Source organism: Pseudomonas sp. GL_139_B, from assembly GCF_057834475.1.
This window is the reverse complement of sequence record NZ_CM174403.1, coordinates 291,604-752,976: the sequence shown is the minus strand read 5'-3', so window position 1 is coordinate 752,976 and position 461,373 is coordinate 291,604. Positions and strand designations below refer to the sequence as shown.

Annotated in this window: 381 protein-coding genes, 4 tRNA genes, 9 pseudogenes and 1 riboswitch (1 of these 395 only partly in view); of the genes and pseudogenes, 203 read left to right on the top strand and 191 right to left on the bottom strand. The window is 58.9% G+C overall.

All coding sequences use genetic code 11. The features are described 5' to 3' along the window. Positions 1-517: the 3' portion of an adenosine deaminase gene (locus AC3ISI_RS03280; RefSeq protein ID WP_489335464.1), read on the top strand. Its footprint begins 437 nt before the window's first position; the window shows 517 of its 954 coding nt (coding positions 438-954); the start codon falls outside the window, past its left edge; the stop codon is at positions 515-517. Positions 518-661: 144 nt separating this feature from the next. On the opposite strand, the gene AC3ISI_RS03275 is transcribed toward AC3ISI_RS03280, so the two are convergent. Beyond that, entirely contained in the window at positions 662-1,396 is a 735-nt protein-coding gene (locus AC3ISI_RS03275; RefSeq protein WP_489335463.1) for an ArsR/SmtB family transcription factor, read from the bottom strand. A gap of 322 nt (positions 1,397-1,718) precedes the next feature. Continuing rightward, entirely contained in the window at positions 1,719-2,648 is a 930-nt protein-coding gene (locus AC3ISI_RS03270) for a LysR family transcriptional regulator (RefSeq protein WP_489335462.1), read from the bottom strand. 116 nt (positions 2,649-2,764) lie between these two features. Between AC3ISI_RS03270 and AC3ISI_RS03265 the strand changes: the two genes are divergently transcribed. From AC3ISI_RS03265 to AC3ISI_RS03255, 3 genes are all read left to right on the top strand, one after another. Beyond that, a complete protein-coding gene (locus AC3ISI_RS03265; protein WP_489335461.1) occupies positions 2,765-3,058 on the top strand; it encodes a putative quinol monooxygenase in 294 nt (97 codons plus the stop codon). A gap of 33 nt (positions 3,059-3,091) precedes the next feature. Continuing rightward, on the top strand, positions 3,092-4,105 hold the full coding sequence (locus tag AC3ISI_RS03260) for a zinc-binding alcohol dehydrogenase family protein (protein WP_489335460.1): 1,014 nt from the start codon (positions 3,092-3,094) through the stop codon (positions 4,103-4,105). A 150-nt stretch (positions 4,106-4,255) separates the two neighbouring features. Further along, the gene (locus AC3ISI_RS03255; protein ID WP_489335459.1) at positions 4,256-4,426 is read left to right on the top strand and encodes a hypothetical protein; all 171 of its coding nucleotides are present in this window, start codon (positions 4,256-4,258) and stop codon (positions 4,424-4,426) included. A 14-nt stretch (positions 4,427-4,440) separates the two neighbouring features. Here AC3ISI_RS03255 and AC3ISI_RS03250 read toward each other — a convergent pair whose 3' ends face one another. Next, entirely contained in the window at positions 4,441-5,631 is a 1,191-nt protein-coding gene (locus AC3ISI_RS03250; protein ID WP_489335458.1) for a multidrug effflux MFS transporter, read from the bottom strand. A 218-nt stretch (positions 5,632-5,849) separates the two neighbouring features. Continuing rightward, positions 5,850-6,047, bottom strand: coding sequence for a heavy-metal-associated domain-containing protein (locus AC3ISI_RS03245; RefSeq protein WP_489335457.1), 198 nt, complete (start codon positions 6,045-6,047; stop codon positions 5,850-5,852). 147 nt (positions 6,048-6,194) lie between these two features. Between AC3ISI_RS03245 and AC3ISI_RS03240 the strand changes: the two genes are divergently transcribed. From AC3ISI_RS03240 to cueR, 3 genes are all read left to right on the top strand, one after another. Then, a complete protein-coding gene (locus AC3ISI_RS03240) occupies positions 6,195-6,578 on the top strand; it encodes a hypothetical protein (RefSeq protein ID WP_489335456.1) in 384 nt (127 codons plus the stop codon). 119 nt (positions 6,579-6,697) lie between these two features. Next, the gene (locus tag AC3ISI_RS03235; RefSeq protein WP_489335455.1) at positions 6,698-9,091 is read left to right on the top strand and encodes a heavy metal translocating P-type ATPase; all 2,394 of its coding nucleotides are present in this window, start codon (positions 6,698-6,700) and stop codon (positions 9,089-9,091) included. Next, a complete protein-coding gene (gene cueR / locus AC3ISI_RS03230; RefSeq protein WP_489335454.1) occupies positions 9,088-9,501 on the top strand; it encodes a Cu(I)-responsive transcriptional regulator in 414 nt (137 codons plus the stop codon). Before AC3ISI_RS03235 ends, cueR begins: the two co-directional genes overlap by 4 nt. Here the strand turns inward: cueR and AC3ISI_RS03225 are convergent. Next, positions 9,455-10,672, bottom strand: coding sequence for an MFS transporter (locus AC3ISI_RS03225; RefSeq protein ID WP_489335453.1), 1,218 nt, complete (start codon positions 10,670-10,672; stop codon positions 9,455-9,457). The genes cueR and AC3ISI_RS03225 overlap by 47 nt on opposite strands. Before the next feature lie 245 nt (positions 10,673-10,917). Next, positions 10,918-11,811, bottom strand: coding sequence for a PA4780 family RIO1-like protein kinase (locus tag AC3ISI_RS03220; protein ID WP_489335452.1), 894 nt, complete (start codon positions 11,809-11,811; stop codon positions 10,918-10,920). A gap of 445 nt (positions 11,812-12,256) precedes the next feature. Here AC3ISI_RS03220 and AC3ISI_RS03215 point away from each other — a divergent pair. Together AC3ISI_RS03215 and AC3ISI_RS03210 are read left to right on the top strand one after the other, a co-directional pair. Continuing rightward, positions 12,257-13,345: pseudogene (locus AC3ISI_RS03215) on the top strand (cache domain-containing protein); the annotation flags it as partial. A gap of 90 nt (positions 13,346-13,435) precedes the next feature. After that, positions 13,436-14,203 (top strand): methyl-accepting chemotaxis protein, encoded by a 768-nt coding sequence (locus tag AC3ISI_RS03210; protein ID WP_411741843.1) that lies wholly within the window; start codon positions 13,436-13,438, stop codon positions 14,201-14,203. Between the two features lie 127 nt (positions 14,204-14,330). On the opposite strand, the gene AC3ISI_RS03205 is transcribed toward AC3ISI_RS03210, so the two are convergent. Next, complete coding sequence (locus AC3ISI_RS03205; RefSeq protein WP_489335451.1) at positions 14,331-15,122, bottom strand: AraC family transcriptional regulator; 792 nt, start codon at positions 15,120-15,122, stop codon at positions 14,331-14,333. A gap of 190 nt (positions 15,123-15,312) precedes the next feature. Continuing rightward, a complete protein-coding gene (locus AC3ISI_RS03200) occupies positions 15,313-16,590 on the bottom strand; it encodes an acetyl-CoA C-acetyltransferase (RefSeq protein ID WP_489335450.1) in 1,278 nt (425 codons plus the stop codon). 272 nt (positions 16,591-16,862) lie between these two features. On the opposite strand from AC3ISI_RS03200, the gene AC3ISI_RS03195 reads away from it, so the two are divergent. After that, positions 16,863-18,215, top strand: coding sequence for a 3-oxoacyl-ACP reductase (locus AC3ISI_RS03195; RefSeq protein WP_489335449.1), 1,353 nt, complete (start codon positions 16,863-16,865; stop codon positions 18,213-18,215). A 2-nt stretch (positions 18,216-18,217) separates the two neighbouring features. Continuing rightward, complete coding sequence (locus tag AC3ISI_RS03190) at positions 18,218-19,072, top strand: MaoC family dehydratase (RefSeq protein WP_489335448.1); 855 nt, start codon at positions 18,218-18,220, stop codon at positions 19,070-19,072. 112 nt (positions 19,073-19,184) lie between these two features. Here the strand turns inward: AC3ISI_RS03190 and AC3ISI_RS03185 are convergent, their stop codons facing one another. From AC3ISI_RS03185 to AC3ISI_RS03170, 4 genes are read right to left on the bottom strand one after another with little or no spacing between them, the layout of a single operon-like run. Beyond that, complete coding sequence (locus AC3ISI_RS03185; protein WP_489335447.1) at positions 19,185-19,751, bottom strand: DUF4136 domain-containing protein; 567 nt, start codon at positions 19,749-19,751, stop codon at positions 19,185-19,187. 53 nt (positions 19,752-19,804) lie between these two features. Beyond that, positions 19,805-20,419 carry a DUF4136 domain-containing protein gene (locus AC3ISI_RS03180; RefSeq protein WP_489335446.1) on the bottom strand — a complete coding sequence of 205 codons (615 nt, stop codon included), beginning with the start codon at positions 20,417-20,419 and terminating at the stop codon, positions 19,805-19,807. Between the two features lie 12 nt (positions 20,420-20,431). Further along, positions 20,432-21,181, bottom strand: coding sequence for a methyltransferase domain-containing protein (locus AC3ISI_RS03175; protein ID WP_489335445.1), 750 nt, complete (start codon positions 21,179-21,181; stop codon positions 20,432-20,434). Further along, positions 21,181-21,483 carry a MazG-like family protein gene (locus tag AC3ISI_RS03170; protein ID WP_489335444.1) on the bottom strand — a complete coding sequence of 101 codons (303 nt, stop codon included), beginning with the start codon at positions 21,481-21,483 and terminating at the stop codon, positions 21,181-21,183. Before AC3ISI_RS03170 ends, AC3ISI_RS03175 begins: the two co-directional genes overlap by 1 nt. 252 nt (positions 21,484-21,735) lie before the next feature. Here AC3ISI_RS03170 and AC3ISI_RS03165 point away from each other — a divergent pair, with 252 nt between their 5' ends. Then, positions 21,736-22,029, top strand: coding sequence for a hypothetical protein (locus AC3ISI_RS03165; RefSeq protein WP_489335443.1), 294 nt, complete (start codon positions 21,736-21,738; stop codon positions 22,027-22,029). Between the two features lie 103 nt (positions 22,030-22,132). Then, complete coding sequence (locus AC3ISI_RS03160; RefSeq protein ID WP_489335442.1) at positions 22,133-23,473, top strand: MATE family efflux transporter; 1,341 nt, start codon at positions 22,133-22,135, stop codon at positions 23,471-23,473. Between the two features lie 17 nt (positions 23,474-23,490). On the opposite strand, the gene AC3ISI_RS03155 is transcribed toward AC3ISI_RS03160, so the two are convergent. From AC3ISI_RS03155 to AC3ISI_RS03130, 6 genes are all read right to left on the bottom strand, one after another. Beyond that, positions 23,491-24,288: a DUF4123 domain-containing protein gene (locus AC3ISI_RS03155; RefSeq protein WP_489335441.1), complete on the bottom strand. Its 798-nt coding sequence runs from the start codon at positions 24,286-24,288 to the stop codon at positions 23,491-23,493. Continuing rightward, positions 24,285-25,607, bottom strand: coding sequence for a contractile injection system protein, VgrG/Pvc8 family (locus AC3ISI_RS03150; protein WP_489335440.1), 1,323 nt, complete (start codon positions 25,605-25,607; stop codon positions 24,285-24,287). The genes AC3ISI_RS03155 and AC3ISI_RS03150 overlap by 4 nt, the downstream gene beginning before the upstream one ends. A gap of 233 nt (positions 25,608-25,840) precedes the next feature. Continuing rightward, on the bottom strand, positions 25,841-27,754 hold the full coding sequence (gene speA / locus AC3ISI_RS03145; RefSeq protein WP_489335439.1) for an arginine decarboxylase: 1,914 nt from the start codon (positions 27,752-27,754) through the stop codon (positions 25,841-25,843). A gap of 219 nt (positions 27,755-27,973) precedes the next feature. Further along, positions 27,974-28,345 (bottom strand): translation initiation factor Sui1, encoded by a 372-nt coding sequence (locus tag AC3ISI_RS03140; protein ID WP_027921891.1) that lies wholly within the window; start codon positions 28,343-28,345, stop codon positions 27,974-27,976. A gap of 177 nt (positions 28,346-28,522) precedes the next feature. Further along, positions 28,523-29,080 (bottom strand): NUDIX hydrolase, encoded by a 558-nt coding sequence (locus tag AC3ISI_RS03135; protein WP_489335438.1) that lies wholly within the window; start codon positions 29,078-29,080, stop codon positions 28,523-28,525. Positions 29,081-29,083: 3 nt separating this feature from the next. After that, entirely contained in the window at positions 29,084-30,151 is a 1,068-nt protein-coding gene (locus AC3ISI_RS03130; protein WP_489335437.1) for a DUF2333 family protein, read from the bottom strand. Between the two features lie 289 nt (positions 30,152-30,440). Here AC3ISI_RS03130 and AC3ISI_RS03125 point away from each other — a divergent pair, with 289 nt between their 5' ends. The 14 genes from AC3ISI_RS03125 (at position 30,441) to AC3ISI_RS03060 (ending at position 49,055) form a co-directional block, all read left to right on the top strand. Next, positions 30,441-32,111, top strand: coding sequence for a diguanylate cyclase (locus AC3ISI_RS03125; RefSeq protein ID WP_489335436.1), 1,671 nt, complete (start codon positions 30,441-30,443; stop codon positions 32,109-32,111). Further along, positions 31,996-34,110 carry a methyl-accepting chemotaxis protein gene (locus AC3ISI_RS03120; protein WP_489335435.1) on the top strand — a complete coding sequence of 705 codons (2,115 nt, stop codon included), beginning with the start codon at positions 31,996-31,998 and terminating at the stop codon, positions 34,108-34,110. Before AC3ISI_RS03125 ends, AC3ISI_RS03120 begins: the two co-directional genes overlap by 116 nt. A gap of 163 nt (positions 34,111-34,273) precedes the next feature. Beyond that, positions 34,274-36,019, top strand: coding sequence for a protein-disulfide reductase DsbD (locus AC3ISI_RS03115; RefSeq protein ID WP_489335434.1), 1,746 nt, complete (start codon positions 34,274-34,276; stop codon positions 36,017-36,019). 131 nt (positions 36,020-36,150) lie between these two features. Then, positions 36,151-36,603 (top strand): type II 3-dehydroquinate dehydratase, encoded by a 453-nt coding sequence (aroQ, locus tag AC3ISI_RS03110; RefSeq protein WP_223515185.1) that lies wholly within the window; start codon positions 36,151-36,153, stop codon positions 36,601-36,603. A 48-nt stretch (positions 36,604-36,651) separates the two neighbouring features. Next, positions 36,652-37,116: an acetyl-CoA carboxylase biotin carboxyl carrier protein gene (gene accB / locus AC3ISI_RS03105; RefSeq protein WP_489335433.1), complete on the top strand. Its 465-nt coding sequence runs from the start codon at positions 36,652-36,654 to the stop codon at positions 37,114-37,116. Between the two features lie 17 nt (positions 37,117-37,133). After that, on the top strand, positions 37,134-38,492 hold the full coding sequence (gene accC / locus AC3ISI_RS03100; protein WP_489335432.1) for an acetyl-CoA carboxylase biotin carboxylase subunit: 1,359 nt from the start codon (positions 37,134-37,136) through the stop codon (positions 38,490-38,492). Positions 38,493-38,734: 242 nt separating this feature from the next. Continuing rightward, a complete protein-coding gene (gene prmA / locus AC3ISI_RS03095; protein WP_489335431.1) occupies positions 38,735-39,613 on the top strand; it encodes a 50S ribosomal protein L11 methyltransferase in 879 nt (292 codons plus the stop codon). A gap of 30 nt (positions 39,614-39,643) precedes the next feature. Next, positions 39,644-40,861, top strand: a complete 1,218-nt coding sequence (locus tag AC3ISI_RS03090) for a DUF3426 domain-containing protein (protein ID WP_489335430.1) — start codon at positions 39,644-39,646, stop codon at positions 40,859-40,861. A gap of 185 nt (positions 40,862-41,046) precedes the next feature. Next, positions 41,047-42,057, top strand: coding sequence for a tRNA dihydrouridine synthase DusB (gene dusB, locus AC3ISI_RS03085; RefSeq protein WP_150779736.1), 1,011 nt, complete (start codon positions 41,047-41,049; stop codon positions 42,055-42,057). After that, entirely contained in the window at positions 42,054-42,374 is a 321-nt protein-coding gene (gene fis / locus AC3ISI_RS03080) for a DNA-binding transcriptional regulator Fis (protein ID WP_007907419.1), read from the top strand. Before dusB ends, fis begins: the two co-directional genes overlap by 4 nt. Before the next feature lie 82 nt (positions 42,375-42,456). Beyond that, positions 42,457-44,064 (top strand): bifunctional phosphoribosylaminoimidazolecarboxamide formyltransferase/IMP cyclohydrolase, encoded by a 1,608-nt coding sequence (purH, locus tag AC3ISI_RS03075; protein ID WP_489335429.1) that lies wholly within the window; start codon positions 42,457-42,459, stop codon positions 44,062-44,064. A gap of 156 nt (positions 44,065-44,220) precedes the next feature. Next, the gene (purD, locus tag AC3ISI_RS03070; protein ID WP_489335428.1) at positions 44,221-45,516 is read left to right on the top strand and encodes a phosphoribosylamine--glycine ligase; all 1,296 of its coding nucleotides are present in this window, start codon (positions 44,221-44,223) and stop codon (positions 45,514-45,516) included. Between the two features lie 100 nt (positions 45,517-45,616). Continuing rightward, the gene (locus AC3ISI_RS03065) at positions 45,617-48,394 is read left to right on the top strand and encodes a hybrid sensor histidine kinase/response regulator (protein WP_489335427.1); all 2,778 of its coding nucleotides are present in this window, start codon (positions 45,617-45,619) and stop codon (positions 48,392-48,394) included. A 64-nt stretch (positions 48,395-48,458) separates the two neighbouring features. Beyond that, a complete protein-coding gene (locus tag AC3ISI_RS03060; protein WP_489335426.1) occupies positions 48,459-49,055 on the top strand; it encodes a MarC family protein in 597 nt (198 codons plus the stop codon). 74 nt (positions 49,056-49,129) lie between these two features. Here AC3ISI_RS03060 and AC3ISI_RS03055 read toward each other — a convergent pair whose 3' ends face one another. The 6 genes from AC3ISI_RS03055 to cobG all read right to left on the bottom strand — a co-directional run bounded on the left by AC3ISI_RS03055 (position 49,130) and on the right by cobG (position 68,060). Then, a complete protein-coding gene (locus AC3ISI_RS03055; protein WP_489335425.1) occupies positions 49,130-56,110 on the bottom strand; it encodes a TcdA/TcdB pore-forming domain-containing protein in 6,981 nt (2,326 codons plus the stop codon). A gap of 205 nt (positions 56,111-56,315) precedes the next feature. Then, positions 56,316-63,404 (bottom strand): TcdA/TcdB pore-forming domain-containing protein, encoded by a 7,089-nt coding sequence (locus AC3ISI_RS03050; protein ID WP_489335424.1) that lies wholly within the window; start codon positions 63,402-63,404, stop codon positions 56,316-56,318. 295 nt (positions 63,405-63,699) lie between these two features. Continuing rightward, positions 63,700-65,403, bottom strand: a complete 1,704-nt coding sequence (cobJ, locus tag AC3ISI_RS03045) for a precorrin-3B C(17)-methyltransferase (protein WP_489335423.1) — start codon at positions 65,401-65,403, stop codon at positions 63,700-63,702. Then, positions 65,403-66,134 carry a precorrin-2 C(20)-methyltransferase gene (locus AC3ISI_RS03040; RefSeq protein ID WP_477795665.1) on the bottom strand — a complete coding sequence of 244 codons (732 nt, stop codon included), beginning with the start codon at positions 66,132-66,134 and terminating at the stop codon, positions 65,403-65,405. The genes cobJ and AC3ISI_RS03040 overlap by 1 nt, the downstream gene beginning before the upstream one ends. Next, positions 66,134-66,760: a precorrin-8X methylmutase gene (locus AC3ISI_RS03035; protein WP_489335422.1), complete on the bottom strand. Its 627-nt coding sequence runs from the start codon at positions 66,758-66,760 to the stop codon at positions 66,134-66,136. Before AC3ISI_RS03035 ends, AC3ISI_RS03040 begins: the two co-directional genes overlap by 1 nt. Beyond that, positions 66,753-68,060 carry a precorrin-3B synthase gene (gene cobG, locus AC3ISI_RS03030; protein ID WP_489335421.1) on the bottom strand — a complete coding sequence of 436 codons (1,308 nt, stop codon included), beginning with the start codon at positions 68,058-68,060 and terminating at the stop codon, positions 66,753-66,755. Before cobG ends, AC3ISI_RS03035 begins: the two co-directional genes overlap by 8 nt. 144 nt (positions 68,061-68,204) lie before the next feature. Between cobG and cbiE the strand changes: the two genes are divergently transcribed. The 22 genes from cbiE (at position 68,205) to ureC (ending at position 88,630) form a co-directional block, all read left to right on the top strand. Continuing rightward, positions 68,205-69,416, top strand: coding sequence for a precorrin-6y C5,15-methyltransferase (decarboxylating) subunit CbiE (cbiE, locus tag AC3ISI_RS03025; protein WP_489335420.1), 1,212 nt, complete (start codon positions 68,205-68,207; stop codon positions 69,414-69,416). Continuing rightward, a complete protein-coding gene (locus AC3ISI_RS03020) occupies positions 69,409-70,506 on the top strand; it encodes a cobalt-precorrin-5B (C(1))-methyltransferase (RefSeq protein WP_489335419.1) in 1,098 nt (365 codons plus the stop codon). The genes cbiE and AC3ISI_RS03020 overlap by 8 nt, the downstream gene beginning before the upstream one ends. Further along, the gene (locus tag AC3ISI_RS03015) at positions 70,503-71,228 is read left to right on the top strand and encodes a cobalt-precorrin-6A reductase (protein WP_489335418.1); all 726 of its coding nucleotides are present in this window, start codon (positions 70,503-70,505) and stop codon (positions 71,226-71,228) included. The genes AC3ISI_RS03020 and AC3ISI_RS03015 overlap by 4 nt, the downstream gene beginning before the upstream one ends. Positions 71,229-71,284: 56 nt before the next feature. Beyond that, entirely contained in the window at positions 71,285-71,620 is a 336-nt protein-coding gene (locus AC3ISI_RS03010) for a type II toxin-antitoxin system RelE/ParE family toxin (RefSeq protein ID WP_489335417.1), read from the top strand. A gap of 4 nt (positions 71,621-71,624) precedes the next feature. Then, complete coding sequence (locus AC3ISI_RS03005; protein WP_090176095.1) at positions 71,625-71,948, top strand: helix-turn-helix domain-containing transcriptional regulator; 324 nt, start codon at positions 71,625-71,627, stop codon at positions 71,946-71,948. 118 nt (positions 71,949-72,066) lie between these two features. After that, positions 72,067-72,465, top strand: a complete 399-nt coding sequence (locus tag AC3ISI_RS03000; protein WP_489335416.1) for a DUF2946 domain-containing protein — start codon at positions 72,067-72,069, stop codon at positions 72,463-72,465. Between the two features lie 48 nt (positions 72,466-72,513). Then, positions 72,514-72,993 carry a copper chaperone PCu(A)C gene (locus AC3ISI_RS02995; protein WP_489335415.1) on the top strand — a complete coding sequence of 160 codons (480 nt, stop codon included), beginning with the start codon at positions 72,514-72,516 and terminating at the stop codon, positions 72,991-72,993. A 20-nt stretch (positions 72,994-73,013) separates the two neighbouring features. Continuing rightward, complete coding sequence (locus AC3ISI_RS02990; protein ID WP_489335414.1) at positions 73,014-73,463, top strand: DUF2946 domain-containing protein; 450 nt, start codon at positions 73,014-73,016, stop codon at positions 73,461-73,463. An 84-nt stretch (positions 73,464-73,547) separates the two neighbouring features. Then, on the top strand, positions 73,548-75,665 hold the full coding sequence (locus AC3ISI_RS02985) for a TonB-dependent copper receptor (protein WP_489335413.1): 2,118 nt from the start codon (positions 73,548-73,550) through the stop codon (positions 75,663-75,665). Between the two features lie 129 nt (positions 75,666-75,794). Next, positions 75,795-77,174 (top strand): PepSY-associated TM helix domain-containing protein, encoded by a 1,380-nt coding sequence (locus AC3ISI_RS02980; RefSeq protein ID WP_489335412.1) that lies wholly within the window; start codon positions 75,795-75,797, stop codon positions 77,172-77,174. A gap of 448 nt (positions 77,175-77,622) precedes the next feature. Next, on the top strand, positions 77,623-77,994 hold the full coding sequence (locus AC3ISI_RS02975; RefSeq protein ID WP_489335411.1) for a DUF6124 family protein: 372 nt from the start codon (positions 77,623-77,625) through the stop codon (positions 77,992-77,994). A 387-nt stretch (positions 77,995-78,381) separates the two neighbouring features. Next, positions 78,382-79,647: an urea ABC transporter substrate-binding protein gene (urtA, locus tag AC3ISI_RS02970; protein WP_489335410.1), complete on the top strand. Its 1,266-nt coding sequence runs from the start codon at positions 78,382-78,384 to the stop codon at positions 79,645-79,647. A 161-nt stretch (positions 79,648-79,808) separates the two neighbouring features. Beyond that, positions 79,809-81,311 (top strand): urea ABC transporter permease subunit UrtB, encoded by a 1,503-nt coding sequence (gene urtB, locus AC3ISI_RS02965; protein ID WP_489335409.1) that lies wholly within the window; start codon positions 79,809-79,811, stop codon positions 81,309-81,311. Further along, positions 81,311-82,390: an urea ABC transporter permease subunit UrtC gene (gene urtC / locus AC3ISI_RS02960; protein WP_489335408.1), complete on the top strand. Its 1,080-nt coding sequence runs from the start codon at positions 81,311-81,313 to the stop codon at positions 82,388-82,390. Before urtB ends, urtC begins: the two co-directional genes overlap by 1 nt. After that, a complete protein-coding gene (gene urtD, locus AC3ISI_RS02955; protein WP_489335407.1) occupies positions 82,387-83,256 on the top strand; it encodes an urea ABC transporter ATP-binding protein UrtD in 870 nt (289 codons plus the stop codon). Before urtC ends, urtD begins: the two co-directional genes overlap by 4 nt. Positions 83,257-83,358: 102 nt before the next feature. Continuing rightward, positions 83,359-84,057 carry an urea ABC transporter ATP-binding subunit UrtE gene (gene urtE / locus AC3ISI_RS02950; protein ID WP_019582243.1) on the top strand — a complete coding sequence of 233 codons (699 nt, stop codon included), beginning with the start codon at positions 83,359-83,361 and terminating at the stop codon, positions 84,055-84,057. Positions 84,058-84,087: 30 nt separating this feature from the next. Next, entirely contained in the window at positions 84,088-84,927 is an 840-nt protein-coding gene (locus tag AC3ISI_RS02945; protein WP_489335406.1) for an urease accessory protein UreD, read from the top strand. Between the two features lie 138 nt (positions 84,928-85,065). Continuing rightward, the gene (locus AC3ISI_RS02940) at positions 85,066-85,368 is read left to right on the top strand and encodes an urease subunit gamma (RefSeq protein WP_007945249.1); all 303 of its coding nucleotides are present in this window, start codon (positions 85,066-85,068) and stop codon (positions 85,366-85,368) included. An 8-nt stretch (positions 85,369-85,376) separates the two neighbouring features. Then, a complete protein-coding gene (locus AC3ISI_RS02935) occupies positions 85,377-85,910 on the top strand; it encodes a GNAT family N-acetyltransferase (protein ID WP_489335404.1) in 534 nt (177 codons plus the stop codon). A 6-nt stretch (positions 85,911-85,916) separates the two neighbouring features. Beyond that, a complete protein-coding gene (locus AC3ISI_RS02930; RefSeq protein WP_489335403.1) occupies positions 85,917-86,450 on the top strand; it encodes a GNAT family N-acetyltransferase in 534 nt (177 codons plus the stop codon). Beyond that, entirely contained in the window at positions 86,450-86,758 is a 309-nt protein-coding gene (locus AC3ISI_RS02925; protein ID WP_489335402.1) for an urease subunit beta, read from the top strand. Before AC3ISI_RS02930 ends, AC3ISI_RS02925 begins: the two co-directional genes overlap by 1 nt. A 171-nt stretch (positions 86,759-86,929) precedes the next feature. Then, complete coding sequence (gene ureC, locus AC3ISI_RS02920; RefSeq protein WP_489335401.1) at positions 86,930-88,630, top strand: urease subunit alpha; 1,701 nt, start codon at positions 86,930-86,932, stop codon at positions 88,628-88,630. 77 nt (positions 88,631-88,707) lie between these two features. Here the strand turns inward: ureC and AC3ISI_RS02915 are convergent, their stop codons facing one another. Together AC3ISI_RS02915 and AC3ISI_RS02910 are read right to left on the bottom strand one after the other, a co-directional pair. Next, on the bottom strand, positions 88,708-94,563 hold the full coding sequence (locus AC3ISI_RS02915) for an NEL-type E3 ubiquitin ligase domain-containing protein (RefSeq protein ID WP_489335399.1): 5,856 nt from the start codon (positions 94,561-94,563) through the stop codon (positions 88,708-88,710). A gap of 80 nt (positions 94,564-94,643) precedes the next feature. Continuing rightward, entirely contained in the window at positions 94,644-99,599 is a 4,956-nt protein-coding gene (locus AC3ISI_RS02910; protein ID WP_489335398.1) for an NEL-type E3 ubiquitin ligase domain-containing protein, read from the bottom strand. A 238-nt stretch (positions 99,600-99,837) separates the two neighbouring features. On the opposite strand from AC3ISI_RS02910, the gene AC3ISI_RS02905 reads away from it, so the two are divergent. After that, positions 99,838-100,965 (top strand): sensor histidine kinase, encoded by a 1,128-nt coding sequence (locus AC3ISI_RS02905; protein ID WP_489335397.1) that lies wholly within the window; start codon positions 99,838-99,840, stop codon positions 100,963-100,965. A gap of 123 nt (positions 100,966-101,088) precedes the next feature. Here the strand turns inward: AC3ISI_RS02905 and AC3ISI_RS02900 are convergent, their stop codons facing one another. Next, positions 101,089-101,394 (bottom strand): chaperone modulator CbpM, encoded by a 306-nt coding sequence (locus AC3ISI_RS02900; protein WP_477802115.1) that lies wholly within the window; start codon positions 101,392-101,394, stop codon positions 101,089-101,091. Positions 101,395-101,417: 23 nt separating this feature from the next. Then, positions 101,418-102,365 carry a DnaJ C-terminal domain-containing protein gene (locus AC3ISI_RS02895; protein ID WP_489335396.1) on the bottom strand — a complete coding sequence of 316 codons (948 nt, stop codon included), beginning with the start codon at positions 102,363-102,365 and terminating at the stop codon, positions 101,418-101,420. 293 nt (positions 102,366-102,658) lie between these two features. On the opposite strand from AC3ISI_RS02895, the gene AC3ISI_RS02890 reads away from it, so the two are divergent. Beyond that, complete coding sequence (locus tag AC3ISI_RS02890) at positions 102,659-103,933, top strand: Hsp70 family protein (protein WP_489335395.1); 1,275 nt, start codon at positions 102,659-102,661, stop codon at positions 103,931-103,933. A 133-nt stretch (positions 103,934-104,066) separates the two neighbouring features. Here the strand turns inward: AC3ISI_RS02890 and AC3ISI_RS02885 are convergent, their stop codons facing one another. The 3 genes from AC3ISI_RS02885 to AC3ISI_RS02875 form a co-directional block, all read right to left on the bottom strand. Beyond that, complete coding sequence (locus AC3ISI_RS02885; RefSeq protein ID WP_489335394.1) at positions 104,067-105,080, bottom strand: AI-2E family transporter; 1,014 nt, start codon at positions 105,078-105,080, stop codon at positions 104,067-104,069. Between the two features lie 227 nt (positions 105,081-105,307). Continuing rightward, the gene (locus AC3ISI_RS02880; protein ID WP_489335393.1) at positions 105,308-105,613 is read right to left on the bottom strand and encodes a PsiF family protein; all 306 of its coding nucleotides are present in this window, start codon (positions 105,611-105,613) and stop codon (positions 105,308-105,310) included. A 64-nt stretch (positions 105,614-105,677) separates the two neighbouring features. After that, positions 105,678-106,472, bottom strand: a complete 795-nt coding sequence (locus AC3ISI_RS02875) for an AraC family transcriptional regulator (protein WP_489335392.1) — start codon at positions 106,470-106,472, stop codon at positions 105,678-105,680. Positions 106,473-106,570: 98 nt separating this feature from the next. On the opposite strand from AC3ISI_RS02875, the gene AC3ISI_RS02870 reads away from it, so the two are divergent. Beyond that, positions 106,571-107,458: a DMT family transporter gene (locus AC3ISI_RS02870; protein ID WP_489335391.1), complete on the top strand. Its 888-nt coding sequence runs from the start codon at positions 106,571-106,573 to the stop codon at positions 107,456-107,458. Between the two features lie 111 nt (positions 107,459-107,569). Here AC3ISI_RS02870 and AC3ISI_RS02865 read toward each other — a convergent pair whose 3' ends face one another. Both AC3ISI_RS02865 and AC3ISI_RS02860 read right to left on the bottom strand, forming a co-directional pair. Further along, positions 107,570-108,460: an alpha/beta fold hydrolase gene (locus tag AC3ISI_RS02865; RefSeq protein WP_489335390.1), complete on the bottom strand. Its 891-nt coding sequence runs from the start codon at positions 108,458-108,460 to the stop codon at positions 107,570-107,572. 191 nt (positions 108,461-108,651) lie between these two features. Continuing rightward, a complete protein-coding gene (locus AC3ISI_RS02860) occupies positions 108,652-110,727 on the bottom strand; it encodes an AsmA family protein (protein WP_489335389.1) in 2,076 nt (691 codons plus the stop codon). A gap of 387 nt (positions 110,728-111,114) precedes the next feature. Between AC3ISI_RS02860 and AC3ISI_RS02855 the strand changes: the two genes are divergently transcribed. The 7 genes from AC3ISI_RS02855 (at position 111,115) to AC3ISI_RS02825 (ending at position 116,280) form a co-directional block, all read left to right on the top strand. Continuing rightward, positions 111,115-111,501, top strand: coding sequence for a hypothetical protein (locus AC3ISI_RS02855; RefSeq protein ID WP_489335388.1), 387 nt, complete (start codon positions 111,115-111,117; stop codon positions 111,499-111,501). Between the two features lie 157 nt (positions 111,502-111,658). Then, positions 111,659-112,291: a TetR family transcriptional regulator gene (locus AC3ISI_RS02850; protein ID WP_027921952.1), complete on the top strand. Its 633-nt coding sequence runs from the start codon at positions 111,659-111,661 to the stop codon at positions 112,289-112,291. A 283-nt stretch (positions 112,292-112,574) separates the two neighbouring features. Further along, the gene (ureE, locus tag AC3ISI_RS02845) at positions 112,575-113,075 is read left to right on the top strand and encodes an urease accessory protein UreE (RefSeq protein WP_489335387.1); all 501 of its coding nucleotides are present in this window, start codon (positions 112,575-112,577) and stop codon (positions 113,073-113,075) included. Next, positions 113,072-113,746 (top strand): urease accessory protein UreF, encoded by a 675-nt coding sequence (locus AC3ISI_RS02840; RefSeq protein ID WP_489335386.1) that lies wholly within the window; start codon positions 113,072-113,074, stop codon positions 113,744-113,746. The genes ureE and AC3ISI_RS02840 overlap by 4 nt, the downstream gene beginning before the upstream one ends. 23 nt (positions 113,747-113,769) lie before the next feature. Continuing rightward, on the top strand, positions 113,770-114,384 hold the full coding sequence (gene ureG / locus AC3ISI_RS02835; protein WP_489335385.1) for an urease accessory protein UreG: 615 nt from the start codon (positions 113,770-113,772) through the stop codon (positions 114,382-114,384). Positions 114,385-114,413: 29 nt separating this feature from the next. Further along, complete coding sequence (locus AC3ISI_RS02830) at positions 114,414-114,986, top strand: HupE/UreJ family protein (protein WP_489335384.1); 573 nt, start codon at positions 114,414-114,416, stop codon at positions 114,984-114,986. 166 nt (positions 114,987-115,152) lie between these two features. After that, the gene (locus AC3ISI_RS02825; protein ID WP_489335383.1) at positions 115,153-116,280 is read left to right on the top strand and encodes an AGE family epimerase/isomerase; all 1,128 of its coding nucleotides are present in this window, start codon (positions 115,153-115,155) and stop codon (positions 116,278-116,280) included. Positions 116,281-116,403: 123 nt separating this feature from the next. Here the strand turns inward: AC3ISI_RS02825 and AC3ISI_RS02820 are convergent, their stop codons facing one another. The 9 genes from AC3ISI_RS02820 to amaB form a co-directional block, all read right to left on the bottom strand. Then, positions 116,404-117,171: an SDR family oxidoreductase gene (locus AC3ISI_RS02820; protein WP_489335382.1), complete on the bottom strand. Its 768-nt coding sequence runs from the start codon at positions 117,169-117,171 to the stop codon at positions 116,404-116,406. Positions 117,172-118,110: 939 nt separating this feature from the next. After that, positions 118,111-118,416, bottom strand: coding sequence for an HdeA/HdeB family chaperone (locus tag AC3ISI_RS02815; protein ID WP_140669685.1), 306 nt, complete (start codon positions 118,414-118,416; stop codon positions 118,111-118,113). Between the two features lie 364 nt (positions 118,417-118,780). Further along, positions 118,781-119,500 carry an ABC transporter ATP-binding protein gene (locus tag AC3ISI_RS02810; RefSeq protein WP_489335381.1) on the bottom strand — a complete coding sequence of 240 codons (720 nt, stop codon included), beginning with the start codon at positions 119,498-119,500 and terminating at the stop codon, positions 118,781-118,783. Next, the gene (locus tag AC3ISI_RS02805; protein WP_489335380.1) at positions 119,497-120,369 is read right to left on the bottom strand and encodes an ABC transporter ATP-binding protein; all 873 of its coding nucleotides are present in this window, start codon (positions 120,367-120,369) and stop codon (positions 119,497-119,499) included. The genes AC3ISI_RS02810 and AC3ISI_RS02805 overlap by 4 nt, the downstream gene beginning before the upstream one ends. Beyond that, a complete protein-coding gene (livM, locus tag AC3ISI_RS02800) occupies positions 120,366-121,649 on the bottom strand; it encodes a high-affinity branched-chain amino acid ABC transporter permease LivM (protein ID WP_489335379.1) in 1,284 nt (427 codons plus the stop codon). The genes AC3ISI_RS02805 and livM overlap by 4 nt, the downstream gene beginning before the upstream one ends. Positions 121,650-121,652: 3 nt before the next feature. Next, entirely contained in the window at positions 121,653-122,567 is a 915-nt protein-coding gene (locus AC3ISI_RS02795) for an ABC transporter permease subunit (protein ID WP_489335378.1), read from the bottom strand. A 239-nt stretch (positions 122,568-122,806) separates the two neighbouring features. Then, positions 122,807-123,940, bottom strand: coding sequence for a branched-chain amino acid ABC transporter substrate-binding protein (locus AC3ISI_RS02790; protein ID WP_489335377.1), 1,134 nt, complete (start codon positions 123,938-123,940; stop codon positions 122,807-122,809). Between the two features lie 364 nt (positions 123,941-124,304). Continuing rightward, positions 124,305-125,588, bottom strand: a complete 1,284-nt coding sequence (gene amaA, locus AC3ISI_RS02785; RefSeq protein WP_489335376.1) for an L-pipecolate oxidase — start codon at positions 125,586-125,588, stop codon at positions 124,305-124,307. Between the two features lie 110 nt (positions 125,589-125,698). Continuing rightward, entirely contained in the window at positions 125,699-127,189 is a 1,491-nt protein-coding gene (gene amaB / locus AC3ISI_RS02780) for an L-piperidine-6-carboxylate dehydrogenase (RefSeq protein ID WP_489335375.1), read from the bottom strand. A 175-nt stretch (positions 127,190-127,364) separates the two neighbouring features. Between amaB and AC3ISI_RS02775 the strand changes: the two genes are divergently transcribed. From AC3ISI_RS02775 to nadE, 3 genes are all read left to right on the top strand, one after another. Then, a complete protein-coding gene (locus AC3ISI_RS02775) occupies positions 127,365-128,276 on the top strand; it encodes a LysR family transcriptional regulator (protein ID WP_489335374.1) in 912 nt (303 codons plus the stop codon). A gap of 190 nt (positions 128,277-128,466) precedes the next feature. Next, positions 128,467-129,693 carry a nicotinate phosphoribosyltransferase gene (gene pncB, locus AC3ISI_RS02770; RefSeq protein WP_489335373.1) on the top strand — a complete coding sequence of 409 codons (1,227 nt, stop codon included), beginning with the start codon at positions 128,467-128,469 and terminating at the stop codon, positions 129,691-129,693. A gap of 4 nt (positions 129,694-129,697) precedes the next feature. Continuing rightward, positions 129,698-130,525 carry an NAD(+) synthase gene (gene nadE / locus AC3ISI_RS02765; protein ID WP_489335372.1) on the top strand — a complete coding sequence of 276 codons (828 nt, stop codon included), beginning with the start codon at positions 129,698-129,700 and terminating at the stop codon, positions 130,523-130,525. 192 nt (positions 130,526-130,717) lie between these two features. Here nadE and azu read toward each other — a convergent pair whose 3' ends face one another. Then, positions 130,718-131,164 (bottom strand): azurin, encoded by a 447-nt coding sequence (azu, locus tag AC3ISI_RS02760; RefSeq protein ID WP_489335371.1) that lies wholly within the window; start codon positions 131,162-131,164, stop codon positions 130,718-130,720. Positions 131,165-131,508: 344 nt separating this feature from the next. Between azu and AC3ISI_RS02755 the strand changes: the two genes are divergently transcribed. Together AC3ISI_RS02755 and AC3ISI_RS02750 are read left to right on the top strand one after the other, a co-directional pair. Continuing rightward, positions 131,509-132,096, top strand: a complete 588-nt coding sequence (locus AC3ISI_RS02755) for a cytokinin riboside 5'-monophosphate phosphoribohydrolase (RefSeq protein ID WP_489335370.1) — start codon at positions 131,509-131,511, stop codon at positions 132,094-132,096. A gap of 68 nt (positions 132,097-132,164) precedes the next feature. Further along, positions 132,165-132,353 (top strand): hypothetical protein, encoded by a 189-nt coding sequence (locus tag AC3ISI_RS02750; protein WP_007947526.1) that lies wholly within the window; start codon positions 132,165-132,167, stop codon positions 132,351-132,353. Positions 132,354-132,479: 126 nt separating this feature from the next. On the opposite strand, the gene AC3ISI_RS02745 is transcribed toward AC3ISI_RS02750, so the two are convergent. From AC3ISI_RS02745 to rnr, 11 genes are all read right to left on the bottom strand, one after another. After that, positions 132,480-133,370, bottom strand: coding sequence for a transglutaminase family protein (locus tag AC3ISI_RS02745; RefSeq protein ID WP_489335369.1), 891 nt, complete (start codon positions 133,368-133,370; stop codon positions 132,480-132,482). Continuing rightward, entirely contained in the window at positions 133,370-135,856 is a 2,487-nt protein-coding gene (locus tag AC3ISI_RS02740) for a circularly permuted type 2 ATP-grasp protein (RefSeq protein WP_489335368.1), read from the bottom strand. The genes AC3ISI_RS02745 and AC3ISI_RS02740 overlap by 1 nt, the downstream gene beginning before the upstream one ends. 88 nt (positions 135,857-135,944) lie before the next feature. Continuing rightward, positions 135,945-139,220 carry a transglutaminase family protein gene (locus AC3ISI_RS02735; protein ID WP_489335367.1) on the bottom strand — a complete coding sequence of 1,092 codons (3,276 nt, stop codon included), beginning with the start codon at positions 139,218-139,220 and terminating at the stop codon, positions 135,945-135,947. Positions 139,221-139,621: 401 nt separating this feature from the next. Further along, a complete protein-coding gene (locus tag AC3ISI_RS02730; RefSeq protein WP_401359648.1) occupies positions 139,622-141,925 on the bottom strand; it encodes a YgiQ family radical SAM protein in 2,304 nt (767 codons plus the stop codon). Between the two features lie 132 nt (positions 141,926-142,057). Then, positions 142,058-143,452, bottom strand: coding sequence for a replicative DNA helicase (gene dnaB, locus AC3ISI_RS02725; protein ID WP_489335366.1), 1,395 nt, complete (start codon positions 143,450-143,452; stop codon positions 142,058-142,060). A gap of 109 nt (positions 143,453-143,561) precedes the next feature. Beyond that, entirely contained in the window at positions 143,562-144,008 is a 447-nt protein-coding gene (rplI, locus tag AC3ISI_RS02720; protein WP_008157007.1) for a 50S ribosomal protein L9, read from the bottom strand. 19 nt (positions 144,009-144,027) lie between these two features. After that, positions 144,028-144,921 carry a hypothetical protein gene (locus tag AC3ISI_RS02715; RefSeq protein WP_489335365.1) on the bottom strand — a complete coding sequence of 298 codons (894 nt, stop codon included), beginning with the start codon at positions 144,919-144,921 and terminating at the stop codon, positions 144,028-144,030. 36 nt (positions 144,922-144,957) lie between these two features. Beyond that, a complete protein-coding gene (rpsR, locus tag AC3ISI_RS02710) occupies positions 144,958-145,188 on the bottom strand; it encodes a 30S ribosomal protein S18 (protein ID WP_002551829.1) in 231 nt (76 codons plus the stop codon). 28 nt (positions 145,189-145,216) lie between these two features. Next, positions 145,217-145,639, bottom strand: coding sequence for a 30S ribosomal protein S6 (gene rpsF, locus AC3ISI_RS02705; RefSeq protein WP_003217491.1), 423 nt, complete (start codon positions 145,637-145,639; stop codon positions 145,217-145,219). Between the two features lie 305 nt (positions 145,640-145,944). Then, the gene (gene rlmB, locus AC3ISI_RS02700) at positions 145,945-146,712 is read right to left on the bottom strand and encodes a 23S rRNA (guanosine(2251)-2'-O)-methyltransferase RlmB (RefSeq protein ID WP_489335364.1); all 768 of its coding nucleotides are present in this window, start codon (positions 146,710-146,712) and stop codon (positions 145,945-145,947) included. Further along, on the bottom strand, positions 146,709-149,339 hold the full coding sequence (gene rnr, locus AC3ISI_RS02695; RefSeq protein ID WP_489335363.1) for a ribonuclease R: 2,631 nt from the start codon (positions 149,337-149,339) through the stop codon (positions 146,709-146,711). The genes rlmB and rnr overlap by 4 nt, the downstream gene beginning before the upstream one ends. A 226-nt stretch (positions 149,340-149,565) precedes the next feature. On the opposite strand from rnr, the gene AC3ISI_RS02690 reads away from it, so the two are divergent. The 4 genes from AC3ISI_RS02690 to AC3ISI_RS02675 all read left to right on the top strand — a co-directional run bounded on the left by AC3ISI_RS02690 (position 149,566) and on the right by AC3ISI_RS02675 (position 152,671). Continuing rightward, positions 149,566-149,652, top strand: a tRNA-Leu gene (locus tag AC3ISI_RS02690). A 166-nt stretch (positions 149,653-149,818) separates the two neighbouring features. Continuing rightward, a tRNA-Leu gene (locus AC3ISI_RS02685) sits at positions 149,819-149,905 on the top strand. A gap of 190 nt (positions 149,906-150,095) precedes the next feature. Further along, positions 150,096-151,106 (top strand): extracellular solute-binding protein, encoded by a 1,011-nt coding sequence (locus tag AC3ISI_RS02680; RefSeq protein WP_489335362.1) that lies wholly within the window; start codon positions 150,096-150,098, stop codon positions 151,104-151,106. Next, positions 151,106-152,671 (top strand): ABC transporter permease, encoded by a 1,566-nt coding sequence (locus tag AC3ISI_RS02675; protein ID WP_489335361.1) that lies wholly within the window; start codon positions 151,106-151,108, stop codon positions 152,669-152,671. The genes AC3ISI_RS02680 and AC3ISI_RS02675 overlap by 1 nt, the downstream gene beginning before the upstream one ends. Positions 152,672-152,795: 124 nt before the next feature. Here AC3ISI_RS02675 and AC3ISI_RS02670 read toward each other — a convergent pair whose 3' ends face one another. The 12 genes from AC3ISI_RS02670 to AC3ISI_RS02615 all read right to left on the bottom strand — a co-directional run bounded on the left by AC3ISI_RS02670 (position 152,796) and on the right by AC3ISI_RS02615 (position 167,800). Continuing rightward, positions 152,796-154,730 (bottom strand): methyl-accepting chemotaxis protein, encoded by a 1,935-nt coding sequence (locus AC3ISI_RS02670; RefSeq protein WP_489335360.1) that lies wholly within the window; start codon positions 154,728-154,730, stop codon positions 152,796-152,798. A 150-nt stretch (positions 154,731-154,880) separates the two neighbouring features. Next, entirely contained in the window at positions 154,881-156,173 is a 1,293-nt protein-coding gene (locus tag AC3ISI_RS02665; RefSeq protein ID WP_010464193.1) for an adenylosuccinate synthase, read from the bottom strand. 54 nt (positions 156,174-156,227) lie between these two features. Continuing rightward, positions 156,228-157,415 carry an ATP phosphoribosyltransferase regulatory subunit gene (locus tag AC3ISI_RS02660; protein WP_007945592.1) on the bottom strand — a complete coding sequence of 396 codons (1,188 nt, stop codon included), beginning with the start codon at positions 157,413-157,415 and terminating at the stop codon, positions 156,228-156,230. 315 nt (positions 157,416-157,730) lie between these two features. Next, positions 157,731-158,600, bottom strand: coding sequence for a protease modulator HflC (gene hflC, locus AC3ISI_RS02655; protein WP_489335359.1), 870 nt, complete (start codon positions 158,598-158,600; stop codon positions 157,731-157,733). Then, positions 158,600-159,769 (bottom strand): FtsH protease activity modulator HflK, encoded by a 1,170-nt coding sequence (hflK, locus tag AC3ISI_RS02650; RefSeq protein WP_489335358.1) that lies wholly within the window; start codon positions 159,767-159,769, stop codon positions 158,600-158,602. The genes hflC and hflK overlap by 1 nt, the downstream gene beginning before the upstream one ends. 96 nt (positions 159,770-159,865) lie before the next feature. Next, the gene (hflX, locus tag AC3ISI_RS02645) at positions 159,866-161,167 is read right to left on the bottom strand and encodes a ribosome rescue GTPase HflX (RefSeq protein WP_489335357.1); all 1,302 of its coding nucleotides are present in this window, start codon (positions 161,165-161,167) and stop codon (positions 159,866-159,868) included. A 12-nt stretch (positions 161,168-161,179) separates the two neighbouring features. Continuing rightward, positions 161,180-161,440 (bottom strand): RNA chaperone Hfq, encoded by a 261-nt coding sequence (hfq, locus tag AC3ISI_RS02640; RefSeq protein WP_007902656.1) that lies wholly within the window; start codon positions 161,438-161,440, stop codon positions 161,180-161,182. A 93-nt stretch (positions 161,441-161,533) separates the two neighbouring features. Then, the gene (gene miaA / locus AC3ISI_RS02635; protein ID WP_489335356.1) at positions 161,534-162,505 is read right to left on the bottom strand and encodes a tRNA (adenosine(37)-N6)-dimethylallyltransferase MiaA; all 972 of its coding nucleotides are present in this window, start codon (positions 162,503-162,505) and stop codon (positions 161,534-161,536) included. Then, positions 162,505-164,415 carry a DNA mismatch repair endonuclease MutL gene (mutL, locus tag AC3ISI_RS02630; protein ID WP_489335355.1) on the bottom strand — a complete coding sequence of 637 codons (1,911 nt, stop codon included), beginning with the start codon at positions 164,413-164,415 and terminating at the stop codon, positions 162,505-162,507. The genes miaA and mutL overlap by 1 nt, the downstream gene beginning before the upstream one ends. After that, entirely contained in the window at positions 164,412-165,812 is a 1,401-nt protein-coding gene (locus AC3ISI_RS02625) for an N-acetylmuramoyl-L-alanine amidase (protein WP_489337616.1), read from the bottom strand. Before AC3ISI_RS02625 ends, mutL begins: the two co-directional genes overlap by 4 nt. 30 nt (positions 165,813-165,842) lie before the next feature. Then, complete coding sequence (gene tsaE, locus AC3ISI_RS02620; RefSeq protein WP_489335354.1) at positions 165,843-166,313, bottom strand: tRNA (adenosine(37)-N6)-threonylcarbamoyltransferase complex ATPase subunit type 1 TsaE; 471 nt, start codon at positions 166,311-166,313, stop codon at positions 165,843-165,845. Further along, on the bottom strand, positions 166,301-167,800 hold the full coding sequence (locus AC3ISI_RS02615; protein ID WP_489335353.1) for an NAD(P)H-hydrate dehydratase: 1,500 nt from the start codon (positions 167,798-167,800) through the stop codon (positions 166,301-166,303). Before AC3ISI_RS02615 ends, tsaE begins: the two co-directional genes overlap by 13 nt. A 63-nt stretch (positions 167,801-167,863) precedes the next feature. Between AC3ISI_RS02615 and queG the strand changes: the two genes are divergently transcribed. Beyond that, entirely contained in the window at positions 167,864-168,943 is a 1,080-nt protein-coding gene (gene queG / locus AC3ISI_RS02610; RefSeq protein ID WP_489335352.1) for a tRNA epoxyqueuosine(34) reductase QueG, read from the top strand. Here the strand turns inward: queG and AC3ISI_RS02605 are convergent. Together AC3ISI_RS02605 and orn are read right to left on the bottom strand one after the other, a co-directional pair. Next, entirely contained in the window at positions 168,925-169,536 is a 612-nt protein-coding gene (locus AC3ISI_RS02605; RefSeq protein WP_007945604.1) for a trimeric intracellular cation channel family protein, read from the bottom strand. The two genes, queG and AC3ISI_RS02605, sit on opposite strands and share 19 nt — an antisense overlap. Before the next feature lie 193 nt (positions 169,537-169,729). Further along, positions 169,730-170,272 carry an oligoribonuclease gene (gene orn / locus AC3ISI_RS02600; protein ID WP_046056848.1) on the bottom strand — a complete coding sequence of 181 codons (543 nt, stop codon included), beginning with the start codon at positions 170,270-170,272 and terminating at the stop codon, positions 169,730-169,732. 107 nt (positions 170,273-170,379) lie between these two features. On the opposite strand from orn, the gene rsgA reads away from it, so the two are divergent. The 4 genes from rsgA to AC3ISI_RS02580 all read left to right on the top strand — a co-directional run bounded on the left by rsgA (position 170,380) and on the right by AC3ISI_RS02580 (position 173,478). Next, positions 170,380-171,411 carry a small ribosomal subunit biogenesis GTPase RsgA gene (rsgA, locus tag AC3ISI_RS02595; RefSeq protein ID WP_489335351.1) on the top strand — a complete coding sequence of 344 codons (1,032 nt, stop codon included), beginning with the start codon at positions 170,380-170,382 and terminating at the stop codon, positions 171,409-171,411. A gap of 212 nt (positions 171,412-171,623) precedes the next feature. After that, a complete protein-coding gene (locus tag AC3ISI_RS02590; protein ID WP_489335350.1) occupies positions 171,624-172,031 on the top strand; it encodes a TIR domain-containing protein in 408 nt (135 codons plus the stop codon). A 2-nt stretch (positions 172,032-172,033) separates the two neighbouring features. Beyond that, the gene (locus tag AC3ISI_RS02585) at positions 172,034-172,993 is read left to right on the top strand and encodes a caspase family protein (protein ID WP_489335349.1); all 960 of its coding nucleotides are present in this window, start codon (positions 172,034-172,036) and stop codon (positions 172,991-172,993) included. Beyond that, positions 172,993-173,478: a toll/interleukin-1 receptor domain-containing protein gene (locus AC3ISI_RS02580; RefSeq protein WP_489335348.1), complete on the top strand. Its 486-nt coding sequence runs from the start codon at positions 172,993-172,995 to the stop codon at positions 173,476-173,478. The genes AC3ISI_RS02585 and AC3ISI_RS02580 overlap by 1 nt, the downstream gene beginning before the upstream one ends. A 43-nt stretch (positions 173,479-173,521) precedes the next feature. On the opposite strand, the gene motB is transcribed toward AC3ISI_RS02580, so the two are convergent. Next, positions 173,522-174,556, bottom strand: a complete 1,035-nt coding sequence (motB, locus tag AC3ISI_RS02575) for a flagellar motor protein MotB (RefSeq protein ID WP_489335347.1) — start codon at positions 174,554-174,556, stop codon at positions 173,522-173,524. Between the two features lie 162 nt (positions 174,557-174,718). Further along, positions 174,719-175,570 carry a flagellar motor stator protein MotA gene (gene motA / locus AC3ISI_RS02570; protein ID WP_489335346.1) on the bottom strand — a complete coding sequence of 284 codons (852 nt, stop codon included), beginning with the start codon at positions 175,568-175,570 and terminating at the stop codon, positions 174,719-174,721. A gap of 166 nt (positions 175,571-175,736) precedes the next feature. Between motA and AC3ISI_RS02565 the strand changes: the two genes are divergently transcribed. From AC3ISI_RS02565 to asd, 3 genes are read left to right on the top strand one after another with little or no spacing between them, the layout of a single operon-like run. Further along, the gene (locus AC3ISI_RS02565; protein WP_489335345.1) at positions 175,737-177,275 is read left to right on the top strand and encodes an HDOD domain-containing protein; all 1,539 of its coding nucleotides are present in this window, start codon (positions 175,737-175,739) and stop codon (positions 177,273-177,275) included. 42 nt (positions 177,276-177,317) lie between these two features. Continuing rightward, on the top strand, positions 177,318-178,133 hold the full coding sequence (gene rhdA / locus AC3ISI_RS02560; RefSeq protein WP_489335344.1) for a thiosulfate sulfurtransferase: 816 nt from the start codon (positions 177,318-177,320) through the stop codon (positions 178,131-178,133). Positions 178,134-178,150: 17 nt separating this feature from the next. Then, positions 178,151-179,011, top strand: coding sequence for an archaetidylserine decarboxylase (gene asd / locus AC3ISI_RS02555; protein WP_489335343.1), 861 nt, complete (start codon positions 178,151-178,153; stop codon positions 179,009-179,011). A gap of 110 nt (positions 179,012-179,121) precedes the next feature. On the opposite strand, the gene serB is transcribed toward asd, so the two are convergent. Then, positions 179,122-180,336, bottom strand: coding sequence for a phosphoserine phosphatase SerB (serB, locus tag AC3ISI_RS02550; RefSeq protein ID WP_007945613.1), 1,215 nt, complete (start codon positions 180,334-180,336; stop codon positions 179,122-179,124). Positions 180,337-180,471: 135 nt separating this feature from the next. Here serB and AC3ISI_RS02545 point away from each other — a divergent pair, with 135 nt between their 5' ends. After that, on the top strand, positions 180,472-182,001 hold the full coding sequence (locus tag AC3ISI_RS02545; protein WP_489335342.1) for an AhpA/YtjB family protein: 1,530 nt from the start codon (positions 180,472-180,474) through the stop codon (positions 181,999-182,001). Between the two features lie 234 nt (positions 182,002-182,235). Here AC3ISI_RS02545 and AC3ISI_RS02540 read toward each other — a convergent pair whose 3' ends face one another. The 10 genes from AC3ISI_RS02540 to AC3ISI_RS02495 all read right to left on the bottom strand — a co-directional run bounded on the left by AC3ISI_RS02540 (position 182,236) and on the right by AC3ISI_RS02495 (position 192,371). Next, complete coding sequence (locus tag AC3ISI_RS02540) at positions 182,236-182,949, bottom strand: PqiC family protein (protein WP_489335341.1); 714 nt, start codon at positions 182,947-182,949, stop codon at positions 182,236-182,238. A gap of 195 nt (positions 182,950-183,144) precedes the next feature. After that, complete coding sequence (gene parC, locus AC3ISI_RS02535; RefSeq protein ID WP_489335340.1) at positions 183,145-185,412, bottom strand: DNA topoisomerase IV subunit A; 2,268 nt, start codon at positions 185,410-185,412, stop codon at positions 183,145-183,147. Between the two features lie 7 nt (positions 185,413-185,419). Next, entirely contained in the window at positions 185,420-185,944 is a 525-nt protein-coding gene (locus AC3ISI_RS02530; protein WP_489335339.1) for a retropepsin-like aspartic protease family protein, read from the bottom strand. Next, the gene (locus AC3ISI_RS02525; protein WP_489335338.1) at positions 185,941-186,930 is read right to left on the bottom strand and encodes an esterase-like activity of phytase family protein; all 990 of its coding nucleotides are present in this window, start codon (positions 186,928-186,930) and stop codon (positions 185,941-185,943) included. Before AC3ISI_RS02525 ends, AC3ISI_RS02530 begins: the two co-directional genes overlap by 4 nt. Then, on the bottom strand, positions 186,930-188,834 hold the full coding sequence (parE, locus tag AC3ISI_RS02520) for a DNA topoisomerase IV subunit B (protein ID WP_489335337.1): 1,905 nt from the start codon (positions 188,832-188,834) through the stop codon (positions 186,930-186,932). The genes AC3ISI_RS02525 and parE overlap by 1 nt, the downstream gene beginning before the upstream one ends. Positions 188,835-188,879: 45 nt before the next feature. Beyond that, on the bottom strand, positions 188,880-189,488 hold the full coding sequence (locus AC3ISI_RS02515) for a YqiA/YcfP family alpha/beta fold hydrolase (protein WP_489335335.1): 609 nt from the start codon (positions 189,486-189,488) through the stop codon (positions 188,880-188,882). A gap of 192 nt (positions 189,489-189,680) precedes the next feature. Further along, positions 189,681-189,935: a DUF6124 family protein gene (locus AC3ISI_RS02510; protein WP_489335334.1), complete on the bottom strand. Its 255-nt coding sequence runs from the start codon at positions 189,933-189,935 to the stop codon at positions 189,681-189,683. 452 nt (positions 189,936-190,387) lie between these two features. Then, entirely contained in the window at positions 190,388-191,203 is an 816-nt protein-coding gene (gene cpdA, locus AC3ISI_RS02505; protein ID WP_489335333.1) for a 3',5'-cyclic-AMP phosphodiesterase, read from the bottom strand. Positions 191,204-191,310: 107 nt separating this feature from the next. Further along, a complete protein-coding gene (locus AC3ISI_RS02500) occupies positions 191,311-191,763 on the bottom strand; it encodes a DUF1249 domain-containing protein (protein ID WP_489335332.1) in 453 nt (150 codons plus the stop codon). Next, entirely contained in the window at positions 191,754-192,371 is a 618-nt protein-coding gene (locus AC3ISI_RS02495) for an NUDIX domain-containing protein (protein ID WP_489335331.1), read from the bottom strand. The genes AC3ISI_RS02500 and AC3ISI_RS02495 overlap by 10 nt, the downstream gene beginning before the upstream one ends. Positions 192,372-192,600: 229 nt before the next feature. On the opposite strand from AC3ISI_RS02495, the gene AC3ISI_RS02490 reads away from it, so the two are divergent. Further along, entirely contained in the window at positions 192,601-193,347 is a 747-nt protein-coding gene (locus AC3ISI_RS02490) for a DUF3298 domain-containing protein (RefSeq protein ID WP_489335330.1), read from the top strand. On the opposite strand, the gene cytX is transcribed toward AC3ISI_RS02490, so the two are convergent. Both cytX and thiC read right to left on the bottom strand, forming a co-directional pair. After that, positions 193,316-194,608, bottom strand: coding sequence for a putative hydroxymethylpyrimidine transporter CytX (gene cytX, locus AC3ISI_RS02485; RefSeq protein ID WP_489335329.1), 1,293 nt, complete (start codon positions 194,606-194,608; stop codon positions 193,316-193,318). The two genes, AC3ISI_RS02490 and cytX, sit on opposite strands and share 32 nt — an antisense overlap. Positions 194,609-194,705: 97 nt before the next feature. After that, a complete protein-coding gene (gene thiC, locus AC3ISI_RS02480) occupies positions 194,706-196,595 on the bottom strand; it encodes a phosphomethylpyrimidine synthase ThiC (protein WP_489335328.1) in 1,890 nt (629 codons plus the stop codon). Positions 196,596-196,763: 168 nt separating this feature from the next. After that, positions 196,764-196,869: riboswitch (TPP riboswitch) on the bottom strand. Between the two features lie 193 nt (positions 196,870-197,062). On the opposite strand from thiC, the gene AC3ISI_RS02475 reads away from it, so the two are divergent. Then, positions 197,063-198,502: a TolC family outer membrane protein gene (locus AC3ISI_RS02475; RefSeq protein ID WP_489335327.1), complete on the top strand. Its 1,440-nt coding sequence runs from the start codon at positions 197,063-197,065 to the stop codon at positions 198,500-198,502. A gap of 45 nt (positions 198,503-198,547) precedes the next feature. Here AC3ISI_RS02475 and waaA read toward each other — a convergent pair whose 3' ends face one another. Continuing rightward, complete coding sequence (gene waaA, locus AC3ISI_RS02470) at positions 198,548-199,825, bottom strand: lipid IV(A) 3-deoxy-D-manno-octulosonic acid transferase (protein ID WP_489335326.1); 1,278 nt, start codon at positions 199,823-199,825, stop codon at positions 198,548-198,550. An 11-nt stretch (positions 199,826-199,836) separates the two neighbouring features. Continuing rightward, on the bottom strand, positions 199,837-200,733 hold the full coding sequence (locus AC3ISI_RS02465; protein WP_489335325.1) for a LysR family transcriptional regulator: 897 nt from the start codon (positions 200,731-200,733) through the stop codon (positions 199,837-199,839). A gap of 103 nt (positions 200,734-200,836) precedes the next feature. Here AC3ISI_RS02465 and AC3ISI_RS02460 point away from each other — a divergent pair, with 103 nt between their 5' ends. The 4 genes from AC3ISI_RS02460 (at position 200,837) to AC3ISI_RS02445 (ending at position 204,354) form a co-directional block, all read left to right on the top strand. Then, positions 200,837-201,169, top strand: a complete 333-nt coding sequence (locus AC3ISI_RS02460) for a DMT family transporter (protein ID WP_489335324.1) — start codon at positions 200,837-200,839, stop codon at positions 201,167-201,169. Positions 201,170-201,368: 199 nt separating this feature from the next. Further along, entirely contained in the window at positions 201,369-202,544 is a 1,176-nt protein-coding gene (locus AC3ISI_RS02455; RefSeq protein ID WP_489335323.1) for an NAD(P)/FAD-dependent oxidoreductase, read from the top strand. Further along, positions 202,541-203,353: an aldo/keto reductase gene (locus AC3ISI_RS02450; RefSeq protein WP_489335322.1), complete on the top strand. Its 813-nt coding sequence runs from the start codon at positions 202,541-202,543 to the stop codon at positions 203,351-203,353. Before AC3ISI_RS02455 ends, AC3ISI_RS02450 begins: the two co-directional genes overlap by 4 nt. A 32-nt stretch (positions 203,354-203,385) precedes the next feature. Next, positions 203,386-204,354 carry a metal ABC transporter ATPase gene (locus AC3ISI_RS02445; RefSeq protein ID WP_489335321.1) on the top strand — a complete coding sequence of 323 codons (969 nt, stop codon included), beginning with the start codon at positions 203,386-203,388 and terminating at the stop codon, positions 204,352-204,354. Between the two features lie 40 nt (positions 204,355-204,394). On the opposite strand, the gene hldE is transcribed toward AC3ISI_RS02445, so the two are convergent. Both hldE and msbA read right to left on the bottom strand, forming a co-directional pair. After that, positions 204,395-205,816 (bottom strand): bifunctional D-glycero-beta-D-manno-heptose-7-phosphate kinase/D-glycero-beta-D-manno-heptose 1-phosphate adenylyltransferase HldE, encoded by a 1,422-nt coding sequence (gene hldE, locus AC3ISI_RS02440; RefSeq protein WP_489335320.1) that lies wholly within the window; start codon positions 205,814-205,816, stop codon positions 204,395-204,397. A 174-nt stretch (positions 205,817-205,990) separates the two neighbouring features. Then, entirely contained in the window at positions 205,991-207,793 is a 1,803-nt protein-coding gene (gene msbA / locus AC3ISI_RS02435; RefSeq protein WP_489335319.1) for a lipid A export permease/ATP-binding protein MsbA, read from the bottom strand. A 156-nt stretch (positions 207,794-207,949) separates the two neighbouring features. Here msbA and AC3ISI_RS02430 point away from each other — a divergent pair, with 156 nt between their 5' ends. Continuing rightward, positions 207,950-209,812 carry an O-antigen ligase family protein gene (locus AC3ISI_RS02430; protein ID WP_489335318.1) on the top strand — a complete coding sequence of 621 codons (1,863 nt, stop codon included), beginning with the start codon at positions 207,950-207,952 and terminating at the stop codon, positions 209,810-209,812. Continuing rightward, complete coding sequence (locus tag AC3ISI_RS02425) at positions 209,812-211,029, top strand: acyltransferase family protein (protein ID WP_489335317.1); 1,218 nt, start codon at positions 209,812-209,814, stop codon at positions 211,027-211,029. The genes AC3ISI_RS02430 and AC3ISI_RS02425 overlap by 1 nt, the downstream gene beginning before the upstream one ends. A gap of 63 nt (positions 211,030-211,092) precedes the next feature. On the opposite strand, the gene AC3ISI_RS02420 is transcribed toward AC3ISI_RS02425, so the two are convergent. From AC3ISI_RS02420 to glnE, 15 genes are all read right to left on the bottom strand, one after another. Continuing rightward, positions 211,093-211,977: a glycosyltransferase gene (locus tag AC3ISI_RS02420; RefSeq protein ID WP_489335316.1), complete on the bottom strand. Its 885-nt coding sequence runs from the start codon at positions 211,975-211,977 to the stop codon at positions 211,093-211,095. Next, complete coding sequence (locus AC3ISI_RS02415) at positions 211,974-213,128, bottom strand: glycosyltransferase family 4 protein (RefSeq protein ID WP_489335315.1); 1,155 nt, start codon at positions 213,126-213,128, stop codon at positions 211,974-211,976. Before AC3ISI_RS02415 ends, AC3ISI_RS02420 begins: the two co-directional genes overlap by 4 nt. After that, complete coding sequence (locus AC3ISI_RS02410) at positions 213,125-214,567, bottom strand: PIG-L deacetylase family protein (protein ID WP_489335314.1); 1,443 nt, start codon at positions 214,565-214,567, stop codon at positions 213,125-213,127. The genes AC3ISI_RS02415 and AC3ISI_RS02410 overlap by 4 nt, the downstream gene beginning before the upstream one ends. Positions 214,568-214,575: 8 nt before the next feature. Beyond that, the gene (locus AC3ISI_RS02405; RefSeq protein WP_489335313.1) at positions 214,576-215,472 is read right to left on the bottom strand and encodes an antimicrobial resistance protein Mig-14; all 897 of its coding nucleotides are present in this window, start codon (positions 215,470-215,472) and stop codon (positions 214,576-214,578) included. Beyond that, positions 215,472-216,602, bottom strand: a complete 1,131-nt coding sequence (locus AC3ISI_RS02400) for a glycosyltransferase (protein WP_489335312.1) — start codon at positions 216,600-216,602, stop codon at positions 215,472-215,474. Before AC3ISI_RS02400 ends, AC3ISI_RS02405 begins: the two co-directional genes overlap by 1 nt. Beyond that, positions 216,586-218,343: a carbamoyltransferase family protein gene (locus AC3ISI_RS02395; protein ID WP_489335311.1), complete on the bottom strand. Its 1,758-nt coding sequence runs from the start codon at positions 218,341-218,343 to the stop codon at positions 216,586-216,588. The genes AC3ISI_RS02400 and AC3ISI_RS02395 overlap by 17 nt, the downstream gene beginning before the upstream one ends. A gap of 163 nt (positions 218,344-218,506) precedes the next feature. Continuing rightward, complete coding sequence (locus tag AC3ISI_RS02390; protein ID WP_489337614.1) at positions 218,507-218,842, bottom strand: YceK/YidQ family lipoprotein; 336 nt, start codon at positions 218,840-218,842, stop codon at positions 218,507-218,509. A gap of 145 nt (positions 218,843-218,987) precedes the next feature. Then, positions 218,988-220,439 carry a lipopolysaccharide kinase InaA family protein gene (locus tag AC3ISI_RS02385; protein WP_489335310.1) on the bottom strand — a complete coding sequence of 484 codons (1,452 nt, stop codon included), beginning with the start codon at positions 220,437-220,439 and terminating at the stop codon, positions 218,988-218,990. Then, positions 220,439-221,191 (bottom strand): lipopolysaccharide kinase InaA family protein, encoded by a 753-nt coding sequence (locus tag AC3ISI_RS02380; RefSeq protein WP_489335308.1) that lies wholly within the window; start codon positions 221,189-221,191, stop codon positions 220,439-220,441. Before AC3ISI_RS02380 ends, AC3ISI_RS02385 begins: the two co-directional genes overlap by 1 nt. Beyond that, a complete protein-coding gene (locus tag AC3ISI_RS02375) occupies positions 221,188-221,922 on the bottom strand; it encodes a lipopolysaccharide kinase InaA family protein (RefSeq protein WP_489335307.1) in 735 nt (244 codons plus the stop codon). Before AC3ISI_RS02375 ends, AC3ISI_RS02380 begins: the two co-directional genes overlap by 4 nt. Continuing rightward, the gene (rfaP, locus tag AC3ISI_RS02370) at positions 221,922-222,728 is read right to left on the bottom strand and encodes a lipopolysaccharide core heptose(I) kinase RfaP (protein WP_489335306.1); all 807 of its coding nucleotides are present in this window, start codon (positions 222,726-222,728) and stop codon (positions 221,922-221,924) included. Before rfaP ends, AC3ISI_RS02375 begins: the two co-directional genes overlap by 1 nt. Continuing rightward, the gene (locus AC3ISI_RS02365; protein WP_489335305.1) at positions 222,728-223,849 is read right to left on the bottom strand and encodes a glycosyltransferase family 4 protein; all 1,122 of its coding nucleotides are present in this window, start codon (positions 223,847-223,849) and stop codon (positions 222,728-222,730) included. Before AC3ISI_RS02365 ends, rfaP begins: the two co-directional genes overlap by 1 nt. Beyond that, positions 223,849-224,910, bottom strand: coding sequence for a lipopolysaccharide heptosyltransferase I (gene waaC, locus AC3ISI_RS02360; RefSeq protein WP_489335304.1), 1,062 nt, complete (start codon positions 224,908-224,910; stop codon positions 223,849-223,851). The genes AC3ISI_RS02365 and waaC overlap by 1 nt, the downstream gene beginning before the upstream one ends. A gap of 1 nt (position 224,911) precedes the next feature. Further along, complete coding sequence (gene waaF / locus AC3ISI_RS02355) at positions 224,912-225,946, bottom strand: lipopolysaccharide heptosyltransferase II (protein WP_489335303.1); 1,035 nt, start codon at positions 225,944-225,946, stop codon at positions 224,912-224,914. Positions 225,947-226,122: 176 nt separating this feature from the next. Further along, positions 226,123-229,062: a bifunctional [glutamate--ammonia ligase]-adenylyl-L-tyrosine phosphorylase/[glutamate--ammonia-ligase] adenylyltransferase gene (gene glnE / locus AC3ISI_RS02350; protein WP_489335302.1), complete on the bottom strand. Its 2,940-nt coding sequence runs from the start codon at positions 229,060-229,062 to the stop codon at positions 226,123-226,125. 383 nt (positions 229,063-229,445) lie between these two features. Between glnE and aceE the strand changes: the two genes are divergently transcribed. The 5 genes from aceE (at position 229,446) to msrA (ending at position 239,365) form a co-directional block, all read left to right on the top strand. Next, the gene (gene aceE, locus AC3ISI_RS02345) at positions 229,446-232,091 is read left to right on the top strand and encodes a pyruvate dehydrogenase (acetyl-transferring), homodimeric type (protein ID WP_489335301.1); all 2,646 of its coding nucleotides are present in this window, start codon (positions 229,446-229,448) and stop codon (positions 232,089-232,091) included. A gap of 11 nt (positions 232,092-232,102) precedes the next feature. Further along, positions 232,103-234,043, top strand: coding sequence for a dihydrolipoyllysine-residue acetyltransferase (aceF, locus tag AC3ISI_RS02340; protein WP_489335300.1), 1,941 nt, complete (start codon positions 232,103-232,105; stop codon positions 234,041-234,043). Positions 234,044-234,313: 270 nt separating this feature from the next. Further along, complete coding sequence (locus tag AC3ISI_RS02335; RefSeq protein ID WP_489335299.1) at positions 234,314-235,708, top strand: alkaline phosphatase D family protein; 1,395 nt, start codon at positions 234,314-234,316, stop codon at positions 235,706-235,708. Positions 235,709-235,900: 192 nt separating this feature from the next. After that, positions 235,901-238,588 carry a putative bifunctional diguanylate cyclase/phosphodiesterase gene (locus tag AC3ISI_RS02330; RefSeq protein WP_489335298.1) on the top strand — a complete coding sequence of 896 codons (2,688 nt, stop codon included), beginning with the start codon at positions 235,901-235,903 and terminating at the stop codon, positions 238,586-238,588. Positions 238,589-238,717: 129 nt separating this feature from the next. Further along, a complete protein-coding gene (gene msrA / locus AC3ISI_RS02325) occupies positions 238,718-239,365 on the top strand; it encodes a peptide-methionine (S)-S-oxide reductase MsrA (protein WP_489335297.1) in 648 nt (215 codons plus the stop codon). Between the two features lie 121 nt (positions 239,366-239,486). On the opposite strand, the gene AC3ISI_RS02320 is transcribed toward msrA, so the two are convergent. From AC3ISI_RS02320 to putP, 7 genes are all read right to left on the bottom strand, one after another. Further along, positions 239,487-240,326 (bottom strand): 23S rRNA (adenine(2030)-N(6))-methyltransferase RlmJ, encoded by an 840-nt coding sequence (locus AC3ISI_RS02320; protein WP_489335296.1) that lies wholly within the window; start codon positions 240,324-240,326, stop codon positions 239,487-239,489. 229 nt (positions 240,327-240,555) lie between these two features. Further along, positions 240,556-240,879, bottom strand: coding sequence for a hypothetical protein (locus AC3ISI_RS02315; protein ID WP_489335294.1), 324 nt, complete (start codon positions 240,877-240,879; stop codon positions 240,556-240,558). A 525-nt stretch (positions 240,880-241,404) separates the two neighbouring features. Further along, positions 241,405-241,821, bottom strand: a complete 417-nt coding sequence (locus AC3ISI_RS02310; protein ID WP_059181756.1) for a hypothetical protein — start codon at positions 241,819-241,821, stop codon at positions 241,405-241,407. A gap of 9 nt (positions 241,822-241,830) precedes the next feature. Further along, the gene (locus tag AC3ISI_RS02305) at positions 241,831-246,621 is read right to left on the bottom strand and encodes an RHS repeat-associated core domain-containing protein (protein WP_489335293.1); all 4,791 of its coding nucleotides are present in this window, start codon (positions 246,619-246,621) and stop codon (positions 241,831-241,833) included. Continuing rightward, positions 246,621-247,358 carry a DUF4123 domain-containing protein gene (locus AC3ISI_RS02300; protein WP_489335292.1) on the bottom strand — a complete coding sequence of 246 codons (738 nt, stop codon included), beginning with the start codon at positions 247,356-247,358 and terminating at the stop codon, positions 246,621-246,623. The genes AC3ISI_RS02305 and AC3ISI_RS02300 overlap by 1 nt, the downstream gene beginning before the upstream one ends. After that, positions 247,348-249,366 (bottom strand): type VI secretion system Vgr family protein, encoded by a 2,019-nt coding sequence (locus tag AC3ISI_RS02295; RefSeq protein WP_489335291.1) that lies wholly within the window; start codon positions 249,364-249,366, stop codon positions 247,348-247,350. Before AC3ISI_RS02295 ends, AC3ISI_RS02300 begins: the two co-directional genes overlap by 11 nt. Positions 249,367-249,733: 367 nt before the next feature. After that, on the bottom strand, positions 249,734-251,218 hold the full coding sequence (gene putP, locus AC3ISI_RS02290; protein ID WP_489335290.1) for a sodium/proline symporter PutP: 1,485 nt from the start codon (positions 251,216-251,218) through the stop codon (positions 249,734-249,736). Positions 251,219-251,680: 462 nt separating this feature from the next. Between putP and putA the strand changes: the two genes are divergently transcribed. Beyond that, on the top strand, positions 251,681-255,631 hold the full coding sequence (gene putA, locus AC3ISI_RS02285) for a trifunctional transcriptional regulator/proline dehydrogenase/L-glutamate gamma-semialdehyde dehydrogenase (RefSeq protein WP_489335289.1): 3,951 nt from the start codon (positions 251,681-251,683) through the stop codon (positions 255,629-255,631). Between the two features lie 257 nt (positions 255,632-255,888). Further along, positions 255,889-257,691 carry an acyl-CoA dehydrogenase gene (locus AC3ISI_RS02280; protein ID WP_489335288.1) on the top strand — a complete coding sequence of 601 codons (1,803 nt, stop codon included), beginning with the start codon at positions 255,889-255,891 and terminating at the stop codon, positions 257,689-257,691. Between the two features lie 124 nt (positions 257,692-257,815). Here the strand turns inward: AC3ISI_RS02280 and AC3ISI_RS02275 are convergent, their stop codons facing one another. The 4 genes and pseudogenes from AC3ISI_RS02275 to AC3ISI_RS02260 all read right to left on the bottom strand — a co-directional run bounded on the left by AC3ISI_RS02275 (position 257,816) and on the right by AC3ISI_RS02260 (position 260,399). Next, positions 257,816-258,547, bottom strand: coding sequence for a methyl-accepting chemotaxis protein (locus AC3ISI_RS02275; RefSeq protein ID WP_489337613.1), 732 nt, complete (start codon positions 258,545-258,547; stop codon positions 257,816-257,818). 132 nt (positions 258,548-258,679) lie between these two features. Next, positions 258,680-259,723, bottom strand: a pseudogene (locus tag AC3ISI_RS02270) (HAMP domain-containing protein); the annotation flags it as partial. A 146-nt stretch (positions 259,724-259,869) separates the two neighbouring features. After that, a complete protein-coding gene (locus AC3ISI_RS02265) occupies positions 259,870-260,172 on the bottom strand; it encodes a cell division protein ZapA (RefSeq protein WP_150778964.1) in 303 nt (100 codons plus the stop codon). Beyond that, positions 260,169-260,399: a hypothetical protein gene (locus AC3ISI_RS02260; RefSeq protein ID WP_007947124.1), complete on the bottom strand. Its 231-nt coding sequence runs from the start codon at positions 260,397-260,399 to the stop codon at positions 260,169-260,171. Before AC3ISI_RS02260 ends, AC3ISI_RS02265 begins: the two co-directional genes overlap by 4 nt. 371 nt (positions 260,400-260,770) lie before the next feature. Here AC3ISI_RS02260 and AC3ISI_RS02255 point away from each other — a divergent pair, with 371 nt between their 5' ends. From AC3ISI_RS02255 to selO, 3 genes are read left to right on the top strand one after another with little or no spacing between them, the layout of a single operon-like run. Further along, positions 260,771-262,513: a potassium/proton antiporter gene (locus tag AC3ISI_RS02255; protein WP_489335287.1), complete on the top strand. Its 1,743-nt coding sequence runs from the start codon at positions 260,771-260,773 to the stop codon at positions 262,511-262,513. 34 nt (positions 262,514-262,547) lie between these two features. After that, positions 262,548-265,898, top strand: coding sequence for a mechanosensitive channel MscK (mscK, locus tag AC3ISI_RS02250; RefSeq protein ID WP_489335286.1), 3,351 nt, complete (start codon positions 262,548-262,550; stop codon positions 265,896-265,898). 48 nt (positions 265,899-265,946) lie between these two features. Continuing rightward, entirely contained in the window at positions 265,947-267,410 is a 1,464-nt protein-coding gene (gene selO / locus AC3ISI_RS02245) for a protein adenylyltransferase SelO (RefSeq protein WP_489335284.1), read from the top strand. Between the two features lie 13 nt (positions 267,411-267,423). Here selO and AC3ISI_RS02240 read toward each other — a convergent pair whose 3' ends face one another. After that, positions 267,424-267,645, bottom strand: coding sequence for a hypothetical protein (locus AC3ISI_RS02240; protein WP_489335283.1), 222 nt, complete (start codon positions 267,643-267,645; stop codon positions 267,424-267,426). Positions 267,646-267,845: 200 nt separating this feature from the next. Here AC3ISI_RS02240 and trxC point away from each other — a divergent pair, with 200 nt between their 5' ends. After that, complete coding sequence (trxC, locus tag AC3ISI_RS02235; protein WP_489335282.1) at positions 267,846-268,280, top strand: thioredoxin TrxC; 435 nt, start codon at positions 267,846-267,848, stop codon at positions 268,278-268,280. A gap of 131 nt (positions 268,281-268,411) precedes the next feature. Here the strand turns inward: trxC and AC3ISI_RS02230 are convergent, their stop codons facing one another. Then, complete coding sequence (locus AC3ISI_RS02230; protein WP_489335281.1) at positions 268,412-269,182, bottom strand: ParA family protein; 771 nt, start codon at positions 269,180-269,182, stop codon at positions 268,412-268,414. Between the two features lie 355 nt (positions 269,183-269,537). Between AC3ISI_RS02230 and AC3ISI_RS02225 the strand changes: the two genes are divergently transcribed. The 20 genes from AC3ISI_RS02225 to queC all read left to right on the top strand — a co-directional run bounded on the left by AC3ISI_RS02225 (position 269,538) and on the right by queC (position 287,817). Beyond that, entirely contained in the window at positions 269,538-270,263 is a 726-nt protein-coding gene (locus AC3ISI_RS02225; RefSeq protein ID WP_489335280.1) for a beta-ketoacyl synthase chain length factor, read from the top strand. Next, positions 270,239-271,051, top strand: coding sequence for a lysophospholipid acyltransferase family protein (locus AC3ISI_RS02220; RefSeq protein WP_489335279.1), 813 nt, complete (start codon positions 270,239-270,241; stop codon positions 271,049-271,051). Before AC3ISI_RS02225 ends, AC3ISI_RS02220 begins: the two co-directional genes overlap by 25 nt. Beyond that, positions 271,029-271,304 carry a phosphopantetheine-binding protein gene (locus tag AC3ISI_RS02215; protein WP_489335278.1) on the top strand — a complete coding sequence of 92 codons (276 nt, stop codon included), beginning with the start codon at positions 271,029-271,031 and terminating at the stop codon, positions 271,302-271,304. The genes AC3ISI_RS02220 and AC3ISI_RS02215 overlap by 23 nt, the downstream gene beginning before the upstream one ends. Positions 271,305-271,313: 9 nt before the next feature. After that, positions 271,314-271,568 carry an acyl carrier protein gene (locus AC3ISI_RS02210; RefSeq protein ID WP_007947135.1) on the top strand — a complete coding sequence of 85 codons (255 nt, stop codon included), beginning with the start codon at positions 271,314-271,316 and terminating at the stop codon, positions 271,566-271,568. Next, positions 271,565-272,110, top strand: coding sequence for a COG4648 family protein (locus AC3ISI_RS02205; protein WP_489335277.1), 546 nt, complete (start codon positions 271,565-271,567; stop codon positions 272,108-272,110). Before AC3ISI_RS02210 ends, AC3ISI_RS02205 begins: the two co-directional genes overlap by 4 nt. Continuing rightward, a complete protein-coding gene (locus AC3ISI_RS02200) occupies positions 272,107-273,789 on the top strand; it encodes an ApeI family dehydratase (RefSeq protein ID WP_489335276.1) in 1,683 nt (560 codons plus the stop codon). Before AC3ISI_RS02205 ends, AC3ISI_RS02200 begins: the two co-directional genes overlap by 4 nt. Positions 273,790-273,920: 131 nt before the next feature. After that, positions 273,921-274,655, top strand: a complete 735-nt coding sequence (locus tag AC3ISI_RS02195) for a glycosyltransferase family 2 protein (RefSeq protein ID WP_489335275.1) — start codon at positions 273,921-273,923, stop codon at positions 274,653-274,655. Continuing rightward, positions 274,652-275,599, top strand: coding sequence for a lysophospholipid acyltransferase family protein (locus AC3ISI_RS02190; RefSeq protein ID WP_489335274.1), 948 nt, complete (start codon positions 274,652-274,654; stop codon positions 275,597-275,599). The genes AC3ISI_RS02195 and AC3ISI_RS02190 overlap by 4 nt, the downstream gene beginning before the upstream one ends. Beyond that, entirely contained in the window at positions 275,580-277,124 is a 1,545-nt protein-coding gene (locus tag AC3ISI_RS02185; RefSeq protein ID WP_489335272.1) for an HAL/PAL/TAL family ammonia-lyase, read from the top strand. Before AC3ISI_RS02190 ends, AC3ISI_RS02185 begins: the two co-directional genes overlap by 20 nt. Beyond that, positions 277,117-277,542, top strand: coding sequence for an acyl-CoA thioesterase (locus AC3ISI_RS02180; protein WP_489335271.1), 426 nt, complete (start codon positions 277,117-277,119; stop codon positions 277,540-277,542). The genes AC3ISI_RS02185 and AC3ISI_RS02180 overlap by 8 nt, the downstream gene beginning before the upstream one ends. Beyond that, complete coding sequence (locus AC3ISI_RS02175; protein WP_489335270.1) at positions 277,539-278,141, top strand: outer membrane lipoprotein carrier protein LolA; 603 nt, start codon at positions 277,539-277,541, stop codon at positions 278,139-278,141. Before AC3ISI_RS02180 ends, AC3ISI_RS02175 begins: the two co-directional genes overlap by 4 nt. Continuing rightward, complete coding sequence (locus AC3ISI_RS02170; protein ID WP_489335269.1) at positions 278,125-280,467, top strand: MMPL family transporter; 2,343 nt, start codon at positions 278,125-278,127, stop codon at positions 280,465-280,467. The genes AC3ISI_RS02175 and AC3ISI_RS02170 overlap by 17 nt, the downstream gene beginning before the upstream one ends. Beyond that, positions 280,467-281,624: a sodium:proton antiporter gene (locus AC3ISI_RS02165; RefSeq protein WP_489337612.1), complete on the top strand. Its 1,158-nt coding sequence runs from the start codon at positions 280,467-280,469 to the stop codon at positions 281,622-281,624. The genes AC3ISI_RS02170 and AC3ISI_RS02165 overlap by 1 nt, the downstream gene beginning before the upstream one ends. Next, entirely contained in the window at positions 281,611-282,858 is a 1,248-nt protein-coding gene (locus AC3ISI_RS02160; RefSeq protein WP_489335268.1) for an NAD(P)/FAD-dependent oxidoreductase, read from the top strand. Before AC3ISI_RS02165 ends, AC3ISI_RS02160 begins: the two co-directional genes overlap by 14 nt. A gap of 49 nt (positions 282,859-282,907) precedes the next feature. Further along, on the top strand, positions 282,908-283,390 hold the full coding sequence (locus AC3ISI_RS02155) for a hypothetical protein (protein WP_489335267.1): 483 nt from the start codon (positions 282,908-282,910) through the stop codon (positions 283,388-283,390). Further along, on the top strand, positions 283,387-284,583 hold the full coding sequence (locus AC3ISI_RS02150; RefSeq protein WP_489335266.1) for a beta-ketoacyl-[acyl-carrier-protein] synthase family protein: 1,197 nt from the start codon (positions 283,387-283,389) through the stop codon (positions 284,581-284,583). Before AC3ISI_RS02155 ends, AC3ISI_RS02150 begins: the two co-directional genes overlap by 4 nt. Beyond that, positions 284,580-285,041, top strand: coding sequence for a hotdog family protein (locus tag AC3ISI_RS02145; protein WP_489335265.1), 462 nt, complete (start codon positions 284,580-284,582; stop codon positions 285,039-285,041). Before AC3ISI_RS02150 ends, AC3ISI_RS02145 begins: the two co-directional genes overlap by 4 nt. Then, the gene (gene fabG, locus AC3ISI_RS02140; protein WP_489335264.1) at positions 285,038-285,766 is read left to right on the top strand and encodes a 3-oxoacyl-ACP reductase FabG; all 729 of its coding nucleotides are present in this window, start codon (positions 285,038-285,040) and stop codon (positions 285,764-285,766) included. Before AC3ISI_RS02145 ends, fabG begins: the two co-directional genes overlap by 4 nt. Further along, entirely contained in the window at positions 285,766-286,992 is a 1,227-nt protein-coding gene (locus AC3ISI_RS02135) for a beta-ketoacyl-ACP synthase (protein WP_489335263.1), read from the top strand. Before fabG ends, AC3ISI_RS02135 begins: the two co-directional genes overlap by 1 nt. A 126-nt stretch (positions 286,993-287,118) precedes the next feature. Then, positions 287,119-287,817 (top strand): 7-cyano-7-deazaguanine synthase QueC, encoded by a 699-nt coding sequence (gene queC, locus AC3ISI_RS02130; protein ID WP_489335262.1) that lies wholly within the window; start codon positions 287,119-287,121, stop codon positions 287,815-287,817. Positions 287,818-287,861: 44 nt separating this feature from the next. Here queC and AC3ISI_RS02125 read toward each other — a convergent pair whose 3' ends face one another. Then, complete coding sequence (locus AC3ISI_RS02125; protein WP_489335261.1) at positions 287,862-288,740, bottom strand: queuosine precursor transporter; 879 nt, start codon at positions 288,738-288,740, stop codon at positions 287,862-287,864. After that, a pseudogene (locus AC3ISI_RS02120) lies at positions 288,737-289,316 on the bottom strand (helix-turn-helix transcriptional regulator). The gene AC3ISI_RS02125 and the pseudogene AC3ISI_RS02120 overlap by 4 nt, the downstream one beginning before the upstream one ends. 461 nt (positions 289,317-289,777) lie before the next feature. Between AC3ISI_RS02120 and AC3ISI_RS02115 the strand changes: the two are divergent. Beyond that, positions 289,778-290,152 (top strand): DUF6124 family protein, encoded by a 375-nt coding sequence (locus AC3ISI_RS02115; RefSeq protein WP_489335260.1) that lies wholly within the window; start codon positions 289,778-289,780, stop codon positions 290,150-290,152. A gap of 37 nt (positions 290,153-290,189) precedes the next feature. Beyond that, positions 290,190-290,477 (top strand): hypothetical protein, encoded by a 288-nt coding sequence (locus tag AC3ISI_RS02110; RefSeq protein ID WP_489335259.1) that lies wholly within the window; start codon positions 290,190-290,192, stop codon positions 290,475-290,477. 364 nt (positions 290,478-290,841) lie between these two features. Here the strand turns inward: AC3ISI_RS02110 and AC3ISI_RS02105 are convergent, their stop codons facing one another. After that, a complete protein-coding gene (locus tag AC3ISI_RS02105) occupies positions 290,842-291,129 on the bottom strand; it encodes an addiction module antidote protein (protein WP_007943750.1) in 288 nt (95 codons plus the stop codon). Positions 291,130-291,272: 143 nt separating this feature from the next. Next, a complete protein-coding gene (locus AC3ISI_RS02100; RefSeq protein ID WP_489335258.1) occupies positions 291,273-292,178 on the bottom strand; it encodes a LysR family transcriptional regulator in 906 nt (301 codons plus the stop codon). 118 nt (positions 292,179-292,296) lie between these two features. On the opposite strand from AC3ISI_RS02100, the gene AC3ISI_RS02095 reads away from it, so the two are divergent. From AC3ISI_RS02095 to AC3ISI_RS02080, 4 genes are all read left to right on the top strand, one after another. Further along, on the top strand, positions 292,297-293,574 hold the full coding sequence (locus AC3ISI_RS02095; RefSeq protein ID WP_489335257.1) for an MFS transporter: 1,278 nt from the start codon (positions 292,297-292,299) through the stop codon (positions 293,572-293,574). Positions 293,575-293,766: 192 nt separating this feature from the next. Further along, the gene (locus AC3ISI_RS02090; protein WP_489335256.1) at positions 293,767-294,924 is read left to right on the top strand and encodes an AAA family ATPase; all 1,158 of its coding nucleotides are present in this window, start codon (positions 293,767-293,769) and stop codon (positions 294,922-294,924) included. Continuing rightward, entirely contained in the window at positions 294,921-295,565 is a 645-nt protein-coding gene (locus AC3ISI_RS02085) for a retron system putative HNH endonuclease (protein WP_489335254.1), read from the top strand. Before AC3ISI_RS02090 ends, AC3ISI_RS02085 begins: the two co-directional genes overlap by 4 nt. Positions 295,566-295,661: 96 nt before the next feature. Beyond that, entirely contained in the window at positions 295,662-297,017 is a 1,356-nt protein-coding gene (locus tag AC3ISI_RS02080) for an IS4 family transposase (RefSeq protein WP_489335253.1), read from the top strand. A gap of 45 nt (positions 297,018-297,062) precedes the next feature. Here the strand turns inward: AC3ISI_RS02080 and hemE are convergent, their stop codons facing one another. The 11 genes from hemE to AC3ISI_RS02025 all read right to left on the bottom strand — a co-directional run bounded on the left by hemE (position 297,063) and on the right by AC3ISI_RS02025 (position 312,876). Continuing rightward, positions 297,063-298,130, bottom strand: coding sequence for a uroporphyrinogen decarboxylase (hemE, locus tag AC3ISI_RS02075; protein ID WP_489335252.1), 1,068 nt, complete (start codon positions 298,128-298,130; stop codon positions 297,063-297,065). Between the two features lie 253 nt (positions 298,131-298,383). Further along, positions 298,384-299,802 (bottom strand): FAD-dependent oxidoreductase, encoded by a 1,419-nt coding sequence (locus AC3ISI_RS02070; RefSeq protein ID WP_489335251.1) that lies wholly within the window; start codon positions 299,800-299,802, stop codon positions 298,384-298,386. 33 nt (positions 299,803-299,835) lie between these two features. Further along, positions 299,836-304,281 (bottom strand): glutamate synthase large subunit, encoded by a 4,446-nt coding sequence (gene gltB / locus AC3ISI_RS02065; RefSeq protein ID WP_489335250.1) that lies wholly within the window; start codon positions 304,279-304,281, stop codon positions 299,836-299,838. Between the two features lie 350 nt (positions 304,282-304,631). Continuing rightward, complete coding sequence (locus AC3ISI_RS02060; RefSeq protein WP_489335249.1) at positions 304,632-306,224, bottom strand: AAA family ATPase; 1,593 nt, start codon at positions 306,222-306,224, stop codon at positions 304,632-304,634. A gap of 10 nt (positions 306,225-306,234) precedes the next feature. Continuing rightward, entirely contained in the window at positions 306,235-307,335 is a 1,101-nt protein-coding gene (gene aroB, locus AC3ISI_RS02055; RefSeq protein ID WP_489335247.1) for a 3-dehydroquinate synthase, read from the bottom strand. Positions 307,336-307,486: 151 nt separating this feature from the next. Next, a complete protein-coding gene (aroK, locus tag AC3ISI_RS02050; protein WP_223519958.1) occupies positions 307,487-308,005 on the bottom strand; it encodes a shikimate kinase AroK in 519 nt (172 codons plus the stop codon). 4 nt (positions 308,006-308,009) lie between these two features. Next, positions 308,010-310,088, bottom strand: a complete 2,079-nt coding sequence (locus tag AC3ISI_RS02045; protein ID WP_489335246.1) for a type IV pilus secretin PilQ — start codon at positions 310,086-310,088, stop codon at positions 308,010-308,012. Between the two features lie 13 nt (positions 310,089-310,101). Next, complete coding sequence (locus AC3ISI_RS02040) at positions 310,102-310,629, bottom strand: pilus assembly protein PilP (RefSeq protein WP_489335244.1); 528 nt, start codon at positions 310,627-310,629, stop codon at positions 310,102-310,104. Then, positions 310,626-311,249 carry a type IV pilus inner membrane component PilO gene (locus AC3ISI_RS02035; protein ID WP_489335243.1) on the bottom strand — a complete coding sequence of 208 codons (624 nt, stop codon included), beginning with the start codon at positions 311,247-311,249 and terminating at the stop codon, positions 310,626-310,628. Before AC3ISI_RS02035 ends, AC3ISI_RS02040 begins: the two co-directional genes overlap by 4 nt. Next, on the bottom strand, positions 311,246-311,812 hold the full coding sequence (locus AC3ISI_RS02030; RefSeq protein WP_489335242.1) for a PilN domain-containing protein: 567 nt from the start codon (positions 311,810-311,812) through the stop codon (positions 311,246-311,248). The genes AC3ISI_RS02035 and AC3ISI_RS02030 overlap by 4 nt, the downstream gene beginning before the upstream one ends. After that, positions 311,812-312,876, bottom strand: coding sequence for a pilus assembly protein PilM (locus tag AC3ISI_RS02025; protein ID WP_489335241.1), 1,065 nt, complete (start codon positions 312,874-312,876; stop codon positions 311,812-311,814). Before AC3ISI_RS02025 ends, AC3ISI_RS02030 begins: the two co-directional genes overlap by 1 nt. 218 nt (positions 312,877-313,094) lie before the next feature. On the opposite strand from AC3ISI_RS02025, the gene AC3ISI_RS02020 reads away from it, so the two are divergent. After that, positions 313,095-315,536, top strand: a complete 2,442-nt coding sequence (locus AC3ISI_RS02020; protein WP_489337611.1) for a penicillin-binding protein 1A — start codon at positions 313,095-313,097, stop codon at positions 315,534-315,536. A gap of 271 nt (positions 315,537-315,807) precedes the next feature. On the opposite strand, the gene AC3ISI_RS02015 is transcribed toward AC3ISI_RS02020, so the two are convergent. The 3 genes from AC3ISI_RS02015 to rpmE all read right to left on the bottom strand — a co-directional run bounded on the left by AC3ISI_RS02015 (position 315,808) and on the right by rpmE (position 318,303). After that, positions 315,808-317,076: a malic enzyme-like NAD(P)-binding protein gene (locus AC3ISI_RS02015; protein ID WP_489335240.1), complete on the bottom strand. Its 1,269-nt coding sequence runs from the start codon at positions 317,074-317,076 to the stop codon at positions 315,808-315,810. 169 nt (positions 317,077-317,245) lie between these two features. Further along, on the bottom strand, positions 317,246-318,046 hold the full coding sequence (locus AC3ISI_RS02010) for a thermonuclease family protein (protein ID WP_489335239.1): 801 nt from the start codon (positions 318,044-318,046) through the stop codon (positions 317,246-317,248). Positions 318,047-318,072: 26 nt separating this feature from the next. After that, positions 318,073-318,303, bottom strand: a complete 231-nt coding sequence (gene rpmE / locus AC3ISI_RS02005) for a 50S ribosomal protein L31 (protein ID WP_007899231.1) — start codon at positions 318,301-318,303, stop codon at positions 318,073-318,075. 289 nt (positions 318,304-318,592) lie between these two features. On the opposite strand from rpmE, the gene AC3ISI_RS02000 reads away from it, so the two are divergent. Then, entirely contained in the window at positions 318,593-320,812 is a 2,220-nt protein-coding gene (locus AC3ISI_RS02000; RefSeq protein ID WP_489335238.1) for a primosomal protein N', read from the top strand. A gap of 84 nt (positions 320,813-320,896) precedes the next feature. Here the strand turns inward: AC3ISI_RS02000 and AC3ISI_RS01995 are convergent, their stop codons facing one another. Beyond that, positions 320,897-321,019, bottom strand: coding sequence for a hypothetical protein (locus tag AC3ISI_RS01995; RefSeq protein WP_263288380.1), 123 nt, complete (start codon positions 321,017-321,019; stop codon positions 320,897-320,899). On the opposite strand from AC3ISI_RS01995, the gene argS reads away from it, so the two are divergent. Together argS and AC3ISI_RS01985 are read left to right on the top strand one after the other, a co-directional pair. Next, the gene (gene argS / locus AC3ISI_RS01990; RefSeq protein ID WP_489335237.1) at positions 321,018-322,754 is read left to right on the top strand and encodes an arginine--tRNA ligase; all 1,737 of its coding nucleotides are present in this window, start codon (positions 321,018-321,020) and stop codon (positions 322,752-322,754) included. The genes AC3ISI_RS01995 and argS overlap by 2 nt on opposite strands. A gap of 1 nt (position 322,755) precedes the next feature. Further along, a complete protein-coding gene (locus AC3ISI_RS01985; protein WP_489335236.1) occupies positions 322,756-323,466 on the top strand; it encodes an SPOR domain-containing protein in 711 nt (236 codons plus the stop codon). 98 nt (positions 323,467-323,564) lie between these two features. Here the strand turns inward: AC3ISI_RS01985 and AC3ISI_RS01980 are convergent, their stop codons facing one another. Continuing rightward, complete coding sequence (locus tag AC3ISI_RS01980; protein WP_489335235.1) at positions 323,565-324,878, bottom strand: IS4 family transposase; 1,314 nt, start codon at positions 324,876-324,878, stop codon at positions 323,565-323,567. A 230-nt stretch (positions 324,879-325,108) separates the two neighbouring features. On the opposite strand from AC3ISI_RS01980, the gene hslV reads away from it, so the two are divergent. The 7 genes from hslV (at position 325,109) to AC3ISI_RS01945 (ending at position 332,966) form a co-directional block, all read left to right on the top strand. Continuing rightward, positions 325,109-325,639 (top strand): ATP-dependent protease subunit HslV, encoded by a 531-nt coding sequence (hslV, locus tag AC3ISI_RS01975; protein WP_046031180.1) that lies wholly within the window; start codon positions 325,109-325,111, stop codon positions 325,637-325,639. Positions 325,640-325,694: 55 nt separating this feature from the next. After that, positions 325,695-327,035 (top strand): ATP-dependent protease ATPase subunit HslU, encoded by a 1,341-nt coding sequence (gene hslU / locus AC3ISI_RS01970; protein ID WP_489335234.1) that lies wholly within the window; start codon positions 325,695-325,697, stop codon positions 327,033-327,035. Positions 327,036-327,150: 115 nt separating this feature from the next. Further along, positions 327,151-327,528, top strand: coding sequence for a gamma-butyrobetaine hydroxylase family protein (locus AC3ISI_RS01965; RefSeq protein WP_452624616.1), 378 nt, complete (start codon positions 327,151-327,153; stop codon positions 327,526-327,528). A gap of 259 nt (positions 327,529-327,787) precedes the next feature. Next, a complete protein-coding gene (gene phaC / locus AC3ISI_RS01960) occupies positions 327,788-329,467 on the top strand; it encodes a class II poly(R)-hydroxyalkanoic acid synthase (RefSeq protein WP_489335233.1) in 1,680 nt (559 codons plus the stop codon). A 156-nt stretch (positions 329,468-329,623) separates the two neighbouring features. After that, the gene (gene phaZ / locus AC3ISI_RS01955; protein WP_489335232.1) at positions 329,624-330,484 is read left to right on the top strand and encodes a poly(3-hydroxyalkanoate) depolymerase; all 861 of its coding nucleotides are present in this window, start codon (positions 329,624-329,626) and stop codon (positions 330,482-330,484) included. Positions 330,485-330,603: 119 nt separating this feature from the next. After that, positions 330,604-332,286 (top strand): class II poly(R)-hydroxyalkanoic acid synthase, encoded by a 1,683-nt coding sequence (gene phaC, locus AC3ISI_RS01950; protein WP_489335231.1) that lies wholly within the window; start codon positions 330,604-330,606, stop codon positions 332,284-332,286. 59 nt (positions 332,287-332,345) lie between these two features. Beyond that, entirely contained in the window at positions 332,346-332,966 is a 621-nt protein-coding gene (locus AC3ISI_RS01945; RefSeq protein ID WP_489335229.1) for a TetR/AcrR family transcriptional regulator, read from the top strand. Positions 332,967-333,156: 190 nt separating this feature from the next. Here the strand turns inward: AC3ISI_RS01945 and AC3ISI_RS01940 are convergent, their stop codons facing one another. From AC3ISI_RS01940 to AC3ISI_RS01930, 3 genes are all read right to left on the bottom strand, one after another. Continuing rightward, on the bottom strand, positions 333,157-333,966 hold the full coding sequence (locus tag AC3ISI_RS01940; protein ID WP_489335228.1) for a phasin family protein: 810 nt from the start codon (positions 333,964-333,966) through the stop codon (positions 333,157-333,159). Positions 333,967-333,976: 10 nt separating this feature from the next. Further along, positions 333,977-334,399, bottom strand: coding sequence for a phasin family protein (locus AC3ISI_RS01935; protein ID WP_007948966.1), 423 nt, complete (start codon positions 334,397-334,399; stop codon positions 333,977-333,979). Between the two features lie 265 nt (positions 334,400-334,664). Next, positions 334,665-334,940 (bottom strand): polyhydroxyalkanoic acid system family protein, encoded by a 276-nt coding sequence (locus tag AC3ISI_RS01930; protein ID WP_489335227.1) that lies wholly within the window; start codon positions 334,938-334,940, stop codon positions 334,665-334,667. A gap of 155 nt (positions 334,941-335,095) precedes the next feature. Between AC3ISI_RS01930 and ubiE the strand changes: the two genes are divergently transcribed. The 11 genes and pseudogenes from ubiE (at position 335,096) to AC3ISI_RS01875 (ending at position 343,434) form a co-directional block, all read left to right on the top strand. After that, complete coding sequence (gene ubiE, locus AC3ISI_RS01925) at positions 335,096-335,866, top strand: bifunctional demethylmenaquinone methyltransferase/2-methoxy-6-polyprenyl-1,4-benzoquinol methylase UbiE (protein WP_007948968.1); 771 nt, start codon at positions 335,096-335,098, stop codon at positions 335,864-335,866. Continuing rightward, positions 335,866-336,489 (top strand): ubiquinone biosynthesis accessory factor UbiJ, encoded by a 624-nt coding sequence (locus AC3ISI_RS01920; protein ID WP_489335226.1) that lies wholly within the window; start codon positions 335,866-335,868, stop codon positions 336,487-336,489. The genes ubiE and AC3ISI_RS01920 overlap by 1 nt, the downstream gene beginning before the upstream one ends. Continuing rightward, positions 336,486-338,090, top strand: a complete 1,605-nt coding sequence (ubiB, locus tag AC3ISI_RS01915) for a ubiquinone biosynthesis regulatory protein kinase UbiB (protein WP_489335225.1) — start codon at positions 336,486-336,488, stop codon at positions 338,088-338,090. Before AC3ISI_RS01920 ends, ubiB begins: the two co-directional genes overlap by 4 nt. A gap of 80 nt (positions 338,091-338,170) precedes the next feature. Beyond that, a complete protein-coding gene (gene hisI / locus AC3ISI_RS01910; RefSeq protein WP_477803456.1) occupies positions 338,171-338,572 on the top strand; it encodes a phosphoribosyl-AMP cyclohydrolase in 402 nt (133 codons plus the stop codon). Further along, positions 338,565-338,897: a phosphoribosyl-ATP diphosphatase gene (locus tag AC3ISI_RS01905; protein WP_007899279.1), complete on the top strand. Its 333-nt coding sequence runs from the start codon at positions 338,565-338,567 to the stop codon at positions 338,895-338,897. The genes hisI and AC3ISI_RS01905 overlap by 8 nt, the downstream gene beginning before the upstream one ends. A gap of 25 nt (positions 338,898-338,922) precedes the next feature. After that, a complete protein-coding gene (locus tag AC3ISI_RS01900; RefSeq protein WP_489335224.1) occupies positions 338,923-339,195 on the top strand; it encodes a twin-arginine translocase TatA/TatE family subunit in 273 nt (90 codons plus the stop codon). Between the two features lie 10 nt (positions 339,196-339,205). Beyond that, the gene (tatB, locus tag AC3ISI_RS01895) at positions 339,206-339,664 is read left to right on the top strand and encodes a Sec-independent protein translocase protein TatB (protein ID WP_489335223.1); all 459 of its coding nucleotides are present in this window, start codon (positions 339,206-339,208) and stop codon (positions 339,662-339,664) included. A 256-nt stretch (positions 339,665-339,920) separates the two neighbouring features. Further along, positions 339,921-340,721, top strand: coding sequence for a twin-arginine translocase subunit TatC (gene tatC, locus AC3ISI_RS01890; protein WP_489335222.1), 801 nt, complete (start codon positions 339,921-339,923; stop codon positions 340,719-340,721). Continuing rightward, positions 340,718-341,425: a 16S rRNA (uracil(1498)-N(3))-methyltransferase gene (locus tag AC3ISI_RS01885; RefSeq protein ID WP_489335221.1), complete on the top strand. Its 708-nt coding sequence runs from the start codon at positions 340,718-340,720 to the stop codon at positions 341,423-341,425. The genes tatC and AC3ISI_RS01885 overlap by 4 nt, the downstream gene beginning before the upstream one ends. Positions 341,426-341,517: 92 nt before the next feature. Further along, positions 341,518-342,576 (top strand): annotated as a pseudogene (locus AC3ISI_RS01880) (methyl-accepting chemotaxis protein); the annotation flags it as partial. Beyond that, positions 342,562-343,434 carry a methyl-accepting chemotaxis protein gene (locus tag AC3ISI_RS01875; protein ID WP_489337610.1) on the top strand — a complete coding sequence of 291 codons (873 nt, stop codon included), beginning with the start codon at positions 342,562-342,564 and terminating at the stop codon, positions 343,432-343,434. The pseudogene AC3ISI_RS01880 and the gene AC3ISI_RS01875, both read left to right, overlap by 15 nt. Before the next feature lie 157 nt (positions 343,435-343,591). Here the strand turns inward: AC3ISI_RS01875 and AC3ISI_RS01870 are convergent, their stop codons facing one another. The 18 genes from AC3ISI_RS01870 to hutC all read right to left on the bottom strand — a co-directional run bounded on the left by AC3ISI_RS01870 (position 343,592) and on the right by hutC (position 365,863). Beyond that, positions 343,592-344,326, bottom strand: a complete 735-nt coding sequence (locus AC3ISI_RS01870; protein ID WP_007899285.1) for an amino acid ABC transporter ATP-binding protein — start codon at positions 344,324-344,326, stop codon at positions 343,592-343,594. Beyond that, entirely contained in the window at positions 344,319-345,278 is a 960-nt protein-coding gene (locus tag AC3ISI_RS01865; protein ID WP_489335220.1) for an amino acid ABC transporter permease, read from the bottom strand. The genes AC3ISI_RS01870 and AC3ISI_RS01865 overlap by 8 nt, the downstream gene beginning before the upstream one ends. Positions 345,279-345,357: 79 nt before the next feature. Then, complete coding sequence (locus tag AC3ISI_RS01860; protein ID WP_310266586.1) at positions 345,358-346,155, bottom strand: transporter substrate-binding domain-containing protein; 798 nt, start codon at positions 346,153-346,155, stop codon at positions 345,358-345,360. 192 nt (positions 346,156-346,347) lie between these two features. Continuing rightward, entirely contained in the window at positions 346,348-348,918 is a 2,571-nt protein-coding gene (gene mdoH / locus AC3ISI_RS01855; protein WP_489335219.1) for a glucans biosynthesis glucosyltransferase MdoH, read from the bottom strand. Further along, positions 348,911-350,725 (bottom strand): glucan biosynthesis protein G, encoded by a 1,815-nt coding sequence (locus tag AC3ISI_RS01850; RefSeq protein ID WP_489335218.1) that lies wholly within the window; start codon positions 350,723-350,725, stop codon positions 348,911-348,913. Before AC3ISI_RS01850 ends, mdoH begins: the two co-directional genes overlap by 8 nt. 321 nt (positions 350,726-351,046) lie before the next feature. Next, positions 351,047-351,484, bottom strand: coding sequence for a D-aminoacyl-tRNA deacylase (gene dtd, locus AC3ISI_RS01845; RefSeq protein WP_489335216.1), 438 nt, complete (start codon positions 351,482-351,484; stop codon positions 351,047-351,049). After that, positions 351,481-352,452: a prolyl aminopeptidase gene (gene pip, locus AC3ISI_RS01840; RefSeq protein WP_483840982.1), complete on the bottom strand. Its 972-nt coding sequence runs from the start codon at positions 352,450-352,452 to the stop codon at positions 351,481-351,483. Before pip ends, dtd begins: the two co-directional genes overlap by 4 nt. Before the next feature lie 148 nt (positions 352,453-352,600). Continuing rightward, positions 352,601-353,401: an N-formylglutamate deformylase gene (hutG, locus tag AC3ISI_RS01835; protein ID WP_489335215.1), complete on the bottom strand. Its 801-nt coding sequence runs from the start codon at positions 353,399-353,401 to the stop codon at positions 352,601-352,603. A 10-nt stretch (positions 353,402-353,411) separates the two neighbouring features. Next, positions 353,412-354,617, bottom strand: a complete 1,206-nt coding sequence (gene hutI / locus AC3ISI_RS01830; RefSeq protein ID WP_489335214.1) for an imidazolonepropionase — start codon at positions 354,615-354,617, stop codon at positions 353,412-353,414. 17 nt (positions 354,618-354,634) lie between these two features. Next, entirely contained in the window at positions 354,635-356,041 is a 1,407-nt protein-coding gene (locus tag AC3ISI_RS01825; protein ID WP_489335213.1) for an amino acid permease, read from the bottom strand. 108 nt (positions 356,042-356,149) lie between these two features. Then, the gene (gene hutH, locus AC3ISI_RS01820; RefSeq protein ID WP_489335212.1) at positions 356,150-357,682 is read right to left on the bottom strand and encodes a histidine ammonia-lyase; all 1,533 of its coding nucleotides are present in this window, start codon (positions 357,680-357,682) and stop codon (positions 356,150-356,152) included. Positions 357,683-357,813: 131 nt separating this feature from the next. After that, positions 357,814-359,337: an HAL/PAL/TAL family ammonia-lyase gene (locus AC3ISI_RS01815; RefSeq protein WP_489335210.1), complete on the bottom strand. Its 1,524-nt coding sequence runs from the start codon at positions 359,335-359,337 to the stop codon at positions 357,814-357,816. Positions 359,338-359,478: 141 nt separating this feature from the next. Beyond that, positions 359,479-360,309, bottom strand: a complete 831-nt coding sequence (locus AC3ISI_RS01810) for a quaternary amine ABC transporter ATP-binding protein (RefSeq protein WP_477803659.1) — start codon at positions 360,307-360,309, stop codon at positions 359,479-359,481. Then, positions 360,306-361,157, bottom strand: coding sequence for an ABC transporter permease (locus tag AC3ISI_RS01805; protein ID WP_489335208.1), 852 nt, complete (start codon positions 361,155-361,157; stop codon positions 360,306-360,308). Before AC3ISI_RS01805 ends, AC3ISI_RS01810 begins: the two co-directional genes overlap by 4 nt. A 70-nt stretch (positions 361,158-361,227) precedes the next feature. Further along, positions 361,228-362,196, bottom strand: coding sequence for an ABC transporter substrate-binding protein (locus AC3ISI_RS01800; protein WP_489335207.1), 969 nt, complete (start codon positions 362,194-362,196; stop codon positions 361,228-361,230). 229 nt (positions 362,197-362,425) lie between these two features. Next, the gene (gene hutU / locus AC3ISI_RS01795; RefSeq protein ID WP_489335206.1) at positions 362,426-364,114 is read right to left on the bottom strand and encodes a urocanate hydratase; all 1,689 of its coding nucleotides are present in this window, start codon (positions 364,112-364,114) and stop codon (positions 362,426-362,428) included. Positions 364,115-364,573: 459 nt separating this feature from the next. Then, the gene (locus tag AC3ISI_RS01790; protein WP_489335205.1) at positions 364,574-365,143 is read right to left on the bottom strand and encodes a HutD/Ves family protein; all 570 of its coding nucleotides are present in this window, start codon (positions 365,141-365,143) and stop codon (positions 364,574-364,576) included. 9 nt (positions 365,144-365,152) lie between these two features. Then, positions 365,153-365,863 (bottom strand): histidine utilization transcriptional repressor HutC, encoded by a 711-nt coding sequence (gene hutC / locus AC3ISI_RS01785; RefSeq protein ID WP_489337609.1) that lies wholly within the window; start codon positions 365,861-365,863, stop codon positions 365,153-365,155. 146 nt (positions 365,864-366,009) lie between these two features. Here hutC and AC3ISI_RS01780 point away from each other — a divergent pair, with 146 nt between their 5' ends. Beyond that, positions 366,010-367,374 (top strand): formimidoylglutamate deiminase, encoded by a 1,365-nt coding sequence (locus AC3ISI_RS01780; RefSeq protein WP_489335204.1) that lies wholly within the window; start codon positions 366,010-366,012, stop codon positions 367,372-367,374. Positions 367,375-367,498: 124 nt separating this feature from the next. On the opposite strand, the gene AC3ISI_RS01775 is transcribed toward AC3ISI_RS01780, so the two are convergent. Beyond that, the gene (locus AC3ISI_RS01775) at positions 367,499-368,068 is read right to left on the bottom strand and encodes a lipocalin family protein (RefSeq protein ID WP_489335203.1); all 570 of its coding nucleotides are present in this window, start codon (positions 368,066-368,068) and stop codon (positions 367,499-367,501) included. A gap of 31 nt (positions 368,069-368,099) precedes the next feature. After that, positions 368,100-368,354: a hypothetical protein gene (locus AC3ISI_RS01770; protein WP_059406430.1), complete on the bottom strand. Its 255-nt coding sequence runs from the start codon at positions 368,352-368,354 to the stop codon at positions 368,100-368,102. A 284-nt stretch (positions 368,355-368,638) separates the two neighbouring features. Here AC3ISI_RS01770 and AC3ISI_RS01765 point away from each other — a divergent pair. The 4 genes and pseudogenes from AC3ISI_RS01765 to AC3ISI_RS01750 all read left to right on the top strand — a co-directional run. Further along, positions 368,639-369,673, top strand: a pseudogene (locus AC3ISI_RS01765) (HAMP domain-containing protein); the annotation flags it as partial. A 93-nt stretch (positions 369,674-369,766) separates the two neighbouring features. Beyond that, entirely contained in the window at positions 369,767-370,531 is a 765-nt protein-coding gene (locus AC3ISI_RS01760) for a methyl-accepting chemotaxis protein (RefSeq protein WP_489337607.1), read from the top strand. A 225-nt stretch (positions 370,532-370,756) separates the two neighbouring features. Next, positions 370,757-371,029: a type II toxin-antitoxin system Phd/YefM family antitoxin gene (locus AC3ISI_RS01755; protein WP_489335202.1), complete on the top strand. Its 273-nt coding sequence runs from the start codon at positions 370,757-370,759 to the stop codon at positions 371,027-371,029. After that, positions 371,026-371,358: a type II toxin-antitoxin system RelE/ParE family toxin gene (locus tag AC3ISI_RS01750; RefSeq protein ID WP_489335201.1), complete on the top strand. Its 333-nt coding sequence runs from the start codon at positions 371,026-371,028 to the stop codon at positions 371,356-371,358. Before AC3ISI_RS01755 ends, AC3ISI_RS01750 begins: the two co-directional genes overlap by 4 nt. An 18-nt stretch (positions 371,359-371,376) precedes the next feature. Here AC3ISI_RS01750 and AC3ISI_RS01745 read toward each other — a convergent pair whose 3' ends face one another. The 5 genes from AC3ISI_RS01745 to AC3ISI_RS01725 form a co-directional block, all read right to left on the bottom strand. After that, positions 371,377-371,979: a DUF924 family protein gene (locus AC3ISI_RS01745; protein WP_489335200.1), complete on the bottom strand. Its 603-nt coding sequence runs from the start codon at positions 371,977-371,979 to the stop codon at positions 371,377-371,379. Between the two features lie 3 nt (positions 371,980-371,982). Further along, on the bottom strand, positions 371,983-372,993 hold the full coding sequence (locus AC3ISI_RS01740; RefSeq protein WP_007949006.1) for a class 1 fructose-bisphosphatase: 1,011 nt from the start codon (positions 372,991-372,993) through the stop codon (positions 371,983-371,985). A gap of 289 nt (positions 372,994-373,282) precedes the next feature. Then, positions 373,283-374,656: a DUF3999 domain-containing protein gene (locus AC3ISI_RS01735; RefSeq protein WP_489335199.1), complete on the bottom strand. Its 1,374-nt coding sequence runs from the start codon at positions 374,654-374,656 to the stop codon at positions 373,283-373,285. Next, on the bottom strand, positions 374,653-378,231 hold the full coding sequence (locus AC3ISI_RS01730) for a DUF2339 domain-containing protein (protein WP_489335198.1): 3,579 nt from the start codon (positions 378,229-378,231) through the stop codon (positions 374,653-374,655). Before AC3ISI_RS01730 ends, AC3ISI_RS01735 begins: the two co-directional genes overlap by 4 nt. Positions 378,232-378,499: 268 nt before the next feature. After that, complete coding sequence (locus AC3ISI_RS01725; protein ID WP_489335197.1) at positions 378,500-380,950, bottom strand: glycogen/starch/alpha-glucan phosphorylase; 2,451 nt, start codon at positions 380,948-380,950, stop codon at positions 378,500-378,502. Between the two features lie 260 nt (positions 380,951-381,210). On the opposite strand from AC3ISI_RS01725, the gene AC3ISI_RS01720 reads away from it, so the two are divergent. Beyond that, positions 381,211-381,651, top strand: coding sequence for a YkgJ family cysteine cluster protein (locus tag AC3ISI_RS01720; protein WP_489337606.1), 441 nt, complete (start codon positions 381,211-381,213; stop codon positions 381,649-381,651). Positions 381,652-381,838: 187 nt separating this feature from the next. Here the strand turns inward: AC3ISI_RS01720 and typA are convergent, their stop codons facing one another. Next, entirely contained in the window at positions 381,839-383,659 is a 1,821-nt protein-coding gene (gene typA, locus AC3ISI_RS01715) for a translational GTPase TypA (protein WP_090176728.1), read from the bottom strand. Between the two features lie 139 nt (positions 383,660-383,798). Beyond that, positions 383,799-385,253 (bottom strand): tRNA uracil 4-sulfurtransferase ThiI, encoded by a 1,455-nt coding sequence (gene thiI, locus AC3ISI_RS01710; RefSeq protein ID WP_489335196.1) that lies wholly within the window; start codon positions 385,251-385,253, stop codon positions 383,799-383,801. A 330-nt stretch (positions 385,254-385,583) separates the two neighbouring features. Between thiI and glnA the strand changes: the two genes are divergently transcribed. The 7 genes from glnA (at position 385,584) to ntrC (ending at position 392,328) form a co-directional block, all read left to right on the top strand. Continuing rightward, on the top strand, positions 385,584-386,990 hold the full coding sequence (gene glnA / locus AC3ISI_RS01705) for a type I glutamate--ammonia ligase (protein ID WP_007949016.1): 1,407 nt from the start codon (positions 385,584-385,586) through the stop codon (positions 386,988-386,990). Between the two features lie 195 nt (positions 386,991-387,185). Continuing rightward, the gene (locus AC3ISI_RS01700) at positions 387,186-387,791 is read left to right on the top strand and encodes a hypothetical protein (RefSeq protein WP_489335195.1); all 606 of its coding nucleotides are present in this window, start codon (positions 387,186-387,188) and stop codon (positions 387,789-387,791) included. Positions 387,792-388,003: 212 nt separating this feature from the next. Then, positions 388,004-388,426: a cupin domain-containing protein gene (locus AC3ISI_RS01695; RefSeq protein WP_489335194.1), complete on the top strand. Its 423-nt coding sequence runs from the start codon at positions 388,004-388,006 to the stop codon at positions 388,424-388,426. Positions 388,427-388,452: 26 nt separating this feature from the next. Next, positions 388,453-388,962: a DUF4124 domain-containing protein gene (locus AC3ISI_RS01690; RefSeq protein WP_489335193.1), complete on the top strand. Its 510-nt coding sequence runs from the start codon at positions 388,453-388,455 to the stop codon at positions 388,960-388,962. Beyond that, the gene (locus tag AC3ISI_RS01685; protein WP_489335191.1) at positions 388,959-389,579 is read left to right on the top strand and encodes a DUF4124 domain-containing protein; all 621 of its coding nucleotides are present in this window, start codon (positions 388,959-388,961) and stop codon (positions 389,577-389,579) included. Before AC3ISI_RS01690 ends, AC3ISI_RS01685 begins: the two co-directional genes overlap by 4 nt. 230 nt (positions 389,580-389,809) lie before the next feature. Then, on the top strand, positions 389,810-390,895 hold the full coding sequence (glnL, locus tag AC3ISI_RS01680) for a nitrogen regulation protein NR(II) (RefSeq protein ID WP_489335190.1): 1,086 nt from the start codon (positions 389,810-389,812) through the stop codon (positions 390,893-390,895). Then, positions 390,892-392,328, top strand: a complete 1,437-nt coding sequence (gene ntrC, locus AC3ISI_RS01675) for a nitrogen regulation protein NR(I) (protein ID WP_223518847.1) — start codon at positions 390,892-390,894, stop codon at positions 392,326-392,328. Before glnL ends, ntrC begins: the two co-directional genes overlap by 4 nt. A gap of 525 nt (positions 392,329-392,853) precedes the next feature. Here ntrC and AC3ISI_RS01670 read toward each other — a convergent pair. Further along, positions 392,854-393,294, bottom strand: a complete 441-nt coding sequence (locus tag AC3ISI_RS01670) for a hypothetical protein (RefSeq protein ID WP_489335189.1) — start codon at positions 393,292-393,294, stop codon at positions 392,854-392,856. Between AC3ISI_RS01670 and AC3ISI_RS01665 the strand changes: the two genes are divergently transcribed. Further along, complete coding sequence (locus AC3ISI_RS01665; RefSeq protein ID WP_007949025.1) at positions 393,293-393,748, top strand: tRNA (cytidine(34)-2'-O)-methyltransferase; 456 nt, start codon at positions 393,293-393,295, stop codon at positions 393,746-393,748. The genes AC3ISI_RS01670 and AC3ISI_RS01665 overlap by 2 nt on opposite strands. Positions 393,749-393,879: 131 nt before the next feature. Here the strand turns inward: AC3ISI_RS01665 and secB are convergent, their stop codons facing one another. Genes secB through AC3ISI_RS01650 form a run of 3 tightly spaced genes read right to left on the bottom strand, consistent with a single transcriptional unit; the run spans position 393,880 to position 395,076 of the window. Beyond that, on the bottom strand, positions 393,880-394,365 hold the full coding sequence (gene secB, locus AC3ISI_RS01660; RefSeq protein WP_223518842.1) for a protein-export chaperone SecB: 486 nt from the start codon (positions 394,363-394,365) through the stop codon (positions 393,880-393,882). 26 nt (positions 394,366-394,391) lie between these two features. Further along, the gene (gene grxC / locus AC3ISI_RS01655) at positions 394,392-394,661 is read right to left on the bottom strand and encodes a glutaredoxin 3 (protein ID WP_489335188.1); all 270 of its coding nucleotides are present in this window, start codon (positions 394,659-394,661) and stop codon (positions 394,392-394,394) included. Position 394,662: 1 nt separating this feature from the next. Then, complete coding sequence (locus tag AC3ISI_RS01650) at positions 394,663-395,076, bottom strand: rhodanese-like domain-containing protein (protein WP_223518838.1); 414 nt, start codon at positions 395,074-395,076, stop codon at positions 394,663-394,665. 154 nt (positions 395,077-395,230) lie between these two features. Between AC3ISI_RS01650 and gpmI the strand changes: the two genes are divergently transcribed. The 4 genes from gpmI (at position 395,231) to AC3ISI_RS01630 (ending at position 400,367) form a co-directional block, all read left to right on the top strand. Then, positions 395,231-396,760, top strand: a complete 1,530-nt coding sequence (gpmI, locus tag AC3ISI_RS01645) for a 2,3-bisphosphoglycerate-independent phosphoglycerate mutase (RefSeq protein WP_489335187.1) — start codon at positions 395,231-395,233, stop codon at positions 396,758-396,760. A 179-nt stretch (positions 396,761-396,939) separates the two neighbouring features. Then, a complete protein-coding gene (locus AC3ISI_RS01640) occupies positions 396,940-398,238 on the top strand; it encodes a murein hydrolase activator EnvC family protein (protein ID WP_489335186.1) in 1,299 nt (432 codons plus the stop codon). Positions 398,239-398,269: 31 nt separating this feature from the next. Then, the gene (locus tag AC3ISI_RS01635) at positions 398,270-399,589 is read left to right on the top strand and encodes a S41 family peptidase (RefSeq protein WP_489335185.1); all 1,320 of its coding nucleotides are present in this window, start codon (positions 398,270-398,272) and stop codon (positions 399,587-399,589) included. 1 nt (position 399,590) lies between these two features. Continuing rightward, positions 399,591-400,367, top strand: coding sequence for a divergent polysaccharide deacetylase family protein (locus tag AC3ISI_RS01630; RefSeq protein ID WP_489335184.1), 777 nt, complete (start codon positions 399,591-399,593; stop codon positions 400,365-400,367). A 149-nt stretch (positions 400,368-400,516) separates the two neighbouring features. On the opposite strand, the gene AC3ISI_RS01625 is transcribed toward AC3ISI_RS01630, so the two are convergent. The 7 genes from AC3ISI_RS01625 to AC3ISI_RS01595 all read right to left on the bottom strand — a co-directional run bounded on the left by AC3ISI_RS01625 (position 400,517) and on the right by AC3ISI_RS01595 (position 406,409). Beyond that, complete coding sequence (locus AC3ISI_RS01625; RefSeq protein WP_489335183.1) at positions 400,517-401,272, bottom strand: substrate-binding periplasmic protein; 756 nt, start codon at positions 401,270-401,272, stop codon at positions 400,517-400,519. A gap of 168 nt (positions 401,273-401,440) precedes the next feature. Further along, complete coding sequence (gene hisF, locus AC3ISI_RS01620) at positions 401,441-402,211, bottom strand: imidazole glycerol phosphate synthase subunit HisF (protein ID WP_007949037.1); 771 nt, start codon at positions 402,209-402,211, stop codon at positions 401,441-401,443. Between the two features lie 9 nt (positions 402,212-402,220). Further along, the gene (gene hisA / locus AC3ISI_RS01615) at positions 402,221-402,958 is read right to left on the bottom strand and encodes a 1-(5-phosphoribosyl)-5-[(5-phosphoribosylamino)methylideneamino]imidazole-4-carboxamide isomerase (RefSeq protein WP_017336056.1); all 738 of its coding nucleotides are present in this window, start codon (positions 402,956-402,958) and stop codon (positions 402,221-402,223) included. Positions 402,959-403,000: 42 nt separating this feature from the next. Further along, positions 403,001-403,258, bottom strand: a complete 258-nt coding sequence (locus tag AC3ISI_RS01610; RefSeq protein ID WP_489335182.1) for a DUF2164 domain-containing protein — start codon at positions 403,256-403,258, stop codon at positions 403,001-403,003. Continuing rightward, on the bottom strand, positions 403,259-403,897 hold the full coding sequence (gene hisH, locus AC3ISI_RS01605; protein ID WP_489335181.1) for an imidazole glycerol phosphate synthase subunit HisH: 639 nt from the start codon (positions 403,895-403,897) through the stop codon (positions 403,259-403,261). After that, positions 403,897-404,490 (bottom strand): imidazoleglycerol-phosphate dehydratase HisB, encoded by a 594-nt coding sequence (gene hisB / locus AC3ISI_RS01600; protein ID WP_007897437.1) that lies wholly within the window; start codon positions 404,488-404,490, stop codon positions 403,897-403,899. The genes hisH and hisB overlap by 1 nt, the downstream gene beginning before the upstream one ends. A gap of 254 nt (positions 404,491-404,744) precedes the next feature. Further along, on the bottom strand, positions 404,745-406,409 hold the full coding sequence (locus tag AC3ISI_RS01595) for an OFA family MFS transporter (protein ID WP_489335180.1): 1,665 nt from the start codon (positions 406,407-406,409) through the stop codon (positions 404,745-404,747). A gap of 221 nt (positions 406,410-406,630) precedes the next feature. On the opposite strand from AC3ISI_RS01595, the gene AC3ISI_RS01590 reads away from it, so the two are divergent. From AC3ISI_RS01590 to AC3ISI_RS01510, 17 genes are all read left to right on the top strand, one after another. After that, a complete protein-coding gene (locus AC3ISI_RS01590) occupies positions 406,631-407,044 on the top strand; it encodes an acetyl-CoA sensor PanZ family protein (protein ID WP_489335178.1) in 414 nt (137 codons plus the stop codon). A 71-nt stretch (positions 407,045-407,115) separates the two neighbouring features. Further along, positions 407,116-409,347 (top strand): AsmA family protein, encoded by a 2,232-nt coding sequence (locus AC3ISI_RS01585; protein ID WP_489335177.1) that lies wholly within the window; start codon positions 407,116-407,118, stop codon positions 409,345-409,347. Continuing rightward, the gene (gene mutY, locus AC3ISI_RS01580; protein ID WP_489335176.1) at positions 409,344-410,411 is read left to right on the top strand and encodes an A/G-specific adenine glycosylase; all 1,068 of its coding nucleotides are present in this window, start codon (positions 409,344-409,346) and stop codon (positions 410,409-410,411) included. The genes AC3ISI_RS01585 and mutY overlap by 4 nt, the downstream gene beginning before the upstream one ends. Then, complete coding sequence (locus tag AC3ISI_RS01575; protein WP_489335175.1) at positions 410,408-410,680, top strand: oxidative damage protection protein; 273 nt, start codon at positions 410,408-410,410, stop codon at positions 410,678-410,680. The genes mutY and AC3ISI_RS01575 overlap by 4 nt, the downstream gene beginning before the upstream one ends. Positions 410,681-410,783: 103 nt before the next feature. Then, positions 410,784-410,859: transfer RNA gene (locus tag AC3ISI_RS01570), tRNA-Phe, on the top strand. 163 nt (positions 410,860-411,022) lie between these two features. Then, positions 411,023-411,472, top strand: coding sequence for an Arm DNA-binding domain-containing protein (locus AC3ISI_RS01565; protein WP_489335174.1), 450 nt, complete (start codon positions 411,023-411,025; stop codon positions 411,470-411,472). Continuing rightward, positions 411,459-412,664 carry a tyrosine-type recombinase/integrase gene (locus AC3ISI_RS01560; RefSeq protein ID WP_489335173.1) on the top strand — a complete coding sequence of 402 codons (1,206 nt, stop codon included), beginning with the start codon at positions 411,459-411,461 and terminating at the stop codon, positions 412,662-412,664. The genes AC3ISI_RS01565 and AC3ISI_RS01560 overlap by 14 nt, the downstream gene beginning before the upstream one ends. A gap of 91 nt (positions 412,665-412,755) precedes the next feature. Continuing rightward, positions 412,756-413,502, top strand: coding sequence for a hypothetical protein (locus AC3ISI_RS01555; protein ID WP_489335172.1), 747 nt, complete (start codon positions 412,756-412,758; stop codon positions 413,500-413,502). A 141-nt stretch (positions 413,503-413,643) separates the two neighbouring features. Beyond that, a complete protein-coding gene (locus AC3ISI_RS01550; protein WP_489335171.1) occupies positions 413,644-413,868 on the top strand; it encodes a helix-turn-helix transcriptional regulator in 225 nt (74 codons plus the stop codon). A gap of 383 nt (positions 413,869-414,251) precedes the next feature. Further along, positions 414,252-414,434, top strand: coding sequence for a hypothetical protein (locus AC3ISI_RS01545; RefSeq protein WP_489335170.1), 183 nt, complete (start codon positions 414,252-414,254; stop codon positions 414,432-414,434). Then, positions 414,431-414,721: a DUF3077 domain-containing protein gene (locus tag AC3ISI_RS01540; RefSeq protein ID WP_489335169.1), complete on the top strand. Its 291-nt coding sequence runs from the start codon at positions 414,431-414,433 to the stop codon at positions 414,719-414,721. Before AC3ISI_RS01545 ends, AC3ISI_RS01540 begins: the two co-directional genes overlap by 4 nt. A 2-nt stretch (positions 414,722-414,723) precedes the next feature. Further along, complete coding sequence (locus AC3ISI_RS01535; protein WP_489335168.1) at positions 414,724-415,134, top strand: virulence-associated protein E; 411 nt, start codon at positions 414,724-414,726, stop codon at positions 415,132-415,134. Then, positions 415,131-416,300, top strand: coding sequence for an AAA family ATPase (locus AC3ISI_RS01530; protein WP_489335166.1), 1,170 nt, complete (start codon positions 415,131-415,133; stop codon positions 416,298-416,300). Before AC3ISI_RS01535 ends, AC3ISI_RS01530 begins: the two co-directional genes overlap by 4 nt. Next, the gene (locus tag AC3ISI_RS01525; protein WP_489335165.1) at positions 416,297-416,593 is read left to right on the top strand and encodes a hypothetical protein; all 297 of its coding nucleotides are present in this window, start codon (positions 416,297-416,299) and stop codon (positions 416,591-416,593) included. The genes AC3ISI_RS01530 and AC3ISI_RS01525 overlap by 4 nt, the downstream gene beginning before the upstream one ends. Before the next feature lie 283 nt (positions 416,594-416,876). Beyond that, positions 416,877-417,743: a hypothetical protein gene (locus AC3ISI_RS01520; protein ID WP_489335163.1), complete on the top strand. Its 867-nt coding sequence runs from the start codon at positions 416,877-416,879 to the stop codon at positions 417,741-417,743. Then, positions 417,740-418,102 (top strand): hypothetical protein, encoded by a 363-nt coding sequence (locus AC3ISI_RS01515; RefSeq protein WP_489335162.1) that lies wholly within the window; start codon positions 417,740-417,742, stop codon positions 418,100-418,102. The genes AC3ISI_RS01520 and AC3ISI_RS01515 overlap by 4 nt, the downstream gene beginning before the upstream one ends. A 295-nt stretch (positions 418,103-418,397) precedes the next feature. Continuing rightward, on the top strand, positions 418,398-422,447 hold the full coding sequence (locus AC3ISI_RS01510; RefSeq protein ID WP_489335161.1) for a helix-turn-helix domain-containing protein: 4,050 nt from the start codon (positions 418,398-418,400) through the stop codon (positions 422,445-422,447). A 592-nt stretch (positions 422,448-423,039) separates the two neighbouring features. Here the strand turns inward: AC3ISI_RS01510 and AC3ISI_RS01505 are convergent. Continuing rightward, on the bottom strand, positions 423,040-423,948 hold the full coding sequence (locus tag AC3ISI_RS01505; protein WP_489335160.1) for an FRG domain-containing protein: 909 nt from the start codon (positions 423,946-423,948) through the stop codon (positions 423,040-423,042). Positions 423,949-425,992: 2,044 nt separating this feature from the next. Here AC3ISI_RS01505 and AC3ISI_RS01500 point away from each other — a divergent pair. Both AC3ISI_RS01500 and AC3ISI_RS01495 read left to right on the top strand, forming a co-directional pair. Next, positions 425,993-426,205, top strand: coding sequence for a hypothetical protein (locus AC3ISI_RS01500; RefSeq protein WP_489335158.1), 213 nt, complete (start codon positions 425,993-425,995; stop codon positions 426,203-426,205). A gap of 531 nt (positions 426,206-426,736) precedes the next feature. Next, on the top strand, positions 426,737-428,203 hold the full coding sequence (locus tag AC3ISI_RS01495) for a DUF6161 domain-containing protein (protein ID WP_489335157.1): 1,467 nt from the start codon (positions 426,737-426,739) through the stop codon (positions 428,201-428,203). A 191-nt stretch (positions 428,204-428,394) separates the two neighbouring features. On the opposite strand, the gene AC3ISI_RS01490 is transcribed toward AC3ISI_RS01495, so the two are convergent. Further along, positions 428,395-428,619, bottom strand: a complete 225-nt coding sequence (locus tag AC3ISI_RS01490; protein ID WP_489335156.1) for a hypothetical protein — start codon at positions 428,617-428,619, stop codon at positions 428,395-428,397. Positions 428,620-430,148: 1,529 nt separating this feature from the next. Between AC3ISI_RS01490 and AC3ISI_RS01485 the strand changes: the two are divergent. Next, a pseudogene (locus AC3ISI_RS01485) lies at positions 430,149-430,969 on the top strand (tyrosine-type recombinase/integrase); the annotation flags it as partial. Between the two features lie 29 nt (positions 430,970-430,998). After that, the gene (locus AC3ISI_RS01480) at positions 430,999-431,133 is read left to right on the top strand and encodes a hypothetical protein (RefSeq protein WP_489337810.1); all 135 of its coding nucleotides are present in this window, start codon (positions 430,999-431,001) and stop codon (positions 431,131-431,133) included. 480 nt (positions 431,134-431,613) lie between these two features. On the opposite strand, the gene AC3ISI_RS01475 is transcribed toward AC3ISI_RS01480, so the two are convergent. After that, positions 431,614-432,693, bottom strand: coding sequence for an AI-2E family transporter (locus AC3ISI_RS01475; RefSeq protein WP_489335155.1), 1,080 nt, complete (start codon positions 432,691-432,693; stop codon positions 431,614-431,616). Between the two features lie 177 nt (positions 432,694-432,870). Beyond that, positions 432,871-433,212 (bottom strand): potassium channel family protein, encoded by a 342-nt coding sequence (locus tag AC3ISI_RS01470; RefSeq protein ID WP_489335154.1) that lies wholly within the window; start codon positions 433,210-433,212, stop codon positions 432,871-432,873. Between the two features lie 310 nt (positions 433,213-433,522). Between AC3ISI_RS01470 and AC3ISI_RS01465 the strand changes: the two genes are divergently transcribed. Genes AC3ISI_RS01465 through AC3ISI_RS01455 form a run of 3 tightly spaced genes read left to right on the top strand, consistent with a single transcriptional unit; the run spans position 433,523 to position 437,217 of the window. Then, complete coding sequence (locus AC3ISI_RS01465; RefSeq protein WP_489335153.1) at positions 433,523-435,079, top strand: efflux transporter outer membrane subunit; 1,557 nt, start codon at positions 433,523-433,525, stop codon at positions 435,077-435,079. Further along, positions 435,072-436,199 carry an HlyD family secretion protein gene (locus tag AC3ISI_RS01460; RefSeq protein ID WP_489335152.1) on the top strand — a complete coding sequence of 376 codons (1,128 nt, stop codon included), beginning with the start codon at positions 435,072-435,074 and terminating at the stop codon, positions 436,197-436,199. The genes AC3ISI_RS01465 and AC3ISI_RS01460 overlap by 8 nt, the downstream gene beginning before the upstream one ends. Beyond that, on the top strand, positions 436,189-437,217 hold the full coding sequence (locus tag AC3ISI_RS01455) for a DUF2955 domain-containing protein (RefSeq protein ID WP_489335151.1): 1,029 nt from the start codon (positions 436,189-436,191) through the stop codon (positions 437,215-437,217). Before AC3ISI_RS01460 ends, AC3ISI_RS01455 begins: the two co-directional genes overlap by 11 nt. Here AC3ISI_RS01455 and AC3ISI_RS01450 read toward each other — a convergent pair. Next, positions 437,202-437,510, bottom strand: a pseudogene (locus tag AC3ISI_RS01450) (hypothetical protein); the annotation flags it as partial. The gene AC3ISI_RS01455 and the pseudogene AC3ISI_RS01450 overlap by 16 nt on opposite strands. A 305-nt stretch (positions 437,511-437,815) precedes the next feature. Continuing rightward, on the bottom strand, positions 437,816-438,220 hold the full coding sequence (locus AC3ISI_RS01445; protein ID WP_489335150.1) for a hypothetical protein: 405 nt from the start codon (positions 438,218-438,220) through the stop codon (positions 437,816-437,818). Between the two features lies 1 nt (position 438,221). Here AC3ISI_RS01445 and AC3ISI_RS01440 point away from each other — a divergent pair, with 1 nt between their 5' ends. The 3 genes from AC3ISI_RS01440 to AC3ISI_RS01430 all read left to right on the top strand — a co-directional run bounded on the left by AC3ISI_RS01440 (position 438,222) and on the right by AC3ISI_RS01430 (position 445,306). Then, positions 438,222-442,190 carry an autotransporter outer membrane beta-barrel domain-containing protein gene (locus AC3ISI_RS01440; RefSeq protein ID WP_489335149.1) on the top strand — a complete coding sequence of 1,323 codons (3,969 nt, stop codon included), beginning with the start codon at positions 438,222-438,224 and terminating at the stop codon, positions 442,188-442,190. Between the two features lie 1,173 nt (positions 442,191-443,363). Continuing rightward, on the top strand, positions 443,364-444,443 hold the full coding sequence (locus tag AC3ISI_RS01435) for a hypothetical protein (RefSeq protein ID WP_489335148.1): 1,080 nt from the start codon (positions 443,364-443,366) through the stop codon (positions 444,441-444,443). 71 nt (positions 444,444-444,514) lie between these two features. Continuing rightward, a complete protein-coding gene (locus AC3ISI_RS01430) occupies positions 444,515-445,306 on the top strand; it encodes a TSUP family transporter (protein WP_489335147.1) in 792 nt (263 codons plus the stop codon). Between the two features lie 81 nt (positions 445,307-445,387). Here AC3ISI_RS01430 and AC3ISI_RS01425 read toward each other — a convergent pair. Further along, positions 445,388-445,858 (bottom strand): annotated as a pseudogene (locus AC3ISI_RS01425) (carboxypeptidase regulatory-like domain-containing protein). Between the two features lie 122 nt (positions 445,859-445,980). Then, entirely contained in the window at positions 445,981-446,421 is a 441-nt protein-coding gene (locus AC3ISI_RS01420) for a carboxypeptidase regulatory-like domain-containing protein (RefSeq protein WP_489335146.1), read from the bottom strand. A 264-nt stretch (positions 446,422-446,685) separates the two neighbouring features. Here AC3ISI_RS01420 and AC3ISI_RS01415 point away from each other — a divergent pair. The 6 genes and pseudogenes from AC3ISI_RS01415 (at position 446,686) to vapC (ending at position 450,058) form a co-directional block, all read left to right on the top strand. Next, a pseudogene (locus AC3ISI_RS01415) lies at positions 446,686-447,286 on the top strand (PDDEXK nuclease domain-containing protein). Between the two features lie 69 nt (positions 447,287-447,355). Further along, positions 447,356-448,330: an alpha/beta hydrolase family protein gene (locus AC3ISI_RS01410; protein WP_489335145.1), complete on the top strand. Its 975-nt coding sequence runs from the start codon at positions 447,356-447,358 to the stop codon at positions 448,328-448,330. Between the two features lie 29 nt (positions 448,331-448,359). Continuing rightward, complete coding sequence (locus AC3ISI_RS01405) at positions 448,360-448,776, top strand: hypothetical protein (protein ID WP_489335144.1); 417 nt, start codon at positions 448,360-448,362, stop codon at positions 448,774-448,776. A 6-nt stretch (positions 448,777-448,782) separates the two neighbouring features. Next, positions 448,783-449,235, top strand: a complete 453-nt coding sequence (locus AC3ISI_RS01400) for a hypothetical protein (protein ID WP_489335143.1) — start codon at positions 448,783-448,785, stop codon at positions 449,233-449,235. A gap of 185 nt (positions 449,236-449,420) precedes the next feature. Then, entirely contained in the window at positions 449,421-449,651 is a 231-nt protein-coding gene (gene vapB, locus AC3ISI_RS01395; RefSeq protein ID WP_008149391.1) for a type II toxin-antitoxin system VapB family antitoxin, read from the top strand. Further along, positions 449,651-450,058, top strand: a complete 408-nt coding sequence (gene vapC, locus AC3ISI_RS01390; RefSeq protein ID WP_489335142.1) for a type II toxin-antitoxin system tRNA(fMet)-specific endonuclease VapC — start codon at positions 449,651-449,653, stop codon at positions 450,056-450,058. Before vapB ends, vapC begins: the two co-directional genes overlap by 1 nt. Before the next feature lie 96 nt (positions 450,059-450,154). Here the strand turns inward: vapC and gabP are convergent, their stop codons facing one another. Next, positions 450,155-451,546 (bottom strand): GABA permease, encoded by a 1,392-nt coding sequence (gabP, locus tag AC3ISI_RS01385; RefSeq protein ID WP_489335141.1) that lies wholly within the window; start codon positions 451,544-451,546, stop codon positions 450,155-450,157. A gap of 550 nt (positions 451,547-452,096) precedes the next feature. Between gabP and AC3ISI_RS01380 the strand changes: the two genes are divergently transcribed. The 7 genes from AC3ISI_RS01380 (at position 452,097) to AC3ISI_RS01350 (ending at position 457,541) form a co-directional block, all read left to right on the top strand. Further along, the gene (locus AC3ISI_RS01380) at positions 452,097-452,870 is read left to right on the top strand and encodes an ABC transporter ATP-binding protein (protein WP_007897462.1); all 774 of its coding nucleotides are present in this window, start codon (positions 452,097-452,099) and stop codon (positions 452,868-452,870) included. Between the two features lie 13 nt (positions 452,871-452,883). Then, entirely contained in the window at positions 452,884-453,630 is a 747-nt protein-coding gene (locus AC3ISI_RS01375; protein ID WP_489335140.1) for an ABC transporter substrate-binding protein, read from the top strand. A 78-nt stretch (positions 453,631-453,708) separates the two neighbouring features. Further along, a complete protein-coding gene (locus AC3ISI_RS01370) occupies positions 453,709-454,404 on the top strand; it encodes an ABC transporter permease (RefSeq protein WP_027922191.1) in 696 nt (231 codons plus the stop codon). After that, entirely contained in the window at positions 454,401-455,090 is a 690-nt protein-coding gene (locus AC3ISI_RS01365; RefSeq protein WP_489335139.1) for an ABC transporter permease, read from the top strand. The genes AC3ISI_RS01370 and AC3ISI_RS01365 overlap by 4 nt, the downstream gene beginning before the upstream one ends. Next, a complete protein-coding gene (locus AC3ISI_RS01360; protein WP_489335138.1) occupies positions 455,071-456,303 on the top strand; it encodes a methyltransferase in 1,233 nt (410 codons plus the stop codon). The genes AC3ISI_RS01365 and AC3ISI_RS01360 overlap by 20 nt, the downstream gene beginning before the upstream one ends. Positions 456,304-456,867: 564 nt before the next feature. Further along, positions 456,868-456,943: transfer RNA gene (locus AC3ISI_RS01355), tRNA-Thr, on the top strand. A 334-nt stretch (positions 456,944-457,277) separates the two neighbouring features. Next, positions 457,278-457,541: a hypothetical protein gene (locus AC3ISI_RS01350; RefSeq protein WP_489335137.1), complete on the top strand. Its 264-nt coding sequence runs from the start codon at positions 457,278-457,280 to the stop codon at positions 457,539-457,541. Between the two features lie 69 nt (positions 457,542-457,610). Here AC3ISI_RS01350 and AC3ISI_RS01345 read toward each other — a convergent pair whose 3' ends face one another. The 5 genes from AC3ISI_RS01345 to AC3ISI_RS01325 all read right to left on the bottom strand — a co-directional run bounded on the left by AC3ISI_RS01345 (position 457,611) and on the right by AC3ISI_RS01325 (position 460,504). Next, positions 457,611-458,057 (bottom strand): response regulator, encoded by a 447-nt coding sequence (locus AC3ISI_RS01345; RefSeq protein WP_489335135.1) that lies wholly within the window; start codon positions 458,055-458,057, stop codon positions 457,611-457,613. An 87-nt stretch (positions 458,058-458,144) separates the two neighbouring features. Beyond that, entirely contained in the window at positions 458,145-458,600 is a 456-nt protein-coding gene (locus AC3ISI_RS01340; RefSeq protein WP_489335134.1) for a hypothetical protein, read from the bottom strand. A gap of 275 nt (positions 458,601-458,875) precedes the next feature. After that, positions 458,876-459,586, bottom strand: a complete 711-nt coding sequence (locus AC3ISI_RS01335; RefSeq protein WP_489335133.1) for an SDR family NAD(P)-dependent oxidoreductase — start codon at positions 459,584-459,586, stop codon at positions 458,876-458,878. Positions 459,587-459,629: 43 nt separating this feature from the next. After that, positions 459,630-460,286, bottom strand: a complete 657-nt coding sequence (locus AC3ISI_RS01330) for a DsbA family oxidoreductase (RefSeq protein ID WP_489335132.1) — start codon at positions 460,284-460,286, stop codon at positions 459,630-459,632. Further along, positions 460,283-460,504, bottom strand: a complete 222-nt coding sequence (locus tag AC3ISI_RS01325) for a tautomerase family protein (protein ID WP_059406388.1) — start codon at positions 460,502-460,504, stop codon at positions 460,283-460,285. Before AC3ISI_RS01325 ends, AC3ISI_RS01330 begins: the two co-directional genes overlap by 4 nt. Positions 460,505-460,725: 221 nt before the next feature. Between AC3ISI_RS01325 and AC3ISI_RS01320 the strand changes: the two genes are divergently transcribed. Continuing rightward, entirely contained in the window at positions 460,726-461,049 is a 324-nt protein-coding gene (locus AC3ISI_RS01320) for a helix-turn-helix domain-containing protein (protein ID WP_489335131.1), read from the top strand. A 53-nt stretch (positions 461,050-461,102) separates the two neighbouring features. Here the strand turns inward: AC3ISI_RS01320 and AC3ISI_RS01315 are convergent, their stop codons facing one another. Further along, positions 461,103-461,288: a hypothetical protein gene (locus AC3ISI_RS01315; protein WP_489335130.1), complete on the bottom strand. Its 186-nt coding sequence runs from the start codon at positions 461,286-461,288 to the stop codon at positions 461,103-461,105. Positions 461,289-461,373 lie beyond the last annotated feature (85 nt).

Below are 461,373 nucleotides of genomic sequence, written 5' to 3'. Positions count from 1 at the left end.
ACAGAAAACCCTCGATCAGGCGCTGCCGTTCCGCGATGCGTTTGTGGCCGTTGGCCTGGACAGTTCGGAAATGGGACACCCGCCGAGCAAGTTCCAGCGCGTGTTTGACCGTGCCCGTCACGAAGGCTTCCTGACCGTTGCCCACGCCGGCGAAGAAGGCCCGCCCGAATACATCTGGGAAGCCCTCGACCTGCTGAAAATCCAGCGCATCGACCATGGCGTGCGCGCCATCGAAGACGAGCGTTTGATGCAGCGGATCATCGACGAGCAGATCCCGCTGACCGTGTGCCCATTGTCGAACACCAAGCTCTGCGTGTTCGATCACATGTCCCAGCACAACATCCTCGACATGCTGGAGCGTGGCGTGAAAGTGACCGTGAACTCCGATGACCCGGCGTACTTCGGCGGTTATGTGACCGAGAACTTCCATGCGCTGTACACCGATTTGGGCATGACCCAGGATCAGGCCAAGCGCCTGGCGCAAAATAGCCTGGATGCCAGATTGGTCAAGCCGTAAGCCACACCGCATAACCCTTGTGGGAGCGAGCCTGCTCGCGATAGCGGACTGTCAGTCAACACTGATGTTGAATGTGATGGCCTCATCGTCGGAACGCCGCCCGGAGCCGGCTCGCTCCCACACTGGTTGGCTGTTGATAAATTCCTAAAGCGCCATTTCCAGCTCGGTTTCCTTGGCGAAGCGATGGATTTCACGCTGCCCCGCAGCAGTGATCTGCAAGGCGCGGGATTCGTTGGGCAGGCTCAACCAGCCCGACTGCATGAACAGCTGCAACAGCGCCGCGCCCAGTGAACCGCCCATGTGCGGGCGTCTTTCGCTCCAGTCGGGACAGGCACAGGCCACCCGGCTGTTGCGATGTGCCAGCGCCTGGATGAACACGCCTCGTGTCGCCAACTGGGTGGAACCTTTGTGGGTAATCATGACCCGCTGATCGATCTGTTCGATCCAGCCTGCATCCAGCAACCGCTGATAAAGGTCGGCGGCCAAGGTGCCTCCCAGATGGTCGTCGCACAGTCTGGCTCGCAGCAGTGACGAAGGCGCCGTCTGAGGTTTGGCGATGGGATTGGGGCGTTTGAAAACATCCGGGACCTCTCGGGGTGCACTGGCCAGGGTCGCACTGGCCAATGCCTCGATAGCCGCGCCGACTTCGGGGGCCGCCAAGCGGAAAAATCGCTTTCGCCCACGGATTTCAACTCTCAACAGACCGCCTGCGGACAATCGTCCCAAGTGTGCGCTGGCCGAAGAGGGTGACAGGCCGGCCAACAATGCCAACGCTTCGGTTTGCCGCGCCGTGCCGTCCATCAAGGCCCACATCATTGCGCTGCGCTTTGGGTCAGCCAGCAACGTGGCGATCTGGCTGATGCAAGGTGCATGTTCCATGTATTCACTCCCTGTTGAATCGTTTCGTCTGCTGCTCAGAGACATCTTGACCAGTAATGTGTCGCCGGCCAAGCCGCGGAAACCGCCATAAGCCGGGCAAAGCTCCCCGCTCACCTGCGCCTTTGCTTCGCGGCCAAGGCGAAGCAAAGGCCGGAGGATAGAGCGTGGAACCTGGCCGACTGTAACGCGGACTCGTCATCGCGAGATCGACGGTGCGCACATGAGGCGGGCGCTAGTATAAGCGGGTTGACCGCCGGATCCTGCCCCAGGGAAACCGCGGGTGCTGATAGTTGCTGAGAGAAATTTCGCTATTTACCTGCGACTAATGATCGATGCCCGATATCGTCGGAAATAGGCTGCTTAAATGAGCACATCGGCCGGCAAGCATTTCCCGTAACAGGTTCACAGGCTTACTCAATTGTGCGCGATGGGCGCACAGAAAATTCAGAGGTGCGCGCTCACAGAGCAGTTCTGGCATCAGCACTTTCAGCCGCCCGGCGAGCACATCGGCGGCAACATCGAGCCAGGACTTGTAAGCGATCCCTGCGCCTGCAACGGCCCACAACCGCACCACATCGGCATCGTCACTGAAACGGTCACCGCTGACGGTCAGGCCGACTTCGCGCTTGCCGTCATGGAAACTCCAGTGATCGTGGACCCGGCCGCCCAGCATGAACAATAAACAATTGTGCTGAGCCAGTTGCTCCAGCTGCCGTGGCTCGCCCTGTCTGGCGAGGTAGCTCGGCGCGGCGCACAGTACCCGGCGGTTCTGTGGGGCGATGGGCAGCGCTACCAGGCTTGAGTCTTCCGGTTCGCCATAGCGCAGGGCGATGTCGACCGGTTGGCGGAACAGGTCGGCAATGCGGTCACCCAGCAGAAGCCGGACGGTCAGTTTCGGATGCTCACGCTGAAACTCGTCCAGCCACGGCAGCAACAGGTTGCGGCCAAAGTCCGACGGTGCGGAAAGCTGCAGAATCCCGCTGACCTGATCCTGACCACTGGCCAGCAATCGGCGCCCTTCATCCAGATTGCTCAGGGCCGCCCGGGCATATTCCAGAAATCCCTCGCCTTCGGCCGTCAGGCGCAGGCTGCGGGTGGAGCGTGCGAGCAAACGCACGCCAAGTTGCTGCTCGATGCGCTTCAAGGCCGCACTGGCCACCGCCGCCGACATGTCCATCACCCGCGCTGCCGCCGACAGGCTCCCCAGGTCCGCAGCCCGGACAAACAGCTGCAAGTCGTCGAAACGCAGCATCTTCAGCCTCGATTATCAAAAAAATATTGAAAGAGACTGCTCTTTTAGCGGGTTTTATCTTGCGACGAAATAGCCAATCATCCGACCCATCGAATATCAAGCTACCGGAGTCGCCCATGTCCCAGCCCTTTACCGCCATTGCCACGCTCATCGCCAAAGCCGGCCAGCAAGACGCCCTTGGACAGCACCTGTGCGCCCTGGTGGAACCGACCCGCGCCGAGGCCGGTTGCGGCCAATACGACTTGCACCAGGACCTCGCCAATCCGCAGGCCTTTTACATGATCGAGCAGTGGAGCAGCGACGAAGCCCTGCAAGCGCACGACGCCAGCGCCCACATCCAGAATTTCCGGGCCAAGGCCGGCGACCTTCTCGAACACTTCGACCTCAAGCGCCTGCGTACCGTGGCCTGATTTCGTCCTTTATTACCTTCAGGAATTGCCTAGATGAAAGCCATTGCTTACTACACCTCGTTGCCGATCAGCGACGAACACTCCCTGCACGACATCGAGCTGCCAGAACCGGCCGCCGGCCCGCGCGATCTGTTGGTAGAGGTCAAAGCCATCTCGGTCAACCCGGTGGACACCAAGGTTCGCCAGAACGTCCAGCCTGAAGAAGGCGCGGCCAAAGTTCTGGGTTGGGACGTAGCCGGTGTGGTTAAGGCCGTCGGCAGCGAAGTGACCTTGTTCAAGGCCGGCGATAAGGTCTTTTACGCAGGCTCCATCGCCCGCGCGGGGGGTAACAGCGAACGCCACGTGGTGGATGAGCGGATCGTTGGCCACATGCCCAAAACCCTCGGTTTCGCCGAAGCCGCCGCGCTGCCGCTGACCGCCATTACCGCCTGGGAACTGCTGTTTGAACGCCTGCAAGTGCGCGAAGGCAACACCGATGAAGGCCAGCGCCTGCTGATCGTCGGCGCTGCCGGTGGTGTGGGTTCGATCCTCACGCAATTGGCCAGTCAGCTCACTGGGCTCAACGTCATCGGCACCGCCTCCCGCCCGCAAACCCAGAGCTGGGTCCGTGAACTGGGCGCCCACCGGGTGATCGATCACAGCCAACCGCTGAGCGAGGAACTCAAGCGTGCCGGTGTCGATTACGTAACCCATGTCGCCAGCCTGACCCAAACCGATCATCACCTGGACCAATTGGTCGAGGCGCTGGCGCCGCAAGGCAGACTGGCGTTGATCGATGATCCCAAGTCGCTGGACGTGACCAAGCTCAAACGCAAGAGCCTGTCGCTGCACTGGGAGTTCATGTACACCCGCTCGCTGTTCGAAACCGCGGACATGATCGAGCAACACCATTTGCTCAACCGCATCGCCGGGTTGATCGACGCCGGCACACTGAAAACCACGGTCGGCGAGCACTTCGGCACCATCAACGCGGCCAACCTGCGCCGTGCACATGCGTTGCTGGAAAGTGGTAAAGCCAAGGGCAAAATTGTGCTGGAAGGGTTCTGAAACAAGATGAAACAGTGTCGTCCTGACGGGGACGACACCGTCAGTCTGACAGTTGACCTCTGTCACAATAGCGATCGTATTCGGGTCTACAATCGAATCCTCTGCGGCATAATCTTTACATGGCATCTTTTACGAGAGGAGAGATCAGCAATGAAGATCCTGATAAAAGAAGTGGCTAAATCACAATGGCAGGTCCGTCTGGACCAGCTTGCCGTGCCATTCCGCAGCGAAGCCGAAGCACTGGCCTTTACCCGAACACTCGAAGCACGCCTGTACGCCCCCCATCAAATTCCCGGTCACCAGCAGCGCGCTGCTGGCTGAGTCCGCCCTCAGACCTAGGCTTGCGCCAACGCCCGGGCAATTTGCAAGCGCCGGGTGAGCATCGCCATGCTCACCACCAACACTCCGCACAAGCTGATGACCATCGCCATCGGCATGGCGCTGCCATCGTGTAAAACACCGACCAACGCAGCGGCACCGGCCGCGACGGTGAATTGCAGACACCCAAGCATCGCCGAGGCACTGCCGGCGCGGGCGCCCTGCCCGTTCATGGCACACGCCGACGCGTTGGGGAGGATACAGCCGAGACTGGAGATACAAATAAACAGCGGAATCAGCAACGGCCATAGATGCTCAGGGCGCAGCGCACTGACGGCGAACAACGCCAGGCCAGCGGTCAGATAAACCCACACGGCGCGCGCCAGCAAGAATGCCGGCCCACGCTTGGCCAGCAATCGTGCGTTGACCTGCGCCGTCAGAATGAACCCCGCCGCGTTGGTGCCGAACAGCCAACCGAAATGCTCGGCCGGGACACCGTAGAGTTTGATGAATACGAACGGTGAACCGGCGATATAGGCAAACATCCCGGCGATGGCGATGCCACCCGTCAGGGCATGACCGAGATAGACCCGATCCGACAACAGGCGACCATACTGCCGCAAAGCCCCCGACAACGGCTGACGCGGCACATACGCGGGCAGACTTTCCGGCAACCCGAGCGCCACGGACAATGCGGCCAAGGCACTGAAGCCGGTCAACACCAGAAAGATCGACTGCCAACCGGTGGTGTTGACCAACAAGCCGCCGAGCATCGGCGCGAGAATCGGCGCCAGCCCCATGACCAGCATCAATTGTGAATAGACTTTCGCCGAACCCACGGCATCGCATTTATCACTGACCACCGCACGGGAAATCACCATCCCCGCGCAACCGCCCAGCGCCTGGACAAAACGCGCGCCGATCAACCATTCAAGGTTCGGCGCATACGCGCAGGCCAGCGAAGCAAGGGTGAACAAACCGACCCCGGTCAGCAATGGAATACGCCGCCCGAAACGATCGGCTACTGGGCCGTAGAACAGTTGACCAATCGACAAACCGAGGAAATACGCCGCCAGTGTCAGTTGCACGTGTTTTTCATCAGTGCCAAAGGCGAGCGCCATCGCCGGGAAGGCCGGCAGATAGAAATCGATCGCCAGCGGACCGAAAGCGCTCAAGGCGCCAAGAATCAAAATAGTACGGAAGTTCATCAGGCATCCAGTTGGACATGAGTCGTCAGGCCGACAGTCTAGCCGTGCATGAACGCCTTGAACATTCAGATAGCTTGCTAACTAACAAAAACCCTTGAATGAATGCAGATCCCTGTAGGAGCGAGCTTGCTCGCGAAGGCGGCGTGTCATTCAGCATTGTTGTCGTCTGACACACCGCTTTCGCGAGCAAGCTCGCTCCTACACGGGATTGCGCTGGGTCAGGCGACTTTGGCGTCGTAGCCCTCTTCGATGATCGCGGCGATCACTTGCTCGACCGTCAACGCGCTTTCAACCCCGACTTCCCTGGCGGCCAGATCTACCCGCACGCTAGCTGCTGGATCTTTGGCTTGCAGCGCCTGAGTAATGGCTTTGACACAGTGACTGCAAGACATGCCCTGGACGTTGAACACTTGCATGGTGTGGCTCCTTTTATGAGGTTGCGAGCAGTTTCGAGCTTGCCACCATGGCAAGGTCAAGTTCTTGAACAAACTGCCGGGCTGGCAATCGGCGTCGCGCTCGGCCAAGCTGCGGGCATCAATGACTCGAATTCAGGAGATTCAGCCATGCGCTGGTCAGCTTTCAGCCTGTTTGGCTTCCTCAGCCTCTTTGCAGCGACGCCTTTGGTTCACGCCGCCGGGGAGAACTATGGCGTACTGATCATTTCCCGCGAGCGCCTGGAAGTTTCAACCTCCTGCGAGATCGGTGTGTACATCCAGGATCAACTGTCTGCACGGCTGTTCCAGGAACAAAGCACCTCGTTCAACCTGCCGCCGGGCAATGTGTCCATGCGCCTCAAACTGCTGCCGGGCAACATGCCGGGGTGCAACCCGGGCATGCTTGTACCGGCCGCGCAGAACATAGAGCTCAAGGCTGGCGATGTGTTGAAGTACCGGATTGCGATGTCGCAGGAAGGGATGTACCTCAAGCCCGCCGTCCTCGACTACTGAAGAAAACCCTGTGGTATCCCTGTGGGAGCAAGCTCACTCCCACAGTTTTAGATTGGTGCTTGACCTTGCCCGCATGGCAAGGTTGATCCTGTAGGCATCTACTACAGGGAGTGCGACCGATGTCCGAATCCACCACATTCGATCTGCCGATTGCCGGCATGACCTGCGCCAGTTGCGCCGGGCGTGTCGAGCGAGCCTTGAGCAAAGTCATCGGCGCCTCCGCCGTCAGCGTCAACCTGGCCACCGAACAGGCCCGCGTTCAAGCACCCCGAGACAGCTTGCCCGCGTTGATGGACGCTGTTGAGCAGGCCGGTTACAGCGTGCCCCGGCACACTCTGGAACTGAGCATCGACGGCATGACCTGCGCATCGTGCGTTGGCCGGGTCGAGCGTTCGCTGGCCAAGGTGCCGGGAGTCAAGAGCGTCAGCGTCAACCTGGCCAACGAACGTGCCCACCTCGAATTGCTCGGTCATATCGATCCGCAAAGCTTGATCGCTGCCGTAACCAAAGCGGGTTACTCCTCCAGCATCTGGGAAGTCGAACACCCACCAACCGACACTCAACAACAGCGCCTGCACCGTGAGCGCTGGGCGCTGATCATGGCCATCGTCCTGGCCTTGCCGCTGGTGTTGCCGATGCTGCTGCAACCGTTCGGCGTGCACTGGATGCTTCCCGCCTGGGCCCAATTTGCGTTGGCTACACCAGTGCAATTCATCTTCGGTGCGCGCTTTTATGTCGCCGCCTGGAAAGCCGTGCGCGCCGGAGCCGGCAACATGGATTTGCTGGTCGCCCTCGGTACCAGCGCCGGTTACGGCCTGAGTGTTTACGAATGGGCCACCGCTGCAGGGCGCATGCCGCACCTGTATTTCGAAGCCTCGGCGGTCGTGATCGCGTTGGTGTTGCTGGGCAAGTACCTGGAAAGCCGCGCAAAACGCCAGACCGCCAGCGCCATCCGCGCCCTCGAAGCCTTGCGCCCGGAGCGAGCAATTCAGGTGATCGATGGCCGCGAGCAGGACGTCGCCATCAGCGCTTTGCGTCTCAATGATCTGGTTATGGTCAAACCCGGAGAACGCTTCCCGGTGGACGGCGAAGTGGTCGAAGGCCAGAGCTACGCTGACGAAGCGCTGATCAGCGGTGAAAGCCTGCCGGTGCCCAAGCAACCGGGCGACAGGGTCACCGGCGGTGCGATCAACGGTGAAGGCCGATTGCTGGTTCGCACCCAGGCCTTGGGCGCGGAAACCGTGTTGGCACGAATCATTCGTCTGGTCGAAGATGCCCAGGCTGCCAAAGCACCGATCCAGAAACTGGTGGATAAAGTCAGCCAGGTGTTCGTGCCCACTGTCCTGGTGATCGCGCTGGCGACACTCATCGGTTGGTGGCTGTACGGCGCACCGATAGAAACTGCATTAATCAATGCCGTCGCGGTGTTGGTGATTGCCTGCCCGTGCGCCCTTGGGCTGGCGACACCCACAGCGATCATGGCCGGGACTGGCGTGGCGGCACGCTACGGGATTCTGATCAAGGATGCCCAAGCGCTGGAACGCGCGCACGAAGTCAGTGCGGTGGTGTTCGACAAGACCGGCACACTGACGTCGGGCGCACCGCGCATTGCTCATTTGACGGCCATCAACGGTGACGAATCCGCCCTGCTGCACATGGCCGGCGCGCTGCAACGGGGTAGCGAACATCCGCTGGCCAAGGCAGTACTGGACGCTTGCACCGAACGCGGCTTGACTGTGGCCGATGTCAGCGACAGTCAATCGCTGACGGGCCGAGGCATCGCCGGTACGCTGGACGGTCGTCGACTGGCATTGGGCAATCGTCGTCTATTGGACGAAAGTGATTTAAACGCGGGTTCGTTGGCGGACTCGGCAACAGCCTGGGAAACCGAGGGCCGGACACTGTCCTGGTTGATCGAACAAAACCCCGAATCGAAAGTGCTCGGCCTCTTCGCCTTTGGCGACACCCTCAAACCCTGCGCCCTGCAAGCTGTGCAACAACTCAGCGCGAGGAACATCAGCAGCCACCTGCTGACCGGTGACAATCGCGGCAGCGCCAAAGTCGTCGCCGAGGCGCTGGGCATCACCGATGTCCACGCCGAAGTGCTGCCCGCCGACAAAGCCGCCACCGTCGTCACACTCAAAAAAACCGGCGTGGTGGCGATGGTCGGCGACGGCATCAACGACGCCCCGGCCCTGGCTGCGGCGGACATCGGCATCGCCATGGGCGGCGGCACCGACGTAGCCATGCACGCGGCCGGGATCACCCTGATGCGTGGCGATCCTCGGCTGGTGCCAGCGGCATTGGAAATCAGCCGCAAGACCTACGCGAAGATCCGGCAGAACCTGTTCTGGGCGTTCGTCTATAACCTGATCGGCATTCCGCTGGCGGCGTTCGGTTTCCTCAACCCGGTGTTGGCCGGTGCGGCCATGGCGTTGTCGAGCGTCAGCGTGGTGGGCAATGCGTTACTGTTGAAAACCTGGAAGCCCAAGGACCTGGAGGACAATCGATGAACATCGGTCAAGCAGCCCGCCAAAGCGGCCTGAGCGTGAAAATGATCCGTTACTACGAGTCCATTGGCCTGCTCAAGGCCGCCCACCGAACCGAAAGCGGCTACCGCGTATATGGCGACGACGACATGCACACCCTGGCCTTCATCAAGCGCTCCCGGGACTTGGGGTTTTCACTGGAAGAGGTCGGCAAGCTGCTGACCCTCTGGCAGGACCGCCAACGCGCCAGCGCCGATGTGAAGGCGCTGGCCCGTCAGCATATCGACGAACTGAACCAGAAGATCCGCGAACTCGGCCAGCTGCGCGACACCCTGCAAGACCTGGTCGAGCATTGCCAGGGCGACCATCGTCCCGACTGCCCGATCCTCAAGAACCTGGCGTCGGGCTGCTGCGCCGAACCTGTTCGTTTCTGATCGTCAGGCCTTTCACCACCAACAACGTGGTGAGGGGAATGCCGTGGAACAGCAGCACCACGGAGCCCGGTGTCCACCACGAGTAAAACGGCGCGGCGATCAACATGCCGAGGCCGAAGCCGGTCATTTGCAGCAGGGTGAGGAGGCTGAAAATGGGTAGCCGCAGGTTGTCCGGCTCGCGTTGCAGACGAGACATCAGGCCGACTTCCGAGAAACCGTCCCCCAGCCCCGCTGGCAGTGAAAACAGCAGTAAGCCGTAAAGGGTCTGCTGCTGAAACATCAAGATGAAGCCGCAGGACATCAGCAGCACCCCGAAGAAAAACCGCCGCTCCAGATTGATGTTGTCCGAGCCTTTCAGGTGACTGGCGATTCGCGCACCGATCAGTTTTCCGCTCGTCCAGACCGCCAGCATCAGGCCCAGCGTGGTGCTGGCCGACTCGGGGGTCAGTAGCTTGGAAACTATTGGCAATCCCACGTTGTGCGCGGCACTGCCAAGGGTGTCGGCCATGGTAACGGCGAGCATCGCGGCCACCACCGGTGCGCTACGCAACCCTTGTCGCAGTGCCGACCATTCGCCCTGATCGCGAGGGGATTCGTCTCGGGCGGCCAGGATGGAAAAGCGCAGCGGCAAGATGAACAACGCGGCCAACAGATACGTCACCACGTTCAGCGCAAATACTGTTTCAAACCCAAACGCCGCCACCAGCACTCCGGCAACCAGACTGCCACCGACCATCGCGGCGGATGAAGCAGAGGTGATCCAGGCATTGGTCTTGAGCAGGTGTTTGCCATCGATCAAGTGCGGCAACTGACTGTTCAGGCCGATGGCAAACATCGAGTTGCCAAACCCCAGGCCGAACGCGATGACGGAGAGCATCAGCGCCTGCTGATCAACTGGCAGAATCAGCAGCAAGCCAAGCAAACCTGCACGCAACAGGTCGAAGATGATCAGCGGCATGCGCCCGACCCAGCGGCGATAGAACGTGGTGCCGATCAGACTGGCGAAAATCCCTCCACCGACACGGCTGGCGAGGAAAATGCCGACACTCATTGCACTGTTGCTGAGCAGGTAAACGTAAGTGGCCAGGGCGACCATGTTGAGGAAAGCGCCAAAATCCGAAATCAGACGGGCGGCGATGATCAGTCGGGCGTTGCGGGTGGAGGTGTTCACATTCAGTCCTTGAGTGTGGGGAGTCCGGGAGATCACAAAATTCAATAAAACGGAAAATCTAATGTGAACGCAAATTACTGTGGGAGCGAGCCTGCTCGCGATGAAGCCATGACATTCAACATCATCGTCGCCTGACAGTCCGCTATCGCGAGCAGGCTCGCTCCCACAGGGTTCTGCAGTGTTTGGAAAATCGAGGTCGTCCCTCTACAAAAAACCCGGCCGAAGCCGGGTTTTTGTTTAGCTGATCACTGCATCCAGGGCGGAGGCGGTTCTTCGGCTTTGCTCGGGGGCGCGTCGTCAGCAGCGCGGATCGCTTGCTTACGCTCCTCGTCCAGCCGTGCAGCCTCGATTTCGCGCATGATCCCGCCGACGTCGGCCAACTCTTCCGGCTCGTCGAACTCTCCGGTCAAGACACTGGCCGGGTGCAAGGTGCCGGCTTCGTACAGCGCCCACATTTCCTTGGCATATTTGGTCTTTTTCAACTCCGGCGCAAATCGCCCGAAGTAGGACGCCATGTTGCCCACGTCCCGCTCCAGCATGTTGAACGCGTGGTTGTTACCTGCCGCGTCCACCGCCTGAGGCAAGTCGATGATGACCGGGCCGTCCGGGGTCAACAGCACATTGAACTCCGACAGGTCACCGTGCACCAGACCGGTACACAACATCAGCACGATCTGCGAAATCAGGAACGCGTGATACTCGCGCGCCTGCTCCGGCTCCAGCACTACGTCGTTCAGACGCGGCGCGGCATCGCCGTATTCATCGGCCACCAGCTCCATGAGCAATACGCCTTCGAGGAAGTCATACGGCTTGGGTACCCGTACACCGGCACCGGCCAGACGGAACAAAGCCGCCACTTCAGCGTTCTGCCACGCGTCTTCGGTTTCTTTCTTGCCGAACTTGGAGCCCTTGGCCATCGCACGAGCCTGTCGGCTGTTGCGCACCTTGCGGCCTTCCTGATACTCGGCCGCCTGACGGAAACTGCGTTTATTCGCCTCCTTGTAAACCTTCGCGCAACGTAACTCGTTGCCACAGCGCACCACATAAACAGCTGCTTCTTTACCACTCATGAGTGGGCGCAGCACCTCGTCAACCAGACCGTCCTCGATCAGGGGTTCAATGCGTTTTGGAGTCTTCATCAGCTTTTATTGTGGGTCCTTTATTACCAAACACGCGAAAGTCATTCGTTATACGGCAATCCAGTCGTTCGGGGGAGGGGTTGCCGACCTATGAACGTCGTGAAGCACGCAATGCGGCGGATTAATCACTCATCCGCCGCCGGTCGTCAATGACCGCCCGAGATCATAGCGGAGGTAACGACACACGTAGGCGAAAGGTTCTGAGGGCATTTACGACAGAAGCTGAAATCTTTCTTCATACCTTTCGGTAGGATTTTTCCCAATCGGGCTCAATTTCCCCCGCCAGCGGCCGAAGTCCTCAAAGACAAAGGTATTTGTCCGACAATCTTTCCTACAGAAGTCGAAGGTGCACTCACGGACCCAAGATGAAAAACAACGTTTTCAGCTGCCAATATTCCGCGAGTCATCCGTACTGCGTGGACCTACAAGAAAATCTGGAGCGTGGATGAACATCAAACAGAAGTTGACCTGGGCGTTTGCAATCATCGCCAGCTTGCCTGTGGTGCTGGTCGCCACCCTCGTTGTGCTGAATTTGCGCAGTGATGCCAAGGAGAGTTTCGTCGACGGCAGCGGCCGCGAAATTCGTCAGGTCAGCAACGCCATGCAACTGTTTTTCGACGGTATCAGCCAGAACGTCGACTACCTGGCCAACCAGCCCCTGATCAAAAACTCCGACGACAGCCTCAAGACCTATATGAGCGCCAACGCCGAGAGCATTCCCCAAGGCGAAATGGACAAAAAAGTCTTCAGCCTCCTCCAGGACCTGGGCAACAGTCACCCCTCCTACGCCTATGCCATTCTCGGCACCGCGGCCGGCGGTTATGTGTCCTGGCCGGACGATGCGAAGCTGAACAATTACGATCCGCGCCAGCGCCCTTGGTACAAAGCAGCCCAGGCCAAACCAGGCAAGCCGTTCCGCACCGAGGCCTATTACTGGGCACAGGACGACGCGACCTACGTCAGTACCGTGCGCACCATCGACAACCAGTTGGGCAGCAAGGGCGGCGTGGTCAGCATCGACGTGACGCTCAAGCAGCTCACCGAAATCGTCAAACAGATCAAGCTCGGTGAAACCGGCTACCTGATGCTGCTGGAAAACACTGGCACGGTTCTGGTGGACCCGAAACAACCGGAACACAACTTCAAGCCACTGAGCAGCCTCGGCGAGGGTTACGCGCAACTGGCCAAGGCCGGCAAAGGCCTGGTGGAAGTCGAACTGAACGGCGAACGCTACATGGCCAACGTCTGGCCGTCGGAGCAACTGGGCTGGACGTTCATCGGCCTGATCAAGCAAAACGACGTGATGAGCTCCGCCACTCAACTGACCTGGCTGATCGCAATCATCGCCGCCGTGCTGGCGGTGTTCTTCGCCATCCTCGGCGCCAGTTTCGCCAGCGTCATCGTGCGCCCGATCCGCAGCGTGGCCAGCGGTCTGGAAGGCATCGCTCAAGGCGAAGGCGACCTGACCAAGAACCTGGAAATCCGTGGCAGCGACGAAACCGCGCAGTTGGCCAGTTGGTTCAACCAGTTTTTGACGGCAATTCGCAACCTGATTCAAAGCATCGGTGGCGCCGCGACGAAAATTCTCGCCACCTCCAAAAGCTCGACCCAAGTCTCCAGCGACATGGCCGAAGCCGCCGGGCGCCAGCGTGAAGCGGTGGACATGGTGTCCACGGCCTTCCACGAAATGGTCGCCACCGCCAACGAAGTCGCGCGCTCTTGCAGCCAGGCGGCGGACTCTGCCGACAACGGCCAGCGTCAGGCACGCGAAGGTCAGCAACAGATCGATGCCGCGGTGAGCAGCGTTGATCGTCTGAGCCAGGAAATCGAACAGTCGGCGCAGTCGATGCAACAGCTGGAACGCGACAGCAACGATATTCAGTCGATTCTGGGGACCATTCGCTCGATCGCCGAGCAGACCAACCTGCTGGCGCTGAACGCGGCCATTGAAGCGGCACGGGCCGGTGAGCAAGGACGCGGTTTCGCGGTCGTGGCCGACGAAGTGCGGGCGCTGGCCAAACGCACGGCCGACTCGACGGCGGAAATCGACGGTCTGCTCGGCAACCTCGCCAAGCGCACCAGCCAAGTGACTCAACAGATGCATGCAAGCCTGGAAGTGTCTCAGCAGTCAGTAAGCCGTATCGGCGAAGCACGCAACAGCTTTGGGCTGATTCGTGAGTCGGTGGACGTGATCCGCGACATGAATACGCAGATCGCGACAGCGGCCGAAGAACAGCATTCCGTGGCCGAAGACATCAACCGGCATATCAGCCAGATCCATGGGGATGCGCAATTGGTCGCGGAATTGGCGAACTCGGCGCGCCTGGATTCGCAAAGCCTGGCCGGGCTTTCGAGCGAACTGGACGGGTTGGTTCGACGCTTTAGAACCTGATCTCAAGAACACCATAGATCCCCTGTGGGAGCGAGCCTGCTCGCGAAAGCGGACTTACATTCAACATAGATATTGAATGTGACGACCTCTTCGCGAGCAGGCTCGCTCCCACAAAGGTCAGGTGGTGTTACTGCTTGAAGAGTTCGCCAGGGGTAAACCCGAACAGACCTTTGAATGCGGCAATAAACGCCGATGTCGAGTCATACCCACACGCCAGCGCGGCATTGGTCACGCTATCGCCCTCCTCCAGCAAACTCAACGAAGACAACAACCGCATCCGCTGTCGCCAACCACGAAAGCTCAACCCGGTCTCGCGCTGAAACAGGCGCATCAGGGTTTTTTCCGAGGTGCCTAACTGTTCCGCCCAGGCTTGCAACGTCACGTTTTGCTCAGGCCTTTCAATCAGCTCGTTGCACAATCCCAACAGCCGTTGATGCCGTGGTAACGGCAGGGAAAACCCCACCTCGGGCAAATTCGCCAACTGATCCAGCAACACACTCACCAACCGCGCTTCCTGACTGTCGCCTTGTGGATATTCCACTGGCAGCAAGCAAAAACTCTTGATCAGCTCCCGCGCCAGTGGTGTGACTTCCAGTACGCGGCAGCGCCCGTCTGCCCACTCACAATCCTCGCGGCGCACATACAGACTGCGCATTTCGGCGCGCATCGAGGTCACGACTTGGTGTTCAAGGTCCGCCGGAATCCAGATGCCCCACTGCGGTGGCGCAAAGAAACTGCCCTCGGCAGTGTGCACGCCGAGGACGCCGCTGATGGCGTAGGAAAACTGCACCCAATCGTGGCGGTGGGGCGGTGTCCATGAGCCGGCGTTCAGGCTTTCTACACGGGCGAATAGCGGACGTGGCAACGTCGACAGCGTCGGAATCGTTCGTTCGAGAGAGATTTGTCCGTTGGACGTCATTGATGGGCCTTATGTCGCATGACGGCAGATGGACCGACAGTAGGCCAAGTCATCAATTCCTACAAACACATTCCCTGTGGGAGCGAGCCTGCTCGCGATGGCGATATAACAGCCATCATTGATGTGGCTGACACACCGCTTTCGCCGGCAAGCCAGCGCCTACAGGTTCCGGATTTACTCAGGTGTTTCTTCAGCGCTCGATAATCGCGGTGACACCTTGGCCACCGGCGGCGCAGATCGAGATCAAGCCTCGGCCTTTGCCGGCCGCGTCCAGCAACTTCGCCAGGTTGGCGACAATCCGCCCACCGGTTGCCGCAAACGGATGCCCGGCCGCCAGTGAACTGCCTTTGACGTTGAGGCGGCTGCGGTCGATAGAGCCCAGCGGCGCATCAAGGCCGAGGCGGGTTTTGCAATAGTCAGGATCTTCCCAGGCCTTCAATGTGCAGAGCACCTGCGCGGCGAAGGCTTCGTGAATTTCGTAGTAGTCGAAGTCCTGCAAGGTCAGGCCATTGCGCGCCAGCAATCGCGGCACCGCGTACACCGGCGCCATCAACAGACCTTCGGCACCGTTGACGAAATCTACCGCCGCCGCTTCGCCATCGCGCAGGTAAGCGAGGATCGGCAAGCCACGCGCCTTGGCCCATTCTTCACTGCCCAGCAACACCAACGACGCACCGTCGGTGAGCGGCGTCGAGTTGCCCGCCGTCATCGTACCCTGGGCGCTTTTTTCAAAGGCCGGTTTCAGCTTGGCGAGTTGTTCCAGGGTCAGGTCCGGGCGCAAGTTGTTGTCGCGGGTCAGGCCGAGGAAGGGTGTCATCAGGTCGTTATGCCAACCTTCGGCGTAAGACGCGGTTAGATGACGATGGCTTTCAAGCGCCAGTTGGTCTTGTTCCTCGCGGGGAATGTGCCAGGTCTGCGCCATCAGCTCGCAATGTTGGCCCATGGACAAACCGGTACGGGGTTCGCCGTTGCGCGGAAATTCCGGAATCAGGTGCCGTGGCCGCAATTGCAGGAACGTTTTCAGTTTGTCGCCAGTGGTCTTGGCGCGATTGGCTTGCAGCAGGATCCGACGCAGGCCCTCACTGACACTGATCGGCGCATCCGAGGTGGTATCGACACCGCCGGCAATCCCGCAATCGATCTGCCCCAGGGCGATCTTGTTCGCCACCAGCAACGCCGCTTCCAACCCAGTGCCGCACGCCTGCTGGATGTCATAGGCCGGCGTTTCGGGCGACAGCCGCGAACCGAGCACGCACTCGCGGGTCAGGTTCATGTCCCGCGACAGTTTGAGCACCGCCCCCGCGACCACTTCACCCATGCGCAAGCCGTGCAGGTTGTAGCGTTCGATCAAGCCTTCGAGCGCTGCGGTGAGCATCGCCTGGTTACTGGCGGTGGCATACGCCCCGTTGGAACGGGCGAACGGAATACGGTTACCGCCGATAATCGCGACGCGGCGCAGCTGAGTCATGAAAATATCCTTCAAAAAATGAAATGTGAATGCAGTACCTGTGGGAGCGGGCTTGCCCGCGATTGCGGTGGATCAGCCTACAAATATGTTGGATGTGCTGGCCCCTTCGCGGGCAAGCCCGCTCCCACAGGTTCTGCATTCCCCCACAAGTTCTGCTAAACCCAAGCTCAAACTACTCTGCAATGTTCAAGCGTAGGCCTTATCTCGTGGATCGAACGACTGATTGCCATTCGTGGTCCACACTTTGAACCCCAGCTGCCGGAGCACGTTCCATGTCTGACCGTTATATCGACTTCGCCAATTCGTCCATCGGCCATCGCCTGGTCGGGGCCCTGGGTTTGCCGTCGCCGGTCCGTCTGGAGCGTTGGCAGGCAGGCCGGTTGCGGCCTGTCGAAGGGGCGCTGTTGATCGGCGGTGGCCCGCTGGCGGCAAAAGTCAGCGCCTTCGCCAATCGCCTGACAGACGCGATTTACAGCTACGGCACCGAGCCGTCACTGGCCACTGCGTGGATTCCCGGCCACGGTCCGAAGCTCAAAGCCGTGGTCTTCGACGCCAGTAACCTGGAGCAAACCGGGCAGCTCAAACAGCTGCGCGAATTCTTCCAGCCGCTGATGAAAAACCTCGATCACAGCGCGCACCTGGTAATTCTGGGCCGTGCCCCGCAAACGTTGAGCGATCCGTTCGCCGCCAGCGCCCAGCGCGCACTGGAGGGTTTCAGCCGTTCGCTGGCCAAGGAACTGCGCAGCGGTGGCACATTGCAGTTGATCTATGTCGGCGACGGGGCGGAAGATCAGTTGGAGGGCCCGCTGAGATTTTTCCTTTCACCGAAAAGCGCGTTTGTATCCGGGCAAGTGATTCGTTTGAAGGCGTGTGACACGCCGGTTCAGGACTGGACCCGACCGCTGGCCGGGCGCAAGGCGCTGGTGACCGGCGCAGCGCGCGGCATCGGCGCTTCGATCGCCGAGACGCTGGCCCGTGACGGTGCCGAGGTGATTTTGCTCGATGTGCCACCGGCCAAAACCGATCTCGATGCCCTCGCCGCGCGCCTCGGCGGACGCAGCGTCACCCTGGACATTTGCGCCGAAGACGCCGCCACACAGTTAGTCGAACACCTGCCCGACGGCGTCGATATCGTGGTGCACAACGCGGGGATCACCCGCGACAAAACCCTGGCCAACATGACCCCGGAGTTCTGGGACGCAGTGCTCGCAGTCAACCTCAATGCGCCGCAAGTGCTGACCAAGGCCCTGCTCGACAGCAACACTCTGCACGACAACGGCAGGGTGATTTTGCTGGCCTCCATCAGCGGCATCGCCGGCAATCGCGGGCAAACCAACTACGCCGCGAGCAAGGCCGGGCTGATCGGGCTGGCGCAAGCGTGGGCGCCGTTGCTGGATCAGCGCGGGATCAGCATCAACGCGGTGGCGCCGGGGTTTATTGAAACGCAGATGACTGCGCACATTCCGTTCGGCTTGCGTGAAGCGGGCCGGCGCATGAGTTCGCTCGGCCAGGGCGGCTTGCCACAAGACGTCGCCGAAGCCGTGGCCTGGCTGGCGCAACCGGGAACCGGCGCGTTTACCGGGCAAGCGTTGCGGGTCTGTGGACAAAGTGTCCTGGGGGCCTAGTGATGATCACCGATTGGCACACACTCAACCGCGAACCGAGCCTGCCGGCACTGCACGTGCGAGCGGCGACGCGGCGCAAGATCACCGGCACCACGCTGCCCGACACGGGTTTGCACTGCTGGGTAGAGGTCGATCCAAAGCGTCTGGCGGCGTATCGCAACGTCTGTGGGTTTACCGACAACGGGCTGCTGCCGCCAACCTATCCGCACATCCTCGCGTTTGCCTTGCAGCTGCAATTGCTCACCGCCAAAGCATTCCCTTTTCCCCTGCTGGGGTTGATTCACCTGAGCAACCGCATTCGCGTCTTGCGGCCCATGGGTGGTGTGCACCGGGTACGCGTCAGCGTGCAGGTGCAGAATCTGCAACCCCATGCCAAGGGTGCGACGTTTGACCTGGTGACCACGCTGGACGATCAATTGGGAACACTCTGGGAAGCGCAAAGCCAGATGCTGTGCCGGGGTGTCAAACTGGATGGGGAACCCGTCGAGGACGTGCTGGCAGCCACGCGGGAGATGATGGAAGTGGCCCGCTGGAAAGCCCCCGCCGACATTGGTCGCCAGTACGCCAAAGTGTCCGGCGATTACAACCCGATTCACCTGAGTGCCGTCAGCGCCAGGCTCTTCGGCTTCCCGACCGCCATCGCCCATGGGTTGTGGAACAAGGCGCGTACGCTGGCGGCGCTGGCCGATCACCTGCCTACGGCGAATATCGAGATTGCCGTGCAGTTTCGCAAACCGGTGCGGTTGCCCAGTGAAGTGACATTGCTGGCGAGCGCGGCCGGATCCAGTGGGGACTTTCAGTTAGTGGGCGCTGGGGATCTTGAACATATGATCGGGCATTGGCGGCCGGTGGCTTGATAGCAGACAGTGAGTCTTTGCAGTGTTTGAGATTGCTATCGCGAGCAGGCTCACTCCTACAGGGGATTTGTGTTGATGCTCAAATCAAATGTGAGAGCGAGCCAATGTGGGGTCAGTGGGCCAATTTAGGTGGGTAGTTGGCCAGGATGCGCACAACGGTTTCATGTATCGCATTGCTGCGATCCGTCGGGTTCGGCGAGCCGCTGAGCAGCTGTTCGTCGCTGCCGCGCCACACCAGTTTGCCGTCCTTGCCGTCGAGCAGGTCGATCTGGATGGTCGCCACTTTGTAACTGACGTTGCGGGTTTCGTTGTACATCGGCGCACCCCAGTAACCGTTCCAGGGGTTGCCATAACCGCCGCCATAGTTGGTGGTGACTTGTTGCTGTCGCTCTTCGACGATCAAATAAGCCTGCACACTCAAGTCGCCCTTGGTGCCGGAGGCGGCCGGACGCAAACCTCGCTGATCCAGTTGATCGGCAACGGATTCACGAATGCGATGTTCGGTCAGGTCACTCTTGATCCGTGGATCATCGGGGCGATATTGCAGGGCGGGTTCTTTCCAGCTCCAGCTGCGGTAGGCGGCAAAATTACGGCTGGCATCGAAGTCATGATTGACCTGGTTGGCGGCGCAGGCACTGAGCAGCGCGGCCACAGCCAGTACGGCGAGACGGCGGAACATGATGGTTCTCCAGTTGCAGGCAAAACGTGCGTAATGCTTCTTATCTACAGAAGCTAACTAGGAGGATACGCCGACATTGCCTTTTCTACAGCCTTTCGAATGGCGTCGACTTGCTCGCTCTGGCTGCCCTTATGGCTGGTTTCAGCGCTGGCGCTCCACACTGGCTGACCGGTACCTGCGTCGAACATCTCCACCTGCACCACCACAACTTGCTCCTGATAGGTGCGCACGATCGGTACGCTGCCGTACATGCCGTAACCGTTGCCATACTGGTTGTACCCGCCATAGCCGGCGCCGTAGTAACCGTAGTCGTCCTGCACCTGCCGCATGCGGGTTTCCAGATGCAGGTTGGCACTGACAAACAGGTCGGCCGGACGGTTATCGCGCATCGGACGCAAGCCGCGCTGGTCGAGCGCATTGCTGACCACTTCGGCCACCTGCGCCGAGTCTGCCCAGGTGGTGCCCGCAGGCAGATGACCGTCGAGCCATGCCCAACTGCGATAGCGCCCGTAGTCATGCGTCGGCGCCGGGTAGGCGCTGTGATCGAAAGTGGTGGCGGCACCGGGTGGCGCCGGCGGTAGCGGATTGGACGATGCCACATACGGATTGCTGCCTTCACAAGCTGCCAGCCCGAGACAGATCAGCAGTAACCCTGAACGACTTTTCATTTGGTGCTCCGCTCAGATCGGCCGACAGATCCAGTGCAGATAGCGCCCAAGCCCGGCAAAGCTTGGGTGGCGACGGTGGGCCAGCTCCATTTCGAGCAAGTCTACGAGTTCCGCGCGGGCCTGGAACTCCACCGGCATATAGTCGTGAAAAACCCGTACGCCACTCTGGGTTTCGACCTGCCACAGGCCTTCAAGTTGCCCCGCCAGCTCGCGTGGATCCAGCGGCTGTTGCGGGGTCAGGCTCTGCTTCTCACCGGCCATGTCGTTCTTGCGCATCTTGCGAAAGTGGCCTTTGAGCAAGTTGCGGTAGATCAGCGCATCGCGGTTGTAGAAGGCCAGGGATAACCAGCCGTCTTTCTTCGTCAGTTGATGCAAAACCGGCAAAATCGCATGGGGTTCGGCCAGCCATTCCAACACGGCATGGCACAGCACCAGGTCATAGGGTTCGGTGAGCTGACCGAGCAGCTCCTGCCACGGCGCCTGAATGAACGTCGCAGTCTGCCCGGCCTCGGCAAAGCGTTGGCGGGCACCTTCGAGCATCGGTTCGGCGGGTTCGGCCAGCGTAACGTCATGCCCGCGCTGGGCCAGCCACAACGACATGTGGCCCAGACCGGCGCCGATGTCGAGTACGCGCAGCGGTCGGTCCGGCAGGGTTTCGGCCAGGTCGGCCTGAAGCACCGCCAACCGGATCGCGCCTTTGGCCCCACCGTAGATTTTTTCGGCGAAGCGTGTCGCCAGTTGATCGAAATGACGATCGCTCATCAGCTGAACCTCTCTTCGCTGTCCGCGAGTTTGCTGCGCACGACTTCATTCATGTCCAGTCCCAACTCGCTGCACAGCAGCAATAAATAGAGCACGATATCGCCGATTTCCTGCCCGGCGTGGGCCAGTGTGTCGGCCGTCAGCTGACGCGACTGGTCTTCGCTCAGCCACTGGAATATCTCCACCAGTTCGGACATTTCCACGCTGGCGGCCATGACCAGGTTTTTCGGGCTATGAAATTGCCGCCAGTCATTTCGATCACGGATGGCGTGCAGGCGTTCGGTCAGTTCAACAAGGTTCATCGGGCTCTCCTGAAGGCGTATAGCTTCGGGGGGATGGCCGGGGATGGCAAGTGGCAGAGCCGGGGGCTTTTCCTGTGGGAGCGAGCCTGCTCGCGAATGCGGTCTGAAATTCAACCTGGATGTTGACTGACAAACTGCTATCGCGAGCAGGCTCGCTCCCACAGGTTCAATGCAACCCTCTATGCTTGCAGGGAACTCGCCACTGCGATCAATGGCCCAAGGCTCAACCACTTTCATCAGGACGAAAACCACATGCAGGTAGAAGATTTTTTCGAATGGCTCGGCCAGGCGCTCGGTTCGGTCATCCGCTTTATCGTTGACGGCCTCAGTGGCTTGTTCAATCTGCTGAGCCATGCCGGCAGCAACTTTGTCGAAGGCTTGTCCCGGGCGCTGGGGATGGACGCTTCGATCATCAGCATCATCGCGCTGATTCTGGGCTTGATGCTGTTGTGGTCGGCGATTCGGGCCTTCATGAATGCGTCGGTCATCATGGGGATCATCTGGTTGATGCTGGGGCTGTGGTTGCTGAGCTGGATCATTCACTGACACCCCCTTCCCCTGTGGGAGCGAGCCGGCTCCGGGCGGCTCGCTCCCACACTGGCTATGCGCTCGCCTCCCGCTACAATGCCGGCTTCGCCAAGGAGCCTGCATGTCCAACCTGATTGCCGACTGGCGTGACCGCCCGACCCATCGACGGGTCTGGGCGCTGGCTGCGCCGATGATTCTGTCGAACATTTCCGTACCGCTGGTAGCGCTGGTCGACAGCACAGTCATCGGCCACCTGCCCCACGCCCATCAGTTGGGCGCCGTCGCGGTCGGGGCCAGTTTGTATACCTTCCTGGCCTGGGCCGTGGGTTTTCTGCGCATGGGCACCACTGGTTTCGCGGCGCAGGCCGCCGGACGCGGGGATGGCGCGGCATTGCGGCAGATTTTGCTGCAGGGTTTGTTGTTGGCCATGGGCCTGGCGATTGTCCTCGGCGCCGTTGGCGTGCCTTTGAGCGGTGTCGCGTTGCACTTCATGCAACCGTCGCCCGAGCTGGATCAACTGACCCGCGAGTTTTTCCACACCCGGCTGTTCGGACTGCCAGCGGCGCTGGCCAGTTATGCACTGGTCGGCTGGTTCCTCGGCACCCAGAACGCGCGGGCGCCGCTGGCGATTCTGCTGAGCACCAACCTGGTGAACATCGCGCTAAACCTGTGGTTTGTCCTCGGGCTGGAATGGGGCGTGGTCGGTGCGGCCCGGGCGTCGGTGATTGCCGAATGGACCGGTGCGCTGATTGGCTTGCTGCTGACGCGCAAAGCCTTGCGTGCCTACCCAGGGCATATCGTCTGGACCGCGTTGGCGCTGTGGCAGAGCTGGCGGCCATTGCTGGCGGTCAATCGCGACATTTTCATCCGTAGCCTGGCGCTGCAATCAGTGTTTTTTCTGATCACCGTGCAGGGCGCACGACTCGGTGATGCCACCGTTGCCGCTAACGCACTACTGCTCAACGGCCTGCTGCTGACGGCACACGCGCTGGACGGTTTGGCGCATGCCGTGGAAGCCTTGTGCGGGCACGCCATCGGTGCGCGTGATCGAGTGGCATTGCGGCGCTCACTGGTGGTCGCCTGCGGCTGGTCATTGCTGGCAAGCCTGGGCTTTGCCGTAATGTTTGCGTTCGCCGGGCACCTGTTTATCGAGATGCAGACTGATATCCAGAGCGTGCGCGACACCGCGTTCATCTACTTGCCCTACCTCGCTTCGTTGCCGCTGATTGCCGTGTGGAGTTACCTGCTCGACGGGCTGTTCATTGGCGCCACTCGTGCCCGGGAAATGCGCAACGGCATGCTGCTGACCTTGATTCTCCTGCTGCCTTTCGCCTGGGCACTTCAAGGTCTGGGCAACCATGGACTGTGGATCACGTTTTTGCTGTTTATGGTGTTGCGCAGCCTGACCCTCGGCGCATTCGCCTGGTACTTGCGCAAGAATGACGGCTGGTTCGCTGGATGATGGGGCTCAGGGTCCTCTCAGCGTTGATCGTTCTGCCACAGGTTGCGCAGGCTATCGAGACGCTCCCGCTGGGTGGTGCCCGACAATGGCAGCTCAGGCTTTGCGCCGGGGTGCTGTAAACGTAGCCACAACCAGCCATCGAGCACCGGCCGCTCGCTGAAACCCAGCGCCAGCCCCTCCAGCAGATGGGACCAAAGACGGGCGTAATCGCAACCAGTGGATTGGCTCCAGCGCCAGGCATGCTGCTCCAGCAGGCAGGTTTGTAAAGCGTCGCGCTGACGCACACTGAGGTCTTCCTCGATGCCTAGCGGTTCGACCGCCAGTCCCGGATTGAACAACTGCTGCCAGCCCTGACAGCCGATTGCGCGGTCAGCCCAGGTCCCTCCGAACCAGCGCAGCCGGCTGATCGGACCGAACCAACGACTTAGCTCCACAGCATCGCACGCATCGAAAAAGTAGCTGGCCGTGTGGGGGTTGTAGTAACTCAGCAAGGCGCGGTGATGCAGGCCAACAGTGACGGTGAGCATGCGTCGCAGATGTTCGAGCAACTGCGACGATGATGCCTCACTGACCAGCCACAAACCGCTCCAGAACTGGGGTTCGCAATGGCACCGTTCGGCTAGCGCAGGGCATCCGTTGAGTTCGACCAACACCGGCCCGTGCTCCCTCATCGGCTGCCATTCAGTGTCGTCAAACAGCCAGAACTGTCGGACGTGGGCAATTTGCTGTCGCAGCGCCGTAACGGCCCGGGGTGCGCCCGGTGCATCGAGCAACAGCCATTGCGAGGTTGCTTCGGGAGCCAGGACGGCAATCATGCCGCACCGCTCTGATCAAGCTGCGTCGCTGCCCGGCAAGCACAAAAGATTTGTTTGCAATGAACGAAGCTGCCCCCTCCGGGTAGCAGACATAGCAAAACCAACGGCTCACTGGACTGCAACAAACGCAACAATCTCTCGACCGACACGTTGTCGTCTGCCACCGCAGCAGGTTGAAGTTCGGGCGCGCCCGACGTCTGGATAACGGGTCTGCCGGAAAGAAACCCGGTGATCCGCGGTTGATCCGGATCGCCTTCGATAAAACTCACCTGCACCTCAATGCCTTCACTCAACGGCAGGACGAGCGCGTCGCGCAATTCAGGCGCTATCGACAACCAGCAATGGCTGGGTACCGCGCCTTCGCCCTGATAGAGCCAGTCAAACTGCACAGCTACGGGCCGGGACGCGTCGGGTTGAGGCTCTGCGACCTCGACCACCCAGGCCCGCTGCAAGCTATGCATCCTGGGACCCGTGGCCAAACCCGCCGGCATATAAGGCAACGCTGCGGCCACCGCACGTATCTGGTTGCTGTACGTAAACGCCGGCAGTTGTCCACCCTGATGCTCGACATGGGTCAGCAACCAAAGGCGATTCCAGTCGGCACACGGATGACCCTTCATCGGAACACACTGACCACTGCGCAGCGTCATAAGGTTCGTATGACCTTCGGCAGCCTGAGCGCGACCATGGAGCGTGAACTGATGCACGCCTGGTTGCCCGGTGTCGGACGCATAGACCATTTGCGCGCCACACCGATCGTGCCCTCGCTCGTCAGCAATGACCAGACAGTGACCGCTCCAGTGGTGCTCGAAGTGATAATGAAGTCTTTCTTGCGCACACAGTCGCTGGAAAAATTGCAGATCCGACTCCTGGTACTGCGTGCAGAAATCCCGAGGAGGGTAATCGCCGGTCAGCTCGAAACGCCGATCCTTGCCGGCAATGCCATGCTCCTTGAGCACCTGGTCGAGGATGTCCGGTACCGAACGGTCACTGAACATACGCTGGCTGGAGCGCAACGCCAGGCACGCCAGTTTCGGCCTCAGGCTTACACGACAAAGCCTGGGGAGTACGCCATGCCCGGTCTGGACGAGTTCATGCAGCACCCCGTGAATACCGTTCCCCGCAGGCCCGAAATGCAAAAAGGCCGGCTGGTACAACAGGATTGCCAAGTCCAGCGCCGGATCATCGATCAGCACATCCACGTTGAACTCAAAGGGTTCGCTGATCGCTTCACTGCCGGTAAAGGCCAAGACCTCAAAGGCATCGGGCAGACCCGCTACATCCAGACGAAATGACGGCTCGTTGACTGGATCGAACATCGGCGATTCTCTACAGGAGGGGCGGCCGGGGATTCTCTCTGAGAGAGTTGGCCGAGTAGAGTGCCGAAATACAACTTAGGAAACGGCCTACGCGAAAAGAAGACCACGTCGCAGGGATAGACGTGGATGTGAGTCATTTCGCTGTAAAACAAAGACGCGTCTCACCAGGTCCTCTGAAATTTCCGCAACGTGCGGAACATTTTCAGACAACCTGATGAGAGCAGAGCCTTACCTTACGAAGACAGATAAGACGAACGGGTCAGGCCCAGACGCAATGCGTCGAGGAACTGGGTGCGCTCGGCAGCAGTGATGCGAGCACTCGCGCACTTATCGCGGTAGTGGGTCATCAACTCTTCCGGCGACAAGTGCACGTAACGCAACATGTCTTCGATGGTGTCGTGGGTTTCGATACCGGCGTGGTACACGCTGCCGTCGGCGTTCTGATAGATGTTCACCGAATCGGTGTCACCGAACAGGTTGTGCATGTCGCCGAGGATTTCCTGGTAAGCACCGACCAGGAAGATCCCCAGCAGGTAGTCTTCACCCTCGTTCAGAGCATGCACCGGCAGGCTGGTTTCAATGCTCTGCTCGTCGACGTATTGCTTGATCTTGCCGTCGGAATCGCAGGTCAAGTCTTGCAGTACGGCGCGACGCAGCGGCTCTTCGTCGAGACGGTGCAGTGGCAGGATCGGCAGGACCTGGCCGATGGCCCAGGTATCCGGCAGGCTCTGGAACACCGAGAAGTTGCAGATGTACTTGTCGGCCAGTTTGTCGTTGAGTTCGTCGAGCACCTGACGGTGCGAACGCTGACGGGCTTTCAACGAGTTGTGCAGGCGACGGCATACGGCGAAGTAGCATTGTTCGGCCAGGGCTTTTTGCGCCAGGGTCAACTTGCCATCGGCGTACTGGGAGGCCACATCGCTCATGTAGTGCGTCGCGCGCCAGTACGTTTCAGTGACCATCTCGATGTCGGTCGGGCCTAGCAGGTCAACCAGCCATTGCACGGTTTCCGGCAGCTCTTCCTTGTTGTCGATCTGCGGCACGTCGTCGTTGTGTTTCTCGACGTCGGTGACTTGCACCACCAGCATGGCATGGTGAGCGGTCAGGGAGCGGCCGCTTTCGGAGAAAATGTTCGGGTGCGGCAGGTTCTGCGCGTCGCAGAATTCCTTGAGCATCCCGACCACGACACCGGCGTAATCGTCCATGTCGTAGTTGATCGAACTGGCGTTACGCGAGTGCGTACCGTCGTAGTCCACGCCCAGACCGCCGCCCACGTCGATGTGGTCCACCGGCAGGCCGAGGTTACGCAGTTCGCCGTAGTAACGAATCGCTTCCTTGAAACCGTGCTGGTAGTCCGCCAGGTTGGCGATCTGAGAGCCCATGTGGAAGTGCAGCAGGCGGATGCCCTGGTCCAGGCCAGCGGCGCGGAAACGCTCGACCACCGACAGCAATTGCGCCGCCGACAGACCGAATTTGGATTTCTCGCCGCCGGTGTCCGCCCATTTGGACGAGGCCAGGGACGACAAACGTACGCGCAGGCCGACCTGAGGCTTGACCTTCAGCGCCGCCGCTTCTTCGATCACCAGGCCGACTTCGGATTCTTTCTCGATCACGATAAAGACGTTGTGACCCAGCTTCTGGCCCATCAGCGCCAGACGAATGAACTCACGGTCCTTGTAACCGTTGCAAACGATGGTGCCGCCCTTCGGCGCCAGCGCCAGCACGGCCAGCAACTCAGGCTTGGAGCCGGCTTCCAGACCGATGGAAACGTCCTGGGTGGCGATGATGTTTTCAATCACCGCTTCTTGCTGGTTCACCTTGATCGGGTACAACGCGGTGTACTTGCTCTGGTATTCCAGACGCTCGATGTTTGCATCGAAGGCGCCGGTCAGCTGACGCACGCGGTCTTGCAGGATATCCGGGAAACGCACCAGCAATGGCAAGGACAAACCGCTTTTGCGCAATTGGTCGACTTGCTCGAACAGATCAATAGGCGAACTGGTCGGACCGTTCGGACGAACTTCGACGCGACCGGCGTCATTGATCGCGAAATACCCGGCCCCCCAATGGCGAATCCCGTAAACACTGCGGCTGTCCGCAACTGTCCATTGGCTGCCATCGTCTTTGCGTGTGCGTCGTACGGACATTGAAGTCCCCTATAAAGAAGTCATAGAGCGTCGCCTGGGTTCAGGCCGGCGCAGTCTAAAGAATGAAAATGACGATTAGCCTGCATGCAAGGGCGATAGACCTCACATTCAGGTTTGAGTTTAGAAACCGGTCAGAACAGGCTCTGTGAAAACCATGTAGACGACGCCAGAACCGTTGTCAGGACTGGATCAAGCCGAGGGTGGTTTTCACAGAGGCTGCTAGCCGCCGGACTTCTTCGCTTTGAAACCGAGTTTGATCAGCTCGCCCAAGAGTAGCTCGACATGATCGCCCTGGATTTCAATGATCCCGTCTTTCAACGCTCCGCCTGTGCCACAACGCTTCTTCAACGTGGTGGCCAGTTCCTTGAGCGCGTCTTCGGCCAACGGCACGCCGGTGATGGTGGTCACCGTCTTGCCGCCACGGCCCTTGCTTTCGCGACGCACGCGAGCGATGCCGTCGCCGGCCGGGATAACGGTCTGTTTGCAGATACAGGCGTCCACCGGTTTACTGCAATCCGGGCAATGACGACCTGCGTCGGTGGAAAATACCAGGCCACCAAGGGCGGCGAAGGATGCGGCTTTTTTGGCCACCGGCAATCCTCTTGGGAGGACAAAGACTGGTCGCGGCGACTTGGGAAGCCGCCATCGACCGCGAAGCCCCACTCAGGCAGGGGCAGCGCTACTGAACCAGGCATGCCGGTTCAGCTTGAAAAGGTCGCGCAGTGTAACGGCAAAAAGCCGACTTGCTAAGAGCCAAACGGCGCCAATTTACAGCTCTTTTGCGACGTCATCCTGATGAGCGCGCAGATAGCGCTTCAATGCGGCCAGAGAGTCCGGGCAATAAGGCTTTTGCTGGATTTCCAACATGACCTGATCGATGGGGATGAAGCGCGCTTCGAGCACCTCCTCCGGCTGCAGGATCAATGGCCCGTCCCACACCGCCGAAAACGCCGAACACCAGAGCCGGTTGCCGGTGTCTTCAAAGAAGAAGTGATCATGAGCGGTCAGTTCCACACCGCTCACACCCAGCTCTTCTTCGAGCTCGCGGGCGGCCGACTCGGTATAGGTTTCGCTGGCGAGCACCATACCCCCTGCTGCCACATCCCAATACCCCGGATAAATGGCTTTGCTCAGGGTACGCCGGTGCACGCAGAGTTCACCAGCCGAGTTGAACAGCATGATGTAGGTGCCGCGCCCGATCAGCCCGCGTTCACGCAAGTCAGAACGGACCAGAGCACCGAGCAGGTTGTCCTGTTCGTCGACCCAGGCGATCTGTTCGGCATCCGAGGCCGCGCGATGAGCGGCCTCTTTAGAGCTATCGACCATGACTCAGCCCTGATTGAGCAATTGACGCAGATCGATCACCGCTGCGTTGGCGCGGGAAATATAGTTGGCCATGACCAGCGAGTGGTTAGCCAGCACGCCGAAGCCGCTGCCATTGAGGATCATCGGACTCCAGACCGGCTCTTGAGAAGCTTCCAGCTCCCGAATGATCTGACGCACGCTGACCGTGGCATTTTTCTTGGCCAATACATCGGCGAAGTCGACTTCGATGGCGCGCAACAGATGGGACAGCGCCCAAGCCTGACCACGGGCTTCGTAGAAAACGTTGTCGATCTGCATCCATGGCGTCTCGACGATTTCTTCGTCGACCTGAGGCACTTGCCCCGGCGCGAGGACTTCGGTTTTCAACGAGGTGTTGAGTTTGACCCGGCCGACGCTGGCCGACAGGCGTTGTGACAGCGAACCCAGGCGGGTACCCACGTCACCCAGCCAGTTGTTCAGGTTGTCGGCGCGGGCATAGAACAGCGCGCTTTTCTGGTTCGGATCGGACAGACGCGCCTGATAACGGCTCAGGGAATTGATGCCTTCCTGATATTCGGACTCACTGGAAGGCAGCACCCAGCTTTTGTTGTCGAAGTTGAAACGCGGTTCAGCCTTGGCCAGATCGGCGTCTTCGGCTGACTGCGACTGGGAGCGGGCGAAGTCTTTGCGTAGCGCGCGGCTCAGGTCGCGGACCTGGACCAGCACGCCATATTCCCAGCTCGGCATGTTGTCCATCCACAGGCCTGGCGGGAAACGGTCGTTGGAAATGTAGCCACCCGGCTTGTGCAGCAACGTCCCGGCAACGGTTTTGAGAGTTTCCACCGTGGTATAGCCGATGACCATCTGCTTGCCTTCTTTTTCGGCAGCGATCTGGGCATTTTGCTGGACCGGGAACAGCGCAGGCTCAGCACTCCAGTACCAACCCAGGGCAATCGTAACCAGCAGATAAAGGCCGATCAGCGTGGCCAGCGCCCGGCTGAACAGCAGGCCGCCAAAGTAACTGCGGGTGGCCGATTTAGGTTCAGCAGCACGTTCAGGTGCGCTGCCCGCGCGGTTCTTCCAGTCCAGCATGGCGATATCCTTTCAATCACTTGAGTTCATCGGTTCGACCACAACCCTACGGCATCGTGCCTCGTTTTGCTGCGTATTAAATCCGCCGGGAAACAGCGAGCCACACAATGACTGCGATCGACGGCCACTATAGATGAAGCGCAGCCGCGAGCCTATCCGACCAACCGGTCACAAACTGAATAAGGCTGATTAACAGATAATTGCCGTACGACTCTCATCCCATCGAAAAGAGGTGCTAGCATAGGGCCACCAGTCGATCTCAGCATTTACCCTAACTAGTAGTCAGGATATGACCGAGCCAGAAGACCCCAGCCGTGAGCGCCTCAAGCACCACTTTGCCCAGCGGGTAATTCATCAGGCACGTCAAATTCTTGAGATCTGGCAGCGCCTGCAACGCAGCGAGTGGTCCACCGCCGACTTATCGGAACTGAGCGAGGCCAACCTGCGCCTGCTGCGGTTTGCCGAGCGTTTCGAGCAACCGGAACATACCCAACTGGCGCACCACATCGGCCAATCGTTGGAGGCTGTCGACGCCAATCGCGGACGCCTGAGCAGCGGGCTGATCACCGATCTCAATCGCTTGATGCAGCGCCTGTCGCGCACCGGCCTGCGCCATGGCGATCAGCTCGAACACACCTTACTGCCACCTTTGCGCAAACCGATCTATGTGATGTTGCAAGATCACGACCGTGCCGAGCGCCTGGCCAAGCAACTGGAGTTTTTCGGACTCAGCGCTCAATCCCTGGACAGCGTTGCCGCGTTCCGTTCTTCGATGGTCGAGCGCTTGCCCGCGGCGATCGTCATGGACGTGGACTTCAGTGGTGCCGGCATCGGCTTGAAACTGGCCGCCGAAGCCCAGGAAGGTCTCGATCATCGCCTGCCGCTGTTGTTCTTCAGCCTTCACGAAACCGACACCCCGACTCGCCTCGCTGCCGTGCGTGCCGGTGGCCAGGAGTTTCTCACCGGCACCCTGGAAGCTTCGAGCCTGCTGGAGAAAATCGAAGTCCTGACCTGTGTCGCTCAGTACGAACCTTATAAAGTACTGATCATCGACGACTCCCGCGCCCAGGCCCTGCACACCGAACGCCTGCTGAACAGCGCCGGGATCGTCACGCGCACGTTGATCGATCCGATTCAGGCCATGGCCGAACTGTCGGACTTCCAGCCTGACCTGATCATCCTCGACATGTACATGCCGACCTGTACCGGTACGGAATTGGCCAAGGTGATTCGTCACAACGACCGTTATGTCAGCGTGCCGATCATTTACCTGTCGGCCGAAGACGATCTGGACAAGCAGCTCGACGCCATGAGCGAAGGCGGCGACGACTTCCTGACCAAACCGATCAAGCCGCGCCACCTGATTACCACCGTACGCAACCGCGCGGCACGGGCGCGCAACCTGAAAGCCCGGATGGTCCGCGACAGCCTTACCGGCCTGTATAACCACACGCACATTTTGCAATTGCTTGAAGACTGCAGCTTCCGTTCCCGCCGCGAGAGCAAGCCGCTGTGCTTTGCGATGCTCGACATTGACCACTTCAAACGCGTCAATGACAGCCATGGCCACCCCATGGGCGACCGGGTAATCAAGAGCCTGGCGCTGTTCTTGAAGCAACGCTTGCGCAAGACCGACTTCATCGGCCGCTATGGCGGCGAAGAGTTCGCGATCGTCATGCCGGACACCGATCTCGAATCGGCTTACGCAGTGCTGAATGAAATTCGTCAGCGCTTTGCCGAAATTCACTACCCTGCCCAGCCTCAAGACCTTTGGTGCACTTTTAGTGCCGGCGTGGTGGAACTGTGCGAGCACTCCGACAGCCTGATGATGGCCAGCCAGGCGGATGAGGCGCTATACCGCGCCAAGGACGCCGGACGCAATCGTGTTCAGGCGGCGCGAACATCACGGCAAAGTGCCACTTTTTTATCGGAATCCACCGATCTCGTCACAACCCTGTAACACAAACGCAATAAATTCAGGCGCTTACCATTCTGCCGTCGGTAGACCCGCTATGCGCCTGAAGTTGCTGACCAATCTCAACACCCTCCTTTTAGTCGCCGTGTGCGTAGCCCTTGGCGCCACACTGTGGTGGTCGCAAAATGCCCTGGAGCGCCCTTATCTGTTGATGGAGCGTTACCTGGGGCTGTCCCGGCAATTTCAGAATGACGTCGCGCGCAATATCGAGGACTACCTCGCCAGTGGCGATGCCCTGCGCCTGAGCAGTGCCAGCCAGGCCATTGACGTCCTGCAAAAGGAGCTCGGTGAGTTGCCACCGGCACTGGCCGACACCTTGCGCCCGAGCCTGTCGAACCTGGATGAATTCAGCAAAACCGATCTGCTGGCCGCCGGCAAACTCGCGGGCGACCCGCAGGCACTGCTGCTGCAAGCCGAACGCGAGCTCGGTGCCAGCCTCGACCAACTCAGTCAATACGCCCGCGCTGACGTGTCTTACCTGACGCCGCTGCTCGCCGCCTCTCAACACCTGGGCAGGCTGTCCCTGGCACGGGACAAACTGGTCAGCAGTGGCCGCAGCGAACTGGCCGCCGACGTCGAACGCGAAGTGGCCAACATTCGTACTCAGGCGGAGTTGCTGGGCAGCTTGCCGCTGCTCGGCGTCACCGCCAAGAGTGAATCGAACACCGATGATTTCGCGTCGATGATGGGCCTGGAGAACAGCGAGAAAGCGGCCGCCGAAGATGCGGGAGTCGGCCTCAAGCGTGAACTCAACAGCCTGCTCACGCGCTACCCGGCCGAACTGTCGCGCACCCGCGATCAAATCCAGAGGCGCACCGAACTGAGCGCCGCCACGCACCTGAAAATCGCCGCCGTGCAGCAAGCCATTGCCGGACTCGAACCCGTGGTCCGCGCCCAGCACGGCCAGATCCAAGGCGAAGTGCGATTGATGCAGGGTGTGATGATCGGGCTCATCCTGCTGATCGCTTTACTCATAGACACCCTGCAACGGCGTCTGGCCCGAACCCTGACCAATCTGGCGCCAGCCCTGTCTACCTGGGCAGAAGGTGACTTCAGCCGGGACATCGAACTGGGCAATACCAATCGCGAACTGCATGACATTCAAGCGTCACTCAATCGCCTGCGTGCCTATCTGGCGGATCTGGTCGGGACCATTCGTCTCAACGCCGAACAAGTCGCCGGCAGCAGCCGAACCCTGGCCGATTTGAGCAATGACCTGCACAGCGGCGCCGAACATCAGGCAGGCGACACAGCATTGATCCGCGATTCCCTCGGTGAACTGGAAGCGACGATTCAACAGGTCGCCGGCGATGCCAGCCAGGCAGCCGACGCCAGTCGTCATGCCGGCCTGGCGGTTGCGCACGGCCAGAAAGTCATCGGCCTGAGCCTTACCGGCCTGCATGCGCTGGTGGGTGAAGTGCAGAATAACGCGCAAATGATCGAGCACCTGGCCGAAGAATCGGCGACCATCGGCGGCGTGCTGACGGTGATCCGCTCGATTGCCGACCAGACCAACCTGCTGGCCCTGAACGCCGCCATCGAAGCGGCTCGCGCCGGGGAAATGGGTCGAGGGTTTGCGGTGGTGGCGGAGGAGGTTCGCTCACTGGCGCAACGCACCGCCGGGGCCACGGCCGAAATTCAGACGCTGATTGCCGGCCTGCAAACTGCCGCGCGTCAATCCGTGGAGGGCATGCGTGCGCAGGTTGAACACGCCGAAGCCACGGCTAATCAAGCGCAAGCGGCCGACGGGGCACTGGATAAAATCGTCGGGGCTATCCAGACCATTTCCGACACCGCCGTACGCATTGCAGATGTCACCGCCCAGCAGAGCGGCGCGGTCAGCGAAATTCGCGACCACAGCGAGCGAATTCACCAATTGGGTGGGGATAACTTGCTGCGCATTGGTGAAGGGCGTGAGCAAGGGGAGCACCTTTTGGTGCTGGGCGGTCGGCTGCGTACGGCCGTTCAGGCCTTTCGTGTCTGACAGACCGCTATCGCGAGCAGGCTCGCTCCCACATTGGAATGCGTCCTCCTGTGGGAGCGAGCCTGCTCGCGACAGCGCCAGAACCCTCACCACAAAATTCCCTACCCTGCACACCCGCCCGCCGTCCGCTATCATGCCCCCAATTCCGATACGCGAGATTGTCATGCGCCGTTTGCTCTGCCTGCTGCTTTTAGTGCTCGCCCTGCCAGCAACTGCCACCGGGTTGCTGGACACCCGGCCCAGTTCCACCCTGGGCGCGATCAACAACAGCGCTGACTTTCTGCCAGTGCGCGAAGCCTTTCAATTAAGCCTGGTAGACAGCACGCCGCAGTCGATCAGGCTGCGGTTCGTCGCCACCGAGGGTTATTACCTTTACCGGCATCGCTTCCAGTTTCGCGCAGATCCGGCCGATATCAGCCTGGGCGCCGCAATACTGCCCAAGGGCGAACAGAAGCACGACGAGTACTTCGGCGACGTTGAGGTTTATCACGGCGTTGTTGACGTAGAAATACCGCGCACCGATCAACGCGCCTTCACACTGGCCGTGACCTATCAGGGCTGTGCCAACAAAGGCCTGTGCTATCCACCGGAAACCGAGCGCCTGAGCATTGAGGGCGTTGGCGCCCCGACCTCCGCGCAAAGCGTTGGCTGGCGCGAGCTTGCACTGTTCTTCCTCGCCGGTTTGGGTTTGACGTTCACCCCTTGCGTGCTGCCGATGCTGCCCATCCTTTCCGGTGTGGTGCTGCGTGGTCAGGTCGGAGGTTTGCGCGGCTTCAACCTGTCCTTGGCCTACGTGCTGCCGATGGCCGCGTGCTTCGCCCTGCTCGGTGCGCTGATGGGGATGTTTGGCGCGCAACTCAATCTACAGGCGCGCCTGCAATCAGCCTGGGTGCTGGTGCCGTTTGCGACGTTCTTTGCGGTGTTTGCCCTGGCGATGTTCGGCGTATTCGAACTCAAGCTGCCACACGCCATCAGCAGTCGTCTGGATCGCATCGCCGGCCGCACTGAAGGCGGCTCCCTGTGGGGCGCCGCGGTGTTGGGCGTAGTGTCCAGCCTGCTGGTTTCGCCTTGCGTTTCCGCGCCCCTGGCCGGCGCGCTGTTGTACATCAGCGCCAGCGGCGATGCGTTGGGTGGTGGACTGAAACTGTTCATGCTCGGCCTCGGCATGGGCGCGCCGCTGTTGCTGGTGGCCACCGGTGGCGCGGCCTGGTTGCCGAAAAGCGGGCCGTGGCTGGTCTATGTGAAAAACGCCATTGGGGTGTTGTTGCTGGGATTGGCGATCGGCCTGCTCAGCCGAGTACTGCCGGGCCAGATCACCTTGCTGCTGATCGGCTTGCTGGCTGGCGGAGTCGGCTTGTTCATGGGCGCGCTGGAGTTCGTCTACAAACCGCCTCGAAAACGCCTCGGCCAATTACTCGGAATGTTCCTGCTGTTTTACGCGTTGGCGTGCTGGTTCGGAGCCTTCAGCGGCCAGACCGATCCGCTCAACCCGATTGGCCAATCGCGGGCGGTTGCGAGTACCGAGCCATCGCAAAACAACGGAACCTGGCAAACCATCAGCACGCCATCCGAGTTGGACCGCGTGCTCGCCGACGCCCAATCCTCCGGTACCCCGCTGCTACTCGACTGGTACGCCGACTGGTGCATCAGCTGTAAAGTCATCGACCGCGAAGTCCTGAAGGACGCAAAAATCGTTGAGCGCCTGCAAGGCTATCGACTGGTGCGTTTCGACATCACCGCCAGCAATGCCGAGCAACGCGCCCTGCTCGACCGATACAAATTGTTCGGCCCTCCCGCCTTGATGTTTTTTGGCAAGGACGGCGTTGAACGTGCGGACGTACGAGTGATCGGCGAGATCAATGCCGCAGACTTCGCCAAACGTGTTGCGCATGCAAATGACCAGATTTAAACACCCGGTCACATATTTCGCGCAAACATCGGCTATCGTGCTGGCTATTGCATAGAACTGGACAGTCACAAAGGCTTTGCGGCATAGTCGCCGGGTTCTGACACTTGCCCACAGATAACAAGGAACTGCAGATGGCGACCCTATTGGTGCTGCACGGCCCCAACCTGAACTTGCTCGGCACCCGTGAACCGGGCACCTACGGCGCTACGACACTGGCGCAGATCAACCAGGACCTGGAACGCCGCGCCCGAGAAGCCGGCCATCATTTGCTGCACCTGCAAAGCAACGCCGAGTACGAATTGATCGACCGCATCCATGCCGCTCGCGGTGAAGGTGTGGACTTCATTCTGATCAATCCAGCAGCTTTTACGCACACAAGTGTCGCATTACGTGACGCGCTGCTGGCGGTGAGCATCCCATTCATCGAAGTGCATTTGTCCAACGTGCACAAACGCGAACCATTCCGCCATCACTCTTACTTCTCCGACGTAGCGGTGGGAGTGATCTGCGGCCTTGGCGCCAGCGGTTATCGACTGGCCCTGGAGGCTGCACTAGAACAGCTTGAAACACAGGCAACGGCTTGAACTACAAGCGTTAAACGCCCCTGACCGACCCTTGGGAGTTGATGATTCATGGATATCCGTAAAGTTAAGAAACTGATCGAACTGCTGGAAGAGTCCGGCATCGACGAGCTCGAGATCAAGGAAGGCGAAGAGTCCGTACGCATCAGCCGTCATAGCAAAACCCCGGCTCAGCAGTACTACGCACCGGCTCCAATGCACGCTCCGGCACCAGCGCCTGTTGCTGCTGCTCCGGTTGCCGCTGCCGCTGCACCTGCTGCTCCGGCCGCGCCTGCTCTGAACGGCACCGTTGCCCGTTCGCCGATGGTCGGTACGTTCTATCGCAAATCTTCGCCATCCTCGCCTTCGTTTGTTGAAGTCGGCCAGACCGTGAAGAAAGGCGACACCCTGTGCATCGTCGAAGCCATGAAGATGATGAACCACATCGAAGCTGAAACCAGCGGTGTGATCGAATCCATCCTCGTCGAAGACGGCCAGCCGGTTGAGTACGACCAACCGCTGTTCACCATCGTTTGAACCGCGGAGAAACTTTGATGACTGCGAAGTTGGAAAAAGTTCTGATCGCCAACCGCGGTGAGATTGCCCTGCGGATCCTGCGTGCCTGCAAAGAGATGGGCATCAAGACTGTCGCCGTTTACTCCAAGGCTGACAAAGAGCTGATGCACCTGGGCCTGGCAGACGAATCCGTCTGCATCGGTCCTGCCTCGGCCGCGCACTCTTACCTGCACATCCCGGCAATCATCGCCGCAGCTGAAGTGACCGGCGCTACCGCCATTCACCCAGGCTACGGTTTCCTTGCGGAAAACGCTGATTTCGCTGAACAGGTCGAGAACTCCGGCTTCGCCTTCATTGGCCCGAAAGCCGACACCATTCGCCTGATGGGCGACAAGGTATCGGCCAAGCACGCCATGATCGCTGCCGGTGTTCCAACTGTTCCAGGTTCCGACGGCCCGCTGCCAGAAGACGAAGAAACCGCTCTGCGCATCGGTCGCGAAGTCGGTTACCCGGTGATCATCAAAGCCGCTGGCGGCGGCGGTGGTCGCGGTATGCGCGTTGTGCATAAAGAAGAAGACCTGATTTCTTTCGCAAAACTGACCCGTACTGAAGCTGGCGCGGCGTTCGGCAACCCGATGGTCTATCTGGAAAAATTCCTGACCAACCCACGCCACGTGGAAGTCCAGGTACTTTCCGACGGCCAGGGCCAAGCCATCCATCTGGGCGACCGCGATTGCTCGCTGCAACGTCGTCACCAGAAGGTTCTCGAAGAAGCGCCGGCACCGGGCATCGACGAGAAAGCACGCCAGGAAGTCCTCGCTCGCTGCGTCAAGGCGTGCATCGACATCGGCTACCGTGGCGCCGGCACTTTCGAGTTCCTTTACGAGAACGGCCACTTCTACTTCATCGAGATGAACACTCGTGTGCAGGTAGAGCACCCGGTTTCGGAAATGGTCACCGGCATCGACATCGTCAAGGAGATGCTCAGCATCGCCGCTGGCAACAAGTTGTCGTACACCCAGGACGACGTGGTGATCCGCGGTCACGCCCTGGAATGCCGAATCAACGCCGAAGACCCGAAAACCTTCATGCCGAGCCCGGGCACGGTCAAGCATTTCCACGCACCAGGCGGCAACGGCGTTCGCGTCGATTCGCACCTGTACAGTGGCTATGCCGTTCCGCCGAACTACGATTCGTTGATCGGCAAGCTGATCACCTACGGCGCAACCCGTGAAGAAGCCATGGCGCGCATGCGCAATGCGCTGGACGAAATCGTTGTCGACGGGATCAAGACCAACATCCCGCTGCACCGCGATCTGGTCCGTGATGAAGGCTTCTGCAAAGGTGGAGTGAACATCCACTACCTTGAGCACAAGCTGGCAGGCGAGAAGCACTAAGCTTCGACCCGATCAACAAAGCCGCCTTCGGGCGGCTTTGTTGTTTCTGGACATTTCATCGGAGCTATCGCCCCTGCCCCCCTGTGTGAGCGAGCAGGCTCGCTCCCACAAGGTTCCGTGTCATTCAGGAACCTCGCGGCGATGAACGCCAAGCGACTCCCACAAAACCTCCGCGCTCGCGTAAACTTGCGCGCTTCTCGCAGCCCGCTAGGCTGCAATCAATATTTTCAAAGGTGCCCGCCATGCCTTGGCTGCAAGTCCGTCTCGCCATCAGCCCAGAACAAGCCGAAACCTACGAAGACGCTTTCCTTGAAGTGGGCGCCGTGTCGGTGACCTTCATGGACGCCGAAGATCAGCCGATCTTCGAGCCAGAACTCAATACCACGCCACTGTGGTCGCACACCCACCTGCTGGCCCTGTTCGAAGGCGGCACCGAAGCTGCCAGCGTATTGGCCCATCTTGAGCTGCTGACCGGAAGCCCGCTGCCCGAGCATCATAGCGAAGTCATCGAAGACCAGGATTGGGAGCGCAGCTGGATGGACGGGTTCCAGCCGATGCGTTTCGGACAGCGCCTGTGGATCGTCCCAAGCTGGCACGCCGCGCCCGAGCCAGACGCCGTGAACCTGCTGCTGGACCCGGGCCTGGCGTTTGGCACCGGCACCCACCCGACCACCGCGCTGTGCCTGGAATGGCTCGATGGCCAGGACCTCAAAGACTGCAACGTGCTGGATTTTGGCTGTGGCTCGGGGATTCTGGCGATTGCCGCCCTGCTGCTGGGCGCCAAGGAAGCCGTCGGCACCGACATCGACATCCAGGCGCTGGAAGCCTCCCGCGACAACGCCGGGCGTAACAACATTGCCGAAGCACTCTTCCCGCTATATCTGCCGGAAGATCTGCCGCCGGTCAAAGCGGACGTATTGGTCGCCAACATCCTTGCCGGGCCATTGGTCTCCCTGGCCCCGCAACTGTCGAGTCTGGTCAAACCCGGTGGACGCCTGGCGTTGTCCGGCATCCTGGCCGAACAAGGTGAAGACGTTGCGGCCGCCTACGCTCAAGACTTCGATCTGGATCCGATTGCCAATCGCGATGGCTGGGTGCGCATTACCGGCCGTCGGCGCTAGAATGAACGCCTGCATAAACCGGATCGCCGCATGACCGATAGCTTCGTCACCCAGTGCCCGCATTGCCAAACCAGCTTCCGCGTCAGCCATGCCCAGTTGAGCGTGGCCCGCGGAGTGGTTCGTTGCGGCTCCTGCTTGCAGGTATTCAACGCCGCCAAACAATTGCTGGAACAACGGGCCGGTAAAGAAGCCATCAAACCGGCGACCCCGGCCATCGTTGAACCGCCAGTGCAGCGTGCTATCAGCCAAAAGCAATGGACGGCCTCCGAACTGGATCTGGACAGTCTGGATCTGGACGAAGAGCTCGCCCGGCTCGAACAGCGGGAAATCCAGCCAACCACAGAGTTGGGCCGGCACCGCGAAGACGGCCTCAGTGCCCGTCGCGACTCTATCGAGCAAGACGAAGAGCCATGGTCCGACAGCCTATTCAGCGAGTCGGCCGCTGACCGCGCCCAGTCAGCAGAATCCGAACAGCCGGAATCAGAACCTGAACCGAACAAGCACTCACGAACCGAGCCTTCGTTTTCGCTGGAGCCGGTTGATCTGGATGAAGAGCCCCAGGTGCCCCATCTGCGCCTGAACGACCCACTCGACGCCTCCCTCAACCACGAGCGCCTGTCGGCGACTGAAAAGCTCGACGACAACCTGCCTTCCATCGAACCGTTGCGCAAAAGTCGCGAGCGCAGTGAACCAGGCGTGCGTGCCGAGGTACTGCAGGACTTGACCGATGACCCACTGCAACTGGATTGGCAGAAACGTCGATCCCCCTGGGGCCGGCGGTTGTTCTGGTTGCTTCTGGTCTTGCTCGGTGCCGCCGCGCTCGCAGGCCAATACATTGCCTACCAATTCGACGAACTGGCCCGTCAGGACCAGTACCGCCCCTGGTTCCAGCAACTGTGCCCGAAAATCGGCTGCACAGTGCCGTCCAAAGTCGACATTGCCAAAATCAAAAGCAGCAACCTGGTGGTCCGCAGCCACCCAGAATTCAGTGGTGCCTTGGTGGTCGATGCGATCATCTACAACCGCGCTCCGTTCTCCCAGCCCTTTCCGCTGCTAGAACTGCGCTTTGCCGACCTTAATGGCCACTTGATTGCCAGCCGCCGCTTCAAACCCGGCGAGTACCTCGGCGGCGACCTCGAAGGTATGGCGGAAATGCCGCCGCAAACGCCAATCCACATCGCGCTGGATATTCTCGACCCGGGCGCCAAAGCGGTGAACTACAGTCTGAGCTTCCACTCCCCCGAGTGAAACGCCTTACCGATACAGGCTTGGCGGCAGATTTCTGACGGGTACCGTCCATACCTGACCGCTGGTAATAACCGCATAACTGTTCAGATTTTGTTCAATTCAGCCTTTATCCAGTCATCGAGAGCGGGTATCATGCCAACCCTTTTTCGAACTCTAATGATCCGGCCCCACAACAGGGAAGTCCTATGTCGGCGGTACGCATCGGTCCATATACATTGCAAAACGGCTTGATTCTCGCCCCGATGGCGGGAGTCACCGACCAACCCTTTCGTCAGCTGTGCAAGCGATTGGGCGCGGGGCTGGTTGTCTCGGAAATGGTCACCAGCGACATGAGTTTGTGGAACACCCGCAAGTCGCGTATGCGCATGATTCACGAAGGTGATCCCGAGCCACGCTCGGTGCAGATCGCCGGTGGTGATGCGCAGATGCTGGCGGACGCGGCCCGGGCCAACGTCGAACTAGGCGCGCAGATTATTGATATCAACATGGGTTGTCCGGCGAAAAAGGTCTGCAACAAGGCTGCCGGTTCTGCGCTGTTGAAAGATGAAGCATTGGTCACCGAGATCCTGCAGGCCGTCGTGGCTGCGGTTGATGTGCCGGTAACCCTGAAAATCCGTACCGGCTGGGACCGGGACAACAAGAATGGTTTGACGGTGGCAAAGATCGCCGAGCAGGCAGGCATTACGGCGTTGGCGGTCCATGGCCGCACCCGTGCCGATCTGTACACCGGTGAAGCCGAGTACGACACCATTGCCGCGATCAAACAGGCGGTGTCGATTCCAGTCTTTGCCAACGGCGATATCGATTCGCCTGAAAAGGCCCGATACGTGCTCGACGCGACCGGTGCCGATGGTTTGTTAGTAGGCCGGGCTGCCCAAGGGCGGCCATGGATTTTTCGTGAGATCGAGCATTTCCTGCGTACCGGCGAAAAACTTCCGGCGCTGGAATTGATCGAGGTGGAACGCATTCTGCTAGAGCATCTGGCCGCCCTGCACGTCTTCTATGGAGATGTCATGGGTGTCCGTATCGCTCGAAAGCATGTGGGCTGGTATCTCGCAACCTTGCCGGGCGCCAGGGAGTTTCGCGCCCACTTCAATCGTTTGGAAGATACGGAAGCACAATGCGCCAACGTTCAGGGCTTCTTCGCCGAACGTTACAAGAGCCTGACAGGGGACGAAAAAGGGGTGGCCGCATGACGATGATGACCGAGACTTTAGTGAGTGGAACTACACCCGTGAGCGACAACGTAAATTTGAAACAGCACCTCAATACGCCGAGCGAAGAAGGTCAGACCCTTCGCGGGAGTGTCGAGAAGGCGCTGCACAATTATTTCGCCCACCTTGAGGGCGCTGCCGTCACGGATGTGTACAACCTGGTGCTCTCCGAAGTCGAGGCTCCCCTGCTCGAGTGCGTGATGAACTACGTCAAGGGCAACCAGACCAAGGCCAGCGAGCTGCTCGGGCTGAACCGAGGCACGCTGCGCAAGAAACTCAAGCAGTACGATTTGCTGTAAGCATTCAATCAAACCAGAAAGGCGCCCGCGTAAAACCGGTCGCCTTTTTTGCTGACTTCCTTTGCTTTTGATGGAAATTGAGATGACCGACCAGACTACCCGCCTGCCGATCCGCCGCGCCTTGATCAGCGTTTCCGACAAGACCGGGATCCTCGAATTCGCCAAGGAGCTTGAAACCCTGGGCGTCGAGATCCTCTCCACCGGCGGGACGTTCAAGCTGCTGCGCGACAACGGCGTTGCCGCAGTGGAAGTCGCGGATTACACCGGTTTCGCAGAAATGATGGACGGTCGGGTGAAAACCCTGCACCCGAAAATCCACGGTGGGATCCTCGGTCGTCGCGGTATCGATGACGCCATCATGAACGAGCACGGCATCAAGCCGATCGACTTGGTTGCGGTCAACCTGTACCCATTCGAAGCCACCATCAACAAGCCTGGCTGCGACTTGCCGACTGCCATCGAGAACATCGACATCGGCGGCCCGACCATGGTCCGCTCGGCGGCCAAGAACCACAAAGACGTGGCTATCGTGGTCAACGCCAGTGATTACGCCAGCGTTCTGGAAGGCCTCAAGGCCGGCGGCCTGACTTACGCTCAGCGTTTCGACCTGATGCTCAAGGCCTTCGAACACACCGCTGCCTACGACGGCATGATCGCCAACTACATGGGCACCGTGAATCAGGCTGCCGAAACCCTCAGCACTGAAGGTCGCAGCGAGTTCCCGCGCACGTTCAACAGCCAGTTCGTCAAGGCCCAGGAAATGCGCTACGGCGAGAACCCGCACCAGAGCGCGGCGTTCTACGTAGAAGCCAAGCCTGCCGAAGTCGGCATTGCCACAGCGACCCAACTGCAAGGCAAAGAACTGTCGTACAACAACGTGGCCGACACCGACGCCGCGCTGGAATGCGTGAAGAGCTTCGTCAAGCCGGCCTGCGTAATCGTCAAGCACGCCAACCCGTGCGGCGTGGCCGTGAGCCCGGACGCCGAAGGCGGTATCCGTCAGGCCTACGAACTGGCCTACGCCACCGACACCGAATCGGCCTTCGGCGGCATCATCGCCTTCAACCGCGAACTGGATGCCGAAACCGCCAAAGCCATCGTCGAGCGTCAGTTCGTCGAAGTGATCATTGCCCCAAGCGTCAGCGAAGAAGCCCGCGCCATCGTGGCGGCAAAAGCCAACGTGCGCCTGCTGGCCTGCGGCGAATGGTCGGCTGATCGCGCCGCTGCGTGGGACTACAAACGCGTCAACGGTGGCCTGCTGGTGCAAAGCCGTGATATCGGCATGATCGGCGCCGATGACCTGAAAGTCGTGACCAAGCGCGCACCGACCGAACAGGAAATCAATGACCTGATCTTCGCCTGGAAAGTGGCCAAGTACGTTAAGTCCAACGCCATCGTCTACGCAAAAAACCGTCAGACCATCGGTGTCGGCGCAGGCCAGATGAGCCGTGTGAACTCTGCCCGTATCGCTGCGATCAAGGCTGAACATGCCGGCTTGCAGGTAGCCGGTTCGGTCATGGCATCGGACGCTTTCTTCCCGTTCCGCGACGGTCTGGACAACGCAGCCAAGGTCGGCATCACTGCGGTGATCCAGCCTGGTGGCTCGATGCGTGATGCGGAAGTGATTGCTGCTGCTGATGAAGCCGGCATCGCCATGGTCTTCACCGGCATGCGCCACTTCCGTCACTAAGTACGACGATCAACTGTGGGAGCGAGCCTGCTCGCGAAGACGGCGGCACATCCAACAATGATGTGACTGACACACCGCTTTCGCGAGCAGGCTCGCTCCCACAGAAAAGCAGCCTCATTGCTGCATCCAGAATTAGCGTCATCCGAGGTTTTTGAAATGAATGTTTTGATCATTGGCAGCGGTGGCCGTGAACACGCTCTGGCCTGGAAAGTGGCTCAGGATCCGCGCGTACAGAAAGTGTTCGTGGCACCTGGCAACGCCGGCACTGCCATCGAAGCCAAGTGCGAGAACGTCGCTATCGATGTGCTGGCCCTTGAGCAGCTTGCAGATTTCGCGGAGAAAAACGTTTCCCTGACCATCGTCGGTCCGGAAGTGCCACTGGTTGCAGGCGTGGTCGATCTGTTCCGCAGCCGTGGCCTTGATTGCTTCGGCCCGACCGCTGGCGCCGCTCAGCTGGAAGGTTCGAAAGCCTTCACCAAAGATTTCCTGGCGCGCCACAAGATCCCGACCGCCGACTACCAGAACTTCACCGAGATCGAGCCAGCCCTGGCTTATCTGCGTGAAAAAGGCGCACCGATCGTGATCAAGGCCGACGGCCTGGCCGCCGGTAAAGGTGTGATCGTTGCCATGACTCTGGCGGAAGCCGAAGACGCCGTACGCGATATGCTCGCGGGCAATGCGTTTGGCGACGCCGGTTCGCGCGTGGTCATCGAAGAGTTCCTGGACGGTGAAGAGGCCAGCTTTATCGTCATGGTCGACGGCAAGAACGTATTGCCAATGGCCACCAGCCAGGACCACAAACGCGTCGGCGACGGCGACACCGGCCCGAACACCGGCGGCATGGGCGCTTACTCCCCGGCCCCGGTCGTGACGGCAGAAGTGCACCAGCGGGCCATGGACCTGGTGATCTGGCCGACTGTTCGCGGTATGGCCGAGGAAGGCAACGTCTACACTGGCTTCCTGTACGCGGGCCTGATGATCGACAAGGCTGGTAACCCAAAAGTCATCGAATTCAACTGCCGTTTCGGCGATCCTGAAACCCAACCGGTGATGCTGCGTTTGCAGTCGAGCCTGGTCTTGCTGGTTGAAGCCGCTCTGGCGCAAGCGCTGGACAAGGTCGAAGCGCAATGGGATCCACGTCCGAGCGTCGGTATCGTGCTGGCCGCTGGCGGTTACCCGGGTGACTACGCCAAAGGCGTGGCCATCAACGGTCTGGATGCAGCCGCCGCACTGGAAGGCAAAGTCTTCCACGCGGGCACTGCGCTCAAGGACGGTCAAGTGGTGACGGCTGGTGGCCGGGTACTTTGCGCCACCGCCATGGGCGCCAGCGTCGATGCGGCTCAACAGCAAGCTTACAAGCTGGCGGCCGAAATTGACTGGGAAGGCTGTTTCTACCGCAATGACATTGGCTACCGTGCCATTGCCCGTGAACGTGGCGAAAGCCAGGAATAAGGCCATTCATTCGGCCAGGCAAGGGCCGCTGGTCCTTGCCGGACTATTCCGGCACCGCGCATCGTTATAATCTGGCATCAACCTACGAAGGGATTTCGCCGTGCGCTGGCTCAGGATTGCCATAAGCCTCACCGTCACTCTGCTGACCTTGCTCTGCATGCTCCCGGCCCAGGCCGCGCAAGGCAGTGGCTGGGCGGTATTGCTCGACGAACAGGGCGACCTGCAGCTCAGCGACATCCGTTCGGCTCGCTATATCAATCAATTCAGCCCCATCGAGCTCGATCGCCTCACGGCGGCCGAGCCCGAGGGCGCACTATGGCTGCGTTTCAGGCTGGCCCCCGGCAAGCATGAACAATTGCTGCGGGTGTTCGCACCCGATCTGTCGGCACTCAACCTGTATGTACTCGACGGCGACATGCTGATCGATCATTTGAATACCGGTACCGGGCAGCCCCAGGCTGACCGCCCTCTGCCCAGCAGCGACTTCATGTTGCCGCTGCCGCAAAGTGACAACCCCCTTGATGTTTACCTGCGACTGGTCTCCGACCATCAGTTGCGACCTTACATCACCCTGCAATCGGCGATCACGACCGCGGCAGATCAGAACCAGACGTTGATTTACGGCCTGCTGTTCGGTTGCCTTTGCATGCTGATCCTGCACAACTTCGTGCGCTACGCCTACACCCGTTCGCGCAGCAGCCTTTGGCTGGCCTGGTGTGAAGGGTTGTTAATGCTTAGTCTGCTATTGCTGCTGAACCTGGCCGGGCCATGGTTGCCGAACTGGCACGCCATCCAGGCGCCGGGCGCCTACCTCGCGTTATTGCTGACCGCGCCGAGCGGCCTGATGCTTGCCTGTCGCTTCTTCGCCCCGCTCGGCCCTCACCCGCTGAACAAACTGCTGCTTGCGGACATTCTGCTCATCGTCGCCTGCGGCCTGCTGTTGTTGTTCGTCAACACCCTGCCGCTGAACATCATTACCTACGCCCTGGTTGCTCTGGCAGGCTTGAGCATGTTGTTCGTCAGCGCCTATCACTGGCAAAAAGGTTATCGCCCGGCGCGGTTTTTCGTCGCGGCGATGGTGGTGTTCAACATTGGCGCCCTGATCATGCTGCCCGCACTGATGGGATTGACGCTGGTCGCACCGCAAGGACTGATCACTACGCTTCTGGTGTTGATCTGTATTAGCGGCCTGCTGATGAGCATCGCCCTGAGCGAACGTCAGCGCAGAATCACGGAAGATCGCTTCAGCGTCAGTCGCGACCTGGCCGCCAGCAACGCCGAGATCAACGCCAAGGCCGAGTTCCTGGCGAAAATCAGCCATGAAATTCGTACCCCCATGAATGGTGTCCTGGGCATGACCGAGCTGCTGTTGGGCACTCCCCTGTCGGTCAAACAGCGCGACTACGTGCAGACCATCCACAGCGCCGGCAACGAACTGCTGACACTGATCAACGAGATACTCGACATCTCCAAGCTCGAGTCAGGGCAGATCGAGCTGGACGACGTACAGTTCGACCTCAACGCCTTGATCGAAGACTGCCTGAGTATCTTCCGCGCCAAGGCCGAGCAGCAGAATGTCGAGCTGATCAGCTTCATCCAGCCGCAAGTGCCGCGTGTCATCAGCGGCGACCCTACACGCCTGCGCCAGACCCTGCTGAGCCTGCTGGAAAACGCACTGAAGAAAACCGACGAAGGCGAAATTCTGATTGTCGTCGCCCTTGATGAACGCAGTGCCAAACCACGACTGCGCATTGCCGTGCAGGACAGCGGTGTACCGATGGAAGCCGAAGAGCGCGATGCCCTGATGCACGCTGAACTGCACAGTAAGCATTTCCTCTCGGCGACAAGTCTGGGCGGCAATCTGGGGCTGGTGATCGCTCGTCAGCTGATCCGTCTGATGCAGGGCGAGTTCGGCATCAAGACCGGCGCCAACCAGGGCAGCACCTTGTGGCTGACGCTCCCCCTGGACCCGGACCGACTTGAGCACCCGACCTGCGACCTCGATGGTCCGCTGCAAGGTGCGCGCGTACTCGTGGTGGACGATAACGACACCTGCCGCAAAGTGCTGGTGCAACAATGCAGCGCCTGGGGCCTGAACGTCAGTGCCGTGCCTTCTGGCAAGGAAGCCCTGGCGTTGTTGCGTACCAAGGCCCACTTGCGTGATTACTTCGATGTGGTCCTGCTGGACCAGAACATGCCCGGCATGACCGGCATGCAACTGGCGGCCAAGATCAAGGAAGACCCGAGCCTCAATCACGACATTCTGCTGATCATGCTGACCGGCATCAGCAATGCGCCGAGCAAGATCATTGCGCGCAACTCCGGAATCAAACGCATCCTCGCCAAACCCGTGGCCGGCTACACCCTCAAGACCACCCTCGCGGACGAGCTGAATCAGCGCAACAAAGGCCCGGCCGTTTTGTATCCTCTGCCCGCTGGCGCAGCGCTTCCAGTCAAGGTCCCGAGTGACTTCCGCATCCTGGTGGCCGAGGACAACACGATCTCCACCAAGGTGATTCGCGGCATGCTCGGCAAGCTCAACCTGCAACCGGACACCGCCAGCAACGGCGAAGAAGCCTTGCAGGCGATGAAGGCCCAACGCTACGACCTGGTGTTGATGGACTGCGAAATGCCGATCCTCGATGGCTTCTCTGCCACCCAACAGCTACGCGCCTGGGAAGTCGGCAACCAGCGAACCCGCACACCGGTGGTGGCATTGACCGCGCACATCCTCGCCGAGCACAAGGAGCGAGCGCGTCAGGCTGGCATGGACGGGCACATGGCCAAGCCGGTGGAGCTGTCGCAGTTGCGTGACCTGATCGAGCATTGGGTTGCCCAGCGTGATCAGCTAAATCGGGTAACGGCTCAACCTTCCTGAGCCGACAGACTCTGCAACGCCTGATAGACTCCCTCTCGACGTCCCCCGCCAGTGAGCTCGCACCATGCTTCAAGTGTTATTCAGCGTTTACCTGAAGATGCTGGTGCTCTACAGCCCGTTCTTCGTGTTGTCCTGCTTCATCAGCTTGACCCGCGGCTATTCACGCAAGGAACAACGACGCCTGGCCTGGAAAGTGGCAGTCGCCACGCTGGTGTCCAGCGTTTTGCTGTACCTGTTCGGCCGGGTGATTTTCAGTGTCTTCGGCATCACCGTGGATGCGTTCCGCATCGGCGCCGGAAGCGTACTGTTCATCTCGGCGCTGGGCATGGCCCAAGGCAAGTCGGCGGTGCAAACCGATAACGTGCAGCAGGACGTGACCATCGTCCCGCTGACCATTCCTCTGACAGTCGGACCCGGCACCATCGGTGCATTGCTGGTGATGGGCATCGGTCAGCCACATTGGGACGACAAACTCACGGCGATTCTCAGTATTGCCCTGGCGAGTTTCACCGTGGGCGTGGTGCTTTATCTGTCCAACCACATCGAGCGGATTCTTGGTGATCAGGGGCTGCAGATTGTCAGCCGGTTGATGGGATTGTTTGTCTGCGCACTGGCCGCACAAATCATCTTTACCGGGGTGAAAGGCTATCTGGTTCCCTGACGACCAAATGCACAAGGCCGCCGGTTCGAAAACCTGCGGCCTTGTGCACGCCGGGATCAGCTCATGGCGCAGGCTTACACGTCGTTCAACCTTTTGACCAGAGACACCAGCGCGAGACCTTCCGCATCGGCGCTATCCATCGCTTGCACCCACTCATCGAGGGGGGCCTCAAACGTGCCACCCAGGACCTGAAGACTCAGAGTAAGCGAACTGCGCATGGCATGAGCGTCACGAAAGACCAGGCTGCGTCCGCTGTCGGGATCGGTAAACAGCAAATGCTCTCCGATCAGGTTTACCTGCCAACCGTCCTGTGCACCAGTCTCCAACTTCAACAGGCCGGACACCGACTTGTTCGTGTCTTGCAAGCGCGCGCACTCGACAATGATGCAGTCGAGTCGCGCCCAGACCTGCGCCGACACACGACAGGTCAACACGCCCTGCTCGCTCGCCAGAATCAGCGTGGTGATTTCATCGGGAATCAGCGGCAACAGGTCGTCGATTCGATGGTCGGTTTCAAGGGTCAGTACTGCGGCATCCCGCTGTACCGTGCCTGGCGTCAACCAGACATCACGCTTGTTACTGAACAGCAGGCGACCGATCGGATCGTAGACCAGGAAGGTCTGCCGGTCCCGAGCCCCGAGGTACGAAGACCACTGCCCGTCGAATCGCCCATCGGTCGTAAAGAGTCGGCCAGCCGAGGTGTCATACCAGGTGAACCTTTCACCCTCATTGCCAACCCTCAAGGCCAGTGCATGGCGCTGATTGTCGATCAAGCGTCGCAACTTCGACGTCTGCTCCTGCAGGGTCAGTTGCTGCGGGAAAAAACGCGTGTCCACACCCGTGATTGTGGCCGGCTCACCGTCGAGCAACTCAAGGCAGACGCCGTCATGGGTCCAACCTTGGAGACCGGCGCCGTTCACCGCGATATCAGCAAAGGACCACTGTGGCCATACCGCCTGCAACGCGGGAATCACATCGTTGTGCCGCAAACGCTTGTCATCGCCGAATGCCGTCTGCATGTGTTCTACCGCAAGACAGGCCTGACGATAAAGCCGTCCCGTCCCTCGCGCAAAAAACCACGCAGCGTGTTTGTCAGGCGTAGAACCCAGCCGCTGCAAATCCTTGCCGTAAGCAGGATCAACAAGCAGTAATTGCTTGTCCTGATACCAGACGGACATCGGGAAGCCCTGCGCGTTGGAAAGGCCGACAATCGACACGTCATCGACCGAGTAGTGTCCGGTGATCCCCGGCAACTCCGCCAGCCATGAAGGGTGAGCGCCGAGCCACTGCTCGTTCAGACCTTGCAGCCGGATGACACCATTGTTGCCGACATCAAACAGCAAGCCTTCCCGGGTGAGGGCAAGGTAGCCTCCCACCACGGCGATCATGCTTTTCAATCCACTAAGCGCCGCGACCAACACCGGCTTGTCGCCCGTACCGCGCGTCCAGCGCCACAGGGTGTGCCGGGCATCATTGTAGAACAGCACGCTGTCACTATCGGTGCTTGAAGGCATCAGTAGCACCCAACCATTGGTTTGGACTTCACGGCTCCAGACAAGCCAGTTATCGCTGATGCGCACCCAGGCGGTATGCAGTTGATGTTTGAGGCGAACCTGCATCGAGATAAATGTCGCCGGGGTCCAGTGCTCAATCGCGTCGGACATACCGACAGTGGAATCCTCAAACGAATCCTGTACGTCGAAATTCGCGAGGAACTGCGCCCAGCCACCCCAGACAAAGTCCTCCCCGGTAAACCCGAGTACATCGTCCATGGTCGTTTCGATGGCACACAGATGTGTGCTTTCGGCCGACAGCAGATAGTCCATGCGATAAAGAATGCCCTCACGGTCCATGACCTGCTGCACGACACGAATCGCCGCGCCCGCATCCTGACAGGCAATGATGGTTGAACCCTGGACAGGGTTCAGCAAACGATACCGCTGGGTCACCTGCCCGGTGATGGCGTCAACGCGCCAGACAGTCGGCTGTTCGCGATGGTAAAAGTACAAATCATCCCCCGACACGACACCCAGCTGAATGTCGGCGCAGACAGCCGCCGGCAGGTTGCGGACATACAGGAAACGGTCCTTGGCCGCTTCGTAGAAACCATTGGTGCGAATCGGTGCCGCCGGGTCAGCGAACGGCACACTGAAGTTGTGCAGCGGCACATAAGGACTGGCCAGGCGATGTTCGTGAGCCAGTTTCGCCAGATGCTCCTGCAACAGTCGTGAATCGAAAGCGTTTTCGATTTCCTGCTCCTCAAGCACAAGTCGTTTGTGCGTCCAGTCGACAGCGAACATCTGCCCACCCTCAAGCTGGAGATACAGTTCAGTCCCTGCTGCAACCTGTATATCGATACCATCAACCCGCAGGCCCGAAGGGTCGAATTTCACCGCCTCTTCGTCCACCCACGGTGCACGAAGCACCCAACGCATCGGCGCTTCGACGGAGGCGGCCATCAACCGGACAGCGGCGACACCGGGGTTCAGCGACAACGAGCACTGCCCTTCCACACCTTCAATGTCGTAGGTAATCAGTCCTCTCCACTCAAGCGGTATTTGCGGGACGTAAAGCGACTGGCTGTCTTTATCGAGCAGAACGCTGACCGTGGTGGGTTTGTAGACCGGTCTTACTGTGTAGACGATGTACTCAAAAGGGGTCCAGGGTGTGAAGTAAAACTGTCGGTTGCCCTGGGCATCAAACTCCAGCTCACGGACTACATCGAAACCCGTGTCGTGACGGTTAACGGCACCTGGCATGAGCTGGTATTCATAGCCGAAGTAGCACAAGGGCGTACAAGGCAAAATCGCTCCGATCACCGTGCGATCCCCTGAGTAGTCATCAGCGGGCTCATCGCCCGGGCCACCGGCGATCAAGGCCTGACCAGGTAAACCCCAGCCTTCGCGAATGTTGATCGCCTTTGAGATATCGCCATAGTAATCGGGCAATCCCGGCCCGTTGCGATGCTCCGCAAACAATGCCTGACTGCCGAATTCGATCATCCGGTTGCGCAAATCCAGAGTCGTTATCACCACTTGCGGCATCGAACGAACAATGCCATCGATCAGGGAATGACCACCGAGGCCGTAACTCTTTTTAAGCCAATCAAAATACAGCCCCACTTGCTGGGCTTTCTCCAGGATCGCGCTGTAGTTGCTCACCAGTGCGCTCACGCCGTAGCCCACGCCGGCGACCACAACGGCAAGCGGCCCGGCGAACGCACCGACGGTACCGCCCACCGCTAATGCCACGCCGCTTAACACCAGGCCGGCCAGGTCGAAGGTCAACTGAGTCGCGGCGCGAGCCTTTTGCGCAGAGTTGTCAGCATTGGCCAGCTCATAGATGTCAAACCCGACGTTGACCAACGCAAGCACATTGCCCACCCCCTCACCCGCCACACGCCCGAGCGCGCGGCCCACTGCCCTGGAGGTGGTAGCAGCAATGACCTGTTCATCCATCAATGCCTGCCTGACCAATTGAACCACGCCGGCGACATCGACCAAGTTGCCATGAATGAGTTGGGCATAAATCACGTAGCCATGCAGACGCACCGCCGTGGCCAAAGGGGCTGCGCGGGTGCGCGGGGTAGTGTCCTCATGGTTGTGCAGCGCATCGAGCAACGCATGGATCGAAAAACCGGCATTCAGCGTATTGACTGCCGATGGCTCGCCCGCCGCGTGCTCGGTACCACTGCCTGCCAGCGTATTGAATTGCTCGTGCAACCACGTCTTGATCTTGAACAGGCGCGAGTCTTCAACGGTGACGTGAACGACTTTTTGCGGATCCTTGATATCGATCAGGGACACGCTCCATTTCCCGGAGGAATCAACCTTGACGGTTTCCAGCAGCGGCACGTAATCCTGTCCCAACGAATGAGTCTCGCGCAGTCGGGTCATCACTTGCTCGAACTGCCGCGCCCAGCCCCTGCCATCCAGCTCCGCCAGACTGCGCCCCAATCGAGCATTCTCGGACAACGCCCGGGCACGCAACGCAGCGTGATGCTGCCAGGTCGAGATTCCTGCTTCCCCGTTTACCGGGTTGCTGGACAACAGATCGGCAACACGGGCTGTCGAGATCAACGTCTTCTGGGCAATACGCGCGCCATCCAGCGCGATGAGATCGAAACGTGCATTCGCTGAGCCTTCCACACCATAAAGCCTGGCCAGCCCAGGCAGATCGAAGAAACGCTCGAGCCCGTGTCGAAGGGATTGCACGGTATCGAATCCAAATACACCAAAGTTTGGATCATAAAAACGGTAGGTCCTTTCCCCGGACACCCCGCCCTTCACCAGCAACAGGGAGTGGTTATCGGTATTGATCATCAACGCGCCGGTCGAGTCTTTCGCTTCCAGCCGTTGAATAACCTGCTCCAGGCTGGCGCTCCCCGCTTTATGGCCAAAATCGGTCATTGGAAATGCGCGCAGTTCATCCAGGATCTGCAACAGGACCTGAGTCTTGCCGTCTTCGGGCGCCAGGCTGGCGGTAGCCACTTTGCCGATCAGCGTCCGCTCTGCCGCTTCGCCCTTGCTCAACGCAGCCGCCATCACCAGCGCCAACGGATAACAACGGCGGCCGGGATCACCTTCCCCCCTGATCAACAACTCTTGGGGCAATTGCTTGGCAGACGTGGCACCCGCCTTGAACAACAGCGCCCGAACGGCGGCACCTCGCTGGAGAATCTGAGAGCGATACTCGTCATGAGCAACCTTCTGGATGCGCGCAACATGCGCCCCCCACTGCCGGATACTCAGCGGTTCGGTGAGCGCGCGGACCTTGAGTTCCTGAGAGCTCTGTGCGGAGTCTTCAGTAGACGGGCGCAGGTTAAACCCGGCTTCGAATGCCACCGTGCGTTGCGAGAGAAGTGTGCGTTCAATGGCTTCATAACGCGCCGAAAGACCTCGATCAGCCGTGTTGGCGGCAAGGGCGCAGGCGTCTTGCCAGGTCCCTGCAAAACCCGCCTCGTCAAGCGATTGCGCGCCGAGCAGTCCACCGAGCAATACACGTTGCAACGGGCTTATCTGCTCCAGACGCAGCGAACCATGATCGATGCGGGTGAACATCTCGTTCAGGTTGCCGACGGGTTGCGCGCCGTTCGAGACCGGAAGCTCGTAGGCAGGTTGCGCGAGGATCTGCTGGCGCTTGTCGAAGCTGATCGACATCGGTTTGTCGAAGGTCACCTCGCCACTCAACTTGTCATTCATTGCCTGGATGAACGGCTCGCCCAAATCATCGAGCAACTGCTGCAGGATTGAGGTCTGCAGCACAGGTTTGCCTTCGATGACCGGCCAGCCCTGTTTGAAGGTCAGGGTTTGCTCCCTTAGAAGTTCTGCCATATTCCCGGTGTAACGGGTCTTGAGTTTGCCGCTCTTCCATTTCTCCTGCTCTTTTGCCAGCCATTCATGAGGTTCGGCATTAACGGTCCAGCCGGATATTTTTTCTTCTTCGGTGGCGACGTTATAGCCCTCGGCCAACTTCAACTGAACGCGAACATTGGTGCTGTCTTCAACAACCACGTGCGTTTCGGTGTACTCCTCCAGCCCGCTGACAGCAGCACCGGGGCCGGTCAACGTGATAGTCCCGCGTGCACCGATGCGAATTCCGTCCTGGTAATACTCGAAAATGGCTTCGCCCAAGTTGGTTAGAATGTTCCTGCGTGAGTGTGTGAGTGCCGTTCCTGTGTCTCTCTTTTCAATTAAAACCTTTTGAATGGTAGCCAGCAATTCAGCGACGTCGCTCCATTGTTTTCCATCCTGAGTTAATCGGCGCTCAACCTCATAAAGACAGTCGTAGTTGAATCGGATTATCTGCATGATCGTCTCATTCATACCACCCTCTGGATGGGCGATAAAATGAGAGTTCATTTCACGATCGAACTGAATAGCCATTCGAAACCCGTCTTTGGAGGCTTGGCCATCCTGGGGCGGGACAAATAATTCAAATAATCCGGGTTTACTGCGGGCGAACTTGAGCAGCGCCTCTTTATCCCCCGAGGGAATCTTGTCGGTTCTGTCCGGATAACGTTCTGCATCTCGACCCGGCATCAAGGTGTCGTTTTGGTTGAGCAACAACTGCAATACGCCGAGCCGGGCAGTCTCGCTATACCCTCTAATATCAACTCCACCCAGTTTATCGGCCAACGGTGGCAAATAATCCATATCACTGTAACGACCACCCTCCAGATACTCGGCCTGCAAGCGCACGACATCACTGGCCGCGGCGAAGTTGCCGCGCATGGCGACCTCGCGCTGATAAACATCTTTTAAATAATGATCGGCGAATTCATGGCGAACATCCCGCAGCAGCAGATCCTGCCCCGCCACCTCCAAATGGGTGTCCAGGCACTTTTGGCGAAAGGCTTCCAGCACTGCGCGATCCTTGCCATAAGCCCGAACCATCAGGTCGATCCTCGCCTCGTCGGCCCTGCCGGCCCATTGGGGTTGATTGAGAAAATCCGCCATTTGCCATTTCAATACACGAGCGCGGTCTTCGATCATCCTTGAGAGTTTCAGAGGGTCAGTCACTTTATCGCCCCCGGACTCCATGGCATGCACTCTGGAACTGTCGAGAATCACCCGGTTCATCTCGAAGGCCAGCAAGGCATCGCTGTCGTACCAAAGATTGAAGGTGTACCCCTCTGGAGCGAGAACCTTACGCCAGATGTTCATGTAATCACGCTGAATCGCCCCTACTTCACTGCCGCCGACCCAAACGAAGTGCATGATTTTAGGCACCGGTGCAGTGGCCTTGGAGAGCATGGCGACTGTATTGGACAGCCTGTCTGCATAGTGCGAGAGGCTGACGTGGGTCTGCTTGAGAGAGGGCGACAGCGCTGTATTTTTTTTACGCAGCAGCGACTCGAATGTTTCCTGAAAGAGTTTCACGGGCGTCAGTTTTTCAGAGGCATTGAAACGTTCGCTCGCAAGACGATAATACTGTTCAAGCGCAAAATATTCGGGTGTTGTCGAAAACTCGGCAAAGGCAGCCTTAACGTCGAAAAACTCTTCCAGCGAAATAAAGCCATGCCCATTATTCGGCATTTCTGCTATGGAACTCATTACATTTACATCCTTGTGTTTATAACAATTAAAATAAAGATCAGGCACACCAAAAAATCCCGCATAACAATGCAGACACTGGCAAAACATCCGGCAATTCAAAAATAACTAACAAGCCACAAACTTAATGGTTCGTGACTTGTTCAACCCCACAACTGCAACTTATCTATTGAACAACGCAATGCCTGGCGCGACGCTTCAGAACTTAACCTTCTACAGTTTCAACTGCCACGGCCGGCAAAATTTCAGTCAGCGGTACACCGCCCTGGGCATTCCAACGGGTAGCCAAGACACTTACCAATGTTGATACCGCAAAGGTCTGATAACCGCTTAATGCCACGAACACCTCCCCCCGTAATGCTGGATCCGCTGCAAAGACCTCACGAAAGATCAAACTGTGTCCACTGTCAGGATCCATGACCACCAAGTGGTCGCCGACCTTGTTCAGCAACAATTTTCCAGGATGGTCCAACTCCCAGATCAACTTGCCCGGTATCAACGGGGCACGGCCCAGTGAATGTCGGCAATCGATGATGACCAACTCCAGCCTCAACCAGGCAACCTTCGATAAACGACAACTGACCGCGCCCTGCCCCAGTCGAAGAATCAGGGTATTCACATCGTCGGGAATCAGCGGCAAGAGCTCACTTACCGTCATCTGCGCTTCGATCGTCAGCACTTCAGCGTTGCGCTGAACATAGTGGACGGGGCCGGCCTGCTCCATGCCCGGGTAGGTATGCAGCAGACCATCCTTGCTTTCATGCAGCAACACATTGGTTTGCTGCCGGGTACCCAAGAGTTCGAAGTCGTCGGTTAGCGACGCTTTCGAAACCCGGATCAAGCGACCGGTCTCGGACACATACCATTGCAGGCTGTCGGGCTCCTCTACCGAAAGGAACGCCGCGTGCCTATGGCTCTCAACCAGTTGCTTGAGGCTGTCTTGCAACGGGCCGTTCTGAACAGTCACCCATTGGCTATCGACGCCGGTGATCAACACCGACTCCTGATAGCGCAATTCCACGTAGATCCCCTCAAGCGTTGTTGCGCGAAGGCCTGCGCCTTGTGCTGTGACATCGGCAAACTGCCAAGGCGCCCATTCACGCACAGGTGCCGGTATCGCGTCGGCCTGCAACAATCGCAAGCCCTGGCCAAATGCACTGTCCAGTTGCGCAGGATCGACAAAGCGCTGGCGGTAGACTTCACCGGTAGAAAGCTCCAGCAACCAGGCCGCAGTGTTGTCCGGCGTAATGCTGAGCAAGCGCACTTCCCCGCCACGCCCCAGATCGGATAACAGCAACCGATTGTTCACATACCAGGCACTCAACCGCAGATGACCGTGCACGTGGGTCAATCCCACAATGGCAAAACTCGCGACCGGGTGTTGACCCGCCACGGTGTCGAGCGCCAACCACCAATGTGCCCGATCCTTGAGCCAGTCATCCGTCAGGCCACCCAACTGCAGGCGACCGTCGGCGTTCACATTGAAGAACAGGCCTTTATCCGTCAGCGCCAGATATTCCTCTTCAATGGCAACCACATTCACCAACCCTTCGGGTTCAATCGGTTCAACGGACCAGGTCCCGTTGATTCGTTGCTGCCGAGTCAGCCGCCTGGCTGCCTTGTCATAGACGACGAACACATCCACTTCATCGTTCGCAGTCGGGACAAGGGTGAGCTCCTTCAAATTCTTGATGGAATCCGGCCAACCTCTCTCCCGGTGGCGCGGCGCGGTAGGGCGGACAATCAGGCGGTCACTGCGACGAATCCAGGCCAGGTCGCGCAGCGTCGAATCCACCTTCCAGCAAATCGAGACGTACGCCGCAGGCTGCCAGTCGACAGTGGTCACGACAGCGTTTTCCGTGGCAGGCGTATACGAAACATGTTCACCCAAGACCTGCGCCCAGTCGACGAGTCTCTCGCTCTTGCTCACGACCGCTTCCAGCGCCGGGTCCAGGTCTCTGGTCCTCGAACTCAACAACAGTTTGTCTTCATGCAACTGGTAAATAAATTCATCCACCGTCCGGTCTTTACGAGTGACCTTCTGAACGATAGTAATCACCCCGTGCGTCGTCTCTTTGCAGTGGGTGATGAAACTTTCGGCAGCCTCAGCGAGCAACAGCCGATAACGCCGGTTGAGCAGGCCAGTCACCGCGTCGACTTGCCAGACAAGGTAATTTCGCGGGTCATAGAAGTACGCGAAACCGTCGACCACCGCGCCCAGCAACGCCTCATCGGCCTCCCCCAACGCGTCGTCACGGAAGTACAGGAAGCGATCGACCGCCGAGTCGTACCAGGCAGTCGTGAACCTGGGCTCATCGGGGTTTTCGAACGGGACCGGGAACTGATGAACCGGCGTGTAAGGCATGCCCAGGCGATGCGCTCGGGCCAACGTCTTGAAGTGATCCTGCAACGCCTGGGCATCCATGCCCGGGGTCGCGTCCTGCTCGATAACCGTCAATGCCACCTTGGCAATGTCGACCTTGAAGACTTGATTCTTGCCGATCTTTATCAGGACCTCATGGCGCCCCTTGCCGCTCAACTCCACTTTGATGGTGCCAATGAAGAGCCCGCCGAAAGGCTCCACTCGAATATCGCTTTCCTTCGCCCACGAGGCCTGTAGCAACCAATGTGAGGTCTCCTGGCTCGGTGACTCCAGTTCAATTTTCACTCCGGGATTGAGCACGAGCAAGCAGTTCGCGCCGGCGCCCTCGACTTTATAAGTGATCGTGTCGTGCCACGATTTCGGCAGCGCGGGCACCACCAGCGTGCGCGCGATGGCGTCCAGCCGCACAGTGATCACCGTAGACTGATAGACCGGGTTCAGGCGATAGACAATGTAGTCACCGGGAAACGAATAGAACGAAAACAGAAACTGACGCTGGCCATCCGATTTCCTCCTTTCCAGACGCCGCGCCGTATCAAACCCGACGTCGTGGCGCAGCGTCGAAAAGGGCAGCCATTTGTATTCATAGCCATAAACCGTTTTCGGCGTGCACGGCAGCACGACAGGCTGACCCGCAGCCGGTGCAAACGCGGCGCGCCCCGGCAAACCGAGTTCGCGGCGAATATCAATTGCGCGGTCGTAATCCGCATCAAAGTCGGGGACCCCGAAATGATCACGCAGGGGAAACAGTTCGGGGCTGCCCAATGCCAGGGCTTGCGCCTTCAGGTCCAGTGTCTGGATGACCAGAGCCGATTGAGGTAGCCACGCGCCAGTGGCCTCCTCGAACCGGTAGCCGCCTTCGCGATACGCTCGTTCGAGCCCGTCAAAAAACAACCCGACCTGTTTGACCTCTTCGGCAATGACCGCAAAACCCTGTGCGAGTGCTGCCGCACCAATCGCCAGGCCTCCCAGAATCACACCGGCACCACCCAGCACCGCGGCCGCCGTGCTCGCCCCCACCACACCGGCACCGATCCCGGCCCCTGCCAGCAACACACTGGCGGAATCGAATGCCAGCTGAGTACCGTACTGCGCACGCTCGACGTCGTTGTCGGCCGTGGATAACTGGTAGATATCGAAACCGACGTTGGCCAGGCCTAATACCGTACCCACGCCTTCGTTGGCGACATGTCCCAACGCTTCGGTCACTACCGGCGCACAGGTTTGAGCGATCACCTTCTCTTCAGCCAGCGCTTGGCGCACCAGTTTGACCAGCCCCAACACATCGACCACGTTGCCATGCACCAGTTGTGCGTAGTTGACGTAAGCGTGCAGCCGAACGGCCATCGTCAATGGCCTCCCGGCACCTTCCTGATTGCGCAACGCGTTCATCAGCGCCTGGATGGTGAAACCCGCATTCAAGGTATGGACGCTGTCGGCGCCGGTCGGATCCGGCTCATTGACCGGCGCCCAGGGTTTTGCGGCCAGCGCAGAGAATTGCTCTGACAGATAGGTTTTGATGCGCAGGAAGCGCTGATCGTTGGTAATGACTTGCACCAGGTGCTCAGGCGTCTTGGGATCGATCAGGCTCAGGCGATACTCACCGACCGGGGTCACCTCCAGTGTTTCGAACAACGGGACAAGCTCATGCGACAGCTGATTTTTTTCCAGTAGATCAGTGGTCGCCTCGCGTATCTGCTGGCTCCACCCATAGCTGTCGAGCTCCAGCAAGCTGCTGCCCAACCGCGGGTTGCTCATCAGCGACTCGCCGTGAGCACTGGCCAGACGCTGGCGGACCACAGGCAATGACCGCTCCTTCAAGGGGCCAGGTTGCAGCAGCTCGGAGATACGAATCCCCGAAGGCAACAACGTCTCGGACAGACGAGCACCGTCCAGTTCGATCAGGTCAAACGTTGGCCGGATTGCCTCGCCATAAGCGGCGTACTGCCTGGCCATTTCATGTTGCAGGAAGAACTGGTCCAACGCTTCGCGAAACAGCAGCGGTTGCTCAAACTCGAACACACCAAAGTTCGGATCGTAGAAGTGATAAAGGCCGCGCTCGCCGACAAAGGTTTTCGCCACCAGCATCGAATGGTTGTTGGAGTTGAGCATCAAGGTACTGGTGGCTGTCCTGGCTTCCAGTACCGCCACCACCTGCGCCACATCAGAGCGAGCGAGGGCGGTGCCCATTTCGTTAAGCTGCACGCCACGCATTTCTTCCACAGCGTGCAGAAAGACCGCGGAGTCATTTTCTTCGGGGTCAATGACTCCGAGGTAGAAGCGCTCCCGCAAGGTATTGGCAGCAGCAGGACCGTGTACCAACGCCGCGGCCATCGCCAGTGCCAGCGGATAACAGCGGCCACCCACCCGCTCGCCAGCTCCCTGTAGAAGCAGATCCTGGGGCACCAGTTTCGTCGTACCCGCATGAAAGCTGTCCAGGACAATGCCCACTCGCTCGACAATCCGGTCACGGTATTCAAGCTTGGCGACCTGTTGGATGCGGGCGACGTGTTGCCCCCATTGCCGCAAGGTCAACGGTTGCGCGAGAGCATTGGCCTTGAGTTCCAGCGCGTGCTCGGAGAACGCTGGCGGCTCGCCGGGCATTCGATTCATTCCAGCCATAAAGGCTGGCGCATTGTGTTTGAAAAGCTGACGTTCAATGACCGCGTAACGCCCCGAAACACCCAGATCGCGAAGCCTGTTGACCAGGTTATCCAGCTCGGCACTCAGCGCCTCGAAGCTGCGGTTATCCAGCGCCTTCGCCCCCAGCAAAGCACCGAGCAACAGGCGCTGAGCGGGGCTCAATTGCGTCGTCGAAAACGAGCCGCTGGCAATTTTGGTCAAGATCTCATCGACTGACAGACCTTGGCGCATCGTGTCGCTCAGCGAAGCAGGAGGCAGCGTTTTTGCGTCCTGGGCGATGATCGATTGCCGGTCATCAAAGTTCAACGGCACGGCCTTTTCAAACGTCACCGTCTCGCTGCGCTGTTCATTCATCGCTTGCAGAAACGGCTCACCGAGTTTATCAGCCAAGTGCTGCAACAGATCGGTCGACAACACATGACGCCCTTCGATGACCGGCCAGCCTTCCTCGAAATCAATGGCCTGGTACTTCAGCAGCGCCCCCATATCACCCATGAAGCGGTTCTTGAATTTCCCCTCTTTCCAGTGTTGTTGCTCACGGGTCAGCCATAGGGAGGTGTCACTCGCGTTTTCTTTCCAGGAGTGATCCAGCTCCTCCTCGGTCGACCGGTTGACGGTCGCGATGGGGGTAATAGCCACATCCTCTCGCCAGGTGTCAGCCGCCTGCGGGGTGAAGTGCATTCGGACGTAGGCATCGATTGCGTCACGCATCGCTGCAGGCCCGGTCAGATAGATCGTCACTTCGCTCTGTGGGCGAATACCATCGCTGTAATAGTTGGCTGCTGCTTCCGCCAGAAAATTGAGTGCCAGATCCTCTTCCATTGGCAGTTCGCGCAAAGGACCGAATTTTTTCTCGATGACCTCCCGCGCAAGATTGATCATGGCTTCAGCGTCGATCAAGGCAACCCTTCTCTGCATGGCCAACCGGGCTGTGGCATCGACCATTTCATAGTTGAGCCTGAAACGTTCGATGACGGCGCTCAGCATTGCCGAGCCGGGATGCGCCATCAGGAATGCATTACTCAAACTGCTTTGCTCGGCGACAGCTCGCAGTCCGGATGGACGAACGAGGCGCTCGACGGGCGGGCGGAAAACGCTTTTCAACGCTGGACGACTTTGGGCAAAACGTTCCAGGGCCGGACGATGTTCCTGAGGGATGACCTCAAAATAGTTTGTGTACTGGCTGCGAATCGCCTGACGGCCTGGCATCCATTCGGGATTGTGATCAAGCAATAATTGCAGCACGCCCAGGCGTGCATCAGCGCCAAACTGACTGATGTCCACCTCGCCCAGCACTTCCAGAAGTGGCGGCAGGTTATCGACATCCGCGTAACTTCCCCCCTCAGCGATCAAGGCTTCGACGCGTACCACATCGGAGGCGGCGGCAAAGTTGCCGCGCAGTCTGGTTTCCCGCTCATAAATAGCCTGCAAGCGTAGCGGCGCGTCATTGTTTGCCAGATCACTCAGCTCAAGACCTCCCTCGGCCAGTGCCGAAAGGCTCTCGCGGTTTTTGACTTTCAAGGCCTTCAAATGCGCTTCGTTCTGCCCATAAGCGCGAACCAGAAGATCAATTCGTGCATCGTCGGCTTTTTCGCCGCGTTTTACCGCGCCGGTAATATGCGCGCTCATCTGTTGTTTGAGGACAATGGCCCGTTCTTCGTACTTGTCACCCAGTTCAACCGCAGTTTTGCTGGTCGTCCCACCGTTGATCATCGCATCAGCCTTGGCGGCCTCAACCATGATCCGGTTGGTTTCATAGGCCAGCAACGCGTCGCTGTCGTACCAGAGTTTGAGGTTATAGCCTTCCCCCGCCAGTGCCTGTTTCCAGACATTGATGTAATCGCGCTGGATATCCCCGATGCCGCCGCCAAGCCATACAAAGTGCAAGTTTTTCGGCACTTCGGTGGCGGCAACCGTTAACTGCTCAATACTGCTGGACAACCGCGTCTGAAAAGCTTCAACCCGGCTATGAATGTCCGTCAACGTAGGGGACTGACCTTCGCCAGGTTCCACCAGCACCGTCACTTCAGCGGAACGTCGTCGCCTTGAGGATTGCAGAAAAGACCCAAGTGCCTGGAGCAGCAATCCAAGCGGCACACGCATCCGTGGCAAATCGAGTTGGCCTATACAACCGAAGTAATACCGAAACACCGCGTCGTATTCATCGGTGCCTTTATGTTGGTGCAACACCTGCTCAAGATCAGACAACTTGAAAATATCAATAAAACTGACATACCCATCCGTATCACGCCGGCCTTGATCATGCATATATATATACTTCCCTGTAGAGTAACAATTGACGACTGAGTTAAAGCGCTAAATCAACACTAACCACATTGATTTTTAACTTCAAAAAATAAAACAGACAATTGATTACCAACAAAATATTCAGAAATGCAAGAACAGGAAAAACAACTAGATATGCGCCACCCACCAAAACCAAAACCAAAACCAAAACCAAAACCAAAACTGATATCAGCACCTATAAAAACACTGTGCAATAGTTTTATTTTAATTAAATTGCAACACATATAAAGCGGCCTCAGAACGAAGCCGCTGACGATCAGGAAGTTGGCTTATCGCCATACCAGCGCGGTGTATACACCCACTTGCCACCCTCGGCACGCGGGAACGCACAGGTTGTAGAGGAGCCGATCAGCACCATGGTGCGCATGTCCACCTGATCCGGGGTCAACTGCCCCAGCGTGGTGACACGCAAAGTCTGCCCCGGACGCCCAATGTCCCGCCCCAACACCACAGGCGTTGCTGCCGTGCGGTGCTGCGCGACAATCTCCAGCGCCCGACCCAACTGCCAGGGACGCGAACGCGAGATCGGGTTGTAGAACGCTAGCGCCAGGTCGGCCTGAGACGCCAGGTCCAGGCGCTTCTCGATGATTGCCCAAGGCTTGAGGTTGTCCGACAGGGACATCACGCAGAAGTCGTGCCCCAACGGCGCACCGGCCTGAGCCGCGGTTGCCAGGGAAGCAGAAACGCCCGGAAGGATTTCAAGATCAACGCTGTGCCACGTCGACTCAGTCGATTCGTGCAACGCTTCGAGCACCGCGGCCGCCATAGCGAACACGCCGGGATCACCGGACGACACGACCACCACCGAGCGCCCCTGGGCGGCCAGTTCGAACGCATGGCGAGCGCGCTGCATTTCCTCACGGTTGTCGGTGCAGTGCAGCACCTGATCATCGCGGAACGGCCCGGCCATGCGCACGTAGGTTTCGTAACCGAGCACATCATTGGCCCGCGCCAGCTCGGCCTTGACCGCCGGCACCATCAATTCGGCGGCACCAGGGCCCAGGCCGATCACCGCCAGACGCCCCCGCGCACGACCGATCTGCGCGAGGTCCAGCGGTTGACTGGCCACGGCAATGGCAATACCTACGTCCACCGAAATGACGGTAGCGTCCGGCACGGTGTGGCGGGCCAGTTCGCTGAGGCCGCCGCACTCCGGTGCAAACCGCAGTGGCACACTCAGCTCAAGCGCCGCTTCGCGCAAGGCCGGGTTAGCCATGTGCAGATCGCTGGTCAACAGGCATGCCAGCGATTGCACGGCGATGTTCGCCTGATGCAGTGCCGCGCGAATCGCGTTCGGCAGATCCGCCACATCGGCGTTCACCGCCACCAGCACGCTGCGCGGGTAGATCAGCAACTCATTGGCCACTGACGTGCGTTCGGCACTGCCAATGTGAATCGACAACTGCGCCTCAGGATCTTCCGGCAATTGAGCCTGTGCCAGCCACGGCGCCGCGCCTTCGATGCGCACGCTCTGGCCGGAAAGCAAATCGGAGACAAAGCGTTTACCCAGCTCCAGATCACCGAGCGCGTAACCGCTGGGTGGATTGAGCAGGCAAGTGCCAAAGCGCAATTCACCGCTGGTAGTAATCGCCGCTGCGACCTCCAGCCCCGCCGCAATTTCTCGCGCCATGACGTTGACGCCGCCCAGCCCACCGAGCAGCGGCACTACAGCGCTGCCGTCTTCGGCCACGGCCAGCACCGGCGGCTCGGCGCCTTTTTCCAGTAACAACGGCGCCAGCGTGCGAATGACAATGCCGGCCGCACACAGCGCGATGATCGGCGTGTCCTGCTGATAAAACTCACGCAAGGTTGCGCCGAACTCGTGATACACACGGTCTGCGCCTTCGACCCGTTCAGCCAGGCCATGGATCAATGCGCCAGGGTAAACCTGCTGAATTTTGCGCGCGGTCGCGAGGCTGCCGTTGCCCAGAATGACAATCGCCGGAACTGGACGGGCCATCAGCCTTGCCACCTTTCGCCGGGAACGATGATCAGCGAGAAGTACGGCGAGGACATGGGTTCGACCTCATTCAGTGGCACTATTTTCTGGTTGGCCATGGTCGCGCGCTCGACATACAAAGCGCGCTCTGCCAGACCGAGCTCTTCAAGTACCTGACGGACTTTGGGGAAGTTGCGCCCCAGTTTCATGATCACTGCCGCGTCGGCATCGGCCAGTCGACGCTTGAGCTCGTCGTGAGGCAGCACGCCGGACAGCACCGACAAACTCTGATTGCGGTACACCAACGGCGCGCCCAGCACCGAAGCGCCGCCGAGCATGGAGCACACGCCCGGCACGACTTCGGCTTCATAGCGTTCCGCCAGACGATCATGCAGGTACATGTAGGAGCCGTAGAAGAACGGATCACCCTCGCAGATCACCGCCACGTCACGGCCGGCGTCCAGATGCGCGGCGAGTTCTTCGCCGGCCGCATCGTAGAAATCGCTGATCACTTGCTCGTAGGACAGCGGTGCCGGCAGCGCTTCGGTGGTCACCGGGTACACAAGCGGCAGCAACGTTTGCGCGTCCTGCAGATGTGCCTCGATGATGCCGAAGGCGTTGCCCTTTTTGCCCTTGGCGACGAAGTACGCCACCACCGGCGATTCACGCAGCAGGCGCAGGGCTTTGACGGTAATCAGTTCCGGATCACCGGGGCCGACGCCCAGGCCGATCAAGCGTCCAGGTTGCTGCATCATTCGATCTCCGTGGCGAGGGCGTTGACGGCGGCGGCGGCCATGGCGCTACCGCCCAGCCGGCCTTGCATGATCACAAACGGTACGCCGCGACTGTCGGCGGCGAGTGCAGCCTTGGATTCGGCAGCACCGACGAAGCCCACCGGGAAGCCGAGGATCAGCGCCGGTTTCGGCGCACCGGCGTCGAGCATTTCCAGCAGGTAAAACAGCGCGGTCGGCGCATTGCCAATCACCACCACGCTGCCTTCCAGATGTGGGCGCCACAGTTCCAGCGCGGCGGCGGAGCGTGTGTTGCCCAACTCGCGGGCAAGCTCAGGAACGCTGTCGTCGCGTAGCGTGCAAATCACCTGATTGTTGGCTGGCAGCCGTGCACGGGTCACGCCTTCGCTGACCATCCGCGCATCGCACAGGATCGGCGCACCGGCGGCCAGCGCCTCGCGCCCGGCCTTGCCCGCGCCAGCGGAAAACTGCAGGCCGTCAATCGCATCGACCATCCCGCAGGCGTGGATCACGCGTACCGCGAGTTTCTCCAGATCGGCGGGGATTCGTGCGAGGTTGGCCTCGGCGCGAATGATCGCGAAGGAATTGCGATAGATCTCCTGACCGTCGCGTATGTAATCAAGCATCCAGGGGGCTCCGTGAACGGTCGTCGAGCAAGGCTGCGACCGCTTCAATAGTAAGATTGCGTGCGTGCAGCGCGCCGAAACCGGGCTGTGCTGCATCGCGAAAATAAAGGTCGTAGTGACCGGCAGAGACCGCCAACAAGGTGATCGGCGCGATGTGCGCAGCCGCGCAGGAACGCGAGCATCCCGACAGGTGAACGTTCAGCGCATGCCCTTGCCGTTGCAGCAGCGTCGCCAGTTGCCGGGCATCGCCCTTGGTGTCAGCCAGGCCTTTGCCGCAACCGGTGGAGCCGGTGCAGGCGATCAGGTGGGCCAAGGCATCATTGGCCGAGCAGCGCAGGCCGAGTTGTTCAAGACTGTGGATAACTTGCGCTGCAGTGTCGAGAGGCACACCGGGCAGCAACAGGCTTTGCCACGGCGTGAAACGCAGGCTGGCGTCGCCTTGTTCCCGTGCCAGTCGTGCGACACCTCGCAGCATCGCAGGATCGAGACGCCCCAGCGGCGGCACTGCACCGATGTACACGCGCTCGACCTCACGCTGTGGATGAGCGCCGATGTGCAGGTCACTCGGGGTTGCCGTGCGCTGCCAGCCTTCGATGGTCATCAGCGGCACACGTTGGGCCAGTCGAGCGAGAAAGCCGTCGAGTGAGCATTCGGCAAGCAGATGACGCATGCGGGTCTGATCCGGGCGCGCTTGCTCGAGAAATAACTCAAGCACTGCAACGACCAGCGCATGGCCTTGATCCAGCGAAACGGAACTGGCGACCACGTCTGTCGGGCAGCCGGCCAGACCGAAGGCCCAGCGCTGTTCGCCATTGCAGTCGACTGCTGAAAGCCACAAGTCATGCGGATGTTCGAGCATCGCCAAGGCTTCGCCGCCATCCAGCTGCACGGCAAATTTGGCGCTGAGGTCATGCAAGCGTGCATCGCCTTGCAGCGTGGCGAGAATCTGCTCGGCCAATGGGTGCGTGTCGATCAACATGTGCTGATCGATCCCGGCACTCGGGCTGAGCATCAGGTTGCGTACATCATCGCCAGCGGCACTGCTCGGGCCCAGCCCGGCCGCCATCAGGCTGTCGATCAACGCTGCGTGTTCACTGCCGATCCCGCGAATTTGCAGGTTGGCGCGATTGGTCGCCTCGATCACGCCCCCGGCGAAGCGTTCGGCGGCATCCGCCACCGCTTCGGCCTGATCGGCGCTGATCGAACCGCCATTCAACTTGATCCGGCAGATGCCGCCATCCAACGCCTGAACAATACGCAGCAACCCCGGGCAAGCCGAGGGGCGTAAGGCAGTGGACATCGGGCGTTCGTTCAAGGGGGCGACCGGCTGTGTGGGAAAGGCGCTTCGCGGGCGAAGGCGCGGTATTATGCCTGCTTTGTCAGGCGGCATGAAAAGCCTGCCCGTCGGAACCGTCCGTTTGAGGACTATTTTTAAGGACTGCAGATGTCACCCTGGCTGACAGTAGTGGGAATCGGTGAAGACGGCTTCAAGGGCCTGGGCAGAAACGCCCGGCACGCGCTGCTGCGCGCTTCGCGGATTATTGGCGGTCAGCGGCAACTGAATTTGTTGCCAGTGTGCATCCGTGGCGAGCGGCAGTTGTGGCCGAGTCCTTTTTCCATTGAGCCGCTGCTAGCCCGTCGCGGTGAGCCGGTGTGCGTGCTGGCCAGCGGCGATCCGATGTTTTTCGGCGTCGGCGCCAGCCTTGCGCGGCAAGTGCCGGCTGACGAAATGCAGATCCTGCCGGCGCCGTCCTCTTGCTCCCTCGCGGCGGCGCGAATGGGCTGGCCAATGCAGGAAGTAGTGACACTTTCCGTGGTTGCCCGGCCTGTCGCCGCCCTCAATGCGCAGTTGTTCAGCGGCGTGCGCTTGCTGGTGCTGAGCAACGACGGTCAAAGCCCGGCGGCGATTGCCGCACTGCTGCGTGAACGCGGCTTTGGCCCAAGCCGACTCACCGTGCTGGAGCATCTGGGTGGTGCAGCCGAACGGCGCATCGATGGTGTTGCCAATGACTGGCAGGATCCGCTGATCGCCGACCTGAACCTGATCGCCATCGAGTGCCTCGTCGAGCCGAGCGCGCCGCGTCTTTCGCGACTGGCCGGGCTGCCGGACTCAGCCTTCAAACACGACGGCCAACTGACCAAGCGCGACGTACGCGCCATCACCCTCGCGCGCCTCGCGCCGGTGCCGGGTGAACTGCTGTGGGACGTCGGCGCTGGTAGCGGTTCGATTGGCATCGAATGGATGCGCGCCCACCCGACGTGCCGCGCGCTGGCCATTGAAGCCGATGAAGGTCGACAGTTGCTGATCGAGCACAACCGCGACGCCCTCGGTGTGCCCGGCCTGCAACTGATTCGCGGCAACGCACCACAGGCGTTGGCCGGCCTCGAACGCCCGGACGCGATTTTCATCGGTGGCGGCGTCACCCGCGAAGGCGTGCTCGACACCTGCTGGGCGCAACTCAAACCCGGCGGGCGATTGATCGCCAACGCGGTCACACTGCAAAGTGAAATGACCCTGATGGCCTGGCGCGAACAACATGGCGGCGAGCTGACCCGCATCCATATTGCCCAAGCGCAGCCGCTGGGCGAATTCGACACCTGGCGCCAGGCGCTGCCCATTACCTTGCTGGACGTGACGAAGCCCTGCGATGCGTGACGAAACCGCCGAACAACCCGCCCCGTTGCGCAGCGGCCTGACCACCGGCAGCTGCGCCACCGCGACCAGTCTGGCCGCAGCACGTCTGTTGTTGGGCGGCATGAGCGCTGACGCAGTCGAGATCGTGTTGCCCAAGGGCAAGCACGTGCAGATGCGCCTGGAATTTTGTCGCCTGACCGACGACGGTGCCGAAGCCGGGACCCTCAAAGACGCCGGCGATGACCCTGACGTGACCCACGGCGCCCTGCTGTACACACACGTGCGCCTGAGCGCCGAGCCGGGCATTCATTTCAAGGCTGGGCGCGGTGTCGGCACGGTGACACGACCCGGCTTGGTGCTGGCCGTCGGCGAACCGGCGATCAACCCGGTGCCGCGCAAAATGATCACTGATCACCTTGGGTTACTGGCCGATGAACTCGGCTACAACGGCGGCTTCGAAGTCACCGTCAACGTCGAGGACGGCGAAGCCCTGGCGCTGAAAACCATGAATCCGCGATTGGGGATTCTCGGCGGGCTGTCGATTCTCGGCACCAGCGGCATCGTCCGGCCGTTCTCCTGCGCGGCCTACATCGCCTCGATCCACCAAGGCATCGACGTCGCCAAAACCAACGGTTACCTGCACATAGCCGCCTGCACCGGCAACGCCAGCGAAGACACCATGCGCCGGGTCTACAACCTGCCGGAAATCGCCCTGATCGAAATGGGCGACTTCGTCGGTGCCGTGCTCAAACACCTGCGCAAAGTGCCTGTGGATAAACTCAGCCTGTGCGGCGGCTTCGGCAAGATCAGCAAACTGGCGGCCGGGCACATGGATTTGCACAGCCGACATTCGAGCATCGACCTGCCGCAACTGGCGGAATGGGCGGCAGCGGTTGGCGCTGACGAAACGTTGCAACAGGCCATTCGCGAGGCCAATACCAGCCAGCAAGCCTTGGCGATGGCTGCCGCTGCGGGCATCGCCCTCGGTGACGCGGTGTGTCAGCACGCGTTGGACTTTGCCCGCAGCGTGGTGCCGGCGCAGGTTCAGGTCGAAGTATTTGCCATCGATCGTCAGGGCGGGATTGTCGGTCATGCGGGAGTTTTTCAATGAAGCGCGTTTTGCTGCTCGGCGGCGTGACGGAAGCGCTGGCCATCGCCCGCACCCTTGGGCCTGAACACACCTACAGCCTGGCTGGTGTTGGCCGGGTGCCGACGGATTTGACCTGTCAAGTGCGCGTTGGCGGCTACGGCGGTGCTGAAGGTCTGGCGCAATTTATTCGCGATGAAGGCATCGACCTGCTGCTGGACGCCACCCATCCCTACGCCGCACAAATCAGCCAAAACGCCGCGACTGCCGCGCAATTGACCGGCATCGCCTGCTGGGCGCTGCGCCGGCCGGCCTGGCAACCTCAGGTTGGGGATAACTGGCTAGAAGTCGGCGACTGGGCCGAATTGATCGACGCCCTGAAACCCTTCCATCGTCCCTTGTTTACCCTCGGCCGCGAACCCTTGCAGCATCTGCACGAAATCCCGCCGGAGCAATTCTGGACGTTACGCGCGTTGGACGTTTACCCCGGTAACGATCGCTGCGAAGTCATCGGCGCGCGTGGACCGTTTGTGATCGAGGATGAACGCGAGCTGTTTGAGCGCCGGCAGATTGATGTGCTGATCAGCAAGAACAGCGGCAGCACTGCGACGGAACCGAAGCTGGAAGTGGCGCGGGAGCGCAGGGTGCCGGTGATTGTGTTGCGCAGGCCGGTGTTGCCTCAGGCTGATCGTGAGCTACTGACGCTTCGAGAAACACTTGATGCATTGGCGGTCGTTAACGAATAAGGCAGGATCGCTGGCTTGCATGACAAGTAACCTATTTGTTACCTTCAGGGCCACCTGTGATCACACTCGAAGAATACTTGCAGGAAAACGAAACAAGCCCCTTTGGACGCTGGTTTTCCACCTTAACTGTACAGGCTGCGTTTAAGGTATCCACTGCGTTGGTCCGACTGGAGCTAGGCAATACGTCCAACATCAAATGGTTTGAAGGTCTCGGCGAATACCGAATCAATTGGGGCCCTGGCTACCGAATCTATCTAGTTCAAGAGGGCAAACGTTTGATCATCCTTTTTGGTGGAGGCGATAAATCCACTCAAAAGGCCGACATCAAAGAGGCCAAAACACTGATAGCTGAATTTCGAACCCGTAAAAAAGCTGAACGAACCCGGAGATAAAGCCATGGCGCTCACCCGCAGCTACAAACACACCATCGCCGAGCGTGCCCAGCGTGACCCCGAGTTCGCCCAGGCATTGTTGGATGAGGCTGCTACTCTGTTTCTTAACGGCGAACCTGAAATGGCCAGGATCATTTTGCGTGACTTGGTCAATGCCACCGTAGGTTTCGAAGAACTGGCGAAGGAAACAGCTAAACCTAGCAAAAGTCTCCACAGAATGTTGTCCGCCAAAGGCAACCCAAGCATGGACAACTTGGCTGCCATATTCGCCGTAATTCGCGCTACGCTTGGAGTAGATATGGAAGTACATGCGGTACGTGCGCACTGAATTGCATAGAAGCAAACGGTTCTACTGCGACACCACACCGCACGCCGCTTTTTTTTACTTATCGGCCCTGATCAGGCTAAATAGCCGCGCTTGATCGCCCACCCAAACGGATTTCCCCATGTCCCGACATCGGCTCGCAATTGCCTGGATCGCCTGCTTCGCAGTGCTGTTCAACATGCTCGCCATGCCGATGAGCAATGCAATGGCGCAGTCGGCGAAATCGCCTGCCGAGCAATTGCTGTGGGGCAGTTTCTGCACCTCCAGCGGCACCAAGATGGTGGCGATTTCCCTGGGTGATCTCGGGCAGAAAGCGCCGCAAGGCGACGATCATTCCAACATGCAGCATTGCTGGTGTTGCTCGGGCGCAGCACCTGTCGTGGCGCTGCCAGGGCATGAGCCGCAGCTGTATTTCGCGCAGTTCGAGAGCAATCGAAGCCTGCCCGCCGCCACGCTCGCTACCCCCACACCGCGCCAGCAATGGCCGAGTCTCAACCCCCGCGCTTCCCCTCTGGTGTGATTCCTTCTCGCAATTGAACTGCGTTTTGAATCGTTCCGGAGAACTGCCATGTTGAACAAACTCATCGTTTTGGCTGCGTTGTTGCTGCCTGCCTGCTTTGCCAATGCCCACGAATACAAAGTCGGCGAGTTGGAAATCGCTCATCCGTGGTCGCAGGAGTTGCCGGCCAACGCCCCAACCGTTGCCGCCTATTTCGTGATTCAAAACAGCGGCAAAACCGCTGATCGCCTGCTCAGTGTTGACTCTCCCATCGCAGGCGAAGCCCAGTTGCACGAACACGTGATGCAAGGTGATCTGATGAAGATGCAACAGGTGCCGAGCGTCGATGTTCCCGCTGGCGGCAACGTCACGTTTGCACCGATGGCTTATCACGTAATGCTGGTCAACCTGAAAGACCGCAGCCTGTTGAGCGACGGCAAACGCTTCCCGCTGACCCTGCATTTCGAGAAGGCCGGTGACGTGACGGTCGAAGTCGCCGTGCAGAAGAAGCCGCCAGAAGACATGCAGATGCACGCTCACGCCCAGTAATCCGCTGAGCAGACTCCGCCATGCGCCCGCTTAGCGCCAGGTCATCCGCGCCCCGTCGTCAGTCATTGAGCCTGACGCGCGGCAGCTGGATCAGCCTGTTCGCCATGCTGATGATCTTTATCGGCCCGCTGATTTCTCAGTCGATGCCGATGGATCAACGCGCCTCTGCCATGACCATGAACATGTCGATGGACATGAGCATGGACATGTCGGCGATGGAACACGCCGACCACGGCGCGCAACCCGCTGCCGAGCTCTGCCCGCCCAAAGCCTCGCACCATGCGCTCTGGGAAAAATGCGGCTATTGCAGCCTGCTGTTCAACTGCCCGGCACTGACCGGCGGTGCTTCGTTCACAGCCTTCAACACCCCACCTGCCAACACGTTCACCACCCCGTCCCCCCGCTTGGGCCACGCCCGGCAACCCTTCTTCCCCGGCGCCCGAACCCGCGCCCCACCCATCGTCGCGTAAACACCCACCGCTGATTTCACACGGTTTAGAAGACAGCCAAAGGCTGCCGGCCGTGTCGTTTACGACTGTTCGATGGAAATTGTCATGTCCAGGTTTTCTGCTGACTCACGCTTGAGCGCTGCCCAAGCTTCTTTTACCCAGAACGAACCCAGTGTTCGATTCAGGCACGCCACCGCATTCCTGTGTGGCGCCCTACTGACACCGCTGGCGCTGGCCGATGAACACGCCGGCCACAATGAAGAACTGAGCCCGACGGTCATCACCGCGATCGCCCCCAGCTCGCCACTGACCATCGTCACCAACCCCAAGGACCCGCGCCAACCGGTGCCGGCCAGCGACGGTGGCGACTATTTGAAAACCATCCCCGGCTTCGCCCTCGTGCGCAACGGCGGCACCAACGGCGACCCGGTGCTGCGCGGCATGTTCGGCTCGCGGATGAACATCCTCACCAACGGCGGCCAATTACTGGGCGCCTGCCCCGGCCGGATGGACGCGCCAACCTCCTACCTCTCGCCGGAAACCTACGACAAACTCACCGTGATCAAAGGCCCGCAAACCGTACTGTGGGGACCGGGTGCGTCCGCCGGGACAATCCTCTTCGACCGTGAGCCGGAGAGTTTTGGCGAACTCGGCACCCGGGTGAATGCCAGCGTGCTGGCCGGCTCCAACGGCCGCTTCGACAAACTGGTGGACGCCGCGGCCGGCGGGCCGCTGGGCTACGTGCGAGTGATCGGCAACACCGCACACGCCGACGACTACCGGGATGGCAACAACGACACCGTGCCCTCGCGCTACGACAAGTGGAACGGCGACGTCGCGCTCGGCTGGACTCCGGATGCCGACACCCTGCTGGAACTGACCGCCGGCAAAAGCGATGGTGAAGCGCGTTACGCCGGGCGTGGCATGGACGGTTCACAGTTCCTGCGCGAAAGCCTCGGCCTGCGCTTCGAAAAATCGAACGTCGGCGACGTGCTGGATAAAATCGAAGGCCAGATTTACTACAACTACGCCGACCACGTGATGGACAACTACACCCTGCGCACGCCTTCCGGCACCGGGATGATGTCCGGTCCGAGGGCGTCGAACGTCGACCGTCGCACCGTCGGCGGCCGGGTCAAAGGCACTTGGCGCTGGGGCGTCGTGCAGTTGATCAGCGGCATCGACGTGCAAACCAGCGAACACCGCCAGCGCGGCAGTGCGGGCATCAATACCTATAAAGACCTGCCGTACACCGAAGACGCCGACTTCCACAACTACGGCGTCTTCAGCGAACTGACCTGGTACGCCACCGACCGTGACCGGCTGATTACCGGCGCGCGCCTGGACCGCGCCTCGGCCAGGGATTACCGGCAAACCATCGGTTCAGGGATGACAAAACACCCCAACCCGACCGCCGACGATACCCGCGCCGACACCCTGCCGAGCGGCTTCGCCCGTTATGAGCATGACCTGGCCGACAGCCCGACCACCCTGTACGCAGGCCTCGGTCACATCGAACGCTTCCCGGATTACTGGGAGCTGTTTTCACCCAAGAGCGGCCCTGCCGGTTCGGTGAACGCCTTCGATTCAATCAAGCCTGAGAAAACCACCCAGCTCGACTTCGGCCTGCAATACCGAACTGAAGACCTCGACGCCTGGGCCTCGGGTTACGTCGGGAAAGTGCACGACTACATCCTGTTCAACTACATCCCGACCCCGACGGGCACCCTCTCCCAGGCACAAAACATTGACGCCGACATCATGGGTGGCGAACTCGGTGCGGCCTACCGGTTGACCAACAACTGGAAAGCCGACGCGACCCTGGCCTACGCCTGGGGCAAGAACAGCAGCGACGGCAACCCACTGCCGCAAATGCCGCCACTGGACGCACGTTTCGGCCTCACCTACAGCGAAGACAACTGGAGTGCCGGGGCGCTGTGGCGGGTGGTCGCCGCGCAAAACCGCATCGATTTGAACAAGGGCAATGTCGTCGGCAAAGACTTCGACAAGACCCCAGGCTTCGGCGTGTTCTCGCTCAACGGTGCCTACCGGATCGACCAGCACTGGAGGGTCAGCACCGGCATCGACAACCTGTTCGGCAAGGCCTACGCCGAGCATTTGAACCTGGCCGGCAACGCCGGTTTTGGCTACCCGGCCAATGACCCGCAGGCCATTAAAGAACCGGGGCGAACGCTCTGGACCAAGGTGGACATGAGTTTCTAAAAGCATCGCGGGTAAACCCGCTCCCACAGGTTAAACACCGTCCATGTGGGAGCGGGCTTGCCCGCGATCGGTTGCGAAGCAACCGCAAACAAATAACTAAAAGACCCAAGCCAAAGCGGAGCACACGTGATGAAACAGCCCAAAGTGAATTTCTACAACCTGGCCTGGCGCTGGCATTTCTATGCCGGTCTGTTCGTGGCGCCTTTTATGGTGATGCTGGCCTTGACCGGCACCATCTACCTGTTCAAACCGCAACTCGACCCGTTGATGTACGGCAGCATGATGAACGTCCCGGCCGGCCACCACACCGTGTCCGCCGATGACCTGCTCAAGCGCGTGAAAGAGGCTTATCCACAGGCAACGATCAAACAGTACCTGCCGCCGGTCAACGCCGAACGCAGCGCTCAATTCGTCGTGATCAACGACGGCACCGAGCTGAACGTGTTCATTGACCCGTACCACGGCGACATCCTCGGCGAGCAAGACGCCAAGAAGAACCTGCAAGCCGTTGCCCGAGCCATTCACGGCGAGCTGATGATCGGCACCGTCGGTGATCGACTGATCGAAATGGCCGCTGGCTGGGGCATTGTGCTGGTGGTGTCCGGGGTGTTCCTGTGGTGGCCGCGTGGCCAGGCGGCAGGCATTTTGTGGCCCCGCCTGACCAGTCGCGGTCGCGTGTTGTGGCGTGACCTGCACGCGGTGACCGGGTTCTGGGGCGCGTCGTTGCTGCTGGTGATGTTGCTCAGCGGTATGACCTGGACCGGGTTCTGGGGCCAGCAATACGCCAGCGTCTGGAACGTGTTCCCCGCCGCCATGTGGGACAACGTGCCCAAATCCGATGTCGAGGCGCGCAGCCTCAACACCGCCACCCGCCAGACCGTGCCTTGGGCGATGGAAAATACACCGATGCCAATGTCCGGCGGCGACCACGCCGAACACATGGCCCACGACGGCGCACAGGCCGGCCCCGCCGCACCGACCATCAGCCTGCAAGACGTGCAGGACATCGCCGAGCAACGCAAGGTCGAGCCGGGTTACAGCATCACCTTCCCGAAAACCGCGACGGGCGTGTTCACCATCGCCGTGTTCGCCGACGACCCGCGCAACGACGCCACGCTGCACATCGATCAATACACCGGCGACGTCCTTGCCGATGTGCGTTACGAGCAATACGGCACCGTCGCACGCGCCACCGAAATCGGCGTGATGCTGCATGAAGGCAAGATGTTCGGCGTGGTCAACCAGATCATCGTGCTGGTGATTTGCCTGATGATTCTGCTCAGCGCCGTCAGCGGCGTAGTGATCTGGTGGAAGCGCCGCCCGCAAGGCAAGTTCGGTGTTCCACCGCTGCGCCACGACCTGCCGAAATGGAAAACCGCGACGGTCATCATGCTCGCACTGGGCGTGATGTTCCCATTGGTAGGCGCTTCGATGGTGGTGGTTTGGATGCTGGACCGCGTGCTGTTGTCGCGTTTCAGCCGACAAACTGAATCGGCCTCATCTTTGTAACCACACTCCACTATAGGAGCTGGCTTGCCAGCGAAGACGGCGACACATCCAGCATTGATGTGGCTGACCCACCGCTTTCGCTGGCAAGCCAGCTCCCACAGGGATTGGGATTCTGGGGTTGTTTATGTGTGTTTACTTGAATGCGAAATGACCGGATGTTTCCCACGACTTTTTCAGGTTGTTCGTCGGACGTGGGCTGTCTAGTCTGGGGCTGTCACTGCACATCAGTGATCGGGCGTGAGAACCCGGTTTACCCTGTTAATCCAACACCAGTGCCACCATAATTGCCGCCAGCTTATCCGCTGTCTGCAATGCTCTATGGCGGCTGTGTGCGGGCGGACTTCGGTCCGGCCGGGTTCGGGGTTACCGGTTTCTCACTCCGCACATAGCTGCCACCCCTCATCGTGTGAGAACGATAAGTGGTGGCCCCAACTGAGTTGAACCCCAAATGAGCAAAAAAATTGTTCCAGACCCACCCATCGACACCACCAATCCAGATCCCGAAACATCTCGCGACGGAGATCTGCTCAGAGACCGCGACGCCATCAAACGCGCCCTCGACTACTACCTCGATCCCCCAGCCCAATACACCGAAACCCCCCGCCGCCCCAGCACCATGTTCATGATCGCGCCAAACAACGACACCGAAAGCCTGCTGGTCAATGCCTGTGAATCCTTGGCATCTGCCAGTGTCTTGGCCAGCGATTTCGCCACCGAGCTGATCGGCCCGCAACGCCATAAGGCGATAGCGATTCAGCAGGTCATCATGCTCGCGGAACTGGCCGTGAACCGCGCGGTGGATAACGTCGTTCCCACCTAGAAACTCTGTAATAAAAATGTGGGAGTGAGTCTGCTCACTCCCACAAGGGTTTATCGTCGTCTACAAGTTACGTTCACAACACAGATCAATTGTGGGAGCGAGCCCGCTCGCGAAGACGGCAGCACATCCAGCATCAGTGTGACTGGCATACCGCTTTCGCGAGCAGGCTCGCTCCCACAGGAGATCACCGTTGCTCGCCCCAATGTAGCGCACCTCCTCGCACCACTGCCCCGACCTCGTCCCTTCATGGTGCGCCTTCAGCCCGCGCGAGCGCTCTAAACCGACATTTCCCTGCCTTTCGCCGACCGGGCACAGCCCTTGCAAAACACCCTTCAGTAGTCCGCATCTGCCAACCAAGAAAATTCATAAGTTCATGGAGATCGCACAATGAAGCGTCGTAGCTTGATCAAGGCTTTCACACTCTCGGCCAGTATTGCCGCGATGGGCATGACCTGGACTGTCCAGGCCGCCGAGACCATCAAGGTCGGTATTCTGCATTCGTTGTCCGGCACTATGGCGATCTCCGAGACATCGCTCAAAGACATGGCGTTGATGACCATCGACGAGATCAACGCCAAGGGCGGTGTCAACGGCAAGATGCTGGAGCCGGTGGTCGTGGACCCTGCGTCGAACTGGCCGCTGTTCGCCGAAAAGGGCAGGCAGTTGCTGACACAGGACAAAGTGGCCGTGGTGTTCGGCTGCTGGACTTCCGTGTCGCGTAAATCGGTGTTGCCGGTGTTCGAAGAGCTCAACGGCTTGCTGTTCTACCCGGTGCAATACGAAGGCGAAGAGATGTCGCCGAACGTGTTCTACACCGGCGCCGCGCCGAACCAGCAAGCGATCCCGGCGGTTGAATACCTGATGAGCGAAGAAGGCGGCAGCGCCAAGCGCTACTTCCTGCTCGGCACCGACTACGTCTACCCGCGCACCACCAACAAAATCCTGCGCTCCTTCCTGCATTCCAAAGGCGTAGCGGACAAGGACATCGAAGAGGTCTACACCCCGTTCGGCCACGCCGATTACCAAACCATCGTCGCCAACATCAAAAAATTCTCGGCCGGCGGCAAGACCGCGGTTATCTCCACAGTCAACGGCGACTCCAACGTGCCGTTCTATAAAGAGCTGGCCAACCAGGGCCTGAAAGCCACCGACGTTCCGGTCGTGGCGTTCTCGGTGGGTGAAGAAGAACTGCGCGGCATCGACACCAAGCCGTTGGTGGGCAACCTCGCGGCGTGGAACTACTTCGAGTCCGTCGAGAACCCACAGAACAAGAAGTTCGTGGAGGACTGGAAAGCCTACGCCAAGAAACACAACCTGCCGGGCGCCGACAAAGCGGTGACCAACGATCCGATGGAAGCCACCTACGTCGGCATTCACATGTGGGCGCAAGCGGCTGAAAAAGCCAAGTCCACCGACGTCGACAAAGTCCGCGAAGCCCTCGCCGGCCAGACCTTTGCCGCGCCATCCGGCTACACCCTGACCATGGACAAGACCAACCATCACCTGCACAAGCCAGTGATGATCGGCGAGATTCAGGCCGATGGTCAGTTCAATGTGGTATGGCAGACCGAAGGGCCGATCCGCGCCCAGCCTTGGAGCCCGTTCATTCAGGGCAACGACAAGAAGCCGGAGTATGCGGTGAAGAGCAACTAAGCCACTGGATGTCCGGCCCGGGCATGGAGCCAGGGCCGCACACAATCCCCTGTGGGAGCGAGCCTGCTCGCGAAAGCGTCGGCACATCCAACCTGGATGTGGCTGACACACCGCATTCGCGAGCAGGCTCGCTCCCACATTGTCCGCGTAAGGCCAATGACATGCCCACTGCCCTTTACCGCTTCATCCTCGCCATCGCGCTGTTACTGCCGATGACCACCCACGCCAACGACGCCGAAGACTTCGTCACCGCCAACCCCGTGCAGCAAGCCAAACTGCTGGAAACCTGGGCCGCGCAGCCCGATCCGGCCCGTATCGAGCTGATCAACGCCCTGCAACAAGGTGAGTTGACTGTCGACGGCCAAGCGAAAACCCTGCGTCTGAACAATCGCCTGCGCGGTCTGATCGACACCGCGTTGGCCAGCCATCAACTGCTCGCCGCCGACGCCAAAACCCGTCTGGCCGCCGCGCAGCAACTACAGAAAAGCGCCAAACCCGCACAGCTGAAATTCCTCGACCAGCAACTCGCCGGTGAAAAGGACGAAAGCGTGCATGCCGCGCTCAGCCTCGCCTTAGCCAACCAGCAACTGGTCGACACTGACCCCGCCGTGCGCCTCGCCGCTGTGCGACTGCTCGGTGAGACCGGCGATCCACTGGCCCGCACTCGCCTGGAAAGCCTTCTGGAGCCGGGCGTCGAAGCCGACGCCACGGTGCGCACCGCCGCCGAAACCAGCCTCGCCCAAGTCAAACGCAAACTGTTGATCGGCGAGCTGCTCGGTCAGGCGTTCAGCGGCATGTCTCTCGGTTCGATCCTGCTGCTCGCCGCGCTTGGTCTGGCGATCACCTTCGGCCTGCTCGGCGTGATCAACATGGCTCACGGCGAGATGCTGATGCTCGGCGCCTACTCGACCTATGTGGTGCAGCTGATGTTCCAGCGCTACGCCCCGCAGGCCATCGAGTTCTACCCACTGATCGCGTTGCCGGTGGCGTTTTTCATCACCGCCGCCATCGGCATGGCGCTGGAGCGCACGGTGATTCGTCACCTCTACGGTCGCCCGCTGGAAACCTTGCTCGCCACGTGGGGCATCAGTTTGATGCTGATTCAGTTGGTGCGATTGCTGTTCGGCGCGCAGAACGTTGAAGTGGCCAACCCGGCGTGGTTGTCGGGCGGGATTCAGGTGCTGCCGAATCTCGTGCTGCCGTACAACCGCATCGTCATCATCGCCTTCGCCTTGTTTGTGGTGGTGCTGACCTGGCTGCTGCTGAACAAGACCCGCCTGGGGTTGAACGTGCGGGCCGTCACCCAGAACCGCAACATGGCCGCATGCTGCGGCGTGCCCACCGGACGCGTGGACATGCTCGCCTTCGGCCTCGGCTCGGGAATCGCCGGCCTCGGCGGCGTGGCGTTGAGCCAGATCGGCAACGTTGGCCCGGACCTCGGCCAGAGCTACATCATCGACTCGTTCCTGGTGGTGGTGCTCGGCGGTGTCGGCCAGTTGGCCGGTAGCGTGCTCGCCGCGTTCGGCCTCGGCATCGCCAACAAAATTCTCGAACCGCAAATCGGTGCCGTGCTCGGCAAGATCCTCATCCTCGCGCTGATCATTCTGTTCATCCAGAAACGTCCGCAAGGCCTCTTCGCACTGAAAGGACGGGTGATCGACTGATGAACCAGCCCCTATTACTCACGGCCACACAAAAGGCCGGCCCTAAAGTCACGATCGCGGTCGGCGCGGTGATTCTCGCTCTGCTGCTGGCGTTGCCGCTGCTGTCGCTGTTATCGCCGATCAGCGTGTTTCACGTTTCGGCCTACACCCTGACGCTGGTGGGCAAGATTCTTTGCTACGCCATCGTCGCCCTGGCGCTGGATCTGGTCTGGGGATACGCCGGCCTGCTGTCCCTCGGTCACGGTCTGTTCTTCGCCCTAGGCGGTTACGCGATGGGCATGTACTTGATGCGCCAGGCCTCGGGCGATGGCTTGCCGGCGTTCATGACGTTCCTGTCGTGGACTGAATTGCCGTGGTACTGGACCGGCACCAGCAGCTTCCTCTGGGCCATGTGCCTGGTGGTGTTGGCGCCGGGATTACTGGCGCTGGTGTTCGGTTTCTTCGCCTTCCGTTCGCGGATCAAGGGCGTGTATTTCTCGATCATGACCCAGGCCCTGACCTTCGCCGGCATGCTCCTGTTTTTCCGCAACGAAACCGGGTTTGGCGGCAACAACGGCTTCACCAATTTCCGCAGCATTCTCGGTTTCGGCATCACCGAACCAGGCACCCGCGCCGTACTGTTTTTCGCCACGGTGGTGTTGCTGGTGACGAGCCTGTTCATCGGCTGGCGCCTGGCGCAGAGCAAGTTCGGTCGAGTGCTGACTGCCCTGCGCGATGCGGAAAACCGCCTGATGTTCTGCGGCTACGACCCGCGCGGCTTCAAGCTGTTTGTCTGGGTATTGAGTGCGGTGTTGTGTGGCTTGGCCGGGGCGTTGTACGTGCCGCAGGTCGGGATCATCAACCCGAGCGAAATGTCGCCGACCAACTCGATTGAAGCGGCGGTGTGGGTAGCACTCGGCGGTCGCGGCACCTTGATCGGCCCGCTGCTCGGCGCTGGCGTGGTCAACGGCATGAAGAGCTGGTTCACCGTGGCGTTCCCGGAATACTGGCTGTTCTTTCTGGGCGCGTTGTTCATCGTCGTGACCTTGTATCTGCCTAAAGGCGTGATCGGTCTGCTGAAAAAAAGAGGTGATCAATGAGAGTCACAGCGACGGCTGAATTCATGCTCGAACCGGCCTTTTTCCCTGTGGAACCGAATAAGGACGCCGGCACCAGCCGCGACGCCATCAGCCATGGCCAACGCGTCAGCCCCGGCCTCGATACCCGCCACGGCACGATCCTGACGCTGGAAGACATCAGCGTCAGCTTCGACGGTTTCAAGGCGCTTAACGCTCTGAACCTGTACATCGGCGTCGGTGAACTGCGCTGCATCATCGGCCCCAACGGCGCGGGCAAGACCACGCTGATGGACGTGATCACCGGCAAGACCCGCCCGAGTCACGGCAAGGCCTGGTTCGGTGAAACCCTCGACCTGACGCAGATGAGCGAAGTGCAAATCGCCCAGGCCGGCATCGGTCGCAAGTTTCAGAAACCGACGGTGTTCGAGGCCTTGAGCGTGTTTGAAAATTTGGAACTGGCGCAGAAAACCGACAAGTCGGTGTGGGCCAGCCTGCGGGCGCGGCTGAGTGGCGAGCAGAAAGATCGCATCTGCGAAGTGCTGGAGACTATCCGCCTGACCACTTCGGTCAATCGGCCGGCGGGGTTGTTGTCCCACGGTCAGAAGCAGTTTCTGGAAATTGGCATGCTGCTGATGCAAGACCCGCAACTGTTGCTGCTCGACGAACCGGTGGCGGGTATGACCGACGCCGAAACCGAATTCACTGCCGAACTGTTCAAGCGCCTGGCGGGCAAGCATTCGCTGATGGTGGTGGAACATGACATGGGGTTTGTGGGTTCGATTGCCGACCACGTCACCGTGTTGCACCAGGGCAGCGTGCTGGCGCAAGGGACGCTGGAGCAAGTGCAGGATAACGAGCGGGTGATTGAGGTGTATCTCGGTCGCTGAAATGTAGCCCCCGTAGGAGCAAGGCTTGCCCGCGATGGCGTCCTTGAGATCGCTATCGCGGGCAAGCCTTGCTCCTACAGGGGATTTGAGGGGAATTTGAACATGCTGCAAGTCGACAAGCTGCATCAGTACTACGGCGGTAGCCACATCCTGCGCGGCCTGACGTTCGAGGTGAAGGTCGGGGAAGTCACCTGTCTGCTCGGGCGCAACGGCGTCGGCAAGACTACCCTACTCAAATGCCTGATGGGTTTGCTGCCGGCCAAAGAAGGCGCAGTGAACTGGGAGGGCAAGCCGATCACCACGTTCAAGCCGCACCAGCGCGTGCATGCAGGGATCGCGTACGTACCGCAGGGTCGAGAAATCTTCGGTCGTTTGACCGTGGAAGAAAACTTGCTGATGGGCCTGTCACGCTTCCCCGGCAGCGAAGCCAAGGAAGTCCCGGCCTTCATTTACGAGCTGTTCCCGGTGCTGCTGCAAATGAAGCAGCGGCGCGGCGGTGACTTGTCGGGTGGCCAACAGCAGCAGTTGGCAATCGGCCGTGCGCTGGCCAGCCGTCCTCGCCTGCTGATCCTCGACGAACCCACTGAAGGCATCCAGCCGTCGGTGATCAAGGAGATCGGCGCGGTGATCAAGAAGCTCGCGGCCCGGGGCGACATGGCGATTTTGCTGGTGGAGCAGTTCTACGATTTCGCCGCCGAACTGGCCGATCAATACCTGGTGATGTCACGGGGCGAGATTGTGCAGCAGGGACGCGGTGAAAATATGGAAGCCGAAGGTGTGCGCGGTCTGGTAACGATCTAATCTGTAGCATCCTAACGATAATTAAAAAATATGAATTCACCTCTCCCTACTGCCCTGTTTACTCCGAGCTGGCACGCCGAGCTGGAGCTGGGCTACGCCCGTTTCGGCGACAGCACGCGCCCGGTACAGCGTCGCCACAAAGGCCCGCTGCGGGTGCAAAAGCACCTGTATGCCGAAGGCCCCGAGGTGTGCCAGCACATCATCGTTCACCCGCCGGGCGGGATTGCCGGTGGTGATCGGCTGGACATTTCGGCCAGTGTCGGCGCGAATGCCTGGGCGCAAATCACCAGCCCCGGCGCGGCCAAGTGGTATCGCGCGGCGGGCCCGGCCTATCAGACGCTTGATTTGACGGTGGCTGCGGGGGCGACACTGGAGTGGTTGCCGCAAGAGACGATTATCTTCAGCGATGCTCAAGCTGAGCTCTGCACCTCGATTGATCTGCAAGGTGATGCGCGGTTGTTCTATTGGGACGTCGTGGCGCTGGGTCGGCCGGCCAGTGGAGAGCGTTTTGACCTCGGGCATTTTCAGGCCCATCTGGATATCCGCCGCGACGGCCAGTTGCTCTGGCACGAACGTCAGCGCATTGTCGGGAGTGACGGATTGCTGGATTCGCCTATCGGGCTGGACGGGCAACCGGTGTTTGCGACATTGCTGGTGACCGGAGAGATCGACAGTGAGTTGCTGGAAACCTGTCGTTCGCTGCCCAATGATGTGCGCGGGGACTTGACCCAGTTACCGGGGCTGTTGGTGGCTCGGTGCCTGGCCAGCGAGGCGCTGCTGGCCCGTGGTTGGCTGATTGAGTTGTGGCGATTGCTCAGGCCGGCATTGCTTGGCCGCGAAGCGGTCCCCCCAAGAATATGGAGCACTTGAACACCGTCCCCCTGTAGGAGCTGGCTTGCCAGCGAAGCCTTTGGCGTCAGTGAGTACGCCTTCGCTGGCAAGCCAGCTCCTACAGGTTTTGTATTTACAGATCCGAATACTTTTTATCTGCCCAGATGGATTCCAACGATGGACCTGACCCCACGCGAAAAAGACAAGCTGCTGATTTTCACCGCCGGCCTCGTGGCCGAGCGGCGTTTGGCGCGCGGCGTGAAACTCAATTACCCGGAAGCCATGGCCTACATCTCCGCTGCGCTGCTCGAAGGCGCGCGGGACGGCCAGACCGTGGCCGACTTGATGCACTTCGGCACGACCTTGTTGACTCGTGAACAAGTGATGGAAGGTATCCCGGAAATGATCCCGGAAATCCAGGTTGAAGCGACGTTCCCCGACGGCACCAAACTGGTCACCGTCCACCAACCTATCGCCTGAGGCGCGCCATGACTTACCACATTCGCGATGCGGTGCCCGCCGACCTGCCGGCGATCCGCGACATTTACAACGACGCTGTGCTCAACACCACGGCGATCTGGAACGAACAGGCCGTAGACCTCGCTAACCGCCAGGCCTGGTTCAGTGCCCGGCAAACACAGGATTACCCGATCCTGGTGATCGTCAACGCTGACGACATCGTGCTGGGTTACGCGTCATTCGGTGACTGGCGGCCGTTCGACGGCTTCCGCCACACCGTCGAGCATTCGGTGTACGTGCGCAGTGACCAGCGCGGTAATGGTCTGGGCCCGCAACTGATGACCGTGCTGATCGAACGCGCTAAAAGTTGCGGCAAACACGTGATGGTCGCCGCCATCGAAAGCGGCAACGCAGCGTCTATCCGCCTGCATGAACGCGCCGGTTTCATCACCACCGGACAGATGCCCCAAGTGGGCACCAAGTTCGGTCGCTGGCTGGACCTGACCTTCATGCAACTGACCCTCAATCCCGGCGCAGAGCCGCCAGTCGCCCACCAGGAGTAATCGCTGATGAACGCCGCCCAACTGCGCCGCGTGAATGTTGAAAGCTTTGCGCACTATCGCCAGGGCTTGATCGACTTGTTGCTCGATGCCGTGGGGTATGGCGCCAGCGTCGGCTTCATGGCCACTCTGGATGCCACACAGGCGCGTGCCTATTTCGATGAGGTTCAGGAGAACTTGAACAAGGGCAACGTGCTGCTGTGGGTGGTGGTTCGCGACGAACAAGTGGAAGCCAGCGTGCAACTGACCCTGTGTCAGAAAGCCAATGGTTTGAACCGCGCCGAGGTGCAAAAACTGCTGGTACGCGAACACGCGCGTCGTCGAGGCTTGGGCCAACAGTTAATGAGCGCTTTGGAGCAGGCCGCGCTCCAGCACAAGCGCGGCATGCTCTACCTCGACACCGAAGCCGGCTCCCCGGCCGAAGATTTCTACAAGGCGCTGGGTTACACCCGGGCGGGAGAAATCCCCGACTACGCCTGCGACCCGAGCGGCCGCTACAAACCGACCGCGCTCTACTACAAGATTCTGCAAGGAGCCCATTGATGATTCCCGGTGAATACCAGATCCAGCCCGGCGATATCGAACTCAACGCTGGCCGCCGCACTGTCAGCCTGAAGGTGGCCAACAGCGGCGACCGGCCAATCCAGGTCGGCTCGCATTACCACTTTTTCGAAACCAACGACGCCCTGTCCTTCGACCGCGCCGCCAGCCGCGGCATGCGCCTGAACATCCCCGCCGGCACCGCCGTGCGCTTCGAACCGGGGCAGAGTCGCGAAGTCGAGTTGGTGGATCTGGCCGGGCATCGGCGGGTGTTCGGGTTTGCCGGGCGGATCATGGGTGACCTCGACTGATTTCTGCAGTGCGTCCAAAAGATCGCAGCCTCGTTTCACTCGACAGCTGCTACAGGACCGCGTGCAACCACAAACGTGTGTGAACACCTGTAGGAGCTGTCGAGCGCAGCGAGGCTGCGATAGCGAGCTATGCGAGCGGTCTCAAAAACAATTGAATCCCAAGGCAAGCCCATGAAAATTTCTAAACAAGCCTACGCGGACATGTTCGGCCCCACCGTCGGCGACAAGGTTCGCCTCGCCGACACCGAACTGTGGATCGAAGTCGAAAAAGACTTCACCACCTACGGCGAAGAGGTGAAATTCGGTGGCGGCAAAGTCATCCGCGATGGCCAGGGCCAGAGCCAACTGTTGGCCGCCGAAGTCGTCGACACCGTGATCACCAACGCGCTGATCATCGACCACTGGGGCATCGTCAAGGCCGATGTCGGCCTCAAGGACGGCCGCGTCGCCGGCATCGGCAAGGCCGGCAACCCGGACGTGCAGCCGAACGTGACCATCGCCATCGGTGCCAGCACCGAAGTCATCGCCGGTGAAGGCATGATCCTCACCGCCGGCGGCATCGACACGCATATTCATTTCATCTGCCCGCAGCAGATCGAAGAAGCGCTGATGAGCGGCGTTACCACCATGATCGGCGGCGGCACCGGGCCAGCGACGGGCACCAACGCGACGACCTGCACCTCCGGGCCGTGGCACCTGGCGCGCATGCTCCAGGCCGCCGACGCGTTCCCGATGAACATCGGCCTCACCGGCAAGGGCAACGCCAGCCTGCCGGAGCCGTTGATCGAGCAGGTCAAGGCCGGCGCCATCGGCCTCAAGCTGCATGAAGACTGGGGCACCACGCCGGCGAGCATCGACAACTGCCTGAGCGTCGCCGACCAGTACGACGTGCAGGTGGCGATCCACACCGACACGCTCAACGAATCCGGCTTCGTCGAAACCACCCTCGCCGCGTTCAAGGGCCGCACCATCCACACCTATCACACCGAAGGCGCGGGCGGTGGTCATGCCCCGGACATCATCAAGGCCTGCGGCTTTGCCAATGTGCTGCCGAGTTCCACCAACCCGACCCGGCCGTTCACCCGCAATACCATCGACGAACACCTCGACATGCTGATGGTCTGCCACCACCTGGACCCAAGCATTGCCGAAGACGTGGCCTTCGCCGAAAGCCGCATCCGTCGTGAAACCATCGCCGCCGAAGACATCCTGCACGACCTCGGCGCGTTCTCGATGATCAGCTCCGACAGTCAGGCCATGGGCCGCGTCGGCGAAGTCATCACGCGCACCTGGCAGACCGCCGACAAGATGAAAAAACAGCGCGGCCCGTTGCCGGGCGATGGCGAAGGCAACGACAACTTCCGCGCCAAACGCTATATCGCCAAGTACACCATCAACCCGGCGATTACCCACGGTATCAGCCATGAAGTCGGTTCGATTGAAGTCGGCAAATGGGCAGATCTGGTGCTGTGGCGCCCGGCGTTTTTCGGGGTCAAACCGACGTTGATCCTCAAGGGCGGCGCCATCGCGGCCAGTCTGATGGGCGACGCCAACGCCTCGATCCCGACGCCGCAACCGGTGCACTACCGGCCAATGTTCGCCAGTTACGGCGGTTCGCTGCATGCCACCAGCCTGACTTTTATCAGCCAGGCCGCTTCGGACGCCGGGCTGCCGGAAGCCTTGGGCCTGAAGAAGAAAATCGCTGTGGTGAAAGGCTGTCGTGAAGTACAGAAAACCGACCTGATCCACAACGACTATTTGCCGCACATTGACGTCGATCCGCAGACGTATCAGGTCAAGGCCGACGGCGTACTGCTGTGGTGTGAGCCGGCCGATGTGTTGCCGATGGCGCAGCGCTATTTCCTGTTTTGACCGGTTGAGCGGCACACAGAAAAGGCCCGGATGCTTGCGCAGATCCAGGCCTTTGTTCATCGGTTAATAGCGCTTGTTTAGATCGGGTGTTTGCTCAACTCCTCGCGCGTGAACGTCTCGATCAGCACGGCTTCTTCAATCTGCAACTGAGCATCCAGGTCAGCGGATTGCACTTTGAATTGCGCCTCTGATAATTCACCTGTCTGCCGGTGATCACGCAGGCTGGCCAGGCGATCCTGATAGGGCTCACGCTGCGCTTCGAATTGCGCCCGGTATTTATTGGTGACGAAATCTTTCCAGAAGTCCTTCGCCACCAGCGACTGAAATTCTTCAGGCGAGCCGTCCAGCGCCAGCACCTTGGCGCAGGCCTGATCCAGCATCGCCGGGGTGACGTTGCCCATGTGGACGAAACGGACTTGCTGTGGTTGCCCCGGCAATCCGAGCCGGTCCTTGAGCCCGTAGCGATAGGCGAGTTTGATCTCGACCTCTTCCAGAAACCTGATCTGCTGCGTCTTGAGGCCTGCCGATAAACCCGGCGTGTTATTGATTGCGACTTTGCGTTGCTCGATATCGGCCAGTGCGATTTTTTCGAGTTCGTCCAGCCGGAACAGGCCTCTGGACAGTTTCAACAGGGCTGCACTCTGCTCGCCGTCCATGGCCAGCGTCCGCGCCCGATACACCAGCGCCATGACTTCCAGGTTACTGAACGACAACGCGGCACGATCACAACAGGCCGGCCTGCCTGCCCACTCGAACATCTCCTGACGCAGCGCCACGGACTCGGGGTTGACCTCGGTGATGGTGTCGACGACGTCCCATACGCGGCGTTGAAGGTCAGCATGGCCGGTGCCGGCATTTTCCAGATCGTTGAGCACATGGAAAAACCCTTGGGACCCCTCCTGTGCGGACAGTGATTGCCATTGCGCTTGCCTGTCCGGGACCTGGTCAGCGGGCAGGTCTTTGAGCCAACGCTGAAGCGCAGTCAGTGGCTGCCCTACTGCTATCGCGCGCTCGTCCGGGGCTTGATACTCGAAGACGCCCGGTCGCCTGGCGACCCACAAGTCATGACGCTCACGCTCGAGCCGGCTCCAATAATCGCTCAGCTGTTGCTGGGCGACCTCGGACAGCGGGTTACCACCAATGAGGGTAAAGTTGTTGAGCTGCGCCACCAGCTCCAGCCGCTCGGCAGGCGGGGCGATCACCGACTGCGGGATTGTCGTGATCCGGTTGTTTCTCAAATCAATGACATCCAGCAACGGCTGCTCACCCAGGCCCGCCGGCCATGTCTCAATGTCGATCGAGTTCAGGTTGAGCGAACGCATATCGGTTATTTGAGTGAAGTCCGGCGCGATGCCCAGCGGGTTTTGCGCCAGGTTCATCGCCCTGAGTGTTGTCCGCCGGGACAGGATCGCCGCCGTTTCCGGTGTCAGGCGAATGCGGTTGCGCTGCAAAAACAAACGCGTCAGGCCGTGCATGTCGTCCAGCGCCGGCGGGATTGCCGTCAGTTGGTTATTCGATAAATCCAGCCAGCGCACACCTTTGAAATGCGCAAGGAATCCCTCTGGCGAAACGCTCAGGCCCATGTTGTTGAGTTTGAGTGACCCCACATGACTGAAATCGGCCTCAAGGTCCGGCACGCTGTCGAGTGTCTGGCCACTCAAGTCGAGTTCAAAACCGATCGGGCTACCGTCGACCGCATTCCTTTGCGGGGATTGCCGCCGCCAGCACGCTCGAATGCGGTCGGCAGCGGTGTAGCGCTCTGCCCGGTCAGACAGACCTGCAGCCATTTGGCCCGCCCGAACGTAGCGCGAACGTGCGCCTCCCCCGGAAAACGCCCACGCCGACAGCTGCTGATTCAGCGTTTCATACTCACGCTCGAGGCGAGCCAGTTCGGTCTGCGCAGCGAGCCCGTGGGTTTGCAGAAACGCCTCAACCTCGAATTCGTCGAAGCCGGGGTACAGTTGGTTGACTCTGGCGCTCAGTGAGTCCTGAACCTTGAAAGCATCCGGCAGGCTTCCTTCCAGGAGTTCAGGTCTTAGCGTTTGCACACGGTCCCGATAGTCCTTGAGTTGCTGCCAGCCCTGGCGCGTAAACGGGTTGCCCTCAAGCAGCGTGACCCGGTTCACCCTGGCGTTTGCTTCCAGATGAACATCCGCCGTAGAGAGCCTCTCTGGGGGCACTTCGGTCAGATGGTTCTCGCGCAAGTCCAGCACTTGCAAATCGGGCAGATTCTCCATGCCCAGAGGCCAATGGTCGATGCCCGTGCCGCTGAGGTTGATGTTCTGCAGTCGAGTCAGGGTGCTGAAATCGGGTGCGATACCCAGCGGATTTTTCAATAAATCGAGCCTCTCAAGCGCACTTGATTTCCCGAGTACCGTTGCCGTGTGTTGATTCCATCGAACCCGGCTGCCTCTTAGGCTCAAATGAGTCAAACCCTGCATTTCACCGACTGCCTCCGGCAATTCGTTGAGCCGGGACATGCCCTCCAGTCTCAGCGCTTTCAGAGCGGTGAATCCCTTGAGAAACGCATTGAGGTTGCGCACACCCGAACCGGTCAGCGCGAGTGTCTCGACATGCTCGAATCGGGCACTCAATGGCGGCAGCTCAACGGTCGAGTCGATGCTCAGTGTCGAGCCGCTCTGACGACGCCAGCACCCGGTGATATTGCTGGCTATCTGGCGCTCACGCCCGCCCGGGATCCGCCCTGCTACCGCGGGGCTGCTTTCTGCCGTGACGCGGGTTTGCACCCAGGTATCCAACTCTTTCTTGAGGGTCGTGAATTCGGCTTCACGTCGAGTCAGCCCACCCCGAACATCGTCACCCAATGAGCGCAGGAAGGCGTCGACCTCGACCTCGCTAAAGTCCGGATAAAGCTTGAGCACCCGCGCACGCGGCGTTCGGAAAAAACTGGCCAACCCTGAAGGCAACGGGCCAACACCGCCGAGCAACTTCATGCCCGGCTCGACGTTTGGCTTGAGCACGCGGTGCTTGTGAAGGACTGCCCTCAATTGATCTCGCGGCAACGGCGTCTGTTGCACCGCCATTTTCAATCGCTCGGCTTCTTGCAGCGTGAAGCCCAAGGCTTGGCGCTCCTCCGACGTCAGGGCCTGCAACACAGACGAATAGAGGCTTGCAGACGTCGAATGAGCGAACCGGGAGTTAGCATCCACCACCAGCACTGCGCGCACCGGACTCTGCTGTGGGCCGATCGCGTCCAGTAATTTTCCTTGAGCGCCGTACTCGCGAAGCTCGAAATGCACCTCTGTCGGCCAGCCAGGCAGCGTTTCAAGACTGCGCAGGGCCAACCGTTCGCTGTCGACACCGGAGGCGGTCTCGAGGTAAAGGCCTTCATAGGCTCGCGCCACACGCAGCTCCTGCCGTGCCTGTTCGGCCTGCTCGTATATGCGCTGAGGCAAGGGCCCGGGGTTGTCCATTTCCAGCCGTTGTGCCTGAGTCGCGCCTTGCAGTATCTCTTCGACAACGACGTTGGGCAGCTGCGGGAAAAAGACTTTGATTCGCGCAACGGAACCTTGAGCGTTGGCATCCTGCTCTCGGTACAGGGACTCGAACAATGAGTGTTTTCTGTTCTGCACGGCGCGAGCGATTTCCTTGCGCAGTTCAGCGGCGCGTTGTTCCAGCGTCATGTCCGGGGTTCCCGGCACGGGCAACAGCTCCTGACTGCGCATGAGCCTGAATTGCAGGCGCAGATCAGCCTTGGCATAGACCGCAGGGTCATCGCTGCCGATCTGCGCCCTGAAGGTTTCAATGTCCCGGTCGATTCGAAAACGCGCGAGGGTGTCGGACAGCTGCGCACTCGGCGGCTGTTGTTCGACATGCAGGCGACGCAGTTGATCGTGCCCGACACCACTGGCGATGCGCACCTGCTCCAGTTGCGCATCGGTGAAGGCCTGCGCGCGATAACCGAGTCGCCGCATCAAGACCGGCCCGTCCCAGCCCAGGGGTTCTTCACCTTCGTGGCTCCACGCGCCCGCGCCGTTATGGTCCAGGTGCGGTGTATAGGCCTCGGCCCGGCGCGGGTGCAGGATGCAATACTCACCGCTCGCGGAATCTTGCCTGACCAAAAAGCGCGCCTCGTCGAGGGGCAAAATGGCATGACCGTTGACCGAGTGCAGCCCCAGTCCGTCCGGTTGTGAATCCGCCGGTAGCGTAATTGGAGACTTGTACGGTTCAAGGTCCGGCTTCCACAGCCGTTGTTGACCCGTGGGCAGCGTGACCGGTTTCAACCCCTCGACCACGGGTTCGGGCTTCACTGCCGTCAGCATGCCCAAGCCCTTGCCCGCTCCGTGTAGCAGAGCAATCAGCGCGAGGTTTTCCGCCACGTCGGTCAGGTGAGCCCAGGCTGCCCGGCGATCACCTTCGCTCCACTCAATCACCCCTTCGAATGTCTCGTACAGGATCTGGCCGGCCATCACCCCGATCATTACCTCACCCAGCACCGGTACAAACATCGAGGCGACGTTCAATATCAACATGCCGATCTCAAGCAAATGGGCGAGTTTTTCCGCTCGGACCCTGGCATCGACATCAGCGGTGGGCACCGCATGACTGCGCGCATCCGCCAGGATTTTCTGACGACTTTGCTCGTAGAGATCCACCCAGGGATCGACGTTCGGGCCCCAGAGGCCGTGCTGCCTGTAGCCCTTTATCGGTAGATGAAGTTCGTCGACCGGTTCCTGTCGGGACGGTGATTCGGGCGGTAGCTCGTTGAGTTGGTTGAAGGCAGAAAGAAACGGAGGCAGCACTTCAATCGCTTTCCACAAGGGCGATCGCAATGGCGCTATTGGGTCCGGCGGGGAGTCCGCGGCCTTGCGGGTGAATTGGCTGAAGTAATACGCACGATCTGCATAGGCGACAAATTGACTGAAAAAGCGTTGATACGCCGTCGGGCCAGCGTTGGCCGATGGCGAGGCGTCAGTGGCCATGAACAGTCGCTGCAAGGCCGCCTCCATTTCCCGGCCCTTGTAGCGTTTCAGCGGGTGCTGCGGGTCGTGGGGAATGTAGAGAAGGACGTCATCGGAGTAGCGATACTTTTCGCAAATATGAAAAAGCACACAACCGGTCATTCGCTTTTTCATCAACACCAGGTCGCAGATCCACACCGGTGTGTTGTCGATCATCGGGTTGAGCTCTCCGTCGATGACCGAAAGGATCATCGAATAATCCTTCGGTTCGATGTCCTTCTTCAGCAAGGCGAGTTCGGCAGCCGCGCGCATCGCATCCTTTTGACTGTTGACAAAGCGCTTGCGCAGCACGGCTTCGGCCACGGGACTGGAAGGTTGCAAAAGGTCTTTCAGATACGCCTGATACTTCGCACCGATGTCCAGCTCCCGACACAGCTTCAAGTACTGCATCACCGTCAGGGCCGTGGTCACTTCGCTGAATTGCCCCTGCGACGATTCGACGACAAAGCCTGAGGAGGAATGAAAATGCGCGGGCGCACATTCCTGTGCCTCGAAGTTGTGCAACGCAGCTTGCAGCAGCGGTAACTTCAACACCTCGAAAGTGCCGACCTCGATTGCCAGAACACCCATCTCCAGAGGCTTTTTCAGTTGCAGGAAAGTCTTGGTGACATCCAGTTCCACGGCGAACTGATCCTTGAGCGCCTTGACCAGTAAAGGCTCGGCAAACGCATCGATGTCCTGCAGCCGCGACAGGGTTTTATCCAGCAGATTCTGCGAAGTCACACTTGCCACAAAACTTGCATTCAAGGCCTGACGCTGCGCCTGCGATGCCGCCAGGTACCAGTCGGGTAAAGTGAGCGGAGCGTTTTTCAGCGCCTCTCGCCGTTCGGGCGAAGCACTCACCAGCCAGGCCGGAATGGCGCGCGCGATGAATTCGGCGTGAGCACTATGTTGCTCGGCAGCGGGGGGTTGCGCGGCACTTTTTTCGTTGCTTTCGTGTTCGTTTCGCAAGGTACATATCCTTATGTACGAGGTAATTGGCCGGCACGAAAACCGTCGATTTTCGTGCCGTCATCGACATCGGGGTCGATTCAGATTTCCAGGGTGAGGGGCGTTTCGACCCGTTGCAGTTTTGCCCGATCCATCGCTTGTTGGGTCAGTGTCTTGAGCAATGTCTGCGTCTGTGCATTGAACTGGCGCATTTCGCTTTCATACTCTTGGGCGCTCATGACGCGTCCCGGTGCGAACTCGCTTTCCGGTTTGCCAAGCTCGGCAGCGAGTACCCGGATCTCTTCTTTTAATTGCGTTTTTTCCGGCAAGGAAAGGGACGGGGTCGCGCGCTTTTCCAGCGCCATGTAAAAATCGGTGGTTGCATCGATACGGCGCCTGATGCCTTTGAATGCGCGACGATTGGAACCCTGAATGTAAGAAGCCCAGAACGGTTGCTCGCTGATCGAGTCACGTAGCAGCTCCCCGGTCTCCAGGTCCAGCACCCGTTGGCAGGCCGCTTCGATCATCTGTGGCGTGACCGCGGCGATTTTCCTGAACTGCATTTTTCGAGACTGCCAAGGCAGTTCGAGGCGGTCGGCCAGATCCGTCATGTAGGCCAGGTGCACCTCGACTTCATCAATGGTGCCCGTGACCTCACCTGTCGCATTGACGCGTCTGAACTGCTCGCCCTGACTCGTTCGCTCACCGATGACCTTGTGGGCGATTCGACTCAACTCATCCAGACGGGATTTGCCCCGCGCCAGCTGTACCAACTCTGCTTCCACCAGATTCGGACTCGCCAGTTCATAGGCTTCGTGAATCAGCACTTCCACACCCATGGCGTTGAACAGTTGAGCCCCGCCATCGACACACTGCGTCGGCGCCGTCGACATCGTGAAAAGTTTTTCTCGCAGCGCGGTGTCTTTCGCCATGGCATCGAGCATGCGCCAGACCTTGGCGGTCAGGTCCGCTCGAAAGGCGATGTCATGCTTGAAGTGATACGACTCGGTCAGCTTGCGGACCTCGTTGAAAAACGGCACGGAACCGAACTCATCCTCGACCTCATTCCAGACCTCCTGCCGGGCGACCCACTCAGGTCGAGTCAGCCCTTGCTCCCAATCGAGGCTGTCGCGTACGCCACGGGGCGGATAAGGTCGGTCAGGGTCCATACCGACGGACTGAATGTATTCGCGCAACGTCTGCAGGTTTGCCTCCGGTAACCATTGCGGATTGCGGTTCAACACCGTTCGCGCCAACAGCTCCGCGTCGGCGCTGCCCGGCGCAACCGAAGGGACCTCAAGGATCCGGTTCAACTGAATATCCAGATAAAAATGCCGGAACCTGGGCAGTGAAAATAATCCGTCGGGCCAGGTGGAAATGCCGGTGTCCGTCAGCAGCAGCGTATGCAGCATGGGCATGTGGCCGATATCGGGGACGCGTCCCAAAGGGTTGCCCATCAAGTCCAGGCTTTCCAGGTGCACAAGCCCGCCCAGATCGGCCACCGACGATGCATCCAGAACGATTCGATTGCCACGCAGGTTCAACTCCGTCAGCCCGCGCATCCTGCCCACCACACGAGGAAATCGCGTGAGCGGATTGCCGTTGAGGTTCAGGTGGCGAAGCCTGGGAAAGTGATCGAGCAGCGATACCTGGGCATCGGCCAACCCGCTGTTCAGCAGATTCAGGTGGGTGACATGCCCGAAATCACCCTCCAAGGGTGGCATCGTCGCCAAATGCCTTCCCAGTGGCATACCGCTCAGGTCCAGCGTTATCCCATGTACATTGCCGAAGACATCCACATCCCTTGGCCCGGTGTGCTGCCAGCATTGCCTGATCGCGTTGTACAAGGCGTTTCTGGACTGCCATTCGGCCCTGCCTGCCGAGCTGTACCTGAAGGTGTCGGTGGGCGAATTCAGCCAACGCTGGAAATTGTTATTGAGTCGATTGAATTGCGCCTCCAACTCGCTGGCCCGCTGCTGCGGGCTGCCTTCGCGACCGTCACCCTCCAGATAGGCGCGGGCCTCGGCGTTTGTCCAGCCGGGACGCACATTGCGGACCCGTTCCTGCGGGGTCAGCCGTGCGGTGAGTCGTTGAATGCCTTGCGCACCACCGGGCATGCCGCCGCGCAGTTTCATCGTTTGCGGATCATAAAACGGCTTGCGGATCGGGTTGTCGGCCAGCATCGGTTGCAACCTGTCCCGCGCCAGTGGTGCCCTTTGAACCGCCCGCCTGAGTGTGTCCCCTTGAGTGATCTCATAACCGAGCGCACTACGTTGCGTGTCGGGCAGCGCATGCAGCACCGAAGCAAACAGATTGTCAGCACCCTGCAGATGATGATCGTCAGCGTCCCGCGCCTGATAGTCACCGTCGCTACTCACCAGCACCTTGCACACGCTTGCGTCCTGCGGGCCAATGCTGTCTCGCAGGGGACCTGTGAATGAATGCTCACGGATTTCGATGCGCACATCGCCCGGCCAGTTCGGCAATGTTTCCAGCGTGTGCAACGCCAGCCTTTCGGTATCCGCGGTGTGCAGAAACTCAAGGAAAAGCCCTTCATAGGCACGCGTCGTGCGCACCTCCAGCAAGGCGGCACGCACCTGTTCCTTGAGTTTCAAGGGAAGACGCTTTTTCTCCACAACCGCACGCAGGTCTTCAGGTGCAGCAGCGGCCAGTAGCTCTTCGGCGAGGTTGGCCGGGCAGTGCGAAAAGGCGTCCTGTATCACCCGCACACCGGCATTGCCTGAAAATTGATGGGCGTTGTAGAGCGTATCGAAACGGCTCTTGCGTTGCAGATAGGTCAACGGTCCTTGCTGCTTTTCGGTTTCAGCCCAGGCCTGGAACCGTCTTATTGTGTCGACGAGTAACGCCGGTGGCGCGGAGTTTTCCACCTGCAACCGGCGCAGTCCATTTTCTTCGACGCCACTGGCGATGCGGATGTGTTCCAGCGTGGCGGCATCAAACCCGTCGACCATCGGCCCCAGACGCCGCATGAGGGTGGTCTTGTCCCATTCGATGGGGCGGTCAAGTTCGGTCTGCCAGGCGCCGGCACCGTTGTGTTTCACCTTCGGTTGATAGGCCGTCGATCTGTTCGGGTGCTGCAACCGTGGCTGACCGGTCAGCGGGTCGTCGGTGACCTCAAAATGCTTGCCCTCGCGTGGAAGAAAGTCCCTGCCACTGTGTCGATGAAGACCTCGTTCGTTCGCCATTGCATTTTTGGGCAGGGAAACCGTGTGCTCATAGGGTTTCAGGTCGGGGTTCCAGAGACGGGTGGAACCGTCGGGGAGCTCGACCTTTTTCAGTTGGTCGACAAAAGCCGAGGCCTTGACTGGCGTCGGGAGACGAGTGGGCACTACGTGCCCGGCCATCATGAGTGCCAGTTGAGCCGCATTGATCATGACCCCAACCAGCAAGCCCGATGCTTCTTCCTTGTCCCCTTTGCTCCAGTCCTCAATGCCCTCCATGGTTTCGAGGAGCATTTGCCCGACCATGATGCCCAACATGGCTTCACCCAGCCCAGGCACCAACAGGGCTCCAAAATTGAACACGTTCCAGCCCAGGTTCAAGTAACTGGTCAGACGCGCCCAGCGAGTGGCGGCATCTTCATCACCCGTCGGGACGGCAATGTGTCGCGCGTCGGCGATGGCTTTCTCTCTGCGCCAACTTGAGACATGACGCCAGATATCGCCGGTAATGGGGTTGGTGACCGGCTCCGCGTCAGGGTTTTCCGCAGCCGTTTCCCTCCACCAGGGCCCCATGTCCAACGGCTCGCGTTGATGCCAGGTAAAGGTGGTGAAGCGCTCGTTGACTCGAGAAAAGAAACGGCCCTTGTCTTTGTGCGCCACGAACCGGCTGAAAAACTGTTGATAGTCCGGTGAACGCAACTGGCTGACCAGTTCCTTCATGAAATCAGTGAACGAGGCATATTCCTTGAGTGGGTGTTCAGGGTCGTCCGGCACATAGGCGATCAATGGGCCGTCCAGACGACTCTGTTGGTAGATATCGTCTTGACGGAGCATTTCATCAAACACACCGCTGGGGCCGTTGGCAAAAAACGCCTTGAGTAACTTGAACTGTTCAAACTCCTGGCCCGGCAATATCGACAGGTGCTGAGACCAGTCCATCAGCAACTGTTGGTGCGCCGGAATCAAACTGTCATAGGTTCTTTTCACCAGCGAGGGGTCTGCCACGGCACTGAACAATACAATGCCGGTCAATTTGAACCCTATAAGTGACAAGCGATGACACAGTAGCGGACGATTGCCCAACAGGAGGCTGCTTTTACGATCCCGCACGTCCTGCAACTTGTTGTATGAATAGAAAGAAATGTCTTTCTTCAAGTACGCAATAAGCGCTGACTCGTTGAAAGCCGCTATTTCGCAGGCGACGGCATGCCGCTCAAGCGTTGTCCTGGCTTCAACGTTTTGCGGCTTGAGCCATGCAGTCATGTGTTTTTGATACTGGGCGCCGATATCCATCGTCCGGCACAAGGTGGTAAACCGTTCGACCGTCAGTGTCTGGCGTTGCAACTCCCCCTCGGCATCCCGGGTGAAAATACCGGAGCCATCGCGAAAGGCGCCAGCCCGTGTTTCCGGCTCTTCAAAATTGTGCAGCGCCGCTTCCAGCAACGTGTATTGCCTGACTCGACTGGCGTGGGTATCGATGCCAAATGTCAGCGTGGCGGTCGCATAAATTCGTAATACCGTTGTATTGACGTCCAGTTCAAGATTCAGCTGATCTTTCAGGGCTTGAACCAATATCGGTTGCGCAAATGCCTTAATGTCCTGTTGCACATCTTTCAGGGTCTCTTCCAGCGGCCCCTGCAATCGCCAGCGCACATCGATAAGTTCCTTCAAATACTGGCGATCAATGGCGCGCGCACGGCCATACCATTCGGGAACGGCCGGTTTCTGTTTAATAAATGATTCAAGCGTGTGGACCGGCACGGTCTTTATGAACGCCGGGACTTTTTGTACGAGGTATTCCTGATAAATGTTCTCGCCCTCACCGGACGTCGATGAAGAAGTTTCCACTGTAGTTCCTTCTGATGACGCTTCCATTTCGCAACACTCTTTATGCAACTCTAAGAGCACCAGCTTATGCAGCGGCGAAAAAAACAAAAGATCAAATAACTGCTGACAAACCGCTGAAAACAGCCGCTCCCATTCAACTTTAAAACCTGAAAAATATTTAATTACCACCCTACTCGCCGCATCGTCTGAACCTGCGCGTGAACGGTAGTATTTGGCACCGCGTAAAAAGACTAAGCTGCCCTGACCTTCTGCCAGGAAACCGGCCATGCGCTTATCCGAATTCATCAGGCAACACGTGGACCGTATCGTCGATGAATGGGAGCAGTTCGCCAAAACCATCACGCCCGCGGCCGAAAACATGGATCGCGTGGCCTTGCGAGATCACGCCAAGGCGATCCTGTTAGCGGCAGCGCGAGACATGAGCACTGCGCAAACCGCCAGCGAACAGCGCGCCAAGGCCAAAGGTGAAGGCCCGGACAAGACCCCAAGCCTGGACGAAGCCGGCGCCAGCCATGGCGAACTGCGGCATACCGTGGGATTTGATCTGGTGCAGATGACCTCAGAGTTCCGGCATCTGCGCGCCTGTGTGATCCGTTTGTGGGTCGACACCCTGGAATCACCGGACCTGACCTACTTCCAGGACATGATCCGCTTCAATGAAGCCATCGACGAAGCCCTCGCCGAGTCCACCGCAGCCTATGCCGAACAGGTCAATCACTCACGGGATATCTTCCTGGCGATTCTTGGGCATGACCTGCGCGCGCCATTGCAAGCGGTGAGCATGTCCGCCGAGTTGCTGATGCGCAAAGCCGCGCTGGAAGGCGACGCACTGGCCTGTGCGAACAACATAAAGCGTGGCGCACGGCACATGGCGGTGATGGTCAGCGATTTGCTGGAGCTAGTGCGCAGTCGATTGGGCAAGCGCCTGCCCATCGAGCCGGCGCCCATGGACCTGGCCGAAGCCGCGCATGCGGCGATTGCCCAAGCCTGCGCCGGTAACCCCGAATGCGATCCGGCGGTCACCGTCGCCGGCGACACCCAAGGTGTCTGGGATGCCGGGCGGATCGGTCAACTGTTGCAGAACCTGATCGGCAACGCCTTGCAACACGGTTTGAACAAACGTGATGTGACCGTCACCGTGAGCGGGGAGCCTGAGACGGTTCGCCTGACGGTGCACAACTTTGGCGTGCCGATTCCCGAGGAGGCCATCGGCACAATTTTCGACCCACTGGTGCGCAGCGCCGACGAGGAACTGGGTCAGCCAACGACCAGCCTTGGCCTGGGGTTGTTTATCGTCAAGGAAGTGGTGAATGCGCATGGAGGGACGATAGAGGTCAGTTCGAACGAGACTGACGGGACGCTGTTTACGGTGGTGTTGCCCCGGAGCGGATAGGCAGGGATATTGCGTTATCGTTCTTCGCGAGCAGGCTCGCTCCCACAGGGGAATGCGATCAACTGTGGGAGCGAGCCTGCTCGCGAAAGCGGACTGACAGGCAACCCAGATTCAACAGAATACCTACTCGACCACTAACCGCCCCAACCGTTGCTTCAACATCCGGTTCTCGGCCCGCAACTGCTGCACTTCTTCCAGCAGGTCCAGCGCCAAAGCGACGCCTTCCCATTCCAGCTCAAGGTCGTGCCGCAATTTGGCGGCACGCTTGGCCAGCGCCAGCTCATAATCGTTGAACCGCCAATCCTTGGGCTGCTTGCCCTGAGGTTCGAGGATGCCGTGTTCGACGATTTCGATCACGTAGACGTCCGACAGGTCGGTCGCCTCACAGAATTCTGCCAGGTCCAGGTGAACGATCAGGGGGTTGCTCATGATGGGCTACTCCGTCTCTTGGATCAGAAATGTTCTCTCGGGTTGAACTCAGCTTTTTTCGCCAGTTCCTGCCACAACGCCTTGATCTCATCGTTCGAGGTCTTCGGCATGACGGCCTTCAATTGCACGAACAGGAAGCCACGCTCGCCCGCCTTGTTCAGCAGACCGTGGCCCTTGGCGCGCATGCGCTGGCCGTTCTGGCTGCCGGCCGGGACCTTGAGGTTGATCTTGCCGGTCAGGGTCGGCACCGCCACTTCGGTACCCAGCGCCAGTTCCCACGGTGCCAGCGGCAACGTGATGATCAGGTTCTCGCCTTCGACGTCGAATTTAGGGTGCGGCGCAAAGCGGATGATCAGAAACAGGTCACCATTGGCGCCGCCACCGATCCCCGGAGCCCCTTGGCCCTTGAGGCGAATGCGCTCACCGTCGGTCACACCGGCCGGGATCTTTACGTTCAGGCTCTTGCTGGTGTTGCTGACGTGCTGGCCGGCAGCGTTGTACTGCGGCACCTGGAAGGTGACCTTCTTCGATTCGTTCGAGAGGGTTTCTTCCAGAAAAATCCCGAGTTCCATTTCCACGTCTTGCCCTCGACGTCCGGTGCTGCGACGCGACTCTCCTCCACCAAAACCAGGCCCACGATTGCCGAAGATCGAACTGAAGAAGTCCGAAAAATCGCCCGTGTCCTGACCACCACCAAAACCACCGGCACCACGACCCTGCCAACCCGGCGGGCCCTGGAACGGTTGGCCGTGCTGGCCGTATTTGCGCAAGTCGTCGTATTCGGCGCGCTTGTCCGCGCTTTTCAGCGCTTCATAGGCTTCCGAGGCATCCTTGAACTTGGCCTCGGCGTCCTTTTCCTTGCTGACATCGGGGTGGTACTTGCGCGCCAGCTTGCGATAGGCGGCCTTGATCGCCTTATCGTCAGCGGTCGGCTCCACACCAAGAATCTTGTAATAATCTTTGAAGTCCATCTAAGGATCACCATCCGTTATCAATTCGCGCTGCCAGGCACAGCATGCTCTTGTTTGCAGCGTTTGGATTGACCGATCTCAATTTTATGACCGGGCAGCGCGTCAGAAGTTTATCGGCAGCGGGCGGCGGTACTTGCGACCGCCGGTTGGCTACCAGGCCCATGCCAGCAAGTTTGGGGCAAAGCTGAGTCTTTCAAGCGCCAATGCCTGCAAATAAGCGGATAGCCGGCCTTCGAATATTCGCCGCACTGACATACACTGCGCGGCCGTTTTTTAACCGGAACTCGATAGACATGAAAAACGCATCTCCAGCCCGTGCCTGTGGTATCGACTTCGGCACGTCCAACTCCACCGTCGGCTGGCTGCGCCCCGGCATGGAAACGCTGATCGCGCTGGAGGACGACAAGATCACCCTGCCCTCGGTGGTCTTCTTCAATATGGAAGAACGCCGCCCGGTGTACGGCCGGCTGGCGCTGCACGAGTACCTGGAAGGCTACGAAGGCCGCTTGATGCGCTCGCTCAAGAGCCTGCTGGGCTCCAAGCTGATCAAGCACGACACCAGCGTTCTCGGCACGGCGATGCCGTTCAAGGACCTGCTCGGGCTGTTTATCGGCCAGTTGAAGAAGCGCGCCGAAACTGCCGCTGGTCGGGAGTTCGAGGAAGTGGTGCTGGGCCGTCCGGTGTTTTTTGTCGATGACGATGAAATGGCCGACCAGGAAGCCGAGAACACCTTGGTCGACGTGGCCCGCGCCATTGGCTTCAAGGATGTCTCGTTCCAGTACGAACCGATTGCGGCGGCGTTCGACTATGAGTCGACCATCGAGAAAGAAGAGTTGGTGCTGATCGTCGACATCGGCGGTGGTACCTCCGACTTCTCGCTGGTGCGCCTGTCACCTGAGCGCCGCAACCATGACAACCGTCACGACGACATCCTCGCCACCGGCGGCGTGCACATCGGCGGGACCGATTTCGACAAGCAACTGAGCCTGCAAGGCCTGATGCCGCTGTTCGGCTACGGCAGCCGCATGAAAAGCGGCGCCTACATGCCGACCAGCCACCACATGAACCTGGCGACCTGGCACACCATCAACTCGGTGTACTCGCAAAAGTCGACCCTGGCTCTGGGCAGCATGCGCTATGACATCGAAGACACCGGCGGCATCGATCGCCTGTTCAAGCTGATCGACCAGCGCGCCGGCCATTGGCTGGCCATGGAAGTGGAAGAAACCAAGATCCAGTTGACTCATGCCGACAGCCGCCATGTGCCACTGGACCGAATCGAGCCGGGGCTGAGTGTGGAATTGAGCCGGGCGCTGTTCGAATCCGCCATCGAAGCGCTGCTGGAGCGTGTGCGCACCAGCGTGACTCAGATGCTCAATGACGCCGATGTGCGAGTCGATCAGGTGGATACGGTGTTCTTCACCGGCGGTTCGAGCGGGATTCCGGCCTTGCGCAACAGTGTTTCGGCGATGCTGCCGAATGCGCGGCATGTGGAAGGGAACATCTTCGGCAGCATTGGTAGCGGGCTGGCGATTGAAGCGGCCAAGCGTTATGGCTCGATGGACTGATCTGAAACCGAGTCGCCCCCTTCGCGGGCAAGCCACGCTCCCACAGTTGACCGAGATCTAATGTGGGAGCGTGCGGTGCGGCGATCCGACTTGCCCGCGATGGCGTCAGATCAGGCAATACAGATCTGCCGGATCAAACCATCCCCACCTGCCTCAACTCGCTCTTCAGGTATGCGTAATAAATCGGCCCCGCCACCACTCCCGGCAGGCCGAACGCGGCTTCGAACACCAGCATTGCCAGCAGCAACTCCCACGACTTGGCACTGATCTGCCCGCCGACAATCCGTGCGTTGAGGAAGTATTCGAGCTTGTGGATAAAAATCAGATAACCCAGCGCCGCCACAGCGACCCAGATCGACAGCGACAAGCCAACAATCGTGATCAGGGTGTTCGACATCAGGTTGCCGATCACTGGCAGCAGGCCGAGCAGGAAAGTCAGCACGATCAGGGTTTTGGTCAGCGGCAGCTTGATGCCGAACATCGGCAGGACCACCCACAGGAAAATCCCGGTGAAGAAGGTGTTCAGCAGCGAAATCTTGATCTGCGCAAACACGATGTTACGGAAGGCCTGAACCAGCAGGTGCAAGCGGTCGAACAGCGCGGCCGCCAAAGGCTTGCGCTTGGTCACGTCCGGCGTGCGCTGCAAGGCAATAATCGCCCCCAGCACCATGCCGATCAGCAGCGTCACAAACATGTGCGCCGCATCCTTGCCCACCAGCTGCAAGTCGCTCAAGTGCTTGCTGATCCATTCGCCGATGGCGACGCGGAATTCACCGGCACTCGCGGGCAGATAGGCGTCGATGAACGGCGGCAGTTGGCCTCGCGCACGCTCGACCACGTGCATGAATTTATCGAGGGACGCGCCGGGGTTTTCCGCTTCGTGCAGCAGGAAACTGAAGGCGCCGGCAAAGATCAGCGCCAGCACACTCACCACCAGGGTCCCGAGCAGCGCCACCGCCAGCCAGCGCGCGCGCCGGCCTTCGATCAGCCGCTGCAATTGTGGCGTGAGCATATTCACCAGCTCGAACACCAGCAGACCGGCCAACAGGCTAGGCAACAAGCGCAGCGGGATCACCAGCAGCAAACCACCAAAAATGATGACCCAACTGATCAGCAGCAAAACGTGGCGTTGAGAAAACGTTGGCATACAGCCTCAAAACGGACAGCGTAAAAAGGATTGGCAGTCTGCCAGCGTTCCGGTGGCAGCACTAGGAATTGTGTAGGTCGACTTTGGTCGGGGCTCCGCCGATTTTATGCAGCGCCCTGACCGACTTCATCGCGAGCAGGCTCGCTCCCACAATGGATCTATGTCCGCCGGTCTAATGTGGGAGCGAGCCTGCTCGCGATGAGGCCCCCACATTTACCGGATCGGAGTTATTTGTTCCTCAGGCAATCACTCATGAACGCCTTGCGCTCATTGCCTTTGAGCAATTTGCTGGTGGCATCGGCGTTGCAGGTTTTCATCTTCTGCTGCTGAGGTGTCAGGGCTTTTACCTCTGGGACGGCCGGCTCGGTTTTCAGGCAGTTACTCATGAACATTTTGCGCTCATCACCTTTGAGGCTTTTGGCCGTCGCGTCGGCGTTGCAAATAGTCATCTTTTCCTGCTGAGGTGTGGTCGCGAAGCTCTGGGAGCAGAGCAGCAAGCCGATCATCAACAAAGGGACACGCAACATCATCATGGAGTTTTCTCCTTGTTGCCGTACCGATGGGCACGACCTCGTTCTGGAGTGTAGACAACCCCTGTCACACCTTCCTGCTCTCCAGGTGACGGCGTCGGTACTGCTCCGGTGTACATCCGGCCTGGCGTTGAAACATTGCGATAAAGGCTGAGCCCGTGCTGTACCCCATGTCGAAGGCTATGTCCTGAATGCTGCGATGGCTGTCCAGCGCCTCAATCGCTGCGAGGAACCGCAGCCGTTGCCGCCACTCACCGAAACTCATGCCCAGCTCGCGAACAAATTGTCGCGCCAGGGTGCGTTCACTGACATGGATCTGCGCAGCCCAGTCGGCCAAGGGCCGGTTGTCTCCGGGCTCGGCTTGCAACGCTTCCAGTATCCCCAACAGTCCCGGACTGCTGGCGTAGGGCAAATAGCATTCATGCACCGGCGCCAGTTGCAGTTGATCCACCAATACCTGACCCAAACGAATGTCCGCCTCATGCTCGGGAATCTTCACATCTCGCGCCGCGAAGTCCTTGAGGATCGCTTTGAGAATGTCGCTGATCGCCAGTGTGCAGGCCTGTTGCGGTAACTCATGGCACAGCGTCGGCGCCAGGCAAACGGCGCGGTAGTTGATCGGCTGATTGCTATAGAAGCTGTGCTCGGTCTCGGGCGGCACCCACACCGCGTATTGCGGCGGCGACATAAAACGGCTGTTGCCGATTTCCATGTGCAACACGCCGTTGGCCGAATACTCGAGCGTGCCCCAAGGGTGGCGGTGAGCCGCGGCGTATTCGTGGGTGTTGAAGTCGGCGTAGCGGAAGTAAATCGGGGCCGGCAGTTCGGCAAAATCCAGCAGGTCGATGTGTTTGCTGCTCATGCTGTCCGTAATCCGCGGCAGGTTGTCTGGATCGAAGTATAGGCCTGCATCCAGACAAGGGGATAATTGCCCCTCATTAACGTTCTGGTTTTTTTCCGATGCAATACGCCTATCCCCTGCTGGCCATTTTCATTTGGGCTGGCAACACCGTGATCACCAAAATGTCAGCCGGGGCGATCTTCCCCGCCGAGATCGGTTTCTACCGCTGGCTGCTCGCCGGGATGCTGTTCACGCCGTTCATGCTCAAACCGGTCATCGCGCATTGGCCGCTGATTCGCCCGAACCTGGGCAAGATTTTCGTCCTTGGCGTGCTGGGCATGGCGGTCTACCAGAGCCTCGCCTACTTCGCTGCGGCACTGACCTCGGCCACCAACATGGGGATTATCCTGTCGTTGATGCCATTGATGTCACTGGCCATGGCGATGGTCAGCCTCGGCCAACGCTTGACTGCAGGCGCATTGGCTGGCGCGGTGCTGTCGTTTTCCGGCGTATTGGTGGTGGTGTCGTCCGGCAGCCTCGGCGCGTTACTTGAACATGGCGTGAACCTGGGCGACGCGATGATGCTGGTCGCCACCCTGGCGTATGCGATTTACAGCACGCTGCTGAAAAAATGGCAGCTGCGGTTGCCGCCGCTGGTGTTGTTGTATTTGCAGGTGTTGGTGGCGGTGGTGGTGCTGTTTCCGCTGTTTGTCGCCTCGCCGAAGGTCGGCCCGACGTTGCAAAACATTCCACTGGTGCTTTACGCCTGTCTGCTGGCTTCAATGCTGGCGCCACTGGCGTGGATGCAGGCAGTGGTGCGTTTGGGACCGAGCCGGACCACGCTGTTTTTCAATTTGCTGCCGTTGATTACCGCGCTGATTGCGGCGGTGGTGCTGCATGAGCAACTGGCGATGTATCACCTGGTGGGCGGGGTGTTGACGTTGGGTGGGGTGGTGCTTTCGGGGCGCTGGACGACGGTGATCGGCCGTAAGGTCCGTGTTGCCTGAACTGACGCCTTCGCGGGCAAGTCGGATCGCCGCACCGCCGCTCCTACAGATGAATGCGCTCAACTGTGGGAGCGTGGCTTGCCCGCGATGAACGATGACGCGGTATGAAGGTTACACCCCTGCCGCTTTAAGCCGGGCGGCATGTTCGACAAACAACCGAATCGGTTCCGCGCCCTTACCCACCAATCCCAGCGACTGATTGACGATGTCGAAGTGATCCAGCGGATAATTGTCGCCAATCACCGTCCCAAGGTGCGAGCTGTACCGCCCGACCATCCCGTCGCAATGCCCGACTTCGTTCACAAAGGTTTTGGCAAACAATCGGCAACTGCGATTCGTCCCGTCAAACAGGTTGCGCCCGCTATCCGTCTTGCCCGGCTGCAAGGTCCCGGACCACGAGTAATAGCGCACGCCATTTACCTCCTCCGGTCCGTGCCCGCCCCAGGTTTCAGGCAGGCCCTGTGGATAACGCTGATTAAACAGAGCCACGCCTTCGGTGGTGAGTGAATGATGGGATGCGTGGATATCCACCGGCAGCTTTGGCCCGCGATAACCGGTTTCGAGCAGGCTCATCAACGCGGCGACGATCCATACCAGAAAACTCAACAAACGGCCCTTGGCACTGTCATGTGGGTAGTGTTTGTGCAGGTAATCAGCCAGCTCCGAGCCGTGATTCGGCCCGGCCACCGAGGTCACCGATGCCACGAGGTCCGGGCGTTTGGCGGCCGCATAGCGGGCAGTGAGTGCCCCCTGGCTGTGGCCGAACAGGTTGACCTTTCCGGCCCCGGTCTCGCGCAGGATTTCCTCGATCTGCGCCAACAGTTGTTCGCCGCGCACTTCACTGGAATTGAGCGGCGAGACCTGCACCGTAAACACGGTCGCGCCACCTTGGCGCAACGCCGAGACGATGCCGTACCAGTAGGGATAGAGCACAAGACGGATAAACCCGAGCATCCCCGGGACCAACACCAACGGGTAGCGCGTGGCTGAACCTTGCAACATGGGCGAACGTCCTTGTGGTCGGTGAGATGAAGCAAGGCGCGATGCAAGACGTCAGCCAAGCATCGTCACCGAAGATGACAACTCGACGACCAGTCTATGACATCCGCCCCACTTGTAGCGCCCGTGACGCCGCCTTCGCGAGCGGGCTCCGGGCGGCGTGCCGACGATGGTGTATTCATAGACGCCGCAATTTATTTGGTTGGCTTGACAGTCACCGGCGCCTTCCCTGCCTTCATCTGCTCCAGCAACGGCGCACACTGATTCGGCTCACCGCCACTGGGCGCCACCAATGCCAGCAGCCCCGCCGCCGGCGCCGCAATCACGCCCAACGCCACCATCCCCGCCCCGCGCAGCATCAGCGGCACGGCTTTCACACCGGCATCCGGCTTGATGAACTTGCCCCGAACATAAAGTGGCGAGCGCAACGAAATCAAGCGCCAGCCCTTCGACTCCGGCGTAATGGTCAGGTCCAGTTGTTCGGTCGCCATGTTCGCGGTGCCATCGATGTAGACGATTGCGTTCTCGGTATCGAAGACGAACAGGCGCGTGGTCGCCAGGCCGCTCTTGATGTCGAAGTCGGCCGCCGCACAATTGATCTTCACTTCCTTGTCGCCAAAAATTTTGCCGACCACATAGTTACCGACATTGAGCCCGGCCAGTTCCATCAACTCGCGGCTGATCGCACCGTCGTTGATGAGCATTTTCAGCGTGCCGTTGGCGCTGCCCAACAGCTTGGCCACGGAGTTGCCGCGCCCCGACATATCGGCATCGCCATTGAGCTCGCCGAAGCTGGTTTTCATCGGTTCGAAGGTCGGGAACAGTTGCTTGAGCTTGAATTTGCGCGCGGTGAGTTTGGCCTGGCCTTCCAGTGGTTCGGTACGGCCATTCAAGCGAATCTGCGCCTCCAGATTACCGCCCGCCACGCCAAAGCGCAGGGGTTCCAGGCTAAGCACGCCGTCGGTAAGTATCAGGTGCGTAAATAGGTCGTTGATCGGCAGTTTTTCGCTGTGGACAATGCGCTTGCCAGTGAATTCGACGTCGGCGTCCATGTCACGCCAGCGTTCAGTCTTGAACTCTTCGACCGGCAATACTTTGTCCGCCGGCTGCTTGCTGTCGCCGCCACGCGCCTGTTGCTTGGCATTGGAGTCGGCGCCAATCAACGGCGCCAGGTCGGCGAACAACAGTTGGTCGCAAAGCAGTGAACCACTGAGTTTCGGTCTTGGCTGACGGCTGACGTAAGTCAGGCTGCCGTGAATGTCACTCTCGCCGATCTTGCCGTTGAACGCTTCATAGCGGAACACCGCGCCACTGGGCTCATGTAGCTTGGCAATCAGATGCCCGTCAGTTGCGTACGGCGACGTATCCGGCAGTATCACACCGGTCAGTGGATAGAGATTGCCCAGGCTGTTGCCGGCCAGTTTCAACCTCAAGTCCAGCGCGCCAAGGTTCAGGGGATCAGTCAGGGTCCCGGCCAGCTCTATGCGGGTGTCGGCGATATTGACCTGAGCCTGCAGCGGAAACGGCTTGGCCGCGTCCTGCAGCGCCAACAACCCGCCGATCTTGCCGGAGCCTTCGAGTTTCTGTGCGTGGTATTGGCCTTTGACCTTGAGGGCGAAGGCATAATCCTGCGGCGCGCCACCCTTTTCAAGCGCGGTTTTCGCCGCTTTGTCACCGACGATGTCGCTGAACGGAATCGGTTTGCCCAACGGGTCGATGAGTACATCGAGTTGAGTCTTCAGGTGCTGATCATCAAGGGTGACGTGGCCCTTGTCGAAGCCGATGGCGCCAATGTCGACTGCCCAGTTCGACGGCTCGGCGTTGGGGTCTTTCGGATCGAATTTGAACGTCCAGTTGGCGCGACCATCAGCCAGACGTTGAAGATTGGCGTTCGGTTCGGTCAGGTCGATGCGCGGGATCACCACCCGCTGAGCCAGCAAGGCCAGCGGCGAAATACGCAGCTCTACGCGTTTGAGGGTGACCATCTGCGGTTGCTTCAACCAGTCCGGGTTGCCCAGGCTCAAGTCTTCGGCCACCACATGCGGCCATGGTATCCAACCCCGCCAGCCGCCCTCGTCAGGCTCGCGCTGCCAGACCACCGCGAGGTTGCCATTGATGGCGAATGCTCGGTGCAGCTCTTCGGAAACTTTGGTGTTAATCGTGGGTTTGATCCGGTTCCAGTCGAAAAACACGATGATCAAAACCAGTATCGCCAGCAGAACAACGAGACTGGCAACTGACCAGGCAAAGATTTTCGGGGTGCGCGTCATTGCACAGGGCTCCTCAATACAACTGCGCGCCCTGACTGCGACGCACGTGCGAAACGTTAGGCCAGAACTGGCCTGCCATGAGAGCTAGGACTGGTAAAAGGCACGCAGGTTTAACCGAAACACCCATAACGTTCAAATAATCGGTCGCGGTCAGTCTGCTCACTCCAGACAGCGTTACCAACTCCGCACTTTTGTGCGGCGCAAGTGGGTCAAAACCACCCACTCCAAGGCAAAAAACCTCGCCGAAAACGCCTGTTCTAGAGCCTTTCAGCAGAACAATCAATTCTGTTGATTATTACCATTGCACTTATGAACTTTCATATCGATTTATCGAGAGTAGCATTGCCCTTGTACCCACTTTACCGCCTCCCCAAGGAGCAACCCATCATGAAACGCCAACTATTACTTAGCCTGACCCTCTCGATGCTAGCCAGCACTGCTTTCGCTCTGCCAGCCCCTGATCAGGCCACTCCGCAAGTCAAAGACAGCCACTCGGCGTTCAGCCAAACCGTCGCTGCAGATGGTTCCGACCGCACTCCACAAGGTCAGACGCTTGCCGAAGGCGGTTCTGATCGCACTCCACAAGGCCAGACTCTGGCTGAAGGCGGCTCCGACCGTACCCCACAAGGCCAAACCCTGGCTGAAGGCGGCTCCGACCGCACCCCACAAGGCCAAACCCTGGCTGAAGGCGGCTCCGACCGTACCCCCCAAGGTCAAACCCTTGCCGAAGGCGGTGGTGACCGTGTGATCGAACGCAACGGCACTACGAGCTAAGCCCCATGGCCGCCCTGAAAAAAAGCCCAATCACCGGATTGGGCTTTTGACTTATATAAAGCTCCATTTTCCCGCCTGATCCCCCGATAGTCGTTCGACGCCAGCGAAGTCGATTTGCTAGAGTGCGCCGCTGTCCTGTCCAGAAAACACCCTTGCGATGCTGCCCCGCGCCGAACAGAAACAACAAACCCGCAACGCCCTGATGGACGCTGCTCGCCATTTGATGGAATGCGGCCGAGGATTCGGCAGCCTGAGCCTGCGCGAAGTGGCGAAAACCGCCGGCATCGTGCCCACCGGTTTCTACCGGCATTTCGCCGATATGGATGAACTGGGCCTGGTGCTGGTGAGCGAAGTCGGTCAGACCTTCCGCGAAACCATTCGCCTGGTGCGCCACAACGAATTCGTCATGGGCGGCATTATCGATGCGTCGGTGCGGATCTTTCTCGACGTAGTATCGGCCAATCGTTCGCAATTTCTGTTTCTGGCCCGCGAACAGTACGGCGGATCGCTGCCCGTGCGATTGGCGATTGGGCGTTTACGTGAAGACATCAGCTCGGATCTGGCGGCTGACTTGTCGTTGATGCCCAAACTGCAACATCTGGACATTGCCGGATTGAGCGTGATGGCGGACCTGATTGTAAAAAGTGTGTTCGCGACACTGCCGGACATCATTGATCCACCAGCCGAAGCACTGCCCGAGCATCTGACGCCGCAAGCGAAGATCACGCAGCAACTGCGCTTCATCTTCATTGGCCTGAAACACTGGCAAGGCCTCGGCAGCACCGAATAGCCCCCTATCCCCTATCCCCTGTGGGAGCGAGCTTGCTCGCGATAGCGTCAGCGCAGTCAAGTCTGGGGTGACTGATACTCTGCCATCGCGAGCAAGCTCGCTCCCACAGGGAACTGCATCGCTGCAAATTGGTGCACCGCACCCTGCCCCCGCACCAATTTCAGTCAACTTCCTGCAACATCCAGAAACACCCACTACGCTCCGACAGGCATTTCCTACCTATCGCCCGATTGGCAAGCCCCTTGCTCTAGCCTGAGCATTGTCCATTGCTGGAAGCCTTCCGATGCTGGTGATTCATCGCAGAGTCGACCCTCAACCCGTCTGGGCCGCCGAATTGCACCTGACCTTCGAAGCCCGGAGCAAAAGCCGTTTGCGCTGTTTCAGTGCCGAAGATGAAGACGTCGGGTTGTTTTTGGAGCGCGGTCAGCCGCCTCTGTATGACGGCGAATGCCTGCAAGCCGAAGACGGGCGCATCGTGCGCGTCTGCGCCCGCCCCGAACAATTGCTGCATGTCACCTGCGCCAATGCCTTCGAGCTGACGCGTGCGGCGTATCACCTCGGCAACCGTCATGTCGCCCTGCAGATTGGTGATGGCTGGCTACGCTTGCTCGACGATTATGTCCTCAAAGCCATGCTCGAACAGCTTGAGGCCAAGGTCGAAAACATAGAAGCCCCGTTCCAGCCGGAACACGGCGCTTATGGTGGCGGCCATCACCATTCGCGGCATGGCGACGAAGACTTCAACTACCCGCCGAAACTGCATCAGTTCGGCGTCCGTCTATGAACCCTGCCTGGGCGCTGCTGCGTCTGGCCAGTCCGCAACTGCCGATTGGCGGCTACAGCTATTCCCAAGGTCTGGAAATGGCGGTGGATAACGGCCGCGTGAGCGATGCAAGCGGCGCGCGACGCTGGATCAGCGATCAGTTGCTGCTGAACCTTGCACGGTTCGAAGCGCCGCTGTTGCTCGCCCATTGCGTGGCGGCCTTTGACGAAAATTGGGCCGAATTGCTGCAATGCTGCGAAGAACACCGGGCCAGTCGGGAAACCCGCGAGCTGCATCAAGAGAGCCGGCAGATGGGCTATTCGTTGCAGCAACTGCTTAACGGTCTACCGGAACTCGATGCACCTGCCCGCGCCTTCCTCGACCGACGCCCGGAACCGCACCTGTCCCTCGGCTGGGCGCTGGCCGCCCGGGCCTGGGGTATCAGCCCACAGGACGCGTTGGCCGCCTGGCTATGGAGTTGGCTGGAAAACCAATTGGCGGTGCTGATGAAAACCCTGCCACTGGGCCAGCAGGCCGCTCAGCGCCTGACCAGCGAGCTACTGCCGTTGTTGCAACAAGCCCAGCAGGACGCCACCCGAATCAACCCCGATCACTATGGCAGCGTCGCTATTGGCCTGTCCTTGGCGTGCATGGCTCATGAGCGCCAGTACAGCCGCCTGTTCCGTTCCTAGGGCCTTTTAATTTGGAGAACCACATGAACACACAACCCCTGCGCGTCGGCATCGGCGGCCCGGTCGGTTCCGGTAAAACCGCTCTGACGCTGGCCCTGTGCCTGGCCCTGCGCGAGCGCTATAACCTGGCGGTGGTCACCAACGACATCTACACCCGCGAAGACGCCGACTTTCTGGTGCGCAACGAAGCCCTGGCGCCCGAGCGCATCATCGGCGTGGAAACCGGTGGCTGTCCACACACGGCGATCCGCGAAGACGCCTCGATCAACCTCGAAGCCGTGGATCAACTGAACCGCCGCTTTCAGGGGCTGGACCTGATTCTGGTGGAGTCCGGTGGCGATAATCTGTCAGCAACATTCAGCCCGGAATTATCCGACCTGACCATCTACGTGATCGACGTTTCGGCCGGCGACAAACTGCCGCGCAAGGGCGGGCCCGGTATCTGCAAATCCGATTTGCTGGTGATCAACAAAGTCGACCTCGCACCGCTGGTGGGGGCATCGCTGGAGATGATGGACAGCGACACCAAACGCATGCGCAACGGCAAACCGTTTGTCTTCAGCAACCAGAAAACCGGTCTCGGCCTGGAGGAAATCATCGCCTTCATCGAACGCCAGGGCCTGCTGACAGCGGCCTGAACACGACTTATCAACAAGGAAGCTTACCCATGACACTGAAACGCACTCTGGGGGCCGTGGCCCTGCTGCTGACCCCGGCTATCGCCTTCGCCCATCCGGGTCATGGCGACAACGGTTTGATCGCCGGCATCAGCCACCCGATGGGCGGCCTCGATCACTTGCTGGCGATGATTGCGGTCGGCCTGTGGGCGGCGCAGCAAAAAGGCCCGGCACGCTGGGCGCTGCCGTGTACCTTCGTCGGCACCCTGCTGATCGGCGGGCTGCTGGGCTTTGAAGGGCTGAACATTCCGGCGCTGGAAGGCGCAATTGCTGCGTCGGTGCTGGCGCTGGGTCTGGCGGTGGCGCTGGCGGTGCGTCCGCCGTTGAGCATGGCGGTGGCGGCGACGGCGTTGTTTGCGCTGCTCCATGGTGTGGCGCATGGTTTGGAGTTGCCGGAGATGTCGAGTCCTTGGGCGTATGCAGCCGGGTTTGTGGCGGCGACGGCGGCGTTGCATGGGTTGGGTTATGCGGTGGTGCGGGTGCTGCCTCAAGCGGCGGCTCCGCTGGTTCGGTTGGCGGGTGCAGCGTCGGCGGCAACTGGCGTGTGGTTATTGGCGGGCTGATTTTTTTCGCCTGTGATGGCCTCATCGCGAGCAAGCTCGGCTCCCACAGTGGAATGCGTACTCCTGTGGGAGCCGAGCTTGCTCGCGAAAGCGGCCTGACAGACACCACCCCTCTCAGGCCTGCTAACATGTCGCGCAATCAACCCTGCCGTGACGACGCCAGCCAATGCCGCCTGTTTCCCGCTCCGCCCCCCAGCCTGAATTGACCGCCCTGTTCGCCTCGGTGCTACAGCACTTCCAGGACGTGATCGTGCCGCTCTGGCAAGGACCCGGCTGGAATGCCGACATGGCGCTGCCGTATGAAGCATTGGATGCGGAACACCAACCGCTGGCCCCTCAACGCTACCGGGCCATGGCCTGTGCACGGCAGCTGTATGTGTTCTCCAGCCTGATTGGCCAGGTTCCGACTGCCGAAGAGCGTGCTGCTGCGCTATTCCGGTCCCTGCAGCAGCATTTCCACGATGCTGAACATGGCGGCTGGTTCTACAGCATCGACCCGCACGGCGCACCGCTCGATCAACGCAAAGACCTCTATACCCACGCGTTCATCCTGTTTGCCTGCGCCCATTACTGGGACAAGGTGCGCGAGCCGTTGGTGGAATCGGCGCTCAATGCAGCGTTGGAAGTGATCGCTCAGCGTTTCGCGACAGGCGACGGCCTGTACGAAGCCAGCCTCGACCATGACTGGTCCTCGCTGAATTCCGGGCCGCTGCAAAATCCGCTGATGCACTTGGCCGAAGCCTTCCTCGCTACCCTGTCGGTGCGTGAAGATACCGCCGTGCAGCGAGAGCTCGTCGAATTATGCACAGCCATGCAGAAGTGCTTCATCGACCCGCAACAGAACGTGTTGATGGAAAAGCCGCTCGGGGCTGTGGATAACTGGTTTGAACCAGGGCATCAGTTCGAGTGGTATTTCCTGCTGGAGTCCTCGTCGTTGCTACGCGGTTCCATACTGCATGCTTCGCTGGAACGCGCATTTACACTGACCGAGCAGATGGGTGTTGATCCTCAGACAGGGGCAGTTGTGGCGATGCTTGACCTGAATGGCTCAGCAAAGGATGCCACCCAGCGCATCTGGGCTCAGGCCGAATACCTGCGCGCCCTGACCTTGCGACCGAACAGCAAAGCCTCTGTGCAGCGCCAGTTGCAGGCATTGCAGCAACGTTTTTTGCATGCGGGCGGTTGGTATGAGTGTCGCGATGAACAAGGCGAGGTCAGCCGCAAGGACATGCCGTCGACGACGCCTTATCACTTGGCAACCTGCTATCGCGGGCTGGTCGACTATCTGCGCTGACTGACAGATTGCTATCGCGGGTAAGTCGAATCGTCGCACCGCCGCTCCCACAGGGATCACACTGTACCTGTGGGAGCCGGCGGTGCGACGATTCGACTTGCCCGCGATGGCCGTTACGCGGTCTTAAGCCTTGGCATTACGCTCAATAGAAAAACCAGCCCAAGTCTGACTCACCGGCATCAACTCCAGGCTGTTGATGTTGATGTGCGCCGGCGCGTTAAGCACCCAGAAAATGGTCTCGGCGATGTCTTGCGGCTGAATCGGCTCGGCTCCCGCGTACGTCGCGTTGTAACGCTCCTGGTCACCGGCGAAACGCACCAGTGAGAACTCGCTCTCACACAGGCCCGGCTCGATGTTGCTGACACGTACGCCTGTGCCTTGCAGGTCGCAACGCAAGTTCAGCGAAAACTGTTTAACGAATGCCTTGGTCGCGCCATACACGTGGCTGCCCGGGTAAGGATAGTTGCCGGCGATAGAGCCGAGGTTAACGATGCCGGCACCACGGCCATGAGCAATCAGGCGCGGCAGCAGCAGACGGGTGCTGTACATCAAGCCTTTGATGTTGGTATCGACCATCGTGTCCCAATCATCGAGATCGCACTTGGGCGCGGGGTCCACACCGAGTGCCAGGCCGGCATTGTTAATCAGCCCGCGCAGCTTGGCGAAGGACGGCGGCAGGTTGGCAATCGCTTCTTCCATGGCTTTGCGATCACGCACGTCGAGCACCAGGCCATGCACCTCGGTCTGCTTCGACAACTCGGCGCACAGAGCAGTAAGGCGCTCTTCACGACGGCCTGTCAGCACCAGTTTCCAGCCAGCCTCGGCAAAACGGCGGGCACAGGCTTCACCAAAACCGGAGGTTGCGCCGGTAATAAACAGGGTGTTGGACATCGTGTTCTCCTTGCTTCGGCTGACAGACAGCCCTTGGAATAGAAAGTCAGCTGGCAGCATGCCCGGCCTTGCTCACAGCGGCAACCATCGCAAGCACTGTGCAAAAAACAACCAACCCTGCCAACACCATACGCCCCGTGGCTTGCAGCCATGTACGCGCACGTTATCCACAGGCCGGTCCACAGTTTCCGGGGGCAAGTGGAAATGCTGGAGGCCGCTGTGTACAAGGCTTTGCGCGGTGTTTAGAAAGTTTTTCGCTTGACCCTCGCGTGCGTGCGGTGTAGCCCAATGCATTTTGCACGATTGGCCCGGTAAACCAGCGATGGCGCCAAGCCAGTAACGACGGCCCTTAGCCGAGTCTTTCCAGAGTTTAACCACAGACTTATCCACAGGCCGTCACTGCCCATTTCGCCCTGCTGTTATCGCCAATAAAAAGGTTGACAACGCCGTCCTCCGGCCTCGTAAAAACGGCTGATCAAAAAACATCCACCCCGACGCAAGCACCGTATTTAAAGGCGTCCAGCCAGCTACTCCCACGTTATTCACAGCCAGTTCCACAGCAAACGGGGACAAGTCAAAACAGTGACGAAACAACTATTTACAGCGGCTTTATGTCGCGCTTTGAGAGCTTGTGAATATTGTTTTCCACAATTTCAAGAATGCACACGGCGCCCCCTGAGCGAGTCTGTTTGACCCCACAGGGAATGGTGATGAATTGGGAATCAATCAGGAGGCGATTTATATCCGTCATCCTGATTACATCCGGGATGACGAAGGCTGTGTGGGGGGATATTCGCTGGCCAGCAATCTGTTCTTGAGAACCAGGCCAGCGAAAAACTCAACCAGCTCTGTCCGTCAAACTAACGGACTCACAAAACGGTAATAACGCTCGCCGGCATTAAAACACCGACAAGCGCCTCAGGTTTATGACGACATCACTCAGAACAGTTTCTTAATTTCCTCTGTAAAACTGGAAGCTTTTTTCTCTGGGTTCTTTTTACACCGCTTTACATATTCTGGAAGAATTTCTGTTTTAAGTTTTTCTTTAGTGAAAGATCCCCCATTTGAATTGATATTTTCGTCGACTGAATACCAAAGTGCGATTGTGGCTTGGGATAGCGGAGGCGTTACAAGGAACTCCTTGCACGTCATATCATCGGGATTAGCCGACGCGGCATAAACACCGCTGACGGATGCGAGCATCACGCTAGCAAGGGCCATTTTGCAAAAAAACTTATGAGTCATTTTAAGCGTCTCCACAGACTTGGATAACACCTCTCTATATAAGAGGCCATATCATGCATTGATTTGCGCAAAAAACAGAACTTAAGTGTAGCGTCATTACAAGCACACGCCGGGTGAGTATAGACGCTTTCCCGCAGCGTCAAGTCTATTTTTAGTACACATCTATGGCACCTACAACAAACAATAGCGGCTGCAATTAATATTGAACTTTCTATAGTGAATTAGAGCCAACTTATGATTTAACTCTCTGATATCAGATTTGCGCGGACCAGCGCTTGAACACTTGAAATTCAACCAATACTTCTCTTTCCACATAAAAAAGCCCCGGCGATTGCGCGCCGGGGCTTGTGCATAATACGCAGACTCAATGACCGCCGAGATATGCGTTGCGTACTTCCTCGTTCACCAGCAGCTCCTTACCGGTGCCTGTGAGGCGAATCTCTCCGTTGACCATCACGTAGGCCCGGTCCGACAACCTGAGGGCGTGGTTAGCGTTCTGCTCCACCAGGAAGATAGTCATGCCGGTCTTGGCCAGCTCCCGCAGGGTCGCGAAGATCTGTTTCACCACAATTGGCGCCAACCCCAGGCTCGGCTCGTCAAGCAACAGCAGTTTCGGCCGGCTCATCAGAGCCCGCGCGATGGCGAGCATTTGCTGTTCGCCGCCGGACATGGTCATCGCCCGCTGGTTGCGCCGTTCTTCAAGTCGCGGGAACAGCTCGAACATGCGTTGCATGTCTTCCTTGGCGTACTTGTCACCGATAGGGATGGTGCCCATCAGCAGGTTTTCCTCGACGGTCATGTCGGGGAACACCCGCCGGCCTTCCGGCGATTGCGCGATACCGTTGGACGCGATGTAGTGGGACGACTTATGGGTGATATCCACGCCCTGATAGATGATCTGCCCGTCCGCCGCACGCGGTTGGCCGAAAATCGACATCAGCAGGGTCGACTTGCCGGCACCGTTGGAGCCGATCAGGCTGACTGTTTCACCTTCATTGATGTGCAGCGAGACTTTCTTCAGGGCCTGGATCGGCCCGTAAAACACGTCCAGTTCCTTGAGTTCGAGGATGGCTCCGTTAGTCATACGAGCTCCTCTTCGTCGGCGCCCAGGTAGGCCGCAATCACTTTTGGATCGTGACGGATTTCTTCCGGTCCGCCTTCAGCGATCACGATGCCGTGGTCCAGCACCACGATGTGGTCGGAAATACTCATTACCATGCCCATGTCGTGTTCGATCAGCACCACGGTCAGATCGTGCTCGTCACGCAGCAGCCGGATCATCGCGCTCAGCGCTTCGGTTTCCTGAGGGTTGAGTCCGGCGGCCGGTTCGTCGAGGCAGATAATCTGCGGACGGGTGCACATTGCCCGGGCAATTTCCAGGCGACGTTGTTGGCCGTAGGACAGTTCACCAGCCAGGCGGTTGGCACAATCCACCAGGTCCACTACTTCCAGCCAATAGAAGGCATGGTCCAGCGCATCGCTTTCAGCCTTACGGTAGCCCTTGGTATTGAGGATGCCGGCCAGCATGCTGCGGTTGACCCACATATGCTGGGCCACCAGCAGGTTTTCCAGCACCGACATTTCCTTGAACAGGCGAATGTTCTGGAAGGTCCGTGCCAGGCCGGCACGGTTCACCAGGTGGGTGCCGCCGAATGCCTTGTAGAACAGCCGACTGGCGAAGGATTTCGGCGAAACGAAATCGGTTGGTTTGAACGATTCGCCCAGCAATTTGATGACGTTGGTCTGTTGCCCACGGATGTTGAGTTCGATCTTGCCGCCCGAGGCCTTATAGAACCCCGTCAGGCAGTTGAACACCGTGGTTTTGCCGGCGCCGTTGGGGCCGATCAGGGCGAAAATCGAGTTGCGATGCACTTTCAGGCTGACATCGCTCAGCGCCTTGATGCCGCCAAAGTGCATCATCAGCTTCTCGACCGAGAGTACGACTTCGCTCATGGCGCTACTCCTTTACGCGGGGTCACACCGGTACGGCTGATCCGAATCAGGCCGCGCGGTCGCCAGATCATCATCAAGACCATCAGGATGCCGAACAGCAGCACGCGGTATTCCGCGAAGCCACGCAGCAGCTCTGGGGCGACGGTCAGCACGAAGGCTGCAATTACCACGCCGATGGTCGAGCCCATGCCGCCGAGTACCACGATGGCGAGGATCAGGGCCGATTCAAAGAAGGTAAACGAGGTCGGGTTGACGAAGCCTTGATAGGTGGCGAAGAACACGCCAGCCAAACCGGCCGTCGACGCGCCGATAGTGAAGGCCGAGAGTTTCACCAGCACGTGGTTCAGGCCCATCGAGCGGCAGGCGATTTCGTCTTCACGCAAGGCTTCCCAGGCGCGGCCAACCGGCATACGGGTCAAGCGATGCTTGATGTACAACACCGCCAGCACAACCATGAACAACACCGCGTAAATGAAGTAGTACTTCACGTCGGGGTTGTAGGCAATGCCGAAGAACTCGTGGAACGGTATGCCACCATCTTTCGCCCGCTTGCCGAACTCCAGACCGAAGAACGTTGGCAGTGGTGCTGGCATGCCGTTCGGGCCACCGGTCAGCGACAGCCAGTTGTTGAGGATCAAGCGGATGATTTCACCAAAGCCCAGGGTCACGATCGCCAGATAGTCACCGTGCAGACGCAACACCGGGAAGCCGAGGATGCAACCGGCAAGTCCGGCAGTGATCGCCGCCAGCGGCAGCACCGTCCAGAAGCCCAGGCCGAGGTACTGGTAACCGAGTGCCAGACCGTAAGCGCCGATGGCATAGAACGCCACGTAACCCAAGTCGAGCAGACCGGCCAGGCCGACCACAATGTTCAACCCCAAACCCAGCAGCACGTAGATCAACCCGAGGATGACCACACCCAACAGGTAGGAGTTGGAGAAAAACGGAAAGACCACGGCAATGACGATCATCAGCGGGATGATCCAGCGCAACCGGGTTTTGTAATCGGGCGGCAGTACATGAACCCCGGAGCCGGTGGTTTCAAACCCTTCGAGAATTTTCAGACCCTTGGGTGTTTGCAAGAACAGGCTCAGGGCAAAACGGCCCGCCATGACGATGGCGACAATCCACGCCACTCGCGTTGGTTGCAGGTTGAAGCCATAGCCGTCGAGGACGATGCCGACAATCGGACCAAATACGATGAGCGCTACAAGGCCGGCAAGAATCGCGTCAACCAGGCTTCGTTTGAGATCAATGGTTTTTTTAGTGGTTGAAGACATCGCTTACACCTTCGACACAAGAGGACGGCCGAGCAGGCCTTGAGGCCGAAAGACCAGAACGAGAACCAGCAACGAGAAGCTGAAAACGTCTTTGTAGTCGGAGTTGACCAGACCGGAAAACAGCGACTCGGAAATCCCGAGAATGATCCCGCCAAGCATCGCCCCCGGCAGCGAGCCGATCCCGCCGAGTACCGCTGCGGTGAACGCTTTGATGCCAATGACGAAACCTGCGTAGAAGTCGAACGTGCCGTAGTTCATGGTGATCAGCACACCGGCCAGAGCCGCCATCGCAGCACCGATGATGAATACGTAGGAAATCACGCGGTCAGTGTTGATCCCAAGGATCGAGGCCATCTTGCGGTCTTGCTGGGTCGCGCGGCACATGCGGCCGAGCTTGGTGTACTTGATGACGTAGGTCAGCAGGCCCATCCCGACAAACGCTGCGATCAGAATGAAGATCTTGGTATAGGTGAGCTGGACGAAGCCAGTGCCTACTTCAACGCGCCATGCACCAGTCAGCAGCGTCGGAACACCCTGTTGCTTCGCGCCTTGGGCGATCTGTGCATAGTTTTGCAGAATCAGTGAAATACCGATGGCGCTGATCAGCGGTGCCAGTCGGGTGGAGTTACGCAATGGTTTGTAAGCGACACGCTCGATGACCCAGCCATATACCGCCGTGACGATGATGGTGAAGACCAGTGTGCCAAGCATCAACAGAGGGAAGGATTCAATACCGAAGTATGCCAGCAGAGCCAGACTGATCGCCGCCAGGTAAGCAGAAATCATGTAAACCTCGCCATGGGCGAAGTTGATCATGCCGATGATGCCATAGACCATTGTGTAGCCGATGGCGATCAGGCCATAGACCGACCCGAGGGTCAGGCCATTGACCAGTTGCTGCAGGAAAATACCATCCATAACGCAATCTCACGCAATGAGAACCTGCACACCTGTGGGTGTGCGGTTCTTCTAAGGAAAATACAGATGTACGTCGGAGCGATGTGAGACACGATCAGGCAGACCACTACCGCCCCCTGTAGGAGCTGGCTTGCCAGCGAAAGCGGTGTATCAGCCAACATTGATGTCGGCTGATCTGGCGCATTCGCGGGTAAGCCCGCTCCTACAAGGGATCAGTGGCCAGCCAATCGAGTCAGCCCTTACTTCTGTTTTTCCAGCTGGTGGTATTTGCCGTCCTTGTCCCACTGGTAAACCACGTAGTCGGAGATTTTCAGGTCGCCCTTGGCATCCCAGGTCTTCTCGCCCATCACGGTTTTGACCGGGTGCGCTTTCAGCCATTTGGCAGCGTCTTCGCCCTTGTTGGACTTGGCGCCATTGAAAGCTGCAGCCAGGGCCTGGACCGAAGCGTAGGCGTACAGGGTGTAGCCTTCAGGCTCGGTGCCAGCCTTGCGGAATGCGTCTACCACGGTCTTGCTGTCTGGCAGCAGGCGTGGGTCGGCGCCGAATGTCATCAGTACGCCGTCGACGTATTGAGGGCCGCCAGCGGTGGTCACCAGTTCGTCGGTCACGATGCCGTCATCGGACATGAATTTCACGTCTTTCAGGCCTTCGGTACGCAGTTGTTTAACCAGTGGACCAGCTTCCGGGTGCAGACCGCCGAAGTAGACCACGTCGGCACCGGCCGCACGGATTTTGGTAACCACAGCGCTGAAGTCTTTCTCGCCACGAGTCAGGCCTTCATACAGAACAGGCGTTACGCCGCGCTTGATCAGTTGAGCCTTGGTTGCATCAGCCAGGCCTTGGCCGTAAGTGTCTTTGTCGTGCAGCACGGCAACTTTTTTGCCCTTGAGCACGTCGACGATGTAATCGCCGGCCACGATGCCTTGCTGGTCGTCACGCCCACACATACGGAACATGGCGCTCAGGCCGCGCTCGGTAACGGCCGGGTTGGTGGAGCCCGGGGTGATTGCGATGATGCCCGCTTCGTCGTAGATCTCGGAGGCCGGGATGGTCGACGAAGAGCAGAAGTGACCGACCACACCAGCGACTTTCTGGTTGGTCAGGTCCTTGGCGACCGTCACAGCCTGTTTCGGTTCGCAGGCGTCATCGCCCTTGACCAGTACGATTTTTTCCCCGTTTACGCCGCCCGACGCGTTGACCGCGTCGGCTGCAGCCTGTGCACCCTTCATGTACTGCTCGCCAAATGCCGCGTTGGCGCCTGTCATCGGGCCCGCCACACCGATTTTCACATCAGCCTGTGCAAACGCAGAAACACCCAACGCAGCTGCCACTGCGAGGGCCAGAAAGCCTTTCTTGTAAAACGTCTGGGACATGAGGTGGTGCTCCAAGGTTTTTTTTTAGTTGGCACTGCGATTTCTCTGAATGCTCAGAGCAAGGGCCGTGCCATCGGTTTTTTATTCTGAAAAAAGTCGCTGCCTTATTGTTTTTACGACTGTTTTGTTCCCATTTTCATTGGGCGTGCAACCGTCTAAACCGCGGAAGGTAAAACCATTTATTTTTAAAGGCGCAACCCGCATGCGCCATCATTGCAACCGCGGCGTCAAACGACGTGCAACCAGCCTGTAACACCGTTCGTCACCGAAGTGCACACTGCTGGTGCGGGACTGCTACGACCCGCACCATGACAGGCTAGACGCTGCGCCGAAAAACGCCGCTTCCAGCAATAAATTTCAACAATCAGATAACGATCCGCAGGCACTGGCCTGCGTGATACAGCGAGAATCCAGCCTCATAAAGACAACTGCGCAACCCTACCCCCGCCAGTGGCTGCATGGGAGCAAAAGGTATCGGCAGAGCTTGAGGATTTCCGTTACACAAATAATCGGCAAAGGCTTTGCCAACTACCGTGCCCGTCGTCACGCCACGACCGTTGTAACCGGTAACGGCCACTAAACCGGGCGCTGGCTCGAACAGACGCATCAAATGATCCGGGGTGAACGCAATGCATCCGGTCCAGGTGCACTCCCACTCCACCGGTTTGAGGTAGGGGAAATAGTGCTGCTGAACGCGGTCGGCCCATGCTTTGAGGAACCAGGCCGGCTTCTGATTGCCATTACCGAGGCTGCCAAGCAACAGTCGCCCGTCCTTGTCGCGACGAATACTGCTGAGCACCTGGCGGGTGTCCCAGGAACCCTGGCCACCGGGCAGAATCTGTTGCGCGGCGTCTTCGGTCAGCGGGACCGACGCCACTTGGTAGTAGTAACCGGGAAAGAAGTTGCGCCGCAGTTCAGTCCAGTCGCCTTCGGTGTAAGCATTGGAGGCGATCACGACTTTCTCGGCCATGACCGAGCCCTGAGCGGTCTGCACCGACCAACGTTGGCCCTGACGTTCGAGTCGGGTGACCGGGGAATGATCAAACAGTTGGCCGCCCAGGCCAATGGCCGCTTTGGCCAGCCCGGTGGTATAGGCCATCGGATTGAGGGTGCCGGCACGTCGATCCAGCAACGCCGCGGCGATTTTTTTAGTGCCCGTCGCCTGCTCACAGGCTTGGCCGGTCAGTAGCTCGACCGGCGCTCCGCGACGCTTCCATTGCTCTTCACGACTGCGCAAATCCGCTTCGCCACGGCCGTTATGTGCCATGTGCAGCGTGCCTTCACGGCGTAATTGGCAATCGATGTTGTACTTGTCCACAAGGCTGAACACCAGGGACGGTGCCGCGCCGAGCATGCGATTGAGCTGGCTGCCCACTGCTTCGCCGAATCCGGCTTCGATGTCGTCCGGCGCAATCCACATGCCGGCGTTTACCAATCCGACATTGCGCCCCGAGCCACCATGGCCGGCGCGATGAGCTTCCAGCACACACACCGATTTACCTTGTTCCAGCAGATGCACCGCCGCCGACAGACCGGTGAACCCGGCGCCGATGACGCAGACATCGACTGTCACTTCACCCTTGAGCGCCGCGTTGTCGGGCCTTTGCGGCGTCAGTTTTTCCCACAGACACTCTTCGCGTAACGGCATTGCCAGACTCCAACAGAAACCTAACAAACAACAAGAGCTTCGCTGGCAAGCCAGCTCCTACAGAAGTTTGCAATGCCCTGTAGGAGCTGGCTTCCCAGCGAAGGGGACCATCAGTCGAACGTGATGCCCTGAGCCAACGGCAGCTCCAGCGAGTAGTTCACGGTATTGGTCTGGCGACGCATGTACCCGCGCCATGCATCGGAGCCCGATTCACGCCCCCCACCGGTTTCTTTTTCGCCACCAAACGCACCACCGATTTCTGCGCCGCTCGGGCCGATGTTGACGTTGGCAATGCCACAGTCGCTGCCGACCGCCGACATGAATTGCTCGGCTTCACGCACATCGGTGGTGAAGATGCAGGACGACAGGCCTTGTGGTACGGCGTTGTTCAGGCGCAGGGCTTCGTCGAAATCCTTGTAACCGATCACGTACAGAATCGGTGCGAAGGTTTCGTGGCACACCACGTCGCTCTGCTCCGGCATTTCAACAATGGCCGGCGCGACGTAGTAAGCATTAGGGAATTTGTCTTCCAGTTGGCGCTTGCCGCCGAACACTCGGCCGCCTTCGCTCAAGGCCTGCTCCAGCGCGTCCTGCATGTTTTCGAAGCTGTGTTTGTCGATCAGCGGACCAATCAGGTTGCCTTCCAGCGGATGGCCTATGCGCACTTTGGAATAGGCGGCTTTCAGGCGGGTGACGATCTCGTCCTTAACCGATTCGTGCGCGATCAGACGACGCAGCGTGGTGCAACGCTGACCGGCGGTGCCGACGGCGCTGAACAGGATGGCGCGAACGGCCATGTCCAGATCGGCGCTTGGGCCGAGGATCATCGCGTTGTTGCCACCCAGTTCCAGAATGCTGCGAGCGAAACGTGCAGCGATTTTCGGCGCCACTTCGCGGCCCATGCGGGTGCTGCCGGTGGCGCTGATCAGCGCGACACGCGGGTCATCGACCAGTGCTTCGCCGGCGTCACGGCCGCCGATGATCACTTGGCTCAGGTGTGGCGGAGCATCGCTGAAGTTTTTCAGCACACGGTCGAACAGCGCCTGGCAGGCGAGCGCGGTCAGCGGGGTTTTCTCGGACGGTTTCCAGATCACCGGGTTGCCGCAGACTAGCGCCAGCGTGGTGTTCCAGGCCCAGACCGCGACCGGGAAGTTGAACGCACTGATCACGCCAACGACGCCCAGCGGGTGCCAGGTTTCGCGCATGTGGTGCCCTGGACGCTCGGACGCAATGGTCAAACCGTACAACTGACGGGACAGACCGACCGCGAAATCGCAGATGTCGATCATTTCCTGAACTTCACCCAAGCCTTCCTGAGTGATCTTGCCCGCTTCCCAGGACACCAACTCGCCGAGATCAGCCTTGTATTCACGCAGGATGTCGCCCAATTGGCGCACCAGTTCGCCACGGCGCGGCGCCGGGACCTTGCGCCACAATTCGAACGCATGATCGGCACGACTGATGTGCTGCTCGACTTCAGCAGCGCCTTCCCAGTTCACGGCAGCAATCTGGCTGCCATCGATCGGCGAATGCACCGGCACTTTGCCGTTCTGGTACAGGGCCGGGTTTACACCAAGACGATCAAGCAATGCGGCAACCATGGGTCACTCCTCAAGCGAAAAACACAAAGGGTGCAGCCGGAATCATCACGGCTGATCAGACCTGTAGTTTTAGCTCCCCGGAGGTTACCCAACAAACGACGATTAAGAGAGATATCATTCCGTTTATTCATGCTGCGAATTGCTGGTAAGAAAGAAACAAGAAAAAGGACTGCCCATGTTGAATAAACGTTACCTGCCGTCGATCACCGCACTGCAGTGTTTCGAGGCCGTGACCCGGCATTTGAGCTTCACCCGGGCCGCCGAAGAGCTGAACCTGACCCAGAGCGCGGTCAGTAAACAGGTCGCGCAACTTGAAGAATTGTTGCAGCACTTGTTGTTCCGCCGAGTGCGCCGACGCCTGCAAATGACTCCGGCCGGTGATTTGTACCTGGTGGAAGTCAGAAAAATCCTCACCCAGGTCGAGATGTCGACGCATTACCTGCGTTCCTACGGCGGTGAAACCGAAGTCTTGCGCGTCTCGACCCCGCCAACGTTCGGTGCGCGTTGGCTGGTGCCGCGCCTGAAAGGCTGGCGTTTGCGCCATCCATCGATCCATCTGGACCTGTGCAGCGAGCAGGAAGCCGACGATTTATTGCAAGGTCGCAGCGATCTGGCGTTCTACTTCGGCCAGAGCTCACGACCCGGCACCGAATGCCTGAAGCTGTTTGGTGAAGAGCTGGTGCCGGTCTGCGCACCGGGTAGCCTGCCGGACACGCCATTCACCGATCCAACGCAACTCACCGACCTGGTCCTGCTGCAAAACGCCTCCCGCCCTCAGGCCTGGCACGATTGGTTCGACAGTCAGGGCTACCACACCGAACACAGCTACCACGGCCCGCGTTTTGAAACCTTCTACATGTGCATCCGCGCCGCCCAGGTCGGCTGCGGCGTGGCACTGTTGCCGAAGTTTCTGGTGGAAGAGGAATTGGCTGACGGCAAATTGGTCATACCGTGGAAACACGCAATGCCCAGCACGGATGCCTACTATTTGGCGTATCCCGAGCACTCGGCGGAAGTGCCCAAAGTGCGAGATTTTGTGAAGTGGATGCTGGAGCAGATTGATAGCCCGGATGGATCGCAAATCTAAAATCTCACCCAATCCCTGTGGGAGCGAGCCTGCTCGCGAAGAGGCCGCCACACTCAACATCAATGTTGACTGGAATTACGCCTTGGCGGGCAAGCCCGCTCCTACAGGGATCTGCGTTGTCCAAAAAATCGCTGGCAATTTTTACCTGTGATATGCGCCACTATCCCCATTCAATGCGGAGAACCCCGTTATGAGCGAGAGCGTGTTTGGCGATCGCATCGTGCAGAACCTGCTCGACACCGACTTCTACAAACTGACGATGATGCAGGCGGTGCTGCACAACTACCCGAACGTCGAGGTCGAATGGGAGTTTCGTTGCCGCAACGGTGAAGATTTGCGCCCGTATCTGGCCGAGATCCGTTTCCAGATCGAGCGTCTGGCAGAGTTGAGCCTGAGCGCCGATCAACTGAGTTTTCTGGAGCGCATCAGTTTTCTGAAGCCGGACTTCCTGCGGTTTCTCGGGCTGTTTCGCTTCAACCTGCGCTACATCCACACTGCCATCGAAAACGGCGAGCTGTTTATCCGCCTGCGTGGGCCGTGGCTGCATGTGATTCTGTTTGAAGTGCCGCTGCTGGCGATTGTCAGTGAAGTGCGCAACCGCTATCGCTACCGGGAAATCGTTCTGGAACAGGCGCGCGAACAGCTTTACCGCAAGTTCGACTGGCTGACCGACAACGCCAGCAGCGACGAATTGTCCGAGTTGCAAGTAGCCGATTTCGGCACGCGCCGTCGCTTTTCATATCGCGTGCAGGAAGAAGTGGTGAACGTGCTCAAGCACGACTTCCCCGGACGCTTCGTCGGCACCAGCAACGTGCACCTGTCCCGAGAATTGGACATGAAACCACTGGGCACGATGGCCCACGAATGGATCATGGCCCACCAGCAACTCGGTCCACGGCTGATCGATAGTCAGATTGCCGCGCTCGACTGCTGGGTGCGCGAATACCGCGGCCTGCTGGGGATTGCCCTGACCGACTGCATCACCACAGATGCCTTCCTCGGCGATTTCGATCTGTTTTTTGCCAAGCTTTTCGACGGTCTTCGCCACGATTCGGGTGACCCGGTGCTGTGGGGCGAGAAAGCCATCGCCCACTATCACAAGCTCGGAATCGACCCTATGAACAAAACGCTGGTGTTCTCCAACAGCCTGACGCTGCCCAAGTCGCTGGAAGTATTCCGGGCGTTGCGGGGCCGGATCAATGTCAGCTTTGGCATCGGTACCAACCTGACGTGTGATATTGCGGGTGTCGAACCGATGAGCATCGTGTTTAAAATGACCGCCTGCAACGGCCAGCCCGTCGCAAAGATTTCTGATGAGCCTGGCAAGACTCACTGCAAAGACCCGAACTTTGTCGCCTATTTGCGACACGTTTTCAAAGTACCTGCCGCCCTTTCAAGCACATCTAGCAAGGAGTGAGTTCATGCAAGCCGTACAGCGTGAGATTGCTGAGCAGCTCAAGGTTCAACCGCCGTTTGCCGACGAAGCAGCCCTGGAGGCCGAAATCGCCCGGCGGATTGGCTTCATTCAGGATTGCCTGGTCAATTCCGGACTCAAGGCCCTGGTGCTGGGCATCAGCGGTGGCGTCGACTCGCTGACTGCCGGCCTGCTGGCCCAACGCGCCATGCGCGAATTGCGCCAACGCACCGGTGACAAGAGTTACAAATTCATCGCGGTGCGCCTGCCGTATGAGACTCAATTCGATGAGCACGACGCTCAGGCCTCGGTGGACTTCATCGCCCCGGACGAGCGCCACACCGTGAACATCGGCCCGGCGGTCAAATCCCTGGCCAACGAAGTCGCAGCCTTCGAAGGCAAGCACGCTGTCTCGGTGGATTTCGTCCTCGGCAACACCAAGGCGCGGATGCGCATGGTCGCTCAGTACACCATCGCGGGCGCCGCCCACGGCCTGGTGATTGGCACTGACCACGCGGCGGAAGCAGTGATGGGGTTCTTCACCAAGTTCGGTGACGGCGCCTGCGACCTGGCACCGTTGAGCGGACTGGTGAAAAACCAGGTTCGGGATATCGCTCGCAGTTTCGGTGCCCCGGAATCGCTGGTAGAGAAAATCCCCACCGCGGATCTGGAAGACCTGTCGCCGGGTAAACCGGATGAAGCGTCACACGGCGTGACCTATGCCGAGATTGATGCGTTCCTGCACGGCGAGGCAGTGCGTGAGGAAGCGTTCAAGATCATTTGTGACACGTACAGGAAGACTCATCACAAGCGGGTGATGCCGTTTGCGCCTTGATTCACGTGGCGTTCTTACGGACGCCATCGCTGGCAAGCCATGCTCCCACAGGTTTTGTGTCGGACGCCGGTAATGGGCACGACGCAAATCCTGTGGGAGCGTGGCTTGCCCGCGATGAACGATGACTCGGTCAAAGGCCGGGCACAAAAAAAAGCGTCCCCAGCGGACGCTTTTTTTATGAGCTCGATTCGATTACTTCAGGGTAACCGTTCCTTTCATCATCGCGATGTGGCCAGGGAACGAACAGAAGAAGCCGTAGCTTTCACCAGCCGCCAGCTTCGACACGTCAAAAGTCACCGAATCCGTTTCACCAGCACCAATGACTTTGGTGTGAGCGATGACGCGCGCATCACCTTCCGGCAGGTAATTCTTGTCGATACCTGCGGCCATGCCCGCGGTAGCAATCGGCTGCATGTCAGCCTCTTTACTCAGTACCCAGTTATGGCCCATGACGTTTTTCGGCAGGCTGCCGGAGTGGGTCAGCTCAACGGTGAAGGTCTTGCAGCTCTTGTCGACTTCAATGGCCTTGCTGCTGAAGGCCATCTGATCAGTGGAGTCGATAGTTGTCTTGCACTCGGCAGCCATCAATTGACTGCTGGCCAGTGTCAGCAGGGATACCGCAACAAGTTTGGCAAACATGGTGAATCTCCAAGGCAGGGTTAATAGAAGTGCTAATGGACAGAAGACTGCCTGAAATCTTCGCAAGTTCCTATGACCCGAATCAAAAATTGTATACAACTTTTGGGCTATGGCACCAATCGAAACAATCTACCAGCCAGGCGTCTGGCACGGCCCTATCATCAGGCCTTCATCTTTCAACTGGAGCGCCGGTCATGTCCATGAATAGCCTGTTGTGCAGTTTGCTCGCCGCCTACGCCTGTGGCGCCAGCGGCACCTGCGAAACACCCCGGCGCGAGGTTTAACCCTTGGAGCGTAGCTGACCTGCCTTTATTCTGTTGGCCATCTTGACCCTGGAGCAAGGCATGTCTTTAACGTCTGTTTGTGTATTTTGCGGCGCCAGCACCGGCACCGATCCAGCTTATCGTGAAGCGGCGGTTGCCTTGGGGCGCGCCTTGGCCGAGCGCAAGTTGACTCTGGTCTATGGCGGCGGCGCCGTGGGCTTGATGGGGATTGTTGCCGATGCGGCACTGGAAGCCGGCGGGGAAGTGATCGGGATCATCCCGCAAAGCCTCAAAGACAAGGAAATCGGCCATAGCGGCCTGACGCGCCTGGAAGTGGTCGACGGCATGCATGCGCGCAAGGCGCGGATGGCCGAACTCAGTGACGCGTTCATCGCTCTGCCTGGCGGCCTGGGTACGCTGGAAGAACTGTTCGAAGTCTGGACCTGGGGCCAGCTCGGCTACCACGGCAAGCCGCTTGGATTGCTTGAAGTGAACGGTTTCTACAACAAATTGACCGGTTTTCTTGATCATATCGTCGGCGAAGGCTTCGTTCGCGCACCGCACCGTGACATGCTGCAAGTGAGCGAATCACCGCAAACCCTGCTCGATGCACTGGACGCCTGGCAACCGTCGGTCCTGCCAAAATGGACCGATCAAAAACCCAGCTAACGGCTCGGCACCGATACAGGGCAGAATATGCGCCGCTCAACCTCACCTTCGACCCCAGAGGATCGCCCATGGCTAAACCTAATTATTCCTTCGCCAAACGTCAGAGAGACTTGGCCAAGGAGCAGAAGAAAGAGGAAAAGCTTCAGCGCAAGAAAGCTACAGCTGAAGAAGAAGCAGCAGCACTGAACCCGGATGCCGAAGGCGAAGTGGCTACAGACGAAACTGAAGCACCGAAAGATCAGGCACCCGACGCCTGAGACCCTCAGGGCCGGATGATCTGATCAGGCCCACCGGATCTGTGTCCAGGGTCAGCAGTCACTTTGCTGACCCTCACAGTCCTCTCTGAAATATCCCTATCTAAAGAACACCACAATAGTTCTCCACTATTCCAGTGGCATCACGGTAACGCTGACTTCCGGGTCATGATTGCCCCCTCCCAGAATCACCCCGCGCAATGGCGAGACATCGGAGAAATCCCGGCCCCAGGCCAGCGTGATGTGTTCGAGTGCCGGTTGAACGTTGTTGGTAGGGTCGAAATCGACCCAACCCAGTACCGGGCAAAACACCGAGACCCAGGCATGGGACGCGTCCGCGCCGATCAACCGGGGCTGACCGGGCGGTGGCTGAGTCAGCAGATAACCGCTGATATAGCGAGCGGCCAGACCACGGGAACGCACGCAGGCGAGCATCAGATGAGCGAAGTCCTGACAGACCCCGCGTCTGCGCTCCAGCACTTCCACCAACGGCGTCGCCACTTGGGTCGCTTCGGCGTCGAAAGTGAACTCGCTGAAGATCTTCTCCATCAATGCCTGAACACTCCGCAGTAACGGTCGCCCCGCCGGAAAGCAACTCTCGGAGAACTCAACGAAGTTGCGCTTCAAATGCACGTAAGGCGATTCGAACCGATACCGGCAGGCTTCAAGCACTTCGGGGGACAGCGGCTGGCTGCTGTAGGTCAACGCGTTGCGGGTATCTTCCCAGGGCGGCGATTGATTGAAATCCAGCGTGGGCCGGGCGAGGACTTCGACGGTAAGGCTGGCGTTGACCAGCAACTCATCATGCGGGCGCTCGAAGGCCAATCGCGTGAGCGGATTGCCAAACACATCCAGCTCATCCCGGCGCGCGGTCGGGTCGGGGCTGATCTGCAATTGTTGTGCAGTACAGCGCTGCCACGCGCAAGGCCGCGGCCAGAGATGCGCGAGCTGCTGGGCCAAGGACACCGGACTGTCATAGTGATAATGGGTGTCGTGGAAAATCTGGTAGTGAGCACTCATCAGACGGACACCGTGCGCTGGCTGACATCATCGACATGGGCGAAATGGCGCAAAGCCAGGCGATCCGACACTTGGCCACTGGCATCGGCAATTTCTTGCAGCAAATCGGCCAGCCCATTGAGCGCGGCGCGGACGCTGGTTTCGCCGAACAAAGCGTTTTCCAGGCAACCCAGATCGAATTGCGCCAGTCGCTCCACCAACAACGGCAAACCCGCTTCGCGAGGCACACCAAAGTCGTCATTCAAGCGTTTCAGGGTTCGAGTCACCAGCTTCAACTGGAACAGGACGGCGTGAGGGTTTTGCGCATCGAGCAGCAACAGGTCTAGCACTGGCAGCAGTTGCGCCACCGCCAGGTACCGCGAACGGTAGGTGATGCTGCTGTTGCCCAATTCCAGTAGCCACTCCAATCCGGCTTGATCGAAAGCCCCGGCGCCGCGCAAAAACGCTGCCAGGCTGGCGCTGAGAAATTGCAGGCGTTCGATCCGCCGCCCGATCATCAGGAAACGCCAGCCTTCGTCCCGGGTCATGTCGTCCAGGGCGAAGCCAGAAAGCGCCGCCAGCGACATCACCAGACGGTTAAGAAAATCCAGCAGTTCGCCGAAATCCGGTTCTTCGGTTTCGAGCTCCATGGCCTCGCGCTGCAACTCCACCAGCGCCTGCCAGTTTTCCCGCGAGAGTTTGCCGCGCACTTGCGAGGCCGCCCACTGCAAGCGCTGCAGATTGGAACGCAGGCTGAATGGCCAGTCTTCGCCGAGCAATGCAGCCAACAGGCGCTCTGGCAGCTCGCCTTCATCGGGCAACAGGTTCAACCGTTCACCGAGGTCGACAGCCGCCTGCAAGGCTTGCGGATCATCGCCGTCCACGTAGCGCGCCAGCATGATCCGCAGCAGTCGCGCGCTGTCATCACAGCGCTCGCAATAGCGGCCGAACCAGAACAGGTTTTCCACCACCCGCGAGGGCAAATAAGGGTCTCGCCGTACCAGGTCATGCACACCGATCGTGCGCTGGGTTTTCCATTGCTCGCCGCTGGGTGGACGATCGCCCAACACCCACGTGTCCTTGCTCGCACCGCCGCGCTGCATCGACACCACTTCGGCGTCCGCCTCGGCGGCCACCCGGGTCAGGCCTCCCGGTAAAACCCGATAGCCGTCATGGCTGGCCACCGCGTAAACGCGCATGCCGATGGCACGCGGTTGCAACTGACCGTCCTCGGCTTGCCAGATCGGCGCCTGGGACAACTGGGCCATTTCTTGCGCAACATAGGCATAAGGCCGCGCCTGCATGCGTACGGCAAGGGCCAGCCGCTGTTTTTCACTCAAGTCACGACCAAACACCGGTGCAAAGCTTTGCGAGGGGAAAGCCGGTTTGATTAATAACTCTGGCAGTTTTTCCAGCGCTTGAGCCAGCACCGGCGCCTCACCGCACCACCAAGTGGCGATGGACGGCAGGATCAGTTCTTCACCAAACAGGAACTGATTGATCTTCGGCAGAAAGCCCAGCAACCCCGGCGACTCCAGCACGCCACTGCCGAGAGCATTGGCCACTAGCACCCGCCCCTGTCGCACCGCTTCGAGCAGCCCCGGCACGCCTAATGCGGAATCGGTGCGCAGTTCCAGCGGATCGCAGAAGTCATCGTCGAGCCGGCGCATGATCGCGTGAACCCGGCGCAAACCGCTCAGGGTTTTCAGGTAGACAGTGGCATCCCGCACCGTGAGGTCGCCGCCCTCCACCAGCGGGTAACCGAGCTGACGTGCCAGATACAGGTGTTCGAAATAGCTTTCGTTGAAGCGTCCCGGCGTGAGCAACACGATAAGCGGTGCTTCCTCATCGCGAGGCGCCTGCCGAGCCAGTGTTTCCTGAAGCGTGCGGAAGAACCCGGCCAGATGCTGCACTTTCAAATCGCGATACAGCTCGGGAAAGGCCCGGGAGACGATCGTGCGGTTTTCCAGGGCATAACCGGCGCCGGAGGGTGCTTGAGTCCGGTCCGCCGTGACCCACCAGCGGCCATCGGGCGTGCGCGCCAGATCGACGGCGTATAGATGCAGAAACGCCCCGTCGGGCGGCGTAATCCCCTGACAAGGCCAGAGGAAGTTGTTGTGCCCAAATACGAGTTCCGCTGGCAGCAGACCTTCGGCGATCAAACGTTGCGGGCCATACAGATCCGCCAGTACTGCATTCAACAGACGCGCCCGTTGAGCGATCCCGGCGGATAACTGCGCCCACTCATCAGCGGCAATCACATGCGGCAGCAGGTCGAGTTCCCACGGCCGGTCTGCGCCCTTGGGGTCGGCATAGACGTTGTAGGTCACGCCGTTTTCCTGGATCTGCCGGGTCAGCAAGGCCTGACGCTGCACCAACTGCGATGGTGTACTGCGTTGCAATTGGTCGATCAACCGACGCCAGTGCGGGCGTACGCCGCCGCTGTCGTCGAGCAGTTCGTGATAGGTGCCCGCCGTAAGCGGGTAGTGATCAAGCAGATCAGGCATGGAAAGCTCGGCAGACAGCAATGAACAGTCAGACTAACGCAGGCTCATGACACCCGGATATACGAAAAATCCGGGCGTCGCGTACGATTTAGAAACGTCGTAAATCGAGCGTCATCGGTAGCTCGTCGTTAATTTCCAGAGTCGGTACAGGAATTTTCCCTGGCGTGTGTCCGATGCGGAAAAACCGCGCCATGCGCCGGCTCTCGGCCTCATTGGCGTTCACCGGCAGGCTGTCGTAGTTGCGCCCGCCCGGATGGGCCACGTGGTATTGGCAGCCGCCCAGCGAACGTTGCATCCAGGTGTCGAGCAGGTCGAACACCAATGGCGCATGGACCGGGATAGTCGGTTGCAGGCAGTTGGCCGGTTGCCACGCGCGAAATCGCACGCCGGCGACAAACTCGCCGACCCGCCCGGTGGGTTGCAACGGCACCGGAACGCCGTTGCAGGTCAGCAAATAGCGCTGGGGTGGCAGACCGGTGAGCTTGACCTGCAAGCGCTCCAGCGACGAATCCACATACCGTACCGTGCCGCCGACTGCGCCCTCCTCGCCCAACACATGCCAAGGCTCCAGCGCCTGACGCAATTGCAGCTCAATGCCACTGACCGCGTAATCACCGACCTTGGGAAAACGGAATTCCAGATGCGCGGCGAACCACTCGGCTCGCACCGGATAACCGGCCGCATTGAGATCAACGATCACATCGGCGAAATCTTGCTCAATGAAGTGCGGCAACAGGAAACGGTCATGCAGTTCAGTGCCCCAGCGCGCCAGTTTCGGCGGCGCGTAAGGCTCGCGCCAGAACCGCGCCACCAGCGCCCGCAATAACAACTGCTGAGCCAGGCTCATGCGCGCGTGTGGTGGCATTTCGAACGCACGCAACTCCAGCAAGCCAAGGCGTCCGGTCGCACCGTCCGGCGAGTAAAGCTTGTCGATACAGAACTCCGCGCGGTGCGTGTTGCCAGTCACGTCGATCAGCAGATTGCGCAGCAGCCGATCCACTAGCCATGGCGCGCATTCCTCGCCCGGTTCAGGCATCTGCGCAAAAGCGATTTCCAGTTCATACAGCGCGTCGTTGCGCGCTTCATCAACGCGCGGGGCCTGAGACGTCGGGCCGATGAACAATCCAGAAAACAGGTAGGACAGTGACGGATGGTTATGCCAGTAACTGATCAGACTGCGCAGCAGATCGGGACGACGCAGAAACGGTGAGTCAGCGGGTGTTGCGCCGCCCAGCACGAAATGGTTTCCGCCGCCGGTGCCGGTGTGCCGACCGTCGATCATGAATTTTTCGGTGGTCAGTCGGGTCTGGCGCGCTTCTTCATACAGAAACTCGGTGCGTTCGACCAATTCATCCCAGGTCGCGGACGGCTGCACGTTCACCTCGATCACGCCCGGATCCGGGGTGATGCGGAAGTTGCTCAGGCGCGGATCGCTGGGTGGCTCATAGCCCTCCAGCAACACTGGGCAATGCAGTTCCTGAGCCGTGGCCTCGATGGCGGTGACCAGTTCCAGATAGTCCTCGACCCGCTCCAGCGGCGGCATGAACAGGTATAACCGCCCTTCCCGGGCCTCGGCGCAGAACGCCGTGCGTGTCAGCCAGTCGGCGGACTCGTCGATTTTCGGCTCGCGCTCAACCGCTTCGGCCGGCGTGCCCGGACTGTTCAACGCCATGGTGTCGGGAAGCGCGGGGAATGCCTGATTCGGGTCGTTGGGATGAATGAACGGATACTCGGCCGCTTTCACCCAAGGCTGCGAGCCGAGCGGCAGGCGATAACCCAGCGGCGAATCCCCCGGCACTAGCCGGCAATGCTCGTCACGCAGATACCAGCGACCGCTTTGCCATTGATCACCCTTGGCGGTGCGCGCCAGCGGCAGGACCTGGCCGATGACTTTATCCAGCCCCTGGCTGAAGACTTTACGCAGGCGCGCACGCTCCAGCGGCTCTTCCAGACGCGAGTCTTCAGCGCTGACGTTCTGCGGCAATGTGCCTTCGCGCCAGAGGTAATAGAAATTGTCTTCGTAGGCCGGGAACACGAAGCGTGTCGGAATCTTCAGCCGCTCCGCGACACTCGCCAGAAAGCGTCCGGCCAGTGCGCCATCGGCGCCGTAGTCTTCCTGCTCGTCGGCGATCAGCCCGCTGTTGTGCCAGATCGGCACGCCGTCGCGACGCCAGTAGCAGTTCAGTGACCAGCGTGGCAATTGCTCGCCGGGGTACCACTTGCCCTGGCCGAAATGTACGAGGCCCTTGGGTGCGTAGTGTTTGCGCATGCGCTGGAACAGTTCGGCGGACAGTCGACGCTTGTCCGGCCCCAAAGCGGCGGTGTTCCATTCGGCGCCGTCCGGGTCGTCGATGGAAACAAAGGTCGGCTCGCCACCCATGGTCAGGCGTACATCGTCTTCCAGCAGGTCGGCATCGATCTGTCGGCCCAGCGTCTGAATCGCCTGCCACTGGTCTTCGGTGTAGGGCTTGGTGACGCGCGGGGCTTCCCAAATCCGCTCCACGGACATTTCGTGGGTGAACTCGCACTCGCACGGTTCCACCAAGCCGCTGATCGGTGCAGCAGAGCCCGGATCGGGGCTACACGCCAACGGAATATGACCTTCACCGGCAAACAGCCCTGACGTGGCGTCCAGGCCGATCCAGCCGGCACCCGGCAAATACACCTCGCACCAAGCGTGCAAATCGGTGAAGTCCACGTCAGTGCCCGACGGACCGTCGAGGCTTTTGACGTCGGCGGTCAGCTGGATCAGGTAACCGGAGACGAAGCGCGCGGCCAGCCCGAGGTTACGCAGCAATTGCACCAGCAACCACGCCGAATCTCGGCAGGACCCGGAAGCCTGTTCGAGGGTGTGCTCGGGTGTCTGCACGCCTGGCTCCATGCGAATCAGGTAACCGATGTCTTCGCTCAAGCGCTGGTTAAGCGCAACGAGGAAATCCACGCTCGGCAGAGGCGTGCGGTCGATGCCGTCCAGATAGGCCTTGAACGTCGGCGTCAGGGGCAAGGTTTCCAGATACGGCGCCAACTCCTTGCGCTCGTCCTCGGCGTAGGCAAACGGGATCTTTTCCGCGTAAGGCTCAAGAAAGAAGTCGAAAGGGTTGAAGACCGCCATCTCTGCCAGCAAATCGACTTCGATCCGCAGCTCATCGGTTTTTTCCGGGAACACCAAACGCGCCAGGTAATTGCCCTGGGGGTCTTGTTGCCAGTTGATGAAGTGCTGCTCAGGCGAGACTTTCAGCGCATACGACAATATCCGCGTGCGACTGTGAGCGGCCGGACGCAGGCGAACGATCTGCGGACCGAGCTCGACAGCCCGGTCGTAGCGGTAATGTGTGACGTGGTGCAATGCGACATGAATCGACACGGCGTGCCTCCTGCGAGCCCTAAGCGTTATCGAAAGCGCGCAAGACTTATGCCATCGCGGCAACGCTGGCGCTTTCTCCGTTTGCTTGAGGCAGTACAGCACCAAAATCGGGCGATGCGAGAAATTGGTTGGGGTCAGTTGCACGCAAATGTTGCGAGCGGGGGCTTCAGTCGGGTTTTGTTGCGGCTGAACTGGCCTCTTCGCGGGCAAGCCCGCTCCTTCAGGGTTCGAGGTCGCCCCCAGATTCTGCGTTCACAGCAGATCCCCTGTAATTGGATGGACTCGCCCGCGAAGAGGCCTGTTGCCTCAACACAGCTTCCGACCCGGCGCTCCGCTTTCTGTGGCTCAGAAACGCAAAACGCCAACCCGAAGGTTGGCGTTCTGTTCAGCTCATGCGCAGCTTAGCGCGGTACAACCGGCTTGCGGGCGGGTTTAGGGCCTTTGCCTTTGGCCGCGTCCTTGCGCTCCTTGGCCGCCTGCTGGTTGCGAGCGAACGCCGCAGCCTTGGCTTGTTCACGCTTGTCCCACGGATTACCGCCATCGCTGGCACGCGGCGGCAAGCCGGTGTGCTGGGTCAGGATCTTGGTGGTCTTTTCCCCTGCAACCTTGTGACTTCCGGCCGGTGTCGAGTTCTTGCGACGGGCGCTCTGGTAGCTGTCGGTCGCCGGCTGATGCAGCGGGATCAACTGATTCTTGCCCGGCCCGATCAGGTCGGCGCGGCCCATGCGGGTCAGCGCTTCACGCAGCATCGGCCAGCCTTTCGGGTCGTGATAACGCAAGAACGCCTTGTGCAGACGACGCTGCTCTTCGCTCTTGACGATGGTCACGGCGTCGCTCTTGTAAGTGACCTTACGCAGCGGGTTCTTGCCCGAGTGGTACATCGCAGTGGCGGTGGCCATCGGCGACGGGTAGAACGCCTGGACTTGGTCGGCACGGAAGCCGTTGCCCTTGAGCCACAGGGCCAGGTTCATCATGTCTTCGTCGGTGGTGCCCGGGTGGGCGGCGATGAAGTACGGAATCAGGTACTGCTCTTTCCCGGCTTCCTTGGAGTACTTCTCGAACATGCGCTTGAACTTGTCATAGCTGCCGATGCCCGGTTTCATCATCTGGTTGAGCGGACCTTCCTCGGTGTGTTCCGGGGCGATCTTCAGGTAACCACCAACGTGGTGGGTCACCAGCTCTTTGACATACTCCGGCGACTCGACCGCAAGGTCATAGCGCAGGCCGGAAGCGATCAGAATCTTCTTCACACCCGGCAAGGCACGGGCGCTGCGGTACAGCTGAATCAGCGACGAGTGGTCGGTGTTCAGGTTCGGGCAAATACCAGGAAACACGCACGACGGCTTGCGGCACGCGGATTCGATTTCCGGGCTCTTGCAGGCGATGCGATACATGTTCGCGGTTGGTCCACCGAGGTCGGAAATGACGCCGGTGAAGCCTGGGACCTTGTCGCGGATCTCTTCGATTTCGCGAATGATCGACTCTTCGGAACGGTTCTGGATGATCCGGCCTTCGTGCTCGGTGATCGAGCAGAAAGTGCAGCCGCCGAAGCAGCCACGCATGATGTTCACCGAGAAGCGGATCATGTCGTAGGCCGGGATCTTTTCCTTGCCGTACGCCGGGTGCGGAATGCGCGCATAGGGCATGCCGAACACGTAGTCCATTTCTTCAGTAGTCATTGGAATCGGCGGCGGGTTGAACCAGACGTCGACTTCGCCGTGCTTCTGCACCAGCGCACGGGCGTTGCCCGGGTTGGTTTCAAGGTGAAGCACGCGGTTGGCGTGAGCATAAAGCACCGCGTCGCCACGGACTTTCTCGACCGACGGCAGACGAATCACGGTCTTGTCGCGAGTCATTTTCGGGCTGGCGAGGATCTGCACGACCTTGGCTTCGCTCGGATCTTCAACCGGGCCCTTTTCCTGCTCGATGGCGCAGGCTTGGGTGTCCTGGGTGTTCACGTACGGGTTGATAATCTTGTCGACCTTCCCCGGACGGTCGATGCGCGTGGAGTCGACTTCGTACCAGTCTTTCGGCGTGTCACGACGGATGAACGCGGTGCCGCGCACATCGGTGATGTCTTCGATCTTGTGACCATAAGACAGCCGCTGGGCGACCTCGACGATCGCACGCTCGGCGTTGCCGTAGAGCAGGATGTCGGCACAGGCGTCGATCAGGATCGAGTTGCGAACCCGGTCCTGCCAGTAATCGTAGTGGGCGATGCGGCGCAGGGAGGCTTCGATGCCACCGAGAACGATTGGCACGTTCTTGTAGGCTTCCTTGCAGCGCTGGCTGTAAACCAGGCTCGCGCGGTCCGGACGTTTGCCCGCCAGGCCACCGGGGGTGTAGGCGTCATCGGAACGGATTTTCTTGTCGGCGGTGTAGCGGTTGATCATCGAGTCCATGTTGCCGGCCGCGACGCCGAAGAACAGGTTCGGCTCGCCGAGCTTCATGAAGTCGTCTTTGGACTGCCAGTTTGGCTGGGCAATGATCCCGACGCGGAAGCCTTGCGACTCCAGCAGCCGGCCGATGATTGCCATGCCGAACGACGGATGGTCAACGTACGCATCACCGGTGACGATGATGATGTCGCAGGAATCCCAGCCAAGCTGATCCATCTCCTCCCTGCTCATCGGCAGGAATGGCGCTGGACCGAAGCATTCGGCCCAGTACTTGGGATAGTCAAATAACGGCTTGGCTGTTTGCATGACGATGACCGGTGTTGAGATGAAAAATCGCGGGCGCGGAATATAGCACAAAAAATAACCAATTCCGACGGCTATGGTCGGAAATTGCGCACAACCCATGTGGGAGCGAGCAGGCTCGCTCCCACAGGTTTTTTATTCGTCGTCGAAGTTGTAGCTACCCGGCGCGAGGTTTTCAAAGCGGGTGTATTTGCCGATGAACGCCAGTCGTGACGTGCCGATCGGGCCGTTCCGCTGTTTACCGATGATGATCTCGGCGATGCCTTTGTGCTCGGTTTCCGGGTGATAAACCTCATCCCGGTAAACGAACATGATCACGTCAGCATCCTGCTCGATCGCTCCGGATTCCCGGAGGTCGGAGTTGATCGGGCGCTTGTTCGGCCGTTGCTCCAGGGAGCGGTTGAGCTGGGACAACGCCACCACCGGGCAGTTGAATTCCTTGGCCAGGGCCTTCAAGGAACGGGAGATCTCGGAAATTTCGTTGGTCCGATTGTCACCGCCCGAACCTGGGATCTGCATCAATTGCAGGTAGTCGATCATGATTAGCCCGACATCGCCGTGCTCTCGCACCAAACGTCGAGTCCGCGCACGCATTTCCGATGGACTGATGCCCGCCGTATCGTCGATAAACAGCTTGCGATCATTGAGCAGGTTAACCGCCGAGGTCAGGCGCGGCCAATCGTCGTCATCCAGGCGACCGGCCCGGACCTTGGTCTGGTCGATACGACCGAGGGACGACAGCATACGCATGATCAGCGATTCGCCTGGCATCTCCAGCGAGTAAACCAGGACGCACTTGTCGCTGCGCAACACGGCGTTTTCCACCAGGTTCATCGCAAAGGTGGTTTTACCCATGGATGGACGGCCGGCGACGATGATCAGGTCGGCCGGTTGCAGGCCGCTGGTCTTCTCGTCGAGGTCGGTGTAGCCGGTGGACAGGCCAGTAATGGCGTTGTCGGTGTTGAACAAGGTGTCGATGCGGTCGATGGCCTTGGTCAGCAGGTCATTCACGCTCACCGGGCCGCCGGTTTTTGGCCGGGCCTCAGCGATCTGGAAGATCTGCCGTTCAGCTTCGTCGAGAATCTCTTCTGCCGTGCGGCCTTCCGGGTTGAAGGCGCTGTCGGCGATCTCGGTGGCGATGCCGATCAACTGACGCAACGTTGCCCGCGCACGGACAATTTGGGCATAGGCCTTGATGTTAGCGACGGACGGGGTGTTTTTCGCCAGCTCGCCGAGATAACCGAGACCACCGACTTGCGAGGTCTGACCTTCCTTGTCCAATTGCTCGGCAAGGGTCACGACGTCGATGGGGGAGTTCTGGTCGGCGAGCTTGGCGATCGCACGGAAGATCAGACGATGGTCATGTCGATAGAAATCGCCGTCCGAAACCTGATCGAGCACGCGTTCCCAGGCGTTGTTGTCCAGCATCAGACCACCGAGCACGGCCTGTTCGGCCTCGATGGAGTGCGGTGGCACTTTCAGGGAAGCGGTTTGCAGATCGTATTGCTCGGGTGCGGAGATATCGTTCATGGCCACTTGGAATTAGGGGGAATCAGAAAGACAAAGGGCACGACCTGTAAACAGGATCGTGCCCGATGTTACCGGCAAGCACCCAAGGGTGCCAGCCGACAAGTACTACTTAAGCTGCTACCACGACAACGCGTACGGTGGCTTCAACTTCAGCGTGCAGGTGCACGGCTACGTCGAATTCGCCTACGTTGCGGATGGTGCCGTTCGGCAGACGAACTTCGCTTTTTGCAACTTCAACGCCAGAGGCGGTCAGTGCATCAGCGATGTCGTGTGTGCCGATCGAACCGAACAGCTTGCCTTCGTCACCGGCGGTGGCAGTGATAGTCACTTCCAGCTCAGCCAGTTGTGCGGCACGGTTTTCAGCCGAAGTTTTACGGTCTGCTGCGGCTTTTTCCAGCTCAGCGCGACGCTCTTCGAACGCAGCCAGGTTGGCAGCGGTCGCAGCGGTAGCTTTGCCGTAAGGCAGCAGGTAGTTACGACCGTAACCAGCCTTAACGTTCACTTTGTCACCCAGGTTGCCCAGGTTGGTGACTTTTTCCAGAAGGATCAGTTGCATGTGAAAATCCTCTTAACTTTTAACCTTCACCGTTCGCGTTATCGGCATCTTTCGGTGCCGAACGACCGCGAAAATCAATCAGGCTGTCGACGATGGCCAAGACCACCAGCAACGGATAGATCAGCTGCATAAACAGCAACAGCGTGACGTACAACCCCACCAGCCAGAACCTGGCCAGTCGCTTTTGCGCCACCAGCCCGTGAATCAGGGCCAGCCCGGCGAACACCAGCGGTACACTGCACAACGGCGTTAACATGGCCATCTGTGGACCAATGTTTGGCCCCAGAAGCATGCACGCCAGCAGCAACATCGCTGGCAAAAGCGGGAATCGGATGGCGCGAAACTCGCGACCAAAACCACCCGGGTTGTACAACAACGCCTGCCAGTAGCGCCCGACAAGCAGGCTCAGCACACTGACGATTTGCAACAAGGCCGCAATCAGGCCGGTCAGGACCGGTGCAATCAGGGACGCAAAATGCGCTTGCTCGTCTACCGATAACTTCTCGTAGACATCACCGAGTAGCGACGGCATGACTTTTATCAAAGCCTGCGCCAGCATCTCGATTTGAGGGGCAAAAGTCGCCCCCAGCACCACTGAAAACACCACTCCCATCGCTATGCTGACCAGCAGCACGCGGAACCAGGATTCGCTTGCGCGCAAAACCAACGCAAGGCTCGAAGAACCCAACAACACCAGAAGTGCCCGAGGGTCATCCGAGTAAAGCCACCAGATCAACGCCGGCAGCATTCCCAGAGCAAGAACGCCAAGGGCGTCCTTCAATCCGCGCCGCAGAAGCACAAGGCATCCAGCGGCAGCACCCAACCAATACAACAACGGCAATGTTACGCATCCAGCCACTACGAGAGTGGCCTGCATACGGCCGCGCATGATGAACTCAGCTATGGCACGCATGCATTCAATCCTTTGCTACGAGTCGACTGCCCGGTCTCAGCGGCCGTGGCTGTCGGTGTAGGCCAGCAGGGCCAGGAAGCGGGCGCGCTTGATAGCGGTGGCCAGCTGACGCTGATAACGTGCTTTGGTACCGGTGATGCGGCTTGGAACGATTTTGCCGGTCTCGGATACATAAGCTTTCAGAGTGTTGAGATCTTTGTAATCGATCTCTTTCACGTCTTCAGCGGTGAAGCGGCAGAATTTACGACGACGGAAGAAACGTGCCATGTAATAGGCTCCTCAAAAGGTCCGTGGATTACTCGTCAGCGTTATCGCTGTTGTCGCTGTCATCACTGTCAGCGCTTTCAGCGCCTTCGTGCTCAGGACGGTCGCGACGCTCACGGCGCTCACTGCGGTTTTCTTCAGCCTTGAGCATCTCGGATTGGCCGGTAACGGCTTCTTCGCGACGGATGACCAGGTTACGGATCACTGCATCGTTGTAGCGGAAGTTGTCTTCCAGCTCGGCCAGGGCCTTGCCAGTGCACTCAACGTTCAGCATCACGTAGTGAGCCTTGTGAACATTGTTGATTGCGTAGGCCAGTTGACGACGGCCCCAATCTTCCAGACGGTGGATTTTGCCGCCGTCTTCTTCGATCAGCTTGGTGTAACGCTCAACCATGCCGCCGACTTGCTCGCTTTGATCCGGGTGGACCAAAAAGATGATTTCGTAATGACGCATGAATGCTCCTTACGGGTTGTAGCCTGCCGCTCAAAAGCGGTCAGACAAGGAGTGAATGACACTAATGGACTTGCTTGCGATAGACACATGCGTGCCTGCCGTCACAGCAAGGGGCGCAATTGTAGAGAAGGGACGGGAGAGGCGCAAGGCAATTGGTGATTATTTGAACAACCACCCATCTTCACCCAAATACAAAACACTGCGGGAGCGAGCCTGCTCGCGATGGGGGCATGACATTCAACTTTGATGCTGAATGTTACTCCGCTATCGCGAGCAGACTCGCTCCCACAGGGATTACAGCTGACTTAAGACTTTTTGCCGGCTGCGGCAGCTTTGACACTGCGCTGACGCTGGGCTTCGAATAGGCAGACGCCAGTCGCCACGGACACGTTGAGGCTGCTGACGCTGCCAGTCATCGGCAAGTGCACCAGGTAGTCGCAAAGATCGCGGGTCAGACGGCGCATGCCGCTGCCTTCTGCCCCCATGATCAGGATGGTCGGGCCAGTCATGTCTTGCTGATACAGACTCTGCTCAGCTTCACCTGCCGTGCCGACAACCCACAAACCACGCTGCTTGAGTTTTTCCAGGGTGCGCGCCAGATTGGTCACGGCGACCAACGGAATCACTTCCGCCGCGCCACAGGCCACTTTACGGACCGTCGGGGTCAGCGTGGCTGACTTGTCCTTCGGCACGATCACCGCCAGCGCACCGGCCGCATCGGCCGAACGCAGACAAGCACCAAGGTTGTGCGGATCGGTCACACCGTCGAGCACCAGCAGCAGAGGTGCGCCTTCGCTGCGATCCAGCAGCTCGTCGAGCATCGCCTCACCCCAGACCTGGCTCGGACTCACGTCCGCCACCACGCCTTGGTGCACACCATCAACCCAGGCGTCGAGTTCGCGACGCTCAGCGTTGCCGACGGGCACGCGATTTTCATTCGCCAGCGCGATCAGCGCCTGTACTCGCGGCTCGCTGCGGCCTTCTGCCAGCCAGATCTGCTTGACGCGTTTCGGGTGGTGGCGCAGCAATGCTTCTACCGCATGCACGCCGTAGATCTTTTCCAACTGACTCATGGTTTGGCCTTAGGTTTACGCGCCCCGCCGCTTCTGCCGGCTGGAGCAGCACCCGCTTTTGGCGGGCCTTTACGATGTTTGCTCGGTTTTGCTGGCTTGCCGCCGGAGGCCTTGTCAGGCGCCGACCGCCCGGTCTTTCCCCCAGACGCCGCTTTACCGCCGCTTTTTGCCTCAGACAGCAACGCCTGCTTCATTTCACGGCTTTTACGCAGCTCGGCGTTTTTCGCCGCAGCATCGCTTGGGCGATAGGCTTCGACAGCCTTTTCCTTGGCAGGACGACGACCGGTTTTTGCCGGCGCCGGTTCTGCGGCGGTTGTAGCGGCAGGAGCGGTTGTTTCGGTTCCGCGCTTCTTGCGACCAATCGGCGCGCTGATAGTTTTTTCAGCCATCTCGAAGTCGATCTTGCGTTCGTCGAGGTCAACGCGCATCACGCGCACTTCAACGGTATCGCCCAGACGGAAGCTGCGACCAGTACGTTCACCGGCCAAGCGGTGATGCACTGGATCGAAGTGGTAGTAATCGCCCGGCAGCGCGGTGACGTGCACCAGGCCTTCGACGTAGATATCGGTCAGTTCGACGAACAGCCCGAAACCGGTCACAGCAGTGATCACCCCCGGGAACGATTCGCCCACACGGTCTTTCATGAACTCGCACTTGAGCCAGTTCACGACGTCGCGGGTCGCTTCGTCGGCACGGCGCTCGCTCATCGAGCACTGCTCGCCGAGTTGCTCCAGCGCCGCTTCGTCGTACGGATAGATGCGCGCTTTCGGGATGGTCATCGCACCAGCACGGCGAACATGCGGTGTGTTCTGCTTGGAGTGGATGACGCTGCGGATCGCCCGGTGCGTGAGCAAGTCCGGGTAGCGGCGGATCGGCGAGGTGAAGTGGGTATAGGCTTCGTAATTCAGGCCGAAGTGGCCCTGGTTATCAGCGCTGTACACCGCTTGGCTCAACGAACGCAGCATGACGGTCTGGATCAGATGGAAATCCGGGCGGTCCTTGATGCTTGCCAGCAAGGCCTGGTAATCCTTCGGCGAGGGGCCATCCTTGCCTTTGTGCAGGGACAGGCCGAGCTCACCCAGGAAGGCGCGCAATTTTTCCAGACGCTCCGGCGGCGGACCATCGTGGACGCGGTACAGCGCCGGGATTTCGTGCTTTTTCAGGAATTCGGCGGTGGCCACGTTGGCCGCCAGCATGCATTCCTCGATCAGCTTGTGCGCATCGTTACGAACGGTCGGACGGATTTCGGCAATCTTGCGTTCAGTCCCGAAGATGATCCGGGTTTCCTGCGTTTCGAAATCAATCGCGCCACGCACGTGACGAGCAGCCAGCAGCACTTTGTACAGTGCGTAAAGCTGCTTGAGGTGCGGCAGAACGTCGTTGTACTCACCACGAAGCTGACGCGCCTCGGTGAGTTTTGGCGTTTCCAGCATCGCGCTGACTTTGTTGTAGGTCAGGCGGGCGTGGGAGTGAATCACCGCTTCGTAGAAGCAGTAGTCGGTCATTTCGCCAGACTTGGAGATGGTCATCTCGCAAACCATGGCCAGACGATCGACGTGCGGGTTCAGCGAGCACAGACCGTTGGACAGCTGCTCAGGCAGCATCGGCACAACGCGCTCAGGGAAGTACACCGAGTTGCCGCGAACCTGGGATTCATTGTCCAGGGCCGAACCGATTTTCACATAGCTGGAAACGTCGGCAATCGCCACGTACAACTTCCAGCCACCGGAGAACAGACGCAGCTTGCCCGGCTTGGATTCGCAGTAAACCGCGTCATCGAAGTCGCGCGCGTCTTCACCGTCGATGGTCACAAACGGCAGATGGCGCAGGTCGATGCGCTTTTCTTTGTCTTTCTCTTCGACTTCTGGCTTGAGCTTGGCGGCTTCTTTCAAGACCGCTTCGGGCCAGACGTGAGGAATGTCGTAGGTGCGCAGGGCGACATCGATTTCCATGCCCGGCGCCATGTAGTTACCCACGACTTCGACCACGTCGCCTTGCGGCTGGAAGCGTGGTGTCGGCCAGTGAGTGATCTTCACTTCAACGAATTGACCGATCTGGGCGTTGGCATTGCGACCCGGCGTGACCAGCACTTCCTGCTGGATCTTCGGGTTGTCCGCAACGACGAAGCCGATGCCGCCTTCTTCGAAGTAGCGACCGACGATGGTTTCGTGAGCACGGGACACTACTTCGACGATCATGCCTTCACGGCGACCGCGACGGTCGAGGCCGGAAACGCGGGCCAGGGCACGGTCGCCGTCGAAGACCAGGCGCATTTGCGCCGGGCTCATGAACAGGTCGTCACTGCCGTCGTCCGGGACCAGGAAGCCAAAGCCGTCACGGTGACCGCTAACGCGGCCCAGGATCAGGTCGAGCTTGTCCACCGGCGCATAGGTGCCGCGACGGGTATAGATGAGTTGAGCGTCGCGCTCCATGGCGCGCAGGCGGCGGCGCAGGGCTTCGATCTGGTCTTCTGTGGTCAGACCAAACTCTTCGACCAGTTGCTCGCGGTTTGCAGGCGAACCTCGATCAGCGAGGTGCTGAAGGATCAGTTCGCGGCTAGGAATAGGGTTTTCATATTTTTCCGCTTCACGAGCGGCCTCGGGATCGAGGGACTGCCAATCGGCCATTAGAGAGTTTTCACCTTGTCTATATGCGGGTTAGTTTGGCATAGGCGTAATGAAACGGGAAATTTCAAGCTGTGACAGCCCTTCTAAAGCCCTTTATCGACATCGCAACACCGATTTGAATACCACTGGCGAAATTTCCCAAGTTTTTTTGATGTCGGGGGTTTACAGTTAAAAAGACGCTCCGTATAGTGCGCGCCATCGACGACGCAGACGCGCTGCCGATACTGCCCAGATGGTGAAATTGGTAGACACGCCAGCTTCAGGTGCTGGTGACCGCAAGGTCGTGGAAGTTCGAGTCTTCTTCTGGGCACCAATTTCGAGCTTGAGATTAGTTCAATTTCCAGGCTCACACAAAAACCCGCGAAAGCGGGTTTTTGCATTCTAAGCATCTGATTTATTAAATCTAAATCAGGGGTTTACAGATCAAAATGCTCTCCGTATAGTGCGCCACATCAACAGCGGCAACGCTTGCGATGAATGCCCAGATGGTGAAATTGGTAGACACGCCAGCTTCAGGTGCTGGTGACCGCAAGGTCGTGGAAGTTCGAGTCTTCTTCTGGGCACCAATTCAAATTCAAGGTCAAGATCTTGAATTTCACAGAAACCCGCGAAAGCGGGGTTTTGCGTTTCCGGGGTTTAAAAAACAATCGCAACGCTCTAGCAGAGCCTTGCCCACCCGCGCAAAGCGCACATGAGAAACAATATCGTTTATCATTGTTGCAAGTTTTTGCAATGCGACAGTGAGGAACCCTGCGAATGATGTTTCGAAATACCCTGCGCCGCGGCCTGACCTTCACCCTGCTCAGCCTGGTACTCGCCACTCCCCTCACCCAGGCTGCCGAGTCGGTTTCCCTGACGCTCTATAACGGTCAACACAAGGAAGTCGGCGACGCCATCGCCAAGGCTTTCGAAGCCAAGACCGGCATCCATGTGAATGTGCGCAAAGGCAGCAGCAACCAGCTCGCCAGCCAGATCGTGGAAGAAGGCGAGCGCTCCCCCGCCGATGTGATTTACACCGAAGAATCGCCGCCGCTTAACAAACTGGGCGAGCAAGGCCTGCTGGCCAAGACCGACGACGCCACACTGGCGGTTTTGCCCAAGGAATATGTAGCAGGCAACCGCACTTGGATCGGCATCACGGCTCGGGTCCGAGTCGTTGCATTTAACCCCAAGCTGATTGACGAGAAGGACCTGCCCATGTCGGTAATGGAGCTCTCCAATCCGAAATGGCAAGGCAAGGTCGGCTTCGTGCCTTCCAGCGGCGCCTTTCAGGAACAGGCCGTCGCAATCATCAAAGTGCATGGCATGGATGCGGCCGAAGAATGGCTGACTGGCCTGCGCGCGTTCGGCAAGACCTACAGCAACAATATGGTGGCCCTGAAAGCCGTGGAAAATGGCGAAGTCGCCACCGTACTGGTGAATAACTATTACTGGTTCGCCTTGCAACGCGAGAAAGGCCAGCTCGATTCGAAACTCCATTACTTCACCGGCGGCGACGTCGGCGGGCTAATCACCGTTTCCAGCGCGGCCGCGCTGAAATCCAGCAAACACCCACAAGAAGCCCAGCAACTCCTCGCGTATATGGTCAGCGAAGAAGGTCAGCGCGTGATCACCCAGACCACCGCTGAATACCCGCTGCATAAAGGCATGGAATCGGATCGCGGCCTCAAACCGTTCAGTGAACTGCAAGCCCCTAACGTCACACCGGCCGATCTGGGCAATGCCGAACAAGCTCTGGACCTGGAACGTGACGTTGGCTTGAACTGATGAGCGCATCGTTATCCACCCCCGCGTCGCGCGGGGGTTACGTGCCACAGCGCAAGCAGCCATCAATCTGGCTGCTGCTCCCGGTTCTGCTGCTGGTCGTGCTCAGCCTGTTGCCGCTGATGTACGTCGGGCTCAAGGCCTGGCAAGCCGGCTGGGCCGAAGCGTTGCATCTGCTGTGGCGACCTTATGTGTTTGGACTGCTGCGTAATACATTGGCGTTGATGGCTGGCGTGACACTGGCCTGCGGCGTGATTGGCCTGTCGCTGGCCTGGCTACTGGAACGCAGCAATCTGCCGGGACGTCGTTTGTGGGGCGTGATTCTGTGCCTGCCATTTGCAGTGCCGGCGTTTGTCAGCAGCTTCACCTGGGTTTCGCTCAGCGCTCACTTCGAAGGGTTGGGCGGGGCGATTCTGGTGATGACGCTGTCAAAGTACCCGCTGATCTTTCTGCCCGTTGCGGCGACGTTGCGCAATCTTGATCCCTCTCTTGAAGAATCTGCCCGAACGCTTGGACAGAATCGTTGGGGCGTGTTTTTCAGAGTCACGTTGCCGTTGCTCTGGCCATCATTGCTGGCGGGCTCACTGCTGATCGCGCTGCATATGTTGGTGGAGTTCGGTGCGTTGTCGATCATCGGCTTGCAAACCTTTACCACAGCGATTTATCAGCAGTTCGAACTGGAATTCAGCAATGCCAACGCGGCGATGCTTTCAGCGGTGTTGCTGGCGCTGTGCCTGATATTGCTGTGGCTGGAACTGAGGGTTCGCGGCAATGGCCGGCATGTTCGTACCGGCCAAGGCGCGGCGCGACAAGCGGAACAGGTTCAATTGGGGCCCTGGGCCAGCGCCGGACAGCTTTACTGCCTGAGCCTGGCGATCATCGGCAGCGGCATTCCGCTGGGTATGCTGGTGTATTGGCTGGCGGTCGGTTCTTCAGCCGCGTTCCCGGTGGCGGCGATTGGTGAAGCACTGGTGTCGTCACTTGCTCTTTCACTAGGAGGCGCGGCGCTCTGCCTGGTACTGGCCGTGCCGGTGGGATTGCTGGTGGTACGCTACAAAGGCCGATTGGCGATCTGGGCCGAGCGCTTGCCGTATCTGCTGCATGCGCTGCCGGGCCTGGTCATTGCGCTGACGCTGGTGTATTTCGCCCTGCACTATGTGCCGGCGCTGTACCAGACATCGGCCTTGCTGCTGATTGCTTATGCGCTGTTGTTTCTGCCGTTGGCCCAGGCGCCGATTCGAACGGCCCTGAACAAGGCTGCTCCGCAACTGGAAGAGGCTGCACGCACGCTGGGAGCTACGTCGCTCACTGCGTTTTACCGGATTACCTTGCCGATTATTTTCCCGGCGCTGGGCGCGGCGTTTGCGCTGGTGTTTCTGGATGCAATGAAGGAGCTGACGGCAACGCTGCTGTTGAGTCCGACCGGGCTCAACACCTTGGCGACCGAGGTTTGGGCACATACCGCGAATGTGGAATTCGCGGCGGCGGCGCCTTATGCGGCGTTGTTGATTTTGGTGTCGGGGGTGCCGGTTTATTTGTTAACAACCCGGATGTATTTGAGCCGTTGAGACCGCTTTCGCGAGCAGGCTCGCTCCCACAGTGGTTGTTGGCGAACACAAAATGTGTGAACACTCTCAATCAACTGTGGGAGCGAGCCTGCTCGCGAAGGAGGCAGACCAGCCAATGCAAGTCTTACGCCCTGAACTGCCCCAGACTCGCCTTCAACTGCGCTGCCAAGCCATCCAGCACCTTGCCGCTGGCCGTGGTCTCAACCACCGCCTGAGCTGCTTTCTCAGCCTGCGCATGAATGGTTTCAACTCGACCGCGCACCGCCTGCGCGCCTTGCGCCTGATGCGCCGCGGCCTGAGTCGCCAGACCAATTGCCGCATGCACCTGCTCGACCGACGCCTGCACCGACTGCTGCAACCGCGCACTGTCGCGCAAGACCAGCAAACCTTCGCTGGCCTGACGTCCAGCCTGACCAATCGCCGCCACCGCCTCACGCGCACCTTGTTGCAAGGCAACGATGTGCGCCTGAATGTCGCCGGTCGAGCTCTGCGTCTTGCTCGCCAGCGCCCGCACTTCGTCAGCCACCACAGCAAACCCGCGACCGGTCTCTCCCGCACGCGCCGCCTCGATGGCTGCGTTGAGTGCCAGCAGATTGGTTTGTTCGGCGATTCCGTGAATCACCGTCAACACCACTTCAATCTGCTCACTCTGCTGCGCCAGCCGCTCGATGACTTTCGCACCAGTATCGACCTGCCCGGCCAACGCTTCAATCAGGCTGCCGACTTTCGCCGAGGTCCGGGTGTTTTCATCCGTGGCCGAACGAATGTCCACCACCTGCTGCAACGCAGCCTGCATGGCGTGGCTTTCAGACTGGGCTTCATCCGCCATCCGCGACAACGCACGCAAGCTCTCGGCCACTTCATCGCGCTGCATCCCCGCCGCCTTATCAGCCCCTGCATTGCGCAGGGTCATGGCACCGATTTCCACGCCGGTACGCTGAGCCACATCGCCCGCTTCGCGCACAATCGGCTGCAACTTATCCACAAAACGATTGACCGCCGAGGCCATGTCGCCGATTTCGTCCTTGCTGTTGATCTGCACACGCTTTGTCAGATCGCCCTCTCCCGCCGCCAGATCATCCATGGCACTGATCAGCAGCTTCAAGCGGTTGACCACTCGACGCCCCAACACCACAGCCAGCAACAGCAGCACACCGCAACCGACCAGCGCCAGGCCCATGCCGATGCGCCAGCGCAAGGTCGCTGCCGCTTCCTGCACCGTACTGGCGGTATTGGATTTCATTTCAGCTGCCGTGGACTGCGCCGACTGCAACCGCGCGCCCATGGCCGCTGCACTGTCTGCAGCCGCACCCTTGAGGCTGTCGCCGACCAGTTGATCACTGCTGGCAATCAGCGCCGAAAAACGCTTATCGAGGGCCGCAAGGTCGGTTTCCACCGAGGCGGTCGAGACCCCCATCACAACCTTGCCGATTTCCACGCCGTTAGGGTTGATAGAGGCTTCAAGGTAATAAACCGATGGATCGTTCTTCGCCGCATCCAGCACTTTGTCCAGCGCGCGTTCGCCTTGCCCCTTTTCCAGCAAGGCCTTGTTGATCGGGTTTTCGCGATTCAGATAGCGCGTCAGGTGCTGCCCCGTAGCATCGTCGTAAACCACGAACAACACGTTGGGATTACGCTGTGCACGGCGGGCAAACTCAGACAGGGTTGGAACGTCGCTGTCCCACATGGCGCGGGGGGCAACCGAGGCCAGAAGCTGCGCCATATCATTGGCGGAGTCCTTCAGGTCTTTTTCCAACGCCGTGCGCAACTGCGCCTGCTCATCCTTCAAACGCGAGGACAAACCAGCCGTGAGACGCTGACGCGTGCTAGTCGAGAGGCTGTCGAGGCTGGATGTGACTTCACGTCCTGCCTGTTCAAGCTCGCCAGAGAGTTTTTGACTGTCAGCGCCCAGACGCACACCCAGATCGGCTTCCAGCGCAGTCACTGTGCTCCGGGTCAGGGCAACAGCCACCAGCACCTGCACCAAAAGGGCGATACCAAGGGTAACGAACACCGGCCGCAATAAACGGCTTTGTAACAATGAGAGAACGGCCGACACTTAAAATCCCTCTGCTTTGGCGCCATTAAATTGATGGCGCACTGGAAGCGATGCTTTTAATCAAGATCACAGCAAAGGTCATGCCGTCCGGCAGGCATAAACGACAAAGACCCCAATTAAGGGGCCTTTGTTTTGTACATCAACGACTTATCAGGCGAACGGGTGACGCAGAACGATGGTTTCGTTGCGATCCGGGCCCGTCGAAATAATGTCAATCGGCGCACCGACCAACTCTTCAACGCGTTTGATGTAGTTGCGAGCAGCTTGTGGCAGCTCTTCCAGCGTCTTGGCACCGACGGTGGATTCGGTCCAGCCCGGCATCTCTTCGTACACCGGCTCCAGGCCGATGTAGCTGTCAGCGTCAGTCGGTGCGTCGATCACTGCACCGTCCTGGTTCTTGTAGCCAACGCAGATGTTGATGGTTTCCAGACCGTCCAGCACGTCCAGCTTGGTCAGGCACAGGCCCGAAATGCTGTTGACGTCGATAGCGCGACGCAGGATGACGGCGTCGAACCAACCGCAACGACGGGCACGACCAGTGGTAGCGCCGAACTCGTGGCCACGCTTGGCGAGGAACGCGCCAACATCATCGAACAGCTCAGTCGGGAACGGACCCGAACCGACGCGAGTGGTGTAGGCCTTGGTGATACCCAGGATGTAATCCAGGTACATCGGACCAAAACCCGAACCGGTGGCGATGCCGCCCGCAGTGGTGTTGGAGCTGGTGACGTACGGGTAGGTACCGTGGTCGATGTCCAGCAGGGAACCTTGAGCGCCTTCGAACATGATGTCTTTGCCAGCGCGGCGCAGCTCGTGCAGCTCGGCGGTGACGTCGAGCATCATCGGCTTCAGCAGCTCGGCGTACTCCATGCACTCGTCCAGAGTCTTCTGGAAATCGATCGCTGGTTCTTTGTAGTAATTCACCAGAACGAAGTTGTGGTAATCCAGCAACTCGCCCAGCTTGGCGGCGAAACGCTCACGATGGAACAGGTCACCGATGCGTAGACCGCGACGTGCAACCTTGTCTTCGTAGGCCGGGCCGATGCCGCGACCGGTGGTACCGATCTTCAGCTCGCCACGGGCCTTTTCACGAGCCTGGTCCAGCGCTACGTGGTAGGACAGGATCAGCGGGCAGGACGGGCTGATACGCAGGCGCTCGCGCACCGGTACGCCTTTCTCTTCCAGCTTGATGATTTCCCGCAGCAGAGCGTCGGGTGCAACCACCACGCCGTTACCGATCAGGCACTGCACGCCTTCGCGCAGCACGCCCGAGGGGATCAGGTGCAAGACGGTTTTCTCGCCGTCGATCACCAGAGTGTGACCAGCGTTGTGGCCACCCTGGTAGCGCACTACGGCGGCAGCATGTTCGGTCAGCAGATCAACGATCTTGCCTTTGCCCTCATCACCCCATTGGGTGCCCAGGACTACGACATTCTTACCCATAACACTTGTCCTCATTCGCGCAAACTTGGTGCCGGCGGCAGCCGGCAGGAAAACTCAAGAAGCCAGCGGCAATACTTGCCAAAGCCCGTTCTGCTGAATCAATTGCCGGTCGCAGTCCGCTTCACGGGCGGCGGCCAAGGGTTGCCCAGGCAATGCCTGAACGACACGCTGACCCTCACTGCGCAACTGGCAAACCTGCTGCCAGAGTGCCGCATCCGTACTGTCAGGCATCCAGATACCGCCAGACGGTAGCTCGATTTCAGCACGCCCCAGGGTCACCAGGGTTTTCAAATCGGTAGAGAAGCCAGTGGCCGGACGAGCGCGACCGAAGTCGGCGCCGATGTCGTCGTAACGACCGCCCTGGGCAATGGACTGGCCAACACCCGGCACGAACACCGCGAACACCACACCGGTGTGGTAGTGGTAACCGCGCAACTCGCCAAGGTCGAAGTACAGCGGCAGTTCCGGGAAACGCACGGACAAACGCTCGGCAATCGCCAACAGGTCGTCAAGCGCAGCCAGAACCGGGGCCGGCGCATTCGCCAGACGCTCGCGGGCAGCGCTCAACACTTCACGGCCGCCACACAAATCGACCAATGCGCGCAGCATGCCCGACAGATCGGCAGGCAGGCCTTCGGTCAAGGTAATGACCTCGTCGATGGCCTTGCGTTGCAATGCATCGAACAATTGTTGCTCGACTTCGCCGGACAAACCTGCGGCGCGGGCCAGGCCACGGTAGATACCGACATGGCCGAGGTCCATGTGTACATCCGGCACATCGGCCAGTTGCAGCATAGCCAACATCAGACTGATGACTTCCACATCACTGCTCGGGCTGCCATCGCCGTACAACTCGGCACCCAACTGAATCGGGCTGCGCGAGGACGACAATGCACGCGGCTGGGCGTGCAGCACGCTACCGGCATAGCACAGACGGCTCGGCCCTTCGCGACGCAAAGTGTGCGCATCGATGCGCGCCACTTGCGGCGTGATGTCGGCACGGAACCCCATCTGCCGGCCCGATTGCGGGTCGATGACCTTGAAGGTACGCAAATCGAGGTCCGAGCCCGCGCCGGTCAGCAGGGATTCCAGGTACTCGATATGGGGAGTCACGACAAACTCGTAACCCCAGCTCTGGAACAGATCCAACACCTGACGACGCGCCACTTCAATGCGCGCCGCTTCTGGTGGCAGTACTTCTTCGATGCCATCTGGCAGCAGCCAGCGGTCTACCGTTGCCATTACGCCATTCCCCTATGATCCGGGCGGCAAGCCGTCGGGCGAGCCTTGAGTGAAGCAGAAAATGATCGGTTCATGTGCAAACCACGCGCATGAACAACACGGCGAAAAGCCTCGAACCGGCTTCGCCAACCACTTTCCTCGAAAATCCTGTCGAGTCATTCAACTCGGTCTTCTGCCTGAAAACAGCAATCAAACGTGCAGACGCAAAAAAGCCGGGAATTTCCCGGCTGCCGCATCATACACACGTTTTCCCAAAGGATCACCCCGCCCGAGGCTTTAGCCGCCAGGCGGGGGATGATTCAGGTCAACGCGGTATCAAGGCTTGGCTTTTTCCAGGTAACGGAAGAAGTCGCTGCTTGGGTCCAGGACCATGACGTCGGATTTGTTCGCGAAGCTTTCACGGTAGGCGCGCAGGCTACGGTAGAAAGCGTAGAACTCCTGATCCTGGCCGTAAGCCTTGGAGTAGATCGCAGATGCCTGGGCATCACCGTCACCGCGAACCTCTTCAGATTCACGATAGGCCTCAGCCAGCAACACGCGGCGCTGACGATCGGCGTCGGCACGGATGCCTTCTGCCAGCTCGTTACCCTTGGCGCGGTGCTCGCGAGCTTCACGCTCACGCTCGGTGCTCATACGCTCGAACACGCTGCGGTTCACTTCTTTCGGCAGATCGATGGCCTTGACCCGAACATCGACGACTTCGATACCCAGTTCTTTTTCCGCCATCTTGTTCAGCGAAGCGGTGATGTCAGCCATCAGCGCGTCACGCTCACCGGAAACCACTTCATGCAGCGTGCGCTTACCGAACTGGTCACGCAGGCCTGACTCCAGACGACGGGACAGACGCTCGTCGGCGATTTGCTTGAGACCAGAAGTTGCGGTGTAGAAGCGCTCGGCATCTTTCACGCGCCACTTGGCGAAGGCATCCACCATGACGGCTTTCTTTTCCAGCGTCAGGAAGCGTTGCGTCGGTGCATCCAGCGTCATCAGACGTGCGTCGAATTTACGCACCTGGTTAACGTAAGGCACCTTCACATGCAGGCCCGGCTGAACATCAGCCTGGACCACGCGACCGAACTGCAGCAACACCGCACGCTCGGTCTGAGCCACGATATAGAAGCAATTCCAGGCAGCGATCGCCACGACGACGCCGACAATAAGGGCGATCAGCGATTTATTGCTCATCAGCGGGTCTCCCTTGTGCGCGTTTGCGGCAGGTCAGTAGCATGCGGCACGACATCCGTGTTGCTGGAGGCTGCGGCCGAACCGGTTACCGGCGCATTACCGCCAGAACTGTTTTGAATCATCTTGTCCAGCGGCAAGTACAGCAGATTGCTCTGGCCATTCTTGTTGCCGGTCACGAGTACCTTGCTGGTGTTGGTGAAGACTTCCTGCATGGTGTCCAGATACAGACGCTCGCGGGTCACTTCAGGGGCCTTGCGATACTCGGCGACCAGCTTGGTGAAGCGATCGGCCTCACCCTTGGCGCGCGAGACGGTTTCGTCACGGTAACCATTGGCATCCTCGAGGATACGCTGGGCCTGGCCTCGGGCTTCCGGCACGACGCCGTTGGCATAGGTTTCAGCCTGGTTACGCGAACGCTGCTCGTCTTCACGGGCACGGATCACGTCATCGAAGGCTTCCTGGACTTCACGCGGTGCCGCTGCGTTCTGAACGTTGACCTGGGTAACGGTGATACCGGTGCGATAGGTATCCATGAAGCGTTGCAGACGCTCCTTGATCTCGCTGGCCATCAACTCACGACCTTCAGTCAGCACCTGGTCCATGGCGGTAGAACCCACCACGTGACGCAAGGCACTGTCTGTCGCTTGCTGCAGGCTGATTTCCGGCTGATCGACATCCAGCACGAAATCCTGCAGGTTGCTGATCTTGTATTGCACGGTCAGCGGCACTTCGACGATGTTCTCGTCTTCGGTCAGCATCTGCCCCTGCTTGGTGTACGAACGCTCACGCGTAACGTTTTCCAGGTACTTTTTGTCGATCGGCGGAAAGTAGATGTTCAGGCCCGGGCCGACGGTTTCGTAGTACTTGCCGAAGCGCAGCACCACGGCTTGCTCCTGCTCGTCAACGACGTAGACCGCGCTGTACAGCCAAACGGCCGCCAACACGACAAGGCCGATGCCAAGAATGCCGCCGAAGCCGCCGCTCTTGCCCGAACCACCGCCGTCATCACCACGTTTCTTACCACCACCGAACAACCCGTTCAGGCTTTCCTGCAGCTTTCGGAAGGCCTCGTCGAGATCCGGTGGTCCCTTGCGGTCGCCGTTATTGCGGCGCTTGCCACCCCAAGGATCCTGATTATTCGAGTTGCCACCCGGCTCATTCCAAGCCATAGCGCTCTCCATCTGATAAAGCAAAGACGCACCCACGGCGCGCCGACCAATGCTACAGAATGCCTGTCACCACGGCACAACCGCTTTCTCAGGCTTTTATTGCAAAGTGTGTTGCTCGATGAAGTCATTCGGCTGCAAACCTTCGCGGCTCACCAATCGGTTCAACTCGACCCGTGGCAAGCGAACGGCCAGCAAGCTGATGCCTTCTTCGTCGTGTTCTTCTTTCTGTACCGCACCGACTTCGAAAAACTGCGCACGCAGTCGAGCAAAACGTTGCGGCAAGCGCAAGGTGCCAATAAACAAATCACTGCCGAGTAACTCGGCAATGGCTTGCTCAAGCAATTCCAGACCCGTGCCATCACGCGCCGACAGCCATACCCGCTGGGGTTTACCGTTTTCGTCGCGCTGAATTTGTGGCTCAACGCCTTCAAGCAAATCGAGTTTGTTATAGACCTCGAGGATCGGCAAGTCCTGGGCACCAATCTCGCCCAGCACCACCATCACCTGCTCGATCTGCAACATGCGATCGGGTTCGGCCGCATCGATTACGTGCAACAAAAGGTCGGAGTTGCTCGACTCTTCGAGAGTAGACCGAAATGCCTCGACCAGCTTGTGAGGCAAGTGGCGAATGAAACCCACGGTGTCCGCCAGGACAATCGGCCCCAGATCGTCTAAATCCAGACGGCGCAGGGTCGGGTCCAGCGTGGCAAACAATTGGTCAGCCGCGTAGACGTCGGATTTCGTCACGTTATTGAAGAGCGTGGATTTACCGGCGTTGGTATACCCCACCAGCGACACGGTAGGGATATCCGCACGCATACGGCCACGTCGCGACTGTTCGCGCTGGCTGCGCACTTTCTCCAGCCGCCCCTTGATCTGTCGCAGGCGAACCCGCAGCAAACGGCGGTCGGTTTCCAGCTGGGTTTCACCCGGTCCACGCATGCCGATACCGCCACCTTGGCGTTCAAGGTGAGTCCAGCCACGAACCAGCCGGGTGCTCATGTGGTCAAGCTGGGCCAGTTCTACCTGGAGCTTGCCTTCATGGGTACGGGCGCGCTGGGCGAAAATATCGAGAATCAGACCGGTACGGTCGATCACGCGACACTCGAACACACGTTCAAGGTTACGTTCCTGACTGGGCGTGAGGATGTGATTGAAAATCACCAGATCGGCCTCTTCGGCCTTGACCAGGTCGCGCAGCTCCTCGACCTTGCCGCTGCCAATGAGGAATTTGGCGGTTGGCCGATGACGCGGCACGTTAAAAAACGCAACGGTCTCGGCGCCGGCCGAATTAGCCAATTCCTGAAACTCCTGCGGATCTTCGCGCGCCTCAGGGTCCTGTCCATCCAAGTGAACGAGGATGACTCGCTCACCACCACCGTGGCGCTCAAAGAACAAAGGAGACTCCTATCAGGCGTTACCTGGCTCAGCGTCACCTGCTTCGGATTCGGTTGCGCTAGGCAGACGAATTGGACGAACCGGCACCACTGTAGAGATAGCGTGTTTGTAAACCATCTGGCTCACGGTGTTTTTCAGCAGGATAACGAACTGGTCGAAAGACTCGATCGTGCCTTGCAGTTTGATACCGTTGACCAGGTAGATGGACACCCCAACTTTCTCTTTACGTAAAGTATTCAAGTAAGGGTCTTGTAGCGAATGCCCTTTTGACATGTGCCGCACTCCTTTAAGGATTCAATATAAAAAATAGGTAAACAGATGGCTTTAGCCGTCACACCCCCAAGGATAGACGGCAATTGAAAGGTCTCACCTCAATATGGAGATGGACCCCAAGTATTTCAAGGCGCGCGGCAGATTGTCGCAATCGAGACTGTCCAGCCAGTGTAAATCAGTCCAACTGCGCAGCCAGGTGAACTGACGCTTTGCCAATTGGCGCGTGGCAATGATTCCACGTTCCTGCATCTCGGCTTGCGTCAGCTTGCCATCCAGGTAATCCCAGACTTGTCGGTAGCCTACTGCACGTATAGACGGCAACCCGGAATGCAGGTCACTTCTCTTACGCAGGGCTACGACCTCATCAATGAATCCCTGTTCCAACATATTCGTGAATCTTTGTTTAATTCGCTCGTGCAGTACCTGGCGATTTGCCGGAGCAATGGCCAAGTTCGCGACAGTATAGGGCAATTGTTGCAGTCCCGAAGCGGCTGCTTCAGTACTTTGCGCAGTTTGTCGCAACCGGAGTTCAGTCATGCTCTGACCGCTGACGCGATAAACTTCCAGCGCTCGACTGAGTCGCTGCGGATCGTTCGGATGAATACGCGCCGCCGATTCCGGATCAATGACTGCCAATTGTTCGTGCAGGGCTTGCCAGCCAAGGCGTGCAGCCTCTTCCTCGATCTGCGCACGGACATCCGGATCAGCCGCCGGCATGTCTGCCAGACCTTCGACCAAAGCCTTGTAATAGAGCATTGTGCCGCCCACCAGCAGCGGAATTTTTCCCCGCGCAGTGATCTCGGCCATGGCTTCAAGGGCATCACGGCGAAAATCAGCGGCCGAATAGCTCTCGGCCGGGTCAAGAATGTCGATCAAACGGTGCGGGAATTCGCTCAGAATTTCTTTCGAAGGTTTGGCAGTGCCAATGTCCATGCCCCGGTAGACCAGCGCCGAATCGACACTGATCAGCTCGCAAGGCAGGACTTTAGTCAGTTCGATGGCCAGGTCGGTCTTGCCCGCAGCGGTCGGGCCCATCAGAAAAATCGCTGGAGGGAGCTGGTTCATCAACGACCGCGCAAGAAGAGTTTATCCAGATCGTCCAGGCCCAATTGGGTCCAGGTCGGTCGGCCATGGTTGCATTGACCGCTGCGCTCGGTGTTTTCCATGTCGCGCAGCAGGCCGTTCATTTCCGGGATCGCCAGGCGCCGATTCGCACGCACCGCGCCGTGACAGGCCATCGTTCCGAGCAGCTCGTTCAGATGCGCCTGAATCCGGTCGCTGGAGCCGTATTCCATCAGGTCCGCCAGTACATCACTGACCAATCGATTGGCCTCAGCTTGCTTGAGCAAGGCCGGGATCTGCCGGATGGCCAGCGTCTCAGGCCCCAGGCGCTGCAATTCAAAGCCCAGACGCTGGAACCACGCGACGTGCTCTTCGGCGCAATCGGCTTCGCGCTGACTGACGGCCAAAGACTCGGGTACCAGCAGCGGCTGACCGCTCAGGCCTTCGCTGGCCATGGCGATTTTCAGGCGTTCGTACATGATCCGCTCGTGAGCCGCATGCATGTCCACCAGCACCAGCCCTTGGGCGTTTTCCGAAAGGATGTAGATACCTTTGAGCTGCGCCAGTGCATAACCCAGTGGCGGGATGTCGTCCTGCCCGGCCGGCAGTGCGACCGCGTTGGCCTCAGGCAGCGGCGCAAAAAACTCGCGGTAGGCGGCCTGAGCTTCGGCGACCGGCACCCCGGACTGAGGCCGCGGCGTGTATTGATACTGATAACCGGCGCCAGCGCCCGAGCCAGCCGGGGTATTGAACGACGGCTGCGCCTGAGGCTGCTCCAGCAGCGCATTGGCCGCCAGGCGCATTTCGCCCTGCGGGCCAAACTCACCGGCATCCAGGCCGGTCGGTCGCACGATGGCCGTCGCCACCGGTGCGGCCAGATGATCTTCCGGTCGCACATCGCCCAAAGCACGGTGCAAGGTGCCATAGAGGAAATCGTGAACCATGCGCCCGTCCCGGAAGCGAACTTCGTGCTTGGTCGGGTGCACATTGACGTCGACGCCCGCCGGATCCACTTCAAAAAACAGCACGAACGTCGGATGCCGGCCATTGAACAGCACGTCGCGATAAGCCTGGCGCACCGCGTGGGCCACCAGTTTGTCGCGCACCGCACGGCCATTCACAAAGAAGTACTGCAAGTCCGCCTGGCTGCGGTTGAACGTCGGCAAACCGACCCAGCCCCACAAATGCAGGCCATTGCGCTCGATTTCGATCGGCAGCGCCTGTTCCAGGAAACCTGAACCGCAAATCGCCGCCACGCGCCGGGCGCGGGCTGCATCGTCATGAGCTTCATGCAGGCTGAGGATGGTTTTGCCGTTGTGACGTAAATGGAACGCCACGTCGAACCGCGCCAGCGCCAGACGCTTGATCACTTCTTGCAGGTGATCGAATTCGGTTTTTTCGGTTTTGAGAAACTTGCGTCGCGCCGGGGTGTTGAAAAACAGGTCGCGGACTTCCACCGAGGTACCCACTGGATGAGCCGCCGGCTGCACACGAGGCGCCATGTCCCGGCCTTCGGTCTCGACCTGCCAGGCTTGATCGGCATCTCGGGTGCGGGACGTCAGAGTCAGGCGCGCGACAGAGCTGATCGACGCCAGCGCTTCACCGCGAAACCCGAGACTCATGACCTGCTCAAGGTCTTCCAGATTGCGGATCTTGCTGGTGGCGTGGCGGGCCAGGGCCAGCGGCAGGTCATCGGCAGAAATACCACTCCCGTCATCGCGCACACGCAGCAGCTTGACGCCACCCTGCTCGACATCGACATCGATACGTTTGGCGCCGGAGTCGAGGCTGTTTTCCAGCAGCTCCTTAATCACCGAAGCCGGGCGCTCAACCACCTCGCCAGCAGCAATCTGGTTCGCCAGTCGCGGGCTGAGCAGCTCGATGCGAGCGCTGCTGGTCACGACCTGGTTCATTCTTTGGCCGCCAACTCAGTGCCTGGAATGGTCAGGTGCTGACCGATCTTCAGCTCATCGCTCGACAGGTTGTTGGCGCTGCGCAGCGTCGCTGGCGACACTTGATAACGCACGGCAATCATCGCCAAGGTTTCACCCGGATTCACTCGGTGATCACGCGGGCCCTGAGCGATTTTTCCGGAATCACGCAGCCACGCAATGTAGGTGCCCGGTGGCGGATTCTGCTGGAAGAACTGGCGCACGCCGCTGCTGATCGAACGCGCCAGCGCCTGCTGGTGATTCGATGCCGCAAGCTTCGAGGCTTCGTTGGCGTTGGAGATGAACCCGGTTTCGACCAGGATCGACGGGATGTCTGGCGACTTCAGCACCATGAACCCGGCCTGTTCCACACGCTGTTTGTGCAACGGAGTGACACGACCGATGTTGCTCAGCACTTTCTGGCCGACGTTCAGGCTGGACGTCAGCGACGCCGTCATCGACAGGTCGAGCAGCACGCCTGCGAGCATGCGGTCCTTGTCATCCAGGCTGACGTTGCCAGCACCGCCGATCAAGTCGGAGCGGTTTTCACTGTCCGCCAGCCAGCGGGCAGTTTCCGATGTAGCGCCACGATCAGACAAGGCGAATACCGAAGCTCCGAAGGCGGCGGCCGAAGGCGCGGCGTCGGCGTGGATCGAAACGAACAGGTCGGCGCCTTTCTTGCGGGCGATTTCAGTACGGCCGCGCAGTGGAATGAAGTAGTCGCCGGTGCGGGTCAGTTCGGCGCGGAAGCCTTTCATGCCGTTGACCTGACGCTGCAATTCACGGGCGATGGCCAATACCACGTCTTTTTCCTTCTGACCGCGCGAGCCTGAGGCGCCCGGGTCTTCGCCGCCGTGACCGGCATCGATCACCACAAGAATGTCGCGCTTGCCGGCAGGTGCGGGTGGAAGCTTGATCGCAGGTTCAACTGGCGTGACCGGCACTGCCGGCGCCGTGGCGACCGAAGGGGTCGGTGTTGGCGACGGCGAGGCATCGGCAGCGCTATCAAACAGGTCAACCACCAGACGGTTGCCGTATTGGGCGTTCGGGGCCAGGGAGAAGCTTTTCGGGGTAACGGCCTTTTTCAGGTCGATGACCACACGCAGGTCGGTCGGCGTACGTTGAGCCGAGCGCATGGCGGTGATGGGGGTATTTGAGGTGTTGACGTTCAGCGGCGCACCGAGTGTCGCACCATTGATGTCGATCACCAGCCGATCAGGAGCGGTCAGGGTGAAAACGCTGTGCTGCACAGGCCCGGTCAGGTCGAACACCAGCCGTGTGTTATCCGGCGCCCGCCACAGGCGAACGCTATTGACCTTCGCGTCGGCCACAGCATCGACGGTTACCGCCAAAAACAACAATCCTACGGCAGCTACCATCGCGCGAAAGCGCATACCAGACCCCATCATTTAATTGATTTCCAATGCCAAAGCGGCACACCAGGCCTCGCCACGCGAGCCCTGGGACAAAATTCTCAGCGAACGCCCGCTGTCTTGCGGGCTAATGGTAATGGTCAGGTCGGGCTTTGGCAAAAAGCCTGCACCTTTATCGGGCCATTCGATCAGGCACAGCGCATCGCCCTCGAAGTAGTCGCGAATGCCGAGGTACTCCAGCTCTTCAGGATCGACCAAACGGTACAAGTCGAAATGGAAGGCGCGGATGTCACCGATCTCATAGGGCTCGACCAGGGTAAAGGTCGGACTTTTCACGGCCCCTTCATGCCCCAGGCCGCGGATGATACCCCGCGACAACGTGGTTTTACCCGCCCCCAGGTCGCCTTCCAGAAAAATCAGACCGTGTCCTTGGGTGGTTTTTGCGATGCGCGCACCAAAGGCAGTCATCGCTTCTTCATCAGCCAGGTACAGGGTTACTTCAGACACGGTGCTTGCTCCTCCAACAACTGACGAATGGCCGGGATCAGATCACTGGCCGCCAGCCCACGGCCATTTTTACCTTGCTGCTCACCCGCATTGGCGTGCAGCCAGACCGCCAGGCACGCGGCGTCGAACGCCTGCGTGCCTTGAGCCAACAGCGCGCCGACCAAGCCGGCCAGCACGTCGCCCAGACCGGCCCCCGCCATGGCCGGATGACCCTGATGACACAACGCCAGACGCCCATCGGGGCTGGCGACCAGGCTGCCGGCGCCTTTCAACACCACGACAGCTGTATATTTTTTGCTCAGCGCATGCGCCGCCGCCGGGCGATCAGCCTGCACCTGGGCGGTGCTGATCCCAAGCAACCGCGCCGCTTCGCCCGGATGCGGCGTGATCACGCAGTCCTTGGGCAAATTCACGCGTTCTTCGGCCAGCATGTTCAACGCATCGGCGTCCCAGACTTGCGGCAACGGCGCATTGGCCGCCGCCGAGAGCAAACTGCGCCCCCAGGAAGCCTGCCCCAAGCCGGGACCGACCACCAGTACGGAAACTTTTTGCAGCAGTTCCATCAGCTGGTTGGCCGATGAAGTGCCCAGCACCATGGCTTCAGGAATTCTAGCCAGCGCGGCGCCGACATGCTCTCTGCGAGTGGCCACGGAGACCATACCGGCCCCGCTGCGCAGGGCGCTTTGGGCGCTCAACAGGATCGCACCACCCAAACCGCGATCACCACCGATCAGCAACACATGGCCGAATTTGCCTTTGTGGGCAGTCGGCGTTCGCGGTGCAAGACGCGGCAAGTTACCGGCCGTCAGGCGACGAGCGCTGATCGAAGCGACCTCAACCAGCTGTGGATCGGCGTGTAAATCGTTGAAAACCAGCTCACCGACGACGTCTGCGGCATCACCGGTGAACAGCCCCAGCTTCAACCCGATGAAGGTCACAGTGAGATCGGCTTGCACCGCCGCACCGAGGACTCGACCGGTATCGGCGCAAAGGCCCGAAGGGATATCCACCGCCACCACCGATAAACCGCAAGCGTTGATCTTCGCGATAGCGTCCGCGTAAGGCGCTCGGACCACTCCCGTCAGACCGGTGCCCAACAACGCGTCCAGCACAATACCGCGCAGTTCAGTCTGAGCAGTCCAAGACTCAATCAAAATGTTCTCGGAAACGACCTCGGCATGCGCCAATGCCGCGTCCCCCTGCAAACGCTGAGGATCTCCGACCGCCAGCACCCGCACCGACCAACCCGCACGCCGGGCCAGTACCGCCACCAGATAACCGTCACCTGCGTTATTGCCCTGACCGGCCAGCACACTCAATTCATTCGCCGATGGCCACTGCCGGACCAGTGCACGCCAGGTCGCCCGCGCCGCGCGCTGCATCAACTCGAAGCCCGGTGTGCCTCCCGCAATCAGGCTCGCATCGAGCCCTCGGACCTGCGCAGCGCTATACAGCGCGTCGGGTAAATCATCTTTAGTGTGCGGCATGCGTCTTCGGGCTCCGATGTCTGGCAGAATTATACGCACCTCAGCTCCGGTTTCTCTCGTCTCATGCCCGCAATTACCACAGACCTGCCCGCCCTCGCCCAATCCATCAAGGACTGGGGCCGCGAGCTGGGCTTTCAACAAGTCGGCATCAGCGGCCTGGACCTGGCCGAGCATGAGCAGCACCTGGAGCGCTGGCTCGCCGCCGGCTACCACGGCGAAATGGACTACATGGGCGCCCACGGCAGCAAACGCTCCCATCCGGAAGAGCTGGTGCCCGGCACCTTGCGTGTGGTTTCCCTACGCATGGACTACCTGCCCGGCGACACCAAAATGGCGCAAATGCTGGGCCAACCGGAAAAAGCCTACGTGTCGCGTTATGCCTTGGGCCGCGATTACCACAAGCTGATCCGCAAACGCGTGCAACAATTGGCCGACAAAATTCAGGCGCAGATTGGCCCGTTTGGTTTCCGCGCCTTCGTTGACAGCGCTCCGGTGCTGGAAAAAGCCATCGCCGAACAGGCCGGCCTTGGCTGGATCGGCAAAAACACCCTGGTCTTGAATCGCAAGGCCGGCAGTTACTTCTTCCTCAGCGAGCTGTTTGTCGATCTGCCATTGCCGGTCGATCCGCCCCACACCACCGAACATTGCGGCCGCTGCACCGCGTGCCTCGACATCTGCCCGACCAACGCCTTCGTCGGCCCTTACGTACTGGACGCCCGGCGTTGCATTTCCTACCTGACCATCGAACTGAAAAGCGCGATCCCGGAAGATCTGCGGCCACTGATCGGCAACCGGGTGTTTGGTTGCGATGACTGCCAGATCGTCTGCCCATGGAACCGTTTCGCCCGTCCGTCCGGCGAAAGCGACTTCAAGCCAAGGCACAATCTGGACAATGCGCAATTGGCCGAGCTGTTTATGTGGGATGAGGATAAATTCCTCAGCAGCACTGAAGGTTCGCCGTTACGCCGAGCGGGGTATGAGCGTTGGTTGCGCAATCTGGCGGTGGGGTTGGGCAATGCGCCGTCGAGCATTCCTGTGCTGGAAGCGTTGAAGGCGCGCAAGGATTACCCGTCGGAATTGGTGCGTGAACATGTCGAATGGGCGCTGAAGCAACATGCCGACCGTCAAGCCTCATCGTTGTAGACGAACTTCGGCATTTCCCAGTGGAAACGGATCGCCAGCAACCGCAGCAGAAAACCACCAAACAGCGTGATCAAAATCGCCTGCTCACCCGGTAATTGCAAGTAGATGCAGAGCATGTAGCACCACGCCGCCGCGAACGAGACGCTGGCATAGAGCTCTCGGCGAAAGATTAGCGGGATGTCGTTGCAGAAGATGTCGCGCAGGATGCCGCCGAACACGCCGGTGATCACACCACTGACCGACGCTACCAGCATGCCGTGGCCCATTTCCAGCGCGGTCATACAGCCGATCAGGGTAAACGCCACCAGGCCCACGGCGTCGAGCACCAGAAATAGCGAGCGCAGATGACGCATCCAGCGCGCAGCGAAGACGGTGAACATCGCCGCGATTGAGGTCAGCACCAGGTATTCCGGGTGCTTGACCCAGGTCAGCGGATAGTGTCCGAGCAGCACATCGCGCACCGAGCCGCCGCCCAGCGCCGTGATGCAGGCAATCAACACCACGCCAAACCAGTCCATGCCACGTCGACCGGCAGACAGTGCACCGGTCATGGCTTCAGCAGTGATGGCGATCAGGTAGAGCATCAGCAACATGGCGGCGGTCCTTGCAAAAAGGCGCGCAGTCTACTCACTTCATCGATGCCCCATAAGAGGGCGCCTGAGAATCAATTCAATCATTGAGGGTGTCTGTGCGGACGCCATCGCGGGAAAGCCCGCTCCCACAGGTCAGCGCAGTCCTTGTGGGAGCGGGCTTGCCCGCGATGGCGGCGGTGCCGACACCTCAAAATCAGAACTTGATGAAATGCTTGCGGTAGTGCTGCAACTCGGCAATCGACTCACGGATGTCGTCCAGCGCCAAATGAGTGCTACCTTTTTTGAAGCTGTCGCGCACATCCGGCGCCCAGCGCGCGGCCAGCTCTTTAAGCGTCGACACGTCGAGGTTGCGGTAATGAAAGAAGCTTTCCAGGGATTTCATGTGCGTATAAAGGAAGCGGCGATCCTGGCAAATGCTGTTGCCGCAAATCGGCGACTTGCCCTTCGGCACCCACTGTTCAAGGAAGGCGATGGTCTGGGCTTCGGCTTCGGCCATGCTGATGCGGCTGTCGCGAACGCGCTGGGTCAGGCCCGAGCCGCCGTGTTGACGGGTGTTCCACTCGTCCATGCCGGCGAGAATTTCGTCGCTGTGGTGGATAGCGATCACCGGACCTTCGGCCAAGGTGTTCAAGTCACTGTCGGTGACAATGGTGGCCATCTCGATGATGACGTCGGTATCAGGGTTCAGACCGGTCATTTCCAGGTCGATCCAGATCAGATTCTGCGGGTTTTGCATGTGTCGGCTCCTAGGCAATGCTGCGCAGTTTAGCCTAGGCAACCGGCGGGGCGTGCTAAACTCGCGGCCGTTTTACCTAATCGCTGCATTCTTGATACGGAACACCCATGGCCAAACGCCAACTCAATCGTCGTCAAAACTGGCGCATCGAAAAGATTCAGGGCGAACGCGCTGCCCGCGCCGCCAAACGCGAGTCCTCGGCTGTCGAGGCACTTGAGGGTGGCGACCTGGGTCCGGAACAGACGGGCCTTGTGATCGCGCACTTCGGTGTGCAGGTTGAAGTCGAAGCCCTCGATGGCGATTTGGCCGGCCAGGTGTTCCGCTGCCACTTGCGCGCCAACCTGCCAGCGCTGGTGACCGGCGATCAGGTGGTCTGGCGGGCCGGCAACCAAGGGATCGGCGTGATCGTGGCGCAACTGCCACGTAAAACCGAACTCTGCCGCCCGGACAGTCGTGGCCAGCTCAAACCGGTAGCGGCCAACGTCGACATGATCGTCATCGTCTTCGCCCCGCTGCCCGAGCCTCACGCGAATCTGATTGACCGCTATCTGGTCGCCGCCGAGCACGCAGGGATTCGTCCGCTGCTGCTGCTCAACAAATTCGACCTGATCGACGAGCAGAACGCCCCGGCCCTGAATGCCTTGCTGGCGGTTTACCGCACGCTCGGCTACCCGGTGCTGGAAGTCTCGGCTCACCATGGCAATGGCATGGAGCAACTTCAGAAACAACTGGACGGACGCATCAGCGTATTCGTCGGCCAGTCCGGTGTCGGCAAGTCGTCGCTGGTCAACAGCCTGCTGCCGGAAGTCGAAGCCCGCGTCGGTCCGTTGTCCGAGCTGTCCGGCCAGGGCACTCACACCACGACCACCGCGCGGTTGTTCCACTTCCCCGGTGGCGGTGAGTTGATCGACTCGCCGGGTATTCGTGAATTCGGCCTGGGCCACGTCAGCCGCGCCGATGTCGAAGCCGGCTTCATCGAGTTCAACGAACTGATCGGCACCTGCCGCTTCCGCGACTGCAAGCACGACCGCGAACCGGGTTGCGCGCTGCTCAAAGCCCTCGAAGAAGGCCGCGTGCAGCAGCAACGGATGAACAGCTACCGCTCGATCATCGCCAGCCTGCCTGAAACCAGCTACTAAACAGAAGTGCCTGCCGCCCCGACACTGACAGGGCGGTAGGCCGCTTATTGCGACCTACACATTTCCCCACTGATTAAACGTCAGACACTTCTGTAAGACTTCTGCGCACCCGCTTGAAGGACCCGTCTCTTTAGCCGCGCAGGCCTTGTTGCGGCCATTCAAGTGCATACATTCAAGCCCTCTTCGCATTCCGGCGATACCGAGGGACAACCATGCAAACCTACCATTTGTTCATCAGCCATTCGTGGAACTACCCCCACGCCCACGACAATCTCGTGCGCCTGCTCAATGCCAAACCCGGCTTCACCTTCAAAAATTTTTCAGTACCGACGGACAACCCGATCACCGACGCACAGACCGACAAACAACTGGAAGAAGCCATCGAAAACAAGATTCGTCCGTGCTCGGCAGTGCTGATCATGGCGGGGATGTATTCGACCTACAGCAAGTGGATCAACAAGGAAATCGAGATCGCCAAGCGGATGGGCAAGGTGATCATTGCGGTCAAGCCGTTTGGGGCAGAGCGGATTTCCACGGTGGTGCGTGATGCCGCGCACGCCGAATGTGCGTGGAACACCAACAGCATCGTCAACGCGATTCGCCTGCACACGGCGGTGTAACCATGCGCAAGGGACTGTTCATAGGCATCAACCACTACACCCAGGTGTCGCCATTGAGTGGCTGCAACAACGACGCAATGGCCATGGCCTCGGTGCTGGAACGCCACGCCAACGGGCGTCCGAACTTCAGCAGCAAGGTCCTGACCTCGGCGGAGGAAAACCTCACTCACACGAACCTGAAGCAGCAGATCCAGAGCCTGTTTTCCGGAGATTGCGACGTGGCGCTGTTGTACTTCGCCGGTCACGGCCAGTTCGATACCAGCATCGACGAAGGCTTGCTGATCCCGCAGGACTTCGGTCAGGGCGTCGAAGGCATCCGCATCAGCGACATCCTCAACTGGGCGGAAAGCGCCACCCACATCAAGAACAAAATCATCATCCTCGACTGCTGCCAGGCCGGCGCGGCGGCGGCCATACGCGGGTTGCGCGGTGGCAGCAGCGTGATCAGCGAAGGCATGACCATTCTCACCGCCTGTAAAAAGGACCAGGTGGCGCTCGAAGGTCGCGGCCACGGCGTGTTTACCGACCTGTTACTGCAAGCACTGCACGGCGGTGCCGCCAATGTCTTGGGCAAAGTCACCCCCGGCAGCGTGTATTCGTTCGTCGACAATGCGCTGGGTGCCTGGGAGCAGCGGCCAGTGTTCAAGACCAACGTCTCGCAATTTGTACCGTTGCGCGAAGTCACGCCGCTGATTGCCGAAGAAACCCTGCGCAAGCTCAAGGACTGGTTCCCGGAACCGAGCTATGTGTACCCGTTGGATCCCAGCTACGAACCGACCGAGGCTGCGTTCGATCCCGACAACGGCGACATCTTCAAGCAACTGCAAAAGTGCAACCGCCACAGCCTGATAGAACCGGTAGACGCCGAGCACATGTACTACGCGGCCATCAACTCCACCGGCTGCCGCCTGACCGCCCTCGGCGCCTATTACCGCGAACTCGCGATCAAGGGACATTTCTGATGCCTGTGTTTATCAGCTACCGCCACACCGACCGCGCTCATGCGATGGCCATTAACACCCGCCTGACGCAAGCAAACATCAAGACCTACCTCGATGTGCTGGACGCGGAATCGCAAACCACTGAAGACATCACCACCGTCATCACCCGCAACATCACCGAATGCACACACCTGATGGCCGTGGTTTCGGAGCAGACCGCGCAGTCGTGGTGGGTGCCGTTCGAAATCGGCGAAGCGACCATCAGCAATCGCCGGATCTGCTCTTACAAAATCGGCCCCAGCGCGCTGCCGCTGTACCTCGATAAATGGCCGAAATTGAGCGGTGAGAACGATATCAACTTCTTTATCGACGCCTATCGTGAAGAATCACTCTCTAGCCGCTCAGCGGGGCTGGAGTCGTTCAACGAATCCATCCGCAGCGCCCACAAGCGCGATGCCGACCTGTTTCACGACAAGCTCAAAACCCGGATTCGGCGCGGTTTCTGACAGGCACAAAAAAGCCGCGATCATCTCGCGGCTTTTTTGTGGGTCACTGCTTCGGCGGTTCCGCCGGTTTCGGCGCCGGGTTTTCGAAGATGTTCAAACGCTCGCGAAGCTCATGGGCCGGCAGCGGTTCCTTATCCGCCGGCAAGGCGTTCGGATCGACTGGTTTGGCCGGCACTTCGCCCGGACCAATCTGCCCTGGTGTTGGCGCCGGCTCTGGCGCAGGTTCCGCACCTTGCGAACCTTCGATGGCCCGCTGGGCTTTCTTGGTCAGTACCACAATATCGATCCGGCGGTTGACCGGATTGAATGGGTGCTCACGGTCGAACAGCGCCGACGAGGCATAACCGACCACCCGCGCCACCTGCTGCTCCGGATAACTGCCGGCGACCAGCGCGCGGCGGGCGGCGTTGGCACGGTTGGCCGAGAGCTCCCAGTTGCCGAAGTCACCGGTGCCCGAGTACGGCTTGGCATCGGTGTGGCCGCTGATGCTGATCTTGTTCGGCACCGCTTTGATGGTGTCAGCCATGGCCAGCAGGATGTCTTCGAAATACGGTTTCAGACGTGCACTACCAGAATCGAACATCGGGCGGTTTTCGGCGTCCATGATCTGGATGCGCAAACCGTCCTGCGTGATCTCGAAGAGGATCTGATCCTTGAATTTCTGCAGCTGCGGATTTTCATCGACCTTGTTCTGCAATTCTTGCAGCAACAGTTCCAGGCGCTCCTTCTCGACCTGCTCGGCCATGCCTTCGACCTGCTCGGTGTCGATGGTGACCCGGTCTGGCTGCGGCTGCGACTTCACTTCGGGGTTGAGGGTTTTATCTGGCGCCAGGGTCGGAGAACCGCCCAGATCGATGATGTACGGGGTGCCACTTTCGGTAAAGCCAACCGGGTCTTTGAAGTAACCGGCGATGAGGATTTTCTGTTCCGGTGTTGCGGTGGAGAGCAGCCACAGCACCAGGAAGAACGCCATCATCGCCGTCGCAAAGTCCGCGAAAGCGATTTTCCAGGAACCGCCGTGATGCCCGCCCGCGTATTTCTTGACGCGCTTGATGATGATCGGCTGGTTATTTTCCATACAGAGTGCTCTGTCTCACAAATACTGTTCCTTTTTGACGGTGCCTGTTGTCGCCATACGGCGTTGCCGCTCCTCGCCATAGCGAGCTATGACTCGTCGCGGCGCCTTGTCTGGCAACAACAGTCACTCGCCAAAAAAGGAGCGTATTTGCAAAACAGAGCACTATCGACCGCGAACCGCTTGTTCCAGCTCAGCGAAGCTAGGACGGTGCGCCGGATACAGAACCTTGCGACCGAATTCCACAGCCAGCGATGGCGGCATACCGGACGCCGAGGCCACAAGCGAAGCCTTGATGGCTTCGTAGACGTTCAGCTCTTCCTTGGCATCATGGGCCAGGGCATGGGCCAGCGGACCAAAGAAACCGTACGCGGCGAGAATACCGAAGAAGGTACCGACCAGCGCCGCACCGACGTGCACGCCGATCATTTTCTGATCGCTATCACCCAGGGAGGCCATGGTCACAACAATACCCAGTACCGCCGCGACGATACCGAAACCCGGCATGGCGTCAGCGATACCGTTTACCGCGTGGGCAGGGTGATCCAGATCTTCCTTGAGGCTGGTCAGTTCCATGTCGAACAGGCCTTCGAGCTCATGGGGGGCCATGTTGCCGGAGGACATGATGCGCAGGTAATCGCAAATGTACGCGGTCATGCGTTCATCTTTGAGCACCGCCGGGTACTTGGCGAAGATCGGGCTAGCCGCGGCATCCTCGATGTCGCCTTCGATGGCCATCATGCCTTCGCGGCGGCTTTTGTTAAGGATCTCGTAAATCAGCCCCAGCACTTCAAGGTAGAAGGTGTGGTTGAAACGCGAACTGAACATCCCAAAGGCTTTCTTCAGAACGTGCTTGACCATATGCCCAGGGTTGGCCTGCAGGAATGCGCCAAGGGCCGCACCCCCGATAATCATTACCTCAAAAGGCTGAATAAGGGCGGCAATCTTGCCGTGGGAGAGCACGTATCCGCCAAGCACGCTTGCGAATACGACGATGATGCCGAGAATTTTAGCCATAGGTAGGAAAACACTTACTGAGTCGGGTTCAAGGTCATATTCGGAAGTTGAAAAATCTCTTCTTCTCCTTATCGGCAAAACTGCGCCAGACTATAGCCCGTTCAAGCGAAAAGCTAATTTAGCCTTCTCCGGGCACAGGTAATGCAGACGATGATTGCGTCCAACCATGGCTAACCAAACGAACATTCCAACTCAAAAACCGACAACTCTTGAAGGCTGGGTCAAGCTTCTCGATGGCGTGCGTCTGCCGGTTCCGCAAGATAGCCATGACCGTGTCTGCAAGGCCATCGCCGATCACCGCAGCTCGCTTCGCGATATAGCAGAGCTCATGCAAGACAGCCCGGCTTTGGCCTTGAGCATCATTCGTGAAGCCAATCGCCACACCTACGGCAGCATGACCGAGCCTGCGGAAAACCTTGAAGTGGCGATCAATCGCCTCGGTTTGAAACGCACCGAAGAACTGCTCGCCTGCCTGCCCGTAGAGCCGCTGTCACAGATCCCGATTGCGTTGCGTCAGTTGCAGTTGATCAGCCAGCACGCGACGCAACAGGCCAATGGTTTTTTTGCCAGTCGCCTGGCGCGGCTGTGGCAGGACATTCACTGGGGCAGCCTGCTGTTTCTCTCGCCACTCTGGCCCATGGCGCTGACCCATCCGCAATTGCTTGAAGAGTGGGAGCTGCGGGTCATCCATAAAGGCGAATCGGCACGCAACGTCGAAAAGCAGTTGTTCGGTGTGCGCTTGCTGGATATTTGCCAAACCCTGGTGAGCCTCTGGCGCCTGCCGATTTGGGTGGAACAGGGTTATCGCCTGCTGCTGACCGAGCAGCGCGAGCTGGTCAAAGTCCTGCGCATCGCCCGCGACGGCGATCATCCCTTGCGCCAGCAAAACCGCCTCGATGACGATCCGACCCTGCGTCGCTGGCTCAATCAGCCGGCCAATACCGTGCTACTGGCCAACGGCCTGGCGCTGTCGGCGCAACAGGCATGGGACAGTCCTCACAGCAAGCGCTGGCAATACCTGACCAGCCTTTACCTGCAAATGCCCATGGCCGAGGTGCAGCAGCAATTGCATCAACAGGCCGCCAATAGCGCCCGGCTGCATGCCATGGCGGATTTGTGGCACCCCGCTGTTTCGCTGCTCTGGCCGTGGGGCATGAACCGTATCCACGCCAGGCTGCTGCCGGCACCGGCGCCAACCACCGAAGACCTGGCAAAGTGGCGCAACCAATGCGCCGAGTTGCTGATGGAGCCAAGCCCCTTCACAAATGCCATGCACTTGACCACCTCCGCCCGTGACGCTCTGGTCGCGTGCGGCTTGCGCCGAGTGATGATCTTGATGGCTGATCGCACACACGCCAATCTGCGGGTGCATCAGATTGCAGGACTACCAAAAGAAACGGCTGGGCTGAATTTCGTTGTGAGCCAAAGCAGCGTGCTGCAACGTTTGCTCTCGCAACAAGCTCAGGTGCGCCTGACACCCGACAACAACGCCCAATTCTCGGCCTTGTTGCCGGCCAGCCTGCGCGCGCAATTCCGTGGCGAACACCTGTTGCTGCGCTCGCTGATCAATAATGGCCGGGTGATCATGGTGGTGGCGGCGGATCAGGGCGGCGGACCGCTCTCGGAAATAACCGTGCAAGCTTTCGGCAAAACCGCGCAGTGCATCGAGAAATCCCTGTACACCTTTAGCCACCGCGGCCAATGACGCTGCGCTACAATCCTCCCTTTTGTGCTCTGGAGACCTCACATGTCTGACTTCTCTGGCTTGCCGCTGGTGATCGAGCCGAGCGACTTGCTCCCTCGCCTTGAGTCCCGCGATCTGATTCTGGTGGACCTGACCAGCAGCGCCCGTTACGCCGAAGGGCATCTTCCCGGTGCGCGTTTTGTCGATCCGAAACGCACGCAACTCGGTCAGGCGCCAGCGCCGGGGCTGATGCCGCCGAAAGCGGCGCTCGAAGCGTTGTTCGGTGAGCTGGGACACAATCCCGACGCGGTGTACGTGGTGTATGACGACGAAGGCGGCGGCTGGGCCGGGCGTTTTATCTGGCTGCTGGACGTCATCGGTCACCGTAAGTACCACTACGTCGACGGAGGCCTCCCGGCCTGGCTGGCAGAAGGCTTGCCCATGTCGATCCAAATCCCGGCGCCCGTTGGCGGCCCGGTGGCATTGACCCTGCACGACGAACCCACCGCCACCCGCGAGTACCTGCAAAGCCGTCTCGGTGCCGCCGACCTGGCGATCTGGGACGCGCGCGGGCCACTGGAGTACTCCGGCGAGAAAGTGCTGGCGGCCAAGGCCGGGCACATTCCCGGCGCCGTCAACTTCGAATGGACCGCAGGCATGGATCAGGCGCGAAACTTGCGCATCCGCACGGACATGCCGCAGATCCTTGAACAGCTAGGGATCAGCAAAGACAAAGAAGTGATTACCCACTGCCAGACTCACCACCGTTCTGGCTTCACCTATCTGGTGGCCAAATCCCTCGGTTATCCGCGGGTCAAAGGCTATGCCGGTTCCTGGGGCGAATGGGGCAACCATCCCGACACCCCCGTAGAGATTTAAGGTTTTAAGGACAGTTAATGAATAAGCGTCTGTTTATCCTCAGCCAATACCTGCTGCCCCATCACTTGCTCTCGCGACTGGCCGGCTGCATTGCCGAATGCCGCGTGCGCTGGTTCAAAAACGCCTTTACCGCCTGGTTCGCCAAGCGTTATCAAGTGGACATGTCCCAGGCCCTGGTCGAAGACCTCACCGCCTACGAGCACTTCAACGCGTTTTTCACCCGCGCTTTGAAGGACGGCGCTCGTCCTTTGGACGAAACTCCGGGCGCGATCCTCAGCCCGGCCGATGGCGCAATCAGCCAGCTCGGCCCTATCGAACACGGTCGCGTGTTCCAGGCCAAGGGCCACAGTTTCAGCGTGCTGGAGTTGCTGGGCGGTGACGCGGCCAACGCTGCGCCGTTCATGGGCGGTGACTTCGCCACTATTTACCTGTCGCCGAAGGATTACCATCGCGTGCACATGCCGCTGGCCGGCACCCTGCGTGAGATGGTCTACATCCCGGGCCGAATCTTCTCAGTCAACCAGACCACCGCCGAAAACGTTCCGGAGCTGTTCGCCCGAAACGAGCGTGTGGCGTGCATTTTCGACACTGAGCGCGGGCCGATGGCCGTGGTGCTGGTAGGCGCGATGATCGTTGCGTCGATCGAAACCGTCTGGGCAGGGCTGGTCACGCCGCCGAAACGCGAACTGAAAACCTTCCGTTACGACGAAGCCGCCCGCGCGCCGATCCATCTGGAGAAAGGTGCGGAATTGGGTCGCTTCAAACTGGGTTCGACCGCTGTCGTGCTGTTCGGGCCAGATCAGGTGCAATGGGCCGAAGAACTGGCGGCCGGTTCGCCGGTGCAGATGGGCCAGGGCATGGGCCTGCCAAAGGCCTGACCCTGTAGGAGCCGGCTTGCCGGCGAATGCAGCAACGCGGTGTACCTGATACACCGCTTTCGCTGCGATGCGGCGACCCGACAAGCCAGCTCCTACAGCAGGTTTACTTTTTACAGCTGCCCGTCACGATCGCGGAAGCCCAGCAGGTACAGCACACCATCCAGCCCAAGGGTGGAAATCGCCTGCTTCGCCGACTGTTTCACCAGCGGCTTGGCCCGGAACGCCACACCCAACCCGGCAATCGCCAGCATCGGCAAATCATTGGCGCCGTCACCGACTGCAATGGTCTGCTCCAGTCGCAATCCTTCCTTATGGGCCAGCTCACGCAGCAAGTCAGCCTTACGCTGCGCATCGACAATCGGCTCGACCGCAACGCCGGTGACCTTGCCATCAACCACTTCCAGTTCGTTGGCAAATACGTAGTCAATGCCCAACTTGGCCTGCAATTGCTTGGCGAAGTAAGTAAAGCCGCCCGACAGAATGGCGGTCTTGTAGCCCAGACGCTTGAGCTCGGCAAACAGGGTTTCAGCACCCTCGGTCAGGCGCAGGGAAGCTCCGATCGAATCCAGCACGCTGACATCCAGACCTTGCAGCAACGCCAGACGTTCTTTGAAGCTCGCACGGAAGTCCAGCTCGCCGGCCATCGCTCGCTCGGTGATTTCAGACACCTGATCGCCGACACCCGCCGCCTTGGCCAGTTCGTCGATCACTTCTGCTTCGATCAGGGTCGAGTCCATGTCGAACACCGCCAGGCGACGGTTGCGACGGAACAGCGAGTCTTCCTGAAAGGCGATGTCAACGTTCAATTCCTGCGCGACGCTGAGGAATTCGGCCCGCAGCGCCTGCGGATCAGCCGCTTCACCACGCACGGAAAACTCGATGCAGCCCTTGCCCTTGTCAGCAGGGGTATCCAGCGGCATGCGTCCGGACAGACGATCGATGTGATCAATGTTCAGACCATATTTGGCAGTGATCGAGCTCACGGCTTGCAATTGCCCGGCAGTCACTTTTCGGGTCAATAGCGTCACGATGTGGCGTTTTTTGCCCTGATTACCGACCCACTGCTGATAATCCTCTTCGGACACCGGCGTGAAACGGACCTGTTGATCGAGCTCGTAACCCTTGAACAGGATGTCCTTGAGCACCGATTTGCCTTGCTCGGTATCCGGAATTTCAACCAGGATGCCGAACGACAGGGTGTCGTGGATCACCGCCTGACCGATGTCGAGAATGTTCACACCACCCTGGGCCAGAACGCCGGTAATGGCCGCAGTCAGACCCGGACGGTCGACTCCCGTGATGTTTATCAGGACGATTTCGCGCAAGGCGCACCCCCGCAAGTGGAAAAAAACCGCATTCTACCCACTTTCAGTGACCATCGGGCACCGTGAGCGCTTTGCCGGCCTATGGCCTGTCGCTATACTGCGCGTCAACTTCACGGACAAAAGAGCCGAGCGCAAGTGAACCGGCCCACGCCAGTAAAAACCGATAACTTCTTTCTGCTGATCTTCCGTGCACTGCGCCACCGCCGTGTACCGATTGCATTACGCATTGCCAGCCATAACGTGATCCTGGTCGCCTTGGCCCTGGTGATCTACGCCGGCGTGATGGGTTTGCAGTTCAAGCAGGCCATGCACGAGCAGGCAGATGCGCTGGGCGAAAGCCTGACCACGCAGACTGCCACCTCCGCCACGGAGCTGTTGGTGTCCAACGACATCCTCAGCCTCAATGTGCTGCTCAACAACCTGACCAAGAACAAGCTGGTGGCCCACGCCGCCATCTATAGCGTGGATAACCGCATCCTCGCTGAGGCTGGTCAACGTCCCAAGCACAGCCTGCTGGGCGAAGCCGAGGGCATGTACCAGAGCAAGATCACGTTCCAGGACGTGACCGCCGGGCAACTACGCATCAGCCTGGACATGGATCAATTCCAGCAGCCAATGACCATCAGCCTGCAAAGCATGGGCATTTTGAGTGCGATCCTGCTGGCATTGTCCCTGGCCCTGAGCCTGCGCCTGGGCCGGCACATCTCCACGCCGCTGCTGCAATTACGCGTATGGCTGCGCAATATCGACGAATACACTCCGGCCACTGAGCGTCAGGACGAGATCGGCGACCTGGCCCGTCAGCTACACGCCAATTTCGCACCGGAGCCCGCCGAGCCTGAACCAGCGCCGGAGCCTGAGTACGAAGACAGCGATGAAAATGCGGACGACAACGAGCCGACCTTTGAAGTACGCAACTTGCGTGACCCGAGTTTCGATGAAACCAAACCGGTCGCGAGCCTGAAACCAGCGCCACGACACATTATCAGCACCGCTGAAGACGACGATGACGATGATGCATTTGCCGATCTGCGTGACGAGTCAGTCGCCGTCGCACCGAAACCGGCAGCAAAGCCCGTGATCTCGAATGTGCCACAGCACAGTGCCGTCCTGGCCGTGCAACTGGGCGCTCAGGACCAACTGCGTCGCCTGCCCCGCACACGCCTCGAAGAATTGCTGAAACGCTATCGCGACTGCCTTGATCAGGCAGCTTCGCTCTATCAGAGCGAACTGCACACACTGAACGATGGCAGCACACTGATGCTGTTCCACACCGAAGACAGTGGCGATGACTACCTGACCAATGCCATCTGCTGCGGTGAGCTGCTGCGCGCCCTGGGCCATCAATTGCAGATTGAAGTCGCTGACAGCGGCATCACCCTGCAATTGCAGTTGGGTCTGACGCTGGGTGAGGAGTTGTTCGGTATGAGTCAGATCGACTTGCTGCTGACCGAAACCGCTCAGGACGCCCTGGCCCTGTCGCAACACAGCCGTAACCTGCTGCTGGTGCAGCGCAAGATCGGTGACGACGTGCTGATTCGTCAGCGTGCACGGATTCGTCCGATTGCGAGCCCTGAGGGCGCTTGCTGCGTGGAGCGGTTGATGGAGCCTTACCCGTCGATGCTGGAACGGCAACTGGCGCGGATGCATGAGCGTCGGGCGTAAGCCTTAGCCCCGATGTAAAAGAAACCCGCAGATGGTGATCATCTGCGGGTTTTTTGTTGTCTGCTCTGGCCCCCATCGCGAGCAGGCTCGCCCCCACAGTGGATTTGTGGGTGTCCGAGATCCCTTGTGGGAGCGAGCCTGCTCGCGATGAGGCCAGAGCAGCACGAAAGATCTCCAACCTGCAGAAACAACAAAGCCCGCACAAGGCGGGCTTTGTTTTGGATCAGCCCAGGCTTAGAACCTGAACACTTCCATATCGGTCCGGATCGGCGAAGCCATCGGGATCTTCGGCTGTTTCTCTTGCTCAGCTGCCGGCGCGGCCAGTTTGGGAGGCGATTTACGCGGTACATCAGCAACCGTTGGCTGGTTGGCCAATGGCTTGAGCGCCACCGATAACTGCTCCGCCAGACGCTGCAACAACACACCTTGCGCCTGAACCTGCGACGCTGTGCCGCCTGCGTGCTCTTCTTGCAGGTGAATGATGCGGTTATCGCGAACCTTGCCGCGACGGTCGATCAAACGCCATTGCGCATCCAGGATTGCCGGTTGCGACACACCCGAGTCCAGCCGGGTAATCGTCAGCAATACCTGAACATCCGGGGTAAAACCCGATGTGGCAGGCGCCAGCACAACGCGCTGACTGTCCAGACGACCGGCTACCTGACGCAGCAACAGCTGATCGATGTCGGAAGACAGACTGCCCGCCCAACGACCGTCGGTGGCAGCCTGCAGACTGCCATCGGGTTGACGTTGCAACAGGGTTTCGCGTTGCAGATAATCGGCAACCGTTACCGGGCCCAACAATACCGCCATGCCCGCGCTTTGCGCAGGCGCAACCGGGCTTCCACTGTCCAGTTGATACAGCGACACCGGCTGGTGAACGCTGCAACCCGCAAGGCCTAGCAAGCCAGCGAGCATCAGAATAAAAGGAAGGCGCAGAGCAGTCATCGTCCCATCCAGGTGGCTGCCACAAGGCTAACCACAGTGAAAATACTCAATAAATATGAAGAACGCTCGGCCACGCCGGCGCTTGAAAGGCCATATCATCCGTGAATATGCGTTCCGACTCCAGCGCCAAAGCGTCGATCTACGCGTTAAATCGTAGATCGAGCGCTCTAGGGGGCGCTCTAGCCCCCTATCCACTTAATTGAGGTTTTCGACGAGCAGCGCATCCACCCTCTGAAAACCGCGTGGCAACTTGTTACCGCGACGCCCACGTTCACCTTTGTAGTGCTCAAGGTCGTCCGCTTTCAGTGACAAGGTACGTTTTCCAGCCTGTAACACCAAGGTGGCACCGTCCGGCAGAACGGCGATGTCCGTCACATATTCTTCGCGGTTGGCCACGCGCTCACCGGTGATGCCGATGATCTTGTTGCCTTTGCCCTTACCTAATTGTGGCAGGTCGCTGATTTTGAAGATGAGCAAGCGACCTTCGGTTGTCACCGAAGCCAGCCAGTTACTCTCGCGATCAGCCACCGGGCGCGGCAGAATGACTTTCGAGTTGCTCGGCAGACTCAGCAACGCCTTGCCGGCCTTGTTCTTGGCCTGGAAGTCTTCACCTTTGACCACGAAACCATACCCGGCGTCGGAAGCGATCACGTACAGCGAATCGTCTTCCGGCATCAGCACGCATTCGAAACTCGCGCCTGGCGGAGGCGTCAGACGACCGGTCAACGGCTCGCCCTGGCCACGGGCCGATGGCAACGTATGAGTCGCCACCGAATAACTGCGACCGGTGGAGTCAATAAACACCGCAAACTGGTTGGAGCGGCCGGCCGCCAAGGCCTTGAAGCCGTCCCCAGCCTTGTAGGAGAGCCCGGTGGCATCAATCTCGTGCCCTTTGGCAGAGCGAACCCAGCCTTTTTCCGACAGCACAACCGTCACTTTCTCGTTCGGCAGCAGATCGTGTTCGGTCAGTGCCTTGGCCTCGGCGCGCTCGACAATCGGCGACCGACGGTCGTCGCCATAGGTCTCGGCGTCCTTGATCAGCTCGGTGCGCACCAGTTTTTTCAGTTTGGCTTCGCTGCTCAGCAGGGCTTGCAGCTTGGCTTGTTCTTTGAGCAGTTCATCCTGCTCAGCACGCAACTTCATCTCTTCCAGTCGCGCCAACTGACGCAAACGGGTGTCGAGGATGTAATCGGCCTGGATTTCGCTCAGGGCGAAACGCGCGATCAGGGCGGCCTTTGGATGCTCCTCGGTGCGGATGATGTGAATCACTTCATCCAGATTGAGGTAAGCAATCAGCAAGCCGTCCAACAGGTGCAGGCGACGCTCGACCTTGTCGAGGCGGAATTGCAGGCGGCGACGCACGGTCTGCACCCGGAACTCCAGCCACTCGACCAACAACGCTCGCAAGTTTTTCAGTTGCGGCTTGCCGTCCAGACCAATGATGTTGATGTTGACCCGGTAGCTCGACTCCAGCTCGGTGCTGGCGAACAGGTGCGTCATCAGTGCATCGTGGTCAAAGTTTTTGCGCGCGCCGGGAATGATCACGATGCGGCACGGGTTTTCGTGGTCGGACTCGTCGCGCAAGTCAGCGATCTGCGGGGCCTTGGACGGTTTGGCCTGCATCATCGCGGCGATCTGTTCCAGCACCTTGGCACCGGACACCTGATGCGGCAGGGCGGTGACGATAATGTCGCCGTCTTCAATGTGGTACACGGCGCGCATGCGCACCGAGCCCTTGCCGGTTTCGTACATTTTCAGCAGGTCGGCGCGCGGGGTGATGATTTCCGCTTCGGTCGGGTAATCCGGGCCCTGGATGTGTTCACAGAGCTGTTCGACCGTGGCTTTGGGCTCATCGAGCAAGCGCACGCATGCCGTCGCGACTTCGCGCAGGTTGTGCGGTGGCACGTCGGTGGCCATGCCCACGGCGATGCCGGTGGTGCCGTTGAGCAGGATGTTCGGCAAACGTGCCGGCAACACCAGCGGCTCGTCGAGGGTGCCGTCGAAGTTCGGGCCCCAGTCCGCCGTGCCCTGACCCAACTCACTGAGCAGTACTTCGGAGTAACGCGACAGCCGCGCTTCGGTGTAACGCATGGCGGCGAAGGACTTGGGATCATCCGGCGCACCCCAGTTACCCTGACCGTCGACCAGCGTGTAGCGGTAGCTGAACGGCTGGGCCATCAGGACCATGGCTTCGTAGCAGGCCGAGTCGCCGTGCGGGTGGAACTTGCCGAGCACGTCACCGACGGTACGCGCCGATTTCTTGTGCTTGGAATCAGCGTCCAGCCCCAACTCACTCATCGCGTAGATGATGCGTCGCTGTACCGGTTTCAGGCCGTCGCCGATATGCGGCAAGGCACGGTCCATGATCACGTACATGGAGTAGTTGAGGTAGGCATTTTCGGTGAAGTCAGCCAGTGACCGGCGTTCTACACCGTCCAGGCTGAGATCAAGGGAGTCGCTCATGCGGGCCTCATCGGTTCGTTGTCTGGCGCAGCAGCATGGTGCCACCGCGCTGGGTAAATTCAAGTTTGTTCAGTGCGCTCATGCCGAGCAGCACCTGTTTGCCTTCCAGGCCTGGAGCGACCAGCGCGCGAACATCACGCAACACAATGTCGCCCAGTTGCAGCCGGTCGATGCGAGTTCGATAGCCCTCGCTCAGACCATTGGCCGTGCTCAGGGTCACCCCGAAGCCTTGCTCCAGTTTCAATCCCTCGGCCACACTGGCCGGAATTGACACATCCGTCGCCCCGGTATCGAGCATGAAATCCACTGGATGGCCATTGATCGCACCGCTGGCGACAAAATGTCCCTGGCCATTGCTGACCAGTTTCACTTCGACAAACCCATCGCCCTGCTCGGAACTGACCACCACATTCGGGTTTTGCTGCCGCTCTTCCCACTGGCCAAAAAACCGCGTGGCCAGAAACAGTGCTGCGCACCAGGCCAGCACCATCAACACTCGACCGGCGCGTTTACCCGGCGGTTGTTGACTCAAGGCTTGGCACTCCAGCCACCTTCAGGCGCAGCGAAGCGCCAGACAACCGGGCGGACCTCGCCATCGGCGCGAGGCCCGAAATTGTTGTCGACACCAATCCAGGCACCGTCAGCGTCGATGACCAACGCCTCCTCCAGCCCGTAGTTCTGCGAATAGCGACGGTTTTCCTGCAACAACTCGGCCGCATAGGACCAGCAGCGCTCGACCTTGGCCGTCTGCGGGTCACGGCGACAAATCTGATAGGCATTGCGCTCAAGGGTAAACAGCTTGCCGTTGAACAATGACAGGTCAGAGAAATCCCGATTGACCGGTTTGGCGTGGGGGAACTGCGGTGGCTGCATTTCCATGCCCGCTTCGCTCAGCAGCACACAGCCGCCGTCGCAGTCCCACACGGTTTGCTTGCGCTTGATCGTCAACAATCCGCGGCTTTGACGCTCGGCAGCGAACCACAGCTGATCACCCGCAGGATTGATCGCCAGCCCCTCAAACAGCGCATTGAATTGCAATAGCATGCCACTGGCCCGCGCTTCGCGAACCAGCATTGGCGAGATTTTCAACCAGGTCGCCGGCCCCGTCAGTGGCACTTGCAGGACGGCAGCATGAGCTTCGCTGACAATGTAGCGATTGCCGGCGTTGTCGCAGGTAATGGCTTCGAAATCCAGATCGCCGCCCCGCACGAACGACGTCGCCCAGGCTCGCGAACGCAACCCCCAAGGCAAACCGCTGTCCGGCACCGCAGGCACACCGATGCCCACGGCTTCGGCCTGCCAGACCGTGTCGCGGGTATCTAGGCGATAGATTTGATCGTCGTCGCGATCGGACACCGCCCACAAGTCCTTGCCGCACTGGGCAAGTCCCGACAGATTGCCGCCGAGCATGCCATCAACGGGATGTTCGGCTATCACGCGCAATTCTGGTGCCGGTTCAGCAAACGCCAGAACCGGGGCCAGAAGTAAACAACACGCCAGGGCAAAGCCACCCCGCATCAACCAAGAACCTCGGCCAGGTTGCCCTTGGATTCCAGCCAGGATTTGCGGTCACCGGCGCGTTTCTTCGCCAGCAACATGTCCATCATTTCCGACGTCGCTTCGAAATCGTCCAGGGTCAACTGCACCAGACGCCGGGTGTTCGGGTCCATAGTGGTTTCGCGCAGCTGCGGCGGATTCATTTCACCCAGACCTTTGAATCGGGTGACCTGCGGCTTGCCGCGTTTTTTCTCGGCGACCAGACGATCCAGAATGCCATCGCGCTCGGCTTCGTCGAGGGCGTAGTAAATCTCTTTGCCCAAGTCGATGCGGTACAGCGGCGGCATGGCGACATAGACGTGACCGGCATCCACCAACGGGCGGAAATGCTGGACGAACAACGCGCACAACAACGTGGCAATGTGCAGACCGTCGGAGTCGGCGTCGGCGAGGATGCAGATCTTGCCGTAACGTAGCTGGCTCATGTCTGCGGCGCCAGGATCGACACCGATGGCCACGGCAATGTTATGTACTTCCTGGCTGGCCAGCACTTCACTACCGTCCACTTCCCAGGTGTTCAGAATCTTGCCGCGCAACGGCAGGATCGCTTGAAACTCTTTGTCCCGCGCTTGCTTGGCGGAGCCACCGGCGGAATCACCTTCCACCAGAAACAGCTCGGAACGCATCGGGTCCTGCCCGGCGCAATCGGCCAGTTTGCCCGGCAGCGCCGGCCCTGCGGTGATACGCTTGCGCTCGACCTTCTTGCTCGCCTTGAGGCGTCGGCCGGCGTTGTTGATCGCCAGCTCCGCCAGCAGCATGCCGGTTTCCGGGTTGGCGTTGAGCCACAGACTGAAGGCATCCTTGACCACACCGGATACGAATGCCGCCGCTTCACGGGACGACAAACGCTCTTTGGTCTGGCCGGAGAATTGCGGCTCCTGCATTTTCATCGACAACACGAAGGCGATGCGTTCCCAGACGTCTTCTGGCGCCAGCTTCACGCCACGCGGCAATAGGCTGCGGAATTCGCAGAATTCGCGCATGGCATCGAGCAAACCCTGACGCAAACCGTTGACGTGCGTACCGCCCTGGGCCGTCGGGATCAGGTTGACGTAGCTTTCCTGCACCGCGTCGCCACCTTCCGGCAACCACAGCAGCGCCCAGTCGACCGCTTCTTTATTACCGGCCAGGCTGCCGCAGAACGGCTCGTCCGGCAGGCGTTCGAATTCGCTGACCGCGTCTACCAGATAGGAGCGCAGGCCATCTTCGTAATGCCACTCGACTTTTTCACCGGTGGCCTTGTCTTCAAAACTGACCAGCAGCCCCGGGCACAGAACGGCCTTGGCCTTGAGCACGTGCTTGAGGCGGCTGATGGAGAATTTTGGCGAATCGAAGTATTTCGGGTCCGGCGCGAAGAACACGCTGGTACCGGTGTTGCGTTTACCGACCGTGCCGATCACTTCCAGCTCGGTTTTTTTGTAACCGTCGGCAAAGGTCATCTGGTATTCGTTGCCGTCACGCTTCACACGCACCCGGACTTCGGTCGACAAGGCGTTGACCACCGAAATACCCACCCCGTGCAGACCGCCGGAGAACTGGTAGTTCTTGTTGGAAAATTTGCCACCCGCATGAAGCTTGGTGAGGATCAGCTCAACACCCGAAACACCCTCTTCCGGGTGAATGTCCACCGGCATGCCACGACCGTCATCGCTGACTTCCAGGGAGTGGTCGGCGTGCAGGATGACCTGCACCGATGTCGCATGCCCGGCCAAGGCTTCGTCGACGCTGTTGTCGATGACTTCCTGGGCGAGGTGGTTCGGCCGACTGGTGTCGGTGTACATGCCGGGCCGTTTGCGCACCGGGTCGAGGCCCGAGAGGACTTCGATGGCGTCTGCGTTATAAGAGCTAGCGCTGGGAGTGGCCATGGGGTCTCGTCGTCAAATGTTCTGTGAAGAAATAGAGGCGAAGGTTCACAGTGCAGTGAAATCGATCGCCTGATACAAATCTGCGCCGATGCCGGCAAAACTCAGCATTGCCGGCAATTGCGCGGCAAAACCCTGGAAACTATGGTCGCCGCCGGCCTGGATGCGCAAGGCACACGCTTGGTAATACTGCTGGGCCTGGCGATAGTCCAGTGTTTCGTCGCCGGTCTGCAACCACACTTGATACCGCTGCGAGTCCTGGGGCGCCGGCACTTCCAGCTCGGCCAGGGCCGTCACGTGGTCGTGGGTCAACTCCCAGCTCTCATCGGTATACAGGTTTTTCTGCGTCCCCAGGAACCCGTCGAACATCAAGTGCGGGCTGACGGCCGGATTGATCAGCAAAGCCTTGAGGCCATGGCGTTCGGCCAAGTGTGTCGCATAGTAGCCGCCGAGTGAGCTGCCGACCAGCAGTGGCCGCCCCAGCGCTTCAATCGCCTGCTCCAGCTGACCGATGGCTTCGCGAGGGTGGTGATGCAAGGCCGGAACCTGCAACTGATCGCTCAAGCCCAGACGGTCCATCACTTGCATCAACTGCGTGGCCTTTTTTGAGGCCGGCGCGCTGTTGAAACCATGGATATAAAGGATCGAACCGGACATTTGAACTCCCTGTGCGTCGGGTAAAGAGGCGCAGTTTACAGGGAGATGGGGGGATCGGGGATATCCTCGGGATTCGAGGTGTTTGTACTGACGCCTTCGCGAGCAGGCTCGCTCCCACAGTGGATTGGCGTCGTACACAAATCCCTTGTGGGAGCGAGCCTGCTCGCGAAGAACGATAACGCGGTCTAACAGTTATGCTGGATCAACGGTATCCAGCACCCGGTTCACCGCCAGTTCAGCCAGCATGACAATTTGCTGAAGCGCCATCACCGTATGCCGGTCCGGACCTTGCAGGCGCGCAGCGAAATCACTGGCCATGACACTGGCAGAGGCAAGGGACTCACAGGAATGGGCTAACAGGCTTTCTATGTCCATGTCGGGGGCGACCATAAACATCGTGCTGGGTTTGCGGGCAGTATCTGGGGGGTTTGGTGTTGGTTTGAACATGGTGACACCTCAGTTCATTGATATGGAGCCACCCCCAATTGCCGCGATGCAATGTAAGGGTGGCAGCCGTACGCGGGTTCGCGGACCGAGAACTGAGAATCGGCATACCCGAAGGTATCCCACGCACAGCCGCCATGAAACAAAACGACAGGCACTTAAAAGTGCTGTTGTAAGGCGCGGCGATTATGCCTCAGTTCAGTGGGCCGCGAAGCCCGATCGCTGAATGTGTCAGCGACAGACCAAAGGCTAGAGATGCCACGTCCGACGGGCAACCTGAAAACATCGTGGGAAGGTTCCGAAATTTCTGCTGACGATTAAACAGCGTCGTTCGCGAGGACGCCTTCGCGAGCAGGCTCGCTCCTACAATTGGACCGAGTACAGCCGGGAGAGATAGGTCGGCTGCCAGGCCGCCTTCACGGGCAAGCCCGTTCCTACAGGGCCGGGCCAAAAACTCAGTAGCCGTCGGAACCGTAATCGACCTGAAAATCGAACCCGGTCACACGCTCTACGCCGGTTTCGATCCGGCCATCGGGCAACAACCGCAACCAGCGATACCCCGGCGCCTGCTCCCCGACTTTGAAATCATCGCTCCCCGGCTCGAACTGAATGCAGGTCGACGGCGAGGCAATCAGTCGAACGCCATTTCGCAGCTGATCAATCTCCTGATGCACATGCCCCCATAAAACCGCCCGCACCTGCGGAAAACGATCCAGCACTGCAAACAGCGCCTCAGGGTTGCGCAGCCCGATCGGTTCCATCCAGGCACATCCAATCGACACCGGATGATGATGGAAGCAGACCAGATGATGCCGCTCCGGCGCCTCACTCAGTGACCGAGCCAACAACTGCAACTGCTCATCCTGCAAATACCCCGGCACCGAACCCGGTACGGCCGAATCGAGCAACGTGACCCGCCAGTTACCAACATCCACCACCGGCTCCAGCAAGGCACTCTGCACCGCCGCCTCGGCCATGATCTGTGGTTCATCGTGATTGCCGGGAATCCAGCGCGCTGGCGCATCGAGCTGACGGCTCAGCTCGCGGAACTGCTGGTAAGACTCCAGCGTCCCGTCCTGAGACAGGTCGCCACTGGCGATGACCAAGTCGATGTGCGGCTGCTGAAGCTGCACCAACTCAATGACTTTTTGCAGGCTGTCCCGGGTGTTCATGCCCAGCAACGTCCTGTCCGCTTCGGCGAACAAATGGCTGTCGGAGAGTTGCACCAGCAACGCCGGATCGGCGGTGGTCAATGTGGATACGCTCGGCAAGGCGTTCTCCCAGGACTGAATCACGGGTGTGGGGTGTGCCGCAATTATGCTGGGGGACGCTCAAAAGGGGAAATCTGTGAACCTGACGCAGTTCACAACTAGCGCGCTCAACGTACAACGGCGTATTCGTGTCCGCAAGCCAGGCAATGGCTCAGCCACTCGCCCAGAAACATATTCAGCTGGGCCTTTTCGTCCGGCTGGTGCATCGAAGCATTCGGGTAAGGATAGATACCGCGAAAACGCCGTGCATGTTCGGCGCTGACGACTTCGGCCATGCAGGCGTCGTGATAGACCTGCACCTCCAGCTGCGGAATCGGCAGCCACGGCAGACTGTGCTCCTGGCGCACTTGCAGGGTCGTGGTGTATGGACAGACCTGCAACACTTCCAGCGCCAGCACGCCGAGCATCTGATCGCCGTGGGTGACGGCAATGCGCCGCGCCGCCGGCTCGTCGCGCATGTCTGGCAGCAGTCGCATCAAGCGTGCGTAGTTCGCCTCGCAGGAAGCTTGCAGCCCCACAAGGTCCACCCGATAGCGATCGCGCAGTTTGTTTACGACCATAACCCCCTCACTTCAGCGCGGTTTAAAGCTAACCATTGCAAGGCAATGATGCTGGCCGCGTTGGCAATTCGTCCGTCACGTACGGCTTGCAAGGCATCTTCGAACGCCCAGACCGTTACGCGGATATCTTCAGCTTCTTCCTCCAGCCCATGCAGGCCGCCAACACCGTTCGTGTCGCAACGCCCCAAGAACAGGTGCACGAATTCATTGCTGCCGCCCGGCGACGGAAAATATTTGATCATCGGCCAGAGCGCCCCGAACACAAGCCCAGCTTCCTCCTGCCCCTCGCGGTGAGCAACTTCTTCCGGTACTTCTTCCTTGTCGATCAGACCAGCGACCAGTTCGATCAGCCAAGGGTTGTCGGTCTTGCCCATGGCACCGACACGAAATTGTTCGATCAGCACCACTTCGTCGCGCTGCGGATCGTAAGGCAGCACGCACACGGCATCGTGGCGCAAGAACACTTCACGATTGATTTCGCGACTCATGCCGCCGGCGAACAATTCGTGGCGCAAGTGCACACGGTCGAGCTTGTAAAAGCCCTCGTAGCACTTTTCGCGCCGAACGATATCAACGGCGGTCGGAATGGCGTTGGCAAAATCAGTCATGACAATCCTCGTTTACTGCAAATCCGTTACGAGGCTCCTTTTTGTTACTTGCAACCTCGACTTCGCGCCATCCTAACGCGCCTGCGACATTTGATGCAGCCCCTTTACCGTCAGCGGGATAGACGGTGAGGGCGAAACCAACTCTAATTAGCTTAGTGGCGAACTGACTGCTTCGTTGAGAGTCGAAGCGGATAACTTTTTGCCTTTCCCTGTTTTACAAAGGACGCCCATGTCGCTTTTTAAAATTGCCTCCGTGGCCGCTATCGCCCTGACGCTGGGCGCCTGTCAGAGCCTGTTTCAGCCCAGTTACCGGGCGCCGCTGGAAACCACCCGCGACGCCACCGAAACCCTGAAACCGGGTTGCACCACCTCCGAATGCCCGCTGGTGAACATCGATACAGTGCACTTTCCTGCCGAACCCGCCCTGGACGGCATTGTCGAAAAACGCCTGCTGCAATTGACCCGCACCTCACCCGACGCCCCAGTGGCACCCACACTGACGGCCTATCGTGACGAGTTTTTGCGCACGGCCAGCCCGCGCTCCAGCAGCTACCTGCAAGCCAAAGTACGTGAACAGCATGACGGCTTGGTGATCGTCGAATTTTCCAGCTACCTGGACACCGGCGGCGCTCATGGCACACCGGGCCGTGGCTTTATCAACTATTCCCGCCAGCAGCACAAAGTGCTGACGCTGTCGGACATGTTGGTTCCAGGACAGGAAGAAGCGTTCTGGAAGGCGGCGCAAGTCGCGCACAACAGCTGGTTGATCAGCACCAAGCTCGATCAGGAACCGGAGTTCGTGAAGAGCTGGCCGTTCCAGAAAACCCAGAACGTGGCGCTGACCTACGGCGGGGTGATCCTCAAGTACGAAACCAGCACCATCGCGCCTTACGCGCTAGGCCATATCGAATTGAAGATCTCTTACCCACGCCTGAACGGCATCATTAAGCCCGAGCTGTTTCCCGGCCGTAGCTGAAGGCCCGACCCAGCACCAGCTGTAGCAGCCCTGCCAGAATCAACGACGGCAGGGTTGCGCCGATGTCCGGATACAGATTGGCCAGCAAATGATAGGTGCTCACCCCGCCCAACCAGGCGAGCAGCGCCGGCCAGCGCAAGGCGGCTGACGCCACTTGAGCCGAGCGTTTGCGCAAGATGAAGTGATCCACCAACACCACACCAAACAGAGGCGCAAACACCGAACCGATCAACAGCAGGAAATTCTGGTACTGGGCCAGCGGCGCCAGGCACGCAATCAGTGTGCAGATCACGCCGATGGCCAGCGCCAGGTGCTCGACTTTCAAGCGCAACAAAATCCCACTGGAAACGGCCGCCGAGTGAATATCGGCGAAGGCGTTTTCCGACTCGTCCAACAGGATCAGTAACAGCGGAATGCCCAGACCGGCACCGGCCAGCGCCAGCAACAAGGCATTCACTTCACCGCTCGGCGCGAACGCCAGGGTGTAGGCCACGCCGAGGCTCATCAGCCAGAAATTACCAATAAAGAAGCCTAGCGCCGTTCCACCGAAGACGTTTTTCGCACGCTTGCCGAAACGCGAGTAGTCGGCAATCAGCGGCAGCCACGACAGCGGCATCGCGATGGCAATGTCGAATCCCACGGCAAACGGCATCGAACCATCACCGGCCTGCGCCCACAATGCGGCCAGATCGGCTTTGGCGAACAGGTTCCAGGTCAGCCAGATGCACGCGGCCAACAACAGCCAGATGCCCCACTTGCGCAGGATCTGCCGCACGAATGTCAGCGGACCACTGACGGCCAGCAAGGTCGCCAAGGCGCCGAAGAACAACGTCCAGAGCAGCGGGTTCGACAGCAGGCTGCCTTCGCTGAATGCCCGCGCACCCAACAGGCTGGCGGCGTCACGCATGACGATGATTTCGAACGAACCCCAACCGATCAGTTGCAGCAGGTTCAGCAGCGCCGGCAGGCTTGCGCCTTTGGTGCCGAGGCTGAGTTTGAGCGCGGCCATCGACGACAGACCGGTGTCGCTGCCGATCACGCCGACGGCGGCCAGCAGCAAAACGCCGACCAGGGTGCCGAGGAAGATCGCCAGCAACGAACCGGACAGGCCCAGGCCTGGCGCGAGCAGGGCGCCGGTCTGCAGCACCATCAGGCCGATGCCGAGGGAGAACCACAGGGAAAACAGATCGCGGCCGCCGAAGACACGTTTGTCGGTCGGCACTGCGATGTCGGGTGAATAGGTACTGGGTTGAATGCTCAAGGGTGTTATCTCAGAGGGACATTTGTTGTTGTGTAGATCGCTTTCGCGGGCTTGCCCGCGATGAGGCCCTTCCAGGCCCCATCTTATTCAGGTCAGATCACACCTTCTTGTACAGCTGACTACCTTCCTGCTTGAACCGTTCAGCCTGTTCCGCCAACCCTTGGGCGACCTCGGCATCCACGGTTTCGATCCGCTGGTTGGCCGCGTATTCACGGACTTCCTGGGTGATCTTCATCGAGCAGAATTTCGGCCCGCACATCGAACAGAAGTGCGCGACCTTGGCCGAATCCTTCGGCAGGGTTTCATCGTGATACGAACGGGCGGTGTCCGGATCCAGCCCCAGGTTGAACTGGTCTTCCCAACGAAATTCGAACCGCGCCTTGCTCAAGGCATTGTCACGAATCTGCGCGCCCGGATGTCCTTTGGCCAGATCGGCGGCATGCGCGGCGATCTTGTAGGTGATGATCCCGGTCTTCACGTCATCCTTGTTCGGCAACCCCAAGTGTTCCTTCGGCGTCACGTAGCAAAGCATGGCGCAACCGAACCAGCCGATCATCGCCGCGCCGATCCCCGAGGTGATGTGGTCGTAACCCGGTGCGATGTCGGTGGTCAGCGGGCCGAGGGTGTAGAACGGCGCTTCGTCACAGCATTCCAGCTGCTTGTCCATGTTCTCTTTGATCAACTGCATTGGTACGTGACCCGGACCTTCGATCATGCACTGCACGTCATGCTTCCAGGCGATCTTGGTCAGCTCGCCGAGGGTTTCCAGCTCACCGAATTGTGCGGCGTCGTTGGCGTCGGCAATCGAGCCTGGACGCAGGCCATCACCCAGCGAGAAGCTGACGTCGTAGGCCTTCATGATTTCGCAGATGTCTTCGAAATGGGTATAGAGGAAGTTTTCCTTGTGGTGCGCCAGGCACCACTTGGCCATGATCGAGCCGCCACGGGAAACGATACCGGTCACGCGTTTGGCGGTCAGCGGTACGTAACGCAGCAGAACGCCAGCATGGATGGTGAAGTAGTCGACGCCCTGCTCGGCCTGCTCGATCAACGTATCGCGGAACAGCTCCCAGGTCAGGTCTTCGGCGGCACCACCGACTTTTTCCAGGGCCTGGTAAATCGGCACCGTACCGATCGGCACCGGTGAGTTACGGATGATCCACTCGCGGGTTTCGTGAATGTGTTTGCCGGTGGACAAGTCCATGACCGTGTCCGAACCCCAGCGAATGCCCCAGGTCAGCTTCGCCACTTCTTCTTCGATGGACGAACCCAGCGCGCTGTTGCCGATGTTGCCGTTGATCTTCACCAGGAAGTTACGGCCGATGATCATCGGTTCCAGTTCGGTATGGTTGATGTTGGCCGGAATGATCGCGCGACCGCGGGCGATCTCGTCACGGACGAATTCAGGGGTGATGATTTTCGGCACGCTGGCGCCAAAGCTGTGGCCGGCGTGTTGCTGCTCCAGCAGGCCGGCGGCGCGGGCCACTTCCAGCTTCATGTTTTCGCGGATGGCGACGTATTCCATCTCGGCGGTGATGATGCCTTGGCGGGCGTAGTGCATCTGGCTGACGTTGGCCCCGGCCTTGGCGCGGCGCGGATTGTTGACGTGGGCGAAGCGCAATTTGGTCAGCTCGGCATCAGCGAGGCGCTCCTGGCCGAAGTTCGAACTCAAGCCAGGCAGGCGTTCCGTGTCGCCACGGGACTCGATCCACGGTGAACGCACATCGGCCAGGCCTTTGCGCACGTCGATGATGACATTGGGGTCGGTGTACGGACCCGAGGTGTCGTACACAACCACCGGCGCATTGATCTCGCCGCCGAAATCGGTCGGAGTCACATCCAGGCTGATTTCGCGCATGGGCACAAGGATGTCGGGACGTGAGCCCTGAACATAGATTTTTTGCGAGCGGGTAAACGGTTGAACCGACTGTTGATCGACTTGGGCCGAATCACTCAGGTTCGTCGTATTTTTTGCTTTTATCATCATCACGGGCTCTCCAGACAGCATCCAGGCAGTGGAATTTTGTCGGAGCGAACCTGTAACGAATGGACGCGACCAATCAGCCAAAACGAAGCTGTTGGTGCTGTGCTCAGTGCTCGAGGGGTGTTCGATTGTCGAACAACATCCCGGACGAAGCACAAGAGGACTCGCCGGGTGACGAGAAATCTTGTTCCCTACGCAGGCGCTAACCTGATCAGGTTCAACGGGATCCGAAATTATTCGATCTCAGCCTCATAGCAAGGCACCCCGACAAGAACCCGGCCAGTCTAGACACAACTGGCAGAGAACGCCAATACCGCTGCAAACACCATGATCAATGGCGCATTCCGGATTGTTCGCGCCCTCTTGCACAACTACACTCGCTACGCCAAGCCACACATTGACGTGGTACGTGCCGCGCCTTAGCCTTGGCGCTCAAATTATTTGTGTAATATCAATTCTAGGGAACGCCTATGCTGCGCAAACTCTCACTGGTCATTGCGGTGTCTTGTGCGTCCAATGGAATGGCCTGGGCAGCAGAAGCGCCCTTATCGAACCAAAACGATCTGGTCAGCGTCTACCAGGAAGCGAAGGCCAACAACGCCGACCTCGCGGCGGCCATCGCTCAATACGGCGCACAGAAAGAAGTCGTGCCCCAGGCCCGTGCCGGCCTGCTGCCCAATCTTTCGGGTGGTGCCGAACTGGCTAGCGTACGGACCTCGATCGATCAGCCTTCGTCGACGGCCAATCGCAGTTCAAATTCGTACCAGGCCACCCTGGCGCAGCCGCTGTTCCGTGCCGATCGCTGGTTCCAGTTCCAGGCCGCCAAGGACGTCAACGAACAGGCCGCCCTGCAACTCTCGGCCACCGAGCAAAACCTGATCCTGCAGACCGCTGAAAATTACTTCAACGTGTTGCGCACACAGGACAACCTGGCGTCGACCAAGGCCGAAGAAGCGGCGTTCAAACGCCAACTCGACCAGTCCAACGAACGCTTCGATGTCGGCCTGTCGGACAAGACCGACGTGCTCAACTCACAAGCCAGCTACGACACCGCACGCGCCAACCGAATCGTTGCACAGCGCCAGGTAGATGACGCGTTTGAAGCACTGATCACCCTGACCAACCGTCAGTACAACTCGATTTGGGGCGTCGCCCATAGCCTGCCGATCTTGCCACCGGCGCCGAACGACGCCAAAGCCTGGGTCGATACGGCGGCCAGACAGAACCTGAATTTGCTGGCCAGCAACTATGCGGTCAGTGCCGCCGAACAAACCCTCAAGCAGCGCAAGGCCGGTCACTTACCGACCGTCGACGCTGTGGCGAAATACGAAAAAGGTGACAACGACGCACTGGGGTTCAGCAACCCGAACAACCTTCCTCAGGCGTACGGTGGCGACGTAGAGCAAACGACCGTTGGCCTGCAACTGAGCATCCCGATCTACAGTGGTGGCCTGACCACCTCCCAGGTGCGTCAATCGTATGCACAGCTGGACCAGACCGAGCAGCAACGTGAATCGCTGCGTCGGCAGATCGTGGAAAGCACCCGCGACCTACATCGCGCGGTGAATACAGACGTTGAGCAGGTGCAGGCGCGCAAGCAGTCGATCATCTCCAACCAGAGCGCGGTGGAAGCGACGGAAATCGGCTATCAGGTGGGGACACGCAACATCGTTGACGTACTGGATGCACAGCGTTCGCTGTACACCTCGGTGCGCGACTACAACAACACTCGCTACGACTACATTCTCGACAACCTGCGCCTGAAACAGCAGGCCGGCACGCTGAACCCGGGGGACCTGGAAGCCCTGAAGCGTTACCTCAAGGCCGACTACAACCCCGACAAGGACTTCCTGCCACCGGGTCTGGCGAAGGCAGCGGAGGAGCAATTAAAAGCAAGACCTCCGCAGTAACGGGTCATCACTGTGGTGAGAGGGCTTACCCTCTCACCACATTTATCAGCGATCAATCAACCGCCCCAGCCCATCCAGCAACCGCTGCAACGCCCCCTGATTGGCGCGCATCACCTTAAGCCCCGCCTCTGCCATCCGCTGCGCATCGCGCGGTAACTCGAACAGCCGCTGCACCGCCAGCGCCAGACCTTCGGCATCCTCCACTTCCTGCAACGCCCCGGCGCTGCGCAATTGCGCGGCGATTTCGAGGAAGTTGAACAGGTGCGGACCGCTCAGGACTGGCTTGGCCAGCGCGGCCGGCTCCAGCAGGTTATGCCCGCCGTTCGGCATCAGGCTGCCCCCTACAAAAGCGCTGTCGGCCAGTGCGTAGAGAAAGAGCAACTCGCCCATGGTGTCACCCACCAGCACCGATATGGCCGAGGCTACCGGCTCGCCTGTAGAACGACGCAACGTCGCAAACCCCTGCTGCTGACACAGTTCGAACACCGCGTTGAAACGCTCCGGATGGCGCGGCACCAGAATCAGCAAGGCATCCGGATGATTGGCCAGCAACTGACGATGGGCCGCGAGGACCACTTCGTCTTCGCCTTCATGGGTACTGGCGGCGATCCACACCGGTCGTTCAAGCGCCTGCCATTGAGTGCGCAGGTCGACGGCACGTTGCAGCAGCTGCGGGTCGATGGTCAGGTCGAACTTGATCGAGCCGGTGACCTCCACGGTCTCAGGACGCGCACCTAAATCGCGAAAACGCTGGGCTTCGGCTTCAGTCTGCACCGCAAACAGACTCATCTCGGCGAGCATCGGCTGCGTCAGTTTGCGCAAGCGGCCATAACCCTTGGCCGAGCGCTCGGACAGACGCGCATTGGCCAGTGCTACCGGAATCCGGCGTTTGGCGCATTGGTGGATGTGGTTGGGCCAGAGTTCGGTTTCCATGATCACCGCCAGGGTCGGCCGGACCCGATCAAGAAAGCGCGCAGCGGCGCATGGTAAATCGTAGGGCAAGTAGCAGTGCTGGATGCGCGACTCATTGGCGAACAACGCCTGGATGCGCTCGGACCCGGTCGGGGTCATGCAGGTCACGGTAATCGGCAGCTGTGGATAACGTTGCAGCAAGGCGCGAATCATCGGCGCGGCGGCAATGCTTTCGCCCACCGACACCGCGTGCACCCAGATACCGCCCGGTTTCATCACCGGCAGTCCGACGGAGAAACGCTCGCCAATGCGCTTGGCGTACGCCGGCGCCTTACGCGCCCGCAGCCACAGCCGAATCGCTACCAGTGGCAGCCCCAGATAAAACAGCGCGGTATAGAGAGTTCTATTCATGGCGGCGGAGTTTATCGGCTTTTCTCACCGATCGCCTGCAAGTGCACGGCAAAACGTTCCGCCAGCCAACGAGCCGCCGGGCCCAGCGGCTCATCGCGACGCCACACCAACTCCACCACCAGCGCTGGCGGGGTCCATTCGCTGTCCAGTTCAACCATCAGGTCCTGATACGCCGGGTATTGCACAACATGCCTTGGCAACCAGGCCCAACCGAGGCCGCGCACCAGCCATTCGGCCATCACGTAGAAACTGTCCGCGCGCCAGACTTGCGGGCTGGCCGGTTCGCTACCGGGATAAACGCTGGACTGTGTGGACATCAGCAACTGCCGATGCTGCGCCAGCGCCTGACAATCGACGTGTGCCTGTTTCGCCAGTGGATGCCCGACGCCGCACACCGTGACCATCTCGACACTGCCCAGCACTCGCCGCTCAAGGGCTTCGGGGATCTGGTCGTGATAAAACAGCAACCCCAGATCGGCACGACGCTCCACGAGCTTGCGCGCCACGTCGCCCTGAGCAGCGCTGGTCAGCTGCACTTCGAGGCTGGGAAATTTTTCGGCCAGGGCTTCGAAGCTTTCGATGATGGGCTGATAGGGCATGGCCTCATCCTGCGCCACGCGCAAACGAGCTTCCTGGCCGCGCATCATCGCCAGCGCTCGGCCATTGAGGCGCTCGCACTGGCGCAACACTTCCCGCGCCTCGTCCAGCAAGGCATTGCCGGCCTCTGTGAGTTTCGGCTGACGGCCACTGCTGCGGTCGAACAGGCTGACGCCCAAGTCTTCTTCCAACAGCGCAATCGAACTGCTGACCGCCGACTGCGCCTTGCGCTGATTGCGCGCCACGGCAGAAAAAGAACGCTGCTCCGCTACGCTGACAAACAACCGCAGTTGCTCAAGATTCCATTGCATAGGCCAACCCATCTTCATGGCAGATAGGTAATGACTTTACCGCATCTGCACAGCCTCTAAAATGCCGACATCAGAAAGCAACACTTCACCCGAGGATGCCCCCATGACCGCTTACTACTATCTGGCCATCGCCATCTGCGCCGAAGTCATTGCGACCGTTTCAATGAAAGCCGTCAAAGGCTTCAGCACGCCCCTGCCCCTGACTCTGGTGATAGTTGGCTACGGCATTGCCTTCTGGATGCTGACGCTGGTAGTGCGCAGCGTTCCGGTGGGCGTCGCTTACGCGGTGTGGGCCGGCATGGGCATTGTGATGGTCAGCGTCGCTGCGCTGTTTATCTACGGGCAGAAACTGGATGTACCGGCGATGCTGGGGATGGCGCTTATTGTCCTGGGCGTCATTGTCATCCAACTCTTCTCGAAAACTGCTGGGCATTAAACCCAAAGCACATTCCATTGTGGGAGCGAGCCTGCTCGCGATGACGGTATCGGATTCAACATAAATATTGGACCTGCCACTGCTATCGCGAGCAGGCTCGCTCCCACAGGTTTTGCATCTGCCCTATTGATCAGCAACAAATCCACTCTTCTTTGAGTCTGTATACTGCGCCCTCGTCTTGAACACTGAGGTCGCCGCCATGCCATCCGTTATTTCCACCGACGTTCTGATTGTCGGCGCTGGTGTCGCCGGCCTCTGGCTGAATGCGCGACTGCGTCGCCAGGGTTTTTCGACCGTGCTGGTGGAAAACGCCAGCCTCGGCGGCGGGCAGAGTGTGAAGTCCCAGGGCATCATTCACGGCGGCGCCAAGTATGCGTTGCATGGAGCCCTGACAGGGGCGTCGGAAGCCATTGCCGACATGCCCCGTCGCTGGCGTGAAGCATTGGCGGGCGATGGCGAGCTGGACCTGTCCGGCGTGCGCCTGCTGTCCGAAGCCCACTACCTCTGGTCCCCCGGCACGCTCGCCGGCAACCTCACCAGCTTCTTCGCCAGCAAGGCCGTGCGCGGCCGAGTCGATCAGGTCAAGGGCGAGCAACTGCCCGCGGCCCTGCAAGACAAACGCTTCAAGGGCAAGGTCTATCGCCTGGCAGAACTGGTGATCGATGTGCCAAGCCTGATCCAGCGCCTGGCGGATCTGGCTGGCGATGGCCTGCTCGCCGGACAGAAGATCGAACCGCTGCTGGAAAGCAACGTTCTGGTCGGCCTGAAGGTCGATGAACGCGAGATTCGCGCCCAGCGCATTGTCCTGAGCGCCGGCGCCGGCACAGCGCAGCTGCTCGAAGCGTTGGGGCTGAGCCAGCCCGCCATGCAGCGCCGGCCATTGCACATGATCATCGCCAAAGGCCCGGGCCTCAAACCGATGTACGCCCATTGTCTGGGTGGCGGCACCAAACCGCGCCTGACCGTGACCACTCACCCCGCCGCTGATGGCCAGTGGGTCTGGTACATGGGAGGCGATATCGCCGAAGCCGAAGGTGTTGCCCGAGAACCCGCCGAACAAATTGCCACGGCCCAGCAAGAACTCGCTCATCTGCTGCCATGGATAGACCTGAGCACCGCGCAATGGGCCACCTTGCGCGTGGACCGCGCCGAGCCGCTGCAATCGGGACTTATCCGCCCCGACAACGCCTTTGTTGCCGAGCAGGGCCGGCTGTTGGTCGGCTGGCCAACCAAACTGGCACTGGCGCCGGACTTCGCCGACCGGGTCATCGCCAACCTTACGCGTGATGGCATCAAGCCAAGCCAGACCACCCCGCTGCCGCCGCTGCCAAAACCACCGATGGGCGTACCCGCCTGGGATCAACTGCTGCCATGAGCCAACCGACCCTGCACGATCTGCATCGCCCACTGGGCAGCACCGGCCTGATGGTTTCACCGCTGGGCCTGGGCACGGTCAAACTCGGCCGCGACCAAGGCGTGAAGTACCCCAACGGCTTCCAGATTCCCGACGACGATGATGCGCGCAGGCTGCTCAAACTCGCCCGCGACATGGGCATAAACCTGATCGACACCGCACCGGCCTATGGCCGCAGTGAAGAACGCCTCGGCCCGCTGTTGCGAGGCCAGCGTCAGGATTGGGTCATTGTCAGCAAGGTCGGCGAAGAGTTTACCGACGGCCAATCGAGCCATGACTTCAGCGCCGCTCACACTCGACTTTCCGTGGAGCGCAGCCTGCGACGTCTGGAAACGGAGTTTATCGACCTGGTGCTGGTGCACTCCGACGGCAACGATCTGGCGATCCTCAATGACAGCGAGGTCTACGCGACTCTCGCCGAGCTCAAGACCGAAGGCAAGATTCGCGGCTTTGGTTTTTCCGGTAAAACCGTCGAGGGTGGATTGAAGGCCCTTGAGCAAGGCGATTGCGCCATGGTCACCTACAATCTGAACGAGCAGAACGAGAAGCCTGTCATTGACTATGCTGCTGCTCACGGCAAAGCCATCCTGGTCAAAAAAGCCCTCGCCAGTGGTCATGTGTGCCTGAGTCCAGGCGTGGACCCGGTGCGCGCCAGTTTCGAGTTGTTGTTTGAACATCCGGGCGTTGCCAGTGCTATTGTCGGGACCATCAATCCGCTGCACCTCGCCCACAACGTTGCGACCGTTGCCCAGGTCCTCCGTAGAAACTGATGCCGCCCACGCGGCCTTAAGCAGGAGCCGACATGCCGCGTACGCTCATACGAAAGAACCCGAACAACTTCAAGACCCTGCCGTTATACGTCGAAGCGACTCCCGAAGGCTTGAGCTATCAGAGCGTCGGGATGCCGCTCAATTTCTCCCAAACCTTGCAACGTCGTCGCCTCGTGACAGTGGCCAGTACCGAGCGGTTTGCGCTGGAACTGGCCAATCTCGGCGTCTCGGTGCGCCTGACCTTGCATTGGCAGAATCGCGATTACTGGGTACTGGTGCGTCAGCGTCGGCAAGACCGTGGCGACGTGGTACTCAAGCTGATCTCGGGCTATGTACCAGCCCATGAGTTGAACCTGCCACTGCACACCGCCATCCAGGAAATTGCTGAGGAGTGCCTGCTGGAAACCCCGGAAGGCTGGCTCGGTGGGCGTTTCAACGACACTTGGCTGCCGGCACCCTACGCCAGCGCCCTGCATTACCGCGAGGCGCTGCCGTTTCGCCTGACGCCATTGTCCGGTTCGGCGCGGCCGGTGCGCTGCGCCAACCTGCAGTTGATCGAACGGCCGCGGGCTTACGTGCATTTGCCCACCGCGTCATTGCAATTGATCTATGACTTGCGCCTGGACGTGCCCAAAGAAGCGAAGTCCCTGAGTCTTTTTCACGTTGACGAGCGACTGGAAGGCGATCAACTGGTTGCCCGTCTCGACCGCAAGCGCCCGGACTTGTACCTGATGCCATTACAAGACGGCCAGCCGATGGCCGAGCTCTATACCTTGAAGAAAGATCAACTGTACCCGGCGAGTACGCGTGGCTTGTTTCTGGCGGAGAGCTTTGCCCGACAAGAAGGCTGGGTAGTGCGTGATGAGCGGATTCGCTGGAAGGATTGGGTGCGCCAACAAGGGTTGAGTCCACCGGGGAAAGACTCGGGGCTGGCGCGGTTACGCGGGAAGGCGAAGCAATTGCTGAAGAAGATCGTGCCGCGTAAAAAAGTCAGTTCTTGATGATCGTTCCCGCATGGGAACGATCACCACAAGCCCAGCGTCAGTTATTGCGGATCTTCTCGACAATCGCCGTGGTCGAGCTGTTGGCCACCAGCCCCAGCACTTTCACCGTGCCGCCGTAAGCAGTTACGATGTCCGCGCCGACTACCTGGTCAATCCCATAATCGCCACCCTTGACCAACACGTCCGGCTTGACCTCACGCAGCAGGTTTTCCGGGGTGCCTTCAGGAAAGCTGATCACCCAATCCACTGCGCCCAATCCGGCCAATACCGCCATTCGACGGTCGACGCTGTTGATTGGACGACCCGGCCCTTTCAGGCGGCTGACCGAGGCATCGTCGTTGACTGCAACAATCAGACGATCGCCCTGGGCCCGTGCCTGTTCGAGGTAGGTCACGTGGCCGGCATGCAGAATGTCGAAGCAGCCGTTGGTGAAAACGATCTTCTCTTTGTGTGCTCGCGCATCGTCGACCGCCAGCAATAGTTGCTCAAGGCCCAGCACACCGCGTTCCGACCCTTCTTCACGCTGGATGGCACGGCGCAGTTCCGGCGCGCTGATGGCCGCCGTACCGAGTTTGCCGACCACGATGCCCGCCGCCAGGTTGGCCAAGGCCACTGCGTGCGGCAATTCTTCGCCAGCGGCAATCGCGGCGGCCAGGGTGGAAATCACCGTGTCGCCGGCACCGGTCACGTCGAACACTTCACGGGCACGGGCCGGCAAGTGCAGCGCCGGGTGATCAGGGCGCAGCAAGGTCATGCCGTGTTCGCCACGGGTCACCAACAACGCGCCGAGGTCCAGATCGTGCATCAGCTGCGCGCCTTTGCTCACCAGCTCGTGCTCATCGGCGCAACCACCGACGATGGTTTCGAACTCGTTGAGGTTCGGGGTAATCAGGCTAGCGCCACGGTAGATCGAGAAGTCCTTGCCCTTGGGATCCGCCAGCACCGGAATACCACGGGCACGGGCAGCCTGGATCAGCACCTGATGGTTTTTCAGTGCGCCTTTTCCGTAGTCGGACAGCACCAGCACCTTGATACCTTCGAGCAATTCATCGACTTGCTCGCCAAGCGCCAACGCATCGGTGGCGAAGGGTTCTTCAAAGTCGATACGCAGCAGTTGCTGGTGACGACTCATGACCCGCAACTTGACGATGGTCGGCTGGTGCGCGATGCGCTGGAACATCGCCCGCACGCCAGCACCCTTGAGGCTATTGGCCAGGCTGTCGGCAGCCTCGTCGTCGCCGGTCACGCCGACCAGCGAGGCCGGGGCGCCGAGCGCGGCAATGTTCAACGCAACGTTGGCGGCACCGCCCGGGCGGTCCTCGATTTGCTCGACCTTGACCACCGGTACCGGCGCCTCAGGGGAGATCCGTGAGGTACCGCCATGCCAGTAACGGTCGAGCATGACATCGCCGACCACCAAGACAGGGGCTTGATCGAATCGCGGCATGGACAACTTCATGGAGCAACCCACATACAAAATGAACAGGGGCGCGATATTACCACAGGGTTGGCATGGCCTTGCGCATGGCATTAACGAGGTCGTAAAAAGCAAAAAAAAGCAGCCTGGTCAGGTTCAAAGAACCTCAGGCTGCATTTTTTTCAGGCTGTCATTAAAACTGACCAATGCCGAGGGTCAGGCGATGTCTTCAGCCGGGGCGTCGAGGCCCATGGCGTTCAGGCGGGCGTAGTAACCATTTTGCGCCAGAAGCTCGGCGTGGGTGCCGCGCTCGACAATCCGGCCCTGATCCATTACCAGAATCAGGTCCGCCTTTTCGATGGTCGACAGACGATGAGCGATTACCAGTGTGGTCCGGCCTTTCATCACTTGGTCCAGCGCCGCCTGGATATGGCGCTCCGACTCAGTGTCGAGCGCCGAGGTGGCTTCGTCGAGAATCAGCAACGGTGCGTTTTTCAACAGCGCCCGTGCAATGGCCAGGCGCTGGCGCTGACCGCCGGACAGCAGCACGCCGTTCTCGCCGACCTGGGTGTCCAGGCCTTGGGGCAACTGCGCGATGAAGTCCATCGCGTAGGCATCTTTCGCGGCTCTTTCGATCGCGTCACGAGGTGCGCCCGCCAGGTCGCCATAAGCAATGTTATTGGCCACCGTGTCACTGAACAACGTCACATGCTGGGTCACCTGGGCGATATGCTTGCGCAGGTTCAGCAGTTTGTACTGCTCCACTTCAACACCATCGATCAGGATCTCGCCCTTGTCGTGGTGATAGAAGCGTGGAATCAGGTTGGCCAGGGTCGACTTACCGCTGCCTGATCGTCCGACCAGTGCCACCATTTGCCCAGGCTCGGCCGAGAAACTGATGTCATTAAGTACCTGGCGATCAGTGTCAGGGTAGGTGAAGCTCAGGTTGCGCACGTCCAGGCGACCGCTGACGGCATCGCGTTCGACGGTGCCGGTATCGACTTCGGGCGCAACGTCCAGCTGTTCGAAAATGCTCTCGGCGCCCGCCACACCTTTCTGGATAGTCGAGCTGACTTCGGATAACTGGCGGATCGGCTTGGGCAACAGGCCGGCCAAGGTGATGTAGGCAACCATGTCACCGGCCGACGCATCGCCACGCAGGAACAGCACCAGGAACATCAGCACCGCCATGGCGGTGTAGATCACCAGTTGCAACAACGGCGTGTAGATGGCACCGGTGCGGGTCATGCGCAGTTGTTTGTCAGTGTTGCCCTGACTGGCTGCGAAGAAACGCTTCTCTTCGTAGACTTCACCGCCAAAGCTGCGCACCACGCGATAACCCTGGATGGTTTCCGACGCCACGTGGGTCACGTCGCCCATGGCCACCTGGATTTTCTTGCTCTGCTTGCGGAATTTCTTGCTCGCGGTGCGCACCATGACAGCGATCAACGGCAGGATGGCGATCATGACCAGCGTCAGGCGCCAATTCATGAACAGCAGCGAGGCAAACAGGAAGATCACGGTCATGCCTTCACGGATTACGACCTTGATCGCATCTGTGGCCGCCCCGGTGACCATCGTCACGTTGAAGGTGATGCGTGAAATCAGATGACCCGAGTTATGCTTGTCGAAATAGCGATTGGGCAAAACCAGCAGGTTATTGAACAGCTGCACGCGCAAATCATGGACGAGCCCGAGGGAAACCTTGGCCAGAAAGTAGTTGCCCAGATATGATCCCAGCCCCTGCCACGCTGCGATCAGGATGATCAGCAACGGTACAGCCTGCAACAGTTGCAGGTCGCGCAGGTAAGGCACCGTTGGGAAAAGCACGGCCTCAGGGTTGGACAGGCCATCGACAAAGTATTTGAGGATGTAGCCAAGCATTGGCTGGGTCGAAGCGAAAATCAAAAAGCCGACAATGCTGATCAGAAACAGACTGATGTACGGCCGGACATAGCCGAGCAGGCGGAAGTAGATTTTCAAGCTCGATGGGCTTGCGGAGAGACTGGAGTCGGCCATATCACGCGTTTGTCGATAAAAAGGACGCTGACTTTAGCACAGCTTCTCCAGGGTTCTGGCAATCGGCTAAAGGCTGTTATTGTTAGGCACCGAATTAAGCATCAAATAGCCATCACCCCGAAATACCCGATCAACTTCAGGATTGAATCTCTCAGCATGCAACTCAGCGGTTTCAATAGTGTGTCAAATCGAGTTTTCGATTTCATTTGCCTCTGGATTCTTCCACTTGGCTATCTCTTGCTTCTATGCGCATTGTTCTTCTTGCCGGGCCGAAGTCTGCACCACAAACTTTTTTATGGTCTGTTCAGCATTCCGGCGCTGATCGCCCTGTGTCTGCGCCCCCGCGAACTCAAGGAGCTGGGCCGGGATCCGATCTTTATTGCCGTGCTGGTGTTCGCGACCTGGGCGCTGATAAGTTTGTGCTGGGCACCGGGAAAGGACAGCTTTTCCAGTCAATTCAAAGCACCGCTGCATACCCTGCTGCTGTTCGCTGGCTGCTACTTGCTGGTGCGCTATCGCAGCGAAATCATTCATCCCCTGCTGTTCGCCGCGTCATTGGTCGGACTGGTCGGTACCGTCCACGACCTGTACATATTCGCCCGCATGTATGAGCCAGGCTTGCGCTTGATCGGTGGCGGTGCGTTCGACAACCCGTTGCTGAGCTCGCACATGTACGGCTTTTACGCGGCCTATTGGCTGAGCATGAGCATGACCTGCAAGCGCCGCCAGATGCTCTGGCTGAGTGTTCCGGCGATGGCAATCATGTTCGCCGCCGTGATCGCCACCGGCTCCAGAACACCTCTGGTTGCTCTGACGATGGCGGGGCTCTGGCTGGCTTTCATTTGCTGGAACCGTCGCTCCGTCGTATTGCTGGGCGCATTGGTTGCCAGCGCAGTCACGGTTTATGTGCTGTTTGCGCGAATGATCATTGAACGAGGCGACTCTTACCGCTTCGAAATCTGGCAACTGGCCATTAAAAAAATAGCCGATCACCCATGGATCGGTCATGGTTATAGTGCCGATCTAGCCATCGACCCCGGCCTCGGCATCAGCTTTCAGGAACCCCACAGCTTTGCCCTGGGCGTGCTCTATTACGTCGGTATTTTAGGTTTGCTGCCGTGGTTGTTTTTCCAGGCCTGGAGTTTGTTGAGCAGTTGGCGCAATCGTCTGCAACCACTGTTTATCATCGCCTCGACCTGGCTGGTATTCGGCATCGGCGCCGGCCTGACCGAGGGCGGAGGTATCATCTCCCGACCCAAGGAGCACTGGTTCCTGCTGTGGATTCCACTGGCGTTGATCGTCGCACTCAGCATCAACCAGCGCACCAGGCGCCTGCTGGCGATGCCCATCAAGACACTGACGCCAACGGCCCTGCAACAATTGACCGCCAATGCGCAGGTGATCGAGGAAGATGGCCTGGGCCCCAAGGTCTTGCGCCTGCTCGATGGCAGCTTCCTCAAACTGTTTCGCAGTCGTCGCTGGTACACCTCGGGGAGTTTCAACCCCTACTCCGAACGCTTTGCCGTCAACAGCGAGCAACTGCGCAGCCTGGGGGTCCCGACCCCGCCGATTCTTGACCTTTATCGCCTTGCAGATGGCAGTAGCGCCGTGCACTATTCGCCGCTGCCGGGTAATACGCTGCGCCAGGTCCTGCAAGGAATAACCGCACCCGCGGTGCGCGAGGCGCTGGTGGAGCGTTTCGGCAAGTTCATGGCTCAACTGCATGAACAAGGCATCTATTTCCGTTCGCTGCACCTGGGTAACGTACTGGTGCTTGAAGATGGCGAGTTTGGCTTGATCGATGTGGCCGACCTGCGCATTTACCCTTCTGCGTTGAGCCTGGCCTTGCGTCAGCGCAACCTGCGCCATATGCAGCGTTACACCGTAGACAAGCGCTGGCTGTTCGAAGAACACTTTGAAGCACTGCTTCAGGGTTATGCCATGACAGCATCGAAATCTGCTGTTGATAACCTGCACAGACAAGTGCTGACCGGGAGCTCCCCGGTCAAGGCTCATTGATGACTGAAACCAATCCTCTCATTGCACTAGCAGGTTATCTGCTAGCCATTGTGACCGCCGCGCTGCTATTGCGCGCCGTGCCGAAAATCGCCCGTCAAATCGAACACTCCAGTGAAAGCCGTTATGCCAGCATCGATGGTCTACGGGGTTATCTGGCGTTCGGCGTGTTCATACACCATGCGATCATTACCTTGATCTTCCTGCGCACAGGTGTGTTTGATTTTCCGCCGAGCAATTTCTACTCACAACTCGGCCAAGGCAGTGTCGCGTTGTTTTTCATGATCACCGGTTTCCTGTTTTGGAACCGACTACTCACCCAAGGACGTCAACACGACTGGCTGGCCTTTGCGGTATCGCGCCTGTTTCGCCTGTATCCGCTGTATTTGCCGCTGATGCTGATCGTGTTTGTCACGGTGTTCTACCTGCAGAACTGGGAACTCAAGGACTCCGGGCTCCAGTTCGTCGGCCAGATCCTGGCCTGGCTGACCTTCGACCGGCCGGACGTCAACCAGTACTACCAAACCGGCGTGCTGATCTCCAACGTCACCTGGACCTTGGGTTACGAGGTGTTTTTCTATCTGGCATTGCCCCTCGCCGCCATGGTGTTTATCTATCGAGGCAGCTGGAAGCAAACGGTGTTGTGCCTGATCGGCATTTACGCCCTGTATGAACTGGTCGGCCTGGAGCACTCGCTGAAAAAACATTTTCTGGCGAGCTTTCTCGGCGGCATCGGCGCTGCGTACTGGGTTCGCCGACCGAAACTGGTGGCCTGGGGCCAGACTCGAATGGCGGGGATTATCGCGCTGCTGGCATTGGCAATTGCCTTCACGGCATTCAACCGTGCTTTCAGCTTGAAGCCATTGCTGCTCATGTCATTGTTTTTCGTGATTGTGGCGTCTGGAAACACCCTGTTCGGCGCGCTGAAACCACGCAGCATTCGCTGGCTCGGTGAAATCAGCTACAGCACCTATTTACTGCATGGTTTTGTGCTGTGGGTGTTCATCCAGCGCCTGCCGCTACTGCTTGATCTGGATGTTCGGGACATCTGGACCTTTCTGCCCCTGTTGGCCCTGTGCAGCTGCCTGCTGATCATCATCAGCAGCCTGACGTTCCTCTACATCGAGAAACCGGGCATAACGGCCGGGAAAAACGTCTTGCTGTGGCTACGTCGACGCAAAAAAGCCGACAAGAGTCTGGCAGAGGAAATCGCTCGCTGAAGCTGACGCAACTCTTGTAGCCGCGGTTTCGCCAGCGGCTACATAGAGCGCATCGAGGTTGGGTCAGTCTTTTTCCAGCGGCGAGAAGTACAGCCGCCCCAGACCGCGCCAGGTCTTCTTGTTCCAGGCCTTGAACGGGATCTGCGCCAGTAGCTCGCGGGCCAGCTTGCGGTCACGGTTGGCGGTCTTGAGGAACATTGAGCTGAGAAACTTGTAACGAACCTCGTCGTACAGCGGGTGATCGCTGAACAGCGCGTAGGTACGCAGGATGCTGTCGATCATGAAGCGGTGGTTCTTGTAAGAGTTGGTGGCGTGTTTGCGATAGCGCGCCATCAACACATTCAGGCCATCGATAAAGTAACCGGCATGGGTCACCTTCAGTTCGATCAGCAAGTCTTCCAGGCGAATGTTCGGATCGAACCCGCCCACCTTGTCCAGCGCTTCCCGGCGGATCATCAGGGTCGGAGCAGGTGGATAGGGTTTACGCTCCAGAAACATGTCATCGAAGTCCAGGCGACGAAACGGCACATCACGACGCTGACGCTTCTCTGGGTACAGATTACCGTCGGCGTCGATCAGCTCGATATTGCCGGCGCAGATACCAACCTCGGGCTTGCCATCCATATGCGCCACCTGAGTGGCGATGCGCTCTGGCAGCATGATGTCGTCAGAACCGAACGGCACAATCAGACTGCCCTTTGAACGGGCGATGGCGCCATTGAGGGTATTGGTCAGCCCCTGATTCTGCTGAACCCGAAAATCGAATCCATATTGCGCCTGAAGCACCTTGATGCGTTCGACGCTGTCATCTTTGGAACCGTCGTCGACCACCAACAATTCGATGTTCTTATACGTCTGGTTCAGGACGCTGAGAATGCTTTCCTCGATGTATCGAGCGTGGTTGTACGACGCGATGATGACCGTGACAAGAGGTTGCGCGGCGCTCATGGTTTTTCCTTGCGGGCCTGCTCCAGGCCGGAGTCAATCAGGTTCAGGTATTCCTGACGGAACACCTCAATGTCGTGTTGTGCCTGCAGATAACGGAAAGCCTGCTCACCCTTGGCCTTGAGCTCGTCATCCGACAGCCCGAGGTAAGTATCCAGCGCCGCAACCAGGCTCGGTACATCCTTGGGTGTAATCGCCAGTCCACCCGCCCCTTCAATCAGCGGCAACATGGCGGGCACATTGGAGGCGATCACTGGCAAATGACCACTCATGCCTTCAAGCAGCGCCAACCCGAGGCCTTCCGCCAACGATGGCATGGTCCAGATATCGAAAGCGCGAATGTACTGCAAGGCGATTTCCTTGAAACCCAGCAGGTGCGCGCGCCCGGTCAGGCCCAGGCGTTCGATTTCGGCATTCAGGCGCGACTCTTCGCGGCCGGCTCCAATGATCGCCAATTGAGTGTTCGGGTACTTGTCCTTGAGCGCAGCAAACGCCTGCAACAGATAAGTGTGACCCTTGACCGGTACAAGACGCCCCAGAGCGCCAATCAAACGTACCGACGGATCGATACCCAACAATTCGCGGGCACGCTCACGGCTGTGCTGCAATCCTTCAGCCTGCTCGATGTCGATGGCGTTGGTAATGGCGAACGTGTTCTGGTCGGTAAAACCGCAGTCGCAGTCCAGTAGGTACTGTTTGACCGCCGGCGACACACCGACAAAACGCCAGTGACGATCGATCAGGCGCTGGGTCTGGCGTCGCCGGTAAAACCGGTCGTACTCACCAAAACCGTGGGAAATGCCGATGCACAGCGGCACTTTCAACCAGCGGTTGAGCGTCAGCATCATGTTCACGGGCTTGAAGCGGTTACAGATCACCACGTCGAATTTTTCCGCGCGGCAAAATTTGTACAGTGTCCACATCGCCCGCAAGCGCATGCCTTTGAGGGACTTGTCGGAAAACTCGAAGTACACCGAACGGTCGGCCCGGCTTATAGCCTCACCCGGCCCCGGCTTGCCGCGCAGGAACGCCGCCGTCACTTCGTAGCGATCACTGGGCAGCGCCTTGACGATCTGCTCCGCGAGGTCGGCAAAATCATGGGCTTTGACGTTGTAGTCAGGCTGCAATTGCAGAACCTTTAGCCGCTGGCTCATAACTCTCCCCGCTGAGAAGCGTTGATTGGTGTGTGCTTGAGTATCCACAAAAGCTCGTGACGCCGAACGGCTTTGCGAAAGAATTCGTTTTCGCCGTAGGCCGGCGGCTTGCGCTTGGCCAGTATCCGCTGGATTAACCGGCGCAGGCGTCGCTTGAGCGGCATCGACGGCTGCAGGTCATGCATCATGCCCAACGCCATGGCTTTGTCGCGCTGAATTTCCAGCGACAGCGGCAAGCAGCAAGGCTGCATCGGCGTGGCCGGGTCGAAGGCTGGCGGCAATGCGATGCCATGACCGGCGTCGCCCATTGGCCAGCGGTCGTTGTCGTGCAAATGGTTGGCGTAGCCGAGCAGTGTGGTCGGCTGCCATTCCAGGCCTTTCAAGGCTTCAAGAACCGCTTGTTGGGCACAGATATGATCGGGATGCGGATCGAGGGTCGGGTGCGGCAGTACGATCACTTCAGGTCGCGCACGCAGCAGTACTGCACGCAGATCGGCCAGCAGGTTGTTCCAGGTCGGTGCGCCGTCGGCATCGCCCGGTAGGGCAAACGGGTTCAACTGGCGAAACAGGCGGGTGTCGCTCAGATCTGCTTCCCGCGAAGCGACCGGTTGCGCCGGCGCGGCCTGCATGGCTGCCAGTTGCAGGCAGAAGTAACCCAATTGCACGCAATGAGTCTGTGGCACGCCCGCCCAACGCGGCACCGCGATGCTGTCCCACGCGCGTAAACGGCCCTTGAGCCGCGACGCCTCGACCTTGTTCAGGCCGATCTGTTGGTAGTGTTCGGCTTCGATTTCACCGGCGGTCAGTGTCACGATCCAGGCTTCATCAGCCTGGCTGTACAAACCATAGGCAGCCAGTTCGGCATCGTCGGCGTGAGGCGCAATCACCATCACCCGTTGCCGGCGGAAGTCGGGGTGCTCCAGCGCCCACAACACCGGCTCGCCGAGCAGTCGGCAGAAGCGTCCACGCAGGCGCAACTCACCGCGCGACAGCACTTGCGCCTGACCACTGAGGTTCAGATAGCGCAGGCCGTTGACGCCACGCTCAAAGGTTTGACGGTCCGGGTTATCGCCACCCGACAGCTCCACCACTGGATCGATAAAGCGGCCCAGCCAGCTACTTTTGACCCGAAGCGCCAACACCAGCGTGGCGTCGTCGACCAGCATTACACCGTCATCCAGCCGCAAACACTCGCCGTCCAGGTGCACCTTGGGTTGCGAGGTGTAAGGCGGGAAGCTGTATTGGTAATCGTCTTTGGGGGAATAAAACAGGTGGTCGGCGAACCAGGCCTCATGGGCAATCCAGCCCAGCACGGCAAGCACCAACGGCAGCCACCAGGCCACCAGCACGCCAAGGGCAATCAACAGCACCAGCGCGATCAACAAGCTGATGCGTTTGTTGCGCCGATGGCGCTTGAGCAGTTGCTGTTTGCGGCTCATGGGTTCACTCACACGGTAAAAACCGGCACAGGATTGCACCAGCGGTCTTTGTATTCCCGGTCGGCGCGGCCGAAGGAAAACCGCAAAGGCTTGTCGAGGGCGCGAGCGTGCTCCCAGGCACTTTGCGTGTTGAGGAAACTCAGCACGCTGCCGGGGCTGAACTCTCGGGTTTCGGGATCGACGCCGCCGTTGATGTACTCGACGCTGATCCATTGCGGCGCTTCGACGCGGTAGACCAGTTGAATGGCGATCGGGGCATCGTTGAGGAAAATCACCGAGCCGATCAGCAAGTCCCGCAGCAGTTCGATCACCTCACCCATGCGCTCGGCACCCGTTGCCGCAAAGCCCCAACGGCGCTGGAACAGGTCGCAGTAAATCGCCGCCAGCTCAGTACTGGAAAACTCGGCGACCGGCCGCACGACGCCGCCGGCTTCTTCCAGCAGACGCAATTCACGGCGCTGGTTGTAGCGGAATTTTTTCGACAGTTCTTCCGGCGTGCGCGCCATGGCCAGTTGTTCGGCCTGGAGCTTGATATCGGTGAAACGGCCTTCGCTCAGTGCCGACAAATAACGCACGCGATGGCGCAGCGCGGCTTGTGCATCGGCGGCAGCCGGCAGGATCACCTCGGCATTGCCGAGGTCGAACAGGCCTTTTTTACCACGGCGTTTGAGTACGTCTTTGGACAGTGCCAGGTCGCGCCCCCAGGTCGGGATTGCGGCTTTCACTTCACCGTTCTGCTCCCAGGCCAGGTAACGGACCGGGATCTCGGCCAACTGCGCCAGGCGCTCAACCACCATGGGATGAGTCGCGACGCTACCGCCAAAACGCTGCCAGGTCTGTGCATAAGTCGAGGCGTCGACCAACGTCCAGCCACGTTCGCGCCAGCCTTGAAATCGGTTGAGCATCAGCCCCTCGGTGCCAGTTCTGTGACGTGTGGCAAATGCCAGAACGCATCGCGTACCGCGCGGTCGGAGAAATGCTCACGCAAGCGGTCGAGCATCATCTCGGCACACTGATGACGTTGCTGCTCGTCCATGGCGGCCAGATGTTGCAGGCCTTGAGCAAGACGCTCGGCATCGCCCAACGGGAACAGGATGCCGACCCCTTCAACGACTTCCCTGGCGCCACCGCAAGCCGTAGCGAGCAACGGCACGCCAGCAGCCATGGCTTCCAGCAGCACCATGCCGAAAGGCTCGTGATCGGAGCTCAAGGCAAATACATTGAAGGCACGGAAATAGCGACGGGCGTCGGGTACTTGGCCGAGGAACAGCACCCGATCACCCATGCCCAGTTCGCGGGCCAGTTCCTTGAGGTCCTGTTCCAGCCGACCGCTACCGAGTATCACCAGTTGGCTGTTGGCCGGCAGTTGCGGCAATGCCAGGGCAAAACCGTGCAGCAGCGTGGTTTGGTCCTTGTCCGGGTGCAACCGCCCGACATTGCCGACAATCCAGGCATCCGCTGACAGACCCAGGGTTTCCCGAGCCTCGCGAGCTGAGACCTGACTGGTCTGCATGGCAGGCACATCGATACGGTTATAGAGCGTCTGAATCCGCCCGGCCGGCCATTTCGGCAGGCAGCTGCGCATGTCGTCACGCACGGCATCGGAGACTCCGAGCAGGCTGAGGCGCTTGCGGAAAATATGGGCGAACAGTTTGCGGCTGCCGCGTTTGTAGTCGCCAAACGCATGATGCACACCGATGACCGGCAGCGAAGTGCCGAGCAAGGCGATGTAGATCGGCTTGAAACGGTGGGCAATGCAGAAACTGAAGTTGCGCGAGGCGGCGATCTTGCGCAGATCGCCGATGGCGCCCAGCTTCAGGCCACGAATGGCCTTGGAGCTGTATTCCATGAACAGCACTTCATCAGAAGCGCAGCCCGCAGCGACATCGCTGTCGGCGGCCCCGGTCAGAAAGACCGTGGTCACTCGATAGCCAGTCCCCGCGAACAGGCTGGCGTACTGCCGGGCACAGTCCAGAAACGGGCCGTCATACCCGTGACAGAACTGCAGCACATGGCGTTCAGCCGAGCGAGTCATATGCGTCCGCGCCTTCTTTAACCACCAGGATGTCTTCCATGATCAAGTACTGTAGATCGGAACCGAAGAACATGTTCAGAGCATCGGTCGGCGAGCAGATCATCGGCTCGCCACGACGATTCAGCGAGGTGTTCAGCGACACGCCGTTACCGGTCAGTACTTCCAGCGCTTTCATCATGTCGTAGTAGCGCGGGTTGTATTCGCGCTTGAGTACCTGGGCGCGGGACGTACCGTCTTCGTGGACAACTTCCGGCACACGGGTCTTCCACTCTTCAGCCACTTCAAAGGTGAAGGTCATGAACGGCGCCGGGTGATCGATCTTGATCATCTGCGGAGCAACGGTGTCGAGCATCGACGGGCAGAAAGGCCTCCAGCGCTCGCGGAACTTGATCTGGTGGTTGATGCGGTCAGCCACGCCAACGGCGCTCGGGCAACCGATGATCGAACGACCACCCAAGGCGCGCGGACCAAACTCCATGCGCCCCTGGAACCAGGCCACCGGGTTTCCGTCGACCATTATTTTGGCGATGTTTTCCGGCATGTTGTCGAGCTTGCGCCAGACCGGTTTGCTCGGGTGACGGGCGCAGGCAGCGAGCACGTCTTCGTTGGTGTACGAAGGGCCAAGGTAGACGTGTTCCATCTTCTCGACCGGCACGCCACGGGCGTTAGACACATACGCCGCCGCGCCGACCGCCGTGCCGGCGTCGCCGGACGCAGGCTGCACGAACAGCTCTTTGACGTCGTCGCGGGCGATGATTTTCTGGTTCAGCTTGACGTTCAACGCACAGCCACCGGCGTAGGCCAGCTTGCCGGTTTCCTTGAGCACGTCGCCCAAGTAGTAGTCGATCATCTGCAGCGAGATTTTTTCGAACAGCGCTTGAATGCTCGCCGCGTAGTGGATGTAAGGCTCGTCGGCGATGTCGCCTTCGCGCTTGGGACCCAGCCACTCGATCAGTTTCGGCGAGAAGTAGTAACCTTTGCCTTTCTCTTTGTAACGACGCAGGCCGATGACGTTGGCGTAGTCGGTGTTGATCACCAGCTCGCCGTTTTCGAACGAAGCCAGGCGCGAGAAATCGTATTTGCTGGCGTCGCCGTACGGCGCCATGCCCATGACCTTGAACTCTCCATCGAGCATATCGAAACCGAGGAACTCGGTAATCGCGCCATACAGGCCGCCGAGGGAGTCCGGATCGAAGAATTCCTTGATCTTGTGGATCTTGCCGTTTTCGCCGTAACCGAAGAAGGTCGTGGCGTACTCACCCTTGCCGTCGATCCCCAGGATCGCGGTTTTCTCTTTGAAACCGGAGCAGTGGTAAGCACTGGAGGCGTGGGCCAGGTGGTGTTCGACCGGCTCGATCTTGATTTTCTTCGGATCGAAACCCAGTTGCTCGAGGCACCAGACAATCTTGTTGCGATAACGCTTGTAGCGACGGTTGCCCATCAGGATCGCGTCAAGCGCGCGGTCCGGGGCGTACCAGTAACGCTTGGCGTACTGCCAGCGAGCCTTGCCGAAAATACTGATCGGTGCGAAGGGGATCGCCACCACATCAACGTCGGACGGCTTGATGCCCGCCTGTTCCAGGCAGAACTTCGCCGATTCGTAGGGCATGCGGTTCTTTGCATGTTTATCGCGCACAAAGCGCTCTTCTTCAGCCGCCGCGACCAGCTTGCCGTCGATGTACAAGGCTGCGGAAGGATCATGGCTAAGGGCGCCGGACAGGCCAAGAATCGTCAATGCCACAGGGGTCTAGCCTCTTTAGTCTGCATGCAGGCGACAAGCGCCTCAAAAAATAATGTGCCCTCGCAAGCGGCGAGAGACAGCTAAAGGGCGGGATTATAGCTTAAAGATGACGGGAATGACCCAGCGCTTATTGCCTCACCTGGACGACAGCGTAGCGCACGGCTTACCCACGGCCCGCTTGACGGTAAATACCGAGATTGCCCTCGGTAACCTGGCGGTAAAAGGTGTAGGGCAGGCAAACCGTGTCGAGGACACCGGACAAGGCCAGGTCCAGCAATACGAAGGATGCAAGGTAGCCGCCGGGTTCAGGCGGAGCATTCAAGTAGCAGAAATCATAGGCCAGTCCGCTGTAAATGCGCGGGATGGACTGGCAGTAGGTTTTTTGTTTTCTCAGTCTTCGCGCTGCGTCTTCGTCAGATTGCAGCACCGTGACAGCGGTGCCGCAACCAGTGAGTGCGAGTGAGAAAGTACTGATCGCAATAGCCATTTTTATCGTCAAAATCTGCCCTCCGTGAACGTCAGGCAAACTAGCATCATGGCTATTCAGGGCACAGTTCATGGGCTCTGTAGATCATGTAGGAAGATTCATAAAAACTTGTCCCCTAACCTCGGATGACTGCTCGCGAAAGGACCGAAGGTCCCATTCAGGCAGCGCCGGAGATTCCCTTGGGAAGGCGCTGATCAATGACCCGATAAAGCGCACTACTTTCAGGCCAGTTACGCATGAACCGCGCCCGATCCCGCGCATAGGCCGGGGCAAAGCTGCTCAGCGAGGCGTGCTGACACATCGAATCCAGATCAATCAACGCCCAGCGATCGGCCTGCCAGAACAGGTTGTGGCCCTTGAAATCACCATGACTGATGCGCTCGCCAATCAACTCGGCAAACAAATGATCCAGCGCCAGCAACTCCGCCTCAGGAGCGTCGCCGCTTTCTACGTAAGGCGCGAAACGTTCGATGATATCTGGCCCTGGCAAATACTCGGTCACCAGATAAGCCCGTCTGCGCAGCCAGAGAAAGCGCTTCTCCAGCAAGGCCAGCGGCTTCGGGGTGGCAATGCCGAGGAACGCCAGGCGATTGCCTTCATGCCACGAGTGCCAGGCACGGCTCGGGCGCCAGAAGCGCTTGAGCCAATGGGCAAAACCTTTGATGTTGTAGCGCTTGATCACCAGCGTCCGACCGTCAACCTCAACCTTTCCAACACTCGCGGCGCCGCCGGTCTTGTAAAGATGACTTTGATCGAGCAACGCGTCGGCCTGCTCCAGTACCGGCAACATTGCCGCTTCTTCCTCGCGACGAATCGCGCGCAAGGCAAACGCTCCGCGCTGGACGCTGAATAGCGTGCATTCGCGGCCGACCTTGATCAGGAAGTCCTTCAAGCGCCAGGCGCGCACTTTGTCGATCTGCTTCTGCAAGGCCTCCATCGGCAGGGCATGTTCGCCATTGCTCAACAGGTAATACACCAGCAACTCTTCGGTGAACGGCTCCAGCGTCTTGGGCAGCTGCGCAAAAAACACGCCGAGGTTTTCCAGGACTTTGTTTCGTGACAGCGGCTGTCCCGGCGTTTCAACACAGACGCCACCGCCATCGATCAGGTACAACCGACCACGCTGGCGCAAGAGGTTGTCCAAATGCAGGTCTTCCTGCCAGAGCCCCTTGCGATGCATTTGACCGATAGCGCCCAACGCCTCGGCCAGCACGGCGCCTTGCATATCCGCCAGCACTGGCAAGTGTTCGACTTTTTTCCAGGTATCCCCCAGGCTCTCGGCGTTTTCGAGGAAATCGAACAACAGCCAGCCGCCCTCGCCTTCCTTCAGACCATCGGCCAGTAATTGCGGCGTTGTCAGGCCTTGATCGGCAAGCAAGCGCACACCGTCGAGTTCACGCTTGAAATGCCGGGCGGCTTTGCTGCCGACCAACAATTTGGCCAACACCGGGCGGCCGCGCCAGACACCGGCACCGACGTAGCGCTGCCCCGGCAAGACCCGCAGCAAACTCAGCAGCTGCAATTCGGCCGGGCCGGCAGCATCGGCCAGCGAAATGCTCATCGGCAGGCTCGGGCTGCGGCCGGCGCCTTTCAGTTCGGACAAGCGCATCAACGCTTCTCCTTGTGACTGCGCCGCGCGGTCAGACGCGAAACCCAACTATCCACCAGCGAACTGTTCTGCGGCTGATCGACATAGACTGCCAACATCTCGCGCAATTGCGCTTCGGTCCACTCGGGCGCGCGACGCAGTAACGGTTCCAGGTCCTTGACCCGGTCACGTTGACCGAACAGGAGCGGTCGAGTCTTTTCCAGGTCGATCAACTGAGCCTGATAACCGTCGCCCGTGGCTTGCAGAAAAATATGCTTGGGGTAGAAACAGCCATGAACCTGACGCACGCCGTGCAGCTGTCGCGCCAGAACGCCACAGGCTTTGAGAATGGACGAGTGTTGCGTTTCGGTCAGGCTCGACCAGCGCTGCAACAGCGAATCGAGGTCATCCCAACCGTCCAGCGCGCGGGTCAGCAGTACCGCGCGGACTTCACCGTTGACTTTGCGCTCACCAAAAAACACCGCTTGCAGCGCCGGTATGCCCAGCTTTTGATAGCGGCTGATGTTGCGAAACTCACGGGCAAAACTCGGTTCACCGAAGGGCGCATGAAAGGTACGCGTCAGGTAGTTGCTCTGGCGCTTGAGGTAGTAACCACGACCTTCCAGATCCAGTCGAAACACGCTGCTCCAGCCACCGCCGACGGTGTTGGGCTCATCCACGGCGTCGAGCTGTTTGGCCCAGAGCGCATCGAACGTGCCGAGGCCATGGCGCTCAAGCAGCGCACGGTCTTCAGCGGCCAGGAAATCAGTCATTCGCGTCCCTCGAAAAATCTCACCACGTGCCGGATCCGTTTCTTGTCGGCGGCATTTAGCCGGTCACGCTGACGGTATTGAAGATAAAAGCGCAGGCGCTGGGTGGCCGACAGGTGGTATTTGGCCACTTTGTCGAGGCAGGCCAGGTCTTTGGTTATCCGGTATTTAAGCCAGAAGCCATGCCAGAAATCACCATTGGGGCAATCGATCAGGAACAGCCGGGCTTGATCGTCGATCAGCAGATTGCGCCACTTCAAATCGTTATGTGTGAAACGGTGGTCGTGCATGGTCCGGGTATAACCGGCCAACTGCCGACTGACCGAGTCGACCCAGGCACGGTCCGACAATTTGGGGTCGTGCCGCTCAGCGAGGGCCGACAGGTCTTCCGTGCTCGGCAGTTCGCGCGTGATCATCGCCCCACGATTGTAGGCCGCGCCACGCCGCTCCAGCCCCCAGGCCACCACTTCGGCGGTGGGAATGCCCCACTTGGCGAAGCGTTTGAGGTTCTGCCATTCGGCCTTCACCCGAGGTTTGCCCAGGTAACGGCGCAGGCCTTTGCCGGCGCCGATGTAGCGTTTGACGTAGTAATTAACGCCATTGCGATTGACGCGAATGACCTCGGATAACAGATCTCGGGTCAGCCGCTCCCCCTGCAACGCAAACACCGCATCAAGACTGCCGAAATCTTCTGCCAGATCGCTATAAGCGGGCTCCAGTTTCCAACCCGCCATCAGAGTGCATCCCCATATCGCTGTTTACGGTCATAAAGCTTATTGGCCTTGCCCTCAAGCCAGGTGAGCAGCGACGCTTCTTCAGCCAGAATCTGGCGCAGCGACTGCTGGAAATAACCCTTGAGGAAGCGCAATTTGTCGCGCTGGGTCAGGCCAATGTCCAGGGCCGAAAAGTACAGGGCCGCCAGATCTTTGTTGCGCCAGCGTTGAGTGATTGCCGGGCGGGTCTGCGCACGATGCAGGTCGATCACCGAGAGTTTGAAATCGTCCGCCGTTACCGGTTTGTCGGTGTGCAGCAGGAAATGACAAATGTAGCAGTCGCGATGGTTGACCCCGGCGCGGTGCATCATGCCGGTCATGCGCGCGACTTCGGCGATCAGCGCCCGCTTGAGCTTGGGCTCGGGCGGATTTTTGATCCAGTCGATGCTGAAGTCTTCGAGGCTGACGGTTGGCGCCAGCTCTTCGGTGACGATGAATGAGTGCTGATCCGCCGGATTGCTGCCCTTCTCGCCATAAGCGACGGCGGTCATGGTCGGCACACCAACTTCTTGCAGGCGCTGAATGGCCTTCCATTCCTGACCTGCGCCGAGGACCGGCAGCTTGGCCGTCAGCAGGTTTTTGAAGATCTCGCCCCAGCCGATGCCCCGGTGAATCTTCACGAAAAAACCATTGCCGTTCACTTCAGTGCGCAAGGTCCGGCGCGCTTCCAGTTCACGGTAAACCTCGCCTTCGAGGCCTTCGACTTCGGTGAACGCATCGCGTCCGGCCCAAAGGCTCTTGAACGGTTCAGCCAGCATCAACTTCATTAAGCGTGCTCCGCCAGAATCACATCGGCCGCGTGCTGCGGCATGCTGTAGAGGTCGGCCGTCTCGGCGAAGGCCAGACCGTTGCGGCTCCAGGCCGCCCGTGCTTGAGCGTCGTTCAACATACCGGTCAGGTACTGGGTCAGTTGGGCCTGATCGAACGGCTCGTCCAACACTAGCCCCGCGTCGGCCTCGACGATGTAATGGGCATAACCGCACACCGCACTGACCAACACCGGCAGCCCCGCCACCAAGGCTTCGAGCAGCACGGTCCCGGTATTTTCGTTATACGCCGGGTGGATCAACAGATCGGCACCGAGCAGGAAACGCGGGATATCGCTGCGGCCCTTGAGGAACGTCACGTTGTCGCCGAGCCCCAAGGTGGCGCTCTGCATCTGGAATAATTTGGGGTCATCCTGGCCAATTACAAACAGCCGGGTGCGTTTCTTCAGATCAGCGGGCAATGCGGCCAGCGCCTTGAGGCTGCGATCCACACCTTTGGTCTTGAACCCGGAACCGATTTGCACCAGCAGCAACTCATCGTCTTTCAGGTTGAATTCGCCCCGGAATCCGGCACGAATTTCGGCAGCATTGGCCGGCGCGCGACGGTCCTGAGAGATGCCCGGTGGCAGCAAATGAAAACGCTCCAGCGGCGTGTCGTAATGCTTGATGAACAGCGGCTGCTGCACTTCGGAAATCATCAGCACTTCGGTCTTGGCGTCCTTGGCGAACACGGCACGCTCGTATTCGGCGAAGTGCCGGTAGCGGCCCCAACGGCGGTACAGAGAATGACGCAGGTTTTGCGCCTTGTCTTCGAAGCAGCCGTCGGCGGCGTAGTAAACGTCCAGGCCCGGCATCTTGTTGAAACCAATCAGGCGATCCACGGGGCGCTTGGCCAGATCCGCTTCCATCCACTCGCTAAGCTTTTCATTGCGCCGATGGTTGAAGAACGCCTTGACGGGCGCCACCAGCACTTCGAAACCCGGCGGAACGTCGCCTTCCCAGATCAGCGTGTAGACACGAATTTGATGGCCGCGCTGCTGGCATTCCAGGGCGATACGCATGAAGTCGCGTTGCAAGCCCCCGAACGGAAAGTATTTGTACAAAACGAATGCCAATTGCATCAGCGCAGCTCCTCAGCCAGTAACAACGTGCTCAGTCGGGTCGCGACACGCTCGGGATTCAGACGCGTGAAGCACAGGGGCCACTCGCGTTTCAGGTCAAACTGACGGGCATCCTGGTCCGTCGGTTGGTAAGTGCATTTTTTTTGCAGGCACGGTGCGCAGGGGAAGTCGCTGGCGATGTGAATCTGCGCCTTGCCGTAGGCGCCGGTCAGGCCCGGATTGGTCGGGCCGAACAGCGACAGGGTCGGTACATCGAGCGCGGCGGCCAGATGACCGAGGCCCGTGTCCACCGCCACACAAGCCTGTGCGCCGGCCAATACCTTGCCAACACCGGCCAGGTTCAGCTTTGGCAACACTTCGACGTGGCGGAAACCGGCGGCGATGCGCTCGGCCCGGGCTTTCTCGATTGGATTGCCCCACGGCAGCTTCACAGCAACGCCCAGATAACCGACGCGCTCGGCCAGCTCACGCCAGTAGGCTTCCGGCCAGTGTTTGGTGTCCCACGTGGTGCCATGCAGGAACAACACGTAAGGATTCTTGCGCGGCAGCTCCACCAGTCGCTCGACGCTCAGGCCGTAATCGCCCAAGCCTTTGGGCAAGTCGTAGCCCAAGGCCAGGGCGAACAATTGACGCACTCGCTCCACTGCGTGTTGCCCACGGCCCACTGCCAGGCGACGGGAGTAGAAGCGTGTAGCCATCGGCTCACGTGCCGAATCCTTGTCCAGCCCCGCAACCGGCGCCTTGACGTAGCGCGTCAGCCAGGCACTTTTCAGCAAGCCTTGGGCGTCGATCACCAGATCATATTTTTCAGCGCGAACGCTTTGTTTGAAGCGCTTCCACTCACCACTCTTGATGGTTTGCCAGAGGTTCTTGCGCCAGCGGCGGATCGCCACCGGGATCACCTTGGCCACAGCCGGGTGCCAGGTCGGGATCTCGGCAAAGCCTTCTTCCACCACCCAGTCGAATTTGATGCCGGGAATCGCCCGTGCCGCGTCGGTCAGTGCCGGCAGCGCGTGAATCACGTCGCCCAGCGAGGAAGTCTTGATCAGCAGAACCCGCAAACTATTTGACCTCGACCACAGTGCCTAGCAACCGCTGCAAGGCTTCGTTCACGGCTTGCGGCATGAGCTGGCGCAAGCAGTTGTAATGTCCGAAACGGCACGTGCGATCGAAGCACGGGCTGCATTCGATGCCCAGGCGCACGATTTCGACGTGTTCGGCCAACGGCGGAGTAAAGCCCGGTGACGTCGAGCCGTAGACCGCCACCAACGGGCGGTTCAACGCCGCGGCGACATGCATCAGGCCGGAGTCGTTGGACACCACCGCGTCGGCGCAGGACATCAGATCTATAGCTTCGGCCAGCGAGGTGCCGCCACTGAGGTTGACCGCCTCTTCACGCAGACCGGGAATCAGCCTAGCGCGGATCTCTTCGCCCACAGCGTGATCGTTTTTCGAGCCGAACAACCAGACTTGCCAGCCTTCGCGAATCTTCGCTTCGGCGACCTTGGCGTAATGCTCGGACGGCCAGCGCTTGGCCTCGCCAAACTCGGCGCCTGGGCACAGGACCAGCACCGGGCGGTCGAGGGCGAGTTCGAATTTGGCCAGCGTCGCTTCGCGGGTGACCGGGTCGATCTGCAAGCTCGGACGTGGATAAGGGGTCGGCAGTTCGGCGCCGGGCTCATAGGCCAGGGCCATGAAGCGCTCAATCATCAGCGGATAACGTTCTTTATCCAGCGTGCGCACGTCATTAAGCAGGCCGTAGCGGAACTCGCCACGCCAGCCAGTGCGCTTAGGGATGCCGGCGAAGAACGGCACCAGCGCCGACTTCAGCGAATTGGGCAGCAGAATCGCCTGGTCGTACTGGCCGGCGAGGGATTTGCCGATGCGCCGACGGGTCGCCAGCTCCAAGGCACCGTGGCCGAGCGGAAAGCTCAAGGCCTGCCGAACTTCGGGCATGCGCTCCAGGATCGGCCGGCTCCACTCAGGGGCCAGGACGTCGATTTCGCATTGCGGGTGGCGCTGCTTGAGACACTGAAACAGTGTCTGCGCCATCACCATGTCACCGACCCAACTGGGCCCAACGATCAGAATTTTCATGTGGTTTCCAAAAACGAACCGGGGAGGCATACGCCTCCCCGCCTCGAGAATTCTACAAAACACTGCAGATCTACTGTGGGAGCGGCGTGACAGTCAGCATACAGGCTGGATGTGACGGCCTCATCGCGAGCAGGCTCGCTCCCACATTGGGTATTGGGTGTTACTACTATCCTGTTTCAGCTTAGCCCCAGCTCACGCCAGATTCGCATGACCTGTCGCCGCTCATCCGCGAACTGGTCGCCCGGTATCACCCCGGCGTCCTTCTGCAAGGCCTGCCGGTGAGCGGCGGCGCGGTAGGCCTTATAGGCCTCGCGCAACAGGCTGGCGTCTTCGGCGGGCATCAGCCCGGCCTGTTCCAGCTCTTCCAGAATGCGGAAATTGTCAGACCAACGCTGCAATGACGGGCACGTTCCGGACCACGCCAAGGCCGCGTATTGCACCATAAATTCAATATCGACGATACCTCCGGCGTCCTGCTTGAGATCAAACGGCGCCGTGGCTTCGAAGGCATTTGCCCCGGTCCCGGCCGCCGTACTCTTAGTGCCAAGGTTATCGCGCATCTTCGCGCGCATCTCACTGACCTCCTGGCGCAGGGTCGCCAGGTCTCGCTTCTTGCCCAGTATCGCCGCGCGGACCTGCTCGAATGTCCGGCCGACATCCTCGCTGCCCACCAGCACCCGCGCCCGTACCAACGCTTGATGCTCCCAGGTCCAGGCCTCCGTCTCCTGATAACGGGCAAATGCACCGAGCGAACTCACCAGCAACCCCGATGCGCCCGAAGGCCGCAAGCGCATGTCCACTTCGTACAGCTGACCGGAGTTGGTCTGCGCCGTGAGCAAGTGAATGATCCGCTGCCCGAGCCGGGTGAAAAATTGCGCACCATCAATCGGTTTCGGCCCGTCCGTTTCTGCCAGTGGATCGCCATCGTGGATAAACACCAGATCCAGGTCCGAAACATGCCCGAGTTCCAGCCCACCGACTTTCCCATAACCGACAATGATGAAGCCGGGATCGCACAACTTACCGTCAGTGCGTAACGGCGTGCCGTACTTGGCTACAGTCTGGCGCCAGGCCAGGGCCAACACTTGTTCAAGAATCGCTTCGGCGAGCCAGGTCAGGTAATCGCTGACTTTCATCAGCGGCAGGCTGCCGGCAATTTCCGAGGCTGCGACCCGCAAGCGGTGCGCCAGCTTGAAATGACGCAGGGCTTCCATTTGTTGTTCGAGGTCGTCCTCGGGAATCCGCATCAGACGTTCGCGTAATTCGGCGGTCAGTTCCGGCGCCAAGGGCGGCTTGAACAACCGGCCTTCGTTGAGCAATTCATCCAGCAGCAGCGGGAAACGGGTGATCTGCTCGGCGATCCACGGGCTCGCGGCGCACAAGGTCAATAAACGTCGCAGCGCGCCGGGGTTTTCGGTCAGCAACACCAGATACGCGGATCGACGGGCCACGGCTTCAACCAGCGGCAGCACGCGCTCCAGCACCAGATCCGGATTGGCATGCTCGACGGCCTGTGCCAGCAAGCGCGGAATAAAGGCATCAAGGCGCTCACGCCCCAAACGCTGCATCGCCCGAAGTTGGGGACTGCCGCGCAGGCCGGCCAAAGCTTTCAGGGCCTTGGTAGCCTCCTTGAAACCAGCCTCTTCCAACTGACGGCAAGCCGCGTCTTCGTCTTGAGCGTCTTCCCACAGCGGCAACCATTCCCCGCCCACCACCACTTCGCTTTCAGTGCCTTCTTCTTCGTCGGGATCGGCGATGACCTGAGCGAAGTGCCAGGCCACGCGGCCACGCCAATACATCAGCCGCTCATGAAAAGCGTCCCAGTCGGCAAACCCCAACATAAAGGCGATGCGCGCCTGATCTTCTGCGCCATCTGGCAACATCTGGGTCTGACGATCGGCAATCGCCTGGATCGCGTGTTCGGTGTAACGCAGGAATTCGTAGCCTTCGCGCAACTCGCTGATCACCGCCGGCGGAAGATAACCTTGCCCTTCCAGCGTGTTCAGTACTTTTAATAAAGGGCGTTGTTGCAGGCTCAAGTCGCGACCGCCGTGGATCAGCTGAAAGGCCTGGGCGATGAACTCGACCTCACGAATGCCGCCGGAACCGAGCTTGATGTTGTCGGCCATGCCTTTGCGCCGCACTTCCTGCTGGATCAGTTGCTTCATGGTGCGCAGCGCTTCGATAGCCGAGAAGTCCAGGTAACGCCGGTAAACGAACGGGCGCAGCATGTCCTGCAATTGCGCGCCGGTCACTTGATCGCCGGCCACCACCCGCGACTTGATCATCGCGTAGCGTTCCCAGTCGCGACCTTGATCCTGGTAATACTGCTCCAGCGCATTGAAGCTCAAGACCAATGCACCGGCCGAACCGTATGGCCGCAAACGCATGTCGACGCGGAACACGAAGCCGTCGACGGTCATCGGATCCAGCGCCTTGATCAGGCGTTGGCCCAGACGGATGAAGAATTCCTGGTTATCCAGCGAGCGCTTCACGCCGACGGTTTCGCCGCCCTCGGGGTAAGCAAAGATCAGGTCGATGTCCGACGAAAGATTGAGCTCCACGGCGCCGAGCTTGCCCATGCCGAGGATGACCATTTGCTGCGGCTCGCCACTGCGCCGGCCGGTCGGTACGCCAAACTGCTGGCAATGACGCGAGTACAACCACTGATAGGCCTGATCGATGCTCGCATCGGCCATGTCCGAGAGGTCGCGACAGGTCTGGACCAGGTCGGCCTGACGGGTCAGGTCGCGCCAGATGATCCGCACCTGATGCCGGGTGCGCTGGCGACGCAAGACGCGGCCGAGTTCGTCTTCCGTTTCCGCTGCATTTACTGCCGCCGCAATCTGCCCGCACAACTCGCCGGCGGCGAAACTGCGGTCCAGTTCACCGGACTGCACCAGCGCCAGCAACATCAAAGGGTCACGCACACTTTGTTCAGTCACGAAGTCGCTGGACGCAGTGACGCGGGCAAATTGTGCCCAGCGTTCAGGTGTCCAGGCCGACAGGCCATGATCGTCTTCAAGTGCCGCAACGGCGGTTCGGAACGCCTGCTCGGCGCGGGTGACAAACGGCAGGAGAATGCCGGGCAGTTCAGCAAGCGAAGGGAGGCTCATGGTCTATCCTTGATCGGCGTGGAGACGCCTGCATGTAGTGAATTTTCATATTGCACTACGTGGAGGACTGTCGAACAAAAGTTAGAAATAGCTGAAAATTCTTTATTTTTGGCAGCGAACATCAAGCTTTCACCTTTTGTGGTTGGTAAAAGACCAACCTTAACGATTATTCTCACAACGCAGCCGGAGGCCACAAGCCATTCATCTGTAGTTTTACTACTCGTATATACATTCGAAAGGCTGAAATGCCCGAAGATTTGTAGTAAAACTACACGCCGCCGGAACAACCTCTCGGCAATCCAAGAATTTATATCGTCTGCCCACAAGGCCAGTCGCAAACTCAGGCAACCGATTCTGGAAGCCTTTCCGCCCTGGAGCAAGCCATGCAAGACCTCGATCCCGTCGAAACCCAGGAATGGCTGGACGCCCTGGAATCGGTTCTCGACAAAGAAGGCGAAGACCGCGCTCACTATCTGATGACCCGTATGGGCGAATTGGCGACCCGCAGCGGCTCGCAATTGCCTTACGCCATCACCACGCCATACCGCAACACCATTCCCGTTACCCACGAAGCACGCATGCCTGGCGACCTGTTCATGGAACGCCGCATTCGCTCGTTGGTACGCTGGAACGCGATGGCCATGGTGATGCGTACGAACCTGAAAGATTCTGACTTGGGCGGTCACATCTCCAGCTTCGCCTCCAGCGCAACCCTGTATGACATCGGCTTCAACTATTTCTTCCAGGCCCCGACCGACGAACATGGCGGCGACCTGATCTACTTCCAGGGCCACACCTCGCCAGGCGTTTACGCCCGTGCATTCATGGAAGGCCGCATCACCGAAGACCAGATGAACAACTTCCGCCAGGAAGTCGACGGTCACGGCTTGTCGTCCTACCCGCACCCTTGGCTGATGCCTGACTTCTGGCAGTTCCCGACCGTATCCATGGGACTGGGCCCGATCCAGGCGATCTACCAGGCACGTTTCATGAAGTACCTGGAAGCCCGCGGCTTCATCCCTGAAGGCAAGCAAAAAGTCTGGTGTTTCCTGGGCGACGGCGAGTGTGACGAGCCGGAATCCCTGGGCGCGATCTCGCTGGCTGGCCGCGAGAAGCTCGACAACCTGATCTTCGTCATCAACTGCAACCTGCAGCGCCTCGACGGCCCGGTTCGCGGCAACGGCAAGATCATCCAGGAACTCGAAGGCGTGTTCCGTGGTGCTCAGTGGAACGTGACCAAAGTCATCTGGGGCCGTTTCTGGGACCCACTGCTGGCCAAAGACGTCGACGGCATCCTGCAACGTCGCATGGACGAAGTCATCGATGGCGAGTACCAGAACTACAAAGCCAAAGACGGCGCGTTCGTGCGTGAACACTTCTTCAACTCGCCAGAACTCAAGGCGATGGTTGCTGATCTGTCCGACGACGAGATCTGGAAACTCAACCGTGGCGGCCACGACCCGTACAAGGTCTACGCGGCGTACCACGAAGCGGTCAACCATAAAGAACAACCGACTGTCATCCTGGCCAAGACCATCAAGGGTTATGGCACCGGTGCCGGCGAAGCGAAGAACACCGCGCACAACACCAAGAAGGTTGATGTTGAAAGCCTGAAGCTATTCCGCGATCGCTTCGACATCCCGGTCAAGGACGAAGAGCTGGAAAACCTGCCGTTCTTCAAGCCAGAGCCAAACAGCGCCGAAGCCCGCTACCTGAGCGAGCGCCGCACTGCACTGGGCGGTTTCGTGCCACAGCGCCGCGCGAAGAGCATCAGCGTGCCAACGCCGCCACTCGATACTCTCAAGGCCATCCTTGATGGCTCGGGCGACCGTGAGATTTCCACCACCATGGCTTTCGTGCGGATCCTCGCGCAACTGGTCAAGGACAAGGAAATCGGCTCGCGCATCGTTCCGATCATCCCGGACGAAGCCCGTACCTTCGGTATGGAAGGCATGTTCCGTCAGTTGGGCATCTACTCCTCCGTCGGCCAGCTCTACGAGCCAGTCGATAAAGACCAGGTGATGTTCTACCGCGAAGACAAGAAAGGTCAGATTCTCGAAGAAGGCATCAACGAAGCAGGCGCCATGAGCTCCTTCATCGCCGCCGGTACTTCGTACTCCAGCCACAACCAGCCAATGCTGCCGTTCTATATCTTCTACTCGATGTTCGGCTTCCAGCGTATCGGCGACCTCGCCTGGGCCGCTGGCGACAGCCGTACCCGTGGCTTCCTGATCGGCGGCACCGCCGGGCGGACCACGCTGAACGGCGAAGGCCTGCAACACGAAGATGGTCACAGCCACATCCTGGCCGGCACCATCCCGAACTGCCGCACCTTTGATCCAACCTACGGCTACGAGCTGGCGGTGATCATCCAGGACGGCATGAAGAAGATGACCGAAGAGCAGCAGGACGTTTTCTACTACATCACCGTGATGAACGAGTCTTACCAGCAGCCTGCCATGCCGGCCGGCGTGGAAGAAGGCATCATCAAGGGTATGTACCTGCTCGAAGAAGACACCCGCGAAGCGGCGCACCACGTTCAGCTGATGGGCTCCGGCACCATCCTGCGTGAAGTCCGTGAAGCGGCGAAGATTCTGCGTGAAGAGTTCAACGTCGGCGCTGACGTCTGGAGCGTTACCAGCTTCAACGAACTGCGTCGCGATGGCCTGGCCGTCGAACGCACCAACCGTCTGCACCCGGGCCAGAAGCCTAAACTGAGCTTCGTCGAAGAGTGCCTGAACGGCCGTAAAGGTCCGGTCATTGCCTCTACCGACTACATGAAGTTGTTCGCCGAGCAAATTCGTCAGTGGGTCCCGTCCAAGGAATTCAAAGTCCTGGGCACCGACGGTTTCGGCCGCAGCGACAGCCGCAAGAAACTGCGTCATTTCTTCGAAGTTGACCGTCATTTCGTGGTGTTGGCAGCCCTGGAAGCACTGGCTGACCGTGGTGACATCGAACCTAAGGTCGTGGCTGAAGCCATCACCAAGTTCGGTATCAACCCGGAAAAACTCAACCCACTGGACTGCTGAGGAGAGATTCTGTGAGCGAACTCATTCGCGTACCTGACATCGGCAGCGGTGAAGGTGAAGTAATTGAACTGTTTGTGAAGGTCGGCGACCGTATCGAAGCCGACCAGAGCATCCTGACACTGGAGTCGGACAAGGCGAGCATGGAAATTCCTGCGCCTAAAGCCGGCATCGTCAAAAGCCTGAAAGTAAAGCTGGGCGATCGCTTGAAAGAAGGCGACGAACTGCTGGAGCTGGAAGTCGAGGGTGCCGCTGCTGCGGCTCCGGTAGCTGCCGCTGCGCCAGCTGCAAAAGCTGAAGCGAAACCGGCTGCCGCGCCAGCCGCTGCACCTGCTGCCGCTTCGGTTCAGAAAGTGCACGTGCCGGACATCGGTTCGGCGGGCAAGGCCCAGATCATCGAGATCCAGGTCAAGGTCGGCGACACCGTCGAGGCTGATCAATCCTTGATCACCCTGGAATCCGACAAGGCCAGCATGGAAATCCCTTCGCCCGCCGCTGGCGTGGTCAAGGCCATCAGCGTCAAGCTCAACGACGAAGTCGGTACCGGCGATCTGATTCTGGATCTGGAAGTGGCAGGTGCAGCTGCACCGGCTGCCGCCCCGGCCCAGGCGGCTGCTCCGGCACCCGCCGCTGCGCCTGCTCCTGCAGCAGCTCCGGCTGCTCCAGTGGCCGACAGCGTTCAGGACATCCACGTTCCGGACATCGGTTCGTCGGGCAAGGCCAAGATCATCGAAGTTCTGGTCAAGGCTGGCGACACCGTCGTAGCCGACCAGTCGCTGATCACCCTGGAATCCGACAAGGCCAGCATGGAAATCCCGTCGCCTGCCGCTGGTGTGGTGGAAAGCGTTTCCATCAAGCTGGATGACGAAGTCGGTACTGGCGACCTGATCCTCAAGCTGAAAGTCAAAGGCGCGGCCCCTGCTGCTGCCCCGGCGACCGTCGCTGCTGCTCCAAGTGCTCCGGCTCAAGCCGCTGCTGCACCTGCCGCAGTCGCACCTGCTGCCGCCCCGGTTGCTGCTCCAGCCAAGCCTGGCGCCAAAGTTCACGCCGGCCCAGCCGTGCGTCAACTGGCTCGCGAGTTCGGCGTTGAACTGAACGCCGTCGGCGCCAGTGGCCCGCACGGTCGCATTCTCAAAGAAGACGTGCAGGTTTACGTCAAAGCGATGATGCAGAAAGCCAAGGAAGCACCGGCCGCTGCTGCCGGCGCAACCGGCGGCGCGGGCATCCCGCCGATTCCTGTTGTCGACTTCAGCCGCTTTGGTGAAACCGAAGAAGTGCCGATGACTCGCCTGATGCAAATCGGCGCGTCGAGCCTGCATCGCAGCTGGCTGAACATTCCACACGTGACTCAGTTCGATTCGGCTGATATCACCGAGCTGGAAGCGTTCCGTATTGCTCAGAAAGCCGTTGCAGAGAAGGCTGGCGTCAAGCTGACCATCCTGCCGCTGCTGCTCAAGTCCTGCGCGCACTTGCTCAAGGAACTGCCGGACTTCAACAGTTCGCTGGCACCCAGCGGCAAAGCGATCATCCGCAAGAAGTACGTGAACATCGGCTTCGCCGTCGACACCCCTGAAGGCCTGCTGGTACCCGTCATCAAGAACGTCGACCAGAAGAGCCTGCTGCAACTGGCAGCCGAAGCCGCTGCGCTGGCCGCCAAAGCCCGCGACAAAAAGCTCACCGCTGACGACATGCAAGGCGCCTGCTTCACCATTTCCAGTCTCGGCCACATTGGCGGCACCGGCTTCACGCCGATCGTCAACGCGCCGGAAGTGGCGATCCTCGGTGTTTCCAAGGCAACCATCCAGCCAGTCTGGGACGGCAAAGCCTTCCAGCCGAAACTGATGCTGCCGCTGTCGCTGTCCTACGATCACCGTGTGATTAACGGCGCCGCTGCTGCGCGCTTCACCCAGCGTCTGAGCAGCCTGCTGGCGGACATCCGCACCATCCTGCTGTAACACCGGCCGGCCCTCCCTCAACGGAGGGCCGTTCGCGTTCCACGTTTTCCGAGCGCCACGCTCGTACCTCAACCCCGCCAATTTGGCGGGGCTTTTTTTGCCTTGGATAAAGCTTCTTCCTACGTTCGTGGCTGACATCGGCCACAACGCAAGTCCACTTCCTCCCGATATTTTTTGCGAGCCAATAACTACGCTTAGTCCGACTGATATTTAATAAACCCACATCAGTCATTTCTGCTTAGTTAGCATTTACTTCGAATGGATTCGAACATGTTCAAACCGACTGTCGGCCCGATTATTGGCCACACTACAACTAATCACGCGCGCATCTTTCTGCGCGGCGAACGTCAAGACAATGCTTTGGTATTTGCAGGCATTCGTTATCGGCGCCTGGGTGAAGAGCGCTGGTCCCGAAGCGCGTTTGTAAAACTGACGATCTTGCGCGACATGTCCGATGTGATTGCGCTTAATGAACTGTCCAGCGACACCGAGTACGAATACCAGGCCGGCTGGTTCAGCCCGATGAGCCCGGTGCATACCGTGGAGACGGTGCTGGAGCTACCGCTGCAATGGCCCCGGGAGATTTACCGGTTCCGCACCCGCTCCAGCAAGGCCGCCACGCCACGGGCGTACATAGTCGGTTCGTGCCGCTACCTGCGCATGACGGCAGGCATTGCGTCGGCACCGCAATGGGGTGACCGTATTTTTGGCTCGATCTCCGATCTGGCGCAGCAGGCGGACCCGCCTGTCAGCGCGATGCTGATGACCGGTGACCAAATCTATGTCGACGACCTGAATTTCATCGCTCCCGACCGGGAATACAAGGAAATACTCAGTAAGTATCGCGCAGCTTTTTCCCAGCCGAACATCACAAAGTTAATGTCAAACCTGTCGACTTACATGATCCTCGACGACCATGAAATAGAAGACAACTGGCCAGCCAATGAAAGCAAGGGCGATGTTTATTTATACAAAAACGCCATCGCAGCTTATGAGCTATATCAAGCCAGCCACAGTCCGGCGCATGAACTTTTAGCCAATGGGAAAATAAACAGAAAACTTGAACAGTATTGGTATCAGTTCGCCGAAGGCGATATTGAATGGTTTGTCACCGACAGCCGCACTCGACGCAACCTGTCGGCCGATGATCGCCGTATCCTCGATGAAGAGCAGGAACAGGCACTGCTCAATTGGCTGATCCACAGCCAGGCAAGAGTCAAATTCGTGGTCACCAGCGTGATGTTCTACCCCGACCGCAAACTCCATGGCGATGACGCCTGGAAAGCCTTTCCGGAACAACGCCTACGGTTGCTGGAAACGATTCGTACGCAGCGCATCAAGAACGTTGTCTTCGTTTCCGGCGACGTCCACGGCTCCCTGACCAGCCGCCTGACCCACAGCGAAGACCCGGACTTCGAGGTGCATACCATCGTTTCCTCGCCGCTGTGCAACAGCAAACTGCTGCCGTATGCCAAGGCCTCAACATTCACCCTGGATCAGGTGCTGGTGCAAACGACTGCGGGGGAGTATCGGCATGAGCTGACCTGCAACGTGGTCAGCCAAGACAATTTCGCCCACCTGATCGTTGACGGCGAGCAGATTCAGGTCGATTACCACGACCGCGACGGCATTCGATTACAAACGGTCAACATCCCGCTGCACTAAGGTGATGAAGGCCAAATGCATTGGTTTTTAGCCGGAGCTGGAGAAAACTTCACGCCTGCCGACATATTCTTATAGCACTTGGCCTTCATGTCTCTTGTCAGTCGGACCCGCAATGATGCAACCTTGCCGCAGACAACAGTTAAGAGGGCGAGAGCCCGGCGCGATCAGCACATTCGAAGCGAGTTTCCCTCAATGAAAAGCCAACCCGATGCCGCCAGCCGTATGGTGGCCGAGGTAGTGACGCAGTTGCCTGTGCCCTCGCGGCTCGGCATGCTGCGTTTCGAACGGCTGAATGAACCGAGCTGGGCGCTACTGTTTCTGGATCCAAATTGCGAACGTCACTTCGGAATGCCGGCCGTAGACCTGTGCGCGCTGGTCGACTCTCCCTATGCCAGCCTGATGGAGCCCGAAGCGCGCTATCAGCTGCATGACGCGGTCCAGCAGCAACTTGCCGACAGTCCGAACTACAAGATTCGCTACACCCTGCACACCGCTTCCGGCGCCTTGAACCTGCTGGAACTGGGCGAAGCCTATAAACAGCACAATCGGCACCTGTTGCGCGGCTATCTGCTGGTGGTCGACGACCTGCTCGAAGGCAATCAGCTATTGCCCGACCTGGAATCCCAGAACTCGCGCCTGCAAATCGCCCTGGAACTCAATCAGCTTGCGCAGCAGGTACAACTGCAGCATCTGGAACGGGTGCGCGCCCAGCAGGACCTGATCCTGTTGCTGACTCGCCAGCGCTACAGCAGCAACAATTCCCTGCAAGAAGCCGCCGAACTGATCACCCGTAGCGCCTGCGATATCTATGAAATTGACTGCGCCAGCCTGTGGAACCTCGAAGGTTCGATGCTGGTGCCGATTTCGGCCTATCACCGCGCCTGCGGGGAATACCGGCTGCCGGAGCCGATCGACGTCAGCAGCTTCCCTGATTACCTCGATGCCTTGCACAGCAGCCGCGCCATCGACGCCCACAACGCCATGCGTGACCCGCGCACCCGGCACATGGCCGAGAGCCTGCGCCCACGCGATGTGAACGCAATGCTCGACGCCAGCATCCGCGTCGACGGTCAAGTGGTCGGCGTGCTGTGCCTGGAACAGACCGGTGCGACCCGCGCCTGGCAGTCGGACGAAATCGCCTTTGCCGGCGAACTGGCGGATCAGTTCGCCCAAGTCATCAACAACCACAACCGCCGCACCGCCACCAGCGCCCTGCACCTGTTCCAGCGTGCGGTCGAGCAAAGCGCCAATGCCTTTTTGCTGGTCAATTGCGACGGCGTGGTGGAATACGTCAACCCGAGCTTCACCGCGATCACCCAGTACAGCACCGAAGAAGTCCACGGCCAGCGGCTGTCGGAACTGCCGGCGCTGGAGAACCTCAGCGAACTGCTGTTCGACGCGCCCTCGGCGCTGGCCAAGAGCAACAGCTGGCAGGGCGAGTTCAAGAGTCGACGCAAAAACCTCGAACCGTACTGGGGGCAGCTGTCGATCTCCAAGGTGTACGGCGATAACCGCGAATTGACGCATTACATCGGCATTTACGAAGACATTACCCAGACCAAACTCGCCCAGCAGCGTATCGAGCGCCTGGCCTACACCGATAACCTGACCAACCTCGGCAACCGCCCGGCGTTCATCCGCAACCTCGACGAGCGCTTCGCCCGAGACACAGACACCCCGATCATCCTGCTGTTGGTGGACATCGACAATTTCAAGCGGATCAACGACAGCCTCGGTCACCAGACCGGCGACAAACTGCTGATCAGCCTGGCCCGTCGCCTGCGCAACAGCCTGAGCCCGAGCGGCAGCCTGGCGCGCTTCGCCAGTAACGAATTCGCCGTGCTGCTAGACAACACGGACCTGCGTACCGGCCAACAGGTCGCCCATCAGTTATTGATGACCCTCGACAAGCCGATGTTCGTCGACAACCAATTGATCAGCGTCACCGGCTCCGTGGGCCTGGCCTGCGCGCCGCTGCACGGTCGCGACCCGCAAACCCTCATGCGCAACGCCGGCCTGGCGCTGCACAAGGCCAAGGCCAACGGCAAGCATCAGGTCCAGGTGTTCACCGAAGCGCTGAATGCCGAGGCCAGCTACAAACTGTTCGTCGAGAACAACCTGCGCCGCGCCCTGACCCAGAATGAGTTGGACGTGTTCTATCAGCCTAAGCTCTGCCTGCGCAGCGGCCGCCTGCTGGGCATGGAAGCGCTGCTGCGCTGGAACCATCCCGACAAAGGCATGATCCGCCCGGACCAGTTCATCAGCGTCGCCGAAGAAACCGGCTTGATCATCCCCATTGGCAAATGGATCGCCCGCCAGGCCTGCCGCATGAGCAAAGCGTTGAGCGCCGCCGGCCTTGGCGATCTTCAAGTCGCGATCAACCTGTCGCCCAAGCAGTTCTCCGACCCGGACCTGGTGTCGTCCATCGCCAACATCCTCAAGGAAGAAGCGCTCCCGGCCCACTTGCTGGAACTCGAGCTCACCGAAGGCCTGCTGCTGGAAGCCACCGAAGACACCCACTTGCAGCTTGACCAACTCAAGCGCCTTGGCCTGACCCTGGCCATGGATGACTTCGGCACCGGTTATTCGTCGCTCAGTTACCTGAAAAAATTCCCGATCGACATCATCAAGATCGATCGCAGCTTCATCCACGAAATCCCCGACAATCAGGACGACATGGAGATTACCTCCGCGGTAATCGCCATGGCCCACAATCTGAAACTCAAGGTCGTGGCTGAAGGCATAGAGACCGCCGAACAACTGGCGTTCCTGCGTCGCCACCGCTGCGACGTCGGTCAAGGCTACCTGTTCGACCGGCCGATTCCCGGCGCCGAGCTGATCGAAAAGCTCAAGCGCTATCCACGCGGTCCCTTCGCCTGAAAACTTTTCTGTAAAAACACAGCCCTGTGGGAGCTGGCTCACTCCTACAGGGGTAGTGCGTAACTGAAAGGGTTTGGGCACACTGGCGGTCTGATTCCCTACATCCCAACCTGACTGAGAGGACTGATCATGGTCTTGCGCTCGGAAATCCTGGTGAACAAAAACGTGCTTCCAACCAAAGAACAAGCTCTGCCTGGCCGCGAAACCCATATGTCCCTGCCGGAAAAACACTTCGTCCACGACTCCCCACTGCTGGGCCCGTTCGTCACCAATGTCGACTTTGCAATCTTCGGTCTGGGTTGCTTCTGGGGTGCGGAACGCCGCTTCTGGCAGCGTGAAGGCGTAGTCAGCACAGTGGTGGGTTACGCCGGCGGTTTCACGCCGAACCCGACCTATGAAGAAGTCTGCTCAGGCCTGACCGGCCACAGCGAAGTAGTGCTCGTGGTCTACGAGCCGGAAAAAGTCAGCTACGACGAGCTGCTGAAGATGTTCTGGGAACTGCACAACCCGACTCAGGGCATGCGCCAGGGCAACGACATTGGCACCCAGTACCGCTCGGTGATCTATGCGACCAACCCGGAGCAATTGGCAGCCGCCAAGCACAGCAAGGACGTGTTCCAGGCTGAATTGACCAAGGCCGGCAAAGGCGAAATCACCACTGAAATTGACGAAGCGCCGACGGTCTATTTCGCCGAGGCGTATCACCAGCAATACCTGGCGAAGAACCCTGAAGGCTATTGCGGGATTGGCGGCACAGGCGTGACCTGCCCGATCTGATTTTTCGGGCCCAAAAAGCATCGCGGGCAAGCCCGCTCCCACAGGTTTTGCACAATCCTGTGGGAGCGGGCTTGCCCGCGAATGCGTCCTCACAGACGCCATCAATGCATCTGACTAAAAATCAACTCTCGGCAATCAACCAATCCATCTGCCACCCACCCTGGGTCTGCCCCAACTTCGTGGACAACCACGGCAGCAACTCACGCAATTCCTCTTCCAGCCCCCACGGCGGATTCGCAATCGCCAACCCGGACCCGTTCAGACTGTTCGGCGTATCCAGCGGATGCACCAGCAACTCCACGCGCAACAACTTCGGCGCGCCCGAGCCCGCCAGATCCTGATAAAAACGGCGCAACATGCGCTGGTCCTTCACCGGGTACCAGATCGCCGCCACGGTTTGACGCATCCGGCCAACCGCTTCTTTCAGCGACGCCGCACAGCGCTGCATTTCATCGAGCTGTTCAAACGGCGGATCAATCAACATCACCGCCCGTTTCTCCTGCACCGGCAACATCGCGCGCGGCACATGCCAGCCTTCGCCCAGATGCACCTTGACCCGGCGGTCGCCGGCCATATTGTCCTTGAGCAGCAAACCGTCTTCAGGGTGCTTCTCGTTGAGCATCACCCGATCCTGCGGCCGCGTCAGACGCCGCGCCAGCTCCGGCGACCCCGGGTAATAGCGCAATTGGCCATCCGGGTTCATGTCGTGCAGCACCTTCATGTAATCGGCGGTCAGCGCCGGCAGGTCCGGCTGATCCCACAGACGCGCAATACCTTCCAGGTACTCACCAGTACGGTTGGCCTGATCGCCCTGAAGGTCATACAGGCCAATGCCGGCGTGAGTGTCGAGATAGGCAAACGGCTGCTCCTTGCGCGACATCAGGGCGATGAGGCGGGTCAAAGTCAGGTGTTTGAACACATCGGCGTGATTGCCGGCATGGAAGGCGTGACGATAATTCATGATTGCTCCTGCGAAGGCCGGGGAGTTTACCTTGTACCGAGGCGGACGTCAGGGCCTCGCAGCCGAGCGGGCAGTTGCGTTGCGATGATCGTTCCCACGCTCCGCGTGGGAATGCCTCAAGGGATGCTCCGCGTTCCAGCCACGTCCCGTGTCGAGCCAGGCACCGATGTGACGCAGAGCGTCACGGGCTGCATTCCCACGCAGAGCGTGGGAACGATCATGTCCGACGCTATTCCGCCGGCATTGCGCGCAACCGCCGCCCGATCACATCCAGCACGTCACAGCCATCGCGCAACGGGATGGCGCACAACAAAGCGAAATCACTGAGGATGAACGACTCACATTCGAGTGAACCGCGCATGGACATGTTTTCCAGCACCTGCGTAACAGCGCGAATTCGATAGTTGGCCGCGTCATACAAAACATCGAGCGGCGCGTGAGTATCGACGAACAACGTGGGCATGTCGGTGCAATTGCTGGTGAGCGCCATGAAGCGGCTTTTGGGGTGGGGAATGGGTTTTACGTAGGGTGGATCGGGTGTCAACGTCGTCATTATTTGATAGGCCTTTAGCTATTAACTCAAAAAGCTACCAACGGCCTTCCTACGGGCTTTGGGTGGCAGCCGTGTGCGGGAGTAGGAAACTGAGGGCCATCAAACTCAGCCACGTCGAAACGTGTCCCGCACACAGCCGCCGCGAACGATGTTACGGGCACGTTTTAAGTGCCGCAACAAACGACAGTACTGATGCGCGAATGACCTTCAAGGGTTCCTACACCCTGCCACCACTTGCGCGGTGACAGCCAAAGACTATCCCTGCAACCCATTGCCCACCAGTTCACGAAAACCGACACAACTTGAAGGAAACTTCCGAAGACTTCGCCCGGAAATTTCGCCAGGCCCTACACCCGATCAATCCAGCTCCGTCATCAAGTGCTCCAACAACTCGGCTTTCGGCCCTGACCAAAAAGGGGACGGATTTATTTGTTGCTCTTATTAATACAAACAACAACTTCGAAGCTGGTAGCAAAAATAAATCCGCCCCCTTTGTTGGCACGTTATACTCTCAGACATTATAACTTACCAACTAGATTGATCTTCGAGACTAGCTTTTTGAAGATCACTCTTCCACTCCTCACTAGCCAACTTATAAATATTCTCAAAAAAACCTCGATGATCGTCTATCTCCGTTTCATCCCAAGCCATAGACGTATTTGTCTCGTAATCGCTTTCAAACTGTGTAGAAAAATCAAAATTCAACTGTGCTAAAGCATCCTCAAGGATTTTAAACATCAAAAAACGATGCCTATATGGTAAATGCTCGAGACGAGTCAAGATGAACTCTCTAATGATTTTCTCTCTATCACTACTATCATTTGGGTTATATACCCGCAATGCCTCACCTAGTGTTTCCTCACGATCAAAAACAGAGACGCCTCCCAGCCAGTACAATAGCGTTGGCTCAAAAGGAAGGTCATACATAGGCCACTTCAACATTTTATTATCCTAATCTGGGAATGCAGTATAGGGCTTGACAAGACCGCCCTGACGAAACCTGACCTCTGAGTAATTCAACTCATCTATATAGTGTGGATTATCCAGATCTTTTTTATTTGGTTTATAACCTCTACCACCACCCGGCATTTCCTTCCTTACAACGGGATCCCCTGATGGGGTAAAACCCGTGGGAGCAGGTGGGTTTCGCCTCATCCTAGAAACCGCATCATTTATCGCATTCATCTGGAGTAACCAGCTTTTGAACTGTGAACTGGGATTAATTCTTTCCTTTTTTCCTTTTTTTGTTGGATGACTCCCATCAATCGATCTCTGCTTTAGCGGTGCATCTGGAATTTCGGGATTATGCTTCGCAACAGTGTGCATGTCGTAATCGTCCTCCCATTCCAAAACCCGCCGCTTCGCATTCGCCTCCGCAAGCTCATCAATCCGCGCCCTCCGCTGATCACCCGTCAGCTTCGGCAGCGCCGGCTCACCCTCATCAACCTTAACGCCAGTCGTATCATCCGGCGCCCCACACCCAGGCTTATTCGGCGGTGGGCAATTCCCGCTCAACCCCAACGGATCAACCCACCCCGTCGGATTCGGCGTGTACTGATACTGATTCAGCCCACCCGCCAACTTGATCGGGTCCGGTGTCAGGTAGCGGCCAACCTCCGGATCATAGTACCGATGCCGGTTGTAGTGCAGACCGCTCTCGGCGTCGAAGTATTGCCCCTGAAACCGTAACGGTTGCTCGAGCTGCTCGCCCCCACCAAGCGCCAGGTGAGTGACTTTGCCGTAGGCGTTGTACTTCGCCGACCAGACAATTTCGCCACCAAAATCGGTCAGTTCCTGCGGCGTGCCGAGGTGATCGAGTTGGTAGTAAAACGGGCAAGCCTTGCGCGGGCCTTTGCCATCGAGCATCACCAATGGGCGGAAGCTGCCGGGTTCGTAGACGTAGCTGCGGTAGTGTTCGCGGCTGCTTTCGGCGACGAGGTTATCGCCTTGCCAGAAGAACTCGGTGGTGTGGCCGTCGACGGTTTTGGCGATGCGGCGGCCGAAGGCGTCGTAGCGGTAGTTGGCGGTGCGACCGTCCGGGGTGGTGACGCTGACCAAGCGGTGCTGGCAGTCGTAGCGGTAGTCGGTGACGAGTTTTTGCGCGGTGCCGCGGCGTTCGCGGATCAGGTTGCCGAAGGCGTCGTAGTCGTAGTGGCGGTCGCCTTGCATCAGCAGGCGATTGCCCGCGACTTTCGCGGCGCCGGGGCGGTCCTGCATCAGCAGGTTGCCGGCGAGGTCGTGGGCGAAGCTTTCCGGTGGGTCGTCGCGGCTATGGCGGACGCGGGTCAGGCGGTTGAGCGGGTCGTATTGGTAATTGCGCTGGCCGTGGCGTGTGTCGGCAATATGGTCGAGATTGCCGTTGGCGCTGTAGGCATAGTCGCGGCGATACAGCGGTTGTTGCTGTTGGCTGACGGCATGGGCTTGCAGACGGCCCTGATCGTCGTAGGCATAGTCGCTGAGCAACTGGCCTTGCTGACGCTGCTGCTCACGGCCGAAGGTAAATTGGTGGCTGGTGAGCCGCGCGCCGTTGAGGTCGATGGCGGTCAGTGCGCCGCCCTTGGCGTGGTGGTAATCGAGTTTGCTGCCGTCCGGCAGGCGCAGGCGCTTGAGTTGGCCGCTGGCGTCGTAGCCATAACGCAGCGTGCCCCAGCCCTGATGTTCGGTGATCAGCCGGTCTTGTGGGTCGTACTCGAATTCCAGCGGATGGTCGTGGCCGTCGTTGACGCCGATCAGCCGACCGAGGCTGTCGTAGCGGTATTTAACCTGGAGGCCGTCGGGAAGCGTCTTGACCAGCAAACGCCCTGCCGCATCACGCTCGTAAGCGGTGATCAGCTGCGAGCCGTCAGCGCCGAACTCGGTTTTCTCCAGCAGTTGACCCTTGAGGTCGTAGGCGTACGCCGTGCGTTGGCCGTCGAAGCCGGTTTCCTGTCGGATCAAGCCGCCCGGCGTGTAGTCCAGCTGATATTGCTCGCCGGATTCGTTTTCGATTTCCGTCAGCAACAGCGCCGCGTTGTCGTAGCGGTACTTCAACTGGGTGCCGTCGGCATTGAGGCGGCGGCTGACCAGGTGCAGGTCGTCGAGGTAGTCGTAGCGCGTGACGCGGCCGAGTTCGTCGCGTTCGGCGGTGATTTTGCCGTAGGCGTTGTAGCTGTAGGCACGACTGGCGCCGGTAGGAAGAATCGTCTGGATCAGTCGGCCAACGGCGTCCCATTGCGACTGGGTGACCGCGCCATGTTCGTCCTGACGGGTAAGCTGCCGCCCCAAGGTGTCGTAGGAAAAGCGCCGCTGCCCGCCGTCCGGCAGCGTTTCCTCGACCAGTTGCCCCAAACCGTTCCAGACGAACACATGCCGGCTGGTGTCCGGATAACGGATCGACAGCAGCTGACCTTTGGCGTCGTAGTGGTAATGGGTGATCTGGCCATCGGGATCGGTCGCTTCCGTGACATCCCCCTGGGCATTGCGCTGCCAGGTCCACACCGCTTTGCCGCGATAACGGGCGTGCAGGAAACCGTTGCGGTACTCGTAGGCCGTCGGCTCGTCTGCCGGCGGAATCAGCGCCACCAGGCGTCCGACTTCGTCATAGCGGTATTCGGTGACGGCGCCGAGCGGATCCTGTTCGGCCACCAGCCGACCATCATCGTCGTACGCCTTGAGCTGTTCACCGCCATCCAGTTCGACCTTGCGCACCAGCCGCGCGCGCTCGTCGTGGACGTAAACCTCTTCGCTGCCGTCGAGGTTGTGCACGGTGACACGGCCGGCGTCATCCCAGACATAACGCGCGTCCATCTGCGCAAACGAGGCCCAGTGGCGGATGCAGCGTGCGGCTTTGCCGGAGCGTTCCCACGCCCAAAAGAAACTCGCCCCACCGGCCAGTTGTCGCTGGAGGATGACGTGCTGGTCGTCGTAGTCGTAGCGCTCGCTTTCACCGGCGGCGTTGCTCGCCTCGATCAGTTGTGCGCGTTCGTCGTAGGCGTAACTGACTAGCGTCTGCTCAGTCTTCCAGCACGCCTCGAGGGTCGGCGCCGGCACAAAAACCTGATAGTCGATGGCGACCAGATGACTGTGTTCATAACGCAAGCGCAAGGCGCGGCCAGCGCCGTTGTCGAGGCGCTGGATGCGCTCTTGGCGGTCGCGGGTGATGCGCAGGCGGTTGTCGTAGGCGTCGCTGATCGCCGTCAGTCGACCGTGGTGAAAGTGATAAAACCGTGCGTCGTCGCCGGCCTGGGCGAGGATCAGTTCTTCGGGTTCAGCCCCGAGATAAATCGCGGCGCGCGACAGGCTGTTATGGATCGCCGGGCGTTCAGCGGACGGCAACGGGAAGGTGGTGCGGCGGTTTTCGTGGTCGATCCAGATGACGCTGTCGCCGTCGACTTCCAGTCGATGGGAGAGCGAATGGCTCCAGCCGAAACCGAGACCGCAATCGATCTCGGCGGCGCTGGTGCGATAGAGCCGGGTGAAGTCGAACGGCAGGACGCCGTCCAGCGAACCGTCGGTGAGGGTCAGCAGCTCTTCGCCGGTGACCATCGACACCGGGCATTTATTGGTGGCGGTTTTGTTGGCGGAATCGGCGGAGTCGCCGTTGGGGTTTTTCGCCTGATCCGGGACGTTGTCGTGGTGTTCGTTTTGCTTGAGGGTGGTGTTGCGTTTGGCATCCCAGCGCAGTTGCATGCGGCCTTTATTTAGTCCCGCAGCAACACCGCGCGCGGCGACTGTTTTGTAGCGGTCTACATACTCCATAAAGTTGTCGATGATCGTGACCATCGATTTCACGAAGCCCATTACGGCCTGAAAAATTTGCGCGCTGTACTTGGCCAGTCGCACTGTCAGCCAGGCAATACCGACGCCGACCACGCTCAATACCAAGCCAATTAACAAGTCGATGACCAGGCCAACCACGACTTTGGAAATGGCCTCAGCCGATGACCCGGCCAGTTGCGATGGCGGCAATGCTTCGAGCCATAACATTGCGGTGCGCATCAGCAAACACAGCGCCGCCTCGTCGCTGGCCAGCAACATGGCCTTTTCCATCTTGTCTGGAGCGCTGACTGCCAGCCTTGCCAGTTCTCCTGCGCTTTCACCCAGTTTTTCGGCAAAAGCGTCAGGGTCTTTCAGAATGTCTGTGAGCTCACCGATACCATCCCATACCTCCTGAATCGCTGCCCAACCTCCTGCGAGCATTCCATTGCCCACGGCGGCCAATGATGCGGACGCCAATTGCTGCGACCACTGGGGCTTAAACCCTTCCCATTCTTTGCGCAGCCAGCCTTCCAGCTCCGTGGTCAGACCGTCGTAGGACGAGAAAAGATCATCAATTTGAGCCGGCGTAACTTCGCTCTGAACATGAACCCGATAGAACTTTCCGGGTTTCCCTTCAAACTGTCCTTTACCGTTTTCATCGAGTTTCACCGGTGTGATCTCGCCGCCATCCCTGGCAATCACATCAACCGAAATATTCCCCAACGGAATGTCATAAACCGATTCAAACTTGCTCTCGATCTCCAGAATCCCGCTCACCGGACACTGCGCAACACCCGAGAAAAAATCATCATCGCCACTGCTCACCGCAGTCGTGGTGCTCCCAAGTTTTATCAGCCGCTCCATGCCCATCAGCGAAGGCAAATCCATCGCCCGGCTGACCCTGTCGGTATTGCGCCCCAAGAAGCTGCCAAGTTGCTGGCGATACAAAACCAGCGTGTCTTTAAACCCGTCGAGCTCCTGCTCGACCCGTACGATCTGATCCATCAGTCCAGCTCCGTCATCAGGTAATCCACCAAGGCTGATTTCGGTGCTTGAGGCAGGTCCGGCGCCTGCAAGAAGAGCACGACTTTGTGCCGCAATACGCTCGGCGAAAACGCTTCATAAAGATCAGGTCTTTCCTCGCTCAACCACATCAGCAAGTTGTTGATGCGAGTCGTTGCGGACTCGTCAGCGAGGTACTTGAGTAGCGACTCGGAAACCTCCCACCACGGAAAAACCCTGGAGGTTTTCAGCGCACTGCCACCGATATCGAGCGACTGACCGTTGATCAAACAGCGGTCAATCACCGGCATTAACTGCGTGGTATTCACTTCGCCGGACTGAAGAATCGGCAACACATAACGCCCGTCCCAGAAGCGGAAAAACACTGCATGTCCGTTGGGCAAGAGAACCTGGGTAAGGCTGCGCAGATGCTCGACCAGCACCTCTTGAGACGCAGAGGAAACCGCCAACCACCCCCAATCACGAGACTCGGTCGCAGCGACCCACTCCAGAAACTCACTGCCTTGCGCGACGATTCCCACAAAAGGCATCACCGGTTCCCACTCGGCGTACGCGGTGTCTGCCCACACAGGACTCGGCGCCTGTGCAGTGGTCGAGCATTGCCAAGCTTTAAACGCCTGAGCAGAACTGGCGTTACTAAAGACCGCGAACACCTTCTCGGCGGGTTTCAGCGGCTGCCGGTCTAGCCAGTCGCGAGGCGTTAAATGATCAGGCTGCACAGACACCACCCTTGCAACGCTCACACTCCTCACAAAACGGCGCGTCGCTTTTCAGGCTCATGATCTGTGCAGCACTCAACAACGCGGCCGGCGCAGCGGCGAGTTTCAACGGCGTATTCGGCGACGCCGGCGCGGCAGCCATCGGCGGCATCAACGCGCCCCCGACCTGAATCGGCACGCTGCTGAAAATCCCCCCAGGCCCAATGTTGATCCACTGCCCGCCCGCCTGAATCGTCGCGCTGGCGCCGCCATCGATCACCACTTGCTGGCCTGCGCTGACGTGGAACTGCTGACTGGCGTTGAGCGCCTGACTGGTCACACGAATGTGCCGATCACCCATCACCAGCAAGTGATCGTCGAGCTTCACTTCGGCCTGGCGCTGACCGTGGGTGATGCGCTGCTCGTCAGCCTTCAACTCATGGCGAGCGGTACCGGTGACAACGATGCTGCGCCGGTTATCGACCTGCACCTGTTGATCATTCAACACGTGCTGGGTCCAGTTTCGCTGGGCGCGCAGGTAGATTTCCTCGGCGCCTTTGCGATCCTCGATGCGCAGTTCGTTGTACCCCCCGCCACCCGGACTGCTCTGGCTGCGGAAAATGCTGCGGGTCTTGTCAGCGGGCAGGTCCAGCGGAACGGGCGTCGCCGCGTTCGGCAGGCAGCCCATCACCAGCGGTTTGTCGGCATCGGCGTCGATGAATCCGACCAGTACTTCCATGCCGACTCGCGGGATAAGCACGCTGCCATAACGGTCATGCGCCCAACCTGTGGCGACGCGCAGCCAGCAACTGGAATGCTCGTTGAGCTGACCGTCGCGGTCCCAGGCGAGCTGAACCTTCACCCGTCCGAACTCGTCGCAATGGATTTCGCTGTCGGCCGGACCGGTGACCACGGCGGGTTGATAGCCGAGCATCCGAGGCTTTTGCGGCCCCAGCGGCGGACGAAACGAAACGTCCCACGGTGTTGCCAGAAAGGTATTGCGATAGCCCTGGAAATCATCCGGATCGTCGCTGGTGGCCGACTCCTCCAGCACTTGTGGCTGGCGGCCGCGATGTTCGATTTCGGTGATAAGCCAGAGGTCGTTCCACGCCTGACGTGGATGCTCGGCGAGGTGCAGGAAATGCCCACTGATCAGCGCACAGTCATCGCCACGACCTTCAGCCTGACGGAAGTCGGCGTTGTGGCGTTCGAGTGCGCGTTGCGTCAGTTGCTTGCCGTGTTCACGATCCGTGAATTGGCCGGGAAAGTGGTAATCCTCCAGCACCGGGCGCTGTTCGCTGTCGAAACGGCTTTCGAGTTGCAGGCGCGGTTTCCGAAAGTCGTAATCGCGACGGGCAACCGCTGTGGTGCGGGTTTCCAGGCGCACGTTGAAGCGCTTGATGGCCGGCGCATCCGCCGCCATTCCGCTGCCGGGCAGGTACAACGTCGACTCGGGCAGGCGAGGGAAAACGGTTTGGTCATCGCCGAACACCAGCAGATGCCCGTCGGGGCTGTGCTGGAAGTGGTAGTGAATGCCGATCTCGGCACACAGCCGCTGGATAAACGCCAGATCGCTTTCGGCGTACTGCACGCAGTATTCGCGAGCCGCGTAGTCGCTGCCAAGTTGAAATTCGAACGCATCGCGCTGGATGCCATGGTCCTTGAGGACCTGCGCGATGATCGCTGGCACGCTTTTGTGCTGGAAAATCCGCTGGTTGATGCGCTGACCGAGGTAAGCCAGTCGCGGTACGAGGCTGATCTGATAGCCCGTCAGACGTTTCCCGGAGTCGCTTTGGCCGACACGAAAAATCTGACCGTGAATACCGGCACCTTGTGCATCAAAACTCAGATACGCCTGACGGTGCAGCAGGCTTTCCAGTTCTATGTCTGGCCGATCGCTGACCAGTTCCAGGTCAAAACGGTAGGGTTGGCTGATGGCTTCCGTGCCCGTGAACTCAAGGACCTTGAGCTCATTCTGGACGCCGTCGAGGGTCAACGTGAAACGCGGTTGATTGGCAGGCGCGAACATCCGATGTGTCTCTGCAGAATGAAGGCGGGCGATTCTGCATGAGCAATAACGGGTGTTGAGGGAGGGACAAGGAAATCAGATTTTCCCTACTTTTATAGAGATTTATCCTTCAAGAATCGGTGTGTTTGGCTACAGACATCTCCCTCAAAACCACCACCTACCCCTGTAGGAGCGAGCTTGCTCGCGAAAGCGGTTCATCATTCAACATTGAAGTCGACTGACACGGCGCTATCGCGAGCAGGCTCACTCCTACAGGGGGACGCGCAGGGATTCGAAAATTTCACAGGCAAAAAAAAACGGCCCGCCTCCAAATGGAAGCGGGCCGTTTTCATGTGCGGCGAAAGGTCAGAGCCTCAGCTCCACTCCCTCACTTGTTCAGGCGGAAATCTGCCTCGGCAGCAGCGAAACGCTGCAGCATGCCGTGAGTCGGCGTGCCCAGTTTGCTGACGATGTAGATGGCCAGGCTGGCGAAGATGAAACCAGGGATGATTTCGTACAGGCCCAGCAGTTCGAAGTGTTTCCAGACGATCACGGTGATCGCGCCGACCAGGATGCCGGCCAGTGCGCCGTTACGGGTCATGTCTTTCCAGATCACGGAGATCAACACCACCGGACCGAACGCAGCACCGAAACCGGCCCAGGCGTAGCTGACCAGACCCAGTACGCGGTTTTCCGGGTTGGCGGCCAACGCGATGGCGATCAGGGCAACCAGCAGCACCATGGCGCGGCCGACCCAGACCAGTTCCACCTGGGAAGCGGATTTACGCAGGAAGGTTTTGTAGAAGTCTTCGGTCAGGGCGCTCGAGCACACCAGCAATTGGCAGCTCAGGGTGCTCATTACGGCCGCCAGGATGGCCGACAGCAAGATACCGGCGATCCATGGGTTGAAAAGGATTTTGGCCAGTTCGATGAACACGCGTTCGTGGTTTTCAGTGACCGGAGCGGCCAAATCAGGGTTCGCCGAGAAGTAAGCGATACCAAAGAAACCTACCGCAACGGTGCCGCCCAGGCACAGGATCATCCAGGTCATGGAGATGCGACGGGCGTTGGCGATCGACTTGACCGAATCCGCCGCCATGAAACGCGCGAGGATGTGCGGCTGGCCGAAGTAGCCCAGGCCCCAGCCCATCAGCGAAATGATGCCGATGAAGGTGGTGTTTTTCAGCATGTCGAAGTTGCTGGCGTCTTGCGCTTCGATGGCCAGGAACGTGGTGTCAACGCCGCCGGTGGCCAGCAGCACGATGATCGGCGTCAGCAACAGCGCGAAGATCATCAGCGTGGCTTGTACGGTATCGGTCCAGCTCACGGCGAGGAAACCGCCGACGAAGGTGTAGGCAATCGTCGCCGCAGCACCGGCCCACAGCGCGGTCTCGTAGGACATGCCGAAGGTGCTTTCAAACAGACGAGCGCCAGCAACGATGCCGGAAGCGCAGTAAATGGTGAAGAACACCAGGATCACCACCGCAGAAATGATCCGCAGCAGGCCGCTTTTGTCTTCGAAACGGCTGGCGAAGTAATCCGGCAGGGTCAGGGCATCGCCGTTGTGCTCGGTCTGCACGCGCAGACGGCCAGCGACGAACAGCCAGTTCAGATAAGCACCGATGATCAGGCCAATGGCGATCCAGCTTTCGGACAGGCCGGACATGTAGATGGCGCCCGGCAGGCCCATCAACAACCAGCCGCTCATGTCGGAAGCACCGGCGGATAGGGCCGTCACGACGCTGCCCAGGCTGCGACCGCCCAGAATGTAGTCAGAAAGGTTGTTGGTGGAGCGATAGGCCATGAAGCCGATCAGCACCATTGCTGCGATGTAGATCACAAACGTGATCAGGGTTGGATTGCTTACGCTCATTCAGTGATGCCCTGGCTTTGTTTTTATGTAGCGGTAGCGTGTGAAACCAACGACAAACGACAACGTTTGTTCAGACGATCTCAAAGCCGCGCATTTATGACTGATGTTTCCCCAGGAAAGCCATCAGCCGGCGCACCGGTTTTTCATCCGGTTGCACCTTGGGGCGCGAATCCTATTCAACAACCCAAATAAGGTGCAACCCATTTTGTGAGAATAAGTTGCACCTGATGTGATTTTCGTAAAAAACCGATGCTTTTGCTTCTTTTTAAGGCAGTTACGACGATTAGCTAGAAACGAAAGCACCAAGCAGGAGCGGTACGTTCGTACTGGAATTTATTTCCTGACGAGCTGCTTATTATTCCGACAAAAAAAGGGTTGCACCCGGTTGCACCTCAACGATTGCACGGCTAATCTTGCCGCCAGCTGATGCCACGCGGTCGTGGCAAACATGAGGATAAAAAAATGGCTACTACCACCCTTGGGGTCAAACTTGACGACCCGACTCGCGAGCGCCTCAAGGCTGCCGCGAGCTCGATTGATCGCACGCCGCACTGGCTGATCAAGCAGGCAATTTTCAATTACCTGGAAAAACTCGAGGGTGGTGCAACCCTGACTGAGCTGAGCGGTTTGACCAAGGATTCCGACGACACCGTCGATGCACCTCTGGATCACGCCCACCAGTGCTTCCTCGAATTCGCCGAGAGCATCCTGCCGCAATCGGTGCTACGTGCTTCGATCACCGCTGCTTACCGTCGCCCTGAGCCGGAAGTGGTGCCAATGCTGATCGAACAGGCTCGCCTGCCGGTCGCCATGGCCGAAGCCACCAATAAGCTCGCGGCGTCGATTGCCGAAAAACTGCGGAATCAGAAAAGCGCCGGTGGCCGCGCCGGGATTGTTCAGGGCCTGCTGCAGGAATTTTCCCTGTCGTCCCAGGAAGGCGTAGCGCTGATGTGCCTGGCCGAAGCGCTGCTGCGCATTCCGGATAAAGGCACCCGTGACGCACTGATCCGCGACAAGATCAGCACCGGTAACTGGCACCCGCACTTGGGCAACAGCCCATCGTTGTTCGTCAACGCCGCCACTTGGGGCCTGCTGCTGACCGGCAAACTGGTCGCCACGCATAACGAAGCGGGTTTGACTTCGTCCCTGAGCCGCATCATCGGCAAGAGCGGCGAACCGATGATCCGCAAGGGCGTCGACATGGCCATGCGCCTGATGGGCGAGCAGTTCGTCACCGGCGAAACCATCGCCGAAGCGCTGGCCAACGCGAGCAAGTTCGAAGCCAAGGGCTTCCGCTATTCCTACGACATGCTGGGTGAAGCCGCCCTCACCGAGCACGATGCGCAGAAGTACCTGGCGTCGTACGAACAAGCCATTCACTCGATCGGCAAAGCGTCCCACGGTCGTGGGATTTATGAAGGCCCGGGCATTTCCATCAAGCTGTCCGCTTTGCACCCGCGTTACAGCCGCGCGCAGTACGAGCGTGTGATGGACGAGTTGTACCCGCGCCTGCTGTCGCTGACCTTGCTGGCCAAGCAATACGACATCGGTCTGAACATCGACGCCGAAGAAGCCGACCGCCTGGAGCTGTCGCTGGATCTGCTGGAGCGCCTGTGCTTCGAGCCGCAACTGACCGGCTGGAACGGCATCGGTTTCGTGATCCAGGCGTACCAGAAGCGTTGCCCGTACGTAATCGACTACGTGATCGACCTGGCTCGCCGCAGCCGTCATCGCCTGATGATCCGCCTGGTAAAAGGCGCGTACTGGGACAGCGAAATCAAGCGCGCCCAGGTCGAAGGCCTGGAAGGCTACCCGGTCTACACCCGCAAGGTGTACACCGACGTTTCCTACATTGCCTGCGCCCGCAAACTGCTGTCGGTGCCGGAAGTTATCTATCCGCAGTTCGCCACGCACAACGCCCACACCCTGTCGGCCATTTACCATATTGCCGGTCAGAACTATTACCCCGGCCAGTACGAGTTCCAGTGCCTGCACGGCATGGGTGAACCGCTGTACGAACAGGTTGTAGGTAAAGTTTCCGAAGGTAAGCTGAACCGTCCGTGCCGCGTGTACGCACCGGTCGGCACTCACGAAACGCTGCTGGCGTACCTGGTGCGTCGTCTGCTGGAAAACGGTGCGAACACCTCGTTCGTTAACCGCATCGCCGACCAATCCATTTCGATCCAGGAGCTGGTGGCCGATCCAGTGGCCAGCATCGAGCAGATGGCGACGCTGGAAGGCGGCTTCGGCCTGCCGCACCCGCGTATCCCACTGCCGCGTGACCTGTATGGTGCCGAGCGCGCCAACTCCAGCGGCATCGACATGGCCAACGAACATCGTCTGGCTTCGCTGTCCTGTGCCTTGCTGGCCACTGCTCACAACCACTGGAAAGCCGCGCCGATGCTCGGTTGCGCTTCCAGCACTGAAACACCTGCGCCAGTGCTGAACCCGGCCGATCTGCGTGACGTGGTCGGCCATGTGCAGGAAGCCACCGTTGATGACGTCGATAATGCAATCCAGTGCGCCCTCAACGCCGCGCCGATCTGGCAGGCCACCCCGCCCGCCGAACGCGCCGCGATTCTGGAACGTGCCGCTGACTTGATGGAAGGCGAGATCCAGCCGCTGATGGGCCTGTTGGCTCGCGAAGCCGGCAAGACTTTCGCCAACGCCATCGCCGAAGTGCGTGAAGCCGTGGACTTCCTGCGTTATTACGCGGTGCAGGCACGCAACGACTTCACCAATGACGCCCACCGCCCCTTGGGTCCAGTGGTGTGCATCAGCCCGTGGAACTTCCCGCTGGCCATCTTCAGTGGTCAAGTCGCGGCGGCACTGGCTGCCGGCAACCCGGTATTGGCCAAGCCTGCGGAGCAAACCCCGCTGGTCGCGGCTCAAGCCGTGCGCCTGCTGCTCGAAGCCGGGATCCCGGAAGGCGTGCTGCAACTGCTGCCGGGCCGTGGCGAAACCGTTGGTGCCGGACTGGTGGGTGACGATCGCGTGAAAGGCGTGATGTTCACCGGCTCCACCGAAGTCGCTCGTTTGCTGCAACGCAACATCGCCGGCCGCCTGGACAGCCAGGGTCGTCCGATTCCATTGATCGCCGAAACCGGTGGCCAGAACGCGATGATCGTCGACTCTTCGGCACTGACCGAACAAGTGGTCATCGACGTGGTGTCGTCGGCGTTCGACAGCGCCGGTCAACGTTGCTCGGCACTGCGCGTCCTGTGCTTGCAGGAAGATTCCGCTGACCGCGTCATCGAAATGCTCAAAGGTGCCATGGCTGAATGCCGCCTCGGCAATCCTGAGCGCCTGTCCGTGGACATCGGCCCGGTGATCGACGCCGAAGCCAAGGCGGGCATCGAGAAGCACATCCAGGCCATGCGCGACAAAGGTCGCAATGTGTACCAGGTGGCCATCGCCAACAGCGAAGAAGTCAAACGCGGCACCTTCGTGATGCCGACCCTGATCGAACTGGAAAGCTTTGACGAGTTGCAACGCGAGATCTTCGGTCCGGTGCTGCACGTGGTTCGCTACAAGCGCAAAGACATCGATCAACTGATCGGCCAGATCAACGCTTCCGGCTATGGCCTGACGTTGGGCGTGCATACCCGCATCGACGAGACCATCGCTAAGGTGATCGACAACGTCAACGCCGGTAACGTCTACGTGAACCGCAACATCGTCGGTGCCGTGGTTGGCGTGCAGCCGTTCGGCGGCGAAGGCCTGTCGGGTACCGGTCCGAAAGCCGGTGGTCCACTGTACTTATATCGCCTGCTGTCGACGCGCCCTACCGATGCCATCGAACAATCCTTCGCTCGCGGTGACGCCATCGCCGCGCCGGACGTTCGTCTGCGTGACGCCATGAGCAAGCCGCTGACCGCCCTGAGCGCCTGGGCCGACAGCCACAAGTTTGCCGACCTGAGCGCCCTGTGCGTGCAGTTCGCGGCGCAATCGCAAAGCGGCATCACCCGCGTACTGGCGGGCCCGACCGGCGAGCGCAACAGCTACGCCATCCTGCCGCGTGAACACGTGCTGTGCCTGGCGGAAGTCGAAGGCGATCTGCTGACTCAACTGGCGGCGGTGTTAGCTGTCGGTGGTTCGGCGGTGTGGCCGGAATCTGAACTGACCAAGGCGTTGTTCACACGCCTGCCGAAGGAAGTTCAGGCGCGGATCAAGCTGGTGTCCGACTGGAACAAGGACGAAGTGGTGTTTGATGCGGTTCTGCATCACGGTCATTCCGACCAGTTGCGTGCGGTGTGTCAGCAAGTGGCCAAGCGTGCTGGCGCCATTGTCGGTGTTCATGGTTTGTCGCAAGGCGAGACCAACATTGCGCTGGAGCGTCTGGTGATTGAGCGGGCGTTGAGCGTTAACACGGCGGCGGCGGGTGGTAATGCCAGCTTGATGACCATCGGTTAAAACCGATAAACCGGGCACCTGCAACGGTGCCCGGCTTAGCAATAATCCCTGTGGGAGCGAGCTTGCTCGCGATAGCGATGTATCAGTCACCCTCAATGTTGACTGATCTGCCGCCATCGCGAGCAAGCTCGCTCCCACAGTGGTTTGTGGTGTTTGCTAAGTTGGCGCTCTGCCCCACCATCACGCTCATCAATCATCCTGTTCATGCTTTATCAGCAAGCCTAGACTCGGTCCATTCCAAAAAAAGGTAGGCCGCCATGTCCGAGACGTTGCTCAGTTCCCGCAATCTGGCTTTCGAGCTGTATGAAGTCCTCGATGCCGAGGGCCTGACTCAGCGTGAGCGTTTCGCCGAGCACAATCGCGAGACCTTCGATGCCGCCATTGGTACCGCCCGCAACATCGCCGAAAAATTCTTCGCCCCGCACAACCGCAAGGGTGACGAGAACGAGCCGCGCTATGAGGACGGTCAGGCGATTCTGATTCCGGAAGTGAAACCGGCGGTGGATGCGTTCCTCGAAGCCGGCTTCCTCAATGCTGCGCGCAGTTTCGACGCTGGTGGCATGCAGCTTCCTACCTTGCTGTCCCAAGCTTGCTTCGCTCACTTCCAATCGGCGAACGCGGCGTCGACTTCATACCCGTTTTTGACCATGGGCGCGGCGAATCTGATTGAAAGCTTCGGTACCGAGGAGCAGAAACAGCGCTTCCTGCAACCGATGATCGACGGGCGTTTCTTCGGCACCATGGCCCTGACCGAGCCGCATGCAGGCTCGTCGCTGTCGGACATTCGTACCCGCGCCGAACCTGCGTCCGACGGCACTTATCGCCTCAAAGGCAACAAGATTTTCATTTCCGGCGGCGATCACCCGCTGTCGGAAAACATCGTGCACATGGTGCTGGCCAAGCTGCCGGATGCGCCGGCCGGTGTGAAGGGGATTTCGCTGTTCATCGTGCCGAAGTTTCTGGTCAACGATGACGGCAACCTGGGCAAGCGCAACGACGTGTTGCTGGCCGGGTTGTTCCACAAAATGGGCTGGCGCGGCACCACGTCCACCGCGCTGAACTTCGGCGATAACGGCGAGTGTGTTGGTTATCTGGTGGGCAAGCCGCATCACGGTTTGAGCTACATGTTCCAGATGATGAACGAGGCGCGGATCGGCGTCGGCATGGGTGCGGTGATGCTCGGTTACGCCGGCTATTTGTACTCGCTGGAATATGCCCGCGAACGGCCGCAAGGTCGCGTGCCGGACAGCAAGGACCCGAACACCGCGCCGGTGGCGATCATTCAGCACGCGGACGTTAAGCGCATGCTGCTGACGCAGAAAGCCTATGTCGAAGGCTCATTCGACCTCGGGTTGTACGCGGCGCGACTGTTCGATGACACCACCACGCTTGAGACCGAAGCCGAGCGCAAGCAGGCCCATGAACTACTGGATTTGCTGACGCCCATCGTCAAATCCTGGCCGTCAGAGTTTTGCCTCAAGGCTAACGAACTGGCGATCCAGATTCTCGGCGGCCACGGCTACACGCGCGAATACCCGGTGGAGCAGTATTATCGCGACAACCGTCTGAACCCGATTCATGAAGGGACACACGGGATTCAGTCGCTGGACTTGCTGGGGCGCAAACTGGCGCAGAACGGGGGTGCAGGGCTCAAGCAATTGATCCGTCTCATCGCCGACACAGGCGCTCGGGCCCAGGCACATGAGTCCTTGACCGCGCTGCGTGAACCGCTGGAAAAACTGGTGGCACGTTTGCAAACGGTGACCATTGGCCTGCTGATTGATCTGGCTCAGGGCAAGATCAATAGCAGTCTGGCGAACTCGGCTCTGTACCTGAAAGTGTTCGGGCACACGGTGATTGGCTGGCGCTGGCTGGAGCAGGCGATTCGGGCCGAGGAAGGATTGGCCAAGGGTAATGCGGCGGATGTGAGCTTCTATAAAGGCAAGCTGCAGGCGGCGCGGTATTTCCTGACATGGGAAGTGCCAGGTTGCCACCATGAGTTGGCGATTCTTGAGGCTCGGGATGATGTGTGTTTGAACATGCAGGATGAGTGGTTCTGATCCCGAACTTGTGCTGCAGCTGAAATCCATTCGCTGGCAAGCTCCTACAGGGTTTGATGTGAACGCACCGGCCTTTGTAGGAGCTGGCTTGCCAGCGAACGCGTCAGCACTGCCAACGCATTTTTCAGCTCAGTTTGAAACTGCTCATCTGCCGCGCCAAATCATCTGCCAACCGCTGCAACGTCTGACAGTCTCCACGGCACGCCCTCACCTCCCCCGCCGTCGCGCGCGCCAGATCCGAAATCCCCTGCACGTTGCGATTGATCTCCTCCGTCACCGCCGACTGTTCTTCTGTCGCCGTCGCCACCTGATGGTTCATGTCGCTGATGCGTTCCACCTGCCCGGTAATCGCCGTCAACGACGCCCCGGTGCGCTGGCTCGACTCAACGCCGGTGCCGGTCGCCGCTTGACCGCTGTGCATCGATGACACGGCATTTTCCGCCCCCTGCTTAAGGCTGCCGATCATCTGTTGAATCTCATCGGTGGACGACTGAGTCCGCCGCGCCAAGGTGCGCACTTCATCCGCCACCACCGCAAACCCGCGCCCCATATCCCCGGCCCGCGCTGCTTCGATGGCCGCGTTGAGCGCTAGCAAATTGGTCTGCTCGGATATTCCGCGAATCACGGCCAGCACTTGATCAATCGACGCCACCTGATTGGCCAGCTCACCCACGGCATCCGCCGCAATACCTATTTCGTCGGACATGCTTTCGATATTCCGGATCGACCCGCCCACCACTTCACGCGCCTGCATCGCCTCATCGCGAGCATTCTGCGACGCGACCGCCGCGTTGCCCGCGTTCTGGGCGATTTCCTGCACGGTCAGGCCCATCTCATGAACAGCAGTGGCCACCATGTCAGTCATTTCCTGCTGGCGACCAGAGCGCTGGGCCGTGTTATCCACAACTTTCGCCACTTGGCCAACCGCGGTGCGCAAGCGTTCGCTGGTGGTCAGTACTTCACCGATCATCTCGCGCTGACTGTCGAGGAAGCGGTTGAAGCCGCGCGCCAGATCACCCAGTTCATCGGCACGGCTGGAATCTAACCGATGGGTCAAATCTCCACCGCCGCTACCGATGGCCACCAGTGCAGCTGTTACCTGACGAATCGGCCGCACGAGCCCACGGGCCAGCAGCACCACCAACATCAGACACACCAGCGCTACCGCAAGGGCAATGCCGCTGCTCATCCACATAGCGCGACGGGCTTCGGCGTAAATCTGCGATTGCGGCACTTCGGCCACCAGCGTCCAGCCGAGATCGCGCAGCGGCAGGCTTAACGCGAGGAAGTCTTCGCCATCTCTTACAAAGCTGCTGTTGGTGGCGGACGCTGTGGAGTTAGAGAGTTGACCCATGACCGCTTGCGCCGCCGGGGCACCGATTTGCTCGGCCAAGGTGCGTTTGCCGCTGAATTGCGCTTCGGGATGCACCTGGATCAAACCGTCTGAACGCACGAGATAGACCTTGCCGCGCGCCCCGAAATTGAAATTGTGGATCAGTGCAGACAGCTCTTTCATGCTCAGGCCAAGCCCGGCAACGCCCACGGTTTTACCAGCCTGCTCGACTTTGAAGTCGATGAACAGCGCCAATTCTCCAGTCGCGGTGTCATTGTCGATATTGAGGGTACGCGACTGGTTGCTGTCGAGGAATGAGTAGAACCAGGCGTCTTTGGGGCTGGAACGACTGAGGGTCCGGTCCAGGCCTTTTTCGGTCAAATAGTGATTTGAAGCGATGCCGATAATCAGCGCAGTGAAGGCTTTGTGCTCGGCGCGAATGCCTTCCAGGTATTGCGCAAATTCAGCGGTCCGGCCGCTGTCTTCACCCGCGGCCAACCAGTCGCGCACCATGCTATTGCTGGCGATATCCTTGGCGGCGGTAAGGGGTTGAACGAGGATTCGCTCGATGTCGTTGCGCATCGCTTCGATGCTCGACGGCAGGGCTTGTTCGACCAGATAGCTCTGGGCGAGACGGTTAACCACGAGGGTATAAATGCCCACCACGATCAGAATACTGACCAGCAGGGCGGTGCCCATACTCAGGATTAACTGCCATTGAATACTGCGTCGCCAAAACTGCATAGAGCACCCCCAAAGAATAAGAGGCTGAAACACTGCAACAGCCGTGCCGATTGTATACAACTCCTATCGACAATTTATTCTTTGGTTGTGCGCAAAGCCGATCAGGCCTGATTGATCGTCTTGGAGATCACTTCAACCGTGGCGCTGACTTGCTCTTGGTAACGGTCGAGTTCCTGCTTGTGCTGCTTTTGCATTTCAATCTGTTGCGAGCACAGATTCATCGCGGCCAGTACCAGCAGGCGGTCACCGATCAGTGTCGGGTACTTTCTTTTGGTGTCGGCCAAAGCAGCCTTCAACATCATCGCGGCGTCCAGCAGGGTTTGCTCTTCCCCGGCCGGCGCCTTGATCGAATAGTCCTCCCCCAGGATCGAGACGACTTTTACCCCTGCGGCGCCTTGATTCATGCGCTGACCGGGCCGGCGCTGACGCGCTCAACCAGGGCCTGAATGCGTGCGGCAGTGGCGCCTTGTTTCTCTTCCTGCTCCATCAGGCTCAATTGCAGGCTTTCGTTTTCATCCTTGGCCTGAGCCAGTTCTGCACTCAGGGTCTGGTTGCTGCCGAGCAGTGCCTGGTTCTGTTGCACCAGGTCATTTACCAGCTGTTCCAATTGGCTTAGGGATGCTTCCAACATTTTGATTTTCCGAGCATTTTCAAAGGGCGCGTACGATAAAGAAAAGTCACCACGGACGCCAGGGTTATTCAGGCCCAAGGCCCTGATTTTCCTGGCGAGCGACCTTTCTCGCGAGCAGTAAAGACTGTGATTGGCGGATGGGGTTCCTTCACTTCGTCGCCGGGGGCCTAAGTGCAACACCTTGCAACGGATTTCCGACTCGGCTACTCAACTGGCGCCCGCGCCTGACGTAGCCCAACGATCACCGCTCTGCACCTCCTGCGCTGCAAAAACCTTTTTGACAGCATCACATTTCAACAGGTTAGAATCGCTGGCACGCAGACTGCATGGTCAGTTTGTGCCCGCCTTTCAGCTTTTTTGGAGTAACGCCTTTGAATGCAATCACCATCAACAGCCTGTTTCTGATCGGCGCGTTGCTGGTAGGTGCGAGCATTCTGGTGAGCTCACTTTCGTCCCGCCTCGGCATCCCGATTCTGGTGATTATCCTGGCCGTGGGCATGGCCGCCGGTGTCGACGGTGGCGGCATTATTTTCGATAACTACCCCACGGCTTATCTGGTCGGCAACCTCGCGTTGGCGGTGATCCTGCTCGACGGTGGTTTGCGTACTCGGGTCGCGAGTTTCCGCGTTGCGCTGTGGCCTGCACTGTCGCTGGCCACGGTCGGGGTGTTAATAACGACCGCATTGACCGGCATGGTGGCCGCTTGGCTATTTAACCTGAGCATCATTCAGGGCTTGTTGATTGGCGCGATTGTCGGCTCTACCGACGCCGCAGCGGTATTCTCGCTGCTGGGCGGCAAAGGCCTGAATGAACGGGTCACCGCCAGCCTCGAAATCGAATCCGGCAGCAACGACCCAATGGCGGTGTTCCTCACCGTGACCCTGATCGACATGCTCGCCAGCGGCGAGACCGGCCTGCACTGGAGCCTGCTCGTGCACTTCGTCCGGGAGTTCGGTATCGGTGCCGTTGTCGGCCTTGCGGGTGGCTGGGTCATGCTGCAACTGGTCAACCGCATCAATCTGGCCAACGGCCTCTATCCGATTCTGGTGATTGCCGGCGGCCTGGTGGTGTTTGCGCTGACCAACGCCCTGCACGGCAGTGGCTTCCTTGCGGTGTATCTGTGCGGCCTGGTCATCGGCAACCGTCCTGTGCGCAGTCGGCACGGTATTTTGCACATGCTCGACGGCATGGCCTGGCTGGCGCAGATCGGGATGTTCCTGGTGCTGGGTCTGCTGGTCACACCGCACGACCTGCTGCCCATTGCCCTGCCCGCGTTGGGTCTGGCGTTGTGGATGATTCTGTTTGCACGGCCGTTGTCGGTAGTAGTCGGTTTGCTGCCGTTCAAGGCGTTCCATGGCCGCGAAAAAGCGTTCATTTCCTGGGTCGGCCTGCGCGGCGCGGTCCCGATCATTTTGGCGGTGTTCCCGCTGATGGCCGGCCTGCCCCACGCTCAGCTCTATTTCAACCTCGCGTTCTTTATTGTGCTGGTGTCGCTGTTGGTGCAAGGCACGAGCCTGCCGTGGGTGGCCAAACTGCTGAAAGTGACGGTGCCACCTGACCCCGCGCCGATCTCACGGTCCGCCCTGGAAGTGCACGTCACCAGTGAGTGGGAAATGTTCGTTTATCGCCTCGGCGCCGAGAAATGGTGCATCGGCTCCCCCCTTCGCGAACTGAAAATGCCCGAAGGCACGCGCATCGCCGCACTGTTTCGTGGCCAGCAACTGCTCCATCCGTCGGGTAGTACGGTGCTTGAAGTCGATGATTTGCTGTGTGTTATCGGCCACGAACACAACCTGCCGGCCCTCGGAAAACTCTTCAGCCAGGCACCGCAACGGGGTCTGGATCTGCGTTTCTTCGGCGACTTCGTGCTCGAAGGAGACGCCCAGCTGGGCGCGGTTGCGGCGCTGTACGGATTGAAAGTCGAAGGCATCGATCCGGACATGTCGCTCGGCCACTTCATCGCTCAGAAAGTCGGGGGTGCGCCCGTTGTCGGTGACCAGGTGGAGTGGAACAACACCATTTGGACCGTCGCGGTCATGGAGGGGAACAAGATCGGCAAAGTGGGCGTCAGATTCCCCGAAGGAAGTCGCCCGGGCCCGGGACTCTTCCTCTAAACTCCATTCTTCGTTTCGTTTTTGATCGGTCTCTATGTCAACCCTGCGCACCTTTTTCATCATGGCCCTGCTAGGCCTGAGCCTCTCCATCGGCACGCTGCAAGCGGCCGAACCGCCGTCCAGCGAAGCCGTGCAGGCGAGCCTGGACAAGATCGCCGACCGCAAACTGCCGGAAGCCGACCAGAAAGCCCTGCAAGCCATCTTGCAAAACACGCTGACCCAGCTCAGTTTCCAGCGCGACTACGAGCAGAAACTGGCCGATGTCAAACAACAACTGGCCACCGCTCCCAAGCAAGTCATCGAGAATCAGCGTGAACTGACGCGTCTGAAGGCCAGCAAAGTGCAACCGGTGACGCAACGCTATGCCAACCTGTCGGTCCCGCAACTTGAGCAAATGCTCACCGAGCGCTCGACCCAGCAAAGCGATCTGCAAAGGGCCCTGACCGACGCCAACACCCTGGTGATTACCGCCCAGACTCGCCCGGAGCGCGCCCAGGCCGAAATCTCGGCCAGCCAGACGCGCATTCAACAAATCAACAACATCCTCAAGACCGGCAAAGATGCCGGCAAAACCTTGAGCGGCGAACAGCGCGATTTGCTCAATGCCGAACTCGCCGCCCTGAACGCGCTGATTCCGCTGCGTCGCCAGGAACTGGCCGGCAACAATCAGTTGCAGGATCTGGGCAACAGCCAGCACGATTTGCTGTCGGAAAAATCCGATCGCATGGATCAGGAAATCCAGGAACTGCAAACCCTGATCAACCAGAAACGCCTGGCCCAGTCCCAGGAAACGGTGACCCAGCAGTCCATCGAGGCACAGAAATCCGGCGGCAGCAGCCTGTTGGCTACCGAAAGTGCAGCCAACCTGAAGCTCTCCGACTACCTGCTCAAAAGCACGGACCGCCTCAACGAAGTCACCCAGCAAAACCTGCAAACCAAACAGCAACTGGACAACGTCACCCAGAGCGATTCGGCGCTGGACGAGCAAATCAACGTGCTCAAGGGCAGCCTGCTGCTCTCCAAGATTCTCTACAAACAGAAACAGTCCCTGCCGCGTTTAAGGCTCGACCGCAACCTGGCGGACCAAATCGCCGACATTCGCCTCTATCAGTTTGAAGTCAGCCAGCAACGCGAATTGCTGAGTAACCCGGCCACCTATGTCGACAACCTGCTGTCGACTCAACCCCCGGAACAAGTTACCCCGCAACTGCGCAAGAGCCTGCTGGACCTGGCCACGACCCGCGCCGACCTGCTGGAGCGACTGAACCGCGAATTGAGCGCCGTGCTCAACGAATCCATCACCCTGCAACTCAATCAGAAACAATTGCTGAGCACCGCGCAAAGCCTGCGCGCGACCCTCGACGAACAAATGTTCTGGATTCCCAGCAACAAGCCGCTGGACATGGAATGGATACGCGCGGTACCGGAACGCTTGCAGCGCCAGATCACAACCTTGCCGTGGTTCTCCAGCCTGAGTGAATTGAGCGACGGCCTGATTCAACGGCCGCTGCTGTTTCTGCCGCTGGTGCTGCTGATCGGCGCCCTGCTGTGGCGACGCAAAAGCCTGTACGCCCAACTGAACAAGGTTCACAAGGATATTGGCCACTTCAAGCGCGACAGCCAGTGGCACACGCCGCAGGCTATTCTGGTCAATATTTTGCTGGCGATGCCGGTCGCGCTGGGCCTGGCCTTATGCGGCCTCGCCTTGCAGATCGACGCCCGCGGGCAGAACGCCAACATGGGCGCCGCGCTGCTGCAAATGGCTCAGGCATGGCTGGTGTTCTACACCGCCTACCGGATTCTCGCGCCGGGTGGCGTGGCCGAACTGCATTTTCGCTGGGAAAAACCTCAGGTCGAATTCCTTCAGGGCTGGATCCGTCGACTAGGCCTGGTGGTGATGGCGCTGGTGGCGGTGGTCGCCGTCGCCGAGTTGCAACCGGCGACCCTGGCCGATGATGTACTCGGCATGCCGGTGGTGCTGGCCTGCTACGCCTTGATGGCCTGGCTGCTCAGCCGCTTGCTGATGCGCAGCCCGACGCACGAGAACACGTCGCTATTCCGCAAAATAGTGGGGATCCTGTTTACCGCCCTGCCGATCGCGTTGTTCGTGGCCGTGTGTTTCGGCTATTACTACACCGCGCTCAAGCTCAGTGACCGACTGATCAATACCCTTTACCTGCTGATGTTCTGGCTGGTGATCGAAGCCACTTTTGTCCGCGGGCTCAGCGTTGCGGCCCGCCGGCTGGCGTATCAGCGAGCCCTGACCAAACGTCAGGCGGCGAAAGAGGCCGGTGACGGCGAAGCCGTGATCGAAGAACCGACGCTGGACATCGAGAAGGTCAACGAACAATCCCTGCGCCTGATTCGTCTGGCGCTGCTCGGCGCTTTCATGGGCGCACTGTACTGGGCCTGGTCCGATCTGATTTCGGTGTTCTCGTACCTGGACAACATCACCCTCTACGAATACACCAGCGGCACGGGCGCAACCATGAGCATGGTGCCGATCAGCATCGGCGACATGCTGGGCGCGCTGATCATCATCGGCATCACCTTCGCCCTCGCCCGCAACTTGCCGGGCCTGTTGGAAGTGTTCGTGTTGTCCAAGCTCAATCTGGCGCAGGGCAGCGCCTACGCCACAACCACGCTGCTGTCTTACGTGATTGCCGGGGTCGGTTTCGTCTCGACCTTATCCACACTCGGCGTAAGCTGGGACAAGTTGCAATGGCTGGTGGCAGCGCTCTCCGTCGGTCTGGGTTTCGGGATGCAGGAGATTTTTGCGAATTTCATCTCCGGCATCATGATTCTGTTCGAACGTCCGGTGCGGATCGGCGACACCATTACCATTGGCAACCTGTCGGGCACGGTCAGCAAGATCCGCATCCGCGCCACAACCATCACCGACTTCGACCGCAAGGACATCATTGTCCCGAACAAGACGTTCATTACCGGGCAACTGATCAACTGGTCCCTGACCGACACCATCACCCGGGTAACGCTCAAGCTCGGCGTTGATTACGGCTCGGACCTGGACCTGGTCAAAGAACTGCTGCTTAAGGCCGCCCGGGATAACCCGCGTGTGCTCAAAGACCCGGAACCGCACGTGTACTTCCTGAACTTCGGCGAAAGCACCCTCGACCACGAGTTACGCATGCACGTGCGCGACCTTGGTGACCGAAACCCGGTGCTCGACGAGGTCAACCGCTTCATCAACCGCGAATTCAAGAAGCAGCACATCAACATCTCGTTCCGGCAAATGGAGGTCTACCTCAAAAACCTTCACGGCCAGGAATACAAATTGGTGCCGATCGAACCGGAGAGTAAAACCATCGTGCCGATGGCCGATGGGAAACCGCTGCAAGAACCGCCAGCCGCCAAGCTCGACTAACCGCGCTATCCCTAGCAGAATGCTCGGACATTCTGCTGGAGATGGCCGTTGAAAGCCCTCGACGAACTGACCTTCGATAATCGTTTTGCCCGCCTGGGCGATACGTTTTCCGCCCATGTGCTGCCCGAGCCCATCGATAACCCGCGTCTGGTGGTGGCCAGCCCGGCGGCCATGAAGCTGCTTGATCTGGACCCGGCCGTAGCCGAAACCCCGGAGTTCGCTGAACTGTTCAGCGGCCACAAGCTCTGGGCCGACGCAGTGCCTCGGGCGATGGTCTATTCCGGGCATCAGTTCGGTTCCTACAATCCACAGCTGGGCGACGGTCGCGGCTTGTTGCTGGGCGAGGTCTATAACGAGGCCGGTGAACACTGGGACTTGCACCTCAAGGGTGCCGGGCAGACGCCTTTTTCGCGCATGGGTGATGGGCGGGCGGTCTTGCGCTCCTCGATCCGCGAATTTCTCGCCTCTGAGGCCCTGCACGCGTTGAACATCCCGACCACCCGCGCACTCTGCGTGATCGGCTCCGACACACCGGTTTGGCGCGAGAAGCAGGAACGCGCGGCCATGGTCCTGCGTCTGGCACCCAGCCATGTGCGCTTCGGGCATTTCGAATATTTCTACTACACCAAACGTCCCGAGAAGCAGAAAGAACTCGGCGAACATGTGCTGGCCATGCACTTCCCCGAATGCCTGGAACAACCGGAACCGTATCTGGCGATGTTCCGTGAAATTGTCGAGCGCAACGCCGAACTGATCGCCAAGTGGCAGGCCTATGGTTTCTGCCATGGGGTAATGAACTCCGACAACATGTCGATCCTCGGCATCACCTTCGACTTCGGTCCCTTCGCCTTCCTCGACGACTTCGACGCCCACTTCATCTGCAACCACTCCGACGATCAGGGCCGCTACTCCTTCAGCAACCAGGTGCCAATCGGCCAGTGGAATCTCAGCGCCCTGGCTCAAGCCCTGACACCATTCATCAGCGTCGAAGCCCTGCGCGAAACCCTCGGGCTCTACTTGCCGCTTTACCAGGCCCATTACCTGGACCTGATGCGCCGTCGACTCGGCTTCACCACAGCCGAAGACGGTGACCAGAAACTGCTGGAACAGCTGCTGCAACTGATGCAGAACAGTGGCGTCGATTACAGTTTGTTCTTCCGCCGACTTGGGGATGAATCACCTGAACAGGCCGTCACCCGATTGCGCGATGACTTCGTCGACATCAAAGGCTTCGATGTCTGGGGCGAGCTTTACATCGCCCGGGTGGCTCGCGAGGGCGTGGTTGATCAGGAACAGCGCCGAACACGGATGCACGCGGTCAACCCGCTGTACATCCTGCGTAATTACCTGGCGCAAAAGGCTATCGATGCGGCGGAGAGCGGCGACTATTCCGAGGTGCGTCGGCTGCATTCGGTGCTGAGCAATCCGTTTGAGCAACAGCCGGGAATGGAGAGTTATGCCGAGCGGCCGCCGGAGTGGGGCAAACATTTGGAGATTAGTTGCTCGTCTTGAGCCCAACGAAATTTCAGATTGGCATTGATCGGTGCTCACGGTCATAGGCTTCGATATGGTCGCCTATGATCGACACCAGCTCTTCCAGCGAATGAAATTCATCGCTGCCCATCATTTCCAGCAACTCACCCCTCGATTCGACCAAGCGTTCGTACTCAGCTTCGGACTCAGGGCGTTTTAACAGCCAAGATACGAATGGCCAATGCTCAATTGCTTGCCTGAAGATATCGTTCATTTTTTCACCACCTTAGTCGCTGTTGGAATCCATGGATGAAGACTAAAAGTTGAATCGCCCGTTATCTAGCAGACAGAGGCACCTTGATCTGTAGGTCGCCTCTCCAGTTGCAGAAGGCTACTTCTTACAAATTTCCACCTTGATAAACGGAACCTTTGCCTCCAGATCCACCGTATTGATTGCTACTTTGAAGAGCCAACATGACCGACCCACTCCTCATTCCCTGCCCCCACTGCAACGGCCTCAACCGCATCCCCGCCGAGCGCCTCAACGACCATCCAAAGTGTGGTCGCTGCAAGTCCGAGGTTTTGCTGAGTAAACCGTTCGAATTGAAGCAGGGCGATTACGCCAGTCAGATCAAAGGCGATCTGCCATTGCTGGTGGACGTATGGGCGGATTGGTGTGGGCCGTGCAAGTCGTTTGCGCCGGTGTTCGAGCAGGCGGCGGGTCAGTTGGCGGGCAAGTGCCGGTTGGCGAAACTGGACAGCGAGGCCAATCAGCAATTGTCGGCACAACTGGGGATTCGCTCGATACCGAGTTTGATTCTGTTCAAGAACGGCCGGGAAGTGGCGCGCCAGAGCGGGGCTTTCCCGTTACCGCAGCTGATGAGCTGGTTGCGTAGTCAGGGGATTTAAAAACCACCACCAATAAATGTGGGAGCGAGCCTGCTCGCGATAGCGGAGTGTCAGTCGACATCAATTTCGACTATTACTCCGCTATCGCGAGCAGGCTCGCTCCCACAGGGATTCGATGGTGTTAGCTGGGTTCAGGCATTTTCCAGCAGTTTGTGCAGTTCGACGAATTGCTGGGTCAACTTGTGCCGTGGGTCGAGGTGGATCAGTGGCGTGTTGGCCTGGTGGGATTCGCGCATGCGCACTGAACTGGCCAGATACACCGGCAATACCGGCAGACCTTCGGCAATCAATTCGTCGAGGATCTGCTGGGGCAGGCTCGCGCGGGCCTGGAACTGGTTGACCACGATACCTTCGACTTCCAGGCCTTCGTTGTGGTCTTCCTTGAGTTCTTCGATTTCCGCCAGCACGCCGTACAACGCCTGACGCGAGAAGCTGTCGCAATCGAAGGGGATCAACACACGATCCGCGGCAATCAACGCGGATACCGCGTAGAAGTTCAGCGCGGGCGGTGTATCCAGGTAAATCCGGTCGTAATCTTCCCCGAGTTCCTCAAGCAACTTACGCAGCTTGTTGATCTTGTGTTTGGCCTCAAGCTTGGGCTGCAAATCGGCCAGCTCGGCGGTAGCGGTGACCACGTGCAGGTTGTCGAAGGGTGTTTCGTAGATGTCGACCTGGTTTTTCTTCGAAAACGGGCCAGAGGACAGGGTTTGCTTGAAGAAATCGGCGATACCCATCGGAATGTCACTGCCGGTGAGGCCTGTCAGGTATTGAGTGGAGTTGGCCTGGGCATCGAGATCCACCAATAGGGTGCGATAGCCCTCACTGGCGCTGACCGCCGCCAGATTGCAGGCAATACTGGATTTGCCCACGCCACCTTTTTGATTAAACACCACGCGCCGCATGTCAAAACCTCTCCGTGTATCAAAGAATGACCGAGTGTAGTGGTCCACGGCACCGCTTAGCTACCTCGGAGACTAAGGACTACACGATCAATTCCAGTCTCCCAATGAAAACACGGAAATATCATCCATTGATGCAGGCAAAGGCCGACAGACATGACCCGCTCACTGTGGATAATGGCCAAACGGTAGCTTTCACCGAACCAAACGGTACATTTGATTGCGCAAAATGTAACCAACATTTGCTACGCACCGGTAGCACCGGGATAATGCGCGCCACTCGGCGCTACGCGTCACGTAAGGTCTGTCGCTATTTTTGCGACTTGCCGCGTCAAGGAAGCCCCGCAGGGGGGGATGTATGTCTGTGATCAACTTCAACATCGCCCAATGGCGCGCGTGGGCTCCTGGGCTCGAATGTGTGGACGACTGGCAGGCGTGGAGCCAACAGCCGGTCGTACTTGCGAGCAGCGATGCCGCCCCCGACGTGTCGTTTCTGCCGGCCATGCAGCGCCGACGGCTCAGCCGTTTGGCGCGAATGGCATTCAGTGTCGGCTGGCCCATGGCCGAGGGCCGCCAGGACCTGCCGTTGGTCTTTATTTCCCGTCATGGCGAAACCCCACGCACCTTCGAAATCCTTAGCGATCTGGCCGCGGAACTACCGTTGTCGCCGACTCACTTCAGCCTGTCCGTGCACAATGCCGTTATTGGTCTTTGGTCGATCATGCGTGGCGAAACCAGCGAAATGACGGCCCTGGCCGCAGCCGGCGACGGGTTTGAACACGGCATGCTAGAGGCCGCGGCGATGCTGAAGGAAGGCGCACCGGCCGTCCTGCTGATTGTCACCGAAGAACAGCCGCCCAGCGCCTACGAGACCTGGATCGACGATGTGCCGTTTCCCTATGCCGTCGCTCTGTTGCTGACCCCCGGTACCGACTGGCAGCTGTCCCTGAACAGTACGACACAAAGGTTGTCCAACGCCCACTGGCCCCATGCCCTGAATCTGTTGCGTACCCTGCTCGGCCAGCAAACCACCTGCCAACATGCCTGGAAGAATCGTGTATGGACCTGGCATCGCACCCGGTAACCGAAAAAAACCGCGACGCCTATTACTGGCGCCTGCTGGCCACTGCCGCAAGCTTCACCCTGTTCGGGTTGGGCGGCCTGTGCCTGCGGCTGGTGGTTTTCCCGTTACTCAATTGCCTGCCCGGTGATACCCAGACCCACCGCCTACGCGCGCGACGAACCGTTAGCCGCTGCTTCTGGCTTTTTGTCCGGTTCATGGCCCGCGCGGGCGTTCTGACGTACGACATTCAGGGTGCGGAAAAGCTTGGTCGCCCTGGGCAAATGATCTTCGCCAATCACCCCTCTCTGATCGATGTCGTGTTTCTGGTTGGCCTGGTACGAAACGCCAACTGCGTCGTCAAACAAAGCCTTTGGGAAAACCCCTTTACCCGCGCCCCGCTGCGCCGCACCGAATACATCAGCAACGACGGCAGCATGGACATGCTCGACAGGGCTGCCGACGCGTTGAAGAGCGGTCAGACCTTGATCATCTTCCCCGAAGGCACACGCACACAGCCTGGCGAAGCGCCGGCCTTTCATCGGGGGGGCGCGGCAATTGCCTTGCGAGGTGCGAAAATCCTGACCCCGGTGATCATCAAGGTCAGCCCGACAACGTTGACCAAGGCCGAGCCCTGGTATCGAATCCCGAAACGCCGCGTGCACTTCAGTTTCCGCGTCGGAGCCGATATCGACCCACAAGCTTTCGTCGCGAGTGGCCCGCCCCCACAGGCTTCTCGTAAGCTCAATGATTATTTGCATACTTACTTTATTAAGGAGCTCGCCGAAGATGAGCGATCTGCACACGAATAGCCTGGTGCTGGAAATCAAAGAACTGATCATCGATGCCCTCGGCCTCGAAGACATCAGTGCCGACGACATCGACAACGATCAGGCGCTGTTCGGCGAAGGCCTGGGTCTGGATTCAGTGGACGCTCTGGAACTCGGCCTGGCGATCCAGAAAAAATACGGCATCAAAATCGATGCCGACGCCAAAGACACCCGCAATCACTTCAGCAACGTGGCGAGCCTTGCGGCGTTCGTCACTGCAAAACAGGCAGCTTGAGACCGGACCATGCAAACTCGTGACGACATATTCAATACCCTGCGCGATGCCTTGGTCGAACTTTTCGAGCTGGATCCGGCACGCGTGAGCCTCGAATCGAACCTGTATCAGGATCTGGAAATCGACAGTATCGACGCCGTCGACCTCATCGATCACATCAAGCGCCAGACCGGCAAGAAAATCGCCGCCGAAGAATTCAAATCGGTGCGTACTGTCAGCGACGTGGTCGAGGCGGTCTATCGCCTGGTTCAACCCGCCGCATGAGCCGACTGATCGGCCTTGGCCTGCTGCTCGCGGGCCTGTTGTACCCCTTCGCGGTGTATTTCGGCATGGAGCATTTTGCTCCATGGCAGTTCGGCCTGCTGTTGGGCAGCCTGTGGCTCGCTCGGGCAATGCTCGGCAAGCGCCGTCCCGGCAGCCAGTGGATGGCGATCATCGCGATATTTTTTTGCCTGTTGCTGGCGCTGTTCGACAGTCCGCTATTGCTGCGCTGGTACCCGGTACTGATCAGCGCGTTCATGCTCGGGCTGTTTGGCCTGAGCCTCAAATTCGGCCCGCCGATGGTCGAACGCCTGGCGCGCCTGCGTGAACCGCACCTGCCGGCCAGGGCCATTATTTATACGCGCCAGGTGACGATTGTCTGGTGTGTGTTTTTCATCTTTAACGGCTTGCTCGCCGCCGCCCTGACCCTTTGGGCGCCGCTGAGCTGGTGGATGTTGTACACCGGCCTGATTTCCTACGGATTGATGGGCCTGCTGTTTGCCATTGAATGGCTGATACGACAACGGGTACGAGGCCACTCATGAATTGGATAACACTTGAGCAGTTGTTGCTCAAGGCTCAGCCGGAGCGCGCCGTAACGGCCGAACCGGCGTTGAATCATGCAAACCTGTGCGAACAGGCCCTGTGCGTCGCGGCCGGCCTGCAAGCCCAAGGTGTGCAGCGCATCGCCGTGCACCTTGAAGACGCCGCCGACCTGGCGATTGCCCTGCTCGGTGCCTGGCGCGCCGGCGTCAGCGTGCTGCTGCCTGCCGATCTACAACCGCAGACGCGCCAGCGCTGGTCCTGCGAAATCGATCTGTGGCTGACCGATCTGGCGGATGACGCGCACCTGAGCGATTACCGCTATCCGCCTCTCGCGGGTGCCGCGCTGGATTTAGACACGTGCCAGCTAAGTCTTTGCACCTCCGGCTCCAGCGGCGAACCCAAGCGTATCGACAAAACCCTGCGCCAGTTGGCCAATGAAACTCAGGCGCTGGAGCAGCTCTGGGGCGCGGACCTGGGCGAGGCGTGCGTCATCGGCAGCGTCGCCACCCAACACATCTATGGTCTGCTGTTTCGGGTACTGTGGCCCTTGTGCGCCGGACGGGCGTTCGTGCGTAAGCAACTGGCGTTCCCCGAAGACTTGCAGCGCGCCAGTCGTGAACACCCGGCGTTCGCCTGGGTCGCCAGCCCGGCGCTGCTCAAACGCATGGGTGACAACCTCGACTGGCCAGCCTTGAGCGCCGTACGACGGGTGTTTTCCTCCGGCGGCGCGTTACCCGCCGAGGCTGCGCAACGCCTGCACCAACACCTGCAACAATGGCCGACGGAAATCTTCGGCAGTTCGGAAACCGGCGGCATCGCCTGGCGTCAGGGCAGCGATCTCTGGCAACCGTTTACGGGCGTCGAGTTGAGCCAGGACAGCGATGGTGCGCTACTGATCCAATCGCCCTACTTGCCGGCCGGCCACCTCGAACACACCGCGGACGCTGCACGGATCGAGGCCAATGGCCGTTTCCAATTGTTGGGACGACTGGACCGGATCGTGAAACTGGAAGAGAAACGCATTTCGCTGCCCATGCTGGAAAAAGCGCTGATGGACCATGACTGGGTCGCGGAAGCTCGCCTCGGCGTGGTCCAGGAAAACCGCGCGTCGCTAGGTGCGCTGCTGGTGCTGAGCGAATCGGGTCTGCATGCCTTGCGCAATCAGGGTCGACGCACGCTCACGCAAGCACTGCGTCAGCACCTGAGCCAGCATTGCGAAACCCTCGCCCTGCCTCGGCGCTGGCGATTGCTGCGGCAATTGCCACTGAACGCTCAAGGCAAACTGCCTCAGGCCGATGTCGAGGCCTTGCTGCTGGCGCCCCGCGTCAAGTCACCCGAAGTGCTCGAACAGGAAGAAGTCGAGGGCGAATGGAGCCTGCAACTGGCTGTCCCGCCGGACCTCGCTTATTTCAGCGGCCACTTCCCGCAAACGCCGGTACTGCCCGGCGTGGTGCAGGTGGAGTGGGCGCTGAGACTCGGGCAGCAACTGATGGACCTGCCGGCGAAATTCGCCGGCATGGAAGTGCTGAAGTTTCAGCAACTGGTGCGCCCGGGCGACGAAATCCAGCTGCATCTGCGCTTTGACCCGGAACGCAGCAAATTGTATTTCGCCTACCGCAATGAGACCGCCACCTGTTCCAGTGGGCGGATTTTGCTGGAGGCTGCGGGCGATGTATGACTTTGGTGAGTGCTGCGCACTCAATCGGGAGCAGGCTCGCTCCCACAGGAGGAGTGCGTCGCTCACACATACAATGTGGGAGCGAGCCTGCTCGCGATGGGATCAACTCGATGTCTCGGGTGTTGACCACTATGCATAACCCCTGCGCCATCATCCCGGTCTACAACCACGAAACCGCAATCACCACCGTGGTCGACGCACTCATTGCCAGTGGCCTGCCGTGCATTCTGGTGGACGATGCCAGCGATCCATCCTGCGCCAGAGTACTCGACCAACTGTCCCGGCGCGAAAGGGTCAACTTGATCCGCCTCGCCACTAACCAGGGCAAGGGCGGCGCCGTGATGACCGGACTGCGCGAAGCTTCACGCCTGGGTTTCAGCCACGCGTTGCAAGTGGACGCCGATGGTCAGCACGACCTGCAGGGCGTCCCGCTCTTTATCGAACAATCACGCACCCACCCGGACGCGGTGATCTGTGGTTACCCGCAATACGACGCCAGCGTGCCCAAAGGACGTTTGTACGCCCGCTACCTGACGCACGTGATGGTCTGGATCAACACGCTGTCCTTGCAGATTCGCGACTCCATGTGCGGCTTTCGCGTCTATCCATTACCGCCCACCCTGGCGCTGATCGACTCGGCGAAGATCGGCAAGCGCATGGACTTCGACTCGGACATTCTCGTGCGCCTGGCCTGGCGCAACCTGCCGATGCAATGGTTGCCGACCCGGGTTCATTACCCGCTGGACGGCGTCTCGCATTTCCGCCTGTTCCACGACAATGTGCTGATTTCCAGCATGCATACGCGGCTGTTTTTCGGCATGTTGCTGCGGGCACCGGTGATCCTCTGGCGACGGTGGCGAGCATGAGCAGTGGCGTAGACAAGAAACACTGGGCTGACCGCCAGGAACGAGGCAGTTTCTGGCTGATGAAGCTCACCGCGTTCGGCGCCAAAGTGTTGGGGCGTCGGCTGTTGTGCCCGATTTTGTACGGCATCGTCCTGTACTTCTTCCTCTTTGGGCGCAGCGCTCGCTACAGCGCCTGGCAATACCAGCAACATCTCGCCGACTGGAGCGCCCGCCCTGAATTGCGTCCAACCCATTGGCGCGTGTTTGGTCAGTTCATGGCGTTCGCCGACTCCATGCTCGACAAACTCGACGTTTGGAACGGCAAGCTGAGCATCGACCAGATCGAAATCATCGACCCGGCGCTGCTGCGCAATCAACTGCGTGGCAGCCGCGGACAAATGCTGGTGGGCGCGCATTTGGGCAATCTCGAAGTCTGCCGCGCGTTGGCGGAAATCGGTGAAAAAGTCACGATGAACGTGCTGGTCCACACCAAACACGCCGAGCAGTTCAACCGTTTGCTTGGCGAGGCCGGCGCGACCAACCTGCGGCTGATCCAGGTCAGCGACCTGGACCCGGTGATCATGCTTCAATTGCATGAGCGTCTGGAACGCGGCGAATGGCTGGCGATTGCCGGCGACCGCGTGCCGCTGCACGGCGGACGCAGCGTGACAGTGGATTTTCTCGGCCATCCGGCTGCATTCCCTCAGGGGCCATGGTTGCTGGCCGGTTTGTTGAAATGCCCGATCAATCTGTTGATGTGTCTGAAGAAACCGTCGGGCGAATATCGCGTGACCCTCGAACCGTTTGCCGAGGCCGTGGTCTGGAAACGCAGCGACCGCGAACAGGTCATTCATCAGTGGGCGTCCCGCTACGCCGAGCGACTGGGTCACTATTGCCTCGAAGCGCCCCAACAATGGTTCAACTTTTACCCTTTCTGGAAGACCGATGACGACGCCAACGCATGAGCCGGTAACCTTCGGCGAACTCCCTTTGCGCATCGAAGACGTGCTGGCTCTGGCCAACCGTCTGGTGCCGACGCAGTTGCAGGGCGATCCCGCGTACCGCGAGCGTATCGCCAAGGGCGCACGATTCCTCGACTCCCTGCTGGACAAGGAAGGCGTGATCTATGGCGTGACCACCGGATATGGCGATTCCTGCGTGGTCGCGGTGCCGCTGCATCACGTTGAGGCTTTGCCCCGTCATCTGTACACCTTCCATGGCTGTGGCCTGGGCAAATTGCTCGATGAACAGGCCACTCGCGCGGTACTCGCCGCGCGCTTGCAGTCGTTGTGTCATGGCGTTTCCGGGGTGCGCGTGGAACTGTTGGAACGCCTGCAAGCCTTCCTCGAACACGACATCCTGCCGCTGATCCCGGAAGAAGGCTCGGTGGGCGCCAGCGGCGATCTGACGCCGTTGTCCTACGTTGCCGCGACCCTGTCGGGCGAGCGCGAAGTGATGTTTCGTGGCGAGCGCCGACAAGCCGCCGACGTCCACCGTGAACTGGGCTGGCAGCCGTTGGTGCTGCGCCCGAAAGAAGCGCTGGCCTTGATGAACGGCACCGCCGTGATGACTGGCCTTGCCTGCCTGGCCTTCGCCCGCGCTGATTATCTGCTGCAACTGGCCACGCGCATCACCGCGCTGAACGTGGTGGCGTTGCAGGGCAATCCTGAACACTTCGACGAACGCCTGTTCGCCGCCAAACCGCACCCGGGGCAGATGCAAGTCGCCGCGTGGCTGCGCAAAGATCTGGCGATCGACGCGCCGACCGCGCCACTGCACCGCCTGCAGGATCGCTACTCCCTGCGTTGCGCGCCCCACGTCCTCGGTGTGTTGGCGGACAGCCTCAATTGGCTGCGCTCGTTCATCGAAATTGAACTCAACAGCGCCAACGACAATCCGATCATCGACGCCGAAGCCGAGCGAGTGCTGCACGGTGGGCACTTCTATGGCGGCCACATCGCGTTCGCCATGGACAGCCTGAAAAACCTGGTGGCCAACGTGGCCGACCTGCTGGACCGTCAACTCGCATTGCTGGTGGACGAGCGCTACAACCATGGCTTGCCGAGCAATCTGTCCGGCGCTAGCACTGACCGGGCGATGCTCAACCATGGCTTCAAAGCCGTGCAAATCGGCACCAGCGCCTGGACCGCCGAAGCACTGAAAAACACCATGCCGGCCAGCGTTTTCTCGCGCTCTACCGAGTGCCACAACCAGGACAAAGTGAGCATGGGCACCATTGCTGCTCGCGACGCGATTCGTGTGCTGGAGCTGACCGAACAGGTCGCCGCCGCGACCCTGCTCGCCGCCAATCAGGGCGTATGGTTGCGCATCAAGGCCGAAGACGCTCGCCCTTTGCCGCCGGCTTTGGCCGCCATGCACGAAGAATTGGCCAAAGATTTCCCGCCAGTCATCGAAGATCGCGCCCTGGAAGGCGAATTGCGCCTGTGCCTGAAACGAATTGCCGAGCAACACTGGAGGCTGCATGCGTAGCAAGGGAGTGCTTCACACCGATACGGAAATCCAGGTGCCCTTCTTTGACGTCGACACCATGCACGTGGTCTGGCACGGCCATTACGTCAAGTATTTGGAAGTAGCCCGCTGTGCGCTGCTGGACAAAATCGGCCACAACTACGCGGCGATGTCCGAATCGGGTTACGCCTGGCCGGTGATCGACTTGCAACTGCGGTACGTGCGCGGCGCGGTGTTCGGCCAGAAACTGAACGTGCGCGCCAATCTGGTGGAGTGGGAGAACCGGTTGAAGATCAACTACCTGATCAGTGACCTTGAAAGCGGTGAACGCCTGACTCGCGCCAGCTCCGTGCAGGTCGCGGTCGACATGGCCAGCCGCGAAATGCAACTGGCCTCACCGAAGGTCTTTACCGACGCTGTAGAAAGGATGCTCGCATGAACCCGATCTTCAAATGCCTCGGCGCTCTGGTACTGCTCGGTTTGTCATCGCTCGCCAACGCTTTCGATCTGCAACAACTGAGCGATCAACTGGCCAAACCGGAAGTGATCCATGGCAACTTCATCCAGGAAAAACACCTGCGCGCCCTGCCCCAGCCGCTGACCAGCAAGGGCACGTTCGTCCTCGCGAAAAATCATGGTCTGCTGTGGCTACTCAGAACTCCCTTGCAACAGGATTACCGAATCACCGCCAAAGGCATCGCTCGACGTGACACCAGTGGTTGGCAGATGCTGCCGAGCAAGAGCGCAGGCGCCGAGCAGAACCGCTTGTTCCTCGCCGTTCTGCAAGGCGACAGCAGCGGCTTGCAGCGTGACTTCGAGCTTTCATTGAGCGGCGATGCGCAGAACTGGAAGCTGACGCTGATTCCGCATTCGCTCTTGCTCAAGCAGGTGTTCAAGCAGATCAACATCACCGGTGGCGAATTGGTGAGCACCATCGAGCTGCTGGAAACCCAAGGCGACAGCACCCTCTTGCGCATGCAGAACAGCACCCGCGCCCAACCGTTGAGCACTGCGGAGCAACATGACTTTGCCGAGTGAACGCAGGCTGCCATGGCTGTTCCTGATCCTGCTGCTGGCGGTACTCGCGCTCGCCGGTTGGCAATGGCGTGACGGCGCACCGCTGTCGGCGAACTTGATGGAACTGGTGCCGGGCACGGCGCCTGACGCGCTGGAACTGCGTGCCGAACAACGCATGCAAGAACCACTAAACCGTGAATTGCTGATGCTGGTCGGCCATAAGGATCGTGAGCAGGCCATCGCCATGGCGCAGATACTCGGCGAACAATGGCAGGCCAGCGGTTTGTTTGAAAAGGTCCAGTGGACCCTGCAAGCCGACTTGCCCGCGTTGCGCACACAACTGCTGCAAGGTCGATTGGCGATGCTGTCTGAGACGGATCGCCAGCAACTGATTGAACATCCCGACGCCTTCATCCAGCAGCGGGTACAGGCACTGTTCGACCCGTTCACCGGGTTCAGCCTGGTACCAAGCCAGGATGACTGGCTGGGCCTGACCGGGCGCATCCAGAATAGCCAGCCACAGCGTGGCACCGTACAACTGGACATCGGCAGCGGCGCGTTGATCGCCGATGCCGACGGCAAGCACTGGGTGTTGCTGCGGGCAAAAACCACCGGTAATGCCTTTGACATGAGCCTGCCGTTGCAAGTGGCCGGCCTGCTTGAAAACAGCCGCGATCAAGCGGCTCAGTCTGACGTGCAACTGCTGGCTGCCAGCGGATTGCTCTACGCCGCGAGTGGTCAGCAACAAGCAACCCGTGAGATGACATGGGTCGGTGGCGGCGCCACGCTCGGCATTCTGGCCCTGCTGTTAATGGCGTTTCGGCGCTGGCGGGTGTTACTCGCGTTCGTTCCGGTACTGGTGGGCATGCTATTTGGCGCCGTGGCCTGCGTGGCGCTGTTCGGCCATATGCATGTGATGACGCTCGTGCTCGGTTCCAGCCTGATCGGCGTGGCCGTTGATTATCCGCTGCATTACCTGTCGAAAAGCTGGAGCCTGAAACCCTGGCACAGCTGGCCAGCGCTACGGCTGACGCTGCCTGGCCTGACGTTGAGCCTGATCACCAGTTGCATCGGTTACCTCGCGCTGGCGTGGACACCGTTCCCGGCCCTGACCCAAATCGCCGTGTTCTCCGCCGCCGGTTTGCTCGGTGCTTATCTGTCCGCCGTCTGCCTGCTGCCGGCACTGCTCAAGGGCTTGGACATACGTCCGGCGCAATGGCCGCTGCGCGTTTGTGAATCGTTGGTGAGCCTGCGTGAGGCACTGCTCAAACATTTCAGTACGCCGGTGCTGCTGGCACTGCTGATTGCATTCTGCGTGGGCGGCCTGCTGCAACTCCAAAGCAAAAACGATATTCGCCAGTGGATCGGCACACCGCAGCAACTGACGGACGAAGCCCGGACCATTGCGCGCATCACCGGCTTTCAACCGACCAGCCAGTTTTTCCTGGTGCGCGGCGCGAATCAGCAGCAATTGCTGGAGCGTCAGACCGCGTTGAACGAGCGCCTGGATCAGTTGGTTGGCCTGGAAAAACTTCAGGGCTACCTGTCGCTGAATCAGTTGGTCAGCCCGCCTGGCGAACAGCAACAAGTGCGTGAAGCGTTGAGCAAGCTGCCGCAGTTCTGGCAGCCCTTGCTCGACGTCGGCGTACCGGCAGAAGCGCTGCACGCAGAACTGACGAAATTGCAGGCGTTGCCCGCCAAAGACATCGACGCCGCGCTGCTCGGTCCGCTGGCTGAGCCCTATCGCCCACTGTGGCTGGGGCCGACCGATGACGGTGGCGTGGCGGCGATGGTCAGCCTGCAAGGCCTGAACGACCCTACCCTGTTACGCGTTCAAGCGTTGGACTTGCCAGGCGTCAAACTGATCGACCGTCTCGGTGAATTGAACAGCGTTTTCGCGGCGACACAGATCAGCGCCGCAGAGCTCAAGCTCGCCTCCTGCGCGCTAATCGTACTGGTGCTGATGCTGCCATTCGGTCTCGGTGGCGCCCTGCGCATCGTCGCCCTGCCATTGCTCGCCGCGCTGTGCAGCCTGGCCAGTCTCGGCTGGCTGGGGCAACCGCTGACGCTGTTCAGCCTGTTTGGCTTGCTGTTGGTGACGGCGATCAGCGTCGATTACGCGATCCTCATGCGCGAACAGGTGGGCGGCGCGGCCGTGAGCCTGCTCGGCACCTTGCTCGCGGCGCTGACCACCTGGCTGTCGTTTGGTTTGCTCGCCGTATCAAGCACGCCGGCCGTGAGCAATTTTGGCCTGTCAGTGAGCTTGGGCCTGGCCTTCAGTTTCATCCTGGCGCCGTGGGCGGGACGACATGTCCACAGCGTTCCGGTCGCGGAGCCGGCAGCATGATGATCGCCCTGTTTTGGCTGATGGTCCTCGCGTTGTTCGCCGTGGCCACTCGTGTCGGTCGTCATTTCGGTCTGATCCCCATCGTCAGCCAGTTGCTGTTGGCCACTTTCGGCCTGCCGCTGCTGATGTACTTCTGGATCGAACCCAGCTGGCAACTCAACGGCGCTGAACTGATCTCGCCCGCATGGCTGAAAAATCTCTACAGCCTGAGCTTTGCCTTACTGCTGGGGCACATTCTCAGCGACGTGATCGACCTGCGGCTGGATCGCCAGAGCCTGAAAATCGCCCTGCCGAGTTTTTGCATTCCGTTCGCGGGCGGGCTGGCGACGGCGGTCTGGTTGCTGCCCGCCCAACCGTGGATCAGCTCATTGGCGGTGGGTCTGGTATTCGCCATCACCGCTATCCCGGTGTTGTATTTGTACCTGCGGCACATCGACTACCCGCCCGACGCCACCCGGCGTCTGGTGCAGACCGCGATCCTCATTGACCTGGCGTGCTGGACGCTGTTCGGGCTCGCTCAGGGCAGCCTGCACCTGAGCAGCCTGCTGCTGCCATTGGCCGGTGCTTGTCTGCCGGTGCTGCTGCGTCTGCTCGGTTTGCGTCAGGCGTTGCTGCACAGCGGTTGTTTCTTCGCACTGCTGGTGATCGCCGAGCACTTCAAACTCAATGCGCTGATTTTCGGCATCGGTTATCTGCTATGCATGGCGGCATTGAAAGTACCACTGGTGTGGCCAATACCGGCGCTCTGGATGAGCCGATTGCAAACCTGGATCGCCATTCCGCTGATCCTCACGTTCGGCATTGTGCAGATCAACGTACACGCCGCCATCACCAGCCTGAGCTGGCTACAACTGGCCGCCCTGCTGCTGTTGCCGATTGCCAGCAAACTGCTGGGCAACTGGCTGGGTCTGGGTTGGGCGGGTGCCTCCTTTGAAGGCGCCAGCCGCTGGCGGGAAAGCCTGCTGCTGAATATTCGTGGTTTGAGTGAGATCGTTTTTCTGAATCTGTTGCTGCAACTACAGCTCATCAGCCCCGCGCTGTACTTTGCGCTGATGGTGATGGGCCTGATTGCGACATTACTGCCGGCCCTGGCCGGTATGCACACTCCCCCATTGAACATCGCCGCCCCGGCAAGGAGCCCACGTGCCAACAGTTGAAATGCAACGTCGACAAGTCGTCGTCATCGGCGCAGGCCCCTCGGGGGCCATCGCTGCCGCGCTGCTCAAACGCAACGGTCACGATGTGCTGATGATTGAGCGCCAGCACTTCCCGCGGTTTTCCATCGGCGAAAGCCTGTTGTCGCATTGCCTGGATTTTGTCGAAGAAGCCGGCATGCTCGATGCGGTGAACGCGGCTGGATTCCAGTTAAAAAACGGCGCCGCATTCGCCTGGGGTGATCAGTACAGCGCCTTTGATTTCGGCGACACCTTCAGCCATGGAAAACCGACCACGTTTCAGGTGCAGCGCGCCGATTTCGACAAGCTGCTGGCCGATCAGGCCGCGCTGCAAGGCGTGGAAGTGCGTTACGGCGAAGCCATCGTCAGCGTAAATTTCAACTTGCCGAAACCACAACTCGACGTGCTGCGCGAAGACGGCAGCCAGTACCGCGTCGAAGCAGATTTCGTGTTGGATGCCAGCGGCTACGGTCGCGTGCTGCCGCGCCTGCTGGACCTTGAAGCGCCATCGAATTTTCCGGTGCGCCAAGCCGTGTTTACCCACATCGAAGATCACATCGACAGCCCGACCTTCGAGCGGGAAAAAATCCTCATTACCACCCACCCCATCCATCGCGACATCTGGTTCTGGACGATCCCGTTCAGCAACGGTCGTTGCTCGGTGGGGGTGGTCGCTGCCGCCGAGCATTTCGAAGGCCGCATGGATAATCTGGACGAATGCCTGCGCGGTTTCATCGCTGAAACCCCAAGCCTGGCTGGCGTAGTTAAAAACGCTGTATGGGACACCCCTGCACGAACCATCGGTGGCTACTCTGCCAACGTGAAGACCCTTCACGGTCCTGGCTTTGCGCTGCTCGGCAACGCTGCGGAATTCCTCGACCCGGTGTTCTCCTCTGGCGTGACCATCGCCATGCGTTCGGCGAGCATGGCCGCCGGCGTGTTGCATCGCCAACTGCAAGGGGAAAGCGTCGACTGGCAAACCGAGTTCGCCGAACCGCTCAAGCGTGGCGTCGATACCTTCCGCTGCTACGTCGAAGGCTGGTACGCCGGGACCTTCCAGGATGTGATCTACCATCCAGGCAGCTCACCGGACATCCGCCGAATGATCAGCGCGATTCTCGCCGGTTATGCCTGGGACGAGCGTAACCCGTTCGTCAGTGAACCCAAGCGTCGGCTGCGGGTGTTGTCAGAACTCTGCGCAAGAGATGTCACATGAATGACAGAACCGCCTGTTTGCGGCGCAACACCCTTGAAGGTAATGCCTGATGACCCGTTTTATGCTCCTGGGGTGCCTGCTGTTGCTGAGCGCTTGCGCCGGCCGGGCACCGCTGCCCGAGCACCTGCCAAACCTGACGCTGCCCCTGCAAATGCACATCCAGCGCCTGGAGGCCGACCAACGTCAGGACTGGGTATTGGTGATCCAGCATGAAGACGCCGGCCTTCGCTGGTCGATGATGGACTTGCTGGGCATTCCACAGGCGCGTCAGATTTTGATCGACGGCAAGTGGCAGGCCGACGGTCTGTTGCCGCCCAACCCGGAAGCCCGGGAGCTGTTCGCCGCGTTGCTGTTTGCCCTGACCCCCAAAGATGAACTGTCGGACAACTATCCCACCGCTTGGCAGCACGGCAAGCAACGCTCCTTTCCAAAGCGCTGGGAGGTCAGTTATTCACAACCCATGAGCTTTGAATTGAACCTGCCAAAGGGGCCCCGGTATCAAGTCACGCCACTGAGCGGGGAGGCGCCATGACGGCTTATCTGAACGCCCTCGGTGTGATCTGCGCGTTGGGACGTGGCAAACGCGAAGTCGCCGCCCATCTGTTTGCCGGCGATTGCTCAGGTCTGCGTACCGAAACCGGCTGGGTGCCGGAGCGTGCGTTGCCAGTGGCGGCGGTGAGCGGCGAACTGGCGCCGGTCCCGGTTGAACTGAAAAAGCAAAACACCCGCAACAACCAGTTGTTGATGGAAGCCGCGCTGCAAATTCGCAAAGAGATTGACCAGGCGATCCAGACTTATGGCCGTGATCGTATCGGCGTGATTCTGGGCACCAGCACCTCGGGCATCGATGAAGCCAGCCGTGGGTTGGCCCATTACATCCGCGAGCAGGAATTCCCTGCCGAGTACGACTATCAGCAACAGGAACTCGGCGCGCCGGCCAACTTCCTGGCCGATTGGCTGCAATTGAGTGGCCCGGCCTATGTGATTTCCACCGCCTGCACCTCCAGCGCACGGGCGTTGATGAGTGCCCAACGGCTGCTGGATCTGGGCCTGTGCGACGCGGTGTTGTGCGGCGGCGTCGACAGCTTGTGCAAACTGACCTTGAACGGTTTCTCGGCGCTGGAAGCGGTGTCCGGGCAGCGCTGCAATCCGTTCTCGGTCAACCGCGACGGCATCAACATCGGTGAGGCGGCCGTGTTGTTTCTAATGACCAAAAACGCCGGAGATGGCCAGGCCATCGCCCTGCTCGGCAGTGGCGCCAGTTCCGATGCACACCATATCTCTGCGCCGGAACCGACCGGCCGGGGTGCCTTGCAAGCCATGAACAAAGCCCTGAACCGGGCCAACCTGCAACCGCAGCAGATCCATTACCTGAATCTGCACGGAACCGCGACCCAGCACAACGACGCCATGGAAAGCTTCGCCGTGGCGGCGCTGTTCCCGCAAGGCGTGCCCTGCTCGTCGACCAAGCCGATGACCGGTCACACCCTCGGCGCTGCCGGTGCCCTGGAAGCTGCGTTCTGCTGGCTGAGCCTGAGCCCGGACAACCGTGAGCACGCCCTGCCACCCCATATCTGGGACGCCCAGCCCGACCCGTTGCTGCCCGCCTTGCATTGGGTGACCCCGGCCGATCGCCTGACGTCCATTGCACCACGCTACCTGATGAGCAATTCCTTCGCCTTCGGTGGCAACAACGTCAGCCTGATTATCGGAGACGCACCATGATTGACTGGCCGCTCGCCGAGTTGCTGCCGCACGCTGGCGACATGATCCTTATCGAGCAGATCCTGGCATTCGATGAAGAGCAGATTCACACTCGCCTGACCGTCAGACCCGGCGGTCTGTTCAACAATTTCGATGGCAGCCTGCCGGCCTGGGTCGGCATCGAACTGATGGCCCAGAGCGTTGCCGCCTTTGCCGGTTGCCGTGCGCGCCAGCGCGGTGATGCCGTGGAGTTGGGTTTTCTGCTCGGCAGCCGTAAATTCGAATGCAACGTCGAGCAGTTCCCGGCCGGCACCGAACTGACTATCCACGGCATTCGTTCGCTGGAAGACGACAATGGCATGGGCGTATTCGAATGCCATATCAACGCCCCCGGCATCCACGCCAGCGCCCGCCTGAACGTGTATCGTCCGCCTCAGGCCGCGCAATATCTTCATGAACCCCAAGGAGTCCAGTCATGACTGAATCCGTACTGGTCACCGGTTCCAGCCGTGGCATCGGCCGCGCCATCGCCTTGCGTCTGGCCCAGGCCGGGCATGACATCGTGGTGCATTGCCGCAGCGGTCTGGCGGACGCCATCGCCGTGAAAGGTGAAATCGAAGCCTTGGGCCGCCATGCACGCGTCCTGCAATTCGACGTCTGCGACCGCGCCACCTGCAAAGCCATTCTTGAAGCCGATGTCGAAGCCCACGGGGCCTATTACGGCGTGGTGCTTAATGCAGGCCTGACCCGCGACGGTGCTTTTCCTGCGCTGAGCGAGGATGATTGGGATGTGGTGATGCGCACCAACCTCGACGGTTTCTATAACGTGCTGCACCCGGTGATGATGCCGATGATCCGTCGTCGCGCCGCCGGGCGAGTTGTCTGCATCACCTCGGTTTCCGGCTTGATCGGCAACCGCGGCCAGGTCAACTACAGCGCCTCCAAGGCCGGCCTGATCGGCGCGGCCAAGGCGCTGGCGATTGAATTGGGCAAGCGCAAAATCACCGTCAATTGTGTCGCACCCGGCCTGATCGATACCGCCATGCTCGATGAAAACGTGCCCGTGGAAGAACTGATGAAAATGATCCCCGCACAACGCATGGGCACCCCGGAAGAGGTGGCCGGCGCGGTGAATTTCCTGATGTCGGCGGAAGCGTCGTACATCACCCGGCAGGTTCTGGCCGTCAATGGAGGCCTGTGCTGATGAAGCGCGTTGTTGTCACCGGCATGGCCGGCATTACCTCGTTGGGCAGCGACTGGGAAACCATCGCCGGCAATTTCGCCGCCAATCGCAGCGGTATTCGCCGCATGGACGAGTGGGATCGTTTCACCGAACTCAACACGCGCCTGGCCGGCCCCATCGATGACTTCAAGGTCCCGAGCCACTGGACCCGCAAGCAACTGCGTAGCATGGGCCGGGTGTCGCGGCTGGCTGTGGGCGCTGCCGAGCAAGCGCTGGCCGATGCTGGACTGCTGGGCGACGAGTCGATCAAGGACGGACGCATGGGGGTCGCTTGCGGCTCATCCACCGGCAGCACCGACGAGATCAAAGCGTTTGGCAACATGCTGCTCAACTCGGTGGCCGAAGGCCTGAACGCCAACTCCTATGTACGGATGATGCCGCACACCACAGCCGCGAACATCAGCATTTTCTTCGGCCTCACCGGTCGATTGATCCCGACGTCCAGCGCCTGCACCAGCGGCAGCCAGGGCATCGGTTACGCCTACGAATCGATCAAGTTCGGCCGTCTGCCGCTGATGCTCGCCGGCGGTGCCGAAGAGCTGTGCCCGACCGAAGCCATGGTCTTCGACGCGCTGTACGCCACCAGCCTGAAAAACGACGCCCCGCAATCCACCCCTCGACCTTATGACAAGGGCCGCGACGGTCTGGTGATCGGCGAAGGCGGCGGCATGCTGGTGCTTGAAGAGCTGGAACACGCTCTGGCTCGCGGCGCGCGAATTCACGCCGAACTCGTCGGCTTCGGCAGCAACGCCGACGGCCAGCACACCACGCGCCCCGAGCAACTGACCATGCGCCGCGCCATGGAACTGGCCCTGGAAGACGCCGGGCTTCAGCCTTCAGACATTGGCTACGTGAACGGCCACGGCACTGCGACAGAACAAGGCGACATCGCCGAAACACTGGCGACCAGCGCATTGTTCGGCGAACACATGCCGATCAGTTCGCAGAAAAGCTTCCTCGGTCATACCTTGGGTGCCTGCGGCGCGCTGGAATCCTGGTTCAGCATCGAAATGATGAACCGCGATTTGTATGCACACACCCTCAACCTGGATGAGGTCGATCCGCATTGCGGCAAGCTGGATTACCTGCGCGGCGAGTTTCGGCAGATGAGTAACCAGTATGTGATGAACAACAACTTCGCCTTCGGCGGTGTGAATACTTCGCTGATTTTTCGGCGTTGGTCATAAGGACCGAACAGACACAAACGGAAGGTGGAGTACTCCATTTCGGAAACGTCCGACAACCAGAATTGAGGCTTTGCGCTAGGTTCAATGCCCCGTGATATGTCGGGGCATCACAAGGACGAACGAACCATGACTAAAAAGGCCGTTATCGTTTTCAGCGGTGGACAGGACTCCACCACCTGCTTGATTCATGCGTTGCCGCTTTACGATGAAATCCACTGCATTACGTTCGACTATGGCCAGCGCCACCGCGCGGAAATTGAGGTGGCGCAGCAGCTTTCGAAAGAGCTTGGCGTGACCGTGCACAAGGTGCTGGACACTACGTTGTTGAATGAACTGGCAATCAGTAGTTTGACGCGCGATAACATTCCAGTACCCAGTGTGAATAGCTCTGGAGAAAGCCTGCCAAGCACCTTTGTGCCCGGTAGAAATATTCTGTTTTTAACCTTGGCCTCTATTTATGCCTATCAAGTTCGCGCCGAGGCTGTCATCACAGGTGTTTGCGAGACGGATTTCTCTGGCTACCCGGATTGCCGTGACGAATTTGTCAGGGCTTTGCATAAAGCAATTGAACTGGGCATGGACTACAAACTGCGCATTGAAACGCCGCTCATGTGGTTGAACAAGGCAGAAACATGGGCGCTTGCCGAGCAGCATGGACAGTTGGAGTTTGTTCAGCACCAGACACTGACTTGCTACAACGGAATAATGGGTACTGGATGCGCGAATTGCGATGCGTGCAATCTTCGCGCGAAAGGGCTGAATGAGTTTCTGCAGAATAAGTCGGCGGTTATGAAGAGTCTGGAAAACAAACAAAAACTTAAATAGTGAAAATTTAGGGGAAGCCATATCACTTCCCCTTTTTGTACGTCTTAGGCGCTAACGACATATCGTTTAAATAGGGACCTTGCTCCATAGGCAGGCAAAATATTAAAAACAGCGAAGCACATTTTTATGGCAATTTGAACATAAACGATATTAAGTATTTCGGCATTACTCATCGATCCGTAAAATGCAATAAAACAAAAAATAAAACTGTCTATTATCACGGCAAAAAACGTGCTTAAAAAAACCCGCAAAAATAAAAACCTAGAGTTTGTAAGCTGCTTTATCTTACTCAACAAATACGAGTTCACGTATTCTGAAAAAACGAAGGATATCGAGGAGGCCACCAGCACGGACAATACATGACTCATGACCTCGCCATATGCCACATTAAGACTCCATCCAGACAAACTGGGAAGATAGCTTGTAGCGCCAAGCAAAAAAACAACAATAATATTAGTTACAAAAGTAAATAATATGGCTTTTCTCGCAAGTCCAAGCCCATAAAACTCGTTTAACATATCAACTATCAAAAATGTCAAGGGATAGAGAAATACTCCTGGAGTGACGACTATGTCAAGCCAATCTATGTATACAAGTTTGGTCGCAGCAATATTTGTGAACATATATAACGTAAACAGCAATAGATTTAAAGCAACATAAATCATCCATGATTTCTCATGTCTGTCAGCTATATCATAAGCAGTCAAAACACCTCCCCGCGAGTAGAATTTTTTGTATATGCTTTTTATTTCACCCCGATTTAAATCGTCGATGATTTCACTTCTCAACAATTCGTCTATCTTAATTTTAATAACCTTTCCTGTTCCTGTAGACGTGACCATAATGACAGCAATGTTCTTGCTACTCTCAAATCCTAATAGTTTGTATTTTCTGTTTTCTGACTCAGCATTGTCGGACTTCAAAATCTTTCCTCCACTATTTCTCCGACAACGCAAACACCTTCAGAGTCACAAGACGATTCATTAGTTATAAATAGTGTCTTTGTGACCTCGTCGTACGCGAGTATTTCTCCACCATTATTCGCCAGACCTTTTTTAACTATCAACAAGTCGCCCGCCTCATTTGCCCCGCTAATATCACTTTCCAAAAGCACACCTATTAAATTACAGGCCTCACCATAGAGGATGAGTAGTGGCCAGTTCACCAATCCTTTTATCAAGACTCCTAACCAATAAACTTTCTTTAATTATTGGAACCGCAGCGGGATTCATATTTCCTAATAAAGAAGCACTGCTCTCTATCATTTCTCTCTCTTCGAAATCGACACTCTCTATTTCTTTATATGAGACCCCAAAAAAATCAGATATTTTTCGAATGGTGGATTGCTGTACGTTCACTACCCTCCCTTCCAAGATGTTATATATCGTCGTTCTGGTCAAACCACTGGAATTACACAATGAAAGCTGCGTCTCGCCTCGGCTTTTTATTAAGTATTTAATATTATTTTTCAGATTTTCTGTTTTTTCTTTCTTATACATTTAACAGCCACCATATGTTTACGTTCCCAAAGAGCCACATCAGCGCCAAACACCCGTAGTCATGATTTACTCGAGATCAGCTCTCTACATCCTAGCCGCTGCATAAATTACAACACCGTAAACAAGACAAACATTCGTTAGATAATGTTTCACAGTTACAGCCCTGCGAAACTATCGACACGCCAAAAGAAATTTCTGACAGAAATAGGGAAGCGCAAATGCGTATAACCAGCGCATACCAGTCGACCAAAATCGCAAGTTTTCAGCAATGTCTTTTCCGAAAAGGTACGGGGCTACCCGATAAGAATCATTTAATTAAGCAAATGTTTAATAGTTTGATTAACTACTTGAAATTTATAACGAAATGCTTTACCAACCAAAAAACTTGAGTACAGTGACAAACCACTTCCATTTCAAGTTGTTGAATTGGCACTTTCTTAAATCTTGCAGGGAGCATCATCATGAAAAAAAATAAACCTACCTCCCCGGAATCAGCAGAACTTTCATCCGGCGACCTATCCAAACTCTCCGAAACCACCGAGCGCACCGTCAGCGCGCGCCTGCGCAATCCAAACCGCCCCGACCCTGTCAGCCATGTGTTCAGCATCAACCCGAACGTCGATACGGAGTCCTTGCTCTGTCATGCCACTGAAACCCTCGCCTCACTGAATGTGATGACCACCGACCTCGCCTGCGAGCTCGAAGGCTCGCTCCGCAACGAGGCATTGGCCATTCAGCAACTGGTCGTGCTGGCCGAGCTGATGGTCAACCGGGCCCTGGACATTCTTGACCCTCCCAGTGGGTTGTCTATGGCGCCATCCAACAGTCACCAATAAGTAGTCGCGTGCTCTTACACAATGGAGGTTTTTTGTCATGGATAGATACATGCCTATCACCGGCATCGATTGCACCATCGCTTCGTTGGTGATCGACACCGAAGCACCGCTGGACGTGCTGCACGAAACAGCGGCTTACCGCATCCGCACTGCGACCCAGCTGCTTGAAAGTTTCGCGTCTGGCGAGGGCATTCATAGTGAGCTCGCGCGGGTGTTGGTGACGTCATTGCGCGATGGTTGTGATTTGCTGGATGTCGTCGGGCGGCGATTGCAGGGGCAGGTTTCGGCGCAGCAAAGCAAATCGAGACAAGCACCTGCCGCGTAGTAACGGCGTCAGCGGAGTGGACAGTCGCGTTTCCAACAAGTGTGGCAACGGCCCCCGCGCTTGGCGCAGAGGCCGTTCAAACGCTTACTGAGCTTGGATCAACTTGCTTTCAGCAACGCCAGCACGACCGGTCTGATTGTCGACAGCTTGCAGGCTATTGCGCGTCTTGATTGGGGATCGGGGGGAGTGACTGAGCCAGCTAACGCTAAAACGACAAAGGGCGCCTTTCGGCGCCCCTTCACAAACAGGTCGGCTTGTCATCGCCCTGTACCTGTCTGGCTCTGCGATGGCTGGGTACCCAGGATCCTCAGAGTCTCACAAGCCCCTTTCGGGAACGGGGGGAGTATCGCTCAAAACATTCAATTCAGGTACTGGCGTGCAACTTCAATCCCAAAGCTTTCACGACTTTAAGGATCGTGCCGAACTCTGGATTCCCTTCCCCTGACAGTGCGCGGTAAAGGCTTTCCCGAGAGAGTCCTGCATCCCGTGCGACTTGGGTCATGCCGCGAGCCCGCGCAATGGTTCCGAGTGCTTTGGCAATAAACGCTGGGTCATCTCCCGCTTCTTCCATACAAGCGTCAAGGTAATTGGCCATGTCCTCTTCGGTCTTGAGGTACTCGGCAGAGTCCCAGCGCGTGAATTGTTCGGTCATGGGTTTTGCTCCTCCCAGGATCTTGCAATTAGCCTGGCCTGTTTGATGTCACGTGTTTGGCTGCTTTTGTCAGCTGCGAATCATGCGGCGAGTGCAGCTCTTGAGCTACACCTAATCACCCAAAAATTCTAATCAGTCGATACTCAAGCACGCCTCAATGGTTCAACCTTGCGCGTCAACAATTCAACAAACGCCTTCGCCATCGGCGACTTCTGATCCTTGCGCTGCACCAGCCACACCGCTGACACCGCCGCGGGATCCAGTAACGGTCGATAGACAACGCCATCAATGCGCATCCGCTGGTACGACGCTGGCAGCACCGACACGCCCAATCCCGCTGCGACCAAACCAATAATCGTCATCGCCTCACCCGCTTCCTGAGCAAAGTGCGGACTGAAACCGGCATCACGGGCCAGGCTGAGCAATTGTGCGTAGAGACCACTGCCGTAGCTGCGTGGGAAAAATACGAATGGCTCGAGTGCCAGTGCCGACAGGAACAGTCCGTCTTCGCTGCCGTTGACCAAGGGGTCCTTGGAGCTGAGAACCGCCACCAGTGGCTCGCGCATCAGTTCCACGACGCTGAGCGAGTCCGGCAACCCCAACGGTCGCATGATGCCGACCTCGATCGACTCGTCGACCAATGCATCGGCGACCTGAGTGCTGCTCATTTCCCGCAGGTTTAGGTGCACCGCCGGGAAGCGCTGGCGGAACGAAAAAATCGCCTGGGGAATGGTCGAGTTGAACGGAGCCGAGGACGTAAAGCCAATCTTCAGTTCACCGAGTTCGCCCAGCTGCGCACGTCGCGCCACATCGGCGGCTTTGTCGACCTGCGCCAGCGCCAACCGCGCCTCTTGTAGAAACAACCGACCGGCTTCGCTGAGTTCGACCCGACGATTGGTTCGCTCGAACAATCGCGCGCCGACTTCCTGTTCCAGTGCTTGAATCTGCTGGCTCAGCGGCGGTTGTGAGATGCCCAGCACCTGAGCGGCGCGGCCGAAGTGCAGTTCTTCAGCGACAGCGATGAAGTAGCGCAGATGACGCAATTCCATGAAAACCCCATTAGGTCGTGAAAGCTCTCAAACAGGTCGAACAATATATTGGATTGAATCATTAGGCAGCTATATGCTTTTTTCATTGCCTGACCGGCTGCGCCCTCCGAGGTCTATCGTGAAAACTGCTGTCGCCCCTCTTGCTCATGAAGTGCCGCCCGCAGCGGCGGACGATGTCGTCGCCGAGCTGAAAGAGATTTACATCGAAAAAGGCACGCCGATGTTCATGCGCACGGTGCTGGCGCTGTTCTCCGGCGGCTTCGCAACCTTCGCGTTGCTCTATTGTGTGCAGCCGATGATGCCGCTGTTGTCCCACGAGTACTCGATCAACGCGGCGCAGAGCAGCCTGATCCTGTCGGTCGCGACCGGCATGCTCGCCATCGGCCTGCTGATCACCGGCCCGATCTCCGACCGTGTCGGACGCAAACCCGTCATGGTCGCCGCCTTGTTCGCTGCCGCACTGTGCACCATGGCCAGCGCGATGATGCCGAGCTGGCACGGCGTGCTGGCGATGCGCGCATTGATCGGTTTGTCGTTGAGCGGCCTGGCGGCGGTGGCCATGACTTACCTGAGCGAAGAGATCCACCCGCAGCACATCGGCCTGGCCATGGGCTTGTACATCGGCGGTAACGCGATTGGCGGGATGTGCGGACGCTTGATCACCGGCGTGCTGATCGACTTCGTCAGCTGGCACACGGCAATGCTGGTGATTGGTGGCCTGGCCCTGATCGCGGCGGCGGTGTTCTGGAAAATCCTTCCCGAGTCCCGTAATTTTCGCGCCCGCTCGCTGCACCCGCGCAGCTTGCTTGACGGCTTCACCATGCACTTTCGCGATGCCGGTTTACCGTTGTTGTTTCTTGAAGCCTTTGTGCTGATGGGCGCGTTCGTCACGCTGTTCAACTACATCGGCTACCGACTGCTGGCCGAGCCGTATCACATGGGGCAAGCCTTCGTCGGATTGCTGTCGGTGGTGTATCTGTCGGGGATCTACAGCTCGGCGAAAATCGGTTCGCTGGCTGACAAGCTGGGTCGCCGCAAAGTGCTCTGGGCGACGATCGTGCTGATGCTCGCCGGCCTTGCCCTGACCCTGTTCACGCCGCTGCCGGTGGTGATCATCGGTATGTTGGTCTTTACCTTTGGCTTCTTTGCCGCGCACTCCGTGGCGAGCAGCTGGATTGGCCGTCGGGCGATCAAGGCCAAGGGGCAGGCGTCTTCGCTGTATCTGTTCAGCTATTACGCCGGGTCGAGTATTGCGGGGACGGCGGGCGGGGTGTTCTGGCACTTGGGCGGGTGGAACGGAATTGGAGTATTCATTGGTGCGTTGCTGGTGATTGCGTTGCTGGTGGCGTTGAAACTGGCGAAGTTGCCGCCGTTGCCGGGCACCGCACAGGTTTAGCCAGAACTGCGCCCTAGCGGTAATCGCGAGCCAAGGTACACTGACGACATTCGCCAGTCTTGGTAAAGGGAAGCCAGAATGCGCCTGGACCGTCTCCACATTCAGAATTTTCGTTGCTACGAGGATGCCACTTTCGATTTCTAGCCGGGTTTCAATCTGGTGGTGGGGGTTAACGGGAGTGGGAAGACTTCGTTGCTGCAGGCGGTTGCAGCCATCTTTCAGGACGTTGCCGCCGCTATGCCTGTTTATAGCGCGTTGCTGAGCGAAAAGGATACTCGATTTGTCATCGACAACTTCGATGGCCGGATTCGATTCGAACGCCAATACCCTGTTGTACTAGAGGCGAATGGCGATGTGTTCGGAGAGAGGTCTTGGTCAACATCTAAGTTACGTGCAGACGAAATGGTTTACCAAGACTCCGGCCTAGTTGCCGCAGTTAGAAAAAACGTCGATAGATTGAGTCAAAGCAAGGATTTTGATTTGCCTTTGCTAGCGTTCTACCGGGGCAATCGTAGATGGTCGACTACAAATGTTTCTGCGGAGTTCTCCGCCACCCAGAAAATCTCAAGGCTTGATGGATACAAAAATTGGTACGACGCTGCTACTGACATTCAAGACTTTGAAAGCTGGATCATCGGCAAGACATTGGAGCAACTGCAGTCAGTTCATCGTTCGACGTCCAACATGTCCATATTTGACGATGAATTAACCTGGATTAATGCTGCGCTGAAATACGCACTACCCGACTCGACGGGAATCTACTACGACCTGCCGTTGCGAAGTATTTTGGTGAGCCTAGGAGGCAGCAACCTTATCCCGTTTAATGAACTGAGTGATGGTCAGCGCGGCTTGATTGCTCTAATTGCGGACATCGCCCGCCGCATGTGTATTCTCAACCCACACATGGGAAGAGACGTACTGAAAAACACGTCGGGCGTGGTCATTATCGACGAGCTGGACATCCATTTACATCCAGCTTGGCAACGCAGCATTGTCCGGGCACTTAAACAGGCATTCCCCAAAGTTCAGTTCATCGCTGCCAGTCACTCGCCACAAATAATCGGGAGCCTGAAACCCGAAGAAGTCATTGTGCTTAGTAACGGCGATGCTTCCCACCCACGGGTCACCTACGGCTTGGATTCCAGCAGCGTGCTTGAGGAAGTCATGGGAGCTACACAACGTGAACCCGAGATTGAAAAAGAGCTCTCGAAGCTATTTTCAACACTTGAAGACAACGACCTCAAAAAAGCAAAGTCGCAACTTGAAGCACTGAAGAAAAAAGCCCCAGACCTTCCAGAGTTTGCCGGTGCCGAAGCGTTGATCCGGCGCAAGGAGATCCTCGGCAAATGAAGCGAGTGCTCAAAGGAACTGAACCCGCTTCGTTTACAGAATGGAAAAGCTCGGCAAATGATGAGTGGACGCCCACTTATCTGACGCTGCAAAACCCGCAAAAACGGGACCTTCACAACAGTTTGTTGATTGAGCAAGGATTTTTCTGCTGCTACTGCGGTAGGGAAATCGATGCTGACAGCAGTCATATCGAGCACTTCAGACCTCAAGAGCATTTCAAAGAACTGGCATTGGAGTATCAAAACCTCCATGCCTCTTGTCTGCGTGAAACCAAGCCAGGTAACCCATTGCATTGCGGCCACCGCAAGGGCAACTGGTTTGACGAAGGGCAGCATATCTCTCCAATGGACGAGCAATGTGAACTGCGCTTCCGATACCTGAGCACGGGCGAAATCCAACCAACAGACTCTAAAGACCTGCCAGCATCGAAGATGATTGAAGTGTTGTCGCTAGACATCGCCTACCTCAACAATCGTCGCCAGAGCACCATCCGACTCTTGTTCGATGACGAATTCATCACACAGGCCCATAAAGAAGACCTGATCCACCTCGTTGCGGTAATTCGCTCTACCGACATCCGCGACCAAAAACCTTTCGACCACATCATCGCCCGCTACGCCGAGCAACTTCTCGGTCGCTGAAAACAATCCAAAAAAAACGTCCGGCATTAGCCGCAATGCTGTTCACTTAAGGATTGTTGACTAATCCTTGTACAGCAGGAAAATCCGGAATCTGACATGGATTCCGGATTTTTTATGCCCGTCGCACAGGATTTGAACGCTGTTCTGGATTTCGCCGAGCAGCCGCTGTCTCGGCTTGAGGTGCTCACTGATCATATTCCTCGTGAATGGATCGAGGCTGCAGCCATGCTTGCCGACAAGGCCACCATCCGCCGCCGGCGCCTGCCTTCGGACATGGTGCTGTGGTTGGTAGTCGGCATGGCGTTCTTTAGGGGAGAGCCGATTGTCGAAGTCGCCCGTCGACTGAATATCTGTGCGGACGGTTTGGCCAACGAGGTCCTTCTGGCCAAGAGCGGACTCTCCCAAGCTCGGCAGCGTCTGGGCGATCAACCTGTAGCCTGGCTTTTTCAGCAGTGCGCCAAGGTCTGGGGGTACGAACGTTATCCGCAAGATGACTGGCACGGGCTTCAGGTCTTTGCCGTCGATGGTGCGTTGTTTCGAACTCAGGAAACCGAGCAGCTCAGAGCCCATTTCGGCTCAGGCAATACTTCTTCCGATCGCCAGACGCCTTATCCAGTGCTACGCCTTGTTGCGTTGATGAATGCCCACTCTCATATCATCGCCAATGCGGCCATTAGCCCTTATCGCAAGGGAGAAATCCCACTGGCCAAGGATTTTGTCGACGCCATTCCCAACCATTCGGTGACGCTGCTGGACAAAGGGTTTTTCAGTGCCGACTTGTTGTTGAGTATCCAAAACACGGCGGAAAATCGGCATTGGATGATCCCGGAACGTAAAGGTACAGTCCGCGCGGAGCTTGCGTGCTACGGCGATGGAGACTGCCTGGTACAGATGAAGGTCTCGCCGCAGGCAAGGAAAAAGAATCCACTATTGCCCGAGCACTGGCAAGTGCGGGCCGTCACCTATGAAGTCGAAGGGAAGGAAAAGACCGTCTTCACCTCACTGCCCGTCTCACAATTCAGTGCCGAACAAGTCGCCACCCTTTATCACGAGCGATGGGAAATCGAGCTGGGCTTCAGGGATATCAAAAGCTCAATGCAAGACAATGCCTTGACCCTTCGAAGCAAGACAGTTGATCTGGTGTACCAAGAATTATGGGGACTGCTACTGGCTTATAACGTGGTCCGCCGAGAAGCCAGTCAGGCTGCCGTTGCGCATAAGCGGGCGCCCAGTGAGGTGAGTTTCAAGTTTGCCTGCCAACACATCGCCAGCCACCTGGTGGTCATGGCAGGAGCAGTGTCGCCTTCGCACACGCCGAGACGCCTGGAAGAGCTTCGCGGCAGTATCGGCGTGCTCTTCATAACAAAACGCCCCAGGCCAGCGAGGCCCAGGGCGGTGAAGATGTCAAAAACCCGGTATCCGGTGAATCGCAATGCTGCACCGCTTAAGTGAACAGCATTGCGGCATTAGCCGGGCGTTTTCAATTTTGGGCGACGATCACTCGTGATACTGCGCCGACAACTCATGCACCGCGCGCAGGAACGCACCCGCATGTTCCGGATCAACTTCCGGCGTAATGCCATGCCCGAGGTTGAACACGTGGCCGCTGCCCTTGCCGTAGCTGGCGAGGATGCGGCCGACTTCGGTGCGAATGGCTTCTGGTTTTGCGTAAAGCACGGTCGGGTCCATGTTGCCTTGCAGGGCGACTTTGCTGCCGACGCGATCACGGGCACTGCCGATGTCGCAGGTCCAGTCCAGGCCCAGTGCATCAGCGCCGGCGTCGGCGATGCTTTCCAGCCACAGGCCGCCGTTTTTGGTGAAGAGGATGACCGGCACTTTGCGGCCTTCGTGTTCGCGGATCAGGCCGCTGACGATTTTCTTCATATAGGCCAGGGAGAATTCCTGGTACGCCGCCGCCGAGAGGCTGCCGCCCCAGCTGTCGAAGATTTGCACCGCTTGCGCGCCGGCCATGATCTGGCCGTTGAGGTAGCTGGTGACCGTCTGCGCGAGCTTGTCCAGCAGCAGGTGCAAGGCTTGCGGGTTGTCGTAGAGCATGGTTTTGGTCTTGCGGTAGTCTTTCGACGAGCCGCCTTCGACCATGTAAGTGGCCAGGGTCCATGGGCTGCCGGCAAAGCCGATCAGCGGCACGCGGCCGTTCAGTTCGCGGCGGATGGTGCTGACCGCGTCCATGACGTAACCGAGGTCTTTGTGCGGATCAGGAATCGGCAGGGCTTCGATGTCAGCCATCGTGCTGATGACTTTCTTGAAGCGCGGACCTTCACCGGTTTCGAAGTACAGGCCTTGGCCCATGGCATCCGGGATGGTGAGGATGTCGGAGAAGAGAATCGCCGCGTCCAGTTGTGGATAGCGGTCGAGCGGTTGCATCGTGACTTCGCAAGCGAACTCCGGGTTCATGCACAGGCTCATGAAGTCACCGGCCTTGGCACGGCTGGCGCGGTATTCAGGCAGGTAGCGACCGGCCTGACGCATCATCCACACTGGGGTGACGTCTACGGGTTGCTTGAGCAGGGCGCGAAGGAAACGGTCGTTCTTCAGGGCAGTCATGTCGGCATCCGGAAAAAAAGTGCGGGCATTTTCTCAGAGCGCGACGCAAAAGGCACGGATAGAGCCGAGCCTTTTGTCTATCGGGTCAATTTGTCGCGGGGGAATGCGCCATTTAGCAACACCCTGAAACCAATGTGGGAGCGAGCCTGCTCGCGAAGAGGGCTTCGCAGTCAACATCTCTGTTGGCTGATCCACCGCTTTCGCGAGCAGGCTCGCTCCCACATTTTGATCGCATTCCAGTGTTGGAGAGCGATCAGACCTCCAGGTAATCCAGGATCCCTTCAGCCGCATTGCGGCCTTCGAAGATCGCCGTCACCACCAGGTCAGAACCGCGAACCATATCGCCACCGGCGAAGATTTTCGGGTTGCTGGTCTGGTGCTTGTATTTACCTTGCTCCGGGGCCACAACGCGGCCCTGGCTGTCGGTCTGGATGTCGAACTGCTCGAACCATGGCGCCGGGCTTGGACGGAAACCGAACGCGATGACCACGGCGTCGGCCGGGATGATCTCTTCGGAACCCGGAATCGGCTCGGGGCTGCGACGGCCACGGGCGTCCGGTGCGCCGAGACGGGTCTCGACCACTTTCACGCCTTCGACGCGGTCTTCACCGACGATCGCAATTGGCTGGCGGTTGTAGAGGAATTTCACCCCTTCTTCCTTGGCGTTCTTCACCTCTTTGCGCGAGCCCGGCATGTTCGCTTCGTCACGACGGTACGCGCAGGTCACCGACTTGGCGCCTTGGCGGATCGAGGTACGGTTGCAGTCCATCGCCGTGTCGCCGCCGCCGAGTACAACGACTTTCTTGCCTTTCATGTCGACGAAATCTTCCGGCGACTTTTCAAAGCCCAGGTTGCGATTGACGTTGGCGATCAGGAAGTCGAGCGCGTCATGCACGCCTGGCAGGTCCTCGCCGGCAAAGCCGCCCTTCATGTAGGTGTAGGTGCCCATGCCCATGAACACGGCATCGTATTCTTCGAGCAGTTGCTCGACAGTCACGTCCTTGCCCACTTCGGTGTTCAGACGGAACTCGATGCCCATGCCGGTGAAGACTTCGCGACGATTGCTCAGCACAGTCTTTTCCAGCTTGAACTCGGGGATACCGAAGGTCAGCAGACCACCGATTTCCGGGTTCTTGTCGAACACCACCGGGGTCACGCCGCCCCGTACCAGCACGTCGGCACAACCGAGACCGGCCGGACCTGCGCCGATGATCGCGACACGTTTGCCGGTCGGCTTGACCTTGGACATGTCCGGACGCCAGCCCATGGCGAACGCGGTATCGGTGATGTACTTCTCGACTGAACCGATGGTCACCGCGCCGAAGCCGTCGTTGAGGGTGCAGGCACCCTCGCATAGACGATCCTGCGGGCACACCCGGCCGCAGACTTCCGGCAGGGTGTTGGTTTGGTGCGACAGTTCGGCGGCCTGGAGGATGTTGCCCTCGGCCACCAGTTTCAGCCAGTTGGGAATGAAGTTGTGCACCGGGCACTTCCATTCGCAATACGGGTTACCGCAACCCAGGCAGCGGTGGGCCTGATCGGCCGAATGCTGGGGTTTGAAGGGTTCGTAGATTTCCACGAACTCTTTCTTGCGTTGACGCAACAGTTTCTTCTTCGGATCTTTGCGCCCGACATCGATGAACTGGAAGTCGTTATTCAGACGTTCAGCCATTGTTAAAACCTCATCAAACTCTTCAGGCGCATATCACTGCGGGTTGGCACGGGTGCTGGAAAGCAACGACTTCAGGTTGGCAGCCTTGGGCTTGACCAGCCAGAAACGACGCAGATAGTCATCGAGGTTTTCAGCGAGGTTACGACCCCATTCGCTGTCGGTTTCCTCCACGTATTCGTTCAGCACGCGCTGCAGGTGGCTGCGATAGGCTTCCATCGCTTCGCCGCTGATCCGCTGGATTTCCACCAGTTCGTGGTTGACCCGGTCAACGAAGGAGTTGTCCTGGTCGAGCACGTAGGCGAAACCGCCGGTCATGCCTGAGCCGAAGTTATAACCGGTCTTGCCCAGGACGCAGACGAAACCACCGGTCATGTACTCGCAGCAGTGATCGCCAGTGCCTTCCACAACCGTGTGAGCACCGGAGTTACGCACGGCAAAACGCTCGCCCGCGGTACCCGCGGCGAACAGTTTGCCGCCGGTGGCGCCGTACAGGCAGGTGTTGCCGATGATGGCACTGTCCTGAGTCTTGTAGACACTGCCCTTCGGCGGAACGATGACCAGCTTGCCGCCGGTCATGCCTTTGCCGACGTAGTCGTTGGCGTCGCCTTCCAGGTACATGTTCAGGCCGCCGGCGTTCCACACGCCGAAGCTCTGACCAGCCGTCCCTTTGAAGCGGAAGGTGATCGGCGCGTTCGCCATGCCTTGGTTGCCGTGCTTGCGAGCGATTTCACCAGAGATCCGTGCACCGATTGAACGGTCGCAGTTGCAGATGTCCAGGGCGAAGTCAGCGCCGCTCATGTCGTTGATGGCCGAGGTGGCCAAGTCGACCATTTTCTCGGCTAGCAGGCCTTTGTCAAACGGCGGGTTGCGCTCCACCTGGCAGAATTGAGGCTTGTCTGCCGGGATGTGATCGCTGCCGAGCAACGGGGTCAGGTCCAGGTGTTGCTGCTTGGCGGTCTGGCCTTCGAGGACTTCCAGCAGATCGGTGCGACCGATCAGCTCTTCGAGCGAGCGCACGCCCAGCTTGGCCAGCCACTCGCGGGTTTCTTCGGCGACGTAGGTGAAGAAATTCACCACCATGTCGACGGTGCCGATGTAGTGATCCTTGCGCAGCTTCTCGTTCTGAGTCGCAACGCCGGTGGCGCAGTTGTTCAGGTGGCAAATACGCAGGTATTTGCAGCCCAGCGCGATCATTGGCGCGGTGCCGAAGCCGAAGCTTTCAGCGCCGAGAATGGCCGCCTTGATCACGTCGAGGCCGGTTTTCAGGCCGCCGTCGGTCTGCACCCGCACTTTGCCGCGCAGGTCGTTACCGCGCAGAGTCTGGTGGGTTTCGGCCAGGCCGAGCTCCCACGGAGCGCCCGCGTATTTGATCGAGGTCAGCGGCGATGCGCCGGTGCCGCCGTCGTAGCCGGAGATGGTGATCAAGTCTGCATAGGCTTTGGCCACACCGGCGGCGATGGTGCCGACGCCCGCTTCTGCGACCAGCTTCACCGAGACCAAGGCCTTCGGGTTGACTTGTTTCAGGTCGAAAATCAGCTGCGACAGGTCTTCAATCGAGTAGATGTCGTGGTGCGGCGGTGGCGAAATCAGGGTCACGCCCGGCACTGCGTAACGCAGCTTGGCGATAAGACCGTTGACCTTGCCGCCTGGCAGCTGACCACCTTCGCCGGGCTTGGCGCCCTGAGCGACTTTGATCTGCAGCACTTCAGCGTTGACCAGGTATTCCGGGGTCACACCGAAGCGGCCAGTCGCAACCTGCTTGATTTTCGAGCTCTTGATGGTGCCGTAACGCGCCGGGTCTTCGCCGCCTTCGCCGGAGTTGGAACGCGCACCGAGGCGGTTCATGGCTTCGGCCAGGGCTTCGTGAGCTTCCGGCGACAGCGCGCCCAGCGAGATACCGGCGGAGTCAAAGCGCTTGAGCACCGATTCCAGCGGCTCGATCTCGCTCATGTCCAGCGGTGTGTCGAGGGTTTTGACGTTGAACATGTCGCGGATCATCGACACCGGGCGGTTGTCCACCAGCGACGTGTATTCCTTGAACTTGCTGTAGTCACCCTGCTGCACAGCGGCTTGCAGGGTGTTGACCACGTCCGGGTTGTAGGCGTGATATTCGCCACCGTGGACGAACTTCAGCAGGCCGCCTTGCTGGATCGGCTTGCGCGGGCTCCAGGCTTCGGTGGCCAGGGCTTTCTGCTCGGCTTCGATGTCGACGAAACGCGCGCCCTTGATGCGGCTTGGCACACCACGGAAGCTCAGCTCGCAGACTTCTTCGGACAGGCCGATGGCTTCGAACAACTGCGCGCCGCGATACGAGGTGATAGTCGAAATGCCCATCTTCGACAGGATTTTCAACAGACCTTTGGTGATGCCTTTACGGTAGTTCTTGAACACCTCATAGAGGTCGCCCAGCACTTCACCGGTACGGATCAGATCGCCCAGCACTTCGTAGGCCAGGAACGGATACACCGCCGATGCGCCGAAGCCGATCAACACGGCGAAGTGATGCGGATCGCGAGCGGTCGCGGTTTCCACGAGGATGTTGGAGTCGCAACGCAGGCCTTTTTCGGTCAGGCGGTGGTGGACCGCGCCGGTGGCGAGCGAAGCGTGGATCGGCAACTTGCCCGGGGCAATGTGACGGTCACTCAACACAACCTGGGTACGACCGGCGCGCACGGCTTCTTCAGCCTGATCGGCAACATTGCGGATCGCCGCTTCGAGGCCGACGCTTTCGTCGTAGTTCAGATCGATGATCGCGCGCTCGAAGCCCGGACGATCGAGGTTCATCAGCGAACGCCACTTGGCCGGGGAAATGACCGGCGAGCTGAGGATCACGCGCGAGGCGTGTTCTGGCGATTCCTGGAAGATGTTGCGCTCGGCACCGAGGCAGATCTCCAGCGACATGACGATGGCTTCACGCAGCGGGTCGATCGGCGGGTTGGTAACCTGCGCGAACTGCTGGCGGAAATAGTCGTACGGCGTACGCACGCGCTGGGACAGCACGGCCATTGGCGTATCGTCGCCCATCGAGCCGACGGCTTCGTAGCCCTGTTCGCCGAGCGGACGCAGCACCTGATCACGTTCTTCGAACGTGACCTGGTACATCTTCATGTATTGCTTGAGCTGATCGACGTCGTAAAACGCCGAACCGTGGTCGTTGTCTTCCATGGTCGCCTGGATGCGCAGGGCATTCTTGCGCAGCCATTGCTTGTACGGATGACGCGACTTCAGGCGGTTGTCGATCGCATCGGTGTCGAGGATCTGACCGGTTTCGGTGTCCACGGCGAAGATCTGGCCCGGGCCAACACGACCCTTGGCGATCACGTCTTCAGGCTGGTAGTTCCAGACACCGATTTCCGAGGCCAGGGTGATGAAACCGTTTTTGGTGGTGACCCAACGCGCCGGACGCAGACCGTTACGGTCGAGCAGGCACACCGCGTAACGACCGTCGGTCATTACCACGCCGGCCGGGCCGTCCCACGGCTCCATGTGCATCGAGTTGTATTCGTAGAACGCACGCAGATCCGGGTCCATGGTTTCAACGTTCTGCCACGCAGGCGGAATGATCATCCGCACGCCACGGAACAGGTCGATGCCACCGGTGACCATCAGCTCGAGCATGTTGTCCATGCTGGAGGAGTCGGAACCGACGCGGTTGACCAATGGGCCGAGTTCTTCCAGGTCCATCAGATCGTTGGTGAACTTGGTGCGACGGGCCACAGCCCAGTTGCGGTTGCCAGTGATGGTGTTGATCTCGCCGTTGTGCGCCAGGAAGCGGAACGGTTGAGCCAGCGGCCATTTTGGCAAGGTGTTGGTGGAGAAGCGCTGGTGGAACACGCAAATCGAGGTTTGCAGGCGCTCATCGCTGAGGTCTGGATAGAAGGCGGTCAAATCCGCCGGCATCATCAGGCCTTTATAAATGATGGTCTTGTGCGAAAAGCTGCAGACGTAGTGGTCGGCATCGGCGGCGTTGGCCACGGACGAGCGACGACGGGACGTGAACAGTTTGACGGCCATGTCCTGATCGCTCAGGCCTTCACCGCCGATGAACACTTGTTCGATCTGCGGCAGGCGCTCAAGGGCCAGACGGCCGAGGACGCTGGTGTCGATCGGCACTTTGCGCCAGCCGACGAGGGTCAGGCCGGCCGCCAGGATCTCGCGGTTCATGTTCTCGCGAGCGGCTTCGGCTTTGACCGGGTCCTGGTTGAAGAAGACCATGCCCACGGCATATTGCTTGGGCAGTTCAACGCCGAACGCTTCCTGGGCGATGGCTCGCAGGAACACGTCCGGCTTTTGAATCAGCAGACCGCAACCGTCACCGGTCTTGCCGTCGGCATTAATCCCACCGCGGTGGGTCATGCAGGTCAGGGCCTCGATGGCCGTTTGCAAAAGGGTATGACTGGGCTCGCCCTGCATATGGGCTATCAGGCCGAAACCGCAGTTATCCTTGAATTCATCTGGTTGGTACAGACCTGCTTTCATAGACACTTTCTCACCAGGCTGCCTCTTGTCGAGGCAAATTTCTTTTTAATTCAATCAGTTACCGTCCGCGCCGAACGTATGCCAGCTTTGCGGGGGCAAAAGGGAGGTCATTGTACACACCGACACTTACGCTCACAAATTTGACGACGAACTGTCGCAAATCTATGTCGCATTTGTGAAAGGTTTAAAGCGATATGCTGTGCTAGTCAAAACTTTTTTTAATTTTGACCGCAACGACTCAAAGACTACTGTGACGCAGACACCACAAGGCACGCGACCCTAAAGGAAGCGCGCACTTGCAGAAATTTTGAGGTGCCGGGAGAGGCGGCCTGGGTAAGGCCGCCGAATCTTCAGCGAGTTGTTGCCAGTTCCTGTTGGACGCTGGCGACAGTGCGTGGCCAAGGTTTACCAGCCTGAACCTTCGCTGGCAAGGCCTTGATAGCGGTAACGGCTGCATCGCGGTTGGCGAAGTTACCGTAGGTAATGACGTAAAGCGGCTTACCGTTAAGCTCTTTCTTGAAATAACGGTACTCGCCACCCTGCTCTTTCACGAAGTTTTGCGCAGACGCTTCCGAGCTGGTGCCGAGAATCTGCACCACGTAATTGCTCGTAGGTTGCCCGGCGTACCAGGTGCCGCCAGCGGCTTTGGCTGCTGTGGCTGGCTTCTCGGCAGGCTTGGCGGCAGCCACGACGGCAACCTTGGCTGGTGCTGGAACCGGCTTCGCGGCAGGCGCAGTCGCGGCCGGCTTGGCGGTTGCGACCTGCGTCGGCGCAGGAACAGGCTTGGTGACCGGTGTCGGCGCCGGCCCCGGCTGAATGCCCGCTGGTGGCGCGACAGTCGTTACGGTAGGCGGTGTGGCGCTGGAACCCGCGACCGGCACGCCATCGTCACCTTCGGTGATGCCACCGGCGGCTTCAGCCAATGGACCGCGCATGACCGGTTGCGAGTTGCCGACCAGCGGCAATGGCATTGGCTGCGAGTTACCCGCGAATTCGACGGAAGGTGCACCACCGTTAGACTGCGGCGAACCTTGACCAAGCGGCAGCTGTGCCTGTTCGTTGGCAGGTGCGCCAGCGGTCGGTGCTTTGCTGCGACCCGGAATCAACCAGGCAGCGGCTACCGCGACCACGACAACGGCAGAAATCGCCAATACGTGTTTCTTCGGCATGTTGAACCCCATTTTTGGACGCTTCACCGCTGAGCGGCTGGCAATCATGGCTTCGATCATCGCATCGCGGGCAACCTGGTTGATGTTGCCAGGCCAACCGTCGGAGCTTTCGTGAATATCAGAGATCTGATCCGCAGTGAAAAGTTCGATACCCCGGCCCGCGCCTTCGAGCCGCTGGTCCAGATATTCGCGGGTTTCTTCTTCGGTGTAAGGCTGCAGTTCGATCACGTGGAATCGTTCTTCCTCAAGGCTTAGCGCCTCAAGTTGAGCGATCAGCGACGACTCACCAAACAGGAACACATGCGGGCGACCTTCCGGTGCGCCAGCGGCCAGGGCCATCAGGGCTTCGAGCGCGGATTCGTCGAGGTGTTCGGCGTCATCCACCAGCAAATAGACTTCCTGGCCGGTCAACGCCAGTTGCACCACTTGCGCCAGAATCGCGCCGGTCTCGGCCTGTTCGACGTTCAGCGATTGAGCCAGCTGGCGCAAAATGCCAGCCGAATCGCCAGCGCCGCGAGCAGACACCACCACACTCTGCACCGACTGCTTGTTGGTGCTGGCCACCAGAGCCTGACGCAACAGGGTCTTGCCACTGCCTTGCGGGCCTGTGACCACCAGCAGCAACTGGCTATAGCGCGCCAGGTGATGCAGCTGCCCCAGCACCGGTTTGCGCTGGGCCGGGAAAAATTTGAAGCCAGGCACCCGTGGAGCAAAAGGGTCATGACTCAACTGGTAATGGCCGAGGAAAGCCTCGTCGGCATGCAAACTAGTCATCGGGATCTTATTAACCTTTAAGCTGAGCCAGGGCGCGGTAATCCGCTCCCAGCGTGGCCTGTAAAACCTCTTTCGGATAATCGTCGGTCACCACCGCTTCGCCCATGTGGCGCAGCAGCACCAGGCGCAAACGACCGTCGATCACTTTCTTGTCAATTGCCATGTGTTCAAGGAAATCGGCTTCGGTCATCTCTTCCGGCGGGATGACCGGCAGCCCGGCGCGTTGGAACAGGCGAATACCGCGATCACGTTCTTGCTCAGTGATCCAGCCCAGACGGGCCGACATTTCCAAAGCCATTACGGTGCCAGCAGCGACGGCTTCACCGTGAAGCCAGACACCATAGCCCATGTGAGTTTCAATGGCGTGGCCGAACGTATGACCGAGGTTTAATGTGGCACGCACACCAGTCTCTTTTTCGTCGGCACCGACCACCGCAGCCTTGGCGGCGCAGGAGCGCTCGATGGCGTAGGTCAGAGCGACCTGGTCCAGGGCGCGCAGGCGATCGACGTTTTCTTCGAGCCAGGTCAGGAACGGCTCGTCGCAGATCAGCCCATATTTGATGACTTCAGCAAGCCCGGCGGACAGTTCGCGGGCTGGCAGGGTATTGAGGGTCGCGGTATCAATCAGGACCACGTTCGGCTGATAGAACGCGCCAACCATGTTCTTGCCCAGCGGATGGTTGATACCGGTCTTGCCGCCCACCGAAGAGTCGACTTGCGACAACAACGTGGTTGGCACTTGAATGAAATCAACACCGCGCTGGTAGCAAGCGGCGGCAAACCCGGCCATGTCACCAATCACGCCGCCACCCAGGGCGATGACGGTGGTGCGGCGGTCGTGCCGTGCGGTCAGCAGGCCGTCGAAAATCAATTGCAAGGTTTCCCAGGTCTTGAAGGCTTCACCGTCGGACAGCACCACGGAAATCACCGAGAACTGCGCCAGGCTGCGGGTCAGACGTTCGAGGTAGAGCGGTGCAACGGTCTCGTTGGAGATGATTGCTACTTGCCGACCGCGAATGTGCGGGGCCAGCAACTCAGGCTGATCCAACAAACCTTCGCCAATGTGAATCGGGTAGCTGCGCTCGCCTAAATCGACCTTGAGTGTCTGCATGGGTCCCCACAATGAAGATGAAATCAGGCGTCCTGCCTTGAGTTATCGAATATCCACGGCATCTGTTGGTGTTACACCGTTCGGTAGCCATACGCCACAATCTTGAGCGGTTGTGACAAGACGCCGAGGATAGCGCATTTCGCGCTGCGCATTAACGGGGCGGCAGCTGCTGCAAGCGCTCAAGAATATCGAGCACCACCATTCGCGGCGGCCGCTCATCGGTTTCAACCACCAGGTCGGCAATTTCCCGATAAAGCGGATCGCGGATCGCCAATAGATCCCGCAGGGTCTTGGCCGGATCGGCGGTCCGCAAGAGGGGTCGATTGCGGTCACGGGCAGTACGACCCACTTGCTGCTCGACAGAAGCATGCAAGTAGACCACCCGACCACCGGCATGCAACGCCCGACGATTGGCTTCGCGCATTACTGCGCCACCACCGGTCGCCAGCACCACGCCATCGCAGCCGCACAGCTCGGCAATCATCGCCTCCTCGCGGTCACGAAAGCCCGGCTCGCCTTCTTTATCGAAAATCCACGGGATATTGGCGCCCGTGCGCAATTCAATTTCCTTATCGGAATCTTTGAACGGCAGGCGCAGCTCTTTGGCCAGCAACCGGCCGATGGTGCTTTTACCAGCGCCCATCGGTCCAACAAGAATCAAATTTCGCACAGAATCAATGACTCACAGCAATCGCCTGATTGTTCATGATACGCGGAGTGAGAAACACCAGCAGCTCGGATTTTTTCTCCGAAACCACGTCACGCCGGAAAAGGCGGCCAAGATACGGCACATCGCCGAGAAATGGCACCTTATCTACAACCTTGCTTTGAGTATTTGAGAAAACTCCACCAATGACGATGGTCTCGCCGTCATTGACCAGGACTTTGGCATTGACCTCGTTTTTCTTGATCGGCGGTACATCCTGCACCTTGTTCAGAAAGTCCGGCTCGTCCTTGGTGACCTTGACCTCCATGATGATCCGGTTATCCGGGGTGATTTGCGGCGTGACTTCCAGCGACAGCGACGCCTCTTTGAATGACACCGAGGTCGCGCCACTGGAGCTGGCTTCCTGGTAGGGAATCTCCGTGCCTTTGAGGATTTTGGCGGTTTCCTTGTCGGACGTGACCACCTTGGGCTGCGAGACGATTTCACCGTTGCCGGTTTTTTCCATCGCGGTCAGCTCAAGGTCCAGCAACACGTTGTCGGTGATATAGGCGATGCCGATTCCCGAGGTACTGCCCGCCGCCCCCAGGTCGACAAACGGCGAGTTGGTGTCGCCACTGCCCGGCGTACCAATGGTCGACGAACCCTTGCTGACCCCGGATGTGTTCCAGTTGCCCTTGTTCTGCACGGAACCGCCCCAGCGCACACCGAGGCTTTTGTCGTAGTCGACGTTGGCTTCGACGATTCGCGCTTCGATCATCACCTGGCGCACCGGAATGTCCAGTTGCGTGACAATGCGACGAAGTTCATCGAGGTGGTCCTGGGTCTGGTAGGCAATGATGTTGTTGGTCCGCTCATCCACCGTGATCGACCCACGCTCGTCGGCTTTCGCCTCGACGCTGGTCACCGACTGAAACAGCTTGGCGATGTCGGCAGCCTTGGCGTAGTTGACTTGCAAGAGCTCTCGACGCAACGGCGTGAGTTCGGCGATCTGCTTCTGCGATTCCAGTTCCTGACGTTCCCGGGCAGCGATTTCATCGGCTGGCGCCACCAACAGAACGTTGCCGATCTTGCGCTTGTCCAGCCCTTTGGTTTTCAGTACCAGGTCCAGCGCCTGATCCCACGGCACGTTCTGCAACCGCAAGGTGATACCACCCTGCACAGTGTCGCTGGCCACCAGATTGAGGTTGGTGAAATCGGCAATCAGTTGCAGCACTGAACGTACATCGATGTCCTGAAAGTTCAGCGAGAGTTTTTCGCCGGTGTAGGCGAAGTGCTCTGCGTTGCGCTTTTGCAGATCATCCGGGGTCATCGGCCGGACACTGACGGTCAGCTTGTTGTCGGTCTGGTAGGTCGAATAGTCGAAAGTACCGCCGGGCTCGATACTGATCGTGGCCCGGTCGCCCGTGGCGCTGGCGTTGACGAATTGCACCGGGGTGGCGAAATCCTTGACGTCCAGTCGCACGCGCAACTTTTCGGGCAATTGGGTCCTGGCGAATCCGAGAATGATCTTGCCTTCGTGCTCCTGGATATCCGGGGCAATGGACGGATCCGACAAATCGATGACCACATTGCCTTCGCCCTGGGCACCGCGCTGGAAGTCAACGCCGCGAATGGCCTTGCTCACAGTCGCAGAGGTCTTTGCCGGCACCGGGTTTGTCATCTTGGCACGAGGCTCGCTCGCCCCCGGTTGTAATACCTTGCCATTGGCGCCCTGCCCGACCATCACCAACAAATGGTTGCCTTCGACCTTCGCGCTATACGGAGTCAACTGCGTCAGGTTGATAATGAGCCGCGTGCGGTCCTTGGCTTCCACCACCGTTGCGCTGCGGGCATTGCCGCCACCCAGGTCGCGATTTTTGATCGCCAACTGACTGGCCACGCCGGGCAAGTCCAGCGCAATCCGCGCCGGCTGTTCGGTCGTGTAACCGTGGGGCGCAGGGGGCGGCCCATCAAAAGACAACTTCAACTCGATGCGATCACCCGGCAACGCGGCAATATCCAGCGCTTTGAGGTTGGTCGCCAGCACCATCGGAGACATCAACGCTATCCATAGCGAAATACCGAGGGTTGAGAAAGTCCTGTTCATTATTCGAGTTCCACTATGAGTGCTCTTTCAAAGGAAGGGTCCGTGGTCGCTCCAGCCAGGCACCCTCGCCATCGGGAACGATTTCGACTACATCGACTTGTGAGCCGCTGATGGCGACGATCCGTCCATCGTTACGCCCCAGGTAATCGCCGACTTTCAGCCGATGCACCCCGCCCGCTCCGCGTAACAGCGCAAAGGAGCCGGTGGCATTGGAGATCGTGCCGACCATTTCAAACTGCTCGATGTTGAACCCTTCGAGGTATTGCTTGATCCGATTGAGGTCGGGGTTGACGTTGTGCGAACCGCGCTTCTGACCGGCCAGGTCCACTCTGACCTGCCGCGAAAACGGACTGCGCAGATTGGCGGCGCTGTAGGTGAACGCTGGGTATGACCGAAACGTCGGCGTTGGTTCAATTTTGCCTGGAGCTCGCAGACGCATTTCATTCATGTAGGCATCAAGGTCGCCGGCATCGTTGCCACTGCCACACGCAGTCAGGCTGGCGACCAACAACAGCATCGATAAACAACGGACGGGGCTCATTTCTGCACCCCGGCGTCTTTGTAGCGGTAGGTTTTGGCGAGGATGCTCATGCGCAGCTTCGGACCGCCCTCAGGATTGGCCGGCGCAAGATCGAAATCATGCAGCGTCACGATCCGCGGCAGCCCGGCCACTCCGCTGACGAAGGTCGCCAGGTCGTGGTAGGCGCCGGTAACCGTGATCTGGATCGGCAGTTCGATGTAAAACGGCTGGGTGACTTCCGGCAGTAGTTTGATCTCTTCGAACTCCAGCCCGCTGCCGAGACCCGTGCGGGTAATGTCCTCCAGCAGACCGGGGACCTCGGTGTCGCTGGGCAATTGCCGCAGCAGCACGCCAAAGGAGAGCTCCATTTCCTGCATTTGCTGGGTGTACAGTTCCAGATTCGCCGCCATGTGGGCTTTGGTCGCGAACTGCTCCTTGAGGGTCGACTCTTCCTCGCGCTTGAGATGGAGTTGGCCTTCCAGGTCACTGAGGTAAAAGGCGTATCCCAGCGCCACCACCAGCACCATCAGCAGAACACCTGTCATCGCTTTGATCGCTGGCGGCCAGGCCCCCATGTTGCTGGTGTCCAGATCGTTGATATCCACATTGCGCAGCCCTTCAAACCATCGGGACGGGCTCATTGGCCATCCCCCACGGCAGTGGGTTGCGTCAGACGAACGGTCAGTTGAAAGACATTGGCCTGATCCAGCTGACCGGCGGTCGTCGCTTTGACCTCTGTAAGGCTCGGGGCATCGAACCAGTCGGACGCATCCAGATTGCGCATCAAATCCGACACACGATTGTTGGACTCCGCAGCGCCAGTGATGGACAGGGTTTTGCCGACCATTTTCACTTCGGTGAAATACACACCGTCCGGCAACGTACGCGCCAATTGGTCGAAGATCCGGCCACTGATCGGCCGGTTGCCCTGCAGGTCCTGGATGATGCGCATGCGTTCGACCAACTGCTGGCGACGGGCTTTCAGATCACTGATCTGTGCGATCCGCTCGTCGACCACTGCAATTTGTTTAGCAATGTAATCGTTACGGGCAACCTGCCGATCGATGGCGCCGCTAATGAACTGATCCACGACAAGCACCGCCCCCACGGAGCACAGCAGCACGCCGACCAACGTCACCAGAAAACGCTTGCGGCGTTCTTCTCGCCGCTCCTCGCGCCAGGGTAAAAGATTGATCCGCGCCATCAGTCGAAACTCCTGAGGGCAAGCCCGCACGCGATCATCAGCGCCGGAGCATCACTGGCCAGGGCATCGGCGTTGACCTTGCTGCTCAAGGCCATGTTGGAGAATGGGTTGGCTACCTGAGTCGGCGTGCCCAGGCGCTGCTCGATCAACCGATCAAGCCCCGACACCGACGCTGTGCCACCGGCCAACAGAATGTGATCGACCTTGCTGTACTGGCCAGAGTCGAAGAAGAACTGCAACGAGCGTGAAACCTGTTGCACCACCGCCTCGCGAAACGGTTGCAAGACTTCGCTTACGTAGTCATCCGGCAAACCGCCCTGCTTCTTCGCCAGCCCCGCCTGCTCGACTGTCAGGCCATATCGGCGCTGAATGTCTTCGGTCAGTTGCCGACCACCGAACAATTGCTCGCGGGTATAGATGATCTTCCCGTTATGCAGCACGCTGAGGGTGGTCATGGTCGCGCCGATGTCCACCACCGCGACCGTCAGTCGCTCCTCAGAGGCATTCAGCTGCGTTGATAGCAACCCGAAAGAACGTTCCAGTGCATAGGCCTCGACATCGACTACGCGCGCGGTCAGGCCAGCCAGGGCCAAGGCCGCTTCACGGACCTCGACATTTTCCTTGCGACAGGCAGCCAGCAGCACCGTCACCCGCCCGGGGTTACGCGCAGGCACGCCCTGAACTTCGAAGTCGATGGCGACTTCATCCAACGGATAGGGGATGTACTGATCGGCCTCGATCTTTAGCTGGTTTTCCAACTCGTCGTCGGAAAGTCCGCCGTCCATCTCGATGGTCTTGGTGATCACCGCCGAGCCTGCCACTGCCACCGCCACGTTCTTGAGGCTGGTTCTGGCCTTGAGTTGCACACGAGCGAGCGCATGCCCGACGCCTTCGAGCTCGGCGATGTTTTTTTCGACCACCGCATTGGCGGGCAACGGCTCTACAGCGTATGCCTCGACCCGATAGCGGCCGCCCTGACGGCTCAGTTCCAAAAGCTTTACCGACGTGGAACTGATGTCGATCCCCAACAGCGTGTTGGCTTTTTTATTGAAGAGTCCTAGCACTACCAATTCCCTATGACTTTCCGTGTCTTACGGACTCTGTAATATCCATTGCGTTCATTCACTTCGTCTTGACAGACGCGCCCATGACGCTCCCTGCGGAAAAATGCTTATAATGCCCAGCGTTTTTTCCCGGTTTTTACTTCAAGCGCGGGCCGTTCCCTGTTTATCTGAACCCTGATGCCTTATTCATTCTTTGCCCTGGATGTCCAAAAGCCTTGATTCGTCTGCTGAAATTTTTCGGTTGGTCCATCGTCGCCGTTTTCTGCGGACTGCTCCTGGGTCTAAGCGGCGCCTTTCTCTACCTTAGTCCCGGATTACCCTCCGTGGAGGCGCTGAGAAGCATCCAGTTGCAGATTCCTTTGCGGGTCTACAGCAGCGATGACAAGTTGATCGCAGAGTTTGGCGAAATGCGCCGCACTCCGATCCGTTTCGCCGACATTCCCCCCAATTTCATTAATGCGTTACTAAGTGCTGAAGACGACAATTTCGCCAACCACTATGGCGTCGACCCCAGCAGCCTGATGCGTGCCGCCACCCAATTGGTCAAAAGCGGGCACATCCAGTCCGGTGGCAGCACCATCACCATGCAGGTGGCGAAAAACTTCTTCCTGACCAGCGAACGCAGCTTCTCGCGAAAAACCACCGAAATTCTCCTGGCGTTGCAGATCGAACGGCAGCTGACCAAGGACGAGATCCTTGAGCTGTACGTCAACAAGATCTACCTGGGCAACCGCGCCTACGGTATCGAGGCGGCGGCGCAGGTCTATTACGGCAAATCGATTCGTGATGTCAGCCTCGCCCAGATGGCGATGATCGCCGGCCTGCCAAAAGCCCCGTCGCGCTTCAATCCGCTGGCCAACCCGGCTCGCAGCAAAGAGCGCCGCGACTGGATTCTGGGGCGCATGTACAAGCTGGGGAAAATCACCGAAGCCGAATACACCACGGCGATCAACGAGCCGCTGAACGCCAGCTATCACGTCCCGACGCCGGAAGTGAATGCGCCGTACATCGCCGAAATGGCCCGGGCTGAAATGGTCGGTCGCTACGGCAGCGATGCCTACACCGAAGGTTTCCGCGTGACCACGACCGTGCCGAGCAATCTGCAGGAAATGGCCAACACCGCCGTTCACGATGGCTTGATCACGTATGACCAGCGCCATGGCTATCGAGGCCCCGAGTCGCGCTTGCCGGGCAAGGCCCGTGAGGCCTGGGCAACCGAGCTGACCAAGCAACGCACCATCAGCGGCCTTGAACCCGCCATTGTCACTCAGGTCGACAAAAACGGCCTGCAAGTGATGACCCGCACCGGTGACGGACACGTCAGCTGGGACAGCATGAAATGGGCGCGCCCGTTCCTGAACACCAACAGCATGGGGCCTAATCCGAAGCAGCCGTCGGATGTGGCGCAGGTCGGTGACTTGATTCGCGTACAGCGTCAGCCGGACAACACGCTGAAATTCAGCCAGGTCCCGCAGGCACAAGGCGCGCTGGTTTCACTGGATCCGCAGAACGGCGCCATTCGTGCACTGGTCGGCGGCTTCGCCTTTGAACAGAGCAACTACAACCGCGCCTTGCAGGCCAAGCGTCAGCCAGGCTCGAGCTTCAAGCCGTTCGTCTACAGCGCTGCACTGGATAACGGCTACACCGCCTCCAGCCTGGTGAACGACGCACCGATCGTGTTTGTCGACGAGTACCTGGACAAGGTTTGGCGTCCGAAGAACGATACCAACACCTTCCTCGGCCCGATTCGCCTGCGTGAGGCGCTGTACAAGTCGCGTAACCTGGTTTCGATCCGCTTGCTGCAAGCGATGGGCGTCGACAAGACCATCAACTACATCACCCGCTTTGGCTTCAACAAGCAGGACCTGCCGCCCAACCTGTCGCTGGCGTTGGGCACCGCGACCCTGACACCGATGGAAATCGCCACCGGCTGGAGCACTTTCGCCAACGGCGGCTACAAGATCACTCCGTACATCATTGACAAGATCGAAAGCCGTAACGGCGACACGCTGTTCGTCGCCAACCCGCCGAGTGTTCCTCAGGGCGACGTAGCGACCAGTGGCATTGCTGCACCGGCCGCCCAGTCATTCACGGTCAACTCGACCCCGGCCGAGGCACCCGCCGCGCCAGGTATCGCGCCACAGACGCCGGCCGTTGCCGAGCGCATCATCGATGGCCGCACGACCTACATCCTCAACAGCATGCTGGAGGATGTGATCAAGCTTGGTACCGGCCGTCGCGCTCTGGCCCTGGGACGTGGTGACATCGCGGGCAAGACCGGTACGACCAACGAATCCAAGGACGCGTGGTTCTCCGGCTATAACGCCGATTATGTGACCACCGTCTGGACCGGTTTCGACCAGCCGGAAAGCCTGGGGCGCAAGGAGTTCGGCGGCACCGTCGCACTGCCGATCTGGATGAACTACATGGGGGCGGCCCTTAAAGACAAGCCGCCGCATACTCAGCCTGAGCCAGAAGGCATCTTGAGCCTGCGGGTTGACCCGGTCAGCGGTCGTGCCGCCAGCCCAGGCACGCCGGGCGCGTACTTCGAACTGTTCAAGGCCGAAGACACGCCACCGTCAGGGGACGAGTTGGGTAACGGCAGTGCGCCGGGCAGCCCGCTGCCGGCGGATGAAGCAGCGCCGATCGATTTGTTCTGATCGCGTAGCGCAACGCAAAAGCCCCGCCTTCGGAAGAAGAGCGGGGCTTTTTTGTATCTGTAATCCCTACACCGCCTGTGATGACCCCATCGCGAGCAGGCTCGCTCCCACGGTGGATTTGGGTGAACTCGGGATTCACGTACACATCGGTCAAAGGTGGGAGCGAGCCTGCTCGCGATGGGGCCATCACAGTCACCCACAAACCAGCAGACATAAAAAAGCCCCGACTCACTTACGAGCCCGGGGCTTTTGGTTGAAGCGCTACAACGGCTTAGCCGTTGAACACGTCATCCACGCTTTTCAGCGGGTAGTTCTTCGGATACGGCAGGGTCGCTACGCCGGTCTCGATGGCAGCCTTGGCCACGGCATCGGAGATCAGGGTAATCAGACGGGCATCCATTGGTTTCGGAATGATGTATTCACGGCCGAATTCCAGTTTGATGCCGCCGTAGGCGTCGCACACTTCCTGAGGCACTGGCAGCTTGGCCAGTTCACGCAGGGCGTTGGCGGCTGCCACTTTCATTTCTTCGTTGATGCGCTTGGCGCGAACGTCCAGGGCACCACGGAAGATGAAAGGGAAGCCCAGTACGTTGTTGACCTGGTTTGGGTAGTCCGAACGGCCGGTGGCCATGATCACGTCGTCACGGGTGGCATGAGCCAGTTCCGGGGAGATTTCCGGATCCGGGTTGGAGCACGCGAACACGATCGGGTTAGGCGCCATCGACAGCAGGCCTTCAGCGCTCAACAGGTTCGGGCCGGACAGGCCGACGAAAACGTCAGCACCGGTCAGGGCATCAGCCAGGGTGCGCTTGTCGGTCGCGTGAGCGAAGACCGCTTTGTACTGGTTCAGGTCGTCACGGCCGGAGTGAATCACGCCGGTACGGTCAACCATGAAGATGTTTTCGATGTTGGCGCCCATGCTCACCAGCAATTTCATGCAGGAGATGGCGGCCGCACCGGCGCCCAGGCAAACGATTTTGGCGTCAGCGAGGGTTTTGCCAGCGATTTCCAAGGCGTTGATCATACCGGCCGCGGTCACAATTGCGGTGCCGTGCTGGTCATCGTGGAATACCGGAATGTCGCACTGCTCGATCAGAGCGCGCTCGATCTCGAAGCACTCAGGTGCCTTGATGTCTTCCAGGTTGATGCCACCGAAGGTGATGGAGATGCGCTTGACGGTATCGATGAAGGCTTGCGGGCTTTCGGAGTCGACTTCAATGTCGAAAACGTCGATGCCGGCGAAGCGCTTGAACAGCACGCCTTTACCTTCCATCACAGGCTTGGAAGCCAATGGGCCGAGGTTACCCAGGCCGAGAATCGCGGTGCCATCGGAAATGACTGCCACCAGGTTGCCCTTGCCGGTGTATTTGTAGGCCAGTTCAGGATCGCGGGCGATTTCGCGTACTGGTTCGGCTACGCCAGGGCTGTAGGCCAGCGAGAGGTCGCGGGCGGTAGCGGTGGCCTTGGTGAGCTCGACACTCAGCTTCCCTGGACGAGGATGGGCGTGATATTCGAGAGCGGCAGTTTTCAGATCAGACATTTTGGCATTCCGCTTTTACTGTTGGACAGACTGGCCAGCGAGGATACGCGCCTCGCAAAATCCCCACAAGACTGACCAGTCACCCCTGTCAAGCGCCCTGCCCTACGACTTTGGGCCAAGAGCCACGGAACACAAGGGATTTACTGTTCACAATCGACAGAAAAAATGTCTACAATTTTTCTTGCTGTGTCGTCTGCAACATCGACGGATCAGTGAGCGGAAGAAGCCAGCGTGCCTGCCCGGATTTCAATTCGCCGTGACGCGAACGATCCAGTACCCAGCCACGCGCCTCAATCTGTTTGCCCTTGAGCTTTTCCAGCGCAGAGGCATCGAATTGCCCGAGCACATTGGGTGCAACACGCAATACAACCGAGTCCTGCAACTCGATCCAAATCCCACCGCGATTGCGCTGAACATTGCTCACACGACCGCTGAGTATGGCGAAACCAGAAGCATTGATCTGCTCCGCTTTCAGCACGGGGGATTGCCGCCATACGCCAAGGCCGGCCTCCCGGGCGCTGCGTTCGGCGGCTTGCTGACAGCTGACCAAATCGACATTGGGTGCGACCGCCACTTGAAAACCCAGGCCTTCGGCAAGCATCTGCGCTTCGAGGTTGGCACCGTCGGCGCCATAGACATGGGCCAGCGTGCGACCGTAGCGATCCTTGCTTTCTTTACCCGGCATCAATTCGACGCGGCCATCGCTGGCAGCCACCAGCGCCTCAAGACGTTTGCGCGCGACCACGGCAAACGGCTCGTCGGAACGGCCCTGTTTGGCCAATTCCGGCGTATTCAAGCCAATCATGCGCACACTGCGGCCATCGCTCAGGCGCAATGTATCGCCATCCACAACCCGCTGTACCGTGACCGATGTCAGCCCGCCAGGTGCCGTGCAGAAAGCCTGGGCGCCGGTCAGCCAAATCGCAGACACAAAAAAGGCGCCCGCTAGGGACGCCTTTTTCAACAGCAAGGAAAAGCCCACCGGGCCCTTCAACCTTACTCTGCAGCAGCTGGAGCTTTCTTGCCGAAAGCGCCGAAACGGTCTGCGAAGCGCTGTACACGACCGCCAGTATCCAGAGTCTTCTGCTTACCGGTGTAGAACGGGTGGCACTCGTTGCATACGTCGATCGCCAGAGGCTTGGCCAGGTTCGAACGAGTTTCGAACTTGTTGCCACAGCTGCAGGTAACTGCGGTGATTTCGTATGTTGGATGGATATCGGCTTTCATGATGATTCCTCAGGCTAGCGTGCCGCCACTCAACACTATTGTTGAATACCGCACGTAATTAGGCCGCGGATTCTACCAGACATCGCCAATCACGCAAGCTGTCCCTCAAACCAGTCGTCTGCTAGGCTCCCGACCCAATACGCGATCCCCTGTAGGAGTGAGCCTGCTCGCGATAGCGATCTGTCATTCAACGTTTATGTCATCCGAAACACCGCTATCGCGAGCAGGCTCATTCCTACAAGGTTATGTGCCTGATCCTTTTTACCGCCTGCTGATCGAGACCCCCCGCGTGCCCGACGCCATTTTGCGCCTCGCCCTGCCTTCGCCGCTGCGCCGTCTGTTCGATTACCGTGCCCCGGCCGGAGTCCTGCGTGCCCAGTTGCAACCGGGAATGCGCCTGCGGGTGCCATTTGGACGACGGGAAATGATCGGGATACTGGTGGAGGTCACTGATACCAGCGAAGTGCCGGTGGAAAAGCTCAAACCCGCGCTGGCCCTGCTCGATGCCACGCCGCCGCTGCCACCGGCGCTGTTCAAGCTGTGCCTGTGGACCTCCCAGTATTACCAACACAGCCTCGGCGACACCTTGAGTTGGGCGCTACCGGTGTTGCTGCGTCAGGGCGAACTGGCCGAAGCCCGCCAGGAACGCTTCTGGTCCGCCGCACCGGGCGCCAGCCTTGATGATCCGCGCATTGCCCGCGCCCCCCGCCAACGCGAAGCCCTGGCGACGCTGGCGCAACATCCCCACGGCGTGGCTCATCAATTGCTGAGCAAACTGATGTTGAGCAAAGACAGCCTGGATTTGTTGCTGGCCAAAGACCTGGTCCAGGTAGAAATCCGCAAACACGCCCCCGGCGCGCGTCACGAGCACTGGCTGGCGCAACCGGAATTACCGCTGAACCCGGAGCAGCGCGCCGCCTATGAAGCGATTCGCGCCGGGTTCGACAGCTATCATGCGTTTCTGCTGGCCGGTGTCACCGGCAGTGGCAAAACGGAGGTCTATTTACAACTGATCCGTGAAACCCTTGAAGCCGGCAAACAGGCGCTGGTGCTGATCCCGGAGATCAACCTCGGCCCGCAGACCCTGGCGCGTTTCGAGCAGCGCTTCAATGCGCGCATCGCCTTGATCCACTCGGCGGTCAATGACCGCGAACGCCTCGAAGCCTGGCTCGCGGCCCGGGACGGTGACGCCGACATCATTATTGGCACCCGCTCGGCGCTGTTCACGCCGATGAAAAACCCTGGCCTGATCATCATCGATGAAGAGCACGACGGTTCCTATAAACAGCAGGAAGGCTTGCGTTATCACGCCCGCGACCTGGCATTGGTCCGCGCCCGACAGGAAAACATCCCGATTGTCCTCGGCTCCGCCACGCCTTCATTGGAAAGCCTGCACAACGCCTACACCGGCCGTTATGGCCTCCTACGGCTGAACGAACGGGCGGGTGGCGCCAAGCAACCGCGCTTCCTGCGCCTGGATGTAAAAAGTCGCCCGCTGGACAGCGGCATTTCCGGGCCGATGCAGCAAGCCATCGGCCAGACGCTGGCTGCCGGCCAGCAAGTATTAGTCTTCCTCAACCGCCGCGGCTTTGCGCCGACGCTGTTGTGTCACGACTGCGGCTGGATGTCTGAATGCCAGCGCTGCGATGCGCGGATGACCGTGCACCAGCGCTCCGGCGAGCTGCGTTGCCACCATTGCGGCTACGTCGAGCGCGTACCCCGGCGCTGCCCGAAATGCAGCAAAGTCGATTTGCGGCCCGTGGGCGCCGGCACCGAGCGCGCCGAGGAACGGCTGGCGATTTTATTCCCGGACTTCCCGGTGTTGCGGGTCGACCGTGACAGCACCTCGCGCAAGGACGCGATGAATCAGCTGTTCGCCACCATTCAAAAAGGCCAGCCGTGCATTTTGGTAGGCACGCAAATGCTTGCCAAAGGGCATCACTTTCCACGGGTGACACTGGTATCGATTCTCGACGCCGACGGCGGGCTGTTCTCCGGCGACTTCCGCGCCAGCGAGCGCATGGCGCAGTTGATTGTTCAGGTCGCCGGTCGCGCCGGCCGAGCGGAGGAGCCGGGCAAAGTGATCATCCAGACGCACCTGGCGGACCATCCGCTACTGGTGCAACTGACCGAGCAAGGGTATTTCGCCTTTGCCGAGCAAGCGCTGAGCGAGCGCCGCTCCGCTGGATTGCCGCCGTTTGCCCATTTGGCGCTGCTACGGGCCGAAGCGCACAAACCGGGGCAAGCCGAAGGATTTCTTGATGAAGCGTGCAGCGAGGCCGAGCGCTTGCTGGCCGAGCAAGGCCTGACCGGGATCGAGCTGCTGGGGCCGGTGCCGGCGCCGATGGAGCGCCGCGCCGGACGTTATCGTGCCCAGTTGTTGTTGCAAGCTACGGCTCGGGCGCCACTGCATCGGCTGTTGAGCAGTTGGTTGCTGGTGTTGGAACAGATGCCGAGCGGACGGGCGGTGCGTTGGTCGCTTGATGTCGATCCGGTGGATTTGTATTGATTTCAGGCTCGCTCCCACAGGGGGGGCTGTGCCGCTCACGTGATCAATATGGGAGCGAGCCTGCTCGCGATAGCGGTAGATTTGTCACCACATATCCATAACCAGCCCGCTATAGTTGGCAAGCCCGTCTTCGCCACGGATAATGCCCAGTTTTTCCACCAGCGCATCGAAGCGCGTACCGCGCTTGCGGTCGAAAGAGACCACCATGAAAGACACCATTCGCCAGCTGATCCAACAAGCCATCACCCAACTCGTCAACGAAGGTGTGTTGCCTGAAGGCCTGTCGCCGGCGATCCAGGTGGAAAACTCCCGCGACAAGAAGAACGGCGACTTTGCCAGCAACATCGCCATGATGTTGGCCAAACCGGCTGGCATGAAGCCCCGTGACCTGGCGGAAAAAATCATCGCCGCGCTGCCGGCCGATGAAAATGTCAGCAAAACCGAAATCGCCGGCCCAGGCTTCCTGAACTTCTTCCAGAACACTCAGGCCCTGGCCACTCGCCTTGACGCCGCACTCGCCGACGAACAAATCGGCGTGCGCAAGGCCGGCCCGGTGCAGCGTACCGTGGTCGATCTGTCGGCGCCGAACCTCGCCAAAGAGATGCACGTCGGCCATTTGCGCTCGACCATCATCGGTGACGGTGTTGCGCGAGTACTGGAATTCCTCGGCGACGAGGTAATCCGTCAGAACCACGTGGGCGACTGGGGCACCCAGTTCGGCATGCTGATGGCGTACCTGCAAGAAAACCCGATCACCAGCGACGAGCTGTCGGACCTGGAGAATTTCTACCGTGCTGCCAAGCAGCGCTTCGACGAATCCGAAGAGTTTGCTGATCGCGCCCGTGGCCTGGTGGTCAAGCTGCAAGCCGGCGACCCGGACTGCCTGGCGTTGTGGACCAAGTTCAAAGACATCTCCCTTTCGCACTGCCAGAAAATCTACGAACTGCTGAACGTCAAACTGACCATGGCCGACGTGATGGGCGAAAGTGCCTACAACGACGACCTGATCAACGTAGTCAACGACCTCAAAGCCGCCGGCATGCTGGTCGAGAGCAATGGCGCCCAGTGTGTGTTCCTCGACGAGTTCAAGAACGCTGACGGCGACCCGCTGCCGGTGATCATCGTCAAAGCTGACGGCGGCTACCTCTACGCCACCACTGACCTGGCGGCCGTGCGTTATCGCAGCGGCAAGCTCAAGGCTGATCGCGCACTGTACTTCGTCGACCAGCGTCAGGCCCTGCACTTCCAGCAAGTGTTCGCCGTGGCGCGCAAGGCCGGCTTCGTGACGCACCCGATGGAAATGGAACACATGGGCTTCGGCACCATGAACGGCGCCGATGGCCGTCCGTTCAAGACCCGTGATGGCGGCACCGTAAAGCTGATCGAACTGCTGACCGAAGCCCAGGAACGCGCCTACACCCTGGTGAAGGACAAGAACCCGGAGCTCGCCGAAGCCGAGTTGCGCAACATCGCCAAGGTCGTGGGCATTGGCGCGGTGAAATACGCCGACCTGTCCAAGCACCGCACCAGCGACTACAGCTTCAACTTCGACCTGATGCTGAACTTCGAAGGCAATACCGCACCGTACTTGCTGTACGCCTACACCCGCGTCGCCGGCGTGTTCCGCAAACTGGGCAAGGACTTCACCGAAGTCGAAGGCCAGATCGTGCTGGAAGCCGCCCACGAACACGAACTGGCCGCAAAACTGGCGCAGTTCGGCGAAATATTGAACAACGTGTCTGACAAAGGCACGCCGCACATCCTCTGCACCTACCTGTACGATGTAGCCGGCCTGTTCTCCAGTTTCTACGAGAACTGCCCGATCCTCAGCGCTGACACTCCGGCGCAAATGCAGAGCCGTCTGCGCCTCGCCGCACTGACCGGCCGCACTCTCAAGCAAGGCCTGGAACTCTTGGGTCTGGAAACTCTGGAGCGTATGTAAGTTGGCTGCCAAGAAAAAACCTGCACCCAAACGTGGCGCCAGCCGTTACCAAGCTCCAGCAAAACAGCCGATTCCGGGCTGGCTGTGGATGGCCATCGGCCTGACGGTCGGTGCGTTCATCGTCTTCCTGATGAAGCTGGAACCCGGCAAGGGCAGCGACACGGTCAAGCGCGAGAAGGTGGAACAGCAACAGAAAGCCACCAAGATCGCCGAGGCCAACAAGACCCCGCCGAGCCCGACGCAACCGGTGAAGCCGAAATACGACTTCTACACCCTGTTGCCGGAATCGGAAGTGATCGTGCCACCGGATGCCGTGCCGGAGAAAACCCTGCCGACGCCGCAAGTACCAGCGATTCCGACCACGCCGGTGACACCGGCCGAAGCGGCGAAGATCGATACGGCGCGAGCTCAGGCAGCCCTGTCCGGGATTACACCGCCGCCAGCACCACCAGTGTCGAAAGCGGCGCCAGTGACCAAGTTCTTCCTGCAGGCCGGTTCGTTCCGCAAACAGACTGATGCAGACAAGGTTCGGGCGCAGATCATTCTGCTGGGTCAGGCCGTGGCGGTTGAGTCCGGCACGGTGAAGGATGAAACCTGGTATCGCGTTTTGGTCGGGCCGTTCAGCAATCGCGAACAACTGACCACCGCGCAGAAACAACTGGCCGGCGCAGGGTTTAGCAACCTGTTGTTACAACAACGCCAGAGCCGCTGATTTTCCGGCAGGACCTCCCCGTCATCGTTCATCGCGGGCAAGCCCGCTCCCACAGGGATAGCGCACATCCTGTGGGAGCGGGCTTGCCCTAATGCCAGTCAGTTAAGCCCTCTTGCCTTCTTTTTGGGATATTTGACTGGTCTGGGCTTGACCACTCGTGGATAACTTCGCTCTCGTCTGGCAGGCAGCATGAAGTGCTTAGCCTGGACTCTCAGTTCTGCCAGTCGTTTAGGGATCGTGCCTGGCGTTTCCAGCGGGCAGAAGCGCAGCGCATTGGTGATCGCTTGAGCCAGCCAGAGAAAACTCAAGCGCTGCGGCACCACCTTTATTTCTTCAGCCATCAAGCGCATTTCCTGACGGATCAGGTTGTAGGCCAACAGAGTTCCCCACAGTTCTTGGCGCACCAAATCAGGTTGTTTACTGCGTAATTGCTCCCCCTTAAGCAGGTTTTGCTTGATCTCGCGGTAACCCAATTCAATTTCCCAACGTTCGTTGTAGTGCCCCGCCACCCGATTGGCAGGGTAACGCTCGGCATCGATCAACGAGGTGAGATAGCGGCGGGGTTTGTCGTCTATCGAATACTCAATCAGTCGTGCATGCCAATGGGTAGGAAGGTCTGGACGTTGCTTGAGCGCATCTCGGGATACAGCCAATCGCACGAGCCAATCACCGGCGCCCAACTCTTCGACTACCTCGTATTTAAGCGGTTTGCGTGCCCGCATGAGCCAATGCCGTTCGGTTCCACTGTGCTGCCAGTCGAGCAAGAGGGCTGCCGAGTAATAGGCACGGTCAAAAATCGTCACCGAGTGATCGCTTACCGCTTTCTCCAGACCTTTGGCATGGCGAAGTTCGCCGATAGCAAACTCGCCAAAACAGGCGGCCCGAATCAAGTGACTATAGGTATCCATCAGGCAAACACCGCGCACTTGTGGCCAGGCTCCGTCTCCCGAGTGAGTCCGCCCGCCACCGAAGGCTTGGCGGTTTTCTGGCGTGTCGGGGGTGGACCACACCACGCCGTCTACCGCAAAGCTGCGTAACCCTAAAAAGCCAGCCGAAGCGGGCTGCTCAGCGCCGCCCCATGACTCGGCCAATTGCTTGAACAGTGCGGCCAGCGGCTCTGCTCCAAGCCGTTGCCGGGCCTGGACTGCGGCGCTGGGCACAGGCACCTTGGCTTCGCCCAAAGCCAGTCCCAGCTGCTGCACAATGAGCCAAATCGGCTCGTTCTTGAACAAAGCCAACCCCACCACCAACCATACGATGCGCTCGGCCGGCAGGCGTCTGCGGCGCAGAGAAACCGTTCCGGTCGAGGCCAGCGCTTGCTCGATCCATAAAGGATCAATCAGTTGCGCAAGGCGCTCGAAAGAGATCGGATTGAGTTTGGTAACTTCTTGAAGGGCGTTTTGCAGGGACATGAAGCGGGCTCATAAAAACATAAGCCCGTTTCTATTACTGCTTGGCGGGCAAGTCAATTCCTTAACTGACTGGCATTAGGGCTTGCCCGCGATGGCGCCCTTCCCGACAACACATCCATCACCCGCTACCAACCGCTCGTCCCTCGCCTCACTCCACAGTTGAAATACGCTCCACCACCCCCATATGAGTTGGCATAAGGCATTTTCGCCCGCTGCGTGGAGACTCTCCCTTGACCACCATCGTTTCAGTTCGCCGCCACGGCAAAGTCGTCATGGGCGGCGACGGCCAGGTTTCTTTGGGTAATACCGTGATGAAAGGCAACGCGAAGAAAGTTCGCCGCCTGTACCACGGCCAGGTTATCGCCGGTTTTGCCGGGGCCACCGCTGACGCCTTCACCCTCTTCGAACGTTTCGAAGGCCAGCTCGAGAAACATCAAGGTCACTTGGTTCGCGCTGCCGTCGAACTCGCCAAAGAATGGCGCACCGACCGTTCCCTTAGCCGCCTCGAAGCCATGCTCGCGGTCGCCAACAAAGACGCCTCCCTGATCATCACCGGCAACGGCGACGTGGTCGAACCCGAAGAAGGCCTGATCGCCATGGGTTCCGGCGGCGGCTACGCCCAGGCCGCAGCCAGTGCGCTGCTGAAGAAGACCGATCTGTCGGCCCGGGAAATCGTCGAAACTGCCCTCGGCATCGCCGCCGACATCTGCGTATTCACCAATCACACCCAGACCATTGAGGAGCAGGACTGCGCCGAGTAAGCCCGTGTTGGCCATCGCGCCACGGCTCATTCTTGCTTGAGGTCCGCTAAATACTATGTCCATGACTCCCCGTGAAATCGTCCACGAACTCAATCGCCATATCATCGGCCAGGACGATGCCAAGCGCGCCGTCGCCATCGCGCTGCGTAACCGCTGGCGTCGGATGCAGCTGCCTGAAGAGCTGCGGGTTGAAGTAACGCCCAAGAACATCCTGATGATCGGCCCGACCGGTGTCGGTAAAACCGAGATCGCCCGTCGCCTGGCCAAACTCGCCAACGCGCCGTTCATCAAAGTCGAAGCGACCAAGTTCACTGAAGTTGGCTATGTCGGACGCGACGTTGAATCGATCATTCGTGACCTGGCTGACGCTGCCATCAAGCTGCTGCGCGAACAGGAAATGACCAAGGTGCGCCACCGCGCCGAAGATGCCGCTGAAGAGCGTATCCTCGACGCCCTGCTACCACCGGCACGTATGGGTTTCAGCAACGAAGACGCGGCGCCGTCGGCGGATTCCAACACCCGCCAGTTGTTCCGCAAGCGCCTGCGCGAAGGTCAGCTGGACGACAAGGAGATCGAAATCGAAGTCGCCGAAATGGCCGGAGTCGATATCTCCGCACCACCGGGCATGGAAGAAATGACCAACCAGTTGCAGAGCCTTTTCGCCAACATGGGCAAGGGCAAGAAGAAGAGCCGCAAGATCAAGGTCAAGGAAGCGCTGAAACTGGTGCGCGACGAAGAAGCCGGCCGCCTGGTCAACGAAGAAGAGCTGAAGGCCAAGGCGCTGGAAGCGGTCGAGCAGCACGGCATCGTGTTCATCGACGAAATCGACAAGGTCGCCAAGCGCGGTAATTCCGGTGGCGTCGATGTGTCCCGTGAAGGCGTACAGCGTGATTTACTGCCGCTGATCGAAGGCTGCACCGTCAACACCAAGCTGGGCATGGTCAAGACCGACCACATCCTGTTTATTGCGTCCGGCGCGTTCCACCTGAGCAAACCGAGCGACCTGGTCCCTGAGCTGCAAGGCCGCTTGCCGATTCGTGTCGAGCTCAAGGCGCTGACGCCGGAAGACTTCGAACGGATTCTCAGCGAGCCACATGCCTCGCTCACCGAGCAATACTGCGCCCTGCTGAAAACCGAAGGCCTGGGCATCGAGTTCCAGCCGAGCGGCATCAAGCGCATTGCCGAGATCGCCTGGCAGGTCAACGAGAAGACCGAGAACATCGGTGCCCGTCGCCTGCACACCTTGCTTGAGCGTTTGCTTGAAGAGGTATCGTTCAGCGCCGGCGACCTGGCCAGCGCCCATGACGGCAAGGTGATCATGATTGACGCCGACTACGTCAACAGCCACCTGGGCGAATTGGCGCAGAACGAAGACCTGTCCCGTTATATCCTGTAGGTCATGTGATTCCGTGTAGGAGCCCGGCTTGCCGGCGATGGCGCACCTGAGATCGCCTTCGCCAGCAAGCCGGCTCCTACAAGGGTCAGACCACGCATACAGGCGGACATCCAACATGACCCAACTCCCCACCGACATCAAACTGCACAAAGCCTCGAAAACCCTGTCGCTGAAATACGCGTCCGGCGAGGAATATCACCTGCCCGCCGAGTTCCTGCGCGTGCACTCTCCCTCCGCCGAGGTCCAGGGCCACGGCAAACCCATCCTGCAATTTGGCAAGATCAACGTCGGCCTGACCAAGGTAGAACCGGCCGGTCAGTACGCACTGAAATTGACCTTCGACGACGGCCACGACAGCGGCCTGTTCACCTGGGAATACCTTTACGAACTTGCGCGACGTTATGACGCACTCTGGGAAGACTATCTTGCCGAGCTCAAAGCCGCCGGAAAAACCCGCGATCCAAACGAATCCATCGTCAAGCTGATGCTCTAAATCAGGCCTCTTGCTCTTTAGAAGGCATTTTCTAATTTCATCTGTTTGAATGCTCGGCTCAAAGGCCAATGATTGGCCTGCTTGCGAAAAAAATTAAACTCGGGTAACCAATGGAACTGGCAAGTTCCCTGCAATGCTCTCTGAACTAAAAAGCAGCGATGCAGAATTATCGGTCACCCAAGTAGCAGTACCTGGCAAAGACTGTTTGACGAAAAAAGTCAGCCCCAGGTACTCGTCTCAGGGCAATGGAGCGTCGTAGATGAGTAATAAGAATAACGATGACTTGAAATCACAAGCCTCGGAAAACACCTTGGGGCTGAATCCAGTCGTTGGGCTGCGCGGTAAGGATCTTTTGGCTTCTGCTCGCATGGTGCTCAGACAGGCCATCAAACAACCGATCCACAGTGCCAAGCATGTGGCCCATTTCGGCCTTGAACTGAAGAACGTGGTGTTCGGCAAATCCGCGCTTCAACCGACACCCGAAGACCGTCGTTTCAACGATCCGGCCTGGACTCAGAACCCGCTCTATCGACGTTATTTGCAAACATACCTGGCGTGGCGCAAGGAACTCCACGACTGGATCGGCGAGAGTAATCTGTCGCCCAAAGATGTTGCTCGCGGACACTTCGTGATCAACCTCATGACCGAAGCCATGGCCCCGACCAACTCCGCGGCCAACCCGGCGGCAGTCAAACGCTTCTTCGAAACCGGCGGCAAAAGCCTGCTCGACGGCCTCTCGCATCTGGCCAAAGACATGGTGCACAACGGCGGCATGCCGAGCCAGGTCAACATGGGCGCATTCGAAGTGGGGAAGAGCCTGGGCGTAACCGAAGGCGCCGTGGTGTTCCGCAACGATGTACTGGAGCTGATCCAGTACAAGCCGACCACCGAGCAAGTGCACGAGCGCCCACTGCTGGTGGTGCCGCCTCAGATCAACAAGTTCTACGTATTCGACTTGAGCCCGGAGAAGAGCCTGGCGCGCTACTGCCTGCGCAGCAATGTGCAGACCTTTATCGTCAGCTGGCGCAACCCAACCAAGGAGCAGCGCGAGTGGGGCCTGTCGACTTACATCGAAGCGCTCAAGGAAGCGGTCGATGTGGTCAGCGCCATCACGGGCAGCAAAGACATCAACATGCTCGGCGCCTGCTCTGGTGGCATCACTTGCACCGCGCTGCTGGGCCATTACGCGGCAATCGGCGAGAAAAAGGTCAACGCCCTGACGCTGCTGGTCAGCGTGCTGGATACCACCCTGGACAGCGACGTCGCCCTGTTCGTCGACGAGCAAACCCTGGAGTCTGCCAAGCGCCAGTCCTATCAGGCCGGTGTGCTGGAAGGCCGCGACATGGCGAAAGTCTTCGCCTGGATGCGCCCCAACGACTTGATCTGGAACTACTGGGTCAACAACTACCTGCTGGGCAACGAACCGCCGGTGTTCGACATCCTGTTCTGGAACAACGACACCACACGGTTGCCGGCCGCATTCCACGGCGACCTGATCGAGATGTTCAAAAGTAATCCACTGATCCGCCCCAATGCACTGGAAGTGTGCGGTACGCCGATTGACCTGAAACAAGTCACCGCCGACATCTATTGCCTGGCCGGCACCACCGACCACATCACCCCATGGAAGTCCTGCTACAAGTCAGCGCAACTGTTTGGTGGCAAGGTCGAATTCGTGTTGTCGAGCAGCGGGCATATCCAGAGCATTCTGAACCCGCCGGGCAACCCGAAATCACGCTACATGACCAACAGCGAGATGCCGGTCAAGGCCGAAGAGTGGCAGGAGAACTCCACCAAGCACACCGATTCCTGGTGGCTGCACTGGCAGGCATGGCAAGCCGAGCGTGGGGGCAAGTTGAAAAAGGCGCCCACCAGCCTGGGCAACAAAACCTACACCGCCGGCGAAGCAGCGCCGGGCACTTATGTCCATGAGCGGTAACTGACACACCTCGCGCACCTGTAGGTGCCGAGCTTGCTCGCGATAGCGGTGGGGCAGGCGCAGTTATATTGACTGTGCCGCCGCCTTCGCGAGCAAGCTCGGCTCCTACAGGGGATCGAGGATGAATTTGAGAAAGTGACCCACAAGGCCTGAAGCATGCCGCAACCTTTCATATTCCGTACCGTCGACTTGGATGGCCAGACCCTCCGCACAGCGGTACGCCCCGGCAAGCCTCACTTGACGCCCTTGCTGATTTTCAACGGCATCGGCGCCAACCTGGAGCTGGTGTTTCCGTTCGTCGCGGCGCTGGACCCGGACCTGGAAGTGATTGCTTTCGACGTACCCGGTGTCGGCGGCTCGTCGACGCCGAATCGGCCTTATCGCTTTCCGGGCCTGGCGAAACTCACGGCACGGATGCTCGACTACCTCGATTACGGACAAGTCAATGTGATTGGCGTGTCCTGGGGCGGCGCCCTTGCGCAGCAATTTGCGTATTCTTATCCCGAGCGTTGTAAGAAACTCGTGTTGGCGGCCACGGCAGCCGGCGCGGTGATGGTGCCGGGCAAACCGAAAGTGCTATGGATGATGGCCAGCCCACGGCGCTACATCCAGCCGTCGCATGTGATCCGCATTGCACCGATGATCTATGGCGGCGCGTTCCGTCGTGATCCGACCCTGGCGGCCAGCCACGCGGCGAAAGTCCGTTCGGCGGGCAAGCTCGGTTATTACTGGCAACTGTTTGCCGGCTTTGGCTGGACCAGCATTCACTGGCTGCACAAGATCAATCAGCCAACCCTGGTGCTGGCCGGCGACGACGATCCGCTGATCCCGCTGATCAACATGCGTTTACTGGCTTGGCGAATTCCCAATGCCCAGTTGCACATCATCGATGACGGGCATCTGTTCCTGATTACTCGCGCCGAAGCGGTCGCACCGATCATCATGAAATTCCTCGAAGAAGAACGTCAGCGTGCCGTGATGCATCCGCATCCGCATCCGGCGCCGTCGCGCGGTTAAAGGACAGGCTTTGGTCTGGGGCCGGCAGGACGCCGCGCCGCGCAACAACTCACAACAGCGTCTATGGTGAACGGGTTCAGTGTGTTTGTTTTTGGCTTGAAACGAAGGAGTGTTGAGACATGCGTGACAAACCAGCGAGAGACCATTTGCCCACTCCCGCCACGTTCATCAACGCACAGAGTGCGATTACCGGCTTGCGTGGCCGAGATCTGTTTTCGACCCTGCGCAGTGTGGCGGCACACGGCTTGCGCAACCCGGTGCACAGCGCCCGACACGCCCTGAAACTGGGCGGTCAGTTGGGCCGCGTGTTGTTGGGTGAAACTTTGCACCCGACCAATCCGCAGGACAGTCGCTTCAACGACCCCGCATGGAGTCTCAACCCCTTTTACCGCCGTAGCCTGCAGGCTTACCTAAGCTGGCAGAAACAGGTCAAAAGCTGGATCGACGACAGCGCGATGTCCCCCGATGATCGCGCCCGCGCGCACTTTGCGTTTGCCTTGCTCAATGACGCCGTATCGCCGTCCAACACCCTGCTTAATCCACTGGCAATCAAAGAGATCTTCAATTCCGGCGGCAACAGCCTGGTGCGGGGTATCAGCCATCTGGTCGACGACTTCTTGCACAACGACGGCCTGCCCCGGCAAGTCACCAAGCAAGCGTTCGAAGTGGGTAGAACCGTTGCCACTACAAGCGGTTCCGTGGTGTTTCGCAACGAACTGCTGGAACTGATCCAGTACAAATCGATGAGCGAGAAACAGTACTCCAAACCGCTGCTGGTGGTGCCACCGCAAATCAACAAGTACTACATTTTCGACCTGAGCCCGCATAACAGCTTCGTCCAGTTTGCCCTGAAGAACGGCTTGCAAACCTTCATGATCAGTTGGCGCAATCCGGATGTGCGCCATCGCGAATGGGGGCTGTCGACGTATGTTGAAGCCGTGGAAGAAGCGATGAATGTCTGCCGGGCTATCACCGGTGCGCGCGAGGTCAACCTGATGGGTGCCTGCGCTGGCGGGTTGACCATCGCCGCGCTGCAAGGTCACTTGCAAGCCAAACGGCAGCTGCGGCGAGTGTCCAGCGCGACCTATCTGGTGAGCTTGCTCGACAGCCAAATGGATTCCCCGGCAACGCTTTTCGCCGACGAACAGACACTTGAAGCGGCCAAGCGCAAGTCTTATCAGAAGGGTGTGCTGGAAGGTCGCGACATGGCGAAGGTGTTCGCCTGGATGCGTCCCAACGACTTGATCTGGAGCTACTTCGTCAACAACTACCTGCTTGGCAAAGAACCACCAGCGTTCGACATCCTCTACTGGAACAATGACAACACGCGACTACCGGCAGCCTTTCATGGCGATCTGCTGGACTTCTTCAAACACAACCCGCTGACGCATCCGGGCGGCCTTGAAGTGTGCGGTACACCCATCGACTTGCAGAAAGTCACCGTCGACAGCTTCAGCGTCGCGGGCATCAACGACCACATCACACCATGGGATGCGGTGTACCGCTCGACTCTGCTGCTGGGTGGCGAGCGACGCTTTGTCTTGTCCAACAGTGGTCACGTGCAGAGCATTCTCAATCCCCCGAGCAACCCGAAGGCCAACTACGTTGAAGGCGCAAAACTGAGCAGCGACCCTCGGGCCTGGTACTACGACGCCAAGCAAGTCGACGGCAGTTGGTGGACGCAATGGCTGGAGTGGATCCAGCAACGCTCTGGCGCGCTAAAAGAAACCCACACGACCCTTGGCAATCAAAACTATCCACCGCAAGAGGCAGCACCCGGTACTTACGTGCGAGTGCGCTGACGATCAACCAACCACGGCCGACGCCGGCCGTGGCCTGACTCGACCCATAAGAAGACTGGATGAAAACCCGCGACCGGATTCTCGAATGTGCATTGCAGTTGTTCAATCAGAAAGGCGAACCGAACGTCTCCACCATGGAAGTTGCCAACGAGATGGGCATCAGCCCCGGCAATCTCTACTACCACTTTCACGGCAAGGAGCCGCTGATTCTGGGGTTGTTCGAACGCTTCCAGTCTGAACTGGCACCGTTGCTCGACCCACCTTCCGATGTCGAACTGTCACCGGACGATTACTGGCTGTTCCTGCACCTGATCGTCGAACGTCTGGCGCATTACCGGTTTCTGTTTCAGGACCTGTCAAACCTCGCCGGACGCCTGCCAAAACTGGCCAAGGGCATACGCAACCTGCTCAATGCGCTGAAGCGCACACTGGCATCGTTGCTGGCGCGGTTGAAGGCTCAGGGGCAGTTGGTCAGCGACACCCAGGCGTTGGGGCAGTTGGTGGAGCAGATCACCATGACGCTGCTGTTCTCGCTGGACTACCAGCGGATTCTTGATCGCGAGGGTGAGGTGAGGCTGGTGGTGTACCAGATCATGATGCTGGTGGCGCCGCACTTGTTGCCGCCGATCAAGGTCGCGACCGAACAGATGGCACTTCAATACCTGGAAGCACACGAATAACCCTGACTACAAATAACCCTGTGGGAGTGAGCCTGCTCGCGATGAGGACCTCATCCACACATTGATGTCGACTGACACTCCGCTATCGCGAGCGGGCTCGCTCCCACATTGGTTCTGTGGTGCCCTTAAAACCGAGTACATACAAAAACGCCCGACCTTTGCAGGCCGGGCGTTTTTTTGAGCCCTGAAATCAGGACTGACTGGTTGGCGTCGTTGCTGGCGCTACAGTCGGAGTTACAGCAGGGGTCGGCGCAGTAGCAGAATTCGATGCGCTTACCGGGGCGGCCGGAGTTGCCGGTTTGGCTGCGGCCACTGCTGGTTTTGGTGCGGCGGCTTTCGGCGCTGCAGGTTTTTTCACCGCTGGCTTCTTCGCTGCAGCAGGTTTAGCTGCTGGCTTGGCTGCTGCGGTTTTGGCAGCTGGTTTAGCAGCGGCTTTGGCGGCAACCGGTTTGGCTGCTGGCTTAGCTGCTGCAGGTTTCGCTGCGGCAGTTTTGGCTGCTGGTTTAGTAGCCGCTTTTGCCAGTGGCTTGGCAGCGGTTTTAGCCGCTGGTTTTGCTGCTGCGGTTTTCGCCGCAACTGGCGCAACCTTGGCACCGGTAAGTTTTTCGATTTGCTTGGTCAGTGTGTCGACCTTGCTGTGCAATGCTTTCACTTCGTTGCGGCTCGGTACACCGAGGCGCGAAATGGCGCTGTTCAGACGCTTGTCGAAAGCCCCTTCCAGCTCGTCCCATTTGCCCAGTGCACGATCTTTAACGTCAGAGATACGCGACTTGGCGGACGAAGCAGAATCCTTGGCGGCGTCGACTTTCTTGCCGACAGCGCTCTTGGTGAGCTTCTCGGCTTTCTCGCCGTCTTTGACCAATGTATCGAAGAGCTTGCTGCCGTCAGTGTCGATCTTCGAGTACACGCCTAAACCAGCCAGCCAGATTTTGCGGGAGTAGTCTTCGACTTTCCCGATCCACGAGCTGCCTTCTTTTTCGGTGTTCTTTTTACCAGCCATCCCGTTCTCCTTAAGATTTACGCGCGACGCGTTCGAGCAATGCCGTCAGCTCATCGAGCTTAGCAGAGAGTGTCTCAACGTCATGTTTAGACGGAATGCCGATACGATTCAAGGCACTTGCGACACGCGAGTCAAAAGCCTTCTCGACCTTGTCGAGTTGAACTTCGACCTTGCCTTTGAAAGTGCTCACTTCGCTCTTGGCTTCAACGATCTCGGCATTGGCGGCTTCAAGTTTTTCGGCCACTACTTTTTTGCCTTTCTTTTCAACAGTTTGACCAGCCTTGATCAACTCTTGAAAGTACTCGCCACCCTCTTGACCGACCTTGGTGTAGGCACCCAGGCCTGCCAGCCAGATCTTGCGGGCATAGGATTTAACGTCGCCCAGAGCAGTGGTCGATGCGTCGATTTTTTTCTTCAAAATTACTTTGGCCATGGTGCACCTCACGCGCAGAAGGTTTGAGGAACTGCCCGCGCAAGTGTCGGGCTCAGGCACAAAGTAGGGAGAAAAATTAGAAACGGCACCCTAACAACTGACATAAACCTTCCGCAGCGCTGCACACAAATGTAGGAGCGGCGGTGCGGCGATCCGACTTGCCCGCGAAGAGGTCAGTACATACGCAAAATTATCTGCAGCAGAAATACCGTCTTCGCGGGCAAGCCCGCTGCTACAGGGGTTGCATTCACAAGTCCAATCCGGGTTAAGCCAAGGCCTTATCGAGGGCCTTTTCGATTTCCGATTTGATCATGCCGCTCATGGCCGACATCATCAGGCCCAATTCCACTTCGACGCGGATCGAATCTTCGCTGACGTGCACCACGCCTTTCACGCCGGAGCGCTTGAGGTTCAATGTGTCGCCGGACCAATGCGGTTCCAGGCCATATTGATCGGACAGTTTCTGCGCCAGCTTGTCGGCCTTCTCGCGAGCCGCTTCCTTACCCAGGCCGTGGGCACGTTCAACACTAATACGGGCCATCGAATGACTCCTGCTTTGTGGATACTTTCCTGAATCATCTTGACCATTACTGCGTCAAAACGTCCCGGTGGTTGCCCATCTTACCTTCAGCCTTGCCAAGACAAAGCATGTCTTGGGGATTAGAATGTCCCGCATTCTCTTCTGGTGACAGCGATATGACTGATCAGCGCAAAGGCAGCGATGCCGAACCCACCACTCACTTCGGTTTCAAAAACGTTCCGGAAAGCCAAAAAGCGGAAAAAGTCGCTGAGGTTTTCCATTCGGTAGCCGCCAAGTACGACTTGATGAACGACCTCCTGTCGGGCGGCATGCACCGTTTATGGAAGCGTTTCGCAATCGAGCTTTCGGGCGTGCGCACCGGCAATCGCGTACTGGACATCGCCGGCGGTACGGGCGACCTGACCAAAAAATTCTCGCACCTCGTCGGCCCGACCGGCCAGGTGGTGTTGGCCGACATCAACGAATCCATGCTCAAGGTCGGTCGTGATCGCTTGCTGGACCTCGGTGTGGCCGGCAATGTCGAATTCGTTCAGGCCGACGCTGAAAAGCTGCCGTTCCCGGACAACCATTTCGACTGCGTGACCATCGCCTTCGGCCTGCGCAACGTGACGCACAAGGAAGATGCCCTGCGCTCCATGCTGCGCGTGCTCAAGCCTGGCGGCCGTCTATTGGTATTGGAGTTTTCCAAGCCGACCAACGCGCTGATGTCCAAAGCCTACGACGCCTACTCGTTCGCCTTCATGCCGCTGATGGGCAAGCTGATCACCAACGACTCGGAAAGCTATCGCTACCTGGCCGAATCGATCCGCATGCACCCGAATCAGGAAACCCTGAAGTCGATGATGGTCGAGGCTGGTTTTGACCGCGTGACCTACCACAACATGACGGCAGGCATCGTCGCCCTGCACCGTGGCATCAAACCCTGATGTTGCTGGCCGGCTTGCTCGCCAGCGTTGAGCTCGGTCTGAACCGGGTGCTGCGTCTCGACAGCACTGCGCTGCCACGGCTGGCGCATTTGAGCGGCCGGGTGATTGCCGTCGATTGCCGCAGCCCGACGTTGCAGCTGTTCATCTTGCCCAGTGACGAAGGCCTGATGCTGGCCGCTCATTGGGAAACCGGCGCCGACTGCACATTGCGTGCTCCGGCCTCCAGCCTGTTGAAATTGGCGATGAGCAAGGACAAGACCTCGGTCCTGCATGGCCCTGAAGTCGAACTCGACGGTGACAGCGGCGTGCTGCTGGAACTGGCGACGATCCTTCAAGACCTGGAGCTGGACTGGGAGTACGAACTCTCGCGCTGGCTGGGCCCGGTGGCCACGCAACTGGTTGGCGGTCACCTGCGCAGCCGCGCCCGCTGGTATCAGCAAGGATTTGCCAGCCTGGGGCAGAACCTTGGCGAATACCTGGCCGAAGAGTCACGCACCCTCGTCGGTCAACGAGAAGCCGAAGCCCGTTTCAGTGAACTGGACCAGATCAAACTCGACCTGGAACGTCTCGAGGCGCGCTTCGAGCGCCTTTCCCGATCCCTCGACCCAAGCGATAACGCATGAAGCTGCTTGCCGTCCGCCGTTTGTTGCGCATCCAGCGCGTTGTGATTCGTTACCGCCTCGATGACCTGCTGTTTGCCCTGCCACTGCCGTGGTTTCTGCTGGCACTGCGTTATGCCCTACCGTGGCGCTGGTTCCCGCGCAAGACGCTGGACCTGAGCCGTGGTGCGCGATTGCGCCTGGCGTTGCAGGACCTTGGGCCGATTTTTATCAAGTTCGGGCAGATCCTGTCCACCCGCCGCGACCTGTTGCCGGAAGACATCGCCGATGAGCTGATGAAGCTGCAGGACCGCGTACCGCCGTTCGACTCGCAAGTGTCGGTCAAGCTGATCGAAGAGCAGCTCGGCAAGAAGATCAGCGAAGTGTTCAGCCGCTTCGACGTCGAGCCGCTGGCTTCAGCCTCGGTGGCGCAGGTGCATGCCGCGCAGTTGAAAACCGGCGAAGAAGTGGTGGTCAAGGTGATTCGCCCCGGCCTCAAACCGATCATCGCCCAGGATCTGGCGTGGCTGTTCATCCTGGCCCGCGCCGCTGAAAAACTCTCCGCCGACGCACGCCTGCTGCACCCGGTGGACGTGGTCAGCGACTACGAAAAAACCATCTACGACGAACTTGACCTGCTGCGCGAAGCCGCCAACGCCAGCCAGTTGAAGCGTAACTTCGAGGGCTCGCCACTGTTGTATGTGCCGCAAGTCTATTGGGACTGGTGCCGGCCGAAAGTGTTGGTGATGGAGCGTATCTACGGCATCCAGGTCACCGACCTGACGACGCTGGCCGACCAGCGCACCGACATGAAAATGCTCGCCGAACGCGGCGTGGAGATCTTCTTCACCCAAGTATTCCGCGACAGTTTTTTCCACGCCGACATGCACCCCGGCAACATCTTCGTCAGCACCGTCAACCCGTGGAGCCCGCAGTACATTGCGATCGACTGCGGCATCGTCGGCAGCCTGACCCCGGAAGACCAGGATTACCTGGCGCGCAACCTGTTCGCTTTCTTCAAGCGTGACTACCGGCGTGTGGCGCAGTTGCACATCGATTCGGGCTGGGTACCGGCGGAAACCAAACTCAACGAATTCGAAGCGGCGATTCGCACAGTGTGCGAGCCGATTTTTGAAAAACCGTTAAAAGATATTTCCTTTGGTCAGGTGCTGATGCGCCTGTTCCAGACCGCTCGGCGCTTCAACATGGAAGTGCAGCCGCAGCTGGTACTGCTGCAAAAAACCCTGTTGAACATCGAAGGCCTGGGCCGTCAGCTGTACCCGGACCTGGACTTGTGGAACACGGCGCAGCCATTCCTCGAGCGCTGGATGCGCGAGCGTGTCAGCCCAAAGGCCTTGATCGGCAACGTGCAGAGCCAGTTCGAACAGCTGCCGCACCTGGCCAACATGGCCCGCGACCTGCTCGAACGCATGTCTCAACCCCACGCATACGACCCACCGTCACCGTGGCATAAACGCAAGGATGACTGGTTCTTGCGCCTGCTCGGCTGCGCGCACCTGGCGGGAGGCGTTATTCTGCTGGCCGGCGGACCGCTGAACGAACTGGGTCATTGGCCCGGGGGGATCATGGTGGCCGTTGGTTTGTATCTGGTCGTTCGCCGATAGCCAGTTGTGTGATCCACTGGCACACTGTTTGAACGTTGGGCTTGGCTAATGAAGTGCGAAGCCCGCTGTCGGAGTCGAAGATGAAAAACTGGCTGGACGAGATCAAGTGGGACGCCGATGGCCTGGTGCCCGCGATTGCCCAGGATTACAAGACCGGGCGCGTCCTGATGATGGCCTGGATGAACCGTGAAGCGCTGGAACTGACCGCTGCCGAGAACCGTGCCATTTACTGGTCGCGTTCCCGTGGCAAGCTGTGGCGCAAGGGCGAAGAGTCCGGCCACGTGCAAACCCTGCATGAGATGCGCCTGGACTGCGACGCTGACGTGATCATCCTGATGGTCGAGCAGATAGGCGACATCGCCTGTCATACCGGCCGCCAAAGCTGCTTCTACCGTGTCTTCGAGAACGGCGACTGGAAAACCGTCGACCCGGTGCTCAAGGACCCGCATGCTATCTATTCCGCAGGACACACCCATGAGTGACACTCTGACCCGTCTGGCCCAAGTGCTGGAAGAGCGCAAAGGCGCCGCCGCCGACAGCTCGTATGTCGCCAGCCTGTACCACAAGGGCTTGAACAAGATTCTGGAAAAAGTCGGCGAAGAGTCGGTCGAAACCATCATCGCCGCCAAGGATGCCGCCATCAGCGGTGACTGCAGCGATGTGATCTACGAGACCGCCGATTTGTGGTTCCACAGCATGGTCATGCTCGCCCAACTGGGGCAGCATCCACAGGCTGTACTTGATGAGCTGGACCGTCGTTTCGGTCTGTCCGGACACGCCGAGAAAGCCTCGCGCCCGTCCGCCTGAACAATTATTAGAGAGGAGCAGCAGCATGGGCATTTTTGACTGGAAACACTGGATCGTCATCCTGGTTGTTGTCGTATTGGTATTCGGCACCAAGAAACTGAAAAACCTCGGCACGGACGTGGGCGAGTCGATCAAGGGCTTCAAAAAAGCCATGAACGACGACGAAAAACCGGCCGATACGACCGCGACGCCAGCCCAACCGGTACCGCCGGTGCAGCCGCAGGCCTCGGTGAACCAGCCGCACACCATCGACGTGCAGGCACAAAAAGTCGAAGAGCCGATCCGCAAAGACGTGTGAGCACTGACTAATGTTTGGTATCAGCTTCTCTGAACTGCTGCTCGTCGGCCTCGTTGCCCTGCTGGTGCTGGGCCCCGAGCGCTTGCCGGGTGCTGCGCGCACCGCCGGCCTGTGGGTCGGGCGCTTGAAGCGCAGCTTCAACGCGATCAAACAGGAAGTTGAACGTGAAATCGGTGCCGACGAGATTCGTCGGCAGCTGCACAACGAGCACATTCTGTCGCTGGAGCAGGAGGCGCGGAAAATTTTCTCGCCGACCCAGCAGGAGCCAACGCCGGTGGAACACGTGGGGGAACAGACGATTCACGCGCCTGCTGCCGCCACTGAACCAACGCCTGCGCCAGCGCCTGTTGTAGCGACTGCACAACCTGCGCCCGTTGTTCCAGCAACGCCGGTTGAACCTGTTGCTCCTGCCGCCGCGCCGACAGCGCCGGCTCCTCATGACCCAACACTGCCGCCGCGAGCCCCATGACAAGGGCCTGTCATCGGTCATTTCCTGTGTCGCGTTGTCGCCTGAAAGCGGGCCAGGCAAGGCGTAGGCCGCAGGGAATGGTTGTTCCCTTTCCAAGGCCTACAACGCAGCCTGGCCCGCTTTCAGGCACAACCCGGAGGGCCGGCCTGTATTTGCGCAGGGCTGCGTTACTCGTCACTTATTTGAAACGCCAAACTACGCTCCTCGCGCCTTACCCTGCGCAAATACAGGCTCGGCGCGACACAGGAAATGACCGATGACAGGCCCTACTCTCCCCGAAAACGACCAGCACATGCCGCTGGTTTCGCACCTCACCGAGTTGCGTACCCGCCTGCTGCGCTGTGTAGCGGCGATCTTTATCATCTTCGCCGGGTTGTTTGCTTTCACCCAGCAGATCTACACCTTCGTCTCCACGCCGCTGCGCGCGTACCTGCCCGCCGGCGCGACGATGATCGCCACCGATGTGTCGTCGCCGTTCCTGACGCCGCTGAAGCTGACCATGATGGTCTCGCTGTTCCTGGCGATCCCGGTGATCCTGCATCAGATCTGGGGCTTCATCGCACCAGGCCTGTACAAGCATGAAAAGCGCATTGCCGTACCGTTGCTGATATCCAGCATCGCACTCTTCTACACCGGCATGGCGTTCGCCTATTACCTGGTGTTTCCGTTGATCTTCAAGTTCTTCGCCTCCGCCACCCCGGCCGGCGTGGAAATGATGACCGACATCACCAGCTACCTCGATTTCGTCATGACGCTGTTCTTCGCCTTCGGCGTGGCGTTTGAAATTCCAGTGGCCGTGGTGCTGCTGGTGTGGATCGGCGTGGTCGACGTCAAATACCTGAAGAAGATTCGCCCGTACGTAGTCATCGGCTGCTTCGTGGTCGGCATGATCCTGACGCCGCCGGACATCTTCTCGCAGACGCTGCTGGCTGTACCCATGTGGTTACTGTTCGAGATCGGCATCCTGTTTGGCAGCCTGATCAGCAAACGGGGCGAGCATCCGGACGATCAACCGGCTGATGATCACAACGACCAGCCGCCAGCGACCCAGCCGTGAACCTGCTGCTCCTCGAAGAAGCTGATTTCATTGCGGCCGACCGAGTGATCCTGCGGGATCGCCGGTTGACGCACATGCAGGAAGTCCACCGCTGTGAAGTCGGTGACAGCATGCGTGTCGCAAGGATCGGCGGGTTGATGGGCTCGGCCGAGGTGTTGCGCCTGGACACCGGTGAAGCCGAGTTGCGCGTGACCCTCGACCAACCGCCCCCGGCCAAGTTGCCATTGACCCTGGTGCTGGCCCTGCCACGCCCGAAAATGCTGCGCAGGGTGTTTCAGACCGTGGCTGCCATGGGTGTGCCGCATATCGTGCTGGTGAACAGCTACCGCGTCGAGAAGAGCTTCTGGCAAACGCCATTTCTGCAGCCCGAAGCGATTCGCGAACAATTGATCCTGGGCCTCGAACAGGCTCGGGACAGTGTGCTGCCAGAGATCGTTATCGAGAAGCGCTTCAAGCCGTTCGTTGAGGACCGTCTGCCAGCAATTACCGAAGGCACTCTCGGCCTGGTCGGCCATCCCGGCCAGTACCCGCCCTGCCCCCGCGGCCTGGACGAGCCGGTGACGTTGGCCATCGGTCCTGAAGGTGGCTGGATCCCTTACGAGATCGACCTTCTGGGCAAGGCCGGCCTGCAACCGGTGCAACTCGGCGAGCGCATTCTGCGCGTCGAAACCGCGGTCACCGCGCTGCTCGCCCGCCTCTTCTAACTCCGCAAGGTCTTTTTTCCGCCCTACAGAACCCGTCTCGCCTGCCGATACAGTTCCCATAAAACCAAATCAATGGTCCTGGGAGTTGCAGCATGTACCAATGGCTAGCCGAGAGTCTGGGAAACGTCAGCGTCAATCGCAAACTGGGGATCGGTTTCGGTCTGGTGCTGCTGCTTACCTTATTGATCACCTTCACCGGCTGGACCGGTCTGAGCGACGTGACCAGCCGCGGCGATAAGTTGGGCTTCATTTCCAGTATCAATGACCTGACCAGAGACCTGCGCATCGCTCGTCTGGATTACGAAAATCGTCATGGCGAACAAGGCCCTGACGCCGTCAACGAGATGCTGAGCAAGCTCGAAACCAGCCTGCAAGCCGCCCGTCAAATGATCGAGCAGCCTGCTGACGTGGCCATGATTGACCAGCAACTGTCCGCCGTCAGTCTGTACAAGCAAGCTTTCGTCACCCTGACCCAGGCCGGCGCCAACCGCGAAAACGCCCGCAGCAAACTGGGCGCCACGGCTGACAATGCCGTGGCCAAGGTTGCTGAAGTCGAAAAATCGATGCTGCAGGGCGACAGCGTTACGCAATTCAACAGCGTGATCGGACTGAGCAAACTGATCCAACAAGCGCGGTTCCAGGTTCGCGGTTACACCTACAGCGGCAAGCCAGAAGCCGAGCAACCCGCGCTGGACGCCATCGACAACGCCCTGAAACACCTGGAAAGCCTGCCGTCCAACTTGCCAGAACAACACACCGCCAACCTGCAACAGGCCGCCGATTCCCTAAAAGCCTACCGCACGGCTGTCAGCCAGTTCCGCGACTCTCAAGTTGCCAGCGCCGACGCGCTCAAACACATGGCCGCACAAGGCGAAATCCTGCTCGGCACCAGTAAAAAGCTCACGACCTCGCAAACCGTTGTCCGCGATACCGATGCGGCACACGCCAAGAACATGTTGTTGATGGCCACCGTCCTGGCCCTGGCCTTTGGCATGGTCGCTGCCTGGGCGATTACTCGACAGATCGTCATCCCACTGAACCAGACCCTAAAAGTGGCTGAACGCGTGGCAGCCGGCGACTTGACTCACAACCTGACCTCCAAGCGTCGCGACGAACTCGGCCAGCTCCAGCGCGCCATGCAGAGCATGACCTTGGGCCTGCGCGAGCTGATCGGCGGCATCAGCGACGGCGTCACGCAAATCGCCAGCGCCGCTGAAGAGCTATCGGCGGTCACAGAACAAACCAGCGCCGGGGTCAACAGTCAAAAGGTCGAAACCGACCAGGTGGCCACGGCCATGAACGAAATGACCGCGACCGTGCAAGAAGTCGCGCGCAATGCCGAAGAAGCCTCAGAAGCCGCTGTCGCCGCCGATCAGCAAGCCCGTGAAGGCGACAAAGTGGTCGGAGAAGCCATCGCCCAAATCGAGCGACTGGCCCTCGAAGTCGGCAACTCCACCGCCGCGATGGGCGATTTGAAACGCGAAAGCGACAAGATCGGCAGTGTGCTCGATGTGATCAAATCCGTCGCTCAACAAACCAACTTGCTGGCCCTCAACGCCGCCATCGAAGCCGCCCGCGCCGGTGAAGCAGGACGTGGTTTTGCTGTAGTTGCCGATGAAGTTCGCAGCCTGGCGCAACGCACCCAGAAGTCCACCGAAGAAATCGAAGAGTTGATTGTCGGTTTGCAAAACGGCACCCAACAAGTTGCCACGATTATGGACAACAGCCGCGTCCTGACCGAAAGCAGCGTCGAACTGACCCGCCGCGCCGGGGGCTCACTGGAAAGCATCACCCGCACCGTGTCGGCGATTCAGACAATGAACCAACAGATTGCCGCCGCAGCCGAGCAACAAACGGCGGTGGCCGAGGAGATCAATCGCAGCGTGCTGAATGTGCGTGATGTGTCCGAGCAGACCTCGGCAGCCAGTGAAGAGACCGCGGCGTCCAGCGTTGAGCTGGCGCGGTTGGGGACGCATCTGCAGATGCTGGTGGGCAGGTTCAAGGTTTGAGGTGATGCTTTTGCCTCGACTCACTCAGAACCGAGGTGATGCTATCGCGGGCAAGCCCGCTCCCACAGGGTTCAGCGGTGTTACGCAAATAGCATGAACAGCGCGGTTCATTGTGGGAGCGGGCTTGCCCGCGATGGCGGCCGAAAGGTCGCCGCTATTAGAGAACCTGCCGCAAAAACGCCTGCGCCCGCGGATCCTTCGGCGCATCAAAAAATTCCGCCGGCGAAGCATCTTCCAGCAATTTGCCGTGATCGAAAAACAGCACCCGATCCGCCACTTCCCGCGCAAAGCCCATTTCGTGGGTGACGCAAACCATGGTCATGCCTTCTACGGCCAGGGTTTTCATCACGTCCAGCACCTCACCCACCATTTCCGGGTCGAGGGCCGAAGTCGGCTCATCGAACAGCATGACCTTCGGCTCCATCGCCAACGCCCGGGCAATCGCCACGCGTTGTTGCTGACCACCGGACAAGCGCGACGGAAACTCGTTGGCCTTCTGTGCAATACCGACCTTTTCCAGCAATGCCAAGGCCTTGGCCTCGCGCTCTTTCTTGCCGCGCTTGCGCACGACTTTCTGCGCCAGGCAGAGGTTTTCCAACACGGTCATGTGCGGGAACAGGTTGAAATGCTGGAACACCATGCCGACTTCGCGGCGGTAGGCGTTGACGTCGGTTTTCGGGTCGGCCAGTTGCAGGCCGTCGATGCTCACCGAACCCGAGTCGAATTCTTCCAGGCCATTGAGGCAGCGCAGGAAGGTCGACTTGCCGGAACCGGAAGGCCCGATCACGACCAGCACTTCACCCTTGGCCACTTGCGTGGTGACGTTATCCACCGCACGAACCACTTGGCCACGGGTGTCGAAGACTTTTACCAGATCGCGGACTTCAATCACTTTGCGCGAGCCTCCGCTCAAGCCGGCTGGCGATTTTCGACAGCGGCAGGTTGATCAACAGGTACAACCCGGCCACGCAGAACAGGATTTCGAACGGCGAGAACGAGGTGGTGATGACTTCGCGGCCGCTTTTGAGCAGTTCGGTAATCGCGATCACCGAAACCAGCGAAGTGTCCTTGACCAGACTGATGAACTGCCCGGCCAAAGGCGGCAATACTCGCTTCAAAGCTTGCGGCATCACCACGTGGCGCATCGACTGGCCAGCGCTCAGCCCCAACGACCGCGCGGCCTCGTTCTGGCCCCGGGCGATGGACTGCACGCCGGAACGGATGATTTCCGCAACGTAGGCGCCGGTGAACAGTGACAACGCAGCGATCCCGGCGAACTCCCGCGACAGGTTCATCACGGTGCCGATGAAGAAGTAGAAAATGAAGATCTGCACCAGCAGCGGCGTGCCACGCACCAGCTCGACGTAAATCGTCGAAAGATCGCGCAGGGTCGGGTTGTTCGACAGCCGACACAGGCCGGTGACTAGGCCGATCAACAGACCGAGAACGCCGGACACCACGGACAACCACAAGGTGGTCCACAGGCCCCAAAGCAGTGGGCCGGCGGCCCAATGACGAGTCACGCCGATCACGTCGCCCTCGGCTACATCATCGCCTTGGGCGACTTGCAGGCTGTTGTCGTCGACGGTCACACGTTGCTCATCGCCCGCGTCGTTGCGCAGGGTGACTTCGGCCTTATCGTCCTTGCGCACCAGGTCGCTGACGGTCGAGATGTCAGCGGCGCGCAGAGATTCTTCGGCGTGGTAGGCGAAGTACTGCGGCACACGGTTCCAGCGCCATTCGTAGGACATCAGCGAGGTGGCGTAATACAACGCGCCGGCCAGGCCGATCAGCACCAGCACGGTTAATACGTGCCAGGGCCATTGGGATTTTTTTTGTTTCATTTGCTGTGAAGGTTCCGAATTCTGTGTCGCCGGGAAGGCCGTCATCGCGGCCTAACTGACCGAACGCCGCTTTTCAGCGTTACTCCATGTCCTTGAGCCAGGCGGTGTCTTTGAACCACTTGTCATGGATGCGATCGTAGGTGCCGTCTTCGTGGATCTGGTGCAGGAAGTTGTTGATGAAGTTGATGCTGTCGTAGTCACCTTTCTTCAGGCCGAAGGCCAGCGGTTCGTAGGTGAACGGCTTGTCGAGGAACACCAGTTTGCCGGCGCCGACCTTGTTCACGGCCACGACGTTATACGGCGCGTCATAGATGAAGGCGTCAGCCTTGCCGTTAACCACGTCAAGCACGGCCTCCTGCTCGTTGTCATAGCCGTGATACTTGGCTTTGGAGATCAGCTTCTTGGCGACCATCTCGCCGGTGGTGCCGAGCTTGGAGGTGATGCGGTAGTCGGCGGTGTTCAGGTCTTTATAGGACTTGATGGTGCCTTCCAGCTCCTTGCGGATCAGCAGCGTCTGGCCAACCACGATGAACGGTTCGCTGAAGTTCAGGCGCAGGTTGCGTTCCTGAGTCAGAGTCATGCCGCTGCCGATCATGTCGAACTTGTCGGTCATCAGGGCCGGGATGATGCCGTCATAGCCGGTAGAAACCAGTTCCAGCTTGACGCCCATGGCTTTGGACATGGCTTTGAGGATGTCAACTTCGAAACCGATGATCTCGCCGCGCTTGTTGGTCATTTCGAACGGCATGTAGGTCGGGTCCATGCCGACTTTCAGCGTGCCACGCTTGACCGCGTCATCGATGGCCCCGGCCTGCGCTGCGCTGACTGCAACCAGCGCCGTGACGCCGACCAGCAGCATCGAGAGATACTTCTTCATCATCATGTCCCCAAAACCATTGCGGTGTGAGGCGCGCAAAACGGCGGTTTCCCTCAGGAAACGCACCAATTCGGACCGAAATCGTCCGGGCGCACCAATTCGGGGACGGATCCTAACGTACTCGCCCGTTTGCACAAGGCTTTGCAAACGATCAGACGAAAAAAAGCCCCGCTCAATCAGCGGGGCTCTTTATCAGGCCAGTTGTGCTTGCGCACTCAGCGGCTTGAGCGGCAGCAGCGGCGCGTGAGGATCAGCTTTCACCGATTGACGCCAGGCTTGCAACCATTCGGGGTGACCTTCGCTCCAGATCTGCTCATGCAGACGACCCAATGCCACCGGGTCACTCAGCAGTTGCACACGCTCATTGTTGTTCAAGCCGTGAGGCCCGACTTTCAAGGCGTGACGAACCCGCTCTACCCGCAACCACTCGATCGGCTCGGCCTGACCGTGACGCGACGTCGCCAGAGAACACGCCAGGGCGTTCTGCTGCGGGTCGACCACCGACCGGATGAAGCCGTCGTTCAGTGCGTGATAACGGTTTTCATGGGTGTACTGGTCAGTGGCCAGCAATGCCTGTGGCGGATTGTATTCCTCAGGGATCAGGAACAGGCTCTCGTCACGGGATTTCAGGCCCAGACCGACACGACTGGAGATCACCGACACCGGGATCGACAGCATCAACGAACCGACGATCGGCACCAGCCACCACAGGAAGCTCGGGTTCAGCCAGATCACCAGCAAGGCCCAAAAAAAGCCCAGCAACGTCTGCGGACCGTGGCGCTTGACCGCTTCGCTCCATGGCGTGGAGTCATCGTCACGTTGTGGTGAGTTCCAGGTTGCGGCCCAGCCGAGGAACGCGGCGAGGACGAAACGGGTGTGGAAAATCATCCGCACCGGCGCCAGCAGCATGGAGAACAGCATCTCCAGCAGCATCGAGAGCGTTACCTTGAGCTTGCCGCCGAACTCTGTCGCGCCTTTGGCCCAGATCAGAATGATGCTCAACAGCTTCGGCAGGAACAGCAACACCACGGTCGTGGAAAACAGCGCGACAGCCTTGTCCGGATGCCATTGTGGCCACAGCGGATAGAGCTGACGCGGTTCCATGAAGTATTGCGGTTCCATCAGCGTGTTGACCGCCAACAGCGCTGTCGACAGCACGAGGAAGAAGAACCACAACGGCGCCGACAGATAAGACATCACGCCGGTCAGGAACACCGCCCGGTGAACCGGGTGCATGCCTTTGACCAGGAACAGACGGAAGTTCATCAAGTTACCGTGGCACCAGCGACGGTCACGCTTGAGTTCGTCCAGCAGGTTCGGCGGCAGTTCTTCGTAGCTGCCCGGCAAGTCATAAGCGATCCACACGCCCCAACCGGCACGACGCATCAGCGCGGCTTCAACGAAGTCGTGGGACAGAATCGCACCGGCGAAAGCACCTTTACCCGGCAACGGCGCCAAGGCGCAGTGCTCGATGAACGGCTTCATGCGGATGATCGCGTTGTGGCCCCAGTAGTGAGATTCACCCAACTGCCAGAAGTGCAGACCGGCGGTAAACAGCGGACCGTACACACGAGTCGCAAACTGCTGCATGCGCGCATAAAGAGTGTCCATGCCCGATGCACGCGGCGCGGTCTGAATGATCCCGGCGTCCGGCGTGGCTTCCATCAAACGCACCAGGCTGGTCAGGCATTCGCCGCTCATTACGGAGTCCGCGTCGAGCACGACCATGTACTTGTAATCTCCACCCCAACGACGGCAGAAGTCGTCGAGGTTACCGCTTTTACGTTTCACGCGACGGCGACGACGACGGTAGAAGATCTTGCCGAAGCCCTTGGCTTCGCGGCAAACATCCAGCCAGGCTTGCTGCTCGGCAACGCAGATGTCGGCGTCGTTACTGTCACTGAGAACGAAGAAGTCGAAGCGATCCAGGTCACCCGTGGCCGCAACTGACTCGAACGTCGCGCGCAAACCGGCAAACACCCGTGGCACGTCTTCGTTGCAGATCGGCATCACCAATGCGGTGCGTGCGTCCTTGGGAATCGGTTCATTACCGGCGCTTTTACCGGAGATGCGGTATTTATCGTGACCGGTGAGCAATTCGAGGAAGCCCATCAGCGCAGTCCAGAAACCGGCCGATACCCAGCAGAACAGAATCCCGAACAGGATCAGGATGCTGGTTTGCAGCGCATATGGCAGCACCTGCGTGGCGGTTTGCAGGAGCGGTTGATGCAGCACTTCGTTGAGGTCGACGAACGACCAGCCCTGATACGGCATGATGCCTTTCATGTACCAGCCGGCCACGATGGTCTGACCAAGCATCAGCACCAGCAGGATGTAGCGACGGATCGAGCCCACGGTGCGCCAGCGGGCAGCCGGTAATACGCGTTCATCTTTCGGCGGAGCCGGCGGATTGGTGCGACCGGTCAAACGACGCCAACCACGCACCAGAATGTTGGTGCGCCACGGCTCCGGCACGACTTTGGTCCGACGGATCGGCGGGGTCGCCTTGAGGCAAACCCGACCGCTGGCGTCGACCGCCAACATTTCCGCTTCTTCCAACTCTTGCGCCGTATTCAAGGTCAAACGACGGCCTACCGAGGCCTGGGCGGCATCAGTCGGTGCGTCGAACGTTGAAGACGACAGGCGCTGGTGCAATTCGCTAAAGGACTGGCAGCCCGCGAGTTCCGCGCGCTGCTGGTCGGTCATCGGTAGATGCGCCAGATACTCGGCAAGCGTCTCTGGCTGTACTTGAGAATTACTCATCGGCAGGCAACTGGTAGCTCCAGGTCTCGGTCAGGACTTCTTCAGTCGGCGCCGATTCCGGTGTGGCTGGGGCCGCGTCGGCAGCAACTGGCTGCTTGGCGTCTTTGTTGGCCTTGTCCTTGGCATCTGCAACCGGCTTGACATCGGCCTGCTTGGCCTCTGCTTGCTTGGCTTCCTTGTCGGTTTTTTCCTGTTGCTTGGCGGCGACCTTGTCGGCTTTGGCGACAGACGAATTCGACGCGGGAAGCGACGTCTTGGCCAGGTCGGCCGGCACGATGTTCTGCACCAGTGCCGCACGCATTTCGGTGGCTTTGCCCGGGTCCTTGATCTTCATGCGCAGCGTCAGGCGCCAGCCCTTGGTTTCAGGGTTGTAACGCACGCTGTTCTCGACCAGTTCGGCGTTGTCACCCACGCTGACCTGGCTGCGAACGTCCGCATCCGCCGGCAATGCCGCCAGGGACGGGCCTTCGAAATCCACCAGATAAGCAACGCTACCGTCCGGCTGACGAATCAGGTTGGACTGTTTAACGTCACCGGTTGAACGCAAGGTCTGTTTGACCCAGGCGCTGTCGGGGGCGTGAATCGTGTCTTCGTCCATGGTCCAGTGCAGGCGATAGGCAACATCGAGCGGCTGGCCCGGCTCTGGCAGTTTTTCCGGGTTCCAGAAAGCCACGATATTATCGTTGGTTTCGTCGGCGGTCGGAATCTCGACCAGATCCACGGTACCCTTGCCCCAGTCACCCTTCGGCTCGATCCAGGCGCTTGGGCGCTTGTCGTAGCGGTCATCGAGGTCTTCGTAGTGGCTGAAGTCACGGCCACGTTGCAGCAAGCCGAAGCCCCTCGGGTTTTCGACCGAGAAGTTGCTCACCGACAGGTGTTTCGGGTTGTTCAATGGTCGCCAGATCCATTCGCCGTTGCCGGCATGGATCGCCAGGCCGCTGGAATCGTGCAGTTCACGACGGTAGTTCAGCACCTTCGATGGCTGGTTGGCGCCGAACAGATACATGCTCGTCAATGGAGCGATACCCAGCTTGCCGACCTTGTCACGCAGGAACATCTGCGCCTTGACGTCAACAATGGTGTCGCTGCCCGGACGCAGGGTCAGGCGATAGGCACCGGTCGCACGCGGCGAATCCAGCAACGCAAAAATAACCAGATGTTTGTCGCCCGGCTTTGGCTGTTGAATCCAGAACTCGGTGAAACGCGGGAACTCTTCACCGGACGGTAACGCGGTATCAATTGCCATGCCACGAGCAGACAAACCATAGACGTGACCCTTGCCGACGACGCGGAAGTAGCTGGCGCCGAGCATGGTCATGATTTCGTCTTGCTTGTCAGCCTTGTTGATCGGGTACAGCACCCGGAAACCGGCATAACCCAGTTGCTCGGTGGCTTTAGGATCGAACTTCACGTCGCCGAAATCGAAACGAGTAGGGTCGTACTTGATCTCTTCGACGGAGTTAGCCGTGATTTCGTTGATTTTTACCGGTGTATCGAAATGCATGCCCTGGTGATAGAACGACAGCTTGAACGGAGTTTTCAGGTCCGCCCATTCGGCCTTTTCGGTCAGGAAACGAATTTTCTGATAGTCCGCGAATTTCATATCGCGGAACTCGTTCGGCAGGTTACTGCGCGGAGCTTCGAATTTTTGCGCGGCCAGCTCTTTTGCCTTGACCGACACATCCTCAAGATTGAATGCCCACAGCTGGCCGGCGCTGAACAGGCAGAGCAGTGCTGAGCCCGCTACCAGAGCGCTTCGGAACCGTTTGGCAGTCAATTTTGGTGCATTACAGGGACTAACAATCACGAGCAACCCTCGCCGAAAACAGATCAAAAAACCAACGGCCAGTTGAAGGATTTGCGCGGTCAACGGCATGAAAAAACCGACCTTACAAACCACTCTTGCCAAGTTGGCGAGCATTGTTCCGACTCCGATGGGGCTAAATGATTCCCCAAACGGTCCAGGACAAGTCTCTACCTAAGTCAAAATGGACCAACGAACGCCGATCCCCGTAGCGCGCGATTATCTAGCAGGCAGCGTTACAACGCATCATGCGCAACAAAGTATTTCTCGCGAAAAACGCCTGTTTGCAGTCGAAAAGCCCTTAAAAAGTTGTTTCAAGCGCTTTCAGGTCTGTAACAGGAAGGTGACCGGGCCATCATTGACCAGGTGCACCTGCATATCCGCGCCGAATCTACCTGATGCCACTGTGCCATGCACCTGTTTCGCTTTGCCTAATAGATAGTCGAAAAGCTCCTCACCCAAGGCCGGAGGGGCCGCGGTCGAAAAACTCGGACGCAGCCCGCTTTTAGTGTCAGCAGCCAGGGTGAACTGTGAGACCAGCAGCAACCCGCCACCGACATCCGCCAAGGACAGATTCATCTTGCCCTCGACGTCGCTGAATACCCGATAGTTAAGCAGCTTATTCAGAAGTTTGTCGGCGCTCGCCCGAGTATCCCCGGGCTCGACGGCGATCAGTACCAGCAATCCCTGGTCGACCGCTCCCACCACTTCCCCCGCAACCTCGACTCGCGCACCCCGTACGCGTTGCAACAGCCCCTTCATGCTTCTTCGGGCGGCAGGTCGAGCAAGCGGCGCGCCATCTGGCCGGCGGCCCGTACCAGCGCATCGGTGATGCCCGGTTCGGCGGCGGCATGGCCGGCGTCACGGATGATCTGCAATTCACTGTTCGGCCAGTTCTGGTGCAATTCCCAGGCGTTATCCAGCGGGCAAATCACATCGTAGCGCCCGTGGATAATCACACCGGGCAAATGGGCAATTTTGCCCATGTCACGGATGAGCTGGTTGGGCTCAAGGAAGGCATTGTTGGTGAAGTAGTGACATTCAATGCGCGCAATCGACAACGCGCGCTGAGGCTCCGAGAAGCGATCGACCACCAGCGGGTTCGGACGCAACGTCGCGGTCCGGCCTTCCCACGTGGACCAGGCCTTGGCCGCATGCATCTGGGCAATCTGGTCGTTGCCGATCAGGCGCTTGTGGAAAGCGCTGAGCAAGTCGCCCCGCTCGTCCAGCGGGATCGGTGCAATGTAGTCCTGCCAGTAATCGGGGAACAGACGGCTGGCGCCCGCCTGGTAGAACCATTCGATTTCCTGCGGACGACAAAGAAAGATCCCGCGCAGGATCAGGCCGTGGACACGCTCCGGATGGGTTTGCGCATAGGCCAGCGCCAGGGTCGAACCCCAGGAGCCGCCAAACAACACCCATTTGTCGATGCCCAGATGCTTGCGAATCCGCTCAAGGTCGGCGACCAGATCCCAGGTGGTGTTGTTTTCGAGGCTGGCGTGGGGGGTGGAGCGACCGCAACCACGCTGGTCAAAGGTGACAATGCGATACAGGTTTGGATCGAAATACCGACGGCTCTGGGCATCACACCCGGCGCCGGGGCCGCCGTGGATGAACACCACCGGCAAACCTTCCGGTGAACCGCTTTCGTCGACGTAGAGAGTATGGGTGTCATCGACGGCCAGATCGTGCCGGGCGTGGGGTTTGATCTGCGGGTACAAAGTCTGCATTGCGCGCTCCGTAAGGGGTCGAGGTCATCCCTGGGGGGACTTCTATTATTCTGCCGTCCGGCATCATAAACCCGAATTACGTCAATGAGCATGCCCGTTACGGCGCGCATGGTTGCTCGCTCCCACGCGAGGGCGTGGGAATGATCAGTCACCCGTAGTGTTTTTCACCCCAAGCCAGCAGCCCTTGCAGCAATTCCTTGAGCACCACTTGCGTCGGCGCAGCCAGATCCGGGCGATAGCGGAACGGCTCGAACTCTTCCATGTAGGTGCACTGTCCCAGTTCCAGTTGCACGGCATGAATATTTTCGGCCGGGTTGCCGTAATGCCGGGTGATGTGACCGCCCTTGAAGCGACCGTTCAGCACATGGCTGTAGTCCGGATGCCCGGCGCAGATCGCCTCCAGTTGCGAAGCCAACTGCGGATCACAACTGGCGCCATTGAAGGTGCCGAGGTTGAAGTCTGGCAGTTTGCCGTCGAACAGGTGCGGGATGATCGAGCGGATCGAGTGCGCGTCGAACAGCAACGCGTAGCCGAACTCGGCTTTCATTCGCGCCAGTTCGTTCTGCAAGGTGCTGTGGTACGGCGTCCAGATCTGCTCCAGATACGTCGCTCTTTCTACTTTCGAAGGCTCCAGCCCTTCACGGAACAATGGAATACCGTCGAACAGCGTCGCCGGATACAGACCGGTGGTGGCGCCTAGATACAAAGGCTTGTCGTCGGACGGCCGGTTCAGGTCAATCACGAACCGTGAATACTCGGCAGCCAAGGTGCTGGCACCCAGTTCGGCGGCAAAATCGTAAAGCTGCGGGATGTGCCAGTCGGTGTCCGGCAAGCTTCTCGCGTCCGGGATCAACCCGGCTTCAACTGCCGGAGTCAGGCGCACGCCAGCGTGGGGCATGCTGATCAGCAATGGCACGCGGCCTTGTTTGAAGTTCAGAACCTTTTCCACAACTGCTCTCCTAAACGCTTGTCTCGACGCCGTGACGCACGACGCGTTTTTCCAGGTCACCGCCCAGCCAGTACGACAAATCGGCGGGACGATCGATTTGCCAGGCGACGAAATCCGCGACCTTGCCGGCTTCCAGCGAACCGTGGGTGTCGGCCATGCCCAACGCAGTGGCGGCATGAATCGTTGCACCGGCCAAGGCTTCTTCCGGGGTCATGCGGAAACAGGTGCAGGCCATGTTCAGCATCAAGCGCAACGACAGTGCCGGCGAGGTGCCGGGGTTGAGGTCGCTGGCAATGGCGATTTTCACGCCGTGTTTGCGCAGGGCCTCCATCGGCGGCAACTGGGTTTCCCGCAAGAAGTAGAACGCCCCCGGCAGAAGCACTGCGACGGTTCCGGACTTGGCCATGGCGAGGGCGTCGTCCTCGGTCATGAACTCCAGGTGATCGGCCGACAAGGCGTGATAACGCGCCGCGAGGCTCGAACCGTGCAGCGATGACAGTTGCTCGGCGTGCAGCTTCACCGGCAACCCGAGTTCCTGTGCGGCGATGAACACACGCTCGACCTGTGCCGGCGAGAACGCCAGGTATTCGCAGAATGCATCCACCGCATCCACCAACCCTTCGGCGGCAAGGGCCGGGAGCATCTCGGCGCAAATGTGATCGATGTAATCGTCGGCGCGATCGGCGTATTCCGGCGGCAAGGCGTGGGCAGCCAGGCAGGTGCTGCGCACGCTCACCGGCAGTTCGGCGCCGAGACGGCGGATCACACGAAGGATTTTGCGTTCGCTGGCCAGGTCCAGGCCGTAGCCGGACTTCATCTCGACCGTGGTCACGCCGTCGCGCATCAGGCTTTTCAGACGTTTGGCGGCGCTGGCGAACAGTTCGTCTTCGGTCGCCGCGCGGGTGGCGCGCACGGTGCTGGCGATGCCGCCACCGGCTGCGGCAATTTCCGCGTAGCTGACACCTTGCAGACGCTGTTCGAATTCACCGCTGCGGTTACCGCCGAACACCGTGTGAGTGTGGCAGTCGATCAGGCCCGGTGTGACCCAGGCCCCGTTCAAGTCGTTGACCGCCGGGTACTCGCCAACCGGCAGGTCAGCACGCGGGCCGATCCACTCAATGAGCGCACCGGACGTCACAATGGCCGCGTCCTCGATGATCGAGTAGACGCCTTGTGCCATGGTTGCGACGTGACAGTGTTGCCAGAGAGTTTTCATCCCAGGCCTCCATTAGGTTATCGATGAGAAAAAGTAGGGTCCTGCGTTACCAGGGCTGCCTGGCCCGCCGCCGGTTTCACCCACGTCAGGTACGCCAGCACCAGCAACACGATCCAGACCACGCCGACAATCAGCGCTGCCTGGGTGTCCGGGAAATAGCCCAGCACGCCAAAGATGAACAGCATAAAGGCAATCGCCGCCGCCGGCGCATAGGGCCAGAGCGGTACCGGGAATTTCAGTTGTGCAACCTGCTCGGCGCTCATCGAGCGACGCATGGCCACCTGGGTGACCAGAATCATCATCCAGACCCACACGGTGGCAAAGGTCGCGATGGAAGCGATCAACAGGAACACGTTTTCCGGGATCAGGTAGTTCAGCAGCACGCCCAGCAGCAGCGCGGCACTCATCACCACGACCGTCATCCATGGCACGCCATTGCGCGACAAGCGAGCGAAGGCTTTCGGTGCATGTCCTTGCTGGGCCAGACCGAACATCATGCGGCCAGCGCCGAAGATGTCACTGTTGATCGCCGAAATCGCCGCCGTGATCACCACGATATTAAGGATGGTGGCCGCCGAGCTGATCCCCAGCTTGTCGAAAATCTGCACGAACGGGCTGCCCTGGCTGCCGATCTGCTGCCATGGAAAGATCGACATCAGCACCAGCATCGTCAGCACGTAAAACAGCAGAATCCGCAACGGTACAGCATTGATCGCCCGGGGCAGCACGTGCTGCGGGTCTTTGGCTTCACCTGCCGTTACGCCGATGATTTCAATACCGCCAAAGGCAAACATCACCACCGCGAACGAAGCAATCAGACCGCCCATGCCATTGGGCATGAAGCCGCCCTGGGTCCAGAGGTTGCTGATGTCGGTCGCTTGGCCGGGGGCCGAACTGATGCCGAACAGCATGATGCCGAAACCACCCAGGATCATCGCGACGATGGCCGCGACCTTGAGCAGCGACAGCCAGAACTCCATTTCACCGAAGACTTTGACGTTGCACAGGTTCAAGCCGCCGACGATGGAAACGACACCCAGCACCCAAATCCAGCGGGAAACTTCCGGGAACCAGAAGCCCATGTAAATACCAAATGCAGTGACGTCGGCCATGCCGACGATGACCATTTCGAATGCGTAGGTCCAACCGAGGATAAAGCCCGCCATCGGCCCCAGATAGGTGCTGGCGTACTGACCGAAAGAGCCGGCCACCGGGTTGTGCACCGCCATCTCACCGAGGGCGCGCATGACCATGAACACCGCTGCGCCACCGATCAGGTAGGCGAGCAATACCGCGGGCCCGGCCATTTGAATGGCCGAGGCAGAACCGTAAAACAGCCCGGTGCCGATCGCCGACCCCAGCGCCATGAAGCGAATATGTCGGGCAGAAAGCCCGCGTTTCAAACCTTTTGCTGGCTGTTGCATTTCTCGTCCTTTTTATTTTTATCGACGCAAAGTCGAATCGCCGGCAAGCCAGCTCCTACAGGGTTCATGCGATCCGCTGTAGGAGCTGGATTGCCAGCGAAGGCGCCCTTACAGGCTAGGCAGCAACTTCGCCATCACCAGCTCGTTCAGGCAACGCGAGGCCAACAATTCAGTCGCCGCATTGATGTCCGGAGCAAAGAAGCGGTCCTTCTCATAGAACGGCACTTCGTTACGCAGGATGGCGCGGGCCTTTTCCAGTTTTGCCGAGGTCTTCAGACCATTGCGCAAGTCCAGACCCTGAGCCGCTGCCAGCCATTCCACCGCCAGCACACCACGGGTATTTTCGGCCATTTCCCACAGACGCTTGCCCGCGGCTGGCGCCATGGAAACGTGGTCTTCCTGGTTCGCCGAGGTCGGCAGGCTGTCCACCGAATGCGGATGCGCCAGGGCCTTGTTCTCACTGGCCAGTGCCGCTGCAGTCACCTGAGCGATCATGAAGCCGGAGTTCACGCCGCCGTTAGCCACCAGGAACGGCGGCAGTTGCGACATGTGCTTGTCCATCATCAGCGAGATGCGGCGTTCGCTCAGGGAGCCGATTTCCGCGATGGCCAGCGCCATGTTGTCAGCGGCCATGGCCACCGGTTCGGCGTGGAAGTTACCGCCGGAAATCACGTCACCTTCAGCGGCGAACACCAGCGGGTTGTCCGACACAGCGTTGGCTTCGATGGCCAGCACTTCGGCGGCCTGACGGAACTGAGTCAGGCACGCGCCCATGACTTGGGGCTGGCAGCGCAGGGAGTAAGGGTCCTGGACCTTTTCGCAGTTTTCGTGCGAGTCGGACACTTCACTGCGCTCACCCAGCAGGTCGCGATAAGCGGCAGCGGCGTCGATCTGGCCTTTCTGGCCACGGGCAGCATGGATGCGTGCATCGAACGGCGAGCGCGAGCCCAATACCGCTTCAACGGTCAGTGCGCCCAGCGCGACAGCGCCAGCGAACAGGTCTTCACCTTCAAACAGACCGCGCAATGCATAAGCGGTCGACACCTGAGTACCGTTGAGCAACGCCAGGCCTTCTTTCGCGGCCAGGGTCAGCGGGGTCAGACCGGCGATTTTCAGCGCTTCGGTCGCTTCCATCCACTCACCTTTATAGCGAGCCTTGCCTTCGCCCAGCAGCACCAGCGACATATGGGCCAACGGCGCCAGGTCACCGGATGCACCAACCGAGCCTTTCAATGGAATGTGCGGGTAGACCTCGGCGTTGATCAGGGCGATCAGCGCGTCGATGACCACGCGACGAATACCGGAGAAGCCACGGCTCAGGCTGTTGACCTTGAGCACCATGACCAGGCGTACCAGCGCGTCGCTGATCGGCTCGCCGACACCGGCGGCGTGGGACAACACCAGCGAGCGCTGGAGGTTTTCCAGATCTTCGCTGGCGATGCGGGTCGAGGCCAGCAGGCCGAAACCGGTGTTGATGCCGTAGGCGGTGCGGTTCTCGGCGAGGATCTGCTCCACACAGGCCACGCTGGCTTCAATCTGGGCCGAGGCGCTGTGGTCGAGGGTCAGTTTCACCGGCTGCTGATAGACAGCACGCAGTTGGGCGAGGCTCAGTTGGCCGGGAATCAGGTTTAGCGCAGTCATTTTGTGCTCCTTTTGAGAGTTGTCTTCTTCTGGAATGAAGAGGACTACCAGACGCTCCGGAGATATCCGTTGTCCGTCGCCGCCCCTGTATGAGGGGGCTGGCGCCTTGGCACGCTGGTTTTTGTTGGAAATCAGTTCAAGTTCGGTACAGCGTTGTGCAGCAAATTCTGTTCTTTCAATACAGCGGCGGCTGCAGCGATGTCCGGCGCCAGCCAGCGGTCCTGATCATAAGCAGGAACACGCTCACGCAGCAGACGCCACGCCACATCGGTGCCAGCGCCAAAGCGTTGTTCTTTGAGGAATTCGAACGCCTGGGCCGCCAGCAGGTACTCGATGGCGAGGATCTGCGTGCAGTTTTCCAGGGCGCGATGCAGCTTCAGCGCGGCGTTGGTGCCCAGGCTCAAGTGGTCTTCCTGCAGGCCTGAGGTGACGTAGTTGTCGAGCACGGCCGGTTGCGCCAATTGACGGTTTTCCGCGCACAGGGAAGCGGCGACGTACTGGACGATCATCATCCCTGAGTTGACGCCCGGATTGGCCACCAGAAACGCCGGCAGACCGCTGACGTGCGGGTTGATCAGGCGATCGAGGCGACGTTCGGCGATGGAGCCGATTTCAGCCATGGCGATAGCCAGAAGGTCCGCCGCCAACGCCACGGACTGGCCGTGCGGGTTGGCTTGGGAAACGACGCGGTAGTTGTCCGGCGTGCCCAGCACCAACGGGTTATCGGTGGCACCGTTGAGTTCGTTTTCGATCTGCTGGGTCGCGTGAACCAGCTGATCACGGGCAGCGCCATGGACCTGCGGGATCGAGCGAATGCTCAAGGCGTCCTGGGTGCGAACGCCTTTGCTGCTGGCGATCACTTCACTGCCATCGAGCACGGCACGCAGGTTGATGCCGACTTGCTGCATGCCCGGGTGCGGCTTGAGCGCAATGATCTCGGCGTCGAACGCATCGATCTGACCACGCTGGGCTTCGAAACTCATGGCGCCGATCACGTCGGCCCACTTCAGCAAATGCGCGGCGTCGGCAATCGCCAGGCAGCTGAGACCGGTCATGCACGGCGTGCCGTTGACCAGGCACAAACCGTCCTTGGCGCCGAGCTTGACCGGTTGCAGGCCTTCTTCGGCCAAGGCTTGCAGAGCGGAAACGATGTGCCCGCGATAGCTGACATTGCCGACACCCAGCAGCGCAATGCCGATGTGCGCCATGTGGGTCAGGTAGCCGACGGAGCCCTGGGACGGTACTTGCGGGGTGATGCCACGGTTAAGCAGCGCCAACAGAGCTTCGACCACTTGGCGGTGCAGACCGGATTTGCCGTGGCTGTAGTTGACGACGGCGGCGCACATGATCGCGCGAGTCTGCTCGTTGGTCAGCGCCGCGCCCACGCCACAGGCGTGACTGAGCAAGGTGTTGCGCGACAACTGGCTGAGTTGTTCATCTTTAAGGGAGACGTTGCACAACGCGCCCAGCCCGGTGTTGATGCCATAGGCACGCTCGCCGCTGGTGACGATGCGCTGGACGATACCTTGTGCGTTTTCAATCCGTGCCCAGACCGGCGCCGACAGCTCAAGCTGCGCGCCATGACGGGCGACGGCCACCACATCCTGCCAACTGACCTGCGCTTGGGTGATAACGATTTTTTCAGCCTGGGACATCTTTGACCTCAACTGTATTTCTTCAATTTTGATGCAGCTCCACCGCCGCCTTCGCGAGCAGGCTCGCTCCCACAGGGGTATGCGTTCCACTGTGGGAGCGAGCCTGCTCGCGAAGGGGCCAGCACAGTCACCGCAAATCTCTTAAACCACCGCTGCCCGACGCTGCACGAACCGGTCGACATACTCATCCGCCGGCGAATGCAGAATCTCTCTCGGGGTGCCGACCTGAATCAGGCGGCCGTCCTTGAGGATCGCAATGCGATTGCCGATGCGCACGGCCTCGTCGAGGTCGTGGGTGATGAAGACGATGGTCTTGTGCAGGGTCTTTTGCAGTTCCAGCAACTGGTCCTGCATCTCGGCGCGGATCAGTGGGTCGAGGGCGCTGAACGCTTCGTCCATCAGGATGATGTCAGTGTCTGCGGCCAAGGCGCGGGCCAGGCCCACACGTTGACGCATGCCGCCCGAGAGTTGATGCGGGTATTTGTTTTCGTAGCCCTTGAGGCCCACGGTGTTGATCCAGTGCAACGCACGCTCAGAGCACATTTGCTTGCTCTCGCCACGCACTTTCAGGCCGTAGGCGACGTTATCCACCACGGTCTTGTGCGGCAGCAGGCCGAAGCTCTGGAACACCATGCTGATCCGGTGCCGACGAAATTCGCGCAGGGCTTCCATGTCGTATTGCAGGATGTCCACGCCGTCCACCAGGATCGCGCCGCTGGTCGGGTCGATCAGGCGGTTGAAGTGGCGCACCAGGGTCGATTTACCTGAACCCGACAGGCCCATGATCACGAAGATCTCGCCAGTGCCGATGCTCAGGGACAAATCGTTCACGCCGACCACGCAGCCGGTTTCAGACAGCACCTGATCCTTGGTTTTGCCCTGGCCAATCATCGCCAGTGCGTCCTTGGAACGATTGCCGAAAATCTTGAAGACGTTTTTGACTTCGATCTTGCTTACGGTCGCGTTGTTCATTTGCTCACCTCATGCCGTGCCCGACCGTACGCCTGAGTAATGCGGTCGATCACCACAGCCAGAATCACGATCGCCAGACCGGCTTCCAGGCCACGTCCGACGTTGAGGGTCTGAATCCCCACCAGCACGTCTTCACCCAAACCACGGGCACCGATCATCGAGGCAATCACCACCATCGACAGGGCCATCATGGTGGTCTGGTTGATCCCGGCCATGATGCTCGGCAGGGCCAGGGGCAGTTGCACGCCAAACAATTGCTGCCAGCGGTTCGCACCAAAGGCGTTGATCGCTTCCATCACTTCCCCGTCAACCTGGCGAATGCCCAGATCGGTCAAGCGAATCAGCGGTGGTGCGGCGTAAATCACGGTGGCGAAAATTGCCGGCACCTTACCCAGACCGAACAGCATCAGCACCGGGATCAGGTACACGAAGCTCGGCATGGTCTGCATGATGTCCAGCATCGGCATCAGCACCGAACGCAGGCGATTGCTGCGCGCCGAGAGAATGCCCAGCGGAATGCCGATCAGCACCGAAATGATCGTCGCCACCATCATCAGCGCCAGGGTTTGCATCAGCTTGTCCCAGAGGCCGACCGCGCCCACCAGGAACAACAAGCCGACAATCACAGCCGTGGTCACGACTTTGCGGGTCGCGTGCCAGGCAATGCCCGCGACGATGGCCAGCATCAGCCACCAAGGCGCCGCTCGCAGCAGACTTTCAAGATTGACGATGGCCCACAACAGCGTGTCGGAGATGTGCCGGAACACATCGCCGTAGTTGGTGACCAGCGAATCGACCCAACTGTTGACCCAGTCGGCGATGGAAAAGGTAAAGCTTTCGGGAAACATAAGAGACTCTCAATCAAGGGGTTGCGATCAAGCGTCCGGATGCCGTGGCCGACAGCCGGAGAGGCCCAACCTACAAGGCCGCGTCGATTTTCTTGGCTGCGTCTTCGCTCACCCATGCGTGCCAGACTTCAGGATGTTCCTTCAAGAAGATCTTGGCCAGTTTTGGCGACTCGATCCGCTCTTTGGTCATGCGTCCAAGGTTCTGGTTGAGGATGTCGATCGGCACGTTGACCTTTTCCAGCACGGCCACCAGTTCCGGGGCTTCGTCGTGGAAGGTCTTGGACAGGCCGACCTTGATATCCACGGTCTTGTTCACGCCTGGTTTTTCTTCGAGCTTGATCAGGTCAACCTGGCCCATCAGCGGGGTTGGCGACCAGTAGTAGAACAGGATCGGCTCGCCACGCTTGTAGCTCGACAGCACAGCCGCATCCAGCGCCGGGCCGGTGCCTGGGCGGAAGTTGGTGTAGGTGCTTTCCAGGCCGTAGCTTTTCAGCATTTCGCTGTTATCCAGCTCGCAGGTCCAGCCAGCCGGGCAGTTGTAGAAACGGCCCTTGGAAGGCTCTTCCTGATCCTTGAACACGGAGGCGTATTTGCCCAGGTCCGCGATGGCTTTCAGGTCAGGAGCTTTAGGCTCCAGCTTGCGCTTGGCATCGCCTTCAACCACGTAGCGCGGCACGTACCAGCCTTCGGTTGCGCCCACGATCGGAGCACCGATACCGACGACTTTTCCGGCCTTCTCGGCCTTGTTCCAGACCTCGCTGCGGCCGACCCACTCTTCGGCAAACACTTGAATGTCGTTGCTGCTCAGGGCGTTTTCCATGGTGATGGAGTTGCCCGGCAGGCTGTCAGTCTTGCAGTCGTAGCCTTTCTCCAACACAACTTGCAGCACGTCGGTCAGCAGCATGGCGCTTTCCCAGTTCAGGCCGGCAAATTTCACCGGTTTGCCCGATTCGCACCAACCGGCAGCCTGAGTGGCGCCGGCACTGGCGAGCAGGCCCATGGAAAGCAATGTGGTCAGCAGGGTCTTGTTCGATTTCATTGTTGTGACGCTCCTAATCATGAATGGGCTTACGGCAGTCAAGAGGCATCCAGCCCTGTCCACGTCCAATCAGGCCTGCGCCGCAACGCGACCGGCCCCGCTTGTTCTGAGTGCTACAACGTTTGTTGTGGGAGTGAGCCTGCTAGCGATAGCGGTTTTTCAGTCAACAGAGAAGTTGAATGTGCTGACCCCATCGCGAGCAAGCTCGGCTCCTACAGGTATTTCTGTGTTATTTGCCGGTGATCATCGGCAGGTTCAGCCCTTGTTCCTTGGCGCAGTCGATGGCGATCTGATAACCGGCATCGGCGTGACGCATAACACCGGTCGCCGGGTCGTTGTGCAGAACGCGCGCAATGCGCTCGGCCGCTTCGTCAGTACCGTCGCAGACAATCACCATGCCCGAGTGTTGGGAGAAGCCCATGCCGACACCGCCGCCGTGGTGCAGGGACACCCAGGTCGCGCCGCTCGCGGTGTTGAGCAGGGCGTTGAGCAGTGGCCAGTCGGACACAGCGTCGGAACCGTCCTGCATGGACTCGGTTTCGCGGTTCGGGCTGGCCACAGAGCCGGAGTCCAGGTGGTCGCGACCGATCACTATCGGCGCGGACAACTCGCCGCTACGGACCATTTCGTTGAACGCCAGACCCAGCTTGGCGCGCAGGCCCAGGCCAACCCAGCAGATACGTGCCGGCAGACCCTGGAAGCTGATGCGCTCGCGCGCCATGTCCAGCCAGTTGTGCAGGTGGGCGTCGTCCGGGATCAGCTCTTTTACTTTGGCGTCGGTCTTGTAGATGTCTTCGGCGTTGCCCGACAGTGCAGCCCAGCGGAACGGGCCGATGCCACGGCAGAACAGCGGACGGATGTAAGCCGGTACGAAGCCTGGGAAGTCGAATGCGTTTTCCACGCCTTCTTCCTGGGCCATCTGACGGATGTTGTTGCCGTAGTCGAAGGTCGGGATGCCCATTTTCTGGAAATCCAGCATCGCTTTAACGTGTACGGCCATCGATTGCTTGGCGGCTTTTACAACAGCTGCTGGCTCGGTCTTGGCGCGAGCGCGGTACTCTTCCCAGGTCCAGCCGGCTGGCAGGTAACCGTTGAGCGGGTCGTGGGCGCTGGTCTGGTCGGTGACCATGTCCGGGCGCACGCCACGACGAACCAGTTCCGGCAGAATTTCTGCCGCGTTACCCAGCAGCGCGATGGAAATCGCCTTGCCTTCCTTGGTGTATTTGGCGATGCGGGCCAGCGCGTCGTCGAGGTCTTTGGCTTGCTCGTCGACGTAGCGGCTGTTGAGGCGGAAATCGATGCTGACCTGTTGGCATTCAATGTTCAGCGAGCAGGCACCGGCCAGAGTTGCGGCCAGAGGCTGGGCGCCACCCATGCCGCCGAGCCCGGCGGTCAGGACCCAACGACCTTTGAGGTCATCGTTGTAGTGTTGGCGACCGGCCTCGACGAAGGTTTCGTAGGTGCCCTGAACGATGCCCTGGCTGCCGATGTAGATCCAGCTGCCGGCGGTCATCTGGCCGTACATGGCCAGGCCTTTGGCGTCGAGTTCGTTGAAGTGCTCCCAGCTCGCCCAGTGCGGCACCAGGTTGGAGTTGGCGATCAGCACACGCGGGGCGTTGCTGTGGGTCTTGAACACGCCGACCGGCTTGCCGGATTGCACCAGCAGGGTCTCGTCGTCGTTCAGGTTGGTCAGGCTTTCGACGATCTTGTCGTAGCATTCCCAGTTACGTGCCGCACGACCGATACCACCGTAAACCACCAGTTCTTTAGGGTTCTCGGCGACTTCCGGGTCGAGGTTGTTCATCAGCATGCGCAGCGGCGCTTCGGTCAGCCAGCTTTTGGCGGTCAGCTTGTTACCGCGTGCGGCACGGATTTCAACGTCACGAAACTTAGTAGGTTTCTGGGTATTGTCAGTCACGAAAAAGACTCCTCAGCGATCAATTCAAACCAACCCTGGCGGTGGGCAAGCCAGCCTGTGCGCATCATCGCGCTACAAGCGAATCAGTGGACGCTGCGGAGAGTCTCGGTCGACTCATACGCATACGTCTTTACTTGTACATACAAGCATATGCAATCAAGCGGCCAACTTGTTGGATGGGTGTTCAAGAAAAGTTTTCTGGAGGCTGGAAAGCTTGTAAATCAAGGGTTTTGAGGGGGACGAAATTTTTCGGAGGGATTTTGCGCAAGGGGGAATGGCTGTTACTTGAGTGTGGTTTTGCGCCACGCTGGGGCGTTCGGTAACAAATTGGTGCGCGATGGGGAACAGTATAAGTAGCGGATTTGAGGCGGGGTGAATCGCTTTTGGCAGGAGTCCGGCTTGCCGGCGATAGCGCCCATCGGATTGCCATCGCCGGCAAGCCGGACTCCTACAGGGAAATCAGTTTGCAGTTAATTCGATGATGCAGCATGTGTTGTCAACGGCGACTTCCAGCAACCCGGCGTTTGCGTCGAGTTGCAGGCAATCATGGCGGCCCAATTGCTGGGTGCTGTTACCGACCTGCACTTCCAGCGATTCACTCACGCTGAACACCAATACGGTGCCCGCCGAACTGAAAAACCGCTGTTTACCCGCCATCCACTGCAACCGCGCGCTATAACGCTGCGGCGCGTAAATCAGATTGAAATCGCGGATCGGCCCACCGAGCAGGGTGCACGACACCTCGCTCTCGCCGCTGAAAGCAAACGGGACCAGCGGTAACAATGGGTGCGTGTCCCGACCATCCACCCGCAAGGTCATGCCGTCACCTTGTAGTACGGTGATGACCCGCTCGTAACCGGTGAACGTCGAGAAACCACCCGACTCGCCGATGTCGGCAATCGACAGGCGCCAGCCGAAACCATCGAGGCCAGTGCCCGCATCGCGGGTGATTTCTTCAGTGCTGCCACCGCCGTTTTTCCACGGCATGCGCGGGTAATCCTGAGCGCGTAAAACCTTCAAACCATTCATTTATGCTCTCTATTTATGGAACCGTCCTTCCAGACGATGACGGGAACCGGGGTGGATCAGACGGGCGGCGGTCACTGGCTGACGGCCGGACCAGGTGCGGCGGCGAATCAGCAGACACGGCTCGCCCTTTTCAATCTGCAACAGCTTGCACTCGGACGCCTCGGCAAGAATCGCCTCGACCACGTGCTCGCCTTCGGTCAGTGGCGCTACCTGGTTCAGGTAGGCGTAAGGCGTTTGCAGAGTGAAGTCTTGTTTGAGGTAGTCCGGAGCCGCCAGCGCATTGACGAAACGGTCTTCGATTTGCACCGGGATATCGTTCTCGAAATGCACGATCAGCGAGTGAAAAACCCTCTGCCCTTCGCGCATATCCAGTGCCAGGGCACGCTCGGAACCGGCGGCCTCTTCTTCGAGAGTGATCACTTTGCAGGTATGGCGATGGCCACGAGAGGCGATTTCGTCGGCGATGTTGTGCACCTCGAACAGCGCGGACTGGCTTTTCGGCTCGGCGACGAACGTGCCCACGCCTTGCATGCGCACCAACAAACCGTCGGCGGTCATTTCGCGCAGGGCGCGGTTGATGGTCATGCGGCTGAAACCGAGCTGGCTGACCAACTCGCTTTCCGACGGCACGCGGTAGTGCGGCGGCCAGTTTCCACTGTCGATTTGCTGGGTGATCATCTGTTTGACACGGGCGTACAAGGGCGCCGGACTGTCGCCCATGTTCGCGGCCAACGGTGACACTGGGGGCGGAGTCGGCACGGTTAATCCTTGTTCATTTAGTAGAGGTTGCTAGCTTGCCGGAGTTTACCGAGCAGGCAAACGTCTGTATATGTATATACAAATAACACACGATGGGGTGCTGAACCATGTCCGCCTTCTTTGCCGAACGCGCGCTGCTGCCTAGTGGATGGGCCAACAATGTACGTCTTGAGGTCAGCGCCGAGGGCGTATTGACCCATATCCAGGCCGATTCCCACGCAGATGGCGCCGAACGGCTTAACGGTCCGCTGCTGCCGGGCATGCCGAATCTGCACTCCCACGCGTTCCAGCGAGCGATGGCCGGGCTTGCGGAAGTGGCGGGCAATCCGAACGACAGCTTCTGGACCTGGCGCGACTTGATGTATCGCCTCGTCGGAAAAATCAGTCCGGACCAACTCGGCGTGATCGCCCGTCAGCTGTACATCGAAATGCTCAAGGCCGGGTACACCTCAGTCGCGGAATTTCATTACGTCCATCACGACACCAATGGCCAACCCTACGCAGATCCCGCCGAGCTGGCGCTGCGCATCAGCCAGGCGGCCAGTTCCGCCGGTATCGGCCTGACCCTGTTGCCGGTGCTCTACAGCCATTCCGGTTTCGGTGGCCAGACGCCGAACGAAGGCCAGCGCCGCTTTATCAACAGCACCGAAAACTACCTGAAACTTCAATCGCGTTTGCAGCCGGTTTTGGCCAAGCAATCGGCGCAGTCACTGGGATTGTGTTTCCACTCGCTACGCGCGGTTACGCCACAGCAGATCAGCGAAGTGTTGGCCGCCAGCGACAAGCATTGCCCGGTGCACATCCACATTGCGGAACAGCAAAAGGAAGTTGATGACTGCCTGACCTGGAGCGGTCGTCGCCCGCTGCAATGGCTGTACGAAAACACTGAGGTCGATCAGCGCTGGTGCCTGGTTCACGCCACTCACGCTAACGCGGAGGAAGTCACGCTGATGGCCAAGAGTCGCGCCATTGCCGGGTTGTGCCTGACCACTGAAGCCAACCTCGGCGACGGGATCTTCCCGGCGGTGGATTTCCTCGCTCAGGGCGGACGCATGGGCATCGGTTCCGACAGCCATGTGTCATTGAGCGTGGTGGAAGAATTGCGCTGGCTGGAATACGGCCAGCGCCTGCGCGATCAACGGCGTAATCGTTTGTATGGCGCGCAGCAGCCGATGGTTGGCCGCACGCTGTACGACGCAGCGCTCGATGGCGGCGCTCAGGCGCTGGGGCAGCCGATTGGCGCGCTGAAAGTGGGCAAGCGTGCGGACTGGCTGGTGCTGGACGGTAACGACCCCTACCTGGCAACGGCCAATGGCGACGGGATTCTGAATCGCTGGTTATTTGCCGGCGGCGATCGCCAGGTTCGCGATGTGCTGGTCAATGGCCAGTGGGTTGTGCGCGACGGGCGCCACGCAGGGGAAGAAGAAAGCAATCGCGCGTTCACCCAAGTCCTGCGTGAACTCCTCGGTTAACACCGGAAATAATTGTGGGAGCGAGCCTGCTCGCGAAAGGGCCGTCACATTCAACTGAGATGTTGACTGACAGTCCGCTATCGCGAGGAGGCTCGCTCCCACAGTTTTTGATCTTCGGTGATAGTTAGTTCGAGGTCTTGGCCATCTGTGTCTCAGACGCACGCCAGATCAGCCGTGAGGTGTCGTAACCCTGCTGACGCGCCTGGCTCAGCAGTTCCTCTCGCACTACACCATTGACGGTTGGGGTCCGCGCCAACAGCCACAAGTACTTGCGACTCGGGTCGCCAACAATGGCCGTCTTGTAATCGTCGCTGACGTACAACACCCAGTATTGCCCCTTCGCTGTACCCGGAATCAGACGAGAAAACCAGGTATCGAACTCGACCCACAATTTGTCGGTTTTTCCTGGCACCTGAGGATAAGCCGTGCCCTTGACCTCTTCCCACTGCCACTGCGCCGTCAGGCAGCGGTTCAAAATCGCCAGGTTACCGTCAGGCTTGAGGGTGTAATGGGCTTCGGATTGTGCGCAGTCGCGCTGGAAATACATAGGCATGCGAGCCAACTCATACCAGGTCCCCTGGTAACGCTTGAGGTTGACGCTTTTAACGGTTTTTGGCGCCAACGGATCTTGGCCAGAAGTGGCACAACCAGCCAATACCAGGCCGGCAAAAAGTACGAGTAATAACCGCTTCATTGTTTTTCTCCCGTGGGCGCATCGCCCCGGTTTACTTCAGGCCTTGGCCGGAAAACATCAATACTTTGTCACCGGCATACTGCACGCTGATAAAGCTGTTTTTGTCGCCCCAGGTGCAACTGGACATACCCAGCGCGCCCGAGCAATCAGCAGGCTTACCCAGCAACGTTTCAACCTCGGCCTTAGGCATGCCGGTCGACAGCTTCGAGTAGTTTTCCTGATTGACCTTGCTGCATGCGGCCAACAACACGCAGAACGACAGCAAGGCGATAGATCGCAGCGACATGGTGAAACTCCTGGAACGAAGGGAATGGCATGACTGCCAAGCAGAACCTTAGAAGAGAAAACCCCCATCTGGTTCCCCTACTGCCTCGCTATTTATCGGGCCGCTCGTCTGCCTTTTTTTGAAAAAATCAGCCACTTTCCTGAGCCAATGAGTATTTCGTCAGTCTTTGCAAAAAGACGCCTCATCTTTGGCGCTGGCCTGTCGACATAGAAGCAGCGTAAAGCCCTCGACTGTGGCAATTGACGCCCCCCTTGCTGACAAGTCCCTCCGCGGTAGTGCACTTAATGACCAGAAACATGAAATTCAGCCACAAGATTCTGCTGGCAGCCGCCCTCGTGGTCGCCGTTGCGTTCGCCTGCTTTATCCTGTTCAACGACTACCGCCAGCGTCAGACCCTGCGCAGCAGTACCGAGTCCTCGATGCAGGAACTTGGCAGCTTGACCACCAGCAACATCCAGACCTGGCTGGAAAGCCGCATCCAGTTGCTGCAATCGTTGTCCCAGCAGATCACCGTGGATGGCAGCGCACAGGCAAGCCTGAAACGCGCCATCGACCTGCCGGCCTACACCAGCAACTTCCAGCTGAGCTATTTCGGCGGCACTGACGGTGTGATGTTCTCGGTCCCGGCGGGCAATCGTGCTGCCGACTACGACCCACGCACCCGTGGTTGGTACAAGGCGGCCAACAGTGCGCAACAGACCATCGTCACCGAACCGTACATCGCCGCGTCTTCCGGAAAACTGGTCATTACTGTTGCCACACCCGTGAAATATCAGGGCCAGATGATCGGCGTCTCCGGCGCAGACATCGACCTGTCCAGCGTCAGTGCGATCATCAACTCGTTGAACTTCGGCGGTCACGGCCATGCGTTCATCGTCAGCGCCGACGGCAAGATCCTGATCCACCCGGACAGCAAACTGGTGCTCAAAGGCCTGGCAGACGCCTACCCGAACGGCGCACCTAAAGTCAGCCCGGGCATGAAAGAAGTCGAGTTCGACGGCAAGACTCAGTTCATCTCCTTCACCCGCGTCAACGGCGTGCCGTCGGCAGACTGGTACGTGGCGTTGGTGCTGGATCAGGACACCGCGTTCTCGATGCTCAGCGAATTCCGCACCTCGGCGATCATCGCCATGGTCATCGCGGTGATGATCATCATCGCGTTGCTGGGCATGTTGATTAGCTTCCTGATGCAGCCGCTGCTAATCATGGGCCGCGCGATGCATGACATCGCCGAAGGGGAAGGTGACCTGACCAAACGCCTGACCATCCACGGTCAGGACGAATTCGGCGCGCTGGGCACCTCGTTCAACCGCTTTGTAGAGCGTATTCACACCTCGATTCGCGAAGTGTCTTCGGCCACCGGCCAGGTCAACGAAGTTGCGTTGCGCGTCGTGGCCGCGTCAAACTCGTCAATGTTCAACTCCGACCAGCAAGCCTCGCGCACCAGCAGCGTTGCTGCAGCGATCAACGAACTGGGTGCCGCCGCCCAGGAAATCGCCCAGAACGCCGCCCTCGCCTCGCAACACTCCAGCGATGCCCGCTCCCTGGCCGAAGACGGTCAACAAGTGGTGGATAAAACCATCGCAGCGATGCAGCAGCTGTCGGCGAAGATCAGCGATTCGTGCGGCAACATCGAAACGCTCAACAGCAACACCGTGAACATTGGGCAGATTCTGGAAGTGATCACCAGCATTTCCCAGCAAACCAACCTGCTCGCACTCAACGCAGCCATCGAAGCGGCCCGTGCAGGTGAAGCCGGTCGTGGTTTTGCCGTGGTGGCGGACGAAGTGCGAAACCTCGCCCACCGCACTCAGGATTCGGCGCAGCAAGTGCAGAAGATGATTGAAGAGCTGCAAGTCGGCGCCCGCGAAGCGGTGAGCATCATGACCGACAGCCAGCGTCAAAGCGAAAGCAGCGTCGGTATTGCCAACCAGGCCGGCGAACGACTGGGCAGTGTGACGCAGCGCATTGGTGAAATCGACGGGATGAACCAGTCGGTGGCCACCGCGACTGAAGAACAGACCGCTGTGGTGGAGTCGATCAACGTCGACATTACCGAGATCAATACGCTGAACCAGGAAGGCGTAGAGAACTTGCAGTCGACCTTGCGCGCGTGTGCTGATCTTGAACGGCAGGCGGCGCGGCTGAAGCAGTTGGTGGGTAGCTTCCGGATCTGAGGCGCTCTCGCGGGCCCCTTCGCTGGCAAGCCAGCTCCTATGGGATCTTTGTCGCACTGGAGATCCAATGTGTAGGAGCTGGCTTGCCAGCGAAGGCGGCATCAGCCGCAATGGCCAGGTAAACCCGGGACCAATGCCCGTTGAGAAAACGCCGGTCGGCAGCACCTGACGCAGGACTGAATTAAGACTAAACTCGGTCCTACTCAACCTGGCGAGGCTCACTCCATGAAGCTTTCATCTCAAATCAAGCCAATCAGCTACCTGAAAAGCCATACAGCAGAAATCGTCAAAACAATTACAGAAAGCCGTGAGCCCTTGGTCATCACCCAAAATGGTGAAGCAAAGCTCGTGGTAATGGACGTGAAAAGCTTCGAAGAGCAAGAAGACACGATGGCCCTTTTAAAACTCTTGGCAATGGGTAATCGTGAGATTGAAGAAGGCAAATTTCGCGATGCCGAAGACGTCTTCGCGCAACTGGACAAGGCTGACCATCAATGAGTTTAAAGGTCGTCATTCTTCAGTCTGCTGAAACAGACTTAAAAGAACTTCGTACCTATCTCATCAAACAGTTTTCCATCCAAACCTGGCAAAGCACCTACACCTCTTTGAAATCAGCCATCCGCCACTTGGGAGCGCAACACTATTCAGGATCAATCCCTGAAGAAATAGAGAAGCTCCACCTCAGTCAGTACCGACAAATACTTTCAGGAATGAACAGGATCATTTATGAAGTACGAGACCAAACGGTCTATGTCCACATCATTGCCGATACTCGGAAAAACCTGCCGACACTGCTGATGAAACGCATGTTTCAACGGAATCCGTAAGTTCGAGGCCCATCGCGTCTAAAAACGCGAGCCTGGCCTGCGGAGAAACTCCAACTCCTCAGCCGTAGACTCCCTTCCCAACACCGCATTGCGATGCGGAAACCGCCCAAACCGCGCAATCACGTCCCGATGCCGCTCGGCATAATCCAGGTTATCGGCAAACACCGCCCGATCAGCCTCCGGCTGCTGCGCCATCAATTCGATGAACCGCGAAACGGCTTCGTTCTGTACTGCCAGGTGCTCGCAATGCTCCATCACCAGGTAGATAAACACCCGCTGAACAGGCCTCAACTGCCGATCAAAATCCGCAGCAATGCCTTGCGCCACCAGTGCCTGAGCCCTGAGATCGCCGGAAAAGGATTTGGGAGTATCGCGATAGATCATTCGCGGGAGTTGATCAAGCAGCAGCACCAGAGCCAGCCAACCTTCAGGGCATTGCGCCCAGTCAGTCAGTTTGCCGGCCAGTGCCTGCTCGACCCAGTCCCCGAAACGCGTCTGCGCTTCGAGGTCCTGACTGTCGCGCTTGCCGAACCATAACTTGCCCTTGTCAGCCGCTGTTTCGTTCGCTGATTCGGAAGATCCGAACCACCAATCGAGCAACGGCTGCCAAGGCGCGGTCATGGTTTATGCCTTGTGGTAAGCCGTGACGCGTTCGACTTCTTCTTTCGAACCGAGGAACACTGCGACACGCTGGTGCAGGCCGTCTGGCTTGATGTCGAGGATGCGCTGATGGCCATCGGTGGAAGCGCCGCCAGCCTGTTCAACCAGGAACGACATCGGGTTGGCTTCGTACATCAGACGCAGCTTGCCTGGCTTGGACGGTTCGCGGCTGTCGCGTGGGTACATGAACAGACCACCACGGGTCAGGATGCGATGCACGTCCGCCACCATCGCGGCGACCCAGCGCATGTTGTAGTTCTTTTTCAGCGGACCTTCTTCGCCAGACAGCAATTCGCTGACGTAGCGTTGTACCGGCGCTTCCCAGTGGCGCTGATTGGAGGCGTTGATCGCGAATTCCTGAGTGGAGGTCGGGATCTTGATGTCTTCGTGGGTCAGCACGAAGCTGCCCATTTCACGGTCCAGGGTGAAGCCTTTTACGCCATCACCCAGAGTCAGGATCAACATGGTCTGTGGACCGTAGATCGCGTAACCGGCAGCCACTTGCTCGGTGCCTGGCTGCAGGAAAGCCTTTTCGTTCAAGGGCTCATTCTGGCTCAGGTATTCGTTCGGGCAACGCAGCACCGAGAAGATCGTACCGACCGGCGCGTTGATATCGATGTTCGACGAACCGTCCAGCGGGTCGAATACCAGCAGGTAGGCGCCTTTCGGGTATTTGCCCGGGATCTGGTAGGCATTGTCCATTTCTTCGGACGCCATGCCGGCCAGATGGCCGCCCCATTCGTTGGCTTCGAGCAAGATCTCGTTGGAGATCACGTCGAGTTTCTTCTGCACTTCACCTTGGACATTTTCAGTGCCCATGCTGCCCAGAACACCACCGAGGGCGCCTTTGGACACGGCGTGGTTGATCTCTTTGCAAGCACGCGCCACCACTTCGATCAGGAAACGCAGATCGGCAGGAGTGTTGTTGCTACGGGTCTGCTCAATCAAATAGCGACTCAGGGTAACGCGGGACATGGAAGGCTCCGGTGGAATGGGGGACTAAAAACCCGCGCAGTTTAACGCGAGTCGAGGCGCATTTCCTCCTATCAGACGTGATACACCCAAGAGAGTTCATGCGCGGGGTTTAGCGTAGTTCGAATCGGGGCGGATGTGGACCGGCGGCAGTTGGCAGTTTCGAGATTTTCTTTGCCTGATAGTCAGCCTTCGCGGGCAAGTCGAATCGTCGCACCGCCGCTCCCACATTGGAATGCGTACCCTGTGGGAGCGGGCTTGCCCGCGATCTGGCGCGCAGCGCCAGCCATTCTCAAGGTTTGACGGGGGGTTTACGCAGCAAGCTGAACGCCATCGCCGCCAGAACCAGCACGCTCAGCAACAGCACCGCCCACAGCCCGAATTTCTTCCAGTTCGTGCCAGCCGTCGCAGGCGCTACTGATGTAGACACCGGCGAAACCACGCCATCGCTCGCCACCACGGCCTTACCTAATGTCGCCAGCTTCTGCACGCTGTAATCCGGAATCAGCGTCGACAACGGCAAGCTCGCCGCTTTTACCGTCGCGTTCCCCAGCGCCAGCGTATAAGGCCCTGGCCCGCGCGCGAGGAACACCAGTTGCGTCGGACGCACGGCATACTTCAGCGTCGGCGCTTCGGCACCAAGGCCGCCACCGCGTTCGTCCACGACCAGCTTCAACTGCTGCAGGGTTTGCCCCGGCAGCTGCAATTCGTTCTGCACCACGTCCTGGCCATTCTGGGTCAGGCGATACAGCAAGCCGCTGCCCAGCGGCTGCCACGGCAAGCTGCTCTCGCGGCGACCAGACAAAGTGACCGGTGCCAGACTGTTGGGCTGACTCAGTTCGACCTGCACCCGCTCGACATTCAGCCCCATCGGCAACTGCCAAGTGTATTCACCGGTCTTCACGCTGCTACCGGCCAACGGTTGCGACCAGACCAGTGGCAACGGCAGGCTGCGGCTGCTCGAGGTTTCCAACTGCGCCGACGTCAGCGCTGGCGCCGACTGTGGTGAATTCCACAGCAAGCGCAGATAGCGCGCCGATTGCCCCGGCAGGCTGACTTCATGCTGCTCGACCCGTTCGTCGGCAAACGCCAGCCGTGCGACCTGTCCTTGGCCCCACGACTGCCAATGTTGCAAGTCGTCGCTGGCTTCGATGCTGAACTGCTGGAAGCCGTCGCGCTCGCTCGTCCAGTCGAGGACCAATTGCTGCAGCGGCGCCTTGATGGCGCTGGCATCGAGCAACCAGCCGCGCAGAACTTCTTCGCCCGCCTCCAACTGGCTGGACGGCTGCACTTCGACCAGCGTGCCGTTGGCGCTCGATTGCACCCTCACGTTGGGCGCGCGCTCGGTGGAATCCGCCGAGTTGTACAGCGGGAACCACTTCACGTCGGTCAGCGTGCGATTTTCGCGGGTCTGGGCCGATTCTCGCGCCAAGGCATACGCCTGCACCTGACCAGCCGCGTTGAACACTCGTACATCGCTCAGATCTGTTTGCCGCGCATTCAACTGCACGCTCAACGGCAAATCGAGGCGATACCACGGGCCTTCGCCGCTCATGGACAATGGCAACTGAGTGGCGAAATCCGCCGGTTGCTCCTGCGCGCTGACCGACAGCGTCACACCCAGCGCAACTGCGCCCAACCAGCCCAGGTTCAGCTTCTGAATCAAGTCGACACTCCTTCGGTTTCCGGGGCCGGTTTTTCAGACTCCGGCACAGCCTCGGCACGCTTGGGCGGCAGCGGCGCGAAATAGCCCACAACCAGCAGCAACACGCCCACGCCGATAAACGACACGATCCGCGCGAGCCCGCCGCGGTTACTCAGTTCAACAAAGAAAAGCTTGGCCACCACCACGCCAATCAACGCCGCACCGATCAGCCAGACCGCGCGACGATGGCGCAAATGGCCGCCGATCATCAGGCTCAGCGCCATCAGGGTCCAGACGATGGACAGGCCAGCCTGCACCAGCATTGATTCCAGCAATGCATCGAACTCAAACGGCACACCGCCCCAATGGTGCGCGGTGCGCATCACCAATGCGGTGAAGAACACGAACAGCGAAATCCCGGCAATCAATTGCGTGGCGTGTTCGGCGTAATCCTTGCGAATCGCCAGTTGCGTCACTGCGCTGCGCGACCAGATGTAGACGCCGAACAGCGCAAACAGCAGGCCCAACTCCAGCGGGTTGATCAGCGGCACATACGGCAGCGGTTCGGCGGTGCCGTCGCTGACCACGTTCGCCAGCCAGAACCAGCCGAGCATCAGCAACGCCAGCGGTGCTGTCGCATACAGTCGGTACTCGCGGGGGTACGCCGACACCGGCCACGGCCAATTGCGCGGCGCCGCCATCAGCACCAGATATAGACTCGGCAGAATCGCCCAGCCCAACCAGCGCCAGGCGTTGTATTGCTCGGACAACAGCAGCAAGCCGTAACGCAGCTCCAGCGCCAGCACACCGATCAACAGCCAGCAGCCGAGCACATGCGCGGTGCTCACAGCGCGCGCCGGTAACATGGGCGCCAGTCGCTTCAGCGAGATGGAATGCACGACGAACACCGCCGCCCAGCCCAGCCAACCAAAACTGGCTGCAGGGTGATATCGCGAATGCCACGCCGCAAGCAACACCACACCGGCCGCCGGCATCAGCAAGGTGCACAGCAGCCCCAGCGACGACCATTTCAAGCGCAGCGCCAACGCCGTCCACAGCGCCACACTGACTGACGCGACCGCCAGCAACAACGTCGCTTGCAGAGATACCGGCGCAAAACGCAGCACTTCACTGACCCACGCCAGCGCCCACCAACCCGCGCCCCATACCAGCAGCACTTCGGACAAACGCTGCAAGCTCAGCACATCGAACGCCGAAGCGTGGTTGCCAAGCTGCAATCGCCAGGCCCCGACCAGCGCGGCCAAACCCAATACCAACGGCGTCCAGAAACCGCTGTGCGCCAGCGGCTTCAGTCCTTCGCTGGCCAATGGTCCGAGCAGGTCCGGCCCGGCAAACAGGAACGCCGCGCCACCGATCACCTGCAACAGCAAACCGAAGACAAAACTTACACGCTGCTTCAGATACAGGCTCAACCAGATGATGAACAAACCACTGGCCGCCCACACCGAGCTCGCGGTCTGCCACGGCAGGACGAACAGCACGGCCAGATTGATCAGCACCAGACCGGCCAGCAACACCACCGACAACCCGCGTAACAGTCGCACATCGCTGCGCACCATCTCATCACGCGCTGCCAGCAGCATGCCGGCGATCAACGCCAGACCGATCAAGGACGCGCTCAGCAAACCGCTCCAGCCGGCGCTGAACACCGCCGTAGACTCACCACCGGCACCTTGCAGCCGCAGCAGGAACAACGCACCGCCGAGCAGCTGCACGGCAAACGCGGTGAACAGGAATGCTCGCGATTGCAGGCGCAGGCCGACAAACAACGTCGCCAGACCGGCCAGCGCCCAACTGATCGCCGTACCGTGGATGAAGAAAAACAACGGTGCCAACAGATAAAGGAACGTCAGGCCGAGGCAAGCCAGAACCGGTAGTCCTTTGCGCTCCCATTGCGCGATTTGCTCCGGTATGGCTTGGCGCAATTGGTAGAAGCTGAAAAGCAACGCCACGCCGAGCATCAACGCGCCCAACGGCGAGCCATCGAGCAGGCTACTTTCGCCGATCCGCAATTTGCTGAGAAACGCCAGCGCCGAGCCCAGTTGAAGCAGCAAGGCAAAGGCCCGGGCAAACGGACGTTGCTGACGCAAGCCGAGCCAGAAAATCCCGGCGCCTTCGACGGCCCAAGCCGCAGCTGTCCAGCGCGCATCGAGGCCCAATGGAATGGCGAGGCTGGCGAAGATCACGCCCAGTGCCAGACAGGTTTCTGCCAGCAACAACGCGCGGCCACCCATCAGCAAACGGGCCAGGCCCATGTAGATCATGCCCAGCGCCAGCGCGCTGAACGCGGCGGCAAACTCAAGGTGCTGGACCAGCGCGAATTGCAAACCGAAGCCCACCAGCGGCGGACCAAACAGCATCGTGCCGTCAACGTAATCACCTTTGCGTGCAGACCAGCGCAGCAGCGTCTCGCGGCTGTCGTCCTCGGGCGCATCGCTCATTTCCAGCAACTTGCGCCGGGCGAACAGCAGGCCGATGGCCAGGTACATCAGGAAAAACACAATCAGGAACGGCTCAGTACTCCACAGCAAATCCGGCGTATAGGAACGCAGCCCCCAGGCGAAACCGATGCCGAAGGTGCCGACAAAACCGATCAGGTTGAGCAACCGCCAGGCCTTGAACCAGGCGATGGCGAGGATGCCGGCGTTGAGCAAGGCGAAGTAGCTGAACAGCGCGACGTGGTTGCCGGCGCCAGTGGACGTCAGGATTGGCGCGGCAAAACCGCCCAACGCGGCGGCGCAGGCCAGCACCAGGGAATCCTGGGTGATCGCCAGAATCGCTGAGAACGCCGTGACCGCCACCAGCAAACCAAGCGCTGCCATCGGATCCAGCAGCGGATGTAAACGCATGGCGGCGAACACCGTCAGGTACAGCACGGCAATGCCGGTGCCTTGCAGCATCAACGCGTAATTATTGTTGCGATGACGCAGCCACCAACCCAAACCGAGCAGCCCCAACGCAGCCGCCGCGACGCCGGCGTAACGCAGCTCAATCGGCACGACCATGCCTTCGGTCGCGTAACGCAACAGGAAGGCCAGACCGAGGAACAACAGCACCACGCCGACTCGCAGCACGGTGTTGCCGCCGAACAGCCAGGCGCGGGCACCGCTGATGGCGCGATCGATGAAGTTGGGGCCGCGCGGGATGGCAGGTTCGCGGGCAACCGGCTCGGGTTTCCAGGCATCGGTCGGCAGTGGCTGACTGGATTCAGTCGCCGCCGCGGGGATCGGTTCGAGTTCGGCAGGGAGGTCCCAGATCAGATCAGGGGTTTCGGCAGGGATTTCGTCGAGGGTAAATTCAGGAGGTGCAACGGACTCGCTGACGATCGGCTCGCTGGTTTCAGGCGCTTTGACGCCGGACACTTCCAGTAAGGCCAGACGGTGCTGCATCGCGCTCAGTGCAACCTGCGTCTGCTCCAGCAGAAGGTGCTGCTCGGCAGCTTTTGAACCCAAACGGGCGATATGAATGGCCTGGCCAATACCCAACCCAAGCAACGCGCCCAACAGCGCCTCACTGAATGACTCGTCGAGTATCCAGCCAAGCACCAGCCCAATCAGCATGAAAATCCATTGCATGGTCGATATCCCTAAGCGGCCCCGCGATGGGGCGACTCCGGCAAGGCAGCATTGGCTGAGTTTAGTGTGAAACCACAAAACCTGTGGGAGCGAGCCTGCTCGCGATAGCGTTCGGACATTCAGCATCAATGTTGAATGTCCGGACGCTATCGCGAGCAGGCTCGCTCCCACAATGGATTGCCAACGCGTGCCACCCGGTGTAACCGGTGCTGAGTATATCGACCAGGCCCGACACCGTCGGGCCGTGTACGCAAATTATTGCGAAACGTTACTCAAGCGCCTTCCAGATGTCCGTGGCGTACTCGCGAATGGTCCGGTCTGAAGAGAACCAGCCCATCCGCGACGTATTCAACACTGCCGAACGCCACCATTCCTTGGAATCGTGCCAATGGGCTTCGACGCGCATCTGCGCATTCCAGTAAGAGTCGAAATCGGCGCAAACCAGAAAGCGATCGTAATCCACCAGAGAATCAATCAGCCCGGTGTAACGGGACGGATCATCCGGCGAGAACACCCCGCCGCGAATCGCTTGCAGCACGTCATTGAGTCGATGAGACGCGGCGATGTCCGGCGTCGCATTGAACTCGTGGTTCTGTTTGCGCGCCTCAACCTGCTGCGCACTAAGGCCGAAGATGAACATGTGCTCAGACCCGATGCGCTCGCACATTTCCACGTTGGCCCCGTCCAGGGTGCCGATGGTCAGTGCGCCATTGAGGCCGAACTTCATGTTGCTGGTGCCGGAAGCCTCGAAGCCTGCGGTGGAAATCTGCTCCGACAAATCTGCCGCCGGAATAATGCTCTCCGCCAGGCTGACGTTGTAGTTGGGCAAGAACACCACTTTGAGCAAACCGCGCACGGTCGGGTCGTTGTTCACCACCCGGGCGATGTCGTTGGTCAACTTGATGATCAGTTTGGCCTGGTGATAACTGGCGGCGGCCTTGCCGGCGAAGATCTTCACGCGCGGCACCCAGTCGATTTCCGGCTCGGCCCGAATCGCCTGATACAACGCTACGGTGTGCATCAGATTGAGCAACTGGCGTTTGTATTCGTGGATCCGTTTGACCTGCACGTCGAACATCGCCGCCGGGTTGACCGCTACCCCCAGTCGCTCGTGAATCAGGTACGCCAGGGCTTTTTTGCTGTGCAGTCGCTGTTCGGCAAATGCCTTGCGGAACGCGGACTTCTCGGCAAACGGTTCCAGGTCGAGCAAGCGCCCTTCGGGGTTATCCAGCAAATCAGGCCCGAGGGCATCGACCATCATCGACGTCAGTTCGGGATTGGCCTGATAGAGCCAGCGGCGGAAGGTAATGCCGTTGGTCTTGTTGTTGATCCGGTCCGGATAGAGCTTGTGCAGCTCGGAGAATACGGTTTTGCGCATCAACTGCGTGTGCAGCCCGGACACGCCGTTGACGCTGTGGGAGCCGAGGAACGCAAGGTTGCCCATGCGCACGCGTCGGCCGTTATCTTCTTCGATCAGCGACACTGCGCGCAGCACGTCGAAGTCGTGAATGCCTTTGGCCCGCAGTGAATCGATGTGTTGCGCGTTGATCAGGTAAATGATCTGCATGTGTCGCGGCAACATCCGCTCCATCAAACCGACCGGCCAGGTTTCCAGCGCTTCGGGCAACAGCGTGTGGTTGGTGTACGACAGCGTGTCGACGGTGACTTGCCACGCCGCATCCCAGGCAACGTCGTAGACATCGACCAGCTGGCGCATCAATTCGGCCACGGCAATCGAAGGGTGAGTGTCGTTGAGCTGGATCGCCGCGTGATCGCCCAGGGTCAGCACCGAGGTGTGCATGTTGCGATGGCGGCGCAGCAAATCTTGCAAGGACGCGGCGACGAAGAAGTATTCCTGGCGCAGGCGCAGTTCCTGGCCGGCTTCGGTGCTGTCCGCTGGATAAAGCACGCGAGAAATACTTTCGGCGCGAGCCACTTCCGCTACCGCACCCAAGTGGTCACCGGCGTTGAAGCGCTCCAGGTGCAAATCTTCCATCGCCCGGGCGCGCCACAAACGCAACGTGTTGACGCTCGCCCCACGCCAGCCGACCACCGGGGTGTCATACGCAATCGCTCGCACCGTTTCCGCCGGGGACCAGACTTGCTTGGATTTACCGTTTTCATCGATGACGGTTTCGACGCCGCCACCGAAACCGATCGGGTAAACGACTTCTGCTCGCTCGAATTCCCACGGGTTGCCGAAATCCAGCCAGTGTTCGGTCTGCTCCTGCTGCCAGCCATCGACAATGGCCTGGCGAAACAAACCGTGTTCATAGCGAATGCCGTAACCGTGGCCGGCGATGCCGAGGGTCGACATGCTTTCCATGAAACACGCCGCCAGACGACCGAGGCCGCCATTACCCAGCGCCGCGTCGGGCTCCAGCAGGCGAATGCGTTCGAGGTCGACGCCAAGTTCGGTCAACGCTTCACGGGCGACGTCGAGCAAGCCAAGGTTGCTCAGGCTGTCGTAGAGCAGCCGGCCTATGAGGAATTCCAAGGAGAGGTAATAAACCCGCTTCTGCCCTTTGCGGTAGATCTGCCGGGTGTGGTCCATCCAGTGCTCGACCATGTGGTCCCGTGCCGCCAAGGCAATGGCTTCGAACCAGTCGTGGTCGAAGGCGTGATCCGGGTCTTTACCCACCGCGTAGGTGAGTTTGGTCAAGACGGCGTCGCGAAATGCGGCCACCTCTGCTTCGCGAACAAGTGGTTCTTGAGTCATCGATAGGACCTCGAGCGAGCGTGGAGTTGTTGAGCCTAGACGGTCTGACAGACGGTGGGGGCTCTGGTTCGGCAGTTTTTCCTGATAGTGCGAGATAGCTCGGCATTACATTGTCGTGTGCCTGAATCAATGCAGGGGCCGTGCCGGATTAACGGTGCTCTGTGGGTGGTATAGAAAAAATCTGGCGAAAGGTTGTTCAAAAATCCACCAGTCCCGGTATGATCGCGCGCCCTGATGCACGTAGCTGGTAACAACCAATGATGAAGCCCAACCTGATCGCCGCCGCTGAGATCGATCGCCTCGATACCTGGGCCAAGTACTCTGCGCCGATGTGCGGTTCCTGCGTGTCCAGCTGCTGCACGCTGCCGGTCGAGGTCAAGATCAAGGATCTGATCCGCATCGGCATCGTCGACGAGTTCGAACGCGGCGAGCCGGCGAAGAACATCGCCAAGCGCCTGCAGAAGGAAGGGATCGTCGAGCGTTACAGCCAGAAGACCGAGATCTTCACCCTCCAGCGCATGAGCAACAACGACTGCCTCTACCTGGATCGTAAGAGCCGTCTGTGCACTATTTATGAAAAGCGTCCGGATACCTGCCGCAATCACCCGAAAATCGGACCGCGGCCTGGGTATTGCGCTTACAAGCCCAAGGAAGTGGCGCGCGAGACCAGCGAGAGCCGTCGACCGCTCGATAAGTTCTAACCAAAAATCTTCGTTGTCTGACAGGTCCTCTTCGCGAGCAGGCTCGCTCCCACATTGAAATGCGTTCCCCTGTGGGAGCGAGCCTGCTCGCGAAGGGGCCAGCGTAAACACCGCACAAACCCCAGACAAACAAAAACGCCCCCGACCTTGCGGTCGGGGGCGTTTTTTTGTCAGCTAACTAAATTACTTAGTTACCGGACTTCTTCGCAGCGCGGGTACGCTCGCTTTCGCCCAGGATCTTCTTACGAAGACGGATGGACTTAGGAGTGACTTCGCACAATTCGTCTTCTTGAACGAATTCCAGAGCCTGCTCCAGGGTGAAGCGGATAGGCGGAACCAGAGCGATGGTTTCGTCTTTACCCGAAGCACGCATGTTGTCGAGCTTCTTGCCTTTGGTTGGGTTGACGCCCAGGTCGTTGTCGCGACTGTTGATGCCGACGATTTGACCTTCGTACACGTCTTCACCGTGACCCAGGAACAGTTTGCCGCGAGCTTGCAGGGTTTCCAGCGAGTAAGTCAGAGCCTTACCGGTAGCAACCGAAACCAGCACGCCGTTCTGACGGCCGGACATGTCGCCGGACTTCATCACGTCGTAACGGTCGAAGATCGAGGTCAGGATGCCTGCACCGGAGGTCAGGGTCAGGAACTCGTTACGGAAACCGATCAAGCCACGAGCCGGGATGTTGTACTCAAGGCGCACACGGCCCTTGCCATCCGGAACCATGTTGGTCAGGTCGCCCTTACGGATACCGATCTGCTCCATGATCGAACCTTGCGATTCTTCTGGCAGGTCGATGGTCACGTTTTCGTACGGTTCGTGCTTAACGCCGTCAACCATGCGGATGATCACTTCCGGACGACCAACACCCATTTCGAAGCCTTCGCGACGCATGGTTTCGATCAGTACCGAGAGGTGCAGCTCACCACGGCCGGAGACTTTGAACTTGTCGGCGGTGTCGCCTTCTTCAACGCGCAGGGCAACGTTGTAGAGCAGTTCTTTGTCCAGACGTTCCTTGATGTTACGGGAAGTCACGAACTTGCCTTCTTTACCGCAGAAAGGCGAGTCGTTTACCTGGAAGGTCATGGAAACGGTTGGTTCGTCAACGGTCAGCGGCTTCATTGCTTCGACGTTCAGTGGGTCGCACAGAGTGTCGGAGATGAACAGCTGGTCGAAGCCGCTGATGCAGACGATGTCGCCGGCAGCTGCTTCTTCAACGTCGATACGGTGCAGACCGTGGTGACCCATCAACTTCAGGATACGACCGTTGCGCTTCTTGCCGTCGGCGTCGATAGCGACAACCGGAGTGTTCGGCTTGATGCGGCCACGAGCGATACGGCCAACGCCGATAACACCCAGGAAGCTGTTGTAGTCCAGAGCGGAGATTTGCATCTGGAACGGACCGTCACGGTCGACTTTCGGCGCAGGTACGTTGTCGACGATCGACTGGTACAGCGGGGTCATGTCTTCAGCCATGTCGGTGTGTTCCAGACCGGCAATGCCGTTCAGGGCCGAGGCGTAGACGACTTTGAAGTCCAGCTGTTCTTCGGTAGCACCCAGGTTGTCGAACAGGTCGAAGATCTGGTCCAGAACCCAGTCCGGACGCGCGCCTGGACGGTCAACCTTGTTGATGACCACGATTGGACGCAGGCCGGCTTCGAACGCCTTCTTGGTCACGAAACGGGTTTGCGGCATAGGGCCGTCTTGAGCGTCAACCAGCAGCAGAACGGAGTCAACCATCGACATTACGCGTTCAACTTCGCCGCCGAAGTCGGCGTGGCCCGGGGTGTCCACGATGTTGATGTGGTAGCCGTTCCAGTTGATGGCGGTGTTTTTCGCCAGAATGGTAATACCGCGCTCTTTCTCCTGGTCGTTGGAGTCCATCACGCGCTCGTCGTTGAGCTCGTTGCGCTCCAGGGTGCCGGATTGACGCAAGAGTTTGTCTACCAGGGTGGTTTTACCATGGTCAACGTGAGCAATGATGGCGATGTTGCGTAGATTTTCGATCACTTGTGTATCTCGATCAGAGGATTCGGTGTGCTGACAAGTCTTGGCAGCGATTAACAGTAGAGTCAGGCCTTGCCGTTACAGCTTGACGGCAGAGTCGGGGGGCCGGTGACGTAGGCCACAGGCATACAGCCCCGGGCTCTTAGCTCGGTCGATAAACGCGCACATTGGCATGCCCCTCACTGAGCAAATGGTGGGCATGCAGGCGACTCATCACGCCTTTGTCGCAATACAGCAGGTACTGGCGAGTAGGGTCCAGTTCCTTGAAACGAGCGTTCAATGCATAGAAAGGCATCGCTTGTACCTCGATACCAGCCAGGGCCAGCGGATCATCTTCAGCGGCATCCGGGTGACGGATGTCGATGATGATTTGCCCCGCCAGCGCTTCGCTGACTTCTTCAATCTGCAAGTCCTGGCCCAATTCGTCGATGACGCGATCGATCGGTACCAGTTTGGCGTTCTCGAGCGCACGCTCAAGGACCGCCATGTCGAATTCTTTCTCTTCATGCTCCACGCGCGGACGCTTGGCGTGGGTCTTTGGGTTCACCGAGATGACTCCGCAGTATTCCGGCATGTGCTTGGCGAAGTCGGCGGTGCCGATTTCGTTGGCCAGGTCGATGATGTCCTGCTTGTGACTGGCGATCAGCGGACGCAAGACCAGCTTGTCGGTCACGCAGTCGATCACGGACAGGTTCGGCAACGTCTGGCTCGACACCTGGGAAATCGCTTCACCGGTGACCAGCGCTTCAATGTCCAGCCGATCAGCAATACGGGAAGCTGCGCGCAACATCATACGCTTCAAAACTACGCCCATATGACTGTTATCGACTTTCCCGAGAATTTCTCCCAGTACTTCCTCGAACGGCACACTGACAAATAACACGCGTTGGGAGCTTCCGTACTTCTTCCAGATGAAGTGCGCGACTTCCATGACGCCCAATTCATGGGCCCTTCCGCCCAGATTGAAGAAGCAGAAATGGCTCATCAGGCCACGGCGCATGATCTGGTACGCCGCCACGGTGGAATCGAAGCCGCCGGACATCAGCACAAGCGTCTGCTCCAGGGCACCCAGCGGATATCCACCGATGCTGTTGTGCTGGCTATGGATCACGAACAACCGTTTGTCGCGAATTTCGATACGAACTTCGATTTCCGGCTCTTTGAGCGAGATTCCGGCTGCGCCGCACTGACGACGCAGCTGGCTGCCGACGTATTTTTCAACATCCATCGAGCTGAATTCGTGCTTGCCGGCGCGCTTGCAGCGCACCGAGAAGATCTTCCCGGACAGCGAATCACCGAAGTGCTGCTTGCACTTGGCGACGATGTCGTCGAAGTCGCCCAAGGGGTATTCATCGACCTGCAGGAAATGCGCGATGCCCGGCATGCAACTCAGGCGCTCGGTCATCTCCTTCAGGGCTTTCGGCTCGCTGACGCGGGTTTCCAGCTCGAGATTGTCCCACACACCGTTCACCACCACGGCCGGATCCAGGTCGCGGAGCACGGTGCGGATGTTTTTGGCCAATTGGCGGATGAAACGCATCCGTACCGGGCGGCTCTTGATGGTGATCTCGGGGAAGACTTTTACGATTAGTTTCATGAAAACAGCGCGCGCTGGGTCAGCCGAAAAAGGGGGGCGCGGATTATAGCGGAAATTGCTCAAGGTTTAACCAGTTAATATGCAGAAGGTTTTGCGCGCACCAAAACAGGTCATTTATGGATTTTAACGCCACATTGTAGGGCGAGATTTTCCGCCTAATGACCGTTTATACCTTTATAAGCATGAAATTGGAGCAAAAAACCCATGGTGGGGCACTGGCATGCAATTTGCTCCCTTGTGAGGCAGGTTGCCATGGCAGAGTATTCGCGCCGGCATCACCCACATTCCAAGGGCATCCACTACTAAGCCCGAAGCCACCCGGAGGACACTATGTCGAAGTCGGTTCAACTCATCAAAGATCATGACGTCAAATGGATTGATCTGCGCTTCACGGACACCAAAGGCACTCAGCACCACGTGACCATGCCGGCTCGCGACGCGCTGGATGAAGCTTTCTTCGAAGAAGGCAAAATGTTCGACGGCTCCTCCATCGCTGGCTGGAAAGGCATCGAAGCTTCCGACATGATCCTGCTGCCGGACGACAGCACTGCCGTCCTCGACCCGTTCACCGAAGACCCAACGCTGATTCTGGTCTGCAACGTGATCGACCCTTCGACCATGCAAGGCTATGACCGTGACCCACGCGCCATCGCCCACCGTGCCGAGGAATACCTGAAGTCGACCGGTATCGGCGATACCGTATTCGTTGGCCCGGAGCCAGAGTTCTTCATCTTTGATCAAGTGAAGTTCAAGTCGGACATCTCCGGCTCGATGTTCAAAATCTTCTCCGAACAAGGTTCGTGGATGTCCGACCAGGACATCGAAGGCGGCAACCATGGCCACCGTCCAGGTATCAAAGGCGGTTACTTCCCGGTTCCACCGTTTGACCACGACCACGAAATCCGTACCTCCATGTGCAACGCCATGGAAGAAATGGGCCTGACCATCGAAGTTCACCACCACGAAGTGGCGACTGCCGGCCAGAACGAAATCGGTGTGAAGTTCAACACCCTGGTTGCCAAGGCTGACGAAGTTCAGACCCTGAAGTACTGCGTACACAACGTTGCAGTTGCTTACGGCCGCACCGCGACCTTCATGCCTAAGCCTCTGTACGGCGACAACGGTTCGGGTATGCACGTTCACCTGTCCATCGCCAAAGATGGCAAGAACACCTTCGCTGGCGAAGGCTATGCCGGCCTGTCCGACACCGCCCTGTACTTCATCGGCGGCATCATCAAGCACGGTAAGGCTTTGAACGGCTTCACCAACCCGTCGACCAACTCCTACAAGCGCCTGGTCCCAGGTTTCGAAGCTCCAGTAATGCTGGCCTACTCGGCTCGCAACCGTTCCGCTTCGATCCGTATTCCTTACGTGTCCAGCCCTCGCGCTCGCCGTATCGAAGCTCGCTTCCCGGATCCAGCAGCTAACCCGTACCTGGGCTTCGCTGCACTGTTGATGGCTGGCCTGGACGGCATCCAGAACAAGATCCACCCTGGCGACGCAGCTGACAAAAACCTGTACGACCTGCCGCCTGAAGAGGCGAAAGAGATCCCACAAGTTTGCGGCAGCCTGAAAGAAGCCCTGGAAGAGCTGGACAAAGGTCGTGCGTTCCTGACCAAAGGCGGCGTTTTCAGTGACGACTTCATCGACGCTTACATCGCTCTGAAAAGCGAAGAAGAAATCAAGGTACGTACCTTCGTACACCCACTGGAATATGAGCTGTACTACAGCTGCTAATCCGGTAGCGCCAGCACACGCGGCGTAACAAATTGGCCTCCTTCGGGAGGCCTTTTTATTTGTATAAAAAACAAGCACTTGGATTGGAAACAGAGCGCTAGCCGGGGTTAAACCCAGACGCGCCCCCTCTGATGGGTTCGCCCATCGCACGCAACCCTCTACCATCCGCCGCATCCTCTCCCTGCGGTTTTTGCGATGAACCTTCCCCGCACCAATTTTTTCTCGTTAACGTTGTTGCTCTGCATCCTGACCGGCACTCAAGCCGCTGACAGCCTCTTGCCTGCCGACGCTCACGAAGAGGCATGGAGCGTAGTGAAACCAGATCCGGACGCCCCGCTAGTTAGTTCGCGCCTGAACGGTCAAGCGAGCCACGGAAACAAAACCACCGCAGCCATGCTGCAAGTCAGTTGTTATCGCTCTCCCGTGCGCCCTGTTATCACACTGCTGACCTCGACGGATGAGCTGGGCTTTAACCCCGATGCCTTTGAAGGCCCTGACGCCCTGTCCACCGGCCCTATGAGCCTCAAAACCGGAACACTTGCGCCCCGCGACTATTCGGTAAACGGCTTTTACACGAGAGCGTTGCCGCCATCAGACAAATTGCTCTTCAACTTTTACATGCCTACCAATCGACAAGGGTTGAATGACTGGACCCACAAAGGCGCTCGGGGCCAATCGCTGACGATGACACTACCGTCAACAATAAAAGGTGATCCACCGCTGACCGCCAGGTTTGTCTTGCCACAAGACGACAGCAAATTGCGCAAGATAATCGGGCCTTGCATGAAAGATTCTGAATGAGCCCTCCAGGACGACCGGGTGCGGCGGATAAGACGATTTTTTGAACGCAGAGTAGATTGCCTGATGGTTACGCAGCCCGTTTCAGACGCCTTTTTGACGCATTTTCCAACAATAAAATTCGCCTTCCCCTCGGCCGCACGCAGTATCTTCCGGCATCAATCGCTGTGAATGATTCGCAGCCTGTCCACTGCCTGGACTCAAAGGAAGGATCGATGAAAACCTACTCACTCAAGGCAATACTGGTCGCGCTCGGCGCCCTTACCCTGCAAGGCTGCAGCACAACGGCGGTGCCCACGAAAATCGAACGAGAAATCCTGCTCAAAAGCAGTCAGTCGTGGGACAACTCACCTTACCTGCGCTATCCGGATGCCGCACCCGAGCTGACCATGCTCAAACTCAAGATACCGGCCAACACCCAACTGCCCTGGCACATCCACCCCATTCCCAACGCGGGCTATGTCCTCTCCGGCGAGCTGATGATCGAGAGCAGGAACAACGGCCAGACCAGACGCGTCAAACAAGGTGAAGCCGTGGCGGAAATGGTCGATATCGCCCATCGCGGGATCACCGGCGATGAACCGGTCGAACTTATTGTGTTCTATGCTGGCAGCGAAGGTATTCCACTGTCAGAGTAAATCCTTGCTGCTCACAGGGAGTCTGAATGCGGCCACTTTTAATATTTTTGCTGCTGTTCTTCGTCTATCCCGTGACGGCCAAAATCTACAAATACACCGACGCCGACGGCAACACCTCCTACAGCAATCAACCACCGGATGGCGTCGAGACCCAACCGGTTGAGCTGCCGCCACTCAATAGTGTTGAGCGCCAGCCTCCTCCCGCACCGTCTACCGACACCGTTAACAATCAGCAGCCACACAGCGCCTATGAGGTGCTGCAACTGAATGGTTTGCCCACCGAGGAAGCCCTGCGCGCCAATAACGGCACCTTCACCGTCAGCGTCCTGATCAGGCCTCGCTTACAAGCGCCGCACCTGTTGCGGTTGCTGCTTGATGGCCAACCTTATGGGCAACCGAGCAATGTGCAGATACTGCAACTGGCGAACATCGACCGTGGCGAACACCGCCTGGCAGTGCAGGTGATCAATGGAGAGCATGTCCTTCAGCAAAGTCCGACCGTGACGTTCACCTTACAAAGGGTGCATAAGCCATGAGGCTGTTGCTGCTGTTCGCCTGTTTTTTCGCCCTGCCCGTGTCGGCCGAGGTGTTCACCTACCTCGACGCTCAAGGCAATCGCGCATTCACCGATCAGCCGCAACACGGCAACGCCAAACGCGTACCACTGGCGACCAGCAACCGCATGACTGCCCAGCCCACCGTTGTGAAGCAGCTGATTGCCGAGAACCTGTCCGAAGAGCAACCGCTGTTCCACTACGGCTTGCTTCGCATATTGGTGCCGGAGCCAGACTCAACAATCCGTAGCAATGCCGGCGAAATCATCGTCAGCGTCACCAACGAACCCCGCCTGCAACCGGGCCATCGCTACCGACTGCTACTCGACGGCCAACCCACCGCCGACCCCGGCTTCAGTCCGGTGTTCCCGCTGAGCAACATCGACCGTGGAAGTCACAACCTGTCCGTCGAAATCATCGACGAACTGGGCCGTACAGTCGAACGCACGGCCAATCAGCCATTCCACATGCTGCGCACATCTCTCGCGCAAAAACGCCAGGTCAAACCTTGCGCCCTCGTCGACTATGGCAAACGGCCGGAATGCCCGCTCACAGACAAACCGAAAGAAAAAATAAATCCTTTCTTGCGTTTGTTCTAACGCCGCTCAGCTTTACGCACTACATTGGTGCAATAGGTTGCACCATACCCATATCGCAACCCATTTTGGTTCGAAAGTACCCGCGAAAGCTGGCAGAACGCCACGCAAACGAGCGTCAAACGTCCGTTTCAGGCCTTAAACGCTTCTTTTCGGAGCCTTGGTTTGGTTTTTGCATTTTCCCAGCATCAGCGCTTGGTTCTTGCGCGCGCCCTGCTCCAAAAGAGGTCCTGATGACCATTAGCGACGCACTGCATCGACTGCTACTCGACAACCTGACCACCGCCACCATTCTGCTCGACGCCGAATTGCGCCTTGAGTACATGAACCCGGCGGCGGAGATGTTGCTGGCCACCAGCGGTCAACGCAGTCATGGGCAGTTCATCAGCGAGTTGTTCACCGAATCCACCGAAGCGCTGAACTCCCTGCGCCAAGCAGTCGAGCAGGCGCACCCGTTCACCAAGCGCGAAGCGATGCTCACCGCTCTCACCGGCCAGACCCTGACCGTCGACTACGCGGTAACGCCGATCCTGGTCAACGGCGGCACGATGCTGTTGCTGGAAGTCCATCCCCGTGACCGCTTGCTGCGGATCACCAAGGAAGAGGCGCAGTTGTCGAAGCAGGAAACCAGCAAAATGCTGGTGCGCGGCCTGGCCCACGAAATCAAGAATCCACTGGGAGGAATTCGCGGCGCCGCACAATTGCTCGCCCGCGAACTGCCGGAAGAAAGCCTGCGCGATTACACCAACGTGATCATTGAGGAAGCCGACCGCCTGCGAAACCTCGTCGACCGCATGCTCGGCTCGAACAAGTTGCCATCACTGGCCATGTGCAATATCCATGAGGTACTGGAGCGTGTCTGCCAATTGGTGTCAGCGGAAAGCCAGGGCTGCATCACTTTGGTGCGCGACTACGACCCCAGCATTCCAGACGTGTTGATCGACCGCGAACAAATGATTCAGGCGGTGTTGAACATCGTGCGCAACGCGATGCAAGCCATCAGCAGCCAGAACGAACTGCGCCTGGGTCGCATCAGCCTGCGTACCCGCGCCATGCGCCAATTCACCATCGGCCACGTGCGCCATCGCCTGGTGACCAAAATCGAAATCATCGACAACGGTCCGGGCATTCCTGCAGAACTTCAGGAAACCATTTTCTTTCCCATGGTCAGCGGTCGTCCGGACGGTACCGGGCTGGGCCTGGCCATTACTCAGAACATCATCAGCCAGCACCAGGGCTTGATCGAGTGTGACAGCCACCCGGGCCACACCACTTTCTCGATCTTTCTGCCACTGGAACAAGGAGCCACATCGACATGAGCCGTAGTGAAACCGTGTGGATCGTCGATGACGACCGTTCTATCCGTTGGGTCCTGGAAAAAGCCTTGCAGCAGGAAGGCATGACCACGCAAAGCTTCGACAGTGCCGATGGCGTGATGAGCCGCCTGGCGCGCCAGCAGCCCGATGTGATCATCTCTGACATCCGCATGCCGGGTGCCAGCGGCCTTGAACTTCTGGCACGGATTCGCGAACAACACCCGAGGCTGCCGGTCATCATCATGACGGCTCACTCCGATCTGGACAGCGCTGTCGCGTCCTATCAGGGTGGCGCGTTCGAATACCTGCCCAAGCCGTTCGACGTCGATGAAGCGGTCTCCCTGGTCAAACGCGCCAACCAGCACGCCCAGGAGCAGCAAGGCCTGGAAGTCCCGGTTGCCCTGACCCGTACGCCAGAAATCATCGGTGAAGCACCGGCGATGCAGGAAGTGTTTCGCGCCATCGGGCGCTTGAGCCACTCCAACATTACCGTGCTGATCAATGGCGAATCCGGGACCGGTAAAGAGCTGGTGGCCCACGCCCTGCACCGTCACAGCCCACGGGCGGCCTCGCCGTTCATCGCTTTGAACATGGCGGCGATTCCAAAAGACCTGATGGAGTCTGAGCTTTTCGGCCACGAGAAAGGTGCGTTCACTGGCGCGGCCAACCTGCGTCGCGGACGTTTCGAACAGGCGGACGGCGGCACGCTGTTCCTCGACGAAATCGGCGATATGCCGGCCGATACGCAAACCCGTTTGCTGCGAGTACTGGCAGACGGCGAGTTCTATCGTGTTGGCGGTCATGTGCCGGTGAAAGTCGATGTGCGAATCATCGCCGCAACGCACCAGAACCTGGAAACCCTGGTGCACGCCGGGAAATTCCGTGAAGACTTATTCCACCGCCTCAACGTAATCCGCATCCACATTCCGCGCCTGTCGGACCGTCGCGAAGACATCCCGACCCTCGCCAAGCACTTCCTCAGCCGTGCCGCGCAGGAACTGGCGGTCGAGCCGAAGCTGCTGAAAAGCGAAACCGAGGAATACCTGAAGAACCTGCCGTGGGGCGGCAACGTGCGCCAGCTGGAGAACACCTGCCGCTGGATCACGGTGATGGCATCGGGTCGTGAAGTGCACATCAGCGACCTGCCGCCAGAGTTACTGAGCCTGCCGCAGGATTCGGCGCCCGTAACCAACTGGGAGCAAGCGCTGCGCCAGTGGGCCGATCAAGCGTTGGCGCGTGGTCAGTCGAGCCTGCTGGACACCGCTGTGCCGGCCTTCGAGCGGATCATGATCGAGACCGCCCTCAAACACACCGCCGGCCGCCGCCGCGATGCTGCGGTCTTGCTGGGTTGGGGGCGTAACACCCTGACGCGCAAGATCAAGGAATTGGGGATGAAGGTTGATGGTGGGGATGATGATGAGGGGGATGAGGGTTAAGCAGCCTTTAATTTTCTGCTGACTGTTAGATCCAATCGCGGGCAAGCCCGCTCCCACAGGTTTTGCATAATTCCTGTGGGAGCGGGCTTGCCCGCGATGCTTTTTAGGGGCCGAGTGCACCGCCGCAATGCACCGTGAACCGCAATCGCGCACAAAAGCACATTCAAAACCCCGCCAGCATTCGCAATCGAACCCCTATCGAAAAAACACGAAAGCCCCGAAATACGGGGCTTTCGACGTTTCACCGCGGCTTTCTGTTTCAACTTGTTAAAAACTGGCACGCCCCCTGCAGTAGTCCATTCAGTGATTCAGTTCACTACCCGGTTTCGGGGACCTTGGTACAGGCAGGCCGGGGATTCCCCTCTTTACATCGGGCTCACACCGCACAAGCGACGAGCCCACCCTGTTTTGGGGCCCTTGATACAGGCAGGTCAGGGGTTCCTTCTTTACACCGGGCTCACGACGCAATGCGCGAGCCCCGCCGTTTTGGGAGCCTTGGTACAGGCAGGCCGGGGATTCCCTCTTTTATTGCTCCCGGAGATGGATCTCCAACCGCCAGCGATCATCAACCTCACTACCGGCCCATTCCCCTTGCAGTGGCCGGGCTGCCACCACCGACAGCAACAACCCCCCATCACTCAAACGCACCCGCCAGTTGACGTTCTTGTCGTTGAGCTTGAGCTGACCTTTCTGCGCCGGGCCTTCTGCCTCGAACAGCAATGCGAGGCTACCGTCCACAAACTCGCCGTGGCTCTTGGGTTCGTTGTTGAACCACACCACCAGTCCGTCGCTTGTAACCTCGACCTGTTGCAAAACAGTCGGGTCTGGCGCGGTCAGGCGACCGATCATCAGCCCTACCATCATCCCGACAATTGCCAACGAACCGAGCACTCGCGGGAATAGTTTCGAACGGGGATCCTTTGGCGGCGTAGAATGCCCGTCATCTTTACCTTCGGAGCCGTGCATGTTTCACGTCATCCTTTTTCAACCAGAAATTCCGCCGAATACCGGCAACGTTATCAGGCTGTGCGCCAACAGTGGCTGCCACCTGCATTTGATCGAGCCGCTGGGCTTCGAGATGGACGATAAGCGCCTGCGTCGGGCCGGCCTCGACTACCACGAGTATGCCACCCTGCAGCGCCACGCCGATCTCGCCAGTTGTCTGGAGAGCCTTGGCCATCCACGGTTGTTCGCCTTCACCACCAAGGGCTCGCGACCGTTCCACGATGCCAGTTTCGCCGAGGGCGACGCCTTCCTGTTCGGCCCGGAAAGCCGAGGCCTGCCGGCTGAAGTGCTCGACGCCCTGCCCGGCGAACAACGCCTGCGCCTGCCGATGCGTGAAGGCTGCCGCAGCCTGAACCTGTCGAACACTGTGGCTGTCGCAGTGTATGAAGGCTGGCGCCAGCTCGGTTTCAAATAACAGCGCATAACAAATGTGGGAGCGAGCCTGCTCGCGAAAGCGGCGTGTCAGGCGACGTTACTGTCATCTGACACTCCCTATTCGCGAGCAGGCTCGCTCCCACATCAATATTGCTTTGGTGCTTCGAACGCTTACTGAACGGTCGGAGTCTCGCCAGCCGCCTGCATGCGTTGCAGTTCTTGTGCGTACAACGCATCGAAATTCACCGGAGCCAGCATCAGGGCCGGGAACGAGCCACGGGTCACCAGGCTGTCCAGAGTTTCGCGAGCGTACGGGAACAGGATGTTCGGGCAGAACGCGCCGAGGGTGTGGCTCATCGAAGCGTCGTCCAGGTTCTTGATCAGGAAGATCCCGGCCTGTTGCACTTCAGCGATGAACGCCACTTCGTCACCGTTTTTCACGGTCACGGACAAGGTCAGCACGACTTCGTGGAAGTCACCTTCCAGGGTCTTTTGACGGGTGTTCAGATCCAGACCGACGCTCGGCTCCCACTGCTGGCGGAAAATCGCCGGGCTTTTCGGGGCTTCGAAGGACAAGTCACGTACGTAGATGCGCTGCAAGGAGAATTGCGGTGCGGTTTCTTCTTCGCTAGCTGCAGTGTTCTGTTGGTCAGTCATCTCAGATCCTTTCTGATCTTGGGGTCTTATAGGGAAGGCAAACAGGCCTTGAGCATTGCGTCGAGCTTACCGGCGCGCTCAAGGGCAAACAAATCATCACAACCACCCACGTGGGTGCTGCCGATCCAGATCTGCGGCACGGACGTACGTCCGGCTTTCTGAGCCATGGCGGCGCGCACTTGCGGCTTGCCATCGACCTTGATCTCTTCGAAGGCCACGCCTTTGTTCTCGAGCAGGTACTTGGCTCGTGAACAATAAGGGCAGTAATCGCTGGAATAGACGACGACGTTGCTCATATCACTTCACCAGCGGCAGATTGTCGCCCTTCCAGCTGGATATACCACCGGAGAGCTTGGCGGCGGTGAAGCCGGATTTCATCAGTTCACGTGCATGCGTACCGGCGGTCTGACCCAAAGCGTCGACCAGGATGATGGTCTTGGCCTTGTGCTTTTCCAGTTCGCCGATGCGAGCGGTCAGCTTGTCGTGAGGAATGTTCAACGCGCCAACGATGTGACCGGCGGCGAAGTCCTTGGTCGAACGGATGTCGATCACAACGCCTGCGTCTTTGTTGACCAGCCCGGTCAATTCACCGGTACTCAGGCTACGGCCGCCGCCTTGCATCTGATAGGCAATCAGCGCCGCCAGCAGTACGACGAAGATACCGACAAGAATGTAGTGGTTAGTGGCAAATTCAATCAGGTGAGCAACCATCGAAGGAGGTTCCAGGGCGTTAAAATGTCGGCCAGTATACACAGCCACTATGGTGGGCCAAACCCCGTCCGGCGGTGACGTGGCCGGAACTTCGCTTTAAACTGCCACTCCCTTTTTAATCGCCCTCTTTTAACCTCAGCCACGAGTGGAATCCATGACTACCACGCCTAAACCTTTGGTCCTGATTATTCTCGATGGCTTCGGTCACAGTGAGAGCCCTGAATCCAACGCCATCTATGCGGCCAAGAAGCCCGTGCTGGACCGCTTGTGGGCCACCGTGCCGAACGGCCTGATCTCGGGCAGCGGCATGGACGTGGGCCTGCCGGATGGCCAGATGGGCAACTCTGAAGTCGGCCACATGAACCTCGGCGCCGGCCGCGTGGTGTATCAGGACTTCACCCGCGTGACCAAATCGATCCGCGACGGCGAATTCTTCGAGAACCCGACCATCTGCGCCGCTGTGGATAAAGCCGTTGCCGCCGGCAAAGCTGTGCATTTCATGGGCCTGCTGTCTGATGGTGGCGTTCACAGCCACCAGGACCACCTGATCGCCATGGCTGAACTGGCATTCAAACGCGGCGCTGAAAAAATCTACCTGCACGCCTTCCTCGACGGCCGCGACACGCCACCGAAAAGCGCGCAGTCGTCCATTGAATTGCTCGACGCCAGCTTCCAGGCGCTGGGCAAAGGTCGTATCGCCAGCATCATCGGCCGTTACTTTGCCATGGACCGTGACAACCGTTGGGACCGCGTGTCCCAGGCCTACAACCTGATTGTCGACGGCAACGGCGAATTCAACGCCGCCACCGCCCAGGAAGGTCTGCAAGCGGCTTACGAGCGTGGCGAGAGCGACGAATTCGTCAAAGCCACCTCCATCGGCGAGCCGGTCAAGGTCGAAGACGGCGACGCTGTGGTGTTCATGAACTTCCGCGCTGACCGCGCCCGTGAACTGACTCGCGTGTTTGTCGAAGACGGTTTCAATGAATTCGAACGCGCGCGCCAACCGAAACTGGCCGGCTTCGTCATGCTGACCCAATACGCAGCCAGCATTCCTGCGCCGTCGGCATTTGCCGCTGGCAGCCTGGAAAACGTACTGGGCGATTACCTGGCGAAAAACGGCAAGACTCAACTGCGCATCGCCGAAACCGAGAAATACGCCCACGTGACCTTCTTCTTCTCTGGCGGTCGTGAAGAACCGTTCCCGGGCGAAGAGCGCATCCTGATCCCGTCGCCAAAAGTCGCCACTTATGACTTGCAGCCGGAAATGAGCGCCCCGGAAGTCACCGACCGCATCGTCGATGCCATCGATAACCAGCGTTACGACGTGATCGTGGTCAACTACGCCAACGGCGACATGGTGGGTCACAGCGGCGTGTTCGACGCGGCCGTGAAAGCCGTTGAATGCCTGGACCAGTGCGTCGGCCGCATCGTCGAAGCCCTGGACAGGGTCGGCGGCGAAGCGCTGATCACTGCCGACCACGGCAACGTCGAGCAAATGGCCGATGAAGCTACCGGCCAGGCGCACACCGCACACACCACCGAGCCGGTGCCGTTCATTTATGTCGGCAAGCGTGACCTCAAGGTTCGTGAAGGCGGCGTGCTGGCAGATGTGGCGCCGACCATGCTGATGTTGATGGGCCTGGAAAAACCGGCGGAAATGACCGGGACATCGATTTTGGTGTAACCCGCCAGTTAAACCACCGCAAAAACCTGTGGGAGCTGGCTTGCCAGCTCCCACAGTAGTTTTGGGGTGTTTTTAGATGTAACTCTGTTCCAGTTATCACACAGCCCCAATTGGGCATTTTTTTTGCCACGCATGGCGGGCATACTAGGCCGTCCCTTTCCCTGGTGCCGCCCGCCTCTATGCTCCGCGTCCTGATAGCCCTAGCACTGACTTGCCTGCTCCAACCGGCCTTCGCTGACGAGCGCGAGCAAACCCAACAACAGTTGGACGCCACGCGTCAGGACATTGCCGAGCTGAAAAAACTACTGGGCAAGTTGCAGGAAGAAAAATCCGGTGTGCAAAAAGAGCTCAAAGGCACCGAGACCGAAATGGGCAAGCTCGAGAAACAGGTCGACGCCCTGCAAAAAGAGCTGAAGAAAAGCGAAACCGAGCTACAGCGACTCGATGCCGAGAAAAAAAAACTCCAGAGCGCACGCATTGAACAGCAACGACTGATCGCCATTCAGGCCCGCGCGGCCTATCAAAACGGCCGTCAGGAGTACTTGAAGCTGCTGCTGAACCAGCAGAATCCGGAACAGTTCGCCCGCACCCTCACCTACTACGACTACCTGAGCCAGGCCCGCCTGGAGCAGCTGAAGAATTTCAACGAAACCCTGCGCCAACTGGCCAATGTCGAAAAAGACATAGATGCGCAGCAGGCGCAGTTGCTGGTGCAGAAGAGCAGCCTCGACAGCCAGCGCGACGAACTCGAAAAAGTCCGCAAGGAGCGCCAGCAAGTCCTGGCCAAGCTCAACGAAGACGTAAAGGCTCGCGACCAGAAACTGGCCTCCCGCGAGCAGGATCAGGCAGACCTGTCTAAAGTCCTTAAGACCATTGAAGAAACCTTGGCTCGCCAAGCCCGTGAGGCAGAAGAAGCGCGGCAAAAAGCGCTGATCGCCCAGCAGGAAGCCGAAAAAAAGCGTTTACGTGAGGCTCAGGCTGCAGCAGATGCAGAAACCACCGATGCCCCACGCAAACCGGTTAAGTCGACCCCCGGCGCGCTGGTTTCAAGTTCAGGCGAAACCTTTGGCGGCCCTTTTGCGTTGACCCGGGGAAAACTTCCGTGGCCGGTTGATGGTCGATTGTTGGCACGCTTTGGCGAATCCCGTGGGGACGATGCCCGCACCAAGTGGGACGGGGTGATGATCAGCGCCTCCGCCGGCAGTCAGGTGCATGCCGTGCATGGTGGTCGCGTGGTGTTTGCCGACTGGTTGCGTGGTGCCGGGCTGCTGGTGATTCTCGACCACGGCAACGGCTTTCTGAGTCTTTATGGTCACAACCAGACGTTGCTCAAGTCTGCGGGTGACGTGGTAAAAGCCGGTGAGTCCATCTCCACTGTCGGCAATAGTGGCGGGCAGGACACACCAGCGCTGTATTTCGCTATTCGTCAGCAGGGTCACCCGAGTGATCCGGCGCAATGGTGTCGTGCGCAAGGATAAGTACGCTACCTAATTCAGGAGTTCGTTTGACATGCTGCATTTGTCCCGCCTTACCTCGCTGGCCCTGACGATCGCCCTGGTGATCGGCGCGCCTCTGGCGTTCGCCGTTCAACCAGCGCCGGCTGTCGCGCCTGCGGGCACTGCCGCGACGACCAAGGCACCGTTGCCTCTGGAAGAATTGCGCACCTTTGCCGAGGTCATGGACCGGATCAAGGCTGCCTATGTCGAACCCGTAGATGACAAGACCCTGCTGGAAAATGCCATCAAAGGCATGCTCAGCAACCTCGATCCGCACTCCGCCTACCTCGGCCCGGAAGACTTTGCCGAGTTGCAGGAAAGCACCAGCGGTGAATTCGGTGGCCTGGGCATCGAAGTCGGCGCCGAAGACGGTTTCATCAAGGTCGTTTCGCCGATCGATGACACCCCGGCGTCCAAGGCGGGCATTCAGGCCGGTGACTTCATCGTCAAGATCAATGGCCAGCCGACTCGCGGCCAGACAATGACCGAAGCCGTGGACAAAATGCGCGGCAAGATCGGCCAGAAAATCACCCTCACCCTGGTGCGCGATGGCGGCACGCCCTTCGACGTAACCCTGGCCCGCGCGATCATTCAAGTGAAGAGCGTGAAGGCGCAGCTGCTGGAAAACGGCTACGGCTATATCCGCATCACTCAGTTCCAGGTCAAGACCGGCGAAGAGGTCTCCCAGGCACTGACCAAGCTGCGCAAGGAAAACGGCAAGAAGCTCAAAGGGATCATCCTCGACCTGCGTAACAACCCGGGCGGCGTGCTGCAGGCTGCGGTGGAAGTGGTCGATCACTTCATCAAAAAGGGCCTGATCGTCTACACCAAGGGCCGAATCGCCAACTCCGAGTTGCGCTTCTCCGCGACCGGCAAGGATGAAAGTGAAGCCGTGCCAATGGTCGTGCTGATCAACGGCGGCAGTGCCTCGGCTTCGGAAATTGTCGCCGGTGCCTTGCAGGATCAAAAACGCGCCGTGGTGATGGGCACCACCAGTTTCGGCAAGGGCTCGGTGCAAACCGTGCTGCCACTGAACAACGACCGCGCCCTGAAGATCACTACTGCGTTGTACTTCACCCCGAACGGCCGCTCGATTCAGGCTCAGGGCATTGTCCCGGACATCGAAGTGCGCAAGGCCAAGATCACCAGCGAGCAAGACAGCGAGTACTTCAAGGAAGCCGATTTACAAGGCCACTTGGGCAATGGCAACGGCGGCGCCGACAAACCGACCGGCTCCAGCGGCAAAGCCAAGGCCATGCCGCAGGATGATGATTACCAGTTGGCCCAGGCCTTGAGCCTGCTCAAAGGGTTGAACATTACGTCCGGCCGCTGAGGTGCTCCAGCGGTTCATCCTGGGTTTATTGCTCGGCCTGACGGGTGTTGCTTACGCAGCGCCCGTCGAGACTCCCCCTCAAAAAGCCTATCTAAGCCTGATTATCGATGATCTGGGGCAGAACCTGCCCCGGGATCGCCGCGTGCTGGCTCTGCCCGGCCCGGTGACCACGGCAATCATGCCCGACACGCCCCACGCCACCGAATTCGCCCGCGAAGCGCATCGTGCCGGCAAGATCGTCATCCTGCACATGCCCATGGACCCCGCTACTGGCCCCTTCGCGTGGCACCCGGACTTGCCCATCGAAGAGCTGGAAAAACGCCTGAATGCGGCGTTCAAGGTCGTGCCCTATACCGCCGGCATCAACAACCACATGGGCAGCCGAATGACCGCTCAACCGGCCGCCATGGCTTGGTTGATGGCGGATTTGCAGCAACGGCACAAATTCTTCGTCGACAGTCGCACCAGCGCGCAAACCGTTGCCGCCGCCCAAGCGCAGAAAATTGGCTTGGCCAGCGTTTCGCGGGATGTGTTTCTGGATGACGAGCGCACCGAAGCGGCCATCTTCACCCAGTTACAGACGGCGATCAGCCTGGCGCGCAAGCAGGGTTCTGCGGTGATGATCGGGCATCCGTATCCGCAGACGCTGGCGGTTCTGGAGCGGGAATTGCCGAAGCTGAAAGCTCAGGGGATTGAGTGGATTGATATCAAGCAGATGATCAGCGTGCGGGGTAATCGTGCGACGGCTGCCCATGGCAAAGATGGGGTGTACCGCTAAGCCGCAACCACCACCAAACCAACTGTGGGAGTGAGCCTGCTCGCGATAGCGGTATGTCAGACAACAATGATGTCGACTGACACTCCCTCATCGCGAGCAAGCTCGCCCCCACAGTGGAATGTGCATCCAAGAAGGTTCGGTGGTGAGCGTTAGAGGTACTTAGCCATGATCTCGTCGACCTTGCCTTCTTTACGCAGTTGATCCAGCGCAGCCTGAAGTTTAGCCACCATCTCGTCCGGCACGTCTTTGTTCAACGCCAGGTACAGCTCGGCACTGTTGAAGCGCAGCACCGTTTTGAGACCATTCACGCCTTCCTGTCGCGCCAGATAACGTCCCGCCGGATCACCGGTGGCCCACAAATCAATTTGGCCGTTGACCAGTTTCTTCGCATTGTCCTGATCGCGCAGCACAACGATTGGATTCAGCCCCTGCTTGGCGAGCGTCTCGGCAATTGCATCACCCTTATAGGCGCCGATTTTGTATTGGCGCGCGTCATCCAGCGTTTCGAGGGTGATCTTGCTGTCAGCCTTGGCCAACATGATCCAGTCATCCGGACCAAGCGGGCCGACCCACTTGAAAAGCTTCTCGCGATCAGGCAAACGCGCCATCACGAACACGCCGTAACCGGGCTTTTCGAGGGCGAGTTTGTAGATTCGCTCCCAAGGAAAACGTAGCGTCAGGCTATACGTGATGTCGGAACGCTTGAGCATCTCACGGACAATGTCCACGGCGATGCCATTGATGTTCTCGTCTTGAGCGAAGTTTTTGCCGTTCTTCGCCATGTTGTACGGCGGGAAATTTTCCGTCAGCAACACCAGGTCGGTGTCGGGTCTTTCTGCGGCATGCATTCCGCTGATAAACAACAGAGAGGCACTGGCGAGGACTAGAAGAAGGCGTTTGAGCATGTCTGGCTACCGAAATCCATGGCGTACCCAAGAGTGCCTTGAGCCCGCCATGATGTCCACTTGCCTGTATTGTTTGTTTAGGCGCTGTACGAAAACTCGTCGAGCGGCGATCGAGCAAGCCAGCCTTTAAAACAGCATGATCGTCGCGAAGACAGTTTTCGTAGGTGCCTAACGCATGACGATACCGCGATGCGCCATGTAGGCCTTGGCTTCCTGCACGGTGTATTCGCCGAAGTGGAAAATACTCGCCGCCAATACTGCGCTGGCGTGACCTTCAAGGATGCCGTCAGCCAAGTGCTGCAAGTTGCCGACACCACCGGATGCGATTACCGGAATCCCCAGGGCATCGCTGATGGCGCGGGTCACACCGAGGTCGAAGCCGTTTTTCATGCCGTCCTGGTCCATGCTGGTCAGCAGGATTTCACCGGCACCGAGGCCTTCCATTTTTTTCGCCCATTCAACAGCGTCGAGACCGGTAGGTTTTCGACCGCCGTGGGTGAAGATTTCCCAGCGTGGGGTTTCGCCCGGCAGTGAAACCTTCTTGGCATCGATGGCGACGACAATGCATTGCGAACCGAAATGCTGCGCCGCTTCGCCGACAAACTCTGGATTGAACACTGCTGCCGTATTGATCGAAACCTTGTCCGCACCGGCATTGAGCAAGTTGCGAATGTCCTGCACGGTGCGCACACCACCGCCCACGGTCAGCGGGATGAACACCTGGCTGGCCATGCGCTCAACGGTGTGCAGCGTGGTGTCGCGACCGTCGACGCTGGCGGTGATGTCGAGGAACGTGATCTCGTCGGCACCCTGCTCGTCGTAACGACGGGCGATTTCCACCGGGTCACCGGCATCGCGAATGTTCTCGAACTTCACACCTTTAACAACCCGGCCGTTATCCACGTCCAGGCAAGGGATGATGCGTTTGGCCAGCGCCATGGTCAGTCCTCAGCCTTTGTACGAATCGCAGAAAGCTTGCGCTTCAGCGACGTCGAGGGTGCCTTCGTAGATTGCCCGGCCGGTGATCGCGCCGATGATGCCTGGCGCTTTGGCGTCGAGCAGCGACTTGATGTCACCGAGGTTGTGAATACCGCCGGACGCGATCACTGGAATGCGCGTGGCGGCGGCCAGTGCGGCGGTGAACGGTACGTTGCAACCCTGCATCATGCCGTCTTTGGCGATGTCGGTATAAACGATCGCAGACACGCCATCGGCTTCAAACTGCTTGGCCAGGTCGATGACCTGAACGGTGCTGATTTCAGCCCAGCCGTCGGTGGCAACGAAACCATCCTTGGCGTCCAGGCCGACAATCACTTTGCCCGGAAACGCGCGGCAGGCTTCAGCAACGAAAGCCGGATCTTTCACGGCTTTGGTGCCGATGATCACGTAGCTCACGCCAGCCTTGACGTAGTGCTCGATGGTTTCCAGCGAGCGGATACCACCGCCGATCTGGATCGGCAGGTTCGGGTAACGCTTGGCAATCGCGGTGACCACTTCGCCATTGACTGGCTGGCCCTCGAAAGCGCCGTTCAGGTCGACCAGATGCAGACGACGGCAACCGCCCTCCACCCACTTGGCAGCCATGCTCACCGGGTCATCGGAGAACACCGTGGAATCTTCCATGCGGCCCTGGCGCAGACGAACACAGGCACCGTCTTTGAGATCGATAGCGGGAATAATCAGCATCTGGCAAACCTTCAAATTCGAGTATTCAGCTTCGCTCGGAAATCAGTTTTTCTCGAGCGCCCACAAGTCGCTTTCGATGCTTTCGAACCTCTCTTTGAGGTGCGCCTGCACATCGAAAATCGCCCTGTTGTAATAGTGCGGAGCAATTTCACGGGTAAACAGCTCAAGGATTTCGGCCGCTTCGAATGAACCCAGGTCCAGTTCGAAGCGATCCTCCATGAAGCGTTTGATCTTGTGATTGGCCTCGCGCTCCTGTTCGGGCGTGAGGGTCAGGATCGGTGGCTTCTTCTTGACCGCCATTTACCAGCGACCATCCCACGCGGCGAAGTTCTGCAGCAATTGCAGGCCATGGGTATGGCTCTTTTCCGGGTGGAACTGCACGGCGAAACGCGAGCCTTCAGCCAGCGCCGCGGCGAAATCGACACCGTAGTGACCGCCGCCCACCACCTGCCGCGCGTTGCCGGCGGCGATGTAGTAGCTGTGCACGAAATAGAAACGCGCCAGGTCCGGAATGTCGTGCCACAGCGGGTGACTCACCTTCTGCTTCACTTCGTTCCAGCCCATGTGCGGGACTTTCAGGTGTTCGCCGTCCTCGACCAGATCCTTGCCGAAGAACTTCACTTCACCCGGGAACAGGCCGATGCAGTCGACGCCGTCGTTCTCTTCGCTATGGTCGAGCAAGGCTTGCATGCCCACGCAGATGCCGAGGAACGGGCGGTCCTGGCTGACTTCTCGCACCAGCGAGTCGAAGCCCAGGCGACGAATCTCCGCCATGCAATCGCGAATCGCGCCGACGCCGGGGAAAACCACCCGGTCGGCTTCGCGAATCACGTCGGCATCGCTGGTGATCAAGACCTTGCCGGCACCGACGTGCTCGAGGGCCTTGGCCACCGAGTGCAGGTTGCCCATGCCGTAATCGATAACCGCGACCGTCTGCATTACAGAACGCCTTTGGTCGATGGCATCTGACCGGCCATGCGGTCATCGAGCTCGACGGCCATGCGCAGGGCGCGGCCGAAAGCCTTGAACACGGTTTCGATCTGGTGGTGGGTGTTGGTGCCACGCAGGTTGTCGATGTGCAGGCTGACCAGTGCATGGTTGACGAAGCCCTGGAAGAATTCCTGGAACAGGTCAACGTCGAATCCACCGACGGTAGCGCGGGTATACGGCACATGCATCTGCAGGCCTGGGCGGCCGGAGAAGTCGATCACCACGCGCGACAGCGCTTCATCGAGCGGCACATAGGCGTGGCCGTATCGACGGATGCCTTTTTTGTCGCCGATGGCTTTGGCAAAGGCCTGACCCAGGGTGATACCAACGTCTTCCACGGTGTGGTGGTCGTCGATATGCAGGTCGCCCTTGCTGACAATATCCAGGTCGATCAGCCCGTGACGGGCGATCTGGTCCAGCATGTGCTCAAGAAAAGGAACACCGATATCAAATCGGGCCTTTCCGGTGCCATCCAGGTTGATCGAGGCTTTGATCTGGGTTTCCAGAGTGTCGCGCTCGACTGACGCCATACGTTCGGCCATCACCAGCTCCGCAAAATCATTGGGCGAAAAAGACAGCCATTATAGGGGCGCGGGACCGAAACAGAAACACGAGACGTGATATGGCTGACGGATAGAACCCCGTGCTGTCGGGGATAGACATGTCCATACAAGCCAGCATTCATAGCGAATACACGGCTTTTGCAGGAGCTGGCTTGCCAGCGAAGGCGGCCGGGCGAAGTGCAGCGGCAATGAGGACGCCTTCGCCGGCAAGCCGGCTCCTACAAGGTTTTGCGTTAGTGGAACAAGATTGCCGTTTTCTGCAGGGTCACCCAAACACCCCACGCCAACGGAATCCCCACCACCAGCCATGCAGCGACGGCCAGAGGCTTGGTGCCCGGTGCGGCTTTCCACTCCAGCACCGTGCTGCTGTCAGCCCCTTTGTCGTGGCCCAGTGCCTGTTCGGCAGCCAGTTCAGCGTCGGTCATGAAGTACTTGTCAGCCACCGGGCGCACCAGCAGGTTGCACAGGAACCCCAGCACCAGCAGGCCTGCGAGGATGTACAAGGTGATGTCGTAAGCAGCGGCACGTTCAACGCCGATGCTCAGCTGATACTCACGCAGGTAGTTCACCAACACCGGACCCAACACGCCCGCTGCCGCCCACGCCGTCAACAGACGACCGTGGATCGCACCCACCATTTGCGTGCCGAACAGGTCCGCCAGATAAGCCGGAACAGTCGCAAATCCACCGCCGTACATCGACAGGATGATGCAGAACGCCGCGACGAACAGCGAAACGTTACCCAAGTGACCGAGGTTCGGGATCAACGCATACAGCGCAAAACCCAACGCGAAGAACACGAAATAGGTGTTTTTACGCCCCAGGTAATCGGAGAACGAGGCCCAGAAGAACCGGCCACCGATGTTGAACAAGCTCAGCAAACCGGTGAAACCGGCCGCAATCGCCGCAATCGAAGCCAACTGCCCGGCGTCCAGTTGACCGAACGGCAGGTCAACACCGATCAATTTGCCTCCGAACACCTCCTGCAAAAGCGGCGACGCCATGCCGAGGATGCCGATACCGGCCGACACGTTCAGGCACAACACCAGCCACACCAGACGGAACTGTGGGGTTTTCCACGCGACGTTCACATGAACATGGCGGTGGGTGATCATCGCGTTCGCGGCTTTTTTCGCCGCAGCGGTCCAGCCCTCAGGCTTCCAGCCGGTTGGCGGAACGCGATAAGACAATGCACCACCGATCATGAACACGAAGTAGATTGCGGCCATTACCAGAAAGCTCTGCCAAACGCCGACGCTGGCTGGCGAAGTGAAATGGCCCATCAGGGCTGCGGCCAGCGGAGCACCGACCATCGCGCCCCCACCGAACCCCATGATCGCCATACCGGTCGCCATGCCGCGCTTGTCCGGGAACCACTTGATCAACGTCGAAACCGGCGAAATGTAACCCAGCCCCAGACCGATACCACCAATGACCCCGGAGCCGACCCACATCAGCCAGATCTGGTGGGTATAGATTCCCAGTGCTGAAATCAGCAGACCTCCACACCAGCACAGCGCCGATACAACGCCAGCCTTACGCGGCCCGGCGTGTTCCAGCCAGCCACCCCAGATTGCTGCCGAGCAGCCGAGGAAGATGAAGAACAGGGTGTAGATCCAGCCGAGCATCGAGATCGGCCAGTCGCATTGCGACGAGAAAATTTGCGAAATGAAGCTCATGTCCGGTGCACAGGCAACCGACTTGGTCACGCCCAGCGCCTTGGACAGTGGCAACCAGAACACCGAAAAACCGTAGGCCATGCCGATGCAAAGGTGGATGGCCAAAGCGGCCGGTGGCACCAGCCAACGGTTAAAACCAGGCTTGGCGATGATGCGTTCCTTGGACAGAAACGCAGGCTGGCCGGCTTTGAGGCCGTCCGCCGTGATGCTCGTGGTCATTGTGTGTCCCCCAATTATTAGTAGGGTTCGCCAGCCACTCCTCACCCCCAGCCTTAATGCGCACGCAGGACCGTTTTGTTGGGGAAAGCTGCTTTGTGTGCGACATCTCGTCGCCGCAGGACGGACGAACGGGCAAAGGTTACCATTTGAACGTCAGAGAAAAACCAAACTGATATCACCTTTTGTATGTCCCCTGTTCTCGTACCTCTTAAGGAGACGCCATGCCGATCATTGTCGAACCACTGAACGAGGCCACTTACCAGGATCAGCAAGACCTGCAGAAAATTTACCGCGACGCCCCGGACTGGCTGTTCGCCCCGTTTTCAGGGGATGTGCAGCTGATCGAAGCCTGCTTGCGGGACGGTTCGCTGATCGCCGGACGCTTCAATGATCGACTACTCGGCGCGGCCCGCTTGCAACGGCATCAGGACGTCTGGCACTTGTCGCAACTTTGCGTAAGAAAAATTACCCGTCGTCGCGGCGTCGCCGAGCGCCTGGTGAACGAAGCGCAAAAAATGGCCTCTGATTCCGGCGCCACCCTGCGCCTGCTGGCCCCCGCCGGGCATCTTGAAGCCCGGGCACTGGCAGCCAAGCTGAAACTGCCACTGGATGTATTGCCCGCAGAGATCGCCTGACCGGTCGTCCGCTACAGAGCGCTATACTCCCCGGCTAAATTTCGAATTCGACTATCTACAAGGACTCGCCCATGAAAGCGTTCGGCAAAATCCTGGGTCTGGTGCTTCTCGGGCTGTTGCTGATCATTGTGGCGCTGGGCTTTGCCCTGACCCACCTCTTCGATCCCAACGACTATAAAGACGAGATTCGCCAGATTGCCCGCGACAAGGCCCACATCGAGCTGACGCTCAATGGCGACATCGGCTGGAGCCTGTTCCCGTGGCTGGGCCTGGAGTTGCACGAAGCCAGTGTCGCGACCCTGGCCAAGCCGACCGAGCCGTTCGCTGATTTGCAGATGCTTGGCCTGTCAGTGCGCGTGCTGCCGCTGCTGCGCCGTGAAGTGCAGATGAGCGATGTGCGTGTCGAAGGCCTGAACCTGCGCCTGAACCGCGACAAGGACGGCCATGGCAACTGGGAAGACGTCGGCAAGGTCCCGGCGCCAGCCACTCCGACCACGACACCTGCCACTCCTGACGAACCTGCACCGGCGCCGGAAACCACCGCTCAGGTAGAGAAACCGGCCCAGCCGATTCGCCTGGACATCGACAGCCTGACCGTGAACAACGCCCGCGTCGAATACAGCGACGAGAAGACCGGCAGGCAGTTCAGCGCCGAAAGTATCCAGCTGAGTACAGGCCCGGTGCATGACTCAACTAACATCCCGGTCAAACTCACCGCATTCCTCGGCACTAACCAACCGGTTCTGCGGGTGCGTACCGAGCTCGCTGGTGAGCTGCGTTTCGAACGCGCACTGCAACGCTACAAATTCGAAGACATGAAAATGTCCGGCGAAGTCGCCGGTGATCCGTTGCAAGGCAAAACCATGACCTTCGCCGCCCAAGGGCAATTGCTGCTGGATAAAGCTGCGAACGTCGCCGAATGGACCGGCATCAAGATCTCTGCCAACCAATTGCGCGCACTGGGTGAACTCAAGGTCAACGACCTCGATAAGACGCCGCAGATCAGCGGCGGCATTTCGATTGCCCAGTTCGACCTGGCGAAATTCGTCGACAGTATTGGCCAGAAGCTTCCGGCCATGGCCGAAGGCAGTTTGAGCAAAGTCGAACTGGTGAGCCGCGTTGCCGGCACGCCGACCAGCGTTTCGTTCGATAACATCAACCTGAAAGTCGATGACAGCAGCTTCAGTGGCCGCATCGCCGTCGAGGATTTCGCCAAACAATCGCTACGTGCAGTCCTGAAGGCCGACGCGTTCAATGTCGACCGCTACCTGCCACCCAAATCCGCCGAAGCCAACAGCGCGACACAGGTGCGTCAGGCGGAAGTTGCCAGCACCGAGGCCGATGCCATGGCCGGCGCGGGCAGCACTCCGCTGCCGGCATCACCGACAAAGGGGGCGTGGAGCAGCGAACGCCTGTTGCCGGTCGAACGCTTGAGCAAACTCGACGTGGACGCCGACCTGACCTTTGGCCAGTTGACCCTCGACAAGCTGCCGATCCACAACGCGGCGCTCAAGGTCACTGGCCTGGACGGCCTGTTGACCCTGGAGAACCTGCGCGGTGACCTGTACGACGGCAACTTCGAAACCAAGGGCACCCTTGACGTGCGCCAGCAAGAACCTGCGCTGAACATGCAGACGCGCATCAATAAGGTGCCTGTAGAAAAAATCCTCGAAAGCCAAGGCAAAAACCCGCCGGTCAAAGGCCTGGTGACGCTCAACAGCGCGCTGACCGCCAGTGGCAATAGCCAGAAAGCGCTGATCGACAGCCTCAACGGCAACGCCAGTTTCGTCATCAACAATGGCGTGCTGCTCAATGCCAACCTTGAACAACAGCTGTGCAAAGGCATCGCCACCCTGAACCGCAAAACCCTCAGCGGCGAGCCACGGGGCAAGGACACACCGTTCCAGGAACTCAAGGGCAACCTGACCTTCCGTAACGGCGTGGCCAGCAACCCAGACCTGAAAGTGCGCATCCCAGGCATGACCGTGAATGGCGACGGCGACGTCGATCTTCGCGTGCTAGGCATGGACTATCGCGTGGGCATCATCGTCGAAGGCGATACGAGCGCCATTCCGGACCCGGCCTGCCAGGTTGGCGAAAAATATGTCGGTATCGAATGGCCGCTGCGTTGCCGGGGTCCGCTGGAGCTCGGCGCCAAGGCCTGCCGTCTGGATAACGAACGCATGGGCCAGGTCGCAAGCAAACTGGCGGGCGACAAGATCAGCGAAAAAATCGACGAGAAGCTAGGCGACAAAGTCAGTCCTGAACTGAAAAACGCATTGAAGGGGCTGTTCAAGCGATGAGAACCGAGCAGTTTTCATCGGCGGTGCTGGACTGGTATGACCGCCACGGTCGCCACGATTTGCCTTGGCAACAGGGCATCACCCCGTATCGGGTGTGGGTCTCGGAAATCATGTTGCAGCAAACCCAGGTCAGTACCGTGTTGAACTACTTCGACCGCTTCATGGCCTCGCTGCCCACGGTCGAAGCCCTGGCCGCCGCGCCGGAAGACGAAGTGCTGCACCTCTGGACCGGCCTGGGTTACTACACCCGCGCACGCAACCTGCAGAAGACCGCGAAAATTGTGGTGGCTGAATACGGCGGCGAGTTTCCACGGGATGTTGAAAAGCTGGTTGATCTGCCGGGCATTGGCCTGTCGACGGCGGGCGCCATCGCCAGCCTGAGCATGGGCCTGCGGGCGCCGATCCTCGACGGCAACGTCAAACGCGTCCTGGCGCGCTTTACAGCGCAAGAGGGATACCCAGGGGAGCCGAAGGTCGCCAAACAGCTCTGGGCCAACGCTGAGCGCTTTACGCCGCATGATCGGGTCAACGCCTACACCCAGGCGATGATGGACCTGGGCGCCACGCTGTGTACCCGCAGCAAGCCGAGCTGCCTGCTCTGCCCCCTGCAAAAGGGCTGCGAAGCGCACATGCTCGGCCTGGAAACCCGCTACCCGGTCCCCAAACCGCGTAAAACCGTGCCACAGAAGCGCACGCTGATGCCGATGCTCGCCAACAGTGAAGGCGCGATTCTGCTTTACCGTCGCCCTTCCACGGGCCTGTGGGGCGGTCTATGGAGTCTGCCGGAGCTGGATGACCTCAACGACTTGCAACATCTGGCCTCGCAGCACTCGCTGGAACTGGGCAGCCAACAAGCGCTGCCGAGCCTGGTGCACACCTTCAGCCACTTTCAGTTGTCCATCGAACCCTGGCTTGTCCGGGTCCAGGAGGCTGGCCATCACGTGGCCGAGGCCGACTGGCTCTGGTATAACCTCGCCACCCCGCCGCGCCTGGGTCTTGCCGCCCCGGTCAAAACCTTGCTCGAACGCGCGGCCGCCGTATTGAACGCAGGAGAATTGCAATGACTCGCACCGTGATGTGCCGCAAGTACAAAGAAGAATTGCCCGCCCTGGAACGCGCTCCCTTCCCGGGCGTAAAAGGTCAGGACATTTTTGACCACGTCTCGGCCAAGGCCTGGGCCGACTGGCAAAAGCACCAGACCCTGCTGATCAACGAAAAACGCCTGAACATGATGAACGCCGAAGATCGCAAATATCTTCAGGGCGAGATGGACAAGTACTTCTCCGGCGAGGAATACGACAAGGCTGACGGCTACGTTGCGCCGACTGAATAATCCCGATTTCTCGGGGGGCGGATCGTAAGCGACGGTAATAATTAAAATTTTTTTGAAAACTTTCTTGACGACCCCCTGAAAAACCAGTTTAATGCGCCCCGTTGCCCAGATAGCTCAGTCGGTAGAGCAGGGGATTGAAAATCCCCGTGTCGGCGGTTCGATTCCGTCTCTGGGCACCACTAATTAATTTCAGGTGGTGCCAAAACCACCCGAAAGCCCACAAGAAGCCCGCCTAGTGCGGGCTTTTTGTTGTCTATGCTTTCCTAAACTGACCTAGGCAGCCCAAAGCTTTGGGGGCTTAATTGGTGGCCTCTCAGTTCGGTCAGGAAAGAGGCCCCCAGAATGGACGCAACGCCCGAAGAAGCGCTTGCAGCACTAAAGCCCAAGGCAAGACCGTACAAAACCACCATTGGCCTGGGGCTATACCTGCTGACAAACCCCACCGGCTCAAAACTGTGGCGATTCCGCTACCGCCTCGATGGCGTAGCAAAGAGCTTGAGCATGGGCGCCTTTCCCGACGTAACACTTACGCAAGCCATCAAGGCAAGAGATGAGGCCCGCGCCCAATTAAAAGTTGGGGCCGATCCAAGCGCCGCACGCAAAGCCGAACGAGCTGAGCTCACCGCCCATAGGTCAAGAGCAAAAGCCTTTCGTTTGGTTATGACAGTGGGAAACTCGCTGACCATCGAAACGCCCAACCAGATTCTTAGTCTCACCCCTGAACAGACCGCCGCCGTGCGCGCCTTCCTGTTAGCTGTCCAGCCGGAGAGTGCCACTCATGCCGCTAACTGACAGCGCCATCAAGACCGCCAAACCCAAAGAAAAGCCCTACAAGCTGAGTGACGCGCAAGGGCTTTACCTAGAGATCACTCCGAATGGCTCAAAGCTGTGGCGACTCAAGTACCGGGTTGCAGGCAAGGAAAAAAAATTAGCCTTCGGCGCCTATCCAGCCGTCACGCTATCCCAAGCTCGCCAGCGCCGCGATGAGGCACGCCAGCAACTAGCCGAGGGCGCCGACCCCGGAGAGCAGAAGAAAGCCGCCAAACAGGCTCAGAGGGTGGACGAGCTGACTTTCGAGACGCTGGCACGGGAGTGGTACGACTACAACTCGCCAAGATGGGCAGATGCCACCGCCTACAAGGCCAAGCTGTACCTGGATAACGACATCATCTCCGGCATCGGCGGCCGCCCGATCAAAGCCATCACCCGGCCCGAGCTGGTTGAACTGGTGCGCACGGTCGAGGCGCGAGGCACTCTCAACGCAGCCGGCAAGATCCGCCAATGGCTACACCAGATATTCCGGTATGGGCTTGCCAAGGGCGTGGTAGACGCCAACCCGGCCACCGACCTGAGCGTGGTCGCCGCACCAGCCAAAGCCGCGCGCCATCACCCGCACGTTACCTTTGCTGAATTGCCCGAGCTGATGGCCAAGTGCGAAGCCGTGAACATCCATACTCTAACCCGGCATGCCATACGCCTGCTGACACTGACAGCCGTTCGCCCTGGTGAATTACGCAAAGCGCCGTGGTCGGAGTTCGACTTAGACGCCGCTAACTGGACGATCCCCGCCGAGCGCATGAAAGCCCGTCGACCGCACATCATCCCCTTGCCCCGCCAAGCCGTCACCATCCTGCGCCAACTCCAAGAAGTCACCGGGCGTTATGCCCTGGTCTTCGCTGGCGCCAACCCTGAACGGCCAATGAGCGAAAACACCGTCAACAAGGCGCTTCGTCTTATGGGATATGAGGGGCGCCAGACCGGCCACGGCTTCCGCCACCTGCTGAGTACCGAACTGAACGGGCGCGGGTACAACAAGGATTGGATCGAGCGCCAGCTTGCCCACGGTGACAGCGACGAAATACGCGGCACCTACAACCATGCGGCCTACGTCGAGCAGCGCCGGGAAATGATGCAAGCGTGGGCAGACTCGATAGACGCCCTGTGTGCTGGCGCTAACGTGGTGAGCATCAAGCGAAAGGCTTAACTGGCTTCAACCAGCCTAACGAATAGCGGATACCCCCACCCGCCCGACCTACCAAATGATTTTAACTGTGGGGGCTATCTGGAGGATGCGAATGCTTTGCCTAAGTCTACGTCATATCGACCTGCAAGCAGTCTACGAACAACTCGATAACTACGACCCTTATACTGACCCTGAAAGACGCCTAGCAAACATTCCACTACAGCTCAGCGAGACGCTGTCCTACCAACTTGAAGATATAGCAGAGGTTGTGTCTAACGACTTGTTTGATTCACCTTGGCAAAATTCGCATCCGTTCGATCTTGCTGTCGAAGTAGAAGAATTCATTGGGGCAGTTATTTCATTACTAGACGAAGACAACCGAAACGCCTCACACATTGAAGAAGATGAACACGAAGACTCTGTGAGAGAAACACTAGATAAGTTTGCAGTCCTCCCCCTCACAGACGTCTTTATATCCGCCGATTATTTGAGAATAACTGCATTACTGATCTATCAGTACGACTACTTGTGCTGGCTTTATCAAAAGGAAGCCTACGAGGACGCGCTAAAACTGTTCGTGATAATTACGGAAACCAAGTGCCGCCTCGAAAAGTTCAATGCCGAAGGTTATTCCAAAGAAAAACACGAGCGATCAGCCTCTGAGCGAGCAACAAAGTTGGCAGAAAAACGACACACCCCAACTAACGAAATAAAAGCAAGGCTGCTGGCAGAATGGGACTGGACTTCTGGCGAGTACCCAAGCCGCGCCGACTTCAGCGAAATCGTAGCTAGACGCGAGGGGATGAAACAGAGAACGCTATACGAATGGATTGGGAAACACGTAAAAGACAGTAAATGAGGAGTACGGCCTGCGCCGCAGACTGTACGGTCTGCCGCGCAAACAGTACGGTCTGCGCCGCACACCGGACTATAAACAACTTCTCCTGCCCGTCAGCATTGCCACCGTCGACTCCCTACACCGCCCTAGGAGGCGCTGACGATGGCAAACACTACCAATACCCCCTCACCTGCTCAACGGTTTATCAAGCGCCAAAAAGTCCAGGACATTTCAGGCATTTCCTGTACTGAGATTTACCGCCGTATCGCCGCTGGCACCTTCCCCAAACAAATCACCCTCGGCCCCAAATGTGTCGTTTGGATCGAATCTGAGGTTCTGGAGTGGATCAATGAGCGCATTGCCGAAAGCCGTGGAGAGGCAGCCTAATGACTCTCAACAATTGCCATCACTTTGCCAGTCGTGCCCTTTTTATGCAGTCGTGCCCATGCCTAAGGGTGGGCGCAACTGAGGGCACGAGGGCACGACTGGTGAAATCGGTTGCCAGTGACAGCTTTCGCGGTTACTGTTTTGCGGTCGCTGCAAATTCAGCGACCGGGCTTGGTAACCCGATCAGCAAAAGGCGCAACAGCGCCCCTATTACGATTGCAGGCGCTTTTTTTACGTCCGCATTTCCGTTTTATGGCGGCTGTGCGTGGGAGACCTTCGGGTCTGCCGGGTTCCTTTTGCCCCGGTTTACCAACCCGCGTACAGCTGCCACCCATTCGCTTGGTAACGAATGTGGCAGCTCCTCAGCAAAAGGAGCTACACCCATGCTTACCCGTCTTTTCAGCCTCACTCCGTCCGAAATCCAGAACAAAGCCGAGCGTCACCGTGCTCGCGCCCTTTCCCAACTCAAGAGCAAATCCAGCCTCAAAGTTCGCCACGAGCGTTACAACGCCGAAATTACCCGCGCCCGTTTCTTTGAAGCGATGCTGGCCGGGGGTACGCAATGAAGCGGCTGACAACACTCGAAGTTCACTTCACCAGCACTGGCGACGTGTCGAAAAAACAAAAGCTGTTTCGCGTTAACCCTGATATCGACGCCCAAGACACCCTGAATAGCGCCTCGGACTTCATCTCGACGGTGATGGACATTCTTATGGATGCAGCTATGGGTGAAAAGCCACTTCAAGGTAGTAATGCCTTTATGGTGGTCCACACACTTGAAAGTGCCAAAGCCGCGCTGGATGCAGTGTGGGGAAAACTGGAAGAAGTTAACGACAGCCGCCCAGGGGCTTAACCATGACAATGAATCAACAGCGCCAAGTTGCGCTGGCGGGATCGGTTTGTCTGGACAAAACCCTTAGTCGTCTCGACAAAGTTAAATCCGCTGGCACTAACAAGTGGAAAGCCTGCTGCCCTGCACATGATGACAAGAACCCAAGTTTGGCTATTAGTGAAACTTCGGACGGTGTTGTTTTACTCAAATGTTGGGCTGGCTGCACCACACAAAACATTGTTTCAGCAATCGGACTGGAGTTGCGCGATCTGTTCCCTAGTGAAAAGCAGCCACGTCGCTGGCCAAGTAAGTCCGCCATTGAACATGAGCGCATGGTTTACCGCATCGGCAAGTCATTACTCGAACAAGGGAAACTTGAGGGTGACGATATCGAGCGTTTCAAAACTGCCAAGCAACGCCTGGGGATCAAATGACGACTGATCGTTTTGCTGACCAATGGGCGGAAACTGAGGCAGCGGTATGGAAGGTCAACCTGGTAAGCGCAGCCAATATCAAGCCGGTGGCGATTCGCTGGCTTTGGCCTGGCTGGCTGGCCAAGGGGAAGCTGCACATCCTGGCTGGTGCTGGCGGTACCGGGAAAACCACGCTGCTAATCAGCCTCATTGCAACAATCACCACGGGGGGGCGCTGGCCGGACGGGAGTCTTTGCAGTGAGCCAGGCAATGCCATTATCTGGTCAAGCGAAGATGACCCCGCCGATACGCTGGTGCCTCGACTCGCTGCTGCTGGCGCGGACCTGAGCCGGGTTCACATCATTCAGGGCCGCACCAATGCCCAAGGAGACGCTGACCCGTTCGACCCGGCTAACGACATTGCACTGCTACGCGCAGCGGCAAACGAGATCGGCGGTGTGGCGCTGCTGATGCTCGACCCCATCGTCAGTGCAGTGAAGGGTGATATGCACAAGGCCAATGACGTGCGCCGAGCGTTGCAGGGCGTGGTGGACTTTGCCGAACAGAACCTTTGCGCGGTAGTGGGGATTTCTCACTTTGCCAAGGGTGGTGCTGGATCGACACCGGCTGACCGGGTGATCGGTTCGCAGGCATTTTCGGCGCTGGCGCGGACGGTGCTGGTGGCAGCCAAGCAGGAAGACTCTGGCCAGCGAGTGTTGGCGCGGGCGAAATCCAACATCGGCACCGATGAGGGTGGCGTCTCCTACACCATCGAGCCTTGCGACATCGGTGGCGGGATTGAGGCCACGCGTGTGCTGTGGGGTGGCGTCATCGAGGGGAGCGCCCGCGAGATTTTGGGGGATGTCGAAGCGACTGAGGAGGAACGCCTTGATGACAGCGACGACCCGGCAGAAGCCTTGCGACGAATCCTAAGTGCCGGGCCACTGACGGGAAAAGATGCCAAGCAGTTGATGACTGGCAATGGCTACACGCAGAAACAAATCCGCAACGCCCGTGAGCGCCTTTCGATAGTGACGGCCCGCTCGGGCTTCGGGAGCGACACTGTCGTTAGTTGGTCGCTGCCTCAGGCACAGGGTGAATTTGCACTTTTTCGCCCAGCGGAGTCGACGGAGTCACTGCATTTCTGCGAAGAAGCCGACGTCGGCGTGGATGAGGTGGCGATATGAATACCGCCATCGACTATCTCGCCCAGTTCGGCTTATCCGCACGTAAAAAGGGTAACCGAGTAGTCGTATCGCCTCGGTCCTTGGTCACCGACACCCTGCAAAAGTACATCCGCGCTCACCGCCTGGAGTTGCTGGCCGAGTTGGCAGCGAATGACGGCCTTGCGCGAAAAACTCATTGGCAGGTCACGCTTCCAGGTTGCCGGCCTTTCACGATGGTCGGCGAGCCCTGCACCTATGAGGAAGCCCAAAGCGTCGTCCATTCCATTTGGCCAAATGCAGAGGTGACGCCATGACCGCCTACCAGTTGCGGTATGGCGAATGACGACTCAACACCAATGGCCGACTTCACAGGAACCTAGATTTGTGGGGAGCGCGGGGAACAGTGGGAACAGCCAATGTTTCCGGGGCTTTGGGGCGTTCCCCCATATAGAGATGTTGGGGAACAGGGGGGAACACACACCTGTTTTTCTATAAACGACGCAGCCTCTGCCCAGTGATCTGGCGGGAGGTGCTCGGCACATAAGGCTTGGCCAGCCCGCCGATCCACCTCACTTATTATTTTTTGGAGAATCACCTATGACTGACCTCACCCAAGCCACCAAACCCAACAACGCCAAATTGCTGAAGGAGCTGGAGAGCAAGAAAACCGAGTGGGAGCGGGAAGTTAAAGTGCTCAACGAACAGAGCGAGCCATTGCGGGAGACGCTCAATGCCATACCCTTGCGCATTGAAGACTGCACCCAAGAGCAGTGGCAACAACGATTCCAGTTACAGAACGAGGCGTACAAATTTGAGCACGCCGCTTCAAGTCTGAAGACGCAACTGGTGTACCTGCACAAAGACATCGAACGCCTGTCCACACTGCTCAATGCTGACAAACAGATTGTGGCCAACAACAAGCGGGACCAGGAACTCACGTCAGAGGTTGGTCGCCTGCGGGACGGTGCCGAGCGTGTGCAGAGCGCCATGAAGGACATTGAAACCAAGCACGAAGACGCCGGGAAGAACGCCGACATAGCGTTGCAACTCTCGGTGCAAGCGCGTGCCCGAGCAACGGCCATGGGTGACTTTCTCGCCAGCACTGCCGCGGAGAAAGCCACGCAGGAAGCGACGGCAGAGCGTCAGCGGGCCCATCATGCCAAGGAGCATGACGAGCCTCTGCTGACCGCGCTGCGGGCCGAAGCCGAAGCAATTGATGCACAGATTGGGAGTGCGCTGAAGGAACAAGAGATCGCCCGGGAAAAAGTTCGGACGTCGCAGATTGCGAAGCTGGAGGACGCCTGGGATCAACAGGTGCAGGCGCTGGTTACCATTGGCAGCCATCTGGTGAGCCTCGGCAGTAACGAAGCCTTTCGCTCTATGAAAATTCCCCATATGGCAGATCGTAGCTGCTCAATTAGCTATCGCAATCTGCTCGACGACCCGTCGGTGCTGCTCGGGTGAAGCCGCCCGTAGAGAAGTTGAGCCCATACCGGACGTGGGTCGCCAATGCCGTCGAGCGACCGATGTGCCAAGGCTTTGAAACCTTGGGCAAGAAGGTCATGTTTTGGTCGGTGGTCTGCTGGGAGGCGGTCAAGTCAACGGGCGAGCGGAGCATTGTTCGTCCGTTTGCCACCGAGCAAAAAGCACAGTGGGCGGCGCAGGTTCTGGCCGCGCATTACCCCGGGCGAGTGTATGCACTGCTACACCAGATCAGCGAGAAGGATGTCGAGATGGCTCAGATGGAGATTTTCGAGCGTTCGGTGATGGATGATGTGGTGGCCGTGGAAATGGCCGATAAGTACGCCACAGCGCCGGATTAATCCCCTGGCTTTGAGATGACCATAGGCCGCCGGGAAAAAACCTGGCGGCCTTTTCATTTGAGCACCACGCCATCCACTTCGCATCTCAGCGTCAGCTTTCACCTAAGGTTTATACCAAATGATGTGTTCCCGCTGATCGCCCCTTCTGTCGACGCAAAATCCTGTCAAGCACGCCAAAAATTGTACCTGCTCGGTGAATCCAAGGCTTGACTTCCATATTTTCGCTGGCTTGACGAAAAAAATTAGCACTCATATATTGTGTGTGAGTATTGGTACGCACAAAGTGGGTGTGAATATGAATGCTAATAAGCAAGGCAGATACAAGCGCTTCGGCGACGAATTAAAACGCTTACGCCAAGCGCAAGGCATCTCGACCCACACTGAGCTAGCCAAGCTTCTTGGCGTCGCCCAGCAGACCGTCACTCGATGGGAAGCTGGCGAATCACGCCCGCGGGCGGAGCAGGTCGCGCTCTTGGCCAAGGCTCTGCGTGCCGATCCGCAGCGGCTTCTCATTGTTGCGGGCCACGTGACGGAGCAAGTCACAGTGTCATTTGACCAGCCGCTGCCGCTGGCATCGCTCTCACCTGAAGGGTTTCAACGTATCTGCCGCACGCTCCTTGAGGCGATCTATCCGGGGGCCAAGGTGCACGCCGCCGGCAAGACGGGGCACGAGCAGTTTGGAATCGACATTGACGTCGAACTCAAGAGCGGCGAGGTGCACTCGTTTCAGTGCAAGCGCGAAGCCCAATTCGGGGCAGCAAAGGTGAAGGCCGCAGTTGAAGCGCACAAAACAGAGGCCGCACAGAAGTTCATCCTCCTCTCACGCGTCGCGAGCCCACTTGCGCGCCGCGAGATGAAGAAACATCGCGGATGGGACATCTGGGATCAGGACGATCTCTCGGAGAAACTGCGCGAACTTCCAGTCGATGCAAAGCGCCGCGTGATTGATACTTACTTCCCTGGGCAGCGCTTCGCTCTCTTGGGTGAGCCGTCGCCCGGTCCGTGGCTTACCCCTAAGGACTTCTTCGCACCCCTCGTCGTCGCCGATCGGCCATTTAGCCACCACTGGAGTCTCATTGGCAGGACGAAGGAGTGCGTACAGCTCGCAGCCGCCCTTGAGGATCGAAAGCAGGTAATCGTATCGTTGGTGGGCCCTGCGGGCGGAGGTAAGTCGCGCACGCTGCGAGCAGCAATCGATACCTTTACACAAGAGCATTCCGGTCACATGATCCTCATGCTCTCACCGACTGAACAAATCACGACGAAGAGCCTTGAGGACTTAGGCCTCGGCGAAAAGCTCCTCGTCGTTGATGACGCGCACGACCGCACTGATCTTGAACTCTTGGTGCGATATGCCGCGAACCCGCAGACGAATGCGCGGCTCCTGTTGGTGTATCGCCCATACGCGCAAGAGGTCATCGATCGTCAACTGGCGCACTATGGATTGATGAGCACAGCCGTTACGCTGGAGAGGCCCAACAAGGCCGAAGCAGTCGAACTTGCGACGCACGTTTTAGAGTCACTTGGCGGACCAGTGCACGCGGCTACGCTGATCGCCGACGTGGCGTATGACAGCCCACTTTCTGTTGTAGTAGGTGCCTGGATTGTTGCCAAAGATGGATTGCACCCTGAATTATTCGGCTCGCACGAGGTGTTCCAACGAACAGTCCTCAATCGATACAAAGCTGCCATCGCAAAGAGCGTTTCCAACAGCACCAAGGATCAAGATCTAATCGAGTGCATGTTGCGCGTGATCGCGCTCATCCAGCCGGTCGTGCCCGATGATCCCAAAGTGCTCGCACTTTACGAGTCTATCGAAGGAGTGAGCGCGCCGGATGCCACTCGACTGACCAAGCTTTTGATTGCATCGGGGGTATTATTCAAGCGAGGTGCGCGCTATCGACTTTCGCCTGATCTCCTGGCGGACTCGATCATCGAATCCGGATACATCATCGAGAGCGGCGCCTCAAATGGACAGGCGGAACGAGTGTTTGAGGCAGCCATTCCAGAGCACAAGGCCCATCTTCTGTTGAACCTAGGCCGCCTTGATTGGCGGCGCAATGAAGGTGACACCTCTGACAGCCCATTGTTAGACGCACTGTGGCGCAGTCTTAAATGGGAGGGCGACTACGTACGGGCGCACCTCAAGGCTGCTGTAGAGGCAGCGTATTTTCAGCCGTGTCAGGCACTCGCGTTTGCTCGCCGTTTGATTGAAGAAGGCCACGGGGCACACGAGGATGTCTGCCGACTGATCCGCAACGCGGCATACAATCAGCGGTATATCCGGGGTGCCTCGGAACTTCTCTGGGAGCTTGGGCGTAATGACCAGCGCCCCACCAACCAGTACACGAACCATCCACTTCGACTCTTGACTGAAATGGCGACGCCTGAGCCAAGAGTGCCGATCGCAAACATCGAGGGCGTCTTAGATTTCATGCTCTCGCTCGTGCCATATGAAGACAGCTGGACCAGTGTATTTACTCCGTTTGATGTACTTGAAGGTGCGCTAGCAACGGAAGGGCACTTCACTTCCAAAGCCACCAGTCGCGCCTTCACGCTCTCGTCCTATGGCGTCAACCTAGAGGCGGTGCAGTCAGCCCGGCAACGAATTATTGCTGCCATCTTGGAAAGCTTGACGAGCGAGAACAAGCGACGCGCCTACGCAGCCGCCGAGACCCTCCAACATGCACTGCGCGGACCGATCGGCGTGCTGAATCGCAAGACGAGCGACGAGGAGAATGCTGACTGGGAGAAAGAGTTCACCGATACGCTTGAGCGAGTCAACTCCCTGATCGAGCGCCATCCCCTTTCACCTGTGGTGCTAACACGTATCGCCGAGTCGGTGGGATGGCATGCGCACTACGCCGATGGAGCAACTACTAAGGAACCCGCAGAGCGTATTTTGCACCAGCTCGATCGCGATCTAAGCACTCGCACCACCCGTGTGCTTATGGATGGCTGGGGTACCAACACTTGGAAGCACCAACTTGACAGGCAAGACCACAATGGTGAGATTCAGGCAAAGCTTGTCGAGGAGCTTGATCAGGCGTTCCCCGATGCGAAAGCGCTTGAGTCGTTCATCAATGAGCGCCTGATCGACCTCAAGGCATATCGGCGTGAGCCTCTCCAATCGAGTGATATTTTCGTCAATCGGTTGTTGAACGACCGTCCTGCGCTCGCTCGTGTTGTGCTTGATACAAGAGCTGAATCCCCTGATAGCCCGATCGTAGAGTTCGCCTCTGTTGCGCTTGCAGAGCTGATCAAGCACGTACCAAGCGAAGCTGACGCACAGATCGATGCGCTCCTTTCCACAGGGGACACGGAGCTTTCTCTTGTCGCGCGTGCGTACACGATGGGTTTAGTCAAACACCGCGGCCTGACCGAGTCCGATCGCTCTATTTTCAGGCGCATCTTCGGCTCAAGCGCCCCTGCGGTACTAGCTTGTACCTCATGGCTATTTCGCGACGTAGCCGAGTGCGACCAGCGTTTTGCGATTGAGCTTCTGGCCAATGCGAATCCGGCATTGGCGACTGAGTCGCGGCAGAGCATCTTCATGTGGTTCGACGACGACAAACTTATCCCGCTTGACTCGCTCAGTGAGGACGAGCTCAGGCAGATTTTACAGCTGCTCGCCAGCTCTCTGCGCCTCGACGATCACTTCGTGCATGGATTCCTCGTGCGCACGGCCAAGCGTAGTCCTCGCTTGGTAGTTGAGCTTATAAAAGAACGCCTCACACGGGCAGTCCAGCGAGATGATTGGCGAATGGAGCCAATCGGCGGCATCGCAGGCCGCCAGTCGTCTTTGGGTGTTCTGGAGCATCCCCATGGTGCCGTGCTTCTTCGAGAGGTGCTTGACTGGGCGTTGCCCCAGATCGACGAGTATCGCTTCGCGCACCACCTATCTGATCTCGTGTCAGGTGTGTTTGGCCTCCAGCACTCGTCGTGTACTAGCATCCTTGAGGCGTGGAGTACGGGTGGCAAAAGCGAGCACTTCAAAGTGCTCTCCTATGTACTTCGAGAAGCGCCACCATTGTTTGTGTTTGAGGACTGCGCATTTGTCGCACGCATATTGAAGGCGGCGCGCTCGGTTGGTGCATCCGTCTATCGGGGACTCAGTTCCTCGCTCTTTGCGTCTGCTGTCAGTGGTGTACGGGGAGGTACACCTGGTGAGCCGTTCCCTGAAGACTTGAGGTTGAAAGCGCAAGCTGAGGAAGTGCTTGCCACATTGAGCAAGGCCGATCCGGCTTTCGCTCTCTACGACGATATCCGCAAACATGCCGAGAGCAGCATTGAGTTCGCTCGGGCGGAGGGGCGAGCCATGACCGAAGAGGACATTGATGAATAGCTATCGTGGCAGCAATTGTGAGGCTAGCTCACGATGTTAGGCAGCAGGGCTTTACGGTATTAGCTCATGTTGACCGGAGGAGTTGAAATCGGCCCATCCGGTTAGATGAACGCGCCTTCGGGTCTGTCTACGCGTAGACGGGCGTTAGATTTAAAGATTCGCAAACCAGCCCGCATGCCACGAACGGCGGGGGCTGCAAGACGACACCACAATTTGTTAACGCCGAGGTTTGAAAACGGCGACCGGGACCGTTTTTAGCGTCCCGGCGAGGCTTGTGGGTAATTGCACGGACTTGCCCTCCCATTAGCATTCGACCTGAACAGTCATTTGCATCGGATTTGACCAGCACGCTTCGTGGACATGACCGGCAGAGAACGACCCAATCCGGTCGGAGTACGGTCTATGCACTCAACGGCAGCTCACTGAGTCGAGCCGCCGCTCGCAGGCCTGCATCGAACAGCGGTTATTCGGCCTGCTTTGTAGGCCTGCAGACGATCCTGAACCGTTCATCTGCACCGATACTGGTTGCTCTAAGGCACAGGATAGGGGCAGATTGCAGAGTACGCCGCTTATGTGCCGAGCTCCTCGCCGCCTAGAGCTTTCCCGAATGACGTTTTGCCAACTTGAACTCTTTGGCGGCCTTTCCTGCTCCGTCATGGCCAGGAAACAATGTCGCCGCGGATAAACCATAGTCATTGCATTTAAAAATAAGGTTGCCGACATGCTGATGCGAAAGTACAACCTTGTGCAAAGTCACATTTGCGTTAGCACGAAGAATCTCATCAATTGCGGGGCCTATATCAAAATCGGCGTCACGAGATTGCCCAACTATCCATTTCACCAACAAGAAACATCCTTTTTGTGCTGCAAGATTCTTGCTGGTAATACCTGGTAACCCCACATGATGGATTTCAGTGATTGCGTTGGTTGTTTCGTGACGAATAAGATGGATCTCGCGTGCATCGACGCCCCATACAACAATATCATCAGTCAGAGACCCGCAAGGCTTCATCAAATCAAAAGCCTGAATGCCGGCAAAGTATGCAGCAACAAAAGGGGACCGTGTCCAGTCGAGAAGCCGTGTCGGGACGCCATGGTGCTGGGCAGAAGCAAGAAGCGGGTAAAAATCTTCCGTAGGCCATTCATTTGCATTTGAGCCAAATTTTTCGGCAAAAGTAAAAAACTCCGCTTTCTGCCGAAACTCATGCGAGTCGCCAGGGATCGCCAGTCCCATTTCATCACAATGATGTGCGTATGCGCTAAGAAGCTCATATTCAAAAAACATCACGTGGTCAGTCTGACGGTAAATAGACCTCGATCTATTGTATTGATCGATCACAGTCTGGCGAAGCGCTGATGGCTCCAGTGGCCACGATGCGTTGCCTTGCCCGCGAAAAATGGGGCGTGCTGTCATGCCCATTCTCTGGATCAACTCGCCGTCTGGTGAAATAAATCGCCAGAACTTAGCCAAATCGCTGAATTTATGCTCTTGGATCGGCATGCCTATTTTTCCGTTCTAGATGCCGCACTTCTCGATACAGGCAATCTTGTAGTATTCGATGTAGTGGCCAACGCTTACTGTAGACATGCATTGCCGTTTCAGCTGAGTTGAACGCGTAGTCTATCAGGCAGGTTTCAGCGCGGAGCAGACCTTTGAGCGAAAACTTCGGTAAGCAGGTGACAGACCGCTACTGGCCGATTCTGTTGAAAAAGTCGGCCATCCAAAACTGCCTGATCATTGACCGGTGAAAACGCCTTTTTTACACGCTGCTACGTGAAATCTGCGTCTGAAAACCTCTGACGAAAGTAAAGATTTCAATCTCGGACGCGTACTTTTCAGCTGCGGAAACCATGGCCGACTTTTTCAACACAATCGGCCGTTCTCTGCCTATCATGGTTACAACGCGTGTGGATCAAATTCGATGCAATCGCAGGTCAAGTCGAATGCAAACGGGTGGTCAAGTGGAGCGCAATTTCGCAGCTCGCACACATTGGAAAACAACCCTTGGCGGGGTGCAGGCGCAGCACCCCGCTCTGCCATCCTAGACACCTCACGTTCGGTCTCTCGCAGAACGTACGCCGGCACGAACCCAAGGACTGCCATTCAGACGCCAAGGGCTGTTCGCTGACTCACGGGTTGAAGGACGGTTGAAACAGAAATTCGGGCAATCCGCTGGAGGCCGCGCCGCGTAAGGGCTGCAAGGCCATTCGAGAATCAATCATAGATGAGGATTCAAAACGGCCCCCGGGGCCGCTTTTAACGTCCTGCCGAAGCTCCCCTGTTCGGTCACGGCTCAGGTAGACCGGAAGGGCTTTTCCCTCATTCACGGATTGACCGGCTTTAGATCGGGAGATTCTGGTAATGCCCTGCAAGCCACGCCACGTAAGGGCTGCAAGGCCTTTCGAGAAACAACCATACGCGAGGATTTAATACGATAAAAAGACTCACGGCCGCCTTCATCTCACCGTTACCGAACGAGCAGGTAACGGTGCGAGCGTGTAATTCCCAACACACTGTGTAATTCCCCACACAGTGGCGTTTCCACCACCCAGTGGCGCCATGCCAACGGGGTGCACTTCCTGAACCCCGATAGAGCTTCGATGCCTCTCATCTCAAGGCCACTTCTCCAACCCATTGGCGCGTCGGCAGTTGTGATGATGAAAGAGATCGCCGCGGCGGCGGTGGGCATGGCAACCACGCTCCCAAAACACGCCGGGGACCCTGCCGATTTCCGAAGAATACGGGTGCGAAAACTCGCGTGATCGTGTTAGCGGCAGCGTCTAAAAGTTACTTGACAGGTTGACACAAAAACCCTGAATTTTGAGCTGTCGGTGACGTGCAGCTCATAACCGATTTTCTGTACAGCCCCCCGCAAACGCTAGGCGCGGCGTGCGTTGAGGCTTCGTCAGTTGCCCCCCGAACAGAGGCTCGAAATCCTTGTCAACCTTGTCAAGTAAGTTGACAAGGTTGACAGCTGCCGGGGGACAAAACCGGAAGAATGCTAGTTACCAGTGGGGAAACTGAATAAGCAGTCTTGGCAGGCACTCAGAGTGAGTGCGGTTGCCCTCATTGCCTGATCGTGGATTCCATCTGAATTTAACGGGTCCTCCCGAGGGGGTGGGGCTTGGGGGTAATTCGGGCCCCGCGTCTTCGGTATATATGACCTTTTTTCGGTGGTTGGTTGTTGTTTGGTTGACCGCTGCGGCCCCCCGAGTCTATGGAATTTGCGGCCCTGCTTATCGCAACCAGTCAACCCAGCCATGTTGATGGAGGGATGGCCCAGGTTGGGGCGCTGATCGACGCCAGAACAATTCAGCGGGTGCAGATCGCCGGGCGAATTACCTCAGAAGTAAATCTTGATGGGGAGTTGATCAGAGCGCGGGGGGATGCGTCACATGGCCGATGGCACGTTTGGCTGTGACCCGTCGATAGAAGTGAAGCTGTGCAAGCCATGGGTGGAAGTAGCGGGGCGTTAGATTCCGTCGTATCCACAGAAAATGGCCGATCCGTCCTGCTGTCCAGCGGGGCGCCGCTGGGGCACGGCTTGCACAACCTGCGCCAGATGGTAGGCGATGGCAGCGATGCCCGCAATAAGCTTGAGAGCGTTGATATAGAGCTGTCCAATCTGTTTTTGTATGACGAGGATGTCGCCGCGCCGCCTGTGCCCCTCAAGAACTTTGTGCGGGACGGCCAACGCAGGCGGATTATTCGTTCGACCAGCTGCGCCACCAAGTGGAGGCCGCTCACGCTTAACTAAGCGCACGGTGTATCCCAACCCGGAAAAGTAGAGTACGAACTCACTGAGGATGGCAGGCGTTTGGAGATCAGTTCGTCTTGCACTGATTGAAGATCTCAGCTGTGGTCGATGTCGATTTCTCTCAGTCCGTTAGATACGGGTTCAAATTGATCACTGGCCAAGTTGACCGGTGTTAGATTCGGAGATTCTGGTAATCCTCTGAAAGCCTTATAAATAAAGGCCTGCAAGGTCTTTCAGAAAACAACCATAGGTAAGGATTTAAAAGCGCCTATTGTTGAGTGCCAGACTCCATCGGCGGGCCAAACCTCCGCTTTACACGACGAAAAGCTACATCTTGACCGACAACATCGGCCAAAAGCTGACTTCAATTTGTCTGTGGAGTACGGGGGATACGGCCTTACTCATGCAGGCATCAAGGCTCGCATCGATTCGTTTACATCAAGTAATATCATTCAAAACGGTGCTTGCATGGTGAGCGCGAGCTCATCTACAGCTGAAATTTACCAAACGTCCAATTGCCAAGGAAGACTGATGTCTGAAGTACAAGAAGTAGTTTTGCGCCTGAATGGCGAGAAAATAAGCTTCGCAACTTATGAGGAATTGCAAGCGTACTTGACCTTGCAGATTCAACATTGGAAATGGCTGACAAAATTACCGAGCGCGTACAAAGATGCAGGTCAAGCAATATTTGAAACCTATTTTTTGAGGCCCATACAGCAAGTTGAGCAGAGTGTTATTGATTTTGTGGCGCCAAAATTTAAATTAGGAAATGAAAAAATGCCATTCATTCTCTACGATAGTGATGAGGGTTTCCTTATCACAAGGACTAGGGAGGAATATGATGATGTAACTGCCGCGCTGACCATCATCTATTTGAATAAGCATACTAGAAGTGCCATTCATCGTGATGGGCAGATAAGCACTCTTACACAGAATGATCGACTATCGTTTGAAAAATCAATCGCAATACAAATTGCTATTTCACTCCAAGGGTTTTCTTCCATAGGCTCTGATGCTCGCTCATCGGTAATGAGGGAAACCTTGGAGCGTTTCGTTTCCCATGCGGAATTAGCGACCGATGCCGTCAATAATTATGTGACTGATATCATTGACTCCACATCATCAACAAAATCGGATATAGATGATCTAGCCAACTCACTGACTGCTGCCTACCTCAGGCGTCGTAAGAGATATTCAGCCTACATGATTAAAGCGCGTGACTCTGCACGAGCAGCCGTCAGTGAGGCTACGAGTACTTTAGCCTCCGCGAAAGCGGCTTATCACGACCAAGTAGACTTAGATGCTTCTGTACAGTACTGGAGTATCCGTAGACGCAATCATTCAATATTTAAGGTAATATGGTTTTTTGCCGTTCTGTTAAGCATGGTAGTAATGTTTGGCTCTGTGCTGGGATACTACGGAGCTGGTGGCGCCATGGGGCTGTCAAATATGATTCACCAGCAACGCACCGAAGAGTCCGTACTCAACACCCCGCCTTCTATACGCTTAGACTCACCACTTTCCTCAACGCAACCCACAAACATTTCATCAACATCAACATCAACATCAACATCAACATCAACATCAACATCAACATCAACTAAACCCGAATCTAAAGCGTCTGAACCCATAACGCCTTCCATTTTTCCATCGCCTCCAATAGCCGTATCAGGACACACTCGCTCTGAACTCACTCTTGCAGTGGCAGACCTAGCGGGAGCCGCACTTCTGATAACTCTGTTAGGGATTCTTATCAAGATTACGCTTCGTCAGTTCAATACCCATTCATATCTAGCTTTGGAAGCCGAAGAGAGAATTACGTTCACAAAGACTTATTTGGCCTTGTTGAATGAAGGCAAGCTGAAATCTGAGGACGATCGCAAGTTGGTTTTGGAAAGCTTGTTTAGATCAACAAAATCTGGAGCAGTAGAAGAAATTCCATTCTCGAGCCCCGTGGAGTTAATTTTCAAAACCATAGGTGATAAAAAACTATCATAAGGCAGTTTGACCGTTCGCTCATGGCCGACTGCTGCCCTTGGTGAGAGGCAGCAATCGGTTGAATCCACAGTCAGAAGCTGTCCTTCGAAAGCGTCTACGGAAGCAGGACCAATTCACGTTGATGGTAACCGGCGCCGCGCGCGAGCCAGGACGTCCAAAGCGCAGTTTGCTGGTGCCCCCTCGAAGGATGGTTATGCACCCAATCTTGCATGTAGAAGAAGCACATCAACCATAATGTGGTGCTCATACTCGTCGAGCTTATCGCCTGCCTTTAATTTTTCAGCAATACCATTCAGGAAGTCATCGTCTGTCTCTCCGATTAGGCTGAGAGCAAACTCCAGAACCTTTCCTTCGAGAGGCTCATTCTGATTGAGCCGGCGTTTTACATGGCCGCATTTAGCGCTTATCCCTTTCATTTGACCACCCGTTGATCAGAAGCCTCAGCGACCCTAGCACGGCTGAATCTGGAGGCAAAATTCTGAACATAACTATGCCAGGTGACACCCGCTTAAAAATAAATCCGAGCCCTTAACACAACAGGCATTCTGCAACTGGCCAGATGCTGCCTTTCGCCCCTGGCTGCTATGGGGCGGGTGCTGCCGGTCGAGGTATGGTCGCTATCGGATTCATCGCTGGTGAGAACACCGCACTGACGCAGCATTGCACCAAGCAGGGACTTGCTTCTGCCAATGACGCCGGGGACCCTGGAGATTTACTCCAAAGACGGGTACGGAAACTCGCGCCAATTCGTTAGCGGCACCCCGCCAAAGTTAGTTAACTGGTTAACTCGGTTGGTTAACTAAGCTGAAAGCCGTGCAGGCCGTGGCTTGTAGCCCGGTTAACTAAGCATTTTTGCTGGTTAACTCGGCTATCCTTAAATTCCCCTGAGAGCCAAGCGGGCCGTGCCTTTCAGGGCGGTTAACTAAGGAGTTAACCGACTAAATTACTTGGTTAACTGGTTAACCGCTAGAACTGGTCGGCAAAACCGGCTGAGCGCCAACTGGGCCGGGCCTTTCAGCCAGTTAACTCGGTTGGTTAACTGGGCTGAAAGCCTTACGGTCTGTGGCTTGTAGCCCGGTTAACTAAGCATTTGATCTAGTTAACTCGACGATCCGCCAGTGCTTGCCGGTGATAGCTCGCGCTCACTCCCGCGTTTTAAACGTGGAGGTAAGGAGTGTCGTTTAAAGAAACGCCACCCCCGAGTGCAGCCTATCCGACCACCATTGGTGGTTGGAGATGGCGCAAACCCGAGCAGGATCAACAGACCATCTGCTGTTTCAAACCGAGGATGGTTCGCACTCACTTCCGCATTTCAAGCGCGACTACGGCAGCAGCTCGACTTGCCCCCGTTTTAAACGGAGGCAGTGTCGCTCACCTGGTCAAACTTGAGCCGACATGGCCGGCACGCCAGGAAGAACCTTTTTCTTCAGTCGTGCCCTCGTGCCCTCAGTTGTGCCCAGCCTTAGGCATGGGCACGACTGCATAAAAAGGGCACGACTGGCGAAGTGATGGCAACCATTGAGAGTCATTACGCCACCTCGCCACAGCTTTCGACAATGCGATCTACCCACGCCAGAACCTCATATTCTGTCCCGAGGACTCATTCAGATCCGCTCAGTTTTGAGTGCATCTATCTCGATGACCTGAAAGCGCAGGCATTGGTACTTTTTGTTTTGGGGGCTTTTTTGGGGGCCTCAAAGCTAACCACTCAACATACAACTCAGTACATACGCAGCCTGTAGCCAATGGTTCGATTCTGTCTCTGGCACCACTAATTAATTTCAGGTGGTGCCAAAACCACCCGAAAGCCCACAAGAAGCCCGCCTAGTGCGGGCTTTTTGTTGTCTATGCTTTCCTAAACTGACCTAGGCAGCCCAAAGTTTTGGGGGCAAAGTTTGGGGCATGGCCGGTTCGGCCATCCCGCATGCCCCCAAAATGGTGCTCCATGCCCCTGAAAGTCACACCCCTGAGCGATTCCGCTCTCAAAGCAGCCAAGCCCAAGGAGAAGCCCTACAAGCTTGCCGACGGCGAAGGCTTGTATCTCGAAATCATGCCCACCGGCTCAAAGCTCTGACGCCTCAAATATCGTCACTTTGGCAAAGAAAATCGATTGGCATTTGGCTCATACCCGGAAGTGACGTTGGTGCAAGCTCGCAAAAAGCGATCTGAGGCACGACAACTGATTTCAGAGGGCATAGACCCTTCGCATGAACGCAAATCCACCAGGCAAGCGCAGAAGGTGGATGGGCTGACATTTGAGACGCTTGCACGGGAGTGGTTTGCCTATAACGCACCCCGCTGGGCAGAAAGCACCACGTACAAGGCCAAGCCGTACCTAGAGAATGATTTGATCCCCGGTATTGGTTCACGCACGCTCAAAGCATTACTCGGCCCGATCTGGTGGAACTGGTTCGCAAAGTCGAGGCTCGGGGGACGCTGAATGCTGCCGGGAAAATTCGCCAGTGGCTGCACCAGATATTCCGTTACGGGTTGGCCAAGGGTGTCGTGGAGTCGAACCCCACCACCGATTTGGACGTGGTAGCCGCTCCCACGAAAGCGCCCCGCCATCATCCTCACGTCGCGATGTCCGAGCTGCCCGAACTGCTGGCCAAGTGCGACAACGCCAATATTAACTTGCTGACCTGCTGCGCCATTCACCTGCTGGTACTGACCGCCGTTAGACCTGGTGAACTTCGAGCCGCTCCCTGGGCCGAGTTCGATCTGGACGCCGCTACCTGGACAATCCCCAAAGAGCGGATGAAGGCCTCAGTCGTGCGGTCAAGGCGCTGGATGGAGTGGGGGCTTTCGCCAAGCGCGACACCGACAGAGAGAGCCGCAAGACCAAAAAATATCGCCTGCCCGGTGGCGGGTCGGCGCGCCTGTATGTCGTCGATGCCGAAGCCATGGACCCGGAGGCCACCCATGTATGACGACCCAACTCCAATGGCAGACTTCACAGGAACCTAGTTTTGTGGGGAACGCGGGGAACAGGGGGAACACACACCTGTTTTTCTATAAACGACCCCGCCTCTGCCCAGCAATCTGGCTGGAGGTGTTGCGGGGCCTGGTCCTGTCGGAGGTGCGCGGAGCATCGGACTTAGCAACAACACTAACAGTGCTTTGATCACACTTTTGTCTCCGACCATGGACGCTGGATGATGGGTCGCAGGGATGAATCAGCTGTAGCGAATGTCGCTGAAGTAAATTGCCACGAGCAGCGCGTCCTTATCGCTCTGACCATAGGGCTCGCGACGATAAGCACGTCGCTTGCCGGGCATGCGCAGCACCTGTACTTCAACGTAGTCAGAAATACAATGAGCGGCGGGCAGGCCACCGCTCACACTCGTCAAGAGGGCGGTGCGTACTGTGCTGAAGCTGCTCCAGCGTACGCCACCACCGAGTTGCGGAATTTATCCTTCTGCTGGTTGATCCTGCACCCACTGCCAGAATAATTGGTAGCCCACCGCAAGCACCACCGGGCCTATGAACAAGCCCAGGATGCCACTCGTGACCATGCCGCCCAGCGCGCCAATCAGCACGACCGGCATCGGCACATCCACACCCCGTCCCAGCAACAGCGGTTTGAGTACGTTGTCCACCAGGCCGGCAACGAACACAAAGACGGCGAAGATAATGGTCCTCGTGTTGGGCCCCTCGGTGGCCATGACATAGGCGATCACCGGCAGCGTAATCAGTGTGGCCGGTAACTGCATGATGCCCAGCAGCAATACGCCGATGGCCAGCAGACCAGCACCCGGGATACCTTTGAGCACGAAGCCCAGGCCCACCAGCAACATCTGGATGAAGGCAATGCCGACCACGCCGAGCGCAACTGCGCGAATGGTTGCGGTGCACAACTCGGCGATTTTCGGCCCCTTTTCAGTACCGCTGATGCGCGACGCAATATCTACCGCACAGCGGCTGCCAGCCTTACCATGCGCCATGAAAATACCGGCGATGATCAAGGCAACAATGAACATCAGCAAACCTGCCCCGACGCCGGCAATTTTGGTCAACAAGCCCAAACTCACGCCTTTGATTTGCGGCAAGTACTTTGCCACCAGGACGGGAAGATCGGTTGAGGCCTGTGCCCATAATGCCGAGACAGATTTACCCACTAGTGGCCATGTGGCGACCGTGTCGGGCGGCGGCGGGATATGGAAGACCCCCTCCTTCACCAAGTCGATGACCTGCCCGACCGACGAAGCAATCGAGGTGCCCAACAGATAGACCGGCACCACCAGAATAGCGATGGCAATCAGCACAATCGCCGTTGCAGCTCGCCCTTCACTGCGTCCAAGCGCCCCCATGAGTCGCAGTTGCAACGGGTAGAGCGTGATCGCCAGGATGACCGACCACAACATCAGGTCGCGAAACGGACGGAATATTTCAAAGCAAAACAGCACCAGAACAACTATCAACCCGGCACGAATCAGGACATCGAGCATGCTGCGGGTCAACGATTTTTCGGTCAGGGGTACGGGCGTCATAGAGGCCTCCTTGTTGATAGCAGCACAGGTAGGGAACCGTTAGCGCTGCATAGACGACGGCCATTCAAGTGTGCGATGGCAACCTCCGCCCCACCTGTCACAATGCCGTGAAATAGAAAAGTAACCGAGTGTGTAACCAGTTCTGTGTAATCAGTCGTTCTGCGCGATGCGGCGGCCTTACTCATCGGATTTGGCTGCCTGCGCGGTGACTTCAATGGCCCGAATACTGATCGCCGCAAAGATTGCCGTCATCAGAACGCCGTGAAAACCGAGCACGATGGCAAGGACACGCGAGGTGGCCAGTTTGGGTACCAGGTCGCCATAACCGATGGTCAAGCCAGTGACAAAGGCAAAGTAGATACCGTCAAATGGGCTCCATTCTTCCAGGTGACTGATGATCAGACCGAGCACTACGACCATAAACATGAGGAGGGAAAAAATCGGCCAGACAACACGAAAGTAAAACCATACAGTTTTGTAGAACTCGCGGCGGACGCGCCTCGCATAAGAAATATGCATGCAATGGGTTCCTGGGATTTAGCGGCATTAGAAATGCGTGACGTACTCACACCCAATAGCGTGACACAAGCGCCAGACTTATGAACCAGTCGATATGTGCACGATATGCACGAAGGTGTTTTCGATGGCCGACTAAAATCACTAACCAAGTTCAAGAGATAGTAGAAACCAACTCAACAAGAGCAGAGTAAGGAAAGTAAGCGCGATCGATCACGGAATCATTTTGCAGCAAGAAAAAAAACGCTGGCCACTCGATAACGCCCTCGGACGTGTAAGCTCCCGCGATCTTTTTTTGGCTGGACACAGCGCAATGCCTTCAGGTCTATCCCTTAAGTTGCAGCCAGGCCGACTCATCCTGCTGGGGTCGCTAGTCCTGAGCGGTTGCACTCAGCTGGGACCGGACTTCCAGCCTCCGGGCGAAGAGTGGATCAAACATTGGGACACCCCGGCCCTCGAACAATCCAGCCAACGCGGGCCTAATCCGGATCTGCGACAGTGGTGGCATGTCTTCAACGACCCGGTGCTCGATCAACTGATTGCGCAAGCGGATGCCTACAACTCCAGCCTTAAAATCGCCGGTTTGCGCGTCATGGAGTCCCGCGCCCAACTGGGCATTACGCAAGCCGGGCTGTACCCGCAACTGCAGCAAGTCAGCGCGGACAGTTTGTACATTGACCGTCACCAACATGGTGGCAACAATCCGCAAGACAGCAATTTGTGGCAACACAGCGGCGGGTTTGACATCGGCTGGGAGCTCGACTTCTGGGGGCGTTTCAGTCGCGCCATCGAGTCGGCCGATGCCAGTTATTTTGCCGCCCAGGCCAACTATGAAGACGTCCTGGTCTTGCTGCGCTCCCAAGTGGCGGACACCTATTATTTGTTGCGCACCACGGATGCCCGTTTGCGTGTCGCCCGTGAAAACGCCGCGCAGCAAAAGCGCAATTACGAAATCACCGAAAAACTGTTCAACAGCGGCCAGGATGCCGAACTCGATCTGCAACAGGCCAAAACCCAATACTTGGGCACGTTGGCCACTATTCCCAACCTCCTGGACCAGTTGCAACGCACGCGTAATGCCTTGGCCGTGCTGATCGGGCAAACGCCGGGCAGCCTGCCACAGGTGATCGATAACGACACCCTGATCCCGCTGGTCGATCGCGCCGTGCTGCAAGATGTGCCATCCAACCTGCTGCTGCGCAGACCTGATGTACGCGCCGCCGAACTCAATGTCGCCGCCCAAGGTGCGTTGGTTGGCGTGGCCGAAACCGATTTCTATCCGTCGCTGACACTGCTCGGCAGCATTGTCTGGTCGGCGGACTCTCTCAATGGCACCTCCAGCAGCCTGGACCTGATCGGTGGTCCCAGTCTGCGCTGGAATGTGTTCGATCACGGGCAGATCGCCAACAACGTGCGCGTCCAGGACGCGCGGTTGCAGCAGTTGATCGAAGCCTACCGCGATAAAGTTCGCCAGGCCGCTCGCGAAGCCGATGATGCGGCTAACGGCCTGATCCAGTCATTGGAGAGCGAACGCATCCTGCGCGACGCCGGAGGGGCTGCCGAACGTTCGCTGGTGCTGGCCAGCGTGCAATTCCGGGAAGGTTACGCCGACTTCCAACGGGTGCTGGACGCTCAACGCGCGCTGCTCGAACAACAGGACAATTATCTGCTGGCACGCGGCAATGCAGTCAGCAATGTCATCGCCCTCTACAAGGCCTTGGGCGGTGGGTGGTACACCCCTCAGCCGTATGTGGACTCGGCCACCCGCCAGGTGATGGAAGAACGCATCGACTGGGGCCACATGCTTGACGATCCCGCCGCCGCACTGCCCGTTTACCCGCTGCCAGCCAAGGAAAATAGCCATGAGTGAAGCCTCGCAACCCTCCCCCGACGCCAGCGAACCGGTAGCGGCCGACCCGGTGAAAAAAGGCATCAAATGGGTGTTGATACTGATTATCCTGAGCCTGGTCTGGTACTTGTTAGCCGACCGGTTCACGCCGTATACGCAACAAGCGCGTGTGGGCGCCTTCGTCATTCCGGTGGCGTCGGAAGTCGCGGGCAAGGTGATCCGGGTGAACGTACACAACAATCAGACCGTCAAGGCCGGCGAGGTGCTCTTCGAGGTGGACCCGGCGCCCTATCAGATTGCCGTTGACCGCGCCCGCGCCGACCTTGAGACAACACGTCGGCAATTAGGGGCCAGCACCGCGGGGATTGCCTCGGCGCAAGCCGCATTACGCGTCGCCCAGGCCAATGAAACCAAGGCACGTCAGGAGAATCAGCGCCTCGAAGGGTTGTACCGTGAAGACCCAGGGACCATCTCTGTGCGCGTGCTCGAAATGTCACGCACCACCCGCGATGCGGCAGTCAGTCAAACCGCCGCCGCCCGTGCCGAAGTAGAACGTGCCAAGGAAACGGAAGGCGGCGGCGAAGACGTCAACGCAAAGTTGCGCAGTGCCGCCACGGCCCTGTCAAAAGCCGAACTGGACTTGGCCAACACGCAAACGCGGGCGCGTTCGGCAGGGCTGATCACTGACCTGCGCACCGATGTCGGGCAATTCGCCTCGGCGGGCGGCCCGGTCATGACCCTGATCACCATTCAAGACATATGGATCACTGCTGACATGACCGAGAACAACCTCGGTCATATCAAGCCCGGCACACCGGTGTCTATTGTGCTCGACTCGCTGCCGGGCGAAGTCTACGACGGTCAGGTACGCAGTGTCGGTTATGGCATCAGCGTCGGACAGCCGGCCCCGCCCGGCACCTTGCCTGGCATACAAAACAGTCGGGATTGGCTGCGACCCGCCCAACGGTTCCCGGTGATCATCGAGTTTTCCCCGGAGTCTAAGAGCGCGCTGCTGGGCAGTGGTGCCATTCGTGCCGGTGGACAAGCTGAAGTCATGGCATTCCCCTCGGAAGGCAATCTGCTCAACCCGCTTGGCCATTTATATTTAGGCCTGATGAGCTGGCTGTCGTATGCCTACTAAACGTTCCCCACGGGAGCAGCGTGCCTTACGGCTGGCCAGTGGTACGGCACTGTGCCTGGCCATCAGTTTCGGCCTGGCATTGCCGATACCGTTTCTCGCGCCCGTGCTGTGCCTGATACTCCTGGCCTCGGTTAATCGCCCGTTGCCCTTCAAAGCGGCGATCGTTCTCGCGCTGGTCGCGATGCTGACCACCGGTATCGGCCTGCTCTTGATTCCGGTCCTGCGTTACTACCCGTTGACCGGCGTGCTGCTGGTCACGGTCAGCCTGTTCATGGTCTTCCGGTGGGGGCTCAGTGGCGGCAATAACCTGATCGTGACCTTGCTGGTGATGGGCCTGACCATGATCTCGTCGGCGGGCGTCGCCGAGTTCGACGCGGCAGCGATGGTCATTGGGGCACTGGTCAAGGGCTTGTTAATGGCGGTGCTGGTGATTGCGATCAGTCATTGGCTGTTCCCCGAGCCCGCCAATGCGCCCTCGCCGCCCGCTGCCCCACCGCCGATGGGTGAAGAAGCCAGTCGGATTGCGTTGCGTGCAACCTTGATTGTCTTGCCGACGTTCCTGCTGGCAATGATCGACCCGGCGAGCTATCTGCCGATCATCCTGAAGGCAGTCGGCCTGGGTCAGCAATGCAACACGACCAACGCCCGCAATGCCGGTCGCGAGCTGGTCGGCGCCACCTTGCTTGGAGGCTTGTTGGCCATTGTGTTCTGGTGCGCTCTGAGCCTGTTCGTGAACCTGTGGATGTTCTTCCTGTGGACGCTGCTGTTCGGCCTGATACTGGCGCGCAAGCTGTATGCCCTGAGCCCGAGCCGGTTTGGCCCTGGGTTGTGGCTCAACACCTTTATCACCTTGATCATTCTGCTGGGCCAGTCAGTGCAGGACAGCGCTTTGGGCAAAGACGTCTACACCGCCTTCGCCGTGCGCATGGGGCTGTTCATCGCCGTCACGCTGTATGCCTGCCTGATGGTCAGACTGCTTGATCGACCCTCGAAAGCGCAGGCTCACGGAGTCACCTGATACCCCTTGCCTTGCAGGCAACTGGTATAGGCTGTCGAGGTGGTGGCAGCGCTGGTTTTCTCATTTTCCCGGCGCTCCTGACGCTGACGCGAACCACCGACCACGACACCTGCCGCCGCCGCTCCTTGAGCTTGATTCTGCCGATACTCCTGTTTCACGTCGTCATTGGCGCCCTCGTAAAACTCGTCATGTTGACGCCCGCGTGCATCGGCTGCGACGGCCCCGGCCGCCGCCCCAACCGCCGCCCCACGCATTCTTCCCCCGGAAGGAGACGTGTCAGTCGAAGCCGCCTGATGGCCAGACTGATCGATTACCGTTTGGGTCGTTAGATACGGGGTGAATTTGTTCACGAGTCAGGTAGACAGGTGTTAGATCCGGAGATTCTGGTAATCCTCTGGAGCCCTTGCAAAGCAAGGGCTGCAAGGGCTTTCAGAAAACAACCATAGGTGAGGATTTGAAAGGACCTAATCGGTGAGGGCCAAACTTCGCTTGATCGCCCGATTCTCTAGCCTTTTTTTCTTCTGCGGACTATGGCGTCGCTACTGATGAATATCGACTAAGCTGGATCCAAACTGATAGTTATTGTCAGTAAATTGGTCTAACCATAAACAATAGGCACATCCCAAGCAGTCTCAAGCGTTTTACCTGAGCGCAGACCGACATGATGCGCGGCCTCCCAGGCAATATGGACATTCTTGAGGGGAATCTCGACATGATGCATCGAGGGTTCGCACAGGGAGTTGACCGCTATGTTTCGCCTCTTGGATTTGTCCTGCTTGCCCGCTATCTCCACCCGGTTTTTGCCTCGCAAGGTTCGACCGCTCAGCGACTTGGCACTTTTCAGCAAAGCCGGCTTACCGGGGAGTTGCGGGGATCCTGGTTTCATTCCACAACTGCGTTTTCTGACACAGTTCGCGACGGCGGCGGTGCTCGGCGGCGTGGCTGCGCCAGCGTGGTCGGTTGATTGCCCCGTCCCTGCAGTGGTCATTAACAGCAGTTGCACGGTGCCTCCCAGCACAGTGCGGAACGTCATCGCCGCAACCCCCATTGGTCTCAGCGCCAGCGGTCCCCAGGGGCAGATCATCGCCGATGGCATCACGCTCAATCTGGCGGCCGCCAACAACATAGCTGCCCTGGCACTCCAAGGCGCCAGCATCAGTTTCAACGGCAGCACAGCCAGTACCACTTCCGTTGCCGCCGCCGCCAACGGGCAGACAGGATTGCGCGCGTCTGGCACTGGCAGCAGTATTTCCGCGACCGGCGCCACGCTCGACCTGACACCGGCTTCGGGCAACTCGTTGAACATGCGCGGCGCGCTGGCTGAGGCGGCCGGCGCGCTGACGCTCAATAGCACCACGGTGCTGGTGACCGGGGGCGCCAATGGCACTGGCAACTACGGTCTGATGGCAACTGGCGCGGGCAGCCAGATCAATTTCAGCGGTGGTTCGGTCAGTACCAACTCCCGCGGCGCCTTCGGGGTATTTGCAGAAAACGCTGGAGTTGTCAATTTATCCAGCGGCGCACAGGTCACCGCCGCTGGGACGACGAACGCGACTACACTGGCGGGCAGCCACGCGCTGTACGCCACCGGTGCCGGCAGCCAGATCAATGCCAGCGGTATTTCTGCCAGCACTTCCGGCCTCAACGCGTCAGCGGCGCTGGCCGATGCCGGCGGCACGCTGGTCCTCACCAGCAGTACGATCAGCAACACCGCAGCCAGTAACAACGACAACTTCCCCAATGCCGGGGTCCGGGCGCTCAATGGCGGCAAGGTAGTGATGAACGGCGCCGGCAGCGCAATCACCACCACCGGCTTGCGCGGCTTCGGGCTCTCGGTAGAAGGCGCCGGCTCCCAGGCCCAGGTGGCGGACACGGCGATCCAGGTCGGCGGCAGCCGTACCTTCGGCATCTCCATCAAGTCGGGCGGCGTGGCGCAGGTCAGTAACAGCAGTATCGCGCTCAACGGCACGGCCGGGCCGTTTGCGCCGGCGGTGCAGGTGGAGGGCGCCGGCTCGAGCCTGACGCTGGCCAACAGCAGCGTCAGCACCACCACCCCCACCGTCGCCGTAGGTATGACGGCCCGTGACGGCGCCAACATTGTCGTCAGCGATACCACCATCACCACCACCGGGCCAAACTCCGCAGCGCTGACCGCCAGCAGCGCAACGGGCACGCCAGGCACTGTGACGGCGAACAACGTGACCATCAATACCAGCGGCGACGACAACGCCATGGGCGCCATCGCCGACCTCGGCGGCACCGTTACGCTTAACGGCGGCAGCATCACCACCAGCGGCAACCAAGTCCGGCAGTCGTCCTTCGCCCATGGGCTTGGCGCCCGCAACCCCAACGGCACCCTGGTTGCCAACGGCACTGTGGTCAATACGTCGGGGCTTGCTGCCATGGGCGCCTGGTCGGACGATGGCGGCAATTCGAGCCTGAATGACGTCAGGATCACCACCTCCGGTGAGTTGGGCGTCGGCGTGTACGCCGTCGCCGAACAGGTGGGTGCGGGCCGGTTCATTGCCAATACCACGACCAATCGCACCACAGTCGTCACCACCGGCCTCAATGCCTTTGGCGCCGAGGCGCAATCGCGCAACGATCAGCCGGTCGATGTCGCCACGGTGACCGTGAACGACACCTCAATTACCACGAGCGGCATCGGTGCCGATGGATTGCGGGCAGTACTGGAGAACTATGGTTCAACGCCAACCGGTCGCGGCGAAGCCAACGTGGTAGCCAACCGCAGCACCGTACTGACCGAGGGCACCGGCGCCCATGGCGCCTTGTCCCGTGACAACCCCACCTCGGTGACCGTCAACCAGAGCTCGATCAGGACCAACGGCGCGAACGCCCATGGCGCCGTCGCACTGATCGGCGGGCGTATCAGCGGCACCGGCGCCACGGTGACAGCCTCGGGGGCCGATTCGATGGCCCTGTATGCCGTGGGCATCCCGGGGGGCGTCTCAACGGCAGACTTCACCCGTAGTACCCTGACCAACACCAGCGGCCCGATTGTCGGCGTCGCCGGGGATGCCAACATTACCCTGACCGACACCACGGTAAGCGGTGCCAGCCAATGGCTGCGCGTCGGCACCTTGACTGATTTCCCGGCGCTGTCCGCATCGCCGCCACCGTTGACAGGCCCGACGGACTTCCCGGACGAGATCACCGGAGACTTGCCGCCGCTGCAGTCGCCCCCCGTCACCGCACCGGCACCGCCGGTTGTTCCGGGGCTGGCCAACATCACTCTGTCCGGGGCGACCGTGACGGGCTCGGCCTTCACCGCTCCGGGCAGTGTTTCCAACCTGACTTTGAGCAACAACAGCCTGTGGCGCATGACCGGGGACTCGAATGTCACCCACCTGGTCAATGACCCCAGCTTCATCGACTTCTCGGCACCGGTGGCGGGAGTGTTCAAGACCCTGACCGTCAACACCTACACCGGCGACGGCAGCATCGGCCTCAATACACACCTGGCGGGCGACGGTTCACCCTCGGACAAACTGGTGATCGACGGCGGCACCGCCAAGGCTACCGCCAGTGGCAATACCGCCTTGCTGATCCGCAACGCCCGCGATGCCAGCGGGACCATTGGACGAGGTGCGCTGACGACCGGCAACGGTATCCTCGTGGTCGATGCCTTGAACGGCGGTACAACCACTGCGGACGCCTTCCGCCTGGGTGGCCGGGCGATTGCCGGCCCTTACGAATACACCCTGCAGCGGTCGAGCGTGGATGCCAGTAACGGCGAAGCCTGGTACCTGCGCTCCACCGCCGAGCCGGTTCCACCGACCCCACCGGTTCCCCCTGCGCCACCGGAACCGCCGCCGCCGACACCGCCGACACCGCCGGCTCCACCGGCTCCACCGGAACCGCCAACGCCTGTGCCACCGACGCCGCCCACGCCCACGCCAACACCAACACCAACGCCGCCGGTACCAAACTTCCGCCCCGAAACCTCGCTGTACGGTGCCATTCCGGCAATGGCGCTGGTCTACAGCCGTGGCCTGATCGACACCCTGCACGAGCGCGTCGCCGAAGAGCGGCGCATGCCGACCGATCCGCTGCCCGGGGAGCATGAAGAAACCTGGGGCCCATCGCTCGGCTGGGGCAGGATGATCTACCGCAGTGGCGAGCGCGAGAGTGGCCATGATGGCCCGTTCGGCAACTCCCCGGCCTACAACTACGACATGCAGGCGTTCCAGGTCGGGCTGGACCTGTATCGCGGTGAGGACACTGATGGCAGCCACGATCAGGCGGGGCTGTCCCTGGCGATCGGCAAGATTGACGGCGGTGTCGAGCACTACACCGGCTTCGGTGCCGGCAATGATGTGCTGCGCGCCTACAGCCTGGGCGGCTACTGGACTCACTTCGGCCCCGACGGTGGGTACGTCGACGGCGTGCTGCAACTGCACCGTTTCGACATCGAAGCCAAGCCGGGAGATATCGCCGAACTGGACACCCAGGGCTGGGGTTACACCGCGTCACTGGAAGGCGGTTATCCGTTCCTGATCGATGAGGGCGAAGGCGCCGACAAGTACGAAAACCTGTACTTGGAACCCCAGGCCCAGGTGATCTATACCCACGTCGATCTCGACAACAGTGATGACATTGCTGCAGACGTGCGCTTCAAGGATGTCGACTCGCTGATCGGCCGCCTCGGCGTGCGCCTGGCCAAGGACTGGCTGCGGGAAAACGACAAGGGCGAGACACTGCGCACCAACGGTTGGCTGCGCCCCAGCGTCTGGCATGAGTTCAAGGGCCAACCCAAGACCGAGTTCTCCTCAGCCAACGGCTTCGTGCCCTTCGAGTCGGACATTAGCGGCAGTTGGTGGGAAGCCAATCTGGGCGTCGATTATCAGGCCGACAAGAAAGTCACGTTCTTCATTTCCGCCGGCTACCAGGAGTCCTTCGATGGTGACAGTCATAGCTACGAGGGCATGCTGGGGGTGAAGTATGATTTCTGACCAGTTGGGTCGATAACGTGTATTGACGGCCCGGTGGCTCCTGTTACGGGTTCCCTGGCAGAAATACGCCGGGGACCCTGACAATTTGCCTAGGAGACGGGTGCGAAGACTCGCGCAAATTCGTTAGCGGCACCCCGCTAAAGTTAGTTAACTGGTTAACTCGGTTGGTTAACTAAGCTGAAAGCCTTGCTGGCCGTGGCTTTCAGGGCGGTTAACTAAGGAGTTAACCGACTAAATTACTTGGTTAACTCCTAGGTTAACTGGTCCCCGAGTGCAGCCTATCCGACCACCATTGGTGGTTGGAGATGGCGCAAACCCGAGCAGGATCAACAGACCATCTGCTGTTTCAAACCGAGGATGGTTCGCACTCACTTCCGCGTTTCAAGCGCGACTTCGGCAGCAGCTCGACTTGCCCCCGTTTTAAACGGAGGCAGTGTCGCTCACCTGGTCAAACTTGAGCCAACATGACCGGCACGCCAGGAAGAACCTTTTTCCTCAGTCGTGCCCTCGTGCCCTCAGTTGTGCCCAGCCTTGGCCATGGGCACGACTGCATAAAAAGGGCACGACTGGCGAAGTGATGGCAACCATTGAGAGTCATTACGCCACCTCGCCACAGCTTTCGACAATGCGATCTACCCACGCCAGAACCTCAAATTCTGTCCCGAGGACTCATTCAGATCCGCTCAGTTTTGAGCGCATCTATCTCGATGACCTGAAAGCGTCGGCATTGGTACTTTTTGTTTTGGGGGCTTTTTTGGGGGCCTCAAAGCTAACCACTCAACATACAACTCAGTACGTGCAGGCGCAGCCTGTAGCCAATGGTTCGATTCTGTCTCTGCACCAAATACCGAAAACCCTGAATTGAAAGATTCAGGGGGTTTTTATGCCTGAGATTTGATGAGGCACTGCTCCAGCCCCCCCCCCGAAGCGCCGGACGGCGCATCCCCGCACCTCCTCGCGCCACGCCAGCAAGCACCTGCAACGCCTTCCGAAGCCGAGTCCCGAGTGGCTTCAAACTTTGGTGATCGCCCCTTCTCGCAGTCTCTCGGGTTTGTCGGAACGCTCCGAAGGCTTTAACGGAATTGGATGACATACGCTGATCATCGGCTTGGGCAGAATCGTGGGAGGTGCTGCCGCATAACCGGGAGCAGATACACAACAGGGATGTAGACAATGACTGACGCCATCAAACGGGATGTCGAAAACGTTGAGCTTTTTATTGGACAAGACATCAGAGTTTTCAGCTTTGATATTCGGCAGTCAGCATTGCTTCACAAGTTCGCCGAAGAACTGGCCGCCATCGGCGGGCCGCAGGCACCAGGAGCCAATTTCAAAGCCTCTCGGGCCGCCACAGAATTAAAGCTCTCGTTTTCGAAACACCAGCGCGAACTGCTGGCGGCCTACTCCAATGGCCTTGTTTGCGTGTTGATCTTCGAGGGGCTGCAAAAAATCACCGATGGTAGCCCTCCAAATGAACTACCCAACCTGACATCCCTGGAAAATCGCTACGACGTCCTTTGCCTGGCCGCCCGTAATCAGATCTTGTTGAAACTGGTGGATAACAACTCCTTTGCCTATGACATGGACAACGAAGGAAAGCTGGTTCGATTGGTGGCCAACTTCAAGGGTGGCGGACTCGTCAAAATCAATGCCGAGCCGGACATCAAAGAACTGAGTTCCCATTCCGGCCTCGCGCTTGGCCCGCATACCGAGGCGCCTTACTGGTGCGCCGTAAACACGAAGGACGGGCACTCACCTTCTCCGTCGTCGCTCATACTTTCCGCCCTGTGGAACCCGAGCCTGGAACCTACGCGGGTGATTCCGCTGCCTCCCCTACTGGAAAAAATTGGCGTTACCCACTGCCTCGCACTGACCACGGGCAACTTCCAATTCACTCGTAGCGACTCCTTTGTCAGTGGCAAAGGGGAAGATGGTCGCAATGTTTCGATTCTAGAATTCGACGACAAGGTCGGGTTTGCAGCCCGCTTCAACTCGTATCGCTTTTCGGTCAACGACAACGCCTCGAATTTTGTCAAAACGGCCTACGCCGCTCTTTGCCAGGAGGTAAGCGAAGCAACTCCACTCGAGTACACGCTGACGCAAGAGTCGGCCATGATCATCAATAACGTCCGATCCCTGCACTGTCGCGATGTCATCAAAGACAACAGACGGGTCCTGGTACGTATTTTCGGGCTTTCAAAATATTCGTCCGCTGTCGTTATTTCAGAAGATCCGTTACTGCTGCAAGGCTGATTTTTTAAGCGTTAAAGCTGCAAAGGACCAGTCATGTGATTACTGGCCAATAACTATAAAGAGGGAATGTTATGTCTTGGGATTTAATAGGCATGTTGACGCTTGTTGCTTTTTTTGCCGGTTTTTTTGATGCGATTGCCGGCGGTGGGGGTTTGATTACTTTACCTGCATTATTTCTGGCCGGTATAGATCCGATCAGTGCCATTGCGACGAACAAGTTCCAGGCCGCGTCGGCAACTGTTTCGGCCACTGTGACCTTTGCTCGTAAAGGAATGATCGAGTGGCGCGAAGGCCGTTTCCTGGTGATCTGCGGATTTATTGGCGGCGCCAGTGGTGCCTTGCTGGTCAGCTCTATTGATAAACACTATCTGGAAGTTTGCGTGCCTATCATGCTGATTCTGGTGGCTATCTATTTTGCTTTCTCTCCCAAGCTGGCCAATGAAGATCGACGCAAGAGAATCGGCATTCTGCTTTTTTCGTTTACCGTCGCGCCGATACTGGGCTTTTACGACGGTATATTTGGCCCCGGTGTTGGCTCTTTCTTTATTGTCGGGTTTGTACTTCTCTGCGGCTTGGGCATGATGCGGGCCATGAGTTTTACCAAACTTGCCAACGCCTCATGCAACCTGGGTTCCTTGTCGGTCTTCATTACCAAAGGTGTAATTATTTGGCCGATTGCCATAGCCATGGCTTTGGCGGCCTTCATCGGCGCTCAATTGGGCGCACGAGCTGCTGTTCGCGTCGGTCCGCGCTTGATCAAACCCATGTTGATAGTGGTCTGCTGCGCCTTGGCCATCAAGCTGCTGAGCGTAGAAAGCAATCCTTTGCGCGTCGCGGTCCTTGAATCGTTGGCTTGGTTATGATCAACCCAGTGCGGCGCTGGGAATTGGCTACAAAAAAACCGCTTTCCGCGGTTTTTTTGTGAGCGTGTATTTTCAAAGTTATTAACTAGTGGCGTATTGAACATTGCTCCAGTGAATGTTCAGCGCGTGGGCGGGGTCGCCCCCGACATCAACAGCGTGGCGCCGCTCTTCCCCGTTACGCGTGGTGACCACTGTATATTTACCCGCGGGGAGCTGTACATAAACAAGAGGACCGGACTGATTCAGAGTAAAGACAGGATGTGCCTGTGAGTTCTGAACGACCACGTTCTCATCAGGCAGGTATTCATTTCTCGGACCGACAGAGAAGCTCATGTGCAGGTTGTAACCCGAGGCCTGCTGAATGAACCGCGATTCATCCAGACCAATACCTCCTGACATTTAACTGATCCCATTCTGCTGTTCCTGCTGTTCCTGCTGAGCCTGCACACCCGCAGTGTCAATCGGCCCCGGAGGTGTGGCATGAGCTGCGGCCGGAAACATCAACACACCGGCAGCACCGATGGATAACATGAATGCATGGACGTATTTCATGATGACGACTCCCGGGTTCCCCAGAACCCTCACTCTCCCTTGAGTTTTCATTTTCTGGATGCAGATCAAGTTTCAGATTGATTCGATCTTGGGTTCACTGCGAAACCGACTACACCCTGTGTTCAATCATTCCAGTGAAACACCAGATTTCTTGCGCCAGCACTGGCGACATCTGTCGTGTCACGCTTCGCCTCACCGTTGCGCGTTGCCACGACCGTGTACTTGCCAGGAGGTAATTGGACGTAAACCAAAGGGCCTGCCTGACTGAGCGTCAGCACCGGACCTTGAGCGTTCTGGACAAGCAGTTCCACGTCTGGAATATATTGGTCTTGCGGACCGACAGAGAAGGTCATGTGCAGGTTATAGCCAGTCGTTTGCTGGATGGCCTTTGCTTCATCCTCGCCAATACCACCGGACAGGTAAGCAATCCCGTTTTGCTCCTGCCGCTGGATTTGCACGCCTGAACTGTCGACGGGCTCAAGACTGGCCGCATTCAACATCGCTGGAAACGCCAGAGCGCCGACAGCCACAAGGGACAACATGAATGCATGGACATATTTCATGATGACGACTCCCGGGCTCCTCAGAACCCTTCCATTTCCTTGAATTTTGATTTGCTGGACGCCGGTCAAGTTTTAGATTGATTCGATCTTGGGTTCACTGCAAAACGGACTACACGTTGTATTCCACAAATACGTCCCGCCATCGGCGTGATCCTGCAAAACGAATCCGGCAATTCCTTCCGGCTTACCAGCGGCGTACTGCATCGCCACACCGTGCTCTTTTGTCATCCTCTTTCGCCTGTTCCTCCAGCAACGAAAGACCTCATGACCATCGTCAGAACCGATAACTCGCAAGATCCACAACTTGCGACTTTGGTGGGCAACCTTGGCGAACTGATCCGCCAGGCATGCCTTAAAGTGCTTCGAGCGGTCGATACGGCTCAAGTGCGAACCTGTTGGCAGACCGGGCGGCACATCGTTGATGTTTGAGCAGGCTGCGATACATGCGCGATGTCTGACAGACCTTTCCAAATTGGAACCCAGTGCGTTCCGAATTGAGCTGGACCCACTACCGCAGATTACTGCGTGTCGACAACGACCACGCACGCCATTGGTACATGAACGAGTCAGCCCTTCAGAACTGGTCGAGTCGTGCCCTGGAGCATCAGATCAATACGCTCTATTACGAACGCTTGCTGGCGAGTCGCGACCGGTCTGCGGACCGGAGGACGGGCCGACTGTCGGCAGCATCCTGTGCGCAAAAAAAGATGAATCCGTGGTGCGCTTTTCGGTACTGGAGGGCAATGAACAACTGTTCGCCAGCAAATACAAACGGGTGTTACCGAGTGAGGAGGAACTTCAAGCAGAGCTGGATCGGGAACGGGCGCTACTCGAAGACTGGCGGTTCAATCAGAAGCGCCGATAGAAATGGGCGGATTGTCCGAAACGACCATGAAGACTATCGTTGGCAGCTACGCACAACGGTCCGTCACCGATGAATTTCAATGACACGCCTGCACTGGCGCCAGCTCAGATCGAGCTGGCACCGCCTGCCACTACTCCCGGCGGCCCCTTCAAGGAGCCCGCCACGGACGGCTTCATCCTCGGCGGCTTCACTTGGCGGCATACTCAGCAAGACCCTGCCCGCCCCGTCGTGATCATCAACGCCGCCACCTCAGTCCGCTGCCGCCATTACTCACGTTTCGCCGACTACCTGTTCGCCAACGGGTTCGATGTCATCACTTACGATTACCGTGGCATCGGCGAATCACGTCCCGCCTCGCTCAAAGACCTCGACGCTTCATGGACCGACTGGGGCGCGCTGGACTTTGAAGCGATGCTCAAGCGCGCTGAGCGTGAATTCCCCCGCCAGCCTATCGATGTCGTAGGTCACAGCTTTGGCGGCTGTGCAGCGGGGCTGGGAGCGTCCGGGCATGTTATTCGGCGCATGGTGACGGTCGGCGCGCAATTCGCTTACTGGCGCGATTATGCGCCCGCCCATCGCTGGCGGATGTTCGGCAAGTGGCATGTGGTGATGCCGTTGATGACGATGCTCCACGGCTACTTCCCCGGCAAACGCCTCGGCTGGCTGGAAGACACACCCGCTGGCGTGGTTCGCGACTGGACTACGCCGACGGCCCGTTATGAAACGCGCCCCAGCGGTCGACGCCTCCATGGTGCAACCGGTCGACTGCCCTTTGAGCGTGTCAGCGCAAAAATCCTCGCGATCAGCATCAGCGACGATCCTTACGGCACAATTTCGGCCATCGAACGCTTGCTCGACTACTACACCCACAGCATCAACACCCACCTGCGAATCGCCCCCGAAGACATCGGCGAAGAAGAAGTCGGACATTTCGCCTTTTTTCGCAGCGCATACCAAGCCACACTATGGCCCATTGCATTGTCCTGGCTGCAAAACGGCGAACTGGCCCCCGGCACACCCGGGCGGCAAGTCCCACGCAGCTGAGCCCTCTCAACGAATACGGAACGACGCCCATGGCCTCCGCCAACAAACAGCAAAAACGCGCCACCCGCGCCAAAGCCAAGGCCAAGCAGAACCGCACCCAGCGTGCTGCCGCGCCGGTCGAGCTGGACCCGAACGACGATCGCATCGACTTCGAGTCGGTGGACCTGACCGAGCTGTTCAAGAAAATGATCGACGCCGAAAAGGCCAGCCAGCAAGCGATGTGCGTGGCGTTCCTGGAAGACCCGCTGTTGGAATTGGTCTATGAACAGGAAGGCGAAGAAGGTGCGATGGACTTTATCCTCGCCGCGCTGATCGAGTACCGCCAATGGTCGACCGAAGTCGACGAGGCCGGTGCCCTGGCGTGGATCGAATCACCAGCCTTCCAGGCTGACTATGTAGCAGCGTCCGATATCATCGCCGCGCAAACCCAACAGAAAGCAAACTGAGTTCCCATGGCATCCCTGAACAAGCAACAGAAACGCGCCAAACGCGCAAAGGCCAAAGCCAAACAAATCAACATCCACGGCCGCAAACCCGCCGCGCTGGACGATGACCTGGACGAAATCGGCGAGCCGATCCCGGAATACACCCTGGCGATGTTCAGCAAGATGCACGACGCCGAAGCCACTAGCCGCAGCGACATGCTTCAGGTCCTGCTGTCGGACCTCGCCGGCATCATCAGCGACCATCCAGAATTGCTGGACATGGAAAACGCCGACAACGAAGCCATGGCCGCCACCCACTTGGCCGCCGACATGCTGCTCGACTACCGCATGTGGGCCGATGGCATGGACCGGGAAACGGCTCAGGCCTGGTTGACCGATCCGCAGTTCATCACCGACTTCGGTAATGCACTGGACAGCTATCGTCAGGCACTGGATGCGCAGGAAGAAAAGAGCGAGTAAACGCGTTTGGCAGAAACCAAAAAAACGGCCGCTCGTCATCACTGACAGCGGCCGTTTTTTATGGAAACCATTCCAAACGGATCCGCCCGCTACCTCTCGTCAGCGGAAAGGGATATCCCATTGACATATCCCTCTTTAAATCTATTCTTTGGACTCACAGCACACCCAAAAACCGGAGGCCAAAAATGGAACAGACCACCCTTTTCATGAGTAATCGAAGCCAGGCAGTCCGGCTTCCGAAAGCTGTAGCCATGCCAAGCGATGTGAAACGAGTCAACGTAGTCGCCATCGGCAGGGCTCGTATCATCACCCCGGCGGACGAAACCTGGGATAGCTGGTTCGATGGAGATGGCGTAAGCGCAGACTTTATGACTGACCGCGACCAACCCTTCGAGCAGGAGCGTGAGTCATTCTGATGATCAAGTTCATGCTCGATACCAACATCTGCATCTTCACCATCAAAAACAAACCACAAATCGTAAGAGAAGCTTTCAACCTTCACGACGGGCAGTTGTGCATCAGTGCAGTCACTCTGATGGAGTTGATCTACGGTGCCGAAAAATCTGCGGCTCCCGAAAAGAATCTGGCGGTGGTCGAAAGCTTCGCAGCACGCCTTGAGGTCTTGCCTTTCGACAATGACGCGGCCGCACACACAGGAATGATTCGGTCAGAATTGGCAAGGGCAGGTACACCCATTGGGCCGTACGACCACATGATTGCGGGACATGCGCGTTCACGCGGGCTCATTGTTGTAACGAACAACGTGCGTGTGTTCGAGCGGGTCCCAGGACTACGCGTAGAAGATTGGGTTCACCCCACTTGAATCGAACACCACCAACGAAACGAAAACGGCCGCTTGTCATCACTGACAGCGGCCGTTTTCGTAGGTATCAACAACGTTTGGCGTGAGTCAGAACCCTCAGCGCGCCAACACTGTGCTCAGCTTCTCGTTGTGACGACGGCGAGCTACCAGCACGCCCGCCGCTACCACCAACAGGGCCAGCAGGCCGGTCGCGAGAATCTCTACGCGATGCGCTTCCTGGAACAACATGATGGTCAGGGCCGCCACGATGAAAATGATCACCGCGTAGGTCAGGCCCGGGAACAGCCACATGCTGAAGGCGATTTTTTCACCGCGAGCCACGCGTTGTTTACGCATACGCAGTTGCGAAATGGCGATCACCAGGTACACCAGCAGCGCGATGGCGCCGGAGCTGGCCAGCAGGAATTCGAACACGGCGGCCGGGGCCACGTAGTTGGCGAACACCGCGAGGAACGCAGCGCCGGTGGACAGCATGACGGCCCAGTACGGCGTGCCGCTCTTGTTGGTGCGTTGGGAAACGGCCGGTGCATCACCGCGCTTGCCCAGGGAGAACATCATGCGCGAAGCGGTGTACAGCGCCGAGTTCAGGCAGCTGGTCACAGCAACCAGTACCACGATGTCGACGATCAGCTTGGCATTCGGGATGCCCATGCGCTCAAGCACCGTCTGGTAAGAACCAACGCTGGCCAGGATCGGGTCGTTCCATGGCACCAGGGCCACAACGATGAAGATCGACACGAGGTAGAACAAGCCGATCCGCCAGATGACCGAGTTGGTAGCCTTGGAGATTTGCTGGCCAGGGTTCTTCGATTCTGCGGCCGCAATGGTTACGATCTCGGTACCCATGAAGGAAAACATGGTGGTCAGGATCGCGCCGAGTACCGCACCCATGCCGTTTGGCAGAAAGCCCTGGGTGTCGAACAGGTGCGAAACGCCGCTGACCTGGCTGGTTGGCATGAAGCCGAAGATCGCCATAACGCCAAGGGCAATGAAACCGATGATCGCCACGACTTTGATCAAGGCAAACCAGAATTCGAACTCACCGTAGTTTTTTACGCTGAACAGGTTGGTCACCGTCAGCAGCAGGGTGATGATCAGCGTGAAAGCCCAGATCGCCACGTTCGGGAACCAGGCGTGCAGGATGGTCGCGGCGGCGTTGGCTTCCAGCGGGATAACCAATACCCAGAACCACCAGTACAACCAGCCGATGGTGAAACCGGCCCAGTGACCGATCGCGCGATCGGCGTACGTCGAGAAGGAGCCGGTGTCTGGCGAAGCAACGGCCATCTCGCCGAGCATGCGCATTACCAGCACAACCAACATACCAGCGGCGGCGTAAGCCAACAGCACGGCCGGGCCGGCGGCGGCGATGGCGTGACCCGAGCCTACGAACAAGCCGGCGCCGATAACTCCGGCAATCGACAGCATGGTCACATGACGCGGTTTGAGCCCCTGTTCGAGGCCATTGGAGCTTGGGGTACTGCTCATTGAAACTACCTTTGTAAGGAATAGCGAATGCGTGCAGCCGCTTTGAATTCTTTCTCGTAAAAAGAAACCAACGGGGCGTTCTGGATTCTGTACGCAATAATTGCGCCAAAATGTTTCAAAACCCTCTAACACGGCGTTTTCGTCCCGACCGGACAGTCATCGCAAGCCATTGAAATCAATGGCACTTTGCCAGAATGTTACCCTGCGACTCACTTTAAGAACGAATACGCGCACCGGAAACACACCCGGAAAAGGCTCGAAGCACTATAAAAGTGCGGATCAGGAACGTTTGGCCGGTTAGCGCTTCCAACACCCCGCCAAAGCTGGCAACATCGCGCCCTTTTTTACGCGACACCCGCGAGCCATCTGGTTCAAACGGCTGTTCGGTTGATAGCAGCGCGACAGTCTGCTGTAGCGATGCGACAACCTGCCACATCACTTCCGTTTACCGCCCGTAGCGCTGTTGGCTGCCATTCAAACGCTATGCTAGCTTGGCCGCCTCGCCAGGAAGGCCACCAACAGCAGGAGCGAAACACTATGAGGAACGCACATGGCTGAGGCCACGCCCGCGCTTGAAATCCGCAATTTGCACAAACGCTACGGACAGCTTGAGGTGCTCAAAGGCATTTCGCTGACCGCCCGCGACGGCGACGTGATCTCGATCCTGGGTTCTTCCGGCTCCGGCAAATCCACGTTCCTGCGTTGCATCAACCTGCTGGAAAACCCGCACCAGGGCCAGATCCTGGTGGCCGGCGAAGAACTCAAACTCAAAGCCGCGAAGAACGGCGAACTGGTCGCTGCCGACGGCAAGCAGATCAATCGCCTGCGCAGCGAGATTGGTTTTGTGTTTCAAAACTTTAATCTCTGGCCGCACATGAGCGTGCTCGACAACATCATCGAAGCACCGCGTCGCGTGCTCGGTCAAAGCAAAGCCGAAGCCATTGAAGTCGCCGAAGCCCTGCTGGCCAAGGTCGGCATCGCCGACAAGCGTCACGCGTACCCGGCGCAACTGTCCGGCGGCCAGCAGCAACGCGCGGCCATCGCCCGGACCTTGGCGATGCAGCCCAAGGTGATCCTGTTCGATGAGCCTACTTCCGCCCTTGACCCGGAAATGGTCCAGGAAGTACTTAATGTCATCCGCGCACTGGCCGAAGAAGGCCGCACCATGCTGCTGGTTACCCATGAAATGGGCTTTGCCCGTCAGGTCTCCAGCGAAGTGGTGTTCCTGCACCAGGGCCTGGTAGAAGAGCAAGGATCGCCACAGCAGGTGTTCGAAAACCCGCTTTCGGCGCGCTGCAAACAATTCATGTCCAGCAACCGCTAACGGAGCTACCCGCATGCAGAACTTCAAAAAAGTCTTCCTGGCTGCCGCCGTCACCCTGGCGTTCAGCGCCGGTGCCATGGCCGAAACCCTGAAGATGGGCATCGAAGCGGCCTACCCGCCGTTCAACAACAAAGATGCCAGTGGCAATGTCGTCGGCTTCGACAAAGAAATCGGCGACGCCCTGTGCGCGAAGATGAAAGTCGAATGCACCGTGGTCACCTCCGACTGGGACGGCATCATCCCGGCCCTGAACGCCAAGAAGTTCGACTTCCTGATCTCCTCGATGTCGATCACCGACGAGCGCAAGCAAGCGGTCGATTTCACCGACCCGTACTACTCGAACAAGCTGCAGTTCATCGCACCTAAAGACAAAGAGTTCAAAACCGACAAGGCTTCCCTGCAAGGCAAAGTGATCGGCGCACAACGTGCCACACTCGCCGGTACCTGGATGGAAGACAACATGGAAGGCGTCGAAGTCAAACTCTACGACACCCAGGAAAACGCCTACCTGGACCTGACCTCCGGTCGTCTGGACGGCATCCTGGCGGACAAATACGTCAACTATGAGTGGCTGAAAAGCGACGCCGGCAAGCCTTACGAATTCAAAGGCGACCCGGTAGAAGAAAGTGACAAGATCGGTATCGCTGTACGTAAAGGCGACCCGATCCGCGCGAAGCTGAACCTCGCCCTGAAAGAAATCGTCGAGGACGGCACCTACAAGAAAATCAACGACAAGTACTTCCCGTTCAGCATCTATTGATTCTGACCTGCCGGACCGGCGCCGTACGCTAACGGCGCCAGTCCATGGCATTGCCTGCCGCGATTTGAAAAGAAACCCATGACTATCGATCTCTACGGATTCGGCCCGGCGCTCGCCGCTGGTGCGCTGATGACTGTGAAACTGGCACTCTCGGCCTTGTGTCTGGGGCTGGTGCTTGGCTTGCTCGGCGCCTTGGCCAAGACCTCCCCCTACAAGCCGTTGCAATGGCTTGGCGGTACTTATTCGACACTGGTTCGTGGCATTCCGGAATTGCTCTGGGTGCTGTTGATCTACTTCGGCACGGTCAACCTGATGCGTGCCCTGGGCGAGTTTTTCGGCAATCCCGATCTCGAACTCAATGCCTTCGCCGCCGGCGTGATCGCGCTGGGCCTGTGCTTCGGTGCTTATGCCACCGAAGTGTTTCGGGGCGCGATTCTGGCGATTCCCAAAGGTCATCGTGAAGCTGGCGTGGCCTTGGGTCTCTCGAAATTTCGCATCTTCACCAAACTGATCATGCCGCAGATGTGGCGCATCGCCCTGCCGGGCCTTGGCAACCTGTTCATGATCCTGATGAAAGACACCGCACTGGTATCGGTCATCGGCCTGGAAGAAATCATGCGTCATGCGCAAATCGGCGTAACCGTGTCCAAGCAACCGTTCACCTTCTATATGGTGGCCGCGTTCATGTACCTGGGCCTGACCGTTCTAGCCATGAGCGGTATGCACTTAATGGAACGACGTGCCGCTCGCGGCTTCGCGAGGAGCACCCAATGAACTGGGAAATCATCATCAAGTGGCTGCCGAAGCTGGCCCAGGGCGCAACGCTGACCCTGGAGCTGGTGGCCATCGCTGTAATCGCCGGGTTGTTGTTGGCGATTCCGTTGGGCATCGCGCGTTCGTCGCGACTCTGGTACGTGCGGGCATTTCCCTACGGCTACATCTTCTTTTTCCGTGGCACGCCGCTGCTGGTTCAGCTGTTTCTCGTCTACTACGGCCTGGCGCAGTTCGATGCGGTTCGTAACAGCTCGATGTGGCCGTACCTGCGCGATCCGTTCTGGTGTGCCACAGCCACCATGACCCTGCACACGGCGGCCTATATTGCCGAGATCCTGCGCGGCGCGATCCAGGCGATACCGCCGGGTGAGATCGAAGCAGCGCGTGCATTGGGTATGTCTCGCGCCAAAGCACTTTTCTACATCATCCTGCCGCGTGCCGCGCGCATCGGCCTGCCAGCGTACAGCAACGAAGTGATCCTGATGCTCAAGGCCAGCGCTCTGGCCAGTACCGTGACCTTGCTGGAACTGACCGGCATGGCCCGCACCATCATTGCCCGGACGTACCTGCCGGTGGAGATCTTTTTCGCCGCGGGGATGTTCTATCTGTTGATGGCTTACGTGCTGGTTCGCGGCTTCAAGCTGCTGGAGCGCTGGCTGCGCGTCGATGCCTGCCAAGGGCGTTGATGTCTCCCGCGTGCTGACGGGCGAGGACCTACTCGCCCGCTTCATCGCGCTGGATGCTTTTCTGATTGAGCATCAGGCGCTCTGGAAGCCTCGACCGTTTACTCATCTGCAACTGCCATGGGAAGCGTCCTACCCGAAATTAGCGCTTTGGCTACGTGAGCGGTCGCTGGAAGATGCAGAAAACAGTCATAACCAACCTTGTTTGCTGGATGCGCCGGAGCCATTTGCTTCGTTGGCGGTGTTGTCGGCTTCGCTGAGTACGGTCGGTGAGTTGCCGGCACACGCACTGGAAGCTGCGGGGCACCGACTGAATGTCGATGTTCCTGGGCGCAAGTGGCAACAGATTGAGGCGTTTGCCAGTCGCCTATCGTTTGCTGCATCGCCGAAGCATTGGCTGGACTGGTGCTCGGGCAAGGGCCACTTAGGGCGGCGTTTGCTGCAAACCGGGCAACAACTGACCTGTGTGGAATACGACCCGGCGCTGGTGGCCAGCGGACAGGCACTCAGCCAGCGTCATCAATTGCATGCCCTGCATGTCGAGCAAGATGTGCTCGCGGCAGAGACTGTTTCACTGTTGAACGCCGATCACACCCCGATGGCGCTGCATGCCTGCGGTGACTTGCATGTGCGATTGATTCAGCTCGCCAGCGCGGCAGGCTGTAAACAACTCGCCATCGCCCCGTGCTGCTACAACCGAATTGGTCTTACCGAGTATTCGCCGATATCCCTGACCGCAAAGGACTCTGCCCTACAACTTTCTCTCAATGACCTCGCGCTACCGATGAGCGAAACCGTCACCGCCGGTGCTCGCGTGCGACGTCAGCGTGACACCTCGATGGCCCGGCGCCTGGGTTTCGATTTGCTACAACGGCAACTGCGCGGTGTTGACGAATACCTGCCCACCCCTTCCCTGCCGAGTGCCTGGCTGGACACACCCTTTGCCGAGTACTGCCATCATCTGGCCGCACTGAAAGAGTTATCCACAATCGGCCCTCAAGACTGGTACGCACTCGAAGCCGCCGGCTGGCGGCGATTGGCGCAAGTACGAAATCTGGAGCTACTAAGCGGACTTTTCCGACGCCCGTTGGAGCTTTGGCTGGTACTCGACAGAGCACTCTTCCTGAGAGAGCAAGGCTATACCATTCGTCTGGGTACTTTTTGCGAAATCCCACTCACGCCGCGCAATTTCCTGCTCTTGGCGGAGCGTGCGTAAAAAAGTCGCAGCCTGTGGATAACTCTGTTGATGAAATTGTCGTTGATCCATTATCTACCGCTGTTTCAGTGGTGAAACAACATTGTTCAATTTTCGTACACCTCTAAAAAGATCCTGAAAAACAGGTATTTACGAACAAATGAGAAACGTTCACAAAAATGGCGATGAACGACACTAGACGCCACCCTCATTGTGCATAAGCGTTCAACGCAAAGGACATAAGCGCCTAAACCCGGACGTCACGCGGGGAAAATTGGACCGCTTGCCGACTCTTGTTATACAAACCCCAAGGGCGCCGAAAGCGCAGCAATGAACAAGAAAATTCGACCGACAGGATGCGACAGTGATGTTCATTTCTTACGCACAGAATTTCAAAGACATACGCCTATGGCGCCCCGAACAGCCCGAAGCAAAGCTGCGCGCAATGCAAAATAGCCGCACTTGGCAGGCCATCCAGAAACTCAAGAAAACCCCGCTTCGCGCCTGACCTGAAGCCTGCGCAAAAATAGTCTGAATTCAGGGGTTTACAGAACCAATCCAATCGCTATAATCGTCGCCCAACACGCCGGTATAGCTCAGTTGGTAGAGCAACTGACTTGTAATCAGTAGGTCCCGGGTTCGACTCCTGGTGCCGGCACCATATAGAACAACGAAAAAGGCTCACCTCACGGTGGGCCTTTTTTGTTTATGGGCCGTTCGCTCCTCAGTTTTCCCTGCTCATTCCCCGTTTCGTGTTCGCCCCCCCTCGTTCGACCACTTTCACCCCTCTCGCTGAAGGCGTGGTGATAGCCCCCATACCTGCCCGCATGACCGGTCATGGGTGCGGGGTCGACGATTCAAACTCCGGCACCGCGCATCTATAAACTTCACCGAATCGATGAGCGGTTAAGGTTGCAAATCAGCGACGCGGCATAATGGCGACAGTGCTTATGCACAATTTGCCAATTCACTCCGCGGTTGTGAGCTCCTTTGTAATGAACACCGAACAACGCTATTCGATCATCCTGGAGCACAGTGCCGAGGTGCTGCTTGAACATGCACCCATGGCGCAGATAGAGGCATTTTGGGACGCCAACGACACTCGCTACTTCGGATTACGCATGGAAAACGAGCACGGCGTTCATGTACGAGTAATTGTTACGGATGAAGTACCCAGCGAAGAAGAGGCAGAGCTGTATGCCATTGGCCAATGGAGCCACCCGCCAATTCACGGTTGTGACTCGGTCATTCCCGAGTGAGAGGTTTTGATCTCACCGAGACAGATCAGTCTGTCCGAGTCGGATCGTCTGTTGACGCTTGCTGAGCATTTAGCCCTTGAGTCCCAACTCCCGGTAAACCAATGTAACCAGTTGGTCTGGATCAATCGGTTTGAGCAGGAAGTCGACGACATTCAAGTGCATAGCTGCGATGGCATCTGACACCCCCGCATCACCGGAAATAATCACAATGGGCAAGTCCGCCCACTCTGACTTTCGGATCTTGCGAATTAACGCCAAGCCATGGAGCGGCTGCATACGCAGGTCAGTAATGACCAGTCCGATGGACTTGTCAGTGTCCAGCAAGCTCAGGGCTTCGATGGCATTTGTTGCCATCAGGCACTGGATACCATTGACCTGAAGAATTTCAGCCAGCATCTCACGCGTAACATCGTCATCCTCGACTATCAAGGCTGATTGAGCTGGTAGCTCTAGCGCCTGCATGACGGCGTTGATGGCTTCCCGTTCGGCGTCACTCAAAATATCGTAAACGTTCATAACCTTCTCAAGCTGATTGCGCTTATATCAGGTATCGCGCCTGGTTTTTTTAGTCGTCAGATCGTGGCGCGCCAGGTTTTGCATCAGCTACGCAGCCATAAGCAAAGAAAGCTTCTTGAAGTAGGCAGTGTATTGGGCATGAATTGCGTCAGTGGTTTGTCCAAATAACATCAGAGATAGCTCTTCGTTCTTCCAGAGCCCGCCAGCTGTGATGTTCGCCGAACCGGCCATAGCAATGAATGCCTCGCCCTTGCGACCGTAGTAAAGCTTCGTGTGGAGGTAAGGATTTTCCACGTTCAAGTGAGTGAGGCCTGGCCTTGCTTGTAACGCCGCCACACAACCAACGTCGGCATGTAAAGTGTTGGTGTATATGGCAATCCGGGCCCCTCTGGAAATAGCTCCATCAATCCTCGGGAGAATCTCGCCAAGGCCACACATTTTCATCCAGCCTGAGCAAATGACGATGTCGTCATATAGCTCAAAAATATTCTTCACAACTGTTAGGTGGGATTTGCTTTTCCGAACGTTGGTGACGATTTTCAAGATGTGCGATCCTTTCTGGTTCCCGTCTGCCTGGCGCGCAGGTCAGCGCCAGGCAGGTATTAGAACGCGCTCCGCCAGCATCCGCTCTGAATTGGAATGTGCTGCGCCCAGCCGGCTGATGAAAAACTATGATTTCGGGTGGCTGATGCCGCACCAGGTGCTGCTATGTCAGTAACTCCCTTACTCGGTCAACTTATGTTCACTACGATCAATCTTCAAACAAAGCCCTCGCAGATAGGCGAAGGCTTTGATTCTGCCATTTGAATCATCAAGCCTTAGTGACCCGCGCTCTGCCCGCCATCCACATGCAGTATCTCCCCGGTAACAAAATTCGCGGCATCCAGATAAACAACAGCCTGAGCAATATCGCTGATCTCGCCCATGTGCCCAACCGGGTGCAAACTCCCCAGCGCTTCATGCGTTTCCTCGCCATGCATTGGCGTCTTGATGATGCCTGGGGAAACCGCATTCACCCGAATCCCACGCTTGGCGTATTCAATGGCCAGAGACTTGGTCGCAGCGTTCAAACCACCTTTGGTCAGCGAAGCCAGCACCGACGGCACACCATCAATCGCGTGGTCCACAAGACTGGTGGTGATGTTGACGACGTGGCCTTTGCCTTGTTTTTCCATCTCTGTGATTGCAAGTTGGGTGATGTAGAAGAAGCCATTCAAGTTCACCGACAACACATTGGCGTAGTCTTCAGCGGTATACGCGGTGAAAGGCTTGGCGATGAAGATCCCGGCATTGTTGACCAGTGTGTCGATGCGGCCAAAACGTGCGATCGCTTCGTGGATCACTTGCTGCGCGACCTCCGGGTCGCCAATGTCGCCCGCCACGGTGAGGATATCCGGGTCGGTGGACGGTTTGATCGAACGCGACGTGGCGACAACTTTGTAGTCAAGATCACGGAAAGCTTTGACCATGCCCGCGCCGAGGCCTTGGGATGCGCCGGTAATGACGATGACTTTTTTCGAATTGCTCATGATGAACCTCTACTAATAAAAGACGATTTAAAAAAGTAAGTAATCAGGCTTCGGCGGGGGCCTTTGCCATTTGCCTCAGCATTTGTTCGTAGTACTCGACCGACTGCGATCCGGACACCAGGTGACGACCGTTGAGGATCATGGCCGGGACCGAATTGATCCCGTGCTGGCGGTAGAACCCCTCAAGCTCGCGCACTTCTTTCGCGAACGCTCCAGATGCCAACACTTCCTGCGCAGCGGCCACATCCAGTCCTGCTTCCCCGGCCAGACGAGCCAGCGTTTCGCGGTTGCTCGGGTTCCGACCGTCGGTAAAGTAAGCGCGCAACAGGATCTTCTTCAGCTCGATCTGCCGCCCTTCCTGCAACGCCCACAACAGCAACCGGTGCGCATCAAACGTGTTGTAGAAGTGCGTGCGCTTCTCTAGATCGAAGGTGAAACCGATGGCCTCGCCACGAGCGATTTGCATGGCTTTGCCGGCGGCGACGTCCTCGGCGGTGCGTCCATACTTGCGCATCAAATGCTCGACAGCTTTTTCACCGACCGCCGGCATGTCCGGGTTCAACTCGAAGGGCTTGTAGGTCAGCGCCACCGACACTTCACCGGCCACTTTGTCGATCGCCTGCTCCAGCGCCGTCGCGCCCAACGCGCACCACGGGCACACCACGTCGGAGATGAAGTCGATGGAGACGGACACGGTCATGACTTGCCCTCCGCCTCTGCCAGTTGCTTGCGGTACTGGGTGGTGGTGATGCCGGCGTAGCCCCAGTTATCGGTGTCGACTTCTTCGATCACGATGTGGGTCAGATGCGGATCCTTTTTAAGGACGCGTTCCAGGGTTTCAGTGATTTCGGCGATCACCTGAGCTTTCTGCTCTGAGGTAACGCCATCGCGGGTAATGCGAACGCTGACAAAAGGCATGAGGGAATCTCCAGTGACCTGCCCTTCGGAATGAATGGGTAGGCGTTGGAGTTCAATGTAGGGAGTTAGCTAGAGGGGATAAAGGTGGGGGCGGGAACATCATTAGTTACTTGGTGTAATGAGTAATGTCTCGCAGACACAATACGTTTGCATCAAAACCGATCAATCGATTAGCCTGCATTTATCGCAAATTTTAGATAACTCAAAGGAGGGAGACGTTCATGGCAGTTCAATTTTTCGACAGCCCATTCCATGCCACGCATGACAGCGAAGTCGCCAGCAAACAAGCTTTGAAGATGGAGCTATCGATCTTCATCACTGACTACATCAAAACTCTGGGCCTCAAACAAAGTGAGGCTGCGGCCTGGTTGAACGTGACCCAATCACGCGTCTCAGAGCTCACCACTGGCAAGATCGAGAAATTCACGATCGATGCAATGATGGACATGCTGGATAAACTCGGCTTTCGAACGACTTTTACGTTGCCATCCAACGATGCCGGGGCTTTATCTCAGATCGTAATTTCACAAGCTAACGCCTGCTAGATGTTGTGCGATTTTGCAGTAGGACTCACCCCCTTCTGATGTAGTCCGTCTTGTTACGTGTCGCTTTTTTTCACTTTCTGCGACACGTTATTAGAGCGTGTCGCTGGAGACGACATGTGCGAGTCGATACGGTCCTTCGTTAACGGCCTCCCTTCAGCGATTGGAAGCGCTTGGCTCTCATTCATTTCGCGTACAGATTCCAGCAAATCTTTTTGAAACTGATCCAATTCGATATCCATTTCTGATGCCTTCTTCAGCAAGTCGGGGGCTTCAGCAAGCCTTTTTCAAATTATCAAAATTATGGCTGGGCAATAATTATTGCCC

Coding starts and splice junctions, on each gene's coding strand:
- AC3ISI_RS02660 (WP_007945592.1), bottom strand. CDS start 157,415: ATGGCAACGGTAGACCGCTGGCTGCTGCCAGATGGCATCGAAGAAGTA.
- hisB (WP_007897437.1), bottom strand. CDS start 404,490: ATGGCCGAACGTATGGCGTCAGTCGAGCGCGACACTCTGGAAACCCAG.
- AC3ISI_RS03125 (WP_489335436.1), top strand. CDS start 30,441: ATGACCGAGCCAGAAGACCCCAGCCGTGAGCGCCTCAAGCACCACTTT.
- hflK (WP_489335358.1), bottom strand. CDS start 159,769: ATGGCTTGGAATGAGCCGGGTGGCAACTCGAATAATCAGGATCCTTGG.
- tatB (WP_489335223.1), top strand. CDS start 339,206: ATGTTTGGTATCAGCTTCTCTGAACTGCTGCTCGTCGGCCTCGTTGCC.
- AC3ISI_RS01560 (WP_489335173.1), top strand. CDS start 411,459: ATGCCGCTAACTGACAGCGCCATCAAGACCGCCAAACCCAAAGAAAAG.
- AC3ISI_RS02415 (WP_489335315.1), bottom strand. CDS start 213,128: ATGAGCCAGCGGCTAAAGGTTCTGCAATTGCAGCCTGACTACAACGTC.
- gabP (WP_489335141.1), bottom strand. CDS start 451,546: ATGAGCAGTACCCCAAGCTCCAATGGCCTCGAACAGGGGCTCAAACCG.
- AC3ISI_RS03115 (WP_489335434.1), top strand. CDS start 34,274: ATGCGCCGTTTGCTCTGCCTGCTGCTTTTAGTGCTCGCCCTGCCAGCA.
- AC3ISI_RS02175 (WP_489335270.1), top strand. CDS start 277,539: ATGAACCCGATCTTCAAATGCCTCGGCGCTCTGGTACTGCTCGGTTTG.
- msrA (WP_489335297.1), top strand. CDS start 238,718: ATGGTCTTGCGCTCGGAAATCCTGGTGAACAAAAACGTGCTTCCAACC.
- AC3ISI_RS03150 (WP_489335440.1), bottom strand. CDS start 25,607: ATGTTCGATCCAGTCAACGAGCCGTCATTTCGTCTGGATGTAGCGGGT.
- ureE (WP_489335387.1), top strand. CDS start 112,575: ATGCTGGTGATTCATCGCAGAGTCGACCCTCAACCCGTCTGGGCCGCC.
- AC3ISI_RS02910 (WP_489335398.1), bottom strand. CDS start 99,599: ATGGAAGCGTCATCAGAAGGAACTACAGTGGAAACTTCTTCATCGACG.
- AC3ISI_RS02240 (WP_489335283.1), bottom strand. CDS start 267,645: ATGAACGATATCTTCAGGCAAGCAATTGAGCATTGGCCATTCGTATCT.
- AC3ISI_RS01455 (WP_489335151.1), top strand. CDS start 436,189: ATGCCTACTAAACGTTCCCCACGGGAGCAGCGTGCCTTACGGCTGGCC.
- AC3ISI_RS01470 (WP_489335154.1), bottom strand. CDS start 433,212: ATGCATATTTCTTATGCGAGGCGCGTCCGCCGCGAGTTCTACAAAACT.
- AC3ISI_RS01345 (WP_489335135.1), bottom strand. CDS start 458,057: ATGAACGTTTACGATATTTTGAGTGACGCCGAACGGGAAGCCATCAAC.
- AC3ISI_RS02985 (WP_489335413.1), top strand. CDS start 73,548: ATGTCCAGGTTTTCTGCTGACTCACGCTTGAGCGCTGCCCAAGCTTCT.
- aroQ (WP_223515185.1), top strand. CDS start 36,151: ATGGCGACCCTATTGGTGCTGCACGGCCCCAACCTGAACTTGCTCGGC.
- aceE (WP_489335301.1), top strand. CDS start 229,446: ATGCAAGACCTCGATCCCGTCGAAACCCAGGAATGGCTGGACGCCCTG.
- AC3ISI_RS03020 (WP_489335419.1), top strand. CDS start 69,409: ATGCGTGACGAAACCGCCGAACAACCCGCCCCGTTGCGCAGCGGCCTG.
- hutH (WP_489335212.1), bottom strand. CDS start 357,682: ATGACTGCGCTAAACCTGATTCCCGGCCAACTGAGCCTCGCCCAACTG.
- parC (WP_489335340.1), bottom strand. CDS start 185,412: ATGAGCGACTCCCTTGATCTCAGCCTGGACGGTGTAGAACGCCGGTCA.
- AC3ISI_RS02860 (WP_489335389.1), bottom strand. CDS start 110,727: ATGACGCGCACCCCGAAAATCTTTGCCTGGTCAGTTGCCAGTCTCGTT.
- AC3ISI_RS01745 (WP_489335200.1), bottom strand. CDS start 371,979: ATGACCGCGCCTTGGCAGCCGTTGCTCGATTGGTGGTTCGGATCTTCC.
- ureG (WP_489335385.1), top strand. CDS start 113,770: ATGAACACACAACCCCTGCGCGTCGGCATCGGCGGCCCGGTCGGTTCC.
- AC3ISI_RS03170 (WP_489335444.1), bottom strand. CDS start 21,483: ATGAACCTTGTTGAACTGACCGAACGCCTGCACGCCATCCGTGATCGA.
- azu (WP_489335371.1), bottom strand. CDS start 131,164: ATGTTTGCCAAACTTGTTGCGGTATCCCTGCTGACACTGGCCAGCAGT.
- AC3ISI_RS02750 (WP_007947526.1), top strand. CDS start 132,165: ATGGCTAAACCTAATTATTCCTTCGCCAAACGTCAGAGAGACTTGGCC.
- nadE (WP_489335372.1), top strand. CDS start 129,698: ATGCAAGCCGTACAGCGTGAGATTGCTGAGCAGCTCAAGGTTCAACCG.
- AC3ISI_RS02045 (WP_489335246.1), bottom strand. CDS start 310,088: ATGAACAGGACTTTCTCAACCCTCGGTATTTCGCTATGGATAGCGTTG.
- hfq (WP_007902656.1), bottom strand. CDS start 161,440: ATGTCAAAAGGGCATTCGCTACAAGACCCTTACTTGAATACTTTACGT.
- AC3ISI_RS02310 (WP_059181756.1), bottom strand. CDS start 241,821: ATGTTGAAGTGGCCTATGTATGACCTTCCTTTTGAGCCAACGCTATTG.
- AC3ISI_RS01760 (WP_489337607.1), top strand. CDS start 369,767: ATGTTCAACTCCGACCAGCAAGCCTCGCGCACCAGCAGCGTTGCTGCA.
- hslU (WP_489335234.1), top strand. CDS start 325,695: ATGTCCATGACTCCCCGTGAAATCGTCCACGAACTCAATCGCCATATC.
- AC3ISI_RS02840 (WP_489335386.1), top strand. CDS start 113,072: ATGAACCCTGCCTGGGCGCTGCTGCGTCTGGCCAGTCCGCAACTGCCG.
- AC3ISI_RS01330 (WP_489335132.1), bottom strand. CDS start 460,286: ATGACCGTGTCCGTCTCCATCGACTTCATCTCCGACGTGGTGTGCCCG.
- AC3ISI_RS02745 (WP_489335369.1), bottom strand. CDS start 133,370: ATGAGTGCTCACTACCAGATTTTCCACGACACCCATTATCACTATGAC.
- AC3ISI_RS01405 (WP_489335144.1), top strand. CDS start 448,360: ATGGCCTCCGCCAACAAACAGCAAAAACGCGCCACCCGCGCCAAAGCC.
- AC3ISI_RS01640 (WP_489335186.1), top strand. CDS start 396,940: ATGCTCCGCGTCCTGATAGCCCTAGCACTGACTTGCCTGCTCCAACCG.
- pncB (WP_489335373.1), top strand. CDS start 128,467: ATGAGCGAGAGCGTGTTTGGCGATCGCATCGTGCAGAACCTGCTCGAC.
- AC3ISI_RS02205 (WP_489335277.1), top strand. CDS start 271,565: ATGAGCCGACTGATCGGCCTTGGCCTGCTGCTCGCGGGCCTGTTGTAC.
- AC3ISI_RS02905 (WP_489335397.1), top strand. CDS start 99,838: ATGCGCTTATCCGAATTCATCAGGCAACACGTGGACCGTATCGTCGAT.
- msbA (WP_489335319.1), bottom strand. CDS start 207,793: ATGGCCGACTCCAGTCTCTCCGCAAGCCCATCGAGCTTGAAAATCTAC.
- thiC (WP_489335328.1), bottom strand. CDS start 196,595: ATGATGATAAAAGCAAAAAATACGACGAACCTGAGTGATTCGGCCCAA.
- AC3ISI_RS02460 (WP_489335324.1), top strand. CDS start 200,837: ATGACCGCTTACTACTATCTGGCCATCGCCATCTGCGCCGAAGTCATT.
- rhdA (WP_489335344.1), top strand. CDS start 177,318: ATGTCTGACTTCTCTGGCTTGCCGCTGGTGATCGAGCCGAGCGACTTG.
- AC3ISI_RS03205 (WP_489335451.1), bottom strand. CDS start 15,122: ATGACGTCCAACGGACAAATCTCTCTCGAACGAACGATTCCGACGCTG.
- AC3ISI_RS03155 (WP_489335441.1), bottom strand. CDS start 24,288: ATGATTGCCGTCCTGGCTCCCGAAGCAACCTCGCAATGGCTGTTGCTC.
- ureC (WP_489335401.1), top strand. CDS start 86,930: ATGAAAATTTCTAAACAAGCCTACGCGGACATGTTCGGCCCCACCGTC.
- AC3ISI_RS02990 (WP_489335414.1), top strand. CDS start 73,014: ATGCGCCCGCTTAGCGCCAGGTCATCCGCGCCCCGTCGTCAGTCATTG.
- queC (WP_489335262.1), top strand. CDS start 287,119: ATGACTAAAAAGGCCGTTATCGTTTTCAGCGGTGGACAGGACTCCACC.
- AC3ISI_RS02820 (WP_489335382.1), bottom strand. CDS start 117,171: ATGTCCAACACCCTGTTTATTACCGGCGCAACCTCCGGTTTTGGTGAA.
- AC3ISI_RS02925 (WP_489335402.1), top strand. CDS start 86,450: ATGATTCCCGGTGAATACCAGATCCAGCCCGGCGATATCGAACTCAAC.
- AC3ISI_RS02425 (WP_489335317.1), top strand. CDS start 209,812: ATGACTGAAACCAATCCTCTCATTGCACTAGCAGGTTATCTGCTAGCC.
- AC3ISI_RS01875 (WP_489337610.1), top strand. CDS start 342,562: ATGCAGAGCATGACCTTGGGCCTGCGCGAGCTGATCGGCGGCATCAGC.
- grxC (WP_489335188.1), bottom strand. CDS start 394,661: ATGAGCAACGTCGTCGTCTATTCCAGCGATTACTGCCCTTATTGTTCA.
- gpmI (WP_489335187.1), top strand. CDS start 395,231: ATGACTACCACGCCTAAACCTTTGGTCCTGATTATTCTCGATGGCTTC.
- fis (WP_007907419.1), top strand. CDS start 42,054: ATGACGATGATGACCGAGACTTTAGTGAGTGGAACTACACCCGTGAGC.
- ubiE (WP_007948968.1), top strand. CDS start 335,096: ATGACTGATCAGCGCAAAGGCAGCGATGCCGAACCCACCACTCACTTC.
- livM (WP_489335379.1), bottom strand. CDS start 121,649: ATGTCTTCAACCACTAAAAAAACCATTGATCTCAAACGAAGCCTGGTT.
- AC3ISI_RS02430 (WP_489335318.1), top strand. CDS start 207,950: ATGCAACTCAGCGGTTTCAATAGTGTGTCAAATCGAGTTTTCGATTTC.
- secB (WP_223518842.1), bottom strand. CDS start 394,365: ATGACTGACCAACAGAACACTGCAGCTAGCGAAGAAGAAACCGCACCG.
- AC3ISI_RS03005 (WP_090176095.1), top strand. CDS start 71,625: ATGGCGCTCACCCGCAGCTACAAACACACCATCGCCGAGCGTGCCCAG.
- AC3ISI_RS02980 (WP_489335412.1), top strand. CDS start 75,795: ATGAAACAGCCCAAAGTGAATTTCTACAACCTGGCCTGGCGCTGGCAT.
- AC3ISI_RS01475 (WP_489335155.1), bottom strand. CDS start 432,693: ATGACGCCCGTACCCCTGACCGAAAAATCGTTGACCCGCAGCATGCTC.
- waaF (WP_489335303.1), bottom strand. CDS start 225,946: ATGAAAATTCTGATCGTTGGGCCCAGTTGGGTCGGTGACATGGTGATG.
- AC3ISI_RS02540 (WP_489335341.1), bottom strand. CDS start 182,949: ATGACTGCTCTGCGCCTTCCTTTTATTCTGATGCTCGCTGGCTTGCTA.
- AC3ISI_RS01535 (WP_489335168.1), top strand. CDS start 414,724: ATGACAATGAATCAACAGCGCCAAGTTGCGCTGGCGGGATCGGTTTGT.
- AC3ISI_RS02380 (WP_489335308.1), bottom strand. CDS start 221,191: ATGACTGATTTCCTGGCCGCTGAAGACCGTGCGCTGCTTGAGCGCCAT.
- AC3ISI_RS02385 (WP_489335310.1), bottom strand. CDS start 220,439: ATGCGCTTGTCCGAACTGAAAGGCGCCGGCCGCAGCCCGAGCCTGCCG.
- waaA (WP_489335326.1), bottom strand. CDS start 199,825: ATGAATAGAACTCTCTATACCGCGCTGTTTTATCTGGGGCTGCCACTG.
- urtA (WP_489335410.1), top strand. CDS start 78,382: ATGAAGCGTCGTAGCTTGATCAAGGCTTTCACACTCTCGGCCAGTATT.
- AC3ISI_RS02850 (WP_027921952.1), top strand. CDS start 111,659: ATGCTGCCCCGCGCCGAACAGAAACAACAAACCCGCAACGCCCTGATG.
- hisF (WP_007949037.1), bottom strand. CDS start 402,211: ATGGCGCTGGCCAAACGCATCATCCCTTGCCTGGACGTGGATAACGGC.
- AC3ISI_RS02445 (WP_489335321.1), top strand. CDS start 203,386: ATGCCGCGTACGCTCATACGAAAGAACCCGAACAACTTCAAGACCCTG.
- urtD (WP_489335407.1), top strand. CDS start 82,387: ATGAGAGTCACAGCGACGGCTGAATTCATGCTCGAACCGGCCTTTTTC.
- AC3ISI_RS01525 (WP_489335165.1), top strand. CDS start 416,297: ATGAATACCGCCATCGACTATCTCGCCCAGTTCGGCTTATCCGCACGT.
- phaC (WP_489335233.1), top strand. CDS start 327,788: ATGAGTAATAAGAATAACGATGACTTGAAATCACAAGCCTCGGAAAAC.
- AC3ISI_RS02015 (WP_489335240.1), bottom strand. CDS start 317,076: ATGTCTGATCTGAAAACTGCCGCTCTCGAATATCACGCCCATCCTCGT.
- AC3ISI_RS01420 (WP_489335146.1), bottom strand. CDS start 446,421: ATGAAATATGTCCATGCATTCATGTTGTCCCTTGTGGCTGTCGGCGCT.
- AC3ISI_RS01370 (WP_027922191.1), top strand. CDS start 453,709: ATGACTATCGATCTCTACGGATTCGGCCCGGCGCTCGCCGCTGGTGCG.
- rfaP (WP_489335306.1), bottom strand. CDS start 222,728: ATGAAGTTGATGCTGGCTGAACCGTTCAAGAGCCTTTGGGCCGGACGC.
- glnL (WP_489335190.1), top strand. CDS start 389,810: ATGACCATTAGCGACGCACTGCATCGACTGCTACTCGACAACCTGACC.
- AC3ISI_RS01595 (WP_489335180.1), bottom strand. CDS start 406,409: ATGACCACGAGCATCACGGCGGACGGCCTCAAAGCCGGCCAGCCTGCG.
- rplI (WP_008157007.1), bottom strand. CDS start 144,008: ATGCAACTGATCCTTCTGGAAAAAGTCACCAACCTGGGCAACCTGGGT.
- AC3ISI_RS03120 (WP_489335435.1), top strand. CDS start 31,996: ATGAGGCGCTATACCGCGCCAAGGACGCCGGACGCAATCGTGTTCAGG.
- AC3ISI_RS02680 (WP_489335362.1), top strand. CDS start 150,096: ATGATGTTTCGAAATACCCTGCGCCGCGGCCTGACCTTCACCCTGCTC.
- AC3ISI_RS02335 (WP_489335299.1), top strand. CDS start 234,314: ATGTTCAAACCGACTGTCGGCCCGATTATTGGCCACACTACAACTAAT.
- AC3ISI_RS02155 (WP_489335267.1), top strand. CDS start 282,908: ATGACCCGTTTTATGCTCCTGGGGTGCCTGCTGTTGCTGAGCGCTTGC.
- AC3ISI_RS03165 (WP_489335443.1), top strand. CDS start 21,736: ATGCAGGTAGAAGATTTTTTCGAATGGCTCGGCCAGGCGCTCGGTTCG.
- AC3ISI_RS03055 (WP_489335425.1), bottom strand. CDS start 56,110: ATGAGTTCCATAGCAGAAATGCCGAATAATGGGCATGGCTTTATTTCG.
- AC3ISI_RS02815 (WP_140669685.1), bottom strand. CDS start 118,416: ATGACTCATAAGTTTTTTTGCAAAATGGCCCTTGCTAGCGTGATGCTC.
- AC3ISI_RS02940 (WP_007945249.1), top strand. CDS start 85,066: ATGGACCTGACCCCACGCGAAAAAGACAAGCTGCTGATTTTCACCGCC.
- AC3ISI_RS02865 (WP_489335390.1), bottom strand. CDS start 108,460: ATGTTGCAAGGTTCAGCCACGCGCTACCCGTTGGTGTTGGTCCCGGGG.
- AC3ISI_RS02665 (WP_010464193.1), bottom strand. CDS start 156,173: ATGGGTAAGAATGTCGTAGTCCTGGGCACCCAATGGGGTGATGAGGGC.
- hemE (WP_489335252.1), bottom strand. CDS start 298,130: ATGACTGCCCTGAAGAACGACCGTTTCCTTCGCGCCCTGCTCAAGCAA.
- urtB (WP_489335409.1), top strand. CDS start 79,809: ATGCCCACTGCCCTTTACCGCTTCATCCTCGCCATCGCGCTGTTACTG.
- AC3ISI_RS02455 (WP_489335323.1), top strand. CDS start 201,369: ATGCCATCCGTTATTTCCACCGACGTTCTGATTGTCGGCGCTGGTGTC.
- trxC (WP_489335282.1), top strand. CDS start 267,846: ATGACCGACCCACTCCTCATTCCCTGCCCCCACTGCAACGGCCTCAAC.
- AC3ISI_RS02830 (WP_489335384.1), top strand. CDS start 114,414: ATGACACTGAAACGCACTCTGGGGGCCGTGGCCCTGCTGCTGACCCCG.
- AC3ISI_RS03200 (WP_489335450.1), bottom strand. CDS start 16,590: ATGACTCAGCTGCGCCGCGTCGCGATTATCGGCGGTAACCGTATTCCG.
- AC3ISI_RS01965 (WP_452624616.1), top strand. CDS start 327,151: ATGACCCAACTCCCCACCGACATCAAACTGCACAAAGCCTCGAAAACC.
- AC3ISI_RS01495 (WP_489335157.1), top strand. CDS start 426,737: ATGTCTGAAGTACAAGAAGTAGTTTTGCGCCTGAATGGCGAGAAAATA.
- AC3ISI_RS02215 (WP_489335278.1), top strand. CDS start 271,029: ATGAGCGATCTGCACACGAATAGCCTGGTGCTGGAAATCAAAGAACTG.
- accC (WP_489335432.1), top strand. CDS start 37,134: ATGACTGCGAAGTTGGAAAAAGTTCTGATCGCCAACCGCGGTGAGATT.
- AC3ISI_RS02210 (WP_007947135.1), top strand. CDS start 271,314: ATGCAAACTCGTGACGACATATTCAATACCCTGCGCGATGCCTTGGTC.
- AC3ISI_RS02975 (WP_489335411.1), top strand. CDS start 77,623: ATGAGCAAAAAAATTGTTCCAGACCCACCCATCGACACCACCAATCCA.
- AC3ISI_RS02320 (WP_489335296.1), bottom strand. CDS start 240,326: ATGAATTATCGTCACGCCTTCCATGCCGGCAATCACGCCGATGTGTTC.
- amaA (WP_489335376.1), bottom strand. CDS start 125,588: ATGCCGTTACGCGAAGAGTGTCTGTGGGAAAAACTGACGCCGCAAAGG.
- AC3ISI_RS01945 (WP_489335229.1), top strand. CDS start 332,346: ATGAAAACCCGCGACCGGATTCTCGAATGTGCATTGCAGTTGTTCAAT.
- AC3ISI_RS02315 (WP_489335294.1), bottom strand. CDS start 240,879: ATGACGACGTTGACACCCGATCCACCCTACGTAAAACCCATTCCCCAC.
- AC3ISI_RS01465 (WP_489335153.1), top strand. CDS start 433,523: ATGCCTTCAGGTCTATCCCTTAAGTTGCAGCCAGGCCGACTCATCCTG.
- AC3ISI_RS02070 (WP_489335251.1), bottom strand. CDS start 299,802: ATGGCTGAACGTCTGAATAACGACTTCCAGTTCATCGATGTCGGGCGC.
- cobJ (WP_489335423.1), bottom strand. CDS start 65,403: ATGGCCCGTCCAGTTCCGGCGATTGTCATTCTGGGCAACGGCAGCCTC.
- AC3ISI_RS02420 (WP_489335316.1), bottom strand. CDS start 211,977: ATGAGCGCCGCGCAACCTCTTGTCACGGTCATCATCGCGTCGTACAAC.
- AC3ISI_RS01670 (WP_489335189.1), bottom strand. CDS start 393,294: ATGCACGGCTCCGAAGGTAAAGATGACGGGCATTCTACGCCGCCAAAG.
- AC3ISI_RS01625 (WP_489335183.1), bottom strand. CDS start 401,272: ATGCTCAAACGCCTTCTTCTAGTCCTCGCCAGTGCCTCTCTGTTGTTT.
- AC3ISI_RS02510 (WP_489335334.1), bottom strand. CDS start 189,935: ATGTTCAAACCAACACCAAACCCCCCAGATACTGCCCGCAAACCCAGC.
- dtd (WP_489335216.1), bottom strand. CDS start 351,484: ATGAAGGGGCTGTTGCAACGCGTACGGGGTGCGCGAGTCGAGGTTGCG.
- AC3ISI_RS01740 (WP_007949006.1), bottom strand. CDS start 372,993: ATGTCCCGCGTTACCCTGAGTCGCTATTTGATTGAGCAGACCCGTAGC.
- AC3ISI_RS02170 (WP_489335269.1), top strand. CDS start 278,125: ATGACTTTGCCGAGTGAACGCAGGCTGCCATGGCTGTTCCTGATCCTG.
- AC3ISI_RS02265 (WP_150778964.1), bottom strand. CDS start 260,172: ATGAATCAAGGCGCCGCAGGGGTAAAAGTCGTCTCGATCCTGGGGGAG.
- hldE (WP_489335320.1), bottom strand. CDS start 205,816: ATGAAGTTGTCCATGCCGCGATTCGATCAAGCCCCTGTCTTGGTGGTC.
- AC3ISI_RS01935 (WP_007948966.1), bottom strand. CDS start 334,399: ATGGCCAAAGTAATTTTGAAGAAAAAAATCGACGCATCGACCACTGCT.
- AC3ISI_RS02935 (WP_489335404.1), top strand. CDS start 85,377: ATGACTTACCACATTCGCGATGCGGTGCCCGCCGACCTGCCGGCGATC.
- AC3ISI_RS01460 (WP_489335152.1), top strand. CDS start 435,072: ATGAGTGAAGCCTCGCAACCCTCCCCCGACGCCAGCGAACCGGTAGCG.
- phaC (WP_489335231.1), top strand. CDS start 330,604: ATGCGTGACAAACCAGCGAGAGACCATTTGCCCACTCCCGCCACGTTC.
- AC3ISI_RS01940 (WP_489335228.1), bottom strand. CDS start 333,966: ATGGCTGGTAAAAAGAACACCGAAAAAGAAGGCAGCTCGTGGATCGGG.
- AC3ISI_RS01575 (WP_489335175.1), top strand. CDS start 410,408: ATGACTCGCACCGTGATGTGCCGCAAGTACAAAGAAGAATTGCCCGCC.
- AC3ISI_RS03160 (WP_489335442.1), top strand. CDS start 22,133: ATGTCCAACCTGATTGCCGACTGGCGTGACCGCCCGACCCATCGACGG.
- vapC (WP_489335142.1), top strand. CDS start 449,651: ATGATCAAGTTCATGCTCGATACCAACATCTGCATCTTCACCATCAAA.
- AC3ISI_RS02775 (WP_489335374.1), top strand. CDS start 127,365: ATGTTGAATAAACGTTACCTGCCGTCGATCACCGCACTGCAGTGTTTC.
- AC3ISI_RS03240 (WP_489335456.1), top strand. CDS start 6,195: ATGCGCTGGTCAGCTTTCAGCCTGTTTGGCTTCCTCAGCCTCTTTGCA.
- AC3ISI_RS02165 (WP_489337612.1), top strand. CDS start 280,467: ATGATCGCCCTGTTTTGGCTGATGGTCCTCGCGTTGTTCGCCGTGGCC.
- AC3ISI_RS03265 (WP_489335461.1), top strand. CDS start 2,765: ATGTCCCAGCCCTTTACCGCCATTGCCACGCTCATCGCCAAAGCCGGC.
- AC3ISI_RS02150 (WP_489335266.1), top strand. CDS start 283,387: ATGACGGCTTATCTGAACGCCCTCGGTGTGATCTGCGCGTTGGGACGT.
- AC3ISI_RS01770 (WP_059406430.1), bottom strand. CDS start 368,354: ATGTCGCTGCGATCTATCGCCTTGCTGTCGTTCTGCGTGTTGTTGGCC.
- AC3ISI_RS02405 (WP_489335313.1), bottom strand. CDS start 215,472: ATGCTCAACCGATTTCAAGGCTGGCGCGAACGTGGCTGGACGTTGGTC.
- AC3ISI_RS02275 (WP_489337613.1), bottom strand. CDS start 258,547: ATGGTGGCCACTGCTGTTCATGAGATGGGCCTGACCGTGCAGGAAATC.
- AC3ISI_RS02945 (WP_489335406.1), top strand. CDS start 84,088: ATGAATTCACCTCTCCCTACTGCCCTGTTTACTCCGAGCTGGCACGCC.
- AC3ISI_RS02795 (WP_489335378.1), bottom strand. CDS start 122,567: ATGGATGGTATTTTCCTGCAGCAACTGGTCAATGGCCTGACCCTCGGG.
- AC3ISI_RS02500 (WP_489335332.1), bottom strand. CDS start 191,763: ATGGTCGTAAACAAACTGCGCGATCGCTATCGGGTGGACCTTGTGGGG.
- aroB (WP_489335247.1), bottom strand. CDS start 307,335: ATGCAGACACTCAAGGTCGATTTAGGCGAGCGCAGCTACCCGATTCAC.
- cobG (WP_489335421.1), bottom strand. CDS start 68,060: ATGTCCACTGCCTTACGCCCCTCGGCTTGCCCGGGGTTGCTGCGTATT.
- AC3ISI_RS02825 (WP_489335383.1), top strand. CDS start 115,153: ATGCCGCCTGTTTCCCGCTCCGCCCCCCAGCCTGAATTGACCGCCCTG.
- AC3ISI_RS02790 (WP_489335377.1), bottom strand. CDS start 123,940: ATGTCCCAGACGTTTTACAAGAAAGGCTTTCTGGCCCTCGCAGTGGCA.
- AC3ISI_RS02715 (WP_489335365.1), bottom strand. CDS start 144,921: ATGCGTGCCATAGCTGAGTTCATCATGCGCGGCCGTATGCAGGCCACT.
- AC3ISI_RS03275 (WP_489335463.1), bottom strand. CDS start 1,396: ATGGAACATGCACCTTGCATCAGCCAGATCGCCACGTTGCTGGCTGAC.
- AC3ISI_RS01865 (WP_489335220.1), bottom strand. CDS start 345,278: ATGAAACAAAAAAAATCCCAATGGCCCTGGCACGTATTAACCGTGCTG.
- AC3ISI_RS01435 (WP_489335148.1), top strand. CDS start 443,364: ATGACTGACGCCATCAAACGGGATGTCGAAAACGTTGAGCTTTTTATT.
- cbiE (WP_489335420.1), top strand. CDS start 68,205: ATGTCACCCTGGCTGACAGTAGTGGGAATCGGTGAAGACGGCTTCAAG.
- AC3ISI_RS03260 (WP_489335460.1), top strand. CDS start 3,092: ATGAAAGCCATTGCTTACTACACCTCGTTGCCGATCAGCGACGAACAC.
- AC3ISI_RS03090 (WP_489335430.1), top strand. CDS start 39,644: ATGACCGATAGCTTCGTCACCCAGTGCCCGCATTGCCAAACCAGCTTC.
- AC3ISI_RS01565 (WP_489335174.1), top strand. CDS start 411,023: ATGGACGCAACGCCCGAAGAAGCGCTTGCAGCACTAAAGCCCAAGGCA.
- purD (WP_489335428.1), top strand. CDS start 44,221: ATGAATGTTTTGATCATTGGCAGCGGTGGCCGTGAACACGCTCTGGCC.
- rnr (WP_489335363.1), bottom strand. CDS start 149,339: ATGGCCGATTGGCAGTCCCTCGATCCCGAGGCCGCTCGTGAAGCGGAA.
- argS (WP_489335237.1), top strand. CDS start 321,018: ATGAAAGACACCATTCGCCAGCTGATCCAACAAGCCATCACCCAACTC.
- putP (WP_489335290.1), bottom strand. CDS start 251,218: ATGAGCGTAAGCAATCCAACCCTGATCACGTTTGTGATCTACATCGCA.
- mscK (WP_489335286.1), top strand. CDS start 262,548: ATGTCAACCCTGCGCACCTTTTTCATCATGGCCCTGCTAGGCCTGAGC.
- AC3ISI_RS01730 (WP_489335198.1), bottom strand. CDS start 378,231: ATGCAATGGATTTTCATGCTGATTGGGCTGGTGCTTGGCTGGATACTC.
- phaZ (WP_489335232.1), top strand. CDS start 329,624: ATGCCGCAACCTTTCATATTCCGTACCGTCGACTTGGATGGCCAGACC.
- AC3ISI_RS01780 (WP_489335204.1), top strand. CDS start 366,010: ATGTCCGCCTTCTTTGCCGAACGCGCGCTGCTGCCTAGTGGATGGGCC.
- AC3ISI_RS02400 (WP_489335312.1), bottom strand. CDS start 216,602: ATGACTCGCTCGGCTGAACGCCATGTGCTGCAGTTCTGTCACGGGTAT.
- AC3ISI_RS02475 (WP_489335327.1), top strand. CDS start 197,063: ATGCTGCGCAAACTCTCACTGGTCATTGCGGTGTCTTGTGCGTCCAAT.
- AC3ISI_RS01380 (WP_007897462.1), top strand. CDS start 452,097: ATGGCTGAGGCCACGCCCGCGCTTGAAATCCGCAATTTGCACAAACGC.
- AC3ISI_RS01360 (WP_489335138.1), top strand. CDS start 455,071: ATGCCTGCCAAGGGCGTTGATGTCTCCCGCGTGCTGACGGGCGAGGAC.
- AC3ISI_RS01815 (WP_489335210.1), bottom strand. CDS start 359,337: ATGTCCCAGGCTGAAAAAATCGTTATCACCCAAGCGCAGGTCAGTTGG.
- mdoH (WP_489335219.1), bottom strand. CDS start 348,918: ATGAGTAATTCTCAAGTACAGCCAGAGACGCTTGCCGAGTATCTGGCG.
- AC3ISI_RS03235 (WP_489335455.1), top strand. CDS start 6,698: ATGTCCGAATCCACCACATTCGATCTGCCGATTGCCGGCATGACCTGC.
- AC3ISI_RS02515 (WP_489335335.1), bottom strand. CDS start 189,488: ATGTCCGGTTCGATCCTTTATATCCATGGTTTCAACAGCGCGCCGGCC.
- AC3ISI_RS01555 (WP_489335172.1), top strand. CDS start 412,756: ATGCTTTGCCTAAGTCTACGTCATATCGACCTGCAAGCAGTCTACGAA.
- AC3ISI_RS02740 (WP_489335368.1), bottom strand. CDS start 135,856: ATGCCTGATCTGCTTGATCACTACCCGCTTACGGCGGGCACCTATCAC.
- AC3ISI_RS02885 (WP_489335394.1), bottom strand. CDS start 105,080: ATGCCAACGTTTTCTCAACGCCACGTTTTGCTGCTGATCAGTTGGGTC.
- AC3ISI_RS01665 (WP_007949025.1), top strand. CDS start 393,293: ATGTTTCACGTCATCCTTTTTCAACCAGAAATTCCGCCGAATACCGGC.
- AC3ISI_RS03015 (WP_489335418.1), top strand. CDS start 70,503: ATGAAGCGCGTTTTGCTGCTCGGCGGCGTGACGGAAGCGCTGGCCATC.
- hutC (WP_489337609.1), bottom strand. CDS start 365,863: ATGGGCGACAGTCCGGCGCCCTTGTACGCCCGTGTCAAACAGATGATC.
- prmA (WP_489335431.1), top strand. CDS start 38,735: ATGCCTTGGCTGCAAGTCCGTCTCGCCATCAGCCCAGAACAAGCCGAA.
- dusB (WP_150779736.1), top strand. CDS start 41,047: ATGTCGGCGGTACGCATCGGTCCATATACATTGCAAAACGGCTTGATT.
- AC3ISI_RS01490 (WP_489335156.1), bottom strand. CDS start 428,619: ATGAAAGGGATAAGCGCTAAATGCGGCCATGTAAAACGCCGGCTCAAT.
- rsgA (WP_489335351.1), top strand. CDS start 170,380: ATGGCCAAACGCCAACTCAATCGTCGTCAAAACTGGCGCATCGAAAAG.
- AC3ISI_RS02490 (WP_489335330.1), top strand. CDS start 192,601: ATGTCGCTTTTTAAAATTGCCTCCGTGGCCGCTATCGCCCTGACGCTG.
- AC3ISI_RS02100 (WP_489335258.1), bottom strand. CDS start 292,178: ATGGAATTGCGTCATCTGCGCTACTTCATCGCTGTCGCTGAAGAACTG.
- AC3ISI_RS02580 (WP_489335348.1), top strand. CDS start 172,993: ATGCCTGTGTTTATCAGCTACCGCCACACCGACCGCGCTCATGCGATG.
- AC3ISI_RS01585 (WP_489335177.1), top strand. CDS start 407,116: ATGAAAGCGTTCGGCAAAATCCTGGGTCTGGTGCTTCTCGGGCTGTTG.
- AC3ISI_RS02330 (WP_489335298.1), top strand. CDS start 235,901: ATGAAAAGCCAACCCGATGCCGCCAGCCGTATGGTGGCCGAGGTAGTG.
- putA (WP_489335289.1), top strand. CDS start 251,681: ATGGCTACTACCACCCTTGGGGTCAAACTTGACGACCCGACTCGCGAG.
- AC3ISI_RS02410 (WP_489335314.1), bottom strand. CDS start 214,567: ATGAGCCGCAAACAGCAACTGCTCAAGCGCCATCGGCGCAACAAACGC.
- AC3ISI_RS01800 (WP_489335207.1), bottom strand. CDS start 362,196: ATGAAATCGAACAAGACCCTGCTGACCACATTGCTTTCCATGGGCCTG.
- AC3ISI_RS01805 (WP_489335208.1), bottom strand. CDS start 361,157: ATGTTTCCCGAAAGCTTTACCTTTTCCATCGCCGACTGGGTCAACAGT.
- tatC (WP_489335222.1), top strand. CDS start 339,921: ATGACAGGCCCTACTCTCCCCGAAAACGACCAGCACATGCCGCTGGTT.
- AC3ISI_RS02995 (WP_489335415.1), top strand. CDS start 72,514: ATGTTGAACAAACTCATCGTTTTGGCTGCGTTGTTGCTGCCTGCCTGC.
- hutI (WP_489335214.1), bottom strand. CDS start 354,617: ATGAAAACTCTCTGGCAACACTGTCACGTCGCAACCATGGCACAAGGC.
- AC3ISI_RS01860 (WP_310266586.1), bottom strand. CDS start 346,155: ATGAAGAAGTATCTCTCGATGCTGCTGGTCGGCGTCACGGCGCTGGTT.
- AC3ISI_RS03130 (WP_489335437.1), bottom strand. CDS start 30,151: ATGCTGGACTGGAAGAACCGCGCGGGCAGCGCACCTGAACGTGCTGCT.
- AC3ISI_RS03180 (WP_489335446.1), bottom strand. CDS start 20,419: ATGAAAAGTCGTTCAGGGTTACTGCTGATCTGTCTCGGGCTGGCAGCT.
- AC3ISI_RS01325 (WP_059406388.1), bottom strand. CDS start 460,504: ATGCCTTTTGTCAGCGTTCGCATTACCCGCGATGGCGTTACCTCAGAG.
- hisI (WP_477803456.1), top strand. CDS start 338,171: ATGAAAAACTGGCTGGACGAGATCAAGTGGGACGCCGATGGCCTGGTG.
- parE (WP_489335337.1), bottom strand. CDS start 188,834: ATGGCCACTCCCAGCGCTAGCTCTTATAACGCAGACGCCATCGAAGTC.
- AC3ISI_RS02115 (WP_489335260.1), top strand. CDS start 289,778: ATGAAAAAAAATAAACCTACCTCCCCGGAATCAGCAGAACTTTCATCC.
- AC3ISI_RS02060 (WP_489335249.1), bottom strand. CDS start 306,224: ATGACTAGTTTGCATGCCGACGAGGCTTTCCTCGGCCATTACCAGTTG.
- AC3ISI_RS02900 (WP_477802115.1), bottom strand. CDS start 101,394: ATGAGCAACCCCCTGATCGTTCACCTGGACCTGGCAGAATTCTGTGAG.
- AC3ISI_RS02375 (WP_489335307.1), bottom strand. CDS start 221,922: ATGGCGGGTTGGAAACTGGAGCCCGCTTATAGCGATCTGGCAGAAGAT.
- purH (WP_489335429.1), top strand. CDS start 42,457: ATGACCGACCAGACTACCCGCCTGCCGATCCGCCGCGCCTTGATCAGC.
- speA (WP_489335439.1), bottom strand. CDS start 27,754: ATGTCCGTACGACGCACACGCAAAGACGATGGCAGCCAATGGACAGTT.
- AC3ISI_RS02135 (WP_489335263.1), top strand. CDS start 285,766: ATGAAGCGCGTTGTTGTCACCGGCATGGCCGGCATTACCTCGTTGGGC.
- AC3ISI_RS02895 (WP_489335396.1), bottom strand. CDS start 102,365: ATGGACTTCAAAGATTATTACAAGATTCTTGGTGTGGAGCCGACCGCT.
- AC3ISI_RS02190 (WP_489335274.1), top strand. CDS start 274,652: ATGAGCAGTGGCGTAGACAAGAAACACTGGGCTGACCGCCAGGAACGA.
- AC3ISI_RS02875 (WP_489335392.1), bottom strand. CDS start 106,472: ATGAGCAGCAAACACATCGACCTGCTGGATTTTGCCGAACTGCCGGCC.
- AC3ISI_RS02085 (WP_489335254.1), top strand. CDS start 294,921: ATGAAGCGAGTGCTCAAAGGAACTGAACCCGCTTCGTTTACAGAATGG.
- AC3ISI_RS01590 (WP_489335178.1), top strand. CDS start 406,631: ATGCCGATCATTGTCGAACCACTGAACGAGGCCACTTACCAGGATCAG.
- urtC (WP_489335408.1), top strand. CDS start 81,311: ATGAACCAGCCCCTATTACTCACGGCCACACAAAAGGCCGGCCCTAAA.
- orn (WP_046056848.1), bottom strand. CDS start 170,272: ATGCAAAACCCGCAGAATCTGATCTGGATCGACCTGGAAATGACCGGT.
- AC3ISI_RS03190 (WP_489335448.1), top strand. CDS start 18,218: ATGATCACCGATTGGCACACACTCAACCGCGAACCGAGCCTGCCGGCA.
- AC3ISI_RS02565 (WP_489335345.1), top strand. CDS start 175,737: ATGGCTAACCAAACGAACATTCCAACTCAAAAACCGACAACTCTTGAA.
- AC3ISI_RS02855 (WP_489335388.1), top strand. CDS start 111,115: ATGAAACGCCAACTATTACTTAGCCTGACCCTCTCGATGCTAGCCAGC.
- AC3ISI_RS01825 (WP_489335213.1), bottom strand. CDS start 356,041: ATGCAACAGCCAGCAAAAGGTTTGAAACGCGGGCTTTCTGCCCGACAT.
- AC3ISI_RS03250 (WP_489335458.1), bottom strand. CDS start 5,631: ATGAACTTCCGTACTATTTTGATTCTTGGCGCCTTGAGCGCTTTCGGT.
- AC3ISI_RS02220 (WP_489335279.1), top strand. CDS start 270,239: ATGGACCTGGCATCGCACCCGGTAACCGAAAAAAACCGCGACGCCTAT.
- AC3ISI_RS02615 (WP_489335353.1), bottom strand. CDS start 167,800: ATGCCGCACACTAAAGATGATTTACCCGACGCGCTGTATAGCGCTGCG.
- AC3ISI_RS01520 (WP_489335163.1), top strand. CDS start 416,877: ATGACTGACCTCACCCAAGCCACCAAACCCAACAACGCCAAATTGCTG.
- urtE (WP_019582243.1), top strand. CDS start 83,359: ATGCTGCAAGTCGACAAGCTGCATCAGTACTACGGCGGTAGCCACATC.
- vapB (WP_008149391.1), top strand. CDS start 449,421: ATGGAACAGACCACCCTTTTCATGAGTAATCGAAGCCAGGCAGTCCGG.
- rlmB (WP_489335364.1), bottom strand. CDS start 146,712: ATGAGTCAGTTGGAAAAGATCTACGGCGTGCATGCGGTAGAAGCATTG.
- miaA (WP_489335356.1), bottom strand. CDS start 162,505: ATGAACCAGCTCCCTCCAGCGATTTTTCTGATGGGCCCGACCGCTGCG.
- AC3ISI_RS02590 (WP_489335350.1), top strand. CDS start 171,624: ATGCAAACCTACCATTTGTTCATCAGCCATTCGTGGAACTACCCCCAC.
- AC3ISI_RS02495 (WP_489335331.1), bottom strand. CDS start 192,371: ATGACTGATTTTGCCAACGCCATTCCGACCGCCGTTGATATCGTTCGG.
- AC3ISI_RS01550 (WP_489335171.1), top strand. CDS start 413,644: ATGGCAAACACTACCAATACCCCCTCACCTGCTCAACGGTTTATCAAG.
- AC3ISI_RS01410 (WP_489335145.1), top strand. CDS start 447,356: ATGAATTTCAATGACACGCCTGCACTGGCGCCAGCTCAGATCGAGCTG.
- AC3ISI_RS02080 (WP_489335253.1), top strand. CDS start 295,662: ATGGATTCCGGATTTTTTATGCCCGTCGCACAGGATTTGAACGCTGTT.
- amaB (WP_489335375.1), bottom strand. CDS start 127,189: ATGGTTGCCGCATTGCTTGATCGTCTTGGTGTAAACCCGGCCCTGTAC.
- pip (WP_483840982.1), bottom strand. CDS start 352,452: ATGCAGACTTTGTACCCGCAGATCAAACCCCACGCCCGGCACGATCTG.
- AC3ISI_RS03135 (WP_489335438.1), bottom strand. CDS start 29,080: ATGGTCGATAGCTCTAAAGAGGCCGCTCATCGCGCGGCCTCGGATGCC.
- AC3ISI_RS02365 (WP_489335305.1), bottom strand. CDS start 223,849: ATGCAATTGGCATTCGTTTTGTACAAATACTTTCCGTTCGGGGGCTTG.
- AC3ISI_RS01690 (WP_489335193.1), top strand. CDS start 388,453: ATGCGGCCACTTTTAATATTTTTGCTGCTGTTCTTCGTCTATCCCGTG.
- AC3ISI_RS01365 (WP_489335139.1), top strand. CDS start 454,401: ATGAACTGGGAAATCATCATCAAGTGGCTGCCGAAGCTGGCCCAGGGC.
- AC3ISI_RS01320 (WP_489335131.1), top strand. CDS start 460,726: ATGGCAGTTCAATTTTTCGACAGCCCATTCCATGCCACGCATGACAGC.
- AC3ISI_RS03210 (WP_411741843.1), top strand. CDS start 13,436: ATGGCCGAAGCCGCCGGGCGCCAGCGTGAAGCGGTGGACATGGTGTCC.
- AC3ISI_RS03195 (WP_489335449.1), top strand. CDS start 16,863: ATGTCTGACCGTTATATCGACTTCGCCAATTCGTCCATCGGCCATCGC.
- motB (WP_489335347.1), bottom strand. CDS start 174,556: ATGGAAAATAACCAGCCGATCATCATCAAGCGCGTCAAGAAATACGCG.
- AC3ISI_RS02870 (WP_489335391.1), top strand. CDS start 106,571: ATGCAATACGCCTATCCCCTGCTGGCCATTTTCATTTGGGCTGGCAAC.
- AC3ISI_RS01650 (WP_223518838.1), bottom strand. CDS start 395,076: ATGGTTGCTCACCTGATTGAATTTGCCACTAACCACTACATTCTTGTC.
- AC3ISI_RS02625 (WP_489337616.1), bottom strand. CDS start 165,812: ATGGTAGCTGCCGTAGGATTGTTGTTTTTGGCGGTAACCGTCGATGCT.
- AC3ISI_RS01610 (WP_489335182.1), bottom strand. CDS start 403,258: ATGGCGGTCAAGAAGAAGCCACCGATCCTGACCCTCACGCCCGAACAG.
- AC3ISI_RS02200 (WP_489335276.1), top strand. CDS start 272,107: ATGAATTGGATAACACTTGAGCAGTTGTTGCTCAAGGCTCAGCCGGAG.
- AC3ISI_RS02810 (WP_489335381.1), bottom strand. CDS start 119,500: ATGACTAACGGAGCCATCCTCGAACTCAAGGAACTGGACGTGTTTTAC.
- ntrC (WP_223518847.1), top strand. CDS start 390,892: ATGAGCCGTAGTGAAACCGTGTGGATCGTCGATGACGACCGTTCTATC.
- AC3ISI_RS02465 (WP_489335325.1), bottom strand. CDS start 200,733: ATGCAATGGAATCTTGAGCAACTGCGGTTGTTTGTCAGCGTAGCGGAG.
- hisA (WP_017336056.1), bottom strand. CDS start 402,958: ATGCTGATTATTCCCGCTATCGATCTCAAAGACGGTGCCTGTGTTCGT.
- AC3ISI_RS02035 (WP_489335243.1), bottom strand. CDS start 311,249: ATGAGCCCGTCCCGATGGTTTGAAGGGCTGCGCAATGTGGATATCAAC.
- hflC (WP_489335359.1), bottom strand. CDS start 158,600: ATGAGCAATAAATCGCTGATCGCCCTTATTGTCGGCGTCGTCGTGGCG.
- AC3ISI_RS02185 (WP_489335272.1), top strand. CDS start 275,580: ATGACGACGCCAACGCATGAGCCGGTAACCTTCGGCGAACTCCCTTTG.
- thiI (WP_489335196.1), bottom strand. CDS start 385,253: ATGAAACTAATCGTAAAAGTCTTCCCCGAGATCACCATCAAGAGCCGC.
- AC3ISI_RS02525 (WP_489335338.1), bottom strand. CDS start 186,930: ATGCGGGGTGGCTTTGCCCTGGCGTGTTGTTTACTTCTGGCCCCGGTT.
- AC3ISI_RS01750 (WP_489335201.1), top strand. CDS start 371,026: ATGAGTTTAAAGGTCGTCATTCTTCAGTCTGCTGAAACAGACTTAAAA.
- AC3ISI_RS01930 (WP_489335227.1), bottom strand. CDS start 334,940: ATGGCCCGTATTAGTGTTGAACGTGCCCACGGCCTGGGTAAGGAAGCG.
- dnaB (WP_489335366.1), bottom strand. CDS start 143,452: ATGAACGATATCTCCGCACCCGAGCAATACGATCTGCAAACCGCTTCC.
- AC3ISI_RS02260 (WP_007947124.1), bottom strand. CDS start 260,399: ATGTTGGAAGCATCCCTAAGCCAATTGGAACAGCTGGTAAATGACCTG.
- AC3ISI_RS01720 (WP_489337606.1), top strand. CDS start 381,211: ATGAAGCCCAACCTGATCGCCGCCGCTGAGATCGATCGCCTCGATACC.
- AC3ISI_RS03035 (WP_489335422.1), bottom strand. CDS start 66,760: ATGCTTGATTACATACGCGACGGTCAGGAGATCTATCGCAATTCCTTC.
- AC3ISI_RS03270 (WP_489335462.1), bottom strand. CDS start 2,648: ATGCTGCGTTTCGACGACTTGCAGCTGTTTGTCCGGGCTGCGGACCTG.
- accB (WP_489335433.1), top strand. CDS start 36,652: ATGGATATCCGTAAAGTTAAGAAACTGATCGAACTGCTGGAAGAGTCC.
- AC3ISI_RS01540 (WP_489335169.1), top strand. CDS start 414,431: ATGAAGCGGCTGACAACACTCGAAGTTCACTTCACCAGCACTGGCGAC.
- AC3ISI_RS01900 (WP_489335224.1), top strand. CDS start 338,923: ATGGGCATTTTTGACTGGAAACACTGGATCGTCATCCTGGTTGTTGTC.
- AC3ISI_RS01700 (WP_489335195.1), top strand. CDS start 387,186: ATGAACCTTCCCCGCACCAATTTTTTCTCGTTAACGTTGTTGCTCTGC.
- AC3ISI_RS02930 (WP_489335403.1), top strand. CDS start 85,917: ATGAACGCCGCCCAACTGCGCCGCGTGAATGTTGAAAGCTTTGCGCAC.
- AC3ISI_RS02880 (WP_489335393.1), bottom strand. CDS start 105,613: ATGATGATGTTGCGTGTCCCTTTGTTGATGATCGGCTTGCTGCTCTGC.
- AC3ISI_RS02280 (WP_489335288.1), top strand. CDS start 255,889: ATGTCCGAGACGTTGCTCAGTTCCCGCAATCTGGCTTTCGAGCTGTAT.
- AC3ISI_RS02180 (WP_489335271.1), top strand. CDS start 277,117: ATGCGTAGCAAGGGAGTGCTTCACACCGATACGGAAATCCAGGTGCCC.
- AC3ISI_RS03245 (WP_489335457.1), bottom strand. CDS start 6,047: ATGCAAGTGTTCAACGTCCAGGGCATGTCTTGCAGTCACTGTGTCAAA.
- AC3ISI_RS01755 (WP_489335202.1), top strand. CDS start 370,757: ATGAAGCTTTCATCTCAAATCAAGCCAATCAGCTACCTGAAAAGCCAT.
- AC3ISI_RS01350 (WP_489335137.1), top strand. CDS start 457,278: ATGAACACCGAACAACGCTATTCGATCATCCTGGAGCACAGTGCCGAG.
- AC3ISI_RS03185 (WP_489335447.1), bottom strand. CDS start 19,751: ATGTTCCGCCGTCTCGCCGTACTGGCTGTGGCCGCGCTGCTCAGTGCC.
- AC3ISI_RS02225 (WP_489335280.1), top strand. CDS start 269,538: ATGTCTGTGATCAACTTCAACATCGCCCAATGGCGCGCGTGGGCTCCT.
- AC3ISI_RS02040 (WP_489335244.1), bottom strand. CDS start 310,629: ATGAGCCCCGTCCGTTGTTTATCGATGCTGTTGTTGGTCGCCAGCCTG.
- AC3ISI_RS02145 (WP_489335265.1), top strand. CDS start 284,580: ATGATTGACTGGCCGCTCGCCGAGTTGCTGCCGCACGCTGGCGACATG.
- AC3ISI_RS02110 (WP_489335259.1), top strand. CDS start 290,190: ATGGATAGATACATGCCTATCACCGGCATCGATTGCACCATCGCTTCG.
- AC3ISI_RS01920 (WP_489335226.1), top strand. CDS start 335,866: ATGTTGCTGGCCGGCTTGCTCGCCAGCGTTGAGCTCGGTCTGAACCGG.
- AC3ISI_RS01635 (WP_489335185.1), top strand. CDS start 398,270: ATGCTGCATTTGTCCCGCCTTACCTCGCTGGCCCTGACGATCGCCCTG.
- AC3ISI_RS03040 (WP_477795665.1), bottom strand. CDS start 66,134: ATGCAGCAACCTGGACGCTTGATCGGCCTGGGCGTCGGCCCCGGTGAT.
- AC3ISI_RS01685 (WP_489335191.1), top strand. CDS start 388,959: ATGAGGCTGTTGCTGCTGTTCGCCTGTTTTTTCGCCCTGCCCGTGTCG.
- AC3ISI_RS02030 (WP_489335242.1), bottom strand. CDS start 311,812: ATGGCGCGGATCAATCTTTTACCCTGGCGCGAGGAGCGGCGAGAAGAA.
- rpmE (WP_007899231.1), bottom strand. CDS start 318,303: ATGAAAGCCGATATCCATCCAACATACGAAATCACCGCAGTTACCTGC.
- AC3ISI_RS02295 (WP_489335291.1), bottom strand. CDS start 249,366: ATGTTCGCGCCTGCCAATCAACCGCGTTTCACGTTGACCCTCGACGGC.
- ubiB (WP_489335225.1), top strand. CDS start 336,486: ATGAAGCTGCTTGCCGTCCGCCGTTTGTTGCGCATCCAGCGCGTTGTG.
- motA (WP_489335346.1), bottom strand. CDS start 175,570: ATGGCTAAAATTCTCGGCATCATCGTCGTATTCGCAAGCGTGCTTGGC.
- glnA (WP_007949016.1), top strand. CDS start 385,584: ATGTCGAAGTCGGTTCAACTCATCAAAGATCATGACGTCAAATGGATT.
- AC3ISI_RS01725 (WP_489335197.1), bottom strand. CDS start 380,950: ATGACTCAAGAACCACTTGTTCGCGAAGCAGAGGTGGCCGCATTTCGC.
- rpsR (WP_002551829.1), bottom strand. CDS start 145,188: ATGGCACGTTTCTTCCGTCGTCGTAAATTCTGCCGCTTCACCGCTGAA.
- AC3ISI_RS02805 (WP_489335380.1), bottom strand. CDS start 120,369: ATGAGCGAAGTCGTACTCTCGGTCGAGAAGCTGATGATGCACTTTGGC.
- AC3ISI_RS01375 (WP_489335140.1), top strand. CDS start 452,884: ATGCAGAACTTCAAAAAAGTCTTCCTGGCTGCCGCCGTCACCCTGGCG.
- AC3ISI_RS01790 (WP_489335205.1), bottom strand. CDS start 365,143: ATGAATGGTTTGAAGGTTTTACGCGCTCAGGATTACCCGCGCATGCCG.
- AC3ISI_RS02195 (WP_489335275.1), top strand. CDS start 273,921: ATGCATAACCCCTGCGCCATCATCCCGGTCTACAACCACGAAACCGCA.
- AC3ISI_RS01400 (WP_489335143.1), top strand. CDS start 448,783: ATGGCATCCCTGAACAAGCAACAGAAACGCGCCAAACGCGCAAAGGCC.
- AC3ISI_RS02730 (WP_401359648.1), bottom strand. CDS start 141,925: ATGCAAACAGCCAAGCCGTTATTTGACTATCCCAAGTACTGGGCCGAA.
- cueR (WP_489335454.1), top strand. CDS start 9,088: ATGAACATCGGTCAAGCAGCCCGCCAAAGCGGCCTGAGCGTGAAAATG.
- gltB (WP_489335250.1), bottom strand. CDS start 304,281: ATGAAAGCAGGTCTGTACCAACCAGATGAATTCAAGGATAACTGCGGT.
- AC3ISI_RS02450 (WP_489335322.1), top strand. CDS start 202,541: ATGAGCCAACCGACCCTGCACGATCTGCATCGCCCACTGGGCAGCACC.
- AC3ISI_RS01505 (WP_489335160.1), bottom strand. CDS start 423,948: ATGCCGATCCAAGAGCATAAATTCAGCGATTTGGCTAAGTTCTGGCGA.
- AC3ISI_RS02105 (WP_007943750.1), bottom strand. CDS start 291,129: ATGACCGAACAATTCACGCGCTGGGACTCTGCCGAGTACCTCAAGACC.
- fabG (WP_489335264.1), top strand. CDS start 285,038: ATGACTGAATCCGTACTGGTCACCGGTTCCAGCCGTGGCATCGGCCGC.
- AC3ISI_RS01905 (WP_007899279.1), top strand. CDS start 338,565: ATGAGTGACACTCTGACCCGTCTGGCCCAAGTGCTGGAAGAGCGCAAA.
- AC3ISI_RS01510 (WP_489335161.1), top strand. CDS start 418,398: ATGAATGCTAATAAGCAAGGCAGATACAAGCGCTTCGGCGACGAATTA.
- AC3ISI_RS03255 (WP_489335459.1), top strand. CDS start 4,256: ATGAAGATCCTGATAAAAGAAGTGGCTAAATCACAATGGCAGGTCCGT.
- mutY (WP_489335176.1), top strand. CDS start 409,344: ATGAGAACCGAGCAGTTTTCATCGGCGGTGCTGGACTGGTATGACCGC.
- AC3ISI_RS03220 (WP_489335452.1), bottom strand. CDS start 11,811: ATGAAGACTCCAAAACGCATTGAACCCCTGATCGAGGACGGTCTGGTT.
- mutL (WP_489335355.1), bottom strand. CDS start 164,415: ATGAACCAGGTCGTGACCAGCAGCGCTCGCATCGAGCTGCTCAGCCCG.
- AC3ISI_RS02305 (WP_489335293.1), bottom strand. CDS start 246,621: ATGGATCAGATCGTACGGGTCGAGCAGGAGCTCGACGGGTTTAAAGAC.
- AC3ISI_RS03175 (WP_489335445.1), bottom strand. CDS start 21,181: ATGAGCGATCGTCATTTCGATCAACTGGCGACACGCTTCGCCGAAAAA.
- AC3ISI_RS01335 (WP_489335133.1), bottom strand. CDS start 459,586: ATGAGCAATTCGAAAAAAGTCATCGTCATTACCGGCGCATCCCAAGGC.
- hisH (WP_489335181.1), bottom strand. CDS start 403,897: ATGCAGACGGTCGCGGTTATCGATTACGGCATGGGCAACCTGCACTCG.
- AC3ISI_RS01695 (WP_489335194.1), top strand. CDS start 388,004: ATGAAAACCTACTCACTCAAGGCAATACTGGTCGCGCTCGGCGCCCTT.
- AC3ISI_RS01810 (WP_477803659.1), bottom strand. CDS start 360,309: ATGAACAACGCGACCGTAAGCAAGATCGAAGTCAAAAACGTCTTCAAG.
- AC3ISI_RS01545 (WP_489335170.1), top strand. CDS start 414,252: ATGCTTACCCGTCTTTTCAGCCTCACTCCGTCCGAAATCCAGAACAAA.
- AC3ISI_RS02675 (WP_489335361.1), top strand. CDS start 151,106: ATGAGCGCATCGTTATCCACCCCCGCGTCGCGCGGGGGTTACGTGCCA.
- queG (WP_489335352.1), top strand. CDS start 167,864: ATGCCCGCAATTACCACAGACCTGCCCGCCCTCGCCCAATCCATCAAG.
- AC3ISI_RS02605 (WP_007945604.1), bottom strand. CDS start 169,536: ATGTTGCTGATGCTCTACCTGATCGCCATCACTGCTGAAGCCATGACC.
- AC3ISI_RS02755 (WP_489335370.1), top strand. CDS start 131,509: ATGTCTTTAACGTCTGTTTGTGTATTTTGCGGCGCCAGCACCGGCACC.
- glnE (WP_489335302.1), bottom strand. CDS start 229,062: ATGAGCCTCCCTTCGCTTGCTGAACTGCCCGGCATTCTCCTGCCGTTT.
- AC3ISI_RS01530 (WP_489335166.1), top strand. CDS start 415,131: ATGACGACTGATCGTTTTGCTGACCAATGGGCGGAAACTGAGGCAGCG.
- AC3ISI_RS03060 (WP_489335426.1), top strand. CDS start 48,459: ATGCTTCAAGTGTTATTCAGCGTTTACCTGAAGATGCTGGTGCTCTAC.
- asd (WP_489335343.1), top strand. CDS start 178,151: ATGAATAAGCGTCTGTTTATCCTCAGCCAATACCTGCTGCCCCATCAC.
- AC3ISI_RS02230 (WP_489335281.1), bottom strand. CDS start 269,182: ATGCGGCGCGTGGTGTTTAATCAAAAAGGTGGCGTGGGCAAATCCAGT.
- AC3ISI_RS02890 (WP_489335395.1), top strand. CDS start 102,659: ATGAAAAACGCATCTCCAGCCCGTGCCTGTGGTATCGACTTCGGCACG.
- AC3ISI_RS01775 (WP_489335203.1), bottom strand. CDS start 368,068: ATGAAGCGGTTATTACTCGTACTTTTTGCCGGCCTGGTATTGGCTGGT.
- AC3ISI_RS01995 (WP_263288380.1), bottom strand. CDS start 321,019: ATGGTGGTCTCTTTCGACCGCAAGCGCGGTACGCGCTTCGATGCGCTG.
- AC3ISI_RS01430 (WP_489335147.1), top strand. CDS start 444,515: ATGTCTTGGGATTTAATAGGCATGTTGACGCTTGTTGCTTTTTTTGCC.
- rpsF (WP_003217491.1), bottom strand. CDS start 145,639: ATGCGTCATTACGAAATCATCTTTTTGGTCCACCCGGATCAAAGCGAG.
- AC3ISI_RS03000 (WP_489335416.1), top strand. CDS start 72,067: ATGTCCCGACATCGGCTCGCAATTGCCTGGATCGCCTGCTTCGCAGTG.
- AC3ISI_RS03050 (WP_489335424.1), bottom strand. CDS start 63,404: ATGCATGATCAAGGCCGGCGTGATACGGATGGGTATGTCAGTTTTATT.
- AC3ISI_RS02585 (WP_489335349.1), top strand. CDS start 172,034: ATGCGCAAGGGACTGTTCATAGGCATCAACCACTACACCCAGGTGTCG.
- AC3ISI_RS01980 (WP_489335235.1), bottom strand. CDS start 324,878: ATGTCCCTGCAAAACGCCCTTCAAGAAGTTACCAAACTCAATCCGATC.
- AC3ISI_RS01315 (WP_489335130.1), bottom strand. CDS start 461,288: ATGGATATCGAATTGGATCAGTTTCAAAAAGATTTGCTGGAATCTGTA.